Origin of the sequence: Streptomyces sp. NBC_01306 (assembly GCF_026340465.1) — a bacterium.
Classification (GTDB): domain Bacteria; phylum Actinomycetota; class Actinomycetes; order Streptomycetales; family Streptomycetaceae; genus Streptomyces.
Map to the genome: position 1 here is coordinate 3,285,459 of NZ_JAPEPC010000001.1, position 459,748 is coordinate 3,745,206.

Annotated in this window: 395 protein-coding genes, 7 tRNA genes, 14 pseudogenes and 1 riboswitch (2 of these 417 only partly in view); of the genes and pseudogenes, 188 read left to right on the forward strand and 228 right to left on the reverse strand. The window is 69.5% G+C overall.

The window, feature by feature from the left end:
- The 12 genes and pseudogenes from OG385_RS14280 to OG385_RS14335 all read left to right on the forward strand — a co-directional run.
- A protein-coding gene (locus tag OG385_RS14280) for a DnaB-like helicase N-terminal domain-containing protein (RefSeq protein ID WP_266860849.1) crosses the window boundary here: on the forward strand, positions 1-89 show its end. 1,414 nt of this gene lie to the left of the window's left edge; 89 of the gene's 1,503 nt are visible here — the last part of the coding sequence; its start codon lies beyond the left edge, outside the window; its stop codon occupies positions 87-89.
- 250 nt (positions 90-339) lie between these two features.
- Complete coding sequence (locus OG385_RS14285) at positions 340-1,707, forward strand: hypothetical protein (protein WP_266855044.1); 1,368 nt, start codon at positions 340-342, stop codon at positions 1,705-1,707.
- Between the two features lie 194 nt (positions 1,708-1,901).
- Entirely contained in the window at positions 1,902-2,432 is a 531-nt protein-coding gene (gene mobC / locus OG385_RS14290) for a plasmid mobilization relaxosome protein MobC (RefSeq protein ID WP_266855045.1), read from the forward strand.
- Positions 2,429-4,153 (forward strand): relaxase/mobilization nuclease domain-containing protein, encoded by a 1,725-nt coding sequence (locus OG385_RS14295; RefSeq protein WP_266855046.1) that lies wholly within the window; start codon positions 2,429-2,431, stop codon positions 4,151-4,153. Before mobC (OG385_RS14290) ends, OG385_RS14295 begins: the two co-directional genes overlap by 4 nt.
- 176 nt (positions 4,154-4,329) lie before the next feature.
- Positions 4,330-4,579, forward strand: a pseudogene (locus OG385_RS14300) (bifunctional 3'-5' exonuclease/DNA polymerase); the annotation flags it as partial.
- A gap of 307 nt (positions 4,580-4,886) precedes the next feature.
- Positions 4,887-5,036 (forward strand): hypothetical protein, encoded by a 150-nt coding sequence (locus OG385_RS14305; protein WP_266855047.1) that lies wholly within the window; start codon positions 4,887-4,889, stop codon positions 5,034-5,036.
- Between the two features lie 102 nt (positions 5,037-5,138).
- On the forward strand, positions 5,139-6,533 hold the full coding sequence (locus OG385_RS14310) for a helix-turn-helix domain-containing protein (RefSeq protein WP_266855048.1): 1,395 nt from the start codon (positions 5,139-5,141) through the stop codon (positions 6,531-6,533).
- Positions 6,534-6,662: 129 nt separating this feature from the next.
- Entirely contained in the window at positions 6,663-7,697 is a 1,035-nt protein-coding gene (locus OG385_RS14315) for a hypothetical protein (RefSeq protein ID WP_266855049.1), read from the forward strand.
- A gap of 65 nt (positions 7,698-7,762) precedes the next feature.
- Positions 7,763-9,388, forward strand: a complete 1,626-nt coding sequence (locus tag OG385_RS14320; protein ID WP_266855050.1) for a condensation domain-containing protein — start codon at positions 7,763-7,765, stop codon at positions 9,386-9,388.
- Positions 9,385-10,671: an ATP-grasp domain-containing protein gene (locus OG385_RS14325; RefSeq protein ID WP_266855051.1), complete on the forward strand. Its 1,287-nt coding sequence runs from the start codon at positions 9,385-9,387 to the stop codon at positions 10,669-10,671. The genes OG385_RS14320 and OG385_RS14325 overlap by 4 nt, the downstream gene beginning before the upstream one ends.
- A gap of 63 nt (positions 10,672-10,734) precedes the next feature.
- Complete coding sequence (locus OG385_RS14330) at positions 10,735-11,649, forward strand: fumarylacetoacetate hydrolase family protein (protein WP_266855052.1); 915 nt, start codon at positions 10,735-10,737, stop codon at positions 11,647-11,649.
- A 20-nt stretch (positions 11,650-11,669) separates the two neighbouring features.
- Positions 11,670-12,224, forward strand: a complete 555-nt coding sequence (locus OG385_RS14335; RefSeq protein ID WP_266855053.1) for a DUF2087 domain-containing protein — start codon at positions 11,670-11,672, stop codon at positions 12,222-12,224.
- Positions 12,225-12,306: 82 nt separating this feature from the next.
- Here the strand turns inward: OG385_RS14335 and OG385_RS14340 are convergent, their stop codons facing one another.
- The 10 genes from OG385_RS14340 to OG385_RS14385 all read right to left on the reverse strand — a co-directional run bounded on the left by OG385_RS14340 (position 12,307) and on the right by OG385_RS14385 (position 28,440).
- On the reverse strand, positions 12,307-13,797 hold the full coding sequence (locus tag OG385_RS14340) for an AMP-binding protein (protein ID WP_266855054.1): 1,491 nt from the start codon (positions 13,795-13,797) through the stop codon (positions 12,307-12,309).
- A 98-nt stretch (positions 13,798-13,895) separates the two neighbouring features.
- The gene (locus OG385_RS14345; RefSeq protein WP_266855055.1) at positions 13,896-14,093 is read right to left on the reverse strand and encodes an MbtH family protein; all 198 of its coding nucleotides are present in this window, start codon (positions 14,091-14,093) and stop codon (positions 13,896-13,898) included.
- Entirely contained in the window at positions 14,093-15,403 is a 1,311-nt protein-coding gene (locus OG385_RS14350; RefSeq protein WP_266855056.1) for a glutamate synthase-related protein, read from the reverse strand. The genes OG385_RS14345 and OG385_RS14350 overlap by 1 nt, the downstream gene beginning before the upstream one ends.
- Positions 15,400-16,416, reverse strand: a complete 1,017-nt coding sequence (locus OG385_RS14355) for an asparagine synthetase A (protein ID WP_266855057.1) — start codon at positions 16,414-16,416, stop codon at positions 15,400-15,402. The genes OG385_RS14350 and OG385_RS14355 overlap by 4 nt, the downstream gene beginning before the upstream one ends.
- The gene (locus OG385_RS14360; RefSeq protein WP_266860851.1) at positions 16,413-17,681 is read right to left on the reverse strand and encodes a methylaspartate mutase; all 1,269 of its coding nucleotides are present in this window, start codon (positions 17,679-17,681) and stop codon (positions 16,413-16,415) included. The genes OG385_RS14355 and OG385_RS14360 overlap by 4 nt, the downstream gene beginning before the upstream one ends.
- A gap of 80 nt (positions 17,682-17,761) precedes the next feature.
- Positions 17,762-18,256: a cobalamin B12-binding domain-containing protein gene (locus OG385_RS14365; protein WP_266855058.1), complete on the reverse strand. Its 495-nt coding sequence runs from the start codon at positions 18,254-18,256 to the stop codon at positions 17,762-17,764.
- Positions 18,250-19,248, reverse strand: coding sequence for a 2,3-diaminopropionate biosynthesis protein SbnB (gene sbnB / locus OG385_RS14370; protein ID WP_266855059.1), 999 nt, complete (start codon positions 19,246-19,248; stop codon positions 18,250-18,252). The genes OG385_RS14365 and sbnB overlap by 7 nt, the downstream gene beginning before the upstream one ends.
- Positions 19,227-20,252, reverse strand: coding sequence for a 2,3-diaminopropionate biosynthesis protein SbnA (gene sbnA, locus OG385_RS14375; protein ID WP_266855060.1), 1,026 nt, complete (start codon positions 20,250-20,252; stop codon positions 19,227-19,229). The genes sbnB and sbnA overlap by 22 nt, the downstream gene beginning before the upstream one ends.
- Before the next feature lie 86 nt (positions 20,253-20,338).
- Positions 20,339-27,892 (reverse strand): non-ribosomal peptide synthetase, encoded by a 7,554-nt coding sequence (locus OG385_RS14380; RefSeq protein WP_266855061.1) that lies wholly within the window; start codon positions 27,890-27,892, stop codon positions 20,339-20,341.
- Positions 27,893-27,927: 35 nt separating this feature from the next.
- Positions 27,928-28,440, reverse strand: a complete 513-nt coding sequence (locus OG385_RS14385; protein WP_266855062.1) for a phosphopantetheine-binding protein — start codon at positions 28,438-28,440, stop codon at positions 27,928-27,930.
- Between the two features lie 265 nt (positions 28,441-28,705).
- Here OG385_RS14385 and OG385_RS14390 point away from each other — a divergent pair, with 265 nt between their 5' ends.
- The 6 genes from OG385_RS14390 to OG385_RS14415 all read left to right on the forward strand — a co-directional run bounded on the left by OG385_RS14390 (position 28,706) and on the right by OG385_RS14415 (position 37,885).
- Positions 28,706-29,908 (forward strand): MFS transporter, encoded by a 1,203-nt coding sequence (locus OG385_RS14390; protein ID WP_266855063.1) that lies wholly within the window; start codon positions 28,706-28,708, stop codon positions 29,906-29,908.
- Between the two features lie 103 nt (positions 29,909-30,011).
- On the forward strand, positions 30,012-30,737 hold the full coding sequence (locus tag OG385_RS14395; RefSeq protein ID WP_266855064.1) for a thioesterase II family protein: 726 nt from the start codon (positions 30,012-30,014) through the stop codon (positions 30,735-30,737).
- Positions 30,738-30,801: 64 nt separating this feature from the next.
- Positions 30,802-32,055 (forward strand): cytochrome P450, encoded by a 1,254-nt coding sequence (locus tag OG385_RS14400; RefSeq protein ID WP_266855065.1) that lies wholly within the window; start codon positions 30,802-30,804, stop codon positions 32,053-32,055.
- A gap of 102 nt (positions 32,056-32,157) precedes the next feature.
- The gene (locus tag OG385_RS14405; RefSeq protein WP_266855066.1) at positions 32,158-32,409 is read left to right on the forward strand and encodes a phosphopantetheine-binding protein; all 252 of its coding nucleotides are present in this window, start codon (positions 32,158-32,160) and stop codon (positions 32,407-32,409) included.
- A gap of 3 nt (positions 32,410-32,412) precedes the next feature.
- Positions 32,413-34,500: an amino acid adenylation domain-containing protein gene (locus OG385_RS14410; RefSeq protein ID WP_266855067.1), complete on the forward strand. Its 2,088-nt coding sequence runs from the start codon at positions 32,413-32,415 to the stop codon at positions 34,498-34,500.
- Positions 34,501-34,924: 424 nt separating this feature from the next.
- Positions 34,925-37,885, forward strand: coding sequence for a BTAD domain-containing putative transcriptional regulator (locus tag OG385_RS14415; RefSeq protein WP_266855068.1), 2,961 nt, complete (start codon positions 34,925-34,927; stop codon positions 37,883-37,885).
- A 5-nt stretch (positions 37,886-37,890) separates the two neighbouring features.
- Here OG385_RS14415 and OG385_RS14420 read toward each other — a convergent pair whose 3' ends face one another.
- The 3 genes and pseudogenes from OG385_RS14420 to OG385_RS14430 all read right to left on the reverse strand — a co-directional run bounded on the left by OG385_RS14420 (position 37,891) and on the right by OG385_RS14430 (position 39,962).
- Positions 37,891-38,262 carry a hypothetical protein gene (locus OG385_RS14420; RefSeq protein WP_266855069.1) on the reverse strand — a complete coding sequence of 124 codons (372 nt, stop codon included), beginning with the start codon at positions 38,260-38,262 and terminating at the stop codon, positions 37,891-37,893.
- 34 nt (positions 38,263-38,296) lie between these two features.
- Positions 38,297-39,067, reverse strand: a complete 771-nt coding sequence (locus OG385_RS14425; protein WP_266855070.1) for a thioesterase II family protein — start codon at positions 39,065-39,067, stop codon at positions 38,297-38,299.
- Between the two features lie 207 nt (positions 39,068-39,274).
- Positions 39,275-39,962: pseudogene (locus OG385_RS14430) on the reverse strand (transposase family protein).
- A 79-nt stretch (positions 39,963-40,041) separates the two neighbouring features.
- Between OG385_RS14430 and OG385_RS14435 the strand changes: the two are divergent.
- A pseudogene (locus tag OG385_RS14435) lies at positions 40,042-40,260 on the forward strand (molybdopterin-binding protein); the annotation flags it as partial.
- A gap of 80 nt (positions 40,261-40,340) precedes the next feature.
- On the opposite strand, the gene OG385_RS14440 reads toward OG385_RS14435, so the two are convergent.
- The 4 genes from OG385_RS14440 to OG385_RS14455 form a co-directional block, all read right to left on the reverse strand.
- Positions 40,341-40,700, reverse strand: coding sequence for a hypothetical protein (locus OG385_RS14440; RefSeq protein WP_266855071.1), 360 nt, complete (start codon positions 40,698-40,700; stop codon positions 40,341-40,343).
- 198 nt (positions 40,701-40,898) lie between these two features.
- Positions 40,899-41,444: a class IV adenylate cyclase gene (locus tag OG385_RS14445; RefSeq protein WP_266855072.1), complete on the reverse strand. Its 546-nt coding sequence runs from the start codon at positions 41,442-41,444 to the stop codon at positions 40,899-40,901.
- A gap of 29 nt (positions 41,445-41,473) precedes the next feature.
- Positions 41,474-42,568: a radical SAM protein gene (locus OG385_RS14450; RefSeq protein ID WP_266855073.1), complete on the reverse strand. Its 1,095-nt coding sequence runs from the start codon at positions 42,566-42,568 to the stop codon at positions 41,474-41,476.
- A 93-nt stretch (positions 42,569-42,661) separates the two neighbouring features.
- Positions 42,662-42,886 carry a hypothetical protein gene (locus tag OG385_RS14455; RefSeq protein WP_266855074.1) on the reverse strand — a complete coding sequence of 75 codons (225 nt, stop codon included), beginning with the start codon at positions 42,884-42,886 and terminating at the stop codon, positions 42,662-42,664.
- Between the two features lie 606 nt (positions 42,887-43,492).
- Between OG385_RS14455 and OG385_RS14460 the strand changes: the two genes are divergently transcribed.
- Positions 43,493-44,767: a transcriptional regulator gene (locus OG385_RS14460; RefSeq protein WP_266855075.1), complete on the forward strand. Its 1,275-nt coding sequence runs from the start codon at positions 43,493-43,495 to the stop codon at positions 44,765-44,767.
- Here OG385_RS14460 and OG385_RS14465 read toward each other — a convergent pair.
- Positions 44,748-45,407 (reverse strand): HAD family hydrolase, encoded by a 660-nt coding sequence (locus OG385_RS14465; RefSeq protein ID WP_266855076.1) that lies wholly within the window; start codon positions 45,405-45,407, stop codon positions 44,748-44,750. The two genes, OG385_RS14460 and OG385_RS14465, sit on opposite strands and share 20 nt — an antisense overlap.
- A 152-nt stretch (positions 45,408-45,559) precedes the next feature.
- On the opposite strand from OG385_RS14465, the gene OG385_RS14470 reads away from it, so the two are divergent.
- Together OG385_RS14470 and OG385_RS14475 are read left to right on the forward strand one after the other, a co-directional pair.
- Positions 45,560-47,611: a hypothetical protein gene (locus OG385_RS14470; RefSeq protein WP_266855077.1), complete on the forward strand. Its 2,052-nt coding sequence runs from the start codon at positions 45,560-45,562 to the stop codon at positions 47,609-47,611.
- A gap of 51 nt (positions 47,612-47,662) precedes the next feature.
- A complete protein-coding gene (locus OG385_RS14475; protein ID WP_266855078.1) occupies positions 47,663-47,998 on the forward strand; it encodes a hypothetical protein in 336 nt (111 codons plus the stop codon).
- A gap of 308 nt (positions 47,999-48,306) precedes the next feature.
- Here OG385_RS14475 and OG385_RS14480 read toward each other — a convergent pair whose 3' ends face one another.
- From OG385_RS14480 to OG385_RS14490, 3 genes and pseudogenes are all read right to left on the reverse strand, one after another.
- The gene (locus tag OG385_RS14480; protein ID WP_266855079.1) at positions 48,307-48,756 is read right to left on the reverse strand and encodes a hypothetical protein; all 450 of its coding nucleotides are present in this window, start codon (positions 48,754-48,756) and stop codon (positions 48,307-48,309) included.
- 1,197 nt (positions 48,757-49,953) lie between these two features.
- Positions 49,954-50,538, reverse strand: a pseudogene (locus OG385_RS14485) (tyrosine-type recombinase/integrase); the annotation flags it as partial.
- Positions 50,539-50,711: 173 nt separating this feature from the next.
- Positions 50,712-51,209, reverse strand: a complete 498-nt coding sequence (locus OG385_RS14490; RefSeq protein ID WP_266855080.1) for a hypothetical protein — start codon at positions 51,207-51,209, stop codon at positions 50,712-50,714.
- Positions 51,210-52,371: 1,162 nt separating this feature from the next.
- Between OG385_RS14490 and OG385_RS14495 the strand changes: the two genes are divergently transcribed.
- Positions 52,372-52,548, forward strand: coding sequence for a helix-turn-helix domain-containing protein (locus OG385_RS14495; protein ID WP_266855081.1), 177 nt, complete (start codon positions 52,372-52,374; stop codon positions 52,546-52,548).
- A gap of 287 nt (positions 52,549-52,835) precedes the next feature.
- Here the strand turns inward: OG385_RS14495 and OG385_RS14500 are convergent, their stop codons facing one another.
- The 3 genes from OG385_RS14500 to OG385_RS14510 all read right to left on the reverse strand — a co-directional run bounded on the left by OG385_RS14500 (position 52,836) and on the right by OG385_RS14510 (position 55,601).
- Positions 52,836-53,336 carry a hypothetical protein gene (locus OG385_RS14500; RefSeq protein WP_266855082.1) on the reverse strand — a complete coding sequence of 167 codons (501 nt, stop codon included), beginning with the start codon at positions 53,334-53,336 and terminating at the stop codon, positions 52,836-52,838.
- A complete protein-coding gene (locus OG385_RS14505) occupies positions 53,333-53,908 on the reverse strand; it encodes a SigE family RNA polymerase sigma factor (protein WP_266855083.1) in 576 nt (191 codons plus the stop codon). The genes OG385_RS14500 and OG385_RS14505 overlap by 4 nt, the downstream gene beginning before the upstream one ends.
- Before the next feature lie 997 nt (positions 53,909-54,905).
- A complete protein-coding gene (locus OG385_RS14510) occupies positions 54,906-55,601 on the reverse strand; it encodes a DUF4232 domain-containing protein (RefSeq protein ID WP_266855084.1) in 696 nt (231 codons plus the stop codon).
- 450 nt (positions 55,602-56,051) lie between these two features.
- Here OG385_RS14510 and dacB point away from each other — a divergent pair, with 450 nt between their 5' ends.
- On the forward strand, positions 56,052-57,668 hold the full coding sequence (dacB, locus tag OG385_RS14515; RefSeq protein WP_266855085.1) for a D-alanyl-D-alanine carboxypeptidase/D-alanyl-D-alanine-endopeptidase: 1,617 nt from the start codon (positions 56,052-56,054) through the stop codon (positions 57,666-57,668).
- A gap of 114 nt (positions 57,669-57,782) precedes the next feature.
- Here the strand turns inward: dacB and OG385_RS14520 are convergent, their stop codons facing one another.
- Positions 57,783-58,439 carry a sigma-70 family RNA polymerase sigma factor gene (locus OG385_RS14520; RefSeq protein WP_266855086.1) on the reverse strand — a complete coding sequence of 219 codons (657 nt, stop codon included), beginning with the start codon at positions 58,437-58,439 and terminating at the stop codon, positions 57,783-57,785.
- Positions 58,440-58,586: 147 nt separating this feature from the next.
- Entirely contained in the window at positions 58,587-59,384 is a 798-nt protein-coding gene (locus OG385_RS14525; protein WP_266855087.1) for a hypothetical protein, read from the reverse strand.
- A gap of 344 nt (positions 59,385-59,728) precedes the next feature.
- On the opposite strand from OG385_RS14525, the gene OG385_RS14530 reads away from it, so the two are divergent.
- Both OG385_RS14530 and OG385_RS14535 read left to right on the forward strand, forming a co-directional pair.
- The gene (locus tag OG385_RS14530) at positions 59,729-59,944 is read left to right on the forward strand and encodes a hypothetical protein (protein WP_266855088.1); all 216 of its coding nucleotides are present in this window, start codon (positions 59,729-59,731) and stop codon (positions 59,942-59,944) included.
- Between the two features lie 361 nt (positions 59,945-60,305).
- Positions 60,306-61,190: an amidohydrolase family protein gene (locus OG385_RS14535; RefSeq protein WP_266860853.1), complete on the forward strand. Its 885-nt coding sequence runs from the start codon at positions 60,306-60,308 to the stop codon at positions 61,188-61,190.
- Between the two features lie 90 nt (positions 61,191-61,280).
- On the opposite strand, the gene OG385_RS14540 is transcribed toward OG385_RS14535, so the two are convergent.
- Positions 61,281-62,183 carry a phosphotransferase family protein gene (locus tag OG385_RS14540; RefSeq protein ID WP_266855089.1) on the reverse strand — a complete coding sequence of 301 codons (903 nt, stop codon included), beginning with the start codon at positions 62,181-62,183 and terminating at the stop codon, positions 61,281-61,283.
- A 200-nt stretch (positions 62,184-62,383) separates the two neighbouring features.
- Between OG385_RS14540 and OG385_RS14545 the strand changes: the two genes are divergently transcribed.
- On the forward strand, positions 62,384-63,082 hold the full coding sequence (locus OG385_RS14545; RefSeq protein ID WP_266855090.1) for a nucleotidyltransferase domain-containing protein: 699 nt from the start codon (positions 62,384-62,386) through the stop codon (positions 63,080-63,082).
- Positions 63,083-63,317: 235 nt separating this feature from the next.
- Here OG385_RS14545 and OG385_RS14550 read toward each other — a convergent pair whose 3' ends face one another.
- Both OG385_RS14550 and OG385_RS14555 read right to left on the reverse strand, forming a co-directional pair.
- Positions 63,318-63,773, reverse strand: a complete 456-nt coding sequence (locus OG385_RS14550; RefSeq protein ID WP_266855091.1) for a hypothetical protein — start codon at positions 63,771-63,773, stop codon at positions 63,318-63,320.
- A gap of 153 nt (positions 63,774-63,926) precedes the next feature.
- Positions 63,927-64,610, reverse strand: coding sequence for a TetR/AcrR family transcriptional regulator (locus OG385_RS14555; RefSeq protein WP_266855092.1), 684 nt, complete (start codon positions 64,608-64,610; stop codon positions 63,927-63,929).
- Between the two features lie 148 nt (positions 64,611-64,758).
- Between OG385_RS14555 and OG385_RS14560 the strand changes: the two genes are divergently transcribed.
- The 3 genes from OG385_RS14560 (at position 64,759) to OG385_RS14570 (ending at position 67,839) form a co-directional block, all read left to right on the forward strand.
- Entirely contained in the window at positions 64,759-66,123 is a 1,365-nt protein-coding gene (locus OG385_RS14560; protein WP_266855093.1) for an FAD-dependent oxidoreductase, read from the forward strand.
- A gap of 181 nt (positions 66,124-66,304) precedes the next feature.
- Positions 66,305-66,769 carry a MerR family transcriptional regulator gene (locus OG385_RS14565; RefSeq protein ID WP_266855094.1) on the forward strand — a complete coding sequence of 155 codons (465 nt, stop codon included), beginning with the start codon at positions 66,305-66,307 and terminating at the stop codon, positions 66,767-66,769.
- An 8-nt stretch (positions 66,770-66,777) separates the two neighbouring features.
- Positions 66,778-67,839, forward strand: a complete 1,062-nt coding sequence (locus OG385_RS14570; RefSeq protein WP_266855095.1) for an aldo/keto reductase — start codon at positions 66,778-66,780, stop codon at positions 67,837-67,839.
- On the opposite strand, the gene OG385_RS14575 is transcribed toward OG385_RS14570, so the two are convergent.
- Positions 67,814-68,389, reverse strand: a complete 576-nt coding sequence (locus OG385_RS14575) for a helix-turn-helix domain-containing protein (protein ID WP_266855096.1) — start codon at positions 68,387-68,389, stop codon at positions 67,814-67,816. The genes OG385_RS14570 and OG385_RS14575 overlap by 26 nt on opposite strands.
- Positions 68,390-68,540: 151 nt before the next feature.
- Here OG385_RS14575 and OG385_RS14580 point away from each other — a divergent pair, with 151 nt between their 5' ends.
- The 4 genes from OG385_RS14580 to OG385_RS14595 all read left to right on the forward strand — a co-directional run bounded on the left by OG385_RS14580 (position 68,541) and on the right by OG385_RS14595 (position 73,727).
- Positions 68,541-69,692 (forward strand): aryl-sulfate sulfotransferase, encoded by a 1,152-nt coding sequence (locus OG385_RS14580; protein WP_266855097.1) that lies wholly within the window; start codon positions 68,541-68,543, stop codon positions 69,690-69,692.
- A complete protein-coding gene (locus tag OG385_RS14585; RefSeq protein WP_266855098.1) occupies positions 69,689-71,080 on the forward strand; it encodes a uracil-xanthine permease family protein in 1,392 nt (463 codons plus the stop codon). The genes OG385_RS14580 and OG385_RS14585 overlap by 4 nt, the downstream gene beginning before the upstream one ends.
- A 91-nt stretch (positions 71,081-71,171) precedes the next feature.
- Positions 71,172-72,341 carry a peptidoglycan bridge formation glycyltransferase FemA/FemB family protein gene (locus tag OG385_RS14590; RefSeq protein ID WP_266855099.1) on the forward strand — a complete coding sequence of 390 codons (1,170 nt, stop codon included), beginning with the start codon at positions 71,172-71,174 and terminating at the stop codon, positions 72,339-72,341.
- 117 nt (positions 72,342-72,458) lie between these two features.
- Positions 72,459-73,727, forward strand: a complete 1,269-nt coding sequence (locus OG385_RS14595) for an ATP-binding protein (RefSeq protein WP_266855100.1) — start codon at positions 72,459-72,461, stop codon at positions 73,725-73,727.
- Positions 73,728-73,762: 35 nt separating this feature from the next.
- Here the strand turns inward: OG385_RS14595 and OG385_RS14600 are convergent, their stop codons facing one another.
- The 3 genes from OG385_RS14600 to OG385_RS14610 are packed head-to-tail and all read right to left on the reverse strand — an operon-like array spanning position 73,763 to position 76,624.
- Positions 73,763-74,347, reverse strand: coding sequence for a flavoprotein (locus OG385_RS14600; RefSeq protein ID WP_266855101.1), 585 nt, complete (start codon positions 74,345-74,347; stop codon positions 73,763-73,765).
- Positions 74,348-74,360: 13 nt separating this feature from the next.
- Positions 74,361-75,842, reverse strand: a complete 1,482-nt coding sequence (locus OG385_RS14605) for a cell wall metabolism sensor histidine kinase WalK (RefSeq protein ID WP_266855102.1) — start codon at positions 75,840-75,842, stop codon at positions 74,361-74,363.
- The gene (locus OG385_RS14610; RefSeq protein ID WP_323183761.1) at positions 75,839-76,624 is read right to left on the reverse strand and encodes a response regulator transcription factor; all 786 of its coding nucleotides are present in this window, start codon (positions 76,622-76,624) and stop codon (positions 75,839-75,841) included. Before OG385_RS14610 ends, OG385_RS14605 begins: the two co-directional genes overlap by 4 nt.
- A gap of 210 nt (positions 76,625-76,834) precedes the next feature.
- Between OG385_RS14610 and OG385_RS14615 the strand changes: the two genes are divergently transcribed.
- From OG385_RS14615 to OG385_RS14625, 3 genes are all read left to right on the forward strand, one after another.
- Positions 76,835-78,229 (forward strand): ferredoxin reductase family protein, encoded by a 1,395-nt coding sequence (locus OG385_RS14615; RefSeq protein ID WP_266855103.1) that lies wholly within the window; start codon positions 76,835-76,837, stop codon positions 78,227-78,229.
- A gap of 29 nt (positions 78,230-78,258) precedes the next feature.
- Positions 78,259-78,753 (forward strand): FMN-binding protein, encoded by a 495-nt coding sequence (locus OG385_RS14620; protein WP_266855104.1) that lies wholly within the window; start codon positions 78,259-78,261, stop codon positions 78,751-78,753.
- A gap of 85 nt (positions 78,754-78,838) precedes the next feature.
- Positions 78,839-79,573 carry an FAD:protein FMN transferase gene (locus OG385_RS14625; protein WP_266860857.1) on the forward strand — a complete coding sequence of 245 codons (735 nt, stop codon included), beginning with the start codon at positions 78,839-78,841 and terminating at the stop codon, positions 79,571-79,573.
- On the opposite strand, the gene OG385_RS14630 is transcribed toward OG385_RS14625, so the two are convergent.
- Positions 79,570-80,301 carry a spermidine synthase gene (locus OG385_RS14630; protein ID WP_266860858.1) on the reverse strand — a complete coding sequence of 244 codons (732 nt, stop codon included), beginning with the start codon at positions 80,299-80,301 and terminating at the stop codon, positions 79,570-79,572. The two genes, OG385_RS14625 and OG385_RS14630, sit on opposite strands and share 4 nt — an antisense overlap.
- A gap of 242 nt (positions 80,302-80,543) precedes the next feature.
- On the opposite strand from OG385_RS14630, the gene OG385_RS14635 reads away from it, so the two are divergent.
- Positions 80,544-82,133: a peptide chain release factor 3 gene (locus OG385_RS14635; protein ID WP_266855105.1), complete on the forward strand. Its 1,590-nt coding sequence runs from the start codon at positions 80,544-80,546 to the stop codon at positions 82,131-82,133.
- A 50-nt stretch (positions 82,134-82,183) separates the two neighbouring features.
- On the opposite strand, the gene OG385_RS14640 is transcribed toward OG385_RS14635, so the two are convergent.
- Complete coding sequence (locus OG385_RS14640) at positions 82,184-83,707, reverse strand: alpha/beta hydrolase (protein WP_266855106.1); 1,524 nt, start codon at positions 83,705-83,707, stop codon at positions 82,184-82,186.
- A 134-nt stretch (positions 83,708-83,841) separates the two neighbouring features.
- Entirely contained in the window at positions 83,842-84,852 is a 1,011-nt protein-coding gene (locus OG385_RS14645; RefSeq protein WP_266855107.1) for a LysR family transcriptional regulator, read from the reverse strand.
- Between the two features lie 66 nt (positions 84,853-84,918).
- Here OG385_RS14645 and OG385_RS14650 point away from each other — a divergent pair, with 66 nt between their 5' ends.
- Positions 84,919-86,250: an MFS transporter gene (locus OG385_RS14650; protein ID WP_266855108.1), complete on the forward strand. Its 1,332-nt coding sequence runs from the start codon at positions 84,919-84,921 to the stop codon at positions 86,248-86,250.
- On the opposite strand, the gene OG385_RS14655 is transcribed toward OG385_RS14650, so the two are convergent.
- The 4 genes from OG385_RS14655 to OG385_RS14670 form a co-directional block, all read right to left on the reverse strand.
- Positions 86,213-86,698 carry a hypothetical protein gene (locus tag OG385_RS14655; protein WP_266855109.1) on the reverse strand — a complete coding sequence of 162 codons (486 nt, stop codon included), beginning with the start codon at positions 86,696-86,698 and terminating at the stop codon, positions 86,213-86,215. The genes OG385_RS14650 and OG385_RS14655 overlap by 38 nt on opposite strands.
- Before the next feature lie 85 nt (positions 86,699-86,783).
- A complete protein-coding gene (locus OG385_RS14660; RefSeq protein WP_266855110.1) occupies positions 86,784-87,188 on the reverse strand; it encodes a cupredoxin domain-containing protein in 405 nt (134 codons plus the stop codon).
- Positions 87,189-87,326: 138 nt separating this feature from the next.
- Positions 87,327-88,178, reverse strand: a complete 852-nt coding sequence (locus OG385_RS14665) for a ferritin-like domain-containing protein (protein ID WP_266855111.1) — start codon at positions 88,176-88,178, stop codon at positions 87,327-87,329.
- Positions 88,175-88,960 (reverse strand): ferritin-like domain-containing protein, encoded by a 786-nt coding sequence (locus tag OG385_RS14670; protein ID WP_266855112.1) that lies wholly within the window; start codon positions 88,958-88,960, stop codon positions 88,175-88,177. The genes OG385_RS14665 and OG385_RS14670 overlap by 4 nt, the downstream gene beginning before the upstream one ends.
- 232 nt (positions 88,961-89,192) lie before the next feature.
- On the opposite strand from OG385_RS14670, the gene OG385_RS14675 reads away from it, so the two are divergent.
- The gene (locus OG385_RS14675; RefSeq protein ID WP_266855113.1) at positions 89,193-90,506 is read left to right on the forward strand and encodes an aldehyde dehydrogenase family protein; all 1,314 of its coding nucleotides are present in this window, start codon (positions 89,193-89,195) and stop codon (positions 90,504-90,506) included.
- Between the two features lie 80 nt (positions 90,507-90,586).
- On the opposite strand, the gene OG385_RS14680 is transcribed toward OG385_RS14675, so the two are convergent.
- Positions 90,587-92,701, reverse strand: a complete 2,115-nt coding sequence (locus OG385_RS14680) for a translation factor GTPase family protein (protein ID WP_266855114.1) — start codon at positions 92,699-92,701, stop codon at positions 90,587-90,589.
- A gap of 235 nt (positions 92,702-92,936) precedes the next feature.
- Here OG385_RS14680 and OG385_RS14685 point away from each other — a divergent pair, with 235 nt between their 5' ends.
- Complete coding sequence (locus tag OG385_RS14685; protein ID WP_266855115.1) at positions 92,937-93,794, forward strand: uracil-DNA glycosylase; 858 nt, start codon at positions 92,937-92,939, stop codon at positions 93,792-93,794.
- A gap of 83 nt (positions 93,795-93,877) precedes the next feature.
- Entirely contained in the window at positions 93,878-94,969 is a 1,092-nt protein-coding gene (gene corA / locus OG385_RS14690) for a magnesium/cobalt transporter CorA (RefSeq protein WP_266855116.1), read from the forward strand.
- A gap of 49 nt (positions 94,970-95,018) precedes the next feature.
- On the opposite strand, the gene OG385_RS14695 is transcribed toward corA, so the two are convergent.
- Complete coding sequence (locus OG385_RS14695) at positions 95,019-95,618, reverse strand: GNAT family N-acetyltransferase (protein WP_266855117.1); 600 nt, start codon at positions 95,616-95,618, stop codon at positions 95,019-95,021.
- 190 nt (positions 95,619-95,808) lie between these two features.
- Here OG385_RS14695 and OG385_RS14700 point away from each other — a divergent pair, with 190 nt between their 5' ends.
- Positions 95,809-97,077, forward strand: coding sequence for a hypothetical protein (locus OG385_RS14700; RefSeq protein WP_266855118.1), 1,269 nt, complete (start codon positions 95,809-95,811; stop codon positions 97,075-97,077).
- Positions 97,078-97,117: 40 nt separating this feature from the next.
- On the opposite strand, the gene OG385_RS14705 is transcribed toward OG385_RS14700, so the two are convergent.
- Positions 97,118-97,537: a hypothetical protein gene (locus tag OG385_RS14705; RefSeq protein WP_266855119.1), complete on the reverse strand. Its 420-nt coding sequence runs from the start codon at positions 97,535-97,537 to the stop codon at positions 97,118-97,120.
- A gap of 212 nt (positions 97,538-97,749) precedes the next feature.
- Between OG385_RS14705 and OG385_RS14710 the strand changes: the two genes are divergently transcribed.
- A complete protein-coding gene (locus OG385_RS14710) occupies positions 97,750-99,777 on the forward strand; it encodes an FUSC family protein (protein WP_266855120.1) in 2,028 nt (675 codons plus the stop codon).
- A gap of 243 nt (positions 99,778-100,020) precedes the next feature.
- Here the strand turns inward: OG385_RS14710 and snpA are convergent, their stop codons facing one another.
- Positions 100,021-100,698 (reverse strand): snapalysin, encoded by a 678-nt coding sequence (snpA, locus tag OG385_RS14715; protein ID WP_266855121.1) that lies wholly within the window; start codon positions 100,696-100,698, stop codon positions 100,021-100,023.
- Positions 100,699-100,862: 164 nt separating this feature from the next.
- On the opposite strand from snpA, the gene OG385_RS14720 reads away from it, so the two are divergent.
- The 4 genes from OG385_RS14720 to metG all read left to right on the forward strand — a co-directional run bounded on the left by OG385_RS14720 (position 100,863) and on the right by metG (position 105,867).
- Positions 100,863-101,756 carry a LysR family transcriptional regulator gene (locus tag OG385_RS14720; RefSeq protein ID WP_266855122.1) on the forward strand — a complete coding sequence of 298 codons (894 nt, stop codon included), beginning with the start codon at positions 100,863-100,865 and terminating at the stop codon, positions 101,754-101,756.
- Between the two features lie 127 nt (positions 101,757-101,883).
- Complete coding sequence (locus OG385_RS14725) at positions 101,884-102,186, forward strand: barstar family protein (RefSeq protein ID WP_266855123.1); 303 nt, start codon at positions 101,884-101,886, stop codon at positions 102,184-102,186.
- 163 nt (positions 102,187-102,349) lie between these two features.
- Positions 102,350-104,149, forward strand: a complete 1,800-nt coding sequence (locus OG385_RS14730; protein ID WP_266855124.1) for a VWA domain-containing protein — start codon at positions 102,350-102,352, stop codon at positions 104,147-104,149.
- Between the two features lie 104 nt (positions 104,150-104,253).
- Positions 104,254-105,867, forward strand: coding sequence for a methionine--tRNA ligase (metG, locus tag OG385_RS14735; RefSeq protein ID WP_266855125.1), 1,614 nt, complete (start codon positions 104,254-104,256; stop codon positions 105,865-105,867).
- Positions 105,868-105,935: 68 nt separating this feature from the next.
- On the opposite strand, the gene OG385_RS14740 is transcribed toward metG, so the two are convergent.
- From OG385_RS14740 to aspS, 3 genes are all read right to left on the reverse strand, one after another.
- Positions 105,936-106,523 carry a Uma2 family endonuclease gene (locus OG385_RS14740; RefSeq protein WP_266855126.1) on the reverse strand — a complete coding sequence of 196 codons (588 nt, stop codon included), beginning with the start codon at positions 106,521-106,523 and terminating at the stop codon, positions 105,936-105,938.
- Between the two features lie 64 nt (positions 106,524-106,587).
- Complete coding sequence (locus OG385_RS14745; RefSeq protein ID WP_266855127.1) at positions 106,588-107,400, reverse strand: L,D-transpeptidase family protein; 813 nt, start codon at positions 107,398-107,400, stop codon at positions 106,588-106,590.
- A 484-nt stretch (positions 107,401-107,884) separates the two neighbouring features.
- Complete coding sequence (gene aspS, locus OG385_RS14750) at positions 107,885-109,678, reverse strand: aspartate--tRNA ligase (RefSeq protein WP_266855128.1); 1,794 nt, start codon at positions 109,676-109,678, stop codon at positions 107,885-107,887.
- 170 nt (positions 109,679-109,848) lie between these two features.
- Here aspS and OG385_RS14755 point away from each other — a divergent pair.
- Positions 109,849-111,954: pseudogene (locus OG385_RS14755) on the forward strand (SpoIIE family protein phosphatase); the annotation flags it as partial.
- A 422-nt stretch (positions 111,955-112,376) separates the two neighbouring features.
- Here OG385_RS14755 and OG385_RS14760 read toward each other — a convergent pair.
- From OG385_RS14760 to OG385_RS14770, 3 genes are all read right to left on the reverse strand, one after another.
- A complete protein-coding gene (locus tag OG385_RS14760) occupies positions 112,377-113,498 on the reverse strand; it encodes an AI-2E family transporter (RefSeq protein WP_266855129.1) in 1,122 nt (373 codons plus the stop codon).
- Positions 113,499-113,595: 97 nt separating this feature from the next.
- Positions 113,596-114,552 carry a pirin family protein gene (locus tag OG385_RS14765; protein WP_266855130.1) on the reverse strand — a complete coding sequence of 319 codons (957 nt, stop codon included), beginning with the start codon at positions 114,550-114,552 and terminating at the stop codon, positions 113,596-113,598.
- A 150-nt stretch (positions 114,553-114,702) separates the two neighbouring features.
- Positions 114,703-115,158: an SseB family protein gene (locus OG385_RS14770; RefSeq protein ID WP_266855131.1), complete on the reverse strand. Its 456-nt coding sequence runs from the start codon at positions 115,156-115,158 to the stop codon at positions 114,703-114,705.
- A 152-nt stretch (positions 115,159-115,310) separates the two neighbouring features.
- On the opposite strand from OG385_RS14770, the gene OG385_RS14775 reads away from it, so the two are divergent.
- Positions 115,311-117,137, forward strand: coding sequence for an acyl-CoA dehydrogenase (locus OG385_RS14775; protein ID WP_266860860.1), 1,827 nt, complete (start codon positions 115,311-115,313; stop codon positions 117,135-117,137).
- Between the two features lie 36 nt (positions 117,138-117,173).
- Here OG385_RS14775 and OG385_RS14780 read toward each other — a convergent pair whose 3' ends face one another.
- Positions 117,174-117,386: a hypothetical protein gene (locus OG385_RS14780; RefSeq protein WP_266855132.1), complete on the reverse strand. Its 213-nt coding sequence runs from the start codon at positions 117,384-117,386 to the stop codon at positions 117,174-117,176.
- A gap of 130 nt (positions 117,387-117,516) precedes the next feature.
- On the opposite strand from OG385_RS14780, the gene OG385_RS14785 reads away from it, so the two are divergent.
- From OG385_RS14785 to OG385_RS14795, 3 genes are all read left to right on the forward strand, one after another.
- Entirely contained in the window at positions 117,517-118,812 is a 1,296-nt protein-coding gene (locus OG385_RS14785; protein WP_266855133.1) for a M18 family aminopeptidase, read from the forward strand.
- 128 nt (positions 118,813-118,940) lie between these two features.
- The gene (locus OG385_RS14790) at positions 118,941-119,162 is read left to right on the forward strand and encodes a DUF6458 family protein (protein ID WP_266855134.1); all 222 of its coding nucleotides are present in this window, start codon (positions 118,941-118,943) and stop codon (positions 119,160-119,162) included.
- Positions 119,163-119,266: 104 nt separating this feature from the next.
- Positions 119,267-122,017, forward strand: coding sequence for a BTAD domain-containing putative transcriptional regulator (locus OG385_RS14795; RefSeq protein WP_266855135.1), 2,751 nt, complete (start codon positions 119,267-119,269; stop codon positions 122,015-122,017).
- 214 nt (positions 122,018-122,231) lie between these two features.
- On the opposite strand, the gene OG385_RS14800 is transcribed toward OG385_RS14795, so the two are convergent.
- Positions 122,232-124,046, reverse strand: coding sequence for an NHL domain-containing thioredoxin family protein (locus tag OG385_RS14800; protein WP_266855136.1), 1,815 nt, complete (start codon positions 124,044-124,046; stop codon positions 122,232-122,234).
- Positions 124,047-124,166: 120 nt separating this feature from the next.
- Here OG385_RS14800 and OG385_RS14805 point away from each other — a divergent pair, with 120 nt between their 5' ends.
- From OG385_RS14805 to OG385_RS14815, 3 genes are all read left to right on the forward strand, one after another.
- Positions 124,167-124,460 carry a hypothetical protein gene (locus tag OG385_RS14805; RefSeq protein WP_266855137.1) on the forward strand — a complete coding sequence of 98 codons (294 nt, stop codon included), beginning with the start codon at positions 124,167-124,169 and terminating at the stop codon, positions 124,458-124,460.
- Between the two features lie 59 nt (positions 124,461-124,519).
- Entirely contained in the window at positions 124,520-124,852 is a 333-nt protein-coding gene (locus tag OG385_RS14810; RefSeq protein WP_323183938.1) for a DNA-binding protein, read from the forward strand.
- A 75-nt stretch (positions 124,853-124,927) separates the two neighbouring features.
- On the forward strand, positions 124,928-125,431 hold the full coding sequence (locus OG385_RS14815; RefSeq protein WP_266855139.1) for an LURP-one-related/scramblase family protein: 504 nt from the start codon (positions 124,928-124,930) through the stop codon (positions 125,429-125,431).
- A gap of 62 nt (positions 125,432-125,493) precedes the next feature.
- Here OG385_RS14815 and OG385_RS14820 read toward each other — a convergent pair whose 3' ends face one another.
- The 5 genes from OG385_RS14820 to OG385_RS14840 all read right to left on the reverse strand — a co-directional run bounded on the left by OG385_RS14820 (position 125,494) and on the right by OG385_RS14840 (position 129,605).
- Positions 125,494-126,441: an ABC transporter permease subunit gene (locus OG385_RS14820; protein ID WP_266855140.1), complete on the reverse strand. Its 948-nt coding sequence runs from the start codon at positions 126,439-126,441 to the stop codon at positions 125,494-125,496.
- 157 nt (positions 126,442-126,598) lie between these two features.
- Positions 126,599-127,513, reverse strand: coding sequence for an ABC transporter ATP-binding protein (locus tag OG385_RS14825; RefSeq protein ID WP_266855141.1), 915 nt, complete (start codon positions 127,511-127,513; stop codon positions 126,599-126,601).
- A complete protein-coding gene (locus OG385_RS14830; protein WP_266855142.1) occupies positions 127,510-127,908 on the reverse strand; it encodes a GntR family transcriptional regulator in 399 nt (132 codons plus the stop codon). Before OG385_RS14830 ends, OG385_RS14825 begins: the two co-directional genes overlap by 4 nt.
- A gap of 192 nt (positions 127,909-128,100) precedes the next feature.
- A complete protein-coding gene (locus tag OG385_RS14835; protein ID WP_266855143.1) occupies positions 128,101-128,748 on the reverse strand; it encodes a class I SAM-dependent methyltransferase in 648 nt (215 codons plus the stop codon).
- A gap of 65 nt (positions 128,749-128,813) precedes the next feature.
- On the reverse strand, positions 128,814-129,605 hold the full coding sequence (locus OG385_RS14840) for a carbon-nitrogen family hydrolase (protein WP_266855144.1): 792 nt from the start codon (positions 129,603-129,605) through the stop codon (positions 128,814-128,816).
- A gap of 185 nt (positions 129,606-129,790) precedes the next feature.
- Between OG385_RS14840 and OG385_RS14845 the strand changes: the two genes are divergently transcribed.
- Entirely contained in the window at positions 129,791-130,615 is an 825-nt protein-coding gene (locus OG385_RS14845; protein WP_266855145.1) for a maleylpyruvate isomerase family mycothiol-dependent enzyme, read from the forward strand.
- Positions 130,616-130,711: 96 nt separating this feature from the next.
- Here the strand turns inward: OG385_RS14845 and OG385_RS14850 are convergent, their stop codons facing one another.
- Positions 130,712-132,007: a nitrate/nitrite transporter gene (locus OG385_RS14850; RefSeq protein WP_266855146.1), complete on the reverse strand. Its 1,296-nt coding sequence runs from the start codon at positions 132,005-132,007 to the stop codon at positions 130,712-130,714.
- Positions 132,004-132,657 (reverse strand): GntR family transcriptional regulator, encoded by a 654-nt coding sequence (locus OG385_RS14855; protein WP_266855147.1) that lies wholly within the window; start codon positions 132,655-132,657, stop codon positions 132,004-132,006. The genes OG385_RS14850 and OG385_RS14855 overlap by 4 nt, the downstream gene beginning before the upstream one ends.
- A 171-nt stretch (positions 132,658-132,828) precedes the next feature.
- Between OG385_RS14855 and OG385_RS14860 the strand changes: the two genes are divergently transcribed.
- A complete protein-coding gene (locus OG385_RS14860) occupies positions 132,829-133,221 on the forward strand; it encodes a PadR family transcriptional regulator (RefSeq protein WP_266855148.1) in 393 nt (130 codons plus the stop codon).
- On the forward strand, positions 133,218-133,808 hold the full coding sequence (locus OG385_RS14865; protein ID WP_266855149.1) for a hypothetical protein: 591 nt from the start codon (positions 133,218-133,220) through the stop codon (positions 133,806-133,808). Before OG385_RS14860 ends, OG385_RS14865 begins: the two co-directional genes overlap by 4 nt.
- Positions 133,809-133,857: 49 nt before the next feature.
- On the opposite strand, the gene OG385_RS14870 is transcribed toward OG385_RS14865, so the two are convergent.
- Positions 133,858-134,262 carry a pyridoxamine 5'-phosphate oxidase family protein gene (locus OG385_RS14870; protein WP_266855150.1) on the reverse strand — a complete coding sequence of 135 codons (405 nt, stop codon included), beginning with the start codon at positions 134,260-134,262 and terminating at the stop codon, positions 133,858-133,860.
- A gap of 149 nt (positions 134,263-134,411) precedes the next feature.
- Between OG385_RS14870 and OG385_RS14875 the strand changes: the two genes are divergently transcribed.
- The gene (locus OG385_RS14875; protein WP_266855151.1) at positions 134,412-134,888 is read left to right on the forward strand and encodes a carboxymuconolactone decarboxylase family protein; all 477 of its coding nucleotides are present in this window, start codon (positions 134,412-134,414) and stop codon (positions 134,886-134,888) included.
- Positions 134,889-135,081: 193 nt separating this feature from the next.
- On the opposite strand, the gene OG385_RS14880 is transcribed toward OG385_RS14875, so the two are convergent.
- Both OG385_RS14880 and OG385_RS14885 read right to left on the reverse strand, forming a co-directional pair.
- Entirely contained in the window at positions 135,082-136,533 is a 1,452-nt protein-coding gene (locus OG385_RS14880) for a carboxylesterase/lipase family protein (protein WP_266855152.1), read from the reverse strand.
- Positions 136,534-136,596: 63 nt separating this feature from the next.
- Positions 136,597-137,538 (reverse strand): MBL fold metallo-hydrolase, encoded by a 942-nt coding sequence (locus OG385_RS14885; RefSeq protein WP_266855153.1) that lies wholly within the window; start codon positions 137,536-137,538, stop codon positions 136,597-136,599.
- 138 nt (positions 137,539-137,676) lie between these two features.
- Here OG385_RS14885 and OG385_RS14890 point away from each other — a divergent pair, with 138 nt between their 5' ends.
- Positions 137,677-138,585 carry a helix-turn-helix domain-containing protein gene (locus OG385_RS14890; RefSeq protein ID WP_266855154.1) on the forward strand — a complete coding sequence of 303 codons (909 nt, stop codon included), beginning with the start codon at positions 137,677-137,679 and terminating at the stop codon, positions 138,583-138,585.
- A gap of 176 nt (positions 138,586-138,761) precedes the next feature.
- Here the strand turns inward: OG385_RS14890 and OG385_RS14895 are convergent, their stop codons facing one another.
- Together OG385_RS14895 and OG385_RS14900 are read right to left on the reverse strand one after the other, a co-directional pair.
- Positions 138,762-138,950: a DUF397 domain-containing protein gene (locus tag OG385_RS14895; RefSeq protein ID WP_266855155.1), complete on the reverse strand. Its 189-nt coding sequence runs from the start codon at positions 138,948-138,950 to the stop codon at positions 138,762-138,764.
- Between the two features lie 3 nt (positions 138,951-138,953).
- Positions 138,954-139,835 (reverse strand): helix-turn-helix transcriptional regulator, encoded by an 882-nt coding sequence (locus OG385_RS14900; protein ID WP_266855156.1) that lies wholly within the window; start codon positions 139,833-139,835, stop codon positions 138,954-138,956.
- 227 nt (positions 139,836-140,062) lie between these two features.
- Here OG385_RS14900 and OG385_RS14905 point away from each other — a divergent pair, with 227 nt between their 5' ends.
- Positions 140,063-140,473, forward strand: a complete 411-nt coding sequence (locus OG385_RS14905) for an ATP-binding protein (RefSeq protein WP_266855157.1) — start codon at positions 140,063-140,065, stop codon at positions 140,471-140,473.
- A gap of 113 nt (positions 140,474-140,586) precedes the next feature.
- On the opposite strand, the pseudogene OG385_RS14910 reads toward OG385_RS14905, so the two are convergent.
- Positions 140,587-140,688, reverse strand: a pseudogene (locus OG385_RS14910) (helix-turn-helix domain-containing protein); the annotation flags it as partial.
- A gap of 10 nt (positions 140,689-140,698) precedes the next feature.
- On the opposite strand from OG385_RS14910, the pseudogene OG385_RS14915 reads away from it, so the two are divergent.
- A pseudogene (locus OG385_RS14915) lies at positions 140,699-140,836 on the forward strand (NADP-dependent oxidoreductase); the annotation flags it as partial.
- 95 nt (positions 140,837-140,931) lie between these two features.
- On the opposite strand, the gene OG385_RS14920 reads toward OG385_RS14915, so the two are convergent.
- Genes OG385_RS14920 through pdhA (OG385_RS14930) form a run of 3 tightly spaced genes read right to left on the reverse strand, consistent with a single transcriptional unit; the run spans position 140,932 to position 144,559 of the window.
- The gene (locus OG385_RS14920; RefSeq protein ID WP_266855158.1) at positions 140,932-142,398 is read right to left on the reverse strand and encodes a dihydrolipoamide acetyltransferase family protein; all 1,467 of its coding nucleotides are present in this window, start codon (positions 142,396-142,398) and stop codon (positions 140,932-140,934) included.
- Positions 142,399-142,412: 14 nt separating this feature from the next.
- Positions 142,413-143,393: an alpha-ketoacid dehydrogenase subunit beta gene (locus OG385_RS14925; protein ID WP_266855159.1), complete on the reverse strand. Its 981-nt coding sequence runs from the start codon at positions 143,391-143,393 to the stop codon at positions 142,413-142,415.
- Between the two features lie 2 nt (positions 143,394-143,395).
- Positions 143,396-144,559: a pyruvate dehydrogenase (acetyl-transferring) E1 component subunit alpha gene (gene pdhA / locus OG385_RS14930; protein WP_266855160.1), complete on the reverse strand. Its 1,164-nt coding sequence runs from the start codon at positions 144,557-144,559 to the stop codon at positions 143,396-143,398.
- A 329-nt stretch (positions 144,560-144,888) separates the two neighbouring features.
- Between pdhA (OG385_RS14930) and OG385_RS14935 the strand changes: the two genes are divergently transcribed.
- The 3 genes from OG385_RS14935 to OG385_RS14945 all read left to right on the forward strand — a co-directional run bounded on the left by OG385_RS14935 (position 144,889) and on the right by OG385_RS14945 (position 147,229).
- Positions 144,889-145,560 (forward strand): response regulator transcription factor, encoded by a 672-nt coding sequence (locus OG385_RS14935; RefSeq protein WP_323183762.1) that lies wholly within the window; start codon positions 144,889-144,891, stop codon positions 145,558-145,560.
- A 232-nt stretch (positions 145,561-145,792) separates the two neighbouring features.
- Entirely contained in the window at positions 145,793-146,209 is a 417-nt protein-coding gene (locus tag OG385_RS14940; RefSeq protein ID WP_266855162.1) for a pyridoxamine 5'-phosphate oxidase family protein, read from the forward strand.
- Between the two features lie 15 nt (positions 146,210-146,224).
- Positions 146,225-147,229: a phosphotransferase gene (locus OG385_RS14945; protein ID WP_266855163.1), complete on the forward strand. Its 1,005-nt coding sequence runs from the start codon at positions 146,225-146,227 to the stop codon at positions 147,227-147,229.
- 86 nt (positions 147,230-147,315) lie between these two features.
- On the opposite strand, the gene OG385_RS14950 is transcribed toward OG385_RS14945, so the two are convergent.
- Entirely contained in the window at positions 147,316-148,989 is a 1,674-nt protein-coding gene (locus OG385_RS14950; protein ID WP_266855164.1) for a protein kinase, read from the reverse strand.
- A gap of 341 nt (positions 148,990-149,330) precedes the next feature.
- On the opposite strand from OG385_RS14950, the gene OG385_RS14955 reads away from it, so the two are divergent.
- The 7 genes from OG385_RS14955 to OG385_RS14985 all read left to right on the forward strand — a co-directional run bounded on the left by OG385_RS14955 (position 149,331) and on the right by OG385_RS14985 (position 158,334).
- Positions 149,331-150,998, forward strand: coding sequence for a Stk1 family PASTA domain-containing Ser/Thr kinase (locus OG385_RS14955; RefSeq protein ID WP_266855165.1), 1,668 nt, complete (start codon positions 149,331-149,333; stop codon positions 150,996-150,998).
- 392 nt (positions 150,999-151,390) lie between these two features.
- Positions 151,391-151,798: a hypothetical protein gene (locus tag OG385_RS14960; protein ID WP_266855166.1), complete on the forward strand. Its 408-nt coding sequence runs from the start codon at positions 151,391-151,393 to the stop codon at positions 151,796-151,798.
- A 446-nt stretch (positions 151,799-152,244) separates the two neighbouring features.
- Positions 152,245-153,147, forward strand: a complete 903-nt coding sequence (locus tag OG385_RS14965; RefSeq protein WP_266855167.1) for a hypothetical protein — start codon at positions 152,245-152,247, stop codon at positions 153,145-153,147.
- 37 nt (positions 153,148-153,184) lie between these two features.
- Complete coding sequence (locus tag OG385_RS14970) at positions 153,185-153,778, forward strand: PadR family transcriptional regulator (protein ID WP_266855168.1); 594 nt, start codon at positions 153,185-153,187, stop codon at positions 153,776-153,778.
- Between the two features lie 306 nt (positions 153,779-154,084).
- Positions 154,085-154,825 carry an ABC transporter ATP-binding protein gene (locus tag OG385_RS14975; protein ID WP_266855169.1) on the forward strand — a complete coding sequence of 247 codons (741 nt, stop codon included), beginning with the start codon at positions 154,085-154,087 and terminating at the stop codon, positions 154,823-154,825.
- Positions 154,822-157,698: an FtsX-like permease family protein gene (locus OG385_RS14980; RefSeq protein ID WP_266855170.1), complete on the forward strand. Its 2,877-nt coding sequence runs from the start codon at positions 154,822-154,824 to the stop codon at positions 157,696-157,698. The genes OG385_RS14975 and OG385_RS14980 overlap by 4 nt, the downstream gene beginning before the upstream one ends.
- A gap of 75 nt (positions 157,699-157,773) precedes the next feature.
- Positions 157,774-158,334 carry a bacterial proteasome activator family protein gene (locus tag OG385_RS14985; RefSeq protein WP_323183763.1) on the forward strand — a complete coding sequence of 187 codons (561 nt, stop codon included), beginning with the start codon at positions 157,774-157,776 and terminating at the stop codon, positions 158,332-158,334.
- Between the two features lie 313 nt (positions 158,335-158,647).
- Here OG385_RS14985 and OG385_RS14990 read toward each other — a convergent pair whose 3' ends face one another.
- The 7 genes from OG385_RS14990 to pdhA (OG385_RS15020) all read right to left on the reverse strand — a co-directional run bounded on the left by OG385_RS14990 (position 158,648) and on the right by pdhA (OG385_RS15020) (position 167,044).
- On the reverse strand, positions 158,648-159,625 hold the full coding sequence (locus tag OG385_RS14990) for an NAD(P)H-quinone oxidoreductase (protein WP_266855171.1): 978 nt from the start codon (positions 159,623-159,625) through the stop codon (positions 158,648-158,650).
- 10 nt (positions 159,626-159,635) lie between these two features.
- Positions 159,636-160,715, reverse strand: a complete 1,080-nt coding sequence (locus OG385_RS14995; protein ID WP_266855172.1) for a TrkA family potassium uptake protein — start codon at positions 160,713-160,715, stop codon at positions 159,636-159,638.
- Positions 160,712-162,139, reverse strand: a complete 1,428-nt coding sequence (locus tag OG385_RS15000; protein WP_266855173.1) for a molybdopterin molybdotransferase MoeA — start codon at positions 162,137-162,139, stop codon at positions 160,712-160,714. Before OG385_RS15000 ends, OG385_RS14995 begins: the two co-directional genes overlap by 4 nt.
- Positions 162,136-162,996: an NTP transferase domain-containing protein gene (locus tag OG385_RS15005; protein ID WP_266855174.1), complete on the reverse strand. Its 861-nt coding sequence runs from the start codon at positions 162,994-162,996 to the stop codon at positions 162,136-162,138. The genes OG385_RS15000 and OG385_RS15005 overlap by 4 nt, the downstream gene beginning before the upstream one ends.
- Positions 162,997-163,458: 462 nt before the next feature.
- Positions 163,459-164,925, reverse strand: a complete 1,467-nt coding sequence (locus tag OG385_RS15010) for a dihydrolipoamide acetyltransferase family protein (protein WP_266855175.1) — start codon at positions 164,923-164,925, stop codon at positions 163,459-163,461.
- Positions 164,925-165,899, reverse strand: a complete 975-nt coding sequence (locus OG385_RS15015; RefSeq protein WP_266860864.1) for an alpha-ketoacid dehydrogenase subunit beta — start codon at positions 165,897-165,899, stop codon at positions 164,925-164,927. The genes OG385_RS15010 and OG385_RS15015 overlap by 1 nt, the downstream gene beginning before the upstream one ends.
- 26 nt (positions 165,900-165,925) lie before the next feature.
- Positions 165,926-167,044 carry a pyruvate dehydrogenase (acetyl-transferring) E1 component subunit alpha gene (gene pdhA / locus OG385_RS15020; protein ID WP_266855176.1) on the reverse strand — a complete coding sequence of 373 codons (1,119 nt, stop codon included), beginning with the start codon at positions 167,042-167,044 and terminating at the stop codon, positions 165,926-165,928.
- A gap of 152 nt (positions 167,045-167,196) precedes the next feature.
- On the opposite strand from pdhA (OG385_RS15020), the gene OG385_RS15025 reads away from it, so the two are divergent.
- Positions 167,197-167,718, forward strand: a complete 522-nt coding sequence (locus OG385_RS15025; protein WP_266855177.1) for an Lrp/AsnC family transcriptional regulator — start codon at positions 167,197-167,199, stop codon at positions 167,716-167,718.
- Positions 167,719-167,794: 76 nt separating this feature from the next.
- On the opposite strand, the gene OG385_RS15030 is transcribed toward OG385_RS15025, so the two are convergent.
- The gene (locus OG385_RS15030) at positions 167,795-168,394 is read right to left on the reverse strand and encodes a TetR/AcrR family transcriptional regulator (RefSeq protein WP_266855178.1); all 600 of its coding nucleotides are present in this window, start codon (positions 168,392-168,394) and stop codon (positions 167,795-167,797) included.
- Positions 168,394-169,926, reverse strand: a complete 1,533-nt coding sequence (locus OG385_RS15035) for a 3-hydroxyacyl-CoA dehydrogenase (RefSeq protein ID WP_266855179.1) — start codon at positions 169,924-169,926, stop codon at positions 168,394-168,396. The genes OG385_RS15030 and OG385_RS15035 overlap by 1 nt, the downstream gene beginning before the upstream one ends.
- Before the next feature lie 122 nt (positions 169,927-170,048).
- Between OG385_RS15035 and paaN the strand changes: the two genes are divergently transcribed.
- The gene (gene paaN, locus OG385_RS15040) at positions 170,049-171,722 is read left to right on the forward strand and encodes a phenylacetic acid degradation protein PaaN (protein WP_266855180.1); all 1,674 of its coding nucleotides are present in this window, start codon (positions 170,049-170,051) and stop codon (positions 171,720-171,722) included.
- 142 nt (positions 171,723-171,864) lie between these two features.
- Here the strand turns inward: paaN and OG385_RS15045 are convergent, their stop codons facing one another.
- The 3 genes from OG385_RS15045 to OG385_RS15055 all read right to left on the reverse strand — a co-directional run bounded on the left by OG385_RS15045 (position 171,865) and on the right by OG385_RS15055 (position 174,685).
- On the reverse strand, positions 171,865-172,545 hold the full coding sequence (locus tag OG385_RS15045) for a TrmH family RNA methyltransferase (RefSeq protein ID WP_266855181.1): 681 nt from the start codon (positions 172,543-172,545) through the stop codon (positions 171,865-171,867).
- Between the two features lie 74 nt (positions 172,546-172,619).
- On the reverse strand, positions 172,620-173,822 hold the full coding sequence (locus OG385_RS15050) for an HTTM domain-containing protein (protein ID WP_266860866.1): 1,203 nt from the start codon (positions 173,820-173,822) through the stop codon (positions 172,620-172,622).
- Between the two features lie 113 nt (positions 173,823-173,935).
- Positions 173,936-174,685 (reverse strand): DUF5819 family protein, encoded by a 750-nt coding sequence (locus tag OG385_RS15055; protein WP_266860868.1) that lies wholly within the window; start codon positions 174,683-174,685, stop codon positions 173,936-173,938.
- A 195-nt stretch (positions 174,686-174,880) separates the two neighbouring features.
- Here OG385_RS15055 and paaA point away from each other — a divergent pair, with 195 nt between their 5' ends.
- From paaA to OG385_RS15085, 6 genes are all read left to right on the forward strand, one after another.
- The gene (gene paaA / locus OG385_RS15060; RefSeq protein WP_266855182.1) at positions 174,881-175,930 is read left to right on the forward strand and encodes a 1,2-phenylacetyl-CoA epoxidase subunit PaaA; all 1,050 of its coding nucleotides are present in this window, start codon (positions 174,881-174,883) and stop codon (positions 175,928-175,930) included.
- Complete coding sequence (gene paaB, locus OG385_RS15065; protein ID WP_266855183.1) at positions 175,927-176,238, forward strand: 1,2-phenylacetyl-CoA epoxidase subunit PaaB; 312 nt, start codon at positions 175,927-175,929, stop codon at positions 176,236-176,238. Before paaA ends, paaB begins: the two co-directional genes overlap by 4 nt.
- A complete protein-coding gene (gene paaC / locus OG385_RS15070; protein ID WP_266855184.1) occupies positions 176,235-176,936 on the forward strand; it encodes a 1,2-phenylacetyl-CoA epoxidase subunit PaaC in 702 nt (233 codons plus the stop codon). The genes paaB and paaC overlap by 4 nt, the downstream gene beginning before the upstream one ends.
- The gene (gene paaD / locus OG385_RS15075; RefSeq protein ID WP_266855185.1) at positions 176,930-177,415 is read left to right on the forward strand and encodes a 1,2-phenylacetyl-CoA epoxidase subunit PaaD; all 486 of its coding nucleotides are present in this window, start codon (positions 176,930-176,932) and stop codon (positions 177,413-177,415) included. The genes paaC and paaD overlap by 7 nt, the downstream gene beginning before the upstream one ends.
- Positions 177,416-178,492 carry a 2Fe-2S iron-sulfur cluster-binding protein gene (locus OG385_RS15080; protein ID WP_266855186.1) on the forward strand — a complete coding sequence of 359 codons (1,077 nt, stop codon included), beginning with the start codon at positions 177,416-177,418 and terminating at the stop codon, positions 178,490-178,492.
- Between the two features lie 115 nt (positions 178,493-178,607).
- Positions 178,608-179,822, forward strand: coding sequence for an acyl-CoA dehydrogenase family protein (locus OG385_RS15085; protein WP_266855187.1), 1,215 nt, complete (start codon positions 178,608-178,610; stop codon positions 179,820-179,822).
- Positions 179,823-179,954: 132 nt separating this feature from the next.
- Here OG385_RS15085 and OG385_RS15090 read toward each other — a convergent pair whose 3' ends face one another.
- The 4 genes from OG385_RS15090 to OG385_RS15105 all read right to left on the reverse strand — a co-directional run bounded on the left by OG385_RS15090 (position 179,955) and on the right by OG385_RS15105 (position 184,102).
- A complete protein-coding gene (locus OG385_RS15090; protein ID WP_266855188.1) occupies positions 179,955-180,299 on the reverse strand; it encodes a rhodanese-like domain-containing protein in 345 nt (114 codons plus the stop codon).
- Positions 180,300-180,354: 55 nt separating this feature from the next.
- On the reverse strand, positions 180,355-181,137 hold the full coding sequence (locus OG385_RS15095) for a hypothetical protein (protein ID WP_323183939.1): 783 nt from the start codon (positions 181,135-181,137) through the stop codon (positions 180,355-180,357).
- Positions 181,138-181,234: 97 nt separating this feature from the next.
- The gene (locus tag OG385_RS15100; RefSeq protein WP_266855190.1) at positions 181,235-182,662 is read right to left on the reverse strand and encodes a DUF2252 domain-containing protein; all 1,428 of its coding nucleotides are present in this window, start codon (positions 182,660-182,662) and stop codon (positions 181,235-181,237) included.
- 246 nt (positions 182,663-182,908) lie between these two features.
- Positions 182,909-184,102, reverse strand: a complete 1,194-nt coding sequence (locus OG385_RS15105) for a hypothetical protein (protein WP_266855191.1) — start codon at positions 184,100-184,102, stop codon at positions 182,909-182,911.
- A 92-nt stretch (positions 184,103-184,194) separates the two neighbouring features.
- Between OG385_RS15105 and OG385_RS15110 the strand changes: the two genes are divergently transcribed.
- A complete protein-coding gene (locus OG385_RS15110) occupies positions 184,195-184,638 on the forward strand; it encodes a MarR family winged helix-turn-helix transcriptional regulator (protein ID WP_266855192.1) in 444 nt (147 codons plus the stop codon).
- A gap of 123 nt (positions 184,639-184,761) precedes the next feature.
- Here OG385_RS15110 and OG385_RS15115 read toward each other — a convergent pair whose 3' ends face one another.
- A complete protein-coding gene (locus OG385_RS15115; protein WP_266855193.1) occupies positions 184,762-185,109 on the reverse strand; it encodes a helix-turn-helix domain-containing protein in 348 nt (115 codons plus the stop codon).
- Positions 185,110-185,239: 130 nt separating this feature from the next.
- On the opposite strand from OG385_RS15115, the gene OG385_RS15120 reads away from it, so the two are divergent.
- Positions 185,240-185,854, forward strand: a complete 615-nt coding sequence (locus OG385_RS15120) for an FMN-dependent NADH-azoreductase (RefSeq protein WP_266855194.1) — start codon at positions 185,240-185,242, stop codon at positions 185,852-185,854.
- A gap of 215 nt (positions 185,855-186,069) precedes the next feature.
- Here the strand turns inward: OG385_RS15120 and tatA are convergent, their stop codons facing one another.
- Positions 186,070-186,405, reverse strand: a complete 336-nt coding sequence (tatA, locus tag OG385_RS15125; protein ID WP_266855195.1) for a Sec-independent protein translocase subunit TatA — start codon at positions 186,403-186,405, stop codon at positions 186,070-186,072.
- A gap of 382 nt (positions 186,406-186,787) precedes the next feature.
- Here tatA and OG385_RS15130 point away from each other — a divergent pair, with 382 nt between their 5' ends.
- Positions 186,788-188,269, forward strand: a complete 1,482-nt coding sequence (locus tag OG385_RS15130; protein ID WP_266860870.1) for an LCP family protein — start codon at positions 186,788-186,790, stop codon at positions 188,267-188,269.
- 99 nt (positions 188,270-188,368) lie between these two features.
- Here the strand turns inward: OG385_RS15130 and OG385_RS15135 are convergent, their stop codons facing one another.
- Both OG385_RS15135 and OG385_RS15140 read right to left on the reverse strand, forming a co-directional pair.
- Entirely contained in the window at positions 188,369-191,185 is a 2,817-nt protein-coding gene (locus OG385_RS15135) for an HAD-IC family P-type ATPase (RefSeq protein WP_266860872.1), read from the reverse strand.
- A 46-nt stretch (positions 191,186-191,231) separates the two neighbouring features.
- A complete protein-coding gene (locus OG385_RS15140; protein ID WP_266860874.1) occupies positions 191,232-191,594 on the reverse strand; it encodes a metalloregulator ArsR/SmtB family transcription factor in 363 nt (120 codons plus the stop codon).
- A 145-nt stretch (positions 191,595-191,739) separates the two neighbouring features.
- Between OG385_RS15140 and OG385_RS15145 the strand changes: the two genes are divergently transcribed.
- Together OG385_RS15145 and OG385_RS15150 are read left to right on the forward strand one after the other, a co-directional pair.
- On the forward strand, positions 191,740-192,351 hold the full coding sequence (locus OG385_RS15145) for a TetR/AcrR family transcriptional regulator (RefSeq protein WP_266855196.1): 612 nt from the start codon (positions 191,740-191,742) through the stop codon (positions 192,349-192,351).
- A 10-nt stretch (positions 192,352-192,361) separates the two neighbouring features.
- The gene (locus tag OG385_RS15150) at positions 192,362-194,719 is read left to right on the forward strand and encodes an MFS transporter (RefSeq protein ID WP_266855197.1); all 2,358 of its coding nucleotides are present in this window, start codon (positions 192,362-192,364) and stop codon (positions 194,717-194,719) included.
- A gap of 168 nt (positions 194,720-194,887) precedes the next feature.
- Here OG385_RS15150 and OG385_RS15155 read toward each other — a convergent pair.
- Positions 194,888-194,973, reverse strand: a tRNA-Leu gene (locus OG385_RS15155).
- A 318-nt stretch (positions 194,974-195,291) separates the two neighbouring features.
- On the opposite strand from OG385_RS15155, the gene OG385_RS15160 reads away from it, so the two are divergent.
- The 6 genes from OG385_RS15160 (at position 195,292) to pknB (ending at position 203,366) form a co-directional block, all read left to right on the forward strand.
- Positions 195,292-196,119, forward strand: a complete 828-nt coding sequence (locus OG385_RS15160; RefSeq protein ID WP_266855198.1) for a DUF3662 and FHA domain-containing protein — start codon at positions 195,292-195,294, stop codon at positions 196,117-196,119.
- A 10-nt stretch (positions 196,120-196,129) separates the two neighbouring features.
- Entirely contained in the window at positions 196,130-196,648 is a 519-nt protein-coding gene (locus OG385_RS15165) for an FHA domain-containing protein (protein ID WP_266855199.1), read from the forward strand.
- 130 nt (positions 196,649-196,778) lie between these two features.
- Positions 196,779-198,293 carry a PP2C family serine/threonine-protein phosphatase gene (locus tag OG385_RS15170; protein WP_266855200.1) on the forward strand — a complete coding sequence of 505 codons (1,515 nt, stop codon included), beginning with the start codon at positions 196,779-196,781 and terminating at the stop codon, positions 198,291-198,293.
- Between the two features lie 24 nt (positions 198,294-198,317).
- Positions 198,318-199,727, forward strand: a complete 1,410-nt coding sequence (locus OG385_RS15175; protein WP_266855201.1) for an FtsW/RodA/SpoVE family cell cycle protein — start codon at positions 198,318-198,320, stop codon at positions 199,725-199,727.
- A complete protein-coding gene (locus tag OG385_RS15180; protein ID WP_266855202.1) occupies positions 199,724-201,187 on the forward strand; it encodes a penicillin-binding protein 2 in 1,464 nt (487 codons plus the stop codon). The genes OG385_RS15175 and OG385_RS15180 overlap by 4 nt, the downstream gene beginning before the upstream one ends.
- A gap of 163 nt (positions 201,188-201,350) precedes the next feature.
- Entirely contained in the window at positions 201,351-203,366 is a 2,016-nt protein-coding gene (pknB, locus tag OG385_RS15185; RefSeq protein WP_266855203.1) for a Stk1 family PASTA domain-containing Ser/Thr kinase, read from the forward strand.
- Between the two features lie 142 nt (positions 203,367-203,508).
- On the opposite strand, the gene OG385_RS15190 is transcribed toward pknB, so the two are convergent.
- From OG385_RS15190 to OG385_RS15215, 6 genes are read right to left on the reverse strand one after another with little or no spacing between them, the layout of a single operon-like run.
- Complete coding sequence (locus OG385_RS15190) at positions 203,509-204,240, reverse strand: class E sortase (protein ID WP_266855204.1); 732 nt, start codon at positions 204,238-204,240, stop codon at positions 203,509-203,511.
- A gap of 28 nt (positions 204,241-204,268) precedes the next feature.
- Positions 204,269-205,648 carry a class E sortase gene (locus OG385_RS15195; RefSeq protein ID WP_323183764.1) on the reverse strand — a complete coding sequence of 460 codons (1,380 nt, stop codon included), beginning with the start codon at positions 205,646-205,648 and terminating at the stop codon, positions 204,269-204,271.
- Positions 205,645-206,283, reverse strand: coding sequence for an aminodeoxychorismate/anthranilate synthase component II (locus OG385_RS15200; RefSeq protein ID WP_164258330.1), 639 nt, complete (start codon positions 206,281-206,283; stop codon positions 205,645-205,647). The genes OG385_RS15195 and OG385_RS15200 overlap by 4 nt, the downstream gene beginning before the upstream one ends.
- Positions 206,280-206,456, reverse strand: coding sequence for a hypothetical protein (locus OG385_RS15205; RefSeq protein WP_203598953.1), 177 nt, complete (start codon positions 206,454-206,456; stop codon positions 206,280-206,282). The genes OG385_RS15200 and OG385_RS15205 overlap by 4 nt, the downstream gene beginning before the upstream one ends.
- A 60-nt stretch (positions 206,457-206,516) precedes the next feature.
- Positions 206,517-207,239 (reverse strand): class E sortase, encoded by a 723-nt coding sequence (locus OG385_RS15210; RefSeq protein WP_266855205.1) that lies wholly within the window; start codon positions 207,237-207,239, stop codon positions 206,517-206,519.
- Positions 207,240-207,259: 20 nt separating this feature from the next.
- Positions 207,260-208,027 carry a DUF881 domain-containing protein gene (locus OG385_RS15215; RefSeq protein WP_266855206.1) on the reverse strand — a complete coding sequence of 256 codons (768 nt, stop codon included), beginning with the start codon at positions 208,025-208,027 and terminating at the stop codon, positions 207,260-207,262.
- Positions 208,028-208,175: 148 nt separating this feature from the next.
- Here OG385_RS15215 and crgA point away from each other — a divergent pair, with 148 nt between their 5' ends.
- Complete coding sequence (gene crgA / locus OG385_RS15220; RefSeq protein WP_266855207.1) at positions 208,176-208,433, forward strand: cell division protein CrgA; 258 nt, start codon at positions 208,176-208,178, stop codon at positions 208,431-208,433.
- Between the two features lie 276 nt (positions 208,434-208,709).
- Here the strand turns inward: crgA and OG385_RS15225 are convergent, their stop codons facing one another.
- Together OG385_RS15225 and OG385_RS15230 are read right to left on the reverse strand one after the other, a co-directional pair.
- Entirely contained in the window at positions 208,710-209,603 is an 894-nt protein-coding gene (locus OG385_RS15225) for a rhomboid family intramembrane serine protease (RefSeq protein ID WP_266855208.1), read from the reverse strand.
- Between the two features lie 165 nt (positions 209,604-209,768).
- Complete coding sequence (locus OG385_RS15230; RefSeq protein WP_266855209.1) at positions 209,769-210,320, reverse strand: peptidylprolyl isomerase; 552 nt, start codon at positions 210,318-210,320, stop codon at positions 209,769-209,771.
- 285 nt (positions 210,321-210,605) lie between these two features.
- Between OG385_RS15230 and OG385_RS15235 the strand changes: the two genes are divergently transcribed.
- Complete coding sequence (locus tag OG385_RS15235; protein ID WP_266855210.1) at positions 210,606-211,304, forward strand: DUF5324 family protein; 699 nt, start codon at positions 210,606-210,608, stop codon at positions 211,302-211,304.
- 163 nt (positions 211,305-211,467) lie between these two features.
- Here the strand turns inward: OG385_RS15235 and OG385_RS15240 are convergent, their stop codons facing one another.
- Complete coding sequence (locus OG385_RS15240; protein ID WP_266855211.1) at positions 211,468-211,959, reverse strand: MarR family winged helix-turn-helix transcriptional regulator; 492 nt, start codon at positions 211,957-211,959, stop codon at positions 211,468-211,470.
- Positions 211,960-212,154: 195 nt separating this feature from the next.
- Between OG385_RS15240 and OG385_RS37465 the strand changes: the two are divergent.
- Positions 212,155-212,442, forward strand: a pseudogene (locus tag OG385_RS37465) (MFS transporter); the annotation flags it as partial.
- Positions 212,443-213,173: 731 nt separating this feature from the next.
- Here OG385_RS37465 and OG385_RS15250 read toward each other — a convergent pair.
- Positions 213,174-213,380: a hypothetical protein gene (locus tag OG385_RS15250; RefSeq protein ID WP_266855213.1), complete on the reverse strand. Its 207-nt coding sequence runs from the start codon at positions 213,378-213,380 to the stop codon at positions 213,174-213,176.
- A 104-nt stretch (positions 213,381-213,484) separates the two neighbouring features.
- Between OG385_RS15250 and OG385_RS15255 the strand changes: the two genes are divergently transcribed.
- The 3 genes from OG385_RS15255 (at position 213,485) to OG385_RS15265 (ending at position 215,672) form a co-directional block, all read left to right on the forward strand.
- Positions 213,485-213,997 carry a hypothetical protein gene (locus OG385_RS15255; RefSeq protein ID WP_266855214.1) on the forward strand — a complete coding sequence of 171 codons (513 nt, stop codon included), beginning with the start codon at positions 213,485-213,487 and terminating at the stop codon, positions 213,995-213,997.
- Positions 213,998-214,042: 45 nt separating this feature from the next.
- Positions 214,043-215,002 (forward strand): hypothetical protein, encoded by a 960-nt coding sequence (locus tag OG385_RS15260; protein WP_266855215.1) that lies wholly within the window; start codon positions 214,043-214,045, stop codon positions 215,000-215,002.
- Positions 215,003-215,207: 205 nt separating this feature from the next.
- Complete coding sequence (locus OG385_RS15265; RefSeq protein ID WP_266860878.1) at positions 215,208-215,672, forward strand: hypothetical protein; 465 nt, start codon at positions 215,208-215,210, stop codon at positions 215,670-215,672.
- Positions 215,673-215,802: 130 nt separating this feature from the next.
- Here OG385_RS15265 and OG385_RS15270 read toward each other — a convergent pair.
- Positions 215,803-215,875, reverse strand: a tRNA-Ala gene (locus tag OG385_RS15270).
- A 151-nt stretch (positions 215,876-216,026) separates the two neighbouring features.
- Here OG385_RS15270 and OG385_RS15275 point away from each other — a divergent pair.
- Entirely contained in the window at positions 216,027-216,575 is a 549-nt protein-coding gene (locus OG385_RS15275; protein ID WP_266855216.1) for a DNA-binding protein, read from the forward strand.
- Between the two features lie 136 nt (positions 216,576-216,711).
- The gene (locus OG385_RS15280) at positions 216,712-218,064 is read left to right on the forward strand and encodes a serine/threonine-protein kinase (protein WP_266855217.1); all 1,353 of its coding nucleotides are present in this window, start codon (positions 216,712-216,714) and stop codon (positions 218,062-218,064) included.
- Positions 218,065-218,133: 69 nt separating this feature from the next.
- Here the strand turns inward: OG385_RS15280 and OG385_RS15285 are convergent, their stop codons facing one another.
- The 11 genes from OG385_RS15285 to dnaA form a co-directional block, all read right to left on the reverse strand.
- Entirely contained in the window at positions 218,134-219,357 is a 1,224-nt protein-coding gene (locus OG385_RS15285; protein ID WP_323183765.1) for a hypothetical protein, read from the reverse strand.
- Positions 219,358-219,922: 565 nt separating this feature from the next.
- Entirely contained in the window at positions 219,923-220,057 is a 135-nt protein-coding gene (locus OG385_RS15290) for a DLW-39 family protein (RefSeq protein ID WP_003958712.1), read from the reverse strand.
- Positions 220,058-220,210: 153 nt separating this feature from the next.
- Positions 220,211-220,284: transfer RNA gene (locus OG385_RS15295), tRNA-Ile, on the reverse strand.
- 59 nt (positions 220,285-220,343) lie between these two features.
- On the reverse strand, positions 220,344-220,883 hold the full coding sequence (locus OG385_RS15300; RefSeq protein ID WP_266855219.1) for a DUF3566 domain-containing protein: 540 nt from the start codon (positions 220,881-220,883) through the stop codon (positions 220,344-220,346).
- 93 nt (positions 220,884-220,976) lie between these two features.
- Positions 220,977-223,607, reverse strand: a complete 2,631-nt coding sequence (gyrA, locus tag OG385_RS15305) for a DNA gyrase subunit A (RefSeq protein WP_266855220.1) — start codon at positions 223,605-223,607, stop codon at positions 220,977-220,979.
- A 41-nt stretch (positions 223,608-223,648) separates the two neighbouring features.
- Positions 223,649-225,712, reverse strand: a complete 2,064-nt coding sequence (gyrB, locus tag OG385_RS15310; RefSeq protein WP_323183766.1) for a DNA topoisomerase (ATP-hydrolyzing) subunit B — start codon at positions 225,710-225,712, stop codon at positions 223,649-223,651.
- A gap of 365 nt (positions 225,713-226,077) precedes the next feature.
- Positions 226,078-226,668: a DUF721 domain-containing protein gene (locus OG385_RS15315; protein WP_266855221.1), complete on the reverse strand. Its 591-nt coding sequence runs from the start codon at positions 226,666-226,668 to the stop codon at positions 226,078-226,080.
- On the reverse strand, positions 226,665-227,795 hold the full coding sequence (recF, locus tag OG385_RS15320; RefSeq protein ID WP_266855222.1) for a DNA replication/repair protein RecF: 1,131 nt from the start codon (positions 227,793-227,795) through the stop codon (positions 226,665-226,667). The genes OG385_RS15315 and recF overlap by 4 nt, the downstream gene beginning before the upstream one ends.
- 30 nt (positions 227,796-227,825) lie before the next feature.
- Positions 227,826-228,704: a phosphogluconate dehydrogenase (NAD(+)-dependent, decarboxylating) gene (gene gnd / locus OG385_RS15325; protein WP_266855223.1), complete on the reverse strand. Its 879-nt coding sequence runs from the start codon at positions 228,702-228,704 to the stop codon at positions 227,826-227,828.
- A 111-nt stretch (positions 228,705-228,815) separates the two neighbouring features.
- The gene (dnaN, locus tag OG385_RS15330) at positions 228,816-229,946 is read right to left on the reverse strand and encodes a DNA polymerase III subunit beta (protein WP_266855224.1); all 1,131 of its coding nucleotides are present in this window, start codon (positions 229,944-229,946) and stop codon (positions 228,816-228,818) included.
- A gap of 839 nt (positions 229,947-230,785) precedes the next feature.
- Complete coding sequence (gene dnaA, locus OG385_RS15335) at positions 230,786-232,549, reverse strand: chromosomal replication initiator protein DnaA (protein WP_323183767.1); 1,764 nt, start codon at positions 232,547-232,549, stop codon at positions 230,786-230,788.
- Positions 232,550-232,912: 363 nt separating this feature from the next.
- Here dnaA and rpmH point away from each other — a divergent pair, with 363 nt between their 5' ends.
- The 9 genes from rpmH (at position 232,913) to OG385_RS15380 (ending at position 239,798) form a co-directional block, all read left to right on the forward strand.
- Positions 232,913-233,050: a 50S ribosomal protein L34 gene (rpmH, locus tag OG385_RS15340; protein ID WP_030990579.1), complete on the forward strand. Its 138-nt coding sequence runs from the start codon at positions 232,913-232,915 to the stop codon at positions 233,048-233,050.
- 18 nt (positions 233,051-233,068) lie between these two features.
- Positions 233,069-233,440, forward strand: a complete 372-nt coding sequence (gene rnpA, locus OG385_RS15345; protein ID WP_164258230.1) for a ribonuclease P protein component — start codon at positions 233,069-233,071, stop codon at positions 233,438-233,440.
- Entirely contained in the window at positions 233,437-233,766 is a 330-nt protein-coding gene (gene yidD / locus OG385_RS15350) for a membrane protein insertion efficiency factor YidD (RefSeq protein ID WP_250302354.1), read from the forward strand. Before rnpA ends, yidD begins: the two co-directional genes overlap by 4 nt.
- 3 nt (positions 233,767-233,769) lie before the next feature.
- The gene (gene yidC / locus OG385_RS15355) at positions 233,770-235,083 is read left to right on the forward strand and encodes a membrane protein insertase YidC (protein WP_266855225.1); all 1,314 of its coding nucleotides are present in this window, start codon (positions 233,770-233,772) and stop codon (positions 235,081-235,083) included.
- A 15-nt stretch (positions 235,084-235,098) separates the two neighbouring features.
- Positions 235,099-235,611 carry a R3H domain-containing nucleic acid-binding protein gene (locus tag OG385_RS15360; protein ID WP_266855226.1) on the forward strand — a complete coding sequence of 171 codons (513 nt, stop codon included), beginning with the start codon at positions 235,099-235,101 and terminating at the stop codon, positions 235,609-235,611.
- Between the two features lie 107 nt (positions 235,612-235,718).
- The gene (rsmG, locus tag OG385_RS15365; protein WP_266855227.1) at positions 235,719-236,435 is read left to right on the forward strand and encodes a 16S rRNA (guanine(527)-N(7))-methyltransferase RsmG; all 717 of its coding nucleotides are present in this window, start codon (positions 235,719-235,721) and stop codon (positions 236,433-236,435) included.
- A gap of 250 nt (positions 236,436-236,685) precedes the next feature.
- Entirely contained in the window at positions 236,686-237,762 is a 1,077-nt protein-coding gene (locus OG385_RS15370) for an AAA family ATPase (protein ID WP_323183940.1), read from the forward strand.
- Positions 237,759-238,871 carry a ParB/RepB/Spo0J family partition protein gene (locus tag OG385_RS15375; protein WP_266855228.1) on the forward strand — a complete coding sequence of 371 codons (1,113 nt, stop codon included), beginning with the start codon at positions 237,759-237,761 and terminating at the stop codon, positions 238,869-238,871. Before OG385_RS15370 ends, OG385_RS15375 begins: the two co-directional genes overlap by 4 nt.
- 309 nt (positions 238,872-239,180) lie before the next feature.
- Positions 239,181-239,798 (forward strand): GNAT family N-acetyltransferase, encoded by a 618-nt coding sequence (locus OG385_RS15380; RefSeq protein WP_266855229.1) that lies wholly within the window; start codon positions 239,181-239,183, stop codon positions 239,796-239,798.
- 87 nt (positions 239,799-239,885) lie between these two features.
- On the opposite strand, the gene trxA is transcribed toward OG385_RS15380, so the two are convergent.
- From trxA to OG385_RS15415, 7 genes are all read right to left on the reverse strand, one after another.
- Entirely contained in the window at positions 239,886-240,233 is a 348-nt protein-coding gene (gene trxA, locus OG385_RS15385; protein ID WP_266855230.1) for a thioredoxin, read from the reverse strand.
- A 49-nt stretch (positions 240,234-240,282) separates the two neighbouring features.
- Entirely contained in the window at positions 240,283-241,257 is a 975-nt protein-coding gene (gene trxB, locus OG385_RS15390; RefSeq protein WP_266855231.1) for a thioredoxin-disulfide reductase, read from the reverse strand.
- A 106-nt stretch (positions 241,258-241,363) separates the two neighbouring features.
- On the reverse strand, positions 241,364-242,263 hold the full coding sequence (locus OG385_RS15395) for a hypothetical protein (protein WP_266855232.1): 900 nt from the start codon (positions 242,261-242,263) through the stop codon (positions 241,364-241,366).
- A complete protein-coding gene (gene sigM, locus OG385_RS15400; RefSeq protein ID WP_266855233.1) occupies positions 242,260-242,973 on the reverse strand; it encodes an RNA polymerase sigma factor SigM in 714 nt (237 codons plus the stop codon). The genes OG385_RS15395 and sigM overlap by 4 nt, the downstream gene beginning before the upstream one ends.
- 26 nt (positions 242,974-242,999) lie before the next feature.
- Positions 243,000-244,733, reverse strand: coding sequence for a protein kinase family protein (locus OG385_RS15405; protein WP_266855234.1), 1,734 nt, complete (start codon positions 244,731-244,733; stop codon positions 243,000-243,002).
- Positions 244,734-244,861: 128 nt separating this feature from the next.
- Positions 244,862-247,021 (reverse strand): murein biosynthesis integral membrane protein MurJ, encoded by a 2,160-nt coding sequence (gene murJ, locus OG385_RS15410; protein ID WP_266855235.1) that lies wholly within the window; start codon positions 247,019-247,021, stop codon positions 244,862-244,864.
- Between the two features lie 46 nt (positions 247,022-247,067).
- A complete protein-coding gene (locus OG385_RS15415) occupies positions 247,068-249,362 on the reverse strand; it encodes a DUF6049 family protein (protein WP_266855236.1) in 2,295 nt (764 codons plus the stop codon).
- A 182-nt stretch (positions 249,363-249,544) separates the two neighbouring features.
- Here OG385_RS15415 and OG385_RS15420 point away from each other — a divergent pair, with 182 nt between their 5' ends.
- Positions 249,545-250,987 (forward strand): CCA tRNA nucleotidyltransferase, encoded by a 1,443-nt coding sequence (locus OG385_RS15420; RefSeq protein WP_266860887.1) that lies wholly within the window; start codon positions 249,545-249,547, stop codon positions 250,985-250,987.
- Between the two features lie 93 nt (positions 250,988-251,080).
- Here OG385_RS15420 and OG385_RS15425 read toward each other — a convergent pair whose 3' ends face one another.
- From OG385_RS15425 to OG385_RS15435, 3 genes are all read right to left on the reverse strand, one after another.
- Complete coding sequence (locus OG385_RS15425) at positions 251,081-251,629, reverse strand: hypothetical protein (RefSeq protein WP_266855237.1); 549 nt, start codon at positions 251,627-251,629, stop codon at positions 251,081-251,083.
- Between the two features lie 306 nt (positions 251,630-251,935).
- Positions 251,936-253,018, reverse strand: a complete 1,083-nt coding sequence (locus OG385_RS15430) for an inositol-3-phosphate synthase (protein WP_266855238.1) — start codon at positions 253,016-253,018, stop codon at positions 251,936-251,938.
- Positions 253,019-253,067: 49 nt separating this feature from the next.
- Positions 253,068-253,748 (reverse strand): PadR family transcriptional regulator, encoded by a 681-nt coding sequence (locus OG385_RS15435; RefSeq protein WP_266855239.1) that lies wholly within the window; start codon positions 253,746-253,748, stop codon positions 253,068-253,070.
- A 399-nt stretch (positions 253,749-254,147) separates the two neighbouring features.
- On the opposite strand from OG385_RS15435, the gene OG385_RS15440 reads away from it, so the two are divergent.
- Together OG385_RS15440 and OG385_RS15445 are read left to right on the forward strand one after the other, a co-directional pair.
- A complete protein-coding gene (locus tag OG385_RS15440; RefSeq protein WP_266855240.1) occupies positions 254,148-256,826 on the forward strand; it encodes a transglycosylase domain-containing protein in 2,679 nt (892 codons plus the stop codon).
- Positions 256,827-256,969: 143 nt separating this feature from the next.
- Positions 256,970-258,475, forward strand: a complete 1,506-nt coding sequence (locus OG385_RS15445; RefSeq protein WP_266860889.1) for a glycosyltransferase family 87 protein — start codon at positions 256,970-256,972, stop codon at positions 258,473-258,475.
- A gap of 199 nt (positions 258,476-258,674) precedes the next feature.
- Here the strand turns inward: OG385_RS15445 and OG385_RS15450 are convergent, their stop codons facing one another.
- The 3 genes from OG385_RS15450 to OG385_RS15460 form a co-directional block, all read right to left on the reverse strand.
- Positions 258,675-259,706, reverse strand: a complete 1,032-nt coding sequence (locus tag OG385_RS15450) for an alanine racemase (protein ID WP_266855241.1) — start codon at positions 259,704-259,706, stop codon at positions 258,675-258,677.
- Between the two features lie 220 nt (positions 259,707-259,926).
- On the reverse strand, positions 259,927-261,045 hold the full coding sequence (locus tag OG385_RS15455; protein ID WP_266855242.1) for a peptidoglycan bridge formation glycyltransferase FemA/FemB family protein: 1,119 nt from the start codon (positions 261,043-261,045) through the stop codon (positions 259,927-259,929).
- 120 nt (positions 261,046-261,165) lie between these two features.
- Entirely contained in the window at positions 261,166-261,501 is a 336-nt protein-coding gene (locus tag OG385_RS15460; protein ID WP_266855243.1) for a hypothetical protein, read from the reverse strand.
- Between the two features lie 266 nt (positions 261,502-261,767).
- On the opposite strand from OG385_RS15460, the gene rpsF reads away from it, so the two are divergent.
- The 4 genes from rpsF to rplI all read left to right on the forward strand — a co-directional run bounded on the left by rpsF (position 261,768) and on the right by rplI (position 263,477).
- On the forward strand, positions 261,768-262,058 hold the full coding sequence (gene rpsF, locus OG385_RS15465; protein WP_164258274.1) for a 30S ribosomal protein S6: 291 nt from the start codon (positions 261,768-261,770) through the stop codon (positions 262,056-262,058).
- 72 nt (positions 262,059-262,130) lie between these two features.
- Complete coding sequence (locus OG385_RS15470) at positions 262,131-262,733, forward strand: single-stranded DNA-binding protein (protein WP_266855244.1); 603 nt, start codon at positions 262,131-262,133, stop codon at positions 262,731-262,733.
- A 42-nt stretch (positions 262,734-262,775) separates the two neighbouring features.
- Positions 262,776-263,012 (forward strand): 30S ribosomal protein S18, encoded by a 237-nt coding sequence (gene rpsR / locus OG385_RS15475; RefSeq protein ID WP_003967857.1) that lies wholly within the window; start codon positions 262,776-262,778, stop codon positions 263,010-263,012.
- An 18-nt stretch (positions 263,013-263,030) separates the two neighbouring features.
- Positions 263,031-263,477 (forward strand): 50S ribosomal protein L9, encoded by a 447-nt coding sequence (gene rplI / locus OG385_RS15480; protein ID WP_266855245.1) that lies wholly within the window; start codon positions 263,031-263,033, stop codon positions 263,475-263,477.
- A gap of 138 nt (positions 263,478-263,615) precedes the next feature.
- Here the strand turns inward: rplI and OG385_RS15485 are convergent, their stop codons facing one another.
- Positions 263,616-264,953 (reverse strand): MATE family efflux transporter, encoded by a 1,338-nt coding sequence (locus OG385_RS15485; RefSeq protein WP_266855246.1) that lies wholly within the window; start codon positions 264,951-264,953, stop codon positions 263,616-263,618.
- 442 nt (positions 264,954-265,395) lie between these two features.
- On the opposite strand from OG385_RS15485, the gene dnaB reads away from it, so the two are divergent.
- Positions 265,396-266,856: a replicative DNA helicase gene (dnaB, locus tag OG385_RS15490; protein WP_266860891.1), complete on the forward strand. Its 1,461-nt coding sequence runs from the start codon at positions 265,396-265,398 to the stop codon at positions 266,854-266,856.
- A gap of 33 nt (positions 266,857-266,889) precedes the next feature.
- Here the strand turns inward: dnaB and OG385_RS15495 are convergent, their stop codons facing one another.
- Positions 266,890-267,456, reverse strand: coding sequence for a dihydrofolate reductase family protein (locus OG385_RS15495; RefSeq protein ID WP_266855247.1), 567 nt, complete (start codon positions 267,454-267,456; stop codon positions 266,890-266,892).
- Positions 267,457-267,569: 113 nt separating this feature from the next.
- A pseudogene (locus OG385_RS15500) lies at positions 267,570-267,865 on the reverse strand (winged helix-turn-helix transcriptional regulator); the annotation flags it as partial.
- 40 nt (positions 267,866-267,905) lie between these two features.
- Between OG385_RS15500 and OG385_RS15505 the strand changes: the two are divergent.
- Complete coding sequence (locus tag OG385_RS15505) at positions 267,906-268,181, forward strand: hypothetical protein (protein WP_266855248.1); 276 nt, start codon at positions 267,906-267,908, stop codon at positions 268,179-268,181.
- Here the strand turns inward: OG385_RS15505 and OG385_RS15510 are convergent.
- Together OG385_RS15510 and OG385_RS15515 are read right to left on the reverse strand one after the other, a co-directional pair.
- Positions 268,170-268,319 carry a hypothetical protein gene (locus tag OG385_RS15510; protein WP_266855249.1) on the reverse strand — a complete coding sequence of 50 codons (150 nt, stop codon included), beginning with the start codon at positions 268,317-268,319 and terminating at the stop codon, positions 268,170-268,172. The genes OG385_RS15505 and OG385_RS15510 overlap by 12 nt on opposite strands.
- Positions 268,320-268,604: 285 nt before the next feature.
- The gene (locus OG385_RS15515; RefSeq protein WP_266855250.1) at positions 268,605-268,988 is read right to left on the reverse strand and encodes a helix-turn-helix domain-containing protein; all 384 of its coding nucleotides are present in this window, start codon (positions 268,986-268,988) and stop codon (positions 268,605-268,607) included.
- A 92-nt stretch (positions 268,989-269,080) separates the two neighbouring features.
- Here OG385_RS15515 and OG385_RS15520 point away from each other — a divergent pair, with 92 nt between their 5' ends.
- On the forward strand, positions 269,081-269,920 hold the full coding sequence (locus OG385_RS15520; protein ID WP_266855251.1) for an SDR family oxidoreductase: 840 nt from the start codon (positions 269,081-269,083) through the stop codon (positions 269,918-269,920).
- Positions 269,921-270,060: 140 nt separating this feature from the next.
- Here OG385_RS15520 and OG385_RS15525 read toward each other — a convergent pair whose 3' ends face one another.
- Positions 270,061-271,119, reverse strand: a complete 1,059-nt coding sequence (locus OG385_RS15525) for an NADP-dependent oxidoreductase (RefSeq protein ID WP_266855252.1) — start codon at positions 271,117-271,119, stop codon at positions 270,061-270,063.
- Positions 271,120-271,235: 116 nt separating this feature from the next.
- Here OG385_RS15525 and OG385_RS15530 point away from each other — a divergent pair, with 116 nt between their 5' ends.
- A complete protein-coding gene (locus OG385_RS15530) occupies positions 271,236-272,126 on the forward strand; it encodes a LysR family transcriptional regulator (protein ID WP_266855253.1) in 891 nt (296 codons plus the stop codon).
- Positions 272,127-272,351: 225 nt separating this feature from the next.
- On the opposite strand, the gene def is transcribed toward OG385_RS15530, so the two are convergent.
- A complete protein-coding gene (gene def, locus OG385_RS15535) occupies positions 272,352-273,017 on the reverse strand; it encodes a peptide deformylase (RefSeq protein WP_266855254.1) in 666 nt (221 codons plus the stop codon).
- A 115-nt stretch (positions 273,018-273,132) separates the two neighbouring features.
- Here def and OG385_RS15540 point away from each other — a divergent pair, with 115 nt between their 5' ends.
- Positions 273,133-273,726 carry a winged helix-turn-helix domain-containing protein gene (locus tag OG385_RS15540; protein ID WP_266855255.1) on the forward strand — a complete coding sequence of 198 codons (594 nt, stop codon included), beginning with the start codon at positions 273,133-273,135 and terminating at the stop codon, positions 273,724-273,726.
- An 84-nt stretch (positions 273,727-273,810) separates the two neighbouring features.
- On the opposite strand, the gene OG385_RS15545 is transcribed toward OG385_RS15540, so the two are convergent.
- A complete protein-coding gene (locus tag OG385_RS15545) occupies positions 273,811-274,227 on the reverse strand; it encodes a hypothetical protein (protein ID WP_266855256.1) in 417 nt (138 codons plus the stop codon).
- 323 nt (positions 274,228-274,550) lie between these two features.
- Here OG385_RS15545 and OG385_RS15550 point away from each other — a divergent pair, with 323 nt between their 5' ends.
- Entirely contained in the window at positions 274,551-275,942 is a 1,392-nt protein-coding gene (locus tag OG385_RS15550) for a serine hydrolase (protein WP_266855257.1), read from the forward strand.
- 54 nt (positions 275,943-275,996) lie between these two features.
- Here the strand turns inward: OG385_RS15550 and OG385_RS15555 are convergent, their stop codons facing one another.
- The 3 genes from OG385_RS15555 to OG385_RS15565 form a co-directional block, all read right to left on the reverse strand.
- Positions 275,997-277,160: a winged helix DNA-binding domain-containing protein gene (locus OG385_RS15555; protein WP_266855258.1), complete on the reverse strand. Its 1,164-nt coding sequence runs from the start codon at positions 277,158-277,160 to the stop codon at positions 275,997-275,999.
- Between the two features lie 115 nt (positions 277,161-277,275).
- Positions 277,276-277,728, reverse strand: coding sequence for a GNAT family N-acetyltransferase (locus OG385_RS15560; RefSeq protein ID WP_266855259.1), 453 nt, complete (start codon positions 277,726-277,728; stop codon positions 277,276-277,278).
- 48 nt (positions 277,729-277,776) lie between these two features.
- A complete protein-coding gene (locus OG385_RS15565) occupies positions 277,777-278,235 on the reverse strand; it encodes a MarR family winged helix-turn-helix transcriptional regulator (protein ID WP_266855260.1) in 459 nt (152 codons plus the stop codon).
- Between the two features lie 196 nt (positions 278,236-278,431).
- Here OG385_RS15565 and OG385_RS15570 point away from each other — a divergent pair.
- A pseudogene (locus tag OG385_RS15570) lies at positions 278,432-279,574 on the forward strand (MFS transporter); the annotation flags it as partial.
- 237 nt (positions 279,575-279,811) lie between these two features.
- Here the strand turns inward: OG385_RS15570 and OG385_RS15575 are convergent.
- Both OG385_RS15575 and OG385_RS15580 read right to left on the reverse strand, forming a co-directional pair.
- Entirely contained in the window at positions 279,812-280,666 is an 855-nt protein-coding gene (locus OG385_RS15575) for a GNAT family N-acetyltransferase (RefSeq protein ID WP_266855262.1), read from the reverse strand.
- A gap of 5 nt (positions 280,667-280,671) precedes the next feature.
- Positions 280,672-281,202 carry a DUF2269 domain-containing protein gene (locus OG385_RS15580; protein WP_266855263.1) on the reverse strand — a complete coding sequence of 177 codons (531 nt, stop codon included), beginning with the start codon at positions 281,200-281,202 and terminating at the stop codon, positions 280,672-280,674.
- A 76-nt stretch (positions 281,203-281,278) separates the two neighbouring features.
- Between OG385_RS15580 and OG385_RS15585 the strand changes: the two genes are divergently transcribed.
- Positions 281,279-281,917, forward strand: a complete 639-nt coding sequence (locus tag OG385_RS15585) for an HAD family phosphatase (protein WP_266855264.1) — start codon at positions 281,279-281,281, stop codon at positions 281,915-281,917.
- A 24-nt stretch (positions 281,918-281,941) separates the two neighbouring features.
- Here OG385_RS15585 and OG385_RS15590 read toward each other — a convergent pair whose 3' ends face one another.
- The 4 genes from OG385_RS15590 to OG385_RS15605 all read right to left on the reverse strand — a co-directional run bounded on the left by OG385_RS15590 (position 281,942) and on the right by OG385_RS15605 (position 285,225).
- Positions 281,942-282,424, reverse strand: a complete 483-nt coding sequence (locus OG385_RS15590; RefSeq protein ID WP_266855265.1) for an NUDIX domain-containing protein — start codon at positions 282,422-282,424, stop codon at positions 281,942-281,944.
- Between the two features lie 60 nt (positions 282,425-282,484).
- Positions 282,485-283,381, reverse strand: a complete 897-nt coding sequence (locus tag OG385_RS15595) for a LysR family transcriptional regulator (protein ID WP_266855266.1) — start codon at positions 283,379-283,381, stop codon at positions 282,485-282,487.
- 301 nt (positions 283,382-283,682) lie between these two features.
- Positions 283,683-284,825, reverse strand: a complete 1,143-nt coding sequence (locus tag OG385_RS15600) for a cystathionine gamma-lyase (RefSeq protein ID WP_266860893.1) — start codon at positions 284,823-284,825, stop codon at positions 283,683-283,685.
- A gap of 22 nt (positions 284,826-284,847) precedes the next feature.
- On the reverse strand, positions 284,848-285,225 hold the full coding sequence (locus OG385_RS15605; protein ID WP_266855267.1) for a phage holin family protein: 378 nt from the start codon (positions 285,223-285,225) through the stop codon (positions 284,848-284,850).
- Between the two features lie 51 nt (positions 285,226-285,276).
- On the opposite strand from OG385_RS15605, the gene OG385_RS15610 reads away from it, so the two are divergent.
- The 4 genes from OG385_RS15610 (at position 285,277) to OG385_RS15625 (ending at position 287,597) form a co-directional block, all read left to right on the forward strand.
- A complete protein-coding gene (locus tag OG385_RS15610) occupies positions 285,277-285,594 on the forward strand; it encodes a cupin domain-containing protein (protein ID WP_266855268.1) in 318 nt (105 codons plus the stop codon).
- Positions 285,595-285,750: 156 nt separating this feature from the next.
- The gene (locus OG385_RS15615) at positions 285,751-285,969 is read left to right on the forward strand and encodes a DUF5326 family protein (RefSeq protein WP_266855269.1); all 219 of its coding nucleotides are present in this window, start codon (positions 285,751-285,753) and stop codon (positions 285,967-285,969) included.
- A gap of 353 nt (positions 285,970-286,322) precedes the next feature.
- On the forward strand, positions 286,323-287,048 hold the full coding sequence (locus tag OG385_RS15620; RefSeq protein ID WP_323183768.1) for a helix-turn-helix domain-containing protein: 726 nt from the start codon (positions 286,323-286,325) through the stop codon (positions 287,046-287,048).
- A gap of 114 nt (positions 287,049-287,162) precedes the next feature.
- Complete coding sequence (locus OG385_RS15625; RefSeq protein WP_266855271.1) at positions 287,163-287,597, forward strand: SsgA family sporulation/cell division regulator; 435 nt, start codon at positions 287,163-287,165, stop codon at positions 287,595-287,597.
- A gap of 83 nt (positions 287,598-287,680) precedes the next feature.
- On the opposite strand, the gene OG385_RS15630 is transcribed toward OG385_RS15625, so the two are convergent.
- Positions 287,681-289,069 carry a YibE/F family protein gene (locus OG385_RS15630; protein WP_266855272.1) on the reverse strand — a complete coding sequence of 463 codons (1,389 nt, stop codon included), beginning with the start codon at positions 289,067-289,069 and terminating at the stop codon, positions 287,681-287,683.
- Between the two features lie 70 nt (positions 289,070-289,139).
- Positions 289,140-289,266, forward strand: a riboswitch (TPP riboswitch).
- Between OG385_RS15630 and thiC the strand changes: the two genes are divergently transcribed.
- Positions 289,259-291,034, forward strand: coding sequence for a phosphomethylpyrimidine synthase ThiC (gene thiC / locus OG385_RS15635; RefSeq protein WP_266855273.1), 1,776 nt, complete (start codon positions 289,259-289,261; stop codon positions 291,032-291,034). Its footprint overlaps the riboswitch before it by 8 nt.
- 198 nt (positions 291,035-291,232) lie before the next feature.
- Here the strand turns inward: thiC and OG385_RS15640 are convergent, their stop codons facing one another.
- The 3 genes from OG385_RS15640 to OG385_RS15650 form a co-directional block, all read right to left on the reverse strand.
- Entirely contained in the window at positions 291,233-292,063 is an 831-nt protein-coding gene (locus OG385_RS15640) for a hypothetical protein (protein ID WP_266855274.1), read from the reverse strand.
- A 149-nt stretch (positions 292,064-292,212) separates the two neighbouring features.
- A complete protein-coding gene (locus OG385_RS15645; protein ID WP_323183769.1) occupies positions 292,213-293,292 on the reverse strand; it encodes a metallophosphoesterase in 1,080 nt (359 codons plus the stop codon).
- A 171-nt stretch (positions 293,293-293,463) separates the two neighbouring features.
- Positions 293,464-294,585 (reverse strand): LacI family DNA-binding transcriptional regulator, encoded by a 1,122-nt coding sequence (locus OG385_RS15650; RefSeq protein ID WP_266855275.1) that lies wholly within the window; start codon positions 294,583-294,585, stop codon positions 293,464-293,466.
- A gap of 335 nt (positions 294,586-294,920) precedes the next feature.
- On the opposite strand from OG385_RS15650, the gene hisC reads away from it, so the two are divergent.
- The 5 genes from hisC to OG385_RS15675 all read left to right on the forward strand — a co-directional run bounded on the left by hisC (position 294,921) and on the right by OG385_RS15675 (position 304,221).
- Positions 294,921-296,000, forward strand: a complete 1,080-nt coding sequence (gene hisC / locus OG385_RS15655; protein ID WP_266855276.1) for a histidinol-phosphate transaminase — start codon at positions 294,921-294,923, stop codon at positions 295,998-296,000.
- Positions 296,001-296,239: 239 nt separating this feature from the next.
- Positions 296,240-297,823: a cytochrome ubiquinol oxidase subunit I gene (locus OG385_RS15660; protein ID WP_266855277.1), complete on the forward strand. Its 1,584-nt coding sequence runs from the start codon at positions 296,240-296,242 to the stop codon at positions 297,821-297,823.
- 13 nt (positions 297,824-297,836) lie between these two features.
- Positions 297,837-298,838 (forward strand): cytochrome d ubiquinol oxidase subunit II, encoded by a 1,002-nt coding sequence (cydB, locus tag OG385_RS15665; RefSeq protein ID WP_266855278.1) that lies wholly within the window; start codon positions 297,837-297,839, stop codon positions 298,836-298,838.
- 29 nt (positions 298,839-298,867) lie between these two features.
- A complete protein-coding gene (gene cydD, locus OG385_RS15670; protein WP_266855279.1) occupies positions 298,868-302,464 on the forward strand; it encodes a thiol reductant ABC exporter subunit CydD in 3,597 nt (1,198 codons plus the stop codon).
- Between the two features lie 20 nt (positions 302,465-302,484).
- Positions 302,485-304,221, forward strand: a complete 1,737-nt coding sequence (locus OG385_RS15675; RefSeq protein ID WP_266855280.1) for a GAF domain-containing protein — start codon at positions 302,485-302,487, stop codon at positions 304,219-304,221.
- 20 nt (positions 304,222-304,241) lie between these two features.
- Here the strand turns inward: OG385_RS15675 and OG385_RS15680 are convergent, their stop codons facing one another.
- Entirely contained in the window at positions 304,242-305,096 is an 855-nt protein-coding gene (locus OG385_RS15680) for an HAD-IIB family hydrolase (protein WP_266855281.1), read from the reverse strand.
- 214 nt (positions 305,097-305,310) lie between these two features.
- On the opposite strand from OG385_RS15680, the gene OG385_RS15685 reads away from it, so the two are divergent.
- Positions 305,311-306,225 (forward strand): LLM class flavin-dependent oxidoreductase, encoded by a 915-nt coding sequence (locus OG385_RS15685; RefSeq protein ID WP_266855282.1) that lies wholly within the window; start codon positions 305,311-305,313, stop codon positions 306,223-306,225.
- 175 nt (positions 306,226-306,400) lie between these two features.
- Here OG385_RS15685 and OG385_RS15690 read toward each other — a convergent pair whose 3' ends face one another.
- The 4 genes from OG385_RS15690 to OG385_RS15705 all read right to left on the reverse strand — a co-directional run bounded on the left by OG385_RS15690 (position 306,401) and on the right by OG385_RS15705 (position 311,233).
- Positions 306,401-307,345 (reverse strand): MerR family transcriptional regulator, encoded by a 945-nt coding sequence (locus tag OG385_RS15690; RefSeq protein ID WP_266860897.1) that lies wholly within the window; start codon positions 307,343-307,345, stop codon positions 306,401-306,403.
- Positions 307,346-307,593: 248 nt separating this feature from the next.
- Positions 307,594-308,532 carry a metal-dependent hydrolase gene (locus OG385_RS15695; protein ID WP_266860899.1) on the reverse strand — a complete coding sequence of 313 codons (939 nt, stop codon included), beginning with the start codon at positions 308,530-308,532 and terminating at the stop codon, positions 307,594-307,596.
- Between the two features lie 26 nt (positions 308,533-308,558).
- A complete protein-coding gene (locus OG385_RS15700) occupies positions 308,559-310,337 on the reverse strand; it encodes an SDR family oxidoreductase (protein ID WP_266855283.1) in 1,779 nt (592 codons plus the stop codon).
- On the reverse strand, positions 310,334-311,233 hold the full coding sequence (locus OG385_RS15705; RefSeq protein ID WP_266855284.1) for a M24 family metallopeptidase: 900 nt from the start codon (positions 311,231-311,233) through the stop codon (positions 310,334-310,336). Before OG385_RS15705 ends, OG385_RS15700 begins: the two co-directional genes overlap by 4 nt.
- 361 nt (positions 311,234-311,594) lie before the next feature.
- Here OG385_RS15705 and OG385_RS15710 point away from each other — a divergent pair, with 361 nt between their 5' ends.
- From OG385_RS15710 to OG385_RS15725, 4 genes are read left to right on the forward strand one after another with little or no spacing between them, the layout of a single operon-like run.
- On the forward strand, positions 311,595-312,608 hold the full coding sequence (locus tag OG385_RS15710) for an ABC transporter ATP-binding protein (protein ID WP_266860901.1): 1,014 nt from the start codon (positions 311,595-311,597) through the stop codon (positions 312,606-312,608).
- On the forward strand, positions 312,605-313,486 hold the full coding sequence (locus OG385_RS15715; RefSeq protein ID WP_266855285.1) for an ABC transporter permease: 882 nt from the start codon (positions 312,605-312,607) through the stop codon (positions 313,484-313,486). Before OG385_RS15710 ends, OG385_RS15715 begins: the two co-directional genes overlap by 4 nt.
- Positions 313,483-314,394: an ABC transporter ATP-binding protein gene (locus OG385_RS15720; protein ID WP_266855286.1), complete on the forward strand. Its 912-nt coding sequence runs from the start codon at positions 313,483-313,485 to the stop codon at positions 314,392-314,394. Before OG385_RS15715 ends, OG385_RS15720 begins: the two co-directional genes overlap by 4 nt.
- A 17-nt stretch (positions 314,395-314,411) precedes the next feature.
- Positions 314,412-315,131 (forward strand): ABC transporter permease, encoded by a 720-nt coding sequence (locus tag OG385_RS15725; RefSeq protein WP_266855287.1) that lies wholly within the window; start codon positions 314,412-314,414, stop codon positions 315,129-315,131.
- Between the two features lie 131 nt (positions 315,132-315,262).
- Here OG385_RS15725 and OG385_RS15730 read toward each other — a convergent pair whose 3' ends face one another.
- The 12 genes from OG385_RS15730 to OG385_RS15785 form a co-directional block, all read right to left on the reverse strand.
- A complete protein-coding gene (locus OG385_RS15730; protein ID WP_266855288.1) occupies positions 315,263-316,000 on the reverse strand; it encodes a hypothetical protein in 738 nt (245 codons plus the stop codon).
- A gap of 226 nt (positions 316,001-316,226) precedes the next feature.
- Positions 316,227-317,504 carry an MFS transporter gene (locus OG385_RS15735; RefSeq protein WP_266855289.1) on the reverse strand — a complete coding sequence of 426 codons (1,278 nt, stop codon included), beginning with the start codon at positions 317,502-317,504 and terminating at the stop codon, positions 316,227-316,229.
- Between the two features lie 77 nt (positions 317,505-317,581).
- Entirely contained in the window at positions 317,582-318,256 is a 675-nt protein-coding gene (locus tag OG385_RS15740) for a FadR/GntR family transcriptional regulator (protein WP_266855290.1), read from the reverse strand.
- Positions 318,257-318,525: 269 nt separating this feature from the next.
- On the reverse strand, positions 318,526-319,338 hold the full coding sequence (locus tag OG385_RS15745) for an HAD family hydrolase (protein ID WP_266855291.1): 813 nt from the start codon (positions 319,336-319,338) through the stop codon (positions 318,526-318,528).
- Positions 319,335-320,612 (reverse strand): serine--tRNA ligase, encoded by a 1,278-nt coding sequence (serS, locus tag OG385_RS15750; protein ID WP_266855292.1) that lies wholly within the window; start codon positions 320,610-320,612, stop codon positions 319,335-319,337. The genes OG385_RS15745 and serS overlap by 4 nt, the downstream gene beginning before the upstream one ends.
- A 701-nt stretch (positions 320,613-321,313) precedes the next feature.
- Complete coding sequence (gene pheA, locus OG385_RS15755; RefSeq protein WP_266855293.1) at positions 321,314-322,249, reverse strand: prephenate dehydratase; 936 nt, start codon at positions 322,247-322,249, stop codon at positions 321,314-321,316.
- Between the two features lie 166 nt (positions 322,250-322,415).
- Entirely contained in the window at positions 322,416-323,690 is a 1,275-nt protein-coding gene (gene efeB, locus OG385_RS15760; protein WP_266855294.1) for an iron uptake transporter deferrochelatase/peroxidase subunit, read from the reverse strand.
- Positions 323,691-323,696: 6 nt separating this feature from the next.
- Positions 323,697-325,652, reverse strand: a complete 1,956-nt coding sequence (locus OG385_RS15765; RefSeq protein WP_266855295.1) for a copper resistance protein CopC — start codon at positions 325,650-325,652, stop codon at positions 323,697-323,699.
- A gap of 14 nt (positions 325,653-325,666) precedes the next feature.
- A complete protein-coding gene (locus OG385_RS15770) occupies positions 325,667-326,197 on the reverse strand; it encodes a copper chaperone PCu(A)C (RefSeq protein WP_266855296.1) in 531 nt (176 codons plus the stop codon).
- Positions 326,194-326,877 (reverse strand): SCO family protein, encoded by a 684-nt coding sequence (locus OG385_RS15775; RefSeq protein WP_266855297.1) that lies wholly within the window; start codon positions 326,875-326,877, stop codon positions 326,194-326,196. The genes OG385_RS15770 and OG385_RS15775 overlap by 4 nt, the downstream gene beginning before the upstream one ends.
- 38 nt (positions 326,878-326,915) lie before the next feature.
- Positions 326,916-327,728 (reverse strand): YcnI family protein, encoded by an 813-nt coding sequence (locus OG385_RS15780; protein ID WP_266855298.1) that lies wholly within the window; start codon positions 327,726-327,728, stop codon positions 326,916-326,918.
- 107 nt (positions 327,729-327,835) lie between these two features.
- Positions 327,836-328,654 (reverse strand): hypothetical protein, encoded by an 819-nt coding sequence (locus OG385_RS15785; RefSeq protein WP_266855299.1) that lies wholly within the window; start codon positions 328,652-328,654, stop codon positions 327,836-327,838.
- A 251-nt stretch (positions 328,655-328,905) separates the two neighbouring features.
- Between OG385_RS15785 and OG385_RS15790 the strand changes: the two genes are divergently transcribed.
- Positions 328,906-329,379, forward strand: coding sequence for an ATP-binding protein (locus OG385_RS15790; protein ID WP_266855300.1), 474 nt, complete (start codon positions 328,906-328,908; stop codon positions 329,377-329,379).
- Between the two features lie 98 nt (positions 329,380-329,477).
- On the opposite strand, the gene OG385_RS15795 is transcribed toward OG385_RS15790, so the two are convergent.
- Both OG385_RS15795 and OG385_RS15800 read right to left on the reverse strand, forming a co-directional pair.
- Positions 329,478-330,968: an aminopeptidase P family protein gene (locus OG385_RS15795; protein WP_266855301.1), complete on the reverse strand. Its 1,491-nt coding sequence runs from the start codon at positions 330,966-330,968 to the stop codon at positions 329,478-329,480.
- A gap of 129 nt (positions 330,969-331,097) precedes the next feature.
- Positions 331,098-332,765, reverse strand: a complete 1,668-nt coding sequence (locus OG385_RS15800) for a PP2C family protein-serine/threonine phosphatase (protein ID WP_266860903.1) — start codon at positions 332,763-332,765, stop codon at positions 331,098-331,100.
- Positions 332,766-333,281: 516 nt separating this feature from the next.
- Between OG385_RS15800 and OG385_RS15805 the strand changes: the two genes are divergently transcribed.
- Positions 333,282-334,058, forward strand: a complete 777-nt coding sequence (locus OG385_RS15805) for a bifunctional DNA primase/polymerase (protein WP_266855302.1) — start codon at positions 333,282-333,284, stop codon at positions 334,056-334,058.
- Positions 334,059-334,496: 438 nt separating this feature from the next.
- Here the strand turns inward: OG385_RS15805 and OG385_RS15810 are convergent, their stop codons facing one another.
- The 3 genes from OG385_RS15810 to OG385_RS15820 form a co-directional block, all read right to left on the reverse strand.
- Positions 334,497-335,480: a DUF5926 family protein gene (locus OG385_RS15810; protein WP_266855303.1), complete on the reverse strand. Its 984-nt coding sequence runs from the start codon at positions 335,478-335,480 to the stop codon at positions 334,497-334,499.
- 120 nt (positions 335,481-335,600) lie between these two features.
- Complete coding sequence (locus tag OG385_RS15815; protein ID WP_266860905.1) at positions 335,601-336,194, reverse strand: ATP-binding protein; 594 nt, start codon at positions 336,192-336,194, stop codon at positions 335,601-335,603.
- 208 nt (positions 336,195-336,402) lie between these two features.
- The gene (locus OG385_RS15820; protein WP_266855304.1) at positions 336,403-337,209 is read right to left on the reverse strand and encodes a glycerophosphodiester phosphodiesterase; all 807 of its coding nucleotides are present in this window, start codon (positions 337,207-337,209) and stop codon (positions 336,403-336,405) included.
- Positions 337,210-337,560: 351 nt separating this feature from the next.
- Here OG385_RS15820 and OG385_RS15825 point away from each other — a divergent pair, with 351 nt between their 5' ends.
- Together OG385_RS15825 and OG385_RS15830 are read left to right on the forward strand one after the other, a co-directional pair.
- On the forward strand, positions 337,561-338,982 hold the full coding sequence (locus OG385_RS15825) for a S1C family serine protease (protein WP_266855305.1): 1,422 nt from the start codon (positions 337,561-337,563) through the stop codon (positions 338,980-338,982).
- Positions 338,983-339,025: 43 nt separating this feature from the next.
- Positions 339,026-339,110, forward strand: a tRNA-Ser gene (locus tag OG385_RS15830).
- 83 nt (positions 339,111-339,193) lie between these two features.
- Here the strand turns inward: OG385_RS15830 and OG385_RS15835 are convergent.
- The 3 genes from OG385_RS15835 to OG385_RS15845 all read right to left on the reverse strand — a co-directional run bounded on the left by OG385_RS15835 (position 339,194) and on the right by OG385_RS15845 (position 341,696).
- Positions 339,194-339,688 carry a DUF3291 domain-containing protein gene (locus OG385_RS15835; protein WP_266855306.1) on the reverse strand — a complete coding sequence of 165 codons (495 nt, stop codon included), beginning with the start codon at positions 339,686-339,688 and terminating at the stop codon, positions 339,194-339,196.
- A 32-nt stretch (positions 339,689-339,720) separates the two neighbouring features.
- The gene (locus OG385_RS15840; protein ID WP_266855307.1) at positions 339,721-340,428 is read right to left on the reverse strand and encodes a metalloregulator ArsR/SmtB family transcription factor; all 708 of its coding nucleotides are present in this window, start codon (positions 340,426-340,428) and stop codon (positions 339,721-339,723) included.
- 107 nt (positions 340,429-340,535) lie between these two features.
- Positions 340,536-341,696: a phosphodiester glycosidase family protein gene (locus OG385_RS15845; protein ID WP_266855308.1), complete on the reverse strand. Its 1,161-nt coding sequence runs from the start codon at positions 341,694-341,696 to the stop codon at positions 340,536-340,538.
- Positions 341,697-341,915: 219 nt separating this feature from the next.
- Between OG385_RS15845 and OG385_RS15850 the strand changes: the two genes are divergently transcribed.
- Complete coding sequence (locus tag OG385_RS15850; RefSeq protein ID WP_266855309.1) at positions 341,916-342,356, forward strand: DUF6344 domain-containing protein; 441 nt, start codon at positions 341,916-341,918, stop codon at positions 342,354-342,356.
- Positions 342,357-342,657: 301 nt separating this feature from the next.
- On the opposite strand, the gene OG385_RS15855 is transcribed toward OG385_RS15850, so the two are convergent.
- The gene (locus tag OG385_RS15855) at positions 342,658-343,536 is read right to left on the reverse strand and encodes a bifunctional DNA primase/polymerase (RefSeq protein ID WP_266855310.1); all 879 of its coding nucleotides are present in this window, start codon (positions 343,534-343,536) and stop codon (positions 342,658-342,660) included.
- A 322-nt stretch (positions 343,537-343,858) separates the two neighbouring features.
- On the opposite strand from OG385_RS15855, the gene OG385_RS15860 reads away from it, so the two are divergent.
- From OG385_RS15860 to OG385_RS15900, 9 genes and pseudogenes are all read left to right on the forward strand, one after another.
- A complete protein-coding gene (locus OG385_RS15860; protein ID WP_266855311.1) occupies positions 343,859-344,164 on the forward strand; it encodes a hypothetical protein in 306 nt (101 codons plus the stop codon).
- Positions 344,165-344,384: 220 nt separating this feature from the next.
- Entirely contained in the window at positions 344,385-345,566 is a 1,182-nt protein-coding gene (locus OG385_RS15865; RefSeq protein ID WP_266855312.1) for an acyl-CoA dehydrogenase family protein, read from the forward strand.
- 68 nt (positions 345,567-345,634) lie between these two features.
- Positions 345,635-346,555 carry a bifunctional MaoC family dehydratase N-terminal/OB-fold nucleic acid binding domain-containing protein gene (locus tag OG385_RS15870; protein ID WP_266860907.1) on the forward strand — a complete coding sequence of 307 codons (921 nt, stop codon included), beginning with the start codon at positions 345,635-345,637 and terminating at the stop codon, positions 346,553-346,555.
- 1 nt (position 346,556) lies between these two features.
- On the forward strand, positions 346,557-347,609 hold the full coding sequence (locus tag OG385_RS15875) for an acyl-CoA dehydrogenase family protein (RefSeq protein WP_266855313.1): 1,053 nt from the start codon (positions 346,557-346,559) through the stop codon (positions 347,607-347,609).
- A pseudogene (locus OG385_RS15880) lies at positions 347,606-347,974 on the forward strand (MaoC family dehydratase); the annotation flags it as partial. The gene OG385_RS15875 and the pseudogene OG385_RS15880, both read left to right, overlap by 4 nt.
- A gap of 230 nt (positions 347,975-348,204) precedes the next feature.
- Entirely contained in the window at positions 348,205-349,371 is a 1,167-nt protein-coding gene (locus OG385_RS15885; protein ID WP_266855314.1) for a lipid-transfer protein, read from the forward strand.
- Between the two features lie 297 nt (positions 349,372-349,668).
- Positions 349,669-350,556 carry a DUF1906 domain-containing protein gene (locus tag OG385_RS15890; protein ID WP_266855315.1) on the forward strand — a complete coding sequence of 296 codons (888 nt, stop codon included), beginning with the start codon at positions 349,669-349,671 and terminating at the stop codon, positions 350,554-350,556.
- 221 nt (positions 350,557-350,777) lie between these two features.
- Complete coding sequence (locus OG385_RS15895) at positions 350,778-351,314, forward strand: SigE family RNA polymerase sigma factor (RefSeq protein ID WP_266855316.1); 537 nt, start codon at positions 350,778-350,780, stop codon at positions 351,312-351,314.
- Between the two features lie 184 nt (positions 351,315-351,498).
- Positions 351,499-353,148, forward strand: a complete 1,650-nt coding sequence (locus OG385_RS15900) for a long-chain fatty acid--CoA ligase (protein WP_266855317.1) — start codon at positions 351,499-351,501, stop codon at positions 353,146-353,148.
- A gap of 184 nt (positions 353,149-353,332) precedes the next feature.
- On the opposite strand, the gene OG385_RS15905 is transcribed toward OG385_RS15900, so the two are convergent.
- Both OG385_RS15905 and OG385_RS15910 read right to left on the reverse strand, forming a co-directional pair.
- Complete coding sequence (locus OG385_RS15905; protein ID WP_266855318.1) at positions 353,333-357,493, reverse strand: PAS domain-containing protein; 4,161 nt, start codon at positions 357,491-357,493, stop codon at positions 353,333-353,335.
- A 166-nt stretch (positions 357,494-357,659) separates the two neighbouring features.
- A complete protein-coding gene (locus OG385_RS15910; protein ID WP_266860909.1) occupies positions 357,660-358,163 on the reverse strand; it encodes an SSI family serine proteinase inhibitor in 504 nt (167 codons plus the stop codon).
- 215 nt (positions 358,164-358,378) lie between these two features.
- Between OG385_RS15910 and OG385_RS15915 the strand changes: the two genes are divergently transcribed.
- Positions 358,379-358,472, forward strand: a tRNA-Ser gene (locus tag OG385_RS15915).
- A 190-nt stretch (positions 358,473-358,662) separates the two neighbouring features.
- A tRNA-Arg gene (locus tag OG385_RS15920) sits at positions 358,663-358,735 on the forward strand.
- A gap of 94 nt (positions 358,736-358,829) precedes the next feature.
- Here OG385_RS15920 and OG385_RS15925 read toward each other — a convergent pair.
- Entirely contained in the window at positions 358,830-359,198 is a 369-nt protein-coding gene (locus OG385_RS15925) for a nuclear transport factor 2 family protein (protein ID WP_266855319.1), read from the reverse strand.
- Between the two features lie 129 nt (positions 359,199-359,327).
- Between OG385_RS15925 and OG385_RS15930 the strand changes: the two genes are divergently transcribed.
- Positions 359,328-360,275 carry a BRO family protein gene (locus tag OG385_RS15930; protein ID WP_266855320.1) on the forward strand — a complete coding sequence of 316 codons (948 nt, stop codon included), beginning with the start codon at positions 359,328-359,330 and terminating at the stop codon, positions 360,273-360,275.
- Between the two features lie 130 nt (positions 360,276-360,405).
- On the forward strand, positions 360,406-361,278 hold the full coding sequence (locus tag OG385_RS15935) for a DUF2797 domain-containing protein (protein WP_266855321.1): 873 nt from the start codon (positions 360,406-360,408) through the stop codon (positions 361,276-361,278).
- A gap of 234 nt (positions 361,279-361,512) precedes the next feature.
- On the opposite strand, the gene OG385_RS15940 is transcribed toward OG385_RS15935, so the two are convergent.
- Positions 361,513-362,046 (reverse strand): NADPH-dependent FMN reductase, encoded by a 534-nt coding sequence (locus OG385_RS15940; RefSeq protein ID WP_266855322.1) that lies wholly within the window; start codon positions 362,044-362,046, stop codon positions 361,513-361,515.
- 360 nt (positions 362,047-362,406) lie between these two features.
- Between OG385_RS15940 and OG385_RS15945 the strand changes: the two genes are divergently transcribed.
- Genes OG385_RS15945 through OG385_RS15960 form a run of 4 tightly spaced genes read left to right on the forward strand, consistent with a single transcriptional unit; the run spans position 362,407 to position 368,427 of the window.
- On the forward strand, positions 362,407-363,144 hold the full coding sequence (locus tag OG385_RS15945; RefSeq protein ID WP_323183770.1) for a response regulator transcription factor: 738 nt from the start codon (positions 362,407-362,409) through the stop codon (positions 363,142-363,144).
- 9 nt (positions 363,145-363,153) lie between these two features.
- Positions 363,154-364,845 (forward strand): HAMP domain-containing sensor histidine kinase, encoded by a 1,692-nt coding sequence (locus OG385_RS15950; protein ID WP_266860913.1) that lies wholly within the window; start codon positions 363,154-363,156, stop codon positions 364,843-364,845.
- A 40-nt stretch (positions 364,846-364,885) separates the two neighbouring features.
- Positions 364,886-366,151: a bifunctional glycosyltransferase family 2/GtrA family protein gene (locus OG385_RS15955; RefSeq protein ID WP_266855323.1), complete on the forward strand. Its 1,266-nt coding sequence runs from the start codon at positions 364,886-364,888 to the stop codon at positions 366,149-366,151.
- Positions 366,148-368,427, forward strand: a complete 2,280-nt coding sequence (locus OG385_RS15960; protein WP_266855324.1) for a glycosyltransferase family 39 protein — start codon at positions 366,148-366,150, stop codon at positions 368,425-368,427. Before OG385_RS15955 ends, OG385_RS15960 begins: the two co-directional genes overlap by 4 nt.
- A gap of 104 nt (positions 368,428-368,531) precedes the next feature.
- Here OG385_RS15960 and OG385_RS15965 read toward each other — a convergent pair whose 3' ends face one another.
- Complete coding sequence (locus tag OG385_RS15965; RefSeq protein ID WP_266855325.1) at positions 368,532-369,365, reverse strand: endonuclease/exonuclease/phosphatase family protein; 834 nt, start codon at positions 369,363-369,365, stop codon at positions 368,532-368,534.
- Positions 369,366-369,566: 201 nt separating this feature from the next.
- Here OG385_RS15965 and OG385_RS15970 point away from each other — a divergent pair, with 201 nt between their 5' ends.
- The 3 genes from OG385_RS15970 to OG385_RS15980 all read left to right on the forward strand — a co-directional run bounded on the left by OG385_RS15970 (position 369,567) and on the right by OG385_RS15980 (position 372,626).
- Complete coding sequence (locus OG385_RS15970; RefSeq protein WP_266855326.1) at positions 369,567-371,072, forward strand: MFS transporter; 1,506 nt, start codon at positions 369,567-369,569, stop codon at positions 371,070-371,072.
- A gap of 48 nt (positions 371,073-371,120) precedes the next feature.
- Entirely contained in the window at positions 371,121-372,035 is a 915-nt protein-coding gene (locus OG385_RS15975; RefSeq protein WP_266855327.1) for a TetR/AcrR family transcriptional regulator, read from the forward strand.
- 102 nt (positions 372,036-372,137) lie between these two features.
- Complete coding sequence (locus OG385_RS15980; RefSeq protein WP_266855328.1) at positions 372,138-372,626, forward strand: hypothetical protein; 489 nt, start codon at positions 372,138-372,140, stop codon at positions 372,624-372,626.
- Positions 372,627-372,738: 112 nt separating this feature from the next.
- Here the strand turns inward: OG385_RS15980 and OG385_RS15985 are convergent, their stop codons facing one another.
- The 4 genes from OG385_RS15985 to OG385_RS16000 form a co-directional block, all read right to left on the reverse strand.
- A complete protein-coding gene (locus OG385_RS15985) occupies positions 372,739-373,209 on the reverse strand; it encodes a PPOX class F420-dependent oxidoreductase (protein ID WP_266855329.1) in 471 nt (156 codons plus the stop codon).
- A gap of 209 nt (positions 373,210-373,418) precedes the next feature.
- Positions 373,419-374,237: a YceI family protein gene (locus OG385_RS15990; protein WP_266855330.1), complete on the reverse strand. Its 819-nt coding sequence runs from the start codon at positions 374,235-374,237 to the stop codon at positions 373,419-373,421.
- A 143-nt stretch (positions 374,238-374,380) separates the two neighbouring features.
- The gene (locus tag OG385_RS15995) at positions 374,381-376,915 is read right to left on the reverse strand and encodes an MFS transporter (protein WP_266855331.1); all 2,535 of its coding nucleotides are present in this window, start codon (positions 376,913-376,915) and stop codon (positions 374,381-374,383) included.
- A gap of 60 nt (positions 376,916-376,975) precedes the next feature.
- Complete coding sequence (locus OG385_RS16000) at positions 376,976-377,428, reverse strand: MarR family winged helix-turn-helix transcriptional regulator (RefSeq protein WP_266855332.1); 453 nt, start codon at positions 377,426-377,428, stop codon at positions 376,976-376,978.
- Between the two features lie 223 nt (positions 377,429-377,651).
- Here OG385_RS16000 and OG385_RS16005 point away from each other — a divergent pair, with 223 nt between their 5' ends.
- Complete coding sequence (locus tag OG385_RS16005) at positions 377,652-377,873, forward strand: hypothetical protein (protein WP_266855333.1); 222 nt, start codon at positions 377,652-377,654, stop codon at positions 377,871-377,873.
- A gap of 123 nt (positions 377,874-377,996) precedes the next feature.
- Here the strand turns inward: OG385_RS16005 and OG385_RS16010 are convergent, their stop codons facing one another.
- From OG385_RS16010 to OG385_RS16085, 16 genes are all read right to left on the reverse strand, one after another.
- A complete protein-coding gene (locus OG385_RS16010) occupies positions 377,997-378,821 on the reverse strand; it encodes a hypothetical protein (protein ID WP_266855334.1) in 825 nt (274 codons plus the stop codon).
- A 113-nt stretch (positions 378,822-378,934) separates the two neighbouring features.
- The gene (locus tag OG385_RS16015; protein WP_266855335.1) at positions 378,935-379,786 is read right to left on the reverse strand and encodes an RNA polymerase sigma factor SigF; all 852 of its coding nucleotides are present in this window, start codon (positions 379,784-379,786) and stop codon (positions 378,935-378,937) included.
- 211 nt (positions 379,787-379,997) lie between these two features.
- Positions 379,998-380,960, reverse strand: a complete 963-nt coding sequence (locus OG385_RS16020) for an RNA polymerase sigma factor SigF (protein WP_266855336.1) — start codon at positions 380,958-380,960, stop codon at positions 379,998-380,000.
- A gap of 226 nt (positions 380,961-381,186) precedes the next feature.
- The gene (locus OG385_RS16025) at positions 381,187-381,480 is read right to left on the reverse strand and encodes a Dabb family protein (protein WP_266855337.1); all 294 of its coding nucleotides are present in this window, start codon (positions 381,478-381,480) and stop codon (positions 381,187-381,189) included.
- A gap of 512 nt (positions 381,481-381,992) precedes the next feature.
- The gene (locus tag OG385_RS16030) at positions 381,993-382,610 is read right to left on the reverse strand and encodes a DUF4232 domain-containing protein (protein WP_266855338.1); all 618 of its coding nucleotides are present in this window, start codon (positions 382,608-382,610) and stop codon (positions 381,993-381,995) included.
- A 239-nt stretch (positions 382,611-382,849) separates the two neighbouring features.
- Entirely contained in the window at positions 382,850-383,686 is an 837-nt protein-coding gene (locus OG385_RS16035; protein ID WP_266855339.1) for a class I SAM-dependent methyltransferase, read from the reverse strand.
- Between the two features lie 4 nt (positions 383,687-383,690).
- Positions 383,691-384,446: an SDR family oxidoreductase gene (locus OG385_RS16040; protein WP_266855340.1), complete on the reverse strand. Its 756-nt coding sequence runs from the start codon at positions 384,444-384,446 to the stop codon at positions 383,691-383,693.
- The gene (locus tag OG385_RS16045) at positions 384,443-385,282 is read right to left on the reverse strand and encodes a TauD/TfdA family dioxygenase (RefSeq protein ID WP_266855341.1); all 840 of its coding nucleotides are present in this window, start codon (positions 385,280-385,282) and stop codon (positions 384,443-384,445) included. The genes OG385_RS16040 and OG385_RS16045 overlap by 4 nt, the downstream gene beginning before the upstream one ends.
- 35 nt (positions 385,283-385,317) lie before the next feature.
- Positions 385,318-386,574 carry an aspartate aminotransferase family protein gene (locus OG385_RS16050; protein ID WP_266855342.1) on the reverse strand — a complete coding sequence of 419 codons (1,257 nt, stop codon included), beginning with the start codon at positions 386,572-386,574 and terminating at the stop codon, positions 385,318-385,320.
- Positions 386,575-386,627: 53 nt separating this feature from the next.
- Positions 386,628-390,794 (reverse strand): AMP-binding protein, encoded by a 4,167-nt coding sequence (locus OG385_RS16055; protein WP_266855343.1) that lies wholly within the window; start codon positions 390,792-390,794, stop codon positions 386,628-386,630.
- Positions 390,795-390,889: 95 nt separating this feature from the next.
- Entirely contained in the window at positions 390,890-391,474 is a 585-nt protein-coding gene (locus OG385_RS16060) for a DUF6309 family protein (protein ID WP_266855344.1), read from the reverse strand.
- Positions 391,475-391,489: 15 nt separating this feature from the next.
- Positions 391,490-392,152 carry a hypothetical protein gene (locus OG385_RS16065; RefSeq protein WP_266855345.1) on the reverse strand — a complete coding sequence of 221 codons (663 nt, stop codon included), beginning with the start codon at positions 392,150-392,152 and terminating at the stop codon, positions 391,490-391,492.
- A gap of 942 nt (positions 392,153-393,094) precedes the next feature.
- Positions 393,095-393,179: transfer RNA gene (locus OG385_RS16070), tRNA-Ser, on the reverse strand.
- Positions 393,180-393,248: 69 nt separating this feature from the next.
- Positions 393,249-393,713, reverse strand: a complete 465-nt coding sequence (gene tadA, locus OG385_RS16075; protein WP_266855346.1) for a tRNA adenosine(34) deaminase TadA — start codon at positions 393,711-393,713, stop codon at positions 393,249-393,251.
- 77 nt (positions 393,714-393,790) lie between these two features.
- A complete protein-coding gene (locus tag OG385_RS16080) occupies positions 393,791-394,318 on the reverse strand; it encodes a hypothetical protein (protein WP_266855347.1) in 528 nt (175 codons plus the stop codon).
- 152 nt (positions 394,319-394,470) lie between these two features.
- Positions 394,471-394,812: a hypothetical protein gene (locus OG385_RS16085; RefSeq protein WP_266861328.1), complete on the reverse strand. Its 342-nt coding sequence runs from the start codon at positions 394,810-394,812 to the stop codon at positions 394,471-394,473.
- 92 nt (positions 394,813-394,904) lie between these two features.
- Here OG385_RS16085 and upp point away from each other — a divergent pair, with 92 nt between their 5' ends.
- Positions 394,905-395,540: a uracil phosphoribosyltransferase gene (gene upp, locus OG385_RS16090; protein WP_266855348.1), complete on the forward strand. Its 636-nt coding sequence runs from the start codon at positions 394,905-394,907 to the stop codon at positions 395,538-395,540.
- A 93-nt stretch (positions 395,541-395,633) separates the two neighbouring features.
- Here upp and OG385_RS16095 read toward each other — a convergent pair whose 3' ends face one another.
- From OG385_RS16095 to OG385_RS16110, 4 genes are all read right to left on the reverse strand, one after another.
- On the reverse strand, positions 395,634-396,263 hold the full coding sequence (locus OG385_RS16095) for a LytR C-terminal domain-containing protein (protein ID WP_266855349.1): 630 nt from the start codon (positions 396,261-396,263) through the stop codon (positions 395,634-395,636).
- 204 nt (positions 396,264-396,467) lie between these two features.
- Positions 396,468-396,764, reverse strand: coding sequence for a type II toxin-antitoxin system VapB family antitoxin (locus tag OG385_RS16100; protein WP_164262735.1), 297 nt, complete (start codon positions 396,762-396,764; stop codon positions 396,468-396,470).
- Positions 396,765-396,935: 171 nt separating this feature from the next.
- Positions 396,936-398,693, reverse strand: a complete 1,758-nt coding sequence (locus OG385_RS16105) for a M28 family metallopeptidase (RefSeq protein ID WP_266855350.1) — start codon at positions 398,691-398,693, stop codon at positions 396,936-396,938.
- Between the two features lie 68 nt (positions 398,694-398,761).
- Entirely contained in the window at positions 398,762-399,406 is a 645-nt protein-coding gene (locus OG385_RS16110) for a TetR/AcrR family transcriptional regulator (RefSeq protein WP_266855351.1), read from the reverse strand.
- A 97-nt stretch (positions 399,407-399,503) separates the two neighbouring features.
- On the opposite strand from OG385_RS16110, the gene OG385_RS16115 reads away from it, so the two are divergent.
- Positions 399,504-400,175, forward strand: a complete 672-nt coding sequence (locus OG385_RS16115) for an NAD(P)H-binding protein (RefSeq protein ID WP_266855352.1) — start codon at positions 399,504-399,506, stop codon at positions 400,173-400,175.
- Between the two features lie 142 nt (positions 400,176-400,317).
- Positions 400,318-400,755 (forward strand): VOC family protein, encoded by a 438-nt coding sequence (locus OG385_RS16120; protein WP_266855353.1) that lies wholly within the window; start codon positions 400,318-400,320, stop codon positions 400,753-400,755.
- A gap of 99 nt (positions 400,756-400,854) precedes the next feature.
- Here OG385_RS16120 and OG385_RS16125 read toward each other — a convergent pair whose 3' ends face one another.
- From OG385_RS16125 to OG385_RS16135, 3 genes are all read right to left on the reverse strand, one after another.
- On the reverse strand, positions 400,855-401,562 hold the full coding sequence (locus OG385_RS16125; protein ID WP_266855354.1) for a sensor domain-containing protein: 708 nt from the start codon (positions 401,560-401,562) through the stop codon (positions 400,855-400,857).
- Between the two features lie 134 nt (positions 401,563-401,696).
- A complete protein-coding gene (locus tag OG385_RS16130; RefSeq protein WP_266855355.1) occupies positions 401,697-402,515 on the reverse strand; it encodes an isocitrate lyase/phosphoenolpyruvate mutase family protein in 819 nt (272 codons plus the stop codon).
- 119 nt (positions 402,516-402,634) lie between these two features.
- Entirely contained in the window at positions 402,635-403,159 is a 525-nt protein-coding gene (locus OG385_RS16135; RefSeq protein ID WP_266855356.1) for a MarR family winged helix-turn-helix transcriptional regulator, read from the reverse strand.
- Between the two features lie 215 nt (positions 403,160-403,374).
- On the opposite strand from OG385_RS16135, the gene OG385_RS16140 reads away from it, so the two are divergent.
- Positions 403,375-404,778: an MFS transporter gene (locus OG385_RS16140; protein ID WP_266855357.1), complete on the forward strand. Its 1,404-nt coding sequence runs from the start codon at positions 403,375-403,377 to the stop codon at positions 404,776-404,778.
- Between the two features lie 81 nt (positions 404,779-404,859).
- Here OG385_RS16140 and OG385_RS16145 read toward each other — a convergent pair whose 3' ends face one another.
- Together OG385_RS16145 and OG385_RS16150 are read right to left on the reverse strand one after the other, a co-directional pair.
- Positions 404,860-405,375, reverse strand: coding sequence for an HAD domain-containing protein (locus OG385_RS16145; protein WP_266855358.1), 516 nt, complete (start codon positions 405,373-405,375; stop codon positions 404,860-404,862).
- Between the two features lie 92 nt (positions 405,376-405,467).
- A complete protein-coding gene (locus OG385_RS16150) occupies positions 405,468-405,962 on the reverse strand; it encodes a cupin domain-containing protein (protein WP_266855359.1) in 495 nt (164 codons plus the stop codon).
- 80 nt (positions 405,963-406,042) lie between these two features.
- Between OG385_RS16150 and OG385_RS16155 the strand changes: the two genes are divergently transcribed.
- Entirely contained in the window at positions 406,043-406,894 is an 852-nt protein-coding gene (locus OG385_RS16155) for a LysR family transcriptional regulator (RefSeq protein ID WP_266855360.1), read from the forward strand.
- A 3-nt stretch (positions 406,895-406,897) separates the two neighbouring features.
- Here OG385_RS16155 and OG385_RS16160 read toward each other — a convergent pair whose 3' ends face one another.
- Positions 406,898-407,671 (reverse strand): polysaccharide deacetylase family protein, encoded by a 774-nt coding sequence (locus OG385_RS16160; RefSeq protein ID WP_266855361.1) that lies wholly within the window; start codon positions 407,669-407,671, stop codon positions 406,898-406,900.
- 257 nt (positions 407,672-407,928) lie between these two features.
- Positions 407,929-409,179, reverse strand: a complete 1,251-nt coding sequence (locus OG385_RS16165; RefSeq protein ID WP_266860914.1) for a metallophosphoesterase — start codon at positions 409,177-409,179, stop codon at positions 407,929-407,931.
- A 405-nt stretch (positions 409,180-409,584) separates the two neighbouring features.
- On the opposite strand from OG385_RS16165, the gene OG385_RS16170 reads away from it, so the two are divergent.
- Positions 409,585-410,178: a snapalysin family zinc-dependent metalloprotease gene (locus tag OG385_RS16170; RefSeq protein ID WP_266855362.1), complete on the forward strand. Its 594-nt coding sequence runs from the start codon at positions 409,585-409,587 to the stop codon at positions 410,176-410,178.
- Positions 410,179-410,512: 334 nt separating this feature from the next.
- Here the strand turns inward: OG385_RS16170 and OG385_RS16175 are convergent, their stop codons facing one another.
- From OG385_RS16175 to OG385_RS16185, 3 genes are all read right to left on the reverse strand, one after another.
- Complete coding sequence (locus tag OG385_RS16175) at positions 410,513-411,445, reverse strand: hypothetical protein (RefSeq protein ID WP_266855363.1); 933 nt, start codon at positions 411,443-411,445, stop codon at positions 410,513-410,515.
- Entirely contained in the window at positions 411,442-412,032 is a 591-nt protein-coding gene (locus tag OG385_RS16180; RefSeq protein WP_266855364.1) for an RNA polymerase sigma factor, read from the reverse strand. The genes OG385_RS16175 and OG385_RS16180 overlap by 4 nt, the downstream gene beginning before the upstream one ends.
- Positions 412,033-412,265: 233 nt before the next feature.
- Entirely contained in the window at positions 412,266-413,024 is a 759-nt protein-coding gene (locus OG385_RS16185) for a trypsin-like serine protease (RefSeq protein WP_266855365.1), read from the reverse strand.
- Between the two features lie 336 nt (positions 413,025-413,360).
- Here OG385_RS16185 and OG385_RS16190 point away from each other — a divergent pair, with 336 nt between their 5' ends.
- Complete coding sequence (locus OG385_RS16190) at positions 413,361-414,005, forward strand: response regulator transcription factor (RefSeq protein ID WP_266855366.1); 645 nt, start codon at positions 413,361-413,363, stop codon at positions 414,003-414,005.
- Positions 414,006-414,112: 107 nt separating this feature from the next.
- Here OG385_RS16190 and OG385_RS16195 read toward each other — a convergent pair whose 3' ends face one another.
- A complete protein-coding gene (locus OG385_RS16195) occupies positions 414,113-415,504 on the reverse strand; it encodes a sensor histidine kinase (protein ID WP_266855367.1) in 1,392 nt (463 codons plus the stop codon).
- Between the two features lie 485 nt (positions 415,505-415,989).
- Between OG385_RS16195 and OG385_RS16200 the strand changes: the two genes are divergently transcribed.
- Complete coding sequence (locus OG385_RS16200; protein ID WP_266855368.1) at positions 415,990-417,252, forward strand: ricin-type beta-trefoil lectin domain protein; 1,263 nt, start codon at positions 415,990-415,992, stop codon at positions 417,250-417,252.
- 261 nt (positions 417,253-417,513) lie between these two features.
- Here OG385_RS16200 and OG385_RS16205 read toward each other — a convergent pair.
- Together OG385_RS16205 and OG385_RS16210 are read right to left on the reverse strand one after the other, a co-directional pair.
- Positions 417,514-417,606 (reverse strand): annotated as a pseudogene (locus OG385_RS16205) (VapC toxin family PIN domain ribonuclease); the annotation flags it as partial.
- Positions 417,607-417,823: 217 nt separating this feature from the next.
- Positions 417,824-419,629, reverse strand: a complete 1,806-nt coding sequence (locus OG385_RS16210) for a BTAD domain-containing putative transcriptional regulator (protein ID WP_323183771.1) — start codon at positions 419,627-419,629, stop codon at positions 417,824-417,826.
- A 435-nt stretch (positions 419,630-420,064) separates the two neighbouring features.
- On the opposite strand from OG385_RS16210, the gene OG385_RS16215 reads away from it, so the two are divergent.
- The 4 genes from OG385_RS16215 to OG385_RS16230 all read left to right on the forward strand — a co-directional run bounded on the left by OG385_RS16215 (position 420,065) and on the right by OG385_RS16230 (position 423,970).
- Positions 420,065-420,958, forward strand: coding sequence for an iron-containing redox enzyme family protein (locus OG385_RS16215; RefSeq protein ID WP_266855369.1), 894 nt, complete (start codon positions 420,065-420,067; stop codon positions 420,956-420,958).
- 103 nt (positions 420,959-421,061) lie between these two features.
- Positions 421,062-421,766 (forward strand): 2OG-Fe dioxygenase family protein, encoded by a 705-nt coding sequence (locus OG385_RS16220; protein WP_266855370.1) that lies wholly within the window; start codon positions 421,062-421,064, stop codon positions 421,764-421,766.
- 126 nt (positions 421,767-421,892) lie between these two features.
- Entirely contained in the window at positions 421,893-422,873 is a 981-nt protein-coding gene (gene dapF, locus OG385_RS16225) for a diaminopimelate epimerase (RefSeq protein ID WP_266855371.1), read from the forward strand.
- Positions 422,870-423,970: a pyridoxal phosphate-dependent aminotransferase gene (locus OG385_RS16230; RefSeq protein ID WP_266855372.1), complete on the forward strand. Its 1,101-nt coding sequence runs from the start codon at positions 422,870-422,872 to the stop codon at positions 423,968-423,970. Before dapF ends, OG385_RS16230 begins: the two co-directional genes overlap by 4 nt.
- Before the next feature lie 17 nt (positions 423,971-423,987).
- Here the strand turns inward: OG385_RS16230 and OG385_RS16235 are convergent, their stop codons facing one another.
- Together OG385_RS16235 and OG385_RS16240 are read right to left on the reverse strand one after the other, a co-directional pair.
- On the reverse strand, positions 423,988-425,001 hold the full coding sequence (locus OG385_RS16235; protein ID WP_266855373.1) for a DMT family transporter: 1,014 nt from the start codon (positions 424,999-425,001) through the stop codon (positions 423,988-423,990).
- 83 nt (positions 425,002-425,084) lie between these two features.
- Complete coding sequence (locus OG385_RS16240) at positions 425,085-425,843, reverse strand: hypothetical protein (RefSeq protein ID WP_266855374.1); 759 nt, start codon at positions 425,841-425,843, stop codon at positions 425,085-425,087.
- Between the two features lie 74 nt (positions 425,844-425,917).
- Here OG385_RS16240 and OG385_RS16245 point away from each other — a divergent pair, with 74 nt between their 5' ends.
- Together OG385_RS16245 and OG385_RS16250 are read left to right on the forward strand one after the other, a co-directional pair.
- Positions 425,918-426,850: a LysR family transcriptional regulator gene (locus OG385_RS16245; RefSeq protein ID WP_266855375.1), complete on the forward strand. Its 933-nt coding sequence runs from the start codon at positions 425,918-425,920 to the stop codon at positions 426,848-426,850.
- A 152-nt stretch (positions 426,851-427,002) separates the two neighbouring features.
- Positions 427,003-428,139, forward strand: a complete 1,137-nt coding sequence (locus tag OG385_RS16250) for a site-specific integrase (protein ID WP_266855376.1) — start codon at positions 427,003-427,005, stop codon at positions 428,137-428,139.
- Positions 428,140-428,395: 256 nt separating this feature from the next.
- Here the strand turns inward: OG385_RS16250 and OG385_RS16255 are convergent, their stop codons facing one another.
- Positions 428,396-431,344 carry a lipopolysaccharide assembly protein LapB gene (locus OG385_RS16255; protein WP_266855377.1) on the reverse strand — a complete coding sequence of 983 codons (2,949 nt, stop codon included), beginning with the start codon at positions 431,342-431,344 and terminating at the stop codon, positions 428,396-428,398.
- A 1,120-nt stretch (positions 431,345-432,464) separates the two neighbouring features.
- On the opposite strand from OG385_RS16255, the gene OG385_RS16260 reads away from it, so the two are divergent.
- Positions 432,465-435,179 carry a tetratricopeptide repeat protein gene (locus tag OG385_RS16260; protein ID WP_266855378.1) on the forward strand — a complete coding sequence of 905 codons (2,715 nt, stop codon included), beginning with the start codon at positions 432,465-432,467 and terminating at the stop codon, positions 435,177-435,179.
- 33 nt (positions 435,180-435,212) lie between these two features.
- Here the strand turns inward: OG385_RS16260 and OG385_RS16265 are convergent, their stop codons facing one another.
- Positions 435,213-436,103 carry a serine/threonine-protein kinase gene (locus tag OG385_RS16265; protein ID WP_266855379.1) on the reverse strand — a complete coding sequence of 297 codons (891 nt, stop codon included), beginning with the start codon at positions 436,101-436,103 and terminating at the stop codon, positions 435,213-435,215.
- Positions 436,104-436,182: 79 nt separating this feature from the next.
- Between OG385_RS16265 and OG385_RS16270 the strand changes: the two genes are divergently transcribed.
- The 5 genes from OG385_RS16270 to OG385_RS37470 are packed head-to-tail and all read left to right on the forward strand — an operon-like array spanning position 436,183 to position 445,099.
- The gene (locus OG385_RS16270; protein WP_266855380.1) at positions 436,183-437,772 is read left to right on the forward strand and encodes a PD-(D/E)XK nuclease family protein; all 1,590 of its coding nucleotides are present in this window, start codon (positions 436,183-436,185) and stop codon (positions 437,770-437,772) included.
- Positions 437,769-438,827, forward strand: coding sequence for a hypothetical protein (locus tag OG385_RS16275; RefSeq protein WP_266855381.1), 1,059 nt, complete (start codon positions 437,769-437,771; stop codon positions 438,825-438,827). Before OG385_RS16270 ends, OG385_RS16275 begins: the two co-directional genes overlap by 4 nt.
- On the forward strand, positions 438,820-442,383 hold the full coding sequence (locus OG385_RS16280) for a hypothetical protein (RefSeq protein ID WP_266855382.1): 3,564 nt from the start codon (positions 438,820-438,822) through the stop codon (positions 442,381-442,383). Before OG385_RS16275 ends, OG385_RS16280 begins: the two co-directional genes overlap by 8 nt.
- Positions 442,371-444,956, forward strand: a complete 2,586-nt coding sequence (locus OG385_RS16285; protein WP_266855383.1) for a DUF3962 domain-containing protein — start codon at positions 442,371-442,373, stop codon at positions 444,954-444,956. The genes OG385_RS16280 and OG385_RS16285 overlap by 13 nt, the downstream gene beginning before the upstream one ends.
- Positions 444,887-445,099: an RNaseH domain-containing protein gene (locus tag OG385_RS37470; protein WP_353963166.1), complete on the forward strand. Its 213-nt coding sequence runs from the start codon at positions 444,887-444,889 to the stop codon at positions 445,097-445,099. Before OG385_RS16285 ends, OG385_RS37470 begins: the two co-directional genes overlap by 70 nt.
- A gap of 25 nt (positions 445,100-445,124) precedes the next feature.
- Here OG385_RS37470 and OG385_RS16290 read toward each other — a convergent pair whose 3' ends face one another.
- The 7 genes and pseudogenes from OG385_RS16290 to OG385_RS16320 form a co-directional block, all read right to left on the reverse strand.
- The gene (locus tag OG385_RS16290; RefSeq protein WP_323183772.1) at positions 445,125-446,132 is read right to left on the reverse strand and encodes a thiopeptide-type bacteriocin biosynthesis protein; all 1,008 of its coding nucleotides are present in this window, start codon (positions 446,130-446,132) and stop codon (positions 445,125-445,127) included.
- Positions 446,105-447,343 (reverse strand): annotated as a pseudogene (locus OG385_RS16295) (lanthionine synthetase C family protein). Before OG385_RS16295 ends, OG385_RS16290 begins: the two are co-directional and overlap by 28 nt.
- A complete protein-coding gene (locus tag OG385_RS16300; protein WP_266855385.1) occupies positions 447,340-450,405 on the reverse strand; it encodes a lantibiotic dehydratase in 3,066 nt (1,021 codons plus the stop codon). The pseudogene OG385_RS16295 and the gene OG385_RS16300 overlap by 4 nt, the downstream one beginning before the upstream one ends.
- Before the next feature lie 85 nt (positions 450,406-450,490).
- Positions 450,491-450,684 (reverse strand): annotated as a pseudogene (locus tag OG385_RS16305) (FxLD family lanthipeptide).
- A 55-nt stretch (positions 450,685-450,739) separates the two neighbouring features.
- Positions 450,740-451,975 carry a methyltransferase, FxLD system gene (fxlM, locus tag OG385_RS16310; protein WP_266855386.1) on the reverse strand — a complete coding sequence of 412 codons (1,236 nt, stop codon included), beginning with the start codon at positions 451,973-451,975 and terminating at the stop codon, positions 450,740-450,742.
- A gap of 218 nt (positions 451,976-452,193) precedes the next feature.
- A complete protein-coding gene (locus OG385_RS16315; RefSeq protein WP_237327006.1) occupies positions 452,194-452,613 on the reverse strand; it encodes a DUF6415 family natural product biosynthesis protein in 420 nt (139 codons plus the stop codon).
- Positions 452,610-453,035, reverse strand: a complete 426-nt coding sequence (locus tag OG385_RS16320) for an ATP-binding protein (RefSeq protein WP_266855387.1) — start codon at positions 453,033-453,035, stop codon at positions 452,610-452,612. The genes OG385_RS16315 and OG385_RS16320 overlap by 4 nt, the downstream gene beginning before the upstream one ends.
- 618 nt (positions 453,036-453,653) lie before the next feature.
- Between OG385_RS16320 and OG385_RS16330 the strand changes: the two genes are divergently transcribed.
- The 3 genes from OG385_RS16330 to OG385_RS16340 all read left to right on the forward strand — a co-directional run bounded on the left by OG385_RS16330 (position 453,654) and on the right by OG385_RS16340 (position 457,336).
- Positions 453,654-454,526, forward strand: a complete 873-nt coding sequence (locus tag OG385_RS16330) for an XRE family transcriptional regulator (RefSeq protein ID WP_266860918.1) — start codon at positions 453,654-453,656, stop codon at positions 454,524-454,526.
- Positions 454,523-455,050 carry a GNAT family N-acetyltransferase gene (locus OG385_RS16335; protein ID WP_266855388.1) on the forward strand — a complete coding sequence of 176 codons (528 nt, stop codon included), beginning with the start codon at positions 454,523-454,525 and terminating at the stop codon, positions 455,048-455,050. Before OG385_RS16330 ends, OG385_RS16335 begins: the two co-directional genes overlap by 4 nt.
- 588 nt (positions 455,051-455,638) lie before the next feature.
- A complete protein-coding gene (locus OG385_RS16340; protein ID WP_266855389.1) occupies positions 455,639-457,336 on the forward strand; it encodes a hypothetical protein in 1,698 nt (565 codons plus the stop codon).
- 324 nt (positions 457,337-457,660) lie between these two features.
- Here OG385_RS16340 and OG385_RS16345 read toward each other — a convergent pair whose 3' ends face one another.
- The 3 genes in view from OG385_RS16345 to mobC (OG385_RS16355) are tightly spaced (at most 36 nt apart) and all read right to left on the reverse strand, a layout consistent with a single transcriptional unit that may run on beyond the window.
- Entirely contained in the window at positions 457,661-458,911 is a 1,251-nt protein-coding gene (locus OG385_RS16345; protein ID WP_266855390.1) for a mobilization protein, read from the reverse strand.
- A gap of 36 nt (positions 458,912-458,947) precedes the next feature.
- Positions 458,948-459,430 carry a hypothetical protein gene (locus OG385_RS16350; RefSeq protein WP_266855391.1) on the reverse strand — a complete coding sequence of 161 codons (483 nt, stop codon included), beginning with the start codon at positions 459,428-459,430 and terminating at the stop codon, positions 458,948-458,950.
- Positions 459,420-459,748, reverse strand: partial view of a plasmid mobilization relaxosome protein MobC gene (gene mobC / locus OG385_RS16355; protein ID WP_266855392.1) — the 3' portion only. The gene runs 196 nt beyond the window's last position; 329 of the gene's 525 nt are visible here — the last part of the coding sequence; its start codon lies beyond the right edge, outside the window; it ends in the stop codon at positions 459,420-459,422. The genes OG385_RS16350 and mobC (OG385_RS16355) overlap by 11 nt, the downstream gene beginning before the upstream one ends.

The window sequence follows — 459,748 nt, forward strand, 5'->3', positions numbered from 1 at the left end:
CCAGGGCCGACGGTATCGCCGGAGGAGCAGGTGGCGGGCAGCAGACCCGTTTCTACGCCTCCGCCCGCCACCTCACCTCCGTCGGCTGAACCCCCACGCCACCCGCGCGGAGCGTTCACGCGACCGTTCACGCCACCCTCGCCTGCGCACACCACCACGGACCGCTCACAGCGCACACGCGCAGCGCGAAACCGCAGGTCAAACGATCACGGAAGCGTCCACGCCGTACACGCGCCCCACCGTTCACGCGCGGGCCCCTCTTTAGAAGGGGGCCCGCGTGAACGCCCCTGCGTGAACACCCTTTCCCTCCACCACTCCCTGCACAGAAAGGCCCCCCGTATGCCCCCTGCCGACACCCCGCACTTCACCGCTGACGGCACCGCCACGCCGCTTCTGCCGCCTTGGGCCGCCTCCCCCGCACTGACGGCAGTGCTGCTCGCAGTCATCGTGCTCCTCGCCCTGTTCGCCGCATGGATGATCCGCCAGCAGCGCCGGCAGCCGACCGGCGCCAACCAGTGGCGCGCAACCACCGCTGTGCAGGTCGCCGCCGTGGCCGCGGTCGGCTGCACCGCCTACAGCGCAGACACCAGCTGGCGATTCGCCGGCGACTACCTCGCCATGACCAGCTCCGTCGAACGCACCTTCATGTTCGCCATCGCCGAACTGGCGCTGTTCTCCACCGCCCTGATGGCACGGCAGAACCTCAACGGGCCCGCGCGGGCACCGGGCCTGCCCGGCGTCCTGGTCTGGGTGATCACCGCAGTACAGCTCATCCCCCCATACGCCGAATTCGGGCCGGTCGGCGGCACCGTCCGGGCGCTGATCGGCCCGGTCATGGCCGCGATGCTGTGGCACCTGGCCATGGGCATCGAACTGCGTCACCACACTCCGGACGCCGCCTCCCGCAGCCTGGCCGCCGTCCTCGCCCGACAAGCCCGCGAACACCTCCTGGCCCGGTTGAGCATCGCCGACCAGGACGCGGACGCCGCCCGGATCATCCGCGAACGCGCCCTAAGCGATGCCGTCACCCTGATCCTGCGAGCCGAGGCCATACCCGACAAGAAGCGCGGCAAGCGACGAGCGCGGCGCCTGTCGAAGCGTCTGCACGAGGCCATGGAGCGGGCCGACATCGACAGCGATCCTCTCCAGGACGATCTGCTGCTGCGCAAGATCGCCACCCGCAAACAGGCCCTCGGCCTCGCCTCCATCCCCCTGCCCCCGCGCTGGCACACCCCGGCCTCCTATACCGCCAGCAGCTCCGGGCAGAACCGCCCGCCCGCCTCGCCTTCGAAACGGACGAAGGCGAAAGGCACGAAGCGAGCGTCGGATGCGGGCAGCGAGGTCGCGCACCGGGCGGCTCGCCCGCAATCCGCCCGCCCGGAACCTGACGGCCGCACCGGCCCGCGCCCTGAGCCGTCGGAGCCCTTCACCGTGCCGGAGCAGATTGCGGGCGACGGAACCGTCATAGAGCCGGGCAGTGCTGCGGACACGAATTCGAAGCGACCGGGCCGTAAGCCCGATGCATCGTTGGACGCCCTCATCGGCTACGCCCGCCGCATCCACCAGGAAACCGGGCGCCTCTCCCGCGATCTGCTCGAAGAGACCGTACGCGCCGACAGCTACAGCATCGCCAGCGACCGCGCCGGCCAAGCCGTCCGCACCGTCAAGGCCGAGCTGAAGACCGCTCGCGCCAGCCACCCCCACTGAGGCAGCCCGCACCGGCCAGTGCCGCCTCACACCACGTCCACGCCACCCGCCACGGAGAACACATGCACGTCCCAGACCGCACAGCCCCCAGCCTCACTAGTGATGCCGGAGAGACGATGCCCGCCACAGGAGGAGCAAGGTATCCCGCTGGACCGTCCGCAGGCCGACCCCGCGAGGGAGCCTCCGCCCCGGGGGTGGCGGAGGCGGACGGGCACCAGGGGGCGCCCGAGGAGGAACAGCCCGCCGACGCTGACACCACCACTGCGATGCCGTTGTCGCGTGCCGCCGACGAAGCTGCCCTGCACCGCGTCGCTCGTCGCCGCAAGCCAGACCCCAACGGCCAGCGCAAGAAGCGCGTCGACGCCCGCTACAGCGTCGAAGAAAAGGCCGAAATCCTCGCCAAGGCCAGGTCTCTGAACGTCAGTGGCGCCCACTACGTCGCCATCGTTGCCCTGGCTCACGTCCACGGTGACTTCACCCTCTCCGGCCAGCGCACCGAGCTCGACGACTACATCGACGAGCTCAACGCACTGCGCCAGCAGGTCGCCGCCATCGGCCGCAACGTCAACCAGATCGCCAAGAGGCTCAACTCCGGAGACCATCCACACCCTGGGGACAACGCCCTGCTGGCCCAGACCGACCGCACCCTGGCTTCGGTCGGCACAGCGATTGGCCACATCTCAGAAGCCGCGAACCGGGCCGTTGGCAAGAGGGCGGGCCGATGATCGCGAAGATCAGCAGCGGCGTAAGCACCGCGGGCCTGATCCGCTACCTGTTCGATACGAAGAAGGCCATCGACCACGCCGCCCCCCACCTGGTGGCCTCTTGGGACGGCTTTGCCCCCGACCCCGGCCGCGCCGAGGACTTCGCCGCCACCAAGAAGCTCCTCGTCGCCGACCTCGATCTGCACGTCAAGCAGGCCGGGCGGCTCGACCGTGCACCTGAGAAGCACGTGTGGCACTGCTCGATCCGCGCGGCCGAGAGCGACCGCCACCTCGCCGATGAGGAGTGGGCCGACATCGCCCGCCGCGTCGTGGCCGCCACCGGTATCGCACCCGCTGGCGACCCGGACGGCTGCCGCTGGGTTGCCGTCCGGCATGCGACCGACCACATCCACATCGCCGCCACCAAGGTCCGGGCCGATCTGCGTACCGCCCGGTACTGGAACGACTACCTCACCGCCGACCGCGAACTCGCCGCCATCGAGAAGGAATACGGCCTCTTCGCCGTCGTGCGCGGGGACCGCACAGCCGCCAAACGCCCCACCCGCGCCGAACAGGAAAAAGCCCGCCGCACCGGCCACGCCAGCACCGCCCGCGAGACCCTGCGCACCACGGTGCGTATCGCCGTGGCCGCCTCCACCAGCACCGAGGAGTTCTTCCGCCTGCTGGAGCAAACCAACGGCATCCTCGTCGACGTCAAGCACTTCCCTTCAGGGGACGTCCGCGGCTACACCGTCGCCCTCCAAGGCGACACCAACGGCCAGAAGGAGCCCATCTGGTACTCCGGCTCCGCCCTCTCCCCCGACCTGTCCCTGCCAAAAATCCGGAAGCGCCTCGAAGCCACCACCGATCCCCAGCCCGGGGGCCCGGCTGTCCGTCGCAGGGCGAATCCGTGGCACCAGGCCACCGCTGCCGTGGAACGGACCCCCCATCGCCTTGACGACAGTGACGAGGCGGCAGCCCAGGCGCACCTGGCCGCCTTCGGCGAAGCCCTCGACACGCTCCCCCTCCTCGCACCCCAGGCTCTCCGCCCCCACCTCCGGCAAGCGGCAGAGGCGTTCGAGCGAGCCACTCGATCCCGCATCCAGGCCGAATACCAGCATGCCCGCGCCCTGCGCGGCGCCGTGCGGGCTATGGTCCGCGAGCCCGCCCCCTCCAACGGCGCGGTGCTGGCCATGTTCCTCGACGCAGCCGTCCTCGTTGTCATCGCCGCCGCCCGCTGGCACCAGCTCCGCCATCACGACCAGCAGGTAGCCGCCGCCCACCAAAGCCTCATACACCTCCAAGCCGCATACGACCAAGCGGCAGCCGCGCCCCTGGCAGCACTCGCCCAGCACCGACCGCCCCAACACAACGTCGACCGGCACATCCGCCATATCCGGCAAGCCGTGTCCGATCACGCAGCACAGGTGCTGCAGGACCCGGCCTTCGACGCCCTCGCAGCCACACTGGCTGCGGCCGAGGAGGCGGGGCACGACCCGCATCAGCTCCTCCAACAAGCAGCCGACCAGCGTGCCCTGGACGACGCACGACACCCCGCACGAGTTCTGACCTGGCGCATCCAACGCCTCAGCGCATGGCCGGCACCCAGCGCACACGCCCGCGTGGCCCAAGCCCGCAGCACGGCACAGCGCCCCAACGAACCCGTGCAGACAGCGACAGTCGCCCCACCCCCGCAGCAGCAGCAGCAGCAGCAGCAGCAGCAAATGGTACGAAGGCGCTGATCAGGGCCACGCGGCCAGCGCGGACGTGAGTCTTTACCAGTACTCCTCCAGCAGGAGTGGCGGCCCCGGTCGTCGTTCCATTTTCACGGCTCTGTGACCAGGCAGAACGCAGGTCGTGGGCCGACGCCGACCAGATGGAGCCGCGCGTGTTGGCGGCAACTCCTGCGACCCCGAGTTCAGGCGACCATGTCCAGGCCAAACTCGCCGTGTCCGGCGCGGTGTACGGGCAGACCTCCGGCGACTCCCTGAAGACCCCCGCCGCGCTCAGACGCCGCTTCCCGAAGCCGGGCGGGTGCGTCAACGACGCGGCCCGCGGGTGAGGAGGGTCGGCTGGGGCAAGCCTGGCTGAGCCGCGTCTGCCCACCCAAGGCGGGCGCGGTCGACGGCGCCGAGGAGGCGGGCCTGCCGCAGGACGGTCCCGCCAGCTCGTTTAACGGTCGGTGAGCAGTCCCGGGTCGCGTGCGAGCAGACGGCCTGTACGCGGTCGGCGCAGCCGGCGCGGGTGAGGAGGCTCCCCCCGGCCAACGTCGGCATGAGGGGAATGACGGTCCCGCCTGGCGGTGGCACACACCCGTGGGCGACCATCCTCCTCCACGTTTTCGCAGGTCATTGGGTATGTGGCAGGGGCTCATCCCAGTCAGGTATTGCACCAGGAATGGTTTAGGAACGCCCCCCGGCACGATGCGTGCTGTCCCGAAGACTTCCGGGGCGACACAAAGGATTGGGGCGGGACATGCGGCACAAGCTGACTGGACTGATTGGGATCTTCAGCGCTCTGCTCGTCATCGGCGTCGGTGCGATCGAGGGACAACACCAGGGCGACAAACCTGCGGGACTCCACGTGGTCGCGGAGGACAAAGGCCCGACGGCCATCGAGCCGTGATCCGGGCGCCGCGGATGCCCGGGGATCCACCGGATCACTCCGGGAGGGGGCGCCCTGGGAACGGAGTCAGTGGCGGGATGGACCCAGGAAACGGAGAGACCGATGAACACCGACGTCTGGACGCCGGGGCTCGGAGCGATGCTGCGGAACGCTCGCAGGAGGGCCCGGCTCACCCAGGAGCAGCTTGCTGGCCTGTCCACGGTCAGTGTGCGGGCCATCCGCGACCTTGAGCAGGAACGTGTGACCCGCCCCCGTAAGGAGACCTTGGCGCTGCTCGCCGATGCCATGCGTCTGGACAGCACGCAGCGCGCGACACTCGAACTGGCCGTCGACGGTGTCGCCGGGGAGTCCTTGCTCGGCAACGTGTACGGTGCGGACGTCGCTCCGCCGCCGACCGCCCTGCACCCGCTGGCCGGCCGCCGCAGTGAACTGCACACCCTGCTGACTCTGCTGGGCACCGAGAAGGAACGGCTGCTGACCGTTGTCGGGGTACCGGGCGTCGGTAAGTCTCGGCTCGTGCAGGAGGCAGCGGCCGTCATCCACGACCGGGACCGCACCCCCGTACTGTGGGTGGCCGACGACCGGCTGTCGGCCACCAGCGCCGCCCGGGTCGTGGTGCCGAGGCCAACCAGGCCGCAGGCCACCCTCGTGCGCTGGGTGCGCTCCGCCTTGGCCCAGCGACCGGGTCCGGGTCCGGGTCCGGGTCCGGGTCCGGGTCCGGACGATGGAAGCCACGAGGAACTGGTCTCCGTCATCCGGGACCGGCCCACCCTCCTCGTGTTGGACGGACATGAGGACTCGGCGGCCACCGCACCGGCCCTGCTCGGCCTGCTGCGCTCCTGCCCGCGGCTGGTGGTGCTGGTCACCGCTCGGTCTCCGAGCGCCGTGCCCGGCAGCCGACTCTTCCCACTGGCCCCGCTGCCGGTGACCGACCCGAAAGACGAGTCGGCACTCGGCCTCATGCTCCTTCACGCCAGCCACATGCGTCCCGACCTGGCGCCGGACGACGATCTCGTGCAGACATTGGCAGAGATCTGCTACACGCTGGACGGACTGCCGGGAGCGCTGGAGGCGGCTGCTTCCTGGCTGCTGCTGTACTCGCCCGAACAGTTGCTGCGCGTCGCGCGGGAGGATCCGCTCGCACTCGTTGACCCGCCCGCCTCCGCGCCCGCCGGTGACGATTCCTGCCTGTCGGCGGCGCTAAGGGACGCGGTCCGTGACCTGCCGGCGCGGCTGTTGCCGCTGCTGGAGACGGTCGCCGCTCTGCCGCGGCCGTGGACTACGGACGAGGTGTCGGCACCGCTGGACGCCCGGCCGCCGAGCGTTCACGACCTGCACGCCCTGCTGCTCCGCGGCCTGATCCGACAGGTGCCCGGCGCTCCCGGGCAGCCCAAGTTCTGCGTGCTGAACGTCGTGCGCCGACTCGCCGGGAGTACCCCGATCCCGCGCGTCTCGCGGCGGCAGCCACCTCCAATTCTCGACATCCAGGCGGCTTGAGACATCCGACGGCTCTTGATGAGAGTCGACGCGACCGTCCCAGCACGTCTGCATCCGACCAAGTCGGCCGCTCCCGAGCGCCATGATCATGCCAATCACCAGACGCAACCTAGGATTTGCGAGGAAGCCATGACCACCTTTCAGCGCGGCATCCCTGAACTACCGTTCCGTACCCCCGTCGAGATTCTCGACTGCACCCTTCGCGACGGCAGCTACTCCGTGGACTTCCAATTCAGTGAGGAGGTCATCACGAATGTGCTGTCCGGGCTGGAGAAATCGGGCGTCCAATATGTCGAACTGGGACATGGGCTCGGTCTGAATGCCGGCACCGCGCTCAACAAGCCGGCGCTGGTGTCCGACGAGAGCTGCTTCGAGATCGCTGCGTCCACCCTTCGCGAAGCCTGGTGGGGGATGTTCTGTATCCCGGGCATCGCCCGTACCGAGCATCTGCGGCAGGCCGCTGCCGCGGGCATGCAGTTCGTGCGGGTCGGCGTCGACATCACGGACGTGGCTCCGGCACAGGAGTTCATCGAACTGGCCCGCGAACTCGGTCTCATCGCGTTCGCCAACCTGATGAAGACCAACGTGCTGGACACCGACGGAGTGGCTGCCGCCGTCGCGCAGTGTGCGGACTTCGGAGCCTGCGGTGTCTATCTCGTGGACTCCGTCGGCGGCTTCCTGCCGACGGAAGTCGAGACCCTGTTCCGTCGCGTCACAGGAACCGTTGACGTGCCATTGGGCTTTCACGGCCACGACAACCTCGGCCTGGCCAATGCCAACGCCAACGCCGCGATGGAAGGGGGCGCGCATTTCGTTGACACCACTCTGGACGGCATCGGTCGCGGTGCCGGCAACGCCAACACCGAGGTCTTCGCGGCGATCCTGCACAGCCGCGGGTCAGGCTGCTATGACTACCGGGCCCTCGGCCAGCTGAGCGAGACCAGGGTGCGCCCCCTGGCCCGGCTGCACGACGATCGCATCTACCAACTGGTGGGTGCTCTGACCCAGACGCACTCGAGCTTCTTCCCGCTGATCACACGGTGCGCCGAGTCCATGGACATCGACGTGTTCGAGCTGATGGAGGCAGTCGCCGACATCAACCGGGTCAACCCGACGGAGGAACTCGTCATGCGGGCCGCGAGCGATCTCGCCTGCGCAGCATGACCGCCCCGTACGGCCACCGGCCGCCTTCTTCGCCTCACCTCGACCGTCGAAAGGACTCGGCAGGCATGGACACGCTGGCGGCCTCCCCGGCCGACCTGACCGACACTCTCCTGGCAGTGCTCCGCGAGGCGCTGGCCGTCCCTGACATCGATCTCGACAGCGGCTTCTACGCACTCGGCGGGGACTCGCTGACCGCGGTGAAGGTGGTCGGGGCGGCTCGCGCGCGGGGGATCCCCCTGACGCTCAGGGACCTGATGGTCCACCAGACGCCGCGAGCCATTCTCGGGTCTTCTAGTCTGCGGGCGGTGCCGACCGCCACTGCCGAGGCGGACCTCGCCGCCGCCCTACCGCCGTTGACCGCGCAGGATCTCGCCCTGGTGCCGGAGGGTGTGCAGGAGTTGCTGCCTGCGTCCGCGTTGCAGACCGGAATGCTCTACCTGTGCCAGACCAGCGGCGACCCGCGGCTTTACCACACGCTGGAAGGCTGGGAGGTCTGCGCCCCGTTCGACGAGGACGTCTTCCGAGGTGCGGTCGCCGCCCTAGGCCGCAGGTACGCCGCTCTGCGCACCTCCTTCGACCTCGGGAACTTCTCCGCCCCGGCACAACTGATATGGGAGGAGGCCGACATCACAGTGACCGTCGACCGTGCCCGGACACCTGTCCAGGCACGGGAACTGGTCGACGACTGGTGCGAGAACCGGGCGGGCCTCCCGTTCGACTGGATGATTGCCCCGCTGTTGCGCTGCCACGTGGTGACTGAGCCGGATTCCTTCCATGTGGTCCTCGCCTGCCACCACGCCGTCCTCGACGGATGGAGCCTCAGTCGTCTGACCGTCGACCTGATGGTCCTGTACTGGGCGGCCTCGGCCGGCCGGGAGGCCCGTCTACCCGCGGTCTCCCGACAGCCCCAGCGGGACTTCCTCATCAACGAATACGTGGCCGCCTCGTCCTCCGGTGCCGCCGCCCACTGGCTTGCACAGGTCGAGGACGCCGTCCCGCTATTCGATGGCCCCAGGCCCGGCACGGTCGCCAACGTGGAAGGGAGGCACGTCCTGGCGCTGGGGTCAGCGCTGGTGACAGCGATGCGCTCGACTGCCCGGATACTCAGTGTCTCCGTCAAGGCCATCGCGCTGGCTGCCCATGCCCGTGCACTGGGTACCTGGTCCGGACGGGAGCGGGACATCGTGACCGGAGTAGTCTTCCCCACCCGCCCCGAGACCGCAGGCGCGGATCTGGCCGTCGGCCTTTTCCTCAACACCCTGCCGGTACGCTTCACCACCGTCGACGACACCTGGACCGGCCTCGCCAGAGCCGCCGCCGCGGCCGAGCAGGAGGGCGCCCAACACGCGGCCTACCCACAGGCCCTGCTGGTGGAACAACTCGGACGTCCTGCCTTCGACGTCTCCTTCAACTTCATGGACTTCCGCGCCTACGAGGAACTCGACCGGGCGGACTCCGCCCGCGGACGAGGCCGGTGGGTGAAGGGCAAGCTGAGCTTCCCGTTCTGCGTCAACGTCGACATCACCGGCGAGGAGGGGCAAATCCGTGTCTCCCACGACGCCTCGCTGGTCCCGTCGGAGGCCGTCCGGCGGTACGCGGACCTGCTGCGTCAGGCCCTTACCAGCCTGGTCGCCCACCCCGTCAGTCCTGCGGCCGAGTACCTGCGGACCATCTCGGAGGCCGCCCGATGACCCGACAGCGTCCGGTGTTCGCCGTGCTCTACGACCTCGGCGCGGTCCCGGCCGGCGAGATTGGTGGCGGCCTCGCCGACCTCGGCGACGTGGTCTTCCTCGTGCCCCGGGACTCCGCGCACGTGGCGCAACTGCGGCCCGTCATGGAGATGCTCGGCGACGTGCGCACCCTCACCGGGGACACCGCCGCCGACGTACGTCTGCTGCGGGAGATATCACCTGACGCGGTGCTGAACTTCTGTGAGCACCTGGTCCGGCAGGCCGCCGAATTCGCCGCCGCTCTGGGCCTGCCCGGAAACTCCCCTCACACAGCACGTTTGTTCACCGACAAGGCCCTGCAGCGCCGCACATTGTGGGAGAAGGGCGTGGAGAAGACCATCGCTCACCCGCTGGAAACCCTCAGCGACTGGGATGCTGCGCTGGCGGCGGTCGGCCTGCCCGCTGTGGTCAAGCCCGTCGCCGGGGCGCTCAGCCGCCAGGTGCACGCGCTGCGCGACAAGGAAGAGGCAGCCGCCGCGCATACACGGCTGGCCGCCCTGGAGGCCGAGGGTGAATGGGTCCCATTCGTCGTCGAGGAGTATCTGGAGGGCCGCCCCTGTGCGCCCTTCGGTGACTTCGTGTCCGTGGAGAGCCTGTGCCTGCCCACCGGCATCACCCACCTGGCGGTGACCGGGAAGACGCCGGTCATGCCGCCGTTCCGCAGCACGGGCCGGATCTGGCCCAGCCCGCTGCCGCAGGATGAGGAGCGTGAGGTCGCCGACCTGGTCACCCGTGCTCTGGAGGCCATCGGCGCCGAGCGCGGATTCGCCCACACTGAGGTGAAGCTGACCCCCGACGGACCTCGTATCATCGAACTCAACGGCAGACTCTCTGGATTCGTGAACATGATGTCGCGTGAGTCCTGCGACCTGGACCTCGTGCGCATCGGCGCTCTCGCGGCCCTCGGTGAACCTGTGGCCCTGGCGCCGTTCTCCTTCGGTGGTCGGGTGCACTTCCAGTACAACAACCTGGCTCCGCTGCGGTCATGCCGACTGGAGGCCGTCCACGGTGCCGAAGCGGTCCGAGCGCTTCCCGGGGTCACCACCTACCGCCCCTTCGCCCACCCCGGCGACGAACTGCCCGGCGGCACCATGACCTCGTTCCTCGACGCGGTATCGGGGGTGTGTGACAGCCACGATGCCGTGGTGCGCACCATCGAGACGGTCCGCTCGGCGCTCACCTTCGACCTGCGCTTCGACGACGGCACCCGCGGGGTCAACGGCATGGAACTGTCCCACTACTGACGATCCACCACCACCGACGGCCGGACGGGCCGTACCGGACCAGACAATGAAGGAGAGAGCATCGTGCGGCTGTGCACAGTACGTTCCGCGGACGGGGACGACGTGGGAATCGCGACCAGGCAGGGGCTGGTCCTGCTGAGCCGCGTCAACGAGGTCTGCGGCACCGCCTACGGCCCGACGCTGCTGGATGTCGTCGTCAAGGGGCAGCGGACCGCCCTGGAGGAGGCACTGGCCGATCCGAAGGTGTTGGCGACCTCGGTCCACACCGAAGAAGCGGTCCTTGGCCCGGTCCTGCGTGTTCCGCCTAAGCTGTGGGGCGTGGGTCTGAACTACGCGGGGCACGCCGGTGACCTAGATGTCCGGCAGCCCACCGGCGCGCCCGGCTCTTACCTCAGGCCGAGCTCCACGGTGATCGGGCACGGTGACGACATCCTACTGCCGGCCCAGTCGCAGCGGGTCACTGCCGAAGCGGAACTGGGTGTGGTGATCGGGACCACCTGCAAGAACGTGGACCCCGTCGACGCACCTTCGGTCATCTTCGGCTTCACCACGGTCCTCGACATGACGGCCGAGGACGCCATCCGCGTCAACCCGCGCTACATCCCCTGGGCCAAGGCGTTCGATACGTTCTGCAGCCTCGGTCCGTGGATTGTGACACCGGACGAGGTGGCGGACCTGTCGTCCGTGCGGATCTCGACCGTCGTCAACGACGAGGTCATCGCCACCAACGAGGTGTCTGCGATGATGCGCGACCCCTATTGGATCGTCGGGTACTTCTCAGGGGGCATGTCTCTGGAGGCGGGTAGCGTCATCGCCACCGGGACGCCGGGCGCGGGAGTCATCCGCGACGGAGACCGGGTGGAGGCCCGCGTCACCGGTGTCGGTGACCTGTGCAACAGGGTGCGTCTGGCGGCCGCGGCCCCCTGGGAGACCGCCGTAGACCGCCCGCAGGACGGGCCTGTCCGGATGAATTCGTGAGAGACATGGAAGACAGCGCTATGACACCAGAGTCTGTGATCGGCCTTCTAGCCGAGCCCATGCGGTTGCGTGTGTTCTCGGCCGTCGCCCTGGGTGCGGCCACTCTGCCCGAGATCGTCGAGACCGCTGGCGCCTCCCCGAAGGAGGCGGCGGCGGCACTGCGGCGTCTGACCGACGGCGGCCTAGTCGAGGAGACGAGTGACGGGCTGCGGTCCCGGCACGAAGAGTTCAAGGAGATCGCCCGTGCGGCCCGGCCCGAGCGCTCCTCCGAGGAGTACGGTTCCGGTGACGAGCGGACGGAGGCACTGCTGCGTACTTTCGTACGCGACGGCCGGTTGGTCCGCCTGCCAGCCCAGTTCCGCCGCCGGGAGGTACTGCTGCGGTACTTCGTCGAGCGTTCCTTCGATCCGGGTGTCACCTACCCAGAGAAGGCCGTCAACGACAAGCTGCGCGAGTGGTGCAAAGGGGCGGAGATCGACCACGTGACGATCCGGCGCTACCTCATCGACCTGTGCCTGCTCGGCCGCGAGGACAACCACTACTGGCTGCGCGAGGACGTGAAGCCCACGGTGTGAACCCCTGCCGGTCGGGGGCCGTGCCGGACACCCGGCACGGCCCCCGACCGGTGTCCGGCAGCAGGCAGCGGCGGACCGGCCTTCAACGTCCCGCGTCGAGCAAAGCCAGCAGCGCTCGGCTGTCCACCTTGCCATTGCCGGTAACCGGGAAGCGGTCGACCCGGCTGACCACGTCGGGCACCGCATACGCCGGTAGTCGGCGGCTGAGGAGCGCCCGGATCTCGCTGCATTCCCCGTCGTCGGCGACCGCCCGTGGGCTGTCACCACCGGTGTAGAACAGGGCGATTCCGTCGTAGGTGCCCAGTTCTCCGGGAATGGGGACAACGGTGCTGCGCGTGACCGGCGCGAGCGTCGCCGCGCAGCTCTCGATCTCCTCCGGCTCCAGACGGTGCCCGCGTACCTTGAACTGGCGGTCGGCGCGCCCGGTGAAGCGCACGCTCCCCCGTTCATCGGCGTACCCCAGATCGCCTGTGCGGTAGACCCGCACCTGCTCCCCGTCGCGCAGCCGCACCCGAGGGAAACGGGCCTCGGTGAGGGAGTCGTCGGCCAGGTAGCCGACGGCTAGTCCGTCACCACTGACGCACAGCTCCCCCACCTCGCCGGGCGCGGCCTCCACGACGCCGTCAAGCACGTGCACCGCGGTCGCCGGCACCGGGCTGCCGAGGGGAATGCCGTCCGGGGCGAGGCAGTCCTCCTCGCGAATGTGGTGGACGGTAGCGAACACACAGCTCTCTACCGGCCCGTACCCGTTGTACAGGGCGATGTCCGGGTGAGCCTGCAGGAACCGGGAGACGTGGGAAGGGGAGAGCCGCTCGCCGCCGATGTAAAGGCGTTCCAGGCCAATGAAGCTCTCCGGGGCGTCGTCCACAAACAGGTTGAACAACGAGGCCGTCAGCCATGCGGTGTTGGCCCCGTGGCAAGCGGTCAGCTCCTCCAGCGTCGACGGCAGCAGGTAGTCAGACTCGACCAGGATTCCGGTGCCACCCGTGGTCAGGGCGCCCCACAGCTCCAGCGAGAAGGCGTCCCAGGGGATGGCCGCGGCAACCGGCACCACGGTCCCCGGCCCGAAGGCCAGCGGCCCGCCCGGGGCGAACAGCCGCGTGGTGGCGCGGTGCGGCGAGAGAACTCCCTTCGGAGTGCCCGAGGTGCCGGAGGTGAAGAACACGCAGGCTGGCGACCCCCCGTGCAGTTGCGACGGCTCCGGGTCGTCATCTCCGGGGTGGGCTGCGGACGGCTGGGGGAGCCGGTCCTGTGTGACGACCCGTACGGGGGCGAGCCGCTCCAGTACCGCCGCGGTGCGCTCTGCTGGCCAGCGCGGGTCCAGGGCCGCATAGGCGGCGCCCGTGGTGAGCACCGCGAGGAGGGCGGTTACCAGGTCAGGAGAGCGTGGCAGGCACACCGCCACGTACTGACCGGGCCCGGCGCCCTCCTCCCGCAGGGCCCTCGCCCACTGTTTTGTCCGGTCGGCCAACTCCCGGTAGGTGACGGTGCCGCCACGGTGGACCAGCGCCGTGGCGTCGGGCTGGGTCGCCGCGTGGCGGGCGACCGCCCGGTGGATGAGTTCTTCCGCCATGGGTGGCGTTCCCTTCGATGAGGCGGTGCGGTGCCGTGGCCGGCCGAGTGCGGCCCTGGAGAGACGGACGGGCAAGAGGCTTCGCCTCTCGGGACAGGTCACGCTGAGCGGCACCCGGGGGTCAGGTCGGTCCAGTGCTCCTCGACGTGGTCCAGACAGCCGCGGCGAGTGTCTGGTCCGTGGGCGGTGCGCCATCCGGCCGGTACGGTTGTGTCCGCGGGCCACAAGGAGTACTGGCCGAGGTGGTTCATGAGCACCAGGAACGTGCCCTCGTCGTCGAACGGGTTGCCGGTCATTACGGCCTCCTGCAGGTGGTGGTGTCGGGGTGGGCGGCAAGGGCTGCGTCGGGAGCGAGCAGCGGTTCGGGCAGATACGATTCGGGCACCGGCCACAAGTCCTCCGGGCCGAGCTCGGTGGTGCGGTACTTGCCCAGAGCACTTGTCAGCAGGCTGATCTCCAGTGCCAGGCAGTCCACCAGGCGCTCCAGCCCGTGTTCGGGGTCCTCGTCGGCAGCCAGGAACGCGGCACGCCCGAGCCCGACGGCGCGGGCACCCGAGGCGATGGCCTTGACAATGCGGCTCCCCTCCCACATCCGGCCGGACGCAAGCAGGCAGGAGTCACCGGGAGCCACCCGGCGCAGGCACTCGGCGAGCGGCAGGCCGACGTGGTTGAGGAAGGAGGTGGGAGCCCAGCCTGAGCCGCCTTCGGCGCCGTCTACGGTGACAGCGTCCGCGCCCGCCGCCCAGGCGGTGGCGGCCGCCAGGCCCACGTCCCGGCCGGGGTGGAGCTTCACCCAGACCCTGGCACGAGGGTAGTTGTTGCGCATCAGCCGGATCTGCTGACGCAGGATCTCCTCGGTGAACGTACCGGCACTCGCGCACCGCAGCACCTGCTCGTCCGCCTCCCCGAACAACGGGACGGCGGTGAAGGGCTGCCGGTCCGCATCGTCCCGGGCGGTGAGCGCCATACCCCCCAGGCCGGGCTTGGCGCCCTGGCCCACCTTGAGTTCGAACGCCAGCCGGTCACTGTCCAGCAGCAGCCGCGCCGCAGGGTCGCTGTAGACGGCGTTCCACACCTCGGCGTCGGCGTCCTCGGTGCTCTGCTGCACGACGACGCCGCCGCTCCCCTCCGGCAAGTGGGTGCAGTAGGCGCTGATACGGGCCCGCAGCGATCGTTCGACGTTCGTATCGAAGGGGCCGTAGCCGTGCGAGGGGACGACGTTCTCCCCGATCACCATGGGCAGGCCGAGCCGTCCGGCCTGCCGGCTCAGCGCTTCCGCGAGACCCCCGGCGGACACCTGCGTGGACCCGAGCGCGGAGACGTACAAGGGCAGGGGTGAGGAGAAGCCTCCGATGGCGCAGGCCAGCCGGACGTCGCCCGGTTGCGGTTCGCGGCCGAGATCGATGAGCGTCTCCAGCCGCCCGGGCATGAACACCGGTGGCACCAGGCGCAGGCGGTCGATTGCATCGCCTTCGGGTGCGACCCCGGACCCATAGACGAAGTGTCCGTACTCCTGACGGGGCGGGAATGCGCGGGCCGCGCCATGGCGGGCACGTTCCCGCACCTCCCGTTCGGGGAACCCAGGGGCACGCAGAGCCGTGCTCACGGCGAGACCACCCCCGGCAGCTTCGGGAAGGCGGATGCCTGCCACACCTCGTCCAGACCGGCGAGATATCGAGTGAAGCGCTCCAGGCCGAGGCCGAATCCAGCGCTGGCCGGCAGGCCCTGCCGCATGAGGCTCAGGTACCAGGCGTACTTCGCTGGGTTCTCGCCGGTCTCCCGCATGCGGGAGACGACGGTGGCGTAATCGTTCTCCCGCTCGCTGCCACTACACAGCTCCCCGTAGCCCTCAGGGGCCAGCAGGTCGAAGCTGCGCAGTGCACCTGGCTGTTGCGGGTCCTCCTTGTCGTAGAAGCCGCGGGAACCCTTGGGATAGCCGGTGACGAAGAACGGCTGCTCGTGGTCGCGGGACAGCCGGGCCTCGGCCTCCCAGTCGATCTCGGCATCGGCGCTCTGGTCGTGTCCGAGGTCGCGCAGGCGCTCACCGGCCCGCCGGTGGGTGGTGTGACCGAACGCGCCGCGCAGCGCGGCGACCAGGGCAGTGGTATCCCGACCCACCAACGCCAGTTCGGCGGGGAAAGTATCGAGCACGTGCTGGATCACGTGCTTGACCAGGTCCTCGATGACTCGCAGGATCTCCTGCCGGTCGGCCCCGGCGACCTCGACGTCGATCTGGTGGAACTCCACCAGGTGGCGGCTGGTGGAGGAGGTCGCGGGCGGTTCGAGCCGCACGTTGGGGGCAACGTAGAAGAATCGGTCAAAGGCGAGCAGCGATGCCTGCTTGTAGAGGATGGCGGAAGACATCAGCTTGAAGCGGTGCCCGTAGAAGTCAACGTCGACTTGCTTCGAGCCACGCGCACCGGGGTCGGTGACCGGTCCGATGACCGGTGGCAGTAGTTCGGTGAAACCCCGCCCGGCCAGGTGGGCACGGGCAGCGGTCAGCATGCCGTTCTGGATGCGCAGCACCGCGCGGGTACGGGGCGAGGTCAGGTGCTCGCGCGGGTCGGCGGGCGGCAGCCCGGACGGCGGGACGACGATGGGTTCGGTCAGTACGGTCATCTGGTGAGCTCCAATGGGTCCGAGGTGCGAGCGGTGTGGGCTGCTGGGCTGAGAACAGGGGCGTCGAACCGCGCGGCCATGTATGACAGGGACGCGAGCAGCTGGGAGGCGGAGGGCCGGTCGACCGAAGGGCGGCGAGCGCTGCGCGGCAGCGGCAGCGCGCCGAGGTCGGCCCACTGCAGCCGGCCGTCTCCGTCTACGAATCCGCGGGCCCGCCCGGCGTTGTCGGGATGCAGGCAGTAGGGGACGTCAAGGTAGCCGCGGGCAAAAGCCCGCTCCAGCGCCGTCCCGATGTCCGCGTGTAGTTCCAGAACGGCCTCGACGAGGGCGCGGGCCTCCTCCAGCACACCGGTCTCCTGGACCGCGGCGGGCCGGCCGGCGGCCCGTTCCCGGGCCGCCGCCTCGCTCGCAACCTCCAGCGCCGTCACGTTCTCCGCAACACTGGGGATGCGGTGGGCCTCGGCGGTCGTCTTGACGATGAGCCGGGCGGCCCCGGTGCGCACCGCTAGCCGGGCACTGTGCGCGAGCAGTTCGGTCGCGCCCTCCCGGGTGCGGGGGAATAGGCCCATGTAGGTGTACAGGACGATGTGCCAGTCGGTGTCGGGGAGCAATTGCGTCGCCAGACGCCTCAGCGCGGCCACCGCCTCGGCGTCCTGCCCCGGACTGGTCTGCTGGGCGTAGCTGAGCGAGATGCTGCGCAGGCCGTGCTGGTGGAAGAACATTGCCTCCAGCACGCTGATGGCCACCAGCAGGCTCGGCGGGCACAGTTGTCCAAGCATGCAGCCGCCGAAGGTCTCCAGGTGCGGATCTGCGCCTGTAGCCCGGGTCTGTGCGAGGAGGCGGCAGCAGCGAGCCCAGTCGCGGACCGAGTCGCGTAGCGGCCGCCGGCTGTAGGGCAGGCAGTAGGAGACCGGTCCGCCCTCGGTGGCGACCAGACCCAGGTCGATCGCCGACCGAACGATGCCGAGGGGGGACGCGGAGCCGTGGCGCACCTGGACGGGGAATGACTCGTCCCACACCCCGTCCAGCACGGCGCGAGTGGTGGCGCCTGGGTGTGTCAGCAACGGGTATCCGTTGAGGTCCTGGCCCCGGTCGAGGGCAGCGCGGGCCGCGTCGTGCCGACCCACCCGCGTATAGCTGTCGATGGTCAGCGTGCCGACTGTGTCTGCCGCGGCCTGTTTGACCGCCAGCAGGCCGGCCCGCATGGCCGCGGCGTCGCCCACGCCCATGCGGGGCTGAACCACGAGTCGTCCTCGCGCCCGCATCCGGTCGACGGCCGCGCCGAAGGACGGGCTCACGTCCGGCCGCGAGGTCTCAAGGGCGGTGCGGTGCGCCGCCTGCCCGGTCACCGGGCCACCTGCACCGGCAGTGCACATACCGACAGGGCTCGCACGAACGTCTGGAAAGCCGGCACGCTCCCGGCGCTGTCGTCGAAGACGGCGTCGAACCCGACGGCCAGCAAGGCGTCGTGCGCGTCGTCCTTGAGGCCAGCGCTGATGCCGAGCTTCCCGCCGATTACCACGGCGGTGCCGCGCAGTGCGTGCTCGGCGCGCAGGGCGCGCACGGCACGCGTCCCGTCCTGGTGCCCGTGGCCATTGACGCTGGAAATGACCACCAGGTCGGGTCGGTGCTGCAGGCACTGGCCCACCAGCAGTTCCTCGGGGACGCAGGCGCCGATGTTGGTAACCCGGTGGCCCGCTTCTTCCAGCAGCAGTTGCAGGAAGACGAGGTTCCAGGTGTGGGCGTCGGAGACGGTTCCGGACACCAGCACGCGGAGCCGGGCCCGCTCTCCGGAAGGACCGGGGCGTCGCAGGGAGCCGGGTGTGCCCGCCGTCACCATCGCCGGGTCTCCCCGAAGAAGTCCGGCAGGTGAGTCAGCCGACCCTCGGCCTCGGCCCGCCGGTAGAGGTGGTGTCCGACGGCGAGGTCAAGAACGCCCAGGCCGAACGGGGAGAAAACGGTGGGGCGCGCTGGGTCGGTCCGTACGTCGCCTCGCATCACCTGGGCGAGTGTCCCCGTGACGAAGTCCCTGTGGCCGACAAGTTGTTCGGCCAGGTGAGGTGAGGTGCCAGCTTTCAGACAGTGGTCGACGTCGTCGAGGACGTTGTTGGCGGTCAACAGCAGCTCGGGGGCCATATCCCGCAGGGAAATATTGAGAATCAGCTGCCCCGGGCGGAAGGTCCGGGCTGCCGGTATGTGCGGGCTGAGCGCGGTAGTCGCCAGGACGACCAGGTCGCTGTCGAGGGCCTCGTCCGCCCCAGTGCTGCGGGCCTCCGCGCCGCAATCCTCCCTCAGCCACGCGCGCAGCGCGGAGGACGAGGCGCCGTCGATGTCGTGGCAGCGCACGTCGGTGAGCGGCGTCGCCGTGGCGTGCAGGTATCGGGCGACGGTGCGGGCGATGACTCCTCCGCCGAGGAAGCCGACGGACGCCGGGGGGCTTGGGGCCAGAACGGTGGTGGCCAGGGCGGCGGAGGCGGCGGTGCGTGCGGCGCTGATTCCGGCCGCCTCCATCAGCGCAAAGGGGTAGCCGGTGGTGTAGTCGTTAAGCACCAGCACGGCCGAGGCCCGGGGGAGGCCGGAGCGGACGTTGCCGGGGAAGCTGGATATCCACTTGATACCGGCGATGTCCGCGTGGCCGCCGAGGTAGGCGGGCAACGCGATGATCCGTGAGTCCGGTTTATCGGGAAAACGCAGGAAGTAGCTGTCTGGGTTTACGCTTTCGCCGGACTCGTGGGTCAGGTAGGCGTCGCGCACGCACTCCACGACGTCCTTCTCATGGCCCGCCAGCAGTGCGGTGATGTCCTTGCCGCTCAGGGTCGAGAAATCAGGCATGTTCCGTCCAGGAGAGTAGGGAGGTATTCGGCCCCGTCGAGGTCCGGACCGGCCGTCAGGACCGATGCGTCGTAACGTTCGGCGACCCATTGGTCGTTGTAGATCGTGTCGAGGTACGCGTCTCCCATGTCGGGTGAGATCGCGAGGACCCGGCTGCCCGGCGCGATCGTGTGGCGCATCGCGGACACCGCGGAAAGCACGCTGCCCGACGAACCGCCGAGCAGCAGCCCGTACTCGCGGGCGACCCTGCGGCAGGTGCGGATAGTGTCGGGTTCGGTGACCAGCGACTTGAGGAACGAGCCGTCGTCGACGCAGAGTTCGGGACGACGGCTAGCGCCGATCCCTGGGATGCGGCGCTGCCCCGGCGGGAAGCCGAAGGTCACCGACCCGGCCGCGTCGACTGCGACCACCGTGGTGGGTGCGCCCAGCTCGCGCAGCCCCCGCACACAGCCCATCAGAGTGCCCGACGTGCCGGTGCCGACGAACAGCCAGTCGGGAAACCCGAATCCGTCGACGATCTCCCGCACGGTGTACTTGCGGTGGGCGTCGGCGTTGCCCGGGTTCGCGTACTGGTTGAGCCACAACAGCCGCGGGTCGGCGGCCGTGCGCTTCCTGATGTAGTCGATCCGTGTGTTGAGGTAGCCACCGATGCTGTCGCGTTCGGTGACGGTGACCACTTCGGCGCCGAGGGCCCGGATGAAGCGCACCGTCCGCGCGTTGGTGTTGGGGTCGATCACCAGGGTGATGTGGTATCCGCGGGTCGCGCAGATCGACGCGAGGGCCACCCCTAGGTTCCCCGACGTGGATTCGATGATCCTGCTGCCCGGGCCGATTCTGCCCTGGGCTTCGGCGTTGCGGATCATCTCCCGTGCGGGCTTGACCTTGATCGACCCAGCTGGATTCAGGCCCTCCAGTTTGAGGTAGGTGGTGAACGTCGGCTGGTATCCCGGCAGCTCCAGGAACTGGTCACTGGCCAGGACGTCACAGGCCCGGTCGTAGATCATTCGGCCTCCATTCGTGTGCGGCGTACGCCGCGATGTCGCTAAGGGGTGCGGGCGCCGCCCACCACCCGCTGCGGTTCACAGCGCGTTCAGCCGATGGGGGGCAGGAAACCGCTGTCAACAAAGTGACGGAAATAGCGGTCCAGGAGGTCCGCGTCCACCGGCGGGCAGACGATGCCGGAACCGGCCAGGCGGCGCTCGGTTTGCTCCCGGGAGAACTCGGGGCCGACCGACCCGGCGGACTCGCTCATCCCGCTGTTGAGCACTGCCACCGCCGGCACGGAACTGTCGGCGCCCGGCAGAGTGTCCGCGGCTCGCTCGTGGAGCAAGGCCGTCCACTGCGGGTACGGCACCGGCCGCACCCGGTACCCAAGGGCCCGAGCACGGTCCAGGACCGCGTGAATGTGAGTGGTGCGCGGGTTGAGCAGGCTGAACGCCCTGCCGTCCGATTCCCCGCGGAAGGCCAGGTGCAGCAGCGCGTCGACCACGTGGTCGACCGGTACCAGGTTCTCCTCCAGGCCGGACCAGGCACCCGTGGCCGCGTCCGGCGCCGCCCCCAGTTCGATGCATGCCCGCACGTAGTGCCAGAAGGCGTCCTGCGGGCCGACCGCACCGGTACGGGAGTGGCCAGCGATCCGTCCCGGTCGATAGACGGACGTCGGGATACCCCTGCGCAGCGCCTCCTGCGCCATCTGCTCCGCCACCCACTTGGTGCGCACATAGCCGCTGTTGCCGAGCTCCGACGCAGGGGTCTGCCAGTCCTCCGGCAGAACGTCCGGCCCACCGGGCTGCGGCACCAGGGTGGAGATGGTCGACACGTAATGCACGGGCACCACCCGGCGTCGGGCGGCAAGCCGGTACACCTCGTGGGTACCACCGACATTGGCGGCCTTCAGCCGCTCGTACGGATCCATCAGGTTAACCCGCGCGCCGTTGTGGACGACGGCGTCGACCTGCTCGGCCAGCACGTCGAACGTCTGCGGGGTCAGCCCCAGCAACGGCCGTTCCAGGTCACCGGGCAGCGCCGTGACGCGCTCGCCGAGGTCGTCGAACCGCAGGCCGTAGCCGGCCAGAGCGTCGCACAGCCGCTGCCGGGCTCCGGCTTCGTCGTCTGCCCGCACCAGGCACGACACATGGATGTCGTCGCTGCGATCCAGCAGGCCCCGCAATAGGAACGAGCCCAGGAAACCGGTGGCGCCTGTGAGCAGCACGTGCCGGGGCGGCGCAGGTTCGTATGGCTTGCTGTCGGTGGTCACGACCGCCGCATCCAGCCGGGCGTCGTCCGCCAGGACATCGGTCCCGTCCGGCTCCGGCTCCGGCTCCTCGGCCACCCGATCCAGCGCGGCACACAGTCCTGCGACGGTGCGCCGTTCGAAGACTGCCGCGAGCGGCAGATCCACGCCGAGTCGCTGCCGCACGCCACGGACCAGACGGATTGTGAGCAGGGAGTGGCCGCCCAACTCGAAGAAATTATCGTCGATTCCGACGCCGCTCGCCCCGAGGACCTCTTCGAACAGGGCGCACAGGGCTTTCTCACGCTCGGTGCGCGGGAGCCGTCCGACCGGCTTGACGGTGAAGTCGGGAGCCGGCAGTGCCTTGCGGTCCAGCTTCCCGTTTGCGCTGAGCGGGAAGGCGTCCAGTGGGATCAGTACGGCCGGCACCATGGCCTCGGTGAGGACCTCCGCCAGCTGTGCCCGCACCGCCGCGGGGTCGGCACCGCCGACGTAGTGGGCCACCAGCACTTTGTGGCGACCGGGCCCCGTCACAGCGGTGACCACGGCGTCGCGGACTCCGTCTAGGTTACGCAGCGTGTGCTCGACTTCGCCCGGTTCGATGCGCTGCCCACGGATCTTGACCTGGTGGTCGCGGCGGCCGAGGAACTCCAGCATCCCGTCACGCCGGTGTCTGACCACGTCGCCGGTGCGGTACATGCGGCATCCCGGCTCGGCGGTGAACGGGTCAGCGACGAACGTGCTGGCAGTACGCCCCGGGTCACCCAGATAGCCGTCGCCGACGACCAGGCCGCCGACGTACAGTTCGCCGGGAATTCCGGAGGGCGCCGACTGCAGGTGGTCGTCGAGGACGTAGAGCCTGCTGCCCCGCACGGCCCGGCCGATCGGTGTGCGTGAGGTGGTCGGCAGGGTGTCCGGCCCTATCAGAGCATGGGTGACGTCGTCGGAGCACTCAGTGGGCCCGTAGCAGTTCACCAGGGGAATGCCGGGGAACCGGGCGAGCCACCGCTCGCACAGCGCGGCCGGCAGGGCCTCCCCGGTGACCGCGAGGCGGCGTAGCGGCAGGTCGCGAGGGACGTCGCCGCCCGCGTCCCAATCATCGAGTGCGGCCTGCAGCAGGCTGGGCACGATCTGCAGCACCGTGACCTGTTCGTCCCGGATCAGCCGGAACAGCGCACGGGGGTCCTTGGCCACGGCGTCGGGCACGGCGCGCACGGTACCGCCGAAGACTAGTGGGACGAACATCTGCCAGATGGAGATGTCGAAGACCAGGGGCGCGGTGGAGGCCACGGTGTCGGCGCCGGTCACGCCGAGCGCCTCGGCTTCGCAGAACAGATTGTTCAGCATGCCACGCCGGTTGACGAGGGCGCCCTTGGGGCGGCCGGTCGAACCGGAGGTGAAGATAACGTAGGCGCGGTCGTCTGGTCCCCCGGCGACCGGCACAAGGTCGTGCGGGTCGTCCGCCTCCTCGTCCATCACCAGGACCTGCACGGCATGCGGACAGGCGGCGGCCAGCTGCCGAGCAGCCTGCTCGTGGGAGGCATCGGCCAGCAGGTGGCGGGCGCGGGTGTCTGCCAGTAGGGCGCTGCTGCGCGCCAGTGGGGCGTGGGCGTCCAGCGGCAGGTAGACGCTGCCGCTGGTGAGGCTGGCCAGGACGGCGCTCACCACTCCGGCTCCTCGGTCCGCCAGGACTGCAAGGGTGTCGCCATGCCCTGCCCCGTGCGCGGTGAGGGTGCGTGCGAGCCTGCTGGCCCGGCCGACGAGCGTCCGGTAGTCGGTGGACCGGCCGTTCTCGACGACCGCTGTCGCCAGCGGGTCGGCGGTGGCGTGCCTCCTGATCCGCTCGACGACGCCAAGGTCGAGGTCGGCGGGTTGGGGCCTGTGGTCCCCGGCGGCGAGCCGGCGGTGTTCGTCGTCGGTGAGGAGCGGCAGCCGGCTGACAGGCGTGTCGGGCGAGGCCGCGGCTGCCGACAGGAGGCACGTCAACCATCCGCCGATGCGCTCCACGGTGTCGTGATCAAAGAGGTCGCTGGCGTAGACGAGTTGCGCCGTCAGTCCGGCCTCCGCACCGGGCTCGCCGACCGGGACGAACTCGAAGTCCAGGTCGACCTTGGCGGTACCGGTCTCGTAGGGCTCGAAAGTCCACTCCAGACCTTCGGGGTTGCGGTTGGCCTCGTTGTTGTGCAGTTCCACCATGACTTGGAAGAGGGGGTGGCGGGACAGCGACCGGGTGGGGTTGAGGTGTTCCACAAGACGCTCGAAGGGCAGGTCCTGGTGGGCGAATGCGGCCACGTCCGTCTCCCGCACGCGCGCGACCACCTCACGGAACGAAGGCTCACCCGACACGTCGGTGCGCAGCACCAGCGTGTTCACGAAGAACCCGACCAGCTCGTCCAGAGCATCATCCGTACGACCAGCGACGACGGTCCCCAACGGAATGTCCGAGCCCGCCCCCAGCCGTGAGAGAAGAACTGCGACCGCCGACTGCAGCACCATGAACAACGTCGCCCCGGACGCCCGGGCCACCTCCAGCAGCCCCGCATGAACCCCCGCAGGTATCTCCAACTCCACACAGCCCCCACGGAAATCGGCAACCGCCGACCGTACCCGGTCCGTCGGGAGACTCAATTCCTCCGGCGCATCCCGCAGCACCCGTGACCAGAACGCCAGCTGCTGGCCCGCCAGGCTCTCCGGGTCCGACGCCTCGCCCAGCAACTCCCGCTGCCAGACGGCATAGTCCGCATACTGAACCGCCAACTCTGCCCACTGCGGAGCATTCCCCGCCACTCGCGCCCCGTACGCCGCACCTACATCCCGCAACAACGGGGCCAACGACCAACCATCGGAGGCGATGTGATGCAAAACCAACACCAACACCGACTCATCCGGACCCGTCACCAGCAACCGCGCCCGAACCGGAATCTCACGCGAGAGATCGAAACACCGGCCCGCCACCTCACCCACCAGTCCACCGACATCGTCCGGCCCGCACTCCCTCACCTCCCAATCGAAACGAAACTCCCCCATACCCAAAACCCGCTGCACCGGTACCCCGCTCACCTCCGGGAACACTGTCCGCAGACTCTCGTGCCGCCCCACCACATCAACCAGCGCACACTCCAGCGCACCCACATCCACCCGCCCCGAAAGACGCAGCACCAGCGGCGCGTTATACGCACCCCCGGTGGACTCCACACCATTCAAAAACCACAAACGCTGCTGAGCGAAAGAAAGCGGAACGTTCTTGGGGCGGCTGAGGGCCCGTAGCGGCGTGCGGGCTCGGCCGGCGGCCACGAGGCAGAGGGAGAGCTGGGCGACACTGGGCGCGTCGAACAGGTCGGCCAGTCCGACCTCGGCCCCCATGACGGTCCGGATGCGGCTGACCAGGCGGGTAGCGAGCAGGGAGTGCCCGCCTAGTGCGAAGAAGTCGTCGTCGACGGTGACCATGGGCACGCCCAGCACCTCGGCGAAGAGCGAGCACAGAACCTCCTCGCGGGCGTCGCGGGGGGCGCGGCCGCCTGCGGAGGCGTAGACGGGGGCAGGCAGGGCGCGCCAGTCGAGTTTGCCGTTGGCCGTGAGCGGCACGGTGTCGATCACGACGCAGGCGGCCGGGACCATGTGGTCCGGGAGAGTGGTGGCGAGGTCCGCGCGCACCTCGGCGGGGACTGGCGGGGACGTGTCCTTCGCGGGGGTGATGTAGGCGACCAGACGCCCCCCACCGGGGTGGTCCTCGCGCACCATGACAACCGCGCGGGCCACATCCGGCCTACGCGTGAGGACTGCCTCCACCTCACCGGGCTCGACACGGAAGCCCCGCAGTTTGACCTGGTCGTCGGCTCGGCCGACGAATTCGAGGGCGCCGCGGGCATTCCAGCGCACCAGATCGCCGGTACGGTACATTCGGTCGCCCGGTTCCCCGAACGGGCATGCGACGAAACGCTCTGCGGTCAGTGCAGGGCGGCCGCTGTAGCCGTGCGCCAGGCCGGTACCTGCCAGGTACAACTCGCCGACCGACCCACGGGGCAGCAGGCGCAGTCGTTCGTCGAGGACGTAGGCACGCTTGCCCGCCAGCGGAACGCCAATCGGGATGGACGCGCTCTCGGCGTCGGTCGGGGTGATCTCGTGCACGGTGGTGAAGCCCATGCTCTCCACTGGCCCGTAACCGTTGGTGAGGGCGGGGGCGCCGGGCATGCGCAGGGCGGCGGCGGCGTGTCGCGGTGAGGCGGCCTCCCCGCCGGGCATGCAGCGACGGACTGCAGCGACGACCTCGGGGAACTCGTCGACGAGATGGTTGAAGAGACTGGAGGAAATCTCCAGCACGGTGACTCCGTGTTCGGCGACGAGGGCGGACACCGTGGCGGGGTCGGGCTTCTGCCCCGGGTGGAGCACACAAACGGAGCCGGTCAGCAGGGGGTAGAACACTTCCGTGTTGAAGGCGTCCCAGGACACGGGAGCGCACTGCAGCCACACCTGTTCGTCGTCGAACTCGGCGAAGTGCTGTTCTAGGACGGTGGTGGTGAGCGCACGGTGCGGAGCGGTGACGCCCTTGGGTGCCCCGGTGGAGCCCGAGGTGAACATCACGCACAGCGTGTCCTCAGGGTCCGAGGGCAGGTCGAGGTTGGTAGCCAGGAGGGTGGCGACGGCCGGGGCAGCCTCATCAAGGATGATCTCGGTTCCGGTGTGGGTGAGACTTCCGCCGGCCGTGGTGAGCACGCAGGCGGCATCGGCCTGCGCGAGGATGCCGTCGAGCCGCGCGGTGGGGTGGTCGACGTCGAGCATGGTGTAAGCGGCGCCTGCCTTGGTGACGGAGAGCAGGGCCACGACCATGTCCACGCTGCGTTCGACGTGGACACCGACGACGTCGCCGCGGCGCACCCCTCGGTCGCGTAGGTGGCGGGCGAGGCGGTTGGCCCGCTCGTTGAGCTCCGCGTAGCTGACAGTGCGGTCCCCGAAGACCAGAGCGGTGCGGTGAGGGGTGTCAGCGGCTTGCCGCTCGAAGGCGTGGTGAACGCAGCGGGCGGCGGGCTGTCCGGCGGAGGCGCCACTCAGTTCGTTCAGCAGCTCGTGGCGTTCGGCTGGGGAGAGCAGGTCGATGGTGCCCACGGAGGCGCCCGGCTCCGTGGCTACGGCCGCCAGCAGGCGGACCAGACGCTGTGCGAGCAGGTCGACGCTTGCGTGGTTGAAGAGGCTGACAAGGTACTCGACTTCGAGGGCTAGCCCGGCGGGTGTGCCGTCGGAGTCTGTGTGCTCGTGGAAGGCGAACATGAGGTCGTTCTTCGCGACGCCGGTGACGACCTTCTCCTGGCGGGCCTCGACATCGGGCAGGTCCAAGTGGGCACGGGCGTTGTTCTGGAGGAGCACCATGACTTGGAAGAGGGGGTGGCGGGACAGCGACCGGGTGGGGTTGAGGTGTTCCACAAGACGCTCGAAGGGCAGGTCCTGGTGGGCGAATGCGGCCACGTCCGTCTCCCGCACGCGCGCGACCACCTCACGGAACGAAGGCTCACCCGACACGTCGGTGCGCAGCACCAGCGTGTTCACGAAGAACCCGACCAGCTCGTCCAGAGCATCATCCGTACGACCAGCGACGACGGTCCCCAACGGAATGTCCGAGCCCGCCCCCAGCCGTGAGAGAAGAACTGCGACCGCCGACTGCAGCACCATGAACAACGTCGCCCCGGACGCCCGGGCCACCTCCAGCAGCCCCGCATGAACCCCCGCAGGTATCTCCAACTCCACACAGCCCCCACGGAAATCGGCAACCGCCGACCGTACCCGGTCCGTCGGGAGACTCAATTCCTCCGGCGCATCCCGCAGCACCCGTGACCAGAACGCCAGCTGCTGGCCCGCCAGGCTCTCCGGGTCCGACGCCTCGCCCAGCAACTCCCGCTGCCAGACGGCATAGTCCGCATACTGAACCGCCAACTCTGCCCACTGCGGAGCATTCCCCGCCACTCGCGCCCCGTACGCCGCACCTACATCCCGCAACAACGGGGCCAACGACCAACCATCGGAGGCGATGTGATGCAAAACCAACACCAACACCGACTCATCCGGACCCGTCACCAGCAACCGCGCCCGAACCGGAATCTCACGCGAGAGATCGAAACACCGGCCCGCCACCTCACCCACCAGTCCACCGACATCGTCCGGCCCGCACTCCCTCACCTCCCAATCGAAACGAAACTCCCCCATACCCAAAACCCGCTGCACCGGTACCCCGCTCACCTCCGGGAACACTGTCCGCAGACTCTCGTGCCGCCCCACCACATCAACCAGCGCACACTCCAGCGCACCCACATCCACCCGCCCCGAAAGACGCAGCACCAGCGGCGCGTTATACGCACCCCCGGTGGACTCCACACCATTCAAAAACCACAAACGCTGCTGAGCGAAAGAAAGCGCGACCATGGGTACCGATACTCCAATTCCAGCGAGCGGGATGACTACGGGCGACGGGCGAGCTTCGGGCGGGCCGGGACGGCCGGGGCCCGGTGAATACGAGCCTGCAGACCTTCCACCGTGGGGTGATCGAAGATGTCGGACATCTCGACGGCACGGCCGAAGGTGCTCCTGATACGACCCCACAGCCGGATGGCGAGCAGCGACTGACCGCCCATGTCGAAGAAGCTGTCATCGTCCGCCACCGTCGGGCGGTTCAGAACCTCGGCGAACAGTGCTCGCAGGGTCTCCCTGCGGGACGGCGGGGCGGGCACGGCGGCCAGGTCAATGTCGGCGTCGGCGGTCAGCGGCAGCGCCGGCAGCCGGACGAACACCGGCGGCTCCGCGTCACCGGGGAGTGCGGCTGCGGTGCGCCGCAGAAGCTCGGCGTCGGTGACGTCGGGGCCATTCGTGTCGGGCACCATATATCCGACGATCCGGTGCCCGCCGTCCGGGTCCGGGTATTCGAGTGCGGCGGCCGCGGCAACACCCGGGCATTCCCTCAATACCTTTTTCATATCCGAGAGACTCATTTCCCTCCCTCTCCACGATTCATTTTTCGACCATAGGCGAGGGCGACACCACAGTTCGGCAATCACTCCAGCAGTCGGCAGGCAGTTCCCCGGCATTAGACATCGAAGGGCGCCGGAAGGGCCGCATACTGAGGCCAAGACGGAACAGCAGGCGACGAATTCGAGTGGAGCCCCCGTGAGTGATGTGATCGCGCCGCAAGGAACACCTCCGCAGCGGCGGCCGAAGCCGATCTGGACGCACCGGAACTTCATGCTGCTGTGGGGCGGTCAGACGGCCAGTGAGATGGGCACACGCGTATCGAACATCGCGTTGCCGCTCCTCGCTGTCACCACACTGCAGGCATCGGCATTCCAGGTGTCGCTGATCACCGCGTTCACCTGGCTGCCATACGTGTTCTTCGCCCTGCCCGCCGGGGTGATATCCGACCGAGTCCGCAAACGTCGTCTGATGGTCTGGTGCGACATCCTGCGCACCGTACTGATCGCGTCAATCCCAGCGAGCGCCCTGTGGTGGCGGCCTTCGCTCGGCTATCTCTACGTGGTGGTGGCAGCCTGCGGTGTTCTGACGGTGTTCTTCAATGTCGCCTACCGGGCCCTGCTGCCCTCACTCGTCGACGAGGACCAACTGATCTCGGCCAATAGTAAGATGGGCATGTCCCAGTCGCTGGCTGAGCTGGCGGGGCCTGCCCTGGGCGGTCTGCTGACCGGGGTGCTGGGGGCGCTGCGGACGATATGGGTGGACGCCTCGTCGTTCCTGTTTAGCGCGGCCACCCTGGTGATGCTCAAGACCCCGGAACCGCGAACCGAACCGGACCCTCAGGCGGAGCGGCAGTCGTTCCGCAACGAGGTGAGCGAGGGACTGCGGTACGTTCTGAAACACCCGATCCTGTCCCGACTGCTGCTGTGCAGCAGCACCTCCAACTTCTTCGTCATGGGGATGACGGGCATCGAGATCGTGTACCTGGTGGAAGGGCTGCATGCTTCACCACTGGTGGTCGGCTTGGTCTTCAGCGTCGGCACAGTCGGCGGCCTGATTACTGGGATGCTGGCGTCGCGGATATCCGAGCGGGTTGGTACTGCCCGAGTGATCTGGCTCTCCATGGTCGTCCCAGGGCCGCTGTATCTGTTGATCCCGCTCGCCTTTCCTGGGTGGGGCATCGTGCTGTACGCGCTCGGCCTTACCGCCTTCTCCGCGAACGCGGTGCTCTACAACGCGGCGGAGTCCTCGTACCGACAGCGGGTCTGCCCGCCGGAGATGCGCGGCCGGATGAGTGCCTCGATGTTGTGGATTGCCTACGGGATCATCCCGCTCGGTGCCCTGTTCGGCGGCGCCCTGGCGTCCTGGATCGGCATGCGGCCGGCGTTGGTGGTCTTCGTCCTTGGAATGTGGGCCGCCTCGCTGTTCGTGGTCTTCTCCCCTCTGCGCGGTCTGCGCGACATCCCGACGACCTGAGCACCATGCGGTCCCGCTGACGCGAGACTCCGCGCTGCGGCGTCCGGCTCGGCGGCCCAGACGGCCCTCGGACACCGGCGCTGAGGCGCCAGAAAGGTCCACTATGAACCTCACCACCACCTTGGTCTGCCTTCCGTTCGCCGGCGCCGGGGCGTCCTTCTTCCGCAAATGGGCTCCGCTGGCGCCCGAGGGGCTGACCCTGCTGCCGGTACAACTGCCCGGTCGTGAAGAGCGTTTCAGCGAGACACCGTTCACCGAAGTCGGCGCCGCGATGGACGAGGCGTGCCCCTGGGTGTGCGAGCGGCTTGACGACGACGCGCGGGTCGCTCTGTTCGGTCACAGCCTCGGCGCAGAACTCGCCCATGAACTGACACGTCGCCTGGTGGCACGCGGGGTACGCGTCACCAGGCTGTTCGTCAGCGGTGCCCACGCACCTCGAGACCGCTCGGTAGAACGGATCAGCGCGCTGGACGACGCGGGGTTCGTCGCCGGGCTGCGCAGGGTCGCTGGCTTCAGCCACCCGGCCATGAACGACCCCGAGCTGCTGGAGATCATGCTGCCCCTCCTGCGTGCGGACTCCCGGATGCACGAGGAATACCGCTCCCGCCACCCCGACCGGCTTAACGTGCCGGTCACCTCCCTGCGCGGTCGCGACGACACTCTGATCAGCGCCGCGGAGGCCGTTCGGTGGGCCGGCGAGACCAGCGCGGGATTCGACTACGCGGAGATCGACGGCAGCCACATGTACCTGACGGACCACACCGCCAGCCTGCTCGCGGCAATCGCCACCGCCCTCCAGCCAGCCGACAGCGGATCACCTGTCCGCTGAGCACCGCAGGACCGCACCGGCGCCCACTACGTACGGCGTCGGCACCCCGACGAAAGGATGGGTCATGCTCGTACAAGAGGCGGCCATCTCCCGCTGCCCGTTCCGCCCCACGGCGACGGACCTGGTGGACCCGACGCTCTACAGCAGCGGCGCGGCCCCCGCTGTCTGGCGCGAAATGAGCGCTCTGGACGGCCTGCACTGGCAGCAGGTGGACGCCGACCGGGGTTTCTGGTCGGTCGTCACCTACGCCGAGGCCGATCAAGTTCTGCGGGACACCGACACGTTCACGTCGGAGCGCGGCACCCTGATCGACCTGCTCGGCACCGACGACCCTGCCGGGGGCCAGCAGCTGGCTGTCACCGACCCACCGCTACACACCCGTCGGCAGGCCCGGCTGAAACGTGCGCTGACCAACAAGGCGGTGGTCCGGCAGCGAGAGACCATCCGGTCGTTGGTACTGGAACTGCTGGAGCCGCTGGGCGAAGGCGGAGTGTTCGACTTCGGCCGGGCAATGATGGCCATGCCGATGTGGGTCACCGGCACCATGATGGGTCTGCCGCGTTCCGACTGGGAGTGGCTTACCCGGATCACCACGATGTGCATCGCCGCCGATGACTCGGAGTACCAGGAGCCCAACGGAAGGGATGTCACCCTGAAGAAGGCGCATCTGGAGCTGTTCTGCTACTTCCAGGACATAGTCAGCCACCGCCGCGGCCATCTCGGCGACGATCTACTGAGCGTGCTGATGTCAACTCGGTTCGAGGGCCGCACGATGTCGCCAGGTGAGGTCATCTCCAACTGTTACAGCCTCCTGCTGGGTGCCAACGTCACCACGCCGCACGCTCCGACGTTCGTGATGGCCGAACTGCCCGGCAGTGGGGTGCTGGAGGACTGGGCGCGTCATCCGGAACTGAGCAAAAGCGCGTACGAGGAGGCACTGCGCTGGTCGTCGCCGGTCAATCACGTCATGCGCTACGCGACGACCGACACCATCCTGCGCGGCACGCTGGTCGCCGCAGGTGACGCCGTCGTGGTGTGGCTGGGCGGAGTCAACCGGGACGAGCGGGTCTTCGCCGACCCTCAGACCTTCGACATCCGCCGCCGGCCCAACAAGCACCTGGCCTTCGGCATCGGACCGCACTACTGCGTGGGCCACAGCGTCGCCCGGGTGACGCTGGGCATTCTCTTTGAGGAACTGCTCGGGCGCTACGAGGACTTCGCACTCGCAGGCCAGCCCGAGCGGCTGGTCTCCACGTTCGCCTCCGGATACAAGCACGTCCCCGTCACCGCCCGCCGTCGGCCAAACCCGGCGCGCTGAGCGGCACGTCTCACCGGCGCCGTAGCCCACCCCTCTTTTCCTCACGTCCACTGCTGGGCATCCCGCCTTGCGCGGGAACAACTTGTTCCTTGGAGAAAACTCATGCCAGACAACGCCCTTACCGCCCCGGCCGACCTCGAACTCCTTCGCACGCTGTGGCGGGAGGTCTTGGAGATCAAGGAGGTGGCCGACGACGTCAACTTCTTCGACGCGGGCGGCGACTCCCTGCGCCTGGTCGCGCTCGTGGAACGCATCCGCCTGGGGACCGGACTGCGGGTGCGCACCATGGACGTTCTCCAGGCCGCCACTGTCCGTGGTCAGGCGGATCTGCTCGCGGGCCTGGAGAGGGGCTGACCGATGGCTACCCACAGCGACAGCGCCTTGCCCCTGCTGCGAGTGCCCTTCGACATCGGCCCCGACACCGGAGCCCTGCTGGCGGAACGCGCCGACAAGCTCGGCGTCGGGACGCTCGCTCCGGTGCTGGCCGCCGCCGCCCTCGCCCTGGGCCGATGGACGGGCTTCACCGTTCTGCAGGCCCGGGTATCGGCCGCCGGCGCGCAGGGCCCGGGGGCGGGCGAGACGTTGGACGTCGAGATCAACGACCTCGTGAACACGGATGACTTCCTGTTGTCCCTGAACGCCCCGGCCGTCCGTCTTCCCGACCTGGCGGGTGGCCCTGTCTGCCTGGCGTTCGCACCACAGGGCGGAGTCGGCCTGCGCCTGACCATCGATCTGGCCGACCCGGCGCTGACCGGCACCGCCGAGGGCAGCGGACCGCAGTGGAGCGGCGGGGACCTGGCCGACCTCATCGACGACATCCGCTGCGCCGCCGCAGACCTGGCTGTCTCCTCCGGCCGGCTGGAGGACGTACGGTGTATCGCCCCCGCACGGCGTGATCGGCTGGCCGCCGCCGACCGCTCCGGTATGCGGTTTCCGAGTGTCTCCCTCGACGCACTCTTCCGCGACGTGGCGGCCCGCACTCCGGACGCCCCAGCCGTGCGGGACGAGGTGGCGCAGCTGACGTACGCCCAGCTCTCTGCGGCCGCCGCCCAGCAGGCACAGCGACTGCGAGAGGCAGGGGTCGGGCCCGGGGACCGGGTGCTGATCGGTCTGGACCGGTCGGTCGCCGAGGTGGTGGCGGTGTTGGGCACGGTATGGGCTGGCGCCACATACGTGGGCGTCGACCTGGAACTACCCGCCGCGCACCTGGCCCGCATCACGGGCCGGTGCGCACCCGCCGCCGTCCTGGCTGGGCCCGGAGCCGCCGCGCACCCAGCTCTGGAGGATGTGCCGGCGGTGGAGACCTGGAGTCCGCTGTGGGAGTCCGCACCGGTTCCCGGGGTCAAACCCGCTGCCTCCGATCCGGAACGGCTCGCCTACATCGCCTTCACCTCCGGCTCTACCGGTGAACCGAAAGGGGTGTGCATCCCGCACCGTGCGGTGATCCGCCTCGTGCAGGACGGAGAAGTCGCGCTCCTCGGCTCGGGCGACCGGATGCTGCGCCTGGCGCCGCTGGCCTTCGATGCCTCCACCCTGGAATTGTGGGCCGCGCTTCTGTCAGGGGCTGCTCTGGAGGTGTACCCCCCGGGCATCCCCGCACCGTCCGACCTGGGTGACTTCCTGTTGGAGCGGGGCGCAACTGTCGCCTGGCTGACCGCCGGGCTCTTCCGACTGGTCGTGGAGTTCGCCCCCGACGGTCTGGGCGGGCTGCGGCAGTTGCTGACCGGCGGGGACGTGGTACCGCACGAACACGTGGCCCGCCTGCTGGCCAAGTACCCGGGCCTGACGGTCACCAACGGATACGGGCCGACCGAGAACACCACTTTCACTACCACCTTCTCGTTGACGCGGCCGCAGGAAGCCGTCGGGCCGCTGCCGATCGGTGCCCCGGTGCCCGGTACCAGCGTCCACGTGCTCGGCCCGGACGGACGGCCGGTGCCGCCCGGCGCAGTCGGCGAACTACACACCGGAGGTGCGGGACTGGCCGTAGGTTATCTGGGGGACGAGGCGGAGACGGCCCGCCGCTTCGGGTACTTCTGCCCCGGGTTGCCCGAGCGTCTCTACCGCACTGGGGATCTGGTTCGCCTCGACTCGTGCGGCCGCCTGTTGTTCCTGGGCCGGAGCGACGATCAGGTGAAACTGCGCGGCCACCGGGTGGAGCCGGGGGAGGTCGGGGCGGCCGCGGCAGCCCACCCCGGGGTGCAGGACGCATTCGTGTTCGCCACCGCGACCGCCACCGACGCTGCAGACCGGCGTCTGGTCGCCGCCCTGGTGCCTATGGATGGCGCCCGGGTGGATCCCCGCCGGGTGCGGGCAACGCTCGTGGAACGGTTGCCCGGCTACATGGTCCCGGCACTGTGGGCAGTCGTTGACCGGCTGCCGGTGACACCCAACGGAAAGGTGGACCGGGCTGCTCTCACCGCGCTCGCCGTCCCGGTGGGATGACCTCGCTCCTGGCGCCGACACCTCTCGAGACGGGCGCCAGGAGCTTGGCGATGGTGGTTCCGCACCCCGGCAGCCGTCCATCGTCCATTCCGTGAAGCGCCGGGCCTCCCGTTGCCGCGAGGCTTGAAGGTATGGTTGCCGCATTGTGAAGGAACGAGTACCGTGTTGCGGCGGAATCGTTAAGTGATCACGCGCGGAAATCCAGGGGCGGCAGGGGGGATGAACGATTCTTCGGTTCAATGTCCTCGGGTCCCTGGAGGTATGGGCGGATGACACCCGGTTCGACCTGGCCGGACCGCTTCAACGCCGGGTCCTTGGCACCCTCCTGCTGGAGGCCGGCAAGGTCATCCCGGTCTCCCGCCTGGTCGAGGCCGGTTGGCCCGGGGACCCTCCGGCGACAGCGGCGCACCAGGTACGCAAGACCGTGGCCGACCTACGCCACCGCGTCCCCGGCATCGGCCCGCTTCTGGTCACCGACGGCCCGGCCTATGCGCTGGTCATCGACGACGACCAACTCGATCTGGGACGATTCGACGCCCAGGTGCACGATGCCAGAAAAGCGTTCGAGACGTACGGGCCGCGCGAGGCGGTAGAACTGCTGCACGCTGCACTGGAATTGTGGCGTGGTCCCGTCCTGTCTGGTTTGGGAGGGGCCGTCCTCGACGCCGCCGCCGTGGCTGTCGAGGACCGTCGGCTGACTGCCCTGGAGAAGTATTACGACCTGCGGCTTGCCCTCAGCGAAGCCGCCGAGCTCGTGAGCGACCTGCGCAGATACGTCAGCCTGTACCCCTACCAGGAGGGCTTTCGGGGCCAGCTGATGCTCGCGCTGTACCGCTCTGGGCGGCGCGCCGAGGCACTGGAGGAGTACGGCAGGGTACGCGAGCAGCTCGCCGAGGAACTCGGCATCGATCCCGGGCCGCAGCTGGTACGCGTATACGAAGCGATCCTTGTGGAGACCCCGGAAGCGGCCGGCCCTGCTCCCACCGGGCGGGCCGCGCCCGCGCCACCCGCTCCCAAGCCGGTGTCGACACCAGGCGTCCCCCGTACCCTGCCGTGCGACGTCGCCGACTTCGTCGGCCGGGACGCGGAACTTCAGCTGCTGCTTGCCGGCGCCCAGTGCGAAGACCAGGGCACCCGCGTAGTCGCCATCGACGGCATGGGTGGTGTCGGCAAGACTTCGATGGCGGTACGCGCCGCTTACCAGCTGTGCCCGGCCTATCCGGACGGACAGCTCTACATCGACCTGCGCGGCTACTCCCCGCAGGAGCGCCCCGTCGGGGTCGGAACCGCCCTGGAAGTCCTTCTGTGCGCCCTTGGCCTGCCCCGCGACCGCATCCCCGACGACGTGGCCGACCGCATCGCCCTGTGGCGCGCCACCCTGGCTGGGAAGCGCGTGCTACTCCTGTTCGACAACGCTGTCGACCACTCGGTGGTCAGCCAGTTGCTGCCTAACTCCCGCGGCTGTCTGGTGCTGGTTACTAGTCGGGCCCGGTTGACGGATCTCGATGGCGCCGAGTGGGTCCACATCGACGTGATGCCTCCCGGCGAGAGTGAAACCCTCGTCGCGGAACTTCTGGGCGCTCAGCGCATCGACGCCGATCCGGAGGCCGCCGGGGAATTCGCCAGACTCTGCGGCCACCTACCGCTGGCCATCCGCATAGCGACGGCCCGCCTGAGCAACCGCCCTCGCTGGTCCGTGCGTTATCTGATGGAACGGCTGTGCGACGAGGACCGCAAACTCGACGAGCTCAGCTCCGGTGAGCGAGGCGTCGCCGGTACCCTGCGGCTGTCCTACCAGGTGCTGTCCGCCGACTGCCGCGCGACGTTTCGCACGCTTTCCCTGCATCCGGGCCGCGACCTCGACATTCACTCCACGGCGGCTCTGCTCGGTCTGAGCACCCGGGAGGCCGAGACTCACCTGGAGACGCTGCTCGACGCCCATCTCGTACAGCAGCCCGACGTCGACCTGTACTCATTCCACGATCTTGTGCGCAGCTACGCGCGCAGCCTGTGCGCCCAGCAGTCCAGGGAGAGCAGGACCGCCGCGGTGGAACAGCTGCTCACTTACTACCTGACGGCCACGGAGGCCGCCTGCGAAGCGATTTTCCCCGGGCGTAGCCCCCGCCCCACCGGACTGCAGGCTTCCCCGGCCCGCCTGCCGCGCCTGACCGGGGTCGACGAGGCACACTCCTGGTTCTCCCGCGAGCTGATCACCCTCTTGTCCACCGTCGAACTGGCTGCGGGGACGGGGTATGACCGGCACGCCGTGTGGCTGGCCCGCAACGTCGCCTTCTATTCCAATGCCCGTGGGAACCTGCACGAGTTCGCAGCGTTGAGCCGTACCGCGGTCGCCGCTGCCCGCCGTCTGGACGACGCGGCGCTGATCGGCGTGAGCCTGTCCAACCTCAGCGTGGCCTGCTGGAAGCTCGGCCTGCAGGACGAGGGCATCGCGGCAGCCGAGGAGGCGCTGGAGTTGGCCGTCGCGCATGCCGACCGGCACACCCAGGCACACTGTGAGGCGACCCTCGGCCTCTACGGCAGCCTGCAGGGACGCTTCGAGAAAGCCCTGGCCCACCTCCGGGCGGCCATCGCCCTGGAACGCGACCTGGGCTCCCCACGTGCCGAGGCCGAGAGCCTCACCGTCCTGAGCGCCCTCTACGAGAAGTGGGGGATGTTCACAGAGGCAGCCGAGAGCGCCGAGCGGGCTGTGTCGCTTGTACGCAGGCTGGGCCGGCACGAGACGGCTCTGGTGGCGCTGACCGACCTCGCCCTCGCTCACACCGGGCTACGGCGGTACGCCACGGCCGAGCACCACCTTGTCGAGGCGCGCGGCCTTTGCGGCGATGACAGGGAACCGGGCCAGGTCGCCCTCACTCTGGCCCTGTCAGCGGAGCTCGCCTACCGGCGTGGCGAAACCGAACGTGCCTCGGCCTTCGCCGACAGAGCGTTGGCCCTGAGCGGGCTGAGCGCTTCACCGCTGCGCCGGGCCAGAGTGGAGAACATGCTGGGCGCGGTGTGGGAGCACAGGCAGGACCATGCCACGGCTCTGCGGCTACACACCCAAGCCCTTGAGACGGCTCGCTCCTTCGGGTACCGGGTGGAGGAGACATACGCGCTGGCAAGCATGGCGCGAGTCGCCGCACTCCTCGGCGATGTCGAGGCCGCCGCCGGTCACCGCTCGGCCGCCGAGGACCTGTTTGCGGAGCTAAGAATACCGGTCGACCGACACCCCTCCGCCGAACCGGCTGCGATCCACGTCCTCAGTACGGCGTCGTGCCCTGCGGCGGCGCCACCCACCTCCGACGCGCTGCCCGGCGCCGGTGCCATTGTCGGCCACGGCACCGGGCGGGGCGCGGCTTATGAGGTGGGGGCCGCACCGCAATAGCCGAGTCACGCACCCCTCTGCCCGCCGAGGCCGAATTCCTCGTCTCCATGCACTCGACAGGACATGATCCGGGGCCCGGCAGTTGTCAAGGCAATCTCGGTGGTGGTGTGCCCGGACTCGTGCCCCATCAGGTCCAGTAGAGCGCGGACGGCCGACCGCACGCAGGCCGCCTGCTCCTCGGAGTACGCCGGCGGGTCGTCCCCGCCGCGCACGGTGACCGCGGTGACCTCGTGTATGCCGTCCGTGGTCCGGGCGTCGACCCGTAGCGGCTCTGCTGAGAGGGTGGGTGGAGGGCTGTAAGCCGCGGACCACCCAGGACAGTTGGCGAGCGCGTGCACCTCATCGAGGAGGCTGTGCCATGTTTCCGCTTCGCTCATGGGATCGAAAGGAGTTCCCACCGGGTACTGCTCCTCACTGGTGACGGGACGTGGTGGACCGGGGGCGGTCCAGGACCCGCTGGGCGGCGGCGAGTAAGGCGTCGGGGTCGGAGTGCGGGAAGGAGTGGCCACCCGGCAACACCGTCACCGTGAACTCCCCGGTGGTGCAACGCGCCCAGAGCGGCAACTGCTCCGGCGGGGTGATCTCGTCCTCGGCTCCGCCGAAAACGTGCAGCGGGCAGTTCAGCGGCACCAGATCAGGCACGTAGTACGACTCGGCCCAGCGCAGGTCCATGCGCACGACACGCAGGATCTCCCCGAGGAACCATTCGTCGTTGAGTAGCACCTTTGGCAACCCCCCGTTCCTGGCCAGCCATACGCTCAGGGTGTCGTCGTCGCGGTCGGACATGGTCCGCAACGTGGGCGTCTGGGGGGCGCGGGAGCCAGAGATCAGGGTGGCGAGGGGGGCACGCAGCCGATGCTGCTGCACCCGGACGGCCAGCTCGTAGGCGAGGGAGCCTCCGAAGCTGTGGCCGAACAGCACGTATGGCATGGTGAGTTCGGGGCGCACGGCCTGGAACAGGGCATCGGCGAGGGCGTGCACGTCCGCTGGTGTCGGTTCGTGCGCACGGGTACCGCGTCCCGGCAGCTGCACCGGTGCCAGTTCAACACCGGCGGGGAGCCTCCCCCGCCAGCCGGCGAACGCACCGGCTCCGGCACCCGCCTGGGGCAGGGCAATCAGTCGCACCCGGGGGGTACCCACGGCGTGACGGCCCGTGATCCACTCGTTGTCGGAAGACCCCATGCCTCCACCTCCTGCCGCTGCGTGTCCCGCCCTGAGGCGGCCGATATCGTGCTTGAGCCTGTCAGCCATGCTTCTCTCCGGCCAGGCACCCCCAGCGGTGCTTTTCCGGCGGTTCACCGGCAGGGATACCGTGGGTGCAGCGTGCGGGGTGTGTACAACGGACGGTGAACTGCCGTTCATGGCTTGACACCGGATCACTGAGTCTTTTCAGCGTTGCCTCTCCAAGGTGAGGACCGCCTTGGCGATTGACGTCATGCGGTTCGGGCTGATTTGGGGTCTTCGGAAGATTCGCCAGGGCTTTAGCCGCGCCATCCCTCGTTCGACGGGTGCCCGGGATGCGGTCAGTGCTCGGTTGATCGTCAGTTGTGTCGGGGGCAGTTGTCCGCCGGGCGATCGTCGGCGTCCGGTGGTGACCCAGGGGCCGGCGCCCGTGTAGGCGCGGTCGGCCAGGATGGGGACGCCCTGGCGTTCGCAGATCCGGATGATGCGGTGCATGCGGGCTGCGGTCAGGTCGTGGCACCGGCCGGGCAAGGACGGCGAAATCCATAGCACCCGGCCGGCTGGAGTCGGTCACGACCTGCACGCTCGCTCCATAGCGGCGGTCCTTGTGGGAATAGTCGGCCGGGAAGTCGCCCACCCGGTCGCACTCGGCGAGCTCCCGTCGAGCAGAACATACTGCGGGTCGGTCTCATGCAGGACCTTCAGCAGGCAGGGTGACCGGTCGGCTAGGAGGTCGATGACCGCGGCAGTGTAGGCGTGGACGGTGCCGACCGATATACCGAAGGGGGCGGGCGATCTGGGCCAGGATATCGTGCTTGAGCGGGTACACCAGAGCGACCAGCGCGTGTTGGTGCGGCGGAAGCTTACAGCGGCGGTCACCCTCGCGGGTGACGATGAGCGGCTGCCAGGACGCGACTCCGCCAGTGAACGAGCAGTCAGTGCGCGACGACCGCCAAGCCCAGCAGAGCGCCACCGAGGACGATAGCTCCTACACCTCGGTACGCAATGCCTTCCCCGGCATCGTCACCAGGATCAAACTCGGCGACATCGCTGCCCAGGTCGAGATTCAGGCCGGACCCCACAGGCTCGTCTCCCTCCTCACCCGCGAAGCGGTCGAGGAGCTGGGCCTGGAGGTCGGCAAGCGGGCCACCGCCCATGTGAAGTCCACCAACGTCCACATCGACATCTCGTAACCACCGCGCCGGGTAGGTGAGAAACCGGAGAACACACCACAGGTCCGTGACGTGTGAGGCTCCAATTGCGCGGCGCAATCTCACTCACCGTGGGTAGGGTCCGGTCCCCGAAGGCCCTGACCGCCGCTGGTCGGTCCTGCGGGAATGTCAATCCAGCGGGCAGCTGCATCGAAGGTATCCGCAGGGGTGCTGTTGAACGCGATCGCCGCGTCGGGGGCGTGTTGGCGGACAAGATTGAGCACTCGTTCGAAAAGCGCAAGCTGATCTTCAGGCGCCCGCGCACCGCCGCCGACAATGACGCACTCCCAAGGACGGGCAGCAAGGGCAGCGACGACGACTGTCTCCATGTCGTCGCTGCCATCGAGGACGAAAAGGCAAGTATCAACGCCGACGCCGTGCTCAGCGAATCGAGCGATTCCCACCTCGGTTGCGTCGGCCACCGGCTTGGGATCCCAAGGTCCGGGAACCCGATACGGGTCGAGACCGATCACGAGGACGCGGGGTGTCGGGGCCGTTGTCTCCATCCCTGGACCAACGTCGCAGTGACCGGAAGGACGTGGAGCGTCGCCTGTCGAACCGCGTACCGGGGCCGCTCCGTCCCCCGCCCCAGCTGTGGCGACCGACCGGGAAGCCAGGAGTCAGCCGAAGAGCAGAGTGGGTTCGGCGAGGATGTCCCTGTCTCGCTCGCTCTTGTAGATCAGGTCGATGCTGCCGAAGCGGGCCTCGGTGTAGTCGAGTCCGAGTGAGGCCACCGCCTTGCGTACGGCCTCTTCGGAGGTGCTCTCGATCTCCAGGAAGGTGGGGAGGTCCGGCCAGGTGTCGAAGTCGTAGGTGACGCCGTCGAGCTGCCATTCCTCGCGGTAGTTCTGCTGGTACCGCACCTGGCGCAGGCCCAGGGCCGCGAGGAGTTCCGCGGTCTGTTCCAGGTCGTTCACCTCGATCTCGATCTCGGTGGTGCCGTTGATGTGAGTGGCGTCGGTGACCTGCTTGAGCGTGAGGGTGGTCTTGCCGCCCTCGTCACGCAGGCGCAGCCACTGCTCGCCCTGGACGGCGTCGTTCTCGAAGATGAGCCGGGTGAACATGGTCTTGTCGAAGGCCCGCTCGGCCCCGGCCGTTCGCAGGCGGTCGCGTACGGTGTCCGCGTCGATCTCCAGGAACTTGGCTTCGTATTCGTGCTGGGCCACAGCGTCCTCGCTCTCGTTTGTTTCGCTATCTACGCGGTCAGGTCGTGCAGGTCCTGCTCGCGCATCTTCCTGATCTCGGCGCACGCGTCGCTGCCCACGAACTCTTCCACGGGCAGACACAGGTCCATGCGCTGAATACACACGCCGACGTGGAAGGTGCCGTCCGGGTCTCGGTAGAGCCGCACCCCGTAGTAACCCTCCTGACAGTCAACGCTGTTGTTGAACCTGCAGCCGGCACACGTATCAGGCAGCCGCAGGGAACGGATGTGCTTCACCACGAGCTGCCGGCCCGACGGAAGCCGATAGGCGATGCGGAAGCCTGACGTACCTGCGATCAGCCGGATCTCCTGCGGAACGGCACCAAGCTCGGCCAAGAGAAGATCAACGGCGTCAAGAGAGGCATCACCATCAGCCAGCGACGTCAGTATCCGCACGGATAACCTCGGCGAGTACTTCTGCAGCAGCCGGTGGACCCTCTGCACATGGGTGTGATCGGGGATGACGACGTTCGCCCGCACTCCGATACCGAGCGACACAGCGACGCGGATCGAGTCCTCCAGCGCTTCGATCTTCCGCGTTGCCAGCGCCCGGACCCTGAACCGTGTGCTCTGAACCTGCGCGAGCTCGTCGGGGGTAGTGCCGAAGATCGAGAAGTTGACGTGCCGAAGTCCGGCGTCCGCACAGCCGGGCAAGGACCTCACACCGTTCTCGCCGTTCGAGGTGACACTGGCCGAGTAGCCCGCCCGCCGTGCGAGGGCGACGATCTGTGGCAGCTTGGGGTGCAGGGTCGGTTCCCCGCCGGTGAGGTGGACCTCGTCGAAGTCCAGTGCGTCGCGAAGTTGCGTGAGGGCAGCGCGGAACGCCTCGTCCGGGATGATGGGGGCGCTGGTGAAGCGGGCGCCGTTGGTGGCAACGTAAAGGGAGGTCCTCCCCGAGGGGCCAGTGGGGGTGAAACGTTCGGGCCAGCGGGGATGGTTGTCGGCGCTGACCGGAGTTCCCTCGTTATGGCAGAACGTGCACGTCATGCCGCATGCGTCGATGACTTTGACGCGCAGTGTCCGGTCCATCGAGACATGGATGGGAACGTCATCGCTGACGTTTCGTAAAGCGCGGTTCTGGAACATGTGACGTTGCTCCTTCGGCATGGCAAGCCGGTGGCCTGGAGGGAGAGATCTGGCTGAGGTGGGCCCGGTCGACTGGCCCCTGTACTGACCGGGTCAGGAACTGATAGCCGAGTCAGGGGCGGACGCGGCTGCGCTGCCCGTCTGCACCGGCGCCGGGCTGTGCTGGGTCAGGTAGGCAAGCCCGCACACGGCGACGATCGAGCCGAGGGCCCATATGACGCCGAGAACCATGCCGAGAAGGTCACGGCCCGCAGGCGGTGCCGCGGCCGACGCGCCGAAGCGCTGCCGCGCGGGGCCCGAGTACAGGGAAGTGGTCATGCCGACTCCGTAACTGGTGCTCGGGGAGGAGCTGTTACGCCTTCAACTGCCGCGTGAAGCACCTGGGCGTCCGTCAGCATCTGGCCGTCCCCGGGACTGATCCGCCAGTGGGGACCCGGCCCGCGCACGCGATGCGGCGGAGGGACGACAAGGTGCTGGTTCGGGCCGAGTGGTCGCGTGTCAGGCACATTCCAGACGGCCGCGGTGCCCGTCCGTACGAACCAGTAGAGGGCCGGTTCACGCGGATCTTCGATCACGGCACCGCTACGAGAACCGAGTGCGACCAGCACACGCACCCCGACGCTTCGTGGCACGCGTACGGCGTCCCAGCGGAATCCGGCGCCCTGGATCTCGCAGCTTCCTACCGTGCGCATCGTGGGTGGTTCCGAGGTCTCTTGTGACACGAAGGGACAACTCCTCACTGAGCACTAAGGCTTGAATGTGCGGAGGTGTCATCCTCGCGAGACCTTACGTCCCATTCGAGGACTTCAAAGGGTCACCCAGAGGACTCAAAGAGGGCTTCCATTCACCTGTTTGATGAGTTGGTGCCGCGAAGGGGACGTAGCGTGAGAGCCTCAGGTGAGGTTCCGATACCACGGAGGAGTCATGTCCCGTCCCATAGGCAACACTCGCCTCAAAGCCGCCCGAGTGGCGGCGGGTTACAACTCGCAGCAGGCCCTCGCGGACGCCATCACGAGGGACGCGCCGCAGCTCGGCATCCGGGGACTGGCCGTTGGTGTCCGCCAGGTCCGGCGGTGGGAGTCCGACAATCCGCCGTGGCCCCAGCCGGACATCCGTCGCGTACTCACCCATCTGCTGGGTCAGGAGGCCGAAGATCTCGGCTTCTCCGCTCCCTGGGGCTCAGGACAGCATCGGGATAGTCAGCCCCGCCCGATCTCGACGGCCCGTTCCATGCCCGGCACGCGCCTGGCCACGGTGCCCACCCAATCCGTCGCGATCACACAACCGATCAGCGTCGGAGCCAACTTCGAAGCCGTGACCCGTTCCCATCGGCACTTGTACTGGTCCGTCGCGCCGGCCACTCTCCACCCTGCGATTCTGGAGCACGCGCGGCTGGGCTGCGCGCTGCTGCCCGAGACAGTCGAACCTGCCCGGCACCGGCTCGCAGCCGCACTCGCCGAGTCCTACCTGCTGGCAGGCCGCATTGAGTTCTTCGACCTCCGCCAACCCGACCAGGCCGGTGACACGTTGCTCCGCGCTCTCCAGGCCGCCGGCGAGGCGGATAATCCGCTTCTGGGATCCGCGATCCTCGCGCATACGGCCTTCATCCCGGGCTGGGCAGGCGAACGCGAGACGGCAGTAGAGCGAATGGTGGCGGCCCGCACCTACGCCCGCCGCGGCCCCGCATCCGCCGAGTTCCACGCCTGGCTGGACGCCGTCGAAGCCGAATGCGAAACCCGCTGCGGCAACACCCGCACCGCCCTGAACCTCATCAGCCACGCCGAAGACACCCTCGCCGCCGGTTCCGAGCACACCACGCCCGTATGGATGGACTGGTTCGGCCCCGCTCGGCTAGCAGCCTTCAAGGGCAACACCCAGCTCAAAGCGGGCCACCTCCCTCAAGCCCGCGAGACCCTTCAGCAGGTCCTCGAAGACCTGCCGCCCGAGTCCGACAAACAACGCACCGTCGTCCTCGGAGACCTGGCCGCGGTGGCAGCAGCCGACGGCAATCCGCAGGAGGCATGCCACTACGCCGGCCAGGCCCTCGACCAGCTCGCCGCCACCTGGTACGCCACAGGCATGGACCGCGTACGCGAAGTGCGGCGCACGCTCGCTCCGTGGCAGAACGAGCAGTGCGTCCGGGACTTCGACGACCGGCTCTACGACTGGGGGACGACGGTCAGCGCGCTCCAGCGTTGAACCTGGCGATCCTCCCCGGCAGCTCCGCCAGCGAGTCGATCCGCATCGTGGTGATCGCGTCGGCCTCCGGATCACGCTGCTGGATCGTGCCCCAGGGGCCCCGACGGATCAGCGCCGTCAGCAGCCCCGCCTGCACGGCCGGGCGGATGTCGTTGTCGAGCCGGTCACCGACGTACAGAATCTCGCCCGGCTCGGCAGGCGTCGCCTCGATGACGTGCTCGAAAAACTTAACGTCCGGCTTCGACGCACCCCAGTCGTCACTGGTGGCGATGAGATCGGACGGCAGATCCAACCCACGCAACAGGCCGCCAGCCCGCACGGTCTGATTGCCGGCGATACCGACCCAGAGACCGGCCTCGCGCAGCCCAGCCAGCGTCGGCCGTACATCCGGATAGAGGTCGTCCTCGCCGAACCACTCCGGCTTGCCGGCCTCGGCACGCCTGTCCCGCTCCTCGGCCAGATCGAACCCCGGCCGGAACTCCTGGAACGTCTCCCGGTAATCCCGCCCCTGCGCGATGACCGCCCCGAACATCGCCGCGAAAGTATGCCGCGGCACCCCCAGCCAGTCCGCCCAGGTCCCGTACTCACGGGTCTCGTCCACAAGGCACTCACCGACATCGAACACCACAGCGCGAATCATGCTCGGCAGGTTAGACGGTTCCGCGCTGACCGAGAAGATTGCCCTCGCTGAAGCGGCAGCACACCCCTGTAGGGCCTCGTAACAGCAACCATTTACACGTCTTGTAGTGTCGTGGTTTCTTTCCGTAACGCCATGGCCAAACGGGGGCTCGCGTGTCGATCATCATGGTTGCGGCAGCTATCTACGGAGTGCTGCAACTCGCCGTGATCGCATCGCCGATGAGGTCCCTGCGGTTGTCGACCGTGGTGCTTACGGTCGCAGTCGGCGTCTATGGCAGCGGAGTTGTAGCCGCACTCATCGAGCTCGGCTACGCGCATGCCGCGGCATCGAGCGCCACGCAACCACTGGTCGAAGCCATGGGACGGGGCAGTTACACCGTCGTCCCTGTCGTGGAGGAGCTCGCCAAGCTCACACCGCTACTGCTCGCCGGTGTCAACATCAAGATCCGCTACCAACTCGGCCTGACCGACTACGTGATCCTCGGCGCGGCAACGGGCGCGGGACTCGGCTTGTACGAGGTACTCCTGAGTCATCTCCTCGACGCCCAGCGCGCTGCCCCGTATCCGTACGGCGGCTGGATGCTGTCAGGGGGCCTGAGTCTCAGCTCCACGTACATACCCGACTGGCACACCGTACTGACCACCTGGCTGCCGGCCTCGCTGGGCAGCCTGGACCTCAGCTTCACCCAACCCAGCCTGGACACCAACCTCCACCTGGCCTGGGGTGCCATCGGAGCACTCGGCGCCGGGCTGCTCCTGCGCGGCCGCGGCTGGCGACGCCTGCTCGGACTGCTGCCGATCGCCTACGCGTTGGGCCACCACACCCTGGTCAACTACACCGGCAGCCGCGACGCCCACCCGCCCGGCTGGACAGCCTCCCTGCTCGGCACAGCCAACGATCTGGTGACGTACACGCCGCTGATCTGCCTCGCTATCGCCATGGCCCTCGACTTCGCCCACCTGCAACGCGGCAAACAGGCCATGCTCGCCATCCTCCTGAACGCAGAGCGAACCGGGAACGCAGCCATCGGTCCCCTCACCACATTCGGTGTCCGGTGCCTGCCATGGACAGCTCTCATCGCCCTGCGCTTCGCCCGCATGCGCAGATCTCTCCTCTACGCCGCCGGACGCACCGACCCCGATCGGCTTGAAGCGCTGCACCAGGCAGTCGCCAGCATCGCCGGGCGCATCGACGCCGCCAACCACGCCGGCGCCTGGGACACAGCGCGAATACGTACTCAGCTCAAGGCGATCCGTCCCAGCGCCCCCTGGCGTCGCCGCTGGCCTCTCCTGGCCATCCCGTTCGTCCTCATGGCGCCCTCCCTGCTCTTCCTGGTCATCGGCTCGTTCACGGCGACCAAAGCTCTCCAGAAGCACTTCACCACCGGCGACGGGCCACGCCTGCTCATGTGGTTCGGCATAGCTGGACTGGCCTGGGCCATCATCCAGCTGGTCCTGATGCTCCGCGCTTGGCGCACCACCGCCCGCCAGCCTCTGGCAGAGCCCCAAGCCGTGTTGCGGCTGCGGGTGTTCACCGCCGTCGGCGCATCCGCAACCACCGGCCTGCTGCTCTTCGCCCGTTACCAGGGCCGCCCATTGAACGGGGCTGTCACCGGCTCCTTCTCGATGCTTCTCGCGGCCCTGCAAAACCTTGAGCTGTACGCAGGCATCGCCCTCACCATCCTCGCGCTGGCCGCCCTGATCATGATCTTCCCGCCCGGCGGCCTGGCCCTCGCTGGTGGCGGCGTCATCGCGGGTGCAGCCGGCGCTTCATCCGTCGCGGCTGTCGAGGCCGCCGGTCTGGGCACAGCCGGCGTCCTCCTTGCGGTCCAGGGTGGCAATGGAGGTGCGGGTGAGGGCGGTTCCAACGGAAGCAAGGACGGCTCGGCAAACTCCGGTGATGCAGCAGATCCGGACTTGGTTTTCAAGCCTTCGCCGAAGCACGGTCAGAACCAGAGAGGGACAGCCGCTCCGGAACCAACACACCCACAGGAAACCCTGGATAATTCCATCAGCTTCAATCCGAACACTACTCGCAGGGTCGGAACCGATCCGGAAACCGGAGAATTCGCCGTATTCGACGAAACCCACAATGGTACCGGGATATATCATGGCCATGTTCGACAGTGGGGTGAGCTGAGCCAGCAGATGCAGAGCGCCCTACGTAAGGCCGGGCGAGTAACAGCAAAGGGAAAAATTAAGTAACCGTGAGGGATTCGCTTCACTGCAGCAGATGGAGCGGGATCGTGAGGAATTATGCAGTACGAAGCCCCCCGCAGGATTACAGCAGAAGAAGCAGGTCAGGCGTTTCAGACGGGACAGCCGTACGAAATTTCCGAGGCTCTGGTAGCTGCAGCGTTGTATGTACCTGACAGAATCTGGGTCGAGCAGTGGCTCGTGCACTTCGCCGGTCACCCAATTCCGGATGTCAGGAGGGCCTCAGCCCTCGCGCTGGGACACCTTGCCAGACTCCACAAAGAGGTGTCACCACAGGCAATTTCCGCTATCCGGAACTTGCTTGACGACAGAGAACTCGTCGGCGCTGCGACAGACGCTCTCGAAGACGTCGAAATTTTCACCAAGCTTAATTGAATAACTGGCACTGACGTGAATCCTGCCCCATACCCCTTGGATGGAAACCCAGTCGACGTCGGCGTCAGACATGCCGTTCACTCAGCACATTCGCAAAGCTGTCTCACAGCAGGCTGTATCAGCTGCCGTGGTGCCGTGGCGCAACCCGCGGGCGAGTCACTCGACCCGAAGGGGTCCACCGCTTGCGGGGGACCCCTTCGGCGTTGGTGGGTGCAGTTGCATCCAGCAGACCGCCGTCGTCTACCGACCGTTCAAGAGCGCACGGCACACGCCGCAGAACATGGCCGCGTCGCTCCCGTACCGGCGCATCAGCTGGCCGCACTCGGCGCACGGCCCCAACTCCTTTGCTGCTGTGCCGCTGTCGAATGCGTAATTTCGAGTGGCACCACAACAACCTGAACGTCATCTTCATAGATGATCCGTCCGGGCGATGGTGACTCGATGCGCTCGCACGGCACTCCGTGGGCGTCCAGAATCTCCAAGTATCCAGACACCCGGTCAATCAGGTGGGCAGCAGTGCTCTTGAACCAAGCGACTGCGCCGGGGTGTAGTTCGTAGTCGTACACGGTTGGGTCGGTAGTCGACGGATCCGGATAGGCGGCGTTGTACCAGTCGTTATTGGCTCGCCAGAACCTGTACTCGTCCTCGTTGAGCTTCCCGTCACGAGCAAGGCCATTGGCCAGAGCGAACACGCCGGGGAAATGGCCACGCCGACTCCGGACCACTCCTTGGAAACGTATATATAGGCGTTCCTGCACGGGTCTCCTCTTCTCTGGCCCACGGCCTGACTGCTGCTGGTTCTCGCGCGAAGCGCCACCGTAGCCAGCGCCCACCCCGGCTTCCATCCCGTCTGCCTTCGCCCCACACACCGTGGAGCGGGCGTGGTTCAGGGCGTCAAGGTGGAGCGCGCCACTGTACGAACGACCTTGACGCCTTGGGCCGCGACTGCTCCGCTCTGCCTGGGGCGGAGGTGATCGGGATGGAAGCCCCACAACCCTCGCCCCGATGCTCCAGCGGCGCCCCCTCCGTCCCGGAGTCCGAGCGCCCCCGCCGGAGGCATCTCTTTTGACTGCTCGGGCTCTGTCGGCTCGGCCTCAGCGGGGTTCCCCCACCCTCGGGTTGGCCGATTCCTCCCGGGTTGGTGCCACGGTAGGTGCGCCCCCGGCCGGGGGCTGCGGCGCGTGCCGCGCTTGCGCGACGCCCTTGAACCCGTAGATCTGTGGTCTCAGTTCTGGTCTCATTCACCTACGTACGGGCCCGTCAGAAGGTCGCCCGCGAGGTACTCCACCGCAGGTCAGGACGTTCCCGCACACCCCGGACCCCAGGACGAACATTTGGAAAGCGTGTTAAAGGCGCCCCCTCCCGAGTTCTGCTCTGTCCGTGGGGGGCTGCCTATCGGCCGTCCAGGATGCGCCCGGGAGACACCACAGCACATGGCCCGGGTTTCGCCCGTAGCGGCGCATCAGTTGTCCGCACTCGCCGCATGGCTCCCGTGGCGGGGCATTCCAGCGCGGCTGAGGCCGCTGCGCCGACAGTCGGGCAGGCGTGAAGCCTCCAGTCGACTGCCCCAGATCACGAATCGGCTGGCCACCACTGCCGAACCAGCGAGCGGGGGTAGTACACCGGTCGAAGAGTCGCATGCGCAATGTCGTCAGCGACTGCTCAGAAAGCTGACCCCGAGCAGCCGTAGAATCACCGCTCACATCGCTCTCGTGCGGCCCGTGCCCCATGTGTGCCCTTCGGAGCGGTAATCAGCGGTAAACACAGGCACAGAAACTCTCGGCCAATCCCTGACCTGCGAGAGGCACTCCCAGGTCAGGGGGTATTTGACTGCTTCCCACACCTTGATTCCCAAGCTCAGAGCGCGGGTTCGATTCCCGTCACTCGCTCCACCAGCCAAGGCCCAGGTCAGGGACGTGATCCCCAGCCCGGGCCTTTGTGTTGTCCAGACCAGTCTAAGACTCTCGTGCCCGTTGCGTGCCCGATCGATGATCCTCGGTACCGGTAGCGCCCTTCTGGCGTTCCCGCCTGACCATCGAGTCCAGGCCCGAGGCCACCTCTTTCTGCCGCTCCTGGTCGGAATGCTGATAGATCAGCGCGGCCCGTTCCGAGGACTGACCGGCACGCACCATCGTGTCCTTCAGCGTTGCCCCCGACCGGGTCGTCAGGGTATGCCCGGTGTGACGCAGATCGTAGAACCGGAAATCATCCGGGAGACCAACATGAGCACGCGCCTTGCGCCACTTCCGCCCGAAGGTGGAGCGCCGGAACGGCTTGCCCTTCTCCCCGACGAACAGCAGCCCGTCCGGTCCTTTCTCGGCGTACCAGTCGAGATGCCGCCGCAGCACCACGAGGCGCTTACCCGCTTGCGACTTGGTGCCCCCAAGCGCACGGTGCCCTGTGGTCAGCTCAGGCGCAGCCAAACGAATACGGATGGCTACTCCATCCACGTCCACATCCTTGCGACGCAGTTCCTCTTGTTCCTCTGGCCGCATCGGTCCATAGGCACCGAGGAAGACCATCAGCCGCCAACGGGGCCCAGCTCGTTCGCCAAGCCGTCTACCTGAGCAACGAGGGGAGCCGTCCGCGAGTGCCGGTATGTCGTGGCGAGTGGTGAAGGCTTCCATCCCGACCACCTCCGACCCAGGCAAAGCCGAGCAGCCGCGCCCAGGGCGTCAAGGTCGTTCGTACGGTGGTGGGCTCAGCGCCTGCTCTACCCATGCCACCACGCAGGTCCGCCTATGGGCTGCAAACTCATCTGTCCCAGCCTGCTTCGCATCATTCTGATGTCCGCATCTGTCAACACTGCGTCCCCCAGCTCAGCAAGCGCCCGAGCAGAGTCGCCGTCATGGATCTTGCCCACTTTCGTCTCCAGGGCCTGCTTGATCGCGGGCAAGTCTTCGGACCAGTTCCGCACGTGCCACCCCAGCATGCTCGCGAACTCTTTGTCTGTCCCGAGGCCAAGCACACGGTCGCGGTTAATCACCTGGTAACCATGCCAAATTCGCTCGAAGCACCACAGCAAGACGAAGTAGTGATGTCGCAACTCCGCCGCGTCCACACCGCTCCGGATCAGCACCTGCCCAGGGTTCGCGTCATCCTCGGCTTCCCAGTCACTTCTGACTGCGAACGCGAGTTCACCAAGGGGCCTGCGCGCTTCCGCCACAACACCCGAGGTCAAGTCAACGTGGAGTGCACGAGCAATCTCCATGTTGGCCCTCCGCCTCTGAGCCAGCGTGGCGACCAACGACAGCCCGAATGCCACAATCGACACAGCTAGCGCTGCTTCGGATAGAACGTTGCCAGACATACATCCCCCAGAACGGTTGAGTGACTTGCCGAGTACAGGGTCTCGGCTCGCACGGGCACACGAAGGCCATTCCCCGAGACTGGGATAACTTCGGATCGCAGAAGCCCCTGTGCCACAACCGCGCCATATCGGGCGGGAACTCGCGGGAAACCGTAGCGATCAGCAACGGCCATAGCCAGTGGACGCCGAAGTAGGCATCCGCAGGTCAGCCCCCAACTCACCCCACCTCGCTGCTAAAGCGGTGGCTCTCTGGCAACCAGTGGCAGCGGCCAGCCGGCGCAGGCCACTAGTGCGCTGCCGTCCTCGGTGAGGAAGAACAGCGCGGTCCATGTCCGATCGGCAGAATCGATCAGCCCTGTGCGCACTGGCCGGCCATGCTCGCGGACGAGCTGAACTGCTCGTTCCAGCCAAAGAGGTTCGAGTCCGTGTTTCCGCATGCGCTGAAGTCGGCCCTTGAAGACTCCGGCATGCTGGCCTGCGGGTTGTGTTCGGTCTCCCACCCAGTAGGTGGCGCCGCCGCGGAGGGTGGCAAGAACTATCGCTGACGCCTCGTCATCACCGACCAACAGCGATTCGAGCTCATGCCGTTCCATGGTCACACCCCCGTCTGGATCCTGCGATACAGCAGCCAGATACCACAACCCGGCAATCGCCCGCGTCCGGTAGTGCCCCTCCAGGGCTCGGTAGCAGCCGAAATAGCCATCCCCGACCGATCCGGCTAGATCTACGGACCAGAAGTGTCCGTGCCCGATCCGTGCCCGACTGGGCGGGGAACACGGGTGCCAGGGTGAGCCCTTAGGGTTCTCCTTGGCATCTGTCTCTCCTGGTCAGCTTGCCGGTGCAAGCAAAGGGCCGGTGATTCCCAAGCCCAGAGCGCGGGTTCGATTGCCGTCACTCACTCCCTTACTTAGCCCCAGGTCAGCGCCCCGGGGCTTCTCTGTCGTCCAGACCGCTCAAGGGGCCAGGTTGCTCGATGCCTGGCAGCGCTTAGTGCCGCAAGCCCCGACTCTGCTGGGGCCATGGACATCGCGGAGTACGGACAGGAGCCGCAAGATCTGAGCCCGTGATCCTGCGAACGGTGTATCCGGAGGCGCCGATCCGCGTGGAGTACGCGTTGACGCCGCCGCTCGGCCAGACGCTGCGAGGCTCCCTGAAAGCGCTCACGGAGTGGTCCGTGCAGCACATCGAGGATGTCCGCACCACCCGCGAGGAGTACGACGGCCGGCCCGAAAAGCGTTAGTACACACGCGTGCCGACAAAATCGGGGACGGCTCCAGGAGTTGGAGGCTCCGCATGAAGACTGGTGATCGCACGGAGGCCGGCCCCTCGCCTCGGGCGCGCTGGACCTGGCCCCCGAACGCGTCCGGACCTTCCACCTCGATGCTGACGCACTCCGTCCCAGGGACGACGCGTGGTGGAATGCAGGGGGGTGGTGGCCCCGGTTCCGACGGGGCCACCACCCTCTGTCATGCCTCTGTCCTGCCTCTTTCCGGTCGGCCCGGCTCGGTCAAGCCGGTTCCGCCGGGGTCAGCGGTAGCAGGTGGTTACGAGGACCGTGTCGCCCGCGTGCACGACCGTCGGGGCATGCGGCGAGAGCGAGACCACTGCGTCCTCCGGCTTCGTGCAGTCGGCCTTCTGGACCCGGGTGAACTTGGGTGTGAGGCCGAAGTGGACGAGCGCCACCCTGGCCCTCGCCGAACTCACGCCGGCCAGCCGCTCCGTGGCGGTCCCGCCGTCGCTGGTGCGGACAAGCAAGGTCGTGCTTTCCGCGGCGGCAGCGGCGGCCGGCCGCGCGGTGTCCGAACCGCTGCCGACGGCGCCGACCGCCAGGGCGGTGCCCGCACCGGCCACGACGAGGGCGGTGGCGATGCCCGCGATGGCCGTGGCCCGCTTGCGACGAGCCCCGCGCGCGATGGTGGCCGTATCGAAGTGCGGCGTCGGGGTGGTGTTCACGAAGTCGTTCATGGCATTCACCAGTTCCATCTCGAAGGATGTGCAGCCGGACGTCGGCGAATCGTGTGAACTCATTGGATTCCCTCCGTCGGCTGCGGTGTTGAAGGTCTGGAGAGTGCGGGGAACTGGCCTCTGAGCTTGTCCATACCGCGAGCGAGCTGGGACCGCACGGTGCCTGGCGAGATCTTCAGGTCGGCCGCTATCTCGTCATCCGACAGGTCATGGAAGTACCGCAGCACCACGACCGTCCGCATGCGCATCGGCAGACCCTGGAGCGCCCGGACCAACTGGTCCCTCGTGTCGACTCGCCCGTACTGGTCCCCGGGGGCGGCACGGTCGCCGCCGTCCTGATGCGGGACCATGCGGCGGAACCTCCGCCACCGGTCGTTGGCCAGGTTCACCATGATCCGCCGCACGTACGCCTCCGGAGAGTCCTTGGCGGCGATGGTGCGCCACTTGCGGCAGGCCCGCTCCAGGGTCTCCTGGACCAGGTCCTCCGCGGCCTCATGATTCCCCGTCAGGACGAGGGCGCCTCGGAACAGTACGGCCGACCGGGCGACGACAAAGCCGTGGAAGTCGTACTGCGACTCCGCCGGTCCGGACTTGCTGATACCGATACGGACATCGTGCTCGGTTGCCAGGTCCACATCCCCATCCCTTCCTGTCACCCCTCCTCGACGGAAAAGCGGTCCCGTTTGCTGCACGCACATCATGAGACCTGCGTCACACTGCGGGCGCCCAGGGCGAGCTCTTGCAGCAGCCGGCCAAGCGGCTGCTGGACTCGTCCCTGGGGGGGCGAGATCGCCGATCAGCTCGGATATGACCGGCACGATCCGGCGGGGAAGAACGGCGGCAACAGCCGCAACGGCACCCGCTGCAAGGAGTTCCTGGCCGAGGTCGGCGCGGGGCGAAACCCGTTCCCTGCGACGGCGAGGGGTCGTTCGAGCTGAAGACCGTGCGCACGCGACAGAGGTGCGCCCCTGTCAACTGCTCTACAGACAACGGCTCTACAGAACCGAAGCTGCAAGCCCTCGCCTCCTTGTGCCGCTCACTTCATCTCGGCTGCGGGCGCGTCGGCGGCATACGGATGGACGTACCGGCGGTCGTTGAAGGGCATGAACCACGGTCCGACCGGCATGGGCGCGATGCCGAGATCCGCCGCGCGATGCCGAGATCCTCCGCGACGGGATTTTCATCGATCCCGTCCATCGCATCGTCGTAGAGCCACTCCTGGTCCGCGTTCTCGCGCACGTTCCCCGCCAAGGAATCGCGGCGGGAGAGGACAGGACCAGGTGGGGAAGGTAAATGGCCTGGCGCCCGAAGGGGTGGCGTGCGGCTGGGGCGTTCGTGACCCGGTGCAGAGACGTGTGTCCTGTGGCACTGCACAGGTAATCGGGTGCGCACTTCCGGCTGCGAAGGGCCTGTGTCCGGCGGGCTGCCGCCCCGTGACCCGGCCCGTAAGTGACTACGGGCGGTCATTTGATGCCCGGAACAACGAAGGCGACAAGTACTCGTCGCAGTCTTGGATCGTGTCCTACGAGGGGACCGGCCCGGCGGGGCATTGTCCACGTGCTGCGTAGGGGCGTGAGCCGGCGGGACGTTGCCGCAGAGCTGGCTGCTTGCCGCTGGCCGCTGGCACTACCTCTAGTTGGTCGTGTGCGTGGGGTAGACCTCGACGTCGGCGTAGCTGCCCTTGATCTGCCCCGCGCCCGCAGGCCACTTCAGGCTCACGGTGTGGGTCTCGTTCGGGGGCGTCACTTCGATGTTGGTCGGGTGCGTGAGGCTGTTGCCGCTGGGGTCGATGGTGTAGGAGAGGTTGAAGACAGCGGCATCGCCGGGCTTCAGGGTGGTGATACGCGGCACGGCGTGGCCGCGCGGTATGGGCTCCGAGGTGTGGTCGGAGTCCTTGATGTCGACGCCGGCGAAGCCCGACGCCGAGCAGGTGGTCGAACCCCGGTTCATCATGGTGATGTCGATCGTGCCGGTGGTCGCGTCGGGCGAGGAGTCCTGGGCGTCGATGGCCAGATCCTCCGTCTTGCAGAACGTGACCTTGCTGCCGGTCGTCGTCGCGCCGTTCGCGGCGCCGGCCTTGGTGTCCTCACCGGAGCCCGAGCCGCCCTCCGACTTCGAGCTGCCGCCCGAGGAGGAAGAAGACGAAGAGGTCGAAGAGGACGAGCCCGTGCCGCTCTCCGACTTCGAGCCACCGTCCGAGGAGGAAGCCGAGGACGAGGAACCCTGGGACGACGCGTTCTTCCCGGAGGCGTCGTTGCCGCAGGCGGTGAGCGAGAGGGTGGCGGCGAGGCTGATGGCGGCGAGAGCAGTGATGCGGGTGTACTTCACGGTGTTCCCCCAGAAAGAGTGCGGTCGGTGCGTGCGGACTGAAGTATTTCTATCTCGCACCGGGTTACAGGCCGTCCTCCGCGACGTCTTCGTTCTGTCACAGGCGTATTGACCTCACGGATGAGGGCGGCGGCCCTGGCGTCGGTCCTCGCCCCGCCCGGGCAGATGGCTCCGACAGGAGGCACCCTGACTCCGACACCCCGACCCTGTCCCCGGTGCGGTCGCGCGCCTCGGGGCGCGCTGTCCGAGCCGCTGAGGGCAGGCGCCTTGAGGCTGAGCGCGGCCGCTGTCGCCGACCGGCCGTGTCGACCGGGCGTTCGCTGCGCCTTTCGACGAATGCGCCGTGCCGTTCGGGTGACAACCATTCGCGCCGCCCGTCTCCGGCGCCCATCGGGGTCCATACCTGACGCCATGGACAGGAAACCATCGGGACGAACAGTGCGTATCGCAGTGCGTGGAGAGAATTCCGGGTCCCTTCGGCATCGCTTTGGCGCCGGATGTTGTGCCCTGCTGCTCCTGGCCCTGACTTCGGGCGGGGCAGCCCAGGCGGCCTCGTCGCCCGACCACGGCGGTTCCGGCCGGCTCGATCCGCGGATCACGGAGATCATGCGGAAGCCGGACTACCCCAACGCCCAGTGGGGACTGCTCCAGCAGGACCCGGACAACGGACGGGTCGTCCACAGCCGGTTCGCCGATCAGTACTTCATCCCCGGGTCGGTGGCCAAGCTGTTCGGCACCTCCGGAGAGTGGGACACCCTCGGCGGCGGCCACCGCTTCAAGACGCCGGTCTACGCGGTCGGCGAGCGCCGCGGAACCACGCTGAACGGCAACCTCGGCCTCGTCGCCCAGGGCGACCTGACCATGGGCGGCAGGACCCGCCCCGACGGCACGGTCGACTACACCGACCTCGACCACACGTACGCCAACGACTTCCCCGGCGCCACGCTCACTCCGGAGAACCCGCTCGCCGGGATCAACAAGCTCGCGCAGCAGGTACGGAAATCCGGCATCACCCGCGTCAACGGGAACGTGGTCGTCGACGACCGGCTCTTCCAGCCCGAGCCGACCTTCATCCCCGAACCGACGCCGCTGATGGTCAACGACAATCTCATCGACCTGCTGACCACCCCCGGGGCCCACCCCGGCGCGCCCGCACAACTGGACTGGCGGCCGAAAGTCGCCCCGTACCGCGTCACGTCGTCGGTGAAGACCGTGGCGGCGGGGCAGCCGACGGACATCCAGGTGACGACCTCCGACAACGGCACCCGGATCCGGCTTTCCGGCACCGTCGCGGCCGGCTCCGAACCAGCTCTGAAGGTGTCGCCCATCGCCGATCCGGCGGCCTTCGGACGCACCGCGCTGATCGAGGCGCTGGGGCGGGCCGGGGTGAAGGTGACGGCGAAGCCGACCGGTGCCAACCGGGTCGGGCAACTCCCCGGCTCGTACAAGGGCCGCCCGCGCGTGGCTCTGTACACCTCGCCGCCGTTCTCCCAGTACGCCAAGCTCATCTTCAAGGTCAGCCACAACCTGGGCGGCAACCTCGCCATCTGTCTGATGGCGGTCGCGACCGGCAGCAAGCACTGCATGGACGGCTTCCCGGTGCTGGCCGGCTTCCTGGATCGCGCGGGCGTCGACCGCAAACAGGTCCAGCTCCTGGACGGCCGGGGCGGAAACCCCGCCGACCGGACCACGCCCAAGGCCGTGGTGCAGTTGCTGACGTACTGGCAGCACACCCCCGAGGCCAAGGTCTTCCGGAATGCGCTGCCCATCCTCGGCGTCGACGGCCTGCTGGCCGACAACTGCACCCACTGCGCTGCCCGCGGGAAGGTGTTCGCCAAGACCGGCGCCGCCGTCGGGCTGGATGCGCTCAACAACCGCCTGGCCGTCGGCGCCATCACGATCGCCGGCTACCTGGACAAGGGCAACGGCCGCTTCGACGTCTTCTTCGCGGGCGTGAACGGCGCCTCCACCCCGACAACCGACGTCAACGGTGTGCTGGATATCGGCAATGACCTCGCCATGATCTCCGCGTACTTGCAGGAGGCGGCGGCGCGAGGAGAAGGCTGAGAGCGCTGAGAGCGCTGAGAGCATTGCATCGCGGCCAGGAGGCCCGGGCCGTCGGCCCGGGCCTCCTGGCCGTCCAGATCTGTCAGGGCGGCCCATCCCCTCCGTACGCCGTTGTCAGGCGACAGCCGGCATCCGTATGACCTGAACCGGATCGCGGGGAGGCGGTCCGGCGGGATCGTCGGACTCGGTGATCAGCTGAAGCAGGGTGCTGCGGGCGCGAGCCACCCGGGAGCGCACCGTTCCGATCGGGCAGCCGATGACGAGGGCGGCTTCGGCATAGGGCAGTCCGACCAGTTGGGTGAGCACGAACGCTCTGCGGCCGTCCTCCGGGACTGTCGCCAGCAGTTCCGCCAGCGCGATGCCGTCGTCGAATCCCGGCAGTCCACCCGGCTGGGACTGCTCAGCCGCGGACTGCCAGTCCTCGCGGCGGGAGACCGCCGGCCGGGCGGCGGCGCGGCGGAAGCTGTCCACGACGGTGCGCCGGGCGATGGACAGCAGCCAGGTACGCGCGGACGAGCGGCCCTCAAATCCGGGCAGGCTACGCAGGGCGCGCAGGAAGGTCTCCTGGGTCAGATCGTCGGCCGACTGGGGCTCCGCGCTGAGGTAGGCCACGTAGCGCCAGACATCGAGGCGCAGTGCGCGGACGAACTCCTCCACGGAATCGGGGTCTCCGTCGCGGGCCGCGAGAGCGAGCCGGGTCGTGGTCTCGTCGGTCGCGACGGATTGCAGCGCCCGGCGCGGACGGATGGGTGGGGGCAGGGCAGGGGTCATCGCCTCATGTCCTTCACGGGATAAGGGATACGGGATACGGGATCGTCCGGCGCGGCACACTGCGGCACGCCGGTGAGCTGGTACGGCCCTGTCGAGGGCCGATGCCCGGGAGGCGGCATGTCCGCGCCGCCGTCGGGAAGCCGGCTGTCAGATGACAGCGATCCCGCGAGGCGGTCCTCTGGACGTGATGACGTGGGAGAGCAGCAGCTGTCGCGGGGTGCGGACTTCGCTGCCGCAGCAGATCCGCGGCCATCCCGGTACCGGTACCGGGATGGCCAGGACGAGGGGCCGGAGAGGTGCTGCGAGCCAGCCGGCCACAACTCGTCCGGTACGGAAGGCCGCACGTTCTCCGTGGGCGAGCCACAGGCCGCTCAGCAGGGCGGCCAGCAGGTGGGCTGCCAGCATTCCGGACGGCGACATGTTCCCCATGTGGTGCCCGGCGGGCATGCCGGCGCCGTGGGTCATGGTCTGCATGACGTGGTGTACGTGGCTCCGGGCGCCGGGCACGACCACGCCAGGCATGTCCATGTGGCCCATCCTGGGGGGCGGTTGACGCAGGTGCCCGCCCAGCCCCGCGGCCCTCACCATGCGGGTGGCCGCGGACTCGGAGAGATCCCCGGTGTTCCCGCACAGCAGGAACGCGCTCCATTCGCGGGCGAAGGAGGCTCCGCCCGCCATGGCGGGGTGAGTGGCGGCCTGGGCCAGGGAGAAACCGGCATGGAGTGCGGCCTGCATACCGACCGCCGCCGAGGTGACTGCCGTGATGCCACGCTCTTTGCGGGCAAGGGCCCAGGAACCGACGGCCGTTCCGGCGAACCCGCCGGCAACCGTCCACCAGGCCAACGGGACGCCGGACATGAGGACGTGACCGGTGACCGCACACAGCAGGCAGACAGCAGCGAACATCGCGGCCCGCACCGCGCGTCCCAGTACGTCCCCAGTCATGGTGGGCTCATCCTCGCATCCAGCCGTGGCACTCGCTCCGGTCAAGTCCGACATGTTCGCCGTCTTCTCGTGCCCGACGGATGCTGTCGGATGGCATCCCCAACAAGGCGCGGAGCACCTGGTGGCAGATGCCTCCAGAGGTAGTCGGCCGGCTGCGCCGTTCGGTTCCGGCGGGTTCCGCCCGGGCGGGAGCATCGGGCGCACGGGGTGGCCGGCCCGTGCCTCCGAGCGGGGTGCCACGACCGCTTCCAGGTGTCCGGCCCCGGGTATTCCACCTGCGTGGGAACGGGAGACCGTCCCGGTAGCCCCCCTACAGCGATCCACCGAGAGGAGAGTGAGGACCGATGACCGGAAACAGTTCTCCGGAGCCCGTGGCGACGTTCTGCGGCAACTGCAACTGCGGCTGTCCCCAGTTGTTCGTCGACGAGACGGCAGCCGTGGAGCGCAGGGTCGTGATCACGGACGACTTCGGGCAGCGGGTGGAAATGAGCGCGGATCAGTTCGGCTCCCTGCTGGAGGAGGCAAAGGCGGGAAAACTGGATGCCGTCGCAACGGCGTAGGACCCGCGCCGATTCTCCGGTCCGGTCCGCACCCGTGCCGATTCTCCGGTCTGATCCGCACCCGTGCCGATTCTCCGGTCTGATCCGCAGAGGAACACTCTCGCCGGTCCGGTCCGGTCCCCGTAGGACCTACACCGGTCCGGTCTGCTCCGCGTAAGACCTGCGCCGGCCCGGTCTGGTCCGCGCAGGGCCTGCGCCGGTACGGTGTGGTCCGCCCCGTCGGCCGCCTCAGGTGCCGGGGCGGACCAGGGCCCGCCTGCGCGTCCGGGGCAGCTTCGACCGGCAGACACTGATCCGCGTGAACGCGCCCGCCGGTGACGTGTCTGTTCGAGAAGGGTGATACCAGGTGAGTTCCACTCCCATGGACGTCGCCGATGAAGCCGGTGAGATCCGTCGTTTCTGGGGCGGGCTCGGTCTTCCCGGGTTGATCGACGTCCATACCCACTTCATGCCTGAGCGTGTCCTGCACAAGGTCTGGGACTACTTCGACACCAGCGGGCCGATGATCGGCGGATTGGCATGGCCCATCGCCTACCGCAAGCAGGAGGCGGAACGTGTGGCCGTCCTGCGGGACTTCGGGGTGCGGGCCTTCACCGCGATGGTCTATCCCCACAAGCCCGCCATGGCCCAGTGGCTGAACGAGTGGGCGGCCGGCTTCGCCCACCGCACCCCTGACTGCCTGCACACGGCCACCTTGTATCCCGAGCCGGGCGTCGAGGCGTACGTCCGCGAGGCCGTCGAAGCGGGGGCCCGCGTGTTCAAGGCTCACATACAGGTGGGCGCCTATGACCCGGCCGATGAACGTCTCGGGCCGGTCTGGGGGCTGCTGGCCGAGGCAGGCATCCCGGTGGTCATGCACTGCGGTTCCGGACCCGCGCCCGGCAAGTACACCGGTCCTGAACCGGTCGCGCGCGTCCTGGAACGCCATCCGGGACTCCGGCTGATCGTCGCGCACATGGGCATGCCCGAGTACGCGGAGTTCCTCGATCTCGCCGAGCGGTACGACCAGGTACGGCTGGACACGACGATGACGTTCACCGACTTCACCGAAGGATTCATGCCGTTTCCGCCGCGGGACCTGGCGCGTCTCGCCGACCTGGGCGACCGCATCCTGCTCGGCACCGACTTCCCCAACGTGCCCTACCCCTACCTGCACCAGCTCCACGCCCTGGAGCGGCTGGACCTGGGGCGCGACTGGCTGCGGGCGGTCTGCCACGACAACGCGGCCGGACTCTTCGAGCTGTGAGGGACGCCTGGGACGGTGACGAGCTCGCTCCCCGGCGTGGCCGCCGGTATCGGCACTCGCGACCGCGCCAGCGCCCCGAGCTGCTTCGGCTCAGCCCAGCGCATCCATCAGGGCGGTGACATAGGCGTTCAGCCGCTCCTCGACGAGCCGCGTCGTCAGCTCTGTCCTCCCTGACTCACGCCATGACTGCGACACCTGCCGCACTTCTTCCGAGAACGCCAGCCCGTCCCGTACCAGCCAGTACAGCCGCTCGCCCGCAGCCGCTGCCAGCGCCCCACCGGCCTCCTCGTACGCCTCGGCGAACCGCAGACCCCACGCCGGGCCGTGCAGCAGCGCGAGATTGGTGGAACAGTGCGCCACATCGAGATCGGCCGGGCCCCAGGAGGCCCCTGCCCAGTCGACGACCCCCGTGATCCGGGCAGCTGCCGGCCTTGAGGGCAAGGCGTCGAACAGCACGTTGCCGGGCTGGAAGTCCCGGTGCAGGAAGCGCCCTTGATAGGCGGGCACAGGTTTGCGGATCACGTCGATCGCCGCGGCCCATGCCGCCGCGTCGGCGCCCTTCGGAGTCACAACGGTGCCCGCGGTCGTCAACGCCACATACGTGGGGGGCCGTTCGGCGGGTCGCAGCGTATGGATCGCTGCGAGTTGACGGGCCAGCAGCGGGACGCGCGTCTCCACTCCCTCATCATCGAGGACTGTCCGTCCCGGCAGATGGGTCCTGAGGAGCGACGGAAACTCGCAATGCGCGGCGGTCGGGTCAACCGCGACCAGTCCAGGAACCGGCACGCTGCTCCCCGCGAGCAGAGCCAGGGCTCCGGCCTCCCTGTTCAGCCAGTCCTCCGCGTGCTCCACGTTGACGAAGGTCCGCAGCACCAGGTCGCGGGTGCCTCCGTCCCGCGTACCGATGGTCAGCTTCCGTACGTCGGCAGTGATGCCCCCGTGCAGCGCTTCGGCTCTGACGATGCGCTCGCCGGCCTCCAGGTGCCGTCTCACCCACGCGAGGGTTGACGGTCGGACAGCCTCCGCTTCATGGTGATTGGTCACTGTGCCAGCTCATCATCCGGACGACGGCACGTGCAAAAGGTTTCCTCGGAGGCGATGGCGACGCCGCTTCGCTCCTCCCGCCCGCTGTGCCACCGCGTCGTGTGAACAATTCGCTGTGCCGGGGGAAAGGGTGTCCGTAGGGTCCCCCCATGGACGACCCCGTACTCACCGCCCGTGAACTCGTGCGGGAACGGTTCCCCGGCGCCCGGGCAGCCTTCCTCGCCGGCAGTGTGCTGACCGACCGCCGGACACCCACCTCCGACCTGGACATCGTCGTCCTCCTGGACGGACCGCCCGCACCCCTCCGCGAGAACCTGCTGTACCGCGGCTGGCCGGTGGAGCTGTTCGTACAGACCCGGGCCGACTGGCAGCGCTTCGCCGATCAGGAGACCGCGAAGCGGAGTTCACCGCTGCTCGCCATGTGTTCCGACGGGATGCTTCTCGTCGACAGGGACGGGCTGGGCGCTTCGCTCCAGGCCGAGGCGCGAAAGCGCTGGGCTGCGGGACCGCCACCGCTCTCGGACCGTGAACGGGACTACCAGCGGTACATCCTGACCGACCTGCTCGACGACCTGCGCGGCTGCGCGGACCCTGCCGAGCAGGTGCACCTGGTCGCGCACATGTTGCAGCGCGCGTCCGAGCTGGTCCTGCTGGCCGGCGGGCACTGGCTCGGCGGGGGCAAGTGGCTGTCGCGGCGGCTGGCCGCGGCCGACCCCGGACTGCACCGAGCGCTGACCGAGGCCGCCGCGCAGGCGGTCACCGGGGACACGAACGCCTTCGCCGCGACCGTGACAGAGGTGCTCGACCGGGCCGGCGGCCCGCTCTGGGACGGGTACGCCATCCGATGAGGCGGTGGGGGCGCGACAACCCCACCTCGTAGCCTCCGCGTTCACGTGGATCGCTGCTCACCGAGCGGGATAACTCACCTGGCACGGCGCTTGCTTGCGCAGGGTGAACCGGCTTCCCGCGGACACCCGCCCCTCAGCCCCCACCGGCTGATGCCGGCGCCGGTCGTTCAGGTCCCACCGGAAAGCCCCGGGCCACAGGCCCGGGGCTTTCCGTGGAACTCGGCCTTTCCCGCATTCACCGAGCAGGCGCCCTTCCGTGGTGGTGGTCCGTCAGGAGGGACCAGATCACGAAAACGCCGATCGCGATGGCGATGAACGCCCAGATCGGCTGGTACGGCAGCCACATGAAGTTCGCGATGACGCTGATCCCGGCCATGAAGACGCCGAGCCAGCGGGCCCAGGGGGCACCCCGGAGAATGCCCAGGCCGGTGAGGATGAGGAGCACGCCGATGGCCAGATGGATCCAGCCCCAGGCGGTCAGGTTGAACTCGTACGCGTAGTGGCCGACCCGTGTGTAGACGCTGTCCTTCGCGATGCCGACCACGCCGTTGAGCACACCCAGCACGCCGTCCACGAACAGCAGCACACCGGCGAACAGGGTTCCACCACTCGCCCAGGCACTGCCGCTGCCCCTGCCGGGCTGCGTGTGGTGAGGTGTGGGCCCCCCGGAGGGGGCTGCGGACTGAGCCATGAGAGCCTCCTTCGCCGGGTAGTCGGGCGTTCCGGCGTGGCCCCGACACTCCGCCTCCACGGCTTCCGCCACCAGCCGGGCAGGGCCATTCGGGTGAATCGATCCGTAATCCCGTCGTCCCGTAATCGCGTGGTTACGTACGGCCAACCGCCGTCACACCCCGGCCAGCCCCCGGTCCACCGGTGACCCCGCCCACGGCCCTCCGGCCGCTGAGCTGAGGTTGTCGAGGCACAGGTCGATCAGGTGCAGCAGGGTGTCGAGGTCGCGGCTGCCGCTCGCCTGCCAGGTGCGGGCGGCGACCGTCATGGCGCAGGCGTGCATCGACACCAGGAGCTGGGGCCGCGGGTCGGCCGGGTCCGCGAGGTGCTCCCGCGCGGCGAGGATCCCGGCGAGTGCGTCCTGCTCGCTCAGCAGGACGCGGTGGAGGGAGACGAGCAGGCCGGGTGTGACGGCCACGAGGTGCAGTACGGCGAGGCAGGCCGGCGTGGAGCGGTACTCGGGACCGGCCCGCGTCACCTCGGTCAGGGCGCGGCGCGTGGCTTCGCGCAGCGCGGCCAGCGGCGGCTCCTCCGGGGGCCTGCGGTCCAGCTCGCGCAGGGTGAGTACGGCCAGCTCCCGGAACACCGCGAGCAGCACGTCCTCCTTGCCCGTGAAGTACCGCAGCAACGTGCGTTTGGACACATCGGCCGCGGCCGCGATGTCGTCCAGCGTGGTGCCGTCGAAGCCGCGGGAGCCGAACAGGTCGAGGGCCGCGTGGCAGAGCGCGTCGCGGGTCCGGAGCTTCTTGCGGGCGCGCAGGCCGGCGGACGCGGTGCGTTCGGCCGGGCTGGGTTGCATACGGGTTCCTCCTGGGCGGGACGGCTTACCGGCGGACCGTACCGTGGGCAGCCAGGGGATTCTGTCACCTGGTGCCATATGCTTTCGGACGACACGCCTGGCGGGCCTGTCGACCCGTCTGTCCGCGTTGCCTGGAGGAACGTCCCGTATGTCTCGTCCCATCCGAGTCGCGATCGTCGGTGCCGGCCCGGCCGGTATCTACGCCGCCGACGCCCTGCTGAAGTCCGACGCCGCCCAGACCCCGGGCGTCTCCATCGACCTGTTCGAGCGGATGCCCGCACCGTTCGGGCTGATCCGCTACGGGGTCGCCCCGGACCACCCGCGGATCAAGGGCATCATCACCGCGCTGCACAAGGTGCTGGACAAGCCTCAGATACGGCTCTTCGGCAATGTGGACTACCCCAACGACCTCACGCTGGACGACCTGCACCGCTTCTACGACGCCGTGGTCTTCTCCACCGGCGCGATGGCGGACCGGGCCCTGGACATTCCCGGGATAGCCCTGGACGGCTCGTTCGGCGCCGCGGACTTCGTCTCCTGGTACGACGGCCACCCCGACGTCCCGCGCACCTGGCCGCTGGAGGCCGGGAAGGTCGCCGTGCTCGGGGTGGGCAACGTCGCCCTGGACGTGGCACGGATCCTGGCCAAGACCGCCGACGAGCTGCTGCCCACCGAGATCCCGCCGAACGTGCACGCCGGGCTCCAGCAGAACAAGGCCGCCGAGGTCCATGTCTTCGGCCGCCGCGGACCCGCGCAGGCCAAGTTCAGCCCGATGGAGCTGCGCGAGCTCGACCACTCGCCGAACATCGAGGTCGTGGTCAACCCCGAGGACATCGACTACGACGAGGGCTCGATCGCCACCCGCCGCGGTGACAAGCAGGCCAACATGGTCGCCTCCACCCTGGAGAACTGGGCCATCCGCGACGCCGGGGACCGCCCGCACAAGCTCTTCCTCCACTTCTTCGAGTCCCCGGAGGAGATCATCGGCGAGGACGGGCGCGTGGTCGGGCTGCGTACGGAGCGCACCGAGCTGGACGGCACCGGCAACGTCCGCGGCACCGGCCGCTTCACCGACTGGGATGTCCAGGCCGTCTACCGCGCGGTGGGTTACCGCTCGGACGAGCTGCCCAAGCTGCCCTTCGACGTGGCCTCCGGCACCGTCCCCCACGAGGCCGGGCGCGTGCTGGCCGCCGACGGCAGCCACCAGACCGCCGTCTATGTCACCGGCTGGATCAAGCGCGGCCCGATCGGGCTCATCGGCCACACCAAGGGCGACGCCAACGAGACCGTGGCCTGCCTCCTCGACGACCACGCCGCCGGGCGCCTCCCCGGCGCCGGCCTGCCGGACCCGGATGCCGTCACCGCCTTCCTGGCGGAGCGCGGCGTCCGCTACACCACGTGGGACGGCTGGCACCAGCTCGACAGCCACGAGCGGAGCCTGGGCGACGCGGAGGGCCGCGAGCGCGTGAAGGTCGTCGAGCGCGAGGACATGCTCCGCCACAGCGGCGCCTGACAGACAGCGCGCGCCCTGACAGCACCCGCGGGCGGCCGGGTGCCACGTGTCGTGAACGAATACCGACGCGGTGGCACCCGGCCGCCCGCTGCTGTCCGGTCCGCCGGACCGGCAGGCCCCAAGAGGCTCTGCGCACAACGCGCTTGCTTCAAGTGCACTGGAACGTTCTAGCGTGGCCGTCATGACGGTGACCGAGAGCACCCCCGTGAAGGCCCCACCCGTGGACCACTGCCTGTCCGTCGGACCGGCCCACCCGCTCCCCGACGGCCAGGACCGCTACACGATCAGCGAAGTCGTCGCGTACACCGGGCTCAGCGCGCCCACCCTGCGCTGGTACGAGCAGATCGGTCTGATGCCGCGCGTGGAGCGGTCGCACACCGGCCAGCGCCGCTTCGACAACAGGGACCTGGACTGGCTCGCCTTCGTGAGCAAACTGCGGCTGACCGGCATGCCGGTCGCCGACATGGTCCGCTTCGCGGAGCTGGTCCTCCGGGGCGAGGTCACCTACCAGGAACGGCAGCGGATTCTGGAGCAGACCCGGCAGGAAGTCGTCGCGCGCATCGCGGACTTGCAAGGCGCCCTCGCCGTACTGGACTCCAAGATCCGATTTTATGCGGGCGCCGGCACGGCGTCGGAAAGGGCCTGAGCATCATCATGAGCAACGCCATCGGGACAAACACCACCGCCACCGCCACCGAACCGGTCCGCGAGATACGCAAGGTCGAGCTGGGCACCGGCGGCCCCCTCGTCGGCGTCCAGGGTTTCGGCGCCATGGGCATCAGCGCCGTCTACGGGGAGACGGACGCCGCGGCGGCCCGCGACGCCCTGGAGGCCACCGTCGAGGCGGGCGTCACCCTCATCGACACCGCCGACATGTACGGCACCGGCACCAACGAGGAGTTCCTCGCGCCGTTCGTCGCCGCGCACCGTGACGAGATCACCCTGGCCACCAAGTTCGCCTTCGAGTACCGCGCCGACGACCCGGCCTACCGGGCCATCCGGAACGATCCGGTGTACATCAGGAAGGCCGTCGAGGCGAGCCTGCGCCGCCTGGACGTCGATGTCATCGACCTCTACTACATGCACCGCCGCGACCCCGCCGTCCCGTTCGCCGATTCCGTCGGCGCCATGGCCGAACTGGTACAGGAGGGCAAGGTCAGGCACCTCGGCCTGAGCGAGGTCACCGGCGCCGAGCTGCGCGAGGCGCACGCCGTGCACCCGATCGCCGCCCTCCAGTCGGAGTGGTCGGTCTTCAGCCGGGACGTCGAGCGCAGCGCGGTGGGCGCGGCCGCCGAGCTGGGGGTGGCCTTCGTGCCGTACTCGCCGCTCGGCAGGGGGCTGCTGACCGGTGCCATCACCGGTTCGGACAAGGACCTCTCCGGCAGCGACTTCCGGCAGCTGCTGCCGCGTTTCACGGGCGACAACGCCAAGGCGAACGCCGCTCTCCTGGCACCGCTGCACGAGATCGCGGCCGCCCGCGGCGCCACCACGGCGCAGATCGCGCTGGCCTGGGTGCAGCAGCGGGCCCGGGCGCACGGCCTGACCGTCGTGCCGATCCCCGGGACCCGCAAGCGCAGCCGCCTCCTGGAGAACGCCGCGGCCACCCGGATCACGCTGACGGACGACGAGTTGGCGCGCCTTGAGCCGATCGCCGGCCAGGTGGCGGGCGACCGCTACGCGGACATGTCCATCACGTCCGTGGGCCGGGAGGCGTAGGCCCGGTCCCGACGTGGTCGGCCACGGCCACGAGCAGCACCCGCGTGCCCTCCTCCCGTGCCCGCCAGCGGTGCCGCACTCCGCCGGTGAGGAAGAGCGTGTCGCCCCGGCCCAGTTGGTACGTACGGCCTTCGGCCTCGACTTCGGCCGTGCCGTCGGCGACGTACATCAACTCGTCGTTGCGGTGCTCGAATTCGCGGCTCTCGTCGTGGTCACCGGTGAACTCCAGTGCGTGCATCTGCTGGTGGCCGCGCACCAGCGGGCGGACGCGCGCCGTCGCGTCGAGGCCGGGGTCTGCGTCGGCCCGTACGACGTCCACCCGGCGCGGGGAGTCGGCGGCCGACAGGAGCTGTACGGCAGTCGTCTCCAGCGCGTCCGCGATGAGTTGCAGCGAACGCATGCTGGGGCGGGCCCGGTTGTTCTCGATCTGGCTGAGGAAAGGCGACGACAGACCGCTGAGAGCGGCGACCTCGGCGAGCGTGAGGTCCAGAGCCCTGCGCCGCCTGCGGATGCCCGGTCCGATCCGGAGGGCGGGCGATTCGGCTGTCACGTCGTGCTCCCTCGTCTCCGGTCCGCTGTGCCGCTTCTCATCATCTCGCAGCCTGCCGATGACTTCGTACGCCCTTCACAGCGCCGCAACACTCCGGCTCTAGCTTCTAAGGAGATTGACCACATCAAAGAAAGTTTCATGGAGGGGTCCTATGTCAACGGCTCGTACGCGTACGTCACCGGTCGACCAGAACACCCGCCGCCGCCGCGGCACCGGCCTGATCGCTCTCGACCCCGACGCCTCCGCGGGCGGCTACACCCTCTTCGCCCCGCTCACCGGCACCGGCGAGGTGTACCTGATCGACCTGCACGGCACGGTCGTCCACGAGTGGAAGCTGCCCTACCGGCCCGGCCGGCACGCGCGCGTCCTGGCCAACGGGAACCTCGCCTACAACGGCGTGCTCCCCGGCGAGCCGGCGCTCTTCCCCATGTGGCACAAGTACCGGGGCGGCGTGATGCTCGAAGCCGCCCCGGACGGCACCGTGCTGCGCGAGTACCGGGACCCGCTCCAGCACCACGACGCCCACCACATCGGCGACGGCCGCATCCTCTACACCGCGCTCGAACCCCTGCGGGGCGCGGACGCGGACGCCGTACGGGGCGGAGTGCCCGGTTCGGAGGCGGCCGACGGCACGGTCTGGGCGGACACGATCCGGGAAGTCGGCGCGGACGGCTCCGTACGCTGGTCGTGGCGGGCCTCCGAGCACCTCGACCGCGAGGAGTACCCGCTGCACCCCGACTACGCGCGCGAGCACTGGCCCCTGATCAACAGCGTCGCCCCGCTCGCCGACGGCACCATCCTGGCCAGTCTGCGCAGCGTCTCGGCCGTCGTCGTCATCAGCCGCGAGACCGGCGAGATCCTGTGGCGGACCGCCCCCGGCACCGTCTCGCAGCAGCACGCGCCCACCGAGCTGGCCAACGGCGGTCTGCTGGTGTTCGACAACGGAGTCTTCCGGCCCGGATCGGACGTGCCGTACTCCCGTGTCATCGAGATCGAGCGGTCGTCGGGAAAGATCGTGTGGGAGTACCACGACCCGGCCCGGGAGTCGTTCTTCGCGCCGTTCATGGGCAGTGCGCAGCGCCTCGCGGGCGGCAACACCCTGGTCACGGACTCCCCTTCGGGCCGGCTCTTCGAGGTGACGCCCGACGGATACCTGTGCTGGGAGTACGTCGTCCCGTACTTCGGCGGATACCGGGAGTCCGAGGTGCGCGGCCTGTTCCCGTCCGAGCCCAACGCCGTCTTCCGCGCGTACCGTTACTCCGCCGACGAGCTGCCCTGGCTGGACGCGGGGGCCACCCCGTGACGACCGCCGGTCTCCCGCCCGGCCGCCTCGACGCCGTCGACGAACGGCTGCCGCTGCGCCGGCTGGCCCCGCTGTCCGCGCAGCACGTCCTGGCCATGGTGGCCTCGCCCGTGTCGACGGTGTTCCTGACCGGCCAGGCCCTCGGCCTCGGCCCCGGGCGCACCGCGTCCCTGCTCAGCGCCACTCTCGTGCTGTGCGGCGCGGGGACCCTTCTGCAGTCGCTCGGGGTGTGGAAGGCCGGGGCGCGGCTGCCGTTCGTGATGCTGCCCGGCGGGGCGGCGACGGCGCTGTTCCTCCAGACCGCCAAGGACCACGGCCCGGCCACCGCGACCGGGGCGGTCCTCCTCGCGGCTGCGCTGCTGGGTGCCGTGCTGCCGTTCTACGCCAGGATCGTGCGCCTCTTCCCGCCGCTGGTCATGGGCGTCACCGTGCTACTGATCGGCATCGGCATGATCAGGGTCGGCGCCCAGCTGATCACCGGCCTGCCCGGGACCGCCGGGTACGCCGCACCGTCGGCGGTCGTACTGGCCGCCGCGACGATCGGCTGCACACTGCTGCTCCTGCTGCTGCTCCGCGGGGTCTGGCGGCAGACCGCGGTGCTGCTCGGGATGGGGGCCGGCACCGTCATCGCCGTCACGACCGGCCTGGGCCACTTCGCACCCCCCGGCGGAGGCGGCGGCGGTCTGTCCCTCCCGCGCCTCCTTCCGTACGGAGCACCGCACTTCGACGTGGTGGCCGCGCTGCCGCTGCTCGTCTTCAGCCTCACGACCCTCGCGGAGATCACCGGCCAGACCGTCCTGAACAGCGAGACGGTGGGCCGGGTCTCCGACCCAGGACGCGATGTACCGCGCGTCGCATCGACCGATGCGCTGGTCTCGCTCCTCGGCGGGCTGTTCGGTACGTCGCTGCTGGTGACCAGCTCGGAGAACATCGGAATCGTCCGGCTGACCGGAGTCCGCAGCCGCTTCGTCACGGCGGGGGCGGGTGCCCTGCTCGTCGTGGTCGGCCTGTTCGCGCCTCTGTCGCGGCTGCCGGCCGGGATACCGGCGCCGGTCGTCGGGGGATCATCGCTGGTGATCTACGGGATCATCGCGGCGATGGGCATCGCCATGCTGGGACGCACGGCCCCCGGCGCGACGGCCGACTCCACGGTGATCGCCCTGTCCCTCACCGCTGGCCTGCTGCCGGTGGTCGCACCGGACATCTACCAGGGCTTCCCCGGCTGGGCCCGGACGATCCTGGGCAGCGGCGTGGTGGCGGGCACACTCACCGCCGTACTGCTCCACCCGCTCTTCCGGCGCTTCGCCGCACGGGAGGGCGGTACGGGGGAACGGGTACGGGGGCCGGACGCTGATCCGGGCCCGGCCCTGCGGCGTGGCGCCCGCTGACACAGGGTCCGTGGCCTTGACATGGTGCGTACGGAGAGACAGACGGGCCGTACGCCTCGGGAGAGGCGTCCCGGGCAGAGGAGCGTTGCGCATGAGCCTTCGGCTGAAGAGCATCACCCGCGAAGAACACCTGGCTTTCATCAGGGCCCGGCCTTCTGCGAGCCATATGCAGGTGCCGTCGTGGGGGGACGTGAAGCCGGACTGGCGGGCGGAGAGCCTGGGTTGGTTCGAGACGGACGGCTGGACGGACGAGCGGGCGGACGACGGGACGGACGAGCGGGCGGACAGCCGGCTCGTCGGAGTGGGGCTGGTGCTGTTCAGACCGCTGCCCAGACTCAGGCGCTACCTCGCCTATCTGCCCGAGGGCCCGGTCATCGACTGGCACGCGGCCGATCTGGAGCGGTGGCTGAAGCCGATGCTGTCGCATCTGAAGCGGCAGGGGGCGTTCTCGGTGAAGATGGGGCCGCCCGTGGTCGCCCGGCTCTGGGACACCGATGCGGTCAAGGCCGCCATCGCCGATCCGGCGGCCGGGCGGCTGCGGGACGCCGCCCCGACCTGGCACGATCCCCGGGCCCTCGACGTCGCCGACCGGCTGCGCGGGATGGGGTGGCAGCAGACCGAGCCGGGCGGCGAGGACGGTTTCGCGGCGGGCCAGCCGCGCTACGTGTTCCAGGTGCCTTTCGCGGGGCGCTCGCTGGACGAGGTGCACAAGGGCCTCAACCAGCAGTGGCGGCGCAACATCAAGAAGGCCGAGAAGGCCGGAGTCACGGTCGTACGGGGTGAGTACGCAGACCTGTCCGCCTTCTACGACCTCTACGTCGAGACGGCCGCCCGGGACCGGTTCATCCCCCGTCCGCTCGCGTACTTCCAGCGGATGTGGACCGTACTGACCGCCGAGGACCCCGACCGGATGCGGCTCTACCTGGCCCACCACGAGGGTGAAGTCCTCGCGGCCGCCACGATGCTGACGGTCGGCGAGCACGTCTGGTACTCCTACGGCGCGTCCACCGGCAGAAAGCGCGAAGTCCAGCCGAACAACGCCATCCAGTGGCGCATGATGTCCGACGCACACGCACTCGGTGCCGGCGTCTACGACCTGCGGGGCATCACCGACACCCTGGAGGAGAGCAACCACCTGCTCGGCCTGCTCCGCTTCAAGGTCGGCACCGGCGGTCACGCTGCCGAGTACCTGGGCGAGTGGGACTTCCCCCTCAACCGCTTCCTGCACAAGGCCCTCGACCTGTACATGTCCCGGCGCTGAGGCCGGGTGCGCCCGGTTCCGGAACAGCCCGGAACCGCCCAGAACGGGCGATCGGGCGGCGCGCGGACGATGATGGAAGCACGCGGGAAAGCAAACGCGACCTCCGAGGGCTTGATCATGGGCGGCTGGCACGTACGGGACTTCACTCCGGACGATCTGGAAGCCGTGGTGCGCCTCGACGGGGACAGCACGACCAGCGATCAGCAGCCCGTCTTCCGTCTGTCGGAGACCGTCGCCGCGCTGCAGGCGCAGAATCCCAGCGTCGTCGCGGTGGCCGACGGGCATCTCGTGGGGGCCGCCGTGGGCCGCGTGGACGGGGACCGGGCGTGGGTGCTGCGCATCGCACTGCATCCGGGCTGGCGCAATCTGGGGCTCGGCACCGCGCTGCTCACCGCCCTGGAGCAGCGGTTGCAGGCTGCCGGATCCAGGATCATCGCAGCGGTGCTGCCCGATGAGGAGACCGGTGCCACGGCGCTCGGCAACTCGGGGTTCCGCCCGCACCGCGGGCTGACGTACTTCGAGAAGGTGCGCTCGGCGACGGCGCAGGGCTCCGCTGCCCTGTCCTCGCTCGGCGCGACGACTCCCGCGACCGGGCTGTGGGAACAGCTCACGGGCATGGTGGACGAGAAACGGCTCATCGAGCGCCGGCTGGTGCTCCCGCTGGCCAACCCCGACGTGGCCGAGCAGCACGGCGTCGAACCCCCGCAGGCCGTTGTGCTGTTCGGGCCGCCGGGCACCGGAAAGAGCACCTTCGCCAAGGCCGTGGCGGGCCGGCTCGGCTGGCCGTTCGTGGAGCTCTTTCCCTCCCGGCTCGCGCTGGAGGACGGGCTGGCGAACGGGCTGGGCCGCCGCTTCGACGAGATCGGCCGGCTCGACCATGCGCTGGTCTTCATCGACGAGGTGGAGGAGGTCGCCAGTGCGCGCAATCGCGCCGACCCCGCAGCGATCGGCGTCGTCAACGAACTCCTCAAGGCGATCGTGCGCTTCCGCCGGCGCGAGGGCAGGCTGCTCATCTGCGCCACCAACGCCGTCGCCGCTCTCGATCCGGCGTTCCTGCGCCATGGGCGGTTCGATTACGTCCTGCCCGTCGGACCGCCCGACCATGAGGCCCGCAAGGCGCTGTGGGCCGGGTACACCGCCAAGGCCGGGGGCGAGACCGACATGTCCGTGCTGGCCGACGCCAGCGACGGATTCACTCCGGCCGACATCAAGCAGGCCGCCCGTACGGTCGCCCAGGCCGTCTTCGAGCGCACCCTCGACACCGGAGAGAGGGCCCGGCCCACCACCGACGACTACCTCCGCACCATCAGCCGCACCCGGCCCACCGTCACTGCGGACATGGCCCTGGAGTTCGCCGACCACACCGTCCGTTACGGCCGCACCTGACCCGCCACCGCATGGCGCGCTCCGGCGGCAGCGCTTCAGGGACCGCCGAGCAGCTCCAGGGCCTCGGTCCAGCGGAACCCGGAGGTGGCTTTCGTGGCCCCGGGCGGACCCGGATCGTACGCACTGAACAGGACGCCCATGTCACGCAGTGCGTCGACGCTCCGGCGGTACGCGGGGTGGGCGGCCTGGGCCGCGTTCAGGCAGGGCAGTACGACGGTGGGGATGCCCGCGCCGTAGGCCTCGCAGAGGATGCCGAGCGCCAGGGTGTCCGAGATACCGGCCGCCCATTTGTTGATCGTGTTGAACGTGGCGGGCGCCACCGCGACGGCGTCCGCCGGCGGCAGCGGGCGCGGGTCGCCGGGAGCGCGCCAGGCGGACCTGATCGGGTAGCCGGTCTGTGCCACCACCGCGTCCGCGTCGATGAAGCCGAGCCCCTGCGGGGTGGCGACGACGCCGACGTCCCAACCCCGCTCCTGCGCGGCCGTGATCAGTCGGCCCACCCCGCCCGCGATGCCGGACGCGCAGACCACCACGTACAGGAAGGGCCTCTTCGGCCGGTCGGGCTGTTGCGTCCCGTCGGGCGGGGGCGTCCCGCCGGGCTGTGCGGGCTGTTCTCTCATGTGGTCCCCCTCGTCAATGCGCTGCGGGACCAGTCTGCGTGACTCCGGTGGTGTCGGGCCGGGTGGGCAGGACCACCCGGAACGTGGTGTCACCGGGGCTGCTGCTGACGTCGACCGTGCCGCCGTGTGCGGTGACCACCGCATGGACGATGGCCAGGCCGAGGCCGGTGCTGCCGGTCGTGCTTCCCGTCGTGCGGGAGCGGCTGTGGTCGGCGCGGACGAAGCGGCCGAACACCTCGGGCCTGAGCTCTTCGGGAATGCCCGGGCCGGTGTCGTGCACGCTCAGCTCGATGCCCGCCTCCACCGTGCTGAGCCGTACGGTCACCTCGGTGCCCGGCGGGGTGTGCGTGCGCGCGTTGGCCAGGAGGTTGCCGAACGCCTGCTGGAGCCGGTGGGTGTCGCCGGTGAGCGTGACGGGCTCCTCCGGCAGGTCGAGCAGCCAGCGGTGGCCGGGGCCCGCGGCCCGTGCGTCGTCCGTCGCGTCGAGTACCAGCCGGGTGAGATCGACCTGTTCGCGCTCCAGCGGGCGGCCCGCGTCCAGCCGGGCGAGGAGCAGCAGGTCGTCGACGAGGCGGGTCATCCGGTGGGACTCGGAGTGGATGCGCTCCAGTGCGTGCCGCACCTCGGGGGGTACGGGGCCCCGGTGCCGGAGGGCGAGTTCGGAGTGGCCGCGTACGTTGGCGACCGGGGTGCGCAGTTCGTGGCTCGCGTCCGCCGCGAAGTGCCGCAGCCGTTCCTCGCCCGCCTGGCGCTGGGCGAGCGCGTTCCCGATGTGCCCGAGCATCTGGTTGAGCGCGGTCTTGACCTGGCCGACCTCGGTACGCGGATCGGTGACGGCCAGCGGCTCGGGCATGGCCACCTCGCCGCTGGCGAGCGGCAGCCGGGCGACCGCGGCGGCGCGGGTGGTCACCCGGCGCAGGGGGCGCAGCGAGACCCGCACCCACAGGGCGCCCGCCACGCCCGTCGCCAGCAGGGCGGCCACGAACACGGCGGCCTCCACGGCTTCGAGCCGGTGGACCGTCTCCTCGACGGGGTGCAGCGGCAGCCCGGTGACCAGGACGTCCCCGTCGTCGCCGCGGGTGGCGGCGGCCCGGTAGCGGTGGAGGGTGTGCAGACGGATGCTGTGGCCGGTGCCGTCGGCGGGCAGGGCCGCGAGCGTACGGCGGTCGGCGGCGGTCAGCGGGACCGGGCGGTCGGCCTCGTCGTGCACCACGGCCGCGCTGGTGGCCGTCCCCTTCAGCAGCCGCGCGCCGAACGTGCCCTCGGCCTGGCCCCGGGTGTCGGGGCGGTTGTCCGCGTCGGGGTGCTTCTCGTGTTCGAGGCTGGCCGCGAACCGGCCCCCGGACGCGGTGAGCTGCTGGTCGAGCCGGCCCACGAGGAAACCCTGCAGTGCGAGGGCGGTGGTGATGCCGACGGCCGCGCAGGCCACCGCGAGCAGGACGACGAGCCCGGCGGTGAGCTGGCCGCGCAGGGTGTGCGGGGGCAGCCGTCTCACGACTGGTCCGGCTTGAGTACGTAGCCGACTCCCCGCACCGTGTGGATCATCGGGGCCCGGCCCGCGTCGATCTTCTTGCGCAGATAGCTGATGTACAGCTCGACGATGTGCGCACGGCCGCCGAAGTCGTACGCCCAGACGCGGTCGAGGATCTGCTCCTTGGACAGCACCCTGCGCGGATTGCGCAGCAGGAACCGCAGCAGCTCGAACTCGGTGCGTGAGAGGTCGATGCTGTCGTGGCCGCGCCTGACCTCCCTGGCGTCCTCGTCCATCCTGAGGTCTCCGACCGTCAGCCAGTTCCCCTCGGGCTCCGCGGCCATTCCCGCGCGGCGCAGCAGCCCGCGCAGCCTGGCCAGCACCTCTTCCAGGCTGAACGGTTTGGTGACGTAGTCGTCGCCGCCCGCCGTGAGGCCCGCGATCCGGTCCTCGACCGCGTCGCGTGCGGTCAGGAAGAGCACACAGACCCCGGTGAGACGGGCGCGCAGCTCATGCAGGACGTGCAGTCCGTCCATGTCGGGGAGCATCCAGTCGAGGACCACCGCGTCGGGGCGGAAGTCATCGGCCGCGGCGAGCGCGGACGCGCCGTCGGCGGCGCTGCGCACGTCCCACCCCTCCGAGCCCAGGGCCCCGGTCAGCACGTCGGTCAGGTCCGGCTCGTCGTCCACGACCAGGACGCGGACCGCCGCTCCGTCCGGGCGCCGCAGTACCGGCTGGTCGGGGCCGTGCGGTGCGGACCCGGCGGGGGTGGCCGGGCCGGTCCGCGGGACGTCGTCGCTGTTCATGGTCCTCCCAGGATGCCCCGCAGCCGGGCCGCGCGCGGGGCGGGTTCCCTCTGTGTTCCCTATGAATCCGGCTCCGTGTCCCCAGGGATTCCGGCTCCGCCGCCCGCCTCGGGGGCCGCTTCAGAAGGTACGCAGAGAATCCGCTGCCAGTCTGGCCCGTCCGACCGGCCTACGCGTCCGGCGACCGGAGCGAACCGACCGAGGAGGGACATGGCCACCACCTTCGACGACACCCATACCGGCACCGGCACCGCCACCGCCGACGGCGGCGTGCGCCACGGTCTGCGCCACCGGCGCGCACGGCGCAGCGTCCTCCCCGTCCTGGCGCCCCTGCTGATCTGGGCCGGAGCCGCCGGCGTGCTCGCCATGTGGTGGAGCGACACGAACGCCGTCGTCGGGCTGTCGGGGTGGCTGACCAACGCGGGCCGGATCACCGGCCTGCTCGCCGGGTACGCCCTGGCTGTCCTGCTGGCCCTGATGGCCCGGATACCCGCCCTGGACCGCAGCATCGGCACGGACAGGCTGGCCCGCTGGCACGCCACGGGCGGGCGGTTCACGGTGTCGCTCGCACTCACCCACACCCTGATGATCATCTGGGGTTACTCGCTGGCCTCCCACACGGACGTCGTGAGCCAGACGTCCACCCTGGTCCTGCACTACCCCGATCTCCTCAAGGGCACCGCCGGATTCCTGCTCTTCGTGGTGACCGGCATCCTCTCCGCCCGCGCCGCCCGGCGCAGGATGAGCTACGAGACCTGGCACTACCTCCACTTCGCCACCTATCTGGCCGTCTTCCTCACCTTCGGCCACCAGCTCTCCAACGGCGCCGACTTCGTCGCCAACCGCCCGGCACAGATCGCCTGGTACGCCCTGTACCTCGGTGTCGCCGCGCTGCTCGTCTGGTTCCGGTTCGCCGTGCCCGTACGCCGTGGGCTCCGGCACCGGCTGCGCGTCACCGCCGTGCGGCCCGAGGCGCCGGGCGTCGTCTCCGTCTACCTGACCGGTGCCCGGCTGGACGAACTCGCCGCTCAGCCAGGCCAGTTCCTCCGCTGGCGGTTCCTCACGCCGGGCCTGTGGTGGACGGCCAACCCGTACTCCCTCTCCGCACCCGCCCACTCCGGCTCGCTGCGCATCACCGTGAAGGCCGCGGGCGGACACAGCGCCGCCCTCGCGCGGCTGGCACCCGGCACCCGGGTCTGGGCGGAGGGCCCGTACGGCGCTTTCACCGCGGACCGCCGCACCAGCGCGAAGGTGCTGCTCCTGGGGGCGGGCGTGGGCATCACCCCGCTGCGGACCCTGTTCGAGACGCTGCCGGGCCGGGTGACCCTCGTCTATCTCGCCCGGCGGGCCGAGGATCTGGCCCTGCGCTCCGAGCTCGACGCGATAGCCGCGCACCGGCACGCCGTCGTCCACTACGTCGTCGACGAGCCCGCCCACCTTTCCGTCCCGCTCACCGCGGAGGCGCTGGCCCGGCTGGTCCCCGGTCTGGCCGAGCACGACGTGTATCTGTGCGGGCCGCCCGGAATGACGGAGACCGCGGTCCGGTCGCTGCGGGAAGCGGGGGTCCCGGGGCGCCGCATCCACCACGAATCGTTCGCCTTCTGAGGGGATCAGGATCAATGAGGAGAACTGCCATGCGCCGGACCCTCCTGGTCAGCGCCGGGTCCTGCGCCCTGGTCGTCGCGCTGCTGTCACTCAAGCCGCACCAGTCACCCGCCCTGGCGGGCGTCGCACCACGCACCTCCAAGAGCGCGGCCCCACAGGCCAGTTCGCCGAGCACGGCAGGTACGACGGGCGGGACGGCCAAGACCGGTGGGACGGCCAAGACCGGCGGGACGGCCAAGACGGGCGCCACCGGTACGTACACCGGTGACCCGGTCGACACGCAGTACGGCACCGTCCAGGTGGCTGCCACCGTCACCGGGGGCCGCCTGACCGGGGTACGGATCCTCCGGGCGCCCGACCAGAACGGCAGGGACCAGCAGATCGCCTCGTACGCCCTGCCCCGCCTCACGCAGGAGGCCGTGGGCGCCAACAGCGCGCACATCGACGCCGTATCGGGGGCCAGTTACACCAGCCAGGGCTATATGCAGTCCCTGCAGAGCGCACTGGACAAGTCCGGTGCCTGACAACGACATGGCTGACGACGACATACCCGGCAACAACATGCCCGGCAGCAGCCGCCGCCCGGTACTGCGCCATGTCGTCCACGTCATGGGCACGGTGTTCTCCTTCGACATCCGCGACCCGGCCACCACCGCGATCCACCGGGCGCTGGCGCGGGCGGTCCGCGGACTGCACGAGGTCGACGAGGTCTTCTCCACCTACCGCCCGGACAGTGCCATCAGCCGGCTGGGCCGCGGTGAGACCACGGTCGCGGACTGCCCGCCCGACGTCCTTGAGGTCTTCCAACTGTGCTCGAAGGCCTTCCGGTTGAGCGAAGGCTGGTTCAGCACCGTGGCGGACGGCACGCTCGACCCCTCCGGCCTGGTCAAGGGCTGGGCTGCCGAGGCCGCCTCACGGACCCTGTGGGAGGCGGGCGCGTACAACACCTGCGTCAACGGCGGCGGCGACATCCGGCTGCGCGGCGAGTCCTCTCCCGGCACCCCGTGGCGCATCGGCATCGCCGACCCGCTGCGCCCCGGCCGGCCGGCGGCCACGGTCACCGGCCGCGACCTGGCCGTCGCCACCTCCGGCACGGCCGAGCGCGGCGTCCACATCCTCGACCCGTACACCGGCGCACCGGTGACCGGCCCCTACGCGTCGGTCACCGTGACCGGACCGGGTCTGGCCCTGACCGACGCGTACGCGACGGCCGCCTTCGCCATGGGCGAGGCGGCGCCCGCCTGGCTGGCGGGCCTCGACGGATACGAGGCGCTCACCGTCACCACCGACGGCCGCACGCACACCACACCGGGCTTCCCCGGCAGAGCGGACCCCCGTTACTAAGCCTCCGTATCGCTGTCCCTGCGCCCCACATAGACCGTGTTGGTCGACGTTCCCCCCTGGAGGGGGTTGCCGAAGGTGACCACGTGCGCCTCCGTATGCGCGAAGACCTCGGCGAGTACGGCGCCGAACTCCGCGTCCGGCGGGTCGTTCGACCACAGGGCGAAAGCACCGCCGGGGTGCAGCAGGCCGGCGAGGGCGCGCAGCCCGGACGGGCCGTAGAGCGCCGCGTGGCTGGGGTGCAGGACATGGCGCGGTGAGTGGTCGACGTCCAGCAGGATGGCGTGGAAGCGGCGGCCCGGCGCCTCGGGGTCCAGGCCGTCCGGGCCGGCGGCCAGCGCGAAGAAGTCGCCCCTGACCAGTCGGCAGCGGTCGTCCGACGCCAGCCCGGCGCCCAGCGGGACCAGACCGCGCCGGTGCCAGTCGATGACCTCGCCCAGAGTGTCGACCACCAGCAGCGAAGCCACCCGTGGGTCGTCCAGCGCGGCCCGCGCCGTGTATCCGAGGCCGAGACCGCCCACGGCGACATCCAGCGGTGTGCCGGGCAGGTCCGCCAGGCCGAGCCGGGTGAGCTCGGTCTCACCCAGGGTGAAGAGGCTGGACATCAGGAACTCGTCCCCGAGCTTCACCTCGTACACGTCGTCGCCCGACGCCGGGTCCCGCCTACGCCGCAGACTGATGTCGCCCATGGGCGTGGGCTGCCAGTCGATTTCCTCGAAACGTGCGCTCATCCCGCTGTCCTTGCTCATATCGCGCATGACGTTCATGTCCACGGCCAGGGGGGCCACGGCCCTTCCAGGCGCCCCTGGAGGGTCCCACAGCGGGCGGCCCCGGCCGTCCCGCACCGGACTCCGGTCCCGGCCGGGTGGCGGCTTGCCGCACACTGGTGGTTCGGACGGACGAGGGACTGGTGGCGAGGGTGCAGACGTACGGGACTTCCGCGGGCAATGGGGACTCCCCCGGCGGAGCCGGTGTGAGCGGGGTGGCGGGCGAGGCCGCCAGGCGGCGGACCTTCGCGGTCATCAGCCACCCCGACGCGGGCAAGTCGACGATCACCGAGGCCCTGGCCCTGCACGCGCACGCCATCACCGAGGCGGGCGCCGTGCACGGAAAGTCGGGGCGGCGCGCGGTCGCGTCCGACTGGATGGAGATGGAGAAGGCGCGCGGTATCTCCGTGACGTCGGCGGTGCTCCAGTTCGACCACCGCGGCCATGTGCTCAACCTCCTCGACACCCCCGGCCACGCGGACTTCTCCGAGGACACCTACCGGGTGCTCGCGGCGGTCGACTGCGCGGTGATGCTCATCGACGCGGCCAAGGGGCTCGAAGAGCAGACCCGTAAGCTCTTCGACGTCTGCCGGCACCGCCGTATCCCGGTGATCACCTTCGTCAACAAGTGGGACCGGCCGGGCCGGGAGGCCCTGGAGCTGCTGGACGAGATCGAGCGCGAGCTGCGCGTCCGGCCCACCCCGGTGACCTGGCCGGTCGGCGAGGCCGGTGAGATGCGCGGCCTGATCGACGCGCGCTCGCCCGAGCAGATGCTGCGCTACACCCGCACGCCCGGCGGCGCCCACCAGGCCGAGGAGGAGCTCATCACGGCCGAGCAGGCGGCCACCGAGGAGGGCGACCGCTGGGAGCAGGCCACCGAGGAGCTCCAGCTGCTCCAGGCCGAGGGCGCCGAGTTCGACGCGGAGTCGTTCCTGGGCGCCACGTCGACGCCGGTCTTCTTCGGTGCTGCGGTCTCCAACATCGGTGTACGGCTGCTCCTCGACGCCATCGTCGATCTCGCCCCGGCACCGCACGCCCGCGAGACGGAGGGCGGCGGCGCCCGCCCGGTCGACGCGCCCTTCTCCGGGCTCGTCTTCAAGGTCCAGGCGAACATGGACCCCTCGCACCGGGACCGCATCGCGTTCCTGCGGGTGTGCTCGGGGGTCTTCGAGCGGGGGGAGACCGTCACCCGGGCCGCGACCGGGAAGCCCTTCGCGACCAAGTACGCGCACAGCATCTTCGGCCAGGACCGCTCCATGGTCGACACCGCCTACCCGGGCGACGTCGTCGGCCTGGGCAACGCGGCGGCGCTCCGGGTGGGCGACACCCTGTACGACGGGCCGCCCGCCATGTTCCCGCCGATGCCGACCTTCGCGCCGGAGCACTTCGCCGCCGTACGCCCGGTCGACATCAGCCGCTCCAAGCAGTTCCGGCGCGGGATCGCCCAGCTCGACGAGGAGGGCGTGGTCCAGGTGCTGGTGTCGGACCGGCGCGGGGACCAGTCGCCGGTGCTCGCGGCGGTGGGGCCCATGCAGTTCGACGTGGTGACACACCGGATGGCGGGCGAGTTCTCCTCTCCCGTACGGCTGGAGTTCCTGCCGTACCACCTGGCCAGGTCCACGGACGCGGCCGGCGGCGAGGCCCTGAACAGCGCACGGCTGGTCCAGGGCGAGGCGCTGACCCGGGTCCGCGACAAGGAGGTGCTGGCGCTGTTCCCGGACAAGTGGCAGGCCAACTCCTTCCAGCGGGCCTTCCCGGACGCCCGCCTCGACCACCTGCTGGCCGCGCACGACTGACGCACACGGCTGCCAGGCGCGACCGGGGCAGGCGACAGGGGCGGCGATCCTCAGTCCGCGCACTCCGTGTCGTGCTCCGGCCGCTGCCCGGTGGTGAGGAACCGCGTCACGGTGCGGTCCCCGCAGGCGTTCCCGGTGCCCAGATAGGAGCCGTGCCCGCCGCTGTCGACCGTCACCAGCCGGGCCCGGCCGCCGAGCGCGGCGCGCATCTTCAGGGCGCCGGAGTACGGGGTGTCGGGGTCCCGGCGGTTCTGGATCATCAGGATGTCCGACGGACCCCGGTCGGTGATCCGGGCGGGCGGCGCGGCCGGTGCGTCCTTCCAGAAGGTGCAGGGCGTGATGTTCACCGGCATCCCCGCCGTGAGCGGGTGCGCGGCGCGGTCGGCGGCCACCGCGGGCCCGTACGAGGAGACCGGGTCCGGCCAGCGCACGTCGTTGCAGATCACCCCGATCGCCACCGCCGCGTCCTCGTCGGGTATGGCCTGGGAGAGACCGGGCGTCAGGACGGGCGTCGCGGCCGGGTCCTGCGCGGCCTTGATCAGCTGGGCCAGCTGCGGAAACCCGTCGTCGCTTTCGACCGCGGTCTGCAACGCCTGCCGCAGCAGGGTGCCGGTGAGCGGGACACCCGGGCTGGTCGTCTCCTTCGGCTCCCGGTCCAGCTTCGCGGCCAGCGCGAGGAACAACGGCCTTACCTCATCGGGCTGTTGGGCCAGTCGCAGCCCGTCGCCATCCCTGGCGGGATCGGCGGCCCAGGCCGCGAAGTCGGGCATCCGGTCCTCCACGCCGACCGCCATGTTGGCCAGCCAGCCACGGGCGACGCGCGACGGGTCGGGGTCGTCGTTGCTGTCGAGGACCCAGCGGTCGGTGTGCTGCGGGTACTTCTGCGCGTACTCGGCGCCCACGTACGTCCCGTACGACTCCCCCCACGCCGACAGCTTCTCCTCGCCCAGCGCCTGCCGGAAGCGGTCGATGTCGCGCACCTCGTTGGCCGTGGTCAGGCTGCGCAGGACAGCGCCGCCGTTGCGGGCACACGCCTCGGCGGTCCGCCGGGCTCTCGCGGTGTTCTCGGCGATCCCGCCGTCCGCCGCGGGCCAGGACCGGACCGTCACCAGATGCCGGTCGGCCGCGTCGAGCCCGCAGCTCGCCCGCGTACTGCCGCCCACCCCGCGCGGATCGAGGCTGACGAGGTCGTACGCGCCGCCCAACTGCCCGCGCAGCGCCGTCCCCTTCTCCGTCAGCCGCTGCGCCCCGGACCCGCCGGGCCCCCCGGGGATCACGATGAGCGTCCCGCGTCGCTCGGACGGCCGGTCGCTGCGCAGCCGGGACACCGCGAGGGTGAGCTGCGGCCCGTCCGGACGGTGGTAGTCGAGCGGTACGGGCAGCTCGGCGCACTCCTGGCCGGCGGGGCCACCGGGCTGGGCGCAGGCCCGCCAGGTGAGTGCGGGGACCGGCGCGGACTTGGCGGTGGACGCCGTCCCGGCGTGCGCGGCGGGGACGGCGGTGGCGGTGAGAGCGGCGGCCACGGCGGTCGCGGACAGTGTGCGGAAGAGGCCCTGATGGGCGTAACTGGTCATGGGACAAGGGTTGTTGAACCTGATCACTGTGCCCATACGACTGGCACGACGCCGCGAGTGGGGGTAACCCCCGGCTGGCAACCCCCGGCTCCGAAGCCGTAACGGGACGCGCCCAGGCGCCGTACGGGACGGGCTCAGGCCGGCGCCGGGCCGCCGAAGCACTCCTCGGCCCGGCTCAGCACCAGGTCGATGAAGTCGCTGACGACCGGGGTGGGGTTGCGGGCCGTCACCCGGGTCAGGCCGACCGTGCGGGAGGCCCCCGGGTCGTCGAGCGGCAGGTCCACGAGGCCGGAGACCCGGACCGGTGACGGAGGCAGCACCGCGACCCCGAGGCCCGCCGCGACGAAGCCGCGGATGGTGGCGATCTCGGCGCCCTCGAACGCGACGCGCGGCGGGAAACCGGCGGCGGCACAGAGGCTGTTGACCAGGCGGCGCAGACCGTAGCCGGATGCGGCCATCACGAAGTCCTCGTGCTCCGCCTCGGCCAGCCGGACCCTGCCCCGCCCGGCCAGCCGGTGGCCGGCCGGGACGACGAGACTCAGCGGTTCGGCGGCGGCAGGCAGGGTGGTGATGCCCGGTTCGTCGGGCAGCGGCGAGGTCAGGCAGAGATCGACCTCGCCCGCCCGCAGCCGGTCGAGCAGCCCCTGCGCATTGTCCTGGACCAGCTGGAAACGGACCTGCGGGTGCCGGTCCCGGAACCAGCTGACCAGCAGCGGCACCGGGGCCGAACCGAGCGCGGGCAGGAAGCCCAGGGCGACGGTGCCCGGCATGTCGGTGGCCAGCCGCAGTTCCTCGCAGCCCGTCGCGATCTCCTCCAGGCCCCGCTGCACCCGGGCCAGGAAGGCGCGGCCCTGCCGGGTCAGCCGCAACCCCCGGCCCTCCCGGTCGAAGAGCGGGGTGCCGACGGCCGCCTCCAGCCGGGCGACGCTGCGGCTGACGGTCGACTGCGGGGTGCCCAGCTCGCTCGCCGCGGCGGAGAGATGCTCAAGCCCGGCCACCGTCACGAACCGTACGAGATCGGGGCACATCCCCAGCAGCGGAGCCGGCAGGTGCTGCACAGCGGCCCGTTCCATGCGGTCAATGCGTTCCATACGGCCCATGCGGTCCATGCGGTCCATGCGTTCCCCGGATACCTTGCGTTCCATATACGGAACATATATCGGGCATCCATGCATTGGACGCATGAACGGCGCCCGGCCTACCGTCGTCCGGTGACTGACCCGCTCATATCGCCTGCCGCGCACACGCGGGGGACACCCGGTTTCCGCCGGGCCACCGGAGCGCTCTTCGCCGCCGGGATGACCACGTTCATGACGCTGTACTGCGTCCAGGCCCTGCTGCCCGCCCTGTCCTCCCACTTCAGCCTGTCCCCCGCGGCCTCGTCGCTGACCATCTCGGTCTCCACCGCGGCCATGGCCATCGCCGTGGTGCCGCTGACCGCCCTCTCCGACGCGTGGAGCAGGACCGGGATGATGAGCCTGTCGCTGGGCGCGGCCGCGCTGCTCGGTATCGCGGCGGCCTTCGCGCCCAACTACCCGACGCTGCTGGTCTTCCGGGTGCTCCAGGGCCTCGCGCTCGCCGGGCTCCAGGCGACGGCGATGTCGTATCTGTCCGAGGAAGTGCACCGCGAGTCGCTCGGCCAGGCCATGGGGCTCTATGTGGCGGGCAACGGGATCGGCGGAATGGCGGGCCGGCTCGTCGCGGACGGGGTGCTGGATCTGACCGGCAGCTGGCGCTGGGCGATCGGCGCGGTGGGCGCGGTGGCCGCGGTCTCCGCCGTGGTCTTCCATCTGACGGTGCCCGCGTCCGTACGCTTCGTACGCCGGGAGGCCCGGCCGCGCGCGCTCGCGTCCGCGATCGGCCGCGCGCTGCCGGACAGCGCCCTGCTCAGGCTGTATCTGATCGGCTTCGTAGCGATGGCCGCGTTCGTCACCGTCTACAACTACCTGGGATTCCGGCTGATCGACGCGCCGTTCAACCTGTCCCAGACGACGGCGGGGCTGCTCTTCATCGCGTACACCGCGGGTTCGTTCTCGTCGGCCGCCGCGGGCCGGCTGGTCGACCGGTTCGGCCGGCCCCGTGTGCTGCTGCCCGCGCTGCTCGTGACGCTCGTGGGGCTCGCGGTGATGCTCGTACCGCAGCTCGGCGCCGTCATCCCCGGCCTGGTGATCTTCACCGTGGGCTTCTTCGCGGCCCACGCGGTGGCCAGCGGCTGGGTCGGCGGGCGGTCCACCGTGCTGGGGGTGCAGGGCGCCGCGGTCTATCTGTTCTTCTACTACATCGGCAGCGCGGTCGGCGGTTCCGTGGGCGGTATCGCGTACTCCGCGGGGGCGTGGAACGGCCTCACGCTCTACTGCGGCTGCCTGGTCGCGGTGGCGCTGCTCAGCGCGGTGACACTGCGCTGGGTACGGACCGCGGCCCGGCCGGGACCGTCGGCCGCGCAGCCCCCGCGGCCCGCCGAAGCGTCCGCGCGATCCGCAGAACCGGCGGCCGAGCCGTCCGCTGTCACTCGACCCGGCGACGGGTCCGGCGGCGTGCGGTGAAGCGGCGCCGGTAGGAGCCGGTGAGCAGCAGCAGGCTGGTCGCCACGATGGTCACGGCCTGCGCGATCACCACGAGCTTCTTGTCCCAGAACCAGACCGGCTCGTACATGTTCGGCACCGGTCCGAGCTTGCCGACGTTGATGTACCGGTAGACGAGCAGCAGCGCCAGACCGCCCGCGGCGACCAGCCAGGCGAACGCGTCGGACACGGCGCGGCGCCAGACCAGCACGAGCAGCGCCGCGAGACCGGCCACCCCGGCCTCGATACGGAACAGCGTGCCCTGGCTGATGCTCGCCGAAATGGGGTCGTAGCGGTCGGCGAGCTTCGCGTGCACATAGGCGTCGACGGCCAGCCCGGCGGCGGCCAGCACACAGAGCAGCACCCGCAGGGGCCGGCGGGCCGGACTGCCGGTGTCCGGCGGCGCGGCGAGTGAGGGATCGGACGGCATGGGGGGTCCCTTCCCGGCACGGTGAGCGGGTACGTGAGGGCGAGGCGGATGTGTGACGGCGTACGGGGCAGATATCGCTGTCGGGTCAGCTGACCGTCAGCGTGCCCTTCATGTACTGGTGGATCGTGCAGATATAGGGGTAATTGCCCTTGGCGGACGGCGCCTTGAAGGTGACCGTCTTCCCTGCGGCGATGTCACCCGTGTCGAACGCCTTCTTGCCGGTGGCCGTCAGGGTGTGGGTCGTCGAGTCCTTGTTCGTCACCGTGATCTTCGTCCCCGGGGCGACGGTCAGGGCGGCGGGCGTGAACTTGAAGTTCTTGATCGTGATCTGGGTGCCACTGCCGCTCGCCGTGGACGCCGCGGTCGTGGGCTTGGTGGACGTCGACGACGAGGACTTCGATCCGCTGTCCGAGCAACTGGTGACAGCGGTCAGCATGCACAGCGCGGCTACGGCGACCGCCACACGCGGCCTGCGATTTCGGGTGAGCATGGTGCCTCCGGTGTTCGTCGGGGCGGCCGCCCCGGCCCCGGCCAGGCGCGTGGGGGGAGTTTACGCACCTGGCCGGGGAGCCGGAAGGGGACGGGCGGACCGTGGTCGGACGGGCTGCGGGCCGTCGGGCGGACGGCGTCAGACGGTCAGCAGGCTGGGGCTGGCGGCCTTCTTCGTACCGATGAAGGCGTCCGGCACCGGGTACTGGCCCAGCACGTAGTGCAGGATCGCCGCGTGCATGGCCTCGACCGGAGCGATGGTCGCCGCCGTGTTGACCCCGCCCAGGCTCTTGACGTTGTACGTCGCGAACACATAGGTCTCCGTGGCCTGGTCCTCCAGCTGGAGCGCCAGTTTGGCCACCCCCGTGACGTCCTTGACCTGGCCGAGCGCCTTGGTGACAGCGGGCTGGTCGGAGAGCGGCACATCGGTGATCTTGGGCTTGCCCGCGCTGGAGAGCACGCCGTTCCACGCGTCGGCGTGGTCCTTGTGCTGCGCCATCGCGGTCTGGATGAACGTCGCGATCGCCGGCGGCACCTTGCCGAGCTTGCCCGCGTTGGCCGCCTTGAGAGCCGCCTGGTAGGCGGCGACGGCCTGGTTCTCCAGGGCCACCGACAGCGCGACGACCTTCAGGTCGCCGGTGTACTTGGAGGCCCCGCCCGACGAGGACGCCGAAGCACTGGCCGACGTGGACGCGGAAGCGCCCGCCCCGGTCGGCGTGGTGGACGTCTTCCCGCCGCACGCGGCGAGCGCCAGCATGGCCGCCGACGCACCTGCGCCGGTCAGGAAGCGGCGGCGCGCCAGGTGCGAACGCTCTTCCTGGACCGGATCGGGACCGGAGGTCCCCAGGTCCTTGAGCTCCGCCGACAGGTCACGGGCGGACGCGGCCATGACGGGCAGGGTCGCCCGGTGGGCCTCGTCCATCTCGCTCGTCAGACGGGACAACTCGCCCTCGCTGATCGGCAGCTCCCAGCTGCCCTTGGTGCTGCTCATTTCACGGCCCCTTCACTGACCGGAGAAGCCATCTTGGTGGGGTAGAAGGCGTCCGGGAAGCCGACACTGCCGATGCTGGCGGGAAGCTTCGCGACGTCCGTGGGGATCGCGATGAGGTTCGTGTCCCCGTCGGCCAGCAGGGCCTGCACGGCGAGCAGCGTGGCGCGGTGCTGGGCCTCCACCGGCGCGACCGAGGCGAAGAGCTGACGCAGGCTGGTGTCGTGGACCTGCCCGATGTTCTTGGTGTACGTCTGCGCCGCGACGTCCTCCAGCGTGATGGCCAGCTTGACCACGTCCGCCGAGTTCTTGATCGTCGGCAGGGTCTTCTTGACGACCGCCGCGTACTTCGGGTCCGTACCCGTCTGCTCCTTGCCGCCCGCCTTCTGGGCGGCGGCGTTGAACGCCTGGGCGTGCGCCGTGTGCTGCTGCGCCGTCTTCGTGATGAAGGCCAGCACGGTCTTGTTGCCGGTCTTGATGAACGGCAGCCCGGCGGCGGTGTGATAGACGCTCACCGCCAGGTTCTCGATCGAAGCGGCCGTCTGGAGTGCCATGACGTCGGTGCTCGACGCTGCCGCCGCGCGTCCGGCGCCCAGCAGGGTCGCCGCACCCGCGGCCCCCAGCAGAGTGCCCCGGCGCTGCCACCAGCGGCGGCTCGAAGATTCGGCCGTTTCGGCGAAATCCGCCAGAGCGGAGTTCGTCACCCGGAGCGCGTCGCTGTTCAAATCCTGCGACTGCTCGGTCAGCTCCTTCAGCAACCCGGTGTCGATGTGATCGGTACCCATCGCGTCCCATCTCCTTCCCCGCGCCGGACAGCACGGGTGTCCCCCCGAGCCTTGGGCAAGAGGTGTGCGCAGGCCCCGTCCGCTGCGACCGAATGCCACAACGCGTACCCGAACGAATGAGGAACCGTTGCCCGAGGCGTGCATTCCGGTCCGAACGGGAACCGGGAGGCCGCCCTCCTTTGGGGACATGCAAATACTTGAACGGCCTTCCGAACCCAACCGAGGAGCATCCGTGCAGCCCACCGAGAAGCCCGCCGAAGCCGTCGCCAGGCTGCGTGCCACCTTCCGTACCGGCCGGACCAAGACCCTGTCCTGGCGCACCGAACAGCTGCACGGCCTGCGGGCGATGCTGACCGGACACCGCCAGGAGCTGGCCGCCGCGCTCCACGCCGACCTGGGCAAGAGCGAGCGTGAAGCGTTCCGTACGGAGATCGACTTCACCGTGCGCGAGATCGACCACACCCTGGAGCGGCTGGAGGGCTGGCTGCGGCCCGAGCCCGTCGACGTACCGGAGCACCTCGGTACGGCAAGCGCCTGGACCGTGCTGGATCCGCTGGGCGTCGTCCTGGTGATCGCCCCGTGGAACTACCCGCTTCAGCTGCTCCTCGCCCCGGTCGCCGGGGCGCTCGCCGCGGGCAACTGCGTCGTCGCCAAGCCCAGTGAGGTGGCCCCCGCCACCTCGCGGGCGGTCGCCGAGCTGCTGCCGCGCTATCTCGACCGCGACGCGGTGACCGTGGTCGAGGGCGCCGTGCCGGAGACCACCGCCCTGCTCGCCGAGCACTTCGACCACATCTTCTACACCGGCAACGGCGCCGTGGGCCGCATCGTGATGCGGGCCGCCGCCGAGCATCTGACGCCGGTCTCCCTGGAACTGGGCGGCAAGTCACCGGCGTTCGTCGACCGGGGCACGGACCTCGCGGCGGTGGCCGCCCGGCTCGCGTCGACCAAGTTCCTCAACGCGGGCCAGACCTGCGTCGCCCCGGACTACGTCCTCACCGACCCCGCGACCGCCCGCGAGCTGGAGCCCGCGCTGACCTCGGCCGTACGGGAGCTGTTCGGCGCCGACCCGGCCACATCCGACGACTACGGCAGGATCATCAACGAACGCCACTTCGACCGGCTGACCGGTCTGCTCGGCTCGGGCCGGGTCGTGGTCGGCGGCGACAGCGACCGTGCGCAGCGCTACCTCGCGCCCACCGTGCTCGCCGAAGTCCTGCCGGAGTCACCGGTCATGGGCGAGGAGATCTTCGGCCCGATCCTGCCCATCGTGGAGGTCGACGGGCTCGACGAGGCCATCACGTTCATCAACGACCGGGACAAGCCGCTGGCGCTGTACGCGTTCACGGACTCGGTGCTGACCCGCGACCGGCTCACCACGGAGACCTCGTCGGGCGGCCTCGGCTTCGGCCTGCCGGTGGCCCATCTCACCGTGCCCGAGCTGCCGTTCGGCGGGGTGGGGGAGAGCGGGATGGGCCGCTACCACGGCCGGTACTCGCTGGAGACGTTCAGCCACCGCAAGGCGGTCCTGGACAAGCCGCTCGGCTGAGGCGCGGCGGCCGGGGGAGGAAGGCGGGGGCGTACGGTGCCGTCCCTGTACGCCCCCGCCCCCGGCCCCCGGCCCGTACCTCAGTCGGCGAGGCCGCGGTCGGCGAGGCTGCGGTCGGCGAGGAACCTCATGTACTCCTCCCGGTTCAGGGGATTTCCGTCGGTGCGCGGCCGGTTCGGCACCGGGCCGCGTACCGGTCGGTCCTGCCCCGGGCGGGACCACACCGCTCCCTCCCCGCGGGTCAGTCCCGGCAGCGCCCTCTGGAACTCCTGCACCCGCCTGACCGGCAGTTCCGCCGTGACCAGCCAGGACGGGCCGGCCTCGGTGGAGCCCGTGACCTCGGCCCCGAGCGGGACGAGACAGCCGACGACAGCGTTGAGCGTGTCCCCCGGAATCTCCGCCTCCAGCGTCTGGCACGGCTCGAAGACCCGGCTGCCCGCGCGTTTCAGCGCCCGCATCAGGACCAGCGGCGTGAGCTGCCGGAAGTGCGCGGCGACGGTGAGCGGCGCCACATAACCGGTCCGGGTGAGCGTGACCGTGCAGTCGGTCACCTCCCAGCCGTACAGGCCCTGTTGCAGGGTCCGCAGCGCGGACTCCTCGATGGCGCGGTGGAAGGCGCGGGGCAGCACACCCCACTCGGTCTCGCGCGCGAAGATGACACCGGCGCCGCGCGGGGCCGGTTCGACGCGCAGGCCCACCGTCGCCAGGAAGTCGTTGGCGCCGTGCGGGTCGATCTCGGTGACCGCCTCACCCCGGCCGGCCGGCCGCTCGAAGTACACCGGGCGGACCGGCTCGAACACCACCTCCAGGCCGAAGTCCCGCTCCAGCCGCGCCGCGAGCACCTCCTGCTGCACCGCCCCGTAGAGCAGCACAGAGGTCGCGCCGCCGCCCGCAGCCCGGGTACGGATCAGCGGGTCCTCGTCCGCCAGCGCCAGCAGGGCCGCGTGCAGCCGCGCCTCCTGCCCGGGGCCACCCGCCCGTACGACCGTCTCCAGGCTCGGCGGCGAGAAGTGGTACTGCTCCGGCCGGTCACCGGGCGCGCCCACCCTGTCCCCGACCCGGATGCCGGGCAGACCGCGCACCCGGCCGATGCTGCCCGCCGTCAGCCGCCGGCCGGGCTTCCCGCCCGCGGCGCCGTGCGCACGAGGGGCACCGGGGACGCCGGGGACGCCAGGGACGCCGGGGACGCCCGGGACGGACACGACGGGGGCGGTTACGACGTCGAGTCCGGTGATCCGGCCGCTGAACTCGGTCTGTTTCCCGCCGGGTTCACGCTGCCAGTAGGTGATGCGCTGCCGTTCGCGTACCTCTCCCGAGAACAGCCTGAGGTAGGCGACCTTCTCGCCTGCGCCCGTGCGCTCGACGGCGAAGACCGTGCCGCGCGGGGCGGCTGCGGGGGCCTCCGGGGTGGTCCGCTGCGGGCGCAGCAGCGTGGTGATGCCGTCCGTGAGTGCGGCGATGCCCTCGCCGGTCAGGGCCGAGCCGAAGAAGACCGGGTGCAGCAGCCCGGCCCCGCACTGCCGGGTCAGCCGGGCGCGTACGTCGTCGGCCTGCGGCAGCTCGCCCGCCACCAGCCGGGCCAGCAGGGCGTCGTCGTGTTCGGCCAGCGCCTCGGCGGCCGCCCTGCGGAACCCGGGCTGTTCCAGGGGCAGTACGGCCGTACGGGCGGCTGCCGTTCCCGCGTCCCGTACCGCACTCATGGCGAGGATGTCCGGGGTGAGCCGGGCACGGATGTCGGCCAGCAGGCTGTCGGAGCGCGCACCCGTGCGGTCGATCTTGTTGACGAAGAGCAGCGTCGGCAGCCGCAGCCGGCGCAGCGACCTCAGCAGGACACGGGTCTGCGCCTGTACGCCTTCGACGGCGGACAGCACGAGAACCGCGCCGTCGAGCACGGACAGCGCCCGCTCGACCTCGGCGATGAAGTCGGGGTGGCCCGGGGTGTCCACCAGGTTGATCTGCATCCCACCGGCGCCTCTGACGGCGAAGGGCGCCACCGCCGAACGGATGGTGATGCCACGCTCGCGCTCGATCTCGCCGGTGTCGGTCTGCGTACTGCCGGCGTCGACGCTGCCGAGTTCGGAGATGGCGCCGTTGTCGAGCAGCAGCCGTTCGGTGAGGCTGGTCTTACCGGCGTCGATGTGGGCGAGCACGCCCAGGTTCAGGGTCGTTCCGGGATTCAGGATGGCGTCGTGCACAGAGGTCCTCAGTGGGGGTGGAAGAGAGGGACGGCCTGATGAATCCGTGGAACTGCCGCATCGTCTTCCTCTTCCTCTTTCGCTGATTTCTCTGAGCTGCTCTGAACTCTTCCGGGCCCGTTGCTTCCGGGCCCGTTGATTGGGGCTTCGCGAGGGTATCGGCGCGCGTCCCGGCCGGGCGACAGGTTTTCCGCGCCGCCGGGAGCGTTGTGCGTCCGCCCCGTACCGTGGCCGGATGGCCGAGTCACCGGAGTCCAGCGCGTCGTCGCAGCCCAGGGCGTCGTCCGAGTCCAGGAAGCCGTCGCAGCCCGGGAAACCGTCGCAGTCCAGGGCTTCAGAGCCGCAGCCGGGGGCCGACGACCGGTCCTTCCCTGCCCGCCGGGCGCCCGGCTGCGCCACACTCGGCGCGCTGGACGCCCAGGTGGTCGACTGCCGCGCCTGTCCCCGGCTGGTGACCTGGCGGGAGCAGGTGGCCGTGGAGAAGCGGGCCGCGTACCGGGACCAGGAGTACTGGGGGCGGCCCGTTCCCGGCTTCGGCCCCGCCGATGCCGCGCTGGCCGTGGTGGGGCTGGCACCCGCGGCGCACGGCGGGAACCGGACCGGGCGGATGTTCACCGGCGACCCGGCGGGCGACTTCCTGGTCGCGGGGCTGCACGCCGTCGGCCTCGCATCGCAGCCGACCGCCACCGCCGCCGACGACGGGCTCACCCTGCGCGGAGTACGGATGGCCGCCCCGGTACACTGTGCGCCGCCGCAGAACAAGCCCACCACCGAGGAGCGCGACACCTGCCGGCCCTGGCTGGCCGCGGAGCTGGCGCTGCTGCGCCCCGGGCTGCGCGCGGTGGTGGTGCTCGGCGGCTTCGGCTGGCAGGCCCTGCTGCCCGTACTCGCCGATGCGGGCTGGCGGCTGCCCCGGCCGCGGCCGGTGTTCGGCCACGGCGCGCAGGTGGTGCTCGCCGGTACGGTCGGCCGCGACGAGCTGCGGCTCTTCGGCTGCTACCACCCGAGCCGGCGCAATGTGAACACCGGGCTGCTGACGCGGCCGATGCTGGAGGCGGTGTTCCGCGAGGCGGCCGCCGCAGCAGGGTTGTAGCTCTTCCCTGAGCGGTACCGGCCCTCAGCTGCGCGGACCGGCGGTGGCACACTGGCCCGCGGTCCGCCGAAGGAGCAGCCCCCATGCCGATGTTCCGCACCCTGAGCCGTGCCGTGCGGCGTCCCCACCACCCCACGGTCGATCTCAGCCACCCCGCCCGCTCCCCGCTCGGCAGCGCGGTCGTGAACTGCGTGGTCTACCGCGACGGTGTCCGGCAGCCGGGCGACTGCCCGGCGGACGAGGCACTGCGCCGGGTCAGAGCGGAGGGCAGCGGCTTCGTCTGGATCGGGCTGCACGAGCCGGAGCAGACGGAACTCGCCACGCTCGGGGAACTGTTCGGGCTGCACCGGCTCGCCATCGAGGACGCGCTGCGCCCGCATCCGCGCCCGAAGATCGACACCTATGGCGACACACTCTTCACCGTGCTCAAGACCGTCGGTTACGTCGAGCACCAGGAGCTGACCACCACCAGCGAGATCGTCGACACCGGAGAGCTGGTCGTCTTCACGGGCGCCGACTTCGTCCTCACCGTCAGGCGCGGCCGGCACGGCTCGCTCGGCCCGCTGCGCGAGGCCCTGGAGGCGGACCCCGGTCAGCTCGCCAAGGGCCCGGCCGCCGTGCTGCACGCCATCGCCGACCGCGTCGTCGAGCAGTACGCCTGTGTCGCCGACGCCGTGCAGGACGACATCGACGCCGTCGAGTCCACGGTCTTCTCGCAGCAGGCCGCGAGCGGTGACGCCGGGCGGATCTACGTGCTCAAGCGGGAGCTGATGGAGTTCAGGCGGGCGGTGGTCCCGCTCTGCCGCCCGCTGGAGAAGCTGCTCACCCGGCAGCCGCTGCCGCTGATGACCCAGGACATCAGGACGTACTTCCGCGACGTGGCGGGCCGGCTCACCCGGATCGCGGAGCAGACCACCGCGTACGACGCACTGCTCGACTCCATACTCCAGGCGCATCTGGCGCAGGTGGGCATCGAGCAGAACGAGGACATGCGGAAGATCACCGCGTGGGCGTCCATAGTCGCCGTGCCGACCATGGTGTGCGGGGTGTACGGCATGAACTTCGACCACATGCCGGAGAAGCACTGGGAGTACGGCTATCCCCTGGCCATGGCGGTGATCGCGGCCGCCTGCCTGATCATGTACCGGGGGTTCCGCCGCAACGGCTGGCTCTAGGGTCTCTCACCTGCTCGAATCCCCTTCCCCACTCTCCTTCGCCCGCCCCCTACCCCGCGCTGCCCGCGTGCACGATGGCGCGGCTCCATGCCTCGTACGTGTGCTCCGGCTGCAACTGCGACGGCTCCGGCAGCTCCAGTGGGTCCTGCTGCTCACGCGGCCGCACGTCGCCGAAGCGGGTCCAGCCCCATCCCCGCATCGCGCCCCTGGCCGGTTCGTTCGAAGGTTCCACCAGGGCCGCGATCAGCGCCGCCCGCGAACGCACCAGCAACTGGTCGACGAGGCGGGTGGCGATCCGCTGCCGCCGGTAGGACGGCTGCACCATCAGCTCGGCCAGCACGAACACCTGCCCCGACGCGGTCAGTTCCTCGATGTCCACCGGGAGTCCGCCGCGGAAGCCCTGCCAGAGGCCGCCGTCGCGCTCCAGGACGTATCCGTACGCACATCCGGCCAGCGACGGGCCGTCGGCGACCATCATGTCGAAGCCCGGGCGCTGCATGTCCTCGGCGAAGCGCTCCAGGAAGTGCTGACGGTCGTGGAACTCCTCCCCACGCGGCCCCCGGTATGCCTCGACATAGGTGTCCGCGACGGCCTCCCGCTGCTGTTCGGCCTGCCATCTGGTCAGGCGGCGCATGAAGACCTCTGCCATGTGTTCCTCCCGTTTTCCGGCCATCGTCTCAGCGCTCGGCGACCAAGGAAACGGCTAGTGCAGGATCCGGCCTGATCCGGACGAGAGGGCTCCAGGCCTGGTAGCGCGGGGCGTACCGGACGTGCGGCGGAAATGGCCGAATGGCGCCGTCCGGAGTGCGGGCTCCCGGCCGGTGGCATCCCCTGGATACGTGACGGACGACGGCGCGGGCGGACTCGGCGGGCTACGGCCCGGGCCCGCCGCGCCGGAGGGACCACGGCCGGAGGGGCGTCCGCCGGAGAGGTACCCGCCCGGCCGCCGGGTGCGGTCGTTCTTCGCCGTCCTGCTGATCGTGGTCGCCGGGATCCTCACCCCGGTCTCCGCCGTCGCCGTCTGGACGCGCGACGTGGTGGGTGACACCGACCGGTATGTCGCGCTGATGCGGCCGCTGGCCTCCGACCCGGCCGTGCAGTCCGCCGTGACCGACCGGGCGACGGAGGCCATCGTGAAGTACGTCAGTGTCGACGCGCTGCTCAAGTCGGTCGGGCCCGCCGAGCGGGCCGAGATCGAGCTGGCCATCGGCGCGCTGAACAAGCCGATCGCCTCCGGACTCAAGGAGCTCGTGCACAGCGCGGTCGCGGGGTTCGTCGACAGCGACGCGTTCACGGATGTCTGGGCCCAGCTCAACAGGACCGCGCACACGGCCGCCGAGAAGGCCCTGACCAGCGACCGGGGCAGCGCGCTCACGATCGATCTGGCGCCCGTGACGGACGCCGCGAAGAAGCAGCTCACGGACAGCGGGCTGACCATCGCGTCGAAGATCCCGACGGTGCACACCCGGTACACGGTGCTGGACTCGCAGGCCGTCGGCCGGGCGCGCACCGCCTTCCGGCTGCTGCGGATCGGCGGGCTCTGGCTGCCGATGGTGACCGTGCTGCTGGCGGCGGGCGGCGTTCTCCTCGCGGTGCGCAGACGGCGCGCCCTGGTCACCGCGGGCCTGGCGGTGGCTGCCGGTGCCCTGCTGCTCGGCCTGGCGCTCGCCGTCTTCCGCAGCCTGTATCTGGACCGGCTGCCGGCCGACATCCCGGAACCCGCGGCGGCCGCTGTCATCAACGCGCTGACGGCCTTCCTGCGAACGGCGGTGCGCATGATCGCCGTCGTCGGCGCCGTGCTGGCGCTCGCCGCCTGGCTGGGCGGCTCCGGACGGGTCGCGGTGCGGGTGCGGACGGTGTGGCGGGGCACCATCGGCGCCGTACGCGACGCCATGGGCCTGCGCACCGGGCGCGCCGGGCTCTGGGTGCTGCGCGCCAGGACCTGGCTGAACGCGACGGTGGTGACCGTCGCGCTCGCCGTCTACCTGGTCTGGGACCGGCCCACCGCGGGCGTCGCGGTGGGGATCGCCCTGTCCGTGCTCGTCGCGCTGGCGCTGGTGGAGCTGGCCGCGGACGACGGGACCCCGCGCCGGCCCGCCGAGGTGTAGGACGTACGGACCGGGGACGCCCAGGACGTACGGGCCGGGCTCAGTCCTCGTGCGTGTAGAAGAGGTAGAACGTCGTGACCAGGGCGCCGATGCCGAACCCCGCGCCGATGAACGACGACGACAGCACGCTCGACCCGGTCATCGAGTACAGGAACCCCATCGCTCCGCCGATGAGTACGCCGTACCCGGCGGCCCTCGCCTCGCGCGGCAGCGCGTGCTGGATGCGGCCGAACCCGAAGGCCAGCACGGCGAGCACCAGGCCCGAGACGATGCTGAGCACGATCTTGGCGGTGCTGAAGGGGTGGCCGGGCGAGGTGGAGCTGAGGATGAACGCCGTGTAGAGGGCGTAGACGATACCGAGGACGACGGGCACCGCCACGGCCGCTGCCGGGAGGCGCCGGTGCGCCGCCGGGCGCCGGTGGGCCGGCCGGTGTCCGCGGAGTGTCGTGGGTGTGGCCATGGCAGATTCCTTCCGCTCGCCTCCTCCCAGCGCACACCCGAAGCCGCGTCCCGGCAACTCGTACGGCGTAACAGGACGCCGCACCGGGCACCGGCATCAGCACGGACACACGCACGGGCATGAGCAGAGGCATGGGCGCAGGCACAGGCGCCGGCATGGGCGCAGGCGTACGCGGCGGGGGAAATCCGCACACCAGGCCGTATTTTGTTGGCATGGGTGACACGGTCGGCGGCAGCGCAGACGCACAGAGGAAGCAGCCGCTGATCTCGCCACCGGAGTGGCTGATCCGGGGGCTGCGCCCGCAGTCGGCGCCGATCCCCTGGGCCGCCGTGGTCCGCGCGAGCATCGCCCTGGCCGCGCCGCTGGCCGTCGGCCTCGCCGTCGGACAGCCCGGGTACGGGGCGCTGGTCGCCATGGGGGCGCTCTCGGGCGTCATCGGCGACACCGCCGACGCGTACCGGATGCGGATCCTCAACATCGCCGTGCCGCAGTGTTTCGGCGCGATCGGCGTCATGCTCGGCACCCTCGTGTACGGCGACGGCTGGATCGCGGTGGCCGTCCTCACGCTGGTCGCGCTGGTCTCCGGGATGATCTCCACGATCGGCGCGGTGGCGTCCGTCTCGGGGCTGCTGCTCCTGCTCAACTCCGTGGTCGGCGCGGGCCTCCCGATGCCGGGGCCCTGGTGGAAGGCTCCGCTGCTGCTCTCGCTCGGCGGGCTCTTCGTGCTGATGCTCGCCCTGCTCGGCTGGCCGCTGCGGGCGCGGACCCCGGAACGGACCGCGGTCGCCGCGACCTACCGTGCGGCCGCCGAGCTGCTCGCGGCCGCGGGCACGACCGCGTACGACATCAGACGCCAGGCCGTGACCGCCTCGCTCAACGCCTCGTACGACCTGATCCTCGCCCGGCGCGCCCACTACCACGGCCGCAGCGCATCGATGGTGCGGCTGCTCGCCCAGCTCAATGTGCTCGTCCCGCTGATCGAGGCGGCCGCAGCGGCCCATCTGCACGGCCGCGCCTCGCGCCGCCCGGAAATCGCCGCCGCTGTCCGGGACTTGGCCGATGTGGTCGCCACGGGCCGGTCGGGTGCGGTGCCCGACCTGGAGCTCCCCGGGCCCGAGGGGCCCGCCGACCACGCCATGAACGCGGCGCTGCGGCACGCGGCCGCCGTCGTCAACCACGCGGACTCCGACCATCCGGACCACTACGGCGCGGACGACCGGCTCGGCCGCCCCGCCGCACTCGGTGTCCGGGCCCGCCGGGCCGCCGTCACCGTCCTGCTCTCGCCCACCTCCTGGCGCTACGGCCTGCGGCTCGCGCTCTGCATCGGCCTCGCGCAGGTGCTGGTGTCGGTGGTGAGCGTCCCCCGTTCGTACTGGGTCGCGCTCACCGTCACCTTCGTACTCAAGCCGGACTTCGGCTCGGTCTTCTCCCGCGCGGTCCTGCGCGCCCTCGGCACCGCGGTGGGGGTGCTCACCGCCGCTCTGGTCCTGGGGGTCGTACCGCGCGGCTGGTGGGACGTCCCGGTGATGGTGGTCCTCGCGGCGCTGATCCCGGCGGTCTCCGCCAAGGGGTACGCCTTCCAGACCGCGGCCATCACCCCGGTGATCCTGCTGATCTCCGACCAGCTCAACCACCTGGGGTTCCATCTGGTGCTGCCCCGGCTGCTCGACAGCCTGATCGGCTGCGGGATCACCCTGGTCGCGGGCTATCTGCTCTGGCCGGAGAGCTGGCACAGCCGGATCGGCGACCGGCTGGCCATCGCCGTCGAGGAGAGCGCGCGCTATGTCGAGTGCGCCTTCGGCGGGGGAAGCAGGCCGGGGCCTGCGGGCGAAGCCACCGGGACACCGGCCGCACCGGGCGATCACGGCGACCGGGCGCGGCTGCGGCGGCGGATCTACCGCGATCTGTCGGTCGTGCGGACGGAGTTCCAGCGGGCCCTGACCGAACCGCCGCCGACCGGCACGCGGGCCGCCGCCTGGTGGCCGCTGGTCGTCGCGGCGGAACGGATCGTGGACGCGACGACAGCCGCGCGGGTACGCGTCGACCACGGCGCCCGGACGCCCGCTCCGGAGGAAGTCGGCGAGGTGACCAAGCAGTTGCGGGAGCTGGCGCAGGGGCTGCGGTCCAGCGCGACCCTGGTGGAGGTACCGACCCGGATCGAGGGCGACGACGAAGGCGTCCTCGCCCCGCTGCGCCAGGAGGTCGCCGCGGCACGGGAGATCGCCTCACCGCAGCGCTGAACCGGGGGGACACGGGCAGCATCGCTTCAGGCCCCGGCCCGGACATGGCGGAGCCGGGCCGGGCGTGGCCCGGCCCGGCTTGTTCCACCCCGGCAGGTCACCCGCACCCGACATCGTCAACGACGCCGGGTGCGGGGGTGGGGGGCCGACGCCGGGGAGGTGGCGTCAGGGCCTAGGTGTCGGATCAGATCCTGGCTGCTGTCAGTCGGACAGTGGCCGCTGTCAGCCGGATCCTGGCTGCTGTCAGGACTTGCGCGCCGCGTTCACCTTGGCCAGGGCCTTGGCGAAGCCGTTCGCCCACAGCGAGTCGACCTGGGCGCGCTCCTGCGCGTCCGGCTGCCGGTTGGTGCAGGACGGGCCGGGGCCGCCGCCCGACATCAGCTCGCTGCACGGGCCGCTGTAGTCGTCGGGAAGGCCGAGCACATGGCCGGTCTCGTGGGCGGTGACGCGGATGGAGTCGTACTCCTGGGTCTGCGCGTGGTCCAGGAAGATGAAGCCGCTGCCGTGTCCGTCCGTCGAGGCGTACGAACCCTGCGGGTCGTCGCCCTCGCGGTAGGAGAAGTCGGCGCCGGACGATCCCGACTGGAGCTGGACGTTGGTCTCCGCGGCGTTCCATATCTGGGCGCTGGCCGCTATCTGGCTCTGGTAACTGGGCGCGGCCGAGGCGTCGTAGGTGATGGTGACGGACTTCAGCCCGGGGTGGGCCGCCTGCTTCTTCGCGACCGACTTCATGACGGCGTCGAAGAAGGCCTTGTTGCCCGCCTCCTGCTTCGCACTCGCGTAGTGCTGGGCGCCGAGCTGGGCCGTGTGCGGTACGGGGGCCTGCGTGGAGGTGGCCGCCTGGACGGGGGACACGGTACCGAGGGCGGCGGCGATGCCGAGGCCGAGGATCGCGGACAACGCGGTATTACGGTGCTTCATGTGGGGGGCTCCTACTCGTCCGGTGTGGGGGTGAACGGGTGGTACCGGAGAGTGTGCTGTGCGGGCGCCCCGCCGGGATGATGGCAACTGGCGATAACTTGGTGCTATCGGTGGGGGTTTGATGGTCTGGTGCCGCCCCGGGCGCACCCCTACTCTCGGGTTCCATGGACCTTGAAGTGCGGCATCTCCGCGCACTGTGCGCCATAGCGGACACCGGCAGCCTGCACCGGGCGGCGCGTGAGCTCGGCATGAGCCAGCCCTCGCTCACCACGCAGCTCCGCCGGATCGAGAACTCACTGGGCGGGCAGCTCTTCTCCCGTGCGCGCACGGGCTGTCGGCCCACCCCGCTGGGGCGCACCGTGCTCAGCCGGGCGAGGCCGCTGATCGACGAGATGCGCTCGCTGGTCACCGAGGCGAAGGCCGCCGCCGCGCGTGCGGCCGGGCCCCGGCTGCGGATCGGTGCGACGGCGAGCCGCGCCATCCCCGGCTGGCTGCGCCGGCTGCGCACCCGGCTGCCGGACACCGAGACCTCGCTCCACATGGACGTGTCGGCCAACGCGCTGCTGCGTCTGGTGGCCTCGGGCCAGCTGGACGTGGCGTTCGTGCACGAGGTCGAGGGGTGTCCGCTGCGCGTACCGGACGGCCTGGAGATCCGCGTCCTGGTCGAGCGCGAACCGCAGTCCGTGACGCTGGCGGTGGACCATCCGGCGGCCGCCGACCCGGTGGTGAAGCTGGCCGACCTGGCGACGGACCAGTGGATGGTCGACCCGACCGTGGACGGCGAATGGGACGGGATGCGCCGGATGCTGCGCGAGGCGGGCCTCAATCCCCGGGTGCTGCACGGCGATTACCTCACGGCGTTCGCCCTGGTCGCGTCCGGCGAGGTGGTCACGGTCTGCCAGCCGACCACCAGACCCAGACCCGACCTGGTGATAAGACCCCTGCACGGGGATCCCCTGGGCGTACGGCTGCTGCTCGCGGCGCGGCCCGGGACGGACGGGGCGGAGCTGGACGTCGTGTACGAGGAGCTGGCGGCGGCCTACGGGGAGTTGCTCTGAGCCGCGCCGTCACTTCTGAGCCGCGCCGTCACTAAGGGTGAAGTCGTGTTCCCCGTGGAGCCACCGGGGAGTCCGGGTGGCGTCGGCCCGGCACACCTGTCGTACCTTCCGCGTACCATCCGCTGCCATGGGCTCCGAACTGGTCGTGGATCTGCGCACGCTGCCGCTCGTCTCACTCGACGACTTCTGGGACGCGGTGTCCCGGCCGTGCGGACTGCCCGACTGGTTCGGCCGCAACTTGGATGCCTGGTGGGACGTGGTGGAGACGCGGGGCGTCTCGGAAACGGTGGACGCGCACGGCCTGCTGGTCGTACGGGCCAGGGCGGCCGGTCTTTTCGCTCCGGGACAGCCGGACGGCGCACGGCTGTCGGCACTGTTCGCCGACACGACCCGCGCACGGCTCGACCTGGAGCCCGGCACGGCGGCGTGAGTCCTACCCTCTCCTGAGACCGGCCCTTCAGGGGCCAGTCGGTCCAAGATCGCCCAAGGCGGTCGCTAACCTTACGTGTCCGCCCTGGCCAGGGATCGACTCCCGTCGGCGCGGACTTGTCTCGTACTCGACTCATTGCGAATCATTGCGAAAGGTCTCGCCCATGGGCATTCGGAGCTTGCTGCGCAAGGTGTTTGGACGCGACCGCGTGGAGTCCGGTGAGCCGTCGGCGGCCACTACCGTTCCGGCGCAGGCCGAGCGTACGACGACGCCCGCGAAGGCGGCCCACACCGGGACGGCGGCAACGACCTCTGCGGGGTCCTCGCCGGAGGTGACATCGTCGGACTCGGCACCGGAGAAGGCGTCGTCGGAAGCGGTGTCATCGGAAACGGTGTCGTCGGAACGGGTGTCATCCGCGGGCACGTCGTCGGAGAAGCCCCGCACGGTGTCGCTGCCCGCCCAGGCCGACAAGGCGTCGACCGCCGTCCCCGCTGCCGAGAAGCCGGCCCCGAAGCCGGCCCGCAGGTCCGGGATCGCGTCCGACCTGGTGGCGGAGGCCTTCGACAACCCGAAGCGGAGGCCGGCGGAGCCGACTGTCCCGGCCCAGGGGAAGGCGTCGGACGAGGCCGCACCGGAACGGAAGCCCAAGCCGGAGCCCGAGCTTGAGCCGAAGGCCGAGCAGGAGCCCGCTCCGGCCGCCTCCGAGGACGCACCAGTCGCCGCTGAGGCGGAGGCTGTTGAGGCGGAGGCGGTCGAGGTACCGGCGGTCGAGGCGGAGGCGGTCGCGGGCGAGCCTGAGCCCGTCGCCGCGGAGCCGGAAGCCGCTGCCGAATCGGAGCCGGTTGCCGCCGAGGCGAAGGCTGTTGAGGCGGATGCCCCTGAGCCTGAGGCTGTTGAGCCGGAGAAGGCCGAGGCTGAGAAGGCTGAGGCTGAGAAGGCTGAGGCTGTTGAGTCCGAGGCTGACACGGCCGAGACGGCCGAGACGGCCGGTACAGAGGCGAAGGCCGGGACCGAGTCCGAGGCGAAGGCCGCAGAGCCGACGGCGGAGCCGGTCACCATCGCCGAGCCCGAACCGGCCGTGACGGAACCCGCGACCGCCGAGGCCGAGCCGGTCACCGCCGACGCGACGCCCGAACCGGCCGTGACCGAGCCCGCGACCGCCGAGGCCGAGCCGGAAGCAGCCGCAGAGGCAGCGACAGAAGCACCGGCCGAAACAGACCCCGAGGCGGCCGAGGCGGACGAGGCAACCGAGCCGGCCGCACCCGTGTCCCCGGCGGCGACCGCCACACCCTCCCCCGCCCCCGCCGACCTCACGACCCGCGCGCCCCAGCTCGCCAGCGCCTACCAGGCCGCCGGTGCCGAGATCGGCAAGGCCGGACTGACCGGCGCCAGGGCGGCCGTCTATCTCGTGCTCGACCGGTCGGGTTCCATGCGGCCGTACTACAAGGACGGCAGCGCGCAGGCCCTCGGCGAGCAGACCCTCGCCCTCGCCGCGCACCTCGACGAGCAGGCCACCGTCCGCGTCGTCTTCTTCTCGACGGACATCGACGGCACCGGAGAGCTGACGCTCGACGCGTACGAAGGCCGCGTCGACGAGCTGCACGCCGGACTCGGACGGCTGGGCCGCACCAGCTACCACCGGGCCGTCGAAGAGGTCGCGGCTCTGCACGAGAAGTCCGCCGACCCCACCGCCCCGGCCCTGGTGATCTTCCAGACGGACGGCGCCCCGGACGCCAAGGTCGTGGCCAAGCAGGCCATCGCCGAGGTCGCGGACAAGCCGCTGTTCTGGCAGTTCGTGGCCTTCGGCGACCACGAGTCGAAGGCGTTCGACTTCCTGCGGAAGCTGGACGTCCCGCACGCCGCGTTCTTCCACGCGGGACCCACACCGCGCGAGCTGGCCGACTCCGAGGTGTACGAGCAGCTGCTCGCGGCCTTCCCGGCCTGGCTGGCGGCGCGCAGCTGACACCGGACAGCACCGTCCTGCCGACCGGGCCCCCGTCCACGTGGACGGGGGCCCGGCGCATAATCCGGTCGGAGGCCCGCCGTGAGGAAGTTAGGATTTCGACCATGGCGGCCACTGGATCTGAGAAGCAGGGGACGAACGCGTACTACGTATCGACCCCCATTTACTACGTCAACGACGCTCCTCACCTGGGCCACGCCTACACGACCGTTGCAGGGGACGTGCTCACGCGCTGGCACCGTCAGCGCGGCGAGAAGGTGTGGTACCTCACCGGCACGGACGAGCACGGTCAGAAGATCATGCGCACGGCCGAGGCGAACAACGTCACACCGCAGGAGTGGTGCGACAAGCTCGTCGAGGAGTCCTGGAAGCCCCTCTGGGAGCATCTGAACATCGCGAATGACGACTTCATCCGGACGACGGAGAAGCGGCACACGGACCGTGTGCAGGAGTTCGTGCAGGACCTGTTCGACAAGGACGAGATCTACAAGGGCGGGTACGAAGGCCCGTACTGCGTGGGCTGCGAGGAGTACAAGCTCCCCGGCGACCTGATCGAGGGCGAGCCCGACTTCCCCGGTCAGAAGCTGTGCCCGATCCACAAGAAGCCGGTGGAGATCCTCAAGGAGGAGAACTACTTCTTCAAGCTGAGCGAGTACGGCCCGAAGCTGCTGGAGTTCTACGAGGCCAACCCGGGCTTCATCCAGCCCGAGTCGGCGCGCAACGAGGTCGTGAACTTCGTACGGCAGGGGCTTCAGGACCTGTCCATCTCACGCTCGACCTTCGACTGGGGCGTCCCGGTGCCGTGGGACGAGAAGCACGTCATCTACGTCTGGGTGGACGCGCTCCTCAACTACGCCACGGCCGTCGGCTACGGCGCGAACCAGCAGAAGTTCGACGAGACGTTCCCGGCCGACGTGCACCTGGTCGGCAAGGACATCCTGCGCTTCCACGCGGTGATCTGGCCCGCGATGCTGATGGCCCAGGGCCTGCCGGTGCCCGGCAGGGTCGCGGCGAACGGCTGGCTGATGGTCGGCGGCGAGAAGATGTCGAAGTCGAACCTGACCGGCATCAAGCCGCAGGATCTGACCTCGCACTTCGGCGTGGACGCCTACCGCTGGTACTTCCTGCGGGCCATCGCCTTCGGCAGCGACGGATCGTTCTCCTGGGAGGACTTCTCCGCCCGCTACACCTCCGAGCTGGCGAACGACTACGGCAACCTCGCCTCGCGCGTGGCCGCGATGGTCGGCAAGTACTACGGCGGAACCCTGCCGGCCGCTGAGGCCCCGGGCGCTGCCGAGCAGGCCGTCCAGGAGGGTCTGGCCAAGGCGGTCACCGAGTCCGACCGGCTGATCGGCGAGGAGCTGGACTTCCAGGGCGGCATCCTGGCGGTCTTCGACTTCGTGAAGCAGGTCAACGGCTACATCACGGAGCAGGAGCCGTGGAAGGTCGCCAAGGACGAGTCGCCGGAGGGCCGGGCCCGCCTCGCGACCATCCTCTACACGGCGGCCGAGTCGCTGCGCGGTGTCGCGGTCCTGCTCAACGCGGTGATGCCGGAGACCTCGCAGAGCCTGTGGGATTCGCTGGGCGCCGAGGCGGGCCTCGGCGCGCTGGCCGACCAGAAGCTCCAGGAGTCGGGCGTCTGGGGGCAGCTCCCGGCCGGCGCGACGGTGACGAAGGGCGCGGTGCTGTTCCCGCGCCTGGAGGAGAAGCCGGCGTAGCCGGACCGAGCGACAGAAGGAGGGCCCGGAACCGCCATCGGTTCCGGGCCCTCCTTCTGCGCCGTGGGTCAGCGCACCCAGGCCGTCAACGGCGCCGTGTCCAGCTCGATCCCGACCGGAGCGGGCAGCTCGACGCTCTTCCCGAACGGGACCGTGGCCACCTGCTCGTACCGCACACCGTCCGGCAGCGAGTGGACCTTGACCTCGCCCGCGTCGCGGTCGATCAGCAGATAGACAGGGATCCCGGTCTCGGCGTAGGCACGCGGCTTCTCCACCCGGTCCCGGTGGTCGGTGTCGGCGTCGTTCGAGGTGACCTCGACCACCATCAGCACACCGTCCGCGCCGGCCCACTCACCCTGGCCGACGAACGTGCCGCTGGGGGCGAGAGCTCCATCGGGGCGGGCGTTGCCCTTGCGATAGGTCTCTACCCGCAGACCCTGTTCCGGGTAGAGCCACAGCCCCGGGTCGGCCTGCATGCACAGGCGTGTCAGCCATTCGATGATCCGCCCGTGGTCCCCGTCCGGCACAGCTTTGACCCCCAACTTCCCGTTCACGAACTCCAGACGCACCGCTTCGTCGGTTCGTATGGCATGCCGGGCCAGTTCCTCGAACACTTCCTGGGTCAGGACGGTGTACCGCTCTTCCACGACGCTCACCACGGTCTTCTCAGGGGCAGGTGACTGTCCAGCCTACGGGGCGCCACACCGCCCCCGCGCGGCTTCACTCCCCCAGCATCGAGGCGTCCCCCATGGCGACCACGGGGTCCTTCTTCGGGTCCAGCCAGCGCAGCAGCTCCTTCATCCGGTCCTCCGGCAGGGAGACGCAGCCGTGTGTGGGGCCGCCGTGGTCGACGTGGAACCAGACGCCGCCGCCCCGGTCCGCGCCCATCGGGCGGGTCCAGTCGAGCGGGGTGGTGCCCGGCTTGTGGTTGTAGTTGATCGCCACCACGTAGTCGAAGGCGCCCGCCAGGGACTCCCCGTCGAAGCCGGTGCCCGCGGCGACGAAGGAGGACCCGTGGTCGTACGGCAGGCGGGTGCCGGGGTCCGCCTTGCGGCCGCCCGCGTCGGTCAGGCCGAAGACCCCGGCGGGTGAGTGGAGATCGCCCTGGTAGTGCTCCTCGGTCCAGCCGTGCAGGGCGTTGTGAGCGGGCCACGGGTCGGAGACCGGCTCCCAGCCCTTGGCCGGGTCGCGCACGTAGAGGAGGACGGTGGAACTGCTGGAGTCCGCTGCGTCGCCGGTGACGACGACGGCCTGCCGGGCGGACTGCGGGATCTTGGCCAGGGTCTTGGGGCCGAGCGCGGGGATCTCCTTGACCTCCTGAAGCTCCGCGGCCCGGCGGAGCTGCGGGTGGGCCGCGGGCGTCGCGGGCGCTGCGGCCGCCCCGGGCGGCCCGCCGTGACCGCTGTTGTCCTCGACCGCCCGGGCCGGGACTGCCGTGTGTCCCGGGAACCCCGAACACCCGGAGAGCACCAACCCACCGGTGACCAGGGCGGTCGCGACGAGCGCACCTCTGGGAAGTCGGCGAAGAGACATGTACGAGCCTTTCATTTCACGTCGGGTACGTCGGGTCACGTCGGATCACATCGGGTGCACGCCGTTAACGACTGGTGGGTGCCGTAGGCGTCGTTCATTTCGAGGAACCGTGCGAGGTTCCCCCCGGGGTTGGCCCCTTTGTGGAAGTTGGTGTGACGTTCGATGGCGGTTTCGACACCGTTGTCGCGCATTGCGTCCCGTCCAGGGCAAGCCGTACGACCGGGGCAAGCCGTGGCGCGTCGCCGCGCACCCACAGACTTGCCAGAATCAGATTGCCCCCGTCATTGGCCCCGGTCCCGACCGGCACGCCGATCAGTACGTCGTACTGGTCCGTCCCGTGCAGCCCAATTCGGCCGCCCACGCCTGTGAGACGAGAGAGGACACCGGCGGGTTGCCGTGTCGGAGAAGGAAACTGACGGCACAGAACAGCCCCCGGTCGGTCGACCGGGGGCTGTTGCGCTGTTTCACGTGAAACCGGCAGGCGCTACTTCTCCTGCTTGTCCTGCTTGTCCTTGACCGGGGCCACGGGCTTGCGCAGCTGGATGTTCAGCTCGCGCAGCCGGGTCTCGTCGAGCACCGTTGGCGCGCCCATCATCAGGTCCTGCGCGTTGCCGTTGAGCGGGAACGCGATCGTCTCGCGGATGTTCGGCTCGTCGGCGAGCAGCATCACGATGCGGTCCACACCCGGGGCGATGCCGCCGTGCGGCGGGGCGCCGAGGCGGAAGGCGCGCAGCATTCCGGCGAACTCGTGCTCCACGGTCTCCCGGTCGTAGCCGGCGATCTCGAACGCCTTGAGCATCAGCTCGGGCTCGTGGTTACGGATGGCGCCCGAGGAGAGCTCGATGCCGTTGCAGACGATGTCGTACTGGTACGCCAGGATGGCGAGCGGGTCCTTCTCCTCCAGGTCTGCGTAGCCGCCCTGGGGCATCGAGAAGGGGTTGTGCGAGAAGTCGATCTTGCCGGTCTCCTCGTCCCTCTCGTACATCGGGAAGTCGACGATCCAGCAGAACCGGAACACGTCCTCCTCGAAGTGGCCGGCGCGCTTGGCCGCCTCCACTCGGACCCCGGACATGATCTTGGAGACCTCGTCGAACTCGCCCGCGCCGAAGAAGACCGCGTGGCCGGGCTTGAGCTCCAGGCGCTCGGTGAGCGCCGTGATGTCGCCCTCGGAGAGGAACTTGGCGATCGGTCCGGCGATCGCGCCGTCGTCGCCGACGCGCACCCAGGCCAGACCCTTGGCGCCCTGCTCGACGGCGTACGCACCGAGTCCGTCGAAGAACTTGCGGGACTGGCCCGCCGTGTCCGGGACGGGCAGCGCGCGGACGTGCTTGCCCGCGAACGCCTTGAAGCCGGAGTCGGCGAAGACGTCGGAGACATCGACGAGTTCGAGCCGGGCGCGCAGGTCGGGCTTGTCGTTGCCGTACTTCAGCATCGACTCGCGGAACGGGATGCGCGGGAACGGCGAGGTGACGTGGCGGCCGTTGCCGAACTCCTCGAAGAGTTCGGTCATCAGCTTCTCGATCGGGCGGAAGACGTCCTCCTGCTCGACGAAGCTCATCTCGACGTCGAGCTGGTAGAACTCACCCGGCGAGCGGTCCGCGCGGGCGTCCTCGTCGCGGAAGCAGGGCGCGATCTGGAAGTAGCGGTCGAAGCCCGAGATCATCAGCAGCTGCTTGAACTGCTGCGGGGCCTGCGGGAGCGCGTAGAACTTACCCGGGTTGAGCCGGGACGGCACCACGAAGTCACGGGCGCCCTCGGGGGAGGTCGCGGTGAGGATCGGGGTCGCCATCTCGTTGAAGCCGAGCGCGACCATCTTCGAGCGGATCGAGGCGATCACCGAGGAGCGCAGCATGATGTTGCGGTGCATCCGCTCGCGGCGCAGGTCGAGGAAGCGGTACTCCAGTCGCCGCTCCTCGTTGACGCCGTCCTCGGCGTTGATGGTGAAGGGGAGCGGGGCGGCGGCGCCGAGCACCTCGACCGCGCCGACCTCGATCTCGACCTCGCCGGTCGGCAGTTCCTCGTTGACGTTCTCGGTGCCGCGTGCGGAGACCTTGCCGTCGATACGGACGACCGTCTCCTTGGTGACCTTGGAGAGCGCCTCGTTGGCGGGGGTGCCGGGGCGGGCGACGAGCTGCGTGATGCCGTAGTGGTCGCGCAGATCGATGAAGAGGATGCCGCCCAGGTCTCGGCGATTGTGCAGCCAGCCGCTCAGCCGGACATCGGAGCCGACGTCAGAGGCGCGCAGTTCACCGCACGTGTGGGACCTGTACCGATGCATCGTTCATCCAGTTCTTCGCGAGACAGGCGGGAAGGGTGTACTTCGCACCAGGGTACCGCCGGGCACACCGTGCCTTTACGCCTTTATCGGCCCGGGCCCGCGGCCCGGGAACGGCCGCATGGACGCACCCTGTGTGGCGGCTGCCGGTCCCACCTTCTTAAAGTGGGTCAATGCGCACCGAGGACGTCCTGGCCGCCATCGCGACCGGCCTGTGGCGATGGGACAACACCGCCGGGATCGTCACACTCGACGCTGAAGCCGCCCGGCTCCTCGGTCTGCCCGCCGAAGCGACCGCCCTGTCCGAGGCCGCTGCCCGCTCCCGCTTCCACCCCGTCGACTGGAACGAGGTCAACGGGACGGTGAATCTGGCGGTCGCCGAGGACACCCTCGCCGAGGCCCGGCTGCGCATCGTCGACGAGACGGGCCGGGTGCTGCGTACCGTACGCAGCCGCTCCAAGCCGGTGATCAGCCCGCACGGCTATATCCTCGTCGGCACTCTGCAGGAGGTGGCGGAGCCGCAGCCCGGCGACGCGGTCCACACCCCGATCACCGGTGACTGGCGCCGCTCCCGCGAGGCGTTCCTGCTGGACGCGGGACGCGCGCTCGCCGAGGCCAGGTCCACCGAGGAGGTGCTGCGGGTCGCCGCCTCGCTCTCCATGCCGGGGTTCGAGCCGGACGGCCTCGCGGTCTTCGGGATCACCGGCGACTGGCTGACGGTCATCGGTCACCACGGTCACAACCCCGGCCAGGACAGCCTGATGGCCGAATTCCCGATGAGCACGGAGACGGAATATCCCGCCGCCGAGGTCGCCAGGACGGGGCGGGCCATCTATCTGCCGACGCCCGCCACCTACCGGGAGCGCTACCCCCGGTTCTGGCCCGCCGTGGCACCCCTCAACCGGCAGTCCTGGGCGTTCGTCCCGCTGGTCGACGCGGGGGTGACGATCGGCGCCTGGATGGCGGCCTTCGCCTACCCGGTCAGCTTCTCGCCCGACGAACGCTCGGTGCTGACGACGGTCGCCCGGATGCTGGCGCAGGCCCTCGCCCGCGCCGGGGTCGCCGACAACGAGCGTGAGCTGTCGCTCGGGCTCCAGCGTTCGATGCTGCCGATGCTGGGCCCCCGTATCCCGGGGATGACGGTCGCCGCACGCTATGTACCGACCGGCGGCGGGCTCCAGGTCGGCGGCGACTGGTACGACGTGATCGCGCTGCCGGGGAGCACCGCACAGGAGAACGGCAAGGGCGGCGGCCGGGTGGCGCTGGTGATCGGCGACGTCCAGGGCCATGACGTACGGGCCGCCGGGATGATGGGCCAGCTGCGGATCGCCCTGCGCGCGTACGCGGCCGAGGGCCATCCGCCCGACGCCGTGCTCTCCCGGGCCTCCCGGTTCCTGTACGGCCTCACGGACACCTACGACCAGCGCGACTCCGACGAGCCGCCCACCCCACGCTTCGCGACCTGTCTGTACATCGAGGTCGACCCGGCCACCGGCACGCTCGACGTGGCCCGCGCGGGCCACCCCGACCCGACGGTGCGCACGACCGACGGCACGGTGCTGATGCGGCCCGCGGAGGGCGGGCTGCCACTGGGTATCCATCCGGACACCGACTACCCGACGACCCGGCTGGTGCTCCAGCCCGGCGAGACGCTGATGATGTGCACGGACGGGCTCATAGAGACCGGCGGCCACGATCTCGACACGGGCTGGGAGCGGATCCGCGAAACCCTGGAACGGCACACCGGGGACAATCTGGAAATCCTCGCCGACGCACTGGTGCAGGCCGCGCACGGTCCGCCGGAGCACCATCACACCGGGCCGTTCTCCGACCGCCGCGAGGACGACATCGCCGTCCTGCTGATGTCCCGCGCGGGCGAGCCCGTACGGGCGGGCGCCACCCGGCACATCGCCCTGGCGATCGCGCAGGCCCAGCCGGAGCGCGTCTCGGCGGCCCGCAGCCAGCTGCGGCAGCTGCTGCACGACTGGGCGGACAGCGAACAGGTCGACTCGGCCGCGCTGATGGTCTCCGAGATGGCGACGAACGTCCTCATCCACACCGACGGCGACGCGACGCTGACCGCGGACGTCACCGGTGAGCCCGGCAGCCGGCGGCTGCGGGTCGAGGTCTCCGACGACAGCGACGAACTGCCGCACAAGCGGCGCCCGGGCGAGATGGCCTCGTCGGGGCGCGGGCTGCTGCTGATGGAGATGCTCGCGGACATGTGGGGAGTGGATCCGCGGGGCTCCGGCAAGTCGATCTGGTTCGAACTCTACGAGTCACGCGGCGGATCGAAGGACCGATCCGCCGGGTCCGGCGAGCCGGGCGACGACGCCGAGGGGCCGTCGTCCGATCTGCTGTCCGACTTCCTGGCCGACCTCGCACCGGACGAGCTGCTGGAGCCGGACGGCCCGCAGGCCGATGGCGCGCAGGGTGACGGAACACGGAATGACAGCGCGCAGGGTGACGGCGCGCGGAATGACAGCCCGCGGAGTGACGGCGCGCGGAATGACAGCCCGCGGAGTGACAGCCCGGGTGACGGAACACGGAATGACAGCGCGCAGGGTGACGGCGCGCGGAATGACAGCCCGCGGAGTGACGGCGCGCGGAATGACAGCCCGCGGAGTGACAGCCCGGGTGACGGCACACGGAGTGGGGACCGGCCGGGAGACATCCCGCCGGGAACGGAGTCCGGATCGGCTCACGCGTCCCCGTCGGGTGCCGGGCCGGGCGCAGGACCGGGGCCGGCTCCCGGGTCCGGGTCCGACTCCGGGTCCGACTCCGGCGGGTAGCGCTTCCGCAGTTCGCCGATCACCCCGAAGGCCGCAGCCGCCACCGGCACGGCGAGCAGCATCCCGAGGAGCCCCGCGATGCTCGCACCGGCCGTCAGCGAGATCATCACCATCGCCGGGTGCATCTGGACCGTACGGCTCTGGATCACCGGCTGAAGCACATGCCCCTCCAGCACCTGCACCAGCAGCACCACGCCCAGCGCCCAGAGCGCGATCGCGAACCCCCGGTCGGCGAGGGCCACCAGCACGGCGACAGCACCGGAGATGAACGCGCCGAGGTACGGGATGTAGGCCCCGACGAACACCAGCGCACCGAGCCCGACCGCACCCGGCACCCCCAGGATCAGCAGCCCGACCGTGATGCAGAGGGCGTCGATGAGCGCGATCAGTGTCGTGCCGCGCATGAACCCTTCGACGGCCTCGAAAGCCCGGCGGGCCATGGCCTCGATGGTGGCTCCGGCCTTGCCCGGAGCGATGGCGTACGCCAGCCCGCGGGCGTGGTCCGAGTCGCGGAGGAAGAAGAAGGTGAGCAGCAGCGCCAGCACGCTGGTCGCGATGAGCGTGCCGATCAGGCTCAGTCCGTTGAGCAGCCCGCCGGCGGCGTTCGCGCCGAACTTGCCGAGCAGACTCTTGGCGTTGTCGGCGATGTTGGTGATGCCGTCGCCGGTCGCCACCCCGAAGTGGTCGGCGATCCACTTCCCGGCGTCCTTCAGCGACGCCACGATCTGGTCGCCGGTGTCGATGAGCGCGGTGATGACGATGTACGCGGCCCCGCCGACGACGGCGACGAGCACGGCGCAGGTGAGCCCGGCCGCGAGCGACCTGTTCAGCCGCATCCGGACCAGCCACCGGTGGACGGGGCCGAGGAGCGCCGTACCGAGCAGGGCGAGCATCACGGGGGTGACGGCGGTCTTGAGCGTGACACAGAGCCAGACCCCGACCGCTGCCACGCCCGTGACGAGCAGCGCGACGACACACCAGGCAGCCAGCCGGCGGGCGTGGGCGGGGAGAAGCGGCTTCTGGGTATGCACGCCCCCAGCCGATCACGGGAGCCCGGCGACGGCTCGTTCGCCGGGGCCGGGCGGGTGGTTGGGGGAATCGCCCCCCCAACCAGAACCCGCGCATGCACTACATCCCGTGCACCGCCGGCACCGTCCCCAGCCGGCCGCGCTGGAAGTCCTCGAAGGCCTGCTTCAGTTCGGCCTCGCTGTTCATGACGAACGGCCCGTAGTGCGCCATCGGCTCCCGTATCGGACGCCCGCCCAGCAGGACGACCTCCAGGTCCGGGCTCTTCGCGTCCTGGTCCTCGTCCGCGCGGACGGTCAGCGAGGAGCCGGTGCCGAAGACGGCGGTCTGGCCGGTGCGGACCGGGCGGCGGTCCGTACCGACGGAGCCGCGCCCGGCCATGACGTACGCCAGGCCGTTGAAGTCCTCGCGCCACGGCAGCGTGACCTCGGCGCCCGGCCGTACCGTCGCGTGGATCATGGTGATCGGGGTGTGGGTGATGCCGGGGCCGTCGTGGCCGTCCAGCTCGCCCGCGATGACCCGCAGCAGCGCACCGCCGTCGGCCGATGTGAGCAGCTGGACCTGGCCGCCGCCGATGTCCTGGTAGCGCGGGGCCATCATCTTGTCGCTCGCCGGGAGGTTCACCCAGAGCTGGAGCCCGTGGAAGAGCCCGCCGCTCACGACCAGCGACTCCGGCGGCGCCTCGATGTGCAGCAGGCCGGAGCCCGCCGTCATCCACTGGGTGTCGCCGTCGTTGATCGTGCCGCCGCCGCCGTTGGAGTCCTGGTGGACGAAGGTTCCGTCGATCAGATAGGTCACGGTCTCGAAGCCGCGGTGCGGGTGCCAGGGCGTGCCCTTGGGCTCTCCGGGTGCGTACTCCACCTCGCCCATCTGGTCCATCATGATGAACGGGTCGAGGTACTGGTAGTTGATCCCGGCGAACGCGCGGCGTACCGGGAACCCCTCACCCTCGAAGCCACCCGGCGCGGTCGTCACCGCCAGCACGGGTCGCGGCACGGCGCCCTCCGGCGCGTGGACGCGCGGCAGGGTCAGTGGATTCTCGACGGTGATGGCAGGCATGACGGCCCTCCTGGCAGGATGCTCGGCATTCAAAGTAGTTGAATGGTGAACATCTAGCAAGCCATGCGCATTCCCGGAGCGGGCCGGAGCCCGTGGTTCAGCGTGGTTCAAGCCAGAGATTGACCGGATCGCCCCGGGTGCGACGAGCCCTCAGCCGTACATCCGCCGCATCGCGAAGTCGACCATCTGCTCCACGGCCTTCGCGTCGAAGACCATCCGGTGCTCGCCCTCCATGTCGAGGACGAAGCCGTACCCGGTGGGCAGCAGGTCGATGACCTCGGCGCCGGTGATCACGAAGTACTTGGACTCCTTGCCGGCGTACCTGCGGAGTTCCTTGAGCGAGGTGAACATGGGGATCACCGGCTGCTGGGTGTTGTGCAGGGCGAGGAATCCGGGGTTGTCGCCGCGCGGGCAGTAGACCTTCGACGTGGCGAAGATCTGCTGGAAGTCCTCGGCGGCCATCGAACCGGTGGTGAAGGCCCGCACGCCGTCGGCGAGCGAGGGCGGCGACGGCTCGGGGTACAGCGGCTGGTCACCGTAGCCGGGCTGCGGCGCGGTGTACTGCTGCTGGGCGCCCTGGTTCGGGTTCGAGTCGTAGCCGTACATGCGCGCAAGAGTACTGAGTAAAGGGGCCCCGCCGCAGGGGCGGTCTCGTCACACTTGCCCGATAGGGGTTGCGTCTTATTACTGGCGGGTAGCATCATCGTAGCTACTTGCTGGTATTCGTTACAGGTACGCGTTACGAGAGGGCTGTCGCCATGGGGCACTACAAGTCGAATCTCCGCGACATCGAGTTCAACCTCTTCGAGGTCCTCGGCCGCGACAAGCAGTACGGCGCCGGGCCGTTCGCAGAGATGGACGTCGACACCGCGAAGAGCATCCTCGACGAGGTGGCCCGGCTCGCGGAGAACGAGCTCGCCGAGTCCTATGCCGACGCCGACCGCAACCCGCCGGTCTTCGACCCGGAGACCAACACGGCACCCGTGCCTGACACGTTCAAGAAGTCCTACCAGGCCTTCATGGAGTCCGAGTACTGGCGTCTCGGCCTGCCCGAGGAGATCGGCGGCACCACCGCGCCGCGCTCCCTGATCTGGGCGTACGCGGAACTGCTGCTCGGCGCGAACCCGGCGATCTGGATGTACTCCTCCGGTCCGGCCTTCGCCGGGATCCTCTTCGAGGAGGGCACCGAGGAGCAGAAGAAGATCGCGGAGATCGCGGTCGAGAAGCAGTGGGGCTCCACGATGGTCCTCACCGAGCCGGACGCCGGCTCGGACGTGGGCGCCGGCCGGACGAAGGCCGTGCAGCAGGACGACGGCTCCTGGCACATCGAGGGCGTGAAGCGCTTCATCACCTCGGGCGAGCACGACATGTCCGACAACATCATCCACTACGTGCTGGCGCGCCCCGAGGGTGCGGGCCCCGGCACCAAGGGCCTCTCGCTCTTCATGGTGCCGAAGTTCGAGTTCGACTGGACCACCGGCGAACTGGGCGAGCGCAACGGCGTGTACGCGACGAACGTCGAGCACAAGATGGGCCTCAAGGCGTCCAACACCTGCGAGATGACGTTCGGCGACCGCCACCCGGCCAAGGGCTGGCTGATCGGTGACAAGCACGAGGGCATCCGCCAGATGTTCCGCATCATCGAGTTCGCCCGGATGATGGTCGGCACCAAGGCCATCGCGACGCTCTCGACCGGCTACCTGAACGCCCTGGAGTACGCCAAGGAGCGCGTGCAGGGCCCCGACCTCGCGCAGTTCATGGACAAGTCCGCGCCGAAGGTCACCATCACGCACCACCCCGACGTGCGCCGCTCGCTGATGACGCAGAAGGCGTACGCCGAGGGCATGCGCACCCTGGTCCTCTACACGGCATCCGTCCAGGACGCGATCCAGGAGAAGGAAGCCGCGGGCGAGGACGCCAAGGCGCTGCACGGCCTCAACGACCTGCTGCTGCCGATCGTGAAGGGATACGGCTCGGAGAAGTCGTACGAGCAGCTGGCCCAGTCGCTCCAGACCTTCGGCGGCTCCGGCTACCTCCAGGAGTACCCGGTCGAGCAGTACATCCGGGACGCCAAGATCGACACCCTCTACGAGGGCACGACGGCGATCCAGGGCCAGGACTTCTTCTTCCGGAAGATCGTCCGCGACCAGGGCGCCGCGCTGAACACCCTCTCCGAGGAGATCAAGAAGTTCCTCGCGGGCGGCAGCGGCGGCGAGGAGCTGACCGGAGCCCGTGAGCAGCTGGCCAAGGCCGCGGTGGACCTGGAGGCGATCGTCGGCGCGATGATCACCGACCTGACCTCGACCGGCGAGGACGTCAAGAACATCTACAAGGTGGGGCTCAACACCACCCGCCTGCTGCTGGCTTCGGGCGATGTCGTCGTCGCGTACCTGCTGCTCAAGGGTGCGGCGGTGGCCGCCGAGAAGCTGCCGACCGCCTCCGCGAAGGACGTCGCCTTCTACCAGGGCAAGATCGCGGCCGCGAAGTTCTTCGCCGCCAACGTCCTGCCCGGCGTGAGCGCGGAGCGCGCCCTCGCCGAGACCGTCGACACCTCGCTGATGGACCTGGACGAGGCTGCGTTCTGAGCAGTACTGGCTGAGCAGCAGTACTCGCTGAGCAGGTCAGGCCGAGCAGCGGTCCGGCTGAGCCGTTCTGGGCAGCCCAGCGGCGGCGTGGTCCCCGGTCTCCGGGGGCGCGCCGCCGCTGTGTGTTCTCGCGGGCGTCCACTCCGGGCGCGGGGGCTTGCGGGAGCGGGCAGTTGCGGCGATCAGCACATGCTGCAGGATCTCGCCCAGCAGCACGGGCTCCCTGGTGTCGGCACCGTATTCGACCATGCGCCGATAGTCGCACCCACCACTGACAGCGGCCGGAATCCGTCCCGCATGTCCCCTGCGCCCACCGGCCCCACGGCCCCGTTCCGTTCCGGCGGGCGGGGCCGCCGCCGCGGTCGTTATGGTGGCTGCCATGAGCACATCCGCCCGCTTCGACCGCGGCCACACCGACGACCTGATGTCCTTCCTCACGGCCAGCCCGTCGCCCTACCACGCCGTGGCGAACGCCGCCGGGCGGCTGGACAAGGCAGGCTTCAGGCAGGTGTCGGAGACCGACGCCTGGGACGCGTCCGCGGGCGGCAAATACGTGCTGCGGGGCGGGGCGATCATCGCCTGGTACGTGCCGGAGAACGCGGCGGCGCACACCCCGTTCCGGATCGTCGGCGCCCACACCGACTCCCCGAACCTGCGCGTCAAGCCCCTCCCGGACAGCGGCAGCGACGGCTGGCGCCAGGTGGCCGTCGAGGTCTACGGCGGCACCCTGCTCAACACCTGGCTCGACCGGGACCTGGGCCTCGCCGGACGGCTCACCCTGCGCGACGGCAGCCACCGGCTGGTCGACGTGGACCGGGCGCTGCTGCGCGTACCGCAGCTCGCCATCCACCTGGACCGCTCGGTCCACACCGATGGACTCAAGCTCGACAAGCAGCGCCACATGCAGCCGGTCTGGGGCCTCGGGGAGGTCCGCGAGGGCGACCTGATGCGGTTCGTCGCCGATGAGGCCGGGGTCGCGGCCGACGACGTGACCGGCTGGGACCTCATGGTGAGCCCCGTCGAGGCGCCCTCCTACCTGGGCCGTGACCGGGAACTCGTCGCGGGCCCCCGGATGGACAACCTGCTCTCCGTGCACGCCGCCACCGCCGCGCTGGCCGCCGTCGCTTCCTCCGACAACGAACTGACGCACATCCCGGTGCTGGCCGCCTTCGACCACGAGGAGAACGGCTCCCAGTCCGACACCGGCGCCGACGGGCCGCTGCTCGGCACCGTCCTGGAGCGCTCCGTCATGGCCCGCGGCGGCACGTACGAGGACCGGGCCCGCGCGTTCGCCGGGTCGGTCTGCCTCTCGTCCGACACCGGTCACGCCGTACACCCCAACTACAGCGAGCGCCACGACCCGACGCACCACCCGCGCGCCAACGGCGGACCGATCCTCAAGGTCAACGTCAATATGCGGTACGCGACGGACGGCAGCGGCCGGGCGGTGTTCGCCGCCGCGTGCGAGAAGGCGGGGGTGCCCATGCAGCACTTCGTGTCGAACAACTCCATGCCGTGCGGTACGACCATCGGCCCGATCACCGCGGCCCGGCACGGCATCAGCACCGTGGACATCGGCGTCGCGATCCTCTCCATGCACAGCGCGCGCGAGCTGTGCGGGGCCGACGACCCGTATCTGCTCGCCAACTCCCTGACGGCGTTCCTGGAGGGCTGAACCCCGCGCCGCCGCCCCCGCTCCCCACTGAATTCCGTTGCTCCGAAGCTGCGTTGATTGGCCGTACAGGTCCCGGGTACGCGACCTGTACGGACCCAACAGCCCCAACAGTTCGGAGGCGAACACCGATGGGCCTTGGCGGCTGCATCATCCTTCTCGTGGTGGGGGGCATCCTCACCTTCGCGACCAACTGGCACATGAACGGTGTCAACCTGGACATGGTCGGCATCATCATGATGCTCGTCGGTGTCATCGGCATCGCGGTCTACACCAGCGTCCTGCGCCGTCGCCGCCCGACGGTGCCGACATCGACCACCGTCGTCGAGGACGACCACCACCACCTGGGCTGACGACCGGGGCCTTCCATCTGGATCAGGCCAGGCCCGGCCCGGCCCACGTATCCTCGCTGTCCCGGGGAGAGACGCGGGACAGCGAGGATCGGGGTGGGCACACCGTGGAGTTCCGACTGCTCGGAGCGGTCGCCGTGGCGACGGAGAACGGCGACCTCTCCCTCGGCCCCGCCAAACGGGCCGGTGTCCTGACCACCCTGCTGCTGCGGCCCAACGCAGCGGTGTCCGTGGAGCAGTTGACCGCCGCGCTCTGGGACGAGGCGCCGCCCACCCACTCCAGGACCGTGCTGCACGGCCATGTCTCACGGCTGCGCGCCCTGCTCACCGCGCACGGCGCCCAGGCGTACGGGGTCGAACTCGCCACCCAGGGCTCCGCCTACGTCCTGCGGACGCCGGAGTCCCTCATCGACGCGCACCGCTTCGACGAGCTGGTCTCGCTCTCGCGCGTGCAGCGCAGGCCCGCCGACGCCGTCCTCATGCTCCGCGAGGCCCTGTCCCTGTGGCGGGGGCCCGCGCTCACCGGCACGGTCGCCAGCCCGCCGCTCGAAGCGGCCGCCCACGCCCTGGAAGAGCTGCGGCTCGCCTCGGTGGAGGCGCTCGCCGACGCGTACGGGCAGCTCGGCGAGCACGAGCGGGCTGCGGCCGTCCTGCGGACCGAGGCGGTCACCCACCCGCTGCGGGAGTCGCTGGCCGCCGCGCTGATGGTCGCGCTCAGCCGCTCGGGGCGGCAGTCCGACGCACTGGACTGGTACCACCGCACCCGCAGGCTCCTCGCCGACGAGCTGGGCGTCGACCCGGGGGCCACCCTCACCGGTGCCTACACCGCGATCCTGCGGGCGAAGGAACCGGCGCGGGTGCCGCAGGCGGCCGCACCTGCCGCGCCGGAGCGGGTGCCGGATCTGCTGCCCCGGGCGCCCCGGGGATTCACCGGGCGCGGCGACGAACGGTCCGCCCTGGCCAGGGCGGTGGCATCCGGCGACGGCCCCGTCTGTCTGGTGACCGGCCCCGCCGGGGTCGGCAAGACGGCCCTGACCGTGCACTGGGCGCACGAGCGGCGCGACGACTTCCCCGACGGGCGGCTCTTCGCCGACCTGCGCGGCTTCAGCGACACCCCGGCACCCGAAACCCACGCCGTACTGCGGGAGTTCCTGCTCGCACTGGGTGTGCCCGTGCGGGGCATCCCGGAGACGGCCGCGTCGATGGGCGCGCTGTACCGCTCGCTGACGAGTGGTCTGCGGCTGCTCGTCGTCTTGGACAACGCGCTCAACTCCGAGCAGGTGCGCCCGCTGCTGCCCGGCGGCGACCAGTGCGTCACCCTGGTCACCAGCCGCGACCGGCTCGGCGGTCTCGTCGCGTCCGACGCGGCCCGCCCGGTGCCCCTGGCGCAGCTGCCTGCGGCGGACGCCGCCGCGCTCCTCTCGGCCGTACTGGGCGCGGAGCGGATCGCGGCGGAACCGGCCGCCGCCGCCCGGATCGCCGCCCTCTGCGACGGGCTTCCGCTCGCCCTGCGCGTGACCGCCGCCCGGCTGGCCGGCAGCCCGCAGTGGACGCTGGACACCATGGCCGGTGAACTGGCCGACGAGCAGAACCGGTTGAGCCTGCTCGCCGTCGACGACACCGGCGTCGCGGCGTCCCTGCGCCTCACCGTGCAGCAGCTGCACCCGAAGGCCGGCCGGATGTTCCGCTGTCTCGGCCTGCACACCGGCCCCGACCTGGACCGCTACACGGCGGGCGCGCTCGCCGGGACCTCCCCCGCACAGGCCGCGGCCGCCCTCGACCTGCTGGCCTGCGCCCACCTGGTCACCGAGTCACCGCGCGGCCGCTACGCAGCGCACGACCTCGTACGCCTCTACGCCCGCACGACGACGGCCCCGGAGGCCGGGGCAGAGGCCGAGCCAGGAGCCGGGCCGGAGGCTGACCCGAAAGCCGGGGCGGGAGCCGGACCGGAAGCCGAGCCCGGAGCCGGGCCGGACGGCCTGCGCCGCCTCCTCGACCACTATCTGCACACCGCGCTCGCCGCGGGGGCCGCGGCCGAACCGGGCAGCCAGCCCTGCTGCACACTGCCCGCCGACGCCCTGCGGCCGCCCGCGGTAAGGGAGTTCGCCGACCGGGAGGCGGCGCTCGACTGGTACGCGGCCGAGCGGGCCGCGCTGCGGGGCGCCGTCGAGGCGGCGGCCGCCGCGGGGCTGCACGACCGGGCCTGGCGGCTGGTGCTGCTCCAGTGGCCGCTGATCCTCTGGCGGATCAGGGACGGCTGGGTGCCCCTCCTGGAGCAGGCACTGATATCGGCCCGCCACGAGGACCACGCCGACGCGCAGGCCAGGGCGCTGGCCCTGCTCGGCTGGGTGCTGCACAGGGAGGGCCGGGACACCGAGGCCCTGGCCCATCTGGAGCAGGCTCCGGCGCTGGCGGTGCGCGCGGGCGACGTGATCAGCGAGGCCATCGCCCTGCTCAATCTGGCGGTCGTCCTGGACGGCGCGCAGGACGGCGCGGCCGACAGCGCACGCGCCGGTGAGCTCCTCTCGTACGCCCTGACGCTGGCGACCGGCGCGCACCATCCGCCGACCGAGATCCTCGCCCTCCAGCATCTGGCCGACCACTGCCTGACCACCGGTGCGTACGCGGTGGCCGGGGAGCACGCGGTACGGGCGCTCGGTCTCGCCACCTCGCCCGAGGCGGCGGCCTGCCGGGTCCAGCTGCGCACCACGTACGGCGCGGCGCTGGCCGCGCTGGGCCGGGCGGACGAGGCGGCGGAGCAGCTGGGCCGGGCGGAGCGGGAGGCCGCGGCGGCGGGCTTCCTCGACGGTGCGGTCCTGGCGCGGCAGCGGCTGGCGGAGCTGTCAGCGAAGCGTTAGCGATACGCAAGCGGGACGACAGGGCGTGGCCGGAGACTTGGAGCTGCCGGGGACGGAGCTGCCACGGACGGAGCTGCCAGGGACACCGGGGCAGACCGGCCGCGCCGAGCATCTGCGGCCGCTTCTGCGGCACGTGCCGCACGGCCCCCGCCCCGGGCACCCCGGGCACCCCTGAACCGGACGGCTGGCCAGCCCACCCCTTGTTTCCGGCCGGTCAGCCGTCCATCCCCGCCAGCACCAGCGGCAGCCGGGCCGTCCCCTCGTCCGTCACGCGGACGGGGACGCCCCAGTCCTGCTGGTGCACATGGCACGCGGGATATTCGTTGGCCGGGTCGTCGTCGCAGGAGGCGGCCATCGCCGACACATGGAGTACGCCCTCGGTGACCCCGGGGTTCAGCGCCACGTCCCGGAAGAGGTCCGTACCGGCCCCGTCCCCGTCGAGCAGCAGCTCGGGCGGGGTCGCGGAGACCAGCAGCCGGGTGGACGGGCCGTACCGCAGGTCCAGCTTCTGCCCCGCGGGCGCCTGGAAGATCACGTCCACCCGGAGCGTGCCCGGCGCGACATCGGTGGCGGCCCGCTGCGTGCGGTGGGCCACGCTCTCCACCCGTACCGCCTCGTCCGGCAGCCGCAGCCGGGTCAGCCGGTGCCGCGCGGACTCGACCACCACGATGTCGTCCCCGACGAGCACCGCGTCGCTCGGCTCCCGCAAGTCCGTGGCCAGCGTGGTCACTTCACCGGTGGCCGGGTCGTAGCGGCGCAGCGCGTGGTTGTACGTGTCGGACACCGCGACCGAACCGTCGGGCAGCGCCGTCACGCCCAACGGGTGCTGGAGCAGGGCCTGTCCGGCGTCGCCGTCCCGGTGGCCGAAGTCGAAGAGCCCGGTGCCGACGGCGGTGTGCACCACCGCGCCCCCGGTGGCGTCCCGGTCGATCCAGCGCAGCGCGGACGTCTCGGAGTCGGCGATCCACAGCCGGTCCCCGGCGGCCGAGAGACCGGACGGCTGCGCGAACCACGCGTCGGCGGCCGGCCCGTCGACCAGCCCCTCGTTGGTGGTCCCGGCCGCCACCTCGACGGTGCCGCTCTCCGGGTCGTACGTCCACAGCTGGTGGACACCCGCCATGGCGATCCACAGCCGCCCGCCGAACCAGGCGAGGTCCCAGGGCGAGGAGAGCGCCACACCGAGAGCGGGCCCGCTGGTCGGCGACCCCTGCCACCACTGCTTCCCGGTCCCCGCGACGAGCGCGATCTCGCCGCTCTCCGGGTCGTACGTGCGGATGGCGTGGTGGACGGTGTCGGCGACCGCGACCTTCCCGTCGGGCAGCAGCGCGAGCCCCTGCGGCTCGTTGAACACGCCGTCGCCGCCGATCCGCCGTACGACGGTCTCGCCGTCCGGCTCCAGCTCGACCAGCTGGTGGCGGGTGGTGTCCGACACCAGCAGATTGCCGCCGGGCAGCGCGATCGCCTTGCCCGGGAACCGCAGATCGGTGGCGACCGGCTCGGGCGCGACGTACGGACCGTCACCGCGCCGCAGCGTGCCCTTCGCGGCGTGCTCGGCCTCCAGCTCGCTGACCAGCGCCTCGATGGCGTGGGCATGTCCCTCACCGGCGTGCTGGGCGACGATGTACCCCTCGGGGTCGATCACCACGAGCGTCGGCCAGGCCCGGACGGCGTACTGCTTCCAGGTGGCCAGCTCGGGATCGTCGAGGACGGGGTGGTGCACCCCGTACCGCTCGACGGCGTCGACCACGGCCTGGTGCTCGGCCTCGTGCACGAACTTCGGGGAGTGCACCCCGACGATCACGACGGTGTCGCTGTGCCGCTGCTCCAGCTCGCGCAGCTCGTCGAGGACGTGCAGACAGTTGATGCAGCAGAAGGTCCAGAAGTCGAGGATCAGTGTGCGACCACGGAAGTCGGCGAGCTTCAGATCCTTCCCACCGGTGTTGAGCCAGCCGCCCTTGCCGATCAGCTCGGGGGCACGGAGACGGGCACGGCGGGGCGCGGGGGTGGGCGCCGGAGCGGCATCGTTCATACGGTCAAGGGTGCCACCTAAACCCGTGTGACCTGCGGCACAGCACCCTGTGGATGCTCCTGGGAAGGGTTCCGGCGCACCGCGCACCTCTCTCATAGAAGTTTTGTTAGAGTGCGGGATGTGAGCGAACCGAGCAGGGGCGAACCGGCCTACCCGCCGGGCGAGGGGCCGACGACGTCCGTCTCCGTCTCCGTCCATGAAGGCACCATCTCCGCCGTCCGCGCCCGCGTCGGCAAGCGCGGGGTCTCCCCCTATATCGAGGCCGCCATACAGCGCCAGATCGAACGGGACAGCCTCGCTGAACTGATCGCGGCGAACGAGGAGATCCACGGCGCGCTGACGCCGGAGGAGATCGAGGCCGCCGAGCGGGAGATGTTCGGCTCCGCGCAGCCGGGCACCGAGCACGCCGCGTGAGCGGTACCTGGGTGCTGGACAGTCAGGCCCTGTCGCTCTACCTCCGCGCCGACCGCACCATGACGGCCAGGCTGGCTGCGGCCCTGCGCCACGACGTCCGGGTGGTGACGAGCGCGGTCACCCTTGTCGAGGCCGACCCGCAGGGGGCGCACCGGGCCCGCATGGACTGGGCGCTGTCACGGCTGACGGTGGAGCCGGTGACCAAGGAGACAGCCGCGCAAGCCGTCGGCCTCCTCCGCGAGACGGGCAGCGGCGGCGGCCACAAGTACGCCCTGGACGCGATCGTCGCCGCCACCGCGCGGGCCGCGTCCGGGCCGGTGACCGTCCTGGCGTCCGACGTGGACGACCTGGTGCCGCTGTGCGGCAAGGGCATCACGGTGCTCAAGGTCTGACATTCTCCCGGGAGTTCGCCCCACGGGTCCGCCCGGTCCTGATCCGGTCCGCCGTCCGGCGGTAACGTCATCCGCATGAAATTCCTTGTGCGCGACCGAATCTTCGACATCGGCGACGACTACTGGATCGAGAACGAGAACGGCCACAAGGCCTACCTCGTCGACGGCAAGGTGATGCGCATCCGCGACACCCTTGAGCTCAAGGACCTCGACGGGCAGGTGCTGATCACGCTCAAGGAGAAGCTGATCGCGATCAGCGACACGATGACCCTGAAGCGGGACGGCGAGGAACTGGCCACCGTCAGGAAGAAGAAGCTCACCCTGATGCACGACCACTACCGGGTGAAGCTGGTGGACGGCACCGAGCTGGAGGTCAGCGGGAACATCCTGGACCGCGAGTTCGCGGTCGAGTACGAGAACGAGCTGCTGGCCGACATCTCGAAGAAGTGGTTCAGCGTGCGCGACGCGTACGCGGTGAACGTGGTCCGTGAGGACTCCGACCCGGCGCTGATGATCGCCATCGCGGTCTCCGTGATCCACATGCACGAGAAGGAACACGAGAAGGAGCACGCGGGCTGAGCAGTGCGGGCCCTCTCGACGGGGTCATGCCCCGGCCGCCGCACCCGGCCGGGGCCTCGCTGTCAGGCCGTACGGCGCTTCAGGACCCAGAAGGCGACGCCGACGGCGAGCGCGGTCAGGGCGAGGAGTACGCCGCTCTCCAGCAGCTGGCGGGGCCAGAAGTCGGAGGACGGGAGATAGGTGCGGGTGAAGCCGGTCACGTCGTGCTGGGCGAGGCAGCGCACCTTGTCGTAGCACTCGGGGTCGGTGATCCGGGCGCCGGTGGACGTGATCGCCCGGCTGTGTACGGAGAGTTCGGGCACCTGGTACGCGCGCTGGAACGGCCACAGGCCGCTGCGGACCGCCGTGACCGCGTACTGGATGACTGCGGCGGCGAGCATGGCGGGCAGGGTGCGGCGCAGCAGCATTCCGCAGAGCGCGCCGAGGGCCAGCGCGAAGAGCGGGGCGACGACGGCGGCGGGTCCGATCGAGTAGTACAGCTGCCGGGGCTGGTAGCCGGCGACCAGCAGACCGCTGTGGGCGGACCACAGCAGCCGGTAGAGCACGATGAGCACACCGGTGCTCACGACCAGGACGACGGCCGGTACGGCGAGTTTGGCGGCGAGCCAGCGCGCCGGGGAGACGGACTGGGACCAGGCGAGCCTGGTGGTGCCGCTCTCCAGCTCGCGGGCGATCAGCGGGCCTGCCGCGAAGACGGCCACACAGAACGTGGCAGCGCTGATCAGGGTGGCCGGGTCGTAGAAGAAGCTGTTGAAGCCGGAGAAGTAGGTCCTGGCAGCCAGGTCGTGCCAGGCGGCCTGTTGCACTCCGGCGTAGCCGAACTTGTCGAACAGCTTCTGGGTGGCGTTCGCGCCGGGCCCGTACAGCCAGAGCAGCAGCCCCGCGGTGACGACCACGTAAGCGGTCCAGGACCACAGCGCCGCACGGTGCAGGCGCAGTTCGGCGCGGAACAGGTCGAGGCCCGAGGGGCGGAGCGAGGGCGCGGGTTTGTCCAGGGATGCGGTGGTCATGAGACGTCCTTGTGGGCAGTAGTGCGGCGGTGGGGGAACGCGAGACGGGGAACGGGCGTGGTGGGGGGATCGGGGAACGGGCGTGGTGCGGCCGGTCCCGGGCTGCGGGCTGCGGGCTGCGGGCTGCGGGCTGCGAGGGGAGGGGGCGGGGCGGTGGTCAGGCCGCGGCCGTGGTGTCCCCGTTCATGTCCGGGGTGAGGAACGCCGGGGACGTCGGCGTGCGGAGGTGGGCCAACAGCAGCTCCTCCAGGGTCGGTTCCGCTGTCTGCCAGGTGCCGGCGAGCGGGCCCCGGGGGCGGATCAGGGCGCTGAGGCCGCGGCCGGTGGGGTGCGACTCGATGACCGTGTGCGGGGACAGGTCGGTACCCCGGCCGGTGACCACGGTGTGCGCGGCGAGCAGCGCCTCGACGGAGCCGCCCAGCTGGACACGGCCGCCGTTGAGGAGCAGCACGTGGTCGCAGGAGTAGGTGAGTTCGGAGACGATGTGTGAGGAGAGCAGGATGCTGGTGCCGTTCTCGGCGGCGTCGGCGAGGAGCAGGCCCATCAGCTGCTGACGGGCCAGTGGATCGAGGTCCGCCATCGGTTCGTCCAGCAGCAGCAGGTCGGGCCGCTTGCCCAGGGTGAGGGCGAGTGCCACGCGGGTGCGCTCGCCGCCGGAGAGCCCGCGGATCCTGCGCCGGGGGTCGAGGCCGCCCTGTTCCACGATCCGGGCGGCGTAAGCGGTGTCCCAGCGGCCCGCGTTGAGGCGGGCGCCCATGCCGAGGGTGTCGGCGATGGAGAGATGCCCGTAGAGCGGCTGGTCCTGGTCCAGATAGCCGACCCGGTCGCGGTGGGTGCCGGGAGCGGCGCCCAGGACGTTCACGGCTCCGGCGTCCGGCCGGATCAGGCCGGCGGCGATCCGCAGGAGCGTGGACTTGCCCGCACCGTTGGGGCCGACCAGCGCGCAGACGCTGCCCGCCGGGACGCGGAAGGAGCAGTCCTCCAGGGCGAGGGACGTACGGCGGCCGCGCCCATAGCGCTGGGTGACCCCGGTCACCTCTATCGCGGCCGGGGCGCCGCTGCTGGTGCTCACTGGTTCTCCTTCGGGAAATGCTCGTCCAGTACCGAGGTCAGCAGTGCGGCGGCGCTCTCCCGGCCGACACCGGCGGCGCGGGCCCGCAGGGCCCAGCCGTCGAGTTCTGCCCGCAGAGGGGATTCGGCGCCGTTGCCGTCGAGCGTTCTGAGCACGAACGTGCCCACGCCCCGCCGCGCCTCGACCAGGCCCGAGCGCTCCAGCTCGCGGTAGGCCTTGAGCACGGTGTTCGGATTGATGGCCGTGGCCTCGACGACCTCTCGCGCCGTGGGGAGCTTGTCCCCCGGTTCGAGGAGGCTCATCCGCAGCGCCTGCTGGGTCTGCTGAACGATCTGGAGGTAGGCGGGGATGCCGCTGTGCCGGTCGATGCGGTACTCGACATGGTGATCGGCCACCGGCGCACCCTCTTTCACTAATTGACTAGTGAAACTTTGCACAGCGGTGCGAGAAGCGTCAAGTCCGGGGTGCGTGACGCCACGAGGGCCGGGCCCGCGATCGGACCCGGCCCTCGTGGCGCGATGGCGCGGTGGTGGCTTGGTGGCGCGGTGGTGCGATGGCGCGGTGGTGGCGGGCGTCGTGGCCCCGGCTCAGTGGCCCCTGGTCGCCTGGAGGTACGCCTGCGGCTGCTTCTCCTGCGGGTCCGGCTCGCGCAGCAACTGGGCCCGTACGTCGAACCCGGCGTCGGCCAGCCACCCGGCGACCCGGTCCGGCGGCAGCCAGTGGACATCGAGCGAGAGGTCGTGGCCGTAGGCGTGGTCGAGGTGGCGGCGTTCGTCACCGGCCTTGAAGGCGAGCAGCAGCCGGCCGCCCGGCGCGAGCACCCGGTGGAACCCGGCGAACACCGACGGCAGCAGCTCCGGCGGCAGATGGATGATCGAGTACCAGGCGACCAGGCCGCCCAGCGAGCCGTCCGCCAGGTCGAGTGCGGTCATCGACCCGACGTCGAACCGCAGGCCCGGATACGTCCGGCGGGCCACATCGACCATCCCCGGCGAGAGGTCGACGCCGAAGGCCTCCACCCCCAGCCCGGCCAGATGCGCCGTCACCCGGCCGGGACCGCAGCCGATGTCGGCCACCGGGCCACCGCCGTCCATCCGCACCTGGTCGGCGAACGCGGCGAGCATCGCGCGGTCGTAGGGGCTGACCGCGAGGTGGCCGCGGACGAGTTCCTCGTAGGCGACCGCGACGGTGTCGTAGGACGCGCGGATGGCACTCAGGCAGCCGGGTTCGGTCATGGCGGTGCTTCCTGCTCCGTAACTTCGCGTTCGGCCGTACTGTCAGCGCGGTGGGGCCGGCACTGTCAGCGCGGCGGGGCCAGCCCGAGTCGCCGGTCCTTCAGTGCGGGGAACTGCTCGCGGGTCCTGGTGACGAGCTCCGGGTCGAGTTCGACCGTCAGGACCTCCTCGCCCCGGCCCGCCTCGGCGAGCACCTCGCCCCAGGGGTCGACCACGATGCTGTGGCCCGCCTGCTCCACGCCGGCGTGCGTACCGGCGGATCCGCAGGCCAGGACGTACGCCTGGTTCTCCACCGCGCGCGCCTGCGCGAGCAGTGTCCAGTGCGAGCGACGGCGCTCCGGCCAGCCCGCGGGGACGACCAGGAGACGGGCGCCCGCGTCGGTCAGGCCGCGGAACAGCTCGGGGAAGCGGAGGTCGTAACAGGTGGCCAGGCCGAGCGTGGTCGCCGGCAGGTCCACCGTCACCAGCTCGTCGCCCGCTCCCATCAGGACCGCCTCGCCCTTGTCGAAGCCGAAGCGGTGGATCTTGCGGTAGACGGCGGCCCGTTCGCCCTCGGGCGTGAAGACCAGCGAGGTGTTGTAGAGGGCTCCTTCGGGGTCCCGCTCCACGATCGAGCCGGCGTGCAGCCAGACTCCGGCGTCGCGGGCCGCCTCCGCCATCGCCTGGTGCGTGGGTCCTTCCAGCGGTTCGGCCTCGGCCGCGAAGGACTGGTACGCGAAGGCCCCCACGGGCCACAGTTCGGGCAGTACAACGAGATCCGCACCGGACTGTTCACGTACGAGATCCGCTACGCGCAACCGGCGCGAAACGGGCGATTCCGCAGGATTCACTGCGATCTGGAGGAGAGAGGCGCGCACAGTACCACCGTCCTGGCATTCGGGCCGTCAACGCGGGCCTACGATCGTCACACGAAAGCACTGCCGGGGTGCCACTGGGCAGCGTACTGTGCCTTCCGGGGGGATGCCCCCAGACCCCCAGCAGCGCCTCGAACACCAGCAGGTCTATGCCCGCCGTACCGCAGAACACCGCTCCGAGGGGTCCCGTGACAGTCCATCCAAGCCTTCAGACCTACGCCGACGCCTGGACCCACTCCGCAGACGCCATATCCGAGTTGGTCAAGCCGCTCGTCGAGGGCGAGTGGAACCGTGGGACGCCGTGCCCCAACTGGTCGGTGCGCGACATCATCTCCCACATCATCGGCATGGAGAACGAACAGCTCGGGGACCCCCGGCCGATCCACACCCTGCCGCGCGACCTCTTCCATGTGAAGACGGACCACCAGCGGTACATGGAGATGCAGGTCGATGTGCGGCGCCACCACACCTCGCCGGAGATGACCGCGGACCTGGAGTACACGATCATCCGGCGCTCGCGGCAGCTGCGGAACGAGACCCGGCAGCCGGACACCATGGTGCGCGCGCCGCTCTCCGCGGAGCAGACGCTGGAACAGGCGCTGCGGATGCGCGCGTTCGACGTCTGGGTGCATGAGCAGGATCTCCGCACCACCCTGGGCAAGCCGGGCAATCTGGACTCGCAGGGGGCCTATGTGGCCCGCGACGTCCTGGTGCAGGCGCTGCCGAAGGTCGTCGCCAAGGAGGCGGGCGCGCCGCCGAACACCGCGGTCGTCTTCGACATCACCGGCGCCGTCGAGTTCATGCGGACGGTCCGGGTGGACGCCGAGGGCCGGGGCACGGTCGACGGCTCGCCCTCGCTGGGGCCCGCCGTGACGATCGCGATGGACTGGGACACGTACTTCCGGCTGGCCTGCGGGCGGGTACGGCTCGCGTCGGTCTCGGACCAGATCAAGGCCGAGGGCGACCAGGAACTGGCCGCGGCGATCCTCCAGTCGTTCGCCGTGACGCCGTGAGCCCCGCGACGCCGTAGAGCCTTACGGAGTCACGGACTCACGGGCTTACGGAGTCACGGGCTTACGGAGTCACGGGCCCACGCCGCCGAAACAGGCTCACGCCGGGACGTGTACGGCCTCCACCCGGCTGGTCACCAGCCGCTCGCTCTCGCGGCGCGCGCTGCGCCGCCGCAGCCGGAGGATCTGGGTGACGCCCAGCGCCTCCAGGACGAACACGGAGCAGAAGGCGATCCGGTAGTTGTCGTCCGTCGCGTCCAGCAGGACCCCGACCGCGAGCAGCGTCGTCATCGACGCGATGAACCCGCCCATGTTGACGATGCCGGACGCGGTGCCCTGGCGCTCCGGAGGGTTGGCGGGGCGCGCGAAGTCGAAGCCGATCATCGAGGCGGGACCGCAGGCGCCGAGCACCGTGCAGAGCGTCAGCAGCAGCCACATCGGCGCGTGATCGCCCGGGTAGGCGAGGGTGCACGCCCAGAGCAGCGCGGTCGCACCCACCGTGGACAGCGCGATGGGGGCGCGGGCGCCCTGGTGCCGGGCGATGATCTGCCCGTAGACCAGGCCGACGACCATGTTCGAGAGCACGATCAGGGTGAGCAGTTCGCCCGCCGTGGCGCGGGACAGGCCCTCCGCCTCGACGAGGAACGGCATCCCCCACAGCAGCAGGAAGAACATCGCGGGGAACTGCGTGGTGAAGTGCACCCACATCCCGAGCCGGGTGCCGGGCTCGCGCCACGCGGCGGCGATCTGCCGGCGCACGGATGCGGCCCCCGGGTGCGGGGCGGGCGGCGGTTCGAACCCCTCGGGGTGGTCCTTCAGGAAGAGCAGCATCACGACCAGCACCAGCACCCCGGCCAGCGAGCTGCCCGCGAAGGTGGCGGTCCAGCCGAGGCCGTGCAGCGTACGGGAGATGACGATGGTCGAGACGAGGTTGCCGGCCATCCCGACGAGCCCCGCGAGCTGCGCGACCATCGGCCCGCGCCGGGCCGGGAACCAGCGGCTGCCGAGCCGGAGCACGCTGATGAAGGTCATCGCGTCACCGCAGCCGAGCAGCGCGCGGGAGGCGAGGGCCGTGCCGTACGTGGGGGAGAACGCGAAGCCGAGCTGCCCCAGCGTGAACAGCACCACGCCGAGGGTCAGCACCTTCTTGGTGCCGAACCGGTCCACGAGCAGGCCGACGGGTATCTGCATCCCGGCGTAGACGAGCAGCTGGAGTATGGAGAAGGTGGAGAGGGCGGAGGCGTCGATGTGGAAGCGGTCGGCGGCGTCCAGACCGGCCACGCCCAGGCTGGTACGGAAGACGATCGCCACGAAGTAGACGGCGACGCCGATCGACCACACGGTGACCGCGCGCCTGCCTCCCGGCGGATCGCCGGGCAGCGCGACGCCGCTCATCGGACCTCCCCCCGGGCCAGGTCACGGACCCTGCTGACGTGCCGGCGGACGACCGCGACGGCGCCTTCGGTGTTCCCGTCCCGCAGCGCCTCCAGGATCTCGCCGTGCTCGGCGAGGGTGGTGGCGGTGCGGTCGGGGTGGGCCTGGAGCACGGCGACGCCCATCCGCAGCTGCCGGTCGCGCAGCTGGTCGTAGAGGCGGGAGAGGATCTCGTTCCCGGCGCTGCGGACGATCTCCGCGTGGAAGCAGCGGTCGCTGACGGCGGCTCCGGCCAGGTCACCGGCCGCCACCTGCGCGGTCTGCTCGGCCAGCAGCTCCGTCAGCCGCTCGATGAGCTGGGGAGCGGCGGGCACGGCCTTGCGCGCGGCGAACTCCTCGACCAGCAGCCGGGTCTCCACCACGTCGTGAATCTCCTGCGCGGAGACGGCGAGAACCAGGGCGCCCTTCTTCGGGTAGAGCTTGATGAGCCCCTCCACCTCCAGCTTGAGCAGCGCCTCCCGCACGGGCGTCCGGGAGACGCCCACGGCATCGGCCAGCTCGCCCTCGGTGAGGAGCGTCCCGCCCTCGTAGCGGCGGTCGAGTACGGCCTGCTTGACGTGTGCGTACACGCGGTCGGCGGCGGGGGGCTGTTTCAGCGGGGCGACTGGCATGCGCACAGCATAGATACAACAGGTATGCGTAGGGGAGAGATGTCCGCATGGCGGGACGTGGCGTGGGCAGATGAGTGACTTTCCGGGCATTCGGCCCCGACCCGGCCGTCCGGAATCCCCTCCCGGCTTCTGCCGCACGGGCAGGTCGGAACACCTGGTACCTTGTTATGCATGGAACGCGGTAAAGCAAGTCACCAGACCCCGGGGAAGGTCGAGAGCCAGCTCCGTAAAGGGGTTCTGGAGTACTGCGTTCTCGCGCTGATGCGTGACGGGCCCAAGTACGGGGTCGAACTGCTCAGCGCGTTGCAGGACACCACGGCCCTGACGACCAGCCAGGGCACCGTCTATCCGCTGCTGTCACGGCTGCGGCGGGACGCGCTCGTGGACACCGCCTGGCAGGAGTCGGCCTCCGGCCCGCCCCGGCGGTACTACTCGCTGACCGAGGCCGGACACGCCGCACTCGAAGAGTTCGCCGGGATATGGCCCGGATTCCGTGACGCCGTCGACCACCTCCTCCAGCCGAACACCAGCCCTCGGCCCCACCCGGGAAAGGCACACCCATGAAGACCGACGACACCCTGGTCCAGGACTACATCGCCGCAGTTGAGCGGGAGACCTCGACCTTGCCGCCGGCCGCACGCCAGGAGCTCATAGCCGACCTGAACGAGCACATCCAGGTCGCGCTCGCCGAACGCCCCGGCAGCACCCGCGAGATCCTGCACGAGATCGGCGACCCCCGCACGATCGCCGCCACCGCCCTCCAGGAACTGGGCCCCACCGCCGGCTCTCAGGGCAGCAGGCCCGGTCGCCGCCGCTCCCCGGCCTGGCTGCCGATCGTGCTCCTGATAGTCGCCAACGTGCTGCCCTACGCCGGAGGCTTCGCGTTCCTCGCCATTCTCGCCTTCGCCGCCGAGATCACCGCCGTCGTCATGGTCATCCGCTCCAGCCACTGGACAACGACCCACAAGCGCAACGGCCTCATCATGACCCCCGTCATCCCCGTGGTCGCCCACCTCATCTGGTACGCCGCCTTCATCGTCCCCGACGGCAAGATCGCCGGATTCGACGTGATCCGCTGGACACTCGTCGTCCTGCTGTTCATCCTGACCCTGATCGGCGCCAACTACCTGTGGCGCACCAAGCGCGCCTGACGCAGGACGGCGGCCCGCACCGACGGCGGCCCACACCGGTGGATGACCTTCACTGTGCGACGCCGGGCAACAGCCAGCGCCGCACGGGGACCTGAAGCAGTACGCGTCCCCCGTCCGGGCGGTGGGGAACCGTGACATCCCAGGCGTACTTCGCCGCGAACGCGGCCGTCACCTCTTCGGGGAACCCGTCATGGCGGAGCTGAACATCTCCCTCCGCGACGACGGGGACCCGGCCGTCCTCCAGCGCCAGGGACACCCGGGGGTTCTCCCGGAGAACGCGCACCTTGACCGAAGCGCTGTCCACCCCGATCCACCAGCTGCCCCGGAGGAAGACGAACCACACGGGCGTCACATGGGGTGACCCGTCGGGACGGACACCGCACAGCCAGACGGTGCGCTCGGTGGCCAGACGGTCCAGGACGGCGGGGTCGGCCGGATGCGCGGCAGTGCTCATCCGCCCATCCCAGCCCACACGGCCGCCGCCCCGCTTCGGTCCACAGCCCCTGGCGCCCCGGACTTTCGGCGTACGCCCGGTCATGTCACATCTCGCCGCCCCGCTCCGTCGTACTCATGCAGGCATCGAAAACGACAGAGGAGTCCATCATGGGTGGCCGTATCAACATGTTCGAGAACCCGGTCGCGGGCAAGGTCTGGAAGCACATCATCGCGGCGAACAAGGCCATCGTCGACTCGTCACTGCTTCCTGTCGCGACACAGGAGCTGGTGAAGATCCGCGCGAGTCAGATCAACGGGTGCGGCGGCTGCCTCGACATGCACACCAAGGACGCAGCCGCGGCCGGTGAGACCGCGGTACGCCTCAACCTGGTCGCCGCGTGGCGCGAGGCCACGGTCTTCACCGAGGCCGAACGCGCGGCGCTGGAGCTGACGGAGCAGGGCACCCGCCTCGCCGACGCGGCCGGCGGTGTCACGGACGAGGCCTGGGCGAACGCCGCCAAGCACTACAACGAGGACCAGCTCGCCGCCCTGGTGTCCCAGATCGCCGTCATCAACGCCTTCAACCGTGGCAACGTCATGATCCAGACACCGGCCGGCAGCTACGAGCCCGGCATGCTCGGATAAAAAGGGAGACCATCCCGGCCGGGCCCCGGAGGCGTTCCTCCGGCCCGGTCGGCTCCCTTCCGTTCGCACCCGCACGCCCGCCCGCGGAGGCGGTACGCACCTGAACGAAGCCGCCGCGGGTACAGCAACTCTCGGATGGCCCTTCTGGGGTCACGTCCCAGAACATCGGCCTACAGCGGGCTCGTCCTGCTGGTCAACCCGTTGATGGCTGCCCGAGGATCTCCGCCCCGGGCCGCTGCGGGTCGTAGGGAGCCCAGCCCGGGTTCCCGGTGCCGGCGAACGCCACCCACGCGCCGTGTACTTGGGCCGCGAGTCCTGCTGGAGCGGGGTCGGGGCCGAGCAGGCTGGTGTCCCCGTGCAGCCAGGGCTTGTCCGCCATGTCGAACACGAAGGGCAGTTCGACGGTGTGGGCAGCGCCGAGCCGACCGCCCAGAGCCGTCGAGCGATACCCGAACGAGTAGAGGTGCGTGCGGCCGCCCGAGATCCGCGCGTGGGCCCGTGCCATGCGGGTCGTACCGTCCGCGAACAGGGCCTGCCCGAGCACGGCGGAGCGCAGCTCGCCCGGTGTCGCGCCCGGCCGTGCCGTGCGGTGCGCGGCGAGGGCGCTTTCCGGATCTGCATGGACCCGGGTCGCGACGGTCAGCACATCGGCTTCCGTGGTGGACTCCAGATCACCCTGCGGTACGAGGTACAGGTGCCCCTCTTCGGTGTTGGTGCCGATGAGCAGGTCGACGTCGGCGGCCGGGCCGTCGGCGAGACCGTCGGCGGGCTGGACCGGAAGGACCAGGCTGAACGGGCTGAGCCCGGCCAGCGGGTCCCGGGCGGTGCTGGTGCGGAGGTCGAGACCGGCCAGTGCGGGCAGGATCGCCAGGAAGCGCTCGTCCGGGATCGGGGCGAACGCCTCGGCGGTCGGTTCGACGCCCAGCGCGGCGGCCGCCGCGGAGGTGACCCGCTGCGCCTGCTCCGGGGTGAACGCGCCGGTGCCGCTGCCGCTTTGGACGATCGCCCGGCGGAACAGGCCCTTGGCCTGCGGTGTCGCGAGCAGCCCGCCGGTGAGCGTGGCGCCCGCGGACTGGCCGAAGAGCGTGACGTTGCCGGGGTCGCCGCCGAATGCCGCGACGGTGTCCTGTACCCAGCTGAGGGCGGCGAGCACGTCCAGCAGTCCGCGGTTGGCCGGAGCGCCCGCCAGATCGAGGAACCCGGGGATGCCGAGGCGGTAGTTCACCGTCACGAGCACGACGTCGTCGCGGGCGAACGCGCTGCCGTCGTAGAGCGCGGCGCGGCGCGATCCGGTGACGAACCCGCCGCCGTGCACGAAGACCATGACGGGGCGTCTGCCGTCGTCGGCGGCAGGCGTGTGGACATCGACGGTCAGGTACTCCTCGCCGGGCACCCAGCCCGGCCCGAAGTAGGGGGCCATGTCGAGCCGGCCGAAGTCGCGGGCCGGCTGGGGAGCCGTGGGTCCGGGCTGTGTGCCGTCGCGGACACCGGACCAGCCCGGGTGCGGTACGGGTGGCGCGAAACGGCCGGCGCCGGCCGGCGCCGCCGCGTAGGGGATGGCGCGGTAGCGCTCGCCGGATCCGTCACGGACGCCGCGCACGGCGCCCGCGGGGGTTTCGACTACCGGATCTTCCTGTCGGGACACGGGAGACTCTTCCTGTGTGGAGCGGGCATCGGGAGATGCGGCTCTTCCTGTGTGCAGCGGGCGTCAGGCGAGGCGGGAGAGGGGCGCCCACTCCTTGATCGCGAACTTCGCCCCGCGGCGGGTGACCTCCGCGGCGCCTCGGCCGCCGAAGTGCGCCGGGAACACCAGCGCGTTGTCCTCGGCGGCGCGGCCGAGCAGCTTGTGCCGGGTGGCGCGGGATTCCAACGGGTCCTCGCAGAAGCAGGAGTTGGTCTCGGGCTCGGCGATCTGTAGCGCGGTGTGCACCAGGTCCCCGACGAACAACGCCCGGTCGCCGCCGGATTCCAGGGTGAGCACGGACGAGCCGGGGGTGTGCCCGGGAGCGAGTTCGAGACGAAGGTTCTTGTCGATCCGGTACGTGTCCTCCCACAGGTGGGTGAGTCCCGCCTGGTGAACCGGCGTGACGCTGTCCTCGAAGACGTTCTGGTTCCCGCGGCCCAGTACGGACTTGTTCTCGTTGGCCGGGTCCCAGAAGTCGAAGTCCCGCCGGTTCATCAGGTACGTGGCGTTGGGGAAGGTCGGGACCCAGTCCCGGCCTTCGAGGCGGGTGTTCCAGCCGACATGATCGATGTGCAGATGGGTGTTGACCACGATGTCGATGTCCTCGGGCCGCACCCCGGCGGCGGCGAGGTTGTCGAGGTAGTTGGTGTCCAGGCGGCTCCACACCGGTGCGTAGGGCCGCTCCTTGTGGTTGCCCACACCGGTGTCGATGAGGATCGTGCGTCCCTCGCTGCGCAGCAGCCAGGACTGGAGCGCCGAATGGCACTCGTCCGTCTCCGGGTTCCAGAAGTCGGGCGCCAGCCAGGCGCGGTGCTCGTCCCACGAGCCGTTCTGGCTGTCCGGAAAGAACTGGGCCGGGGGCATCCCGACCGAGCCGTAGAACTCTTTGATGCGGGTGACGGTGACGTCGCCAAGGGTGAGCTGATCCGGGTTCTGCTCCGGGCTCTGCTCCGGGTTCTGATCCATGCGTCCGCTCCTCGGGTCCGGGGTGTGTGGCCGAATGAGACCAAGCCTGGGCAGGCGGACGGGTACGCACCACTCCCGGGTTGTCCTACCCCTGGCAGGGTGTGGCTGGGATCCGGTCGCGCACCGAATACTGGGGTGATGACCGAACCCGGACCGCTCGGCACCTTCCTCCAAGCCCGACGCGCGCGGCTGCGACCCGCGGACGTCGGCCTGCGCGACCTCGGGCCCCGCAGGCGGGTGGCCGGGCTCCGCCGCGAGGAAGTGGCCCAGCTGGCGGGCGTTAGCGTCTCGTACTACGCACGGCTCGAACAGGGCCTGTCCCGCGGGGCGTCGGCCGAGGTGCTCGGCGCGATCGCCCGCGCTCTCCAGCTCGACGCCCCCGAGCGCGAGCACCTCGACCGCCTCGCCGGCGCCGCCCGCCACACGCCCCGGCTGCGCCGCCCGCGCCCCGAGAAGCTCGCCGACGAAACCCGCGACCTCCTCCGCGCCGTCGACGGCGTCCCGGCGATAGTGCTCGGCCGCCGTACGGACGTACTGGCCTGGAACGCCCTCGGGCACGCTCTGCTTGCGGGCCACCTGGACCTGCTCGGCCCGGACGACCCGGCGCGACGCCCGAACATGACCCGGATCCTGTTCCTGGACCCGCACTGCCGGGAGCTGTACACGAACTGGACGCGCAAGGCCCGCGCCGTGGTCGGCAATCTGCGCATCGCCGTCGGCAGGCACCCGGACGACCCGCTGCTCGCCGAACTGATCGGTGAACTGACGATGAAGAGCCCGGAGTTCGTCGCGCTGTGGGCGGACCACCGCGTGGAGCCGTGCGACGCCGCCTCCTACGAGCTGCACCACCCCGTCGTCGGCAGCGTGACGGTGACCCAGCAGACTCTGTCCGTCGCCCGCTCACCGGACCAGGCGCTCATCGTGTGCACCACCCCCGCCGGTTCCTCTTCCGAAGAGGCCCTCGCGCTCCTCCGGCAGGTGACCGACGACCGGACGCCGCACGCGAACAGCGCCGGCGTTTCCAAGGAGCCAACTCGACACTTCTGAGGCGGTCCCGGCCGACCGCCTGTAGTGGCCGACCGCCCGTGGTCCACGAAGCGCGCTGGGACCAGGCCGGTTCACGGATCGCCCCTCACGCGCGCCCCAGGACAGGCCCTCCTTCGTCAATTGTCAGACTGCACCGACTGGGGCAACGCTTTACAGAAGGATGGCAAGATCGTCGCCTACGGCTCGCCCGTCAGGCCTGCCCGGAAGGCGGTCCAGGCGGCGGGCGAGAGCTGGACGACGGGGCCTGCGGTGTCCTTGGAGTCGCGTACAGCCACGGTGCCGGGGACGTTCAACGCGACCTCAACGCACTCTTGCCCAGAGTTCCCCCCGGTGTAGGTGGACTTGACGAACTCGAACGGGGTCACGCGCTACAGCTCCTTGAGAATGCTCTCTACCAATCTGACCGAATTGCGCTGAGCCAGCCCCAACCGGGTGATCCGTTCGAACAGTTGGCCGTGGTGCGCGGCATCAGTATCGTCCTCCAACCACAGAGTGGTCGACGTGGTATCCATGTGCACCACGTCGAGAGCACCTGGTTCGGCGAACGAAACGATCGTGAAGGCGCTGGTCATCCCCGGATGAGCACCAGCGAGGTACGGCACCACCTGCAACTTCACGTGGGGCCGGCGCGTCATGTCCAGCAAATGACCAAGCTGCTCGCGCATGACCTCCCGGCCGCCAACGAGTTGCCGCAAACAGCCTTCGCCGACGACCGCCCACAGTTCCAGCGGGTGATCTCCTACAAGTCGCGCCTTGCGTGCCATGCGGGACTCGACGAACGGGTCGATCTCATCAAGGTCGGACCAGGAGCCGTTGCCTACCGCGAGGGCGCGTGCGTAGTCCGCAGTCTGAAGCAGCCCCGGGACGATATTCGGCTGCCAAGTGCGTACGAGGGTCGCGATGTCCTCCAGCGCCACGTACTCGCCCATCGCCTGGAGTTGCGGGTACTGGTTCCACCACCCATGCGCCTTGCGTCGTTCCCGGTCCGTCTTGGCGAGGGCCAGCAGACGGTTGATGGAGCCCGGGTCTTCATTGCCGTACAGGTGGCACAGTGCGCGGACATCCGGATCACGCACCGGCACAAGTCCGCGCTCTATCTTCGCGACCTTGGCAACGGATGCCGTCAACGCGTCAGCCGCGTGCGACTGGCGCAGGTCACTCGCCTCGCGCATACGTAGCAGTTCGCCCCCGAGGCGTCGTCCCAGGACGGTGGAGACCGTCCTGCCTCGGTCAGGACTCGTACCGGCCATGTGCCGCCCCTTCCCCGCAATTCGCTTCAGTTTGCTGTCGCCCCAGGCGCAGCACAACAAGGACAGAGAAATTTCTGCCCGAACAACTTGCTGCCCAGCAAGTCGCACCGCTACGGTCAGTACTCAACCGCTTGCACAGCGGCGCCAGTTGGCGGAAGTGCACCGCTCCGGCCTGCCCGGCCGGCGCGGCGATGCCACCGCCGCACTCGCATGAGGAGGCACGTGTCATGACCGTCCGGCACGACAAGGTCAGCTACCCCCCGTACCCGCGCAGCGTCCCTCTGGCCCGCAGACGCGTCGCCTCGCTCGTCGCCGACTGGGGGCACCCCGAACTCGCCGGTGACGCCGCACTCGTGGCCGGTGAGCTCTGCGGGAACGCCGTGCTGCACGGGTGTCTGCGGGACCGGCTCTTCCGGGTCGACGTCACGCTCGGCGGGAACACCCTCCGGATCGCGGTGACGGACCCTCGCGGGGAACGGCTGCCAGTGCCACGGGTCGCCGACCCCGACGACCAGTTCGGGCGCGGGCTGCTCATCGTCGATACGGTCGCGGCCCGCTGGGACGTACAGACCCTGACCGTGGGCAAGGCCGTCTGGGCCGAACTGGACGTGCAGCCCGTAGCGTTGCTCTGCCCGTAGCGCCTCTCACACGGCCGGGACAGCGGACCGCACTTCACTGAGGGCGTGCCGGGCGATGTCGCCGAACTCATCGGTGTTGCCCGGGTCGCTCCACCGCTCGTAGGCCATCTTCATGGCGAGCTCTTGGCGAGTCCGGCGCGCTTCGCGATGTCGAGCACGGTTGTGTTCTCGTACCCGCGCTCCGCGAACAGTTCGAGAGCGGCGTCAGCGAGTCGTTGCGATGCGCTCTCGGTGGCGGGGACGACCGCCTCGGCGGCGCTCGCAGCGGCCGATGTGAAGGCTGGCGACACCGTCTTGATCGGGGGCGCCGCCGGTGGTGTGGGCGTGCTCGCCGTCCAGCTCGCCGGGCTCAAGGGTGCCCGGGACCAGGAAGCCACAGCCGACGTCGCGGCACAGCGCGGCCCCCGGACGCACCGCGCGTCCGGGGGCCGTTCAGCTGCTCGGGCCACTGCGCCCGGCTACGCCCAGGTGATCAGCCGCTTCGGCTGCTCCAGGATCGCCGCGACATCCGCGAGCACCTTCGAGCCGAGTTCACCGTCGACCAGACGGTGGTCGAAGGAGAGCGCCAGCGTGGTGACCTGGCGGGGCTTCACCTTGCCCTTGTGGACCCACGGCTGGAGCTTGATCGCGCCGACCGCGAGGATCGCGGACTCGCCCGGGTTGAGGATCGGCGTACCGGTGTCGACGCCGAAGACGCCGACGTTGGTGATGGTCACCGTCCCGCCCTGCATCGCCGCCGGGGACGTCTTGCCCTCGCGGGCCGTGGCGACCAGTTCGCCCAGCGCACCGGCCAGTTCGGGCAGCGTCTTGGCGTGCGCGTCCTTGATGTTCGGGACGAGCAGGCCGCGCGGGGTCGCCGCCGCGATGCCCAGGTTGACGTAGTGCTTCTGGACGATCTCCTGGTTGTCCTCGTCCCAGGCGGAGTTGACCTCCGGGTTCCGCTTGATCGCGACCAGCAGCGCCTTGGCGATCAGGAGCAGCGGGTTGGCCCGCAGCCCCTCGAAGGCCTTGTCGGTCTTCAGTTCGGCGACGAGCTTCATCGTGCGGGTGACGTCGACCGTGACGAACTCGGTGACGTGCGGCGCGGTGAAGGCGCTGCCGACCATCGCCTGCGCGGTGGCCTTCCGTACGCCCTTGACGGGGATACGGGTCTCCCGGGCATCGGACGGGACGGACGGGGCAGGGGCCGCGACGGCCGCCTGCTCCGGGGCCGCGGCCTGCGCCGGTTCCTGCGCCGCCGGGGCCACGGCCGCGTGGACGTCCTCGCGGGTGATGATCCCGTCCGGGCCCGAAGGCGTGACCGTGGTCAGGTCGATGCCGAGGTCCTTGGCCAGCTTGCGGACCGGCGGCTTGGCCAGCGGGCGGGACACGGTGTGGCCGTTGACCGGCACTGCGACCGGTGCGGCGGCGGGCGGTGTGGCAGCGACCGGCGCAGCGGCGGCGGGCGGCGCGTAGTACGTGCCCTCCGGCGCGGCCTCCGGCTCCGGCGCCGCGCTCTTGCGCGCCCGGCGCTTGGTCGACGCCTCCGAGACCCCGTACCCGACCAGGACCGGCTGGCGGGCGGCGGGCTGCGCCTCCTGCCCGGAATCCTGCCCTGCCTCCTGTGCGGCGTCCTGTTCGGCGGGCTGCTCGATCTGCTGCGGGACGGCGGCCGGCTCCTGCTCCGAACCCGGTGCCCCCACCGTGATGATCACCTGGCCGACATCGACCGTGGTGCCCTCCGGAAAGCGCAGCTCGCGCACCACACCGTCGAACGGAATGGGCAGCTCCACGGCCGCCTTCGCCGTCTCGACCTCGCACACGACCTGGCCGTCGGTGACCGTGTCACCGGGCGCGACGTACCACTTGAGGATCTCCGCCTCGGTGAGTCCCTCGCCCACGTCGGGCATCTTGAACTCCCGGACCGGGATCGCGATATCAGTCATGGTCACGGCGCTCCTCAGTACGCAAGCGAGCGGTCGACGGCGTCGAGCACCCTGTCCAGGCCCGGCAGGTACTCGTCCTCCAGGCGCGCCGGCGGGTACGGCACGTGGTATCCGCCGACCCGCAGCACCGGTGCCTCCAGATGGTAGAAGCACCGCTCGGTGATCCGGGCGGCGATCTCCGCGCCCGTACCGAGGAAGACCGGGGCCTCGTGCACCACGACCAGCCTGCGCGTCTTCTCCACCGAGGTCTGCACACTGTCGAAGTCGATCGGGGACATCGACCGCAGGTCCACGACCTCGACGGACTTGCCCTCCTCGGCCGCCGCTGCCGCAGCCTCCAGGCAGACCTTCACCATCGGGCCGTACGCGGCGAGCGTCAGGTCGGTGCCCTCACGGGTCACTCGCGCCTTGTGCAGCGGGTGCGGGATCGCGTCGGTGTCGACCTCCCCCTTGTCCCAGTATCGCCGCTTCGGCTCGAAGAAGATGACGGGGTCGTCGCTCTGGATGGCCTGCTGCATCATCCAGTACGCGTCCGACGCGTTGGACGGCGAGACGACCTTCAGGCCCGCCACGTGCGCGAAGAGCGCCTCGGGCGACTCGCTGTGGTGCTCGACCGCGCCGATGCCGCCGCCGTACGGGATACGGACGACGACCGGCAGCTTGATCTTGCCGAGCGCACGCGCGTACATCTTCGCCAGCTGCGTGACGATCTGGTCGTACGCGGGGAAGACGAAGCCGTCGAACTGGATCTCCACGACCGGCCGGTAGCCACGCAGGGCCAGCCCGATCGCGGTGCCGACGATGCCGGACTCGGCGAGCGGGGTGTCGATCACCCGGTCCTCGCCGAAGTCCTTGTGCAGCCCGTCCGTGACCCGGAAGACGCCGCCGAGCTTGCCGACGTCCTCTCCCATGATGAGGACCTTGGGGTCGGTGTCGAGCGCCGTGCGCAGCGACTCGTTGAGCGCCTTCGCGATGCTCATGTTCTTTCCGGCCATGATCAGTTGCCCTCCTCGGCGGAGTCCGCGAAGGACGCCTGGTAGGCGGCGAACTGCGCGCGCTCCTCGTCGACGAGCGCGTGGCCGTCGGCGTGGGTGTTCTCGAACATGGCCATCGGGTCCGGGTCGGGCATCGCCCGTACAGCCTCCCGCACCCGCTTGCCGAGCGTCTCGCTCTCGCTCTCCAGGCCGGTGAAGAAGGCCTCGTCGGCGAACTTCTGCTTCTCCAGGTACGTCTTCAGCCGCTGGATCGGGTCCTTGGCCTCCCACGCCTGCCGCTCGTCGTCCGTGCGGTACTTGGTGGGGTCGTCGGACGTGGTGTGGGCGCCCATCCGGTAGGTGTACGCCTCGACCAGCGTGGGGCCCTCGCCCCGGCGGGCGCGCTCAAGCGCCGACTTGGTGACGGCCAGACAGGCCAGTACGTCGTTGCCGTCGACCCGGACGCCGGGGAAGCCGAAGCCCTGGGCGCGCTGGTAGAGCGGCACCCGCATCTGCTTCTCGGTGGGCTCGGAGATCGCCCACTGGTTGTTCTGGCAGAAGAAGACCACCGGGGCGTTGTAGACCGCCGAGAAGGTGAACGCCTCGGCCACGTCGCCCTGGCTGGACGCGCCGTCGCCGAAGTAGGCGACGACCGCGGAGTCCGCGCCGTCCTTGACGATCCCCATCGCGTACCCGGTCGCGTGCAGCGTCTGCGAGCCGATGACGATGGTGTACAGGTGGAAGTTGTTGCTGTTGGGGTCCCAGCCGCCGTGGTTCACACCGCGGAACATGCCCAGCAGATTGGTCGGGTCGACGCCGCGGCACCAGGCCACGCCGTGCTCCCGGTAGGTCGGGAAGACGTAGTCGTCGTCCCGCAGGGCCCGGCCCGATCCGATCTGGGCGGCCTCCTGGCCGAGCAGCGAGGCCCACAGGCCCAGCTCGCCCTGGCGCTGGAGTGCGGTGGCCTCGGCGTCGAAACGGCGGGTCAGGACCATGTCCCGGTACAGACCGCGCAGCTCTTCGGGCGTGAGATCCACTTCGTACTCGGGGTGCTCGATGCGCTCGCCATCGGGCGTCAGCAGCTGTACGAGCTGCGGCTCGTCGGGCGCCTTCGGCGTCCGTGCGGCGCCGGCTCGCTTGCTGCTGCGTCGCGGCTTGCGCGTCGCGGCAGTGCTCTCCACGGTCACGTGCGTGCTCCTCCGTCGGTCCGGCCCCCGGGGTTGCCGGTAAAGGCCAGTGCGGCTCGCCCGAATCCGGATCCCCCGCACGGGGTGGGTGCGATGCGAACCGGGAACAGGCGTGACAGGTGCCCCGGCGAGCACCCTCTCAAAGGCACGTTACCCAGTGCGTCGCAGAACTGCGAAACCCCATTTGACCTGCGATTTTGCTTGGATTTCCAAGTAAATCGAGAAATGGGCGAACAATCACTGGTCACAGCCTTGCAGGCCGCCGGAACAGGGGCACGTTATACCGGGCACCCCGGGCACGGGAAGAGTTCATGTGTGAAACTGATTCCGTGCCCGAAGATGGAAAAATCAGCGTTTTTCTCCTTGACGACCATGAAGTGGTACGACGCGGAGTTCATGAACTTCTGGCGATGGAGGACGACATCGAGATCGTCGGCGAGGCGGGTACCGCCGCCGACGCCCTCGCCAGGATCCCGGCCACCCGGCCGGACGTCGCGGTCCTGGACGTCCGGCTGCCGGACGGCAGCGGGGTCGAGGTCTGCCGGGAGATCCGCTCGGCCGACGAGCACATCAAGTGCCTCATGCTCACCTCGTTCTCCGACGACGAGGCGCTCTTCGACGCGATCATGGCGGGCGCCTCCGGCTATGTGCTGAAGGCGATCCGCGGCAATGAGCTGCTGTCGGCCGTACGGGATGTCGCGGCCGGCAAATCGCTGCTCGACCCGGCGGCCACGGCGCGCGTTCTGGAGCGGCTGCGCGACGGTGGCACCAGCAAAGGCGATGCCCGTCTCGCGAGTCTCACCGATCAGGAACGGAAGATTCTCGACCTGATCGGCGAGGGTCTGACCAACCGCGTCATCGGCGAACGGCTGCATCTGGCCGAGAAAACGATCAAGAACTATGTCTCCAGCCTGCTCGCCAAACTGGGCATGGAGAGGCGCTCGCAGGCGGCCGCGTACGTGGCCCGGATCCAGGCCGGACAGGAGCGGAGCGAGAACTGATCCGGGGCGCGCGACGGCCCGGGACCAGTGCCCGCCGGCCCGGTCCGCCGGTCGCCGCTCCGGTCCGTCGGTCCGACCCCTCGGCACCCCGGAAGTCCGGTCCGATTGATCGGCTGGAATGGTTTGAAATAGCTCTGAATGGGTTTGTTCGGCCTTATTCGGGACCTACGTCCTCAATGATCGGGCAGCTGTCCCCTTACCGGCACGGCGCCCGGCGCGGACAGTGGAAGCCATGCCCATCGAGGAACAGCGCGCCATCGCCCTGCTCAGCGGAGTGTCGTACGGCCGAGTCGCCGCCAGTATGCGCGCGCTCCCCTTCCTGGCCATCGCCCGGCACATCGTCTCGGACGGCTGCGTCATCCTGCGGATGCACGCGGGCCACGGGCACCACGAAGCCTGCGCGGGCAGCGTCGTCGCCTACGCGGCAGACAACCTGGCCTCCGGGGACGAACACTTCTGGTCGGTCCAGTTCACCGGAACCGCCGAGCTGACCGTCCCGGCCCCCGAAGAGGTCGCACAGTTCGAAACGGCCCCGGCCCAGGTGAACGGCGAACCGTACGAAGCGGTCTATCTGCGCATCAGGCCGCAATTCGCCACGCTGGACCGGATGGAGTACACCGCTCCGGAATCAGCCGGTGCCTCCCGGTGATCTAACATCTGGCGAGTGCCGCGCTCATATGCAACACCGCCTGTCGGGGAGCTGCTGCGCCGCTACCGGTCCACCGGTGCCGCGCTCTCCTGCGAGCCCGTCGCCCAGGGGCTGCTCAACCGCGGCTACCGGCTCGCCACCACCCACGGCGACTACTTCCTCAAACACCACCTCGACGGCGACCCTGCCTCGATCAGCCGCCAGCACCGCGCCACCCAGCGCCTCCAGGTGCTCGGGGTCCCGGTCGCGCCGCCGCTGGCCGACACGGACGGCGACACCGTCACGGTGATCGGCGGCCGCTGCTACGCGCTGCACCCCTGGATCGACGGCCGGCACCGGGAGGGCGCCCAGCTCAGCACGGCGTGCTCGCGGCGGCTCGGCGCGCTGCTCGGGCTCGTCCACACCGGTCTGGAGCGGGTGATGGAGGCCGAGTCGGCGCCGCCCGAGCACGAGAGCGCCGACCCCGCCGACACCTTCGCGGTCATCGAGGAACTGCTCTCCAGGCTGGCCTGCCGGCAGTCCGGCCGCGACACCTTCGACGAGCTCGCCGAACACCGGCTGCGCGAGCGCCGCCGCCTCCTGGAACGCCATGCGCACCGGCGCCCGCCGCCGGGCACGGCGGGCGGCTGGGTGCACGGCGACTTCCATCCGCTGAACCTGCTGTACCGGGGCGCCGAGCCGGCCGCGATCATCGACTGGGACCGGCTGGGCGTGAAGCCGCGCGCCGAGGAGGCGGTCAGGGCCGCGGTGATCTTCTTCGTGCAGCCCACGGGCGAGCTGGAGCTGGCGAAGGTACGGGCCTACGCGCGCGCGTACCGGCGGGCCGCTTCGGCGGGGCCGGCGGAGCTGGCCGCCGCGGTCCACCGGGTGTGGTGGGAGCGGCTCAACGACTTCTGGACGCTGCGCTGGCGCTACCAGCTGCACGACCGCAGGGCCGACCCGCTGTTTCCCGCGGCGTCGGCCCTGGTGGTGTGGTGGACCCGTGAGTACGAGGCGGTCTGCGAGGCGTTCTCGGGGTGAGGCGCCGGGGCGCGGGCTCCTGAACTCCCGGCCGCACGCACCCTTTTCCGGGGCTCAGCCGCCCGCCGCGGCCTTTCCTCCGGCTGTCAGCCGCCCGTCGCGCCCGCAGCCGCGTCGCCCGCGGTGGTCCCCGCCGCGGTGCCGGCCGTGCTCGATCCGTCCGTGGTGCTGCCGCCGTCCGGGCTGCCGCCCGCGGTCGTCGAACCGGACGACGTACCGCCGTTGTCGCTGCCGCCGTCCGTCTTGCCACCCGTGGACGAGGAACCGCCGTCCGACGACGTACCGCCGTTGTCGCTGCCGCCGTCCGTCTTGCCGCCCGTGGACGAGGAACCGCCGTTCGACGACGTACCGCCACCGCCCGATGTGGACGGGGACGGCGGGGGCGTCGAGGGCGTGTCGTTGCTCGGGGTGTCCGACGGGGTGAACGAAGGCTGCTCGGTGTACTGACCGCCACTGGACGCGCCCGGGTCGGTGCTGGTGTCCGGCGACGAGTCGTCCGTCGGGGTGTCGCTCGGCCTGTCGCTCTTCGAGTGGGCGGGCGCGGGCGAGTGGTCGGTGGACGTACCGCCGGAGTTCCCGCTGCCCGGCAAGCCGTTCGCCAGGACGAAGCCCGCGCCGATGGCGACCACCGCGAGCACGGCGACCACCCACATCCAGCCACGGCCGCCACGGCTCCGGCCTCCGCCGTCGTACGAACCGTCGTCCGGGTTCATCGGCGGCAGGATCGGGCCCTGCGAGGTGTCACCGTGCTGCGGGTGGCCGAGCGCCGTGGTGGCCGCTGTGCCCATCGCGGGGGTGGAGCCGCCCTCGTGCATCACGACCGGGCCGGTGTTCCACGTACCCGTGTGACCGCCCTGCTGCTGGAGCATCTGCAGCGAGTAGGCGACCAGCCCCCGCATCTCCTCGGCGCTCTGGAACCGGTCGTCCGGGTCCTTCGCCAGGGAACGCATCACGAGCCCGTCGAGCTCCGGCGGCACCGCTTCCGACACCTGCGACGGCGGGATGGGCATGTCCTGGACATGCTGGTAGACCACCGAGAGCGGGGTCTCCCCGGTGAACGGGGGCCGCATCGCGAGCAGTTCGTACAGCAGGCAGCCGGTCGCGTACAGGTCGGAGCGGTGGTCGACGGCCTTGCCGAGCGCCTGCTCCGGGGAGAGGTACTGGGGCGTGCCCATGACCATGCCGGTCTGGGTCATCGTCGACTGCGCGCCGTGCAGGGCGCGGGCGATCCCGAAGTCCATCACCTTGACCGCGCCGCCGTCCGTGATGATCACGTTGGCCGGCTTGATGTCACGGTGCACGATGCCGTGCTGGTGCGAGTAGGCGAGCGCCTCCAGCACACCGGAGACGATGATCAGCGCCTGCTCGGGCGGCGGGGCCTCGGCGTTGATCAGCAGATCGCGGATGGTGCGGCCCTCGACCAGCTCCATCACGATGTAGGGGACGGTGTTGCCGCCCCAGTAGTCCTCGCCCGAGTCGTACACGGCGACCACGGCGTGGTGGTTCAGGCCCGCGACCGACTGTGCCTCGCGGGTGAACCGGGCCTTGGAGACCGGGTCCTCGGCGAGGTCGGACCTGAGGAGCTTGACGGCGACGGTGCGGCCGAGCCGCACGTCCTCGGCGGCGAACACCTCGGCCATGCCGCCACGGCCGAGACGGTGGGTCAGCCGGTAGCGGCCGTCGCCGACGAGTCCGCCGACGCCCCACGACTCCGGCACGTCCGACACCCCGCCGCCGCCTGCCTCGGATTCGGGTGCCATCAGTCCTCGCCGTCGTGTAGGTCCGCGTCAGCGGTGGTACGCGGGTGATGCTCGGTGGTCCTCGCGGCCCAGTGCCACGCCACGCTACAGGCTCAGGGAGAGGGCCCGGTCCGGCAATGACCGGCTATCAAACCCGGAATCGCGTCGCCCATGCAAATCCTGCGTCCTTCCTGTAACGCTTACGAGACGCTTGGTACGCGTACGGTCACGGAACGGGCCCCCTGGCTTGACGTGTCAGTGGCCTCGGGCAGACTTTGCCCCGTGGGGCCGGGGTCACAGCAGACCGGCGCCACATCAGTACGCAGAGCGCCATATCAGTGCGCCATAGGGGGAGCCACGCCATGAGCCAGGACGGCGCGCAGGGGCGCTACGCGGGAGACTCGGTCGCCGGGGGGCGCTATCAGCTCCGTGACCTGCTCGGCGAGGGTGGTATGGCGTCGGTGTACCTGGCGTACGACCAGGCGCTGGACCGGCAGGTCGCCATCAAGACGCTCCACACGGAGCTGGGGCGCGAGCAGTCGTTCCGCGAGCGGTTCCGGCGCGAGGCGCAGGCGGTCGCCAAGCTGTCGCACACCAACATCGTCTCGGTCTTCGACACCGGCGAGGACACCCTCGGCGACGCGCTGATGCCGTACATCGTCATGGAGTACGTGGAGGGGCAGCCGCTCGGCTCCGTACTCCAGGCGGACATCGCGCAGTACGGCGCGATGCCGGCCGACAAGGCGCTGAAGATCACCGCCGATGTGCTGGCCGCGCTGGACACCAGCCATGAAATGGGCCTGGTCCACCGGGACATCAAGCCCGGCAACGTGATGATGACCAAGCGCAACATCGTGAAGGTCATGGACTTCGGCATCGCCCGCGCCATGCAGTCGGGCGTCACGTCGATGACACAGACCGGCATGGTCGTGGGCACTCCGCAGTACCTCTCGCCCGAGCAGGCGCTGGGCCGCGGGGTGGACGCGCGCTCCGACCTCTACTCGGTCGGCATCATGCTGTTCCAGCTGCTGACGGGCCGGCTGCCGTTCGACGCTGACTCGCCGCTCGCGATCGCGTACGCCCATGTACAGGAGGAGCCGGTCGCTCCTTCCGCGATCAACCGCTCCATCACACCGGCCGTCGACGCGCTGGTCGCCCGCGCGCTGAAGAAGAACCCGAACGAGCGGTTCCCGTCGGCCGAGTCCATGCGCGACGAGTGCCTGCGGGTCATGACGTCGGGGCACACCGGCGGCGCCCCGATGGTCGTCGGGGGCGCGGCGCCGAACAGCGGCGCGGGCGTCGGCTCGGCGGTCTTCCCGCCGGTGGACTCCTCGATGCCGCAGAGCGGCCAGGTCCAGACGCCCTACCAGCCGGGCCCGTACGGCACGACGGCCCCAGCGCCGTCGTACGGCTACCCGCAGCAGGGCGGCTACCAGACCCCGCCGCCGCAGAACGGGTACCAGACGCCCGCCGCCCAGCCGTACGCCGCGCAGCAGTACGGGGCGCAGCAGTACGGGGCGCAGACCCCGCCGCCGTACGGTGTCCAGCCCGCCGCTCCGTCCTCCCCGGCCCCGCAGAGCGGCTCCGGCGGGCGGCGGACGCCGATGCTCGTGGGCGCTGTCGTGGTGGTGCTGGCGATCGGCGGGGTGATAGCGGCGCTGCACTTCAGCGGCTCGGGCGACAACACGGCGGGCAGCGCGACGGACTCCAGCACCACGGACTCCACGTCGGTGAAGGCCGGGCACAAGGGTCCCGAGCGGGACCGGACGATGGAGACCACGGAGTGCTCGGGCGCGCAGCCGGGCGTCACGGACCCGAACAAGATCGAGCTGCCGAATTTCGCCTACAAGGACATCCTGTCGGTGAAGGCGTGTGCCCAGGCGGCCGGCTGGCACATCACGACGAAGGATGAGCCCAGCGGGCAGTGGGGCCAGGACGTCGTTCTCGACCAGTACCCGCTGGCGAAGACGGACGTCAGCCCCAAGAACCTCACCATCACGCTCGGGGTCTCGACGGGCGATCCGAACTAACGGCCCGCGCCCTTGCGTGGGTTCATAGGATTGTGCACATCCATCGGCTTGCGTACCCAAGTCTCCAGCCGCAACGGCGACGCGATGGCAGGCGGTACGTCGAATTCCTGACGGCTTGCGACCAGGGCAGCAGGGTGCCCCATCGACACGAAGGATGCCCTGGTGGCGCGCGGGGACAGCGCGTTACCCTTTCATAATTACCTTTGGTAAACACGGATGCCTACCCAGGGAATTCATACCTGACACTAGGCACCTCCACCGGAGATGAGGAATGAACCGGCCTCATTAATAACCTAATAAACGTTGACCCAGGAGCCTCCCCTTCGCTACAGTACGCAAGCAGTTCACAGCGAACCATGGGGGGAATTTAGTTGAGAAATCGTGGAATGCTCATGCTCGCAGGAGCATTGGCGGCAGGTCTGCTCACCATCACGAGTGCAACTTCCGCTTCCGCAGCAGGAGCGGTTCTGATCGCCGACCGACCAGGCGCGCATGGGAATGCTACTGTGAAGTTCGCCAGTAAAACCTATGCCAACAGCGTCTACCTCCGCGTAGTGGACCTCAAAGCGGATGGTCATCACGTTGAGATCAGGCTCATCACCAAGCACAGCGATGGTTCAATAGCATTCTGGCCTTGGCACGCCAACTACGGCGGAAGCACCACGGAGAAAGAGTGGAATTCGAGTCTGACAGATGCAAAGGGCATCGTTCAGGCTCGAATCCAGGTCTGCGTTTACGAAGGCAGCCAAGTTCTCGATTGCGCCTTCTCGCCGTTCAGCAAGAACACGTACTGGAACTAATCAAATACAGAACAACCTTCCCTCTTGCGGTAGCCCTTGCATCTCGGTTTAGCTAGATTTGCAACTGCTAGCCAGCAATGAGGCACATAATTCTTTGAATTATGGATGTGGTGCACACTAAAGGCCCCCGCTACTCAGCGGGGGCCTTCCCGCTCCAGCCCCAATCGCTTACACGACAGGCCGAAGACTGCAATATCGGAGACCCCTCCGAGGCGGCACTCACTGCATCCGGGGCAGCGCCGCCGTGACCATCCGAGCATCGATCCCACATGCCGGAACGTGATCATCGTCGTCCAATAACGATCCCCTCAGCACGGACCACTCGACCGCGAGACCATCCCTTTGCCCCTCCCGGGATGCCGGACTTGCGGGGAGATGTGACGCTTGGTCCGTCGTTCTTCTGCTTTCTGCTGCCGGTGGGTCCGGCAGGAATGAGGGGGCATTCAGTGATCGGTCTGGTGGCGCTTGCGGTGATGCTGTCCCCGATTTCGGTGGACACGGAGGCGCCGCCACCGGCAGTCGGCGTCACGGTCACCCAGGGCGCGCCCCCGGGCGCCGCCCCGGGCGATGCGGCGGGCACGGTCACGGACCCACCGGGAACGGCGGCGGGCGTGGTCGGCGGAGCCGCCGACGGGAGCACGGCCGGAGTCGCGGGCGGCGAGCCTGGTGCGGCGGGCATGGCGGGCATGGCGGATGTAGCGGGTGTTACGGGTGATTCGGTCGGCGCAGCCACAGGGGACGGCGGGGCGCGCGGCGGGCCGGGCACGGCCGGGCAGCCGGACAGCGGGGACGCCGGGGGTGTGACCGCCGGCAGCGGGGGCGGCGGCACCGCGGGAACGGCCCTCGGCGCAGGCGGACCGAAACCGTCCGTTACCGCATCCGGTGCCGCCGCATCCCGCCCCCCATCCGGCAGCAGCCCCTCCGCGCACCCTTCACCGCGCACCTCACTGGCGGGCGACCCGGCGGGTCAAGGCCGTCCGCGGCCGGGCAGGAACTCGGGCGCCTCGCTCTCCCCCTCGGGCGTACCGAGCCTCCCCGCCCACCCGCGCACCTCCGCCCGGGTGATCCGCCCCTCCCTGCCCATGCGGGCGCCCCACCCACCGGCCGCCCGGCACCGGCACTCCTGGGCGCCGCGCAACGACGAGGGCACCGGGCGGGCGACGGAGCCCGCTCCCGACACCCCGGCGCCCAGGGGCAGGGACATGGAAGCGGCAGGCAGGCACTCCACGCAGCAGACCGCTTCGCGCGCAGCCGACCTTCCGCTGCAAGTGGGGGCGATGGGCGCCGGACTTGCCCTGATCGGTCTCGGTCTGGGCTTCCTGGGACTGCGGCTGCGCCGGACGCAGTAGCTTGCGCTGGGCGACATACTCGGTATACATACTGAGTATGTCGATCCGTCACGGGCTACTGGCCCTCCTGGAACACGGCCCCCGCTACGGCTCTCAGCTCCGTACCGATTTCGAGTCCCGGACCGGTGCCACCTGGCCGCTCAACGTCGGGCAGGTCTACACGACGCTCGCCCGCCTGGAGCGCGACGGCCTGGTGGCGCAGGACTCCGAGGACGGCGCGGGCCACGCGCTGTACGCCATCACCGACGAGGGCCGCGAGGAACTCCGCAGCTGGTACGGGGCCCCGGTCGACCGCACCAGCCCGGCCCGCGACGAGCTGGCCATCAAGCTGGCGATGGCCGTCGGAGCGCCCGGCGTGGACATCCGCGCGGTGATCCAGGCGCAGCGCCACCACACGGTGAAGGCGATGCAGGACTACACACGGCTGAAGGCACAGGCCCTGGACACCGCCCCGGCCAACCGCGACGAGGTCGCCTGGCTGCTCGTACTGGAACAGCTGATCTTCCAGGCGGAGGCCGAGGCCCGCTGGCTCGACCACTGCGAATCCCGCCTGGTCCGCCTGGCGGCCGCGGCCCGGACGGACCCCGCTCCGGCCGCAGCGGGAAAACCCCGCACGAAGACCCGCCGCTGAACCGTCACTCTCACCGCACCGCCGCTGACGGCCCGTTCGGGCATCCGTCCCGTCCGTTCGGGAACGCGGCAAGCCCGTTCGGGCACCCGCTGAGTCCGTCCGGGAACGCCACAGGCCCGTTCGGGCACCGGACGGGCCCCAACCGGGCACCGCACCGAGCACAACCGGGCACCCGCCCGGCCCGTACAGCCACTTGCCCGCCCGGTCCGGACAACTGCCCGGCCTCCACCGCCACTTGACCACCGGCGGCGGGCCGGGCCGCCACCGGACACCCAGCCGACCGATCACCCGTACCCAGGGGGACCCATGCCCGCGCAGTCCACCGCACCACCCGTACTGGAACTCAGGAGCCTCACCCGTACCCACGGCACCGGAATCGCCGAGGTGCACGCCCTCCGCGGTGTGAACCTCACCGTCCGGGCGGGTGAACTGGTCGCCGTCATGGGCCCGTCGGGCTCCGGCAAGTCCACCCTGCTCACCCTGGCCGGCGGCCTGGACACCGCGAGCACCGGGCAGGTGATCATCGAGGGTCAGGACATCGCCACCCTCACCCGCAAGCAGCTCGCTGCCCTGCGCCGCCGCAGCGTCGGGTACGTCTTCCAGGACTACAACCTCATCCCCGCGCTCACCGCCGCCGAGAACATCGCCCTGCCCCGCGAGCTGGACGGCATATCCGTACGCAAGGCCCGCAAGGAGGCCAGGGAGGCGCTCAGCGGGATGAAGCTGGCCGAGGTCGCCGACCGCTTCCCGGACGAGATGTCCGGCGGGCAGCAGCAGCGCGTGGCCATCGCCCGCGCCCTCGTCGGCGACCGGCGGCTCGTACTGGCCGACGAACCGACCGGCGCCCTGGACTCCGAGACCGGTGAGGCCGTACTGGCCCTGCTGCGTACCCGCTGCGACGCGGGCGCGGCAGGGGTCATGGTCACCCACGAACCCCGGTACGCGGCCTGGGCCGACCGGGTGGTGTTCCTGCGGGACGGTTCCGTCGTCGACCAGACGCTCAGCACGGACGCCGGTTCGCTGCTCGCCGCCGAGGGCGCCCAGTGAACGTGTTCACGGGCTGGCGCGCCGCCCTCCGTATCGCCCGCAGGGACGCACTGCGCGCCAAGGGCCGCAGCGCCCTGGTCGTCGCCATGATCGCGCTGCCGGTGCTGGGCGTCACGGCGGCGGACATCACGTACCGCAGTTCGGTCCCGACGCGGGCGGAGAAGCTGACCTCCGCGATGGGCGCGGCCGACGCGCTGTTCAGGGATCCGGGCATGGGCGGCGGCCCGATCGAGCAGATGCCGGACGCCGAGTCGTACCAGCAGGCCGACGGCGAGCACGGCGGCGCATCCGGCAGGACGGCGGCCCAGCGCACCGTGCCGACGGACCTGAAAACCGCGCTCCCCGAGGGGGCGCGCGCCATCACCCGGCAGACCGTGCTGTCGACCCTCACCACCAAATACGGCATCACGACCACCGATGTCACCGAACTGGACACCTCGGACCCGCTGGTCAGCGGGATGATCAAGCTGGTGCGCGGCGCGTACCCGAAGACGGACAGCGACATCGTCGTCAACGACGCCTTCCTCAAGTCGGCCGGGCTGCACGTCGGTTCGCACACCACGGTCCGGGGCGTCGGCAAGACCTTCACGATCACCGGCGCCGTCGAGGTGCCCGCGAGCCTGAAGGACAGCTTCCTGTACGTGCGGCCGGGCGCCCTCATCAAGCCCTGGCAGCGGGCGGCCGCCGCCGACCACACCATCACGCAGCCCAGCCCCGGTGACCGGTCCCTGTTCGTCAAGGCGGCCGGAACCTCGGGGATCAGCTGGCAGGACGTCCTCGCGGCCAATAAGCACGGCGTACTGGTCGAGTCCCGCAGCGTCGATCTCGACCCGCCGCCCAACTCCCAGGTGCCCATGGCGTCCCACATCAGCGGCACCGGAACGAGCCCCGGGTTCAAACTGACCGCGGCGCTCGCGACCGTCGTCGCCATGGCGATGCTGGAGATCGTGCTGCTGGCGGGCCCCGCCTTCGCGGTCGGTGCGCGCCGCTCACGCCGCCAGCTCGGCCTGGTCGGCACCTGCGGCGGCGACCGGCGGCACATCCGCGCCGTGGTGCTCGCCGGGGGAGCGGTGCTGGGCGGTGCGGGCGCGGTCGCCGGTACCGCTGCGGGTCTTGCCCTGACGGTCGCGCTGCGCCCCGTGATCGAGGGATGGGCGGGCCAGCGGTTCGGAAGCATCGCGATCCGCCCTGTGGACCTGGTGGGTATCGCGGCGATCGGCCTGGTCACCGGTGTCCTGGCGGCGCTCGCACCGGCCGTCGTGGCGGGCCGGCAGCCGGTCGTCGAATCGCTCACGGGCCGGCGCGGGGTGCGCCGCTCCTCACGGGTGATGCCGCTGCTCGGGACCGTCGCCATCGTGCTCGGGGGCGCCGTGGCCGTCATGGGCGGGCTCAAGGGCCGCGCGGTGCCCGTCGCCGTGGGCTCGGTCGTCGCCGAACTCGGCGTCCTCGCCTGCATCCCGGTGATCGTGGGCTCCCTCGGGCGGCTGGGACGCTTCCTCCCGCTGGCCCCGCGGCTCGCCCTGCGCGACGCGGCCCGCAACCGGGGCCGTACGGCACCCGCCGTCGCCGCGGTGATGGCAGCGGTCGCGGGCACCGTCGCCGTCGCCACGTACACCGCGAGCACCCAGGCGGAGCAGGCGTACAACGTCCATCTCTCGCTGCCGCCCGGCGTCGTCGCCATCAACGCCGACACCTATTCGGAGCACGCGGACCCGGCGAAGGCGCTGGAACTGGCCCGCGGGCTCGCCCGGCGCGACCTGCCGGTGCAGGGCGCCCCCGCGACCATCAGCCGGGTGTGGGCGGGCAGCGACTGCAACAAGTTCAGCGAAGCGGAGGCCGGCGCCTGCGGCTCGCTCACCATGCCCAAGCCGGACGCCAACATCTGCCCGCTGCAGGCGCCGGGCGGCAAGGACCTCGCGGCCAGGCTCTCCCCCGCCGGGCACAAGCGGCTGATGAACTCGCCGAAGTGCAAGGACGCGGAGTACGCCGCGAACTACTTCGGCAATGAGTCGGAGATCGTCGTCGGTGACAGCGCGATGCTGCGCGTCTACGCCGGGCTGAACGACCCGGCCGCCGCCAGGGCGCTGGCCGCCGGCACCCCCGTACTGCTCAACAACGCGTACACCGGGGCGGACGGCAAAGTCACCCTGAAAGCCGTCCACCGCTACGTCGCCGCGGACAAGGCGAACCGCGAACGGCACCCCGGAAAGGCCAGGACGACCGTCAGCCACCTCACGGTCTACCGGGCTGCCGACCGGTACGCCGCCACCCCCGGGGTCCGCATGATCATGCCGCAGGCCACCGCCGACCGCCTCGGGCTGCACACGGGCCCGGTGGCTGCCGTCTACCGGACCGCACACGCGCCGACCGAAGCGGAGAAGCAGCGCTTCAACGACGGGATGTCGCAGGCCGGGAACGGTGCCTACCTCTGGCAGAACGAGAAGCCGGACGGCAGCGACACCACCATGCTGATCCTCGCGCTGTTCTCGGGCATGGTGACGCTCGGCGCGGCCGCCATCACCACGGGCCTGGCGAAGGCCGACGCGGAAGCCGACCTGACGACCCTGAGCGCGATCGGCGCGCCGCCCGGTGTACGGCGCACGCTCAGCGGCTTCCAGTGCGCGGTGGTCGCGGGAACGGGCGTCCTGCTCGGGACCGCGGCGGGTGCGATGCCCGCGGTCGCGGTGCGGCTCACGGACCTCAAGAGGGCGCTGGACCAGATGCGCGCGCACCCGATGGACTCCGCGTACACACCGATCGTGCTGCCGTGGGAGACCATCGGCATCCTCGCCGTGGCCGTACCGGTCCTGGCCGGTCTGCTGGCCGCGGGCTTCACCCGGTCCCGTCTGGTCCTGGCCCGGCGGGCAGGCTGACGCGGCGCGCGCGGTGGATCAAGCCGGATCGGGGGCACAACCCCTCATGAAGTACGTGTGCGAGACAATGGCGGCATGGAGATGCCGAGGAGTGAACGGTCGGAACAGCCGGAGGAGCACCCCAAGGTCCTCATCGTGGGACAGGACGGGATGGCGCTCGGCGGCGGGGCCGGCGGTGACGACGAGTCGCGCGAGGTCCCAGTGACAGAAATGGTGGAACAGCCCGCCAAGGTCATGCGCATCGGCAGCATGATCAAACAGCTTCTGGAGGAGGTCAGGGCAGCTCCTCTCGACGAGGCGAGCCGGGTCCGGCTCAAGGACATCCATGCCTCGTCCGTGAAGGAGCTGGAGGACGGACTGGCCCCTGAGCTGGTGGAGGAGCTGGAACGCCTCTCGCTGCCGTTCACCAACGAGGCCATCCCGTCGGAGGCGGAACTGCGCATCGCGCAGGCCCAGTTGGTCGGGTGGCTGGAAGGTCTGTTCCACGGCATCCAGACGGCGCTTTTCGCCCAGCAGATGGCCGCGAGGGCCCAGTTGGAGCAGATGCGCCGGGCGCTTCCCCCGGGCGCGGGCGGCCAGGAGGAAGAGGACGGGGACGGCGGCCACGGAGCGATCCGCTCAGGCCCGTACCTCTGACCCCGTACCTCTGACCCCGTACCTCTGACTTCTGACCCGGTCAGCGCCACTTCTGGTTCTGCCGGCAGCTCTTGACCTGTTCGACCTTCACCGAAACGAACCCCCGAGGCCCGGCCTCCCGCAGCGACAGCGAGCGGGGGCCGGGCCTCGGGGGTGATGGCGGGCGTTTCAGTCGGCCGGGGGGCCTCGGGGTGTGAACCTTTCAGGGACCGTACGCCCGCAGGCGGCCAGGAGGCCAGGAGGCCCAGGAGGTCGGGAGCCGCCAGGCGGCCGGGCGGCCGGGAGAGAAGAACGGGAGAACTCTGGCGGGGTACTACGCCTGCAGCAGGACCTTCCCCACGTGCACACCGGAATCCAGCACCCGGTGCCCCTCCGCCGCGAGAGCCATCGGCAGCACCTGATCCACCACGGGCCGCACCCGGCCGCCGGAAATCAGCGGCCAGACATGCTCACGGACCGCGGCGACGATCGCCGCCTTCTCCCCCAGCGGCCGTGCCCGCAACGACGTGGCCGTAACGGCGCCCCGCTTCCCCAGCAGAACCGCGAGGTTCAACTCGCCCTTCACACCGCCCTGCATACCGATCACCGCGAGCCGCCCGCTGGTCGCCAGCGCTTCCACGTTCGGGTCCAGGTACTTCGCGCCGACGATGTCGAGGATGACGTCGGCCCCGGCCCCGCCGGTCGCCTTCCGGATCTCCTCGACGAAGTCCTGCTCGCGGTAGTTGATCAGTACATCGGCGCCCAACTCCGCACAGCGGGCCAGCTTCTCGGCGCTGCCCGCGGTCACGGCGACCCGTGCGCCCACCGCCTTGCCCAGCTGGATCGCCATCGTGCCGATCCCGCTCGACCCGCCATGCACCAGCAGCATCTCGCCGGGCCGCAGATGGGCGACCATGAACACGTTCGACCAGACGGTGCAGGTGACTTCCGGCAGCCCCGCCGCGGTGACGAGATCGATCCCGTCCGGCACCGGCAGCAACTGCCCCACCGGTACGGCGACCCTCTCCGCGTAACCGCCGCCGCCCAGCAGCGCACACACCTCGTCGCCGACGGCCCACCCGGACACCCCGGGCCCCAGGGCCGTGATCCGACCGGAGCATTCCAGGCCGGGATACGGCGATGCCCCGGGAGGCGGGTTGTAGAAGCCCTGACGTTGCAGTAGATCGGCGCGGTTGACTGCGGACGCCACTACCTCGACGAGGACTTCGCCCTCGCCGGGGACAGGGTCGGGCACTTCGGCCCAGACAAGCGCCTCGGGACCGCCGGGTTCGGGGATCGTGATCGCATGCATGATCGCGAGGCTACTCCGCACCGGCTCCGGCTGCCTTGGGGGAGACCCGGACAATCGCGATCACCCGGTCGGTGAGCTGAAGCGGACTGGCGTCGGGGTCGTCGTATCCGATCAGCCGGTGACCGCGCTTCACGCTGACGACCAGATCGTCCGCGTCCCGGACGCTCCGTCCCACCTCGGCCTTTATGACCGGCCGCTCGACCAGGTCGAGCCCGCTGCCCTGCTGGATCAGATCCTCCATCACGGTTCCCGCGCTCGGGCTGAGCACGGAGAGGCCGAGCAGCCGCCCCGCCGCACTGGCGCTCGTGATCACCGCGTCAGCCCCGGACTGGCGCAGCAGCTGAGCGTTCTCCTCCTCACGCACGGCGGCGACGATCTTCGCCCCGCGGTTGAGCTGCCGCGCGGTCAGGGTCACCAGTACGGCGGTGTCGTCGCGCTGGGTGGCGATGACGATCTGCCGGGCACGCTGCACCTCGGCGCGGAGCAGTACGTCACTGCGGGTCGCATCCCCGATGACGCCCGCGAATCCCTCCGCATTGGCGGCCTCGATGACCTTGCTGTTGGGGTCGACGACGACGATCTGCTCCCGCTTCAGGCCGGTCGCACACAGCGTCTGCATCGCGGAGCGGCCCTTCGTACCGAATCCGACGACGACGGTGTGGTCACGCAAGCGGAGCCTCCAGCGGTTCAGCCGCCACTCCTCCCGGGTGCGCTCGGTGAGCACTTCGAGAGTGGTGCCGACCAGGATGATCAGGAAGAGCACGCGCAGCGGCGTGACGACAAGGATGTTGGTGAGCCTGGCACCGTCGCTGTACGGGACGATGTCGCCGTAACCCGTGGTGGAGAGGGTGACCGTGGCGTAGTAGAAGGAGTCGAGCAGGTCGACCTTGCTGTCGGCGTTGTCGTGGTAGCCATCGCGGTCGAACCAGACGATGAGCGCCGTCACCGCCAGCACCAGCAGTGCGATCAGGACCCGTCTGCCGACCTGCCGGAGAGGCCGCTCGACCACCCGGCGGGGCAGTTTCACCCGGCGGGTGACCAGCTTCTCCCCCACCTGCCGGTCGAGGGCATCATGACCGGGCAGTTTCACGTGAAACACTCCTCCGCCCACGGCAGATCGAGGATCTCCAGCAGCTGACCGGGCCGCGCGCCTCCGGACGGTACGACGGCGAGCCCGTCCGCGGCAGCGATACCCCGGAGCATCGCCGGTCCATGGAAGTGCAGCGGAACCACCTCATCGGTCCGGCGCACGACTGGCACGAGCCGGGTGTCGTACGGGTGGCCGTGCACCTCTTCGCTCACGGGCATGGCGTAAGCCTCAACGACGGCGCGGCCGGCGAGCCCGCGGATCAACGGTTCGGCGAGCGTCAGCAGCCCGGATACGGCGGCCAGCGGGTTTCCGGGAAGTCCGACGAGATGGCGTCCGTCGGCGAGCCGGGCGAGCAGCATCGGGTGGCCGGGGCGCACGGCGACGCTGTCGACCAGTAGCTCGGCGCCGAGCTTGTGGAGGATCGGATGGACATGGTCGACGGGCCCGGCGGCGGTGCCCCCGGTGGTGATGACCAGATCGGCCTCGGAGCCCGCGACGGCTTGCCGGAGAGCATCGGCGTCGTCACCGAGACGCCGCGTGGTCAGGACCTCGGCGCCGAGCGTCCGCAGCCAGGGGCCGATCATCGGTCCCAGAGCGTCCCGGATCAGTCCATCGTGCGGGAGCCCGTCGGCCAGCAACTCATCGCCGAGGACCAGGACTTCCACCCGGGGACGGGGAAGGACCGGCAGCTCGTCGTAGCCTGCCGCGGCTGCCAGACCGAGCACCGCGGGGGTCACCAGCCCCCCGGTCGGCAGCAGCTGGTCGCCGGTGCGGCACTCCTGCCCCCGGGGCCTGATGTCCTGCCCGGTGACGACGTGGCGCCGCGCGTGCAGCTGCTCGGTGCGGTCATCCGTCCGGGCATGTTCGGTGCGGACGACGGCGGTCGCGTCGCGCGGGATCCGAGCGCCGGTGGCGATCCGTACGGCATCTCCGTCGGCGAGCTGTCCGGGTCCGGCCTGACCGGCGAGGATGTCGTCCCGGTCGCTGATCCGCCAGGGCCCCGGCCCGGAGACCGCCCAGCCGTCCATGGCCGAGGTGTCGAAGGACGGCAGATCGGTGAGCGCGGTCAGCGGCCCGGCGAGGGTCAGACCCAGCGCCCGGTCCAGCGGCGCCCGCCGCGCGGACACCGGCACCGCACGTCCGGCCCGCGCCGCACCCGCGCGGGCATCGGCCCAGGGTGCTGCGCGGTGCTTCTCCGATGCGCCGGACGGCTTCCCGTGCTGCGCCCCGGTCTGCGTCCCTGTCTGCTTCCCGTGCTGCGCCCTGGTCTGCTTCCCGGTCCGCCTCTCGGTCTCGGCACAGCTGTTCTCGGATACGGCGGCGGGCGGCGGCACGGCCGGTGGCTCCCTGCGGACCAGCGCCAGCGCTTCGTCGAGGTCGCGGTCCTCCGCCTCGTCGAGGTCGCGGTCCTGCTGCCCGGTCATCCGGCGTCGGTCCCCTTGGCCTCTCCGGCCTCGTCAGCCCACCGGTTGGCGAGCGCGGCGGCCTTGCGTGCGGCCGTGGCGACAGCCTCGGGCCCGTCCATTTCCGCCTTCGCCGCTGCATAGCCGACGAGGAAGGTCGTCAGCGGCGCGGCCGGCCTGGCCACGCCGTGTGCGGCATCGCGGGCCAGGTCGAGGAGGACGCCGGTGTCGACATCCAGCTCGATGCCCAGCTCGGCCTTTACTGCGGTGATCCATTCATCAAGCACGTACCCATGCTCCCTGATGTGGGCCCGCGCCGATGCCACGGCCTGCCAGGTGTCGCAGTCGAACGAGGCCAGGGGGTCCGCAGCGATCCGGGCGAGGTCGAGTCCGGCGGTGAGCAGCCGCAGGGGCAGCCCCGCGAGCGAACCGTGCTCGGCGGCGAGCAGCGCGAGTCCGCGACACAGTGCGTCGGTGCGGTAGGCGGCGACGAGAGGCTGGTCCCGGCCGCCCGGATCGGTGAGCAGCACCCCTTCGTGGGGCCCCGTTTCGAGGGCGCCGATCAGCGCCGGCACGGTGGCCTCCCCGAGAAACGGCAGGTCCGCGGAGAGTACGAGCACCACTCCGGCCGACACTCCGCGCACCCCGGCTCCGAGCGCCGCCAGCGGCCCGCCACCGGGCGGCTCCTCCCGCGCCCAGACCACGGGCCGTACGGTCTCCCGCCGTCCCCCGACGACAACGGTGGTCCCGGCCCCTCGGCAGGCCCCGAGCACCCGGTCGAGCAGCGTCAGCCCTCCGACCGTGAGGCCGGGCTTGTCAGCACCACCGAGCCGCTTGGCGGCCCCTCCGGCGAGCACCACGGCGTCATACAAGGTCATCCCGCGAGTATGGGCCGCGGCAGAGCTCTACGGAATGGCGCCGCGACATCCAGCCCGGACAGCAGCCCCGACAGCCACATGGGACATCCGCATGGGACATCCACCCGCGACAGCCACCGGTGACAGCCACACGGCGGTCGCGCAGGCCGACGAGCGGTGCGGCGGTCGCGCAAGCCGACGAGCGGTGCGGCGGACACCAGCGCGCACCCGGGATCCGCCACAGCGGCAGCGACAGCGACAGCGACGACCTGAGTCCACCGCGGTGGCGCCCCAGAATCCGCCACGCCACCTGCCGTCCACTGCCCGGCAGGCCGACCGGCCCGTCCCGGCCCCGGCCCGGCCCGCCGCGATGACCACCGGAGCCTTGCCGCCCCGCCCGTCGGGCCGTGCCGCCCCACCCGCCAGGCCGTGGCTCCCCGCCCGCCGGGGCCGTGGCCGCAGGCGGGACTTTCACATCGCGGCCTAGACCCCGCGCAGCAGCACCGCCGGCTGCTCCACGCAGTCCGCCACGTAACGGAGGAAGCCTCCGGCCGTCCCGCCATCGCACACCCTGTGGTCGAACGTGAGGGACAGCTGCACCACCTGCCGTACAGCGAGCTCCCCCTCGTGGACCCAGGGCTTGGGCACGATCCTGCCGACGCCCAGCATCGCAGCCTCGGGGTGGTTGATGATCGGTGTGGAGCCGTCGACCCCGAACACCCCGTAGTTGTTCAGCGTGAACGTGCCGCCCGTCAGCTCCGCCGGGGTCAGTGCCCCGTTCCTGGCCGCCTCCGTCAGCCGTATGAACTCCTCGTTGAGCGACTCGGTCGTGCGCCCGCCGGCCTCGCGTACCACCGGCACCACCAGCCCGCGGTCCGTCTGCGCGGCGAAGCCCAGGTTGACGGACGGCAGGCGCACGATCTCCCGCGCCTCCATGTCCACCGTCGAGTTCAGCTCGGGGAAACGCGCCAGGGCCGCCGTGCAGACCCGGGCAAGCAGTGCCAGTACCGAGATCTTCGGAACCGTCGGACCGGCCGCCGCGTTCATGGCCGCCCGCGCGGCCATCAGCTCCGTGGCGTCCGCGTCGACCCAGCACGTCGCATCGGGTATCTCGCGACGGCTGCGTGCGAGCTTGTCCGCGACGGCACCACGCATCCCCCGCAGCGGAACCCGGCTCCCCGCCACCGCAGTCGAAGTCTCCGTCGCAGTCGTAGCCCCTGGCGCAGCCACGGCCGCGGCCGCCACCGGTTCCGGGGCCGGGCCCGCGTCCACCCGCGCGGCCTGGTCGGTCCCTTCGGCCGCGGGCGTACGTATCGCCTGCTCCACATCGGAGCGCAGAATCAGTCCGTCCGGCCCGCTGCCCGCCAGCCCCCGCAGATCCACGCCGTGTTCGCGCGCCAGCCGCCGCACAAGCGGAGAGATCACCGGAACAGGACCGGCCCGGAGCGCGGACGGCGGAACAGAACCCGGCCGGGTGCCACCGGTCACCCGCACACGCCGCCGCCGCGCGGCCACCGCGCCGCCCGTCCCGTACCCCACGAGCACGTTCCCCGACGAGTCGTCATCAGCCCCCGAAGCCCCCGTGGAGTCGCCGGCACCGGCACCGGCAGCACCCGTACGACTGGCACCACTCCCACGGCTGACACCACGGGCGTCATGGCCGGCACCCGCACCCACCTCCGGGCCCACCGTCACCGTCAGCAGCGGGGAACCGACCGGCAGTTCGGCGCCCTCCTCGCCGAACCGGGCCGTCACCATGCCCGCGTACGGACACGGCACCTCCACCAGCGCCTTCGCGGTCTCGACCTCCACCACCGGCTGGTCGACGACGACGACATCGCCGATCTCCACCAACCACCGCACGATCTCGGCCTCGGTCAGCCCTTCCCCAAGGTCCGGCAGCTTGAATTCCAGGCAGTTCACATCAGAAGCATCAGGGGCAATGGACATCAGCTCTGCGCCTCCCACTGCAATCGTGCGACCGCGTCCAGCACCCGGTCCACACCGGGCAGATGGTGCCGCTCCAGCATGGGCGGTGGATACGGGAGGTCGAACCCGGCGACCCGCAGCACCGGAGCCTCCAGATGGTGGAAGCAGCGCTCCGTCACCCGGGCGGCGATCTCCCCGCCGGGCCCGCCGAATCCGGCCGACTCATGGACGACGACCGCCCGGCCCGTGCGCCGCACCGAATCGCACACCGTCGCATCGTCGAACGGCACCAGCGAGCGCAGATCCACGACCTCCAGGTCCCAGCCCTCGTCACGAGCCGCCTCCGCCGCCTCCAGACAGACCGGCACCGAGGGCCCGTACGTCAGGAGAGTGGCGCTGCTGCCCGCACGCCGGACCACGGCCCGGCCTATCGGCTCCACGGTGGCAGGCGCGTCCGGCGACCACTCGGCCTTCGACCAGTAGAGCCGCTTCGGCTCCAGGAAGATGACCGGGTCGTCGGACGCGATGGCGGCGCGCAGCAGCCCGTACGCGTCGGGGACCGTGGCCGGCGTGACGACATGGAGCCCCGGAGTCGCCATGTAGTACGCCTCCGACGAGTCGCTGTGGTGCTCCACCCCGCCGATCCCGCCGCCGTACGGCACCCGCACCACGATCGGCATGGGCAGCGCGCCCCGGGTGCGGTTGCGCATGCGCGACACATGGCTGACGAGCTGCTCGAACGCCGGATAGGCGAAGGCGTCGAACTGCATCTCCACCACCGGCCGCAGCCCGTACATCGCCATACCGACCGCCGCCCCGAGAATGCCTGCCTCGGCGAGCGGTGTGTCCGTACAGCGGTCTTCCCCGAACTCCTTCGCGAGCCCGTCGGTGACCCGGAACACCCCGCCGAGTGTCCCGACGTCCTCCCCCATGACATGCACGGTGGGGTCCTCGGCCATCGCGTCGCGCATCGCCCTCTGCAGTGCCTGCGCCATCGTGGCCGGCTTCACCGCGACTGTGGTCACCGCCCGGCCTCCGCTTCCAGCTCGGCGCGCAGTTGCTCCGACTGCTCGCGCAGCTGCGGCGTCGGCGCGGCATAGACCTGCGCGAAGAGGTCCATGGGGTCGAGCAGCGGATCGGCGTTCATCCGTCCGCGGAGGTCCGCCGCCATCGACTCGGCGGCCTCGGTGGCCGCGTCCCTGCGCTCCTCGTCGAGCAGCCCCCGCCCGGTCAGCTCACGCTCCAGGAGCCGGACCGGATCGTGTGCCCTCCAGGCCTCCACTTCGGCGTCCGCGCGGTAGCGGGTGGCGTCGTCGGCGTTCGTATGCGCGTCCATCCGGTAGGTCACCGCTTCGATCAGCGTCGGGCCGCCGCCGGTACGGGCCCGCCGGACCGCTTCGGAGAGCACCTGGTGCATGGCCGCCGCGTCGTTCCCGTCGACGAGTCGGCCCGGCATTCCGTATCCCACGGCCTTGTGGGCCAGGGAAGGGGCCGCGGTCTGCTTGGCGAGGGGCACGGAGATCGCGAACCCGTTGTTCTGCACGAGGAAGAGGACAGGAGCCCGCCACACAGCGGCGAAGTTCAGTGCCTCGTGGAAGTCGCCCTCGCTAGTCCCCCCGTCACCGACCATCGCCAGCGCGACCACGTCGTCCCCGGCCAGACGGGCGGCGTGTGCCAGGCCGACCGCGTGCGGAAGCTGGGTGGCGAGCGGTGTGGACAGCGGGGCGATACGGCGCTCACGCGGGTCGTACCCGGTGTGCCAGTCACCGCGCAGCAGCGTCAGAGCCTCCACCGGGTCCAGTCCGCGCGCCACGGCCGCGAGGGTGTCCCGGTAGCTGGGGAAGAGCCAGTCCCGTTCCTCCAGGACCAGCGCCGCGGCCACCTCGGACGCCTCCTGACCGGTGGACGACGGGTAGACGGCGAGCCTGCCCTGCTTGGTGAGGGCCGTCGCCTGTGTGTTGAACCGCCGACCGTGCACCAGGGCGTCGTACAGCCGGAGCAGCAGCTCCCTGTCGAGCCCGGCGGCGGCCTCCGAACCGAGCACCCGGTACGGCTCCGGGTCCGGGAGCAGCGGCGCGGGGTCGGTACGGAGCCTCCATGCCGGGTAGGCAGTAGCACCGGGCAGCTCTTGGACCGTCATGCCAGACACCTCCTCATGGGAGCGGGAGGGGCGCACCGTCGTGTGATGCGCCTCACCTACCGATTGTTCGGTCGAAAGCGCATTTTGGCTACTGACCCCTTCAGCCTGTGGACAAACGGTTCTCCACAGCCTGGGATAGGAGCAGGTCGTCCATGGTAGAGAGGCGGGGGCAGGTGGCAGCTGAACAAATGGCCGACGAGGGCGAGCGTCCGCCAGCGCGCCCGTTGGACGCCATCGACCGCGACATCCTGCGGATCCTCCAGCAGGACGGCCGCGCCTCGATACGGTCCGTCTCCGACCGCGTCCATGTGTCGCGCGCCAATGCGTACGCCCGTATCAACCGGCTGATCGAGGACGGCGTCATCCGCGGGTTCAGCGCCCGGGTCGACCACGAGCGCGCCGGCCAGGGGTCGTCCGCCTACATCACGCTCAAGATCGTCCAGAACTCCTGGCGCACAGTCCGCAAGCAGCTCACCGAGCTGCCGGGCACCGCTCATATCGCGCTGGTCAGCGGCGATTTCGATGTGCTTCTGCTGGTGCACAGCGCCGACAACAGGGCACTGCGTGAGCTCGTACTGACGAAGATCCAGGCGATCCCCGAAGTGCTCTCGACCCGGACTCTGCTGGTTTTCGAGGAGACCGACCTGGATCCGGACAAACCGTCGGACGGGTGAGACCGGGTCACGGAGCCGGTGCGGTCGCACGACCTCAGGACCACCCGGAACCGGGGGGCAACGCGCGGCCGTCGCCTCAGCGGGAGGGCACTGTACGCAGCCCTTCGAACGCGAGCTGTACGACGGTCTCGGCCAGCTGGTCCGCGTCGGGGCCCGCGCCCTGTGCCGGGCGGACCCACTCGACCAGCGAGTTGATCATCCCGAAGAGCAGCCGGGTCGCCAGCCGGATGTCCACGTCGGAGCGGAGATCGCCCTCGGACACCGCCGCCTTCAGCAGATCGGCCACCCGCTGGTCGAATTCCCGGCGCCGTTCCATCGCCCAGCGCTCGGTCTTCGTGTTGCCGCGCACCCGCAGCAGGAGCGTCACATAGGGGAGTTCCGCCATCAGCACGTCGACCGTACGGCGCGTGACGTACTCGACCTGCTGGATCGCGCGCCCCCGCGCCGCCCCCGGCTCGTCCAGGACACCGAAGAGCCCGTCTATGGCGCGGCTGACCGCACGCCGCAACAGCTCCTCCTTGCCCGCGACATGGTGGTAGATCGAGGACTTGGAGATGCCCGCGGCCCGGGAGAGGTGCTCCATGGACGTGCCGTCGTAGCCGCGCTCGTTGAAGATCCGCACGGCGACCGTCAGCAGGGTCTCGGGTGTGTACGTGTCCCGCTTGGGGGTAGTCATCAGACCGTCCCGCCCTTCTCCGGATGGACGTACGACTGCCGGTACAGCGCCAGCGAGGGCGCATAGCGGCCGCTGGGCACGCGCGCATGGAGCTCGTCGAGCAGTTCGTGCGCCCAGGCACGGCCGAGCCTGCGGCCCCATTCGACCGGCCCCAGCGGGTAGTTCACGCCGAGCCGCATCGCCGTGTCGATGTCCTGCGCGGATGCGACGCCCCTGGCCAGGGCGTCCGCCGCGAGGTCGACCATCATCGCGACCGTACGCGCGACGATCATGCCGGGGACGTCACCGATGACGCTGACTTTCTTGCCGAGGCTCTGGAAGAGGCCGATCGACTGGCGCAGCGTCTCCCAGCCGGTGACCTCGGACGCCGACAGCGCGATGCGGGTGGCGGACCGGTAGTCGAGCGCCAGGTCGAAGTAGACGACGTCGCGGAACTCGGCGGACGTCTGCCCGTCGGCGAGCACCAGCTGTCCCCCGCTGGGCAGCACGATCCTGCACCCAGCGTCCTCCTCGTCCTCGCGCACCGCGATCCCCGCCTCGCGGGCCATCGCGATCAGTTCGGCCGCCGGCCCGAGATCGCCCTCCACCGTGATCCCGGACGGGGCCTCGGTGGCCGGGGCGGTGTGCGGCTCGGGGTGGACTGCGCCCTCCCCGTACGCGTACCAGCCGCGGCCGCTCTTCCTGCCCAGCCGCCCGGACTCGACGAGCCGCTGCTGGGCCAGCGAAGGACGGAATTTGGGGTCCTGGAAGAACGACTCCCAGACCGAGCGGGTGACCGCTTCGTTGACGTCCTGCCCGATCAGGTCGGTCAGCTCGAAGGGGCCCATCCGGAAGCCGCCGGACTCCCTGAGCACCGCGTCGATGGTGGCCGGGTCGGCGCCTCGCTCCTCGTGCACCGCGAAGGCCTCGGCGTAGAAGGGGCGGGCGATGCGGTTGACGATGAAGCCGGGGGTGTCGGTACAGCGGACCGGGGTCTTGCCCCAGGCCTTGGCCGTCGCCGACGCACGCGCGGCGCTCGATTCGTCAGTGGCGAAGCCGCTGACGACCTCGACGAGAGGGAGCAGCGGCGCCGGGTTGAAGAAGTGCATCCCGACGAAACGGCCGGGGTACCTCAGCGCGCCCGCGATGGCGGTCACGGAGAGGGACGAGGTGTTGGTCGCGAGCAGGCAGTCCTCGGCGACGATCTCCTCAAGACTGGTGAAGAGTTCCTGTTTGACCGGGAGTTGTTCGAGGATCGCCTCGATCACGAGCGCGGCGTCGGCGAGTTCGGCCGGATCCGCGGCGGGCAGCAGCCGGTCCCGCGCGGCGTCCCGCTGCGGGGCGTCCATGCGCCCCTTCTCGACCAGCCTGTCCAGCCGGGCGGTGATGGCTTCGGCGGCCTTCTCCGCGCGGCCCGGCAGTGCGTCGTAGAGGCGCACGGGGTGTCCGGCGACCAGGGCGACCTGGGCTATGCCCTGGCCCATGGTGCCGGTGCCGACGACTGCGACGGTACGGCTCGGCGCCAGGGGGGGAAGGTGTGCGGTGGCGGTCATGGGGCGATCTTCCCGTACTGAGTTATCCACAGTCTGCGCGGACCCCCTTGTCCCGACCGATCGTTCGGTTACTCTAACTCTGTCCACCTGTCCTGCGCAGCTCGACGAGGAGTTGTCCCGCGATGCAGCTGACCGAGCTGTCCCAGACCCATCGGCCCACGCTCGACCAGGCCCTCGAAGCGATCCGTACGCGTGAGTACTGGACGCCCCACCCCGAGCACCCCAAGGCATACAGCGGTGACGGCAAAGCGGCTTTCGACGCCCTGCTGGGCGGGCGTATCGAGCTGAATCAGCCAGGCACCGACGACTGGACGGGCGGCGAAGTATCGCCGTACGGAGTCGAGTTGGGCATCACCTATCCGCACCCCGACCTGGACGTCCTGCTGCCCGCGATGAGTGCGGGAACGGCGGCGTGGCGCGCGGCCGGTCCCGAGGCCAGGGCCGTGGTCTGCCTGGAGATTCTGGCGCGGATCAGCGCCCGGACACCGGAATTCGCGCACGCGGTCATGCACACCAGTGGCCAGGCGTTCATGATGGCCTTCCAGGCGGGCGGCCCGCACGCCCAGGACCGCGGCCTGGAGGCCGTGGCATACGCCTATGCCGAGCAGGTCAGGACGCCGTCGTCGGCCGACTGGTCCAAGCCGCAGGGCAAGCGCGACCCCCTGGAGCTGCGGAAGTCCTTCACTGCGGTGGGCCGCGGCATCTCCCTGCTGATCGGCTGCAACACCTTCCCCACCTGGAACGGCTATCCGGGCCTGTTCGCCTCCCTGGCCACCGGAAACCCGGTCCTGGTGAAGCCGCACCCCCGCGCGGTGCTGCCGCTCGCCCTCACCGTCCAGGTGGCCCGCGAAGTGCTCTCCGAGGCCGGGTTCGACGCCAATCTGGTCGCGCTGGCCGCCGAACGGCCCGGCGAAGGGATCGCCAAGTCCCTCGCTGTCCGCCCGGAGATCAGGATCATCGACTACACCGGTTCGACCACCTTCGGCGACTGGCTGGAGGCCAACGCCCGCCAGGCGCAGGTCTACACGGAGAAGGCCGGGGTCAACACGGTCGTCGTCGATTCCACGGACAACTACAAGGGCATGCTCTCCAACCTGGCCTTCTCGCTCTCCCTGTACAGCGGCCAGATGTGCACCACCCCGCAGAACCTGCTGATCCCGGCCGACGGCATCACCACGGACGCGGGCCACAAGACGTACGACGAGGTGGTCGCCGACCTCGCAGCGGCGGTGGGAGGGCTCCTCGGCGACGACGCCCGGGCGAACGCGCTGCTGGGCGCGCTGGTCAACCCTGATGTACGGGACCGCCTCGAAGCGGCTGCGGGTCTCGGCGAAGTGGCCCTCGCATCACGGGAGATCGCCCACCCCGACTTCCCGGACGCCGTGGTCCGTACGCCCGCGATCGTCAAGCTGGACGGCGCACGGAAGCACTGGGACACGGCGGGCTCCGACGCGGCCTACCTCTCCGAGTGCTTCGGGCCGGTCTCGTTCGCGGTGGCCGTCGAATCGACCAGGTCCGCTCTCGACCTGCTCCGCCACACGATCCGCGACAAGGGTGCGATGACGGTGGGCGCATACACCACATCGACTGAGGTGGAGCAGGCCGTGGAGGAGGTCTGCCTGGAGGAGTGCGCCCAGCTCTCGCTGAATCTGACGGGCGGCGTCTACGTCAACCAGACGGCGGCCTTCTCGGACTTCCACGGCTCGGGCGGTAATCCGGCGGCGAACGCGGCGCTGTGTGACGGGGCATTCGTGGCCAACAGGTTCCGGATGGTGGAGGTCCGCCGCCAGGCGTGATCCCAACGAAAGGCCTGGCCCTGCGGCCCGGGGTCTCCGACGCGGGACCCGGGCCGTGAGGGGCTTGGGCCGTGTGGGGCTGGGCGGGCCGTAGGCAGGCGGCTCGGGGCCGCCCGCTTCACTGCGGGGTGGGCCCGCCCGGTCAGTCGATCTGTGCGTACCGCTGCACCCAGGCGTGCATGGCGATCGCCGCGGCCGCACCCGCGTTGATCGACCGCGTCGAGCCGAACTGCGCGATCGAGCACACCCGCTGCGCGTGCTTCCGTGCCTCTTCGGTGAGCCCGGGGCCCTCCTGCCCGAACAGCAGCACACACCGTCGCGGCAACTCGGTCCGCTCCAATGGCACCGCGCCCGGCAGGTTGTCGATCCCGATGATCGGCAGGCCCTCGGCCGCGGCCCACGCGGTGAGCGACTCCGTATCCGGGTGATGACGCACATGCTGGTAGCGGTCGGTCACCATGGCCCCGCGCCGGTTCCAGCGGCGCCGCCCCACGATGTGGATCTCCTTGGCGAGAAAGGCGTTGGCGGTACGAACGACGGATCCGATGTTGAAGTCGTGACCCCAGTTCTCGACGGCGACATGGAAGTCGTGGCGCCTGGTGTCCAGGTCCGCGACGATCGCCTCCCGCGTCCAGTACCGGTAGGCGTCGACCACGTTGCGGCGGTCCCCTGCGGCGAGCAGTTCCTTGTCGTACTGCGCGCCCTCCGGCCACGGCAGGGGGTGCGGCCCGACGCCGATTTCGGACGCGAAGGCATCGTCGTACTGAGCCGGCTCGCCGGAATGCGCCGACTGGGCGGGCGCATCCGGCGTTTCGGGCTCCACAGGTACTCCCGACGCTCCGGGATCGGGCTCTGAACGTGCTTCGGGTCCGTGTACTTCGGGGGAGGGCTCGCTGGTCACCCCACGAGCGTACGGGGCTGCTCGCCCTGCTCCCCCTCGGCCGGACGCCGGCTGCCCGTCGGCCCCTTCCGCGCACCCGCTCGCGTGCGGGCGGTCAGCATCGCCGCGCGGCCGCCCAGCCAGAGCAGAAAGCCGGTCGGCAGGAAGACCGCGTCCGCCGCGACCATCGCCATCGAGAAGAACGGCAGCCCCAGCAGTACCGCGATACCGACGTGCTCCAGGATCATCGCGACCAGCAGCACGTTCTTGACGCGCCGGTTGAAGAGGGTGAAGGGGAAGGCCACCTGAACGATGACCGTGCCGTACGTCAGCAGCATCACCATGACGCCGCTGGTGGCGAGCAGCGAGGACAGTCCGGGCCAGGGCGAGAAGTAGTGCAGATTGAGCGGGTAGTAGAGGGCCGTGCCGTCCTCCCAGCGGGAGCCCTGGATCTTGTACCAGCCGGCGGTCGAGTAGATCAGACAGACCTCGGCCATGATCACGACGAGACCGGCGTTGTGCGCGAGGTTGGCGACCACGTCGAGGAAGGTGCGGGGCTCACCCGGCGCCGTCCGGCACACCACCCACCACAGGCCCTGGACCAGCCACATCGCCCAGAAGATCAGTTCCCAGCCGCCACTCGTCTTCCCGAGCAGGGTGATGGCGACGAGTGCGATGCCGAGCGCGGACCAGAGCAGAGGGCCGACCCGGTCCCGGGACGGCTCGGGGCCGGACGGGCTACTGGTGCCGGCAGCCTGCGCGGCGCGGGCCGCGCGGCGCGCGTCCAGCGACCAGACCTGAGAACAGCGCGTCACCAGCAGGTAGATCGCCATGATGTGGACGACATTGTCACCGCCGTCGCCCACGAAGATGGACCGGTTCTGCAGCGACAGCACGCCGATCATGAACAGCGCGGAGGCGAAGCGCGTGTGCCAGCCGAGCAGCAGCAGCACGCTGGACAGCACGGCAACGGCGTAGACCACCTCGAACCACGCCGTGGAGTCCGACCACATCAGCACCGTGAACGCGTGGTTGCCGGCGATGAGCTGCTTCGCCATGCCCCAGTCCCATGGGGCGTGCGGCCCGTACAGCTCACGTCGGTGCGGCAGCTCCCGCAGGAGGAAGAGCAGCCAGGTGGCGGAGAACCCGATCCTGACCACGGCGCTCTGGTAGCGGCCCAACGAGGCTTCGGTGATGCGCTGGATGCCGCGCGCGATCATGCTGCTGACGTTGCTGAGGTTGGGGGTGTTGTTGCTGCTACCGGCGTTGCTGGTGGTGTTGCTGGCACTGGTGTTGCTGCTGGTGCTGGTGCTGGTGCTGGTGCTGGCTGAGCTCACCGGTCGGCCTCCGTACGGTCCGCGGGGACAACCGACCACCAGGGCAGGACCCGGTAGGAGGCCCGTGTGTCGATCTTCTCCTGACTCCACGGAGGAGCCTTCACCGAAGACGTCGCCGAGCGGACCTGTATCCGCTCAACCGAGGAACCGCTCGGCTGCCCCTCGCTCATCCGCATCACGACGATGCGGCGGATATACCGCTCGGACAGGTCGCCCCGCAGCCCGATCGGCTGGTTGTCGTTGTTGTGCGCGCCGGTGAAGAAGTCCCAGGCGCGACGCAGTTCGTTCTGGTCGACGTGGCTGGGGAGAACGTTGTGGTGGAGGGACGCCCCGTCCTCGGCCGACAGATCGGTCCAGCCGGTGGTGGTGATTCCGCCGCCCTTCGTCCGTATATCGGCACGCGCCTGAACGTCGATGTTCTGCTGGAGCGGATTAGGGGCGAAGAGCTTCCAGTTCTGCTCGAACTCGGGATAGATCCAGTCGTCCACCGCCTTGCCGTACTGCTTGCTCACGGTGTTCGACGGCGTGACATGGAGAAAGACCATCGAGAGGTGGACGGCGGTGAACACCCCGATCAGCCCGAGCGCGATGGCTGCGGCCACCTGGTAGGGAAAGGAAAGCGCGAGGATCCCCCGGGACGCCCCGGCAGCTCCATGGGACTCGGGAGTGTCGAGGGTCTCAGGGGCCTCGTGGGTCCCAGGGGCCTCGTGGGGTTCGGGAGCCTCGCTGGGCCCGGGAGTGTCCAGGGGCTCTCGTGGCGGAGGTGGTGCTCCTGGCCCGCTCGCTCCGGGCTCCCCACTGTCGTACGAATCCATCCCGCCCCGATCCCCTTTGGTGCCCGCCGGTCTTCAGGCCAGTTATCCACAGGGTTGACACCCTAAGGGCCCTCGCCCCACCATTGAAGTCCATGAACCGAACGATCGGTCGGTAGGGGGCACGCGATGGCGACAGTGGCGTACGGGACGGACGGGGCATCACACCCCTCCGCAGCCTCAGGGCCTTCAGGGGCGCCCGGGGGACCCGAGGAGACGAGGCAGGCCGCCTTCGACGCCGCTGTGGCCGCGGACGAGCGGATCGAGCCGCGGGACTGGATGCCTGACGAGTACCGCGCCTCACTCGTCCGCCAGATGGCCCAGCACGCCCACTCCGAAATCATCGGGATGCAGCCCGAGGCGAACTGGATCTCCCGGGCCCCCTCTCTGCGCCGTAAAGCGATCCTGATGGCGAAGGTCCAGGACGAGGCAGGACACGGCCTCTATCTGTACAGCGCGGCCGAGACCCTCGGCACGGGCCGCGAAGAGCTGCTCGACAAGCTCCACTCCGGGCGCCAGAAATACTCGTCGATCTTCAACTACCCCACGCTGACCTGGGCCGACGTCGGCGCGGTCGGCTGGCTGGTGGACGGCGCGGCGATCACCAACCAGGTGCCGCTCTGCCGCTGCTCCTACGGCCCGTACGCCCGGGCCATGGTCCGGGTCTGCAAGGAGGAGTCCTTCCACCAGCGCCAGGGCTTCGAGCTGCTGCTCGCCCTCAGCCGCGGCACGCAGGAGCAGCACGCGATGGCCCAGGACGCCGTGGACCGCTGGTGGTGGCCGTCGCTGATGATGTTCGGCCCGCCGGACGACGAGTCGGCGCACTCCGCGCAGTCCATGGCCTGGAAGATCAAGCGGCACTCGAACGACGAGCTGCGCCAGCGCTTCGTGGACATCTGCGTCCCCCAGGCCGAGGCCTTGGGGCTCACCCTTCCCGACCCCGACATCCGGTGGAACGAGGAGCGGGGCCAGCACGACTTCGGCAGCATCGACTGGACCGAGTTCAAGGAAATCCTCAAGGGCAACGGTCCCTGCAACGAGCAGCGGATCACCCAGCGGCGCCGGGCCCATGAGGAGGGCGCCTGGGTCAGGGAGGCGGCGACCGCGTACGCCGCGAAAACGGCAGCCGGTGCGGCGAAGAGCGCCGACGCCGCAGAGCGAGGGAAGGCGCGCGCATGACCGCCACATCCGAGAACAGCCCGGCCGCCGGGGACTGGCCGCTGTGGGAAGTGTTCGTGCGCTCACGGCGCGGGCTGGCCCACACGCACTGCGGCAGCCTGCACGCTCCGGACGCGGAGATGGCCCTGCACCACGCCCGCGACCTCTACACCCGCCGGAACGAGGGCGTTTCGATCTGGGTGGTTCCCTCCACCGCGGTAACCGCCTCTTCGCCCGACGAGAAGGACTCGTTCTTCGAACCGGCCGGCGACAAGCCCTACCGACACCCCACGTTCTACGAGATCCCGGAAGGGGTGCGGCACCTATGACAGCGGCTCTCGCCCTCGGCGACGACGCACTGGTCCTCTCGCACCGGCTGGGGGAGTGGGCGGGTCACGCGCCGGTGCTGGAGGAGGAGGTGGCCCTCGCCAACATCGCCCTCGACCTGCTGGGGCAGGCGCGGGTGCTGTTCTCCCTGGTGGGGGACGAGGACGAGCTGGCCTACCTCCGCGAGGAACGCGCCTTCCGCAACCTTCAGCTCGTCGAGCAGGAGAACGGCGACTTCGCGCACACCATCGCCCGCCAGCTCTTCTTCTCCACCTACCAACACCTCCTGTACGACCGGCTGGCCGGCGGAAACGGGCCGCTCGCGCCGCTCGCCGCGAAGGCGGTCAAGGAGGTCGCCTACCACCAGGACCATGCCGAGCAGTGGACGCTGCGCCTCGGCGACGGGACAGCCGAGAGCCATGAACGAATGCAGCGGGGGGTGGACGCGTTGTGGCGCTTCACCGGCGAGATGTTCGAGCCGGTCGAAGGGGTGGACGTCGACTGGGCGGGCCTGGCCGACAGTTGGTCCCGCTCCGTGACGGAACTGCTGTCGCGGGCCACGCTGTCCGTGCCGACCGGGGCGCAGACCGGGGCGTGGTCGGCGGGGGCTGGCAGGCAGGGCCTGCACACCGAACCCTTCGGGCGGATGCTCGCCGAGATGCAGCATCTGCACCGCAGCCATCCGGGGGCGACATGGTGACCACCACACCTCTCGAAGCGGAACTGCGCCGGCTCGCCGGAGCCGTCCCCGACCCCGAACTCCCGGTCGTGACACTGGAAGAGCTCGGAGTGCTGCGCGGCGTGGAAGTCCTCGGCCCCGGCCGGGTCGCGGTCGAACTCACCCCGACCTACACGGGCTGTCCTGCCATCGAGTCGATGTCCTCCGACATCGAGCGGGTTCTCCACGAACACGGCATACCCGATGTTTCGGTGCGCACAGTGCTGTCACCGGCCTGGTCGACGGACGACATCAGCGCGGAGGGCCGGCGCAAACTGGCCGAGTTCGGGATAGCTCCCCCGCGCCCGACCGGCCCGGTCGCCCTTGCGCTGGCCATCCGCTGCCCCCACTGCGGTTCGACCGACACCGAGCTGCTGAGCCGGTTCTCCTCCACGGCCTGCAAGGCGCTGCGGCGCTGCGCCTCGTGCCATGAACCCTTCGACCACTTCAAGGAGTTGTAGATGTTCCATCCGCTCCGGGTCAGCGCGGTCGAACAGCTCACGGACGACGCCGTGGCCATCACCTTCGCCATCCCCGCTGAGCTGCGTGAGACGTTCCGGCACACACCTGGCCAGCATGTGGCCCTGCGCCGCATCGTGGGCGGTGCGGAGATCCGCCGTACGTACTCGATCTGCACCCCGGCGGCCGAAGCCCCCGACGAACCGGTCGTGCGGGTGGGGGTGCGGCTGGTGGAGGGCGGCGAGTTCTCCACGTACGCGCTCAAGGAGCTGAGCGTCGGGGACACCGTCGAAGTCATGGAGCCGATGGGCCGCTTCTCCTTCGAACCGCGCGCGGGCAGGTTCGCGGCGATCGTTGGGGGCAGCGGGATCACACCGGTGCTCTCCATCGCTGCGACGCTGCTGGCCCGCGAACCGGATGCCCGGTTCTGTCTGATACGCGGCGACCGCACGGCGGCCTCCACGATGTTCCTCGACGAGGTCGCCGATCTGAAGGACCGCTGGCCGGACCGCTTCCAGTTGGTGACCGTGCTCTCCCGGGAGGAGCAGCAGTCCGGTCTGCCCTCGGGCAGGCTCGACCAGGAGCGGCTGACGGGACTGCTGCCGGAGCTTCTGCCGGTCGCGGATGTGGACGGCTGGTTCCTGTGCGGCCCGTTCGGTCTGGTGCAGGGCGCGGAACGTGCGCTGCACGGGCTCGGGGTGGCCAGGTCCCGTATCCATCAGGAGATCTTCCATGTCGACGACGGAAACCCCACCACCGCGGCACCCGCCGGGCCCGGACCTGCGTCGGCGGCTGTTCCGGCGCACAGCACGCTGACCGCCACCTTGGACGGCCGCTCGGGTACCTGGCCGGTGCGAGACGGGGATTCGCTTCTCGAAACGGTCCTGCGGAGCCGTTCCGACGCCCCGTATGCGTGCAAGGGCGGAGTGTGCGGGACGTGCAGGGCGTTCCTGGTCTCGGGTGAGGTACGGATGGACCGCAACTACGCGCTGGAGCCGGAGGAGACCGAAGCGGGTTATGTGCTGGCCTGCCAGTCCCACCCGCTGACGCCGGAGGTGGAGCTGGATTTCGACCGCTGAGAGCAATCCCGATCCCTGCGTCGCCGGTGTTCCGCATCGCGGCCCGTTGCCCTAATCTGACGCCGCATCAGAAATGCGGGACAGGCTGAGCAGGTCGGCGCGGGAGGACAGGGCTGTGGACTTCACCTTCACCGAGGAGCAGCAGGCGGCCGTAGAGGCGGCAAAGGCGGTCTTCTCGGGCGTCGCGCCCGACGGAGTACCCAGCCCGGCACTCACCGCGGGCGCGGTGGCCGAGGACTTCGACCGGGCCCTGTGGGGCAAGCTGGCGGATGCGGATCTGCTGAGCCTGGTCCTGGCACCCGAGCACGGTGGGGCCGGGCTCGGGCCGATCGCGCTCTGTCTGGTCCTGCGCGAGTCCGCCCGCGTGCTGGCCCGGGTGCCGCTGCTGGAGACCAGCGCGGTGGCGATGGCCGTGCAGCGTTACGGCAGCGCGGAGTTGAGCGAAGCGATCCTGCCGGCTGTGGGCCGCGGCGAGCTGGTCCTCACCGTCGGCGCCAACGGGCGTACCGGCCACGATCCCGCCGAACTCGCTGTCACCGCACGGCGGGACGGGGGCGGCTGGGTGCTCGCCGGAATGCAGACCGGAGTGCCCTGGGCCCAGACGGCGGACCGGATCGCGGTACCGGCCCACACGCCCACGGGGAGTTCCGTACTCGCACTGATCCCCCGCGAGCAGCAGGAGCGCGCTGGGATGGGTGACAGTGGGAGCAGTAGCAGTGGGAGCAGTAGCAGTGGGACCGCCGGCACTGCTGGAACCGCTGGGGTCACCCTGGCTGAGCAGATCTCCACCAGCGGAGAGCGCTTCGCGGAGGTACGTCTCGACTCCGTCCGCCTCGCCGACCACGATGTCATCGAGGCCGACGGCGCCTGGGAGTTCCTGCGTGATCTGCTGACCACCGGGACCTGCGCGCTCGCGCTGGGCCTGGGCGAGGGGGTGCTGACCATGACCAGCGCCTACACCAGCAAGCGGGAGCAGTTCGGCTTCCCGGTCGCCACCTTCCAGTCGGTCGCCGTCCAGGCTGCCGACCGCTATATCGACCTACGCGCCATGGAAGTGACGCTCTGGCAGGCGGCCTGGCGCCTCTCCACCAGCGCGGGGGGCCCGCTTCCCGCTGCCGGGGACATCGCCGTGGCCAAGATCTGGGCCTCCGAGGGCGTACGCCGGGTCGTCCAGACCGCACAACATCTGCACGGCGGCTTCGGGGCGGACACCGACTACCCGCTGCACCGATACCACGCCTGGGCCAAGCAGTTGGAGCTCTCACTCGGCCCGGCCGCAGCCCACGAGGAGGCACTGGGCGACCTGCTGGCCACCCACCCACTGGGCTGAACCGGCACCTGTCGGCTCGCCCGGGGGGCGTGGCCAGGGAGAGATTCAGGACAGATCCCCAGCGGCAGGCCCAGGGGAGGAGCAGCGGGGGACCCAGGGGCCCAGGGGGGACCAGCGGGGTGTCGGTGTCAGTCAGACGACGTGCGCCGGGTGGTCGCCGTCCGCCACCATCGGGCGCCCCGCGCCCTCCCAGGCGAGCATGCCGCCGTCGACGTTCACCGCGTCGATGCCCTGCTGCACCAGGTACTGGGTGACCTGGGCGGAACGGCCGCCGACCCGGCAGATCACGAACGCCCGCCCGCCCTCGGCCACCGCCTCGGTCACCTCACCGAAGCGCGCCACGAACTCGCTCATCGGAATGTGCAGCGCCCCCTCGGCATGTCCGGCCTCCCATTCGTTGTCCTCCCGGACGTCGAGCAGCAGACCGTCGGCCGGTACCGCCGCGATATCCACCTGGGGCAGCGGGGCGAAATTCATGGATCATGCCTTCTCTCGTACATACACGGTGGGGGCCACGGGGCCACCGGGAACGCTACTGCACCATCTCCGCCAGCTCGGCCTCACGCTCGGAGACCTGGGCGAGCAGCTGCTCCGCGATCTCCTCCAGCAGCCGGTCGGGGTCGTCGGGCGCCATCCGGAGCATCGCGCCGATCGCGCTCTCCTCCAGCTCGTGAGCGACCAGGGACAGCAGCTCCTTGCGCTGGGAGAGCCACTCCAGCCTGGCGTAGAGCTCGTCGCTCTCGCTGGGCTCGGCGGCCTCCTGGACCGGGCCGGCGGCCCACTCCTCGCCCAGCTCCCGCAGCCCGGCCTCGTCCCCACGCGCATAGGCGGCGTTGACGCGCGTGATGAACTCGTCACGCCGGTCCCGTTCCGCATCGTCCTGCGCCAGGTCGGGGTGCGCCTCCCGGACCAGCTCGCGGTAGAGCTTGCGGGCCTCCTCGCTGGGACGTACCCGCTTCGGCGGCTGCACCGGCTGCTCGTTCAGCATGGCCTGCGCCTCTGGCGGCAGCCCCTCCGAGTCGATCCAGTCGTGGAACAGCTCGTCGACACCGGGCATGGGCAGCACCATGGCCCGTGCCTCGTGGGCCTTGGCCAGGTCCTCCGGGTCCCCACTGCGTGCGGCTCTGGCCTCGGCGAGCTGCGCGTCGAGCTCGTCCAGGCGCGCGTACATCGGGCCGAGTCTCTGGTGGTGCAGCCGGGAGAAGTTCTCCACCTCCACCCGGAAGGTCTCCACCGCGATCTCGAACTCGATCAGTGCCTGCTCGGCGGCGCGTACAGCTTTCTCCAGCCGCGCCTCCGGCCGCTGCTCGCCCATGGGCTGCCCGCTCTGGTCGTCGTCGTTCCGGGTGGTCGTGCCCCCGGTGGCATCCTCCGTCACCCGTCCAGCCTACGGGCGCCCCGGACCTCCCTGGTCACACTCCCGGCTCGGCGGCCATCCGCCCGCACCGCACCGCTGCCACCAGATCCGCGTGATCCGCCTCCGTACGGTCCGCGTAGGCCACGGCGAACGCGGCCACCGCCTCGTCCAGCTCCTCGTTCCTTCCGCAGTACCCGGCTATCAGCCGCGGATCCGCGCTGTGCGCATGGGCCCGCGCAAGCAGCGCGCCGGTCATCCGGCCGTAGTCGTCCACCTGGTCGGCCGCGAGAGCAGCCGGGTCCACGCTGCCCTTGCGGTTCCTGAACTGCCGCACCTGGTACGGCCTCCCCTCCACCGTCGTCCACCCCAGCAGGCTGTCGCTGACCACCTGCATCCGCTGCTGTCCGAGCACCACCCGGCGCCCGTGGTGCTCCGGCCGCCCGGACGGAAAACCGGCCGCGGGCAGGTACGGCAGCAGCGCCGAGGCCCGAGCCTCCTTCACCTGGAGCACCAGCGGCTCGTCCCGGTGATCGAGCAGCAGCACCACATACGAGCGGGTGCCCACGCTGCCGGTGCCCACCACCCGGAAAGCCACGTCATGGATCGCGTACCGCGCAAGCAGCGGAAGCCGGTCGTGCGGCAAGGTTCCGAGGTACTCAGCGAGCGACCCGGCCACCGTTGCCGCCTCCACGTCCGGAACCCGGCGCAGCACCGGGGGAGCGTCCACGAAGCGCCGACTGCCGTCGCCGCACTCCTCCGTCGCCTTGGCGGCGAAACGCGCACTGGTGTTGCTGCGGGCCTTTTCGGAGACCCGCTCCAGCGTCCCGGCAAGATCGTGCGCGTCCGCGTGCGAGACCAGTTCCTCGTCGGCTATCGCGTTCCATGCGTCGAGCACCGGCAGCTTCGCCAGCAGCCGCATGGTGCGCCGATAGGCCCCCACCGTGTCGAAAGCCGCCGCCCGGCAGGTGTCCTCATCGGCTCCGGCCTGGCGTCCGGCCAGCACCAGGGAGGCCGCCAGCCTCTTGAGGTCCCACTCCCACGGGCCGGTCTCGGTCTCGTCGAAATCGTTCAAGTCGATGACGAGGCGCCCCCGCGCATCGCCGTAAAGGCCGAAGTTGGCCGCGTGCGCGTCACCGCATATCTGCGCGGCCACCCCCGTGACCGGCGTACCCGCGAGGTCGTACGCCATCAGCCCCGCCGCACCGCGCAGAAAGGCGAAGGGGGTGGCGGACATCCGTGCCACCCGTATCGGCACCAGATCGGGCACCCGGCCCCGGTTCGACTCCTCGACCGCCTGGACCGCGTCAGGGCGTCTCCTGCCCGGGGCCAGTGCACCGTGGGAGGTCCGGGGGACGCGGGCCCGCAACTCCTTGCCCACACCTTTCGGTGAACGCGGCTGCGGCGGCGGATGCGGGCCGGGCTGAGCACCGGCCGCGCGCCGCGCGAATCCGGCCACCGCCGGGATACGTACCTGGTCGTCCATGGAGCCCCCGCTCTCGATCAGCACCGGCGCTTTCGATCAACACCGACTGCCGACGACCGTACCGCCGTCAGCCGGAACCCGTTCAAGCCTGTGGACAACTGCCCGGTTGTGGACAACTCAGCTGTACAGCAGTGCGGTTCAGCGCGGGAGGGGATGCAGTTCGGTGCGGGCAGAGGTGCGGTTCAGCGCGGACTAGGTGCGGGTTCGGTGCGGGTTCAGCGCGGGCGGAGGTGCTCCCCAGTCGACTCACACTCCCACCGCTTCTTCCAACTCCTCCTCTTCGGCTTCCTCTTCGGCTTCCTCTTCGGCTTCCTCTTCGGCTTCCTCTTCGGCTTCCTCTTCGGCTCCCGCTTCGACTCCCACTTCGGCCTTCTCTTCGGCCGCCTCTGCTGCTGCCCCCTGCGGGGTCTCCACTGCCGGGACCGTCCACGCGACGTTCCGCGCGGCCGACCTCCGGCGGCCTGCCTCGACCAGCCCCGCAACACCCATCACGACCAGTCCCGCCAGCAGCCAGAAGGCCAGGACCAGCACGTTGCCGCCCAGGCCGTGGCCACCGAAGTACACATGGCTGCGCACACCCTCCACAAAGCCCGCGCCGTTCCAGAAGGCGTGCAGCGCACCGAAGAATCCGGGCTGCAGCTCGGGCCGGAAGATCCCGCCGGAACTCGTGAAGTTGAGCATCACGAACAGCACCATCACACCGAGCGTCGTCCACCGCTTCAGGAAGGTGTGCAGACCCACACCGACGAGCAGGATGCCTGCCGAGTAGATCCACGCCATGGCCCAGACCCCGAGGAGTCCATGGTCGACCAGATGGAACACCGGCCCGGCGAAGGCGGCACCGATCGCGCTGACCACCAGTGAGGTCCCGAGCGCCAGCAGCGCCCTGATCCGCAGCGGAAGCACCCCTCCGGCTCCGCCGATCACCGCGACCGAGGCGTACGAGCCGATGCTCAGCGCGACCAGCAGGAAGAAGATGCCCTGTCCCGTCGGGTCACCGCTCGCTGTCGGCGCCACGTCGGTCACCTTGAGCGGCTCACCCTGCTGGGCCGCGACCTGCGTGAACACCTTCTCCACCGCCGTGGCCGTGGTGTCGGACGATGCCGAGGCGACGACCAGTTCGGGGCTCGTGCGGTTCGGCACGAAGGCGCCGTACACGTCCTGGTCCTTCAGCTGCTGGACCGCACTGCCGCGGTCCGGGACGGTACGGACATCCAGCGCACCGTCACCCTTGTCGTGCAGCGTCTGCGCCAGCACCTGAGCGCTCGGCCCGGAGCCGACGACAGCGACCCGCAGTTCATGCGGCTGCGGAGAGTGGAACGCCCCCAGATACGCCAGGCCCATCCCGATGCACATCAGCAGGGGCGTGACGAGATGGCCGAGGACATGGCGCAGAGCAGCCCCCGTACTGACGGCACCGTTCGTGGGGCCTGCGGACATCGGACACCTCTCCTGCTACGTGAGGACACTAGTTGGCTTTTACAACTTCTATTTGAGTTGTACTATACAACTAATACCTAGGAGGGCAAAACATGACCGGCAAAGACCCCCGGGACCACGACGCGTCCGTCGACACGATCCAACGCGAGCTGACGGCGTTCGCCCGGCGCGCCCGCGCTACGGCCGCCCGCCTCCACCCCGAGCTGCCCCTGGTCTCGTACACCCTGCTCGCGCACATCGACGACAGCCAGGGCTGCCGTGCGACCGATCTCGCGGCGCATTACATGCTGGACAAATCCACGGTCAGCCGCCAGCTCGCGGTGCTGGAGAAACTCGGCCTGGTCGAGCGGCGCCCCGCCGCCGACGACCAGCGGGTGCAGGTACTCCACCCCACCGAAGCCGGTACGAGAAAACTCGCCTCGTCCCAGGGCAGCCGGCGCGCGGCCGTTCGCGACCGGCTGGCGGACTGGAGTGAAGAGGACCTCGACCGCTTCGCGACCTATCTACTGCGTTACAACTCGGCGGAGTTGAGCTGAGAACCGTCCCGCGCCTCCTGCCCGCGCCGGGCCACACCAGGTTGGAGCGGTCGACACGTCGGGCCGGGGTGGGGTGGGGTGGGGTGGGGTGGGCCTGGTCAGAACTTGATCAGAAGGGCCCGATCAGCAGGGGCCGCCCCCACCCGGGAGGTGCGCCTCCGCCCACAGCCCGAGCTCCTTGAGAGCGGGCTCCAGCGCCTTGCCCGCCTCGGTCAGCCGGTAGGAGACGCGCAGCGGGGGGCCTTCGTCCACCTCGCGCACGAGCAGTCCTGCCGCCGCGAGCTCGGTCAGTCGGTCGGAGAGCATCCGCTCGCTGATACCGGGAATGGCCCGCCGGAGATCCGCGAAGTACACCGGCTGCTGCATCAGTACGGCCACGATCAGCCCGGTCCAGCGCTTGCCCAGCAGCTCGAAGACGCGCGTGATCGCTCCGCCGACCTGCTTGCACGCCCGCTCGCTGTGTTCCGCCATGCCCCCAGAGTACTGAGTACGGACCACTCCTGTGAGTAACTGCGGAAAAGTAAGGGACTATGCTTATGATAGGTACGCATGGATTTCAGGATCACGCCCCACTCACGCTTCACGCTTACTGGAGAACGACATGGCCACCCTTCTGCACATCGACTCCGCCGTCTTCCCGCAGGGCTCCGCGTCACGTGACGTCACCGCCGTCTTCGTGAACGCCTGGCGGGAACAGCACCCCGAGGGCGTGGTCGTCTACCGCGATCTCGCCGCTCACCCGCTGCCGCACCTGGACGCCGCCGCCGCGGCCGCGGGCGCCGATTCCCCCCTCCGCGCCGAACTCGCCAACGAGCTCGCCGAGGCGGACGCCGTGCTGATCGGCGCCCCGATGTACAACTTCTCGATCCCCTCGACCCTCAAGGCCTGGCTCGATCACGCGATCATCGCCGGCCACAACGGCGGCGGCGCGGACAGCCCGCTGGCCGGTACCCCGTTCACGGTCGTAGCCAGCCGCGGTGGCTCCTACGCTCCCGGAACTCCCCGGGAGGGCTTCGAGTTCGTCCAGAACTACCTGGAGAAGCTCCTCACGGCGATGTTCGGTGCCGAGGTCGACTTCATAGTCCCCGAGCTGACCCTGGCCGCTTCGCAGCCCGCCATGGCCGAACTCGTCCCGCTCGCCGAGACCTCTCGCGCCAGGGCACTCGACGAGGCGGCGTCGAAGGCCAAGGCACTTGCCGCGCGTTTCGCGGCCTGACGGACGGCACCGCCGGTCCGGCATGCACAGAGGCGGTACCCCACAGAAGCGGTGCCCCACAAAAGCAGTACGTACAGAGGCCGTACGCACCGGAACGGCAGACTCAGAACCCCCGCGCAGCTCACATCAGCCGCGCGGGGGTTTCACGTGAAACCCGAAGCCCCCCTGAGCCCCCGAGCCCCGAGCCCCTGAGCCCCCGACTCCGCGGAGTCGACTCAGATCACCTTCGGCGCCTGCTGAACGCCTGAAGTCGCCGACTCCGACGCCAGAGTCACACCCGAAGGCTCCACCGACTCCACCAAATGTGCCGCACCCGCGGCCGCTTCCGGCTCGGAGGCGGGAGCGGTGCGAGCAGCCGGAGAAGCCGGCGAGGCCGTCCCGCCGCTCCCGTCGCTCCCGTCCTCCTTCATCGCCTTCGCCTCGCTCTTGAGAATGCGCATCGACTTGCCCAGCGCGCGGGCGGTGTCGGGCAGCTTCTTCGAGCCGAACATCACCATGACCACGATCGCCACGATGAGCAGGTGCCAGGGCTCCAGACCATTGCGGAGCATGTCCACCCCACCCTTCTTCTCGTCGGTCGACGGTTCGTACCGCCGGAAGCATCTTCAGGAAAGCTTGCTACATTGCGCAACTGTACAACCATGGGATGGGGCCGTTCGTCCCCTCTTGTACGGACGGACGAATGAAAGCGCGCAGATGAAAACGAGCGATCGGACCACACGCAGCAACGAGCGGATCCCCCGGCCCACACGCAGAGGGGCGAGGAACGGCGAGAAGAACACTGCCAACGACCACGCGAACCACGGGACGACGGGCCACGGAACAACGGGTCATGGGACAACAGGCCACGGACCGCCCCACCGAGGTGGCGCCCACGGCACAGTCCGGGGAACCAAACGCCGGAAGCGCCAGAAGCGCAGTCGCGCACGGCTCCTGATCGCCATAGCCGTGGCCCTTCTGGTGCTGGCCACCGCGGGCGCCGGGTGGGTCTACCTCCGGCTGAACGGAAACATCAACTCCTTCAGTTCGGACGGAATCTCCGCCGACCGCCCCGCATCCTCGACCAAGGGCCAGAACGTGCTGGTCATCGGCTCGGACTCGCGCACCGGCGGCAACAGCGCCCTGGGCGGCGGCGACAAGAACGACGTGGGCCGCTCCGACACGGCGTTCGTCCTGCACGTCTACGCCGACCACAAACACGCAATCGCCGTCTCCATCCCCCGCGACACCCTCGTCACCATCCCGTCCTGCAAGCTGCCCGACGGCAGTTGGACCAAGCCGCAGCCCAACACGATGTTCAACGCGGCCTACTCCGTCGGCCAGACCCTCAAGGGCAACCCCGCCTGCACCCAGAACACGGTGGAGAAGCTCACCGGTCTGCGCATCGACCACACCGTCGTCGTCGACTTCGAGGGCTTCTCGAAACTGACCGGCGTCGTCGGCGGCGTCCAGGTGTGCCTGCCGCAGAACATCTACCAGGGGGATCTCGACCCGAACCGCACCACCCGCGGCAAGCTCCTCTTCGCCAAGGGCGAGCAGAGCGTGTCCGGACAGAAGGCGCTCGACTACGTACGGATCAGGCACGGAATCGGTGACGGCTCCGACATCGGACGGATCAAACGCCAGCAGGCCTTCGTCTCCTCCTTGATCAAGAAGGTGAAGGACGACGGGTTCACGCCCACCAAGCTGCTGCCCCTCGCCGATGCTGCCACCCACTCGCTGACCGTCGACCCGGGACTCTCGACCGCCGACAAGCTGCTCTCGTTCGTGATGTCGCTGAAGAGCATCGATCTGCACAACACCAAGTTCGTCACCATCCCCTGGCGGTACCAGGGTGCGCGCGTCGCCATGGTCGAACCGGCCGCGAGCGCCCTCTGGTCCGATCTGCGGGCCGACCGGACGATCGACGGCAAGGACGCCAGCGGCAAGGACCACAAGAACGGCAAGAGCCCCTCCCCCGCCCCCTCGACGACACCGAGCCCCGCAGGGCCCGTCTCCGGCGCCGGAATCGCCGTCACCGTCCAGAACGGCACCACCGTCACCGGCCTCGCGGCCCGCGCCGCCCAGACCCTCAGGGACCACGGCTTCACCATCGACGGGACGGCGACGGCCGGCACCCAGGACCACACATCCACCGTCATCACCTACGGGCCCGGCCGGCGGAGCGGAGCCGAGACCGTGGCGAGGCTCTTCGTGGGGGCGACGGTCCAGGAGGCGGACGCCGCCGCCGGTACGCAGAGCGCCGGGATCACCGTGACGCTGGGCCAGGTCTACGCCGACAACCCCTCAGCAACGCCGAGCAGCGACCCCGCAACGGCGTCCGGAGCGTCCTCCCCCTCTTCGCTGCCCTCCTCCGTGGCATCCGGCGCCCGCTCCGCGGCCGACGGACCGTGCAGCAACGTGTCCTACGGATGAGACACGGCCTGCGGATGAAAGACGTCCCGCGGACGAGCGGCCCAGGCCGCCGGCACGGGGCCCAGCCGGTGACGGGCAGCCGACCAGCACCGTGAACCGTCAACTCGCGTACGTGCGGCGGCTGTCCTGCCGGCAGCCGTCGTACCGCCGGCCGTCGTACCGGCGCCTGGCCGTCCCGAGCCCCCATGCGTACAGGCCGAGCACCACCACGAGCAGCGGATAGTAGAGCGCGGGCAGCGCCGCCATGCCCAGCAGCGGCCCCAGCGGCGAGAGCGGGAGCAGCAGTCCGGCGGTGGCGAGAGCGGCCGCCGCCCAGCGGACCGGACTGGTCCCGCCGCGTTCGGCGGCCCGGCGCCCCGTACGCAGCAGGAGCATCACCAGCGACTGGGTCAGCAGGTTCTCCACGAACCAGCCGGAGTGGAACACCGTCTCGCTGTCCGGGCCTCCGGGGCCGTGCACAGCCAGCGCCAGCACACCGAACGTCGCGAGGTCGGCGACCGCGTTGAGCGCGCCGAACCCGGTGATGAAGCGGAGGAAGTCCCGGGAGCGCAGGGTGGCGGGGCGGCTCAGCACCCCGGGGGCCGGCCGGTCGTAGGCGAACGCGAGCTGCGCCGCGTCGAAGCAGAGGTTCTGCACCAGCACCTGCGCCGGAAGCATCGGCAGGAACGGCAGCAGCAGACCGGCGGCGAGCATCGCGATGACGTTGCCGAGGTTGGACGAGAGCGTGATGCGCAGATACGTCGCGATGTTGCCGCTGCTGTGGCGTCCGGCCGTCAGCGCGTGTTCGACGGCCGAGAGGTCCTTCGCGTGCTCGGCGAGCACCACATCCGCGCCCTCCCGCGCCACGTCGACCGCGTCGCGCGGGCAGATCCCGACATCCGCCGCGTGCAGGGCGGGCAGATCGTTGACCCCGTCACCGAGGAATCCGCAGACGCGGCCGTCGGCCCGGAGCGCGCGGACGATCCGCGCCTTGTGCTCGGGGGTGCAGCGGGCGAAGACGGCCGTGTCACGTACCGCCGAGGCCAGTTGGCCGTCCGTCAGCGCGTCCACGTCCCTGGCGGTGAGCACGGTCCCCGGTTCGAGCCCCAGTTCCTGGCAGGCACGGGCAGCGGTACCGGGGTGGTCGCCCGTGACGACCTTCACCGTCACGCCCATCCCGGCGAGCGCGGGCAGCGCGTCAGCGGCGCTCGGCACCAGCGCGTCGCGCAGGGTCACAAAGCCGCGGAAGCTGAGGCCGCGCTCGTCGGCAGCGGTGTACGCCCGCTTGCGCGCCGGGCGCTCGGCGGTCGCGACGGCCAGCAGCCGGGCCCCGTTCCGTACGTGCTCGCCGGCCGCCGCGAGCAGCCGCTCCCGCTCCGCCGCGTCGAGCGCGCACCGCTCCAGTACGTTCTCGACGGCGCCCTTCACCACGAGGGTGTCGACGCCCAGCCGGCCGGGACGGCGTACGACGGCGGTCGCCATGCGCCGCACCGGATCGAACGGCAGCGCGGCGATCCCCTCGTACGGCAGGAACTCCTCGCCGCCGGAGCCTCCGGAACCACTGGAGCCACTGGAGCCACCTGAACCATCTGAACCACCGAAGCCACCTGAATCGCCGGAACCACCGGACGCATCGAGCAGCGCCTCGTCGAGCGGGTCGGGGGCGGGCAGGTCGGCCAGTTGGAGGGTCCACCAGGCATTGACCGCGGCCCAGTGCAGCACGTCGCGGTCGTCCGCGCCGTCCGCGTCCAGCGCCCGGTCGACAACGGGCAGGTCCTGGGTGAGCGTTCCCGTCTTGTCCAGGCACAGCACATCCACCGCGCCCAGATCGTGCAGCGCCGGCAGCCGTTTGACGATCACCCCGTGGTCGCGGGCGAGCAGGGAGGCGCCGCGCGTCAGACAGCTCGTGACGATCACCGGGAGCATCTCGGGCGTCAGCCCGACCGCCACCGCGACCGCGAACGGCAGCGTCTCCAGCCCCCGCCCGCGCAGCGCCGCGTTCGCCATCAGCACCAGCGGCGGAGTGAGCAGCATGAACCGGATCAGGATCCACGAAATACCGTGCACCGACCGGTCGAAGGCGCTCGGCCCGCGCGGCCCGGCCGCCCCGTGCCCGGCGGCGAACCTCGTCAGCGCCCCCGTCGCCACCACGACGCCGCTGCCGCTGCCCGAGACGACGCTGCTGCCCTGGAAGCAGAGATGCGCACGGTCGAACCCGGTGTCGCCGGACGCCTGCACGGGGACAGATGCGGGGACAGATGCGGGGACAGAAACAGACACGGGGCCGGACACCGGGACAGATACGGGGCCGGGCGGGGGGACAGGCAGGCGGCCGGATACGGGAACATCGGCGGCCGACTTGGCGACCGCGGCCGACTCCCCCGTGAGCACCGCCTGGTTCACGCTCAGACCGACGGCCCGCAGCAGCCGCAGATCGGCGGGCACCAGATCGCCGGGGCCCAGCCGGACCACGTCGCCTGGCACCAGCTGGTCGACCGGTACCTCACGGGCCACCGGAGCCGCGTCGTCCGATGAGCGCCGCAGCACCGTCGCCGTACTGGCCACCAGCTCCCGCAGCGCACCCATCGAACGGTCGGCGCGGTGCTCCCCCGCGGAGCGCAGCGCACAGCTCACCACCACGAGCGCGGTGATCACACAGGCGGTACCCCACGCCGCGACCAGCGACGACACCACACCGAGGCAGAGCAGCACAGCCGTGAAGGGGTCCCGGACGCTGCGCAGGAACCGTACGAACCACGGAACCGGCCGCCGGGCCGGCAGGGTGTTCTCGCCGAACTGCCGCAGCCGTGCGTCGGCCACCGCGTCCGTCAGCCCGCGCGGGCCGCTGTCCAGGGCGCGCAGCACCTGGAGCGAGGTCAGCGCGCCCAGATCCGGTACGGCGCCGTCGGCCGCCGGAACGCCGTCCGCCACCCGCACGGCCCGGACGGAGACCCCGGAACCGGGCTCCGGGGCCGCGGCGGCCTCAGGTGCCTGTCCCACGGAGGTGACCCACCCCGGGAATCCCGCCACCGGCACGGTCGGCCAGCTGGCCGACCACGAGCCGTACGACGGTCACGACGTCGGGGTCGTCGACGAAGTACACCTGCCGCCGCCCCTCCCGCCGGGAACGCACCAGACCGGCCAGTTTCAGTTTCGTCAGATGCTGGCTCACCGCGGGGAGCGCACCGCCCACCCGCTCGGCCAGGCCGCTCACATCGCTCTCGCCCTGCGCCAGCGCCCAGACGATGTGCAGCCGCGCCGACGAGGCGAGCAGACCGAACGCGGCGGCCGCTTCCGCGAGCACCTCGGCGGAAGGATCCGGGAACCTCTCGACGCCTGCCGCCACTTCGCCTTCCCCCACCGCTGGACCACCTTGCGTACCGCACCAGTCTAGGTCGCGGGGAACCGCAGCATTTGCGTCCGGGCCCCGGCACCACTTAGCTTATCGGTACGAAACTGTTTCGTTTTAATAGAGCTTTGCTGGAGTGGGTATGCCGCAGCCCGAATCCCGAAGAACACGGCTGTCGCCCGAGCGGGAGGCAGAGATCTTCACCGCCACCCTCGACCTGATCCGCGAAGTCGGCTACGAAGCCGCCCGCCTCGACACCGTGGCGCAGCGCTCCCAGTGCAGCAAGGCCACGCTCTACCGGCGCTGGCAGGGAAAGCCCCGGCTGGTGTCGGAAGCGCTCCGGCACGGCAAGCCGTTCACCCTGGCCGGGCTGGACACCGGATCCCTGCGGGGGGATCTGTACGAGATGACCTCCCGCATCGGGAAGGCCAGAAAGGACCACGCCCTGATGCGCGGCATCGCCCTGGCCGTCCGGCAGGACTCCGCCCTGGCGGACGCGATGCACGAGACGCTGGTGCGGCCCGACCTGGAGGCCGCCCGGGGGATCGTGGACCGCGCCATCGCCCGCGGAGAGGTCGACCCGGCGAATCCGGCCCTCGCCTTCTTCCCCCACCTCATCCAAGGTGCGGGCTTCGCCCGGCTGGTCTTCGACCAGCGCGAGCCCGACGCCGACTACCTGCGCCGCTACGTCGACGCCGTCGCCCTCCCCGTGCTGCTCCGGGAGATCGACAGCAGCGCCACAGATACCTCTTGAGGAGTACCACATGAGTTCCGCACCCGCCGACGTGGCCGTCGGCACCATATCCCCACCGGCCGCGCCACCAGCCCCATCGGCGTCGCCACCCCCGGCGCACCGCTGGTGGGCCCTCGTGGTCATCGGCCTCGCGCAGCTGATGGTGGTGCTGGACGCCACCATCGTGAACATCGCACTGCCCTCGGCCCAGCAGGACCTGGGATTCTCCAACGACGACCGCCAGTGGGTCGTCACCGCCTACTCGCTGGCCTTCGGCAGTCTGCTGCTGCTCGGCGGACGGCTGGCCGACCTCTTCGGCCGCAAGACCACCCTGCTGATCGGGCTGATCGGTTTCGCCGCCTCCTCCGCGCTGGCCGGAGCCGCGGGCGGCTTCACCATGCTGGTAGTGGGGCGTGCGCTCCAGGGCGCGTTCGGCGCGATGCTCGCGCCGTCGGCGCTGTCACTGCTGACGACGACCTTCACCGATCCGAAGGAACGCGGCCGCGCCTTCGGGGTGTTCGGGGCGATCGCCGGATCCGGCGGCGCGGTGGGACTGCTGCTCGGCGGGGTGCTCACCGAGCACCTGAACTGGCGCTGGACGCTGTACGTCAACCTCGCCATCGCCGTACTCGCGGTGGCCGGGGCGCTGCTGTTCATCCGGCGGCCCGCACCCGCCCAGCGCCCCAAGCTGGACCTGCTGGGCACCCTGCTGGTCTCCAGCGGGCTCTTCTGCATCGTCTACGGCTTCTCGAACGCGGAGACGTACGCCTGGAGCGACCCGATGTGCTGGGGCTTCCTGGCGGGCGGTGTCGTCCTGCTGCTGGGCTTCATCGGCTGGCAGACCAAGGCCGTACACCCGTTGCTGCCGCTGCGGGTCTTCGCCGACCGCAACCGCAGCGCGTCGTATCTGATGGTGTTCGCCACCGGCGCCGGAATGTTCGGGATCTTCCTCTTCCTGACCTACTACCTCCAGCAGATCCTGCATTACACACCGGTGAAGACCGGGCTCGCCTTCCTGCCGATGATCCTGATGCTCATGCTGCTGGCGCAGCTGTCCATCAACCTGCTCATGCCGAAGATCGGCCCCAAGATCATGGTGCCGATCGGCACCCTGTTCGCCGCGGGCGGCCTGGCCTGGCTGACCAGGATCGACCTGTCCAGCAGTTACAGCGCGGACATCCTGCCGCCGCTGCTGCTGATCGGCGCCGGTATCGGCATGGTGATGCCCCCGGCCATGTCGCTGGCGACACTCGGCATCGCACCCGCCGACCAGGGGGTCGCGTCCGCGACCGTCAACACCATGCAGCAGGTGGGCGGTTCCATCGGCACCGCGCTGTTCTCCACCATGGCGACGACCGCGGCCGGCGACTATGTGAAGGACCACGGCACCTCCAAGCCGGCCCTCGCCGAAGCCGCCGTGCACAGCTACGCCACCGTCTACTGGTGGGCCGCCGGCCTGTTCGCGATCGCCTTCCTGATCGCGATCTTCCTCTACCGCAAGGGCCGTCCGATGGCGGCCGCACCGGCACCCGCAGGCGCGAAGGCCCCCGGGTCCCCGCACTCCCTCGAAAAGGCCGCCGTGACGCCGCAGGACCGGCCGACCGCGGAAATCCCGGTCGCCGACGTGCCCGCGGGCCCCGCGCAGACGAGCGTGCGGGGACGGGTACTGGGTGAGCACGGCGCTCCGGTGGCGTCGGCGGTGACGCTCATCGACCAGACCGGCCGCCAGGTCGCACGGGCCGTACCGGCCCCGGACGGCTCGTACGCCCTGTCCGCCCCGCCCGGCAGGTACGTCCTGGTCGCATCGGCGCCGGACTGCCGGCCCAGGATCAGCGAACTCGTCGTGGGCACGGAGCCCGTCGACCACAACGTCCAGCTCGCCGGGACCGGCGGACTCTTCGGCACGGTCAGCGGGGCGTCCGGGCCCATCGAAGGCGCACTGCTCGTCGTGACGGACGCGGAAGGCAGTGTGGTCGACTCCACCATCTCGGCCCCGGACGGCGGCTACCGGCTGCCCGCGCTGCCCCCGGCCGCGTACACCCTCACCGCAGGGGCTGAGGGCCACCAGCCCTACGCCGCCCTGATCACGGTGACCGGCTCCGCGCCCACCCGCCACGACGCGGTCCTCACGGCCGCCGCGACGGTACGGGGCACGGTGCTCGGGCCGCAGGGTGCACCGGTGAACGACGCCCTGGTCACCCTGCTCGACGCGGCTGGCAACGTCGTCGGACGGCACACCACGGGCCCGGACGGCGTCTACACGTTCACGGGTCTCACCGGCCTCGACTACACCGTGATCGCCGCGGGCTACCCGCCCGCCGCGTCCCAGGTCACCGTCCCCTCCGAGTCCCAGGACGGCTTCGACGTTCTGCTGGGGCACTCGGACTGACCCGGAATCCGGGGCGGCGGCACGGCCTCCGAGCCGCCGCCCCGGCCATCGGCCATCGGCCGTCATTCCTGAGACATATGACATGCGAAAAGCGGAACGGCCCGCATCATGATCATGATGCGGGCCGTTCCGTTGGTGATACTGAACACCTTCACCGGTGTCCGATGATGGTGCGCGAGGGGGGATTTGAACCCCCACGTCCCTAAGGACACTGGCACCTGAAGCCAGCGCGTCTGCCGTTCCGCCACTCGCGCAAGTGGTGTATCCGAGGCTCTCTCACTGGTTTGTGCGAGCGCCTGGCGACATCCGGAAGATTAGCACGCTGGACAGGGTGGATTCACATCCGTTCTCCGGGGGAGACGACCGGCGCCCCACCCGTGGAACGAGTCCCCTCTCCCCCCACTCCTCCTCAGTGCGCGCCGAGTGCGGGACACTGTTCGGGGGCCACCTCTACGATCCGTGTGAGAGGTGACACTTATCCACAGGGGAGACAAGGGGAACCAGCCGATTTCCCCGTGCGTGGATACGATCAGTAAGCAGTACCAGGACGACAACGTCGGAGGAGGTGCCTCATGGGAGTCATGAAGAAGTTCGAGCAGCGTCTCGAAGGTCTGGTCAACGGCACCTTCGCGAAGGTGTTCAAGTCCGAGGTCCAGCCCGTCGAGATCGCCGGTGCGCTCCAGCGCGAATGCGACAACAACGCGACGATCTGGAACCGCGAGCGGACGGTCGTCCCCAACGACTTCATCGTCGAACTGAGCACACCGGACTACGAGCGCCTCAGCCCGTACTCGGGGCAGCTGGGCGACGAACTCTCCGGTCTGGTCCGGGACTACGCCAAGCAGCAGCGGTACGCCTTCATGGGTCCGATCAAGGTCCATCTGGAGAAGGCCGAGGACCTGGACACCGGTCTCTACCGCGTCCGCAGCCGCACCCTCGCGTCGAGCACCAGCCAGCAGGGCGCAGACCACGGACCCGCCGCACCGGCTCCCCAGCGGAACGCCGGCGGTTACGGCTACCCGCCGGCCGCGGCCCCGCCCATGCCCGCCGCACCTCCGCCCGGAGGCCACCGCCCGGCAGCCGGCCGGGCGCCCTCTCCCGGGCCCATGCCGAGCACCCAGATCCGGCGCTGGATCGAGGTCAACGGCACCCGCCATCAGATCTCGCGCGCCACTTTGGTCCTCGGCCGCAGCACCGAAGCCGACGTGCGTATCGACGACCCCGGCGTATCCCGCCGGCACTGTGAGATCCGCGCCGGTTCCCCCTCGACGATCCAGGATCTCGGTTCCACCAACGGCATCGTGGTAGACGGACAGCACACCACCCGCGCTACGCTCCGCGACGGCTCGCGGATCGTCGTGGGCAATTCCACCATCGTTTACCGGCAAGCCGAAGGGTGAAGCGGGGGCAATGTCAGAGCTGACCCTGACGGTCATGCGGCTAGGTTTCCTAGCTGTTCTGTGGCTGTTCGTGATCGTGGCCGTCCAGGTCATCCGTAGCGATCTGTTCGGAACGCGCGTCACGCAACGCGGCTCACGCCGCAACGCGGACGCCCGTCCTCCGCAGACCGCGCGGCAGGCCGCCGCGCCGCCGCAACAGCGTCAGCAGCCGGCCGCCGGCCGCCAGCGCCGGGGCGCACCCACCAAACTCGTCGTCTCCGAGGGGTCCCTCACGGGCACCACGGTCGCCCTCCAGGGCCAGACCGTCACCCTCGGCCGGGCACATGATTCAACGATCGTGCTGGACGACGACTACGCGTCGAGCAGGCATGCCAGGATCTACCCCGACCGTGACGGCCAGTGGATCGTCGAGGATCTCGGGTCCACCAACGGCACGTATCTCGACCGGACCCGGCTGACCACCCCGACGCCGATCCCGCTGGGCGCACCGATCCGCATCGGCAAGACCGTCATCGAACTGCGGAAGTAGTCACGACAATGAGCGAGCGGAGCGAGCGAGCCGCAGCGGTTCCGGCAACGGACCGGGGCGCGCTCCCGACCGGAGGGTGGGCAGTGTGGCTCGAGACCGGTTGTACCCGGAGCCGACAGGCGAGGTGCGCATGAGTCTGTCCCTGCGCTTCGCCGCCGGATCGCACAAGGGCATGATCCGCGAGGGGAACGAGGACTCCGGCTACGCCGGCCCCCGGCTCCTCGCCATCGCCGACGGAATGGGCGGCCAGGCCGCCGGCGAGGTCGCCAGTTCCGAGGTCATCTCCACGCTCGTCACCCTCGACGACGACGTCCCCGGTTCCGACATCCTGACCTCGCTCGGCACGGCCGTACAACGGGCCAACGACCAGCTCCGCATGATGGTCGAGGAGGACCCCCAGCTCGAAGGCATGGGCACCACGCTCACCGCCCTCCTCTGGACCGGTCAGCGCCTCGGCCTCGTGCATGTCGGCGACTCCCGCGCCTACCTCCTGCGGGACGGCGTCCTGACGCAGATCACCCAGGACCACACCTGGGTGCAGCGCCTCGTCGACGAGGGCCGCATCACCGAGGAGGAAGCCACCACCCACCCGCAGCGCTCCCTGCTGATGCGCGCGCTGGGCAGTGGTGAACACGTCGAGCCCGACCTCTCCATCCGGGAGGTACGGGCAGGCGACCGCTACATGATCTGTTCCGACGGGCTCTCCGGCGTCGTCTCCCACCAGACGATGGAAGAGACGCTCGCCAGCTACCAGGGCCCCACGGAGACGATCCAGGAGCTGATCCAGCTCGCCCTGCGCGGCGGCGGCCCCGACAACATCACCTGCATCGTGGCCGACGTCCTCGACGTCGACTCCAACGACTCCCTGGCCGAGCAGCTCAACGACACCCCGGTCGTGGTCGGCGCGGTCGCCGAGAACCAGGCGGCCCAGCACGACGGCGGGGCCATGCAGACCCCGGCGGGCCGGGCGTCCGGCCTCGGCCGCCAGGTGCCGCCGCCCGCGCCGGGAGGCTTCGGCCCGCCCGGAAGCGGCGACGGATACGGCGCGGCCCCCGAAGGCACGTTCGGCGCGTACAGCGACGAGGACTTCACCAAGCCGTCCGGCGGCCGCAAGTGGATCAAGCGGTCGCTGTTCATCGTGCTCGCCCTCGCCGTCATCGGCGGCGGCCTCTACGGCGGTTACCGCTGGACCCAGACCCAGTACTACGTCGGGTCCAACAACCAGAACGTCGCGCTCTACCAGGGCATCAGCCAGGACCTCGCCTGGGTCAAGCTCTCGAAGGTCGAGACGGACCACCCCGAGATCGAACTCAAGTACCTCCCGCCGTACCAGCGCAAGCAGGTCGACGCGACGATCACCGAAGGCAGCCTCAGCGAGGCGAAGGTCAAGATCGGCGAACTCGCCCAGCAGGCCGACGTCTGCAAGAAGGACGCGGAGCGCCGCAAGATCGCGGACGAGAAGAAGCCGTCGAAGACGGACACCGGCAAGACGACCGGCACCTCAAGCACACTCTCCTCCTCCAAGAGCAGTACGACCTCCCAGAGCGGTACGACAGGGAAACCCAAGCCCAGCGCCAAACCCACGCCCGGCCCCAGCCTCTCGGAGGACGAGCAGAAGCTGGTCCCGCTGTGCGGTCAGCAGTAGAGCCGTAGGGGGCCTTTCACCACCATGAGCGTTGTCACCAACACGACCACCATTGGCGCGATCGAAGCACCGAGCCGTCGCAATACCGAACTGATGATGCTGGTATTCGCCGTCGCCATCTCGGTGTTCGCGTACGCCAATGTCGGCCTCGCGATCAACGGTTCGCTGCCGGCGGGCATCCTCGGCTACGGAACGGGCCTCACGCTGCTCGCGGCCGTCGGCCACATCGTGGTGCGCAAGTTCGCGCCGTACGCCGATCCGCTGCTGCTGCCCGTGGCGACCCTCCTGAACGGCATCGGGCTGGCTCTCGTCTGGCGCCTGGACCAGTCACCGCGGCTGATCCAGCTCCAGAAGCTCTCCTACGGCGCCTTCCACCCCGCCGCACCGAAGCAGTTGCTCTACTCGGCGATGGGCGTCGCGCTCTTCGTCGTCGTCCTGATGTTCCTCAAGGACCACCGAATCCTTCAGCGCTACACCTATATCTCCATGGTGGTGGCGCTGGTTCTGCTGATCCTGCCGGTGTTCTTCCACCCGGTGAACGGCGCCAAGATCTGGGTCAACCTCGCAGGCTTCACCATCCAGCCCGGTGAGTTCGCCAAGATCGTCATCGCGATCTTCTTCTCCGGCTATCTCATGGTGAAACGCGACGCGCTGGCCCTGGCCAGCCGCCGCTTCATGGGGCTGTACCTGCCGCGCGGCCGTGACCTCGGGCCGATCCTCGTCATCTGGGCCATGTCGATCCTCATCCTGGTCTTCGAGACGGACCTCGGGACCTCGTTGCTGTTCTTCGGCCTCTTCGTCGTCATGCTGTACGTCGCGACCGAGCGCACCAGCTGGATCGTCTTCGGACTGATCATGTCCGGCGCGGGCGCGGTCGGCGTGGCCACGTTCGAACCCCATGTCCAGCAGCGTGTGGACGCCTGGCTCGCGCCCTTCTCCAAGGCGACGCTGGCGCAGAGCGACCAGGTCGCCCAGTCCCTGATGGCCTTCGGATCGGGCGGCACTCTCGGCACCGGGCTCGGCCAGGGTCACTCCGACCTCATCGGCTTCGCGGCGAACTCCGACTTCATCTTCGCCACCGTCGGCGAAGAGTTCGGTCTGGCCGGAATGATGGCCGTCCTGCTGCTCTACGGTCTGATCGTCGAGCGTGGCGTGCGTACCGCACTGGCAGCCCGTGACCCGTTCGGCAAGCTCCTCGCCGTCGGCCTCTCCAGCGCCTTCGCCATCCAGGTCTTCGTCGTAGCCGGCGGTGTGATGGGCCTCATCCCGCTGACCGGTATGACCATGCCGTTCATCGCGTACGGCGGATCCTCCGTACTGGCCAACTGGGCCCTGATCGGCATCCTGATCCGGATCAGCGACACCGCACGGCGCCCCGCCCCGGCCCCCGCCCCGTCACCCGACGCCGAGATGACCCAGGTGGTCCGACCGTGAACAAGCCCCTGCGCCGAATCGCGATCTTCTGCGGTCTGCTCGTCCTCGCCCTGCTGCTGCGGGACAACTGGATCCAGTACATCAAGGCGGACAGCCTCAACGCCCGCAAGGAGAACCGCCGCGTCGAGATCGAGCGCTACGCCCACGAGCGCGGCGACATCATCGTCGACGGCAAGGCCGTCACCGGCTCGACCGTGACCCAGGGCAGCATGTACAAGTACAAGCGCACCTGGAAGGACGGCCCCATGTGGGCGCCCGTCACCGGGTACGCCTCGCAGGCCTTCGGCGCGACACAGCTGGAGAACCTGAACGACTCCATCCTGACCGGCAACGACGACCGGCTCTTCTTCGACCGGACGCTCTCCATGTTTACCGGCGAGAAGAAGCAGGGCGGCAACGTCGTCACCACGCTGAACGCCGACGCCCAGAAGGCCGCGTACAAGGGGCTCGGCGACAAGAAGGGCGCCGTGGCCGCCCTCGACCCGAAGACCGGCGCGATCCTCGCCATGGCGTCGACGCCCTCGTACGACCCCTCGACGTTCGCGGGCAACTCCACGAGCACCGACTCGAAGAACTACACCGCGCTCAAGAACGACAAGAACGAGCCGCTGCTCAACCGGGCGCTGCGCCAGACGTATCCGCCCGGCTCCGCCTTCAAGGTGGTCACCGCGTCGGCCGCCCTGGAGAACGGCCTGTACGACAGCGTCGACACCCCGACCAGGTCCCCGCTGCCCTGGCGACTGCCGCTCTCCTCCAAGGACCTGCCCAACGAGGGCAATCTGCCCTGCAAGAACGCCACGCTGGTTGAAGCCCTGCGGGTGTCCTGCAACACGGTCTTCGGCAAGATCGGCGCCGACCTCGGTGAGGACAAGATGCGCGCCGAGGCCGAGAAGTTCGGCTTCAACAGCGAGCAGTTCACGCCCACCCGCTCCAACGCCAGTGTCTTCTCCAAGGACATGGACAAGGCGCAGACCGCGCTCTCCTCGATCGGCCAGTTCAACACCTCGGCAACTCCGCTGCAGATGGCCATGGTCGCTTCCGCGGTCGCCAACGACGGCACGCTGATGAAGCCGTACATGGTCGACCGTCTCACCGCTCCCAACCTGGACACCGTCGCCAAGACCGACCCGGAGAAGCAGAGCGAGCCCCTGACGAAGGAGCACGCGCAGATGGTCCAGAAGATGATGGAAGCGGTGGTCGAGAGGGGCACCGGCGACAAGGCGCGGATCCCCGGTGTCACCGTCGGCGGTAAGACCGGTACCGCGCAGAACGGCATCAACAACAGCGGCAACCCGTACGCCTGGTTCATCTCGTACGCCAAGACCGACCAGGGTTCGCCGGTCGCCGTGGCCGTCGTCGTCGAGGACTCCAACGCCTCCCGCCAGGACATCTCCGGTGGCGGTCTCGCCGCTCCGATCGCCAAGGACGTCATGTCCGCCGTCATCAACAGCAAGAAGTGACGACCGTGACGGAAGGCACACGGCACCTGCGCGATACCGGTCCGATATCAGCTGACGGTTGCGGGCTGATCATCCATCCGTGGCCGGTAGCGTATCCGCGAACAGCACACCGCCGGACCACCCCAGGGTGCGGTCGGGACATACGGAGAGGGCTGGATTAGCTATGGAAGAGCCGCGTCGCCTCGGCGGCCGGTACGAGCTGGGCTCGGTGCTCGGCCGTGGTGGCATGGCCGAGGTCTACCTCGCGCATGACACCCGGCTCGGCCGCACCGTCGCCGTGAAGACGCTGCGGGCGGATCTCGCCCGCGACCCGTCCTTCCAGGCCCGGTTCCGCCGTGAGGCCCAGTCGGCCGCCTCGCTCAACCACCCCGCGATCGTCGCTGTCTACGACACCGGCGAGGACTATGTGGACAACATCTCCATCCCGTACATCGTGATGGAGTACGTCGACGGGTCCACGCTCAGGGAGCTCCTGCACTCCGGCCGGAAGCTGCTGCCCGAGCGCACCCTGGAGATGACCATCGGCATCCTCCAGGCGCTGGAGTACTCGCACCGCAACGGCATCGTCCACCGTGACATCAAACCGGCCAACGTCATGCTGACGCGCACCGGCCAGGTCAAGGTCATGGACTTCGGCATCGCCCGCGCCATGGGCGACTCCGGGATGACGATGACGCAGACGTCCGCGGTGATCGGCACGGCCCAGTACCTCTCCCCCGAGCAGGCCAAGGGGGAGCAGGTCGACGCCCGCTCCGACCTGTACTCGACGGGCTGTCTGCTCTACGAGCTGCTGACGGTCCGGCCGCCGTTCATCGGGGACTCCCCGGTCGCGGTGGCCTATCAGCACGTACGCGAAGAGCCGCAGTCGCCCAGCAACTTCGACGCCGAGATCACGCCCGAGATGGACGCCATCGTCCTCAAGGCCCTGGTCAAGGACCCCGACTACCGTTACCAGTCGGCCGACGAGATGCGCGCCGACATCGAGGCGTGCCTCGACGGCCAGCCGGTCGCCGCGACCGCGGCGATGGGCATGCCCGGCTACGGCGGTTACGACGCGGAGCAGCCCACCACCGCCATACGGCAGCAGGACCAGGGCGACGGCCAGACGTCCATGATGCCCCCGGTCCCCCCGGACGAAGGTGGCTACGACGACCGCCCCGACCGGCGGCGGGGCCGCCCCCAGAAGAAGTCCAACACATCGACGATCCTGCTCATCGTCGCGGGCGTCCTGGTGCTGGTCGGCGCGATCCTCATCGGGAAGTCGCTGTTCACCAGCAACGACAGCAACTCCGGCAAGGTCGCTGTGCCGCAGCTCGTCGGCCAGTCCCTGGACAGGGCGAAGGAATCGGTCGCCAACTCGAAGCTGAAGCTGACCGTGGCGCAGCGGAAGCCCTGCGACAACGCGGCCAAGGGCGATGTCTGCAGCCAGGACCCGAAGTTCGGCGGCGCCACGCTCCAGCAGGGCGAGACCATCTCGGTCGTCGTGTCCACCGGCGCCCCCAAGATCGATGTGCCCAACGTCAACGGAGACACCGAGGACGAAGCCACGCAGCTCCTTGAGGGCAAGGGCTTCAAGGTGAACCCGCAGCAGGTCGAGTCCAACCAGGAGGAAGGCAAGGTCTTCGACCAGTCCCCGAAGGGCAACACCACGGCCCAGAAGGGTTCCGAGGTCACGATCAAGATCGCGAAGTCGACCAAGATCCCGGTACCGGACGTCAAGGGCCGCACCTTCGAGGACGCCTCCAAGCAGCTGACCGACGCGGGCTTCCAGGTCTCCCGGGCCGCCGACCAGGAGTCGGAGCAGCCGGTCGGCACGGTGATCAGCCAGGACCCGGGCGGCGGCGAGGCCGCGAAGGGCGCGACGATCACGCTGACGGTCGCCAAGGCCAAGGCGACGCCTTCGCAGACGGCGGTCCCCGAGATCAGGGGCAAGAAGCTGTCCGAGGCGAAGCAGATCCTCAACGGGGCCGGCTTCACCAACATCCAGATCGCGGGCGGCAGTAACGGCGACGACAACGCGATCGTCACCGGCTCCGACCCCGCGGTGGGTACCCAGGAGGCCGACCCGGGCAGCACCACCGTCACGCTCACGACGATGGGCGGCGGCGGTGGCGGCGGCGGTCACAACAACGGTGGTGGCAACGGCGGCGACGGCGGCATCTTCGACGGCTGGAACTAGCCACCAGCCACCGCAGTACCAGGCACGGGCGAAGCCCCGGCCCCCGGCAGGACTCCTGAGGAGTCCAGCCCCTGGGGGGCCGGGGCTTCGCCCGTGGTTCAGGTCTGTACGTGGCCGGTTGTGAGGCCGGTCCGGCCGGGTGTCAGCGCAGCTCGGCCGGCGGGGTGCGCTTCGCGTCGACCTTCACCGTGCGCTCCAGCTCGCCCCACACGATGTACCGGTAGCGCGACGTGTAGACGGGGGTGCAGGTCGTCAGCGTGATGTAGCGGCCCGGCTTCTTCTTTCCCGACTCCTTGGGCACCGACTGGAGCACGTCGACGTTGTACTTCGACGTCTGCCGGAGCTCCTTGAACACCTTGTACACGTACCAGGTGTCCTTGGTCTCGAAGACGACCGGATCGCCGGTCTTCACCTTGTCGATGTTGTGGAACTTCGCGCCGTGCCCGTCGCGGTGCGCGGCCAGCGCGAAGTTGCCCGTCTTGTCGGACGGGAGTCCCGCCTTGACCGGCTTCACGTAGTAGCCGGCGACGCCCTCGTTCAGGACGCTGGTGCTGGTGCCCCGCCTGACCAGGACCTCGCCGTTCTTCATCGACGGCACATGCAGGAAGCCGATGCCGTCCTTGGTGTCGAGGGCGCCCGGACCGGTGCTGGGGTGCGACCAGTTGTCGCGGATCTTGTCGCCCTGTTTCGCCGCGTGCCGGTCGGCCACGACGTTCGTCCACCACAGCGAGTAGACGACGAAGAGTCCGAGCACAAGCCCCGCTGTGATGAGCAGTTCGCCGAATACGCTGACCGCGGTCGCGACCGGGCCCCGTCGGCCGCGGCGGGCGCGGGGCGTGATTGTCTGCTCGTCCTGCTCGGTCGTCGATGCCACCGCACCTGTCCCCTGTAGTCCGTAACCGTCAGCCTGCGGTCAGGGCTTCAGGCATCCCCTTGCTCCGTGGCCGTTCATCAACCATCTTGCCCCAGACGACCATTCGGTACGTACTGGTGAACTCGGGGGTGCACGTCGTCAGGGTGATGTAGCGGCCCGGCCGGGTAAAGCCGGACCCCACCGGCACCGGCTGGATCACCGATACGTTCGACGGAGACGTCTGAGCCAGACGGCTCGTCACCTCGTACGTGTAGTAGTCGTCCTGCGTCTCCACGACGACCTTGTCGCCGTCCTTGAGCTTGTTGATGTAGCGGAACGGCTCACCGTGGGTGTTGCGGTGGCCCGCCAGCGCGAAGTTGCCCGTCTTCGCCGACGGCATCGCCGTCTTGAGCTTGCCCTCGCTGTAGTGGCCGACCATCCCGCGGTCGAGCACCTTGGTCTTGCTGACGCCCTCCGCGATCGGCACGACCACGTCCAGCTTGGGGATGTGGATGATCGCGAACCCCTGTCCGGGCTCGAAAGCACCGGGCGCGCTGTTCTTGCCGCCCTTCGCCCAGTTGTCCTGGAGGCTGTGGGCCGTACCGCTGGCCTCCTGGTGGGCGCGTACGTTCGTCCACCAGAGCTGGTACGTGACGAACAGCAGCATCAGCACACCCAGGCTGATGAAGATCTCACCGATCGCCCGGCTGGCGATGACGGCGGGGCTGTCCTTGAGGGCACGTGCCGCGAGGCGCGCTTCCATCCGGGTGCGGGGGATGGCCGGGATGACGGGTTCGGCGGGCGTGGCGCTCTTGCGCCCCCGCCCCCTGGCGGCCTTACGGCGCTCGGCGCGGCCGCCGAGCGGCGCGGGTGCCCGGTCCGCGTCCGTGGGCGCGGACGAGGCGGGTGAGGACGGAGCGGTTGCGGACGAGGCGGCTGCGGCCTCGGCGATGCGGAGCCCCACGGTCTCGTCGTCCCGTACGACGGGAAAAACGGCCGTGCTCCGCTCCGGGTCCGGGCCTGGTTCCGGGAACGGCTCCGCGATCGGCCCGGGGATCGGCTCCGCGATCGGCCCGGGGATCGGCCCCGTGATCGGCTCGGGGATCGGCTCCCGGGCCGTGGCCGTCTCCGGTGGCACGGCGGGCGTGACTATGGGCTCGTACACCGCCTCCCGCCCGTACCAGTCCCGCGGCGGATCCTGCACGGCCGGCTGCGGCGCCGTGCCCCCCGAGTGCTCCGCCCGGAACCACGGCGAACTGTGGCTGCCCGTCGGCAGCGGGTCCGTCAGCGGGTCGTACTCCCGGTCGGCGCGACCGGGGCCGGTGGCCCCGGCAGGCTGTCCGGCAGGCGGCCCCGCGGGCCCTGACCCTCTCGGTGGTTCCGGTGCCGCCGCCTCCGAGCCGTCCTGTTCGGGGCGCAGTGCCGTCACGCCGCGGCCTTGCCCACCACCGGCGCGAGCCCCGCCGACCGTCCGACCGCGCCCGCGTCGCCGCACTGGACGAGCCAGTTGGCGAGCATCAGATGGCCGTGCTCGGTGAGCACCGACTCGGGGTGGAACTGCACGCCCTCGACCGGCAGTTCCCGGTGGCGCAGGCCCATGATGATGCCGTCGGCGGTCCACGCGGTGACGGCGAGCTCGGGCGGCACCGTCCGGGGCTCGGCGGCCAGCGAGTGGTAGCGGGTCGCGGTGAAGGGCGAGGGCAGCCCGGCGAAGACACCGGCCCCCTCGTGCGTCACCGGGGACGTCTTGCCGTGCAGCAGCTCGGGCGCCCGGTCCACCACACCGCCGTACGCCACTGCCATCGACTGCATGCCAAGACAGACCCCGAAGACGGGGACCCCGGTGTCGGCGCAGTGCCGCACCATGTCCACGCAGACACCGGCGTGTTCGGGCGTTCCGGGCCCGGGGGAGAGCAGTACGCCGTCGAAGCCGTCCTGCGCGTGCGCGAGGGTGACCTCGTCGTTCCGCACGACTTCGCACTCGGCGCCGAGCTGGTACAGGTACTGGACCAGGTTGAACACGAAGCTGTCGTAGTTGTCGACGACGAGGATGCGGGCACTCATCGCACGGCCCCCATCCCCTGGTCGACCGTCACGTCATTGAACGGAAGCAGCGGCTCCGCCCACGGGAAGACGTACTGGAAGAGCAGGTAGACGAGAGCGAGCACGAGCACGAGCGAGATGACCGCCCGGAGCCATACGTTGCCCGGCAGATGCCGCCAGATCCAGCCGTACATGCTGTCCCTTCCGTTCGTGGTACGGCACCAGAGTAGAGGGCTGTGGCAGGCGCCCGTGGGTCACCCGCGCAAAGCGGCCGGCTTGCCCTGCGTCACAGGCTGCGTGGAGTCGAGATGTCCCCAGGCGATGAGCCGGTGGCTGCTGCCCCATTCCGGGTCGCACGTGGTGAGCGTCAGATAGCGTCCGGCCCCCTGAAAACCCGACTTCACCGGCACCGGATCGATGACCCCGGTGTCGGACGGCACGGTCAGATAGGGCTTGTTGTCGATGCGGTACGTGAACCAGGTCGTCCCGTCCGTGAGCACCACCGCGTCGCCGGGCCTGAGCTTCGGGAAGTCCTTGAACGGGTCGCCGTACGTACGCCGGTGGCCCGCGACCGCGAAGTTTCCCGTGGCGCCGAGGCGTGCGGTCCCCGCGTAGTGGCCCAGGCCCCGCTGGAGCGTCCCGACGGCTGTGTTCTGCAGCACGGGCCTGCTCCAGTCCCGGCCGAGGCGCGGGACGTACATCACGGCGAAGGCCTTGCCCGCGTGGTACGCGACGGGGGCGGGGGTGGCGGCCGGCTTCGGTTTCGACGGTGACGAGGCGCTGGAACCGGCTGCGGGGCCGGGGGTGGCGGCCGCGCTGCGGGCCCACTGGTGGTGGAGGTCGTCGATCTGGTGATCCGCGGCGTTGTCCGCTTTCACGCCCGTCCAGAACAGCAGATACGCGACGAACAGCACGATCAACGCACCTACGGTGATACAGAGTTCGCTGAAGCTCCTGACGATCAGTCGCACCGTCACAGCCGTCCGCCTCCCTGGAACTACCCCACAGGTCCTGCGTAATGGAGATCCACTGTGCCCGAGTAACCGGGAAGAGTCACCGCCTGGTCGTCATCTACTTTCCAGCCGAGCCCGTACGCCTTCACGTACTGCAGGTAGTTCTGGATCGCCGGGGAGGCCGTGAGCGCCTTCTTCAGCTTGTCGGGGTTGCCGACGGCCGTCACCTTGTACGGGGGCGAGTAGACGCGGCCCTGGAGGAGCAGGGTGTTGCCCACGCAGCGCACCGCGCTGGTGGTGATCAGCCGCTGGTCCATGACTTTGATGCCCTTGGCACCGCCCTGCCACAGGGCGTTCACCACCGCTTGCAGGTCCTGCTGGTGGATGACCAGGTCGTTGGGCTGCGGTTCGGGGTAGCCGGGGTTCGCGGTGGTGTTCGGCGGGGCGTCGTCGAGCGTGACCGAGACGGCGGAGCCGCTGAGCTTCTGCGTACCGGCGGACTTCTCCAGCGCCTTGAGGCCGGCGTCCTCCTTCTTCGTGACGCCTCCGTCACGCTGGGCGAGCGCGTCTACATCGCGGCGGACGGCGGCGGTGGAGTCGCCGAGTTCCTTGTTCTTGCCGTTGCGCTCCTGGATGAGGTCCGAGAGTTTCAGCATCGACGCATCGCTGCGGATATCGGTGCCCTTGGCGGTGTTGAAGCTGGTCACGAAGATGAGTCCGGCGAGCGCGAAAACGGCGGCGGTGAGGACCCGGACCGGCCTCCAGTCGCGGCGGCGGGCGGCCCCTGTGGGAGAGTCGTCAGAATTGCTCAACGTACCCTTATCTCCTTCCCAACCCCGGAAGCACTACGCTAACGGACGCCCGGGGGAGGCAATGCGCCCCGTCGCATCCCGCGCTCCCGGCACTTCCTCAACAGTTCCCCCTGCGCGGTCACGCAGCGCATCGACAGGAGAGCCCCTCGTGCCGAAGTCACGTATCCGCAAGAAGGCCGATTTCACGCCGCCGCCCGCGACGAAGCAGGCGACTGCCATAAAGCTGACCAATCGCAGCTGGGTGGCCCCCGTGATGCTGGCCTTCTTCTTGATCGGTCTCGCCTGGATCGTTGTCTTTTACGTCACGGACGGCAGTATGCCCATCAAGCCGCTCGGGAACTGGAACATCGTGGTCGGCTTCGGCTTCATCGCGGGTGGCTTCGGCGTCTCGACCCAGTGGAAGTAGCCCTGCGGGCTCTCACATGTCCAGGTGACCGTCAAGCCCTGCCCTGAGTTATCCACAGCGCTATCCACAACCGGGGAAAACTCAGAAGATCTGTGGATAACTTTCGGGCGTTGACGCCGGTGTGACTACTCGGCGCCATACCACAACAGTGGTCGGCCCCTTGCCCTTCCTGGGGAAACCCAGGTCAGCGGCAAGGGGCACTGCTGTTCCCCACAGGATGCACAAGATCCGCCACTCGCTGTGGACAACTGGGTCCTGCCGTTCGGATCAGGCCCCTCAGGTCAGCATCGCGGTTCTGGCCAGCACCATGCCGATGGTCGCCACCAGGACGAGCGCACAGGTCCCGAACTGCAGCAGCGTCCGCCGCTCGCGCGGGGCGTGCACCATCCCGATCGCGATGACGATCCCGGCGACGAAGCCGCCCAGATGCGCCTGCCAGGCGATCCCGCCGGTGAAGGTGAAGATCACATTGACCACGAGCAGGCCGAGGAGCGGCCGCATGTCGTAGTTCATGCGCTTCATCAGGACACCGGTGGCACCCAGCAGCCCGAAGATGGCGCCGGACGCCCCGAGCGACGCCTCGGTCGGCGAGGCGATGAGATAGGTGAGCGCGCTGCCGGCCAGCCCGGAGAGCAGATACAGCGCGATGTAGCGGGCCCGGCCGAGCGCCGCCTCCAGCGGCCCGCCGATCCACCAGAGGCTCAGCATGTTGAACCCGATGTGCGCGTAGTTGGCGTGCATGAACATCGCGGTGAACAGCCGGTACCACTGCCCCTGGGCGACGCCCACCAGCGGCCCGAACGGCGTGGTCTGCGCCTGGCCCACCAGCTCGAAACTGGAGTCGAAGCTGTTGTTGTTCGCCACCTGCATGATGAACACCAGGACGTTGATCCCGATGAGGATCTTGGTGAGCAGGCGCGGGTCGGCGGTGACCGCACCGCCCGCCACGGTGCGCGGGCGACTCGCCGCGGCCGGGGTGCTGCCCGTACCCGACCCGCGTACGCACTCCGGGCACTGGAAGCCGACGGAGGCGCTGATCATGCACTGCGGACAGATCGGCCGCTCGCAGCGGACACAGCTGATGCCCGTCTCCACGCCGGGGTGGCGGTAGCAGTGGGGCAGACCGCCCGCTCCGGACTGCCGCTCCGGGCCTCCTGGCAACTCTTCCATCGGGTTCCCTCGTCTCGTACGGGTCGCGTACGCACTGCACCCGCCCCGCTCGTCATACGGACGAACGGGGCGGGTGGTTCCCGTACCGGATGAGGCAACGGGCTCTCTGCTCCCACCGCTCCCGCGCCCGCGGGATCGGGCGGCCTCCACCGGCCGCCGCGCGGTTCAGCTCTTCCGGGTCGCGACGCCGTCGCGGGTCTCGACGACCACCGTCTCGATGACGACGTCCTGCACCGGCCGGTCGGTGCGCGGGTTGGTCGGGGTGGTGATGATCTCGTCGATGACCTTCTGGCTCGCCGCGTCGGTGACCTCGCCGAAGATGCTGTGCTTACGCGTCAGCCAGGTCGTCGGCTGCACCGTGATGAAGAACTGCGAGCCGTTGGTGCCCGGTCCCGCGTTGGCCATGGCGAGCAGGTACGGCTTGTCGAAGGACAGGTCCGGGTGGAACTCGTCACCGAACTCGTAGCCGGGGCCACCCGTGCCGTTGCCCAGCGGGTCGCCGCCCTGGATCATGAAGCCACTGATCACGCGGTGGAAGACGGTGCCGTCGTAGAGCCGGTCCGTGGACTTCTTGCCGGTGGCCGGGTGGGTCCACTCCCGCTCTCCCTGAGCGAGCTCGACAAAGTTCCTGACCGTCTTCGGCGCGTGGTTCGGCAGCAGCCGAATCTCGATGTCGCCGTGGTTGGTCTTCAGGGTGGCGTAAAGCTGCTCGGCCACGGTGTGCCTTCCGTAAGTCTTCTCTGACGTTCACCGATCCTCGCACGGACGCGGAGCGCCGAGCCGCCACGCAGGGGAAAAGCACTCAGGTGACTGCCGAACCGGCGCGCACCGGGCCGAACCATGGCATTGTCGGCCGCAGAACTCCCCCTTGCACCACAATGACGGATTACGCCTTTCCTGACCCGGATGCCTGATCTCGCGTGCCGCGAAGGTCCCGGACAGGCATGATTTCGAAAAGGGTGGACAGGCGAATGACAGAACGCCACCGATGAGGAGGAACCCGTGACCCGCATGGACAGCGTGCGCGCCGCGACCGGTACGGCGAAGGAGAACGTGCTGCACGCCGCGGAAGTGGTGGCGCCCTACGCCGGAACGGCCAAGGAACAGGCCACGCATTACGCCAACGAAGCTCGTGTACGGCTGGCCCCGAAGGTCTCGCTGGCAGCGCAGCAGGCCCGCACTCAGTACGACGCGCGGCTCGCACCCCACGTCGACCAGGCCCTCACTCATGTACCGCCGAAGGTCGACGCGGCGGCGCAGCGTGCGGCCAAGGCGGCCCGGCAGGCGCAGTGCCAGCTCGCACCGAGGGTGGAACAGGCCGTGGCAGCGGCCCAGCCCGTCCGCGAGGAGGCCGCGGCCCGCAGTGCGGCCGCCGTGGCGGCGCTGCGCGGTCAGGTCTCGGCGAAGCAGATCCAGAAGCTGGTCAGAAAGCAGCAGCGGTGCGCGAAGGCGAGCCGGCTGGCCAAGGGCGTCATCGTGCTCGGCGTCGTCGCCGGAGGCGCGTTCGCAGCCTGGAAGTGGTGGGACAAGCAGGCGAACCCCGACTGGCTGGTCGAGCCGCCCGCGCCCACCGAGGTCGGGGACCGGCGGCCGCCGCTCACCTCGGTCGACGGCAGCCCCGACGCACTGGACCCCGAGGTCAAGGCCAAGCAGGCCGAGGCCGAAGAGGCAGACCAGGAGCGTGACGATCCCCGGGGCTGATCCCGTGGACTGATCCGGCGGACTGGTCCGCGGGACCGATCCGCCGGGCGGCGCCGTCATCGGGCCGGCAGACGCGAAGGGCGTCAGGAGACTCAGCTCTCCTGGCGCCCTTCCATGCTGAGCAGGCCGGTGCTGAGAGGCGGCTCCGCAGTGCTCCCGCCGGTCAGTCGGGCAGCGTGGAGGCGCCCTTCTCGTACGCCTCCATGGTGCGTACGAACATCGCGCGCTCCTGTGGGGTCAGCGGTTCGAGTGCCTTCTCCCAGGCCCCGGCGCCCCGGGCCAGCCAGCCGTTGATCGCGTCGCGGGTCGCCGGGTCCTCCGTGATGGCGACGACCGTGCGCCTGCGGTCGGCGGGGTCGGAGTTCCGCTCCACGACTCCCTGGCGGCTGAGGTCGGCGACCATCAGGCTCACCGTCGTCGGGGCGACCTCAAGACGCGCGGCGAGTTCACTGACGAGGGCCGGCCCGTCGAAGACGAGGTGGGACAGGAGCGAGAGGTGCCGGGGGGCCGGATTCATCGACCGGAGCTGCTCCGGAACGGTGGTGCGCTTGATCCGCTGGGCCACCCGGGGCATCAGCACGAGCATCGCCCTGATCGCGTCGTCCCTGGTCAGGCCGGTCGCCTGTGACGTCTCCGGCTCGTGCTCCGTTGACATCCGCGCCAACCTCCTCATGGCTTTGCTTTCAAAGCAAACCTTCTCTTGGCTCGTCCACGAGACCCGACACGTGTGCCTCGGGCCGTTCACGAAGGGGATGACCCATGTCATCAGCCTCGGCCTCCCCCCAGCGCCACCGACGGGTTCAACCCGAGGCGGTGGGCGGCGTTCGTCGTCACGCTGTCCGCGACCTTCATGGACCTGGTCGACACCACCGTCATCAATGTGGCGTTACCCTCCCTGCGGCGCGAACTGCACGCGTCGAGCACCCAGTTGGAGTGGTCGATCGCCGGCTATGTGTTCGCCTTCGCCTCCGGCATGATCACCGCATCCCGCCTGGGCGACCGGTTCGGCCGGCTCCGCGTCTTCCAGCTCGGGCTGCTCGCCTTCACCATCACCTCGGCGCTGACCGGCCTCGCCGTCGATCCGGAGATGCTGATCGCCGCCCGCATCGCACAGGGCGCCTCCGCCGCCCTCATGGTGCCGCAGGTGCTGTCCATGCTCCGGGTGGAGTTCCCGCCGGGCGAGCAGTCGAAAGCCGCAGCCCCGGGGATCGAACCGGACGAAGCGGGCGGCGCCGTCCGCGCCGAACCCGACCGCGCCACGGTACGGAAGGACCCGCGCCCGGCGCTCGGACAGCGGCGGATACCCGGGCAGCGGCGCGGTGAGCCATCCCTCGCGCAGCAGTTCCGTCGAAAGCTGCGCGTAGGACTCCGCACCGTGCGGGATCAGCAGGAGGAGCCGCTGCCGTGGGACCCGGGTCAGTGCCTGCTCCAGTTCCCGGCGCAGCCCGGCCCCGCCACCGCCGGTCGACATCAGGAGCAGCGTCGCCTCCCCCATCAGCCGCAGGACCGGACCGTGCCAGTCGTCCGCGGGCATGGTGGCGCGCCACGCACCCGCGTGGTGCAGCCGGGCGCCTGGACGGCCGAAGGCGATGAGCGGGCCGATGAAACGGACGGCTCTGGCGAGTTGCTCCTCCTCACTGAGGGGGGGGCGGCCCGGGTCACCGAGCACCGTACGTACCGCGGGTGCGAGCCTGGCCCGGACGGGGTCCTCGGTGAACCCCCGCAGGTAGAGCACATACGGGCGGCCGGGCGGCTCCGTGTCCGCGGGGGCGGGCCACTCGGCGGCGCCCGGCGCGGCGTACCGCGGCGGCGAGCTAGTACATCGGGACAGGCAGCAGGAAGGAGGCGACGAGCACCGCGACTGCCCATTCACCATTCACCGTGCTGCATAAGGCGGTTGTGCAGATGCCGGGCGAGACGGAAGGCCAAGAGCGACAGCCGCAACGGTGCGCTCGCCAGCACGGCCACACCGCCCAGCAGCCACGACATCCGGGGCCCGATGACCCGTAACTGTGCTTCCTGGGCGGCCTCTTCGGCTCCTGCCCCTGCGCGGCCGGTACCGTCGTCCGCCGTCATCCCGTCAGCGTGCCGGAGCAGCGTGCCAAAGCAGCGCGCCGGAGCAGGTGGCCGGTGACAAGGAACCGCTGACAAGGGACACACGCCTTCGTCATGCTGAAGGCATGAGTGACATCGGGGATGCACTGTGGAACACCGACATCGACGCCTCTCACTACTCCAGGTCAGGGGACCGGTATCAGCTGGCGATACTCGAACAGTACAAACTCTGCGTGGAGATGGCAGACCGCGTCAGCGCCCGGCGCAACCTCACCAACACCTTCTTCCTGTCACTCAACAGTGCCGTCGTGGCCGTGGTGGCCGCGCTCTCGGGCCACGCACTGACCGGCACCTCCGTCTGGATACTGACGTCGGGGCTGCTGATCCTGTTCGCGCAGTGCGCGGCGTGGTGGATGATGGTGCGCTCGTACCGCCAGCTCAACACAGCCAAGTACGAGGTGATCGGCGCTCTGGAAGCGAGGCTGCCGGCTTTCGCCTACTCCCGGGCTGAGTGGGGAGCGCTGGGCCAGGGGCTGGACTGGCGCAGATATCTGCCGCTGACGCATGTCGAGCAGTGGGTGCCGGTCATCTTCGCGGTCTCCTACCTCATGGCCTTCGTGGCCGGTATCGCGATGTGACATGTTCATGGACTGTAGTCGCGCGAGTGCACTACGTTCGTCTCCATGCGGGGGCACAAGTTATGGCGCGGCGTGCGCGGTGGCGGGGTGGTCATCCTCCTGGGTGTCGGCGTCCTCATGGCCCTCGGTCTGAAACTGCTGTCCCTGCACCGGCAGTACGGCGGCTACTTCGATCCGCTGACGTTCGTGCGGCCCCTGGTCTACGTCGCTGTGATCGCCCTTCCCATCGCCCTCACCTGGGGGCGCTACCGGCGGACCACGCGGACGCGGATGTATCAGGAGGTACTCGGCCCGCTGGTCGGGTCCCAGGAGGAGTACTGCCTGATCCTGCGGCCGTTCGGCAGTGACGGCGAAGTCGCCCTGTCCCACGCCTGGTTCGGCGCCTCCACCATGGAACAGGCGATCGCCCGAAGCGCCCGGAAGGCTCTCGGGCTGAAGACCTACGCGCTGGTCGACCAGGACCGCAGGCTCGCGCCACCGGGGCCGGTCTGGATGCGCTCGCCCCACGACCAGTGGCAGGGGGCCGTCCGGACCCTGATCCGCCGCGCCCATTCCATCGTCCTGATCCTGCCGCCGGGACAGGGGATCCGCGATGCCCTGAAATGGGAGATCGACCAGATCACCCAGCACGGGCTCCAGACGCGGCTGGTACTGGTCCTGCCACCGGCCCAGGTGTACAGGGCGGAGTACCCGCGGGCATTCCTTGACGCCTGCGTGATCACGGCTGCTCTGGAAGGTTTCGCGGGCTCCGTCGACGACGTCAGCACCCTCCTCGTCCACCAGTTGGAGCTGACGCTCCACGAGCGGACCCAGGTGGTGAAGTACTGCCGGACGCGCCCGGGGGAGACTCCGGTGCTGCGCTGGTGGTACGTCAAGCGCAAACTGGGCCGGAAAGGCTCCGCGCGCTTCTTCCATGGAGCGCTCACCGCCGCCCTCCGCACAACCGAACAGGAACTCGCGGGCCACAGCTTCCCGGCACGCTACCCCTGGCCGCTGCCACCGTGACGCGGCCGCGGCCGAGCGGCTTACCGGACGGGGTGGCCGCGCTGGAGGGCCGGGGGGCCGGGGGCCGTCCGGGACAGGACCCGCCGCCTGCTGTCGAATACACGGGGACGGGTAGGCGTACGGACACGGGCACGGCACGGCTCGGCACGGTTAGACGTACGGGAGTGAAGCTGTGGCAGTAACGGTGATCGCGGTGACCGGGCACATGGACCTGACCGAGGACACCGTGCCCCTGGTCCGTACCGCTCTGAAGGAACTGCTCCACTCCTACACCGCGGACGGCCCACTCATCGGGGTCTCCTGCATCGCGGAGGGCTCCGACGCCCTGTTCGCCGAGGCCGTACTGGCCACCGGCGGCCGGTTGACCGTCGTCATCCCCTCCAGGGACTACCGCCGGAAAACCGTCCGTCCCGGCCATGCCGCCCTCTTCGACCGCCTCGTGGACGCGTCCGACGACGTTGTCGTCATCCCCGTGGATTCCGCCGGCCGAGCGGCCTACGCCGCCGCCAACGCACTGCTCCTGGAACGCGCCGACCGCCTCGTAGCCGTCTGGAACGGCGAACCCCCGAGCGGCAAGGGCGGCGGCACCGCCGACGTGGTCCTCGCGGCACGGGCGAGGGGAATCCCGGTGGACGTCGTCTGGCCCGACGGAGCCCGACGAAAGGGCTGAGCCGTAGCCGTACGTCCGGACGCCGACGACCACCGCAACGCCCGTATCAACGGCAACACCGCACCGGCCACACCAACAAGCAAAGCCCCTCTGACCAGCAGTTTCGCAGGTCAGAGGGGCTTTCAGGATGTGGAGCCTAGGGGAGTCGAACCCCTGACATCTGCCATGCAAAGACAGCGCTCTACCAACTGAGCTAAGGCCCCGTAACGGGTTGGTGCGAGAACAAGAGTACCGGGTCACAGGGGTGATCTCACAAAAGGATTGGGACTCCCGGTCAGTGACCACTCTCCGTAGGATGCACCAGGAGGTTCGCGGCAGCGAAGCCGCCGCCTGGGGAAGCGATGGGGAGACGCAATGGACGCAGCACAACAAGAGGCAACCGCGAGAGCGAGAGAGCTCCAGCGCAGTTGGTACGGGGAGCCGCTGGGGGCGCTCTTCCGTCGCCTCATCGATGACCTGGGCCTCAATCAAGCCCGTCTCGCGGCAGTGCTCGGGCTGTCCGCGCCCATGCTCTCCCAGCTGATGAGCGGCCAGCGCGCCAAGATCGGAAACCCGGCCGTGGTCCAGCGGGTCCAGGCACTTCAGGAGCTTTCGGGCCTGGTCGCCGACGGGAGCGTCAGCGCGGGCGAGGCAACGGATCGGATGGAAGAGATCAAGAAGTCCCAGGGCGGCTCCGTCCTCTCCACCACGGGTCAGACCACATCCACCACGGGCGCGCCGACCGTGCGCCGGGTGGTCCGTGAGATCCAGTCTCTGCTGCGCTCCGTATCGGCTGCCGGCGACATCATCGACGCGGCGAACGCCCTCGCCCCGACCCACCCCGAACTGGCAGAGTTCCTCAGGGTGTACGGCGCCGGGCGCACCGCGGAAGCGGTCTCGCACTACGAGGCACACCAGAGCTGAAGCCGGGGCGCGGCTGACTGAGCCCCGGCCGACTGCGCGCGGCTGACTGCGCGCGGCCGACTGGACGCGGCTTGCTCAGCGCGGCTGGCTGAGGCGCAGCTGACAGGGGGGCGGGTGCAGAGCATGGGTACAGCGCATGGGTGAGGTCTTCGCCGGGCGGTACGAACTGGTCGACCCGATCGGGCGCGGGGGCGTCGGAGCGGTCTGGCGTGCGTGGGACCACCGCAGGCGTCGTTATGTGGCGGCCAAGGTGCTCCAGCAGAGCGATGCACACACCCTGCTGCGCTTCGTGCGCGAACAGGCACTGCGCATAGACCACCCTCATGTGCTCGCCCCCGCCAGCTGGGCCGCGGACGACGACCAGGTGTTGTTCACCATGGAACTCGTGAGCGGAGGTTCGCTCGTCCAAGTCATCAGTGACTACGGCCCGCTGCCACCACGGTTTGTCTGTACGCTGCTCGATCAACTGCTGGCCGGGCTTGCCGCCGTCCACGCGGAAGGCGTCGTACACCGCGACATCAAGCCGGCGAACATCCTGATGGAAGCCACCGGGGCCGGACGGCCGCATCTGCGGCTGTCCGACTTCGGCATCTCGATGCGCAAGGGCGAGCCCCGCCTCACCGAGAACAACTATGTGGTGGGGACGCCCGGCTACTTCGCACCGGAGCAGATGCTGGGTGCCGAACCGGACTTCACAGCCGACCTGTTCGCGGTCGGCCTGGTCGCGCTCTATCTGCTCCAGGGCGCCCGGCCCGACTCCAGAGCCCTCGTGGAGTACTTCGCGGCCCACGGCACGCCCGGCGCACCCCAGGGCATCCCCGAGCCGCTGTGGCAGGTGCTCGCCGGACTGCTTCAGCCGGACCCCCAGGCGCGGTTCCGTACGGCGAACGGCACCCGCAAGGCGCTGGCCACGGCAGCGGAACTGCTGGCCGAACCACGCCCCGGCGAGGAGCCCGTCGAGGTCTCCGACCAGATCGGCCCACTGCCCAGCGGATTCGGCCCCGAAGGCCCTGTCCGGGAACAGAACAGCTCGTCTCACCGGCTCGGGGCTCAGCAAGCACCCGGGCCGCAGCCCGGAACCGCGCCCCAGTCCCCCGTACGGCAGACGCCAACGCAGCAAGGGATACCGGCCCACCCCCCGACCGAACAGCAGCCCGTACCCCACCAGCAGCAGCCACAGCACCCTGCGATGTCCGAAACAGGCAGCTTCCACCTGGCCCCACCTCCCGGATCGGCAGCCGCCCCAGCACCGGCACCGCCGCCCGCAGCCCACCCCGCGGTCCCGCATACGACCTCCCCCCTCCCTGGTCGGGCCCTGCACGAACAACCCCACACTGATAGGTACACCGCTCGGCCCTCGCAGGTTCCCACCCAGTCGGTGCCGGTCCCTCGCACACGTCCGGGACCGCCCCCCAAGGTGACGGTCCCGGTCCTGGTGATCGCGCTGATCTGCTTCGCCGTGGGCATCTGGGCGCTGACACAGAGCTGACCCGGAGCCGAGGGGACCGGCCCCGGGACCCACTGCCGCCCGCAGCACCGCAGGCACCGCATTGTCGAATTACCAGGCGGAAGGCGGCCCGTACTGCGGCGGGGACTGCCGTCCCGGCTGCTGGACCGGCACCGTTCCCGCGCGCCGCCTCGCGAGCAGCGACCACACGCCGAGTCCCAGTACCAGCACCGTGCCCGCACTGATCCCGGCGATCCCCACCAGCCTCATGGCGCCGTGGCCCGCGCTCTCACCGGCCGATGTTCCGTAGTGGGGCACCGCGCCCGCGTACGCCGGTGGCGGCCCCTCCGTGCCCTTGACGCTCATCCTCAGCGTCAGCCCGTACTCCTTCTCCCCGAAACTCTTCGCGACGTCCGGGCTGAGGGTGACCGCGAAATAGTAGTCACCGGCCATCCGTGCCCCGCTGACCTCGTCACGCACGCTGTACCGGTTCCGGTACGCCACCGGTGGCAGCGGGTCCGGTGCTGCCGACTTCGGCTTCCCGTCGTACAGCGTGTAGCCCGTGGAGACCGCGGACCGGACCGGGTTGTACAACTGCACGTTCAGGGCGCTGGCGACGAAGCCGCTGCCGGTGGAGCTACCGAGATCGGCGCTGGCGAAGAGCTGCTGACCCCAGCCGACCGGCACCCGGTAGAAACGGGTCTGACCGGGCTTGATCCGGTCGTCCCACACACCGGGCTTCAGCGCGGCAGCATCATTGAACCCTGTACCACCCTCGGCCCGCTGTGCCGTGCCCGCCGGCGGAGCGGGCGATGCGGACGGCCAGCTGGACGGTGCCTCCGTCGGGCCCGCCGAGCCGGACTTCAGTCCGGGCTCCGAATCGACGCGGATCTCCAGCCCCCACTCGTCCTGGGCGGAGGTGGCCTTGGTGGTCCTCTCGATCAGCACGTAGTACGGCCCTGCCGACTGGCAGAAGATGCCGTCCTTCTTGACTGTGCGTGTGGCATGAGCCGCGATCGGCCGCGGGTAGCCGGCGGAGCCGAACACCGCATCGTTGTCATTCCCGCAGGAGTTCCCCTTGAGGTCCTGGAGGGACACCTTGATGCCGTCGGCGTAGTCGACCTTCTCTTGCGGCCCGCGCCTGGGTACGGCCACGGCGGAGACATAGGCGTCGGAGGCAGCGTCCAGCTCGACCTGGTAGTAGAGCTGGCCGCCCGGTTCGATCGAGGAGCGGTAGGTCGAACCTGCCTTGAGCTGCTTCGCATCGGTGCTGGCCACAGCCCCCGCCACCGTCGTCGCATGGTGGTCGAAGGCGTACGGCCCGGGCTCACCCACAGCCGCCGCCTGCCCCGGAAAAGCCCCCACCGAGCACACCGCCGCCACTGCGGCCAGCGCGACCCGGCCCAAGCTGCGCCGCCTCTTCACCTGATTCCCCCCGTTGTCCGCCCGTCAGCCGGGCGCCGCCCCGCCCAATGACCACCCCCGAGATCACCAGCATCACGCGGGCCGCACCAGTGACCGCGGCAACGAACGCGGTCCCGGCCCATCCTGCCCGGTCCGTCATCACGTTGTCTGCGTGCACAGCTGGATGGTCCTTACCGTTCCCGTCCGGCCGTCCGGCCGTCCGTCGTCGGCCGAAGGATGTTCCACGTGAAACATCAGCGCCAGGAGCCAGCACCCGAGCCCGGGCCAGCACCTCCGCAGGAGCCAGGAGAAGGGCACCTGGCGGCGCGCCCCGCAAGGAGCCGCCACAAGGCCGAGAGAGGGCCCACCTCGGCTCACACGGCCCGCACAGCGCCCCTGATTGCGAGGGTGAACCCGAATCCGGAGTCACAGCGCGAACGTCACAGGGCCCCGGCCGCAAAAAGCGACCGGGGCCCTGCATTCAAGACGCTGTGTCTCACACACCCGAACCTGCGGGCACGGAGTCAGTCGCCTCCGTCCACAGATCCTGCTCGGCGCGATCCGCCTGGATCTGGCGGTACACGAGGAGCCCGCCAATGGCGGCCAGTGCGACCAGGAGAAGCTTCTTCACCGCGCGACCTCGTCTTTCCTTGACGTAAGGGACTTCTGGCGCCCGACTATACACACCGGCCGATACCGATCGGTGACCTAGTTCCCGTCCAACTATCGGGCCCCGTAATGCAGTCGGCCCGGACAGAAAAACTGTCCGGGCCGACGTTCGCGGTGGGGCTAACAGGATTTGAACCTGTGGCCTCATCCTTATCAGGGATGCGCTCTAACCAACTGAGCTATAGCCCCGCGCTGCCCCTGAAGATTAGCGCACTCCAGGGCCAGTCCCAAAATCGATAGCTGAGCCTCTACTCGTCCTCGGCGAGGGTCAGCTCGACACCGCCGACAAACCCGGCCGACAGGTTGTAGATGAAGGCACCCAGCGTCGCCAGTGCTGTGGCCAGCACCACATCGATCACCGCGATGACCGATGTGAACAGCAGCACCCGCGGCAGCGAGAGGAACGACTGAAGATCGAAGCCGCTGCCGTCAGTTGAGCCGGTGGCCTCGCTGATGGTCCCGCCCACTGTCGAGAAGACGCCCATGGCGTCCATGACCATCCACAGCACCGCGGCCGCCACAATGGTGCAGACGCCCAGCGCGATGGACAGCAGGAAGCTGACCTTCATCACCGACCACGGATCGGCCTTGGCCACCCGCAGCCGGGCCTTCCGCGTGCGGGGAGTCGTTCGCGCCCCGGTCCGCGGCCGGCGCACTCCTGCCTGCGTACCGCCGCCGCCCGTACGCTGACCACCCTGCGCACCGCCGGCCGACGGCGACGGGTAGGCCTGCGGCGGCTGGTACGGCTGCGACTCGTACTGCGGCTGCGCCCCACGCGTGTCCGTCACCGTTCCCCCTTGAGAGTCCGCGGCAGGGCCACGGGCACTGCGTGCTCCGGCTCCGGAAGCGGCCGCTCCGTCGCCCGTGGCTCCACTCACGTTCTACTCCTCGTGCTCCCCTGCCGAAGGCTCGGTGCCTTCGACTACCGCTTCGACCGTGTCAGCGTCGACCGAACCACTGTCGACCGCATCCGCATCGCCGTCGACCGCGTCAATCTCTTCGGCCTCTCGGCCGGCCTCGGCATTGCGAGCGATACCGACCACGGCATCGCGCTTGCCCAGGTTGATCAGTTGGACGCCCATGGTGTCACGGCCCGTCTCCCTGACTTCATTGACTCGCGTACGAATCACACCACCGCCGAGCGTGATGGCGAGGATTTCATCCGTACTCTCGACCACCAGCGCGCCGACCAGCGAGCCCCGGTCCTCCACGATCTTGGCAGCCTTGATACCCAGACCGCCGCGGCCCTGGACGCGGTACTCGTCGACGGGGGTCCGCTTGGCGTACCCGCCGTCAGTGGCAGTGAACACGAAAGTACCCGGCCTGACGACATTCATCGAGAGCAGCTCGTCGCCCTCGCGGAAACTCATGCCCTTCACACCGGATGTCGCGCGTCCCATGGGCCGCAGGGCGTCGTCCGTCGCCGTGAACCGGATCGACTGAGCCTTCCTGCTGACCAGCAGCAGATCGTCCTCGGCCGACACCAGCTCGGCGCCGATCAGCTCGTCGTCGCTGCCGTCCGGGGTCTCCCGCAGGTTGATCGCGATGACGCCGCCCGAACGAGGCGAGTCATAGTCCTTGAGCGGTGTCTTCTTCACCAGGCCACCCTTGGTGGCGAGGATCAGATACGGCGCCGCGTCGTAGTCACGGATCGCCAGGATCTGTGCGATCTGCTCGTCCGGCTGGAACGCCAGCAGGTTGGCGACGTGCTGGCCGCGCGCGTCGCGGCCCGCGTCCGGGAGTTCGTAGGCCTTAGCCCGGTACACCCGGCCCTTGTTCGTGAAGAACAGCAGCCAGTGGTGGGTCGTGGAGACGAAGAAGTGGTCGACGATGTCGTCCTGCTTCAGCTTGGTGCCCCGCACGCCCTTACCGCCGCGCTTCTGCGAGCGGTAGTCCTCGGTCTTGGTGCGCTTGACGTAACCACCGTTCGTGATGGTGACGACAATGTCCTCCTCGGCGATCAGGTCCTCGATGGACATGTCACCGTCGAAGGGCACGAGTTTCGAGCGCCGGTCGTCGCCGAACTTGTCGACGATGACCGCCAGCTCCTCGCTGACGATCTGCCGCTGGCGCTCGGGCGAGACCAGGATCGCGTTGTACTCGTTGATCTTCGCCTGGAGCTCGTTGAACTCGGCCGTGATCTTCTGGTGCTCCAGCGCGGCCAGTCGGCGCAGCTGCATCTCCAGGATCGCGTTCGCCTGAATCTCGTCGATCTCCAGCAGGCCCATCAGGCCCTCGCGCGCGACATCGACCGTCTGGCTGCGCCGGATCAGCGCGATGACCTCGTCGATCGCGTCCAGCGCCTTGAGCAGACCACGCAGAATGTGGGCGCGCTCCTCGGCCTTGCGCAACCGGAACTTGGTGCGCCGGACGATGACCTCGATCTGGTGCGTCACCCAGTGCCGGATGAACGCGTCGATCGACAGGGTGCGCGGTACACCGTCGACCAGCGCCAGCATGTTGGCGCTGAAGTTCGACTGGAGATCGGTGTGCTTGTAGAGGTTGTTCAGCACGACCTTGGCAACCGCGTCACGCTTCAGCACGACGACAAGTCGCTGCCCCGTGCGCGACGAGGTCTCGTCCCGCACGTCGGCGATCCCGCCGACCTTGCCGTCCTTCACCAGGTCGGCGATCTTCTGCGCGAGGTTGTCGGGGTTGGTCTGGTACGGAAGCTCCGTGACCACCAGGCACTGGCGGTTCTGGATCTCCTCGACCGCGACCACAGCACGCATCGTGATGGAGCCGCGCCCGGTGCGGTACGCCTCCTCGATGCCCTTGCGCCCCACAACCAGTGCGCCGGTCGGGAAGTCCGGGCCCTTGATGCGCTCCAGCAGGGCGTCCAGAAGATCCTCGTGCGAGGCCTCCGGGTTCTCCAGATACCACTGGGCTCCGGCCGCCACCTCGCGCAGGTTGTGCGGAGGAATGTTGGTGGCCATGCCGACCGCGATGCCGGCGGAGCCGTTGACCAGCAGGTTCGGGAACCTGGCCGGGAGAACCACCGGCTCCTGGTTACGGCCGTCGTAGTTGTCCTGGAGGTCGACGGTCTCCTCGTCGATGTCCCTGACCATCTCCATGGACAGGGGCATCATCTTGCACTCGGTGTACCGCATCGCGGCGGCCGGGTCGTTGCCGGGAGAGCCGAAGTTCCCGTTCGAGTCCACCAGCGGCATACGCATCGACCAGTGCTGGGCCAGCCGGACCAGGGCGTCGTAAATCGAGGAGTCGCCGTGCGGGTGGTAGGTGCCCATGACGTCACCGACGACACGGGCGCACTTGTAGAAGCCCTTCTCGGGCCGGTAGCCGCCGTCGTACATCGCGTACAGCACCCGGCGATGGACGGGCTTCAGACCGTCCCGCACGTCCGGCAGCGCACGAGACACGATGACGGACATCGCGTAGTCGAGATACGAACGCTGCATCTCCGTTTCGAGCCCCACCGGCTCGACACGCATACCGATGCCGGGGACAGCAGGCGGCTGTTCGGGCATCACAGGGGAATTCTCGTCGGCCATTGCTGGTCAAAGTCCTTTCAGTGCGGTCAGCCGAGACCGACTCAGATGTCGAGGAACCGAACGTCCTTGGCGTTGCGCTGAATGAACGAGCGCCGCGCTTCGACGTCCTCACCCATCAGCACCGAGAACAGATCGTCGGCCTGCGCCGCGTCGTCGAGCGTGACCTGGCCGAGCACACGGTGGTCCACGTCCATCGTGGTGATGCGCAGTTCCTCGGCGTTCATCTCACCGAGACCCTTGAAGCGCTGGATCGAGTCGTCCCTGACGCGCTTGCCGCTCTGCTTGCCGAGCTCGACCAGAGCGTCCCGCTCCGTGTCCGAGTACGCGTACTCGAAGTCGTCCCGACCCCACTTGATCTTGAACAGCGGCGGGCGCGACAGATACACGTGCCCGGCCTCGACCAGCGGCCGCATGAACCGGAAGAGGAACGTCAGAAGCAGCGTGTTGATGTGCTGACCGTCGACGTCGGCGTCCGCCATCAGAATGATCTTGTGATAGCGGAGCTTCTCGATGTCGAAGTCCTCGTGGACCCCGGTACCGAACGCTGAGATCAGGGCCTGGACCTCGGTGTTCTGGAGGATCTTGTCGATCCGCGCCTTCTCGACGTTCAGGATCTTGCCTCGGATCGGCAGGATCGCCTGGTACATCGGGTTACGCCCGGACTTCGCCGAACCACCGGCGGAGTCACCCTCGACGATGAAGATCTCGCACTTCGTCGGGTCGTTCGACTGGCAGTCGCTGAGCTTGCCCGGCAACGAGGCACTCTCCAGCAGGCCCTTCCGCCGGGTCAGGTCACGTGCCTTACGCGCCGCCACCCGTGCCGTCTGCGCCTGGATGGCCTTGCGGATGATGTCGACGGCCTCGTTCGGGTTCCGGTCGAACCAGTCCGTGAGGTGCTCGTAGACGACCTTCTGCACGAAGGTCTTCGCCTCCGTGTTGCCCAGCTTGGTCTTCGTCTGGCCCTCGAACTGCGGCTCGCCCAGCTTCACCGAGATGATCGCCGTCAGACCCTCGCGGATGTCCTCACCGGAGAGGTTGTCGTCCTTCTCGCGCAGCAGCTTCTTCTCGCGCGCGTACCGGTTGACCAGGCCCGTCAGAGCGGCCCGGAAGCCCTCCTCGTGGGTGCCGCCCTCATGCGTGTGGATCGTGTTCGCGAAGGAGTACACGCCCTCGCTGTACTGCGAGTTCCACTGCATCGCGATCTCGGCCGAGAGGAGGCGCTCCTTGTCCTCGGCCTCGACGTCGATCACGGTCGGGTGGATGAGCTCACCCTTGCGCGAGTTGAGGTACTTCACGAAGTCGACGATGCCGCCCTCGTAGTGGTACGTGACGGTGCGGACCTGCTCTTCCTCCGCGACCTCGCCCACCGTGTCCGCGCCCGCGGTGGCCTTCGCCGACTCGCGCTCGTCGGTCAGCGTCAGGGTGAGGCCCTTGTTGAGGAACGCCATCTCCTGGAAACGCCTCGACAGCGTCTCGAAGGAGTAGTCGGTCGTCTCGAAGATGTCCCCGTCGGCCCAGAAGGTGACGGTGGTGCCGCTCTCCTCGGTTGCCCCGTTACGGGCCAGCGGCGCCGTCGGGACACCGAGCTTGTAGTCCTGCGTCCAGCGGTAGCCGTCACGCTTGACATCCACCGCGACCTTGGCGGAGAGGGCGTTGACGACGGACACACCCACACCGTGCAGACCACCGGAGACGGCATAACCGCCGCCGCCGAACTTGCCACCGGCGTGCAGCACGGTCAGGACGACCTCGACGGCCGGCTTGTTCTCCGAGGGCACGATGTCGACCGGGATACCGCGGCCGTTGTCGACCACGCGTACCCCGCCATCGGCGAGGATCGTGACATCAATGGTGTCCGCGTGCCCGGCCAGGGCCTCGTCGACCGAGTTGTCGACGACCTCGTACACCAGATGATGGAGTCCGCGCTCACCGGTCGAGCCGATGTACATGCCGGGCCGCTTGCGGACCGCGTCCAGCCCCTCAAGGACAGTGATCGCGCTGGCGTCGTACGAGGCGGTTACCTCGCCGTGCTCACCGACAGTGGACGGGGGGATCTCATTGGGGTTGCCGGAATCGGCCACGAAGCGCCCTTTCTGGCACAGCACAGGCCTCTCCAGGGCAGGCAGGAGCGGCTGCGTCGTTCGACATGTTCCGCGAGTGGCGGGATTGTCTCTCAGTCTACCGGTAGCGCAGACATCAATGGGGGTTTGCCGGTACCTGAGTCCACATGTGCCGCCCTGAACCGGCGCCGAACGACTCCCCATATCAAGGAAGGGGCTCCAAGAGGCTCACACGGGCTTTCAGCGCCTCGGGCTGTCAACCTCCCGCTACGGTGAGGGACACCCTCCGAGTAGCGCTCCATCCTGCACAGTCCCACTGTGTGCTGTTTCACGTGAAACAGCACACATTTCGGACGAGATCACAGAGGCCGCCCGTGCGGAAACGACACCAGGGGCAGGCATCGCCGGCCTCAGCCGTACGTATCGCCCGGGCCCTTGCTCCCTGGTGCCCGCAGTGGTCCGAACCGCCGTGGCGGCCCGCCCGGGCCAAGAACCTTCAGCAGCTTCACCGTGCCATGGCCCAGATCCGCGTTCAGCCGGGCCACCAGTTGCGGCGCCAGCAGCCTCAGCTGCGTCGCCCAGGCAGTCGAATCGCACTGCACGGTCAGCACCCGGGCATCCTCGTCGTAGCGCTGGGGGACACAGTGGTTCGCGAGGTCCTCGCCCACGATCTGCGGCCAGCGGCCCATCACCCCGCCCACCGCGGCCGGTGTCTCCCAGCCACGCTCAGTGATCAGCCGGTTGATGGCGGCGCCCAGCGGCAGAGGGTCGCGCCCGTCGGCCCGCGCGCCCGAGCGCAGTCCACCGCGCTTCGCCTGCTTCTTCTGCTGCGCGGCCGCCCCCCGCGCCTTCGCCTGCTCCTTGGCCGCCCGCAACGCGACCCGTGCCAGGTCGATCCCCGAGGACTCCGGAACCTTCGCCACCTCAGGTCCGGGTGGAAGGGCGGAGCCGGAACCGCGCGGTTCCCCGCCGTCCTCGCCCGGAAGGGAGGATCCGCTCATACCCGGTCCACCGCCCCGTCCGAGACCGCGAACCGCACACCCGCCAGGACACCCGGCACATCGTCGTCCACCGCAGCCGTCACCAGCACCTGTTCCCCCGGCGCCACCAGCTCGGCAAGTCTCTCCCTGCGCCGTACGTCCAGCTCCGCGAAGACATCGTCGAGCACCAGCACCGGCTCATTGCCCTCGGTCCGCAGCAAGTCGTACGAGGCCAGCCGCAGCGCCAGCGCATACGACCAGGACTCACCGTGGCTCGCGTACCCCTTGGCCGGCAGCCTGCCGAGCTTCAGCACCAGGTCGTCACGGTGCGGACCGACCAGGGTCACCCCGCGCTCGATCTCCTGCTTACGGACCCCCACCAGCGCGGCGATCAACTGCTCGTACAGCTCGTCCTTCGACTGAGCTGCCTCGATCCCCTCACCCAGCGAGCTCCGGTACTCCAGCACAACCGGCCCGCCACCGGGCGCCACCTGCTCGTACGCCTTGTCGGCCAGCGGCTGCAACGTGGCGATCAGGTCCAGCCGCTGCGCCAGCAACTCGGCGCCCACCCGCCCCAGATGCTGGTCCCAGACGTCGAGTGTGGACATGTCCATGGACTTGCCGCCGTGTCTGCGGGCCATCGCCGCGGACTTCAGCAGCGTGTTGCGCTGTTTCAGCACCCGCTCGTAGTCGGAGCGCACACCGGCCATCCGCGGCGAACGCGCCGTGATCAGTTCATCCAGGAACCGGCGGCGCTCACCCGGATCGCCCTTGATCAGGGCCAGATCCTCGGGCGCGAAGAGCACAGTCCGGACGATCCCCAGGACATCGCGCGGCCTGACTTGCGAAGACCGGTTGATCCGGGCCCTGTTGGCCCGTCCCGGGTTGAGTTCCAGCTCGACCAGCTGAGACCGCTCGCCCTGGGTCACCGCAGCCCGGATCACCGCGCGGTCGGCCCCCATCCGCACCAGCGGCGCATCGGAGGAGACCCGGTGGCTGCCGAGCGTAGCCAGATAGCCGACCGCCTCGACGAGGTTCGTCTTGCCCTGGCCGTTGGCACCCACGAACGCAGTGACGCCCGGATCGAGAGGCACCTCGACCCGGGCGTACGAGCGGAAGTCGGCCAGCGACAGATGCGTGACGTGCATGACCGTGCGCCGACCTTCCCTGCTGCTGGCTTACTTCTTGTTCTCGACCGCGTGGCCACCGAACTGGTTACGCAGTGCGGCGATCATCTTCATCTGCGGAGAGTCGTCCTGGCGCGAGGCGAAGCGGGCGAAGAGCGACGCGGTGATCGCGGGCAGCGGCACCGCGTTGTCGATCGCGGCCTCGACCGTCCAGCGTCCTTCGCCCGAATCAGCGGCGAAACCACGGAGCTGGTCGAGGTGCTCGTCGTCGTCCAGTGCGTTGACCGCGAGGTCGAGCAGCCAGGAACGGATGACCGTGCCCTCCTGCCAGGAGCGGAAGACCTCGCGCACGTCGGTGACGGAGTCGACCTTCTCCAGGAGCTCCCAGCCCTCGGCGTACGCCTGCATCATGGCGTACTCGATGCCGTTGTGGACCATCTTGGCGAAGTGGCCGGCGCCGACCTTGCCCGCGTGGACCGAGCCGAACTCCCCTTCGGGCTTGAGCGCGTCGAAGACCGGCTGGACCTTCGCGACGTTCTCGGCGTCGCCGCCGTACATCAGCGCGTAGCCGTTCTCCAGGCCCCAGACGCCACCGGAGACACCGCAGTCGACGAAGCCGATGCCCTTGATGCCCAGCTCGACCGCGTGCTTCTCGTCGTCCGTCCAGCGCGAGTTGCCGCCGTCCACCACAACATCGCCCGGGGAGAGCAGGTCGGCCAGCTCGTCGACTGTGGACTGGGTCGCGGCACCTGCCGGAACCATGACCCACACGACGCGGGGGCCCTTGAGCTTGCCCACAAGCTCTTCCAGGCTGTGGACATCGGCTACGTCCGGGTTGCGGTCGTAACCGATGACGGTGTGACCAGCGCGGCGGATGCGCTCGCGCATGTTCCCGCCCATCTTGCCGAGGCCGACGAGACCGAGCTCCATCAGAAGATCCTTAGTGACGTGGTGGCGTTTCGTACCCGCGTCCGAGCGTACGCCGGGACACGGGTACACACCTGCGGGGTAAGCCGCTCAGACGTACGGCCTCGAACCGGCTCAGCCCGACAGCCGCACAGGCATGATCAGGTACTTGTAGGCGTCGTCCGCCTCGGCATCGAGAGCAGGCCGGCCGCTGAGCAGTGCGGGCTTGGTCGACGTCGTGAAGGAGAGCTGGGCGACGGGGGAGTCGATCGCACTGAGACCGTCCAGCAGGAAGGTCGGGTTGAAGGCGATCGAGATGTCGTCGCCGTCGAGCTTGGCGTCCACCCGCTCCACAGCCTGTGCGTCGTCGCTCGACCCGGCCTCCAGGATCAGCACACCCTGCTCGAAGCTGAGCCGCACCGGAGTGTTCCGCTCGGCGACGAGGGAGACACGCTTGACGGCCTCGACGAACGCGGGCGTCTCGATCACGGCGATCGAGTTGAACTCGGTCGGGAAGAGCGTCCGGTACTTCGGCAGGTCGCCTTCGAGAAGCCGTGTGGTCGTACGCCGGCCCGCACCCTCGAAACCGATCAGGCCCTCGCCTGCGCCGGACCCGGACAGCGCGAGCGTCACGGTGTCACCGCTGGTCAGCGACTTGGCGGTGTCCAGGAGCGTCTTGGCGGGCACCAGCGCGACCGCGGATGCCTCCGGGTCCTCCGGCTTCCACAGGAACTCACGGACCGCGAAGCGGTAGCGGTCGGTGGACGCCAGGGTGACCCGGTCACCCTCGATCTCGATCCGTACGCCGGTGAGAACGGGCAGCGTGTCGTCACGGCCCGCGGCGATGGCCACCTGGGCCGCGGCGGAGGCGAAGACCTCACCGGGGACGGTGCCCGTCGCGGTCGGCATCTGCGGCAGCGCCGGGTACTCCTCCACAGGAAGGGTGTGGAGGGTGAACCGGGAGGAGCCGCAGACCACGGTCGCCCTGACCCCGTCGGTGGAGATCTCCACCGGGCGGTTGGGGAGGGCACGGCAGATGTCGGCGAGCAGCCGGCCGGAGACGAGCACGGTGCCGTGCTCCTCGATCTCCGCGTCGACCGAGACCCGCGCCGAGACCTCGTAGTCGAAGCCGGAGAGGCTCAGCGTGCCTTCCTCGGCCTTGAGCAGCAGGCCCGCAAGAACGGGCACCGGCGGACGGGCCGGAAGGCTGCGGGCCGCCCAGGCCACCGCCTCCGCGAGTACATCGCGCTCCACCCGGATCTTCACCGGAACCGCCTCCTGCTGTTGCTCGCTCGCCCTGCTGGCCTTCGTCGTCGGCTTCTCGCCGGGGACCAGTCTGACGTACGCCGCCGACAGTCGGTGCGCGTCGGGGTCAAGTCGTGCCGAGCCGCACCAGGGGCTCCGGCGGCAAGTTGTGCACAGCGCCCACTTCGAAGCCAATTCCCCGGTAACTCCAGGGGGTAGTAGTAGTAGGTGCTGTGGAAACCGTGGATAACCGCGTTTGCGCAGCTCAGAGACGGTTTTTTGTCCACCGTGCCTGTGGGTGGAGCCGGTGGAAAAGTGCCCGGCTCTGTGGACGGCGAAAAGTTCTGCACACTCGGTACACAGGGGAGGGGGACTTCTCCCCAGCTCCGTCCCCAGCTTTACCCACCTTGCCCACAGCCCAACCAACCACCTTGGTGTGACGGCTTTCACTCGACCCGGTGACCACGGGTGTTTCGTTGCCGAACAGTGGACAAGGGTGTGGAGAAGCTGGGGACAACAGGGCCCTGCCTGTGGGCCGCCGGTGGACAACGAATGCCCGGGGCTGTGGAAGAAAAATCCGTCCACAGGCTGTGGACAGGGGTTGGCCACAAATCCACAACCGCCTGACCTGGACTGATGGAGTCTCAGGCGCTGTCCCTGTGGACACAATCTGGACAACTGATCAGTCCCCAGGGTGTGGACGGCCTATCGCCCCCAATGCTGTGGAGAACATACGCGTGCAGCCCCGTATTCGAACACCGTCGGTGCGAGGAACATGCGGAGAACGGCGGGGAACAGCGAAGGGCGCCCCCGGACTCAAGTCCCGGGGGCGCCCTTCGGAGGTTCTGGAAGCCGCTCGGTCAGCCGTTCTTGATGCGGTTGGTGAGCTCCGTGACCTGGTTGTAGATGGAACGCCGCTCGGCCATCAGCGCACGGATCTTCCGGTCCGCGTGCATCACGGTCGTGTGGTCACGGCCGCCGAACTGCGCCCCGATCTTGGGCAGTGAGAGGTCCGTGAGCTCACGGCAGAGGTACATCGCGATCTGCCGGGCCGTCACCAGCACGCGGCTGCGCGAGGATCCGCAGAGGTCCTCGATGGTCAGACCGAAGTAGTCGGCCGTCGCCGCCATGATGGCGCTCGCGGTGATCTCCGGGGCCGCGTCCTCCCCACCGGGGATCAGATCCTTCAGAACGATCTCGGTGAGCCCGAGATCCACCGGCTGGCGGTTGAGCGAGGCGAACGCCGTCACCCGGATCAGCGCCCCCTCCAGCTCGCGGATGTTGCGCGAGATACGGGAGGCGATGAACTCCAGTACCTCCGGCGGGGCGTTGAGCTGCTCCTGGACCGCCTTCTTGCGGAGGATCGCGATCCGCGTCTCCAGTTCCGGCGGCTGCACGTCGGTGGTGAGGCCCCACTCGAACCGGTTGCGCAGCCGGTCCTCCAGGGTCACCAGCTGCTTGGGCGGGCGGTCGGAGGAGAGCACGATCTGCTTGTTCGCGTTGTGCAGCGTGTTGAAGGTGTGGAAGAACTCCTCCTGCGTCGACTCCTTGCTCGCCAGAAACTGGATGTCGTCGACGAGGAGGATGTCGACATCGCGGTAGCGCTTGCGGAAGGTGTCGCCCTTGCCGTCGCGGATCGAGTTGATGAACTCGTTGGTGAACTCCTCGGAGCTCACGTAGCGCACCCGGGTTCCCGGATAGAGGCTCCGGGCGTAGTGGCCGATGGCATGGAGCAGGTGTGTCTTGCCGAGCCCGGACTCCCCGTAGATGAACAGCGGGTTGTACGCCTTGGCCGGCGCTTCGGCGACAGCGACTGCGGCCGCGTGCGCGAAGCGGTTGGACGCGCCGATGACGAACGTGTCGAAGAGGTACTTGGGGTTCAGCCGTGCCTGCGGCTCCCCCGGGCCGGGCGCCGGAGCGGGCTGGGCGGCCAGCGGCCCGGGAGCTCCGCTGGGGGCGGGCAGGTGACGCTGTGAGGACTGCGGGTCGCGGAGGTCGTGGCGCTCGGGCCGCTGCTGCTCGTACTGCTGGCGGTCCGGCTGCTGCCTGTAGTCGTGCTGTGACTGGGAGCGCGGACCGGTGTAGGGGTCCCGCTCCTGGAAGCCGCCGAGCCTGGGCTGCTGCCAGGAGAGGTCCTCCTGGGTGCGCGGCCAGGCTCCCGGGTCGGGCCGCTGTTGCTGGTAGTCCGGGTATGCGGGCCGGGCCGTCGGCATACCGTCGTCCGACGGGCGGTGGCCGTATCCGTCATACGTGTCGCTGTGCCGGGGCTCGTCGTGCTGCGGGTGCTGGTAGCGGGGCTGCTGTTGCTGCTGGGACTGCTGCATCGGCGGGGCCGGCGGGGAGGGATCACCGATGGTGTCGTCCACCGTGATGGCGATCCGGATCGGGCGGCCGCATTCGTGACTCAGCGTCTCGCTGATGAGGGGGGCCAGCCGTCCTTCGAGGACCCGCTTGCCCCATTCATTGGGGACGGCGAGAAGAGCGGTGTCCGCCACGAGAGCCAGAGGCTGGCAGCGCTCGATCCACTGCTTGTCCTTCGGCTCGATATTTTGCTGGCCCTCGCCGAGGAGACGTTCGAGGACTCGTGGCCACACTGCGGCAAGATCGGCAGGTACGTCAGCCACAGGGCACGCTCTCTCGCAGGTCCCACGAATGTGTGGTTCTCGGGACGGGGGGTGAAGACAGGCAGGAAAAAGACTTGGGAGTTCCGCCAAGGTAGTCAGGGCGACCCGCACGGTTCAAGTTGTTGTCCACAGCCTGTGCACAGTGGGGCCAGCCTAAGGGCCGGTTTGACCGGATGGCGTAGCCGCGCGTACCGTGACCAGGTCGAGTTGTCGATGGCTGCTGCCGCCTGCCTCCGATGGGCAATGATCACGATCTGTGGTCGTGAAGCGGTGCACACGGGCGTATTCGCGAGCTACTCGTGGGCGCACGGTGACAGCCAGGCGATGTCCCGCCATCACCCGATTCATTTCTGGAGCCCCCGAGTGAGCAAGCGCACCTTCCAGCCGAACAACCGTCGTCGCGCGAAGACCCACGGTTTCCGTCTCCGTATGCGTACGCGCGCCGGTCGCGCCATTCTGGCGACCCGCCGTGGCAAGGGTCGCTCCCGCCTGTCCGCCTGATCTCGTACAGGTCATGACGTGCTGCCTACCGAGAATCGGCTGAGGCGGCGCGAGGACTTCGCAGCCGCAGTACGACGAGGGCGCCGAGCCGGTCGCCCGTTGCTCGTCGTCCATCTACGCAGCGGTACAACGGACCCGCATGTGCCTGGGGAGAGCACTCCCCCGACACGTGCGGGTTTCGTCGTGAGCAAGGCAGTGGGCGGAGCGGTCGTCCGCACCGCCGTGAAGCGGAAGCTTCGCCATCTGGTGCGCGATCGGCTCCCCCAGCTGCCCCCCGGTAGCCTGGTTGTCGTACGGGCGCTGCCCGGCGCGGGCACCGCCGACCATGCACAGCTGGCCCGAGACCTGGACGCCGCCCTGGCGCGGCTACTGGGAGGGGGCGCGCGATGAAATACCCGCTGCTGGCGCTCATCAAGTTGTACCAGTGGACGATCAGCCCGCTTCTGGGGCCTGTCTGCAGGTACTACCCGTCGTGTTCCCACTACGGATATACGGCTATCGACCGGCACGGTGCGGTGAAGGGAACGGCACTGACGGCCTGGCGCATCCTGCGATGCAACCCCTGGTCGCCGGGTGGCGTGGACCACGTTCCGCCGCGCAAACGTCCGCGTTGGCACGAACTGCTGCGCAATGCGTGGCGGACAAGCAAGGGCGGGCACTCCGGCCAGGAGACCGGCCCGGCCGCAGAGACCTCGCCCAATGCTCAAGGAGCCTGATTAGTGGACACGATTGCCAGTCTGTTCAGTTTTATCACCACCCCAGTTTCGTGGGTCATCGTCCAGTTCCACTCGCTGTACGGAGCCATCTTCGGCCCTGACACCGGCTGGGCCTGGGGCCTGTCCATCGTGTCCCTGGTGGTTCTGATCCGGATCTGCCTGATCCCGCTCTTCGTGAAGCAGATCAAGTCGACCCGTGGCATGCAGGCGCTCCAGCCGAAGATGAAGGCGATCCAGGAGCGCTACAAGAGCGACAAGCAGCGTCAGTCCGAAGAGATGATGAAGCTGTACAAGGAGACGGGTACCAACCCGCTCTCCTCGTGCCTGCCGATCATCGCGCAGTCGCCGTTCTTCTTTGCGCTGTACCACGTGCTTTCTGCCATCGCCAATGGGCAGACGAAGGGGTACATCGACAAGCCGCTCCTGGAGAGCGCGCAGAAGGCGCACATCTTCGGTGCCCCGCTGGCCGCGAAGTTCTTGGACAGCTCGGACAAGGTGGCGGCGCTCGGCGCCTCGCTGACCGACGTCCGGATCGTCACCGCGGTCATGATCGTCATGATGTCGGCGTCGCAGTTCTACACGCAGCGCCAGCTGATGACGAAGAACGTCGACATGTCCGTCAAGACGCCGTTCATGCAGCAGCAGAAGATGCTGATGTACGTCTTCCCGGTGATGTTCGCCGTGATGGGCGTCAACTTCCCCGTCGGTGTCCTCGTGTACTGGCTCACCACCAACGTGTGGACCATGGGACAGCAGATGTTCGTGATCCACCGGAACCCGACGCCGGGCAGCCAGGCACAGTCCGGCCTGCTGGAGCGGATGCAGAAGCACCTGGTCGCGCACGGTGCGACGCGGACGCGTCACCAGCGCAACATCATCAAGGGCATCGCGTCCAAGGAGACGAAGGACCGGAACGACGCCGAGCGTAAGTTCATCACCACGCTGAGCAAGGCCGGCCTCGTGGCCCAGGCCGATGGCACGGTGGAGAAGAGTGACGCGGCCGTGGCTGCCGAGGCCGAAGGCATCACCCTGGCTGAGGCCGCGCCGAAGCGTCAGCAGCCCAAGCGCCAGACCAAGGCGAAGCGCCAGACGGGTGCTGCCCCGGCAGGCCAGGCGCAGACCGGTGGGGCGAAGGCCTCGGAGAAGCCCGCCGACGCCAAGACGGCCGATGCTCCCTCCGAGAAGACCTCGCTGGACAAGGACGAGCCGAAGGCTGAATCCGAGCCGGACTCCAAGCCCGCTTCTCGTAATGCACGCCAAGCCAAGTCCGGGCAGCGCAAGGGCCAGCAGCGCCCCAAGCACCCGTCCAAGAAGTAAGAAGGAGTCCATCCCGTGACGGAAGGCACCACCACCTCCGCCGCCGCTGAGGGCGACACGCTGAGCAGGCTGGAGCAGGAAGGCGAGATCGCGGCTGACTACCTCGAGGGCCTGCTCGACATCGCTGACCTCGACGGTGACATCGATATGGACGTCGAGGCCGACCGTGCTGCGGTCTCGATCATCAGTGATGCGAGCAGTCGCGATCTTCAGAAGCTCGTGGGACGCGACGGTGAGGTGCTGGAGGCCCTCCAGGAGCTCACCAGGCTCGCGGTGCACCGGGAGACCGGGGACCGCAGCCGGCTGATGCTGGACATCGCGGGTTTCCGGGCCAAGAAGCGTGAGGAGCTCGCCGCGCTGGGCGCCAAGGCAGCCGACGAGGTGAAGAGCTCCGGCGAGCCGGTCAAGCTCGACCCGATGACGCCGTTCGAGCGCAAGGTAGTGCACGACGCGATCGCTGCAGCCGGGCTGCGCAGTGAGTCCGAGGGCGAGGAGCCGCAGCGCTTCGTCGTTGTGCTTCCGGCCTGACCGGTGCATTGTTCTGTCGGCCCCGTCTGTTCGCAGGCGGGGCCGATCTTTGTCAGCCTGTTGTCAGCCATCCATGCGGTATCGCGCGGTAAGGAAGGACGGTCCCCGTGACCGAGTCAGCGGAGCTCCCCCAGGCGCCGGAAGTGGCGCATGAGGTTTTCGGCGAGTTCTTCCCGGAAGTCGTTCGGTACGCGGAGCTGCTGGCGGACGCGGGGGTCAAGCGCGGGCTGATCGGACCGCGTGAGGTGCCCAGGCTCTGGGAGCGGCACCTGCTGAACTGCGCGGTGCTGTCCGAGGTGGTTCCTCAGGGAGTGACCATCTGCGATGTGGGCTCCGGTGCCGGGCTGCCGGGTATCCCACTGGCTCTGGTGCGCAGGGATCTGAAGATCACGTTGCTGGAACCCCTGCTGCGGCGAACCAATTTCCTGCAAGAGGTGGTGGAGCTGCTGGGGCTCGACCATGTGACGGTTGTTCGCGGCCGGGCAGAAGAGGTTCTGGGCAAGCTGCCGCCGGTCCATGTGGTGACGGCCCGCGCGGTGGCTCCGCTGGACCGGCTAGCCGGGTGGGGCGTGCCGCTGCTGCGTCCGTACGGGGAGATGCTGGCTCTCAAGGGCGATACCGCTGAAGAGGAGATTCAGGGCGCGCGGGCAGCACTGAGCAAGCTGGGCGTAGTCGAGACTTCGGTGCTTCAGGTCGGCGAGGGGATCGTCGATCCGCTATCCACGGTGGTGCGAGTCGAGGTGGGGGAGAGTCCCGGGGGCGTGCGCTTCGCCGCGAAGCGGGCGAAGGCGGCTCGGGTGAGCCGGACCCGGCGACGCCGTTAGGCGAGCGTGATGTCACGAACGCCGTAAAAGCTGCCAAATAGACTCAATTCGGAGTGTCGTGACGTTGTGACGTGGCGGCGAGGGCATCTTGTTTCACGTGAAACGTCGCTCTCTGCTGCATGGGATCATCAGTCGCAGTCGCGCGGCCTCTACGCCGCGGGATCGTAGACCCTTCGGGGTTACAGAGTTGTCCACAAAGGTGGATTCATCCACAGAAGAACATGCCTCGCTGGTTCACAACCCCGAAAGCATGGCAGGCTCTGTGCATTGTGAGCCTGAAGTCGAGGAGAGTGAATCCTTGCGGTCCGACGCCAACATCGCGGGACCGATGACCGATCCGGTCCCCGGTCCCCGTACCGAGTCGGCGGCAGAAGATGTTTCACGTGAAACACCGCCGCCGATGGACGACACCCCTATTGGTCGCGCTGCCCAACTGGCTGTAGAAGCTCTCGGCCGTGCCGGAGAGGGCCTGCCCCGGCCCGAGCAGACGCGCGTCATGGTGGTCGCCAACCAGAAGGGCGGCGTCGGTAAGACCACAACAACGGTCAACCTCGCCGCCTCGCTCGCGCTGCATGGCGCGCGTGTGCTGGTGATTGACCTGGATCCTCAGGGAAACGCCTCCACGGCACTGGGGATCGACCATCACTCCGAAGTTCCATCGATCTACGACGTCCTGGTAGAGAGCCGGCCGCTCTCCGAAGTGGTCCAGCCCGTTCCTGACGTCGAGGGTCTCTTCTGCGCTCCGGCCACCATCGATCTCGCAGGCGCTGAGATCGAGTTGGTGTCCCTCGTGGCTCGGGAGAGTCGCCTCCAGCGAGCGCTCCAAGCGTATGAACAGCCACTGGACTACATCCTCATCGACTGTCCACCCTCCTTGGGCCTGCTGACCGTCAACGCGATGGTGGCGGGCGCTGAGGTGCTGATCCCGATTCAGTGTGAGTACTACGCACTTGAGGGCCTGGGGCAGTTGCTGCGGAATGTCGACCTGGTCCGCGGGCATCTCAACCCCGAGCTTCATGTGTCGACGATTCTGCTCACCATGTACGACGGCAGAACTCGCCTTGCCTCGCAAGTGGCAGATGAGGTGCGCAGCCACTTCGTCCGCGAGGTCCTGAAGACCAGTATTCCGCGGTCGGTTCGTATCTCTGAGGCCCCGAGCTATGGGCAGACAGTCCTCACCTATGACCCCGGATCCAGCGGTTCGCTGTCGTACCTTGAAGCGGCCCGTGAGATCGCGCTTCGCGGCGTTGACGTGCACTACGACGGCCGGCACGCACAAACAGGCAGTCACAACAGTCAGCAGAGCATCTCGGAGGGGATCCAGTGAGTGAGCGACGCAGGGGGTTGGGACGTGGACTCGGTGCGCTGATCCCTGCCGCACCACAGGAGAAGGTGGGTCTCGCAGGCGCCGAGGCATCGTCCACTCCCGGGGCTGCACCAGTGATGACAGCAGAGCGGGGTGTGGCGGCAGCGAAGCTGGCGGCGCTGCCTACCGGAGCTGTTTCACGGGAATCGATTGTTCCTGCGCAGGAGTCGGCACCCGTAGCTGTGGCAGAGCAAGTGGAGCCTGCGGGCGCCTACTTCGCCGAGCTGCCGATCGACGCGATCACCCCCAACCCGCGCCAGCCGCGTGAGGTGTTCGACGACGACGCTCTCGCTGAGCTTGTCTCCTCCATCAAGGAGGTAGGCCTCCTGCAGCCTGTCGTGGTACGTCAGGCAGGCCCCGAACGCTTCGAGCTCATCATGGGCGAGCGGCGTTGGCGGGCCTGCCGTGCGGCAGACCTGGAGCGCATCCCGGCGATCGTCCGGGCCACGGACGACGAGAAGCTCCTTCTGGACGCGCTGCTGGAGAACCTTCACCGTTCTCAGCTGAACCCGCTTGAAGAGGCCGCGGCTTACGATCAGTTGCTCAAGGACTTCAATTGCACACACGATCAGCTCGCTGACCGGATCGGTCGCTCGCGGCCGCAGGTGTCCAATACCTTGCGGCTGTTGAGGCTCTCGCCCCCGGTGCAGCGCAGGGTTGCTGCCGGAGTCCTGTCCGCAGGACATGCGCGGGCGCTCCTGTCGGTGGACGACTCCGAGGAGCAGGACCGGTTGGCGCACCGCATTGTGGCGGAAGGGCTCTCGGTACGTGCGGTCGAGGAGATCGTCACGCTGATGCAGTCGCGTCCGCAGAGCGCTCCGAAGGCCAAGGGGCCGCGTGCTGGAGGGCGGGTGTCGCCGGCGCTCTCCGACCTTGCCTCACGGCTCTCGGATCGCTTCGAGACGCGGGTGAAGGTCGATCTGGGACAGAAGAAGGGGAAGATCGTCGTCGAGTTCGCTTCGATGGATGATCTGGACCGGATTCTTGGTTCGCTCGCTCCCGGCGAAGGACGAGTCCTGGAGAAGCGGCTCGCAGCCGAAGCCGAAGCTGTCGAGGGAGACGAGAACTGAGTCTGCGGCTGGCATCTGTTCAGAGGGCGGGGCGTGTCCGGTAGGCCGGAACACGCCCCGCCCTTTGCTTTCTCACGGTATCCGTCCGATCGCCGGGATGGATACGATGCGTTTTGGTATGGCGCATCCACCTTGATCCATCGCGGAGGGAGGGCAGGGGCCCATGCGAACGGTGAACCGCAGCCGACTGGTGACTGCTGGACTGGGGCTGGGAGTGGTCGGCGGATTCGTCGGCAGCCTGCTCAGGGAGTGGAGCGAGCTGAGCGCCGCTTGCGAAGCAGCGGGTGAGAGAAGTGAGGAACACCGTTCATGGGGCGTCGGCTTGTACCGCTCACGCTGGACAACCTTCCGGACCTTCCCAAGCGTTGCCGTTCATGTGTCTTCTGGGAACTCGACCCGGTCAGCGGGGAAGCCGCGATAGAGGCTGGTACGCCGGAGCTGGAGAAGGAAGCATGGATCTCGGCCGTGCTACTGGAGTGGGGTTCCTGCGGCCGGGTCGTCTACGTCGATGACGTGCCGGTGGGCTTCGTTCTCTATGCTCCGCCTGCGTACGTACCACGCTCGCTGGCTTTTCCCACGAGTCCCGTCTCTCCCGACGCCGTGCAGCTGATAACGGCGTGGATCACGCCGGGGTACCAGGGGCAGGGACTGGGGCGGGTGCTGGTGCAGACGGTAGCGAAGGATCTGCTCCGGAGGAACTTCAAGGCGATCGAGGTATTCGGCGATGCTCGGTGGAAGGAACCCGCCTGTCTGCTCCCCGCGGATCATCTGCTGGCGGTCGGGTTCAAGACGGTACGGCCGCATCCGAACTACCCCAGGCTACGGCTTGAGTTGCGTACAACTCTGTCCTGGAAGGAAGACGTGGAGCTTGCGCTGGACCGACTCTTGGGCGCAGTGAAGAAGGACCCAGTGCTGCGTCCGTTGTGAGGATCGCTCCCACAGAAGCCACCCGGAGCATCAAAACAGGGGCCGCCCTCAGGGGCGGCCCCTGTTTCACGTGAAACATGGGGGACGTCAGGCCTTGGTGGCCTCGTCGCCGATGAAGCCCTCAAGGTCGCGAATGATCGCGGCCTTCGGCTTGGCGCCGACGATGGTCTTGGCCACCTCGCCGCCCTGGTAGACGTTGAGCGTCGGAATGGACATCACGCCGTACTTTGCGGCAGTGCCCGGGTTCTCGTCGATGTTGAGCTTGACGACCTCGATCTGCTCACCGTACTCGGCTGCGATGGCCTCGAGAGACGGAGCGATCTGGCGGCACGGACCGCACCAGGCGGCCCAGAAGTCGACCAGTACGGGCTTGCCGCTCTTGAGGACATCCTGTTCGAAGGAGTCATCAGTTACGTTCTTCAGGGTGCCGGCCACGGCGGGCTCCTCTTTCTTCACGGGGTGTTCGGGATGGGGAATGCGGTGATCAGATGCTGGCGATCTTCTCGGGCTCTGCGGCCTTCTCGCTGTCGGCCAGGGCCGACAGGAAGCGCTCGGCGTCGAGGGCGGCGGAGCAGCCCGTCCCAGCAGCTGTGATGGCCTGCCGGTAGGTGTGGTCAACGACGTCACCAGCGCCGAAGACACCAGTGAGGTTGGTCCGGGTGGAAGGTGCGTCGACCTTCAGATAGCCCTCGTCGTCCAGGTCCAGCTGGCCCTTGAACAGCTCGGTGCGCGGATCGTGGCCGACGGCGATGAACAGGCCCGTCACCGGCAGCTCGGAGGTCTCCCCGGTCTTGGTGTTGCGCAGCGTCAGGCTGGAGAGCTTCTGCTCGCCGTGGATCACAGCCACCTCGCTGTCCCAGGCGAACTTGATCTTCGGGTCGGCGACGGCACGCTCCTGCATGGCCTTGGAGGCGCGCAGGGTGTCCCGGCGGTGCACGATGGTGACGGACTTGGCGAACCGGGAGAGGAAGGTGGCTTCCTCCATTGCGGTGTCGCCACCGCCGACGACAGCGATGTCCTGGTCCTTGAAGAAGAAGCCGTCGCAGGTGGCACACCAGGAGACGCCGCGTCCGGAGAGGGCATCCTCGTTCGGCAGGCCGAGCTTGCGGTGCTGCGAGCCAGTCGTGACGATGACCGCCTTGGCCCGGTGCACAGTGCCGGCCGTGTCGGTGACGGTCTTGATCTCGCCGGTCAGATCGACGGCCACGATGTCGTCAGGAACCAGCTCGGCACCGAAGCGCTCCGCCTGGGCACGCATGCTGTCCATCAGGTCGGGTCCCATGATGCCGTCCTGGAATCCGGGGAAGTTCTCCACCTCGGTGGTGTTCATAAGCGCACCACCGGCGGTGACTGCACCTTCGAAGACCAGCGGCTGCAGTGACGCGCGCGCGGTATAGAGCGCGGCGGTGTAGCCGGCGGGCCCGGAGCCGATAATGATCACGTTACGGACGTCGCTCACGGGTTTCTTCCTCGTCTCTGCGGACTGCTTGCTGCCTACTGGGGCCAGGTCCAGCGGACTCTCACCCCACCCAACGGATCCTACGGGGCGTGCATTCCCGTGAGGGTCAGCCGCGGGGGTAGACGTGGGTCAGGAGCACCTTGCCGCGAGTGGACGGCGTGGCATGGACGCATGCCGCGTCCACGACATACACCTGGACGCGGGTGCTGTCAGTGGGGTGCGGCAGCACGACGAGGAAGGCATCGGAACCCTTGTAGATGCCCTTCTGCGCGGCGATCGGACCTTCCTCGCGTCCTATGCCCTTCTCGACACAGGGCGGCACGGCCACGTCGGGCCCGTTCTTGAGCGTCGTCGGGCCGGAGTCCATATGGACCGATGGAGCCTTCTTCTCCTGTGGGGAGACTGTGCTCGCCGTGGTGTCCGAGGCGAGCAGGGAATGCACCTGGTCCTGCAGAGCGGCATCAATGAATACGGGTGTCCCTGCGCGCTTCGATGTCTTTCCCGCAGCGCTGGTGTCACCGCTCGACGCGGTGGGCGACGACTGCAGAAAGAACACACCGATACCGATGACCGCTGCCCCCAAGACCGCGCTAAGAGCAGCGACGTGACGTCGTCGCCGCGCCGTACGGCTTCTGCCGGGGCCTGTAGTGGCACGTGGACGCCCTGACGGGCGCTTGCCGTGAACGGGTTCCGCGCTGCGGGGCGGGAGTGATGTTTCACGTGAAACATGAGCCGCGCCTTCGCGCGGGGTGGCTTCGAGCAGGGACTCCGCAGCCAGAGCTACGTCCATACGCTCAGCGATATCGGCCGGCATGACAACCGGCCCGGGCGCGGTTGCGAGCAGCTCCTGAATCTCCTGGAGGGAGCCTCTGACATCGGAACAGAGTGAGCAGGCGTCGATATGCTGCTGCATTTCCACTGCGCGGGATGGCGCAAGGAGACCTTCAGCGAGATCGGCGATCTCCGAGACATCGGGATGCTGAGACGTATCAGCCGTCGATGTCATGCGCGTCCACCTCCGCCCTTCACTGCAGCAGGATTCTGTGGTCCCGCGTCCTTCGGCCTCGACGCAGGTGGGACGGATGCTCCAGGCATCCGGTTCCTTGCTGCGTCGGCCGGGGTGTCGTTTCCTGTCTCCGCCGACTGCGGGCGCAGGTGCTTGAGGAGTGGGAGGAGTCTCGCCCGGCCGCGTGCACAGCGACTCTTCACGGTGCCTGTAGGCACATCAAGGATCTGCGCAGCCTCCGCCACGGGGTAGCCCTGCATGTCGACGAGGACGAGGGCGGCGCGCTGTTCCGCAGGGAGGGAGCTCATGGCTTTGATCAGTTCGCGGTGCAGGTCCTGGCGCTCTGCTGGTGCCTCGGCGGACTCATGAGGTTCGAGGAGCTGATCGAGGCGCTCCGCGTCGTCGACGGGCGAGGTCTTCCGTGTCGCTGCCTTACGGGCTCGGTCGAGGCAGGCGTTGACCGTGATGCGATGCAGCCAGGTGGTGACGGCGGACTGGCCGCGAAAGGTGTGGGCGGCGCGGTAGGCGGAGACCAGTGCATCCTGGACGGCGTCGGCAGCCTCCTCGCGGTCGCCGAGCGTGCGCAGGGCGACGGCCCAGAGCCGGTCTCGGTAGCGCCGTACCAGCTCACCGAAGGCATCGGCGTCGCCAGCGACGTGGGCAGCCAGCAGCTCCTGGTCGCCGGCGGTACCGAGCGCGGTGTCGTCCAACGGTGAGCCCCCTCCCCTGTCCCTGATCAGCCGGAGAACTTCACATCCGTTATGGCCTGCTTGTAACCCGCTTCGCTGTACTGATCTCCGGGTGAATCCGGCATGGCCGTGATCCAGACCAGTACATAGCGCGTGTTCACCGGTTTGTCTGCCTTGAAACGCGCTGTGGTGCCGTTGGTGCTCGTAGAAGTGATCTTCTTCATCGAGCTCAGTGACGCCGAGGAGGACATTGAATCTGCTGCGTACAGGGAGATCGCGGTCTCGTTGCCCGAGTAGCGCAGCCCTATGGAGGCAGCCGATACGTCCTTCGCGGAACCCAGGTCGTAGACGATCCCCACCCCTCGCTTGAAGGGGGCCAGCTGGGGGCCGTCCTTGAAGGAGTAGGTGCGCCAGTACGTCGAGCTGTCACCGTCGTAGGTCTTCCCGACATCGGCGGGGTGCTGGGGCTTGCCGTCCGGGTAGTACTCGGCTGCGTCCTTTACCGGGAGCGGCTGAAGAGCCTTCTGCTCGGCGGTGCCATTGTTGTTGCCGTTGTTGGTCTGGTTGGTGCCCGTACCGGTGGAGTCCTTGCCCCGGTCCAGAAGTGTGTCGGCGAGCTGCCAGCTGCCCAGACCCAGCGCGGCGATCAGCAGTGCGGAGACGGCCCACTTGAGCACCTTGCCGGTGCGGCCCTGGAGCGGCGGTGGAGGAGCGGCCACCGGCTGGGTGGGTGCCACCCTGGCGCCGGTCGCCGGACGGCCGTAGGTGCCCTGCTGGTAGTTCGTGCGCTGGTACTCGGGCGGCGGGGTGTAGGCGGGCTCCGGTGGGCGGATCCGAGGCATGGCGGCGACGGCCTTGGCGAGCTCGTCGGGGGTGGTGCAGGGCGGTTCCTGACGGGATGCGGTGGCACCGTCATTGGCCAGGGCGCGCATCGCGATCTCCGCGAGATCGCGGTTGACGCCGGCCCGTACCTGGTCCGGGGGGATCAGACCGACACCCTTGGGCAGGCCGGAGAGACCGTAGGCATCGGTTTCGTAGGGCCAGCGCTGCGTCAGCGCGGCATACAGCAGGGCGCCGACGGCCTCTGTGTCGGTCCGCTGCGGAGTGTCAGAGGTGATGCCGCGCAGGGCTGCGTTCACCGCGAGCCCGCGGATGCGGTACTGGCCGGAAGAGGTCCGCAGGACCGCGCTGGGCGTGAGCCTGAGGTGGGACAGGCCCTCGCGGTGTGCGGCGGCCATGGCTTGCGAGACCTGGCTGACGAGCTGGTAGGCGTCGTGGGCCTCCAGGGGGCCGGAAGCGAGCAGCGCGGTGATTTCTGTCGCGTCGGGCAGCCATTCGTGCACGACATAGACGAGATCGTTCTCCTCGACGGCATCCAGGACCTGCACGAAGCGCGGGTCGCCGAGAAGGGCCGAGGACCGGGCGGCCGCGAGGACGGCACGTGCCCGGGCGTGATCAGCGGGAAGCAGATGCACACCGACAGCGCGCCTGAGCTTCTCGTCGACCGCACGCCAACTGCTGAAACCGTCCAGACGGGTGACGCACTCCTCCAGTCGGTAGCGTCTGGCGAGTTTGTGCCCGCTGTGGAGCTCGGGCGCTGCCGCGGCCTCCGTCGGCTTCTTCTCGCTCTCCTCGTCCCGGGTGCCTTCACCGGCCGTGGTATCAGCCGTTTCCTGAGGTTCCACCGTGCCGTCGGCCGTGGCCTTGTCCGCCTTGGCGGCCAGCGGCTTGTCGCCACTGTTGTCGGCCACGTCGACGGCAGCCGTGCTACGTTCCGCCACCGTCGTTCCTGCCTCCCCATCCGTTGCGCGCTGTCGGCCAGTCTGCAAAGCCATGCCAATTGTGCCCACAGTCCGGCGCTATGCACGACACACGGCGTCGGACGATGGTTGTGCGATCCCGTCGGCGCCTAGCGGCCGAGGCGACCGCGCACCATGGCAACCATTGAGTTGAGCTCGGCGATCCGCATGCGCTTCGCCGCGATGAAGAACACACCGAGAAGTACGGCGCCGCCGACGACCAGCGCTGCCAGCGAGCCCAGCACTCCCTCTCCGAGTACCCGGATGATGCCGAATCCGACAGCTCCGCCGACAACGGCTCCCGGGATGGAAGCCAGCGCCAGGCGGGCGTACGTCCGGAGGATGTGCGTCCCGTCCAGGTCCCCGCCCAGCCGCTTGCGCAGCCTTCGCCAGGCGATCCCGACACCGACCGCGTAGGCCAGACCGTAGGAGGCGGCCATACCGACCACCGCCCACTGTGAGGGGAGGACGACGTAGCAGAGTGCGGAGGCCGCAGCGTTCACTGCGGCGACGATGACCGTGTTGTAGAAGGGGGTGCGGGTGTCCTCGTACGCATAGAAGCCACGCAGGACGACGTACTGCACCGAGTAGGGGATCAGGCCGAGGGCGAAGGCCATCAGGACATAGCCCATGGACTCCGATGCCTGTACGCCGCTGGAGGCGAACAGCAGGGTGCAGACCGGTACGCCCAGGGCGAGGAATGCGAAGGAGACCGGAACGATCGCCACAGCGGAGTTCCGCAGTCCCTGTGAGATGTCGTCGCGGACCGCACCGACATCTCCGTCATTGGCGGCGCGGGAGATCCGCGGCAGCAGGGCGGCCATGACCGAGACGGTGATGATGGCCTGGGGCATCCCCCAGATCAGCTGCGCGTTCGAGTAGGCCATGATCCCCGCGCCGGACCGTCCGGAGGCCTTGCCCGCGGCGGTGGCGAGCTGGGTGACCACCAGGACACCCGCCTGGTTGGCGAGGACGAACAGGACCGTCCATTTGGCGAGCTTCACGGCCTTGCCGAGACCGTGTCCGCGCCAGTCGAAGCGCGGGCGGAAGCGGAAACCGGCTTCTCGCAGGTACGGGATCATCGACAGGGCCTGGACAGTCAGACCCAGCAGGGTGCCGATTCCGAGCAGCCGCACCCCGTCCGCAGGGATGGTCGTCACCTTCATGTGGGAGTCGGCGGAGGTGCCGTAGACCCAGATGAACAGTCCGAAGGTGAAGATCATGACGATGTTGTTGAGGACCGGAGTCCACATCATCGCGCCGAACTTTCCGCGGGCGTTCAGGATCTGCCCCATCACGACGTGCACACCCATGAAGAAGATGGTGGGCAGGCAGTAGCGCGCGAAGGTGACAGCGACGTTGTTGGCTGCCGGATCGTCGGCGATCGGCAGGGACATCAGCCGGATCAGCAGCGGCGCCGCGAAGACCGCGATACCGACGATGACGCCGAGGGCCACCATGACGACGGTGAGCAGACGGTTGGCGTAGGCCTCGCCGCCGTCGTCGTCCTCCTTCATCGAGCGCACGAGCTGCGGCACGAACACGGAGTTGAGCCCGCCGCCCACGGTCAGGATGTAGATCATGGTGGGCAGCGTGTAGGCCACGGTGAAGGAGTCGCCGAGCGTCGCCGCACCCAGCGCGGCAGTGATCACCATGGTGCGTACAAAGCCGGTGAGGCGGGAGACCAGGGTCCCCGCGGCCATCACCGCGCTCGACTTCAGCAGGCCGGATGCCCCGCCCGACTTCTCGGGGGGAGGGGCGGGAGCGGGCTCCTGCGGGCCACCGGGCGGCGGAACGGGCGCGGCGCCCTGCTGGTCCCGGAAGAGATGGGCGAACGCGTCCTGCTGTTCCGGTTCGTCGGCTGCCTGGGTCACCAGATCGTCGACCCCGACGAACTGGGTCGTCGCGTCATCCCCGTACGGAAGGTAGCGGGACGGGCCCTCCGGCTCGGGTGCTGGGGTCTGTGCCCAGACCCGGGGGTCCGGCGGGTACTGCGCCGCAGGCGGCTGCTGGTACATCGGCTGCGGCTCGGTGTAGGTGCCCGGGGGAGGCGGGGGGTGAGACGCACGGTCGTAGAGCGCATCCGCCACCGGGTCCTGGGCACCGAGATCATGTGCCCCGTACGGGTCGTAGCTGTAGGTGTCCTGGACATACGGATCCGGGGCAGGCTGATTCTGGCCCGCCGCGGGGTGCTCGGGGGGCGTCCCACCGGAATACGCAGCCCCGCCCCCAGAACCCTGGTCACGGTCACCGTCGTACGGCGCGTTCATTGGTTACCCCACCTCATCGTCCCCGGCCGGCCGGCCACGACATCGCTCAACGGTCCACTTTCTCACCCGTGCCCGGCGGGTTGCCGTTTTCCGCCCCGGTGTCCGCCCCCGGGTCACTCGGCTGCTCCGGGTCCTCGCCCCCGGCAGCGGCCGCACGAGCGGCGGCCCGCTTGCGATGCGTGTACATCCTGATTCCGGCGAGTACCAGGAGCAGAAGACCTCCGGCGATCACCAGCATGACCGTCAGCGTCATCTCCGAGACTGTCACTGTGAAGGGCATTGCCTTCGCACTGCCGTACGGCGTGCCGTCCTCGGTGAAGAGCTGGGCGTACACCCTGACGGGCCCGTTGGCGTTGATCGACGTCGTGAACTTCACCGTCTGGCTGTGCCCGCCCGCGATCTCCAGGGGCTGCTCGGCGACGGCCGCCTTGTCGTCTCCGAGCTGCAGACGGTTGGGGCTGGTCGAGCGCAGCTTCAGCACCAGGTGCTTGACGGGCTGAAGCAACTTGTTCTGCACGGTCACCGGGATCGTCGCACTGCGTCCGGACAGCGTCATGTCGGACTTCTGGACGATCTGCACCTCGCCGGTGAGGCTCTGCAGATAGGACTGGACCCCGCTCCGGTAGGCGCTTGCCCCCTTGGCATCGCCACGCCACGAGGTCGCCATGGACCGGTCCATGGCGTTGCTGAACGGCGTCACCACCCGGTCCGGCTGGCTCAGGATGATCTTGAAGTTGTCGAGCGTCGACTGCGTGGTCCTGACGTCCTGGAACGCCTTGACCGGCAGCTCCTGGCGGCGCAGTGACGACGGGTACGCCGATGAGCTCGGCACCGTCGTCGTCGCGTTGGGATCCGCCTTGGCCTTGGCCGCGTCGATGAGGTTGAGGGGCTCGGTCCAGCGGTTCTCGTCCAGAGTGCGTAGCGCGCTCGCCATCGACTGTGCCTGGCTGACGGAGGGCATCCGCTGGGGGGCGACGACGATGCTGCGCTGCTTGGACGGCTCCTGCAGGTTCAGAGCCAGGGTCTGGGCGAGGTAGTTCTGCACTGCGAGAGTGGAGGCACCTGCCTGGGCCATGTCGCCCTGGAAGGCATTGGAGAGCCGGGAGTCGGAAACCACTGCCGTGGTGCCGCCGCCGATGGGCCGGGCCGCTGTGGGGGTGTACGGCAGTCCGGCCGTCTCTTGCAGACTGTCGCTGCTGGCGATCACATTGTGGGCCCCGGCAGAGGTGGCCACATCAACGATCGAAGGGTCGATCGCGCCACTGGCCGGCCAGGCGAAATCGGTGGACGCCTTCACATGCAGGATCGTCTGCACGGTCTTGCCGGCGATCTCGGTGGCCGACTGCAGATGGCTCAGCGCGCCGGGAACGTTCTTGCCGTGGTGGGCCAGAGAGGCAAGATCGGGATCCGCGAACGGCAGAGCGACGACCTTCTGGCCCTTTACCGCGTCTTCCAGGTCACTCAGCCATTTCTTGGCGACGGCCTGGTTCTTGCCTGCGACCTGGGTGTCTCCGACCTGGATCTGATAGTTCCGGGTCATCGCGTCGACGCTCGCCAGCAGATCCGGGTCGATGACCCAGGTGACCGGCAGGGAGCGGCCCAGCGAAACCATCTGCTCCAGGCGGCCGCCGGGCGCGAGCTCCTCCGCCAGGTCGTCGTTCTCGAAGACCGGCGTCTGCTGAGCGTCGGCGCTGGTCTCGGCTCGCAGATGGATCTTCGAGATGAGGGGCCACACCGAGGTGATCTGTGTCTTCTTGCTCTGCGCAGTGGGCTGCCAGGGCAGGAAGGTCCGCTGGATGCCGAGCACCTGCTCGTACGGGGCACCGGCTGTCTGTCCGGAGAGGGAGACGCCGAGCTGGTACACGCCGTCCGCACCGAGATTCATCTTGCTCACCGGGACCGAGATCGAGAAGTTCTCGCTGATCCCCGAGGGCAGCTTCGCGAATTTCGCCGTGTACTTGCCGCCGACCTCCTGAGGGTCTGCACCCGTGAGGTCGGAGGAGTGCTTTGCCGCGTCATCGATGGCGGATCTGCCGGCAAGGCGCGGCCCCACGCGAACACCGACGTGGGCGTCAGTGACGGTCTCCTTGCGCTTGTTCGTCACCGTGCCCGTGATGGTGACGCTGTCGCCCTTCACCGGTGCGCTGGGTGACAGCGCATCGAGACTGACGGCTACGGCGCCGGTGTTCCGTGCGGTGACGGCGGCCTGTGCAGGGGCCGCTGCCGGGCCGTAGAAAAGGCCCGCCATGAGCGTTCCACCGGCGAGCAGCGACGCAGTGCGCCGCAGCCACCGGCGGGCAGGAGAAGGAGTCATCTCCTGGAAGTGTGCCGCCTCGGCCACGCGCTTGCCCGTCCCTCGTCTTCGTCAGCTGATTCGGTGGTTCTCGGTTGCTGCGTCCACGCATGGTAACGATGTGCCCTGGGCCTAAGTGCCGCGGACTGGTCCACATGATCAGAAGGGTGGGCACAGCTGCCGGGAAATCGGGACGCTCCGGTCGGCACGGGCACGTACCCTTTTCTGTTGTGCCGAACGCCAATGATGACAATCCCAGTGCACTGAGTCAGGTGCAGCACCGCGCGGTCACAGAACTGCTGCGGGTTTCCCCGGTCGCCGACGACCTAGCCCGCCGTTTCCAGGATGCCGGGCACCGCCTCGCGCTGGTCGGAGGTTCGGTCAGGGACGCGCTGCTCGGCCGGCTCGGGAACGATCTGGACTTCACCACCGACGCTCGACCCGACGACGTACTGAAGATTGTCCGGCCCTGGGCCGATGCGGTGTGGGAAGTCGGAATTGCCTTCGGGACGGTCGGCTGCCAGAAGGACGGCTACCTGATCGAGGTCACGACGTACCGCTCCGAGGCGTACGACAGGACCTCGCGCAAGCCTGAGGTGTCCTACGGCGACTCCATCGAGGAAGACCTCCTGCGTCGCGATTTCACAGTCAATGCGATGGCAGTCGCTCTTCCCGAGAAGGCATTCATCGATCCGCACGGCGGTCTTGAGGATCTTGCCGGACGGATGCTGCGTACCCCTGGTAGGCCGGAGGATTCGTTCTCCGACGATCCGCTGCGCATGATGCGGGCCGCCCGGTTCGCGGCTCAGCTGGACTTCGAGGTTGCGCCTGAGGTTGTCGCCGCGATGACGGCCATGTCCGAGCGCATCGGGATCGTCTCGGCGGAGCGCGTACGTGACGAGCTCAACAAACTGCTGTTGTCCGCGAGCCCGCGTAAGGGCCTCGCTCTCCTTGTCGACACCGGTCTTGCCGAATGGGTGCTCCCTGAACTTCCCGCGCTGCGTCTGGAGAGTGATGAGCACCACCGGCACAAGGATGTGTACGAGCACTCGCTGACCGTGCTGGAGCAGGCCATCGATCTGGAGCAGGACGGTCCTGATCTGGTGCTCCGGCTGGCGGCCCTGCTCCATGACATCGGTAAGCCCAAGACGAGGCGCTTCGAGAAGGACGGTGGCGTCTCCTTCCATCACCACGAGGTGGTGGGCGCGAAGCTGACGAAGAAGCGTCTGACCGCACTCAAGTACTCCAATGACATGGTGAAGGACGTCACGAAGCTGGTGGAGCTCCACCTGCGCTTCCACGGCTACGGGACCGGGGAGTGGACCGACTCGGCTGTGCGGCGCTATGTGCGTGATGCCGGACCACTGCTGGAGCGGCTGCACAAGCTCACGCGATCGGACTGCACCACACGTAACAAGCGCAAGGCCAACGCCCTTTCGCGTGCGTACGACGGCCTGGAAGAGCGCATTGCGCATCTGCAGGAGCAGGAAGAACTCGACTCCATCCGTCCAGACCTGGATGGCAACCAGATCATGGAGATCCTGGGTGTCGGTCCGGGTCCTGTGATCGGTAACGCCTACAAGTTCCTGCTTGAGCTGCGGCTGGAGAACGGGCCGATGGAGCACGGCGCCGCGGTGGCAGCGCTCAAGGAGTGGTGGGCCGCGCAGAACTGAGGTCGATGTTTCACGTGAAACATGACGGCCGGCACGGCAAAGGGGCGGTGTTTCACGTGAAACACCGCCCCTTCGTGACTCAGCTGCAGCGGGCTACTTCTTGTAGTCCGTCAGGCAGAGAGTGAAGTCCTTGCTGCCACCGGTCTCGGTGTACGAGTTGTACTTGGTGCGGTCGCAGGTCTCGTCGCCATCCTTCTTCTCGGCGACCTTGTACTGGGCCTTCGCGTCATTGCAGTCCACGACCTCGAGTTTCGGGTCGGTGTCGCTGGAGCTGCCTCGGTGCATGCAGTCGCCGACCTTGGCCGTATCGGCGTCGTCCTGGCTGGAGTACCAGGTGAAGGCCGCCACGCCGATAACGACCACGGCGATGACGATCCGGAGGATCTTCTTGCCGTTGCCGGGACGCGGCGCCACCGGGGCCATCGGTATCTGGCCGCCGCCCTGGTTGAAGTACGGAGATGGCTGCTGCGGGACGCCCGGCTGCCCCGGCTGTCCATACGGGCCCGGCTGCTGCGGCTGCTGTCCGTACGGTCCGGGCTGCTGCGGCGGCTGACCGTACGGATTGCCGCCCTGGGGCTGTCCATAGGGAGTATTGGGCTGCTGGGCGTATGGGTTCTGGCCCTGGGGCGGCGGAGTAGACATGGTTGGGATCCCCCTTGAAGCGGTACGCGTATGCGCGGTTGTCAACGCCCGTAAAATAGCGGGCCGCTCCGAGATTTCTGTCACTGAGATGGAGTCTGTGGCTCTGATGTGACACATACGTGCGTCCATAACGGGCCATAGCCGCAGTAAATGCTGCTCAGTCGAAGGTGACTGCGCCAAAGTGCGGCTCGGGGGCGAGCTCCGCACGGTGCATCACGGGCCCCCGGTGGCCGGACATGGGAAGAGCCCCGGACAGGCTGTCCGGGGCTCTCAACGGTCAGCGGTCGACCGTTCTCAGACCGAGCTTCAGCGCTCGACCTCGCCCTTGATGAACTTCTCGACGTTCTCGTAGGCCTCGTCGTCGAAGTACTGCACCGGCGGCGACTTCATGAAGTACGAGGAGGCGGAGAGGATCGGGCCGCCGATACCGCGGTCCTTGGCGATCTTCGCGGCACGCACGGCGTCGATGATGACACCGGCGGAGTTCGGGGAGTCCCACACCTCGAGCTTGTACTCAAGGTTCAGCGGGACGTCACCGAAGGCACGACCCTCAAGGCGCACGTACGCCCACTTGCGGTCGTCCAGCCAGGCCACGTAGTCCGAGGGGCCGATGTGGACGTTGTCGGCGCCCAGGTCACGGTCGCGGATCTGCGAGGTGACCGACTGCGTCTTGGAGATCTTCTTGGACTCCAGGCGGTCGCGCTCCAGCATGTTCTTGAAGTCCATGTTGCCGCCGACGTTCAGCTGCATGGTGCGCTCGAGGCGCACACCGCGGTCTTCGAAGAGCTTGGCCATGACGCGGTGCGTGATGGTGGCGCCCACCTGCGACTTGATGTCGTCGCCGACGATCGGCACGCCCGCCTCGGTGAACTTGTCCGCCCACTCCTTGGTGCCGGCGATGAAGACCGGGAGAGCGTTGACGAACGCGACCTTGGCGTCGATGGCGCACTGCGCGTAGAACTTCGCGGCGACCTCGGAACCGACGGGCAGGTAGCAGACGAGGACGTCCACCTGCTTGTCCTTGAGGACCTGGACGATGTCGACCGGAGCCTCGTCCGACTCCTCGATGGTCTCGCGGTAGTACTTGCCGAGACCGTCGTGGGTGTGGCCGCGCTGGACCTTCACACCGGTGTTCGGTACATCGGCGATCTTGATGGTGTTGTTCTCACTGGCGCCGATGGCATCCGCGAGGTCGAGGCCGACCTTCTTCGCATCGACATCGAAGGCGGCGACGAACTCGACGTCACCTACGTGGTAGTCGCCGAACTGGACGTGCATCAGACCGGGCACCTTGCCGGCCGGATCTGCGTCCTTGTAGTACTCGACGCCCTGCACCAGCGAGGCGGCGCAGTTGCCCACGCCGACGATGGCTACGCGAACCGAACCCATTCCGGTTGCTCCCTGTGTGTTCTCGACGAAACCCTGCGGACGCAGAGCTTCACTTAGCGATGTCCTCGGACGGATCCGGCGGGGTGGTACCCCGATGCCGGGGCAGGCCGCCCGTATCTCCTGATATGTCCTGCTGAGCGGCGTCGGCGTCGGGGGATCGTCGCTGATCCCGGCCCGCACGCTCGCTCTCGATGAGCTCGTTCAGCCAGCGCACTTCGCGCTCCACGGACTCCATGCCGTGCCGCTGCAGCTCAAGCGTGTAGTCGTCCAGCCGCTCGCGCGTCCGGACCAGAGAGGCGCGCATCTTCTCCAGGCGCTCCTCCAGCCGGCTGCGGCGGCCTTCCAGCACCCGCATCCGCACCTCGCGCTCCGTCTGCCCGAAGAAGGCGAAACGGGCAGCGAAATGCTCGTCCTCCCAGGTGTCCGGCCCGGTGTGCGAGAGGAGCTCTTCGAAGTGCTCCTTACCGTCCGCAGTCAACCTGTAGACGATCTTGGCGCGGCGTCCTGCGAGTGAAGCCGCTACTGCGTCCTCCGGGGCGCTGCCCGGCTCCTCGATCAACCAGCCGCTGGCGACCAGCGTCTTGAGGCAGGGGTAGAGGGTCCCGTAACTGAAGGCCCTGAAGATCCCCAGTGAGGTGTTCAGACGTTTGCGCAGCTCATAGCCGTGCATTGGAGACTCTCGGAGCAGACCGAGTACGGCGAATTCGAGGATGCCGGAGCGCCTGCTCAACCTTCGCCTCCTCTGTAGTCCGGGTCACTTATGCCGTGCTGATGTATCGAGTCGATACATCAGCACGATAGAACGACCTTGCGTTTGCGACAAGCGGAGTCATCGTGAGCGGCGTCACATCATCGATTCACAGGCATCAACTTGCCTGATTTGAGCGGAACCTCGGCACTGAGAAGGTTTTGCGCGTGCGTAGTCTGTGCGGCATGCAGACCGCCGGGGACCGAGTGACACCAGGGGACGTCAGCCGTCTCGGTCCACGGAATGCAACGTGTACGGGCCCGGCCGAGGGCCTGTGCACACTGCGGATGCGCCCTTCCGAGGGGCTGTCCGCGGATCGGGGGGACCGGAACTCAACTGCCGTTTCCAGGCGTTAGTGCCTGCCCGAGGAGTAGTCGTTCGATGAGCGAGCACCGTCGCAAACCGCCACAGCCGCAGAGTGGTGGACGTGCCGCGGCCAGGCGAGACGCCCAGCAGCCTTCCGGCCGCCGCGCAGCTCCCCCGCGAACCACCACCGGGTCGCCTTCAGGTTCCCAGGACGAGGAGGAGCGCCCCTACGGCGGCCGTGCCGAAGCCAGACGGGCTGCCCAGCGCAGCGGGGGCGGGCGCCGTCGTGCTGCTGAAGCAGGCGGCCGCGGCGGTCGGCGCGGCGGCCGCGGCAGCGGCCCGGAAGGCGGCGGTGGCCGGGGTCCGAACAAGAAGAGGTTCATCGACTACCCGCGGGCGAACCAGTACGGCTGGCGTCACTGGGTGCCGTCCTGGCGGCTCGTGACCGGGCTCTTCGTTGGCTTCGTCGGCAGCATCCTGGCCGCGGGCACCATCGCGTACGCCATGGTCGGCATCCCGGACGCCACCAAGACCTCGCAGGCGCAGAACAACGTCTACTACTGGTCCGACGGCAGCCAGATGGTCGCCACGGGTGGCGAGATCAACCGGCAGATCGTGCCGCTCTCGCAGATTCCCAGCGCGATGCAGAACTCAGTGGTCTCGGCCGAGAACAAGTCCTTCTACAAGGACAAGGGCGTCGACCCCATGGGTATCGCGCGCGCCGTGTTCAACATGGCCAAGGGCGGTGAGACCCAGGGCGGCTCGACGATCACCCAGCAGTACGTGAAGAACTCGCGGCTCGGCCAGGAGCAGACGCTCAGCCGTAAGTTCAAGGAACTGTTCATCTCCATCAAGGTCGGCGCCAAGATGCACAAGAGTGACATCATGAGCGACTACCTCAACACGTCGTACTACGGGCGGGGTGCCTACGGGATCCAGGCCGCGGCCCGTACGTACTTCGGGGTGGACTCCGAAAAGCTCAACCCGAGCCAGTGCGCGTTCCTCGCCACGCTGCTCAAGGGCGCCAGCTACTTCGACCCGGCGGGCGCCGTCGAGATCGACCCCGCGGCGACGCCGAAGGCCAACCTTCAGCGGGCCACCAACCGCTGGAGGTGGATCCTCGACGAGATGGTCAAGGACGGTCGCCTTCCCGCAGCGGAGCGGGCGAAGTACAAGACGTTCCCGAAGGTCGACCCGCCGAAGAAGGACGCCCAGCTGGGCGGTCAGACCGGCTACCTCGTCGACCTCGCGAAGTCGTATTTCGTCAACAACAACAAGCAGGGCATCACGTCCGAGGACCTCGCCAAGGGCGGCTACCAGATCCACACGACCTTCGACAAGAAGAAGGTCAAGGAGCTGGAGACGTCCGTCGAGAAGGTTCGCAAGGCGAAGATCAAGCCCGGCCAGCGGCCGAAGACGGACACCCACGTCCAGTTCGGCGGAGCGTCGGTGAACGCGCAGACCGGCGCCATCGCCGCCATCTACGGCGGCGAGGACGCGACGAAGCACTACACGAACAACGCCGACTACACCGGCGCGCAGGTCGGGTCGACCTTCAAGCCCTTCGTGCTGGCAGCCGCCCTGGAGTACGGCAAGCGCAATCCGACCCTCGGCAAGGACCAGCCCGATTCGGATCGCACGCTCGTCTCGCCCAAGAGTCTCTACAGCGGCCAGAACGACCTGAAGATCAGGAACTTCGACGGCAGTGTGTGGAAGAACAAGGCGGACAAGGAGTGGCTCCAGCAGAACGACGGAAAGGAATCTGTCGGTAAGGCTCCGGACTACGCCATCGATCTGCGGGAGGCCATGAGGGAGTCCGTGAACTCCGCATACGTCCAGCTCGGCATGGATGTCGGCACTGACAAGGTGCGTCAGGCGGCCATCGACGCCGGTCTGCGCGACGACAAGCAGAGCATGGCCAGCTCCGACTACCCCTCCTTCTCCATCGGTACCTCCAGCCCCAGCGCGATCCGGATGGCCGGTGCGTACGCCACCTTCGCCAACAACGGCCGGCAGAACGAGCCGTTCTCGGTCACCAAGGTCACCAGCGAGGGCAGGACGGTCTACCAGCACAGTCAGGTGGAGAAGTCGGCGTTCTCGACGGCCATCGCCAGCAATGTCACCGATGTGCTGAAGACCGTGGTCGACAAGGGCACCGGTACCGCCGCCAGGATTCCCGGCCGGCAGGTCGCGGGCAAGACCGGAACCACTGACGGCAACAAGTCCGCCTGGTTCATCGGCTACACCCCGCAGCTCTCCACAGCCATCGACATGTACCGCTTCGACGACAACGCGAAGGGGCAGAACCGCCAGTTCGAGGAGATGTACGGCACCGGCGGCGAGGAGAAGATCCACGGTGCCTCGTTCCCGGCCCAGATCTGGCACAGCTACATGACGCAGGCGCTCAACAACACACCTTCCACGGACTTCCCGGCGCCCGAGCCGATCGGGAAGGTCGTCTACGGCGGCGGCGTCGCGAGCCCGAAGCCGACGCCGGTCAATACGCCTTCGCCCACTCCGTCGCCGTCCAGCCCGTCGCCCTCTCCGTCCGACACGCCCTCCCCGACGCCCTCCCCGACCGAGTCCTGCAACAAGTGGAAGGACTGGACCTGCGGAAACGACGGCGGGACCGACGCGGGAACGGACAGCGGAACCGACGGCGGCCCCACTCCCAGTCCCTCCGACACCTCCGACACCGGCGGACAACAGGGTGGCGGCGGAGGTGGTGGCGGTCTGTTCGGCGGCGGGGGCTGATGACCGCCCCATGAGCCCGGTCACCTGATCCGGGCCCCGTCCGTACCCGAGGGCCGTCACAGCTCGTCCGCTGTGGCGGCCCTCGGGCCGTGGGCCTCCCGGCTGTGGCGGTCCTCCCCGCGGGCACAGCCGCGTACGGCAGGATGTGCGCCATGACGAGCGCGCACGAGGACCGGCCCGCACTGAAGACCGCAGAGCCCGTGGTGCGGCCCACTCAGCAGGACGAGACCGCCGCGGTGGGCAGTGAGGTGATCGGGGGCCCAGCCGGGCGCTGGGCCCGCGGTGGCGCCGGCAGGCTCACACCTGTCCGCGTCATCGCCCTGGTCGCGATCGGCATGTTCGCTCTCGGCATGGTGCAGAAGATGCCGTGCTACGACTGGGCGTGGTTCCAGGGGGCAACATCCCAGTACGACCACGCCTGCTACTCGGACATCCCCCACCTCTACGTCGGACGCGGTTTCGCCGACGACCTCGTCCCGTACTTCGACCGCATCAACGGCGACATGCCGTACCTCGAATACCCGGTGCTCACCGGCCTGTTCATGGAGGTCGCCTCCTGGCTCACCCCGCACGGGGGCGCCATCCAGCACCGCGAGCAGATCTACTGGATGGTCAACGCGGGCATGCTGATGGTCTGCACTGCCGTCATCGCGGTCTGTGTCACCCGCACCCATCGGCGTCGCCCCTGGGACGGCCTGCTGGTGGCCCTCGCACCCGCCTTCGCGCTCACCGCCACCATCAACTGGGACCTGTTCGCGGTCGCTCTCACCGCTGCGGCGATGCTGATGTGGTCGCGGGGGCGCGCGCTCGCCTTCGGTGTCCTGATCGGCCTCGCGACCGCCGCCAAGCTCTATCCGGTGCTGATCCTCGGCCCGCTCCTCGTCCTGTGCTGGCGTGCCGGAAAGTGGCGTGAGTACGGATGGGCCGTGTTCGGGGCAGTGGCGTCCTGGCTGGTCGTGAACCTGCCCGTCATGCTGCTCGCTCCCGAGGGGTGGAAGAAGTTCTACACGTTCAGCCAGGAACGGAACGTCGACTTCGGTTCCTTCTGGCTGATCATCACCCAGCGCACCGGCAAGCCTCTCGACGTGGCCAACGTCAACACCTGGGCGATACTGCTGGTGCTCTTGGCGTGCGGCGGGATCGCGGCCCTCACCCTGACCGCCCCGCGCCGTCCTCGGTTCGCGCAGCTCGCCTTCCTGGTCATCGCGGCTTTCATCCTCACCAACAAGGTCTACTCGCCGCAGTACGTCCTGTGGCTGATCCCGCTCGCGGCCCTGGCCCGGCCGCGCTGGCGTGACTTCCTCATCTGGCAGGCCTGCGAAGTCATGTACTTCCTGGGTATCTGGCTGTACCTCGCGTACACGATGGGCGGCGACAAACCCAAGGGGCTGCCGCCCGAGGGCTACCAGTTGGCCATCGCCCTGCACCTGATCGGAACGCTCTACATCTGCGCGGTGATCGTGCGGGACATCCTGATGCCGGAGCGCGACGGTGTACGCACGGACGGCTCGGACGATCCGTCGGGAGGTGTGCTGGACGGCGCGGCGGACGTGTTCGTGCTCGGCGCGGCCGCCCATCCGGCGCGGCATGCCGCGCACCACTACGAAGGCCCGCAGGTCGAGTGGGGCAGCGGCTCGGTACGCGAGTAGCCGGCCGGCCGCCGCCGGCCGGGCGTACAGCGGAGGGCGGGTACCGGTGTGCCGGTACCCGCCCTCCGCTGTACTGCCGTGCTGCTCCGCCAGGCCTGCTGCTGCGGCCCGGAGGTGGAGTGGTGCTGGTCGGTTGCCCGTCCGTTGCTGCTCCGTCGCCGGGCCGTTGCTGGGCCGTTTCTGGTCCGGACCGAGTGGGTCAGTGATCGACGAGACGGTCGAACTGTGTCGTCGTGTGCCGCAGATGGGCCACCAGCTCGTCTCCCACCCTCGGTTCCTGTGCGTCGGAGGGGACGAAAAGGATCGACACCTGCATGTGTGGCGGCTCCGCGAACCAGCGCTGCTTGCCCGCCCACACGAACGGCGACAGGTTCCGGTTCACCGTGGCCAGGCCCGCACGCGCGACGCCCTTCGCCCGCGGCATCATCCCGTGCAGCGCCTTCGGCGCTTCCAGGCCCACCCCGTGCGACGTACCGCCGGCGACCACGACCAGCCAGCCGTCCGAAGCGGTCTTCTGCTGCCGATAGCCGAAACGGTCACCCTTCACGACCTGGGTGACGTCCAGGACGGAGCCGCGATACTGCGTCGCCTCGTGGTCGCCCAGCCACAGCCGCGTACCGATCCTGGCGCGGAAGCGGGTCTGCGGGAACTGCTGCTGCAGCCGCGCCAGTTCCTCCGCCTTCAGATGGCTCACGAACATGGTGTGGAGAGGCAGCCGCGCGTTGCGCAGCCTGTCCATCCAGGCGATGACTTCCTCGACCGCGTCGGAACCGTCCATGCGGTCCAGCGGGAGGTGGAGTGCGAACCCTTCCAGGCGTACATCGTCTATGGCCGCGTGGAGCCGGCCGAGGTCCGCCTCGGAGACGCCGTGGCGCTTCATCGAGCTCATGCACTCGATGACCACACGGGCGCCCACCAGGGCGTGTACGCCGTCGACCGATGAGACGGAGCGGATCACCCGGTCCGGCAGGGGTACGGGTTCCTCGCCGCGGCGGAACGGTGTGAGGACGAGCAGATCACCGCCGAAGGAGTCCTTCATCCGGGCGGCTTCATACGTGGTGCCGACCGCGATGATCTCGGAACCGAAGCGCGTCACCTCGTCCGCGAGCCGGCCGTGGCCGAAGCCGTAGCCGTTGCCCTTGCAGACCGGAACGATCCCCGGGAACTGGTCGAGCACGGACTTCTGGTGCGCCCGCCAGCGCGCGGTGTCGACATAGAGGGTCAGCGCCATGGCCGGACCGGAACCTTTCTCGGAGCTGCGGTGTATCAGAGGTATGAACGGAACGAGCGGAACGAGCGGAACGAGCGGATCTAACGGGGCTAACGGATCTCACGGATTTAACGGGACCGACTTGCCGGACAACGGGTCTGTACGAAGCCCCGCGATCCCACCGGACGGAATGCCCCCGGACGGTACGGCGCCGAACGGGATGACGGAACCATCATCACCCTTAACGGCGCGACATATAGATGTCGAGCGCCTTGTGCAGCAGCTTGTTGAGCGGGAAGTCCCACTCACCGATGTACTCCACGGCCTCGCCGCCGGTGCCCACCTTGAACTGGATCAGACCGAAGAGGTGGTCTGTCTCGTCCAGCGAGTCGGAGATGCCTCGCAGGTCGTAGACGGTGGCGCCCATGGCGTAGGCGTCCCGCAGCATCCGCCACTGCATGGCGTTCGACGGCCGTACTTCCCGCTTGTGGTTGGCGGAGGCGCCATAGGAGTACCAGACATGTCCGCCGACGATCAGCATGGTGGCCGCGGCGACGTTCTCACCGTCGTGGCGGGCGAAGTACAGCCGCATCCGGTTCGGGTCCTCGGTGTTGAGGACCGACCACATGCGCTGGAAGTACGAGAGCGGGCGCGGCCGGAAGTGATCGCGCTCAGCGGTGATCTCGTACAGCCGCTGCCACTCCGCCAGGTCCTCGTAGGAGCCCTGGACGACCTCGACGCCGGCCTTCTCGGCCTTCTTGATGTTGCGCCGCCACAGCTGGTTGAAGCCCTTGAGGACGTCGTCGAGCGAGCGGTTGGCCAGCGGGACCTGGAAAACGTAGCGGGGCTGCACGTCACCGAAGCCGGCGCCGCCGTCCTCACCCTGCTGCCAGCCCATCTTCCGCAGCCGGTCGGACACCTCGAACGCGCGAGGCTCGATATGTGTGGCCTCGACGTCGCGCAGCCGCTTGACGTCCGGGTCCTGGATACCCGACTTGATCGCCGCCGCGTTCCACCGGCGGATGACCACCGGCGGCCCCATCTTCACCGAGAACGCGCCCTGCTCCTTGAGATGGGCCAGCATCGGCTGGAGCCACTCGTTGAGATTCGGGGCGTACCAGTTGAGGACCGGCCCCTCCGGGAGGTAGGCCAGATAACGCTTGATCTTGGGGAGCTGCCGGTAGAGCACCAGGCCCGCTCCGACCATCTGGCCGTCCTTGTCGAACCAGCCGAGGCTCTCCGAGCGCCACTCCGTCTTCACTTCCGCCCATGCGGGGACCTGGCAGTGACTCGCCGCCGGCAGGCTCTGGATGTACGCCAGATGCTGCTCGCGGCTGATGGTCCTCAGGGTCAGGCTCATGCGGGGCGCTCCTCGGCAGGCGTGTCCCCATGGGTACAGGGGCGTCGGCTCTCCCGCCGAAGCCTACTGCTGCCGTGGAGCGCCCCGACTGGCCGTATCGGACAAGTAGCGCGGCGGCCCTCAGCCGCCCAGCACCCCACCGAAGAGGCCGCCGTGCGCCATGCCGATGTAGAAGCCCACCGCAGAGGCGCCGATCCCGAGGATCACGATGAACCGCTCACGCGTCGTGATCGAGATGAACATCCCGTAGGCGCCGACCAGGATCCCCACCAGCCCTGCCCAGGAGCTCAGCAGATGCAGATTGTTGAACCCGGCCGCGACGAGCGCCAGCACACCGAGTACGAGTGCCACCACGCCCAGGCTGTCTTCCAGCGGGTGCGGCTTGCCGTCCGAGGCGAAGAGAGAGGTGACGGCGTTGTGTCGCGTAGAAGGGTTGTGTCGCGCTGCCTGAGACATCAGGCACCTCCTGGCATCAGGCGGCGTACTGTAACGCCGCTCACATCCCACACCTAGAGAGTCTGCCCTGTGACCGCCGGATTTCAACCGGAAGCGGGTGTGCAGGTAGTCTGTACGGTCTGCACCGGTGTCTGCCCAGTCCAGTGAACAATCCCTTTCTCCGCGAAAGTGGATTGTCAGTGGCTGTCGATACCGTTGCGTACGCATCACGACCCTCCTGCCACGGAACGACCGTGGCCGCTGAGTCCAAAGGAGGTGGGTTCCACATGCGTCACTACGAAGTGATGGTCATCCTCGACCCCGAACTCGAGGAGCGCGCTGTCTCCCCGCTGATCGAGACTTTCCTCTCCGTCGTCCGTGAGGGCGAAGGAAAGGTTGAGAAGGTCGACACCTGGGGCCGTCGTCGTCTCGCTTACGAGATCAAGAAGAAGCCCGAGGGCATCTACTCGGTCATCGACCTGCAGGCCGAGCCTGCGGTCGTCAAGGAGCTCGACCGGCAGATGAACCTGAACGAGTCGGTCCTCCGGACCAAGGTCCTCCGCCCCGAGACCCACTGAGCATCTAGCTCAGCAGTCATCGGGTCCGAGTAGCACCAAGCAGCCAAGCAATACCCGCCGAGAGGTTCACCCATGGCAGGCGAGACCGTCATCACGGTCGTCGGCAATCTCGTCGACGACCCCGAGCTGCGCTTCACCCCGTCCGGTGCGGCGGTCGCGAAGTTCCGTGTCGCGTCCACCCCCCGCATCTTCGACAAGCAGACCAATGAGTGGAAGGACGGCGAAGGCCTTTTCCTCACCTGCTCGGTCTGGCGTCAGGCGGCGGAGAACGTCGCGGAATCGCTTCAGCGAGGCATGCGCGTCGTCGTGCAGGGCCGGCTGAAGCAGCGGTCCTACGAGGACCGTGAGGGCGTCAAGCGCACGGTCTACGAGCTGGACGTCGAGGAAGTCGGCCCCAGCCTCAAGACGGCCACGGCCAAGGTCACCAAGACCACCGGTCGAGGCGGTCAGGGCGGCCAGGGTGGTTACGGCGGCGGTGGCCAGCAGCAGGGCGGCGGCAACTGGGGCGGAGCCCCCAGCGGAGGCCAGCAGGGCGGTGGCGGTGCACCCGCCGACGACCCGTGGGCCTCCAACGCGCCGGCCGGCGGTGGCCAGCAGCAGGGCGGGGGCAGCTGGGGCGGAAGCTCCGGCGGTTCCGGCTCCGGCGGTGGCTACTCGGACGAGCCGCCCTTCTAGGGCAGCCCGTACCCCACTTCTTGATCACACAGGAGAAACACCATGGCGAAGCCGCCTGTGCGCAAGCCTAAGAAGAAGGTCTGCGCTTTCTGCAAGGACAAGACCCAGTACGTGGACTACAAGGACACGAACATGCTGCGGAAGTTCATTTCCGACCGTGGCAAGATCCGTGCCCGCCGCGTTACCGGCAACTGCACGCAGCACCAGCGTGACGTCGCCACGGCTGTCAAGAACAGCCGTGAGATGGCGCTGCTGCCCTACACGTCCACTGCGCGATAAGGGAAGGGTGACCGAAAAATGAAGATCATCCTCACCCACGAGGTCGCTGGCCTCGGTTCCGCCGGCGACGTCGTTGACGTCAAGGACGGCTACGCCCGCAACTACCTGGTCCCGCGTGGTTTCGCGATCCGCTGGACCAAGGGTGGCGAGCAGGACGTGGCGCAGATTCGCCGCGCCCGCAAGATCCACGAGATCGCGACCATCGAGCAGGCCAATGAGGTCAAGGCCAAGCTCGAGGGCGTGAAGGTCCGTCTGGCCGTTCGCTCCGGCGACGCCGGTCGCCTCTTCGGTTCCGTCACCCCGGCCGACATCGCCTCGGCGATCAAGGCTGCCGGTGGCCCCGTGGTCGACAAGCGTCGCGTCGAGCTCGGTGCGCCGATCAAGACCCTGGGTGCCCACCAGGTGTCCGTGCGTCTGCACGCCGACGTTGCCGCACAGCTCGGCATCGAGGTCGTCGCCGCGTAACTGCTGCGCTCGGCAGAGCATGGAAAGGGCCGTCTCCTTCGGGAGGCGGCCCTTTCGCCGTTTCACGTGAAACCCCCGGCGGCCGAAACCCCCGGCGGCCGCTCTGTTGCGCAAGGCCTGCCGTTGGGTTTGGCCGGGTCAGCGGGTGGCGCCCGTTACGATCCAGCGGCCGGAGCGGGCCCGGAGCCAGAGAGTCACCGTCCGGACCGCCATCATCAGGGCCATCGCCCACCACAGCGCGGTCAGTCCGCCGCCCAGTCTCGGCACCAGCAGGGCCACGGGGGTGAAGACGGCCAGGGTGACGACCATGGCCCAGGCCAGATATCGGCCGTCGCCCGCGCCCATCAGCACACCGTCCAGGACGAAGACGATGCCGCAGATCGGCTGGGCGACCGCCACGACCAGCAGGGCCGGCAGCAGTACATCCCGTACCGCCTGGTCGCCGGTGAACAGCGGGACGAACAGTGGGCGGGTCACCACGACCAGCGCGCCGAGTACCACTCCTGAGGCGATGCCCCACTGCACCATGCGGCGGCAGGCCTCCTTCGCACCTTCGGCGTCGCCTGCCCCCAGGTAGCGGCCGATGATTGCCTGACCAGCGATGGCAATGGCGTCCAGGGCGAACGCCAGCAGGCTCCAGAGGGAGAGCACGATCTGGTGTGCGGCCACATCGGTGTCGCCCAGATGGGCCGCCACGGCGGTCGCTGTCATCAGAACGGCCCGCAGCGAGAGCGTACGGATCAGCAGGGGGACCCCGGCTTGGGCACAGGCCCGTACCCCGGCGGCGTCCGGGAGCAGGGAGGCGCCGTGCTTCCTTGCCCCTCGTACGACCACCACCAGATAGACGGCGACCATCCCGAACTGGGCGATCACCGTGCCCCAGGCGGATCCGGCGATGCCGAGTCCGGCTGCGTAGACGAGCGTCACGTTGAGTGCGGCGTTGGCTGCGAAGCCTCCGATCGCGACGTACAGCGGAGTCCTGGTGTCCTGGAGTCCACGCAGTACCCCGGTGGCCGCCAGCACCACCAGCATCGCGGGGATGCCGATGCTGGAGATCCGCAGATAGGTGACCGCGTACGGGGAGGCGTCCGCCGAGGCTCCGAAGAGGCCGACCAGCCAGGGGGCGGTGGGAAGGACGACAGCGATGACGAGAGCGCCGAGCAGCAGGGCGAGCCAGATCCCGTCCATGCCCTGGCGGATGGCGGCCTGTAGATCTCCCGCGCCCACCCGCCGTGCCACAGCGGCCGTCGTGGCGTACGCGAGGAAGACGAAGATGCTCACGGCTGTGCTCAGCAGGGCTGCCGCAACCCCCAGCCCCGCCAGCTGACGGGTTCCGAGATGGCCGACGATGGCGCTGTCGGCCATGACGAAGAGCGGCTCGGCGACCAGGGCCCCGAAGGCGGGCACGGCGAGCGCGATGATCTCCCGGTCGTGTCGTCGGCGGCTGGGGTTCGGTGCCAGGGAGGCCTGTGTCATGCGGGACAATCTAATCTTCCACAGGTAAGAGATGCAATAGGTCTGAGACCCTTACGGGCCACGTCATTCCGGCTTGGGCTGTGCGCTGTTTGTCGTGATCTTGGTCCAGTCGGAAAAGTTTTTCTCCCCCACAGCCAGTGGATGGCGAACGTGCAGGTCAGGTGGGTGGTTGGGGTGGCGCTATGAGTTTGTCCACAGCACTGTCCCCCGACCCGTGCACAGGTTTTGGCGAGTTACCCACAGGCTGCGGTCCGTCACCCACAGGGCCTGTGGATAACAAGATTGGCTGACGGTGTCTGCGGGCCTACCGTGGACCGGCGCCCGACGCGCCGTTCGCGGAGTCGGGCCCCTTGTTTGTCGGTGCCGTGCCGTAAGAAAGAGTCGCACGGCTAGGTCCGCGGAGCGGACGGGAGGAGGTGGCCCGGTGAGCATTCCCGAGCCCTTGGACGACCCCTGGACCGAGAGCAGTCCGGGTGACCGTCTGCCCGTCTCCCGCCAGCGCCGCGGTGACGGTGCCGGGGGCCGGGAACAGCACGACCGGGGCCGGGAGAGCGGTTCCTGGGAGGGTGGATCGCCTGCGTTCGAGCGCGTACCCCCGCAGGACATCGATGCGGAGCAGTCCGTCCTGGGCGGCATGCTGCTTTCCAAGGACGCCATCGCCGACGTTGTCGAGGTCATCAAGGGCCAGGACTTCTACCGCCCCGCACACGAGACCGTCTACCAGGCCATCCTCGACCTCTACGCGAAGGGCGAGCCGGCCGACCCGATCACGGTCGCCGCCGAACTGGTCAAGCGCGGTGAGATCAAGAAGGTCGGTGGGGCGCCCTACCTGCACACACTCGTCCAGTCGGTCCCGACAGCCGCCAACGCCGAGTACTACGCCGAGATCGTCCATGAGCGGGCGGTGCTGCGCAGGCTCGTCGAGGCCGGCACGAAGATCACGCAGATGGGATACGCGGCCGACGGCGACGTCGACGAGATCGTCAACTCGGCCCAGGCCGAGATCTACGCCGTCACCGAGCAGCGCACCTCGGAGGACTATCTGCCGCTGGGCGACATCATGGAGGGCGCCCTCGACGAGATCGAGGCGATCGGCTCGCGCAGCGGCCAGATGTCCGGGGTGCCGACCGGCTTCACGGACCTGGACGCGCTGACGAACGGGCTGCACCCGGGACAGATGATCGTTATCGCGGCCCGTCCGGCCATGGGTAAGTCGACGCTGGCGCTGGACTTCGCACGGGCCTGTTCCATCAAGGCCGCGCTGCCGAGCGTGATTTTCTCGCTCGAAATGGGCCGCAACGAGATCGCGATGCGTTTGCTGTCGGCGGAAGCGCGGGTGGCGCTGCACCACATGCGGTCGGGCTCCATGACCGATGAGGACTGGACGCGGCTGGCACGGCGGATGCCGGATGTCACCGCCGCGCCGCTCTTCATCGACGACTCCCCGAACCTGTCGATGATGGAGATCCGGGCGAAGTGCCGGCGGCTCAAGCAGCGACAGGACCTGAAGCTGGTCGTGATCGACTATCTGCAGCTGATGCAGTCCGGTGGTTCCCGACGCCCCGAGAGTCGCCAGCAGGAGGTCTCGGACATGTCGCGAAACCTCAAGCTGCTGGCGAAGGAGCTCGAAGTCCCGGTTATCGCGCTCTCGCAGCTGAACCGTGGCCCCGAGCAGCGTACGGACAAGAAGCCGATGGTGTCCGACCTGCGTGAATCGGGCTCGATCGAGCAGGACGCGGACATGGTGATCCTGCTCCACCGAGAGGACGCGTACGAGAAGGAGTCCCCGCGTGCCGGCGAGGCCGACCTGATCGTGGCCAAGCACCGTAACGGTCCGACGGCGACGATCACCGTCGCGTTCCAGGGCCACTACTCGCGGTTCGTGGACATGGCGCAGACCTGATCCCGCCCAAGCCGTGAGACAGCGGGAAGCTGCTCAGCGCCTCGTCTCGTACCTGGTCAGGACCACGCCGCCGGGAATCGTCCGCGTCTCCACCTGGTTCAGGTTCACCCAGCTGTCCAGCGCGATGAAGAACGGCGTGCCGCCGCCCACCAGGACCGGATGGGCGGCGATCACGTACTCGTCGATCAGCCCGGCGCGCATGGCCGCCCCGGCAAGCGTTGCGCCGCCGATGTTCATGGGGCCGCCGTCCTCGGCCTTGAGCCGGGTGATCTCGGCGATCGCGTCGCCGGTGACCAGTCGGGTGTTCCAGTCGACCTTGTCGATCGTCGAGGAGAACACCACCTTCGGCGTGTCCCGCCAGTTCCGCGCGAACTCGATCTCCGCCGGGGTGGCGTTGGGCTGCTGGTCGCCGGTCGGCCAGTAGGAGCTCATCGTCTCCCATAGCTTGCGCCCGTACAGCGACAGGCCACTCGCCTGCTCGTGGTCGAGCCACCACTGGAACAGCTCCTGGCTCGGCGGTCCGCTCCAGCCGATGTCGTCGCCGGCCGCGGCGATGTAGCCGTCCAGGGTCAGGTTCATGCCGTAGATCAGTTTCCGCATGGCGCAGCCTTCCGTCCGTGGGTTCCGGCGGTGATTCCGGTCCGTCCCCGCGCCGATCAGCCAGTCATTCGTCACCGACTGTCGCCCGCATCCCACGCCAAGCAGGTCTGCGCTCAAACGGCGGTGGCGGGACGTGAGGGGGAGGCCGAGTCGACTTGGTCCGTTTTGGACTCTTGGAATTCCACCACGGCCGCGCCGTGCCCGTGAGCCCATCCAGTCAGCGCGGCGATCGGCTTCACCAGCGTTCGGCCCAGGTCTGTCAGCACGTACTCGACCTTCCCGGCCTCGGCGTAGCGGTCGACCAGGCCGTATCCCTGCAACGGCCGCAGCGTCCGGGTCAGCATTTTCCGCGAGATTCCGCGAGATTCCGCGAGATTCCGCCGATCAGGTCGACCAGCTCGCCGTGCCTGGAGCTGTGGTCACCAGGGCACTGGCCCGCCTACGCGCCGATGGCCGCGGCGTGGCCGCTGCCCGGCATCGACGACACGCACAGCACCTCCTGGACGGACTACGGCGTCACCACCGGTATCTGGCGGCTGCTCGACGTCCTCGCCGAGGCCGGCTACCGCTGGACCGGCGACCACAGCGACCACGACCTCCCTCAGCTCCTGTCCACCGCTCACGGCCTTCTGGTCTCCCTCATGCACAGCGACTACTCCGACGTCCGCGACGCTGCGGCCGGCCCGTACGCCTACCGCGACCTGCACCGTGAGTTACAGGACTAGCTGCTCGCGGCCCCCTGCCCAGGCGTCTTCCGCCTGACCGTCCACGCCCACGTCGGGGGCCGACCGCTCCTCGCGGGCATGGCCGGCCAGATCCTCGACCACATCCGTGAGTCCGGCGACGTCTGGGTTGCCACCCACACCCAGGTGGCCCACGGCGTCGCCCGCTACGCACGCCCTCGACCCCGACAGCGCCGAGCGCCTGTGGCCCCTCTCCGAGAACCTCCTCACCACCTGGTGGGTGATCCCGGCAGCGCGGCAGGGCGGCAGCGTCCCGGTGGCGCGGCCTTGCTGTCACCGGTCCGTGCTGGGGGTACGAATGAACCCTTCCGCCGCCACGGTCAGTGTTCGTCCGGTGTTCGTCGTCGAGATGGTGGAGCTGCTGGGGGCCTGGGGCGGCCGGCTGCTTCGCTTGAGTTGTTGCGCTCAGCGCCTCGTGGCGGACGTTCCGCCGGGCGCAAGCCGCTGTGTGATCCGGTCGAACAAGTCGGTCAGTGGCTCACCGAGGTCCTGACCGAACTCGGTCAGCCCGTAGGTGACTTGGGGCGGAGTCGTCGGCTCGACCTCCCGCCGGACCAGCCCGTCCTGGACCAGTGCGCGCAGTGTCTGAGCGAGCATCTTCTCGCTGATGCCCCGGATGCTGTCGCGCAGCTCGAAAAACCGGAGGTCGTTGCTCCGCAAGGAGATCAGCACCCAGATGCCCCACCTGCTGGTCACGTGGTCGACCACGTCCCGCGCAGGGCAGTCGGTGTGAAACACGTCATACCGAGCGCCCTCATCGGTCTGCGTCACCTGCGCGCCTTCCTTCATGTTCGGAGCTTACCCTTAGGTATGTACTTACGAAAAATAAGTTTGCCTCCTAGCGTCAACAGCCGCAGTGCACAACGGACTAGGAGCTGAACATGATCGTGGTGACCGGAGCTACCGGAAATGTGGGCCGGCCTTTGACGCAGACCCTGGCCGAGGCGGGCGAGCAGGTGACGGCGGTGTCACGGCACGCGGCGGCGATGCCGTACGGAGTCCGGCATGTGGCGGCCGACCTGGCCGAGCCGGCAAGCCTCACCCCCGCGTTGGACGGGGCGAAGGCGCTGTTCTTCCTGCTCTCCGGCGACCTGCACGCGCCCGAAGCCAGGCCGACCGACATCATCGACCTGGCCGCGGCCAGTGGGGTCCGCCGGGTCGTCCTGCTGTCTTCGCAGGGCGTGGCGACCAGGTCGCTCGGCCCGTCGCGGATCGCGGTGCGCGCGGTGGAGGACGCGTTGAGAGAGTCCGGCCTGGACTGGGCCGTCCTGCGACCGGGCGGCTTCGCCTCCAACGCTTTGGCCTGGGCGGAGTCCGTCCGCACACAAGGGACGGTCGCCGCACCCTTCGGCGACGTCGGGGTTCCGGTCGTCGACCCGGTGGACATCGCCGAGGTCGCGGCGGCCGGCCTGCTGGACGACCGGCACACCGGGGGAGTCTTCGAGCTGACCGGGCCCGAGGTGATCACGCCGCGTCAGCAGGCGGAGGCCATCGCCGCCGCGCTCGGCTCGCCGGTGCGGTTCCATGAACTCACCCGCGAGGAGGCCAAGGCCGCGATGACCCGGTTCGTGCCGCCGGAGCTCGCCGACGACACCCTGGACATCATCGCCGCCCCGAACCCGGCCGAACTGCGGATCAGCCCGGACGTGGAGCGCGTACTCGGCCGCGCCCCGAGCCCCTTCAACGACTGGGTCGCCCGGAACATCGCTGCTTTTCGCTAGAACCCGCGGGCGGGAGGCGTGCGTCGGTCGAGTGGCGCCCGTTGCCGATCCGAGGCGCACGGAACAGGTCGGGGCCCGATGTCCCCGCGCGGCAGGTCGGCTTGGCGGCGCGCCAAGGGGGAAGCCAGGGCGCCAAGGCGTCAGAGCTCCACCAGGACCGCGCCCACGTGGCGGCCCTCGACCAGTTCGCGCAGGGCCCGTGGGGCGTTGTCGAGGCCGTGCAGCCTGGAGTTCGGGAAGGTCAGCGTGCCGTTGCGCAGTCCGGCGCCGAACCGGTGGTGCCACTCGGGGATCAGGTCGAGGTGGTCCGCGTGGAGGACGGTGCCGCGCAGGGTGATGCCCCGGGTCAGCAGGGAGAAGGTGTCGATGGCTGTCGTCGGGGCGCCGGAGCCCGTGAGCTGGGCGCCCAGCGCGCCGACGAGGGCGATGCGTGCGCCTCGGTTGGCGACGGCGATGGACGCCCGCAGCTGTTCGCCGCCGACGGTGTCGATCACCGCGTCGACGCCTTCCGGAGCCGCGGTGCGCAGCTGCTCCTCGATCGGTCCCGCGCCGCGGAGCACGACGGTGTCGTAGCCGAGTTCCTCGCGGAGGATGTCCGCCTTCCGTTGCGAGCCGACGCTGCCGATGACCCGCCGGGCCCCGCGGAGTCGGGCCGCCTGCCCTGCGAGGGAGCCCACGCCGCCCCCCGCACCGGTCACGAAGACAGTGTCCCCTGGGCGCACCTCGGCTCCCCGGGTGACGGCCATCCAGGCCGTGGGCCCTTGTGACAGGTAGGCGGCCGGGTCAGGCAGCAGGCCGGGGTCGACGCGCTGGGCGTCGGAGGGGTCCAGCACGGCGAACTCGCGCCAGCCAAGATCGTGCCGGACGAGGTCACCGGGGGTGAAGCCGGTGCCGGGAGCGGCCACGACCTCGCCGATCGCCGGACCGTACAGCGGATCACCGAGTGCGAAGGGGCGCATCGGTACGTCCGTGGCCTCGTCCATGAGCGTCCGCATGACGGCGGCCACGCTCATCACCTTGGTGCGGACGAGGAGTCGGCCGGGCTCGGGAGACGGAGTCCGCACCTCGGCGAGCTCGAAGAGATCCTCCGTCAGCGGTGTTCCCGGCCCGGGACGGGCGGCCAGCCGGACCTCGCGGTGGGTGCGCGGACCATGGTGGTCGCGGGGAGCGTGGCGGCTGTCGGAGGGTGCAGCGGTCATGGCGGTCGTCTCCCGGGAAAGCGCGCTTCGTGTGCCATCCACGCTCCGCCCCTCCGGTCGATCATGTCCAACGAATGGTTTTGCTCGCAGCCATCGTCCAACGAGATGCTTGGGGGATGGAGTTGCGTCAGCTGGAGTGCTTTGTCGCCGTGGCGGAGGAGTCGAGTTTCACCCGCGCCGCGGCCCGGTTGCATGTCGTGCAGTCGGCTGTGTCGGCGACGATCGCCTCCCTGGAGCGGGAGTTGCACGTCAGACTGCTGGAGCGCACCTCCAGACGCGTCGAACTCTCGGACGCCGGGCACGTGCTGCTGCCGAAGGCCCGGGCGGCCCTCGACGCCGCGCGTGACGCGCGTGACGCGGTCGACGACGTCAACGGTGGCGTCCGGGGAACACTGCGCATAGGAACGATGAGTTCACTCGGGCTGATCGATCTCCCCGCGCTGCTCGGCCGCTTCCACCACGAGCACCCCGCTGTCTCCGTGCGCCTGGCCACTGCGGCGTCGTGCGGCGGTTCGCCCGGGCTCGTCGAGGCGCTCACGGAGGGGAGGCTCGACCTCGCGTTCGTCTCGGTTCCCGGTCCGCCGCCGGTCGGCGTGCAGTGGAAAGACATCACCACGACGCCGTTGGACCTCGTCGTTCCCCGGGGCCACCGGCTTGCCGACCGGAGCCGGGTGGCACTGGGGGAACTGGCCGGTGAGGCGTTCATCGACTTCCCGGCCGGTTACGGCAACCGCGCTGTCACGGATCGCGCGTTCACCACGGCCGGGCTTCAGCGCCACGTCACCATCGAGATCACCGCCATTGCGGCCGGGGCGGACTACATCCGTCACGGCTTGGGCGTCGCTCTGCTGCCCCGGGGCACCGCAGAGCCCGACGAGGACCTCGTCCCGCTGCCTGTCACCGGGGCGGACCTCGACTGGCCCATATCCCTGGCCACGCCCAGGGACCGGACCCCGAGCGCGGCGGCCCGTGCTTTCCAGCGCCTGATCGACAAGCACCTGCGGTGATTCGGCGGGCGCGTACGGAACCGCGTGGGGCCGGACCAAGACAGCTGGACGATCTCGGCGCCGGTCCGGTGCTGCTCAGAGACAGCGTCATCGAGCCGGCAGGCCCGCGCTACCGCACGAACGACGAACTCCTGAACCTCGACCCGCGCCTCAACTGACCTGGGTCCACGGGGCGTTGTCCGGCCCCCCCTCGTGGAGTGGCCACGGCGGGGTAGCCGGGCTGTGTCAACGGCAGCCCAGGCCGGCGGCCTTGAGCGCGCGGCGGGCGAAGACGTCTTCGCTTCCGTCCGCCATCTGCCGCAGGGCGTCCTTGCGGTCCCGGCTGGAGAGCCGGTCGACATACGTGTGGCCGAGGAGGTGGTCGGTCTCGTGCTGCAGGCACCGCGCGAAGTACCCCGTTCCCTCGATGACGAGGGGGTTTCCGTCCTTGTCCTGCCCGCGGGCGACGGTGCGGTCGGTACGGGGTACGGCCATGGCGGCGCCGGGCACGGACAGACAGCCCTCGAAGTCGTCGACGAGCCGGCGGCTGCCCGGATCGGGCAGGTCCAGAACCGGGTTGACGATGTGGCCGACATGCCGGACCCCGTGGTCGTCCGGGCAGTCGTACACGAACAACCGCAGATCGACACCCACCTGGTTCGCGGCGAGACCGGCGCCGTCGGCCACGTACATCGTCAGGAACATGTCGTCGATCAGGCGCGAGAGCCCGGGGGAGCCGAACCGGGTCACGTCGCGGCACGGGCGGCTCAGGATCTCTTCGCCCACCACCGTGATCCGGCGCACCGAACCCCGTTCCGCCTCCCCCGGCAGAGCCGGATACGAGTCGACCGGGCGGCCTTGCACACGGACCCGCCGGTCGACGAGGTGGGACCGCTCGTGACGGACTGACATCGCTGACTCCCCTTCTGCCGTTCTGCCCATCTGCGTACGCCACAGAGGCCACAGAGGCCACGGACGCACCGGAGGCCGCTTGCCAAGTGCTTTGCAAACTAGCAGACTTTGCAAAGTGACTGAAGATGACCTCCACTCTCCACGCAGCTCTCCGCACGGCTCTCCGCACAGCGCGGGGCCGGCAGGGCTGCGGCCGCACGAGGTCCGCACCGCCCTGCTGGCCCTGCTCGCCGAAGTCGGCGCCGTCACGGCCACCGAAGCGGCCGCCCGGCTCGGGTACAGCTCGGGTCTCTGCTCGTTCCATCTGCGGCAGCTCGCTCGCCACGGATACATCGAGGAGGCCCCGCACAGCGGGGGCCGTGTACGTCCCTGGCGTCTGAGGCAGCCCGCTTCCGAGGCCGGCGGGTCCGCGGACGAGCAGTTCACCGACCTGGCCCGGGGGCTGGAGGACGAGAGCTGGCAGCGATGGCTGACCCAGCGGGACGAGGCGCCGCCCGCCTGGCGCCACGACGATGCCTTCAGTGCCGTCGCCTACCTGACGCCCGAGGAGATGACCCGGGTGGCGGACGCGATCCGGCAGGCGCTCGCGCCCTACCGGGACCGCGAGCAGCGGCCCCTGGCCCGGCCCGACGGCGCGCTGCCGGTGGCCCTCATCACCCGGCTGTTCCCCCTGCTCCCCCACCCGGCGGGCGAAGGAGACCAGGACTGATGTGGAACCGATGCGGCCTGCGGACGCGACAGTGCCCCGGAGCCCATGGGGCACCGGGGCACTGCAGGAGGGGAGGCTCGCTGATCAGCGCACGGTCACGTTGAAGACCGGGGAGGCCGTGCTTCCGCTGACGATGCGCAGCTGGTTCTTGCCCTTGATGCCGAGCTTGACGCCCAGCGAGTAGGAGCCGTTGTGGTTCACGGGCGCGGAGGCGGGGAGCGTGACCCACTTGCTGCCCTGCTTCTGCTGCAGGGTCACCTTGGTGCCCGCCTTGAGGCCGGTCGTGGTGCCGGTGACCCGGAAGAGCTGCCAGGCCTTCACCGTGCTCACCGACGACTTCGCCGTGATGGAGGCCTTGGCGGCGACGACCGTCTGCGCGACGGGGGTGCTGGGCGCGGTCGGGGCATCGGCCATCGCGGCGGTACCTGCCAGCGCAACGGTCGCGGCGGCGAGCGTGCTGACGGCGGCGAGACGCAGGGAGCGGCGCTTGGTGACGATCATGAGTGTCCCTTTCGGTGAGGATCTCTGATTTCACACAAAGGTGAGACAAATACTGTTGGTGTCGGTCTCACATGAAAAGACGACGGGTTGCCCGGATGCGTTGTTGGCTCTGTGTCACCGTCCTGTAACAGGCTCACTCCCACTCGCCCTCCCCCGCCTTCGCCCCTCCCCGCCCACGTCCCCTCCCTTCTCACTCTGCTCCCTGTGCTGCCCGCCCGCCCCCTCGGACCTGCCCGCCCCTCGGACCCGCTCGCCCCTCGGAGCAGTGGCCCGCTCCCGGAATCCCATCGACGGGCCGGGGTCCGTCTGGTAGGTCTCGGGCCATGACTTCTTCAGACCCCGTGCCGGATTCGTTCGCGGAACTCCTCCCCGCCACCAGGCGGGCGCTGCTGCACCGCATCGCCGTCGCGCAGTCCGACGGCCGAGTGCCGTCGCTGGTTGCGGCGGTGATGCGGGACAGGCGGATGGTGTGGTCCGGGGCGCGCAGCTGCGTCGACGGCCATGCGCCGGACGCGAACACGCAGTACCGGATCGGCTCGATCACCAAGCCCTTCACCGCGGTTGCGGTGCTGCGCCTGCGGGACGAGGGCCTGCTCGATCTGGCGGACCCGCTGGAGAAGTACGTTCCGGGCACCGGGGTCGGCGAGGTGACGATCGCTCAACTGCTCAGCCACACCGCGGGTCTGGCGGCGGAGACTCCCGGCGCATGGTGGGAGCGGTCGTCGGCCGCGCTGCGTCCCGGTCTTCCGGATCTGCTCGGTGAGCGGCCGCAGCTGCATCCGGCCGGGCGGCGCCACCACTACTCCAACCCCGGATACGCCCTGCTCGGCGCGGTGGTGGAGGCGCTGCGCGGGGCCGCGTGGGCGGACGTGGTGCAGCGCGAGATCTGCGTACCGCTGGGAATGGACCGTACGAGCGCCCAGCCGCAGGCACCGTATGCCGGTGCGTGGGCGGTTCATCCGTGGGCGGACGCGCTGCTGCCGGAGCCCGCCGAGGACCTGGGGCTGATGGCACCCGCGGGACAACTCTGGTCGACGGCCGCCGATCTGTGCCGCTTCGCCGCCTTCCTGGCGGAGGGCGACGACCGGGTGCTCGGCGCGGAGACCGTACGGGAGATGCGCGCGCCCGCGGCCGCGCCGGAAGCGGGTGAGTGGGACGGCGGGTACGGCCTCGGCATCCAGCTCGCACAGCGCGACGGCCGGACGCTGGCGGGGCACACCGGATCGCTGCCGGGGTTCGTGGCCGGACTGTGGGTGAGCGTGGCGGACGGGGTGGCCGCGGTGGCGCTCTCGAACAGCACGTCGGGGGTCGGGCCGCGGGTGGCCGCCGATCTGATCCGGATCGTGGCGGACGCGGAACCCGCCATTCCGAAGCCCTGGCGCCCGCTGCCGGAGGTCGATCCCGGGCTGCTCGAACTGGCGGGCCCCTGGTACTGGGGGACGTCGGTGAGTGGTCTGCGTCTTACGGCGGACGGCGGGATGGAGTTCGGTCCGCTGTCCGGCGGCGGGCGGAGTTCCCGGTTCCGCGCGGAACGGGACGGCAGTTGGACCGGGCTCGACGGCTACTTCGCGGGGGAGACACTGCGGGTCGTACGGCAGGCCGGCGAGGTGAGCCATCTGGATCTGGGCTCGTTCGTCTTCACCCGGCAGCCGTACGACCCGGGGGCGCCGGTGCCGGGAGGCGTGGACGAGGGCGGCTGGCGCGGGCTGCCGTAGCGGGCGAGGGGCCGGCGTACGGAGGACCGCACGGACCGCCGGCCTTCCGCTTCCTCAGCCCGACAGTTCCCGCTCCAGCGGGGTCCGGAACCGTGGTGTGATCCGCGCGTCCCCCACCCACTCCGCGAGCCGCGCGGCCTCCGCCCCGACCGCCTCGGCGGCGGCCCGCCCCGGATCTGTCAGCAGGCGCCACACCACCTCGCCGTCCGCGCGCTGTGCCCAGCCGCCGACGATCCGTCCGTTCCACCAGACGGTCGGGCCGATATTGCCCGCGCGGTCGAAGAGCGCCGGGCGGTGGCCGGCGTCGAGGTGGAAGGTGCGGTCGGCCCAGCCCATGGCGCTGGGGTCGAGGGAGGGGAGCAGGGCCGCCCACGGTTCGGTGGGCGGCTCGGGAGCGGTGTCGCCCGGCGCGACGAATCCGCGTGCCCCGTCGTCCATGCACACCTCCTCCGCGCCGACCGCCGTGAGTGCCCTGCGGGTGTCCGTCAGGGTCCACCCCGTCCACCACTTGAGGTCGGCCTCGGTCGCGGGACCGTAGGAGAGCAGCCAGCGGCGGGCCAGCTCGGCCTTGGCCTCGGGGACCGGCAGGGCGGGCCAGGACGTCCCGGCAGTCCAGCGGAACTGGCTCGACGTCCAGGAGCCGCGCGGCCGGTCGCGGCGGATGCGGCCGTCGGCGGCCAGCAGCCGGATGACCCGGGTGGCGACGCCCTGGACGGCCTCCCACTTCTTTCCCGGGAAGACCGTGATCTTCGTACGGAGAGCGGGAACTGCGGCGGAGAGTTCGCTGCCGGTGCAGGCACCGCGTTCGGCGAGCGTGGCCAGGGTGGCGGCCTCGGTCTCGGCCAGCCAGCGTTCGTCCAGGCCGCCGCCGTCCTCCGCGAGGTGTTTGAGGAACGTCCTGCGCTCCTTGACCGCGATGGCGCGGGCGGTGGACGCGTCGACGCAGGGGGCCACCTCCCGCGACATCGCGAAGAGCGTGTTGCGCAGGGAGAGCAGCCGGACCAGGGAGACGTCGTCGTACAGGGCGTGTTCGACGGCGGCGGTGCTCGCCTCGGCCAGCCGTGCGCAGACGGAGAGACTGAGGGTCGCCGCGTCGGTGGCGTGGAGGGCGACGACGGCGTCGGACGCCTCGACGGGGTCGGCGGCCCGGACGGAGGGCGCGAGGCGGTGGCGCCGGCCGAGGCGGATACGGCGCTGCTCGTTGCTGATCCGGTGCATGGCCGGGGCCTTCCCGTTCCGTGGGTCTCCCGCTGGGTGCTGTCTCCCGCTGGGTACTGGCTTCTCTCGCGGTGCCGGTCTTCTGCTGCTGTCGTGTCCGTCCGGCGCTGCCGGGTCAGAGCTGGAGCTTGAAGCCGAGGTGGCTCGCGGTGAAACCGAGCCTCTCGTAGAAGCGGTGGGCATCGGTCCGGGTGGCGTCCGATGTCAGCTGGACCAACTGGCAGCCCTGGCTGCGGGATGTGTCGACGGCCCACTCGATGAGCCGGGTGCCGAGACCGCTGCCGCGCTCGTCGCTGTGGATGCGTACACCCTCGATGATGGAGCGGGTGCTGCCCCGCCGGGAGAGCCCTGGGACGACGGTGAGCTGGAGGGTGCCGACGACCCGGTCCTCGCGCACCGCGACGACCAGGTGCTGCTGCGGGTCGGCGGCGATCCGCCGGTGCGCCGCGGTGTACGGATCGAGGTCGTCCGGCGACTCACGCCGGGCGCCGAGCGGGTCGTCGGCCAGCATCGCCACGATGGCGGGGATGTCGGTCTCGTGCGCGGGGCGGATCTCCAGGTCGCTCATGGTGCGCAGAGTACGCGGGCCCGGGTGGCGGCAGAGCGCCCGGCCGGATCAGGCCGGCTGGTTGAGTTCTTCGACCGCGCGCACGAGCGGGGCCAGCTCCGGGTCGGTAGCGGCTTCGTCGAGAGCCTCGCGCAGTGCGGCGGCGTTGGTGGGACGGGCCTCCTCCAGGAGCGCGAGACCGGCTTCGGTGACATCGGTGTAGATGCCGCGGCGGTCGGTGTCGCAGAGGTAGCGCGTGAGCAGTCCGCGGTCCTCCTGGCGGGTGACGAGGCGGGTGGTGGCGCTCTGGCTGAGGACCACGGCGTCGGCGACCTGCTTCATCTGGAGATGGCCACCGGGGCCGTCGTGCTGACGGCTGAGGGTGTCGAGGAGTGAGTACTCGCGCACGCTGAGCCCGTGGCCCCGCTGGAGGGCCTTTTCCACCTGGGCCTCGATGCGGCCGTGCAGCAGGGAGAGCGCGCACCAGCCCTGGGAGAGAGCGGTGAGCGCGGGGTCGGTCGCTGCCATGAGTGGTCTCCTCCGTCGTCCGCACCGCCGTCTGCTGCTGAACCAGGCACCAGGATAGGGCACGATCCGAGATAGTCCGCGCTTGCAATTAATCAGCGTGCGCAATTATTGTCTCTGTATGTAAGGCGCTCATGCAAGCAAATGACTCATGCAAGCAGAGGGACATCTCTTGCTTCGTCCCGGAAGGTGAAACCTCATGCCACTCGCGCTCCTCGCCCTGGCCATTGGGGCGTTCGGCATCGGAACAACCGAGTTCGTGATCATGGGGCTGCTGCCGCAGGTCGCGGACTCCTTCCAGGTCTCGATCCCCACGGCCGGGTTCCTGGTCACCGGTTACGCGCTGGGGGTGGTCGCCGGAGCCCCGCTCATGACCGTCCTCGGCACCCGCGTGCCTCGCAAGAAGATGCTGATGCTGCTGATGGGGCTGTTCATCATCGGCAATGTGGTCTCCGCGACCGCCCCGGTGTTCGGCGTGATGCTCGCCGGGCGGATCGTCGCCTCGTTCGCACACGGCGCGTTCTTCGGCATCGGCTCGGTCGTGGCCGCAGGTCTGGTGGCACCGCAGAAGAAGGCGGGCGCCATCGCGATGATGTTCACCGGGCTGACCCTGGCCAATGTCATCGGTGTGCCGCTGGGCACTCTCATCGGCCAGGACATCGGCTGGCGGCTGACGTTCCTGCTCGTCGCCGGGCTCGGCATCGTCGGACTGCTGGGCGTCGCCAAGCTCGTACCGGAGCAACCCAGGCCTACGGGTGTCCGGCTGCGGCATGAGGTCGCCGCCTTCCGCAATGTGCAGGTACTGCTCGCGATGGCGATGACGGTTCTCGGCTTCGGCGGGGTTTTCGCCGCGATCACCTACATCTCGCCGATGATGACCTCCGTCGCCGGATTCTCCGAGGCCGGTGTCACCTGGCTACTGGTGCTCTTCGGCCTCGGTATGGTCAGCGGCAACCTGATCGGCGGCCGCTTCGCCGACCGCGCGCTGATGCCGATGCTGTACGTGTCGCTGGGCGGGCTGGCCCTGGTTCTGGCGCTGTTCACGCTCACCGCGCACGACCGGATCGCCGCGGCGGTCACGATCTTCCTGATCGGCGGGCTCGGGTTCGCGACCGTTCCGCCGCTGCAGAAGAGGGTGCTCGACCATGCGTCGGGGGCGCCGACGCTGGCCTCCGCCGTCAACATCGGAGCCTTCAACCTCGGTAACGCGCTCTCCGCGTGGCTCGGCGGGATCGTCATCGCCGCGGGGCTCGGCTACACCGCCCCCAACTGGGTGGGAGCTGTCCTTGCCGCGTCCGCGCTGGTCCTCGCTCTGGTCTCCAGCGCGCTGGAGCGGCGGAGCGGGTCGACGGGCCCGGCCGGGCCGGTGGGCCGGATCGTGACGGGGACGCCGTCAGCCGAACCGACGCCGTCAGCCGAACCGACGCCGCAGGCCGAACCGGTGCCGCAGGCTGAATCGACGCCGTCAGCCGAACCGACGTCGTCAGCCGCAGAGGCACCGCGGGCCGGGCGGGCCCCGGAAGTGCCTGCGATCCGCTGAACGGCGCCCCGATCCGCCCGGCGCAAACGCTGCCGGCGGTCAGCCCGCCGCGACCGTCAGGGGCGTGAAGCGGCGGGTCCAGTCGCCCGGCAGGTCCGGGATCTCCCGCGTCATCACGGTGTTGAAGCTCGCCGACTCCATCCCGCCGGCCTTGGCCCAGTCCAGGAGTTCCGCATGGCGTACGTCGATGTCGGCGCGCAGCGGGCGGTCGGTGCCCGCCGCGAGTGAGGCGATCAGGGCTTGCGCGGACGCGGTGTCTCGGGCGATCAGCGGTCCGACCACCTGGCTGTCCGTGCTGGGCCAGGCTGCCGCATAACCGGTGATGCCATCGGTGTCCTCCACGACGCGCAGTTGGTCGGCGAAGGCGGGCAACCGCGTGATCATGTGGGTGCGGTCCTCGCCGAACACCTCGTGGTCGATGCGCAGCATCGCGGGCAGATCACCGGCCGTGGCCGGACGGGTGGCCACCGCGGGTGCCGGGCCCCGGGGGCGGAAGCGGCCGCGGACCATCTCGGCCCGGCCCACGGCACGGAAGCCGAGCTTCTCGTAGAGCGGCCGGCCGAGTTCGGTGGCGTGCAGAGTCAGCGGCGTGCCGTCGTACTCGGCGATGACATGGCGCATCATCCGCGCCCCGGCACCCTGCCGCGCGTACTCGTCGGCGACCAGGAGCATGCCGATGGCGGCCAGCCCCGATCCGTACGCGGTGACGACACACGCGGTCGCCAGCCCCTTGCCTCCGGGGGCGTCGATTCCGTACCCCGTCCCGGCTGCGAGCAGCAGCCCCCACTTGTGATCGTCGCGCGGCCAGCCGCGGTTCTCCGAGAGATCGGCGCAGGAGGTGAGGTCACCGATGGTCAGGCGGCGGATGGGCAGCTCGTCGAGGGGTGAGGGCATGGTGGTCAGGCTCGCTGATGGGTGCGTACGCCGTCCACCGGTTTCCGGGATGTTTGCCGCTTGTTCCGGTACGCCCGGCCGCGTGCGGTCAGGCCCCACGGTTTCAGTACTGAGATGGCTGTCATGAAGAAGTACGCCGTGGAGGCGACAGTGGGGGCGGCGACCAGACTCAGATCGGGATGCCCGGCTGCGGCAGCCCCGTTGATCTGCGGGCGGAGCGCCAGGGCGGAGGCGGTCAGGGTGACGAGGGTCAGCCAGAACTTGATCCACACCCAGCGGTAGCGGGCCAGACCCCAGTGAGTGCCGAGGGAGAGCACCACTCCGCTGATCAGAGTGAGCAGGCCGATCGGGATGACCACCCAGTCGCCGAAGACCTTCATCGACCGGTACGCGGCCTCCGTCATGGGTGCGTCGGCGCAGATGTACGCGGTGACCCCGAGCGCGAGCAGCCCGATGGTCAGGCCCAACCAGCCCACCGAGACGGCGACATGGACCACGAGGACACCCCGGCGTACGGAGCGGGTCAGAGGTTTCACGTGAAACACGGTGCCGCGTATCCGGGGCCAGGGCGTCGGACAGGGGGAGTAAGCGGCTGTACTAGCCTCGGCGTACATGGCGCGCTTGCATCTCTTCGACCTTGACGGAACCCTCATCCGTGGCTCGGCCGCACCGGTGGAGATATCCCGCCAGCTGGGGCTGCTGGAGGAGATCGGCGTACTGGAGCGGGACCTGGTCTCGGGGCGGATCGGCCCGCCGGAGTACGCGGTGGAGGTGCATGCCCTCTGGTCCGGGCTCACCGCGGACCACGTGGCGGCCGCTTTCGACGCCGCGCCGTGGCTCGCAGGGATCCAGGAGGTCTGGCGGGACATCCGAGAGCGCGGTGACTACTGCGCGGTCATCTCACTTTCGCCCTCGTTCTTCGTGGAGCGGCTGCTCGGCTGGGGCGCACATGCGGCGTACGGCTCACGCTTCCCGGAGGTGCCGTTCAGCCGGCCGGTGGACCCCTCGGGCATTCTCAGCGCAGCCGCGAAGGTCCGGATCGCGGACCGGCTCTGCACGGAGTTCGCCGTCGGGCGAGCGGACTGCATCGCCTATGGGGACTCGATGTCGGACGTGGAACTCTTCGGAGCGGTGGCCCGGTCGGTCGCGGTGAACGCGGACAGCCATCTGGCCGGACTCGCCACGCACCACTACGCGGGCGGCGATCTGCGCGAGGCCTACGGGCTCGTTGCCGGGACCGACGGGAACTGACCGACCCGGCCCCAGCAGCCGGACTCATCCAAGGTCTGCGGCCTGGAGCGCCCGGACCCCTTCGATGTTGCCGTCGAGATAGTGCCGCAGTGACAGCGGAACCAGATGGACGACCGCGATCCCGACCCGGCTGAAGGGGACCCTGACGATTTCGTACTCGCCGCAGGGTTCCTCCATCTCGGGCCCGTGCCGCAGAGCGGGATCCATCGACGCCAGCCGGCAGACGAAGAAGTGCTGCACCTTCACGCCCGCCACCCCGCCGCCTTCCGGGATGTGCTCGACGGTGTCGACGAAGCAGGGCACCACATCGGTGATCTTGGCGCCGAGTTCCTCGTCGACCTCCCGGTGCAGCGCTTCGACCACGGTGGAGTCCTCGGCCTCCACCCCGCCGCCGGGTGTGACCCAGTACGGCTCCACGCCGGGCTTGGTCCGCTTGATGAGGATCATGTCGTCGCCGTCGAGGAGCACGGCGCGGGCGGTGCGCTTGACCACTGGACGTTCGGTCATGGAAGGAGATTGGCCCGTGAAACCGGTTCCGAAACGCATCACCTGCCCCGGAACTCCCCCTCAGGACCAGTCGGAGGCCGCCCGCAGCAGCCACTCCTGGGCCCGCGCGATGTGCGGGAGCGCCAGAGTGCCGGTGCGTACGGCGAGGAAATAGGTGCGCAGCGGCGGTACCGGCGGATCCAGCAGCGCCACCACCTCACCCCGCTCCAGGGCGTCCTGGCAGAGATAGCGCGGCAGTACGGCGAGCCCGGCGCCCGCCACCACCGCCTGCTGGACGGCCCGCAGATCGGGCGCGACGACCGCGCCGGTCTCGACGGGGCGTGCGTCGAAGACGGTGCTCCAGTAGCGGGAGACGAACGGCAGCGACTCATGGACCTCCACCACGGGCAGGTCCTTCAGTACGGAGGGTCCCTGGCGCCGCAGTGTCCCGGGGCCGATCCGGGCAGCCCAGCGGGGAGAGGCGACCAGGACGTGTTCCTCGTCGCAGAGCGTCGTCGCGGTCAGGAGTTCACCGCGTGGCCGTGCCGTGGTGATGGCGAGGTCGTGGTGTCCGGCGCCGAGCCCGTCCAAGGTCTCCTCGGTGTTGCCGAACGAGGCTCGCAGCGCGACGCCCTGCGGAATCAGCGAGGTGAGCGCGGGCAGAGCGCGCATCGCGGTGAACTCCGGCGGACCGGCCAGATGCAGGGTCCGGCTGCCGCTCTCCTCGTCGATGCCCGTCTCGGCGATCTCCATGAGGGCGTCCAGATGCGGTGCCGCGCGGTGGGCGAGTTCGTCCCCGATGGTGGTCGGGGTGACACCACGGGCCCGGCGCAGGAACAGCGGCCGCCCCAACTGCCGTTCCAGCGTGCGTATCTGGCTGGTCACTGCGGGCTGGGAGAGCCCGAGGAGTGCGGCGGCGCGGGTGAAGGACCCGGCCCGGTGCACGGTGACGAAGGTGCGGAGCAGGGCCAGATCCATGTCCGTACCGTCCCGTTCTGACTGCGGCTGAAGTGTCCCGGCCCCCGGCAGAACTATAAATAAGTCGATAGGTCGCTGCCGCTACTGTGATTGGACACTGACGCAGAGTCAACTAGCCTTGTACAGGCGGTTCTTCGCGCGTTGACCGGGGGACCGCGACGGTCCGAGCCATGAGGGGGGAGGCTCGGACCGTCCGCAGCGCAGTCACGGGAAAGCCCGCGCGGTCCACGTACCGTTGCTGGTGCTGCCTGCTGCCGGTGCCGCCCGCTGTCGGCGCCGAACGCGCTGCCGCTGCCGACCGCTACCCCTGCCGCGCAGCCTCGTCCAGGGCCCGCAGGACGTCCGCCACCAGATCACGGGTGTCCTCGACGCCTGCGGAGAAGCGGATGAACCCCTCCGGCACGGCGTCGCCGCCCCACCGACCGCGCCGCTCGGCGGTGGAGCGGACGCTGCCGAAACTGGTCGCGTCGTCGGCCAGCTCCAGTGCGTCGAGAAAGCGTTCCGCGTGGTCGCGGTCCGGCAGTACGAACGAGACAACGCAGCCGAAGCGGCGCATCTGGCCGGCCGCCGTGGCGTGCGAGGGGTCCGACGGCAGCCCGGGATGGCGCAGGCCCGCGACCTCCGCGCGTCCGGCCAGCGCCTCCGCGAGCGCCAGGGCGTTCGCGGACTGCCGGTCGGCACGCAGCTGGATCGTGGCGAGCGAGCGGTGCGCGAGCCAGGCCTCCATCGGCCCGGGGATCGCGCCGACCACCTTGCGCCACTTCCGTACTCGCGCGGCGAGCTCCGCGTCACGGCAGGTGACATAGCCGAGCAGGATGTCGCCGTGCCCGGTCAGCCCCTTGGTGCCGCTCGCCACGGAGAAGTCCGCGCCGAGGTCGAGGGGCCGCTGTCCGAGCGGGGTCGCGAGGGTGTTGTCGACCGCTACCAGCGTCCCGCCGGCGTGTGCGGCCGCCGCGAGCCGCCGTACGTCGCAGACGTCCAGACCGGGATTGGACGGGGTCTCGATCCACAGCAGCCGGGCACCGGTCAGGGCGTCCAGCTGTGCGTCGCCACCGGTCGGCGCGGTCCGCACCTCGACGCCGTACGCCTCCAGCTGCTCCCGTACGAGTGGCAGCGCCTGGTATCCGTCGTCGGGGAGCACCACCGTGTCGCCCGCGCGCGCCTGGGAGAGCAGGACCGCCGATACGGCCGCCATACCGGAGGCGAAGGTGACCGTCTCGGCCGGCTCGTCAGGTGACTCCAGTTCGCTGATGGCCGCTTCGAGGTGCGTCCAGGTCGGGTTGGTGTCGCGACCGTAGGTGTAGGGCCCGGTGGGCTCGCCCGGCAGGTGGTAGTGGGCGGCGAAGACCGGCCCCGGCAGGGTGGGTTCGTACTTCACCGGTGCGGGCAGCCCGGCCCGTACCGCTCGTGTTCCGTCTCCGGGGCCGGTGGCGGGTGTGTTCATGGCATGGGTGCTCATCCGGGCCTCAGTCCTCGTCGGGCAGAACGACGTTCATCGCCCACGAGACGACCGAAATGATCAGGCCGCCGAGTACAGCGGTCCAGAAGCCGTGGACATGGAAGGAGAGGTCGAGCTTCCCGGACAGCCAGGAAGTCAGCAGCAGCATCAGGGCGTTGATCACCAGAGTGATCAGCCCCAGTGTGAGGATGAACAGGGGAAAGGCGATCAGCTTCACGATCGGCTTGACGACGAAGTTCACCAGACCGAAGACCACGGCCACGATGATCAGGGTGAGAACTTTGCGGCCGGTGGAGTCGCCGCTGAGCGTGATGTCCTGAAGGAGCCAGATGGCTACGAAGAGTGCTGCTGCGTTGGCAACTGTCTTGACTACGAAATTCTTCATGTGTCTGATCGTGGCAGACACGATCGGTACGAGTGCAGGGGCTGACAAGCGATGAAAGCATTCCGGCTGGATGAACTGGAGGCGGAGCGTGCTGCCAACGACGGTGCGTATCTGCAGTTCCTGCGCGAACGGAACATGTCGGTCGGGCTCTACGCGCTGGACGCGGGAGCGACCGACCGCCAGCAGCCGCACGGCCAGGACGAGGTGTACTTCGTGGTGAGCGGCCGGGCTTCGATCACGGTCGGTACGGAGACGACCGAGGTGGCGCGGGGCGGGGTGGTGTACGTACCGGCCGGGGTGACGCACAAGTTCCACCACATCTCCGAGGACCTGCGGGTTCTGGTGGTCTTCTCGCCGCCCGAGAGCTGATCCGGCGGACCCGGATGCTGCTGTCCCGTAGGGGGCGGATCAGGGGATTCCAAGGGCTGCGTGGCCTCCGCCGAACCCCCGGGCGCCTTTAGCATCGAAAGCAGAGCACCCGGAGTGGCCGGTGTGGTCCAGGAAGATCCAGGAAGAGGTAGGACGATGGCGGTCCGAGAGATTTTCGCGGGAATGCCGTGGTGGGTGAAGTGGGTAGCGGTGCCCGTCCTCGTGCTGATCGTGTTCGGCGGTCTCATCGCGACCGTCATCGGCTTTGTGATCGGGCTGCTCTTCAAGGCCCTGCTCCTGGTGGCGCTCGTCGCCGGACTGATCTACGTCGTACGGAAGTTCACCTCTTCGTCGTCCTCGCGGAACGACTGGTAGAACGGCGCGACTGGCCGGCGCGAGGGGTTGGAACAGCGCGACTGGCCGGCGCGACGGATGGGAACGACGGAGGACCCGGGCTGGTGTACCCGTACGGTCGTTAGCCCGGCTGAGGGACGGGGGCAGCGAATCCCCACGCCCGGACGGAGGCTGTGGCTACAGTGAGAAATCCCTGCCGCCTCCTCGGGAAGCTGGCCTGAAGAAGGCGCTGACCAGCGGATTGTGCGCGGCGGGACCCACGGGGGAAGCCTCGCGGGCACGCGATCCGCCGTCGGCATCCTGGGGGTGACCCTTTGGCCACAGCACCTCACACCGCTGCACCTCACACCGCTGCGCCGACACTGATCGGCTCGGTGCAGCGCGCGCTCAGACTGCTGGAGGCGGTCAGCTCCCACAGCGGCGGAGCGCCCGCGAAACAGCTCGCCAGGGAGGCGGGACTCCCCCTCCCGACCGCCTACCACCTGCTGCGCACCCTGGCCCACGACGGCTATGTGCGCCGGGAGAACGGCGTATTCGTGCCCGGAGCCGCCGCCGAGCGGCTGGCCGACCGGTGCGCCGTGCGGAACCGGCGCGCGGCGCTGGTCGAATCGCTCAACTCCTGGCGGGACGCGCTCGGGGTACCGATTTATTTTGCGGCCTACCGCGAGGGTGAGATCGAGCTCGTCGCGGTCGCCGACACTCCCGCCGCGCCCGCCGTCGAGGAGTGGGCGGACTTCCGGGAAACCGGTCATGCACACGCCCTCGGACAGTGCCTGCTGAGCCAGCTCGACGAAGCCTCTCGCAGAGATCATCTGGACCGCCATCCGGTGCGTCCGCTGACCCGCTATTCGGTGCGTGACCGGTGCGTCCTGCTGCGGAGACTGGCTGCGACGGAACGGATACAACCGGTTGTCGAGCGGCAGGAGTACGCACTCGGAACCGTCTGCGCGGCCATCCCGATCACGGTCGGTTCAGGTGTTGCCGCGATGGCTGTTTCAGGCCCCGTGCACCAGCAAGTACGGTTGCTCTCCGCTGCTAAAACGTTACGGTCCGAGGCTGGGGCTTTGCTCGATTCGCTTGCGTTCTCTATCAGTATCTGAAATATCACTCCTTGTGATCTGTTTGCGCTTACAGCACGATTACGTCAAGAGGGCCTGGAGGTACATTCCCGGCCATCCGGTGAACCAACACGGCGTCTACTGCGGGGTAGGGACATGAGCGAATCGGTCCAGGCAGAGGTCATGATGAGCTTCCTCGTCTCCGAGGAGCTCTCTTTCCGTATCCCGGTGGAGCTGTGCTACGAGGTGAGCGATCCGTACGCGGTCCGGATGACCTTCCACCTTCCCGGGGATGCGCCGGTGACCTGGACGTTCGGTCGTGAGCTGCTTCTCGACGGGATCAACGCCCCCACGGGGGACGGCGACGTGCACATCGCTCCCAGCGATCCGGCAGGGCTGTCCGACGTCCATCTGCGCCTCCAGGTCGGGGCCGACCGCGCGCTGTTCCGCGCGGGCAGCGCCCCGCTGATCGCCTTCCTGGACCGCACCGACAAGATCGTGCCCCTCGGCGAGGAGCGCAGCCTGGGCGACTTCGACGGACATCTGGAGGCAGCACTCGGCCGGATTCTCGCGGAGGAGAACGCGGGCTGAGGGGTGAGGGCTGAGGGGTGAGGGCTGAGAACTGGGCCTGGGAGCTTCGGCCTGAGCGAGCGCCGAGCGCCGAGCCCGACGGCTCAGTGCTTGCGACGGCGGCCCCCACCACCCCGCGCGATGCCCCTTCCGGGGAGCGCCCAGCCCGTCCCACGGCCCGCACCGCCGGTCCCCTGGCCCGGGCGGTCGGCCGAGACCACGAGCGCGGCGAGCGCCGTGGTCACCGGCACCGAGGCGACCAGGCCGATCGAGCCCACCAGGGTTCGTACGATCTCCTCCGCGACCAGTTCGGAGTTGGCCACCGTCCCCACACTGCTCTGCGCGATGGAGAAGAGCAGCAGCAGGGGCAGCGCCGCACCCGCGTAGGCCAGGACGAGCGTGTTGACGACGGACGCGATGTGGTCGCGGCCGATCCGGATGCCCGCCCGGTAGAGCCCGCGGGCCCCCATCGTGGGGTCGGCCTGGTGCAGTTCCCAGACGGCTGAGGTCTGTGTGACCGTCACGTCGTCCAGCACTCCGAGCGATCCGATGATGACGCTCGCCAGCAGCAGCCCGCTCATGTCGATGTGCGGGTAGAGGCCGTGGATCAGTCCGGTGCTGTCGTCGGTGTTGCCCGTCAGGCCGGCCCAGCCGATGAAGAGCGAACCGAGCAGCCCGATCAGCATCAGCGAGATCAGCGTGCCGATGACGGCGACCGAGGTCCGGGCCGTCGGACCGTGGCAGGTGTAGAGCGCGATCAGCATGATGGCGCTCGCCCCGATCACCGCCACGACCAGCGGATTCGACCCATGCAGGATCGCGGGCAGGATGAACAGCGACAGCACGGCGAAGCTGACGGCCAGCGCGACCAGCGCCATCAGCCCGCGCAGCCGGCCCACGGCGACCACCACCAGCGCGAAGATCCCGGCGAGCAGCGCCAGCGGGAACTTCCGGTCCACGTCGGACACCGAGTACTGCAGGTCGCGGGGCGCGTCGGGGGCGTACGCCACGATCACGCCCTGCCCCTGGTGCAACTGGCGCGGGGAGTCCGGCTGAACGATCTCGGTGAAGGTACGTCCCTTGTCCTTGCCGCTCGTCACCTCGATCCTGGCCTTCTTGCACTGGGTGCCCTGCGGGGCCGCACCGGCGCCGGCCTGCTGTTCCGCCGCGTCGGCGCCTCCGCCGTCGCCCCCGCTCGCGCTCCCGCCCCCGTCGGCCGCCGACGACTGACTCGCGTGCAGGTCCTTGCAGTTGACCGAAGTGATGTCCACCACGTCGCCCTGCTGCGTCTGCCGGTCGAACCCGACACCGCTGCGGGCATGGTGCGGCGCACCGCCCGGCCAGAAGACCGCGAGACCGACAACAACCGCCGCCGCGAAGGGAATCAGCACCGCCGCGATGACCTTGCGCAGATGCTTGGACACGGGCGCCGCAGGGCCGTGGCTGTGCGAGTGGCCGTGCCCGCCGGGAGGCGGTTCGGGGTGTGGGGTCACCAGCGGATCATCGCAAGAAAGGGGAGGCCCTCTGTTCAGTGTGCGGCTGATGGCGTTAGCGTGGGGGCACCTTTGCACACGCGGGAGCTCGGAGCACCGGGCTGAGAGGGCGCTGACCAGCAGACTGCTGTGAGCTGCGCCGACCGCCGAACCTGTTACCGGGTAATGCCGGCGTAGGGAGTAGGTCTCATGACCACAGTGGATGCACGCACGCCTGCCACCGACCAGGACGAGCGCAAGCCGGGCTGGCACAAGGGATATGTCGCGGGCCCGGAGGGCTCGCGCGCGGATCTCAGGGTGCCCGTCAGGCAGGTGCACCTCACCAATGGGCAGGACGTGACGCTGTACGACACGTCAGGCCCGTACACCGATCCCACCGTCGAGACCGATGTACGGCGCGGGCTCGCCCCGCTCCGGGAGAACTGGATCATCGGTCGCGGCGACACCGAGGAGTACGCGGGCCGCCCGGCCCGTCCCGAGGACGACGGGATCAAGCACACATCGCCGCGCGGAGGACTCCGTAACCTCGACGCGGTCTTCCCCGGCCGTCCCCGCCAGCCCAGAAGGGGGCGTGAGGGGCGCGCGGTGAGCCAGCTCGCGTACGCCCTGCGCGGGGAGATCACCCCGGAGATGGAGTACGTCGCGATCCGGGAGAACGTCTCCCCCGAGGTCGTACGGGAGGAGATCGCCGCGGGCCGGGCGGTCCTGCCGGCCAACGTGAACCACCCGGAGATCGAGCCGATGATCATCGGTAAGCGGTTCCTGGTGAAGGTCAACGCCAACATCGGTAACTCCGCGGTCACTTCCTCCATCGAGGAGGAGGTGGACAAGATGACCTGGGCCACCAAGTGGGGCGCGGACACGGTCATGGACCTGTCCACCGGGCGCAATATCCACACCACCCGCGAGTGGGTGCTGCGCAACTCCCCGGTCCCGATCGGCACGGTCCCGCTCTACCAGGCCCTGGAGAAGGTCGACGGCCAGGCCGAGGAGCTGACCTGGGAGATCTACAAGGACACGGTCATCGAGCAGGCCGAACAGGGCGTCGACTACATGACGGTGCACGCCGGGGTGCTCCTGCGGTACGTGCCGCTCACCGCACGCCGTAAGACCGGCATCGTCTCGCGCGGCGGCTCGATCATGGCCGCCTGGTGCCTGGCGCACCACAAGGAGTCGTTCCTGTACGAGAACTTCGAGGAGCTCTCGGACATCCTCGCTTCCTACGACGTCACCTACTCGCTGGGCGACGGGCTGCGGCCGGGTTCGATCGCGGACGCCAACGACGAGGCGCAGTTCGCGGAGTTGCGCACCCTCGGGGAACTCAACACGATCGCCAAACGTCATGGTGTACAGACGATGATCGAAGGTCCCGGTCACGTCCCGATGCACAAGATCAAGGAGAACATCGACCTCCAGCAGGAGATCTGCGAGGAGGCCCCCTTCTATACGCTCGGCCCGCTCACCACGGACGTGGCCCCGGCGTATGACCACATCACCTCCGGCATCGGGGCGGCGATGATCGCCTGGTGGGGCACGGCCATGCTCTGCTACGTCACGCCCAAGGAGCACCTGGGGCTGCCCAACAGGGACGACGTGAAGACCGGCGTGATCACGTACAAGATCGCGGCCCATGCGGCGGATCTCGCCAAGGGGCACCCGGACGCGCAGAAGTGGGACGACGCGCTCTCGGACGCGCGCTTCGAGTTCCGCTGGGAGGACCAGTTCAATCTGGCTCTCGACCCCGACACGGCAAGGGAGTTCCATGACGAGACGCTGCCGGCCGAGCCGGCCAAGACCGCGCATTTCTGTTCCATGTGCGGGCCGAAGTTCTGCTCGATGAAGATCTCCCAGGACATCCGCCGCGAACACGGCGGAAGCCAGGAGGAGATCGAGTCGGGCATGGCGGAGAAGTCGAAGGAGTTCGCGGCGAGCGGCAACCGGGTGTACCTGCCGATCGCCGACTGACCACGCCCCTCCATACCGGGTCCGCTCCTGTGTCACACCGGCCGGTCCCACAGCGGCCCGGCCGGTGTCACCAGGGTGGTGCCACTACGGCCGGTGCCACTGCGGCTGTCACTGCGGCCGCTGTCCCAATGGCCGCTGTCCCAACGGGTGCTGTCCCAAAGGATGCTGGCCCAACGGGTGCTGTCCCAACGGGTGCTGTCACTCCGGCTGATGGTCGGGGCCGCCGAAGTCCGGGCTCGTGAAGTCCGGGCTGGTGAAACTGGGGCGGTCATGGGCTGCCGTCTCGCCCGCGTCCGGACTGGCGAAGTCGGGGCGGCTGTACCCGAGGTTGGGTATGCGCCCCGCCGGCCGGTACGGGGCGGGTGCCGCCGGGTCCACGCTCGGGTCGGCCAGCGCGGCGCTCAGGAACGGGACGATGCCCCGTTCCAGCAGGGCGTGGCGCCAGGCGTCCCGGGCGCGGGCGACCTCTTCGGAGAGCTCGTCGTCCCCCTCCTCCGGCTCGGGGTGCACCTCGGTCGAGCCGTTGCGCAGCGCCGTCAGGAGGAGCCCGATCGCTGCGACCAGGATGGCCGCGGCGGTGAGGGCCGCGAAGAACCAGCCCGCGGTGACCATGGTGTTGCCGAAGGCGGGCGCGGGATTGAGCGCCTTGAGCAGGTAGCCCACCAGCAGGAAAATCACGGCGGCGGTGCCCGCGAGCACCGGGGCCAGTACGGCCAGTACGGCGGCGAGCCCCGCGCCCGCGTTGGGGCCGCCTCTGACGGGCGCGAGGACGGAGGCGCGCACCGAATCCGCGGCGGGCGCGCGCAGTTCGGCGCGCACCTTCACGAAGTGGTCGTACTCGGCTGCCGCGGCCGAGGTGACCAGGCTGTCGGCATCGAGCACCATGGTGCGCAGCTGCTCGCTGTTGAGCCGCTGCCCCAGCTCGGCCAGATCCGGTCGGTCGGGCGCGGTGCGCAGTGCGTCGTCGAGGAGCCGCTCGAACTCCGGACGGTCCTCTGTCAGCAGGTGCGAAGCGCTGTTCATGTGCATCCCCCGATGCTCCGTCGGGCCGTGCCGCCCGCCTTCTGACGGGCAGTCGGGCGTAAACGGAGGAGAGCCTGCTACGGATAACCCGATGGTAGAGCTGTTATGGCACGGGGTAACAGAGGGTTTCCGGAAATCGCCTTCAGGTGCGCTGTTCAGTTCGGCAGCGGCAGCTGCACCACGAGCAGCTTTCCGGCCATGGTCACGCCGCCGTCCATGGCGACGGCGAGCCCGTCCGCGTACACGTGCGGGCCCTCGATGACGGTGCGCGGACCGTCATCGCCGTCCTCGCCCCCGACCTCGCCCAGCAGGTACGGGATGGGGCTGTGGCCGTGGACGATCCGGTGGCCGCCGAAGACTTCGAGGAGCTCCTGCACGGCCTGCGGTCCCGACTCGTCGCGGAACGCGAAGCGCTTGGTGAACTTGCGGAAGAGGTCCCAGCATTCGTCGGCGTCGTTGCGGGTGAGCGTCTCGCGGACGGTGTCATTGACCGCTTCGAGCGAATCGCCGTAGTCGAGATAGGCGGTCGTGTCGGAGTGCACCAGGAGGTGGTCGTCCTCCAGCTCCATGGCGTCGAGCCGCGACATCCACTGGAGGTGGACGTCCTGCAGCCGGTCCATGTCGGCCTTCTGGCCGCCGTTGAGCAGCCACGCGGCCTGGAAGGTCGCGGTACCCGCACCGGAGTTGACCGGGGTGTCCCCGAAGCGCTTGGCGCCGATGAGCAGCAGTTCGTGGTTGCCCATGAGGGCCTTGCAGTAGCCGCCGGCGGCCGCGGCCTCGGCGGACAGCCGCATCACCAGGTCGATGACACCGATGCCGTCGGGCCCGCGGTCGGTGAAGTCGCCGAGGAACCAGAGGCGGGCGTTGCCGGCGGCCCAGTTGCCCTCGGTGTCGATGAGCCCCTGGGCGCACAGGGCGGCCAGGAGTTCGTCGAGGTACCCGTGGACGTCGCCGACGACATAGAGCGGCCCGAGCCCTCCCTCGCCCTCGGAAGGGGCGGGGAGGGGCTGGGGTTCGGGCACGATCGGTACGACGACCGTGTCACCGGGGCCGCCGCGGCTGATCACGGGCAGGTCCCGCTGGGTTGCCGTATACCCGTCCGGCTCCTCACCGGCGGCGTACCGCGGCGTCTTCCCGGCATCGCGGGCGTGCTCGGACGCGGGCAGGGGCGGTACGCGGAAGTCCCGCACTGTCGCCGTCCGCATCGCGGGTTCCAGACCGGCCCCCTGAGTCATCGACCCCTCCACCACCGTCGCGCGCCGTGCACCGGTCGGACCTGCCTGGTCGGGGGGTCCGCGGTGTCGTGCGCCCATCATAGGAATGCGACTAGCACTCTGTGACGCACCAGGGGTGCTGAATCCGGATGGTCTGCCGCCCCGCCGCCCTTTTCGCACCTATTGAGGCGGTCAGTCCGGCGCCGGAGAGCGGGGTGCGCTGACCGTGGTGCGCGGCGGGCGGCGCTGCGAGGAGGTCCGGACGATGAGTTCGGTCGGTATCACCTGCTCGACCGGGTGGTCCTCATTGATGCCTTCGATGGCATCGATGAGTAACTGGATGACCGCCGTACCGATCCGGCGTGGCTTGAGCGAGAGGGTCGTGATGGGCGGCTCGGTGCTCGCGTACACGGTGGATTCGCTGCAGCAGACCAGCAGCAGGTCCTCCGGGACGCGCAGTCCGTACCGCCGTGCTGCCGCGAGCAGATCGGTGCCGTTGGGGTCGAAGAGCCCGTAGACGGCGTCCGGGCGGTCGGGGCGGGCGAGCAGGCGGTCCGCGGCGACGGCTCCCGCACACGGGTCGTGGGCGGGGTAGGACTCGTACACCGGATCCTGCCCGACCCGCTCGCACCAGCGCAGATACGCGGTGGTGGAGAGCCGGGTGTACGTGTCGGTCGTGGTGCCGGTGAGCAGCCCGATACGGCGGGCCCCGGCCGCGGCGAGATGGTCGAGCAGATCGAGGACCGCTGCCTCGTGGTCGTTGTCGACCCAGGCCGTGACGGGCAGGGTGCCCGCCGGGCGGCCGTCGGAGACGACGGGGAGACCCTGGCGTACGAGTTCGGTGACGACCGGATCGTGGTCGGAGGGGTCGATGACGACGGTGCCGTCGAGGGCGACGTTCGACCAGACGTCGACCGCGCTGTGGCGCGAGGTCGCGGGGAGGATGACGAGTGCATAGCCGCGTGCGAGCGCGGCGGAGGTGGCGGCTCTGGCCATCTCGGCGAAGTACGCGAATTCGGTGAAGGTGAAAGGTTCATCCCCGTACGTGGTGACGGTCAGGCCGATGAGGCCGGACTTTCCGGTACGGAGGGTTCGGGCCGCGGCGGAAGGGCGGTAGCCCAGCCGGTCGGCGACCTCGCGGACATGGCGGCGGGTGGCGTCCGGGAGCCTGCCCTTGCCGTTGAGCGCGTCGGAGACGGTCGTGATGGAGACACCGGCTGCGGCGGCCACGTCCCGGATGCCCGCTCGTCCTTGCCGGTTGGCCCTGCGGGGAGTCTCCGCCCGGCTCACCTGGTGCTTCCCTGCTGCTGTCATGGCGAGCCGATAGTAGGGCGATGAGGGGCGGTTGGGCTGAGCGCATATGCATGCGTTGACAGGCACGTTTCTGCATGATCATTTAGCATCAATCACCTTTGAATACAGGGGATTTGGGGGTCGTGTCAAAAGAGTCTCGGGTGTCGGCGGGTGTGTACCTGGCCCATGGCTGATGTTGCGATGAGGTCTCAACTCACCTCTTCGGGGGACGCGCGCCACGGCGCAAGCCATGGGCGCGCGCCAGGTCCGGCAGTACGCCCCCCATCGGCGCCCGGCATTCGCAGGGGGCGGCGCTCCTCATAGGGTGGGTTCATCCGAGTCGAGGAGGACCCGCTGTGAGCCAGAAGAGCCCCAAGCTGCGCGCCGCGCTGGACGGCATTCCCGCGTATGTTCCGGGCAGGCCGGCCGCCGCGGGCGGCCCGGTCGCCTACAAGCTGTCCTCCAACGAGAACCCGTATCCGCCGCTGCCGGGTGTGATGGAGACCGCAGTCGCCGCGGCCGGAAGCTTCAACCGGTACCCGGACCTGGCCTGCACCGTCCTGATGCACGAACTGGCCGAGCGCTTCGGGGTGCCGGTCTCGCATCTGGCGGCCGGCACCGGATCGGTCGGCGTCGCCCAGTCGCTGCTCCAGATCACCTCGGGCCCCGGCGACGAGGTGATCTACGCCTGGCGGTCGTTCGAGGCGTACCCGATCGTCACGCGGATCAGCGGGGCGACCGCGGTGCAGGTGCCGCTGGACTCCGGCGATGTGCACGACCTGGACGCGATGGCGGACGCGATCACCGAGCGGACCCGGATGATCTTTGTCTGCAACCCCAACAACCCGACCGGGACCGTGGTCCGCAGGGCCGCGCTGGAGCGCTTCCTCGACCGGGTGCCCTCCGACATCCTGGTGGTTCTGGACGAGGCGTACCGGGAGTTCAACCGGGACACCGATGTGCCCGACGGCATCGAGCTGTACCGGGACCGGCCCAATGTGGCGGTGCTGCGGACCTTCTCCAAGGCGTACGGGCTGGCCGGGCTGCGGGTCGGCTTCGCCATCGCCCACGAGCCGGTCGCGGCCGCGCTGCGCAAGACCGCGGTGCCGTTCGGGGTGAGCCAGCTGGCGCAGGACGCGGCGGTCGCGTCCCTGCAGGCCGAGGACGAACTGCTGGGCCGGGTGGGATCCCTGGTCGCCGAGCGGACGCGCGTGTACGAGGGTCTGGTCGGCCAGGGCTGGACGGTGCCGGAGACGCAGGCCAACTTCGTATGGCTCCGGCTGGGCGACCGCACCGTCGACTTCGCCGCAGCCTGTGAGAAGGCGGGGGTGGTGGTGCGTCCCTTCGCCGGCGAGGGCGTACGGGTCACCATCGGCGAGACCGAGGGCAACGACCTCTTCCTCCAGGCGGCGGCGGCCTACCGCAAGGAGCTGTAGCGGCAGGAGTCGCAGCGGCAGAGAGCTGTAGCGGAAGGGGCTGTAACCCCCTTCCGGGCTGGGTTCGAACAGGGCGGGGTGTCATTGGGGCACCCCGCCTTCGTCATGCCCGGAGTGCTTTCGTAGTATTGCTTGTGAATGTGAACGCTTTCACAAGCGCGTCCTTTTTCTTCCGGGCTGTGTGGGATCAAAGGGACGGAAACCCGCTGTGACCCCGGCCACGTAAGGAGAGTGACGACGTGGAACTAGCTCTGTCGCCGGATACCCTGGCGCGTTGGCAGTTCGGGCTGACCACCGTCTACCACTACCTGTTCGTCCCCCTCACGATCTCCCTGGCGGCGATCACCGCGGGCTTCGAGACCGCCTGGGTGCGGAAGGGCGCGGAGAAGTACTTCCACGCCTCGAAGTTCTGGGGGAAGCTCCTGCTGATCAACCTGGCTATCGGGGTCGCCACCGGCCTCGTCCAGGAGTTCCAGTTCGGGATGAACTGGTCGGACTACTCGAAGTTCGTCGGTGACGTCTTCGGGGCGCCGCTCGCGATGGAGGCGCTGATCGCCTTCTTCTTCGAATCGACCTTCATCGGGCTGTGGATCTTCGGCTGGGACAAGCTGCCCAAGAAGATCCACTGTGCCTGTATCTGGATGGTGGCGATCGGGACGACCCTCTCGGCGTACTTCATCCTGGCGGCCAACTCCTGGATGCAGCACCCGGTCGGGTACTCCATCGACCGGGCCACCGGTGTCGCGCACCTCAACGACATCTGGGGCGTGCTCACCCAGAAGACCGCACTGGTGGTCTTCACCCACACCATGACCTCGGCGTTCCTCACCGGCGGCGCCTTCGTCGTCGGCATCGCCAGCTACCACCTGTGGAAGATCAGGCGGGCCAGGGCCGCGGGTACCAGCACCGACACCAAGCGCACCCGCGTGATGCGCACCTCGCTGCGGATGGGCCTGGTGATGACGGTGACCGCCGGCATCCTCACCGCGCTCTCCGGTGACCAGCTGGGCAAGGTGATGTTCGAGCAGCAGCCCATGAAGATGGCCGCGGCCGAGGCGCTCTGGGAGACCCAGGCACCGGCGCCGTTCTCCGTCTTCGCGGTGGGCAATGTGGCGGCGGGCCACAACTCCGTCGAGCTGTCGATCCCGGGGATACTGTCCTTCCTCGCCCACGACGACTTCCACACCGCGGTACCCGGCATCCACCAGACCGCGAAGGCCGAGGCTGCCAAGTACGGCGGCAGCCCCGACGACTACGTACCCAACATCTTCGTCACCTTCTGGGGATTCCGGCTCATGATCGGGATCGGGCTCACGGCGTCGGTGGCCGCGGCTGCCGGACTCTGGCTGACCCGGAAGAAGAAGTGGCTGCTGCCGGAGCACCGGACCGGCGACGACGAGGCGCCCAAGCTGATGCTCACGGCGGGCCGGGAGCTGAACCCCTTCTTCACGAAGTGGGGCTGGCGCGTGGGGATGGCCTCCCTGGTCTTCCCGCTGATCGCCAACTCCATCGGCTGGGTCTTCACCGAGATGGGCCGGCAGCCCTGGGCCGTCTTCGGTCTCTTCAAGACCGCCGACTCCGTCTCCCCCGGTGTCTCCCAGACGGAGATGCTGATCTCGCTGATCGTCCTGGTCACGCTCTACGCGATTCTCGGCTGGATCAACGTCCGGCTGATGAAGAAGTACGCGGTGATGGGTCCGGACACCGACGAACAGCCGCCCGCCAAGGACCCGCGGCTGCGCGGCCCCTTCTCAGGGCCCGGTGGGCCGGGAGGCCGAGACGATGACGATGACGCCGACAAACCCCTGACCTTCGCGTACTGAGAGGAGAGACGTCATGGGCCTCAACGACTTCTGGTTTCTGCTGATCGCCGTGCTGTGGACCGGGTACTTCTTCCTCGAAGGCTTCGACTTCGGGGTCGGTATCCTCACCCGGCTGCTGGCCAGGGACCGGCGCGAGCGCCGGGTGCTGATCAACATCATCGGTCCTGTCTGGGACGGGAACGAGGTGTGGCTGATCACCGCGGCAGGCGCGATGTTCGCGGCCTTCCCGGTCTGGTACGCCACCTTCTTCAGCGGCTTCTATCTGCTGCTGGTACTGATCCTGGTGCTGCTGATCGTGCGGGTGCTGTCCTTCGAGTACCGCCACAAGCGGGCCGAGGAGAGCTGGCAGCGCAACTGGGAGTGGGTGCTCTTCACCACCTCTCTGCTGCTGCCGTTCCTCTGGGGGCTGATCTTCGCCAACATGGTCCACGGGGTGCCGGTCAACAGCCACCAGGACTACGCCGGTTCGTTCGGGGACCTGCTGAACGGTTACGGGGTCCTCGGCGGGCTCGCCTTCACCGCGCTGTGCACCCTGCACGGGGCTGTCTTCACGGCGCTCAAGACGGTGGGCGACATCCGCGTGCGGGCCAGGGCCTTCGCGGCCAAGGCCGCTGTCGTCACGGCGGCTCTCGCCGCGGCCTTCCTGATCTGGCTGCAGGCGGACCGCGGCGACGGGTCCACGCTGACGGCGCTCTGTGTGGCGCTGGCCGCGCTCGTCGCGGCGTTCGTGATGAACGCCCGGACCCGGGAGGGCTGGGCCTTCGCCTTCACGGGGGTGGCCATCGCGGCCACGGTGGCCGCACTGTTCCTCTCGCTGGCGCCGGATGTGATGCCGTCCTCGCTCAACGCCGCCTGGAGTCTGACGATCGACAACTCGGCGTCCGGCCATTACACGCTCAAGGTCATGACCTGGGTGGCGGGCATCATGACGCCGCTGGTCCTGCTCTACCAGGGCTGGACGTACTGGGTGTTCCGCAAGCGGCTGGGCACTCAGCACATCGCCGACGCTCACTAGCCCATGCCCACCAGGAGAGGGTGTTTCACGTGAAACCGATCGACCCGCGTCTGCTCCGGTACGCCGGTGCCACTCGTCTCTTCCTGGGCGCCGTGGTGGTCCTCGGACTGGCCGGCGCGGGTCTGGTCGTGGCCCAGGCCATGCTGATCGCCGATGTGGTGGTGGGGGCGTTCCAGCACGGCCTGGACGGATCAGGGCTGCGAACCTCGCTGCTGCTGCTTGTGGCGGTGGCACTGGGCCGGGGGCTGGTGGCCTGGCTGACCGAGCTGGCCGCGCACCGGGCCAGCGCCGCGGTCAAGTCCGAGCTGCGGCGGCGGCTGCTTGAGAGGTCCGCTGAGCTGGGGCCGCAGTGGCTGACCGGTCAGCGGACCGGGTCGCTGGTCGCTCTCGCCACCCGGGGCGTCGACGCTCTGGACGACTACTTCTCGCGCTATCTCCCGCAGTTGGGGCTCGCGGTGGTGGTGCCGGTGGCGGTGCTGGTTCGGGTCGTCACCGAGGACTGGGTGTCGGCGGCCATCATCGTCGGGACACTGCCGCTGATCCCGGTCTTCATGATGCTCATCGGCTGGGCCACCCAGGCCCGCATGGACCGTCAGTGGAGGCTGCTCTCCAGGCTGTCGGGGCACTTCCTCGACGTGGTGGCCGGACTGCCGACGCTGAAGGTGTTCGGTCGGGCCAAGGCGCAGGCCGAGTCGATCAGGACCATCACGGACGAGTACCGGAAGGCGACGCTGCGGACGCTGCGGATCGCCTTCCTCTCGTCGTTCGCGCTGGAGCTGCTGGCGACCCTGTCGGTGGCGCTGGTCGCCGTCGGTATCGGGCTCCGGCTCGTCAAGGGAGAACTGGACCTGTACACGGGCCTGGTGATCCTGGTGCTGGTGCCCGAGGCCTATCTGCCGCTGCGGCAGGTCGGGGCGCAGTACCACGCGGCGGCCGAGGGGCTTTCGGCCGCCGAGGAGATCTTCGCGGTGCTGGAGACTCCGCTGCCGACGGGAGGGACCAGCGAGGTCCCCGGCTCGCTCCGGCTGGAGCTGGACCGGGTGACGGTGCGCCATCCCGGCCGTACGGAACCGTCGCTGGAGTCGGCTTCACTGGTCGTCGGGGCCGGAGAGACGGTCGCGATCACCGGACCGAGCGGGGTCGGGAAGTCGACGCTGCTCAATGTCCTGCTGGGCTTCGTGGCGCCCGACGAGGGACGGGTTCTCGTCGGGCCGGTGGGACCGGCCCCGACGGCGTCCGGAGGGGCGGCCGGAGCGGGCCGGGACACCGCTGTCGATCTGGCCTCGCTCTCCCCCGAGCGGTGGCGCGAGCAGATCGCCTGGGTGCCGCAGCAGCCGTATCTGTTCGCGGGCACGATCGCGGAGAACGTACGGCTCGCGCGCCCCGACGCCGATGCGTCCGCGGTGCACGGAGCTCTGCGCGATGCCGGGGCGTACGACTTCGTCGCCGCACTGCCGGACGGGGCGGACACGGTCCTCGGTGAGGGCGGTGCGGGGCTCTCGGCCGGACAGCGGCAACGACTCGCGCTGGCCAGGGCGTTCCTCGCCGACCGGCCGCTGCTGCTGCTCGACGAGCCGACGGCGGCGCTGGACGGCGAGACGGAGGCCGGCATCGTCGACGCGGTACGGCGTCTCGCGCTGGGCCGCACCGTGGTGCTCGTGGTGCACCGGCCGGCCCTGCTCGCTGTGGCCGACCGTGTGGTCGCGCTGGCGCCCGGCACATCGCAGGCTGCCCCGGCGGCCGGTGGTGACGCTCCCGTGCCGCAGGCCGCTGCCGTGCCCGTACCGCGGACGGAGCAGGTGACGGACCGGGAGACGGTGGCGACCGACGCCGTCTCGGCTGCCCGGCCCGGACGGCGGAACCCGCTGGCGCGGGTGCGGGAGGCCGCTGGTGCGCTGCGGGGGCGGCTGCTGCTGGCCCTGCTGCTGGGAAGCCTCGCGCTGGGCTCGGCCATCGGGCTCATGGCGACATCGGGCTGGCTCATCTCACGGGCTTCGCAGGAGCCGCCCGTGCTCTATCTGATGGTCGCTGTCACGGCGACCCGGGCCTTCGGGACCGGGCGGGCCGTCTTCCGCTATGCCGAGCGGCTGGTGTCGCACGACGCGGTGCTGCGGATGCTCGCCGATCTGCGCGTGGCCGTCTACCGCAGGCTGGAGCGGATCGCGCCCGCCGGGCTGAGCAGGGTCAGGCGCGGCGACCTGCTGTCGCGGCTGGTCGCCGATGTGGACGCGCTGCAGGACTACTGGCTGCGCTGGCTGCTTCCGGCCGCGGTCGCCGTGGTGGTGGGAGCGGCCACCGTCGGGTTCACGGCCTGGCTGCTGCCCGCAGCCGGCGCGGTGCTCGCGGCTGGACTGCTGATCGCCGGGGTCGGGGTGCCCGCGCTGAGCGGTCTCTGCGCCCGGCGGGCCGAGCGCCAACTGGCCCCCGCACGCGGGGCACTGGCCACCCGGGTTGTTGATCTCCTCATGGGGACCGCCGAGCTGACGGTCGCCGGTGCGCTGCGCGGGCGGCTGCACAGCACCAGGGACGCGGACCGGACGCTGACCCGGATCGCCTCACGGGGTGCCACCGCCACCGCGCTCGGTGGTGGGCTGACCGCTCTCGTCTGCGGGCTGACCGTCGCCGCCGCCGCTTTCGTCGGTGTACCGGCCGTCCACGACGGCAGGCTCGCCGGCGTGGAGCTCGCGGTGGTGGTGCTGACTCCGCTGGCGGCTTTCGAGGCGGTCACCGGACTGCCGCTCGCCGTGCAGTACCGGCAGCGGGTCAGGAGGAGCGCCGAGCGGGTGTACGAGGTGCTGGACGCGCCCGTCCCCGTACAGGAGCCGGTACGCCCGGTAGCGGAGCCCCGGTCGCCGTTCCCGCTGGAGGTGCGGGGGCTGACCGCGCGTTACGCGGGGCAGCGGGGGCAGGCGCTCGACGGGGTGGACCTCAGGCTCGAAGCGGGGCGCCGGGTTGCCGTCGTCGGTCCCTCCGGGTCCGGCAAGACGACGCTCGCCCAGGTGCTGCTGCGCTTTCTGGACCCGGAGTCGGGGACTTACACGCTCGGCGGAGCGGCTGCCGACGCGCTGGACGGTGACACGGTGCGCGGACTCGTCGGGCTGTGTGCCCAGGACGCGCACATCTTCGACAGTTCCCTGCGGGAGAACCTCAGGCTGGCCCGTTCCGGTGCCTCGGACGGCGAACTGCGCGGGGCGCTCGCCGGGGCCCGGCTGCTGGACTGGGTGGACGGGCTGCCCGACGGTCTCGACACTCCGGTGGGGGAGCACGGTGCGAGGCTCTCCGGCGGGCAGCGCCAGCGGCTGGCACTGGCCCGCGCACTCCTCGCCGACTTTCCCGTCCTCGTCCTGGACGAGCCGGCGGAACACCTCGACCTGGCGACCGCCGACGCGCTCACCGCGGATCTGCTGACCGCCACCGAGGGGCGTACGACCCTGCTCATCACCCACCGGCTCCGCGGGCTCGACGCCGTCGACGAGGTGCTTGTGCTGGACGGTGGGCGGGTCGTGCAGCGTGGACCTTACGCGGAGCTGGCAGTGCTGGAGGGGCCGTTGCGGCGGATGCTGGAGCGTGAGCGGGCGGGCGATCTGCTCGGCAGCCAATGGAATCCGACTTTCCAGGCCATATAGGACTTACTAGGCTCTGGGGTATGTCAGCTCCGGACCCCACCGATCCCGCGGAGCACCCTGCCGCGGAAGACGCTTCCGGGGAGGACTCTCCCGCGGAGGACTTCGGTCGGCACGGGCTCTCCGCCGAGTTCACCGCGCGCGTACCGCAGCTGCTGGAGGCCATGCGCTCCATCGGTACGGGCCTCGAACTGCACGCGACGCTGAACAGGATCTGCGAGACCGCCGCAGGGCTGGCCGGTGCGCGCTATGCCGCGATCGGTGTCGTGGACGAGGAGCGTGGCGGCCTCAGCGAATTCGTCACCCATGGCGTGCCGGAGGAGGTGGCCGCACGGATCGGCCATATCCCGGACGGGCACACCGGGATCCTGGGCGCGCTGATCGAGGATGCCCGCGTCGTGCGGCTCGCGGATCTGACGACCGACCCGGGATTCGCCGGATTCCCTCCGCACCATCCGCGGATGCGGACGTTCCTGGGGGCCCCCGTGCAGGTGCAGGGAGAGACCTTCGGCAATCTCTACGTCGCGGAGAAGACCGACGGCAGCCGGTTCACCGACGGTGATCTGCACATGGTGCAGGTCCTGGCCACCGAGGCCGGTATCGCGATCAACAACGCCCGGCTGTACGAGGCGGCCCGGCAGCGCGAGCGGTGGATCGACGGTTCGGTGGCTGTCACCACGGCACTGCTGGCCGGCGGCGACGCGGATGAGGCGCTCACGGTGGTCGCCGAACAGGCGCGCCACCTGGCGGACGCTGCCGCCGGAGTGGTCATGCTGCCTGCCGCGGAGGGCGGACTTGAGGTCGTCGCCGTCTCCGGCGACCACCCCAGTCAGGTCCTCGGGCTGATCATTCCGCCGGAGAGCGGGGTCGTGGCGACACTGCTCTCGGGCGCTCCGGTGTTCGTGGACGACTCGGCGTCCGATCCGCGGATGATCACTGAGATGGGCAGGCGGTTCGGGCCGAGCATGTTGCTGCCGCTGCACAGCGGCGGCCGTCTGCTGGGCGCACTGGCCACGCCGCGCGAACGCGGCGCCCGGCCCTTCACGGCGGCCGAACGTTCCCTGGCCTCACGGTTCGCCTCACAGGCCGCGCTGGCGCTGATGATGGCGGACGCCCAGCGCGACAGAGAGCGCCTCGCGGTTTTCGAGGACCGCGACCGGATCGCCCGTGACCTCCATGACCTGGTCATCCAGCGGCTGTTCGCCACCGGGATGATGTTGGAGGGCGCCCACCGTCAGTCGGCGGCGCCAGGGGTGCGCGACGGTGTGGGCAAGGCCGTCGGCGAGCTGGATGTGACGATCCAGGAGATCCGTAGCGCCATCTTCGCGTTGCAGCAGGGGCCCGCCGAAGCTCCGTCGGGGCTGTGCAGACGGGTGCTGCGCGAGATCAACATGGCGGCCGTACCGCTGGGGTTCAAACCCACGCACCGCTTCGTGGGCCCGGTCGACTCAGGGGTCGGTGAGCTGACGGGGAAGAACCTGATCGCGGCGCTGCGGGAGGCGCTCTCCAACGCGTTCCGGCATGCCGCCGCCTCCCGGATCCAGGTGGACGTCGACGCCACGGCGCAGCTGGACGACGGTCGCCCTGCGGTACGCCTCACGGTCTCCGACGACGGGGTCGGCATCCCCGAGGGCGGCCGTCGCAGCGGGCTGCGCAATCTCAGCCGGCGCGCGGAGGCGCTGGGCGGATCCAGTTCCTACGGGCCGGGGCTCGGCGATGAGGGCGGTGGCACGGCAGTGGTGTGGGAGGCACCGCTGTAGGTGTGCGGGCGGCCTCCCGGTCAGTGGGCCTTCAGGATCTGCTCGATGACGACCGCGACGCCGTCGTCGTTGTTCGCGACCGTGCGCCCCGAAGCGGCGGCCACCGCTTCCGGATGCGCGTTGCCCATCGCGTACGAGGTGCCCGCCCACCGCAGCATCTCGACGTCGTTCGGCATGTCCCCGAAGGCGACGACCTCTGCGGGCGAGATGCCGCGCTCAGCACAGCACAGCGCCAGCGTGCCGGCCTTGGAGACGCCGGGGCCGCTGATCTCCAGCAGTGCGGTCGGGCTGGAACGGGTGATCGAGGCGCGGACGCCGACAGCTTCACGGGCCAGGACGAGGAAGTCGTCGGGTGTCAGCTCCGGGTGGTAGGCCAGCACCTTCAGTACGGGCTGGTCCGCGAGGTCGGAGTCCGTGGCGAGCAGTTTCTCGGCGGGCGCGACGCATGACGCGGCGTCGAACATCAGGGGCGGGTAGCCCGGCTCGTGGTGGATGCCGCCGGTCCGCTCGACGGCGAAGGACGTGCCCGGGGCGGCGGCCCGCAGGATGGCGACCACGTCGAGGGCGTCGGTGCGCTCCAGCGGGAGGACCCTGACGAAAATGTGCCCGCCCTCGTCGCCGTGGAGGTCGACCACGGCGGCGCCGTTGCCACAGATGGCCAGGCCGTGGCCGTGCACATGGTCGCTGACGACGTCCATCCAGCGGGCCGGGCGGCCGGTGACGAAGAAGACGTCGATGCCGGCCTCCTCGGCGGCTGCGAGCGCCGCGATGGTGCGGGCCGAGACGGTTTTGTCGTCGCGGAGCAGCGTGCCGTCCAGGTCGGTGGCGATCAGCCGGGGCGGGAGGGGGGCGGCGGGGCCGTTAGCTGAGGTCACCCGGTCATTCTCCCGTACGGAGTGCGTGGAGCGCACGGGAGTGCGAGGAGGCGCGCAGATGAGTACGCACGCCGCCGGGCGGTGACCGGATCAGGGCGGGATCCGGGGCAGGGAGGGTTCCGGGGCACGGTGGTGGCGGGACCCCGTCGGCGACCGACCCGGCCAGGCGGCGACAGCTGCGGTCCGGGAGCGGGCACCCGTACGACGTAGGGTCGTGGCCATGCGTCTGAGTACCGTGATTCTTCCCGTCCGCCGGTGGAGCGAGGGTGGCCGTGCGCAGTGGGTGCGCGCCGAGGAGCTGGGCTTCCACACCGCGTACACCTACGACCACCTCTCCTGGCGGGTGCCGTTCCGCGACGGGCCCTGGTTCGGGGCTGTCCCGACGCTGACCGCGGCGGCCGCGGCCACCACGCGCGTCCGGCTCGGCACGCTGGTCACCTCGCCGAACTTCCGGCACCCCGTCACGCTCGCGAAGGATCTGCTCTCGCTGGACGACATCTCGGACGGCCGGGTCACCCTGGGCATCGGTGCCGGAGGCACCGGCTTCGACGCCACCGCGCTCGGCCAGGAGCCGTGGACGCCGCGCGAACGGGCCGACCGGTTCGGCGAGTTCGTCCCGCTCATGGACCGGCTGCTGACCGAGGACTCGGTCTCCCACCGGGGCACCCACTACTCCGCCGACGAGGCCCGCAACATCCCGGGCTGTGTGCAGCGGCCGAGGCTCCCCTTCGCCGTCGCGGCGACCGGACCGCGGGGGATGAAGATCGCCGCGCGGTACGGGCAGAGCTGGGTGACGACGGGTGATCCGAAGATCTTCGAGACGGGTACGCCGGAAGAATCGGTCGAAGCCGTACGCGGCCAGATCGGCAGGCTCGGCACGGCGTGCGAAGAGATCGGCAGGGATGCGGCCGAGGTGGAGAAGATCCTGCTCACCGGCTTCACGCCCGAGGAGAGCCGCCCGATGGAGTCCCTGGACGCCTTCGTCGACTTCGCGGGGAAGTACTTCGCGCTCGGCATCGACGAGATCGTGATCCACGCGCCGATCCCCGGCACCATCTTCGCCGCCGACGAGAAGGTCTTCGAGCAGATCGCGACCGACGCACTGGCGCAGCTCGGACCGAACAGCTAGGGCCTCCCGTTTGCATCAGGCCGGGGCGAGAGCCGGGGGCGGGGCGAGAGCCGGGGGCGCGTGCGCCGGTGTGCATCCGAATTATCTTTTGCGCCCCCTGAGTTAGGCATGATCCACAGGCAAGGGGACTTATCCACAGGCTATTTGGCGATTCTGTGGACAAGGGGATGGGGATTTACGTTCTTTGGTCGTTTTGCCGGACTTCCTGCTGTGGAAGAGTCAGCGCGTCCAACGCCCTTGCCTGAAGCTCCCGTTCAGTGGCGCCGGTGATGAACGCGGCGGCGTTCTCCCGGCCCACCAGCCTCTCCACCGCAGCGAGCGTGGCCGCCGGAACCGGTACGGACGAGGGGCCTCCGGGTTGAGTCGGTGGGCTCTCGGGGCCGAGGTGCTGCTGGAGATGGCGGGTGGCGAACAGCCTCATGGCCCGGGCCAGTTCGGCGTCGACACTCTGCTGGGCCAGCGGGCGCAGCCGCCGTACCAGTGAGGCGGCCTCCGCCACATGCGCGTCGGTGGGCCGGGCGGGGGTCAGATAGCGCGCGAAGACGTGCTCCGTCGTGAACTCCAGGAAGCGTGAGGCGATGTGCTCGACCTGGCCGCGCAACTCCCGCAGATGGACCGAGATGGCCTTGAGCGGGACGCCGGCCGCGTGCAGCTCCACAGCCACAGCCAGTTCCTGCGGGCTCGGCACCAGGAACTCGTCGTCGCTGCCGGACACCCGTTCCAGCACGCCCAGCGCCACCGCGTCGGCGACCGCCTCGTCGTCGGGCACCCCGCCGAACCGCGCGTCCAGCTCGGCACGGGAGATCCGGTCCGCTTCCTCATCGGTCCACGGGCCGCTGACCTCGGCGACCAGCCCCAGCACCCCGCCGAGACCGCGCCCGGCGTCCCATGCCTCAAGCAGTTCCTTGATGGAGGCGAGGGTGTAGCCGCGGTCGAGCAGCTCGGCGATCTGGCGGAGCCTGGCCAGATGGCTGTCCCCGTACACATTGGACCGGCCGCGCCGCTGCGGTTTGGGCAGCAGGCCGCGGTCCTGGTACGCGCGGATCGTACGGACAGTGGCGCCGCTGCGGTGCGCCAGATCCTCGATCCGGTACTCGGGCCCGGCCTCCGAGGCCCGCACCTCCGACGCTCGCACTTCTGGCGTCGGCACTTCTGCTTCGAGCGTCGGCACCTCTGACGTCGGCACCTCTGGCGTCGGCACCTCTGGCGTCGGCACTTCTGCTTCGTGCGCCGGCACCTCCGAGGCCCGCACTTCTGGCGCCGGTACCTCCGACGTTCCCGTCTCCGACGCCGGCACCTCCGACGCTCTCACCCCGGCCACGCTGCCTCCCTCTGCTTTCTTCCCCTCTGCCTTCTCCCCTGGCAGGGCTACGGCAGGGCCGCGCGGCCTATCGCGCCTGCCGCCGCGCGGGCGGCCGGCGAGGCTGCGAGGTACTCGACCGCCCTGCGCAGCGAGCCCTCCTGGGAGGGATGGTACGACCGCCTGAAGTAGCGGGGTATCGCCGAGCCCAGCTCGCCCCAGGTGGGCAGCAGCCCTTTGGCGACCGCCCGGTTGTGCTCGCGCATCGAGTACCGCGTCCTGCCCGCGCGCCCGGGGCCCCGGCGCAGGAGAGCGGGGTCGTGGCGCATGAGATACGAGGCACCCCACACCCACAGGTACAGCAGTACCGGAGTGACGACGGCCATGCCCTCGATCCGCCGGGCATAGCGCGGCACCCCTTCGCCGCCGCAGTGCTGGTACATGTCGAAGGCCACGGCCCGGTGTTCCACCTCCTCCGCGCCATGCCAGCGCAGCAGATCGAGCATGACGGCGTCGGACCCTGCCCTGTCGAGTGCGTCGGCGCCCAGCACCCAGTCCCCGAGGACCGCGGTGAACTGCTCGATCGCGGCGACCAGCGACAGCCGGAAGCGGAGCCACTCCCGCGCCGGGACCGGTATGCCGAGCGGTGGCTGCTCGCCGAGCAGTTTCTCGAAGAGGAAGTCGACGTGCCGGGTGTACGCCGCGGTGTCGAGCCGCTGGGCGGCAAGGTGGTCCAGGACATGGGAGTGCTGCACGCTGTGCGTGGCCTCCTGGCCCATGAACCCCTTGACGTCCTTGAGCAGTCCGGGGTCGTCGACGAGCGGCAGAGCCTCCTTGAAGACCTTCACGAACCACCGCTCGCCCGCCGGGAGCAGCAGATGCAGCACATTGATCACATGGGTGGCGGTGGGCTCGTTTGGTATCCAGTGCAGCGGCGTGTTCTCCCAGTCGAAGGAGACCCGGCGCGGCGCGATGACATGGGGTCCCGGCTCCGGGTGCGGCCCCATGTCCGCTTCCGGGGCCTGTCCGTTGCTCACAGCGGCGGCTCCATCCGGGCGACGGCGCGCAGGGCCCTCGGCGCGAACCGGGACATGAAGCGGGCGCCGCGTGCCTCCGGTGTCACCGGCACCACCGCCCGGTTGTTCACCACGGCGGAGAGGATCGCTTCGGCCACTTTCTCCGGCGGGTAGTTGCGCAGCCCGTACAGCCGGGACGACTTCTTCTGCCGGCGCTTCTCCTCCTCCGCCGATACGCCCGCGAACCGCGCGGTGGAGGTGATGTTGGTGTTCACGAGGCCCGGGCATATCGCGGTGACCCCGATGTCCTGTCCGGCCAGCTCGGCACGGAGGCACTCGCTCAGCATGAGTACGGCGGCCTTGGACGTGGAGTACGCGGGGAGTGCCTTCGACGGCTGGTACGCCGCTGCCGAAGCGGTGTTGACGATGTGCCCGCCCTGGCCGCGGTCCGCCATTTGCTTTCCGAAGAGCCGGCAGCCGTGGATGACACCCCACAGATTGACGTCGAGGACCTGCTTCCAGTCCTCGCTCGTGGTGTCCAGGAAGGAGCCGGAGAGACCGATGCCCGCGTTGTTGACCAGGATGTCGACCGTCCCGTACTCGGCGGCGACCTTCTCGGCGAGCTTCTCCATCGCCTGCTCGTCGCTGACGTCCACCGCCTCACCCCAGGCATCGGGGGAGCCGATCAGCCGTGACATCTCCGCGGTGCGCGCGGCCCCTTCCGCGTCCCGGTCGACGGCCACGACACGCGCTCCCGATTCGGCGAACGCGAAGGCGGTGGCCCGGCCGATCCCGCTCGCCGCGCCCGTCACCAGGACGAGCTTGCCGCTGAAACGGTCGGCGTACGCGCCGGTCGCCGCCGTCTGCGGGGCAGGCCCCGGACTCTCGTTGGCGGTGACGAAGTCCCCGATCCAGGCGGCGACCTGGTCCGGCCTGGTGCGTGGCACCCAGTGCTTGGCAGGCAGGGTACGACGGGTCAACTGCGGTGCCCAGTGCTCCAGTTCGTCGTAGAGGTGCTCGGAGAGGAAGGCGTCGCCGGTGGGCGTGATCAGCTGGACGGGGGCGTGGGCGTACGCGTCGGTGCGCGGCCTGCGCAGCCGGGACCGGACGTTGTCACGGTAGAGCCAGGCGCCGTGCGCGGCGTCCGACGGCAGCGAGGCCGTCGGATAGTCGCCGGACGGCACCTTCTCGGCCCGTTCCAGGATCTTCGGCCACCGTTTGCCGAGCGGTCCGCGCCAGGCCAGCTCCGGCAGTACCGGCGTATGCAGCAGGTACACATACCAGGACTTGGCACCCTGGCCGAGGAGTTGGGCCGTCCTGCGGGGGGTCGGCCGGGACATCCGCTTCTTGATCCACTGCCCGAAGTGGTCGAGCGAAGGACCGGAGATCGAGGTGAACGACGCGATCCGGCCCTCGGTGCGCGGCACGGTCACGAATTCCCAGGACTGCACGGATCCCCAGTCGTGGCCGACGAGGTGCACCGGCTCGTCCGGGCTGACCGCGTCCGCCACGGCCAGGAAGTCGTCGGTCAGCTTCTCCAGGGTGAAGCCGCCGCGCAGCGGTACCGGCGCCGATGACCTGCCGTGGCCCCGGACGTCGTACAGCACCACGTGGAAGCGTTCGGCCAGTCGGGCCGCGACCTCGGTCCAGACCTCCTTGCTGTCCGGATAGCCGTGCACCAGCAGTACGGTCGGCCGGTCCGGGTCGCCCAGTTCGGCGACGCACAGCTCGATGCCTCCGGTCCGCACCCAGCGCTCGCGCGCTTCTTCGATGCCCTTGATGATTCCCTTGCTCATGCGGCCCTCTCCTCTGCCCAGCGCCGCACGTGCGGCAGATCGTCGTCCAGCCAGAAGGCGCTCTGCTCGGGGTCGGCCGAGTCGGTGACGACCAGGATTTCCTCGAACTTCGCGCCCGTGCCCCGGAATCCGAGGTGCGGCTCGACCGCCCACAGCCCCGGCCGGGGCGGATGGTCGGAGAACTTGTACGGGCTCCACAACGGCGACCAGCCGTCCCGGTGGCCGTGCAGCGCATCGCTCGCCAAGCCCTTGAGGGACTGGGTGCCGAACCCGAACACATGAGGCGACCAGCGGCGTTCCTTGACCTCGTCGACCTTGTGCGCGATCACGCCGAACGGATAGGCGCGGTGCCGGTTCGCGTACCCCTGAGTGGTCATCAGCCGCTCCACGTCCTCGTAGATCGTGCGCAGCGGGTGTCTTTCGCGGACCTCCCGAAGGATGAGGTCGCGGTGCGCTTCCAGGTCGGCGAGCAGCTTGTCGTGCACGGGGTTGAGGCCGAGGCAGCCGGAGTAGCCGATATCGGCGGTGAAGCCGCGGAAGACAGGGGCCATGTCGAGAATGAACGGCATCCCGGCTTCGAGCCGCCGGTTCGTCGGGAAGAACTGGAGCGGCACCCTGAACCCCGCGAAGGCGGTGCGGTCACCGAACCAGGCGAACGGCAGGTGGAACCAGTCCCGTACACCCCGCCGGTAGAGCCACTCGCGCTGCATCCGCGCCGCTTCGCGCTCGGTCACACCCGGTCTGAGCTGTGCGGCGACAGCCTCCGCGCAGGCGTAGGCGAGGGTCTGCACCTCTCTGAACCCCCGCAGCCGCGCGGGCTCCCCGCTGCCCTGCGCGACCGGCCGTGCGGCCGGGCCACCTGCCCACCGCGCTGCTGCTTTCACCCCTGAGGCCATGCCACCTGACCGTCCCGTCCGTGTGCGGTACGTGCTCGTAACTTGACACTGATGAATGTGACAATGCCTGGCGGCTACGTCAAGGGCCCCGCCTTACCTGTGGACAACCACCTGTGGACAACCACCTGTGGACAACTCCTCTGGCCAACTCCTCCCGAGATGCCGCCCGTACCGCCCCTGCGCCCCTGCGCCCCTGCGCCTTGGCCTCCGCCCCTGCGCCGGAGACCCTTCCCCTCTTCCCTCCTCCCCTCCCTCTCCCGTATCGGGCCCCTACGGGTCCGTACCTCTGGAGGGGGACAGGGATCCAGCCGTCTGGGCTGACGCCCGGGGTGAGCCGCGCCACTACCTTCGGAGTGTGACTGTGATCGCGACCGAAAGCCTGAGCAAGCGGTTCCCGAGGGTGACCGCGCTTGACCGGCTCTCCCTGGACATCGGACCCGGTGTGACCGGACTGGTGGGATCCAACGGAGCCGGCAAGTCCACGTTGATCAAGATCCTGCTGGGTCTGTCCCCCGCCACGGAGGGCCGGGCCGCCGTGCTCGGGCTCGATGTCGCCACCAGTGGCGCCGAAATCCGTGAGCGCGTCGGGTACATGCCCGAGCACGACTGCCTGCCGCCCGACGTCTCGGCCACCGAGTTCGTCGTCCACATGGCGCGCATGTCCGGACTGCCACCCACCGCCGCACGGGAGCGCACCGCCGACACGCTGCGCCACGTCGGCCTCTACGAAGAGCGCTACCGCCCCATCGGCGGCTACTCGACCGGTATGAAACAGCGCGTGAAGCTGGCCCAGGCGCTGGTCCACGACCCGCAGCTGGTGCTGCTCGACGAGCCGACGAACGGCCTGGACCCGGTCGGCCGCGACGACATGCTCGGGCTGATCCGCCGGGTGCACACCGACTTCGGCATCTCGGTCCTGGTCACCTCGCACCTGCTCGGCGAGCTGGAGCGGACCTGCGACCACGTCGTCGTCATCGACGGCGGCTCGCTGCTGCGCTCCAGCTCCACCAGCGACTTCACCCAGACCACCACGACGCTGGCGGTCGAGGTCACCGACTCCGACACCCATCCCGACGGGACGCGGGCGCTCCGCGAGTCGCTGACCGCGGCAGGCGTGACACTGCACGAGGGCACGGAGGAGGGGCTGCCGGGCGCGGGCCACATCCTGCTGGTCGAGGCGGCGGGCGAGGAGACGTACGACCTGGTCCGCGACACGGTCACCGACCTGGGGCTCGGCCTCGTACGGATGGAACAGCGCCGCCACCACATCGCGGAGGTCTTCCACCCCGACCAGCAGAGCCAGTCGCGGGACCAGCAGCAGAACCGTCCGCCGGCCCAGCCCGGCCAGCAGAAGCAGGAGGTGCAGGCGCGATGAGTACCGAGACCAGTCAGATCCACAACATCGGATACCGGAACTACGACGGACAGCGCCTGGGCCGCGCCTACGCCCGCCGTTCGCTCTTCGCGCAGTCGCTGCGCGGCGCCTACGGTCTGGGCCGATCGGCCAAGTCCAAGGTGCTGCCGATGATCCTCTTCGCGGTGATGTGCGTGCCCGCGGCGATCGTCGTCGCGGTGGCCGTGGCGACGAAGGCCAAGGACCTGCCGCTCGACTACACCCGCTACGCCATCCTCACGCAGGCCGTCATCGGGCTGTACCTCGCCGCACAGGCCCCGCAGGCGGTCTCCCGCGATCTGCGCTTCAAGTCGATCCCGCTGTACTTCTCCCGGCCCATCGAGCGCGTCGACTACGTCATCGCCAAGTACGCGGCGATGGCCTCGGCCCTCTTCATCCTGACCGGGGCGCCGCTGGTGATCCTCTACATCGGTTCGCTGCTCGCCAAACTCGACTTCGCCGACCAGACCGAGGGGTTCGGCCAGGGACTGGTCTCCGTCGCGCTGCTCTCGGTGCTGTTCTCCGGCATCGCACTGGTGGTCGCCGCGCTCACCCCGCGCCGCGGCTTCGGCGTCGCCGCGGTCATCGCCGTACTGACCATCACGTACGGAGCGGTCTCCACGGTGCAGGCCATCGCCTTCAACCAGGACGCCGCAGGCGCCGTCAGCTGGCTCGGGCTCTTCTCCCCGATCACGCTGATCGACGGCGTCCAGACCGCGTTCCTCGGCGCCACCTCGGCCTTCCCGGGCGGGACCGGCCCCGGAGCGGGGACCGGCGTGGTCTATGTGCTCGTCGTTCTCGCGCTCATCGCCGGCTCGTACGCCGTCCTGATGCGCCGCTACCGGAAGGTCGGGCTGTGACCACGATCAACATCGACCACACCTCGCGCTGGTTCGGCAACGTGGTGGCGGTCAACGACATCACCATGACGGTCGGCCCCGGGGTGACCGGACTTCTCGGCCCCAACGGCGCCGGCAAGTCCACTCTCATCAACATGATGGGCGGATTCCTCGCCCCGTCGACGGGCACGGTGACCCTCGACGGCGCGCCGATCTGGCGGAACGAGAGCGTCTACCGGCAGATCGGGATCGTGCCGGAGCGGGAGGGGATGTACGACTTCCTCACCGGCCGCGAATTCGTCGTCGCCAACGCCGAACTGCACGGCCTCGACGAACGCGCCGCACAACAGGCGCTCGCCACCGTCGAGATGGAGCCCGCGCAGGACCGCAAGATCGCGACGTACAGCAAGGGCATGCGGCAGCGCGTGAAGATGGCGTCCGCCCTCGTCCACAACCCCAGCGTGCTGCTGCTCGACGAGCCCTTCAACGGCATGGACCCCCGCCAGCGCATGCAGCTGATGGAACTGCTGCGGCGGATGGGCGCGGAGGGCCGCACGGTGCTCTTCTCCTCGCACATCCTGGAGGAGGTCGAGCAACTCGCCTCGCACATCGAGGTGATCGTGGCGGGCCGCCATGCCGCGTCCGGTGACTTCCGCCGGATCCGCCGTCTGATGACGGACCGGCCGCACCGCTATCTCGTACGGTCCAGCGACGACCGGGCCCTCGCCGCCGCGCTGATCGCCGACCCGTCGACCGCCGGTATCGAGGTGGACGTCACGGAGGGCGCGCTGCGCATCCAGGCGGTCGACTTCGGCCGGTTCACGGCGCTGCTGCCGCGCGTCGCCCGTGAACACGGCATCCGGCTCCTCACCGTCTCGCCGTCGGACGAGTCCCTGGAATCGGTCTTCTCGTACCTCGTAGCGGCCTGAAAGGAGCTGTGACGCCCATGTACAACCCCACAGTCGCCCGGCTCACCTACCGGGCCCTGCTCGGCCGCCGCCGGGCCGCGATCCTGTTCGTGCTGCCCGCACTGCTGATCGTGATCGCCGCCGCGGTACGCACCTTCAGCGGCGCCGACGACCAGGTCGCCGCCGATGTGCTCGGCGGGTTCGCCATGGCCACGATGGTGCCGCTGATCGGTGTCATCGCGGGTACGGGTGCGATCGGCCCGGAGATCGACGACGGTTCGATCGTCTATCTGCTGGCCAAACCGGTGAAGCGCCCCACGATCATCTTCACCAAGCTCATCGTGGCGATCGCCGTGACGATGGCGTTCTCCGCGATTCCGACCCTGATCGCGGGCCTGATCCTCAACGGCAACGGCCAGCAGATCGCGATCGCCTACACGGTCGCCGCGCTGGTCGCGTCCATCGCGTACGCCTCGGTCTTCCTGCTCCTGGGCACGGTCACCCGGCACGCGGTGGTCGCAGGTCTTGTCTACGCGCTGGTCTGGGAGGGTCTGTTCGGCAACCTGGTACCGGGTGCGCGCACCCTGAGCATCCAGCAGTGGTCGCTCGCCCTGGCGGAGAAGATCGGCGCGCCGGGTGCGATCAGCTCGGATGTCGGACTGCCCCTGGCCGTGGTGCTGCTGGCGGGGGTCACTGTGCTCGCCACCTGGTACGCGGGACAGAAACTGCGACGGCTGACGCTGGCCGGCGAGGAGTGAGACCGGGGCCGGGGGCGGGAGCGACGGGCACCCCGTCGCTCCCGCCCCCCGGCTCTTTGCCGGGCTTCTCTCGGGCTTCCCTCGGGTTTCTGCCGGGTTTCTTTCGGGCTTGCTGTGCGGGGCTCTTCCTTTCAGCGCCGGCGACGACGTCGGCGCTGCCGGCATTGCTGTGGTGCCTGGTCTGCCGGGTGCGGCAGATGGCGCTTGATCTCAGCTGTGTCCTCGCTGAGATCAGACAGCCGTACGCTCATGGCGCCGACGACGCGGTTCGTGGCGTCGAGCCGTCGGTCCAGCGACTCCAGGCGGTCCGACACGACCTCCAGGCGATCCGACATCCGGGCCAGCACGGGGCCCAGCTCCTGTAGCGCGTGGCCGGCCTCGGTCATCGCGGACTCCAGCTGGGTGACGCGGCGGTCGAGCCCGTCGAAACGGGGGTCCGACGCCGGCGCCCGGTGCTGCTCCTCGGTGTCGAGGAGGTAGCTCCGCACGCGACGGGCGACTTCGCTGTCGCGCAGCAGCATGGCGATGTTGAGGACAGTCCGCCGGGTGTGAACCGTGAGGCCCGACCGGGGCTGTGGATAACTCAGGCCGTGCCAGGGCAAGGGGGACAGGTTGTCCCCCTTGAATTCTTCGAGGTCAGAGCCTTGCAGGACGCGCAGTCCGTTTGAGGCGAGCTCCTCACGGTGCCGTTGGGTCACCTTCTTGATGACCTCTGTGGATACGTCGAAGTACCGCGCCACATCCTGGGTACGGAGATGAATCCCGTCCGGCAGCAGTGCGAGCGCCTTGACCTTGTCCAGGACGTCGACGCGCCCCAGATGGTCCGCGCGCAGCGCGCGCGATTCGAGCAGGGCGATTTCGGTTGGCATGGATGAGCCTGCCGTTCATGGTCATTCGTGCATGACAGTGACGGCCCTCTCCCCGGGCTTCAGGGGTGGAGATCCGCTCATCTACGTCACGTACTCAATGACCGGCCCGGCTTCCGCCTCGGCACCGGCACTCCCCGACTTCACGCGCTCTCGTCGCCTCGAACCCCAGTTGCCTCCACGCGCACTGACCAACGACCTGACAGTCGTACAAGTCACGCGCCCACCCTCACCCGACGGTCTGGACCTTCCTGTCCCGGGCCGCGAACAGGCCCACCACCAGGGCCGCCGCGCACACCCCGAGCACCAGCGCGATCGGCAGGGTCCAACTGCCCGTCGCCTGGTACACGGCGCCGGCCGTGAGCGGGCCGACCGCGGCGAGGAGGTAGCCGATCGTCTGCGCCATCCCGGACAGCCGCGCCGCCGTCTGCGCGTCGCCGGACCGCAGCACGATCAGCGTCAGGGCCAGCCCCACCGCGCCGCCCTGCCCGACACCCAGCACGGCCGACCACAGCCAGGCACCCGACACCGGGGCGATCATCAGGCCCGCGTAGCCGACCGCCACCATCGAGGTGACCAGCACGATCAGCGGGCGCTGACGGCGCATACGGCCGGCCAGCAGCGGTACGCCGAAGGCCCCGGCTACCTGGATCAGGTTGTTGAACGCGAAGATCACGCCCGCTGTCGAGCGGCTCATCCCGTGGTCCGTGAAGATCGTCGGCATCCAGGCGATCAGCACGTACGACCAGAGCGACTGGAGGCCCATGAACAGCGTGACCTGCCAGGCCAGCGCCGACCGCCAGATGCTCCTGGCCGGTCCCGTGTGCGCCGGCGTGACGCGTACCTCGTGGCCGGTACGGCCGCGGGCGATCAGCACCTGCGGCAGCCATGCCACCGCGGCGACCACGGCCAGCAGCGACCAGAAGGCCAGCGACGCCTGCCAGCTGTTTCCGAACGCCTTCTCCAGCGGGACCGAGGCCGCGGCGCAGAGGGTGGCGCCGCCGATCATCGCGCCGGTGTAGACGGAGGTCATCGACGCGGCCCGGTCCGGGAAGTCCCGCTTGATCAGCCCCGGCATCAGGACGTTCAGCAGGGCTATCGCGGTGCCGGCCAGCACTCCGCCGCCGTACAGGGCGAACACGGACGGCAGGACCCGGACCAGAATGCCGACGCCGAGCAGGACCAGCGCGCACAGCAGAACCACCTCGGTACCGAACCGGCGGGCCAGCCACGGGGCGATCATCGCGCCCACTCCGAGGAACAGCACCGGCACGGAGGTGACCAGGCTCGACGCCGTCGACGAGAGGCCGAACGTGCTGCTGATCTCGCCGATGAGAGGTGACACGCTCGCCAGCGCCGCCCGCATGTTGAGCGAGGCCAGCACGATGCCGATGAAGAGCACCGCGGGGTGGGCGATCAGGGCGCGCCGTGCGGCGGCCCCCTCGCGGGACGGCCGGACGTCGGCCTCGGCGTCGGGAAGCAGTTGATCCAGGTCCGGGCGGGGCACGTCAGGCACCTCTCAGCGTTTCTCTTCGTGTGTCGGTGGTGCTGCGGGTGGCAGGGCGGGGCGGGTGGGGCGCCTGGTCAGCGGCCCACCAGTCGGCGGACGACATCCATCGGTACCTGGAGCAGTGCGCGGGCAGCCTGTTCCGCCGCTGCCGGGTCACCGCTCTCGATCGCGTCCACCAGGGCCTCGTGGGCGGTGATGTCGATCGGCGGCATCTGCTGGTCGCCGAGGGCGGCGACCAGGGATTCGTGCATCTGGGTCGAGAAGAAGCGGTAGACCTCGGCGAACGTGGTGTTGTGCGTGGCCTCCACCACCCCCAGGTGGAAGGCGAGGTCGGCGTCGGCCGCCCGGTCGCCGTGCTCGTGGAGGGTGCCGAGGGCTTCGCGCAGCCAGTCGAGGTCCGCCGCGTCCCTGCGGACGGCTGCCAGCCTGGCGGCCTCCGTCTCCAGGGCGACCCGCAGCTCCAGGATGTCCAGCACGCCCGCGTGGCTCATCGTGCGGAGAACGGCGGAGGGGTCGGCGGTGGAGCGTACGAAGGTGCCGTTGCCCTGGCGGGACTCCAGGAGCCCGGCGTGCACCAGGACGCGTACCGCCTCGCGGACGGTGTTACGTCCCACGCCGAGCTGCTCGGCGAGGTCGTGCTCGGTGGGAATGCGGTCGCCCACGGACCACTCCCCGTCGGTCAGCTGGTCCCGCAGTTGTTGGACGACGGTGTCCACGAGGGAGTGCCGTCCTGCCGCACGCAGTGCCATCTCGTCGCCCCTTGTTCGTTGAGCCTTGTTCATCGAGCGTGGTATCCGGGTCACCCGGTTGCCCAGTCATCCTACAACTGACCCAAGGGGTCGGAGGTCGACCGGACCAGCCGCCCATGTGTTCTACCGATCACCCGGCCGGTCGGGCACCCGGCCGGCTGGCTACCCGGCCACCGGATCACCCCGCCACCGGATCACCCGGCCACCGGTCACCCGCGCCACCCACCGGATGTCCGGGCCAGCCGAACCCCCGGGCGCCCCCCAGCCGTTCAGCCCTGGAGCAGCCGTTCCAGTACCACAGCGATGCCGTCGTCCTCGTTGGACGTGGTGACCTCGTCCGCCACGGCCTTCAGGGAGTGATGGGCGTTGGCCATCGCCACCCCGTGCGCCGCCCAGCCGAACATCGGGATGTCGTTGGGCATGTCCCCGAAGGCGATCGTGTCCGCGGCCGTGAGCTTCAGGCGCCGGGCTGCCAGCGACAGGCCCTTCGCCTTGCTCAGCCCGAGCGGCAGGATCTCGACCACGCCCTCACCCGCCATGACCACGTCCACCAGGTTCCCGACGGACTGCCGCACGATCTCCGCCAGCGCGTCGTCGCTCAGCTCCGGGTGCTGTATGTAGACCTTGTTGATCGGCGCGGACCACAGCTCGTCCCGGTCCTCGAACCGCGCCACGGCCAGCAGACCCTCACTCGTCCGGTAGCCGGCGCCCACCAGCACTTCGCCGTCGAGGCCGTCCTGGCTCACGGCCAGCGCCAGCGGACCGGTCTCCGTCTCGATCTTGGCGAGCGCGACGGCGGCCAGCTTGCGGTCCAGGGTGACGGAGGTGAGCAGCCGGTGCTCACCCGCGTGATAGACCTGCGCCCCCTGCGCACACACCGCGAGGCCCTCGTAACCGAGGCTGTCGAGGATGTGCCGGGTCCATGGAGCCGCCCGGCCCGTGACGATGATGTGCGCCGCCCCCGCCGCCGTCACCGCGGTCAGTGCGGCGCGGGTGCGCTCGGAGACCGAACCGTCGTCACGCAGCAGCGTGCCGTCGAGGTCGGTCGCGATCAACCGGTAGGGCAGAGCGGGGGTCGTCACTTGGACGTGGGCTCCAGAGTCTCTCGTCCGCCGAGGTAGGGCCGCAGCACCGGCGGGACCCGGACCGAGCCGTCGGCGAGCTGGTGGTTCTCCAGGATCGCCACGATGGTGCGCGGTACGGCGCAGAGCGTGCCGTTGAGCGTCGCCAGCGGCTGGACCTTCTTGCCGTCGCGCATCCGGACCGACAGGCGCCGCGCCTGGAAGCCGTCGCAGTTGGACGCCGACGTCAGCTCGCGGTACTTGCCCTGCGTCGGGATCCACGCTTCACAGTCGAACTTCCTGGAGGCCGAAGAGCCCAGGTCGCCGGTCGCCACGTCGATCACCTGGAAGGGCAGCTCAAGGCTGGTCAGCCACTGCTTCTCCCACTCCAGGAGCCGCTGGTGCTCGGCGGCCGCGTCGTCGGGGTGCACGTACGAGAACATCTCGACCTTGTTGAACTGGTGCACCCGGAAAATGCCCCGGGTGTCCTTCCCGTACGTGCCGGCCTCGCGGCGGTAGCAGGGCGAGAACCCCGCGTACCGCAGCGGCAGTTCACCGGCGTCGATGATCTCGTCCATGTGGTACGCGGCGAGGGGGACCTCGGAGGTGCCCACCAGGTAGTAGTCGTCCTTCTCCAGGTGGTAGACGTTCTCGGCTGCCTGGCCGAGGAAGCCGGTGCCCTCCATGGCGCGCGGGCGGACCAGCGCCGGTGTCAGCATCGGGATGAACCCGGCCTCGGTGGCCTGCGCGACCGCCGCGTTGACCAGGGCCAGTTCGAGCAGCGCGCCGATGCCCGTCATGTAGTAGAAGCGCGAGCCCGACACCTTCGCGCCGCGCTCCGTGTCGATGGCCCGCAGGGCCTCGCCGAGCTCCAGGTGGTCCTTGGGCTCGAAGCCCTCGGCCGCGAAGTCGCGGATGGTCCCGTGTGTCTCCAGGACGGTGAAGTCCTCCTCGCCGCCGACCGGGACGTCGGGGTGGACCAGGTTGCCGAGCTGGAGCAGCAGGCGCTTGGTCTCCTCGTCGGCCTCGTTCTGCTCGGCGTCGGCCGCCTTGACGGAGGCTGCGAGCTGCCCCGTCTTCTTGAGCAGCTCGGCCTTCTCGTCACCCGAGGCCTTGGGGATCAGCTTGCCGAGCGTCTTCTGCTCGGAGCGGAGTTCGTCGAACCGGAGTCCGGACGACCTGCGCCGCTCGTCGGCGGAGAGCAGGGCGTCGACAAGAGCGACGTCCTCTCCACGGGCGCGCTGGGAGGCGCGAACACGGTCGGGGTCCTCACGGAGCAGGCGAAGGTCAATCACCCCACCAGGCTACCGTTGCCCGCTTCCCGCACTCGACTTGATATTCACTGTGCTGCATCTCCAGTGCCGCTTTGTCCGTATTGATCCACTATCTATGGAATGGTGGAGCGGGGTGGGATATCCCGGCGGCGGCGCCGCGTGCCCCTCGTCGGCCGGAGGTCAATAAAGGTGACCGATTCCCCGGAACGAAGCATTCCGGGTGAAACCGTTGACTCATTTCCCTTGCGCCGGGCGGGACTTGGGCTCGCTTGTCCACAGGAATCCACAGCCTGGATTAGTTATCCACAGGCTGTGTGGGAAATCTGTGGATGGCGAAGGAGATGGTTCCGAAAGCCCCACGGTCAACCGACTGTTCGCTGGAATTTCCCCTTCAAACCCCCTGCGCATCCTCATTCAGGGGGGAATTGATCGCTCTAAAGGGTTGATCAGTGGAATTGGGGTGACAGTGCCCCACCTGCGGAGCTGTGGACGGAAGTGCCGTCACTAGGGCGATTTGTCGACCATGTCGACTTGGCCTGTCGACTTGTCCCCAGGTCGAGACGGAGCCTGTGGATAACTTTTCCGGAGTGCGGAAATCGGGACGTACGACGATTACGCGCGGCGATTACGCGGTTCACGTACGCCGACGTCAGGCCCGGGCCGGTCCCCGGCCGGGCTCCCGGTCGGACCCGGCCGCCTCCCCCCCCCAGCAGGCTCCCGGGTCAGGCCCGGCCGTCCTCGCTGCGTGCCAGCCAGTCCGACGCCGCCACGAACTCCGCGTCCGATGTGCCGGACCGCAGCGCCCGTACGTCCTGAGGCGTCACCCCGGCCCGCGGGTACGAACCGAGGAACCGCACCTCGGGGCAGCTCCGCTTGAGCCCCATGAGCGCCTCGCCCACCCGGCGGTCCGAGATATGGCCCTCCGCGTCGATGGCGAAGCAGTAGTTGCCGATGCCCTCGCCCGTCGGCCGCGACTGGAGGAGCATCAGGTTGACCCCCCGCACCGCGAACTCCTGAAGGATTTCGAGCAGTGCGCCGGGATGGTCCTCGCGCTGCCAGACGACCACCGACGTCTTGTCGGCGCCGGTCGGTGCCGCGGGCCGGGCGGGGCGCCCCACCAGGACGAAGCGCGTCTCCGCGTTCTGCGCGTCGTGGATCTCGGTGATCAGCGGTTCGAGCCCGTACGTGGCGGCGGCGAACTCACCGGCGAAGGCCGCGTCGTACCGGCCTTCCTGTACGAGCCGTGCGCCGTCCGCATTGGACGCGGACGACTCCCACACGGCCTCCGGGAGGTTGGCCCGCAGCCAGTTCCGTACCTGGGGCTGGGCGACGGGGTGCCCCGTCACCGTCTTCACATCGGACAGCTTCGTGCCGGGCCGCACCAGCAGCGCGAAGGCGATCGGCAGCAGCACCTCGCGGTAGATCATCAGCGGCTCGCCGCCCGACAGCTCGTCGAGGGTCGCCGTGACGCCGCCCTCGACGGAGTTCTCGATCGGTACGAGCGCCGCTGCGGCCTCCCCGGTCCGTACCGCGTCGAGCGCGGCCGGTACGGACACCATCGGGACGAGTTCGCGGGTGGCGGCCTCGGGGAGCGTGCGCAGGGCCGCCTCGGTGAACGTGCCTTCGGGGCCCAGATAGGTGAAGCGAGTGGCTGACATACGGTCACCCTAATGGGCCGAACGCCCCGCGTCCGGGGGCGCCGGACAGGAGCGATCGCGTACCGGCCGGTCGGCGCCCGGCCCCGCCTGCCGCCTGCCGATCAGCGTCCGGGTACCGCGTACCGTTCACCGCCGACCGCTCACCGCCCGGCCGCAGGCCTCGTGGTCAGTGGCCTTCGAGGAGGCGCTGGCCCACGTACTCGCCGGGCCCGGCAGCCCCCGGCACCGCGAAGAGTCCGCTGGACTCGTGCCGGATGAACGTGGACAGCGCGTCGCCGCGGTCCAGCTTCCGCTGCACCGGTACGAAGCCCTGTGCCGGATCGGCCTGCCAGCAGACGAAGAGCAGCCCGGCGTCCGGTGTGCCGTCCTGGCCGATTCCGTCGTGGTACGAGAAGGTGCGCCGCAGCAGCGCCGCACCGCCGTTCTGTTCGGGGGCCGAGATCCGGGCATGGGCGTTGTCGGGGATGACGAACTTGCCGTCCGGGCCGACCTTGGTCAGATCCATGGCGGTCGTCTCGGTGCCTCCTGTCAGCGGGGCGCCGTCCTTCTTCCGCCGCCCGATGACCTGCTCCTGCTTCCCCAGCGGAAGCTTCTCCCAGTCGTCGAGGAGCATCCGGATCCGGCGTACGACGGCGTACGAGCCGCCCGCCATCCACTCCGGCTGCGCGCCCGCGCCCTTGCCGCCACCCGCCGGGACGAAGATGCGCCGGTCGAAGTTGCTGTCCGAGGGTTTGGGGTTCCCCGTCCCGTCGATCTGGCCCATCAGATTGCGGACGGTCATCGGCTTGGCGGTCGCGCCGGGCGAGCGGTTGAAACCGTTCATCTGCCAGCGGACCCGGGCCGCTGAACCCGCCTCGTTCTGGAGTGCGCGCAGAGCGTGGAAGGCGACGAGCGGGTCGTCGGCGCCGATCTGCACCCACAGATCGCCGTTGCTGCGCTTGGCGTCCAGGTGGTCGGAGGCGAAGTCCGGCAGCGGGTCGAGCTGGGTGGGGCGCTGCGCGGTCAGTCCCGTACGGCTGAAGAAGGACCGTCCGAAGCCGAAGGTGACCGTGAGGGAGGACGGGCCCGCGTCGAGCGCGATCCCGGTGTCGTCGCCGGTCGGCTCGCCCGCCATCATCCGCTCTGTACTCGCCGACCAGCGGCGCAGCAGCGCCGTGGCCTGGGTGCGGCCGGCGCCGGCCGCCAGGTCGAAGGCGATCAGATACCCGGTGGACTGGGCGGGTGTGGTGATGCCCGCCTGGTGCGCGGCCCCGGTGGAACCGCCGCTCTTCCCCGAGCTGTGGAAGGCCACCTCGGTTGAGCCGACAGTCGTCAGCGCGGTCGCCGGAGCCGCCTCGGTCGCCGCGTGCGCTGCTGCTCCGCCGGCGGCGCCCACCACGAGGCCGCCTGCGCCCACAGCGCCCGCGGTCCCGAGCAGCCGCCTCCTGGAGATGTCGTTCATTGCTGGTCAGCCGATCTCCACCGTCTTGTTCACGGTGGTCTCGTCGATGTCGGAGGTCCGCACGGTCACTGCGATGTCCCACTTGCCCGCCATCGGGATCTGGACGCCGTCCGCGCTCCAGTGTCCGGTGAACAGGTGGTCGGGGACGACGGGCAGCGGCCCGATCTTCTTCGCCTTGAGGGTGAGGGCGATCCTCACCTCGGGGACGTCGTACGGCTTGCCTGCCGGGTTGTTCACGAAGAGGTGCAGTTCGTTGTCGCCGCTGCGGCCCGGGGTGAGTTCGAGGGCCGCTGTCCCCTTGCCCTTGGGGCCGCCCGTGTCGAACGGGAGCGTGATGTCGACCGGCCCCGAAGGCACCGCCGCCGCGGCGGACGAGGAGGCGCCCCGTCCGGCCTCCTCCTCGGTCCTGCCCGGCTCGGTGGTCGTCAGGACCGTCGTTACGGCGAGCAGCGCCACGGCGACCACGGTCTCGGCGAGCACCGACTTCCGGAGCCCGGTGCGGTGCGGGTCGGCGTCCCGTACCCGCTTCTCGCGCACCACGGTCCTGGCGGCCTGCTGCCGGGCGAGCTGGGCGGCGCGCTGCGGATCGGCGGGGACGGTGACCTGTTCCTGGTCCTGTTCTTTGTCCTGTTCTTGTTCCTGCGCTGCGGTGCCGGTGACGCCGCCCTCGGCAGCGTCAACAGCCTCACCCACAGCCGTCTCCGAGAGCCGCGCCGTCCAGCGCCGCGAGAAGAACGCGATGCAGACGACCACCGCGACGAGCCCCACCTTGACCATGAGCAGCTGCCCGTACCCCGTACCGAACAGCGCGTGCCAGGAGCCGACCTGCCGCCACGACTGGTAGAGGCCGGTCGCCGCCAGGGTGCAGACAGCTGTGAAGGCGATACGGGAGAACCGCTGCACAGCGGCGCGTTCGATGGACGGAGTACGGAACAGGGCGACGAGCAGCGCGGCAAGACCGCCGAGCCAGACGGCGACCGCGAGCAGGTGCACGATGTCGACCGGCATCGCGATCCCGGGCTGGAGGCCGACCGACGCGTGCTCGGTGAGCGCCCAGGTGGCGGCGATCCCGGCGGCGACGACGCTCCCCCCGAGGCCCAGACCGAAGGCGAGGTCCTTCCGCTCCTTCGCCGCTTCCGGCTCCGTAGAGGCCGTGCGCCGGGCGTACGCCCCGAAGAGGACGGCGATGAAGACCGCGGAAGCGCCGAGCAGCAGCAGTCTGGAGACGAGTGCGGCGCCGGGTTTGGTCTGGAGTACGCCCTTGAGCGCGCTCAGGTCGAAGACGTCCGCGAGGTGCCCGGAGCCGGTGTACGGGGCCCTGAGCAGCAGCAGGACGAGGGTGGCAGCGGTCAGCGTCAGCCAGCCGCGTACGACGAGCCGCTGCAACGGCCGTTCGTTCGCCCCGCGCTGCCAGCAGGCGACGACGAAGGCGGCGCCGCCGACCAGGACGATGAATCCGGCGTACGAGGCATAGCGCGCGGCGCCGTAGAGGACGCCGACGAGCCCGCCGCCGACGTTCTCGCCGGTGGCGGACACCGTGGTCCTGGACGGGGCGCCGATGGAGAAGGTGAAGGCCCCCGACACGGGGTGGCTGTCGGCGGAGATGGCCTGCCAGGCGACGGTGTACGTGCCCTTCGCGAGGCCGGGGCGCAGGTCGACACCGTAGGTGACGGTGCTGCCCTTGGAGAGGTTGCGGAGTCTGGCGGTGTCGGAGCGCTTGCCCTTCGGGTCGAGGACGCGGATGGACTTGTTGTCCATGGCGACCTGTTCGGAGAAGGTGAGCGCGACGTCCGCCGGAGCCTTGGCGACCACCGTTCCGGCTTTCGGATTGCTTCCGAGCAGCGCGGCGTGCGCGGAGGCGGGGGCGGCCGCGGCGAACAGTGCGCCGAGGACCGCCGCCGCGACGAGCAGCAGCCGGGTGAGCGGAAGACCGGAGCGCGGTGGGGCGGTGGTCGCCGTCATGGTGTGTCAGCTCCTCAACTGTGCTGCGGGTTGTAGGTGGGCTGCTTGACGGGAAGTTCGGCCTTGAGCACGCCGCCCTTCGCGAAGTGCAGTTCCACGGCCACCTTCTGGCCACGCTTGGGCTGCTTCTTGAGGTGCATGAACATGAGGTGGTTGCCGCCGCGCTCCAGATCCAGTTCGCCGTGGGCGGGGACCGGGAGCGACTTCACCGCGAGCATCTGCTGGTTCTTGGTGGTGTGCATGGTGACGTCGTCGGAGAGTGCGCTGGTGACGGACGTGAGCCGGTCCGCGGTGGCACTGCTGTTGGTCACGGTCACGAACCCCGCGGCCATCCCGCTGCCGCCGACCGGCTCGGGCATGAAGGACTCGGTGACCTTCAGCTCGGGCTTGCCGCCGGCCCGGATGTCGGCCGAGCCGGAACCCGACCCCGAGCCGGAACCAGAACCGGACCCCGACCCCGAGCCGGACGAGGAACACCCGGCCAGCGCCAGGGCCGCAGCGGCGGCTATGGCGCAGACGGCGGTAGCCCGCGTGCCCCGGCTCACGGCTTCTCACCCTTGACGATCTTCGGGAGATCCTTCGTGTAGTCCTTGACGGTGGTGTCCTCGCCGTACAGGAGGTAGCCCTTGTCCGTCTTCGGCGAGAAGGCGATGACCTGCGCCCCGTGCATCGAGACGATCGTGCCGTCCTTCTCCTTCTTGGTCGGGGAGATGCCGATCCCGATCGAGCGGGCGCCCGCCTGGATCGTCTTGAAGTTGCCGGTGAGCCCGATGAACGACGGGTCCTGCGCCTTCAGCCACTTGCCGAGCTCGGACGGGGTGTCGCGGCCCGGGTCGGTGGTGACGAAGACGACCTGGAGCTTCTTCTGCTCGTCCTTGGGCAGGGCCTTCTTGGCCACGGCGATGTTGCCCATGGTCAGCGGGCAGATGTCGGGGCAGTGCGTGTAGCCGAAGTAGATCAGCGTCGGCTTGCCCTTCGTCTCCTTGCGGAAGTCGAACTTCTTGCCGTGCGTGTCCGTGAGGACGAAGTCCGGCTTCGTGAACGGGGTGTCGAGCACCGTCGCTGCCTGCGTCTTCTGCCCACCGGAGACATCGGCCACCGGGTTCTTGCCGCCGCTGCTGCTGCCGCTGTCGGTGCTGCAGGCCGCGAGGGAGAAGGCGGCCGCCACCGCGAGGGCGGCGGCCGTCAGCGACTTCTTGTATGTGCTGCGTGTCGTGCTGTGCATGGAGGAACGTCCCAAGTGCTGTGGGTGGTAGGGGCCCGTCAGGCGGTACGGCGGCGGCCGGCGAGGACACCGAAGGCGACGCCCGCGATGCCGATGACGATGCCGATGACCCCGAGGATCCTGGCGGTGTTGTCACTGCCGTCCGAAGACGAGGCGGTGGCAGTCTTGGCGGGCGTGCCGCTGTCGCCCGATGCGGATGTATCGCCGGACGCGCTGCCCGCTGTGGCGCCGGCCGTGTCGGCGGCCGGGGTCAGCTTGAGCACGGGCGCCGGGTTCTGCGGCTCGTCGGCGCCCGGCTTCTGCTCCTCGATCCAGCGCACGACCTCCTTGTCGGAGTACGTCTGCAGAGCCTTGAAGGTCAGCTGGTCGGTGTTGGTGGGCAGCTGGCCGACGGAGAGCGGGAACTGCTCGAACTGTCCGGCCGCGATCTTCCCGCCGGTCCAGGTGACCTTGGTGACGGCCTTGTCGATCTGCTTGCCCTCGATGGTCAGCGGCTTGGCCAGCTTCGACGTGGTGACGTCGACCTTCCAGCCCGGCACGGGCTCCGGCATCACGGACGCGAGCGGGTGGTCGGTCGGGAAGTTGACCTCAAGCTTGGTGGTCGACGCGTTGTCACGCTCGTTGGGAACCTTGAACGCGATCGTCGCGTAACCGCCCTTGGCCGCGTCGCCCTGCGGCTGGACGGTGACGTGCGCGAAGGCCGTACCCGACAGGGCCAGGACGGACGCGGCGGCGATGCCACCGACCACGGCGATACGGCGGGTGCGCCCCGGGCGGCGGCCGGCGCCCTCATGGCCGGTGCCCTCACGGGTGTTGCCCAGCAGGTCGGCGTTCAGCGGGTTGACGCTCATACGGAACACACTCCACGGTGCGGAAGGAAGGGTGGCAGCCCGCGCGCCGGTGCGCGCGGACAGCACGGCACCCGCTCCCGTCGCTTCTCGCGTGGGGAGGTGCCGCGTCAGGCTGCGAACGCGTATATGGCGGGCGGACCGCGCCTGATCACCGTGTGCTGGAGTGCTTCGCCCGCTGTCCACAAGGGCGCGGGGAGAGGTGCGTACCCGGCGCGCGGCCCATGGGCGGGTGCTCCCGGAAGCCCGGCACGCAAGGCGCGTACCAGCGCGAGCGCGGCGCGCAGATTGCGTACGAGCGCCCCCTCGGCGACACCGTGCGACTGCCGGGTCAGCCGGAACAGGGCGATCTCGCCGCGTCGCAGCACCCAGCCGGTCGCCAGGGCCGCCAGCAGATGGCCGAGCACCATGGGAAGGCTCGGCAGCATGAAGAGGCACGTCGAGGCCGTGGCGCCCGCCATGTGATGCGGTGCGGCCTGGGCGGCACTCGTCGACGGGTCGATGCCCGCCGCGCTGACGATGCTGTGGGCCTTGGCCGCGCTGAGCGGGGCAGCCCCGGCGCCGCAGACCAGTTTTCCCGCGAGCTGAACCACCGCGGAAGTGTTGCCGGCGGCCCCGCCCGTCGCGGCGGTCGTGCCCATGGCGCCCATCGTCATGGCGCCGTGCTGGCCGAGCCCGAACAGGGTGTGCAGTGCGAGCTGGCCCGCGGTCAGTGCCGCGGCGATGCCGGGCAGCGAGCGCTCCCGCCCGGCGAAGGGCGCGGCCACGACGAACAGCCCGGCGAACCCGAGGACCAGCGGCCACCACGGGACGGCCGCACCGGAGGCCAGTGCGTGTCCCACCCCGGCCAGCACGACGCAGACCGCGGTGAAGACCGCGGTCCTCAGGAGCCGTGGAACGACTCCGGCGCGTACGGCTGAGGTAAGCATGGCCGGGCCATCATCGCACTGGGCCCGGGGCCCGCATACGGCAGGTCCGGAAGGTCCGCATCCGTCCCGGTGAGCCGCCCGCACGCCGTTCGAGATCCCGCGAAACGTCTGCCACAGGCGCCCGCGATACACCTGCGCACGGGGTATGCGCGTCCGCCGAATGAGCGGTATCACGTCAACTGCGTGCTTACGCCCCCCGTACCGCGGCAATACGTAACCGTAATGTCGAGCCGCAGCCAGGAGGCTGGAGCATGAGCATCTGGTGGTCTCTGCATTTGCGGCGCGAAGCCGCGAGCGTTCCGCTCGCCCGCCGTCTTCTGCTCGGTGCCATGGAGACCGCGGGCGTTGACCCCGACATCTCCTTCGATCTGTCGCTGGCACTCAGCGAGGCCTGTGCGAACGCGGTGGAGCACGGCGGAACCGGAGGGCCGGGCGCCACTTCTCCGGGGTACCGGGTGACGGCGTTCCTGGACGGTGAGCGGTGCCGGATCGAGGTCACCGACTCCGGTCCGGGCTTTCCCGTCCGGCAGAAGCGCCGCACCGCGCCGCAGAACGTGCTGGCACATCCGACGGCGCCGACCTGCGCCGAGAGCGGCCGCGGCCTGGGTCTGATCGCGGAACTCTCCGACCACGCCGACTTCCGTAACCGGCCGGGCCGTGGCGCGATGGTGCGCTTCGACAAGGTCCTGAAATGGCGCGAGGACGCGCTGCTCAGGGCGTCGTGACTGTACTGCCCTCAACGGCGGTACTGCCCTGAACGGCGCGCCCCCTGCTCTCGCGGGCTTACCGGGTTCTGCGGGTGCGGCCGGTTCTGCCGGGAAGGTCAGCCCTGCTTGACCGAGGCCATCCACGCCTCGACCTCGTCCGCCTGGCGCGGCAGCCCCGCGGACAGGTTCCGGTTGCCGTCGGCGGTGACGAGGATGTCGTCCTCGATCCGGACCCCGATGCCGCGGTACTCCTCGGGCACCGTCAGGTCGTCCGCCTGGAAGTACAGACCGGGCTCGACCGTGAGGCACATGCCGGGCTCCAGCGTGCCGTTGACGTACGCCTCGGTGCGCGCGGCCGCGCAGTCGTGGACGTCGAGCCCGAGCATGTGACCGGTGCCGTGCAGGGTCCAGCGGCGCTGGAGACCCAGTTCGAGCACCCGCTCCACGGGTCCCTCGACGAGGCCCCACTCGACGAGCTTCTCGGTGAGTACGCGCTGGGACGCGTCGTGGAAGTCGCGGTAGGCGGCGCCGGGCTTGACGGCGGCGATACCGGCTTCCTGGGCCTCGTACACCGCGTCGTAGATCTTGCGCTGGAGCGCGTTGAAGCGGCCGTCGATGGGGAGCGTGCGGGTCACGTCGGCCGTGTAGAGGGAGTGCGTCTCCACGCCGGCGTCCAGCAGCAGCAGCTCGCCGGAGCGTACGTCGCCGTCGTTGCGCACCCAGTGGAGGGTGGTCGCGTGCGGACCGGCGGCGCAGATCGAGCCGTAGCCGATGTCGTTGCCCTCGACGCGGGCGCGCAGGAAGAAGGTGCCCTCGATGTAGCGCTCGGAGGTGGCCTCGGCCTTGTCGAGGATCTTCACGACATCCTCGAAGCCGTGCACCGTCGCGTCGACGGCCTTCTGCAGCTCGCCGATCTCGAAGTCGTCCTTCACCGCGCGGGCCTCGGAGAGGTGGACGCGCAGCTCTTCGTCGCGCTCGGCGGTGACCTTGTCGGTCAGCGCCGACTCGATGCCCGCGTCGTAACCGCGGACGGCGCGGACCGGCCCGGTGGCCGCGGTCAGCGCGGCGGGCAGCTCGCGGACGTCCTTCGCCGGGATCCCGAGCAGCTGCTCGGCCTCGGCGAGCGAGTGCCTGCGGCCGACCCACAGCTCGCCCTGGCCGCTCAGCCAGAACTCGCCGTTCTCACGGTCGGAGCGGGGCAGCAGGTAGATCGTGGCGGTGTGCCCGCCGCCCGCGGCCGGTTCCAGTACCAGGACGCCGTCCTGCGTCTGGTCGCCGGTGAGGTACGCGTACTCGCTCGCGGCACGGAAGGCGTACTCGGTGTCGTTGGAGCGGGTCTTGAGACGGCCCGCCGGGACCACCAGGCGCTCACCCGGGAAGCGCGCGGAGAGCGCGGCGCGGCGGGCGGCGGTGTGTGCTGCCTGGGCGATCGGCTCCAGGCCGTGCAGCTCGGTGTCGGCCCAGCCGGACTTCATGTTCTCGGCGAGCTCGTCGGACACGGCCGGGTAGAGGCCGTTCTTCCGCGGCTTGACGGCCTCCGCTGCCGGGGTCTCCAGGGATTCCGGGGTCTCGGTCTCCGGGGTCTCCGGTGTGAGCTCCTCAGACACGTTTCTGTCTCCTCGATACGACGCTGGGCCCCTTGATACGACGCAGGCCCCCTCCATCGTACGGGTGTACGGAAGGGGGCACAGTGCCGAAAGGCCTCTTACCCGGACTGCCCTGCACCTGAGGGGAGATCAGTCGAAACGGGCGGCCAGAATCACCACGTCCTCGGCGCATTCCTGCTGGTCGAGGCCTTCGGGCAGCAGGGTTCGCAGGACGTGGTCCGCGATCGCGGCGGGGTCGTCGCGCAGCAGCCGGGGCAGGTTCGCCGCCACCGAGTGGAGCCGGGCGAACGCACGGTCCGTGGAGTCCCCGGTGCGGCGCAGCAGCCCGTCGGTGCAGAGCAGAACCGTCTCTCCTGGCGCAAGCGAGAACTCCACACTCGGCGCTTCCCAGCAGGAGAGCATCCCCAGCGGCGCCGACAGCGAGGTCTCGATGAACTCGGTGCGCCGGTCGCCGATGATCAGCGGCGGGGTGTGGCCGGCGCCGGCCAGCACGATCTTGCGCTGTGCCGGTTCGCAGTAGGCGAAGAGCGCGGTCGCCGAGCGGGCGGGTTCGGTGAGCCGCAGCAGCAGTTCGAGGTCGGAGAGGACCGCGACCGGGTCCTCGCCCTCCATGACGGCGTACGCCCGCAGCCCGGCCCGCAGCCGTCCCATCGCGGCGGTGGCACCGGGGCCCGAGCCGGTGACCGATCCGACGGTGAGGCCGAGCGCGTCGTCGGCCAGCGGCAGCGCGTCGTACCAGTCGCCGCCGCCGCGCGGTCCGGTGCGGTGGCAGGCGGCGAGCTGCACTCCGGGCACCCTGGGCAGCCGGCGGGGCAGCAGTTCGTCGGTGAGGGTGGTCACCCGGGCGCGGGCTCGGGTCAGTTCGACCAGCCGGGCCAGGTGCTCGCTCGCGTACCGGGTGTAGAGGCCGACGAGACGGCGGTGGCGTTCCACGGGTTCGGCGGGTTCGTCGTAGAGCCAGACGGCCGCGCCGAGCGGCCCGGCCGTCGCGGCCGACAGCGGGACGGCGAAGCTGGCCGCGTAGCCGACGCGGGTGGCGACCTCGCGGTGGCGCGGGTCGAGTTGCTTGTCGCCGAGGATGTCGGGGGTGGCGACACCGTCGACGGGGGCGGTGTCGGCACCGCTCTCGCCACTGTTGCCTGTGCTGCTCTGCGCGCGGCTCTCGCCACTGTTGCCCGTGCTGCTCTGTGTGCTGCTCCCGGTGTCGTGCTCCGTGCTGTTCTTCGCGCCGGAGCGCGCGCCGGGGGGCGTGCCCGTACTGCCGGCTTCGAGGATGCGTCCGTACGCGGTGAGGCTGCGAGGAATCGTTTCGATGTGGCCGAGTTCGGCGTGGGTGAGTCCGAGTCCGACGGTGCGGGCAGGGCAGGGGCCGTACGCCGCTGCGCCCTGCGCCGAGGTGCCCGCGGGCTCCAGTACGACCAGGCCGCGGCGGGCACCCACCAGGGAGGCGCCCGCTCGCAGGAACTCCTGGAGCGCGTCGTCCAGGGTGTTGGTGGCGGCCAGCCGTTCGGTGAGTTCGTGCAGCGTGGTGAGGTCGAAGACCCAGCCGGCCAGCCGGTCCTGGATGAGGGCGCCGGGGGCGGCGGCGGGAACGGGGGCGGGGAGTGGTGCGGCAGTGTGCGCGGGGGCCGGAACTGTGGAGTCGATTCCAGCCACTTTCGGCAGGTGAGGTGCGCTCATGGCAGCCGGCTTTCTGACTGGTGTGTTTCGCTCAATAGCATCGCAAACCCCCATACCATTCTGCGTAGCTATCAATGGATCCACATGTACACGCAGAAGCGAGGAGATGTCCAGCATTGTCCCCTTGGGGCCCCTGGTGTCCACGGGAGGAAACTGTCTCCCTCCAGTAGATAGCCAACTTGGCCGGAAAGTGCCCCCCTGTGCGGCTATTTGATGTCGACTGAGGTCGTTCGGCAGAGCGTCACACCGACTGCGGTGGGTACGTAACCGGTGATGACCAGGGGCAGTTGACACGGCCCCGGAACCTGGCGGCAGGCCTGGGCGTCTAAACCGCTGTGGGTCACGCCCCAACCCCGAACGGCGGGGTTCGCGCAAGCGGCACAGTGACACAGCGATTCAGCGGCACGGCGATTCACCGGCACAGCGCACAGCACAGACAGCAAGCACAGACAGCACGGGACAAGTACGCGCCACGCACGCGCCACTCCTGGCCATGCTTGAGCAGTGAACTCGGACCAGCTCCGCCCTGCCGGTCATCAACACCGCAGGCCAGCAGCGTGTGTACGTACAGCGACGCGACATATCCATGGCGCGATGCGGACCTCGGCGTTCAACGGAAAGGAACGAGCGCTCATGCGCGAGATCCTCGGAAGGCGACGCGGACTCCGGTTCCGGCGCAGCGGGAGGCACGCCCAGCTCGATGCGGCGCTGACCTGCGCAACCGGCTGGCAGTGGCCCGTCGTTCCCGGCGTGGGGCACACCGCCTCCGCCGGCCGGGAGCGCAGCTGCGGCTGCCCCGACCCCGAGTGCGTCGTACCCGGCGCACACCCCTTCGACCCAGGGCTGCTCACGGCGACCACGGACGAGCGCATGGTGCGCTGGTGGTGGACCAGCCGTCCCGACGCCCCGGTGATCATGGCGACGGGCGGCCGCGCGCCGTGCGCGCTCAGTCTGCCCGCCGTCGCGGGCGCACGCGCCCTGGTGGCGCTCGACCGGATGGACATGCGGATCGGACCGGTCGTGGCGACGCCCACACGCTGGTCGCTGCTGGTCGCCCCGTACTCACTGGAACGGCTCGGCGAACTGCTGCACGCCAAGGACTGGGTACCCAGCTCGCTGCGGTTCCACGGCGAGGGGGGCTATCTGGTGCTGCCGCCGTCCGAGACGGGCAAGGGCCCGGTCTGGTGGGAGCGGGCTCCTTCCCCGGCCGCACGGCCGCTGCCGGGCGCGGGAGGCTCCGCAGGCGCTCGCGGTACTGCCGGCGCTCGCGGTACTGCCGGCGCTCGCGGTACTGCCGGCGCTCGCGGTACTGCGGCGGCACCCTGGCTACCGGATGTCGAAGCGGTGGTGGACGCGCTGGTCGAGGCGAGCACCGGCGCTCCCGGCGGCGGCAGCAAGCTCGCCTACTGACGGCCTGCCCGCCTGCTGCTGACGGCCGAGCGGCACCCGGATGCGTACACACCGTGAGGGTGCCGGACGGCCGGACCGTGGCGTCGGGTCGCGCGGCCGGCTCCGTGGACGGGACTCGCGCCCTGCGTGAACCGGCGTGCGGGACGCGCAGGGAGTACGAGGGCCGGCGGCTTGTGTCGCGGGGGCGGACGGTGCCGGGGCGGCGCGCTGCGCCTGTGCTCCGGAAGCAACTCCGCGCCCCCTGCCGGGCATTGACAACCCGGGCATGGAAGGGCCCGGCCGTTGGCGACGGGGGATGCACCAACGACCGGGCTACTAGAACGGTAACAAGAGATCGGCGGTTCGCAAATTCGATCTCATGTATTCGGACAGCGACTTACCCGCGCGTACGGGCACTTGTGACTGGAGTCACCTGCTGTTCCGTCCGGGTCGTCACTCTCAGCTGAGCGTCACCTGGCGGTTGGTGAGACCGCCGCGGGCCCGGCGCTCCTCCGGAGTGAGCGGAGCGTCGGCGGCCAGAGCCTCGGCGAGCCGCTCCGCGAACTCGGCCGCGGGCTTCTCGCACTCCTCGGCGTTCATCGCGCTCGGCAGGTCCCAGACCGGCACCGTGAGCCCGTGCGCCCGGAAGGAGCCGACCAGCCTGGTGCCGACGCCGAGCGATGAGGTGCCCGCGGCGTGCAGCCGGGCCAGGGCGTCAAGGAGCTGCTCCTCGGGGTGGAGCATCACCCAGCGCAGATGGTTCTTGTCGGGGGTCTCGCACCAGTAGGCGGAGTCCACCGATGCGAGCTTCACGGTGGGGATGACCGCCTCGTTCGCGCGCTCCAGCGAGGCGGAGACCTCCGGGGTGGCGTTCTCCGAGTCGGGCACCCAGAACTCGAACCCGGGGTGCACCACCGGCGCGAAGGGGGCGCCCGGGTCCAACAGGTCCTGGAGCCGGGGCCCGTCGGGTGCGGCCTGCTGACCGGCGACCGGCGTGCCGGGCTCGGCGGTCAGGGCCCGCTGGAGGGTGTCGGCCAGGTCGCGGCTGAGGTCGCCGGACGGGGTGTCGTTCTGCAGGCCGACCAGGACGGAGCCGTCGTCACGCCGCAGCGCGGGCCAGGCCATCGGCAGGACGGTCGCGAGCGTCACGGACGGCACACCGTCGGGCAGCCCGCCCTTGAGGGTGAGTTCCACGGTCGCCGCGGGCACCAGCTCGCGCAGCGCGACCCAGTCGCCCTCGCCGGGCAGTCCCTCGAAGGGGCGCTGGACCAGCTCGGCCACGGCGTGCGCTGCGGCCCGGCCGTGGCAGGCCTTGTAGCGGCGGCCGGAGCCGCAGGGGCAGGGCTCACGGGCCCCGACCACGGGGACATGCTCAGCGGCGCCTGCGGAGCGGGCCCCGTTGGTTCCGTGAGGGGCCTTCGTCTGAGGACGCTTCTTCGCCATGGTGCGGCTCTCTCCCGACTGCGCTGGTCCTGTGTGTGGCGCGAGCCTATGGGATGTCCGCCCGTTCGTGCGGGGGCTCACGGAGACCGGACCGCAGCTCCCCACCCGTCCGGTACCGGATCAGTCGACTCCGTCGAAGACGTCCGGGACCGAGACATCAGGGAAGTCGGCGACCTCGGCGAATTCCGGGAAGCCCGCGACGGCCGACACGGCCGGGGCGGCCGGCGCCGGGAAATCCGGTCCACCGGCGGGCCCGGCGGCGGTGAAGTCCTCGCGGCGCGCCTCGGTGACGAGCACCCAGACGGTCACTTCGCCCGACGCGTTGTCCCGTACGCCCCACTCCTGGGCCAGCGCACTGATGATGTTGAGCCCGCGGCCGCCCCGTGCCGTGACCGATGGAGTGGCCGGAACCGGTCGGGTCGGACCGCCTCCGTCCGTCACTTCCACGGTCAGTCTGCCTGCCTTGTCCACGCGCCAAGCAGCCCGTACGTCGCCGTCGCCGATCTCCGTCCGGCCCAGCGGCCTGCCATGCCGGCAGGCGTTGCTGAGCAGTTCGGAAAGGATCAGTACGGCGTCGTCGACGACCGAGTCGGACACCCCGGTCCTGCGCAGCTGATCACGCATCCGGTGTCTCGCTTCGCCCACGCCCGCAGGGCCATGGGGTACGGCCATGCTCGACGACGCGGGCACTTCCTGTGCCACCACCAACGCCACCCCCGAGACCTCCTTTGCCCCCACGCCACCGATTGGATGCCCCGGGTTACTGGACCGGAAACCGGCCAAAGGGGGCCCGGTGACGCACTCAACATGCTCGAATACGAACCGAACGCGCCGGTGCACTCCCTGTGACCGCATTAATAGGGATTGAACTGGATTGAAAGGGACTAATCGGCATCAGGGTGCTAATCGGGACTAAGTGGGGCTAAGGGCGGCCCAGTTGGGACAGGACCTGCTTCGGGCGGTTGGTGATGATCGCGTCCACGCCCAGCTCGGCGCAGAGCGCGACGTCCTCGGGCTCGTTCACGGTCCACACATGCACCTGGTGCCCGGCCCGGTGCAGCCGCTCGACGTAGCCGGGGTGGTTGCGCACGATCCGCATGCCGGGGCCGGCGATCCCGGCACCGGCGGGCAGTCGGCCGTCGCGCAGCCGCGGCGAGAGGAACTGCAGCAGATAGACGGTGGGGATGGCGGGCGCGGCGGCGGCGATCCGGTGCAGCGAACGGGCCGAGAAGCTCATGATCCGCACCGGCGACGAGTCACCCTGCGACGGCGAGTCCAGGCCGAAACGGGCCAGCGCCGCGAGCAGCTTCTCCTCCACCTGGCCGGCCCACCGGGTGGGGTGCTTGGTCTCGATGGCCAGCTCCACCCGGCGGCCCGAGTCGTGGACCAGCTCCAGGAGCCGGTCCAGGGTGAGTACGGACGTACTCTCCCGGTCCCAGTCCGGGGACTCCTCCGGGTCCTTCCAGTCCCGCCAGGACCCGAAGTCGAGGGTGGCCAGATCGGACAGCTCCAGAGTGGAGACCGCGCCACGGCCGTCGGATGTGCGGTTCACCCGGCGGTCGTGCACACAGACGAGATGGCCGTCGGCGGTGAGCCGTACATCGCATTCGAGAGCGTCGGCGCCGTCCTCGATGGCACGCGTGTACGCGGCGAGGGTGTGCTCGGGGGCGTCCTCGGATGCCCCTCGGTGAGCGACGACCTGGATGCTGTGCTGTCGTACGTGGGTCACCGCGTCATGGTGCCACCGTGGCGGGGTAGGAGGACGCAGAAGGGCGCGGGCAGGTGTGTGAAGGTGCGGGCTTCTCACCCCTCTCATCCTTCTCATCCGAAATAAAGGATGTGCGGGGAGCGGGCGGGGAGAAGTTCAGTGGGACGACCGAGCAGGACAACCCCGTAGTACGACCCCGTAGGACAACCGCAGGACATCGCAGTAGGACAACGCAGCAGGACAACCCACTGAGAAGACGAAGACGCACAGCTCCCGTTTACAGTGCCCCGACGTGCTGTGGGAAAAGCTGTCCGCAGACACTTGCACAGCGGGACTCTGACCGAGACGACGTGGAACCGAGGAGAAAGAGCTGTGAGCACCGAGAACGAGGGCACCGAGGGCACGGCGGCCGAGACCGCACCACCCGCCCCGTCCGCACCTCCCGTACCGGTTGCCGCTCCTGAGGGCACGCCCGCTTCCGCCACCGAAGCCACTGCGCAGCTCCCTGGGCCGGTGCCCGCCGGCGCGCCCGAGCCCGTCCGGGCCGCGGACGCCGGCTGGCCTCCGCCGCCGCCGTCAGTTCCTGCGTACGGGGGCGGCGGCAACGGCGGATACGGGGAGGGCGGCGGCCCCGTATGGGGTGCGCCCGTACCGGCTCCGCCCGCCGCGCCGAAGAAGCGCGCGGGCGGTCTGATCGCAGCGGTGGTCGTCGCGGCGCTGGTCGCGGGCGGTATCGGCGGCGGCATCGGGTACTTCGCCGCCGAGCACAGCGACAACGCGACGGGCTCGACGACCGTGTCGGCGCCCGGCAAGGCGCAGGACGTCAAGCGCTCCCCGAACACCGTGGCGGGGATCGCTGCCAAGGCGCTTCCGAGCGTGGTGACCATAGAGGCCAAGAGCGGCAACGGCGACGGCGGCACGGGCACCGGCTTCATCTATGACACCCAGGGCCACATCCTCACCAACAACCACGTAGTGGCGGAGGCGGCCGACGGGGGCACCCTGACGGCGACGTTCTCCAACGGCAAGAAGTACGACGCCGAGGTGGTCGGCCGGGCGCAGGGTTACGACGTGGCCGTCGTCAAGCTCAAGAACGCCCCCTCCGGGCTGACCCCGCTGGAGCTCGGCAACTCGGACCAGGTGGCGGTCGGCGACTCGACCATCGCGATCGGTGCGCCGTTCGGCCTGTCCAACACGGTGACGACCGGCATCATCAGCGCCAAGAACCGCCCGGTCGCCTCGGGCGACGGCTCGGGCAGCAAGGCCTCGTACATGAGCGCCCTGCAGACCGACGCCTCGATCAACCCGGGCAACTCGGGCGGCCCGCTGCTCGACGACCGCGGGGCGGTCATCGGCATCAACTCGGCCATCCAGTCGGCCAGCAGCGGCAGCCTCGGCGGTGACTCGCAGGCCGGCTCGATCGGCCTGGGCTTCGCCATCCCGATCAGCCAGGCGAAGAACGTCGCCCAGCAGCTGATCAAGACCGGCCAGCCGGTGTACCCGGTGATCGGCGCCACGGTCGCCATGGACGAGCAGGGCAACGGCGCCAAGATCTCCGACCAGGGCGCGAGCGGCACGGCCTCGGTCGTGGCCAACGGCCCGGCGGCCAAGGCCGGCCTCAAGCCCGGTGACGTGATCACCAAGCTGGACGGCACGGCGATCGACAGCGGCCCGACCCTGATCGGCACGATCTGGACGCACAAGCCGGGCGACAAGGTCCAGCTCACCTACAAGCGCGACGGCAAGGAGCACACGGTCGAGGTCACCCTGGGCCAGCGCAAGGGCGACAGCTGACGCGCTAGTCTGTTTCCCGCATCACCCCGGCGGGGTGGTGCGGGGTGGGTTGCCCGAGCGGCCTAAGGGAACGGTCTTGAAAACCGTCGTGGCGAGAGTCACCGTGGGTTCAAATCCCACACCCACCGCAGCAGGTCAGAGAACATGCTGATCAGAGAAGGGGCGCCCCCGTTCGCGGGGGCGCCCCTTCCGTGTGACCGCTGTCCGGCCGTCAGGGTGCGTGCGGGCCGGAGATCTGCGGGGCCGTCCGGTGCGAAGGCGCCGGGTGGGGCGTGCGGAAGGTGAACGCCTCGGCGCTCTCGCCGTGTTCGCGCAACAGCGCGATGCGGTCCATCGCCTCGGTGACGGTGGGCCGGTGGCCGGCCGGGACCCACCACATGGCCTGATGGTGCTCGGACATCCGCTCGAACCACTCCCGGCGGCGGCTCAGCAGCCGCAGGTGGTCGCTGCGGTAGATGAACTCCTTGAGGGCCTCGACGGACTCCCAGACCGAGCAGTTGATCAGCAGCATGTCGTCATGCCCGTCCGGCCGCAGGCTCGTCGAGTCCGCGCCGTCGTCGTCGACCAGCCGCCAGACGAAGCCGTCGGCGTTGTCGGCCAGTGCGTTGATCTCGGGGAGCTGGGCCACGAAGTCGGCCAGGACGGGCCCGTCGAGCGGGCCGACGATACGTCCGACATTGACCTGGGCCAGCTGAAAGGTCGTCATGACGACAGCATGGCGGTCCCGGCCTTCTATCGTCAAGCTTTATTAGTTTTAGAAGTGAGGGCGACACAGCACCCCTCCGGAACCGGGTCCATCGCGGCTGTCCAGCCCTCGCCGCCGGCGCAGCCGGGAAGCAGGCCCTCGATGTAAGCCAGGTTCATCCCACAAGTGAGCGCCGGGAATTCGTCCGCCAAGGCGTGGAACGGGCAGTTGTTCAGGCGGACGGTCGTCCCGTCCAGGTAGGGCTCGTAACCGCGCGAGCGCAGCACCGCCACGGGATCGCCCTCCACCGCGACGGGACCGTCCCCGTCGACCGGAACCTCCGCGGCGCCGGCCGCCCGCGCAGCCGACTGCAACTCGCGGTCCAGTCCGGCACCGTCGACCACCGCGGCGAGCAGCCGGCCCGCGGAGCCGTATGAACGGGGCGGCAGCGACACCGCCCGCTCGCCCGGCGCTCGCAGGTACAGCTTCGACGGGCGGCCGGCGCCCGGTCCGGCGCGCCCGGACAGCCGCCGGTAGGTGACGGCCAGCAGCCCGGCCTCGACCAGCTTGTCCAGGTGGAAGGCGGCGAGGGAGCGGGAGATCCCGGCCGCCTCGGCTGCCGCGTCGCGACCGATCGCGTCCGGCGTCGCGACCACGTACCGGTACAGCCTGCGTCGCACCGGCTCCGCCAGCGCGCCCACGGCTTCCAGGACCTCGTCCTCGCCGGCGTCGCTGTGTTCGTTCTCGCCCTTGCTGCTCACGTCGCGAGTCTAGGGTGACGCCCGGTTCGCGCCGCCCGGCCGCCGGTCCGTGCGTGAACCGGGCGCGCGCCTTCCCCCTGCGCCGGCGCGCTTTCCCCTCCCCCCGCTCAGCGCGAGTACACCGCCACGAAGTCCCGCGTCGCCTGGTTGTAGTAGCGCTCCGGCGGGTTCTCGAAGTCGAGGATGTTCGTCGGCTTCGGGTTGGCGGGGTCGGCCTTGCCGTCGTAGCTCATGAAGGACGGCCAGGCGCGGTTCATGTCGAGCGGCATCGCGCGTACGGCGCCGGCGCGCTGCATCAGGTCCGCGAGCGTGTGGGCGGTCAGCGCCTGGCCGACCACCATGATGACGTCGCCCTTGGCGGTGACGCCCACACCCGAGCGCTCCACGAACATCTTGCTCTGGTCGGTGGCGCCCCACTTGGAGTCGCTGTCGATGTCCGGGACGACCTTCCCGCCGTCGACCATCAGCTCCAGGCACTGGCGTACGCCGACGACGTCCGGTGTCATCCGCACGTCGCGGCCCCAGACGCCGATCTTGATCGAGCCGTCGCGGTAGAAGACCTCGGAAGCGGCGCCGTCGCGGAGCGATCCGGCGGTACGGCCGTTGAGGTAGAAGCCGCCGTTGGAGCCGCCATCGGTGATCTTGAAGCCGCCGTTCCAGGTGGCGATCAGCCCGGTGCGCCGGCCCTTGGGGATGTTCGGCGGCACCGAGAAGGTGCCGCCGGGCTCCCGTACACCCGGGTGGAGCTGGAAGCGCGCGTGCGCGGTGCTGATCCAGGCGACGGCGGCCTCGTACGACGTGTGCTCCGCGTCCGGCCGTACGTACGTCCCCTGCACGATCGGCCGCCCCTTGCTGTCGCTGACCAGCGTGCGGTAAACGCCCTCGCCCTTGAGCGCCGGTGAGACGAGGGGGCGCATCGGGGTGCGCAGTGGTACTTCGGGGTGGGCGCCGCGCGGTGGCGCCTGGGCGGCCGCGGTCTGGTTCATGCGGGCCTGGGCGTCGGCCGACAGGGCGCCGCCGACCTTCGGTGGGTCGAGGTCGTACCTGATGTTCTCCAGCTTGTCGACCACAACGCCCAGAGAGTGCTCGCGGGCCCAGCCCGCGAGCCGTGCCGCCGTGCTGTCGTCGCCCGGGTAGGTCAGGGCGCCACTCACGGACCAGCCGAGGGCTCCGACGCAGACCAGGAGGGCCGCGAGCACCGCACGGGTGGCCTTCCTGCGGGGGCGCAGGCGGCGCTTCCGGGGGCCGGGATCCGTTGCCTGTGACATGACGCTCCTTCACCTGACACACACGCATCTGACGTTCCATCGGAACCCGTCAGCGGAAATCCGCCCAGTCGGGAGGGGCCAACCGGGTGGTGTTCATCCGAAGAACACCACTTCCTGTGCGTTGGTCCCTGTCTGTCCGGAGCCCATCCGCATCATGTGAAAAGTACGTAGAACGTCCCACCGTAAAAACGCTTCGGATCACAGAAATGAGGGGTCGTCATGACCAGCCAGGCCAAGAAGGTGTGGGCCGCCTTCACCACCGCGTTCTTCGCGCTCGTCGCGATGCTCGGATTCTCCACTTCGGCTCGCGCGACCACCGCTGCCGTCCCTTCCGGGGCCCCCACCCCGGTTCCCGCCGACCTGGCGGGCCGCACCGTCCGTACGACGGGTGTTCCGGCCGTACGAACGGCTCCGGAGGCCGCAGAGCCGGCACCCGCGCCGACGCCCGCACCGGCGCCGGTCACCGTCGAACCGGCACAGGTCGCCTGGTGGGCGCTGCCCAAGGACCGTGCGCTGCCCCCGACCATCAAGCAGCGCATCCGGGCAGAAGCACACGGATCCACGCCCAGCACGCGGCACCTCCCGCTCGACACCGACACTTCGTCGGACGACGCGGTCACGGACGCGGCGGTCGGCGAAGCGGTTCTTCAGCCGGCCTGATCGTGCAACCGATGCTGTGGGTCCGACCGAGCCGCACAGGCTGCCGGGACCGCACGGATCGACACGAAGGCCGCGCTGATGGCGGAGGCTGCACTGATGACAGAGTCCGTACTGATCACGCAGGTCACGCAGGCCGCACAGATCACACGGGCCGAGGTCACACAGGCCGCGCAGGTCACACAGGCCGCACAGGCTGCCGGACCGCACGGACCGCACGGACCGCACGGATCGCGAAGGCCGTACGGAACAGGTTGGCCGCGCAGATCAGGCAGGCCGAACAGATCAGAGAAGACCGCACAGGTCAGACAGACCGCACCGATCGCGGTGCGGGCATCGTCAGGCGGGCTGCCGAGGCGATGGTGGCACGGGCTTCATGCTCGGTGAGTCCGGTACGGACAGCCGCACGGGTGAGCCGGTCGGCGAGTTGGTCGCCGAAACCGTTCTCGTAGGCGCGGCAGGCAGCCCAGAACAGACGGGTGTTGCGCTGTCCCTCATGGGCGGCGAGTACGAAGTGCACCAGGCCATGGCCTTGAGCGGGCCGGCCGGTTGAGTGCGGGGAACGCGCAGGAGGCGTGAGCAGACGGAGCAGAGCACGAGGACAGGGCGCGGGCGCGAGATGTGCCGTGCCGGGCGCGAGGCGGTAGACCCCGTGGGCCGTGAGTGAACCGGGCCCCACGAGATAGCCGCCGGCGCCCCGGACGTCGATGCCGGGAGCGAGCCGGCTCACCGAGTTGGGGACGGCCCTGTCGGGTGGTCCGGTCAGCCAGAGGTGGCTGCCGCCGCTCGGGGTGAGCACGGTGACGGTCTCCGGGATCGTGAACAGATGCTTGAGTGCGAGGCGTTGCAGAGCGGCTGTGGAGTCGGTCTCCGCCTTGGTGTCGAGGTCGATGCCGATCAGATGGTGCGGCGGCCGGCCGCAAGCGATGCCGTAGCCGGTGGCCCAGGGGGCGGCGGCGAACAGCGCGCGCACGGCTGCGGGGTCGGCCGTGGCGTCGTGGACGCCGTGACCCGCACGGCCGCAGGCGCCGCGGCAGCGGACCGGGTCGGCCTCCCCGTGGTGCGGCGAGGGGATCGCCGGGAGCTTGGTGCGGGACAGGGGGATGACGGGGAGTCCGAGCTCGGCGGCGGAGAGCGCGTGGGCGAGGGCCAGGGTGGCGGAGTGCCTGTCGGTGGCGGCCATGCGTTCATTATCGTTCAAGCGTTCGAATCAGGAAAGTGGGGCGGAAAGCTCTTTCGCGCCCCGTCCGGAAGAAGTGCAGGAACGCTTCACCTCCTGGGGTGCCCGGGTTCTGAGCGTGGTGGGCGGCCGTTGCGCAGGTTCGTGACGTGATGGGGGTTTATCGACTTAACGTCACGCTTGCGAGGGAATCAGGTCTTCCAGGCTGGTTCAGCGGGGGTCTCGTGGGCAACTCTGATCTCGCGACAGTCGTGAATCACTTCACCGGGGCGGTCGGCCAACTGCCCCGGAAACAGCCGCACTTCTGGTTCCTGGAGGAAATGACATGGCACACATCCGTACCGTTCGCGTCCTTGCCGCCGTCGCCGCCCTGCCGCTGGCAGCGGCCCTCTTCACGGGTGTGGCAACCGCGGACAACGGCGCCATCGCGGGCAGCGGATCCAACGCCAGTGTTGCCGGGGTCGTCGGCAGTGGCGTCGGGCACAACAACAACGGCAACTCGACCACCACGCAGCAGGTCGCCACCGGCTCCGGCGCGTCGAACCAGAACAGCACGGCCAGTGTGAACGGTTCGGCGTTCACGTCGATCGACCAGGCCCACTACACGGTGAACTTCACCCGGCTCTGGTGACATACGGCCCGATGGGGGGCGGGATCGTGGGGGCCGTGCGGGAACCGCACGAGTACTGCAGGGGTGAATGACGGTCCGGGCGACGGTGCTGAGGCATCGCCGCCCGGACTGTTTTGCGCGTGCTGCGGCGGCAGTTGCGGTCGGGCTCCGGGGTTGACACCGGACAGGTATCTGACGGACAGTCAGAAACCCTGATCCGGATGCCCGGGAGGCCGCCGACGTGCACCTCGCCCCTACGGAACGGCAGTTGGAACTCCGCGCCGAACTCCGTTCCTATTTCAGTGAAGTGATGCGCCAGGGGCCTGGCGGCGACTCCCCTCCGGGCGCCGGCGCACGCCCTGCGGAACAGCGGGCGCTGCTGCGGCGCATCGGCGCCGACGGAATGCTGGGGCTCGGCTGGCCCGTCGAGTACGGAGGCAAGGGGCGCGGGCCCGATGAGCAGTTCGTCTTCTTCGACGAGGCGTACCGCGCGGGCGCGCCCGTCTCGATGGTCACACTGAACACCGTCGGGCCGACCCTGATGAAGTACGGGACGCCTGAGCAGAAGGATTACTTCCTGCCGCGCATCCTGACCGGCGACGTCGTCTTCGCGATCGGCTACAGCGAGCCGTCGGCCGGCACCGATCTCGCCTCGCTGCGCACGCGCGCGGTGCGGGACGGCGACACATGGGTGATCGACGGCCAGAAGATCTTCACGTCCAACGCCCAGAACGCCGACTGGATCTGGCTCGCCTGCCGGACCGATCCGGATGCGCCCAAGCATCGCGGCATCTCGATCATCCTGGTGCCGACCGACGCCCCCGGCTTCTCCTGGACCCCGATCGAGACGGTGGGCGGGCAGACCACGACCGCCACGTACTACGACGGGATCCGGGTGCCTGCGGGGAACCTGGTAGGTGCCGAGAACGCCGGCTGGAAGCTGATCACCAACCAGCTCAACCATGAGCGGGTGGCGCTGGCCGCGATCGGAATGCAGGCGGAGGACGCCTACGCGGAGGTCCTGGCGTACGCCCGCACACCCGACCCGGACACCGGCGCACGACCGGCCGACCGCGCGTGGGTCAGGGCGCGGCTCGCGGAGGTGCACGCCCGGCTCGCGGCGGTCAGATTGCTCAACTGGCGGCTGGTCGGGGACGTCGGGGCCGGGACTCTCGCACCGGGTGATGCGAGTGGGGTCAAGTTTCTGGGAACCGAAAGCGCCGTAGAGGTGTATCGAATGTGTCAGGAAATTGCGGGGGAGACGGCGTTGATCCGGGCGGGGGCTCCGGGGGCTTTCGGGGACGGGGAGCTGGAGCGCATGAACCGGGCCGCGCAGATCAACACGTTCGGGGGCGGGGTGAGCGAGGTGCAGCGGGAGATCGTCGCGACGATGCGACTCGGGATGAGGAGCCGGAAGAGGTGAGCGGTGAGGTGGTGAGGGACACGGTCGGTGATGGGGCGGTCAATGGTGACGAGCCGAGCGGGAAGGATCTGCTGTACGAGCAGTTGAAGGCCTACGAGGGGCGCCCCGCCGCGACCTCGGGGGTGGGCAAGGACACCGTCAACGAGCCGATGATCAGGCACTGGTGCGAGGCGATGGGGGACGCGAACCCGGCCTATCCGGCCGTCGCTCCGCCGACCATGCTCCAGGCCTGGACGATGGGCGGGCTCTCCGGGCACACGGGCAGGACCGCCGCTTACGACGAGCTGTTCGCCCTGCTGGACGGCGCGGGGTGCACGGCGGTCGTCGCGACCGACTGCGAGCAGGAGTATCTGCGGGATCTGCGTCCCGGCGACCGGATCACCTTCGACGCGGTGATCGAGTCGGTCTCGGAGCGCAAGAAGACCGCGCTGGGGACCGGGTATTTCGTCACCACACGGATGGACGTCAGGGGCGGGGGCGAGCTGGCGGGGACGCATCGGTTCCGGATCCTCAAGTACGCACCTGGGGCGAGGACGAAGACACCGGCCGGGGGGACGGGCGCGCGGGCGGCCGAGGTCGGGAGGCCGGGGGCGAGGCGACCGCGCCCGGTGGTCAACCGGGACAACGCCGGGTTCTGGGACGGAGTGGCCCGGCATCAGCTGCTGATCCAGCGGTGCACGTCCTGTTCGGCGCTGCGGTTCCCCTGGCTGCCGGGCTGCAACGCGTGCGGATCGCCCGAGTGGGACACGGTCGCGGCGAGCGGAGCCGGGACGGTCTATTCGTATGTGGTCATGCACCATCCCGCCTTTCCGGCCTTCGACCCGCCCTATGCGGTGGGCCTGATCGAGCTGGCCGAGGGAGTGCGCATGGTGAGCAATGTGATCGGGGTGCCGTACGACAAGGTGCGGGTCGGTCTGCCGGTGAGCCTGGAGTTCCTCCGCGTGGACGAGGACCTGGAGCTGCCGGTGTTCAGGGGAAGCGGGGGCTGACATGGAGTTCACACCGACGGAGGAGCAGGAAGCCGCGAGGGACCTGGCCGCACATATCTTCGCGGACCTCTCCACACACGAGCGGCTGACGGAGGCCGGCACCGGGACGGACGCCGGGTTGTGGAAGGCGCTGGGCGCGGCGGGGCTGGTGGCGGCGGTCGAGGAGACGGGGCTGCTCGGTCTGGTGCTGCTCCTGGAGGAGCAGGGACGGACCACGGCCCAGGTCCCCTACACCGCGACCTGTGTGTACGGGCTGCTGGCGGTGGCCGCCCATGGCACGGCCGAGCAGCGCGCGAGGCTGCTGCCCGCGCTGCGGGAGGGGACGGTGGTCGCGACAGGTGCGCTCCCGGCGCGGGGAGGCGTACGGGCCGACGCGGACGGGAGGCTGAGCGGGAGTGTGCCGTTCGTGCCGTGGCTGCGGGACGCCACGTTGGTGCTGGTCGTCGACCAGGACCTCGGGCTCTGGCTGGTACGGGTGGCGGACGCGCGGACGGAGCCGGTGGAGAGCACCGCGCCCTGGTCGGGAGGGCGGCTGACCCTGTCCGGGACACCGGCCGAGGCGCTGGGCGGCCCGGGTGCGTACCAGCAGGTGCTGGCTGTGGCGCGGATCGCGTTCGCGGGGCTCCAGGCCGGTGTGTGCGCGGGTTCGCTCGCGCGCGCCGTCTCGTACACCTCGGAGCGTGAGCAGTTCGGGCGGCCGCTCTCCACCAACCAGGGAGTGCTGCTGCGGGCGGCGGACGCATACATGGACACCGAGGCGATACGGGTCACGGCGTACGAGGCGGCTTGGCGGCACGACGAGGGACTGCCGTTCGCCACCCATGCGCTCACCGCGGCGTGGTGGGCGTCGGAGGCGGGCAAGCGGGTCGTGCACGCGGGCCAGCATCTGCACGGCGGGCTGGGCTCCGACCTCGACCACCCCGTGCACCGGCACTTTCTCTGGGGGCGGCAGCTGGACGCGTATCTGGGCTGCGGCAGCGAAGTGCTGGACGAGTTGGGCACGTTGCTCGCGGACGGCGATGCGGGAACCGCAGAGATGGAGGAGCCGGTATGAGAGTCGGCGATGAACTGGCGCCGTTGGAGATCCCGATCACCCGCACTCTGATCGTCGCGGGCGCCGTTGCCTCCCGCGACTACCAGGACGTGCATCACGATGCCGAGGCCGCCAAGGAGAAGGGCTCCCCCGACATCTTCATGAACATCCTGACGACCAATGGGCTGGTCGGCAGATTCGTCACCGACTACTTCGGCCCCGGATACAGACTGCGCAAGGTCGCGATCCGGCTCGGGGCTCCCAACTATCCGGGAGACACGATGGTGTTGACGGGCACGGTCACCGCGGTCGAGGGGGACGACGCGGAGGTCCGGATCACCGGCACCAACGGGAAGGGCCGCCACGTCACGGGCAGCGTGACAGTCACGGCTCAGGGCGCGGAGGGGGGCGTGGATGCGGAGGCCGACCCCGTTGCGGTTGCGGTTGCGGACGATGCCGTGCACACCGGCTCCGGGACCCGCTCCGGGTCCGGCACCGGTGCCCGCTCCGACTCCGGTGCCCGCTCCGACTCCGGCGCCCGCTCCGACTCCGGCACCCGCTCCGACTCCGGCACCCGCGCCGGCTCAGGTGCGGAATCCGGGAGCGGGGTGGCCGCATGAGCAGGCGCAGGGGCGACTCGCTCGGTGGGAAGGCTGCCATCGCCGGGATCGGGGCGACCGAGTTCTCCAAGGACTCCGGGCGCAGCGAGCTCAAACTCGCCGTGGAAGCGGTCCGCGCAGCCCTCGACGACGCGGGACTCACCCCGGCCGACGTGGACGGTCTGGTCACCTTCACCATGGACACCAGCCCCGAGATCACGGTCGCCCAGGCGGCCGGGATCGGGGAGCTCTCCTTCTTCTCCCGCATCCACTACGGAGGCGGTGCCGCCTGTGCCACCGTGCAGCAGGCCGCACTCGCCGTCGCTGCGGGAGTGGCCGACGTGGTCGTCTGTTACCGGGCGTTCAACGAGCGCTCCGGGCGGCGGTTCGGCTCGGGGGTCCAGCACAGGGAGCCGTCGGCCGAGGGAGCCGCGCTGGGCTGGGCGCTGCCGTTCGGGCTGCTCACACCGGCATCCTGGGTAGCGATGGCCGCCCAGCGGTATCTGCACACGTACGGCCTCTCGTCCGAGGTGTTCGGCCATGTCGCGGTGACCGACCGCCGGTATGCGGCGCGCAATCCGGCGGCGTACTTCTACGAGAAGCCGATCACCCTCGCCGATCACGCCGCCTCACGGTGGATCGTGGACCCGTTGCGGCTGCTCGACTGCTGCCAGGAGACCGACGGGGGGCAGGCGATCGTGGTCACCAGCGCCGAGCGCGCCCGTGATCTGCGCCGTCCGCCGGCGGTGATCGTGGCCGCGGCGCAGGGAGCGGGCCGGGCACAGGAGCAGATGACCAGTTTCTACCGGGACGATCTCAGCGGGCTGCCCGAGATGAACGTGGTGGCCCGGCAGCTCTGGCAGACCTCAGGGCTGCGGCCGTCCGACATCGATGTGGGCATCCTCTACGACCACTTCACTCCGTTCGTGCTGATGCAACTGGAGGAGTTCGGCTTCTGCAAGCCGGGTGAAGCAGCGGCCTTCGTCGCGGAGGACGCGCTTCCGCTGAACACTCATGGGGGCCAGCTGGGGGAGGCGTATCTGCACGGCATGAACGGCATAGCGGAAGCCGTACGGCAGGTGCGTGGCACATCGGTGAACCAGATACCCGGGGCGGCCACGACCCTCGTCACCGCGGGTACCGGCGTACCCACATCCGGGCTCATCCTCGGCACGGACGGCTGACACTGCGGCGTGGGCACTGGGTGGTGCGGCCCGGCGGGCCGTTCACTGCGCCCTATGCAACGACAAAAGATGTTCTTGTCCCATCTTCTGGGCGCGGCTGTCCTCCTGGCGCTCGGGTCTCCGGCCGCCGACGCCGCACCGGACGTCACGGCCCCCCCGCCCGGAACGCAGGCCGGTAGAGCAACTGGTGCCCAGATTGGTGGCGCCCAGGCCGGTGGTGCACAGACCGGTAGCGCAGAGACCGGTTCGCAGATCAATACGGGGGCTGCTGCCCCGACCAGTACCGGGGCGGACCCGGTGCCCGGCACTCAGGGGGCCGGTGAGGCGCAGGCCAGCGCGTCCGGAGAAGCAGGCGTCGGAGAATCAGCCGCCGGGGAAACAGGCGCCGGAGACGCAGGTGCCGGCAGGGCAGGTGCGGGCAAGGCTGGCGCCGTAACACCGGCGTCGGTCGCCGCCGCTGACACCGACCGGTTCGACGGCTGGGGGTTCGACACCTGTGTCACCCCGTCCCTGGAGACGATGCGTGCCTGGAAGTCGTCCCGGTACCGGAGCATCGGTGTCTACTACGGCGGCCGGGGCCGGGGCTGCCCGAACCAGCCCGAGCTCAGCAAGGATTGGGTGTCCAGCGTGTACGGGATGGGATGGAAGGTCCTGCCGGTGTTCGTCGGCTCGCAGTCGCCGTGTGTGGCGGCCGAGGGCAAACGGAAGGTCATGATGAGCGACGACGACCCGGCCGGCCAGGGAGCGGATGAGGCGAACGAAGCGGTCGAGCGGGCCCGAGCGCTCGGCATGGTGAAGGGCTCACCGCTCTATCTGGACATGGAGGCATACGACCAGGGCGACAGCGACTGCGCCGCCACCACGCTCTCCTTCATCCGTTCCTGGGACCGCGAGGTGGAGCGCCTCGGATACGTCTCCGGCTTCTACAGCAGCGCGGACTCCGGAGTGGAGCAGCTCGGCGCGGAGCGCAGGGCGGGTACGTCGGACCTGCCATCGGTGATGTGGTTCGCCCGCTGGAACGACCAGCCCTCGGTGACCGGGGAGCCGTCCCTGCGGAGCCAGGACTGGTCGCCGCATCTGCGGATCCACCAGTACGCGGGCGATGTGACGGAGGAGCACGGCGGTTACGAGCTCAGCATCGACCGGAACCGCGTAGACGCCCCGGTGGCCCGGATCGCCGACTAGCGAACGTGCCGGACCGGACCGCCCCTCCTGGCGCCCTCCCCGGAATCTTCCGGAATCGTCCAGGGACCCTTCCCCGGTCCAGCACCGGAACCCCGACGAGGGGATGGGCGCCCTCCACCTTCAGGAGGTGGGGGTACCACCACTCCTACAACCTGAGGGGGATTCGCCTTCGGCACCTCTGGGCGATCTGCTCAAGGGGGTTCGGCTCCTAGCGTGGAGCTATGACCACGCCAGTCTGTACCAACGCAGCGAAGGTGGCGACGCCGTACTCGTCGTTCGCCACCTACATGCGGGCCCGGGGGCCCGTTCTGCTGCGTACCGCCCGTTCGCTGACTGCCAATCCGAGTGATGCCGAGGATCTGCTCCAGACCGCGCTGACCAAGACCTACGTCGCGTGGGAACGGATCGAGGACCATGGCGCCCTGGACGGTTATGTCCGGCGGGCGCTGGTGAACACCCGTACGTCGCAGTGGCGCAAGCGCAAGGTCGACGAGTTCGTCTGCGACGACCTGCCCGAGCCGGAGACCGAGCCCGCGCCCGATGCGGCCGAGCAGCAGGCGCTGCGCGATGCGATGTGGCACGCGGTGATGAAGCTCCCCGACCGGCAGCGGGCCATGCTGGTGCTCCGTTACTACGAGGATCTCAGCGAGCAGCAGACCGCCGAGGTGCTCGGGGTCTCGGTCGGTACGGTCAAAAGCGCGGTCTCCCGCGCCCTCGGCAAACTGCGCGAGGACCCTGAGCTGTCCCTCGCCCACTGACCGGCGCACTCCCACGCAGGGCAGGGCGGGACAGGACACGGCGGTACGGGAAGCGGTACGGGAGCCGGAGCGGGAGGCGTCGGTGGATTTCCTGAGGACGGGTAGTGACATACCGCTTGGTATGTGCGCAGAATTGCGGCACATTACCCATGCGTAGGCAACGCTGCCCCACCAGGAGGACGCCGTGCTGAGCACGATGCAGGACGTACCGCTGACAGTGACCCGCATTCTCGTCCACGGAACGCTGGTGCACGGGGCCTCCCGGATCACCACCTGGACCGGCGACGCCGACGCGCCGCAGCGCCGCACCTTCGCCGAGACCGGCGTACGTGCCGTACAGCTCGCCAACGCGCTCCGCGACGAGCTGGGGATCGACGGCGACCAGCGGGTCGGAACGCTCATGTGGAACAACGCCGAGCATGTCGAGGCGTACTTCGCCGTTCCCTCCATGGGTGCCGTTCTGCACACCCTCAACATCCGGCTCCCCGCCGAGCAGCTGATCTGGATCGTCAACCACGCGGCCGACCGCGTGATCATCGTCAACGGCTCCCTGCTGCCGCTGCTCGCACCGCTGCTGCCGGACCTGCCGACCGTCGAGCACGTGGTGGTGAGCGGCCCCGGGGACCGCTCGCTGCTCGCCGGGGCCACGGCGACCGTGCACGAGTACGAGGAACTGATCGCGGGCCGCCCGACACGGTTCGACTGGCCCGAAATCGACGAACGCCAGGCCGCCGCCCTCTGCTACACCTCGGGCACCACCGGTGAGCCCAAGGGCGTCGTCTACTCGCACCGTTCGGTCTATCTGCACTCCATGCAGGTCAACTCGGCCCAGTCGATGGGGCTCACGGATCAGGACACGACACTTGTGGTCGTGCCGCAGTTTCACGTCAATGCCTGGGGGCTGCCGCACGCGACCTTCATGTCCGGCATCAACATGCTCATGCCCGACCGTTTCCTGCAGCCCGCGCCGCTCGCCGAGATGATCGAGCAGGAGAAGCCGACGCACGCTGCGGCCGTGCCCACCATCTGGCAGGGGCTGCTGGCCGAGGTGACGGCCCATCCGCGGGATCTGAGCTCGATGAAGCGGGTCACCATCGGCGGCGCCGCCTGCCCGCCGGCGCTGATGGAGGCGTACGACAAGCTGGGCGTCCGGCTCTGCCACGCCTGGGGCATGACGGAGACCTCGCCGCTGGGGACGACGTCCAACCCGCCCGCCGGGCTGACCCCGGAGGAGGAGTGGCCGTACCGCGTCACCCAGGGCCGTTTTCCTGTCGGCATCGAGGCGCGTCTGGCCGGTCCGGGCGGCGACATCCTGCCCTGGGACGGCGAGTCGGCCGGTGAGCTGGAGGTGCGCGGGCCCTGGATCGCGGGTGCGTACTACGGCGGCGCGGGCGGCGAGAACTTCCGGCCCGCCGACAAGTTCAGCGCCGACGGCTGGCTGAAGACCGGCGATGTCGGTGTCATCAGCCAGGACGGCTTCCTGACGCTCACCGACCGCGCCAAGGACGTCATCAAGTCCGGCGGGGAGTGGATTTCGAGTGTCGACCTGGAGAACGCGATCATGGCGCATCCGGCGGTCGCCGAGGCCGCGGTGGTTGCCGTCCCGGACGAGAAGTGGGGCGAACGGCCGCTCGCGACGGTCGTGCTGAAGGAGGGCGAGAGCGTCGGGTACGAGGAGCTCAGGGCCTTCCTCGCGCGGTCCTTCGCCAAGTGGCAGCTGCCCGAGCGGTGGGCGATCGTGCCGTCCGTGCCGAAGACGTCGGTCGGGAAGTTCGACAAGAAGGTGCTCAGGAGGCAGTACGCGGACGGCGAGTTGGACACGACCCAGCTCTGATCCCCGATCCCTGATCCCGGCACCGGCACCCGCACCCGCACCCGCTCCGTCCGGCGGGGGCGGGGACGGCGGCGGACCGGCCCTGATCCGGTCCCACATGATCAGGGCCGGTCCGGAGCGAGCCGGGCCAGAACGAGCCGGGCCAGAACGAACTGGCTCGGAGCGAGCTGGCGCCGGCTCCGTTTCAGTTGGTGCCGATCTTCGCCAGCAGGTCGACGATCCGGCCCTGTACCTCGGTGCTGGTGGAGCGTTCCGCCAGGAACAGCACGGTCTCGCCCGAGGCGAGCCCGGACAGTTCGGACGCATTCATCCCGGCCGACGTGTAGACCACCAGCGGGGTGCGGTTGAGCTGCCCGTTCGCGCGGAGCCAGTCGACGATCCCGGCGCGTCGGCGGCGTACCTGCATCAGGTCCATCACCACCAGGTTCGGCCGCATCTGGGCGGCCAGCGTGACGGCCTCCGCGTCCGTGCCGGCCCGGGCCACCTGCATCCCGCGCCGCTCCAGCGTCTCCGTCAGGGCGAGCGCGATCTCCTCCTGCTCCTCGATCAGCAGGACGCGCGGCGGGTGCTGTTCGGTGTCGCGCGGGGCCAGCGCCTTCAGCAGGACGGCCGGATCGGCCCCGTAGGCCGCCTCCCGTGTCGCCTGCCCGAGCCCTGCCGTCACCAGGACGGGCACCTCGGCAGCCACTGCCGCCTGGCGCAGTGACTGCAGCGCCTTACGGGTGATCGGTCCGGTCAGCGGGTCGACGAAGAGCGCTGCGGGGAACGCGGCGATCTGGGCGTCGACCTCCTCCCGGGAGTGCACGATCACCGGGCGGTAGCCGCGGTCGCTCAGGGCCTGCTGGGTGGAGACGTCGGGCGCGGGCCAGACGAGCAGCCGGCGCGGGTTGTCGAGCGGCTCGGGAGGCAACTCGTCGTCGACGGGCTGCGGCTGCGGCCGGTTGGCCACCTCCACGGCGCCACCGGGACCGTCCAGCGGTTCGGGCCCCTCCGCCCCCTCGTCGGGGGCGCCTATGGCGTACGAGCGGCCCTCCGACTGGCGCGAGAGGCGCTGCTGAGCCTGCTGGGAGGCCTGAGCCTGCGGGGGAAGCGGGACCTGCTGGGAGGCCTGCGCTTGTTGAGGAAGCTGCGCCTGCTGTGACGTTTGAGCCGACGGGGACATCTGGCCCTGCTGGTTCGCCCCGTGCTCTGTCGCCCCCTGCGGCGTGTGGCCCTGCGGGAGGTGATGGCTCGGCTGCTGCGGTGTGCCCTGCTCGCCGGCGGTCTGCGGATGGGGCCGGGCCGCCGGTTCGGGGCGTTCGCCCTCCGGCGGGGCCGCGAGCTTGCGCCGTCGGCCGGAACCCAGCGAGTGCGGCTGGTTCTGCTGTGCCGCGATCTGTTCGGCGAACGGCACGCCCTGGCCGAGCGTTCGCACGCTTATGGCACGTCCCTGTGCGCCGTCCGCGAGCATCGGCTCCTCGGCGGGCAGCGGCTGGGCCGCGGCCTCGTCGGCTGTCGCCCGCTCGGTGACGGCGGCCCAGCCCTCGGGCGACGCATACAGCGTGCCGTCCTTCGGCAGCTCCTCGTCCGCCCCCGGATGGTGCTGCGGCGCGAGCGGGTCGGTGCCGGGGTGACCGGCCGTCCGTACGGCGTCCTGGCGGCCCGGCATCGAACCGATCGCACCGAGCGAACCCGTCGCGCCCGTCGAACCGATCGAACCGTCGGACGGCACCGGCGCCGCTTGCGGCTGCCCCTGTACCTGCCCGTGCCCCTGCCCCCGGTCGGCGTCCGCGGGGGGAAGCGCGAACGGCGTACGCGGGCGCTCGGCCTCCGCGGCCGCCGAGGCCGAAGCGGTTGCCAGAGCCCGGCGCGCCCGGCGGCCGGGAGGCGGTGTCTGCCCTGCCTGTGTCTGCCCTGTCTGTCCCGGCTGGCCGGGTGCTGTGCCCCCCGGCTGCGGGGCGGCAGGCGCGGGCCCCAGGGCGGGGCGGGCGCTCTCGATCTCGCGCACGCCCTCCGCGCGCCGGGCGCGCCGTCCGGTGGGCACCGGCGCATCCGCCGGTACACCCTGCGGAGGCACGGTCGCCCCGCGCTGCGGGTGCCCCGCACCGGGAGCGTTCGCCCGGGCGTTCTCGGCGGAGGTCACCACGGAGCCCTCTGACGGCAGCCCTCCTGGCGGTACCGCGCCGCCGGAACCTGCGGCCCCACCGGCCGGCTCCGTACGTCCGCGCCTCCGGCCCGACCCGCCGTCACCGGCGCCGTTCTCCTGCGCGGGAATCGCCGGACCGGGGCGGCCTGCGGCTGGTCCGCCCGCGGTACCGGCCACACCCTGCCCCCGGCCACCCGCGCCGGAAGCACCCATGCCAGACCCGTCCGTACCGCCCGCACCCGCGGCGCCGCTCCCCGGAGCAGGAGCCGACGACTGAGCAGGAATTGGCGCAGGAACAGCCGGAGAAACGGCTCCAGGACCGGCTCCGGGAACAGCTCCTGAAACAGGTGCAGGTACCGGCGCCGCACCAGGACCGGCGTGACCGGCTTCCCCACGGCGCGCCCTGCGGCGCCCTGTGGGCGGCTCCGGCGCACCGGCACCCGTGGCGTCTCCCGGGCTCGTGCCCCCGTCGCCGCCGGAGCCCTCCAGGAAGGCATCGGTGGACGAGCGCCTGCCCCGGCGCCGCCCGCCGCCCGATGTGGCGTTCGGCTGGTTCGTCGCGCCGGGCGCCGGACCGTCGGCCTCCGACGCCGCGGCGGCCGGATCCACCGTCCCCGAACCGCCCCCGAGAGGCAGCTCCAGAACGTACGCACTGCCGGTCGTCCCCGGCACCTCATGGGTCTGGAGCACGCCGTCGTGCGCCCGGACGATCCCGCGCACGATCGGTTCGTGCACCGGGTCGCCGCCGCTGAACGGCCCCCGCACCTCGATCCGTACGACCTTGCCGCGCTGCGCGGCGGCCACCACGATCGTCGAGTCCACATAGGCGCCGCCCGGTGTGACCCGCGCCTTGCCCGTGGCGTCGACGCCGGCCACATCGGCGATCAGATGCGCGAGAGCGGTCGCCAGCCGCCCCCCGTCGACCTCGGCCTCTATGGGCGGCGCGTGCACCGCGAACTGCACCCGGCCGGGGCCGATCAGCTCGACCGCACCCTCCACACCCGCTGCCACCACGGTGTCGACCATGACCTTCGTCCTGGTCAGCTCCTCCGTTCCCGCGGCGAGCCGCTGGAAGCCGAGCACGCTGTCGACGAGCGTGGTCATCCGGGCGTAACCGGCGGCCAGATGGTGCAGGATCTGGTTGGCCTCGGGCCACAGCTGGCCGGCCGGGTCGGCGGCGAGCGTGCCCAGCTCGGCCCGCAGCTCCTCCAGCGGTCCGCGCAGGGCGTCCCCGAGCACCGCGGTCAGCTGCTGCTGCCGCTCTTCGAGCGACTCGTACTGTTCCGTCCGCGCCGCCAGTTCGGCCGCGTGCTGCTTGTCCCGGGCGGCGAGCTCGTCCGTGTGCCGCGTCTCGGCGGCGGCGTTCCGCTCGTCCTTGGCCCGGAGTTCGGCGGCGTGCTGCTTCGCCTGCTTCTCGTACGGGCGGCGGTCGGCGAAGGTCAGCACCGCGCCGACGAGCTGTTCGCCGTCCCGGACCGGCGCCGTGGTCAGGTCGACCGGCACCGGGCTGCCGTCCTTCGCCCACAGCACCTGCCCGCGCACCCGGTGCTTGCGCCCGGACCTGAGCGTGTCGGCGAGGGCGCTCTCGTCGTACGGGAAGGGCTCACCGTCGGCGCGTGAGTGCTGCACCAGCGGGTGCAGTTCCTTGCCGCCGAGGTCGCTCGCCCGGAAGCCGAGGATCTGCGCGACGGAGGGGTTGACGAGCACGACGCGCCCGTCGGTGTCGGTCCCCACGACGCCCTCGGACGCCGCGCGCAGAATCATCTCGGTCTGCCGCTGCGAACGCGCCAGTTCGGCTTCGGTGTCGACGGCACCCGACAGGTCCCGTACGACGAGCATCAGCAGCTCGTCCCCGGTGAACCCGCCGCTGTAGGAGTCATAGGCCTCCCGGCCGTCCTCCAGATTCGCGCTGGTCACCTCGACGGGGAACTCCGCGCCGTCGGTGCGCCGCGCGAGCATCCGCGTCGGTTTGGTCCTGCCCTGCTCGTCCGCGCCTTCGGGCCGTCGCATCGAGCCCGGGATCAGCCGGGAGTCGAACTCCGGCAGCAGATCGAGCAACCCCCGGCCGACGAGCGCCGTGCCCGGCGTCTCAAAGGCTTCGAGGGCGATGGAGTTGGCGTTGACGACCGTTCCGTTGCAATTGACGAGCAACAGCCCGTCCGGGAGGGCGTCAAGTATGGCTGCGAGGCGAGCAGCGCCTCGGGATGGCCTGCTGCTCACGACGACGCTTCCTCCCTGAACTACTGCACCTTGCTGACAACCCGGCCCATCTTGCCCCTCGGGCCATGGCGTGTCACTGCTGGAAGTCTAAAGGCAGGCGCTCCGGACATGCGGCGGATGAGGGGGGCTCTCACCAAGGTTGTGTGGAAGAACGGCTGGGCCGGCCTCAGCCGACGGTGTGCGGAAGGACGGGTTCGAGGGCGCCCCAGCGGGAGATCTCGCACCCGTTGGTACGCCGGAACGTCGCGTCGACGGGCTGTCCCCGCCAGACCCCGGTGATGTGCGCGGTGGCCGGGCCGCCGTACTGCATCGTGCACATCATGGTGGCGGGAACGGGCGCGAACGGCGTCCGCCGGTCGGCGGCGAGCTGGTCCAGCCGGTCGCAGGCCTGCTGCGGCGAGGCGTGTGTCCCCCCGGCGGGGGCGCAGTACAGGCGGTGCGTGCCGTCGGCGGCGGGGCTGCCGGAATCGGCGACGGTGATGGTGAGCCGGTCGCGGACCCGCGACCCGGGAAGCCGGTGACCGGGCTGTCCTCCGGGGGCGGGGAGCGGGGTGATGGCACGAGCGGTGGTGCCCGCGACGGGACCGGCGGGGGCGGCGGTCGCGGCGGGGGCGGCGGCCAGCGCGGAAAGACAGGCAGCGGCGGCGGTGAGAGCGAGGCGGCGCAGCATGACGTAACTCCTCATGACAAAACTCCTCGATACGGCTCAGGGGCGGCGCCCCTGCCTCCCTAACGCTCCTGCGCGCCGGGCGTTGCGCGACACGAACGACTTTGCTCTGCCACCCCGCGGCCTAGTACCGTGGGCCGCGATTGGTGACGGCCCGCAAGGCTGTGTCATCATCTGCACGCACCACTTCGCGCTCGCGCGACTGTGTTCGGTGTGCTGGAGGCGTCGCCTAGTCCGGTCTATGGCGCCGCACTGCTAATGCGGTTTGGGTTTTACGGCCCATCGAGGGTTCAAATCCCTCCGCCTCCGCCAGCTGGATCACTGAAGCCCCGTCCGTGATGGACGGGGCTTCAGTCGTCCCGCGGCGGCGCCCACAAGGGCGCAGGAGGGTGTGTCTTCGCAGCTCAGCGGGGATGCGGTCAATGGATTTCACCTGACGCCGCAGGTCATGTAATGTTGTTCTCGCAACGCCGACGGGGCAGTAAACAGCCCGGAACGCCAAGCACTCGTAGCTTAACGGATAGAGCATCTGACTACGGATCAGAAGGTTGCAGGTTCGAATCCTGCCGAGTGCACAGCAGGCCAGAGGCCCTCAGGAGAAATCCTGGGGGCCTCTGGCGTTGTCGTGCAGCAGTGGAGTGCGGACTGCGGCGAGCGGTTGGACTCGTATCAGCCGACCTCGGCCTTGCCTTCGCGGTAGATCTTTGCCGACGCGATCCGCCGGTTGTGGAGCAGGTAGAAACCAGCGAGGGAGAAGGTCTGCTCGTCACCGTGGACCGTCAGCGTCTCGGTCAGCTGGCAGGCGGCCTCGCTTCCCTCGGTGACGAGGCTCTGCACCGTCAGCGTGGGAAGCAGTCCCTGCATGGCGTCCTGGAAGAACTCGGCGAGCGCGGCACGGCCTCGCACAGCAGTCGTCCCGGTAACCCATAGGGCGTCTTCGGTGAAGCCTGCCAGGAGGGCGTCGAGGTCGCGGGCGTTGAAGGCTCGCACGTGCTCGTGGATCACCGCAGCTGTATCCGTTGTCTTCGTCGCTGTCACGCTTGCAGTGTCGCAGCTGCCCGGCCGCTGTGGAGTCAGAGGTTCCTGTCGCCTATCGAGTGAACTTGCCTTCTTTCGGGGGGAGTTGCATATGCCCACGGCTAGGTTCCGGGGCGGAGGTGGTGCTCGATGCGCGAGCAGGACATGCCGGAGGACGAGCCGATGGCCCACGCTCGGGACGCGGTCGATGTCGGCGACTTCGTGTACGCGGCCACGGGCGCGCGGGTGCGGCGGTTGACGTTGCCCGATGGGGCGCACTGGTTTCCGGCGGTGGATGTTGCGGGGAATCTTGGCTATGCGAACACCCGGCAGGCTCTGCTGTGGCATGTCTCCCCGGACTGCCGGCAGAGCCTCGGTGATATTGCGAGAGGTGTCTATGGGACAGACGCTTCGCGCAGGATCGCTGGTCACGGCCTCAAGAAGTCCATGAAGATGGTGACGCTCGCCGGGCTCGTCCAACTCGTCAACGGCTGTACGAAGCACGAGTGTGCGCCCTTCAGGAGATGGGTGGCCGAGGTGGTGGCCACGGTGCAGCGTGATGGTGCGTACGAACTCGTCCCGGCCCCCGTTCAGCCAGGGGACGATCTGCGTACCGCCTATGTGATGCCGGAGGAGATCGTCGACGCGATCGTGCGGCTGGAGGAGCGGAGCATCCGGGCTGAGGAGGCGTGTGCGGCCAGGGAGGCGGAGGGGCATCTGCTGCTGCGTGAGGTCAGTCGGGGGCAGGATCTGCTGACCCAGGCCTTCCACCGGATCGCCGATTCGCTGGACCGGCTTGCCGAGCGGGCGCAGCCGGGTGGGGCCACGGCTGCGGTGTCGGCCGGCACGCCTCAGGAGCTGCTCGCGAGCTGGCAGGACAGGAACCTGGTCATCACCGAGGACATCCGTACGGTCGCTGCCGTGCTGGCGCCCGGTCTGGTCGAGGGCGCTGCCCGCTGCAGCGCGGAGGAGATCGCCACGCGTACCGGGCTGTCCCCGGCCCGGGTCCAGGACTGTGTCCGGCATCTGCTGCGGCGTGGATGCATACGGCACTCGGGGCGCGCTCCGGACGGTTCGCCGGTCTACGTCCTTGTCTGAGACGTTCCGAGGTGTGCGGGCCGCCTCCGCCGTATGGGCTCGGGGCCACTGTCAGTGGTGGGTGTCATGCTGCGAGTGACGCGGATTCGCCGTCCGCGCACCGGCGGATCAGGGAAGGGGGCGCGGGACCATGTGGCGTTCCGGTGGGCTGCGGTGGGGGGACGAGGGCCCCCGGCTCGCGTGGGAAGGGCGGGCGCGGGCCAGTCCGCTGGTGTACGGGACCGACGTCGGCTTCCGGGTCGAGGCGGCGGGGGAGCGTACGTGTGTGGGGGCGCGTGGTCATGCCTGCCCGGTGCGGGCGCGGGTGCCGGGGCGCGGTACGCAGGCGCGCTGCGGGGAGTGCGCGCGGCTCGACCGGGCGCACTCGGTGGCGGCCGACACGATCGCCGACGATCCCCGGGTCTACCGCGTCTACCTCGCCTGGTTCGGGGCCGGGATGGTCAAGGTGGGGATCACGGCGGAGGAGCGCGGTCCGGCGCGGCTGAGGGAGCAGGGGGCGGTGGCTTTCAGCTGGCTGGGGCGGGGGCCGTTGATGGCGGCCCGGCGGACCGAGGAGCTGTTGCGTACGGCGCTGGGTGTGCCGGACCGGATTCCGTACGCGGACAAGCGGGCGGTGCGGGCCCGGCTGCCCGGACGGGAGGAGCGGGCGGCCGAGGTACGTGCGGTGCACGCACGGGCCGTCGCGCTGGCCGGGTGGCCGGATTCGCTGGAGCGGCTGGTGTGCGAAGTGGCCGATCACGGGGAGGTGTTCGGGCTGGCGGGACTCGGTGACCCCGCGGGGGTGGTGAGCGAGCTCGTGGCGGGCGGGGCCGTCGCGGGGCGGCTGGTGGCTGCCGCAGGGCCTGACCTGCATCTCGCCGGGGACGACGGTGCGGTGATCGTCCTCGATACGCGGTTGATGGCCGGCTGGGGGCTGACGGGCGCGGAACCCGGTGCGGGGGTGACCGTGCCGGTGCGGGTGGCCCCGGCGGAACCGGAGGTGGAGCAGCCTGGGTTGTTCTGAGGGTGGGTGCCCCCTCGTGTGGCCCTCTCTGCGTGTGGCCTGATCTCGTGTGGTTGTTGTGCGATGAGGTGTCCGAGAGTGGGATGGGCGGGGTATGAGTGGTGTGATAGGTAGTGGTTTGAGGTGATTTGGCCCGTTATTTTGGTCTGGTCTGGTCTGGTCTGGGCTGGGTGGGTCCGGTCGCGGCGTTGCTGCTCGGGTTGTTCTGTTGCAGGTGGGGGCGGGAGCGCTTGGTCAGGGCGTCGTCAGTGCCTTCAGTGCTGCCTTGAGCTGTGTCGTGAGTTCCGGGTCCGTGATCTCGCCCGTGTCCCGGTCGAGCCTGGTGGTGACTGTTCCGACCATCAGGCAGGCCTCATCGACCACGGTGCCGGTCATCATCCGCAGTGTCTCGCGCAGTTGGGTGTTGGCGTAGTCGCCGCCCGTCGGGCTGGGTGACGCGGTGATCACGCCGACCCTGCGGTCGATGAGCTCGCCGCTGCTGACCAGCCAGTCCAGGGCGTTCTTCAGTACGCCGGGCACGCCGTGCGCGTACTCGGGGCTCACGACCAGCACCGCGTCCGCCTCGGCCACGGACTTCCGCAGGGCCGCCACCGGGGCCGGGGGCACGGCGCCCTCGCCGTCGAGGTCCGGGTTGAAGTGGGGCAGTCCGCCGATGTCGGCCGTCGTGACGGCCGCCCCGTCGGCCGTGGCCAGGGACCCGGCCGCATGCAGCAGGGCGCCGTTGGTGGAACGGGCGCGCAGGCTGCCCGACAGGGTGAGGATCCGCATGGGGCGACCGTACGTGAGGGCCGGAGCGACCGTACGTCAGGCCGGGAGTGACCGTATGTACAGCCCCGGAGGGTGGGCCGTTCGGGGGCCGGGCAGCGCCGGGCATCGGGGCAGCCCGGCCCGAGGTGGACAGCCCCGGCTGGGATAGGGACAGCCCCGCCCGTGGTGGGGCGGCCCCGGCTGGGGAGGGGATGAGGGGATGAGGGAGGAGGGGAGCGAAGGAGGAGGGGGGCGCCGGACAGGGCTGTGTGTGGTGGGGCCGTTCGGCCGGGGGCGTGCCGTCTGCGGGTGCGGGCGTTTCTCAGGAATTTCACAGGTTGGGGAAAGGGGTCTCTCAGAGGTAGCTCGGAGGCTGGGCCCATGACTACGACCTCGCCCCAGGGGCGTACCGAAATGTGCAGGCCCGACGGCACCGCGGTGCGCGTTCTCGTCGTGGACGACGAAGCCTCGCTCGCGGAGCTGCTCTCCATGGCGCTGCGCTATGAGGGCTGGCAGGTGCGCAGCGCCGGTGACGGGGCCGGAGCCGTGCGGACCGCGCGGGAGTTCCGGCCCGATGCCGTGGTGCTCGATGTGATGCTCCCCGACATGGACGGTATCGCCGTGCTCGGCCGGATGCGCCGCGAGCTGCCCGATGTGCCGGTGCTCTTCCTGACCGCCAAGGATGCCGTGGCGGACCGGATCGCGGGTCTGACGGCGGGCGGCGACGACTATGTGACCAAGCCGTTCAGCCTGGAGGAGGTCGTGGCCAGACTGCGCGGGCTGATCCGCAGGTCAGGTACGGGCGCACAGCGCAGCGAGTCGGTGCTCGCCGTCGGTGACCTGACCCTCGACGAGGACAGCCACGACGTCACCAGGGGCGGGACCAACATCCATCTGACCGCGACCGAGTTCGAGTTGCTGCGCTTCCTGATGCGCAACCCGCGCCGGGTGCTCTCCAAGGCGCAGATCCTCGACCGGGTCTGGTCGTACGACTTCGGCGGCCAGGCCAACGTCGTCGAGCTCTACATCTCGTACCTCCGGCGCAAGATCGACGCGGGGCGTACGCCGATGATCCACACCCGGCGCGGGGCCGGATATCTGATCAAGCCCGGGGAGTAGCCGGTGTCGGTGCGGCGGCGCTGGTCGCTGCGTACGAGGCTCGTCGTCTCGGCCGTGGCGCTGATCGCCGTGGTGGTGGCCGTGATCGGTACGGTCACCACGATAGCCATGCACTCCAATCTGGAGCGGCAGCTGGACAAGCAGCTGCTGGCGGCGGCCCAGCGGCCCGACCACGATCCGATGGGCGGCGACCGTTCCATCGTCCAGCAGCCCGGGCTGCCGATAGGATCCGTCGGCGGCCACACCGTCGTCGACAGCGACGACCTGGTGGACGGGGTGAAGAGCGTCGCCACACCGGGCGCCCGGCCCGACAGCTCGCCACTCGGCGACGACCAGCTCGACGCACTGGAATCGGTCCCCAGGGACGGGTATCCGCACACCGTCTCGCTCCCCGGCCTCGGGGACTTCCGGGCTATCTCCTCCAGCAGCGGCACGTTTGTGCTCGGCTTCCCGCTGACCGGTGTCCAGTCCACCGTCACCACCCTGATCGTGGTCGAGGTCTGTGTCACAGCGGCCGGGCTGCTCGCGGCCGCCATCACCGGGACCGCGCTGGTCGGAATAGCGCTGCGCCCGCTCAGGCGGGTCGCGGCGACCGCGACCCGGGTCTCCGAACTCCCGCTGCACAGCGGTGAGGTGGCCCCGCTGGAACACGTCCCCGACGCCGAGGCCGATCCCCGGACGGAGGTCGGGCAGGTCGGCGCGGCGCTCAACCGGATGCTGGGCCATGTGGGTTCGGCGCTGGCCGCCCGGCAGGAGAGCGAGACACGGGTACGGCAGTTCGTCGCCGATGCCAGTCATGAGCTGCGGACCCCGCTGGCCTCCATCCGCGGCTATGCCGAGCTCACCCGGCGCGGCGGCGAGGAGACCGGACCGGACACCCGGCACGCGCTGGGCCGCATCGAGTCGGAGGCCGGGCGGATGACCGGTCTGGTGGAGGATCTGCTGCTGCTCGCACGGCTGGACGCGGGACGCCCGCTCGCGTACGAGGGCACTGGACTGTCCCCGCTCGCGTACGAGAGCACTGATCTCTCCCCGCTCGTGGTCGACGCGGTGAGCGATGCGCGCGCGGCGGGCCAGGACCACACCTGGCGGCTCGAACTGCCCGACGACCCCGCCCTGGTGCCGGCCGACGGACCCCGCATCCAGCAGGTTCTGGTGAATCTGCTGGCCAATGCCCGTACGCACACCCCGCCCGGCACCACTGTCACCGCACGGGTACGGCGGGACGGGGGCTGGGTGCTGGTGGAGGTGCTGGACGACGGCCCTGGCATTCCGGTCGAGTTGCTCCCGCACGTCTTCGAACGGTTCGCCCGCGGGGATGCCTCACGGTCGCGGAACGCCGGTTCGACCGGGCTCGGTCTCGCGATCGTGCAGGCGGTCGTGGTGGCGCACGGCGGGGCGGTGACCGTACGGAGTGTGCCGGGCCGCACGGAGTTCGCGGTCAGGCTGCCGGGGGTTCCGGGGGTCCGGGAGAGTCTGGGGGATCCGGTGGTTCCTACGGCTCCGGTGGTTCCTACGGCTCCGGTGGTTCCCACGGCTCCGGTGGTTCCTACGGCTCCCGCTGCTCCCACTGCCCCGGCCATCCCGGCGATTCCGGGGACCCCGTCGGTTCCGGCGCCCCCCGCCGCCCCCGCGATTCCGGCGCATCCACCCACCGTCCCCGCCCCGCACCCCCCGACTCACAGCCCCACCACAGGTTGACCACACAGGGGTGACAGCGCCGCTGGCGAGTGTCGTCGGTATGCGAACCGACACTTCTCCGGGCACCCTGCCGGCACGGGAGCATCTCCCCGTGACAGCGGCCGACGCCCCGGTGCTCGATGTGGTGATCCCCGTGTACAACGAGGAGAAGGACCTCGAACCGTGTGTGCTGCGGCTCCGCGACCATCTCGCCGGGACCTTCCCGTACAGCTTCCGGATCACGATCGCCGACAACGCGAGCACCGACCGGACCCCCGAGGTGGCCGCGGGGCTTGAGGACATGCTGGACGAGGTACGGGCCGTCCGGCTCGACCAGAAGGGGCGCGGGCGGGCGCTGCGGAGTGTGTGGTCCGCATCCGACTCCCCCGTTCTCGCCTATATGGACGTCGATCTCTCCACCGGCCTCAACGCGCTGCTGCCCCTGGTGGCCCCGCTGATCTCCGGGCACTCCGATCTGGCCATCGGCTCCCGGCTGGCGCGGAGTTCGAGAGTGGTGCGCGGTCCCAAGCGCGAGTTCATCTCGCGCGCGTACAACCTGATCCTGCGCTCGTCGCTCTCCGCCCGGTTCAGCGACGCCCAGTGCGGATTCAAGGCCATCCGCCGGGATGTCGCGCAGCGGCTGCTGCCGATGGTCGAGGACACCGGATGGTTCTTCGACACCGAGATGCTGGTGGTCGCCGAACGCGCCGGGTTGCGGATCCATGAGGTGCCGGTCGACTGGGTCGACGACCCGGAGTCCACCGTGCACATCGTGCGGACGGCCGTCGACGACCTCAAGGGCGTCTGGCGGGTGGGGCGCGCGCTGGGGGTCGGCGCGCTCCCGCTGGACCGGCTCGCGCGCCCCTTCGGGGACGACCCGCGCGACCGCGAACTGACCGGCGTGCCCGGGGGACTGGCCCGGCAGCTGGTCGGTTTCTGTGTCGTCGGTGCGCTCTCCACGCTGCTCTATCTGCTGCTGTACTCCCTGTTCCGTACGGAGGTGAGCCCCCAACTGGCCAACGCGGGCGCCCTGCTGGTCTCGGCGCTGATCAACACCGCCGCCAACCGGAGACTCACCTTCGGGGTGAGCGGGCGCGACAGCGCGGTACGCCACCAGGCCCAGGGGCTGGTCGTGTTCGCGATCGGCCTCGCCCTCACCAGCGGGTCCCTCGCCGCGCTCGGCGCGGCGTCCGACGACCCCTCGCACGGCACCGAGCTCGCGGTGCTGATCGCGGCCAACCTCGCAGCGACGGTGCTGCGTTTCCTGCTCTTCCGCGCCTGGGTGTTCCCCGAGCGGCGCACCGACGACCCGAGGACTGCACGATGACCACCGCCGATATCCCTACCCATCAGATCCCGGAGGCTGTTTCGCCGCCGTCCGGGCAGGCGCGCATCGCCCGGCTGTGGCGCGGACGCGCCGAGGACCCGCGCTGGGTGCGGCCCGCGTTCCTCGGGCTGCTGCTGCTCACCTTCGTGGCGTACCTCTGGGACCTCAGCGCCTCCGGTTACGCCAACTCCTTCTACTCCGCGGCGGCCCAGGCCGGCGGGGTGAGCTGGAAGGCCCTCTTCTTCGGCTCGCTCGACTCGGCCAACGCCATCACCGTCGACAAACCCCCGGCCGCCCTCTGGCCGATGGCGCTCTCGGTACGGATCTTCGGGCTGAGTTCGTGGGCGATCCTCGTCCCGCAGGTGCTGATGGGCGTCGGCACGGTCGCGGTGCTGTACGCGGCGGTGCGGCGGCGGTTCAGCGCGGCTGCGGGGCTCATCGCCGGCGTGGTGCTGGCGACGACTCCGGTCGCCGCGCTGATGTTCCGCTTCAACAACCCCGACGCGCTGCTCGCGCTGCTGATGACGGTCACCATCTACTTCGTGCTGCGTGCGCTGGAGGACGGCCGGACCAAGTGGCTGGTGTGGGCGGGCGTGGCGATCGGCTTCGCCTTCCTGACCAAGACGCTCCAGGCGTTCCTGATCCTGCCGCCGCTGGCTGTCGTGTACGGGGTGTTCGCACCCACGACGGTACGCAGGCGGCTGGGCCAGATCGGCCTGTCCGCAGGGGCGATGGTGGTCGCGGGCGGCTGGTGGACGGCGATCGTCGAACTGTGGCCCGCGTCCTCCCGCCCGTACATCGGCGGCTCGCAGAACAACTCGTTCCTGGAGCTGACCTTCGGCTACAACGGGCTCGGCCGGATCAGCGGCGATGAGACCGGCAGCGTCGGCGGTGGCGGTGGCGGTGGCGGCCGGGGTATGGGGGGCGGCGGCTGGGGTGAGACCGGTCTCGACCGGATGTTCAACTCCGAGATCGGCAGCCAGATTTCGTGGCTGCTGCCCGCCGCGCTCATCCTGCTCGTCGCGGGAATCGTCATCACCTGGCGGGCGAAGCGTACGGAGACCGCGCGCGGGGCGTTCCTGGTGTGGGGCAGCGCGCTGCTGATGACCCTGCTGATCTTCAGCTTCATGGCCGGGATCTTCCACCAGTACTACACGGTGGCGCTGGCGCCGTACCTCGCCGCCCTCGTCGGGATGGGCGTCACGGTCCTCTGGGAGGAGCGCGGCCGGTTCGTGTGGTCGGCGGTGCTGGGTGTGGTGGTCGCGGCGACCGCGGTCTGGGCGTATGTGCTGCTCGGCCGGACGCCGGACTATCTGCCCTGGCTGCGCTGGGCGGTGCTGGTCGTGGGGCTCGTTGCGGCGGTCGGCCTGGCGGTGGCCGGCCGGTGGAACCGCAGGTTCGCGCTGAGCGCCGCGGGCGTGGGCCTGGTGGCTTCGCTGGCCGCGCCGTTCGCGTACACGGTGTCCACGCTGAACACCGGGCACACCGGGTCGATCGTGACCGCGGGTCCGGCGGGCGCGAGCCGGATGGGCGGCATGGGCGGCTTCCCCGGCCGGGGCGGCCGGGACGGCGGTGGCTGGGGCGGCCCGAGGATGGGACAGACACCCACCGGGAAGGCCGGTCAGGCCGGGCAGGCCGGTCGGACAGGAATGAACGGTCAGACCGGGGCGAATGGTCAGGCCCCGGGTAATGGCTCGGGCGGCCGGACGGGTCAGCCGCCGATGGGCCGGCTGGGGAACGGTCAGCAGGGCCAGGGTCAGTCGCAGACCGGCCAGGGCCGGTTCGGCGGCGCGCCGGGCGGCTGGATGGCCGAGCGCGGCTTCGGTGGCCGGGGCGGTGGCGGTATGGGCGGTCTGCTCGACGGCCAGCAGGTCAGCGCCAAGGTCAAGACCAAGATCAGTGCGCACGCCGACGATTACACCTGGATGGCCGCAGCGATCGGCTCGCAGAACGCCGCGAGTTACCAGCTCGCGACCCAGAAGCCGGTCATGGCGATCGGCGGCTTCAACGGCAGCGATCCCTCCCCCACGCTCACGCAGTTCAAGAAGGACGTGACGGACGGGAAGATCCACTACTTCGTCGCAGGCGGCGGAATGGGTGGCGGAATGGGCCGCGGCGGATCCGGCAGCGGCGCCGCTTCGAAGATCACGTCCTGGGTCGAGGGACGGTTCGTGAAGGTGACGGTGGGGTCGGTGACGCTGTACGACCTGACGCAGGTGAAGGCGAGCACCGGCAGCTCCGGCACCTCCGGCAGCTCCGGAACCTCGGGCAGCTGACGGACGGGAAACCGGAAGGGGTGGGGCGGGGAGATCTTCTCCCCCGTCCCACCCCTTTGCGTGCTTCCGCTTTAGCCTCTGCTTCCTCTCCCGCTTCGCTTCGCCTACCGCCGCAGCGACAGGTCCGCCACGATCGGCCGATGGTCGGACGCGAGCGTGTCGGGCACCTCCGCGCCGCGCACCCCCACCCCGTGCGACACCGCCACGTAGTCGATCCGCTTCACCGGCTTCAGCGCCGGGAACGTCGGTGCGCCCGGCTCCACATCCGTCAGTTCGCGCCACAGCGGCGCCAGCTCGGGCGCGTCCGGGGTCGCGTTGAAGTCGCCCAGGAGGATCTTCCGGTTCCGGTCACGGCCCATGATGCGGCGGGTGTCGGCGACCTGGCTCACCCGTACGGAGGGGTCGACGCGGTAGTCCAGATGCGTCACGTACACATGCAGCGGTACGCCCTTCACCCGTAGCTCGACCTCACCGAAGCCGGGGGCCGGCGCCGGAACCGGGTTCGGGTCCTGGGTGGAGAGGCGGGTGATCTTGTGGTTCACGGCTTTCAGGATGCGGTACTTCGAGAGCACCGCCACCCCGAACTCCCGCCCGTCGATGCTGTATATCGGGGCGAAGGACATCTGCATCCCGAGCCGCTTCGCCAGCTCGCCCGCCACGTCCCGCCACTCGCTGCGAGCGGCCCAGTGGACGTCGACCTCCTCAAGCCCGATCACGTCGGCGTGCATCGCGCGCAGGGCCGCCGCCTGCCGGTCGAGGTCGAAGACGTTGTCCATCCCGGCGCCCGCATGGATGTTGTACGAGGCGACCCGCAGCGGGACGTCGCGGGCGTGGGCGCGAGCGGGGGCAGGTGCCTGCGCCTGCGCCGGGGGCGCGATCGTCGCGGCGAGGACACCTGAGACCAGAAGCACTTCAGCAACACGAGCAGTCAGCTTCATCGGACGTAGCTACCCGGAAGCGGCTCGGCGCAAAACGAATTTACACCGTAGAAGACCGTCCTCTACGGTGTACGACTCCAGGGTCTCGCGACTTCGCGCCCCCTGCCCCGCGACTCCATGCCGTCGCGACCACACGACCCCACGCCCCCCGATCCGACCACCACGTCGCGACTTCGCGGCCCCACGAATCAGGAGCCCGGCATGACGGCCACCGCCGCCGAGCACGAGAGCGCCACCACCCGGCACCCCCAGCGCTGGGTGATCCTCGGAGTGATCTGTCTCGCCGAGCTCACCGTGCTGCTCGACAACACCGTCCTCAACGTCGCGATCCCCTCGCTCACCCGCGATCTGCACGCGTCCACCGCCGACATCCAGTGGATGATCAACGCGTACTCGCTGGTGCAGTCCGGTCTGCTGCTCACCGCGGGCAGCTCCGCGGACCGGTACGGCCGCAAGAAGATGCTGATCGCGGGCCTCACGCTCTTCGGGGCCGGGTCGCTCGTCGCCGGGCTCGCCCAGTCCACCGGTCAGCTGATCGCGGCCCGCGCGGGCATGGGCATCGGCGGCGCCCTGCTGATGACCACCACCCTCGCCGTCGTCGTCCAGATCTTCGACAACACCGAGCGCGTCAGGGCCATCGGCCTCTGGTCCACGGTCAACTCACTCGGCTTCGCCGCCGGACCGCTCATCGGCGGGGCGCTGCTCGACCACTTCTGGTGGGGCGCGATCTTCCTGGTCAACATCCCGGTGGCCGTCATCGCGCTCGCCGCGGTCGTCGGCCTCGTACCGGAGTCCAAGAACCCGGCCGGTGACCGCCCCGACCTGCTCGGCGCGCTGCTCTCCACGGTGGGCATGACCGCGGTCGTGTACGCGATCATCTCGGGCCCCGCGCACGGCTGGGCCTCCACTCATGTCCTCGTCGCGGCCGCCGTCGGCATCGTCTTCCTGGCCGGGTTCGTTGCCTGGGAGCTGCACATCCCGTTCCCCATGCTGGACATGCACTTCTTCCGTAACCAGCGCTTCGTCGGCGCCGTCGCCGGGGCGGTCCTCGTCGCCTTCGGCATGGGCGGCTCGCTCTTCCTGCTCACCCAGCACCTGCAGTTCGTGCTCGGGTACGGGCCGTTGGACGCGGGGCTGCGGACCGCACCCCTGGCCCTCACCATCGTGGCGCTGAACCTCACCGGGGTCTCGGCCAAGCTGCTGCCCCGGCTGGGTACGCCCGGCACCATCGCCACCGGGATGACCGCGCTCGCCGCCGGTCTGGTGGCCATCGCGCTGCTCGGCGGGGACAGTTATCCGGGAATGCTGCTCGGTCTCGTGGTCATGGGCGCGGGTATCGCGTTCGCCATGCCCGCGATGGCCAACGCGATCATGAGCGCGATCCCGCCGGAGAAGGCCGGGGTCGGCGCGGGCGTCAACGGCACCTTGGCCGAATTCGGCAACGGTCTCGGTGTCGCGGTGCTCGGCGCCGTACTCAACTCCCGTTTCGCCGCCCTGCTGCCGGCGGCGCTGGGCGCGGCCTCGCTGCCCGCGGCTCTCGCCGCCGCCGACGGTCCGGGCGAGCGCAGCCGGGTCGCGGACGCTTTTGCCTCAGGTTTGCAGACCAGCCAACTGGTGGGCGCCGCAGCGGTACTTGCGGGCGGGCTGCTGGCCGCGGTGCTCCTCCGGCGGGCCGAGCGGGCGGATGCACCGGGAGCGGCGGCCTAACATCGGTATCGGTACCGGTGGATCCACACGTTCCGGAGGAGGCGCGCCATGGTGACTGCGGCCGACCGCGCGAAGGGTCCCGCGCGGGCCAGTGTCTGGCTGGGCGGAAAGGCGACACGCACCCGCAGAACGGATCAGCCGGCCGGGCTCGACCTGGACAAGATCACCGCGGCGACGGTCCGGCTGCTGGACTCCGAGGGCCTCGCGAAGTTCTCCATGCGCCGTCTCGCCGCCGAGCTGGGCGTCACAGCGATGTCGGTCTACTGGTACGTGGACACCAAGGACGACCTCCTCGAACTGGCCCTGGACGCGGTGATGGGCGAACTGGTGCTGCCAGGAACGGTGGACGGCACCGAGACCGGCACCGGCACCGGCACTGAGACCGAGACCGGCACCGAGACCGAGACCGGCACCGGCACCGAGACCGGCACCGAGACCGAGCCTGACGGAACGGAGACCGGGCCTGACGGAACGGAGACCGGGCCTGACGGAACGGAGGGCGGGGCCGACTGGCGCATTCAGCTGCGGCGCCTCGCCGCCGGATACCGGAGCGTTCTGGTGCGCCACCCGTGGGTCTCCCCGCTCGTCGGCGTGTTCCTCAACATCGGCCCGCACGCGCTGAAGTTCGCCGCGGTGTCCCAAGAAGTGATGCGCAGCGCCGATCTGCCGCTGCGCGGCCAGACCGGCGGCCTGGCCGCGGTCTTCCAGTTCGTGTACGGGTTCGGCACCGTCGAGGGCCACTTCAGGGACCGGTGTGCGCGGGCCGGGATGACTCAGGACGAGTACCACCAGCACGCCATGGGCGGCATGAGCGAACAGCCCTCCCTGCGCCGGACGTTCGAGCAGGCCCAGGACCTGATGGCGGCGCGCGGCGGTGACACGGTCGAGGAGATGCGGGAGCGCGACTTCGACTTCGCCCTCGACCTGCTGATCGCGGGCATCGAGGCCAAACGCGGAGCATAAGAGGAAAGGGTCCCGGCTCCGCGGCCTCCCGGGGGACACTGAGCGGACGGTGAGCCGCCCGCCCCGCCGTCCAAGGGCGCGGGCCACAGGGGGAGTTGGCACATGCAGAGCACGAACGGCGGGACCGCGCCCGTCATAGCCGTGGTGGTCGTCGGCCTGGTGATATTCCGGCAGCTGCGCACCCGCCGGATGACGCGCTACGGCTCGCTGATCGCCCCGGCCGTCCTCGGCGTCCTGGGCGTTGCGGGGATCGCCTTCGGTATCGCCACGGTCATCGAGGACCACCACCAGCTGACCGTGCTGCCCGTGGTCCTTCTGGCGGTGAGCCTGGCCGTCGCGGCGGGTCTCGGCATGGTCAGATCACGGACCGTGCGGCTGTGGCACGACCCCACGGGCCAGGTGCTGCGCAAGGGGACACCGGCCACGACGGGCCTCTGGCTGACCTCGGTGGCCGCGCACATCGGGCTGGGGCTGTGGATCGACCATGCGGCCGGTGCCGGGGCGCTGGGGGTCGCGTCGCTGTACGCGTACCTGGCGATCGGGCTGGGAACGCAGAACCTCCTGCTGCGCGGCCGGGCCGCCGCGCTGTGATCCCGGCCCGGCGGCCCGGTACCGGCTGAAGAGCGGGTCCGGGGGCCGGCCCCGACGCCGCCGCCGACCGAGGAGCCGCCCCCTCGGGCCACCCCGTCGCAGCTGGCAGCGGTCAGCTGTCCTCGGCCAGCCGTGCCGGGAAGCCGCCGGTCGCGATCGGGCTCCACCGCTCCGGGGTGATCCGGATGATCGACTTGCCCTGCTTGACCATGGCCGCCCGGTACTCGTCCCAGTCCGGGTGCTCACCGGAGATGTTGCGGAAGTACTCCACCAGCGGCTCCACCGAGTCCGGTGAGTCGATGACCTCGCCCGCTCCGTCGACCTGGACCCACGGGCCGTTCCACTCGTCCGACAGCACGATGACGCTCACCCGTGCGTCACGGCGGACATTGCGGGTCTTGGCGCGCTCGGGGTAGGTCGACAGGACGATCCGGCCCGCGTCGTCGACCCCGCAGGTCAGCGGAGAGCCCTGGGGGCGGCCGTCGGAGCGGGTGGTGAGCAGGATCGCCCGGTGCCTGGGGCGTACGAAGTCGAGCAGTTCGGGCAGTTCCACGGGGGTGTTGGTCGCGATGTTGGGTGCCATGGCTGCACGATACGTCGCACCGCACGGACGGGTCCGGCAGCACACGGGCTCCTCCCCCAGCACCCCAGCACCCCAGCACCCCAGCACCCCAGCACTCCAGCACCCGTCCCGGGCAGCAGAACGCCCGGCCCCCGCAGCGCACACTGAGGAGTGCGGCGCCGAGGGGGCCGGGCGGGGTCCGCGAAGACCGGTGCGGGCCGGTGCGGCCGTTACGCGGTGGGCAGTGAGTCGCCCTGCACGGCCTGGATGTCCAGCTCGACCTTGAGCGTGGTGCCGATGGCCGAGATACCCGCCTGGACGACCTGGTTGTAGTTCATCTTGAAGTCCTCGCGGCGCAGTTCGGCCGTCGCGTGGAAGGCCGCGCGCACGCCGCCCCACGGGTCGGGACCCGTACCCAGGTAGCTGAGGTTCAGGTCGACCTCGCGGGCGACGCCGTGCAGCTGGAGTTCGCCGTGGACCGTCCAGCGGTCCGGGCCCGCGGGGGTGATCCCGGTGCTGCTGTAGGTGATCTGCGGGTAGCTCTCGACGTCCAGGAAGTCCGCGGACTTCAGATGGCCGTCGCGCATGCCGTTGCCCGTGTCGATCGAGGCCGTGGCGATGACCGCCTCGACCCGCGACTTCTCGACGTCCTCGGCGATCTCGATGCGGCCCACGAACTCCGTGAACCGGCCGTGCACGCTGGAGATGCCCAGGTGCTGGGCGACCGCGCCCACCGACGAGTGTGCCGGGTCCAGCGTCCAGGTGCCGGGCGGCGGGAGTTCCACGCCGCCCTGCCTGGCCAGTACCACCGTGCCGACATCGGCACGGCCGCTCGCCGTGACGAAGGCCGTGGACGCGGCGGGCGCGTAGCCGACGGCCGTCACGATCACGGTGTGCGGGCCGGGGGCCAGAGCCGCGTCGGCGCTCACCGTGCCGTCCTCGCCCACCTGCGCCCGCAGTACCTGGGCACCGGTCATGTCGGTCACGGTCACCACGGCGTGCTGGACCGCCCAGCCGTCGCGCGTCCGTACCTGTGCGCGAAGTCCCATTCCCGTTCTCTCTCCTTCAAAAAAGTGGGCCCCGGGCGGTGGTGGCGGGCCGTCCCCTGCCCGCCACCACCACGTCCGGGGCTTGGAGGGGGGCCGGTCCTGCCGGGCCCCTCCGCGCCCCGCATCCGCTGGGGCAGCCTGGACTACTCGCCCGGGTGGGCCAGTTGGATGTCGTGTCCGTCGATGCCGCTTCCCGCGACGGTCAACGAGCCCGCCACCGGCGGGTAACCCGTCGCGATGACCGTGTACTCGCCGGAGTTGAGGTCGGCGAAACCGTAGGCTCCGTCGGTCCCGGTGGTCGCCGTGGCGACAACGTTGCCCGCGGCGTCCACGAGCGTCACCCGGGCGTCGGGCAGCGGGCGCCGGTCGGCTCCACCGCGTACGACACCCTGGACCAGCGAACCGGACTCCAGCGTGACCTCGACACGGGTCACACCCTGGCCGCCGACGTCGACCGGCAGGGCCATCGGCCGGAAGCCGGTCGCGTTCACCGCGACGGTCACCGAACCGGGGATCATCTCGCTGAAGGTGAACTCGCCCTGCGCACCGGACGTGCCGGTGGCCAGCACGTCGCCGCGCACATCGGTGACGACGACCATCGCGCCCTCGACGGCCTTGCCGCCGTCGGCGGACCGCACGGATCCTGCGAGACCGCTCGTACCGGAGAGGAGGATGTCGTACGACAGCGCCTCGTCCCCGACGGACACGGTGGAGGCCTGCGGCTGGAAGCCGTCGGCGGACGCGATCAGGACGTACGAGCCGGAGCTCGGCGCGTCCACCGCGTAAGCCCCGTCGCCCTGCGCCATCGCGCGGCCCAGCTGGCGCCCGGCCAGCGAGATCAGCGTGACGGCCGCCTGGCCGACCGGTGCGCCCTCGGCGCCCCTGACGACACCGTGGATCGTGATACCTGGGGTGGGGGCGGGCTGCATCGGCATCGTCTCCTCAGTGGTCGGGCCACTTCCGTACGGAGTGGCGGGGGCCGGCAGAGTGCCGGCCGGAACGGCGTTGACAGGGACAGTCTCCGCCACCGCTGCCGGGACGGCTGCGGCGGGTGCCTCCTGGTCGGGTGCGCCCACGGCGCGGGTACGCAGAGGTACCTCCTTGATGAAGAGCGTCACCAGGAACGCGAGCAGTGCGCAGGCGGCGGCGTACAGGAAGACGTTGGCGACGCCGTGGCCGTACGCGCTTTCCATGATGGTGCGCAGCGGCTGCGGCAGGGCACCGATGTCGGGAACCGATCCGTCGGACATGCCCTTTCCGGCCAGCGCCGCGCCCTTCGGGCCGAGGTCGTGGAGCCCGTCGGTGACGAAGTGGGTGACCCGGTTGGCGAGCACCGCGCCCAGCGCCGAGACGCCGACCGCACCGCCGAGGGAGCGGAAGAACGAGACGGTGGAGGACGCCGAGCCGAGGTCCTTCTGGGAGACCTGGTTCTGCGTGCAGAGCACCAGGTTCTGCATCATCATGCCGATGCCGAGACCCATCAGGGCCATGAAGACCGCCATGTGCCAGTACGTGGTGTCGTACCGGATGGTGGAGAGCAGGCCGAGCCCGGCGGTCACCAGCACACCACCGCTGACCAGCCAGATCTTCCACTTGCCCGTCCGGGTGATGAACTGCCCCGAGACGGTCGACGAGATGAACAGACCACCGATCATCGGGATCGTCATCACACCCGACATCGTCGGCGACTGGCCGCGCGCCAGCTGGAAGTACTGGCTGAAGAAGACGGTGCCGGAGAACATCGCGACACCGACGAACAGCGAGCCGATGGAGGCGAGGGTGATCGTCGGGTTGCGGAAGAGCCGCAGCGGGATGATCGGCTCGCTCGCCTTGGACTCGACGAGCATGAAGAGCAGTCCCAGGACGACCGAGCCGCCGACCATGGCGGCCGTCTGCCAGGACATCCAGTCGTACTTGTCACCGGCGAAGGTGATCCAGACCATCAGCAGCGACACGGCGGCGGCGATGAAGAACGCGCCGCCCCAGTCGACCTTGACCTCGCGCTTGATGACGGGAAGCTTCAGGGTCTTCTGCAGAACGATCAGCGCGATGATCGCGAAGGGCACACCGACGTAGAAGCACCAGCGCCAGCCGAGCCAGCTGGTGTCCGTGATGACACCGCCGAGGAGCGGCCCCGCGACGGTCGCGACCGCGAAGGTGGCGCCGAGGTAACCGCTGTACCGGCCCCGCTCACGGGGGGAGATCATCGCGGCCATGACGATCTGCGCGAGTGCGGAGAGACCGCCGACGCCGATGCCCTGGACGACGCGGAAGATGATCAGCGTCGACGAGTTCTGCGAGAGCCCGGCGGCGGCCGAGCCCAGGACGTAGATGATCAGGGCTATCTGGACGAGCAGCTTCTTGCTGAACAGGTCGGAGAGCTTGCCCCAGAGCGGGGTGGTCGCCGTCATCGCCAGCAGGGACGCGGTCACGACCCAGGTGTACGAGGACTGGCTGCCGTGCAGATCGGAGACGATCTTCGGCAGCGCGTTGGTGACGATCGTCGACGACAGGATCGCGACGAACATACCGAGCAGCAGGCCCGACAGGGCCTCCATGATCTGCCGGTGTGTCATCGGCGCACTGCCGTCGGGGGCGGGATTCCCCCCGTGGGAGGCGGGACCGCCCCCGTGCTTGGCGTGGCCGCCCCGCACACCGGCTGGTGTGGTCGTAGCCATGGCATTCCTCTGTCTCTACTTACGCGGTGATACGCGAGTGATACGCAGGTCTGTGGTGATTTATTCGTGGTGTCCGGCCCAGGCCCGGCAGTCGCCGAAGCTGGCGCGCAGGCGTTCCAGGAGCACGTTGAGATGTCCGACCTCGTCGTCGGACCAGTCGCTGAGAGTGCGAGCGAGAGAGTCGATGTACCGCTCGGCGAGGACGCCGAGCATGTCGTTGCCCGCGGGGGTGAGCCGCAGGATGCGGGAGCGCTTGTCGGCGGGGTCCGGAGACCGCTCGATCCAGCCGCGCTCCGCGACGTGGGCCACATGCCGGCTGGTCACCGACATGTCTACGGCGAGCAGTTCGGCGAGTCTGCTCATCCGCATCTCGCCGTGCCGGCCCAGCAGGGACAGCGCGGCGGCCGATCCGGTCGGGCATTCCGGCGGAAGGATGCGGGAGAGGCCGCGCTGGACGGCGCCGATGGCACTCAGCTGCCTGGCCAGTTCTTCGTACTGACTCTGCGCTGCCACGGACACCTCCCTGTGGGCTTCCTGTGAGCACTCTATGTTGTTGCTCCAGGCAACATTAAAGCCGTTGGTTGCTGCAGGCAAGTTAAATGGAACCAGGAAAGGCAAAGGAAAGGCAAAGTGTTTGCAAGTGTGAGGTCAATGAGGTGACGGAAGGGTGTTCGAAAGGTGTCGCCCTTCGCCCGGGGGTTGGGCGGAACCGCAGGGTTCGCTAGGGTCCTGCCTCATGGCACACAACCCCCAAGCGCCCCAAGGCCCCGAGGGCAACCACGACCCCGCGGGCAGCACTCAGATGTTCCGCGCCTTTGTCGACGAGGGCGCACCGCAGGGCGCCGCCCGGCCCGCGGCCGCTCCGCAGCAGCAGTCGGGCCCGAGGATCGGCGTGATCGCCGGGGTCATCGCCGTGATCGTGGTGCTGGCCGCTGTCGCGTTCCTCGCGCTGGGCTGACCCTGGTCCCGTTTCCTGCTCCGCAGCGGGCCCCGGCGCGTCCGGACTCCGGTCCGTACGGGGCCACTTGCCCGGCAGCGGTCCCGTACGGGGCCGCGTGCGCCGCAGTCGGTTCCACCGGGATCACTTCCAGCTGACGGAGACCTTCCGGGTCTCTATGTGCATCCCCAGCGGCACCCGCCAGTCGTCCACGCACACGGTGTACGTCTTCGACCTGTCCGCACCGGCGGCGATCGGCCCCGGCAGCGGCTGGGTCGACGTCCGGGTCGCCCAGTCCACTCCGAGCCCGCCGATGATGTGCGTCGAGAAAGTGACCGTGCCCGAAGCGACCGGTGAACCACCGGTGTTGCTGAAGCGCACGGTCACTTTCTCGCACCAGCGCTTGTCCGTCGCCGCGCGGTCGGGGGCGCCGACCTTGAGTACGGCGGGGCCGTCCGTCGGGGCGGGCGAGGTGCTGCCGGAACCGCCGTCGGATCCCCCCGAAGTGCCGCTTCCGGAGCCGGACCCGGGCGGGGAGGACGTGCTGCCGCCGCCGGTGCGGCCGGGTGCGCCAGGGGTGGCTGATCCGCCCGGTCCGCCAGGTGTTGGCGAGGTGCCTGAAGCTCCCGTGCCGCCTGGGGCCCCTGTGCCGCCTGCCGTATTCGGCGACTGGTGCCCGGAGTTGGCTCCGCCGACCGCGGAGGAGCCCTGTGCGCCCTCTGAGGCCCCGGAGCCGCCGGGTCCGGGTGTCTTCCCCGTACCGTGCCCCGCGGCTGCTCTCGGCCCGTCCAGGGGCGTCAGGGTGACTTTCCCGGAGGGCGGTACGGGTGTGGTGAGCGTCTGCCCGGCGCCCGCGGCGCCGACGGCGGCGTAGCCGTGGTGTGCGGTGCCGCCCGCGCAGGCGGCCACCAGGCCGCCCAGGCAGAGGGCCGTTGCGGTGGCGGCGATGGCCGCGTGCTGGCGTCGCATCGCGCCAGTGTGTCTGACGGACCGTCAATTAGGAACCCGGCGGGCGTGGAAGAACCGGAGGAGCCCGTGGACGCCGGGCCCCGCCCGTCCTGTCTGTTCCCGCCGGCTTCCGCCTACTCCCCGATCAAGCCCTCGCGCAGCTGCGCCAGCGTCCGCGTGAGCAGCCGGGAGACATGCATCTGAGAGATGCCGACCTCCTCGCCGATCTGTGACTGGGTCATGTTGGCGAAGAACCGCAGCATGATGATCTGCCGTTCCCGCGGGGGCAGTTTGGCCAGCAGGGGCTTCAGGGACTCCCGGTACTCGACTCCCTCAAGTGCCGTGTCGTCGTAGCCGAGACGGTCCGCGAGCGACCCCTCGCCGCCGTCGTCCTCGGGCGAGGGCGAGTCGAGCGAGGACGCGGTGTACGCGTTGCCCACCGCGAGCCCGTCGACCACGTCCTCCTCCGATACGCCCAGCGCCAGGGCGAGTTCGGGAACGGTCGGTGAGCGGTCGAGCTTCTGGGCCAGCTCGTCACTGGCCTTGGTCAGCGCGAGCCGCAGCTCCTGGAGGCGGCGCGGTACCCGTACCGACCAGGAGGTGTCACGGAAGAAGCGCTTGATCTCACCGACGATGGTCGGCATCGCGAACGTCGGGAATTCGACGCCGCGTTCGCAGTCGAACCGGTCGATCGCCTTGATCAGGCCGATCGTGCCGACCTGGACGATGTCCTCCATCGGCTCGTTGCGGCTGCGGAACCTGGCCGCCGCGTAACGCACCAGCGGCAGGTTGAGCTCGATCAGTGTGTCGCGTACGTACGTGCGCTCCGGGCTGTCCGGTTCCTGGGAGGCCAGCACGGCGAGCCGCAGGAAGAGGGAGCGGGACAGAGTGCGGGTGTCGATGGCGCCTGAGCTCGGCAATTCGGAGCTGAGTGTCTCCGGTGCGTCTTTCGTGAGCACCTTCGAGCTGCCCTGTTCTGCGGACATGCCACCCCCTTGAGGTCGCGGACGGTCACGGCGGACGCTCCCGTCGGAGGAACGCAGCCTCCACCTGAATACCGGAGGGCGGACTGCGGCAAACGCGGTTCCAGCAGAATGTCACATGTCGGCAACGCGCTGTAGCGCCAAGTCGACAAATGTGCGCCGGAAAGAGGGGGTGTGGGGCATTTCTTCTTCGGGCGAGGGTCACCCGTACCGGTTACGCCTCGATCCGGTTTGCGGATCGGAGCCGGGCGAAGCTTCTGGCCAGCAGTCTTGATACGTGCATCTGGGAGACGCCCAGCTCCTGGCTGATCTGTGACTGCGTCAGATTGCTGTAGTAGCGCAGCATCAGGATCCGCTGCTCCCGCTCGGGCAGCTGGACGAGCAGATGCCGGACCAGGTCGCGGTGTTCGACTCCGGCCAGTGCCGGGTCCTCGTAACCGAGGCGGTCGAGCAGTCCCGGCAGCCCGTCGCCCTCCTGGGCGGCCTCCAGCGACTGTGCGTGGTACGAGCGGCCCGCCTCGATGCAGGACAGGACGTCCTCCTCGCTGATGCGCAGCCGCTCGGCGATCTCCGCCGTCGTGGGGGACCGGCCGTGCATCGTCGTGAGGTCCTCGGTGGCCCCGGTGACCTGCACCCAGAGCTCGTGCAGCCGCCGGGGGACGTGGACGGTCCGTACGTTGTCGCGGAAGTAGCGCTTGATCTCGCCGACGACGGTCGGCATCGCGAAGGTCGGGAACTGCACCCCGCGCTCCGGATCGAACCGGTCGATGGCGTTGATGAGCCCGATCGTGCCGACCTGGACGACGTCCTCCATCGGCTCGTTGCGGCTGCGGAACCGGGCGGCGGCGTACCGGACCAGCGGCAGATTCGCCTCGATCAGTGCCGCGCGCACCCTGGTGTGCTCGGCGCTGCCCGGCTCGACCCCCTTGAGCTGGGCGAACAGTACCTGGGTCAGCGCCCGGGTGTCCGCACCGCGGGTCTTGGCGGGCGGCGGACTCTCCTCGACCGGCGCCTGGCCGGCCTGGGGCTGACTGGTCTGGGCTTGACTGGTCCGGGCTTGGCCGTTCTGGGCTTGATCGCTCTGGGCTTGACCGTTCTGGGGCTGGCTGGTCTGCGTCTGGCTGGTCTGGGACAGGGCGGTCTGGGGCGGTACTTCAGGCGCAGTACTGGCCGGCACGGTCACGCCACCCCTTTGTCGTCGACTTTTTGGTCAACTCATCCGTCAAAAGCGGTCATAGCATCACAAGACATGTGCACTGTGTGCAAGCACCTCATAACGTCGTGTTGACGTTAAAATGGGCTCTAAACCGGTCTAAACGACAGAAAGCCCCCCATCAGAAATGATGGAGGGCCGTACGCCCGAACGGCTCGGGCGGGGGCTCAGGGGTGGTGCGGGGATTGGTTCAGAAGGGGTAGTCGGCGATCACCCAGGTGGCGAACTCGCTCCACTGCCCGACGGCCGCCTGGTGGGCGGGGTGCTCAAGGTAGCGCTTCAGTGCGTCGGCGTCCTGGACGGCCGAGTTGATCGCGAAGTCGTAGGCGATGGGCCGGTCGCTGATGTTCCAGGCGCACTCCCAGAACTCCGTCTCCGGGATCAGCCCGCCGAGCTCCGCGAACGCTTCGGCGCCGGCGACGACCCGGGGCTCGTCACGTGAGACGCCCTCGTTGAGCTTGAAGAGGACCAGGTGGCGGATCAAGGGACACTCCTTATGGAACGAATGTACGGGCTCAGCTCACCAGTTCGGTCATGAACTTACCGACACTTTTCGCGGCGTTGGAGACCCCTTCGAACCCTACCTGTACGAGGTCGGCGGACCTGGCCGGCGAAGTAATGATCGTGTACAGCACAAAAACGACTGCTATATAGAGAATGATCTTCTTCACTGGCACCGTTCGGCCCTGCTTCCCCTGAGGTCCCTGAGCAGTCGCGAGAGTCTAACCGGACGGGGCGCCCAGGGATCAAGGGCCGATGGGCGGAGCGCTGTTGGCCGGAGCGTCTGTCATGGCAGCATCCACTCGCGGCATACCGGCCGCACCCGCCCGTGACATACGAGCCGCACCCACTCACGGCATGCGGGAGGGACCCGCCCGCGGCATACGGCTCCCCACCAGGTGTGTGCGGTTCCGTCCGCCCGGGGATGTGCGCGGTGGGGCCGTACGCGATGGGGCCGCGCCGCGCCGCGGGGGAGCCGAGTCCGGGCGGCGGCGGTTATTTTCCCGAACCGACAGGGTTGACGGTGATGGCGGGGGCGGACTGGCTGGCGGGGATGTTGATGTTCTGGGCGATGGTGTGCGAGTGGGTCTCGTTGGGCGGCGTGACCACCAGGCGGGTGAACGTGACGCCGGAGCCGCCGGAGTTGTTCGGCGGGTAGTTCAGGGTGAAGCGGGTCTCCTGGCCGGGCGCCACACTGACCGTGTGCGCGGTGAGATCGGTGCGGGTGGCGCTGATGGTGCCGTCGCGGCCCTTGAGGTCCACACCCGGGAAGCCGTGCATCGTGCAGACGGCGGCGCCGGTGTTCTTGAGGTTGACGATCAGCTGGCCCTCCGCCATGCCACCCGAGACGGTGAACCCCAGGTTCGCGGTCCGGCAGGCGCTCGGGATGTGCGCGGTTCCCGGCTGCGCGCCGGAGCCGGCCTTGCTGGAGACGTTGGTCCCCGTCCCGCTGGCGGCGGAGTCGGTCTTGGTCGAGCCGGCCTGGCTGCCGGAGCTGGTGGAACTCGAACCGGCGGGAGCGCCGGCGCTGTCGCTGCCCTTGTCGCAGGCCGTGAGCGAGAGCCCGGCGGCCACGGCGACGAGGGTGAGGACCGAGATCTTCTGAATGCGCATCTGCTGCTCCGTAGGTTGGAAGGCTCGAAGTTCCCTGCCAGGCAGGCCGTTCTTCCTACTCCGATACGGATGGCACCGACCGGGTTCAGGGGATGGGCCGACCAAGACACTCCTGTGACACGGGAGTGCGCGGCCCGTGACACACGACGGAGATATGACGGGACATTTCCTGCTGTGCGGTCACCGGGCGAGCGGGGCGCCGATCCCGGAAGGCGCCGCCGGCCGCCGGTATCCGTGGTTCAGGGTGAGGCCTCCCCCCGGTGTCCACCGGGCGCCGGGGACGAGGGCGGCTCGTGGCCCGGGGGTGTGGCGCGGGGTGCGGACAGGTGGGGTTCGCCCGCCGCATCGAGGTGTCGCCAGCGCACCGGGTCATGGGCATCGGCGCCGGGCCTGGCCGTGGGCAACGGGCAGTGATCGGCGCAGTCGAGGACGAGGCTCTCGTTGCCGCCCGGCTGGAACTCGTAATCGACCCGGCTGAGCCGCGACGGCACCCCCCGGTCGTCGAGCGCGCCGCGCAGCCGGTCCAACGCCGCATAGCGGCGGTCGCTGGTGTGCAGCACCACGGGGAAGAGCCGCACCTCCCGGCGGGCCACCCGGACCAGTTCGAGCAGCGCGCTCAGGTGGAATTCCTCGCTCAGCTGCGCCCCGTAGGAGAACAGCAGGTGCGAGCTGAGTACGAGGTCGAAGGAGCGGTCGGGGAAGGGAAGCCGGGGCAGTGCGCCTTCGACGTAGCGGTCCGGACGGGCCGCGATATCGGTGGCGAAGGCGCGTGCCGACCGGGTCCGCAGCTGTGTGTACCGCTCGGCGTCGCCGAACCAGTCCCACACGAAACCCGACGCGTGGTCCGTCACGTACTGATGCTTGTGCTCGATCTCCCGCTGGGCCAGTTTCCCCAGCTGGTGACGGAGCGGACCGTACTGCGGGTCGACCGCGACGACGTCGGCGCCCCGCTCCCCCGCCTCGGCCGTGAAGCTCGCCGCCCCGCCCGGGCAGTCCAGGATGCGCAGGGCGAGGTCGTCGTCCGAGAGCGCGAACATCGCCCGGTACTCGTCGAAGGAACGTGCGCTGATCAGCATCGCGTCACCCCCGGCCGATGTAGGGCATCGTCGTGGGCAGGACCGTGAGGAACTGCACATTGGTGTCCAGCGGCATCGATGCCATCAGCAGCAGCGCCTCGGTGAAGCGCGCCACGGGGACGGTGGCCTCCACCGCCATCGTTCCGTCGGCCTGCATCGCGGGCGGCTGTGGACTGCCGTCCACCGGGGCCACGTTGCCCACGTCGATCTGCCCGCAGGAGATGGTGTAGGGGCGGCCGTCCAGCGACAGGGCTCTGGTCAGACCGAGCACCGCGTGCTTGGCAGTGGTGTAGGCGATGGCGTTGGGGCGGGGTGAATGGGCGGACGGCGCACCGTTGTTGATGATGCGACCGCCTTGTGGGGTCTGGTCGCGCATGACGCGGAACGCCTCCTGCGCGCACAGGAACGTTCCGGTGACGGTGGTGTCCATCACCCGGCTCCAGTCCTCGAACGGCACCTCCGTGACCGGCCTGCGCGGTACGGCCGCGCCCGCGTTGTTGAACAGCAGGTCCAGTCGGCCGAAGTGGCTGCGTACCGTCCCGAAGAGCGCCGCGACAGCGGTCGGGCTGCTGATGTCGGTGGGCACGGAGATCACCCGGTCCGGGCCGGCGCCCGACAGTTCGACGGTCTCTTCGAGCGCTTCCTCACGCCGGCCGGCCAGCGCGAGCGACCACCCCTGGTCCAGCAGAGCCAGCGCGGCGGCCCGTCCGAGGCCGCTGCCGCCACCGGTGACGACACCGATCTTGCCGTGGCCGGTCACCGCTCGTTCATCCAGGCGCGCAGGATCCGGCGGGCCGGCGGGCCCGGTACGTCGATGTAGGGCGAACGGCCGTGCAGCACGCGGCTGTTGCGGATCATCAGCAGATCGCCCGCGGCCAGCCGCAGCCCGAAGGCGATCTCCGGGCGGTAGAGCACCTCGTCCAGGTAGTCGAGGGCTTCGAGCCGGCGGGCGTCGAGGTTCGCGGACGCCCGTACCGTCCGGGTCTGGTAGTAGCAGCCGACGGTCCCGTCGTCCTGCGTGAACAGGATGGGGGTGACGAGGATCTGCCGGCCCGCGCGCCCGGTCCGGTCGAACGTCCACTCCTCCTTGAGCAGGGCCAGTACGTCCGGCCTTTCCCGCTGGATGATGTCGTGGACGAGCCGCGCACTGGCCAGCTTGGTGTTGCCGCCGCCGTCAGCGGCCGGCTGGAGGCACAGCAGGACGAGCACGTCGCAGGTGTCGCAGTGGAAGCCGAGCTCAGTGGCACCGTCGCCGTCGCGGTCACGCAGAATCGTCCACAGGTCGCCATCGGCGTTCTGCGGTACGGCCCCGCCCACCTCGTCCAGGACGAACGACAGGCCGGTGATGAGGTCGGCGTCGTTCGCGTCCGGGGACATGAGGTTCTGGATCCGTGCGAAGCCCACGGCGTCCAGGCTCTCCCGGATGAACGAGCGCGTCGTCGCGCAGGCCGCCTCGCCCTCACCCCAGCGCCGGGCCAGCGAGTCGGTCCACAGCAGCCGGCGGTCCTCGTCGCTGATCGACAAGGACCACACGTCGCGTGCGGACTCCAGGTACTCGCTGGTCCAGCCGGTGCTGCCGGTCGCGGTGTTGGTCATGACGTGATCAGTCCTTCCGGGAGTCGTGGGGGCGTTCACCGGGTGGCCGTGGCGACGGCCTTGTCCCACAGCCCGAGCGCCTCGCCGATCTGCGCGCCCGTGACGACCAGCGCCGGAAGCATCCGTACGACATTGCTGTGGACCCCGCAGGTGAGCAGCAGCAGTCCGAGATCGGCGGCGGCACGCTGGACGCGCTGGGCCGTCGCGGCGTCGGGGGAGCCGTCGGGCCGGCAGAACTCGTTGCCCAGCATCAGGCCCGCGCCCCGGACATCGGCGATGGCGGGGACATCGGCGGCGGTCCTGCGCAGGCCGTCCGCCAGCAGGCGTCCCTGTTCGGCGGCGTTCGCCACCAGGCCCTCGTCGCGGATGACATCGAGAGTGGCGAGCGCGGCGGCACAGGCCACGGCGTTTCCGCCGTAGGTACCGCCCTGCGATCCCGGCCAGGCCCGGCTCATCAGCTCGGTGGACGCGGCGATCGCGGACAACGGGAAGCCGCTGGCCAGGCCCTTGGCGGTGATCACCACATCCGGTACGAGACCGGGGGAGTGCTGGTGGGCCCAGAACGCTCCGGTCCGCCCGAAGCCGGACTGGATCTCGTCGGCCACCAGCAGGATCCCGTGCCGGTCCGCACGCTCCCGGAGCCCGGCCAGGAAGCTCGGTGGGGCAGGCACGAAACCGCCCTCGCCCAGGACCGGTTCGATGAACATCGCGGCGGTTTCGGCGGGTGCGCTGACCGTGGCCAGCACATGGTCGAGACCGCGCAGCGCGTGCTCGACGGCCTCCTCATCACTCATCGAGAGCCGGAAGGCGTACGGGAAGGGCGCCACCGCGACCCCCGGCATCAGCGGTCCGATTCCGGCGCGGAAGCGGGTGCCCGCGGTACTCATCGCCGCCGCGCCCATGGTGCGCCCGTGGAAGGACCCGTCGAACACGATCACGTTCTGCCTGCCGGTGGCCTGCCGGGCGAGCCGCAGTGCTGCCTCCACCGCCTCGCTGCCCGAGTTCAGATAGAACAGCGAGTCCAGGCCGGCGGGCAGCACCTCGCCCAGCCGCTCCGTCAGCGTGAGCAACTGGTCGTGCAGCACGGTCGTGTACTGCCCGTGGATCAGTTGGCCCGCCTGTCGTCGCACGGCTTCGACGACCCGGGGGTGGCAGTGCCCGGTGCTGGTCACGCCGACCCCGGCCGTGAAGTCGAGGTAGCGCCGGTCGTCGGCGTCGTAGAGGTACATCCCCTCCCCACGGGTGGCGATCACGGGGGTGGCCTGCTTCAGGACCGGGGAGAGCTGGGTCATGGCTTCACTTCCTGGGGTGGGTCGGTGGGCAGGGTGGTGGTGCGGGCCGGCGGTCAGGGCCGGCCGGGGGAGGAACAGGGTGCTCCGGCGAGCGGCCCGGTTCCGTCGGGGGAGGCGGCGGCCGCCGGGAGGAAGCCGACGCCGGCCGCCCAGGACAGTGCGGCCGACCACCAGCGGGCGGTCGGCTCGGCGAAGCGCACCCCGAGCCGGTCGAGCACCGCGTTGGTCCACGCGCTGTCGACGACGACGTTCCGGTCGGCGAGCTGTGACCAGGCCGAGGCGATACCGGCCATGTCCGCATGGTGCCGCTCGGCGCGGGCCAGCGCCGTGGCGAACGTGGCGTCGTCCGTCAGCCGGACGGGATAGCCGTGGCGGGTCATCCACGTCACCAGGTCGTCGTGCGTGACGGTGTGCGGCGACTCGACGTGGTAGACGCCCGGTGCCGCGTACGGGTAGGTCGCGATCGCCGCGATCCCCTCCGCCACGGTGTCCACGTGGGAGAACTCGAACGTCGTCGACGGCCGGCTCGGCGCCGCACCGGCCAGTACGTAGCCGCGGACGGTCTGATAGATCCGGTTGGCGGCGATGTTGTCCTGGAAGGCCCCGGTCCCGCTGTGCGCCGCGATGTGGCCGCTGCGGTGGATGTAGGCCTGGCGGCCGGACGCGGCCCAGGCACGCACGGTCTCCTCCGCCCCGAACTTCACCTTCTCGTACGGGGTCCGGAAGCTCTGGCCGATGTGGAGATCCGCCTCGCTGAACCGGCGTACGGGACCCTCCACGCTGCCCGCGACGGCCAGCGTGGAGATGTGGTGCAGCCGGGCCCCGGGAGCGTGGGCGTCGACCCAGTCGAGCAGCCGCCGCACCGCGCCGTTGTTGGTCCGCTCCAGTTCGGCGGGTGCCGCGACCAGCCGGACGTCCGCGGCGGCGTGCACGACGACACGGGCCGTACGGGCCTGTGCGAGACCGGCGGGAGAGAGGCCGAGGCCCTCCTGGGTGATGTCGCCGGCGACCACGTCGGCGCCGCCGAGCCGCCGGGCCGCATCGGCGTCGCTGCTCCCGCGCACCAGACAGGTCACCCGGGCGCCGCGCCCGGCCAGTTCGGTGAGCAGGTGCCGGCCCAGATAGCCGGTCGCCCCGGTCAGCAGCACGGGCGCCGGCTCGCGCACCACTCGCCAGCCGCCCCGGGACGGTTCGGCGCCCCGGTGCAGCAGTTGGCCGGAGGGGGACACCGTCGCTCTGACGTGAGGGGGAGCGCCGGTGCCCGCCGCACCGGCCACCGCGTGGGAGAAGGCGGTGAAGATCCGCTCCGCGCTGTCGTGGGCCAACTGCGGCCAGGCGTACACCAGATCGGTCACCAGCCTGCCGTCGGTGATCCGGGCGGTGAGGCGGAGCCGGTAGAGCGAGTCGCCGCTGGGACAGCGGGCCGCGCCGGCCTGCTCGTCCGCCACCGACCAGCCCAGGGACGGGTCTTCGGGCAGCCGGAACGTGCCCAGGAAGTTGAACCCGGCCTCGGGGCGTACCCCTTCGACGTCCATCGGCAGCTGGGGTGCCCGCCGGACGAGGTCCTCGACATCGGGCACCCGCCGTGCGCCGTGCGCCGCGTCGATGGCCAGCCACTTGACGGCCGTGAACCAGCCCACCGTCTCCAGGTACTGCCCGTCGTCACTGCCGGTCTCCCGGCCGTGGGTCTCCACCTCCACCCCGAGCCTCCGCTGACCGCTCCAGGCCAGCGTGGCGTCGGCGAACGCCGAGAGCAGCACCGCTTCGAGATGCTGGGCCCGCCCGTGGCGCTCGACGAGGCGTCCGGTCGCCCGCTCGTCGAGACACCAGGTGAGGGCTGCCGGTTCGGTACCACCGGTGGCCTCGTCCACGGGAAGCCGGGGCGCGACGGGCGGGTGCACGGCGGTGGTCGGGGGCGTGGCGGCGGCCCACGCGTAGAAGTCGGCGGTCGGCGGGAGGGCGGCCGGCCGGCCGGACAGCGCGGCCCGGTAGGCGGTGGCGAGGTCGTCGAGCAGGATGCGCCACGACAGCCCGTCGACGACGAGGTGGTGGGCGAGCAGCGCGAGCCGGTCGTCCATGCCGGGCCCGCCGGAGAACAGATGCACCCTCAGCAGCCGTCCGGCTTCGGGGTCGAGGCTGCGGTGCAGCTCGGTGCAGACCGCGCCGACCGTCTCGGGCACGGAGTCGGTGGCCCGCAGCCGGGAGTGGCTCACCGCGTCCACGTCGTCCCCGGGCCTGGTGCGCCCGGGACCGCCGGGGCCGAGCGTCCGGCGCAGCGCCGCATGGCGGTGCAGTACGGCCCGGACCGCCGCCGACAGGGCTCCGGCGTCCACACGTACCCGGCACCGCAGCAGCACGGACTGGTTCCAGTGCCGTGGTGCGTCGATGGGCTGTCGGAAGAACCAGTTCTGCGCGGGAGCGAGCCGGCCCCGCTCGGCGGTCGCGTCGGAACGCGGCCGCGGAAGACACCGTGCGGACCCGGCCGCCGCCGCTGCCAGCCGGGCGGGGGTCGGGTTCTCGTAGAAATCCTCGAAAGCGACGCGGTGGCCGCGGCGGCGCAGAGCCGCGATGGTGCGCATCGCGAGGATCGAGTCGCCGCCCAGGTCCAGTACGTCGGCGTGCTGGTCGACCAGGGGCAGGCCCAGCGCGTCCGCCCACAGCTTCGCGATGGTGTGCGCCAGCGACGCCGTGGCCCGGTCGGTGTCTCCTGCCGGGGTGGCCGGTCCGGGGTGTGCCGTGCGCGCCCGGGACTGGATGAGGCCGGACACGAGACTGCTCAGGCGGTCGCGGTCGAGCTTTCCGTTCGCCCCGAACGGAAGGTCAGGGACGGCGAGGATCGGCTGCGGGACGGAGTGGTCGGGCAACCGGTCGCACAGGTGCGAGCGGAGCGCGGCGAGCGCCTCGTCCTCGTCGCGATGGCCGGTCAGCCGTACGGCGGCCACCAGTTGGCTGCCCGCGGGGTTGGCGCGCACGATCACCGCGCACTGGCGGACACCGGGGAACTCCTCGATGGCGTGCTCGATCTCGGCGGGGTCGACACGGAAGCCCCGGACCTTGGTCTGACGGTCGGACCGGCCGACGAAGACGAGGTTCCCGTCCGGCCGGCGGCGGCACACATCGCCCGTCCGGTACTCCCGCAGCCCCCGGTACGTGACGAAGCTCTGCGCGGTCTCCGCCGGCCGCCCGAAGTACCCGGCACTCACACCCTTTCCGCCGATGTGGAGTTCGCCCTCGGCCGGGTCGGGCGCCAGCCGCAGTCCGACCTCGCCGATGGCGGTGCCGATGGGCACGGTGGCTTCGTCCGCGGGCAGTTCGGCCACGCTGGACGCGAGGAAGCAGGTGGCGCCGACGGTCGTCTCGGTCGGCCCGTAGTGGTTGGCGACCCGCGCGGTGACGCCGTCCTGGAGGAGACTCGCGGCGAGGGACCGGGGCAGTGCCTCGCCGCCGAGGACGAGGGTGTCCAGGGCGGGGCCGTGCGACGGCCGGCCGGCCAGCAGCGCTGTCAGGTGCGAGGGGGTGGTCTTGAGCACCGACACCCCGGCGTCCCGCAGCGAGCGCCAGAACGCCTCCGGGTCGCGTGTCCGGTCGTCGGGGACGACATGCACCGATCCGGCGGTCGCCAGCGCGAGCAGCCAGGAGGTGTGACCGAGGTCGGCGGCGAGAGTGGTGACGTGGGCGAAGCAGGGCGCGTCGGCAGCGGTGAGCCCCAGCCGGTCGCGCAGGGACCGCGCGTAGTGCACGGCGTTGGCGTGGGTGACCGCGACGGCCTTCGGCTCCCCGCTCGACCCCGAGGTGAAGGACAGGTAGGCGAGGTCGTCGGGTGTCAGAGGGAGGACGACGGGCGGGTCGGCGGGATCGGTCTTGGCGAGAGTGTCGACGTCGACGAACTCGGTGCGGTACGGCTCGGGGGCACGCAGCCGTGGGGTCGAGGTGAGGACCTGGCGCACCTCGACGGCGTCCAGCCTCCGGCGTACATCGTCCGGGCTCCACCCCGGATCGACCAGTACGGCGGCGGCTCCCGAGCGCAGGATGCCGTGCAACAGCGCACACACCCGGGTGTCCCGGGCACCCAGCAGCGCCACCCGGTCGCCGCGGCCGGTCCCCAGATCGGTGAGGCGGGCCGCGACATGTCCGGCCACGGTGTCGAGGCGGCGGTGGTCGAAGGTGCGCGTGCCGTCGCTGAGGGCGGGCCGGTCCGGATAGGTCAGGGCGTTGTGCATGAGCAGTTCGGGCAGGGAGCTCGGAGAACTCAGAGGATTCAGAGGACTCGGGGAACTCAGAGGGCCCGGGGAACTCGGGGAGCGCGTCGCGTCTGTCATGTTCGTCGACCTCCGGGTGTGGCGTTCGGTGTGCTGCCGCTCACGGAGTCCGGGGCGCCCGGGGCGGGATCACCGGCGATGTAGACGGTCAGCCCTTCCGTCAGTGACAGCCGCCCGGACAGTTCCCAGGCGAGCAGACGGTGCAGCCCGTCGAGGTGGACGAGGCCTCCGTCGGTGGGGAGGTCCGCGTAGTGGTCGTGCGTCACCGGGCTGGTGCTCAGGTAGACGGAGGTGAAGGGGGAGTCGCGGAACTGGGTGATCTTCGCCGTGCAGTCGGGGTTGGCGGCGGCCAGCTCCGCCGCACGCGAGCGCAGCAGGTCCGCGGCCCGGCCGACCGTCCGCCCGGTGCGGGGTACGAGTTCGAACCCACCGCCCTCACTCAGGTGCCAGGGCAGCATCACTTCGCGGAATTCGGCGCGGGACAGCCGTGCCTTCGACCAGGTGCTGAAGAGCTTGTCGGCCAGGAACAGGACATTTTCGGCGTCCTGATTGGTGTTGTTCCCGTGGTCGCGCGCCACGGGATGGTCCTGGCGGAAGGCGGTGAGTACCGCGTCGAAGGTGACCGGGCTCATGATCTCCATCAGTGCCACTCCTTCTCACGCGGACCGGGCGTATTCGGTGAAATGCCGTTCCGCGAACAGCTCGGGCCACCGCCCGCCGTCGAGGCCGAGGGCCCGGGCCGTGGCGAGCATGTGCCGCCAGTACGGCTTCACCGGCCGCCAGCGCGCCCCGGTCTGGCAGTAACACGCGTCGACGAAGTAGCGGGGCGCGGTGCCGGGCGGGCTGGGTGCGGGTCTGCGGGCATGTACCAGGGCGGAGTTGACCAGTACGGTCGAGCCGGGCGGCAAGGAGTCGATCACCACCTCGCCGGGCAGTTCGGCAGTGCCGAGGTGGGCGAGCGCGGACTTGCTCCAGGGCTCGCGATGGGAGCCGGGCATGATCGTGAGGCTGCCGATCGTGCCGTCGAGGCCCCCGAGGTAGTGCAGCGCGTGCACCATCAACAGCTTGGGGTCGTCCAGGTCGTTCGACTCGCAGTCGTGGTGCCACGGTTTGCCGGGGATACCGGGACCGTGCCGGTCGCTGTGCAGATGGTGAAAGGCGAACGGCGTGTCCATGAGTTCCGCGATCAACTGCAACAGCGGCTCGTGGGTGAGGAGTTCACCGTGTGCGGGCAGCTCCAGTTCCATCACGGGCGGCGGGAGGCCGGGGCCGGGGTCGCTACAGGCCGCTATGGAACGTGAACGCAGTCCGTCGTCCACCCAGCGGTCCACTTCGGGCGTGAGCCGGTCCTGTAACGATGGGGGTATGAGGCCGGGTAGGACGATGTACCCCGAGTCTGCAAATTGCTCGCGCTGTGCCGACAGCTTCCCGTTGCCTTCGAAAGAGAGCGGCATCTGGACTCTTATTCCTTTCATGACCCTTATTGACAACTCGAACGTAAATGCATTTACCGTCAAGTTGGTTCGAACGGACCGCAGTCGACTCCATGGCGGGGGAGTCGGTTCTGCGGGAATGCGGAATTCCCGGCTCCCTTCCATGGCGTAGCCCGACGAATGGGGACCTGTCGAGTGGTGAAGAAGGAGGGGCGAAGAAGCCGCGGCCGTGGTCTGCGCCGCAGGGCACCCTTGGCTTGAACGCTCAGCGCCGGGGGGCGGGATCAGCAGCACGGGCTGCGCAGGCGATGGGCGGCAGGGCTTGAACGAACCTCCGTGACCAGCACGTTCGCGGAGCGGTGCATGTGCCGTCGGCGGCCGTTGCGTGTCCGGGCTTCACTCCGCCGAGGACGTCACGGAGATTCCCCCGGCGTTCCTCAGCCGTCGTCGGCGGCGCAGGCACAGCGAACCACACCCTTCCCGGGCTCGTACGGTCGGAACAGCCCCACGAACGCAGCGTAATCAGGCCCATTCCTTGGGTAGTTGCGATCGCAAGAAACGGCCGAAATCCCTTGAGTGAGTCCGAAATCAGCCGGTTTAATGCAGGTGCAGGCGGGAGAGCCCGCACGGCTGCGGCATGAGTGACGCCTTATCCGGGCCCGCCGAATACGTGACCGCAGGCCCCGGGGCGGGAAGCGCGGGGCTGAGCCGGCCCGGCGCCCTGCCCGAACAGGAGTGGTGCGATCCGGTGCCGCACAGCGGTGCGGGACGTGCCGCACGCAAAACACCCCCCTGACTACGTTTCCGCAGATCAGGAGGGTGTGAGAGCGGTAGCGGAGGGATTTGAACCCTCGGTGAGTTTCCCCACACTCGCTTTCGAGGCGAGCTCCTTCGGCCGCTCGGACACGCTACCGAGAGAGAGCTTAGCCCAAGGTCGGCCGTGGTCAGAAATCGGCCTTCGGGAAGGGGGCCGGCGGGGCCGTCATCGGTCGCGGAAGAAGGACGTCAGCTGGTCCGCGCACTCCTCCGCGAGCACCCCGACGATCACTTCGGGGCGGTGGTTGAGCCTGCGGTCCCGTACGACGTCCCAGAGCGAGCCCGCCGCTCCCGCCTTCTCGTCGGGCGCGCCGAAGACGACCCGGTCCACCCGGGACTGGACGATCGCGCCCGCGCACATCGTGCAGGGCTCCAGTGTCACGACGAGCGTGCAGCCGGTCAGCCGCCACTCGCCGAGCGACGCTGCGGCCCGGCGGACCGCCAGGATCTCGGCGTGTGCCGTCGGGTCGCCCGTCGCCTCACGTTCGTTGTGGCCCGCCGCGAGCGGCGTGCCGTCCGGGGCCAGCACGACGGCGCCGACCGGCACATCGCCGGCCACCGCCGCCTGCGCGGCCTCGGCCAGGGCCAGCCGCATCGGCGCGGCCCAGGGATCACGTAGGGGATCGGTCATCTGCTCGTCTGTTCGGTGGTGTGCCCGATGCCGTGTACCGGCAGCGGTGTGTCCGGCCGTCGGGCACCTGGGGTAGGTCAGCGGACGGTTTCCAGGACCTCGGCGGCGCCCAGTGCGTCGGCGATGTCTGCCAGTGCGTCGGTGCCGAGTGTCAGGAGCTCCTTCTCCGTCACGCCGAGGTCGGCGAGGATCGTGATGTCCCCGAGCGGTCCCGGCGGTACGGCTTCGCTCTCGTCGGCCGGGTCGTCCCCGTCCTCCTCCAGCTCACCGTCCTCCGTACCGTCGAGATCGACAAGTTCTTCCAGGGCGTCCGGGTCCTGCGGGTCCCGGCCCATCAGCTCGTCGGTGAGCAGGATCTCTCCGTACGAGGAACGGCTTGCGGCTGCGGCGTCCGAGACGTAGATCCGTGGATCGTCCTCGCCGTCGACCCGGACGACGCCGAACCAGGCGCCCTCCTGTTCGATGAAGACGAGGACGGTGTCCTCGTCCCCGGAGGCTTCCCGGGCGAGATCGGTCAGATCACTGAGGGTTTCCACATCGTCGAGCTCCGTGTCGCTCGCTTCCCACCCGTCTTCGGTGCGCGCGAGCAGTGCGGCGAAGTACACCGTGACTCTCCCACTGGTCTTAGGGGTGCCTGTCGAAGGGGGCGCTGTGCGCCGCCCAGTGGGAATCGTGGCAGAAACATGGCGTTCGCGAGAGGTCTTCGGGCTCAGGTCTGCGTGTTGCTTCCCGCAGCCGGTAAAACCTTGGTAGCCCGCTACCAGCGGAACGTACGCATACGCATGGCCTGTCGCAGCCTGGCGACCTTGGCGCGCCTGGGCTGCACACGGTCGCGCAGTTCCTTGGCCTCGTTCAGCTCACGGAGAAACTGCGCCCGGCGCCTCCGCCGGTCGGCGGCACTCTCCTGGTCGTCGGTGTCGCCCGCGCCGCCGGGCCCGCTCGCGGCGCCCGGCTCGTACGCGGGCGCGTGCTCCGGCTCGTACGCGGGCGTGTACTCCGGCCGGTTCTCCGCCTCGTACGCGGACCGGCTCGCCGGCTCGTCGCCGGCCTTGCTGCGGGCCGCGTTCGCCGGCTCGGACTCCCGCTCGGACTCGGGCATCGGCCACACCACCTCCGTACCGGCCCACCTTCCCCCCGACCGGCGTGTTGATGCCAGCGCGGGCCGGTCCGGGGCCCGGTTACGGTTGTCGTATGCGTATCCACGTCGTCGACCACCCGCTGGTGGCGCACAAACTCACCACGCTGCGCGACAAGCGCACCGACTCCGCCACCTTCCGGCGCCTCGCCGACGAGCTGGTCACCCTGCTCGCGTACGAAGCCACGCGCGATGTGCGCACCGAGCAGGTCGGCATCGACACCCCGGTGACGGCGACCACCGGCGTGAAGCTGTCGTACCCGCGCCCCCTGGTCGTGCCGATCCTGCGGGCGGGGCTCGGCATGCTCGAAGGAATGGTGCGGCTGCTGCCGACCGCCGAAGTGGGCTTCCTGGGCATGGTCCGTGACGAGGAGACGCTGAAGGCGTCCACCTACGCGTCGCGGATGCCCGACGACCTCTCGGGGCGTCAGGTGTACGTCCTGGACCCGATGCTGGCCACCGGCGGCACGCTGGTCGCCGCGATCCGCGAGCTGATCGCGCGCGGCGCCGACGACGTCACGGCCGTCGTGCTCCTCGCCGCGCCCGAGGGCGTCGAGGTCATGGAGAGCGAGCTGGCGGGCACCCCGGTCACGGTGGTCACCGCCTCCGTCGACGAGCGGCTCAACGAGCAGGGCTACATCGTGCCGGGGCTCGGCGACGCGGGTGACCGGATGTACGGGTCGGCCGAGTAGCCGAGCGGGGAGGACGCCGGGGCTCCGGCCCCGGCCCCGGCTTCGGCTCCGTCCCCGGCTCGGGGGCGGGCCGGCGGTGCTGCTCCGCGAACGTCAGCACTTCCCGGTGGGTGCCGGCTGGGGATGGGCCAGTACGGTCAGCGCCTTGGCGGCGTCCTGCTTCGTGTCCAGGGCCTTGAAGCCGGTGCCGATGATCAGGTCGACGTCGTTGGTCTTCCGGGTGTCGGTCTTCTGCGTGGCGCCCTTGACCTGCGTACCGAGTACGGAGAACGACGCGTCCGGGGTCTTGGCCGAGCCCAGCAGCAGCGCGGTGCCGGGGATCTTCTTGTCGAAGGCCGCCGGGGCGTTGCCCACCTTGCCGATGGTGAAGCCGCGCTTCTTGAGCTCGTCGGCTGTGGACTTGGCGAGTCCGCCGCGCGGGGTCGCGTTGTAGACGTTGACCTTGATCTTCGCGGGCTTCGGCAGTGCCTTCGGCGCGGTGGCGGCGGGCGAGGAACCGGCTTTGCAATCGTGCTGCTGGCCCGCGGCCGACACCTTGTGGGAGCCGCCGGTGAAGAGGTGGATGAGCTGCAGGGATCCCCAGCCGACCAGGCCGAGGGCGACGACTGCGGCCACGATCCCGAAGACGAGTCGGCCACGCCGTCGGGGGCGGTGCATCCTCGGGTACTTGTCGCCCGTGATGCGGTACTTTCCGCCCATGCCGGGGGGTGTGAGCATGCTCATGAGCGCAGCGTAGTGCGGTGGGGCAGCGATGCGAACTGAACGATCATCTGATGACCGCCGGATGGGCGAAAATGGCCCCAAAAGGACCAGTAAACGGCTCTGGCCAGGGTGGATTCCCTACCCCCGCGCGAGCTGTGAGCCGGTGAGTCGTCAGCCTGCGTTGAGTCGTCAGCCCATGTCGAGGCGTCAGTCCGCGTCGATGCGTCAGCCCATGTCGAGGACGCGGGCGTGCAGGACCTGCCGCTGCTGAAGTGCGGCTCGCACGGCCCGGTGCAGCCCGTCCTCCAGATAGAGGTCGCCCTGCCACTTCACGACGTGCGCGAAGAGATCCCCGTAGAACGTGGAGTCCTCCGCGAGCAGCGTTTCGAGGTCCAGCTGGCCCTTGGTGGTCACGAGCTGGTCCAGCCGGACCGGGCGCGGCGCTACATCCGCCCACTGGCGGGTGGATTCCCTGCCGTGGTCGGGGTACGGGCGTCCGCTTCCGATGCGCTTGAAGATCACACGGAAAGCCTACCGGGGAAGCGCCTCCGGGCGCAGCCACGGTGTGGCGGTGGCACCGCGGCCCAAAGCCCTTATCTGGTGACATATCGGGAGTGAATCGGGAGTGAACCAGGATCGGAACCACCCCCTCCGGTGACCCTGTGGCCAAGATTGCGGATGGGCACCCGGCCTTCACTGTTCCTGCACGCGATGTACTCGTTCCTGACGGGGCCGGTCGGACGTTCGGTAACGGCTCTCAGGAGCGCGGTGCCCGGTGCCGATCCCCGACGCCCGGTGCCTGGTGCTCGACGCCCGGTGCCGGTGTCCGGTGCTCGGTGTCAGTGAGCGCACGTCGGATGCGTACGTCCCCACGGCGTCGGCCATGACGGCGATGTTGATGCCGAACGCCTTCATGTTGATGTTCTTCAGGGTGTCGCACGCCAGGTGATAGCAGGCATCGAGCGCGACCCCCGCCTTCCCGCCGAACTTCTTGGCCTGTGCGGCGGTCTTGATCTCCTCCGCGCCGGTGAAGGTGCCGCCCGACGGGATGCCCGCGGCGATGAACGGGCCGTAGTCGGAGCGGCCGTCGAAGTCCGTGCCCTCGTGCGGCACATGTCTGCGGTCCAGGAAGGCGGTGATCCCCTTCTCCAGCCGGCCGGACCCCGCCGGGCCCGCGCCGGCGCCCTTGGCGTCCGAGTTGTCGCCGTCGTAGACGAGCTGGGCGTAGTTCGGGGAGGCGATCATGTCGAAGTTCAGATAGAGCGCGAGCTGTTTCCGCTGCGGGGCGGTGAGGTTCCTGACGTACGCCTCGGAGCCGCGCAGCCCCAGCTCCTCCGCCGACCACCAGGCGAACCGGACCTTGTTGGCGGGCTGTTGGCGGGCTCGGGCGAGCTGCTGGGCGACCTCGATGAGGCCGGCCGAGCCCGAGCCGTCGTCGTTGATGCCGGGTCCCGCCGTGACCGAGTCCAGATGGGCGCCGAGCATCACGGTGTGGGCCGGGTCGCCGCCCCTGGTCTCGGCGATGACGTTGCGTGTGGTGCGCCGCTCCTGGAGCTGGCGGATCTCCAGCCTGACGGTCACGGCGGGGGTGTGGGGGGTGCGGGCCGGGGCGGGGCCGGGACCGGCCTTGGTGCGTGGGTTGGTCTGCGGGCGTGCGGTGGCCCGTTGGGCTCGGGCGGCCAGTGCTGCGCCGTCGGCCTGCGAGATGCCGCCGGTGGGGATCTTCACGCCCTTGGGGGATTCGAGGGTGCCCGACAGCGTGCCGGGCGTGTTGTTGGCGATGAGCGCGGCCACCGCACCCGCACCGGCCGCCGTCTTCTGTTTCTGGGCGAACGTGCAGCCGCCGCGGCGGATCAGCGCGATCCTGCCGGTGAACGCCCCCGCTGCGTAGTCGGCCGGCTCGCACCCCGTGGTGGCGTCCACCGGTACGGCGGCGAGTGCGGCCGTGATCCCGCCCACCGGGGTGGACCTGGTGTACGTGAGCGCCGAGACCGCCAGTTCGCGCGGGGCGGGCGCGACGACGGCCAGCTTCTCGGCCCGGGTCTCGGTGTAGGTGATGGGGAAGGGCTGGTACGAGACCCGGAAGCCGGCCTTCCGCAGGGTGTCGTGGACGTACTCGGCCGACGCCTCGTGGCCGGGCGTCCCGGCGGCGCGCGTGGAGTGGTGTGCGTCGGCGAGCGACTGGAACTTTTGCAGTTGCCGGTAGGCGCCCCGCGCGGACGAGGCCCGTACCAGCTCCCGGGACAACTGCGCGGCCTGCGCGGCCGGATCGGGGCGTACGGGGTACGGCGCCGCGGTGGCGGGTGCGGCTGCCGGGACCAGGGCCAGGGAGACCACGGCCGCCAGGGCCGCCAGAGAACCGCGGGCCGCCCGAGAGACGGCGGTGGCGGTGGCGCCGGCGGTGCGGGGTGTCGTGCTGCTGCGTGTCGTGCTGCTGCGTGTCGGGGTCATCCGGGATCTTTCCCGCGTGACCACGCGCAACGAACGCCGGTGTGGCGTTCGGGTGCAGGCGGCGGCTGTCAGCGCACGGCGGGCAGTCCGGCGGCCAGTGCGGACAGGGTGCGCCGCAGCGTCGGGAGCAGTGCGGGCCGGACGGCCGCGAGTTGTGGGTCCTGGGCGTACAGCTCGGCCAGTACGGGCGGCGGGGTGGCCATCGGGTAGAGCGTGCCGGCGAGGGCCCCGGCGGTCGACACCAGATCGGTGCACTCGCGTGCGGTCAGCCCGGGGCGGGCCCGCGCCACGTGGGCGCTCAGCGAGGAGATGGCGGCGAGCACGGTGTGCTTGTAGATGCGGGCCGCTTCCAGCGAGATGTTGTGTTCCAGGATCGTCGCGGTCTGGCTGAGCAGATCGCAGAAGAGCGGCCGTTCGGCGAGGGTCTCGGCGAGCGCGCCGACGGCTTCCTCGCCCGCGTCCAGCCGCGCGGCCACCTCACTCCGCCACTCCTGCCAGTCCTCTGCCGCGAGCACCAGGAAGATCTCTTCGCGGGTGCCGAAATACCGGATGACATTGGACTTGGCGAGCCCCACGGCATCGGCGACGCTGCCGAGCGTTACGCGCCGTACTCCGTGTTCCAGTGCAAGACGGCGGGCGGCCGCGAGAATGGTCTCGCGCCGCTGCTGCTTCTGCTCCGGTCTGCGCGCCCGGAGGAAACTCTCTGGTGACATGACTCGGTCAGCATACGAGAGCGGGAAAGCGGTCGCCTTCCCGCTCATAGTGAAACGGCGGTCTGTTAGTGCTGCCACTTCTGTTAGCGTCGCGACCGTGAAGGTAATTCTCTTCGGTGCATCCGGAATGGTCGGTCAGGGCGTTTTGCGTGAGTGTCTGCTCGACGCGCGGGTGGAGAGCGTTCTCGCGGTCGTACGTAACCCACTCGGGGTGCAGCATCCGAAACTCCGGGAGGTCGTCCACCAGGACTTCGCGGATTTCTCGTCGCTCGCCGCGGATTTCGAGGATGCCGATGCCTGCTTCTTCTGTCTGGGTATTTCCTCGCTCGGCAGGCGCGAGGAGGAGTACCGGCGCGTCACCTACGACTACACGCTCGCTGCGGCGCGGGCGCTGCCCGACAACCCAGGGCTGACCTTCGTCTATGTCTCGGGCGCTGGCACCGACAGCACGGAACGCGGCCGCTCGATGTGGGCTCGGGTGAAGGGGCGTACGGAGAACGAACTCCGGGCGATGCCCTTTCACGCATATATGTTCCGGCCCGGGTATATCCAGTCATCGCGCGGCGGGGTATCGAAAACGCCGGCCTATCGATGGATGTATGCGGCTATTTCCTGGCTCTATCCGCTGCTGCGGCGGGTGATCCCCCATCACGTGACCACGACCGAGAGCGTGGCGCGCGCGATGATTGCGGTCGCCGGGCAACAGGGAGCGGGCGAACCTGTCCTGGACAGCGCGGAGATCAATCGCGTTGCGCGGAACGGTCACTGATCCTCCTGCCTGACGCGCGTTACGTTGAGTGGAATTTGGGTGGAATGGGGGTGCGCTCCGGGCGGGACGGAGTTCATGAGATGCAGTTCATGGGGCAGTTCAGGAGGCGAGCCATGAGGGTGAGCCATGAGAGGGAGTTTCCATGCGGGTGACCGGCTTCGACCACCTTGTCCTCAACGTCGCCGATATCGAGCGCTCTCTTGAGTTCTACTCCGGCCTGCTCGGTCTCGAACCGGTCCGGGTGAAGGAGTGGCGTGCGGGTGAAGCGCCCTTTCCGTCCGTGCGGGTCAGTCCTGTGACGATCATCGATATCGTCCGTGCGCCGGAGAGCCCTGGGGCCGGGCAGGCAGCCCAGGGCGGGCAGGGTCCGGCGGCCGGTGGTGCCAATGTCGACCACATCTGTCTGGTGGTCGAGCCGCTCGACTGGCAACAGGCGATCGACGCGGGTGAGTTGGCCGAATTCACCGTGGTGGACGGTCCTGGTGCGCGGTTCGGCGCCCGGGGGCGCGCCCAGTCGGTGTACGTGCGGGACCCGGACGGGAACACCGTCGAACTGCGCTGGTACCCACAGGACGCGTGACAGCTGTGAGGGAACAGGGGTGTTGGTAGGGCCACTTGGCGAGGAGCATCACATGCCGAGGCGTGTCACTTGCTGAGCAGCGTTACCTGCCGAGGCGCGTTACTTGCCGAGCAGGCCACGGACTGCCGCGCGGTCGACGTTCGTCAGGGCGCGTACGAGCTGCGGGGTGAGGAAGACGATCACCAGGCCCAGCAGGGAGGACGCGCCGATCTGGAGCGGTGACGTGAGGTAGTAGTGGTGGTGCACACCGTTGGACGTGTAGTCGTACAACGGATAGCCGGGCCAGCCCACGTAGCGCGGAAAGACCCACCGGTAGGCCGGATAGAGCGCGACTGCCCAGCCGGTGACCAGGAAGGTCAGCGAGAGGACGAAGCTCGCCACCCGCCACGGGAACATGAGGATCTGGAACAGCAGCGCCTTCCATCCCGCGGCGTCCGTCAGGCGGGCCGTCAGCGCGGACCACCGGCCGGAGTGCGGCGAGCGCCGGACAGGGGCGGGAGCAGCGACATCGAGGCCGAGTTGTCTACGGGCCCGGCCCCGCTCGGCGGTTCCGAGCCCCCGTGCCCCGGCCAGCATGGCGGCGGCCACCGGCAGCCCGATCACCGTCACCGCCAGTCCCGCGCTCAGCGAGAACATCGCCACCGCGAAAGTGAATCCGACGATGGCGACCAGCAGCGAGGTGAAGGTGTACCCGACCTCCCGGAACGTCCTGGAGGAGAAGGGCGCCCGCCAGAATCCGGTGCTGGCTGTGCCCGGAGTGACGGCTGGGGTCTGCGCCGTGTGCGGAAGGGTGCTGGTGCTCATCATGGGCCTCGGATCATCGCGGTGGGACGTGCCGTCCTGATGACCTCGACGATCCCGGATTCGCGTGCCGGGCGGGATGGTGTGGCCCGGCCTCTTCGAGGTGGGGCCAGCCCCCCATCCGGTTGCGGTTGTTCGCCTCAGGTGCAGGTGCCGCCGAATCGCTCCGAGAGGGCCTGCGCCGCAGCGTACGAAGGGATGCCGGACGTCCCGGCGGGGAGCGCCGTGCTGTCGGCAACGGCCCTGGCCGTGCTGACCGCTGCGTGCAGGGCCGCCCGGAACAGCAGGGAACCACAGCTGATCCGGCGTACCCCCAGCGCGGCGAGCCCTTCGGCGGAGGGCCCGCCGGGCGACACCAGGATGTTGAGCGGTACGGCGAGGTCCCGGATCAGTGCGCTGATGGCATGTCCGTCCTGGAGGCCCGGGACGAACAGGCCGTCGGCGCCCGCGCGTTGGTAGGCATCCGCCCGGCGCGCGGTCTCTTCCGTGTGCCCGGGGAGCCAGTAGGTGTCCGTACGGGCGTTCACGAAGAGCTCGGGTGCCGCGTCCTTCACAGCCCGGATGATCTCGCACTGCCGGTCCTGATCGGCGAGGGTGCCGTCGGTCCGTCCGTCCTCGATGTTGACTCCGGCGACGCCCGCGTCCGCCAATTCGGCGGCGAGCTGCCCGACTTCGTCCGGGTCGGTGCTGAAGCCGCCTTCGATGTCCACGCTGATCAGGGCGTCCATCCGGACGAGCCCCAGTGCGAGCTGCACGGTCTCCGCGCGGGCGTCACCGGTCGCGTCCGGCTTTCCCGCCGCTGCCGCGACCCCGAGACTGGTCGTCCCGATGGCGCGGAACCCGGCCTCGGCGAGTGCGGCAGCCGAGGCGTGGTCCCAGGCGTTGGGCAGGACGAGCGGCCCCTCGGCGGTGGGCAGGTGCAGGGCGCGGAACTCTTCGAAGGGGCTCAAGGGGTTCATCGGACGCTTCCTTACGCCGGGTGCGGGTGCGGGTGCGGGTGCGGGTGAGGCGCGGTACGGGTTGTTTCCACCGTAGGCCCCTGGCTGTTCAGCGCCCGTCGAACCGTCGAACCGGTGGGTCAGGGCCTGATCGCCTCGTCGTAGGCGCCGACGATCCGTTGCAGGAAGGCCGCCACGACGGCCTGCTCCTCGGGTGCCAGTGCTTCGGCGGCGGCGGTGACGCCCTGCACGAGCGGCGCGACGTGCTCGTAGGCCGTCGCCTCCCAGTGGTCGGCGGGCGTGATGATCACCTTGCGGCGGTCGGTGGGGTGGGGCTGCCGGGTGACATGCCCACCGGCCGCGAGCCGGTCGATCACGAGCGTCGTCGCGGCGGTCGAGGCGTCCAGGCGGCGGGCGAGGTCGGTGGGGGTGGTCGGACCGGTATGGACGAGATGGTCCATCACCGCGAGTCCGGCCGGGTCCACCTGGAGCCGACGGCTCAGGTACCGCTCGAATCGCTGCTGGGTCAGCGTCAGGAGCCGCAGCTGATCACGGATGGCACCGCTGCGTTCCGCGCCGGCTGTTGAGCCGGCTGCGGGACCGGCTGCGGGACTGGTCAAGGGTCCGGCTTCCGGGGTGGCGGGGCCCGGCGATGTGACATCCATGGAGGACAGGATACTCTCGATATTGCTAATAAAATTGGTAATCAAGAGTCTGAGGCATAATGAGCGCTTCCCCGGCCCCGGCCGACCGCCCGCTGTCACCGACACCGACACCGACACCGACACCGACACCGACATCCACACCGCTCCCGACGACACGGGCAGAGCCCCCGCCCCCACCGGCTCCCTACCGTTGGCGGTGGCTGATCCTGGTGGTGATGCTCGTCGCGGAGATCATGGATCTGCTGGACGCGTCGATCGTCAATGTGGCCGGGCCGGACCTGGAGAGGTCGCTCGGTGCGACATCCGTGGGCCTCCAGTGGGTGATCGGCGGCTACGCGCTCACGCTGGGTGCAGGGCTGGTGCTGGGCGGCCGGCTGGGTGACCGGTACGGGCGGCGCAGGATGTTCCTGATCGGCCTGGGATCGTTCACCGCGTCCTCACTGCTCTGCGCGACCGCGCCGAACATCGGGACCCTGATCGCGTTCCGGCTCGTCCAGGGGGCGGCCGGGGCGATGCTGCTGCCCCAGGGGCTCGGCCTGCTGCGTGAGAACTTCACCGGGGCAGAACTGACCAAGGTGTTCGGGGTCTTCGGCCCGGTGCTCGGACTCGGCGGCATCGTCGGCCCGGTGCTGGGCGGTGGCCTCATCCAGGGAGACTTCTTCGGTCTCGGCTGGCGGCTGGTGTTCCTGGTGAACGTGCCGATCGGCCTCGTGGCCCTGGTCGTTGCCGCGAAGTTCGTTCCCAGGAAACCGGGCGACCGCGCCGTGCTCGTCGACAGTACGGGCGCGGCTCTGGTGGCCCTCGCCTGCGCCCTGCTCGTCCTGCCCCTGAACCAGGGCCAGGACGCGGGCTGGCCCCTGTGGACATGGCTCTGCATGGCCGCTTCGGTGGCAGGGTTCGCGCTCTTCGCCGTACAGCAGCGACGCACGGCGGCGCAGGGACGCGAGCCGCTCGTCGCCTTTGCCCTGCTGCGCAAGCCGGCCTTCACGGTCGGGCTGGGCGGGATCGCGCTGTTCCTCGGCGGGTTGATCGGAGTGCAGCTGGTCCTGACCCTCTTCCTCCAGATCGGCCACCGCTTCACGGCCGGAGAGGCAGGTCTGGGCAACCTGCCGCTGGCGCTGGGTACGGCGATCGGCGGCGCGGTCAGCGGAGCCGTACTCGCCGACCGGATCGGCCGGGCGGTCCTACAGATCGGCCCGCTGGTGCAGCTGGGCGGCGCGGCGCTGCTCTGGTACGAACTCGGGCACATCGGCGGCACGTTCTCCATCTGGGACATCGCGCCGGGCGTGGTCGTCTGCGGCATCGGTGCCGGTCTGGTCATTGCCGCACTGTTCAGCTTCATTCTTGCCGCGGTCGACGACGACGAGATCGGTTCGGCGTCCGGGGTGCTGTCGGCGGTGCAGTCGATCGGTGGCTCGATCGGTGTGGCCGTGTTCGGCTCGGTGTTCTTCGCCCGCGCCACATCGGGCGACTTCACCACCGGCTTTCACCACGCCCTCCTGGTCCAGGGGTGCCTGCTGGTCGCGTTTCTGGCGATCACGCTCCTGCTGCCGAAGAAGGGCAGGCCCGAGGAGTTCGCGGCGCCGGCGGGGGAGGCGGAGGGGAGCACGGGGGCGTGAGGGATACGGGAGATCTGGGGGCGCGGAGGTCCTCCACTTCACGGCAGAGGCGGCGGCCCGGGGGTGATGGCGTACGGACGGCTAACCCGCACGCAGCCACTCATCGAGAGCGGCGAAGTCCGCATCGGTGAGACCGTGACGGTGGTCGACGCGGTGGAGGAGGGCGCGGGCGGGGTGGTGTTCCGCCACCCAGGCCCGGTCGGTGTCGGTGATCTCGTCGTCGAGCCAGGCGAAGGGGCGGCCTTCGGACCAGTCGAGAAGGGTGCGGGTCTTCCAGTGGAGGCCGCGGCGCACGTCCTCGTAGGACGCCTCCCGCCAGGCGACTACGGGGAGTTGCTCCAGGCCGAGCAGCGGCGCAAGGCACTCGTTGGCCTCGGCCTCCCAGGTGGTGGCCCACACCAGCTCGCACGGCAGCCCCATCAGCCGGGGCCCGAGCGCGGGATCGACCCTGGCCAGCAGGGGATGCGCGCCGACTTCACGCTGCTTGTACGGGTACGTCGGGTAGCCGTCCGGGTACTGCTCCGGCGTCGCGCCGAAGGGGATGAGCGTCCCGTCGATGTCCAGGAAGAGAAGGGGGCGCAGCGGGGAACGGGTCACAGCTGCACCGTAACGGTCGTACAGGACAATTCGAAAAACCCGGACCAGAACCAGAACCGGGTCGTTCCGCCCGCCCGGCTTCTGGCCCGGCTTCAGGTGAAGTCGGTGGCCGGCCTGGTGGCGTAGCGGCTCATCATGGCGATGCCGGCCTGTGGCGTCAGCGGCCGGCCGGCGGCGAGTACGCCCTGCAGGTCCCGGAAGTACTGCACGTACAGGTCCGGGGTGAACATGCTGAGCATGACTGCGGGTTGGTCGCCCGGGTTGGCGAAGGTGTGCGGGGCGCCGGGCGGAACCATCACGAATGTGCCCGCGGTGGCGTCGTGGGTCTCGTCCCCGACGGTGAACTGCACGGTGCCGGAAAGGACGTAGAAGCCCTCGTCGTGTCGGGCGTGGCGGTGCTGCGGCGGCCCCTGGGTGTGCGGGGCGAGGACGGACTCGGCGATCGCGAGGCGGTGTTCGGTGCGGCTGCCGTCCTCAAGGACGCGCATGCGCGTGGTGCCCAGGACGATCGTCTCGCCGTCGCCGGGGCTCACCACTGATACGGAAGGGCCGTCCTGCGGCTCGCTGGTCTTCGCTGCTTCGGTCATGTCCGCAAGTGCACCTCCGGGGCTCCCAGCTGTCCAAGACCCATCCCCCAACGCCCATACCTCGTGGGTATCGTTGCAGCGTGGAGCTACGGACCCTGCGCTACTTCGTGGCCGTCGCCGAGGAACTCCACTTCGGCCGGGCCGCCACCCGACTGCATATGAGTCAGCCGCCGCTGAGCAGAGCGATCAAGCAGTTGGAGGCCGAAGTCGGAGCCCTGCTGTTCGCCCGCTCGCCCGCCGGCGTCGATCTCACCCCGGTCGGCACGGTGCTGCTCGACGAGGCGCGGGCCCTGCTCGGCCATGCCGACCGCGTACGCGTACGCGTCAGTGCGGCAGCCGGCGTCGCGGCCATCACCGTCGGCATCCTGGGGGACGGCACCGACCCGGGAGTGACGGCGCTGGCGGCCGCCTACCGCCGGCGCCACCCCGGCATCGACATCCGCATCCGCGACACCGACCTGACCGACCCGACCTGCGGGCTGCGGGCCGGGCTGGTCGATGTCGCCCTGACCAGGGCGCCGTTCGACGAGACTGCCCTGACGGTGGGTGCGCTGCGGACCGATCCGGTCGGCGCGGTCCTGCGCGCCGACGATCCGCTGGCCCACCGCGACCGGCTACGGCTGGCCGACCTGAACGACCGCCGCTGGTTCCAGTTCCCGCAGGGGACCGACGCCGTCTGGCAGTCCTACTGGAACGGCGGCACGGTGCGCGAGGGCCCGGTGGTGCGCACCGTCCAGGAATGCGTGCAGGCCGTGCTGTGGAACGGCACGGTCGGCCTGGCCCCGCTCGGCCACGACCTGTCCGCGGAGCTGGCGGTGGTGCCGCTGATCGACATGACGCCGAGCCGAGTGGTGGTGGCGTGGAACAAAGGTGACGCCAACCCGTTGATCCGGTCCTTCACCGAGACGGCGACAGCCGCGTACCGCCGCTGAGCCTCAGTGCACCGGGAAGCCGAAGGAGTAGCCCTGCTCCTTGAGGTGGGGGAGGAGGCGGCGCAGGGCCTCGACGGTCTGGGAACGGTCACCGCCCGCGTCGTGGAAGAGGAGCGTCGGTCCGTTGGGCAGTTCCTGCTCGACCGTGGCGACGATGGCGTCCGTACCCGGACGCTCGAAGTCCTTGCTGTCCACGTTCCAGCCCAGCGGGCGCATGCCCCGGGAAGCGGCGAGCTTGCGGCTGTAAGGGGTGAAGGCCCCGCCGGGCGCCCGGTAGTACATCGGCCGTACGCCCCCGGAGGCCTTGGTGATCATGCGCTCGGCGTCGAGTATCTGCTGGGACTGGTAGGCCTCGGACTTCTTGTCCATGGTGGTGTCGTGCGACACCGTGTGGTCGCACAGCCGGTGCCCGGCCGCGACCACCTTCTTCACGAGGTCCGGGTGGGCCTGCGCCTCCGGCCCGATCATGCAGAACGTGGCTTTCACCCCGTACTCCCGCAGAAGGTCCAGCACTTGAGGGGTCCACGTGGGGTCGGGGCCGTCGTCGATGGTGATGTTGACGCCGTGCGTTCCCGCGTCCGAGGAGTGCGCGATGGACGTTTCGACCTGCTTGACATCACTGCCCGGCATGGCCGGAGCGGTCGCCTTCGGTGACGAGATGCCCGCGGAACCGGCCTGCGCGGTCCACACCGAGGCACCGGCGGCGAGCATCGTCACCCCGAGAGCCGCCCCGAACACCTTGCCGTACCAGCCCCGCCCGCCGCCGTGCAGTGCCATGTCCGCCCCTTAATCCCAGTCCCTCGCCGATCCCGGCCACCTTGCGACCACTTGGAGGGACGAGGAGCGGGGGCCGACGGATGCGTCCGTTACCGATCACGGACAATTCCGGGGGAGTTCGCGGACAACTGTTCGCGGACAACTCCCCGCGAACAGCGTCCGGAACCGCTCGGGGTGGCCTGAACTCGCCCCGGGTGCCGACTGCCGACTGCCGCCCGCCGGCTGCCTCTGCCGCACTGGGGGGTGTCGCCCTGCGGTCAGCTGTCATCGACACCGGTCTCATCGACACCGGTCTCATCGGCACCCGTGCCCGCCGTGGAGTCCGTGCCGTCCGCTGCCGTGTCTCCGGTGCGCTCCGGCGTGGCCAGGTCGCCGCCCGGCCGCAAGGTGAGCAGCGTGATCTCGCTCGGTGCGAAGACCCGGAAGGGCGGCCCCCAGAAGCCGGCGCCCCGGCTGGTGTAGAGCTGCGTGCGCTCGCCGTGCCGGCTCAGACCCTGCACCACCGGCTGATCGATCCGGACGAGGAAGTTGAACGGCCAGATCTGGCCGCCGTGCGTGTGCCCGGAGACCTGGAGGTCGACACCGGCCGCAGCGGCCTGGCCGACGTACTTGGGCTGGTGGGCGACGAGCAGGACCGGCCGTTCCGGGTCTGCCCCGGCCAGCGCACCGAGCAGGTTCGCACGGTGTCCGGCCAGCCCGGAGGACTCCGCGGTCACGTCGTCCACACCGGCCAGGACGAGGAGGTCACCGCCGCGCTCCACCACGACATGGCGGTTGTGCAGCGGTTCCCAGCCCAGTTCCGCCATGCGGTCCAGCCAGCCTTGAGCTTCCCCGAAGTACTCGTGGTTCCCCGTCACGTAGACCTTCGCCAGCCGTGACCGGATCATCCCGAGCGGCGCTGACTGCTCCCGGCGCTTGGCGGGGGTGCCGTCGGCGATGTCACCGGCGTGGACCACGATGTCCGCGTCGAGCGCGTTGACAGCCTCGGCGACCCGCGCCGACCAGCGGGCCCGGTCGATCGGCCCGAAGTGGGTGTCGGCCAGCACCACGACACGTGTTCCGTCCAGACCGCCGCCGAGCCGGGGGACGTGGACGTCCAGCCGCTTCACCCGGGGCACGCGCATGGCTTCGTGGTGTCCCCACGCCAGCAGTCCGGCGGAGACCACGGCGACGGCCACGGCAATGCTCCTGGCCCGCTCGGCGCCGCCGACGCCCAGCCCCATCAGCACGAGGTGCACCAGACCGCCCAGCGCCGACCAGGTGAACAGCACCCAGATCACCCCGAGGGTGCTGTCCGCGATGCGGGCCGCCCGGTCGGAGCCTCGCCGCCCGTGGCCCGCGGCCATGAGGAAGGGGAAGGAGACCAGCCAGGCGGCGAAGACGACCGTGCCGACGAGGAAGACCGGGAACGGCCAGTCGACACCGGACGCGAACAGCGTCCACCAGGGCAGGAAGAACAGCATCACGAGGACGAGGAGAACCACGGCCCCGCCCAGCCGCCGACGCAGGGACCGCGGAGGACGCGGGCTGCCGTCCCCGGACGCGGGCTCCGCCCCGTCCCCGGGCCGCGTCGCGCCTGCCGCGCCGCTCTCCGGCCCTCCACCGGACGACCGGAGGTCCGATTCCGCCGGGATGGATTCGCTGTCTGTCACTGCGCCGCTCCTCATGTCCGCCCCCACCGTCAGTACCCATCGTCCGTCACACGGCGCCCCACGGAACCGCCCGGACCCTGTTGGGACGTCATCCGGCAGGGCTGCCGTGACGTCAGCGATCAACGAAACGCAGCAGAAATGATCACCGCTGAGATGGTCACACCCAACTCCCTTTGCTCACCGCGTACTTGTGGCACCTGCTGATGACGTGGTGCCCTTGTGGCTCACGGGCAACAGACGTCAGGGAGGGGAACGAGTCTCATGATCAAGCGAATGGCAGCCGTGGCGGCACTGGTCCCGGTCGCGCTGGGCGTTACATCCGGTGCCGCTTCGGCGCACCCCGCGCCGAGGGCGACCGCGGCGGTGGTCACTCTGACCTACGACGCCAGTGGAGCAGGACAGTGGGCGGACGCGATCACGCAGGGCGTGAACAACTGGAACGCGGCGGACCACAACGTCCACCTGCAACCGGCAACCTCGCGCGGCTCGGCCAACTTCGTCTACGTGGCGACCAGCGGCTGGCCCCAGACGACACTCGGTCCGATTGTCCCGGGCGGCAGCAGAGGCCAGGTGCAACTGGGCCAGGAGGCGGTCGATGAGGGCTACGACATGACCCGGATCGCGGCGCACGAAACCGGGCACATCCTCGGGCTGCCGGACGACTACAGCGGACCGTGCTCGGAGCTGATGTCCGGCCACGGCCCCGGTACGTCGTGCACCAATGCCAAACCGAACGCGGCAGAGGCGGCACAGGTCGACCGGAACTACGCGAGCGGCGCGGCGAAGGTGAGCCCGAAGCGGCACCAGATCGTGATCGACGCCTGGCACGAACCGGTCCTCGCCGGCGCGCACTGACGGGCAGCCGGAACGCAGGCAGGACGGCCGCACAGGGCCCCCTGGGCACACGCGCAGAAGGCCCCCGCCACCATGGCGAATTCCAGGGGCCTTCTGCGTACTGCCCGGTGAGGGCAACCGCGTGCGGAGGACGCGAGATCCGAACTCGCCGTGGAAACCCGACTCCTGTGGCCGGTGCCGCAACGACTCGTCACCGCCGCGGGAGCCCGGCCGCCGACCCGCTCGTCACACCTCCGCACTCACCGCACCCACTGCATCTGACGCATCTGACGCATCTGACGCAGCGGGCCGGCTGTGCGCCACGGCCGCTGCGTCGGTCAGCCGGTCCTGTCGGTCAGCCGATCTTGTCCGTCAGGCCGGCGGACAGGTAGATCGCCTGGTGCTCGTCCTTCTCGCTTCGCCACGGCTCGATGAGTTCCAGGAGCGTGCTGGTCTTCGGGTCGATGATCACCTTGGTGACGCCGACACCCCCCTGGAAGGCCAGCTCCGTCCCGCTGCGCCCGGCGCTGTCCTTGACGGTGCCGACGACGCTCACGCCCTTCAGCTGGGCGAGTGCCTTGAACAGCCCGCTGCGCAGTGCGGGGCTGGCGGGGGCGTTGGCGAGCATGGTGCTCGCCTGCACGAAGCCGAGCGTGCCCGGGTCCTCAGTCCCGTCCGCGGAGGCCTTCGTCGTGTGCTCGATCTCCCGGAGCAGCGGCGTCGGGTTCGTGGTGAGGTGGTCCAGGGCGTTCCAGTCGAGGACCTTCGAGCCGAGCCTCCAGCCTGGGTCCTGCCCCTTGCGCACGGTCTTGCCGGCGACGACGTAGCTGACTTCCATGGACCGCGTGGTGTACACGTCGATGGTCTTGAAGTGGGTCTTCCAGTACTTCCCCGAGCCGGTCGACCGAGTGGCGGCGACCTCGGCGACGTTGTTCAGGAAGCCCGCAGCGGACTGCGCCTGCGCCCCGTGCTGCGTACCCGAAGGCGCCCCGCCCATGTTCGCGGACGTCACCACGACGCCGGCCGCGACCGCGGCGGCAGCAAGGACGGCGATGACGCGGCGGCGCTTCCGGAACGGCGTCACCACGGAGTCCTTCCGCGCGTCCTGGAGCGGAGCCCGGCCCGCGTCCTCCCGCACGGCTCCTTCGACCGCCGCCAGCGCCCGGGCCAGCGCCGGAGCCGACGGCGGCTCGACCCTGCCCGCCGCTTGCAGCGCCTCGGCGCCCGGGAAGTCCAGCAGTGCCTGTCGCTCCGTCATGCCCGTCTCCTCCATGTCGTACGTACTCATGCCAGGTCTCCCGTCACGGCCAGATTCCGTCCCGCGGGACGGGCCTGCGTGATCCGCTCGCGCAATCTGCCCCGTGCCCGGTGCAGCCGCGAACGGGCCGTTCCGGCGGGGATGCCCACGGCGGCGGCCGCCTCGGCCGGCGTCAACTGCTCCCAGCTGACGAGGAGCATCACCTCCCGCTCCGCCGCAGGCAGTTCGGCCAGTGCGCTGCGCAGTGCGGGCGCCAGCGTCGCAGCGTCCAGCCGCTGATCCACGGCCTGCCACGGGTCGGTGACCTCTGTCTGCGACAGGACCTCCGCCCGCGCCGCCCGCCGCACATGGCCCGCGAGGACGTTGCGGGCCACCCCGAACAGCCAGCCGCGTGCGGATCCGCGCGAAGGGTCGAACGTTCGCCGCGCGGCAAACGCCTGCAGCCATGCCTCGGCGAGCAGATCGTCCGCCGCGCCCGGCATCCGCCGCGCGAAGTAGCCGTGCAGGGCCGCCGAGTGCTTCTCGACCAGCGGCGTGAACGCCGCCGGATCGTCGGCGGCCATGGACAGTTGGGCATCACTGCGGCGGTCGCCGTGTTCGTCGCGTTCCGATTCCACGGAATCTCCGTCTCCGACCGCCGGGTGACGGTCTCACCCTCTACTTGTCTCGCGGCCCTCGTTGCGTTCGCGCTCCGCGTGGATGGTGCCAACATCGGTCCCGGCTGTTGCAGGCCGAGAGGAGATCGATCGCGCTGCGGTGTCCGGGATGCCGGACGGTCCGCACAACGGCAACCACGGAACGACGAAGGCCCCGACCGCGGGAATTCGCCAATCGGTCGGGGCCTCGCCCATCACTTCGCGGTGGCCCGCTCGATCCATGCGCGGTGGGCCGTCAGGTCGGTGTAGATGCCGGGACCGGTGGCACACTCCGGGTCGGCGTCGCCGTCGCGGCTGGTTGCCCCGATCAGTTCCCACCGCCCGGGACGGCCCTTGATCTGCGGCCCGCCGGAGTCGAGGATGCACGCCTGCGCGTTCTTGGTGGGGCTGTCGGTGCACAGCTCGTTGGCCGGGTTGTAGTTCTCGCTGCACCGGTCGTCGGGGACGAGCGTGGTGTCCAGTTCCTGCAGACGGATCGGGGGGTTCGGGCAGTCGTGGCCGTCCTCGCAGGTCATTCCCCAGCCGAGGATCCGAGTGCTGGTGCCCACCGGCCCGGATTTCGCGGCCAGTTTGATGGGCTTGGCGTCCACGGGGTGGTCCAGCTTCATGACGGCCACGTCGTTGCGGAACGGCTCGTAGGAGAAGTCCGGGTGTGCGATGACCTTGATGACCTTCGCTTTGGCACCCTTCGTCCGATCGTGGTCGCCGACCCGCACGGAAAGCTGCTGGGGCTTGACGTTCACCGTGCAGTGCCCGGCGGTGACGATCCAGTCCGGTTTGATCAGGGAGGCTCCGCAGTAGTGGTGGCCGTCCTTCTGGATGCTCACCATGAACGGGTACGGCGCGGTGGAATCGTGTCCCCCGATGATCGCTGAAGCCGACGGTGCCGCTGCCATGGTGAGCGTGATCGCCCCCGCCACTGCACACAGTGCCGCCCTGCCGCGCTTGGTCATCTGTCCTCCTGCGTCTTGTCGAAGTCGGCATGAAGTCAGTTGAAGTCCCCTTGGGGCCCGCCCGAACTTCTGGATCCGAACCTTCACGTCGGACCCGGCCGGATCCGACGGGGTCCAGCCTGTCCCGGTCGGCACCCTCGGCGCGTCACCCTTCCCGGCCGGGCGGACCTGCCCGAAAGTCTTACGGCACGCCCGCTGGATCGTGCTGCGGGACGACCGACGGGATGCGGGTACGCGTGATGCGGGCAGGCAGATCACTGCGTGCGGGCAGCACCGGCGACGGCGGATACCGTGTGCAGGCGAAGTTGCCCGTACGCGGACGAGGTGGTGGCGTGAGTGACCGTCAAGGTAGTCCTCCTCGACGACGAAAAGCTGGTGCGCAAGGGCATCCGGATGATCCTCCACGCCGAGCCGGACATCGAGGTGGTCGCCGAGGGCGATGACGGCTCGGTGGCAGTGGACCTGGTTGCCAGGCACCGCCCGGACGTGGTGCTCACCGACATTCAGATGCCCCGCGTCGGCGGCCTGGAGGTCGCCCGGCAGCTCACCGCGCTGCCCGATCCTCCAGTGGTCGCGGTGCTCACCACCTTCGACGTCGACGAATACGTCTACGCCGCACTCCGGCACGGCGCGGCGGGGTTCCTGCTCAAAGACACCTCGCCGCGCGAACTGGCCGAAGCGGTACGGGTCCTCGCGCGCGGCGAGGCGATGCTCTCACCGCGCATCACCACCAAGCTGCTGTCCGTCTTCGCCACGAGTGCGGCCGCCCCGCGGGCGCGGTCGCGGATGGCGGAGCTGACCGCACGCGAGCGCGAGGTCGCCGTGGCAGTCGCCCAGGGCCACAGCAACTCCCGGATCGCCACCGACTTGTCCGTGAGCCAGTCCACGGTCAAGGTCCATCTCAGCCGGATCATGACCAAGCTCGACGCAGCCAACCGCACCCAGGTCGCGCTCATCACCCACGACGCCGGACCGATCTGAACGCCTGACTTGCCGGTGACATCACCGAGTGCTGCCGCTCGTCGGACACGGCGTGCGGCGTATCGGCGAGGCGGGTGCCCGGCGGAACGCCACGATCTCCGGCAGACTCAAACTCCGGTTGTGGATGCCCCGGTTGTGGATGCTCCGGACACCGAGGTGGGCAGCGCGGCATCGATCCGGAAGCCGCCGTCACCGGTGGGCCCGGACCCCATGGTGCCTCCGGCCAGGCGGACCCGCTCCATCAGACCGATCAGCCCGTGTCCCCCGCTGGGCAGCAGAGGCTCACCGTCGGCAGCCGGCTCGGGGCGCTTTCCTGGCGGGCCGTTGACGATCTGTACCCGTACGGTTCGCGGGCCGAAGGCGAGGCGAATCTGCGTCGTGGCGCCCGGGGCGTGCTTGTGCACGTTGGTCAGAGCCTCCTGCACGACCCGGTGTGCGGCACGCTCGACGGGCTCTCCCAGCGGCTGCGGCGCGCCCTCGACGAGCACGGTGACGGGCAGCCCGGCGGTCCGGGAGCCCTCGGCCAGCTCGGCGATCCTGTCGACGGCCGCCCCGGGGACAGGCCGCCGCTCGGCCGATGCGGCAGGATCGTGTGGGGCGGCCCCTGGCCCACCCTCCGCGGCGTCGCTTCCCGTGGTTGCCGGTGGCTCCCCCGCCCCGGTGGCCGGGCCGTTTCTGAGCAGCCCGAGCATCTCGCGGAGTTCGGTGAGCGCGCGCCGGCCGGCCGTCTGAATGATCTGCGCGGTCTCGCCCGTAACCTCCGGGTCGTGGGCGACGGCGCTGAGCGCGTTGGCGTGTACGACGATCAGACTCACCTGGTGGGAGACCACGTCGTGCATCTCTCCGGCGATGCGCCGGCGCTCCTGCTCCCGCGCGGCCTCGGCGACGAGCCGCTGTTCCCGCTCGGCGCGCTCCGCCCGTTCGACGAGACCGGCGACGACGGCTCGCCGTTGGCCCACGTAGAGCCCCAGCAGCAGCGGCACCAGGCAGGAGAAGACAAAGTTCACCGCGAACCAGGTCACCACAGTCCGGTAGCTGGACCACGCTGCCGCATTCCAGGGCGCGAGGGCCACCAGCCCGATACCGGCCGATGCCCAGACGATCCGGCGGCTGTGCGGGCCGCGATAGGCACCCTCCGCGTAGTAGGCGAGCGGCGTCGCGAAAGCCGAGACCTGGAGGATCTTGGCGAGCATCCCGATGGCGAGTACCAGTTCGGGCGCCCGGCGCCGTGCGAGCAGCGGCAGTGCGCTCACCGCGGCGATCAGCAGATTCGCCCAGGGAGCGGCCGGTCCCATGGAGGGGTTCTGGGCGCTGATCCATACTGCGAGCAACAACGCGGCGGCCGTCAGCAACAGATCCATGGCACGCGCGGGCAGGAGGGGCGAGCGGGGTACGGGCCGCGCCACGGGGCTCTGCGCCGCGCTTCCGTCGCCGGCGGGCAGGAGCGCCCAGCTGCGCAGCGTGTTCCCGAGCTGACGAGTGCGACTGGTGGTTCTCACCCGGCGAGGATAGGGGGTGCCGGATCATGGCAAGTGACCCGAACTGCAACCCCGTAACGATATCGGCCCCGTGCTGCCGCCTCCTCCGCCTCCGCCGCCTCCTCCGGCCTCGCGTGCTCCGTGCCGACGCTCTCCCGGTCCTCCGGCGCCATCCCCACGGGAGCACCGCGTCCCTCTCCGCAGTCGTCGCCATGCCGCCCCACGGGCCGCGCCGAAAGATGGGCGTGCCGGCCATCTTGCCGAACACCTGGCCCCTCGACACGCTGTGTGCATGACATGCCTGGGTGTCCGCCCCTGCCGGGACGGGCCGACGTACCTCGGCACCGCGCCCCGGTGATGTCCCGTCAGAGGCGGTGTGGACGCGACGAAAGCGCGCCTATCCCCTCCCATCTCCCACGGAGGTCGGACGCATGCGCTTGAGCCGGGAAAGACGGCGGGGCAGCGGGTGGAAGAGAACGCTCGGGTTGCTCCCTGTCGTCGCCGTCATGGTGGCGACCACCCTCGTCGGTTCGTCGAACGCCGAGGCGACGGTGCCCTCGCCGCCGTCGGGATTCACCCTCACCTGGAGCGATGACTTCAACGGTGCCTCCGGCACCGGCATCGACCAGAGCCTGTGGAAGTACGACACCGGTGCGGGCAGCACGTTCGGCACCGGTGAGATCGAGACCATGACCAGCAGTACGTCCAACGTCCACTACGACGGCCAGGGCCATCTGGTGCTCCAGGCCCTGCACTCCGGTTCCGACCCGGCGAGCGGCTGGACGTCCGGACGCGTGGAGACCCAGTCGGCGGCCTTCGGCGCTCCGGCCGGCGGCGTCGTACGCATCGAGTCCGTCCTCCAGCAGCCCAACGTCACCACCGCCAACGGCGCGGGCTACTGGCCGGCGTTCTGGATGCTCGGCTCGACGCTGCGGTCCGGCGTGACCTGGCCGAAGTCCGGTGAGGTCGACATCATGGAGGACATCAACGGCCGCAGCTCCGATTTCAGCACCATTCACTGCGGCGTGAACCCGGGCGGCCCGTGCAACGAGTCGACCGGCATCGGCTCAGGCGAGCGTGCTTGTGCGGGCTGCCAGACCGGCTTCCACGACTACGCGGTGGAGATCGACCGCTCGGTTTCGCCGGAGCAGGTCCGGTTCTACCTCGACGGGACCAATTTCTTCACCGTCAAGGCCAACCAGGTCGATGCGGCCACCTGGGCCGACGCGATCGACCACCCCTTCTTCATCATCTACGACCTGGCTATCGGTGGCGGCTTCCCGGCCGCGTACGGCGGCGGTCCGAACGCGGCCACGGTCTCCGGCGGCAAGCTGGTGGTCGACTCGGTGGCCGTGTACAACAAGGCGGCCGGAGGCGGTTCGGGGACCGGCCGGACGATCATCGGTCCGGGCGGCAAGTGCGTGGACGTGGCGGGCGACGACACCGGCGTCGACGGCACAGCCGTCCAGCTCTGGGACTGCCAGACGGCGGCGAAGGACCAGCACTGGACCTGGAGCGGCCAGACCCTGCGGACCCTCGGCAGGTGCCTGGACATCGCCGGCGGCGTCAACGCGAACGGCACCAAGCTCCAACTGGCCAACTGCAACGGCGGCGGCTACCAGAACTGGGTCGCCAACGCCGACGGTTCGCTCTCCAACCCGCTCACAGGCCGCTGCATCGACTCCCCGTCCGGCGCCACCGCCAACGGCACCCGACTCCAGATCTACGACTGCAACGGCTCGACCGCCCAGAAGTTCGCCCTGGCCTGAGCCCCAGCCTCTCTCCCGGTACGCCGAAGGGCCCCACCGCGAACGGTGGGGCCCTTCGAGATCGTGCCCGCTGAGGGCAAGTGCGGAGGATACGAGATTCGAACTCGTGAGGGGTTGCCCCCAACACGCTTTCCAAATGTTCGCCCGGGGGTTCGGGGGTGTACGGGGGCGCCCTGACCTGCGGCGCGGCCAGCGGCTACATGACTGCCGAACCGTGGTGTACGCCTGCGAATGAGACCAGAACTGGGGCCGTGCGGGCGTTCATTTTCCGGTCACCGGGCCGCACCACTGCATGGCCCGGCCGGTGACGGAGGCGATGCATTCGAAGTCGTGGTCGCGGTGCAGGAGCGTCAGGTACGTGAGCGGCGGGGCGTACGGGTCGGGGCGTACGGGGCGGAAAGTCATCCCCGTGGCATTGGCCGAGAGCGTCGCGTACACCACTCCCGTGCCCAGCGCCACCGCCGGCAGCGTCTCCTCGCGCAGTATCGCCCGCAGCTGTCGGCCGGTCGTGCCGATCCAGCGCAGCAGCAGGAACTCGTTGCGGCGGTCGGCTGTCGCCCTCACTGGCTCCTCAGGCTGTCTGGCCTGCGGCGAAGGCCCGGACCAGGTTGTGCAGGAAGTAACGGCCGGGGACCGGCTCCTGGAGGAGGTTGGCGTCGGCGAGGCTCTCCATGTAGGTCTCGGCCTCGCGGGGTGTGACGCCGGCGAGGGTCGCTGCGGTCTGAACGTCGATGTCGGGTACCTGGCGCAGCCCGAGGACGCGCAGCATGCGCCGCTGCGGGACGGACAGGCGCAGATAGGAGAGCTGGAGGGACGGGGCGACTCCGTAGGCGTCGATGGAATGGCCCGAGGAGAGGCGCTCCGCCAGCTGGTTCAGGCTCCGGCCCGGGTGGCCCCGCAGCCAGGCACCGGCGAGTTTGACAGCCAGAGGCAGGTGTCCGCAGTGATGGACGACCGATTCGACCAGCTGGACGGGCTCGGCTTCGATGCGGTGCGGACCGACGACGGCAGTCAGCAGTTGGGCGGCCTCGGCCTGGTCCAGTACGTCCAGGGTCAGCAGCCGCGCCTGGTCCAGGCGGGCCAGTCGTCGGCGGCTGGTGACGATGACCCGGCAGCCGGGCGCGGTCGGCAGCAGCGGCTGGACCTGCGCCTCGTCCGCCGCGTCATCCAGTACCAGCAGCATCCGCCGGTCCCGCGTCAGACTGCGGAAGAGCGCCGCGCGTGCGCCCTCGTGCGGCGGTATCTCAGAGCCCGGCACACTCAGTGAACGCAGTACGAGTTCCAACGCGGTGGCCGGTTCGACAGGGCGCTTGGGCTGCGCGAAACCCCGGAGGTCGACGAAGAGCTGGCCGTCCGGAAAGCGGGGGGCCAGCTGATGGGCGAGGTGCACCGCGAAGGCGGTCTTGCCTATGCCCGCCAGACCGTCCACCACGCAGACCGTCGTCCGGGACACCCGCTGCGACAGCAGGTCGCGCAGTTGGCTCAGCTCCTCCTGACGCCCGATGAAGTCTCCTGTATCCGGGGGCAGTTCGTCGGGGACAGCGACACGAGCCTTCGCCGCGAGTGTTGTCGAGGTGGAGCGGAGGGGCAGGTTCAGCGTCGGGTCGTTGGTGAGGATCTGCTGGTGCAGAAGCCTGAGTTCCGAACCGACGGCGATTCCGAGCTCACCCCGCAGCCGTTCGCTGACCTGCCGGAACGCGTCGAGTGCTTCGGCCTGGCGGCCCTGCCGGTAGAGCGCCAGCATCAGCTGTGCCCAGAAGTGCTCCCGCCACGGGCACGTGCGCACCTCGTCGCGGAGTTCGACGACGACCTCGCGATGCGCCCCGCGTTCCAGATCGAGGTCGATGCGCTGCTCCAGCGCGCAGTAGCGGCGTTCGGTGAGCCCCGGGACGAAATCGCGGTGCAGGACGTCCGAGGGCACATTCGACAGTGCGGGCCCGCGCCACAGGCCCAGCGCCTCGCGCAGCAGTGCGCTTTCCCTTCGGTGGTCCCGGTCGGCAGCCATGCGCTGGGCCATTGTCAGCGTGCTGCGGAAACGCAGCAGGTCCAGCTGGGAGTCGTCCGCGGTCATGAGATAGCCGCCCGGAAGGGTACGGATCGGCTCCAGCCGCTCGTCGGAGGATGGGCTCAGTATCCGGCGCAATCTCATGACATAGGAGCGCAGCGTCGTATGGGCGCCTTCGGGTGGATTTTCACCCCATAGATATGCGGCCAATTCATCCATGGAAACCGTTTGATTGGCACGCAGCAGCATCGACGCCAGTAAGATTCTTAACTTCGCCGCCGGTACGGGCACTTCTCGCTCCCCGCGCAGCACACGCAATGGCCCAAGTAATTGGAAGCTTAGGTTGCTTTGCGTCACCATCTCGCGTCCCATCTACGGGCCCCTGTGCCGCTGTGCGGCGCGGAGCGGGCATTTTATTGGCGCATAGGAGGCCGGCAAATTCATGCTGCCAGGCGCCGGCGCCACCGTCCAGCCACTGAGACGCCACAGTTGCCTGAGATTCTTTAGACGGACGAGGTCCGCGTTCGATGCAAGTTGTTTCTCGGTCATTCTGTAACGGCAACGGCCGAGTGGCCGAGAATTGCCGCAAGTGCCCTCAGGAACCTCACGCAGGAAAACGAAGGAGTGGGCGTGTACGACTCATCCATGCTGGTCAAGGAGATCTCCGACTGGTTGTCAAGGCCCGCCGACGAGGTGGATCGACAATTCACAGGATCGGAACGTGACAGGATAAGGACGGCAGTTGCCGAGCTGAACGAAAATGCCTTGTCCGGAGATCCGGAGAGCTTTTATCACCAACAGCTCCTGTTGTCCCGTATCTACCACCTGATCACGCGTATCCCGGATGCGGAGACAGCAGAGGGCTCGCTCGCGGTCCATGAGGTGACCCGGCTGCTGGAGCAGGCGACGCTGCTCGGCGAGGACCGGCAGCTGGACGCCGCGCTCCTGGAGGGACTGCCCTCCGACCCCGGTGAGTTCCTTTCCTGGCTCAAGGGACAGGCCAGGCAGCACCGCGTTTTCAAGCACCCGTACTACACGGACTTCATCCGCAACCACGCCACCGCGGCGGACGTGCGCACGTACATGATCCAGGAGTCCGTGGTCGACGGTCGGTTCGACGACCTGCTGGCTCTGATGCAGGTGGGCACCAGCGGTGCCGCGAAGATGGAGATCGCGTCCAACTTCTGGGACGAGATGGGGAATGGAAAGCCCGAAGAGGTCCACACCACTCTCTTCAACCAGATATTCGACGTGTTCGAGGTGTCCGAGACGGAGCTGGAGGAGACGCTGACCGCCACCGCACTCCTGAGCGGAAATCTCGCAGTGCTCCTCAGCCGGTACCGGCACCGGTATCCGGAGGCCGTCGGTTTCCTGGGCATGACGGAATGGCTGGTGCCGGACCGCTTCGTGCAGGTGGTGAGCGCGTGGGAACGACTCGGCCTGCCGGACGTGGGAATCGTCTACCACCGTCTGCACATCACCATCGACTCCCAGCACGCCGCGGGCTGGTTCCACAACATCGTGAAACCGGCCGCGCCGTCGGAGTACATGCGACTGGGAATCGCCCGCGGGGCGTTGTGGCGGCTCAACTCCTCGGCGCGCTATCTGGACGAACGGCTGGCCGAGGTGCCCGGACGGGTGGCCGGTGAGAAGGCGGAGGACCGCGTCGCCGCGGAGACCACCGCGCTCGTCACCGGATGACGTGGCGCGGAGCCCCGTCCGACGGACCCGGGCCTGCACCCGGACCCGTACCCGGCCGGAAGCACCTCGTGGAACAAGCCTCACGGAATGAAAGGCGAGTCATATGCCACTGACCGACCAGCGTTTCTCGATCATCGACATCCCGGCGGTCCAGCCGAATGTGCTGGCCAGCTATGACAACTGCCCGGTAGACGAGTACATGGGCAACGGCACCCGGTACAAACGGTTCTCGCAGTACCGCATGAGCTTCACGGAGAGTGCCGGTTGGGGTTTTGAACTCCTGCCGCACCGGGACTACACCACGTTCAAGAAGTTCAATAACGTCGCCGGTGGTATCCGCCGGGGATATCTGCCGATCGAGGTGGATTTCACGCCGCTCATCCGGGCCGGGGCCGAGGGGTTCCCCCTTGACACCAAGGACGAATGGCAGATCAACGTCCATCAGAACCGCACCCGGGCCACCGGTGAGAAGCCCGGCCCGCTGACGCCGGAGGGCGTGCACCACGACGGGCACGAATTCGTCATGATCGCCGTCCTGCGGCGCAACAACGTCGGGGGCGGTCTGACCCGGCTGTGGGAGCCCGGCGCGGAGGAGCCGTTCTGGGCCGGCACCCTGGATGCCGGTCAGGCTGTGCTGCTCGACGACCGGGCGCTCGCACACGACGTCACGGACGTGCTCTCCGCCGACGGCGGTCCCGGGCACCGCGACATCCTCATCGTCGCCTTCTCCCGCTGGAGCGAGAAGTGGTACGGCGACCAGCACGACGAGGCGGCCCTGGACGACGTGCCGGAGCCGTCGGGGATGTAGGGGCGCGGTTCTGGGTCCGGACCGCCGGGGGCCGCACACCGTACGAGCATCTCTCGTCGGTGTACGACCCCCGAGCGGTCGGGCGACCGGTCGGGCACCGTCACGACTCCCGGAAGCAGGTGGCACATGTACGACTTCGTGAAGTACCAGGCACTGGGCAACGACTACTTGGTCATCGATCCGCAGCGGATCGACCTGCTGGGGCTGCCGTCCACCGCGCAGGCCGCCCGCCTGCTGTGCGACCGGCACTTCGGCATCGGTGCTGACGGGGTCCTGCTGGGACCGGTCGGCGCGGTGAGAGACGGCGAGCCGGTCGTCCTGCGCGCCTTCAACTCCGACGGCAGCGTCTGTGGCAGGAGCGCCAACGGACTGCGGATATTCGCCCTCCACCTTTACCAGTACCACCAGGGAGCGCGGGACGTCGTCATCCGTACGCTCGCGGGCGACACCGCGGTGCGGATCGAGGACCTCGACGAGGGCATCGCCCGGGTGGAGATGGGCCGCCCCACCTTCGAGGCGGCGGACATTCCGGCGCAGGACCTGCCCGGCCCCGTCGTGGCCCGGCCGCTGGACGTGGCAGGGCGACAGCTCCAGGTGACCTGTCTGAACAACGGCAACCCGCACACCGTCGTCCCGCTCCCCGAGGTGTCCGCCGCGCTGGCACATGAGGTGGGGCCGCTGATCGCGGGCCATCCGGCCTTCCCCGAGCGGACCAACGTGCAGTTCATGCGCGTGCTCGACCGCGAGACGGTGGAGATCGAGATCTGGGAGCGCGGCGCGGGCTACGCCCTGGCCTCCGGCAGCAGCGCCTGCGCCGCGGCCAGCGCCGCTCATGCCCTGGGCCTGGTGGACCACGCGGTACGGGTGCGGATGCCCGGCGGTGCCTTCGAGACGGCCATCGACGCGCAGGGCGCGGTCACCCTGTCCGGCGCTTCGGAGCAGGTCGCGGCCGGATTCCTGGCACCGCGACTCCGCGCCCGTCTCGGACTGCCCGCCGCACTGGACACGGCCGCACCGGACACGCCGGTAACAGGCCCGCCCGCACCGGAAACGGACACCAGCAGGCCGACCGCCGGTGCCCCGGCCGGGCAGGGGACTGCCGCATGACGCCCCTCGACGCCGGCATCGCCGCGAAGCCGTTCTACTCCATCGCCCGTTGGACGTTCGTCGACTCCGCCGGGCGCTACGACATCGACCTCGGCAACAGCTACGTACCGAGCCGCAGACTGTCCGACCTGAGCGTCCCCGCGGACCTTGAGCTCGGCTACGGGACCGACCGGGGCACCACGGAACTGCGCGACCGGATCGCCGGACTGTACGGCGGCCGGCCGGAGTCGGTCACCGTCGCGCACGGCGCGCAGGAGGCGCTGTTCCTGTTGTTCGACGTGCTGCTGCGGCCCGGCGACCAGGTGATCGCGTTCAACCCCGGATGGCAGCCGCTGCTGGACCTGCCGCCCCGGCTCGGCGCGAGCGTGACGGTCCTGCCGTACGGACCGGATCTGTCCGCGGACGCCGCCGCCGTGACCGCGGCGGCCGGTGAGAACCTGCGGCTGATCGCGCTGAACTCGCCCTGCAACCCCACAGGCCGCCGGGTCGAGGAGGAGGAACTTCGGGCGCTGGTGGCGCTGGTGGCTGAGCGGGACGCCTATCTGCTGGTCGACGAGGAGTACGCGATCGATCTGTCGCGCTCCCCGGCCGTGGGCCAGGACCGGGTGATCTCGGTCTCCGGTCTGTCCAAGACCTACGGCCTGCCGGGTCTGCGCACAGGCTGGGTGTACGGCGCGCCGCAGGTGGCGGAAGCCTGCGCGGAGCGCAAGTTCCTCACCTCGATCGCCAACTCCGTGCTGTGCGAGGCCCTGGCCTGCTCGGCGCTGGACCGGCACGAGGACTACGCGCGGGAGTACCACCGGCTGTGCGCCCCGGGCCTGCGGCTCGTCGAGGAGTGGGCGGCCCGCCACCCGGATGCCGTCCGGCTGGCGCCGCCACAGGGCACGCCCTTCGCCTGGATACAACTGCGTACCGGCGAGACCTCCTTGGCGCTGTGCCGCCGGGCGCTGGAGGCCGGTCTGTTGCTGACCCCCGGGGAGACCATGGGCTCAGACGAAGGCTTCCGGCTCGGCTTCGCCCGCGAGATCGACACGGTGACCGAGGGCCTGCGGCGGCTGGACACCGTACTGCTGCCGGACGGGCCGTCCGGCGGTTGAGGGCGTACCGGCCTCCCTCAGGATCGCGCCGGTTGGCCGGTCTCCTCTTCCTTCTCCTCCTCGGGTGGCCGGGGTACGGCTTCGGCCTCGTCTGCGGTCCCGGCTCCGGCCCCGGCCACCGGACGTGACGGCGCGGTGCGGGTCAGCAGTACGCCACTGACGATCAGCACCGCGCCCACCACGGTGTTCCAGCCCAGCGACTCGTTCAGGAAGAACACCCCGACGATCGCCGCCCACAGCGGGGTCAGATACGCAACCGTGGAGGCGACCGTCGAGCCGACGGCGCGGATCACCGACAGGTTCCACATGTACGCGAGCCCGGTGCCCACGGCGCCGAGCACCACCATGCCGGCCATCGGCCCCGTCCCGGCCCAGTGTGGTGTGCCGCTCAACATCGGTGCGCACAAAGCGAGTTCGAGGGCCGCCCAGCTGACCTGGATGGCGGTCAGGGTGATCGCGGGGATGTCTCCGCCGGACAGGAACCGGCGGGTGTAGGTGTAGCCCAGCCCGTACGAGGCGGTGGCGACCAGGCAGATCACACTCCCCTTCATCAGCGAGGACTGCCCGCCCGACCACACGCCGAGCACCACCAGGGCGCCGACCAGGCCGGTGGCGATGCCGAGCAGCCGCCGCAGGGTCGGTTTCTCGTCCGGCAGCATGACCACTACCCAGACCAGGGTGAACAGGGGAATGGTGGAGTTCCACACCCCGGCCGTGACGGAGGTGATGTACTTCTCGCCCCAGGCGAACAGGGTGAAGGGGAAGGCATTGAGCACCGTCCCCACCACCAGGGCGTGCCCCCACACTCGCAGGTCACGCGGCACCCCCAGCCGCCGCACCAGTACCAGGCCCCACAGCACCAGTGCTCCGAAGAAGCACCGCCAGAAGGCGACCCAACCCGGTTCGATGCCGGCTTCGACACCGATCTTGATGAGCGCGAACCCAGACCCCCAGATCATCGAGCAGATGACGAACTGAGGTACCCACGACTTGGCCGGTACAGCGGATAAGGCGTCTACGGAGCTTGCCACTTCGGGTCCTTTCGATTTTCCGTGCGTTTCTTGTCGCGCGTTTCTTGTCGTGCGTTTCACGGGGGCGGACCTGTGCCCCTCGATTACGTCTCCGTGCTGCGCCCGACCGCCGCCGAGGCGAAGGCGCGCACCAGGGGATGGGGCCGGGAGGTGTCGTCGGCCAGTTCGGGCTGGAACAGGGTGGACAGGAAGAACGGGTGCCCCGGCAGTTCGGCGATGCGGGGGTGGCCGTCGTCGTCGTGGCCGGTGAAGCGCAACCCGTGGTCGCGCAGGGTGCCGGCGTACCGGGGGTCCAGAGCGTGCGTGCACTGGTAGCGCTCCACGGTCGTACGCGCGCCGAGCGCTTCCTCGGCCAGTGAGCCGGGCTCGATGCGGACAGTCCCCTCATGGCCCGCGAGGTCGCGCGACAGCGGCACGATCAGCGGAAGCGGGCTGCCGGGGGAGTTCTCGGCGTGTGCGGCACCGTCCAGCGCGCAGACGTGGCGGGCGAATTCCAGGAGGACGTGCAGGAAGCCGCCGCAGGTCGCCAGCAAGGGGATGTCCCGCTCGCGCGCCGTGCGCACAGCGCTCACCGCTCCGGCCTCGCTCAGGTACGGGCTGCCCGGCACCAGCCAGATGCCGTCGAACCCGGCCAGGTCCCGGGGGCCGTCGAGCTGCGCGGTCGACACCCAGTAGGCGTCCACCAACAGCCGTTCGCGGCGCCATAGCGTCTCCAGCATCGGCGCATAGCGGGTGTGCGCGGGCACGCCCGCCGACCGCTCGCCGACGAGCGCGATCCGGGCGGGCCGGGTGCGCGAAAGGTCCGGGTCGGCCTGGGGGTGTGGTGCGACGGTGGTGGGCACGCCGGAATCATCCAGTAGCCATGGCAAAAGGACAAACGATAGCTTCTGATTCCTCGATAAGTGATGCTGATCCGGTGGACCCACGCCTGCTCAAGACCTTCTCGGCCGTCATCACGCACGGCTCCTTCTCCGACGCCGCCAGGGAGCTGGGCTACACCCAGTCCGCGGTGTCCCAGCAGATCGCCTCACTGGAAGGGGAGTTGGGCGTCGAGTTGGTCCGTCGACGGCCGGTCGGCCCGACGGAGGCCGGTACCCGGCTGATGGACCACGTGGCCTCGATCCTCCTGCGTATCGACGCCGCACGCGCGGAAGTCCAGAGGGTGAAGGGCGGAACCACCGGGCGGCTGACCGTCGGCATCTGTCCACTGGCGGCCACGGCACACGCACTGCGCATCATCGGTGAGGTGGCCCGGCGGGCCGGCGTGCACGAGCTGACGGTACGTACGCTGCCGCGCCAGGCCGTCGCCGAGGGCGTCGCCACCGGCGAACTGGACCTCGGCCTGGTCGACGGCTTCGCCCTGTCCGATGACCCCCTGCGCCCGCCCCGGGTGGCCGGGCTGCACGGCGTACCGGTCTGCCGGGAGCCGGTGGTGGTGGCCCTGCCGCCCCACCACCCCCTGGCACACCGCACGGGTCTGCGGCTGGCGGACCTGATCGACGCCCGGTGGATCGACGCACCGGGCGTGAGCGCCCCCCTGGCGGACCTGTCCGCCGTGGTCGGAGACAGTCCCCATCTGCGGGTGGCCCTGCGGTACGACGGCCACGACGTGCGTACGTACACCGAGCTGCTTGCCGGAGGACAGGGCCTGGGCCTCCTCCCACGCTTCGCGCTCGCCGGGCGGCAGGACCTGGTCGGCATCCCACTGACACAGCCGGAGCTGTCCCACCGCGTCGAGGCCCTGCGCGTCACGGGCGGCCCACCGGTGGTGGACGACCTGGTCGCATCGCTCACCGAGCCCGTCGAGCCCGTCGAGCCCGTCGGCACCGAGATCCAGCCGCGAAGCTGAAGGAGGACAGGAAAAGAAGCTGAAGGGGGACAGGAAAAGACGAAGGCCCGAACCGTTTGCACGGTCCGGGCCTTCTGCCTGCGGAGGATACGAGATCCGAACTCGTGAGGGGTTGCCCCCCAACACGCTTTCCAGAGGACCGACGCCATGTCATGAGCAAGCTCGATGAAGGGGAGGTCATCAAGAAGGTTCGCGAGCTGGAGAAGCAGGGAGACGCGGGAAAGGTCCGGAAGCCGGGACGGGTGTGGACCGTCAAGACATGGCTTCAGCACTGGGTGGAGGAGATCGCCGAACCGTCGGTGCGGGAGAACACCTGTGCCGGGTACGAGGTTGCCGTCAGAGTCCACCTGACTCCCGGTCCCGGCGCTCACCGCCTCGACAAGCTGGAGCCGGAACACCTGGAGCGCTTCTCCACGAAGATGCTGGCCAACGGCAGTAAGCCCGCCACCGCCCACCAGGCTCACCGCACCATCCGAACGGCGCTCAACCACGCCATGCGTCGCGGCCACGTCCCCCGGAACGTCGCCACGCTCGCTGTTCCGCCCCGGATCGAAGACGAAGAGGTCGAGCCGTACGACATCGAAGGGGTGCAGCGACTCCTCTCCGAAGCGGCCAAGATCCGGAACAGCGCACGCTGGTCCATCGCGCTCGCCCTCGGCCTCCGTCAGGGCGAAGCGTTGGGGCTGCGCTGGTCGGACGTGGACCTCCCGGCAGGCATCCTGCGGGTCCGCAAGAACCGTCTGCGGCCCAAGTACCTGCACGGCTGCGGTGGAGAGTGCGGGAGCAAGCCCGGCTACTGCAAGCAGCGAGTCAGGAAGAACGAGGACACGGCCAACGCGAAGTCCCGTGCCGGCCGCCGGGCCATCGGTGTACCGGACGGACTGGTTCGTCTCCTGGAGCTGCATCGTAAGGAGCAGGACCAGGAACGATGTCGGGCCGCTCAGGAGTGGCGAGAGACGGGGTTCGTCTTCCCCTCACCCGTCGGCGCCCCCTTGGTGCCGAGTACCGACTACGACGCGTGGAAGCAGTTGCTCATCGACGCCAAGGTGCGCGACGGGCGCTTGCACGATGCCCGGCACACGGCGGCCACGGTGTTGCTCATCCTGGGAGTGCCTGAGCGGGTTGTGATGCAGATCACGGGCTGGTCGTCCACGGCGATGGCCGCCCGGTACCAGCACGTGACCGGCGGCATCCTGCAAGACGTGGCCAAGCAAGTCGGTGGACTCATCTGGGAGGTCGCGAAGAGCGACGAGGGAACATCGAAGGAAGCCCCCGAACAGCCTCGTTGAGACTGTGGTTGAGACTGCACAAGCAGAAGGCCCGAACCGTGTGAACGGTCCGGGCCTTCTAGCTGCGGAGGATACGAGATTCGAACTCGTGAGGGGTTGCCCCCAACACGCTTTCCAAATGTTCGTATGGGGGTCCGGCGGGGTTCGTAGGCGTTCTGACCGGCAGCGGAGTATCCGAGGCGAACCCGTCCGGACGGGTCCGGACGTGGGTGAATGCAACCCCAACTGCAACCCTTCGCCTGCCAGAAGTCACCCCTTATGACACTGGTGTGTTCACCGGCTTCCACTCGGATTCCGTCCGGCCACTCGGTTCGAGCCCGAAGCGGCGGACGCGATCCGCTTCGTCCTCATTGCCCAGCCCTTCCAGGACCTCCGCCAACTCGGCGATACAGAAGGATTCGCCCGCCAGCGCTCCACGTCGGTAGCAGTCGTCGGCCTCCTCCGCCCGTCCTGCCTGGGTGGCGAGGAAACCTGCGAGTTGGTGGGCGGTCGGTACCCCACGGCTCGCCGCTTCCCTAGCGCTTTGCAGCGCCTCTTCGAGTCGACCGTTCTCCGTACGAATGAAGGCCGATCGCCACAGGGCGCCGGCGTTCCCAGATTCGGCGAGTTCGGCCAGCCAGTCGATCGTTGCCTCGTACCCGTCCACAGCGAGCGAGAGGTCGCACGCTAGAAGGAACGCTGGCATGTTCAGCCGCGGAAGATTTTCGCGGCACCAGCGCAGCGCTTCTTCGGTCCGTCCGCCGTTCAGCAGGATCCGCACCAAGGAAGCCGACGCCACGATCGATCCGGCGGCCACGTGAGCCTCCAACCACTCGATAGTCCTTTCCATGCCCTCGCATTCGACCGCCAGGTCAGCCGCGGCGTCGAAAACCATGCGGCCACCTTCGGCTACGACCTCCCGGTAGCAGGCGAGCGCTTCGACCGGCCGGTCCGTTTCGATCAGGGCCTCGGCCTTCGCACGCGACACCCTGACGCCTCGCCGTTCCAACTCCTGAAGCCAGTCGAGGGCTTCCTCCGCATCGCTTTCCGTTGCCACGAGACGGGCACATCGAAGCACCGAAACTGCGTCGCCCGCCTCCGCTGCCCGCCTATACCAGTCGATCGCCTCACCCTGACGGCCGTTCTCTTCGGCATTCTGCGCGACCGAAAAAAGTGCGACGGCGTTTCTTTGATCGATGAACTGCTGGAGCCAGCCCATCGCCTCACCCTGGCCACGGTTCGCGAGAGCGTCTTCGGCGGCGTACTCCAGGGCTAGGTCGTCGCCTGCTTCGGCACGGGCTCTCAGCCAGTCCATGACCTCGCGTTCTCTGCCGAGTGCGCCGGAGAGCGAGATCAGGGAGGCGTGCGTCCCGTGATCACCTGCTTCGATCGCGCAGCGGTACCAGTGCAGCGCCTGATCGTGCCAGCCGGCCCTCTCCATCAGCTCGCCGGCCAAATCCAAGGTCTCCCCGCTCCCGCTCTTCAACGCGCGGAGGTGGAGCCGGAAGGAATGCCGGAAAAGACCCCGGTTTCGAGCTTCCCAGGCGAGGCCACTGTAATCACCTGGGTTCGAGAATTCGGCGACTGCCTCCCACAATGAGTTCGGAGCACCGATGGTCGATCTGCTGACCCGCCCGAACTGATCTAAGAAATCCGCCAGCCGATAGCGCGGTTCCACCTCGGCCGGGGCGCTGGGTCGCGGGCGCATCTTCACGAGTGGGCTTGTGGCACCCCGGCACCGCCTCCCGAGGAACGCCAGCGTGTCATCGAACCATCCGTCCGGCAGATCGTCCCATTCGTCGTCGGCCATGTAATCAGCGGTGGCCCTCTCTAGCAGCGCGGGCGGGAGTTCCTTCCGGCATCCGAGTCGACGGGCGTCCATCGCTGCGTGTAGGACCGCTCTGGCAGCCGCCGGAGCGGTGGCATAGCGTTCCATCAGGGCGAAGGCGGCGGAGAGATACTGCGTGATGCGACCGTCATGGGCGCATTCGACCGCCTCAGCGAACCTCGTGTCGGTACGTGCGTGCTCCCGCGCCTCGCTCAGCGCCGACGCGTCGAACTCCGAGGGGACGCGAATGCTGCGGCCAGTGAGGAGGACCCTGGCTTCCCTGTGTCGGTCGGGTTCCCCCGGGTCGGGCCGGGTGGTGAATTTCTCCCACTCCGTGGGCCACAGCGTGCCCAGGACCAGGACGGGCCGGCGGGCCGCATCGTTCAGAAGGTCCCGCAAACCAGCGGCTACGGCAGCCCCCTGTTCGCTGCCCGGGGCTGACAGGAAAGCAGCGAGATCGTCGAGCCACAGCACTGTCCGCGGACCCACGGAAGCCATGCCCCTGAGAAGTGCTTCACCCGGGCCGGGGGCGATCGGCTGCCAGAGTCGCCAGTCTGCGGGCAGGGTCTGCACTGCCTCCCAGCAGGCGCGGGTCTTCCCCGACGACGATTCACCGACGAGGACGACGAGCTCGCTGTTGCCGTTGATGGCGCTACTCATGGCCTTCGCCAGTAGGCAGTCGTGGCCGCGTCCGACGTAGACGGGAAGCATTGCGGGACGGCCGTCGGTGGCCGCGCCTTCGGTCTGGATCACCCGGTGGACATCCAGTGCGTACGGATCGGTGAACATGCCGATCGCCGCGCCGGGACGGTCCGGAGCGAGGTCGGTCTCGTGCCTGCAGAAAGCCTCCGCAGTGGCCCTCCCGAAGAAACGGACTACCAGGTCAGGAAAGCCCCTTAGAATGTTCGATAGTTGCCCCTGGTCCCACAGTTCGATCTTCAGGTTGTGGTGGGATTTGCGAAGTTCCGCCAATGTCTCGACGACCTTCACGTCCGAGGCGTCCGCAGTCGTGATCACGACCAGGCGCTGGGCCGCGAAGGGGCGTGTACCTTCCATATAGCGCTTTACCGCGTCCCTCAGATCGGCTGCGGTAAAGCGCTCGTAGCGCTTGGCCTGATACACCGAAGTCGGCCCCGAATCAAGGAACGCGACGACGTCGATACCCTGCTGTGGCTGCCCACGGCGTCCGAACAGCCGGGCTTCGCGGGCTTGGTCGACCTTCAAGGTGAGAGCAGCCACCAGGTGCTCGACGGCTTCCCACGTGAGGTCGCCGGTGTTAAGCAGGAGTGGGGCCGTGTATGTCAGTGGCGGTGCGTGGGGGAACTCAGAGCACACCAACGGATGATCCGGCCCGAGGACCTCTCCGTGCGGCTCACTTCCGGTAGCGACTTCGCTCACGGCGCCCTCCCCGCCGGTGATTGTAGACGCACGAGCTACGGCCGCTGTCCTCGGTGAGTTGGTCGTCCAAGTGGCATCGCGCTCTCCTCTCCTTGTGCGGTTCTCTGCACGGCCTAGATGGCTAGCTGCTCCGCAGTATGGTCCCTCGCGATCAAGGATCGAACCATGGGATTTGCAACCCTCAACGTCGAAGGCCCCCGCAGCGAGCTGCGGGGGCCTTCGACATATTGCCCGGTGAGAGCAATGGCGGAGGATACGAGATTCGAACTCGTGAGGGGTTGCCCCCAACACGCTTTCTAACTGTTCGTCCGGGGGTTCAGGCAGATCCGTCAGTGTCCTGACCAGCAGCGTAATCCTCAGGTGGAAGCAGGCTGATCGTACCGGCACAGTGTGAATGCAACGCATACTGCAACCCGCGGGTGGGCTCACCGACGCGTGTTTCGCCCTCAGCTTTCCAAAGCTCTATACCCCTCTTACCAGCATGAATAGATCGGGATGCGGCTACTGATGGTTCTCCGGCCGGGAGGCAGGCCGGTTCTTCCGGGCCTGCCTCCCAAAGTGCCTCCGTGTCGGCCGTGTAGCTCGGCAAGGTCGCTGTGCCGCCTCGGGACCTACTCGAGGTCGGAGAACAGCTCGGCCTCGTAGATCCGTTGGGCCGTCGGACGGACCGGTCGGCGAAGAGCGGCGCGGTGTGCAGCTGAGGGCGGCTGCGGCGCGGGCGGGCGGGGCCTACGCCGACGCCTGGGGGGCACCGTGGCCTTGGGCCGTCGGTACCGTGCCGGTCGGCTTGCGTCACGCCGAAGGTTCTTACGTTGTACGGGTTTCATGAATCCCTCCCTGTTCAAGTGACCTGTTTCCCACCATCCGAATTCGTACCTTCGGTCTCTGTGGCGTGGTGTGCCCCCTTCGCCATGGCGGGGCATCCGTATGCCCTTCTCCGATGATCCGCTGGAGCGGTCGGGGTGGGATGTTCGAAGCGTTGCAGATCAGCATAGGAAGTTCAAAACTGCTTTCGTTAGGCGAACGTTAATGGGTGCCCCGCTCGCCATGCCATGCTTCTCCAGTGCCTGCCGGTAAAGCCAACGCGGTGCGAGGCCGCATGCGACTAGAGGTGATGATCATGGAATTTCGCATCCTGGGCCCAGTGCTTGCTGTGGCAAATGAACAGTCGGCCCCGATGAAGCCGACGAAGACCCTCGAACTTCTCGCTGTTCTGCTAATGGCGCCTGGGTATCGTGCCTCGCACGCCACTATCGCCAACTTCTTATGGCCGGGCGAGGAGTCGAACGCGAATCGAATTCGCCAATATTCTCATCAGTTACGGATGGAAATCCCGGGCATCGTCCAGCCGAACGATCGGGGATTCTGCCGGATCCAGGTGGACCCACAGAGTGTCGACTACGTGCGCTTCCAAACCTTCCAGCGCCTCGCGAACGTCGCCGATGATCCCCGGCGCCGGCTCAGCGCGCTCCGGTCCGCACTCGGCGAGTGGCGGGGAACGGCTCTGGAGGGCATGGCTGGCGCGGGCTTCTCTCGGAAGAGAATCGAACTCACCACCGAATTACGGAACGTGACAATTGCCTGTGCACTGACCGAGCTCAAGTGCGGGGAAGCGCACGCCGCGTTGCAGCGGGCTGACTCGGCGATGGCCCATTGGCCGGACGACGAGATGTTGCTGGAAGCGCAGATGCGTGCCCTGCGCGCTCTCGGCAGGTCGGAACGAATCGAGCCGTTGCTTGCTCGCTGGGGGCGTCAGTTCGCTCGGCCCACCATGCACCTGTTGCTGGCAGGAGAGACGGACACTTCTGCTCCTACCGCTGACAGTGCCGAACCTGTCCGAGTCCGCCAGATCCCCAGGCAGCTGCCCTCCCCACCCATCGGTTTGGTCGGCAGACAAGCTCAGCTCGACCGGATAGCGGAGACCCTTGCCGGCCGGACACCTGGCAGGAGCCGAGTCGCGGCGCTCACAGGCATGCCTGGTGTAGGAAAAACCTTCATCGCCATGGAGGCGGCCGCCCTGGCCGAACGGAGCTTCTCGGACGGAATTCTCTACGTCGACCTCGGTGGCTTTTCGTCAGGTGAACCGGAACGGCACGGCGCTGTCCTGGCCAGGTTCCTGAACGATCTCGGAGTACGTCCAGCGACTCCGACGATGGACGGCATGGTCTCCGCTTACCGAACTGCTCTCGCAGATCGCTCGCTGCTGCTGGTCCTGGACAACGCGCGCGACGAGGACCATGTCCGCCCGTTGCTTCCTGGCCCGGGGGCAAGCGCGGCGATCGTTACGAGCCGTCGTCAGTTGCACGGGCTGGCGATTCGTGAGGGTGCCGAGCTTGTCGACCTCGCTCCGCTGAACTCGCACGATGCCGTTGAGCTGCTGCGAATCCGGTTGGGCGAGGATCGGATGGGTGCGGCCGTCCCCTTCGTTGACGACTTGGTTGAACACTGTGGAGGCTTGCCCTTGGCGCTGGGGATCATGGCCGCGCGGATCAAAGAACGCCCGTCCCAGGCGCTGGCAGGCATGGTTCGCCAACTGCGGCAGGAGAGAACCCGGCTGCGTTCTCTCGACCTGGGCTCGGAGAGCCTGAGCGTCCGCCTGCAGCTGGAAACTTCCTACAAGTTGCTGCCGATACCGGCGGCGAACCTCCTCTGGCAGTTGACGGTCCATCCGGGGCCGACGATCAGCTGGGTGGCACTGCGCGCACTCGAAACTCACGGTATCGACAGCGTCAGCGACGCAGTCGACGAGCTGATGCGGATGAGCCTGGTGACTGAGCCGGTATTCGAGCGCTACTCCCTGCATGATCTCGTCCGCGTTTACACCGCTGAACTGTCGGACCGGCAGGACGAAGACGAGCGAGAGCGGGTCGTGGAGCGGGTGCTCCGCTTCCTGTTGCACAACGCCTGGGCGTGCGACCGGAGGCTGGATCCGGCCCGGCGACTGCCTATCGGCGAAGCCCCCGATGTCGAGGTGGTTACACCGACCCATGCGGCGGACGCGATGTCCTGGTTCGAGGCCGAGTACTCAACCCTCACGGCTGCCGTCGGTCTGGCGGAGAAGCGTGGGCTCGACCACTACACGTGGCTGCTCCCGATGGTCCTGGTGACTTTCCAATGGAGATCCGGGCGCCACCTGGACGCGCTCAAGTACCTGAACAGTGCGCTTGAGGCCGCGGGTCGGGAGGCCGGTCCGGCCGACGTGGCCATGGTGCACCGGATGCTTGCCGGCACCTACCGGAGCCTCGCGGACCTTCCGCGTGCCACGGGTGAACTACGACGCGCAGTGCGAGTGAGCGAGGACGACGGGGATGTCCTAGGCGCTGCCCTCGGGAGGCACATCCTGGGCGTTCTACTCCGTGAGAGCGGAGCCCCGGGTGAAGCGTTGGAGCATTTCATCGCTGCTCTGTCCGCCTTCGAGCAACTTGGTGACCTCCTCGGCCAAGGAGCCGCGCTGAACGGCATCGGAAGTGCCCGCTACGACCTCGGTCATTACGACGCGGCTCTGGAGTACTGCCGGCGTTCGCTGACGCTGTTGGAAGGAACGGACGATCTCAACGGCCTGGCGCATCTGCTGTTCAGCATGGGCCGAGTTCGGCTCGTATTGAGAGATCACGAGGCCGCCATTGCCGACTTCGAGCGCGCTCGTAATCTGTACCGCTCCTTGACCTACGGCAGTAGAGAGGCCCGGACGCTGGTCTGGATTGCGGCCGCCCTCCGCGGAGCCGGTCGGCCTCTGGAAGCCGAGGAGGCGATTCAGCAAGCCCAGGCACTATTACGAGAACTGGGTGAGAGCGACCTGGACGCGGCTGTCGAGCGTATGAGGTGCCTCCCGTGACGGCCGTTCGACAGGGTGCTGGCTCCGTCCCGGTTACGGCAACGATAAGCCAAGCCGGTAAGGGGTGGTCGGGTCCGGCCGGGTGGCCTTCGGGGAGGCGGGGCAGCGGGGGGTGGGCAGCATTGGCCGCAGGTAGTTCCGCAGCGCAGCCAGATCCGGGCGTTCACCCGGGTCGATGGAGACCATGGCGAGCGCGAGGCTCTGAAGCGTATTGGACATATGGGCACGAAACCCGTTCGGGAAGGCTGGGGTGGTGGCATCTGGTGGGCCTTCCAGGCCGCTGTAAGGCAACTCGGCGCCGACCATGGCGAACAGCATGGTGCCGAGGGAGAAGACATCGACCTGCGGAGTCAGTAGTGCTTTATTGTCGTACTGCTCCGGAGGCGCATAACCCGGAGTGCCGCGAGGATCTGAGTTGATTTCCCCGATCGGCCCGGAAATGCCTACGTCTAGCAGTCTGACCTTCCCATTTGGCTGCATCATGGCATTCTTCGCGGAGACATCCCGATGTACGTAGCCCTCCTTATGTACGCCGTGCAGAATATCGCAGAGCTGCGCGACAACTGATACCGCCGCAGCCGCTGGAACTGGATGGTGGTCGCTGATCCAGGACGCAATCGTATCGCCTTGGACCAGTTCCATCACAATGTACCGGCCCCGGTGCCGCCCATAATAACCGTCTCCCAGTACCTCAGGAATTCCTGGTACATGCCGCATGAATGTGAGCCGTTCAAGCTCGTCTTCCAAAGCGAAGGCGGCAGAGGCATAGGTCTTCGTTGATTCGAAGGTGCGGGGGAATTGAGCTTTGACCGCCACTTCGCAACGGTCCAACTCGTCCCGGGCGACGAAGAGCTCACCCTCGCCGCCGTGGCCGAGCTTCCGCAGCACCCGGTAACGCCCATCGAGAAAAGTCCCGGGAAGCACTTCATTCGCTCCGTAGTCAAAAGAGGATCACCCAGCAGGTTCGACAACCTGTTCCGGGGCCTAGAGAAACGAGAGGATTATGACAGAGACCTGGCCACCCGACGGACTGATCGGGGGATCCACCACCGTCACCCTGCGGCTAAGCATGTTCGGCCCGGAGCGGTACCGGTGCCCGGCGTCCGACGTGCTGAAGGCACGCGGGATGCGGCCTCGCGTACGGACCGCCTGGAAACCTGAGGTGCTGGATCCGTTCCCCAACGGCCCGTTCATGGCTGCGGCCGACGAGCTCGATCGGCCAGCGGACGAATCGTCGTCGAACCCGCCGAGCGGAGGTCGACAGCGTCCGCTGCACGATGGGGTGCGCCAATGGACCGAGCATGCGCTACTGATGTACCGGAAGGCTTTTCCCACCGACTCGGAACCGAATTCGGCCCTGCGCCTCGCTCCCAGCCCCTGGGTCTACAAGCATCGGCGAGCGGCCGGCGACGGTCAGGCCGCCGTGGAATACCGGATCACGGCTTGGGGTCGCTGCTTGGAATCCCCCGACGGTCGCCGGCGAGAGCTGCGCCTGCCGGTGGTCAAGCGCCTCCGTACGCGCAGCGACACAGAGCGCGCGATAGCCGCCCTTGTCGCGGCCGAAGGGAACCCTGATCCACGACTGGAAGAAGTCAGGGTCGTTCAGTTCGCCCTGTCCGACGGTCACACGGCTCCGATCTTCGAAGGCAGCCGGGCCGAGGCACTGACCTTGTACCGGAAGGACGGGGCGCCCGCTGTCCGCGCTCTGCTCGGCAGCCAGGAATACCGCCCTGGTACCGCCTGCGCCTCGTGTGCTATCGCGCCAGTGTGCCCGACGCTTCCGAAGACCGCGGGCTTACTGGGGACGGCCGACCGAAGTCAGCCGCGGCGCAGTTGGTCCTCGACCACCGGGCGTGGCCACCAGAGTTGCCCGGCCCGCGGCTACCTGCGCGGTCTGCGGCTCCCGGCTGATGACACCGTGGAGCGGGGCGCCGCTGCCGAGCGTGGGCGGGCGTTGCACGCCTTCCTCGCCGAGCGGCACGACCGGCAGTCGCGCACGCCCTGCACACCTGAGATCCCGACGGACTGGGTGCCCGAGGGGTACCGGCTCCCCGATGAGGAGCGGCAGCTTGGTGCCGATCTGCTGCGGCACCATGCCGAGGTCTGCCCGCTGCACACGGCCGAACCGAAGTCGGAGATCCGGATCGAGCCCAGGATGGCCTTCGACGACACCGCAGCCGACCTGCTCGTCCTGGCGGAACCCGACCTGCTCTACAGAAGCGAGGGTTCATGGGTCTGGCGGGAGACTAAAACTTCTGCCAGTGACCGGCCTCGCCGCGACCTCATGGCTGCCTACCCTCAGCTGGCCCTGGCCGTGAAGATCATTGGCAGCGGCGTACTTTCCGGCCCGCAGGCCCGGGGGCGGGTCGAACTGGAGCTGCTGCGCCCCGCCGGAGCCGATCTGCGCACCATCGATCCCTTCGCACCCGCGACCCTTGCCGTCGCCGAAGCGGTGCTGCGCGAACAGGTCGAAGGCTGGCATACGGAGACGCTGTTCGAGGCAGTGCCCGGCCCGGAGTGTGCCCACTGCGAGGTGGCGAGGTGGTGCTCGGTGCGGCAGTCGCAGCAAGTGGGCTCAGAGGAGGGCCAGTGACCGAGGACAGACAGGCCATTGCTCTGCTGGCCGCAGTGGCCCGTGGCGTGCTCGAACTGACCTCGATCAACCGGGCCGCGGCACTCCGGCTCCCTTACCCACCAGGAGTTCAACTTGTCTTGGATCAAATGGTGTTGTCGGGAATGACCCGCAGTCATCCGATTCCCGCCGGAGTACCGGACCTGATGCGTTGGTGTCGAGAACGAGGGCCGGAAGAATGGGTGCCAGGGTTACCGGACGAATTCCTGACCGTTGGCACCCGCCTGATTCACCCCGAGGCGGGTGAGCCTACGCGGACCTGCGTCGAGCTGGCCTCCCTCGGCCCGTACGGTGTGCCGGAGCGGGAAACCGAAACACTGCTCGCCGAACTCGCCGCTGCCTGCGGCACCGTGGAGCGATTCGTGGTGTGCCGAGACTTCCTCATCGACCGGCCGGTCATGCTCCGTCCTGATCCGATGCAGCTGATGCAGCCGGCCGTGGCTCAGGTCTGGAATCTGGTCAAGGGACTCTACGGTCCTGTGCCCGACCGCTTCTCGGACGCCGGGCTGGTGCACTGCTGTCGCGATTGTGGGCTGCTCGCCAAGTACGCCACGGCCGGGCGCCCTTGGTGTGAGGGTGGCTGTTCATCCGGAGACCGTGAACTCGAAACGTCCCAGGATTCCCAGTCGGCCCTTGCTCTTCCCTTCGCGCTCCGGCTTTTCCTGGCACTTCCCGGGCGCACCGAGCAGACAGTCCGCTCCCGGCTCACAGATCAGGTCCAGCTGCTCCCACTGGGTCTGGGCGTCCATCGCGTCATCAGCCCGGACGGAACTCTCCGGGTCTTCCAGGTCTATGACCGAGAACAGCCGGGCCTGGCCGCTCTGCGGGCGGCGGAGGTCGCCACGCTGCTCGACGGACCCCTGGACATCGTGATGCCGGACGCCATGGCAGGGCGCCCCGGATGTCGCCGACGCTTCAACCTTGCCCTACCGGTGGGAGCTCAGGTGCGCCTTGTGGCCGCGAGCGATTTCACAACACCGGGACCAGCCCATCGATCGAGGGGGAACCGTGCGTAGTACTTCCCAGTCCCTGCGCGAGGTGGTCGTCCCACTGTCGGATGCCGCCCCGAAGATGAAGACTGCCCGGCTCGTCTCCTTGTGCGAGATCGAGGTGGGGCTCCTCCTCCAAGAGACATTCGCGGCAGAAGCGCCGGCAGAAGACGCCTGGACACTGTTCAGCGGGTACCCGTTCGCACGGGCTTGGCGAGCCGTCGATGCTGTTGGCGAGCGGACTCTCCGCACAGCCCGGCACACGGTGTGGACCTGGGGTCGGCGTAGGGCGTGGACCGAGGCACTCCAGGATTACCAACTGCTCGACCGGCAGCTCAGAGGCTATGAGGTCGCCGACCTGAGTCTTCCAGCCGTCCGTCGGCGTTCGCTATCGGTGGCGCCGGACCGCTGGGACGCCTACGAACGGCTGCTGCGCGAGGCACCTGCTTTCGCCGGACGGCCCATGGTGATCGCGGCGGCCGGGCGGCACACCTTCCCGATCGGACGGCATCAGGCCACCGTTCAGCTGCCCGAGTCAGCCCTTCCCTCACCGGTCGAACATGATTTCGCGACACTGCCGGCGAACGGCGGTAAGCCACTGTCCTTCCTGTGGGGCGACCTGCTGGAGACAGCGGCGTTCATGGATTCCGTGAAGTCCGAGAACTGGGCAGGGCGGCTTGGGGCGGTCCACCTCTTCACCCGCCAGGCGGACGAGTTCCGGTGCGCGGACCGCTTTGAGGTGCGACGGATCCAGCACCTGCTGGGCATCGTCGGCGCCGGTAAGAGCACCCTGCGAGACGTGCTGGCGGTGCACATGGCCCAGCAGGGCATGCGGGCGACCATCGTCGTCGGGGACGTCGCGGAACAACTCAAGATGGTGGAGCGGTACAACACATACGTGCCCCGGTCTGCCGCGCCGGTTCTTGGTGCTTCGGGCCGCCAGCGGCACGCTGAGCGACTGCACCGGCGGTTGGCTGGCCGTGGCAGACGCAACCTGCTCGCGCACGACGATCCGGCGTTCGCATACCTGAGCACGTCCTGCGCTCTGAATGCACTCCGATACGCAGAGGGGCAGCTCGCCGACGATCTGCTGGGATTCGGGGAGGCGCCTTGCGCCCGATTGCAGAAGCCCAGCCGCCGCGATCCCGCCGGTGACCTCTGGGAACGGCGGCAGTTGGCCTGTCCTTTCTGGTCCGCCTGTCCCCGCCACCACGGAGCCCGAGAGCTGGTCGGCGCGGCCCTATGGGTTGCCACACCGTCCAGCCTGGTGGATTCCAAGGTGCCGCACCCGCAGAACCCGGAACGCGTCCGGTACCTCGAACTCGCCTGTCGGCGCAGTGACCTGGTGATCATCGATGAGGCGGACCGGGTCCAGATGCAGTTGGACCGGATGTTCGCGCCGGCCATCCCGCTGATCGGCGGTGGCTCCGACACACGGTCCTTCCTGCACGATGTCAACCAGCACCGTATCCGTGAGTTGGCCGGTGCCGGCGGGATCCAGTTGTCCGACCGCGACGTGGAGAACTGGTCGGCGGCCGTCAACACCACGCAGACCGCCGCCGACCGCCTGGTGGCCATGCTCGTCCGCGATGTGGAACTGCGGAACTGGGTCAGAACTGGGTACTTCAGCGCGTGGACGCTCCAACTCCGCCTGATGGAGGAGCGGTATCCGCTCCCGGAAGATCGTGAGGGGACGCCGGCCGAGGCATTGGGACCCGCGGTCGGACATCGGCACCGGGCTCCGCGGCTTCGACTCACCGAGATCCTCGACGCCTTCCGGGAGAACCCGTTCGGCGACCGGCAGCGATACACCGAGGATGGCGTGGAACTCACCGCCTTGCTGGGCGAACTCCTGCACACCAACCGGCGCGAAACAACCCGCGAGCGGCTGGAGGGGATGGTATGCCGCCTTTTCGCCCTCGATCCGCTGCTGGAGCCCACGGCCGAAGCCTCCGAGCAGTACGAGGAGCTGCGCCACCTCGCGGCCGCCGAGCGGCCCCGGCCGCCGCAGCCTCCTGGAAAGAGCCGCAAGAAGGCCAGGCGGCTGAAGAAGGAACCCCTTCCGGAGAACTCTGACGACTGGCTCAAGCTGCTCGTGACCCGCTTCGAGTTCACCATGCTCCTCAGCGCCCTGGAGCCCAGACTTGCCCTGATCAACGCCATGTGGCCGCGTGTCGCGTCAGCGCTCAACCTGGGTTTCAACGAGATGTACCGCAGGCCGCTCGACTACGGACCCATGGTGCCCGAGGCACCGATGGGCAATGTGATCGGCTTCCAGTTCCTGATGGACAGCCCGGATCACGGTGGAGTGCGCACCGGGGAACTGAGGTTCTTCCGGTGCAGCGGGGTCGGCCGGGAACTACTTCGGGAGATGCCCGACCTGCCGACGGTGGATGGTCGCCCCGGTACCAACGTCCTGTTGATGTCGGGTAGCAGTTGGGCAGGCAAGTCCAGCCGCTATCACATTCCGGTGGACATAGGCGTGATCATCGAGCCAGGCCCGGAGGACCTGGACCGGATCGCCGAACAGAGTCAGTTCCGCTTCGAGTTCATCCGCAGCGGCTGCGGATGCCGCGCGGGCTGCACCTGCGATGGACAGTACGAGGCGCAGCGACTCTCCGGCGAGCCACTCGATCAACGGCAGGAGATCCTGCGCCGGATGGCCGTTGCCCTCGGCGACGAAGACGCCGGAATCAGCCGTCTTCGGGAGGAGTTACAGCGCCTTCCGGAGAGCCGCCGCCACATCCTGCTGCTCGTCGGCAGCTATGAGGAATCCAAAGTCGTGGCGGACACCCTGCACACCCTCAATAGGCGGTGGAAGGACAGGGTCCGCCGGCTGGTGTCGGACGACGATCTCGAGGCCGGCGTTTTGGGGGAGGGCGACGAGCACCACGCGCCCATCCTGCGCCGTGGCGACGTCGAGACGCTGGCCAGTACCCGCGCCGAGATCCTGGTGGCGCCGCTACTAGCTGTCGAGCGCGGACACAACATCCTCGACCTAGACCGCGAGCACGCCGCGATCGGGTCGATCTACTTCCTCGCCCGACCCAACCCGCGCCCCGACGACCTCGGCCTCGCGGTACACGCGATCAACGACTGGATTGTGCGAGCCATGAGGGGCGGGGCGTTCGACGAATGGGTACGAAGTGAGCCCAGCCTCGGTCTCGGTGCCCGCAAGGTCAGGGATCTCGCTCGATCTCAGTGGTACCGGGTGCTCGCCCGGAGCATGGCATGGAGTTCCCTCGGAGATGACCGGGAAGCGATCACCTGGGACCTGCTCGTACTGATCTGGCAGGTGATCGGCCGTTCCGTGCGTGGTGCGGTGCCTACCAGGGTCGCCTTTGTCGACGCCGCATTCTCCCCTCATCTGGCCGCTGGAGGGGCGTCCCAGGAACCGGACACTCCCAAGAGCAGCCTCCTGCACAGCATCCACTCCGTCCTTGAGCCCTACTTCACCCCCGGGGCCGACGTGCCTGCCGACGATCGTCACATCGTCCGGGCGCTCTACCGCCCGATGTGGACAGCCCTCGACCGCTGCCTCCATCCATCCCTCAATGAAAGGAACACCGCGTGTATCACCTGATCAGTACCACAGCCTATGAACCGGATGTGGACAGGAAACCCTGGGCTGAGCAGTACCGGGTCATCAGCTTCCCCGAAGAGTGGCGGGCCGAGTTCATGGATCTCTACCGGCGACGATGGCGCCGCCGGGAACAGCCGGCGGCCTTGCCGATCAGCAAGCTCAACGACCTACTCCGAGCCACCGCTCCGGGCCTGGTGGCCACGGGCAGGGGGGCCGGCAGCAACGCCGAGGTCCCGTGGTTCTATGCGTCCGAGGAGATGCCCGCGGAGCTGATCTCTCCGCTGCTGGCCTCCTGGGTGATTTCCCTGCCGCCCGGCACCGATCCCGACCCTGAGCGCATGGCCGACCACCGGGCAGCCCTCGACCGGGCCCTTGCACTGATCGACGACCACACCCCGCAGTGGCGCACTGAGTCGGTGGACCTCACGGCTGCGGATCACTCTCCGGGCGGCACCGCCCAACCCGACCGCAGGCTCTATCAACTGCTGCCCGAGCGGATCGGTGCCAGGCTTGCCTCCTCCCCACTTCGCCTCAACGGCGTCGACCTGTCCTTCCGGCTGGTCACCCGCGACCAAGGAGTTGAGCTGGTCAGCTGGCCACCACGGTCGTACGCGAAGGGAAAACGCACATGGTTCTACTCAGGACTGGTGACCGTCACCGTTCAGACGGTGCCCTTCGCCCCACGGTTCCGCGTGCATGTCTCATACGGGATCCGTCGCTGGGCCACAGGATCGCCCGTATGGCTGCCGGAAGGGCATGGTGCGACCGTACTGCTCGACGCGCCGCTGCCGTGGCCAGGTGTCCACGGCCCGCGCCGCCGGCTCACAGCCAATTCCCTTGCCTACGACCGCAGCCTCGGGATGCTCGCCTGGAGTCGGCAGAGTCTGGTCGGCCTGCTGCCCGAACTGGACGTGACGCGCGCCTACCCCAAGCCGTCTGATCTGGTTGCCGAACCGGTCGGGTGGATCGAAGGACAGAACGGGGTTGCGGCCGGCATCCTGCACAGCACCGCGATGGGGCGGCATGGTGTCGGCGCCGGGCTCATGCCGTTGGAACGCTCGCTGCTCGACCACTGGGTCGAGGAAGGCATCAGCCCCTTCCTGCGCCGGGTACCCGAGCTTGAACGCGTGCACCGGAAGTCCAAGCCCGTCCTGCTGCCCACCTCCCCGACGAAAGACCAGGCGGAGCAGGAGAAGCGGACCCGGAACCGAATCCAAGCCCGCCGGGACGCGGTGCGCGCGACCCTCGACGGGCGGCCGCTGTTGGTGGACGTGCTCTGGCAGACCGAGGAGACCCGGGACGCTTTGGTCGCGGCACTTCGTGAGTGGCTGGGCCTCTCTGCCGGATCCTGCGGAGTTGATGGTGAACACGACTGGCAGGACGGCGAGCTGCGAGTCAGATTGCGTACCCGTCCGCTCGGGACCCTGGGCGCCCCACTCGAGGTCATCCGGAAGTCCGGCCACAAACGAGCGCAGGCGCTCGCTCAGGCCGTACGGGAGCGCGCTGCACGGACGGCTGGCCACTTCGTCCCCCCATCGGCCTCGGAAGGGCTGGTCATCGTGGAGACGCTCGGTCCCGAGCGCTTCCCAGTCCGGGACTCCGATCCCAAGTCTGCACTCCGGCTCGGTTGCGCCGTGGCCCGTCGAGTCAGCCAGTTCATCGTGGTTCCGGAAGACTCTGACGGGGCCGTGGCCCATCGCGCCAAGTCCGCCGTAGCCGACGGGATGCGCCAACTCGGTGCTGTGGTACCACCGGACCAGCGGCTGGACGACAAGCTGGCGGATGGCCTTCAGTACCTGGCGCTCTGGTACGTCCGGTGCCAGGCAGACGGTCCGACCCGACAGGCGGGACAGCGCTTGGTTGCTCTCCGCATCCGGCCACGCGATCCTGTACATCCGGTGTGTGGCTGGGACGACACCCGCAAAAAGTGGCTCCCATACGCCCGCCTATTGCTTGTCCTCGCTGCTGACGAGTTCACGTCGGACCACCCGACGCAGACCCGATCAGCCCGGGCCTTCTACACCCAGGATGAGCGGCGTGACGAGGTCGAGCGCCAGGTCAGGTCACTGCTCTACCAAGTACGCGATCGACCGACCCTGCTCCTGGTAAACAGCGGCAACCTACGCGGGGTATGGCCCGGCCTGAACAACGGACAACTGGTCAGGGACATTGTGACTTTGCACGGGGAACAGCTGACGCGGCTCGCGCTCTATGGAGGCGGCTTGCGAGCGGTGTTGATTCGGGACGCCAACAGTCGCGGCGAGACGCCCGAGTGGTATGCGCCCGGCGAGACCGACGAGGAGCCGCCAGGGTTCTCCGCTGGCCTCTGGGCCGCCCGAGAGGCGAGCCCGGACAACCGTGTGTTCGTCAGCACCGTCGGTAAACCGCCGACGGCAGGCACGGTGCGGCGCGACCTACGCAAACTGGTACCCGACAAGGACTGGCCCCACGGCCCTGCGGCTACGGCCTGGAATCCACAGGCATTGGAACTCACCGTGCTGGGATGTCTGTCGGAGGCAGCTCTGGCTGCGGGGGGGGGAGCCCCGGCGCGACGCCAGAACGACCCGCAGTAATTGCGGCAGCCGTCCACCAGCTGCGCTTCCACGACGAGTACCACCCGCTTGCCCGGCCGCTCCCGCTGCACCTGGCGAAACTCGCCGAGGAGTACTTCCTACCACTGGCTCCAGCCGCGGCAACCGAGCAGGTCGACGAATAGACGTTGCTGAACCGGAGGTGCCGTGCTAGCCCTCCTTGTGCCCATTGCCGCACAGAATCGCTGCTCTGGCTGCCCAAGCCAGAATGCTCTGCCCTCGCATTGATAGCCCGAGTCGATTCCAGTGAAAGATCACGTGGTAGCTGAGCACCTGTCGCAGCCCGCGGTCGAGTGTTCCGTCTCGAACGCCGTCGGCGAGGGCTTGGCCGGCGTTGTGAAATGCGGCGACCCACTCGGCGACAGGTTCCAGTGGGCCCCCGGGGCGCAGCAGGACGTCACTGTCGGCGAGAAGCAGAGGACGGATCTCCTGGACTCGGGCGTCGAGCTGTTCCGGCGGAACGTCGCTGACGGCCGAGCGGTGCTCCGTCGTAATGACGCGGTCCCAGACATCGCCCTGCTCGTACCACTCCAGTCGGGCGGCGCGCATCATGATCGTGCACAGGAGGACGGACAGTTCCCTGGGCCCGACGGTGAGATCGTCGTGCTGGCGCAACAGCTGGATCTCTCGGCTATCGGTGACGAACAGGGCGTGCGCGGCCGTCATGCTGGCCTTCCCGCCGAACGCTGGAGTCTCCGGTTCGTAGATGCCGGGCCACCAGCGCTGAAGGTGTCCGTCGGAGACGAGGCGGTCGAAGCCGTCCCCGATCGTCAGCTTGGCGCCGCCCGCAGGCTGGACCCGGAGGCGCAGCCGCCAGCAGGGGTGCTTTCTGGTGTACCACCAGCCGTCGATCGCGTCGGCGGCTTCCGCCTCGCGCAGGATGGGCAGGACATGCGTGGCGAAAGTGCTGTCGGCGTACGACCAGTCCGTGAAGTGAAGGTACGTCTGCCACCAGTCAGTGGTGGCCGCGTGGCGGACTAGGGCTTCCCGGCCGGCCTGGTCGTAGACCGCGACTGCGTCGGAGAGGACCACGGGGTCCATCCGGTACTGGCGCGCTGCGTCGCGGAGCGGCAGGCCGGTCAGGACGGCGAGGACGGCGTGCTGTGTCGGGCTCGGCTCACTTGCCTGAATCAGTTGATCAAGAGACATGCGTCCCATCCAGTGCTCGGTGCCTGCTTCGAGGCGAACGTGGTGAGGGCGAGTGCGGTGCCGGCCGCACCGTTGATCAGGCCGGGAGTCGAGGAGGTGCTGGGCTGACCGGAGGCGGTGAGGGCGTGACCAAGACGGTCCGGGAGGATACGCAGCCGTGGGTCGAGCGCGTCTGCGGCTGCGCGGTGAGCGGTCTGGTAGATGCCCGCCCATCGCCCATCCGTGGCAGAGACCACTGTCGGTGACCAGGGTGAGTTGCGCGGGATCGGACAAGGCCCGGTACAGGGCGTCCTCGTAGAAGTTCTGGAGTGTGGGTGAGCGCAGGGCGATCCCCGCGAGTTGCCCTGCCCGTGCGATGCCCGTTGTGCCGTAACACCAGCTCGGACGGGCGGGGGCGTCGTGATGAGGTTGGCCGCGGTCGTGGTCGCGCCGGGAGATGTGCTCTGGCCACCAGGGGCCGTAATTGCCGTGCTGGCACCAGGCGTCGAGGTGAGCGCAGATTGTGAACATGGCGTCCTGGTGACCACGGACGGTGATGCCTCGGCGCATGGCCTGGGCCAGGAGGAGAAGTGGGCCAGTAATGCCGTGGGCCGCGCCGAAGTTGCCGTGCCCGCCCGGGAAGTGGGGCGACTCGCCGCGCGCCGGGTCATGGCGGACCCACCAGCCGGGCAGTCCGCGCCCGTCAGCGGCGAGCGGCCGGGTAAGGACGACGAGGTACTGCAAGATCCTCTCCAGGGCTGGGCCCTCGGGCTCGGTGCGCAGGAGGTAGGCGCCGATCCCGGTGAGGCCGTAGAAGAGGTCGTATTCCGCGAAGCTCGGCACGTCTCCCCTGCCGATGCGGGCGAGCGCGGCGTCCACGCGGCGGTGGGCGAGGCCGGTGATGTGCTGGTGCAGGGTCGTGCGCGCCGAGGCATACAGATACCGGTACGCCGGGGGAACGGCGGTGAGGACGAAGCCGACGGCCGGGGCGCCGAGGAACAGGCCGCCTGGTCGGCCGCGCTGATGGGGCCGGAGGCCGCACTCGTGATCCACCGGTGGGCGGAACGCCAGGAGCCGCCGTACCTGCTGGCGATCTCCATGTGTAGCAGGCTGATTCCGGCAGCGCCGTCGGCGAGCGACTGCACCGCCCAGGGCTCCTCCGGGGGCGGGGGAGGAGGCTCAGCCAAATCAGCTGTGTACTGCTCCAAGATTGTTGCGGCGGTGGTTGCCAGCGTGGTCATCGGTCCGCCATCCGGTGCTGGAGGGCGGCTGTTCGCGCGAGTCGAATCGTCGTCTCCTCGGTGCGCGGATCGACGCCAAGAGCTCGGACATGGTGCAGGTGCAACAGCGACCGGGCGACGTCGAGCGGATTACGTTCACTGACCAATGCGGTCCGGTAGAAGTCCACGGCGGAGGCGCGGGCTCGCCACGCTTCGGTGACCTGCCTGCCCCCGGGGAGGGACGCGAGCGCAGAGACACCGTTCGGCCCGGTGAGTTCGAGCACCTGGCCGCGCAGGGTCCGGTCCAACCGTCCTGTGCCCTGGGGGAGGTTGCCCACCAGCCACTCTTCGGCCGCCGCAGCGTTCGGTGCCAGGGGAGTGACGAGGTACAGGGCGCTGGCGGCGGCGAGGGCCTGTGGGGCGAAGGCATCGGTGCGCTCGGCGAGCTGGATCTGCGCAAGGGCGGCGGCGGAGTCCGCAGCGAACGCCTGGTGCGCGGCGTCCATGGCTGGCCCAAGGCCGAAGCGTCCGGTCTGCGGCTGGTATGGGGCTAGGGCGAGTCCGGACGCGAGCCCCATCGCGTGCAGGCCGTCGGCCCAGGCGCGGACGTGCTGTGCGCCGACTCCGTACGAGTCCGGCGACAGGAGCAGGATGAGGTCGAGGTGTTGGTCGGCGTCCGGCCGGGCCATCTCCCGGTGCCGGGTGAACCACCAAGTCGGTGGCTCCTCCCCGAACGCGGTGAGCAGGCGGGGGAGCTGGTGGCTCAGGATCTCGTCGTAGCGGCGCGGATGGGCGTGGAGCTGTGCGTGAAGAACGTCGCTGCCGCCCGGCAGATGCCGCTGGGCGCCCGGCGACGTAGTGGAGCGCGGCCGGGGCACGTACGCGGTGTCCGGCTCGGAACGGCCCAGCGAGAGCCAGATCTCGTGTGCCCGTCCGATCCAGCCGTGGGCGTCTGCGTCCGGTACCTCGCGCAGCTCCACGCGCCGGGCGTTGTCGAGGTGGGCGCGCAGGACCCGGAGGTGGACCGGGTGGGACAGGTCGAGCGGGAGGCGCTGGTCGTACTCGATGACGGCGACCTGCGTCGGGACCCGCAGCCGGTCCCGCCACGCGGTGAAGGCGTCCGCCCACTCCTGCCTCGGGGCTTTCCGGCCGGGCAGGTCTTCCGCCATCAGTAGCCATCGCGCCTGCGTGAGGATGGTGCGGCGGTAGCGCACCCGAGGGAGGAACGGGAGCCGGGAACCGGCGCCGAAGTCGAACGGTTTGTAGGCGGCGTACCGTCCGGTGGCCACCTCTGCCAGGAACCGGGCCAGCGGCGGGGTCTGGGTTCCGCCTTCCAGAGCATGCAACACCCGTACGTCGATGCGCCGGCCGGTAGAGAGCTGCACGAGATGGAAACTGCGCGGGTCGGCGGTGACGGCGATGTCGGCGAGTTGGATCGTCGTCTCGTCGCGCTCCTGGTGGCCGGAGAGCTCGATGATGTGCGGCAGCAGTCGCGATGTGCGGGTGACGTTCTCGTTGCGGTGCCGACGCGGTGGGAACACGAGCTGCGCCGCGAGGCGGTCCGGTGCCCCGCGATAGCTGGTGGCGAGGGCGTCTTGGTGCTCGGGCGGCAGGACGTGGGCGAACCGGCCCGCCATGCTGCTGCCGGGGCGGGGCACCGCCGTGAGCAGGAGGTCGAACGTGCCGCTGGACAGCGCCCGGGTGCTGGGGGCGTGGATCTCGAAGGCGGCCTCCACTCGGGGCACGAACAGCCGCTCGTCCGTTCCGGCGGCCTTCTCCAGGGCATGGACCATGTCGTCGGTCAGCCGCAGTTCGTCGCGGCCGTCGAGGAGGACTTGCTGCATCAGCGAGAGCAGCAGTTCGTCGCGGTCGGTGCGCACCTTCAGGGAGGCTCCGCGTTCGGAGCCGATGTATCCGGCGGGCAGCCCGAGGCCGCTGTCGGCAACCAGCTCCATCACCGGCACCAGGGCGCCGACGCCGTACCGGGCCCGAAACCGGCGGTGGTAGTCGCGCCAGTGCTGATAGCCGTAGGGCTGCGGGGTGGTCCGGTAGAGGGCTGACACGGCTGCCTGCGCTTCCGCGATCACGGTCTGCGGGAGCTGGGTCTCGCAGTCGAGGGCGGTGTCAATGAGCAACGGTGTCGGGGTGACGGCGGTGAGGGCGCGCATCCGTGTGGCGAGGGCGCTCACGCTGATGTCGGAGAGTGTCGGCTGGTGGGCGGATACCTCGTCGCGCAGCGCGTACAGCTCGTGGACCAGGTCCCGCACGTCGGGGATGCTGTCCGCGTCGTGCTGTTCCAGTTCGTGGCACAGGTGCTGGAGGGGGTCCACGGTGGTCATGGGTGCCCACAGGCTGGTGATGAGGAACTGCTGCTCGACCAGGCCGGTGAGAAGCGCGTCGATCTGCTCCGGTGTGGCCTGCGGGAAGCTGTCGCGCAGGTGGCCGTACAAGGCGCCGTAAGGGATGGGCGAGCGGGCGGCGCCCATGACGGCGGCCACCGGCCGGGTATTGCGGACGGATATCTCGACCGGGGCCAGCAGGACGGCATGCCCATCGGAGGGCGGGCCCGGAGCCACGAGCCGATCGCCCCGCGTGCGGGCTGCGTTGTTGGCGACGAGCGGGAGTCGCGCCAGTAACGCGGGGATGCGCTGGAGCCGGAGGACCATGTCGGTGACCCATTCAGAGTCCGGCCGGATCAGCACGCGGTGCTTGTCGCGCCACCGCGCGCTTGCCCTGGGCCCGATCGTCACCGGAGCGGTGCCGGCGAACAGGCCCAGCGGGGTCGGCCGGTGTTGCCACCGCAAGAGGTAGGAGACCGTCGACACCGCGGTGCGGCGGACGTGACGGGGCTCGGACTGCCGGCCTTGGACGACTGCTTCGACGGCGTCGGACAGGACGGGGGTGGCCAGCTCCACCGCGTTGCGGAAGTCATCGCACTCCCAGATGCGGTTCAGCCACCCGCGAGTGACGGCCACGTTGTCCAGGTCGAGGGTACGGGGGATGTCTGCCTGCCCGGGGCTGGTGGTGGCGCGCAGCATGGCAGCGCCCTGCCATCGGTAGTCGGCGACTGCTCGGGAAACCATGGGCCCTCCGTCTCACGGGGCGGGTGAGGAGCCGGTGGGCCGAGCGGAGCACTTCTCTCGGCCCACCGGCAGGGAACGGCCTGGATCAGGCCGGGTCCTCCGTGAAGGAGCCGCAGGCGGAGGCGCCGGTCGCGCAGGTCGTGCCGCAGCCGTCGCCCGTGGAGCACATGAGCTTGCCGTACGCGTGCTCGGCGATGACGACCTTCACGTCCAGGGGGGGGCGAAGTCGTCGTCCAGGCCCGCCAGCGGGGCGGGAGGGGCCAGAGTGGCGCTCGTCATGTTCGTGCCTTTCTTCTTGGTGTCCGGATGGTGTGGAACAACCTGGCTTCCGGCGTTACGCCGAGGGCCAGGAGAGCGAGACCCGGCTGTGCACCTTGTCGATGACCCGGTCGGCCGGGATCTGGTCATCAAAGGTGTTGGCCGGATAGACCCGGATGACCGGGCTGGGGCCCCCGCGCCGGCTGGCCTCCCAGTCGCGAAGCACGTCGGCGACCTGGTCGGCGAACTGCTTCGCGTTCGGGCCGAGGGTGTGCACGCCGTATTCGATGTGCTTGTTGTCATCGGTTCGGCGGGTGACGAGGTAGGCGAAGGTGTCGTCCTCGACGGCGGCGAGGGCGAACCGCTTGTTCACGGGGGTGACCAGGCCCGTGTCCAGGTCCTCGTCGACGGCCATCGTGCAGAAGCCGGGCAGGCTGATGGCCATGGCCATCTGGAGGGTGTCGATGAGTTCCGAGAGGCCGATGACGACGCCTGTCCACAGCTCGTGGCGCGGATACGTGACCGCGTTGTCCAGTCGGTGTGGGGCGGCCGGTAGCCCGTCATCGAACTTCAGTCCGATCTCCGGTGTGCCGTTGACGAGAAGAAGTTCTTCCCGGTGGGCTGTCGAGCCCTGCATCGGGACGAAGCCGCAGATGAGCGCCGACACGCTCTCCAGGTACGGGCCGTGTTCGCCCGTGATCTGGGTAAAGGCGACCGACCGGGTCAGGCCACGCATCCGCAGCGGCACCACAAGTCGACCGCCCTGCTTGAGCTGCGCGGTCCACGCCGGAGCGATGTCCCAGGCCCCGGCAGTCACCATGACGACGTCGACCTCGCCGAGCTCCGGAATGGGCTCGGTGGCGTCGGCGGTAAGGACGCGTACCCGGTCGTAGCCGTGCTCGTTCAGGAGCCGGTGCGCCCGCTCGGTGACTACGGGGTCGATGTCCACGGTGACGACCTCGCCGTGCTCGCCCACGAGCTCGGCGAGGTAGGCGGCGTTCAGCCCGCCCGAACCGATCTCCAACACGCGCATGCCGGGCTTCACCTGGGCCTGCTCCAGCATCATCGCCTGGATCTGCGGGGCGGAGACGGAGCTGAGCTGCACACCGTGCTCGTCCGTCTTGGTGATCACTGCCGCGTACGTGTCGTACGCCTTGTCCAGCGGGGTGTCGGGAATGAACGCGTGCCGAGGCACCTTGCGCATGACGGCTTCGATCTCCGAGGAGGAGATGTCGCCGCCTGCGCGCAACTCGTCCACCACCTTGTTCCGGAGACGGGTCGCTTCGTCGGGCTCGACGGTCGTGTTCGTCATGGACTTCCTTCAGTCGTGCGTATGGGGGATGCAGGCCGGCGGTCGCGTGCCGGATGGGTCGGGTAATCCAGGGGAGAGCGCGCTCGGTTCTCGTCGGCTGACCGACAGGGCCGCGCTGGACGGAGAGCTGGGAGGTCCACGCCCGCGGAGGGCTGCCCAGCGGGCCGGTTCGTGTCGACCAGCCCGCTGGGTGGCTCGCGGGTGGCAAGGGGCGTGCGTCACTCGATCTCCTTGATGTAGCGAGCCTCGATCAACACTTCGATCAGGTCAGCGGTCACGAAGGCGAGACGGCGGGCGAGTCCGACGGCCTGCCGATAGCCAGCCGGAGTGGGCTCCTCCAGCAGAGGAACTCCTCGCTCGACAAGGCGGGTCATCTCAGCACTGGGCGGGAAGCTGTCGTCAGCCACCGTGATGTCGCTGAGCTGCTTCAGGTGTCTGCGGAGGCGGCCGAGCAGGGCGACAGCCGTTGCAACAGGTGGCGGCTGACTGCCGATCGCCGCGTCGAGGTCGTCGAAGACCTCCTCGATGTCGAGGGGTTCCCACGCCCGGAACCGCTCCAGCACGAGCCGTAAACCGTCCGCGTCGAGCGGTGGCGTCCACTCCTGGGCTGGAGGTTTCGGAGCCACTGCCGTGCTCACTGCTCCCTCCCCGCCGGCGTCTCGACCACAGCCCAGGTGACCTTGCCCCACGGGTGCGTGTCGTAGCCCCACCGGGCGCTCATCGCCGCGACCAGACTCAGACCCCGGCCGCTCTCAGCGTTCAGGTCGGCCGTTTTCAGATGGGGAGCGTCGTGCGAGCGGTCGGAGACTCCGATGCGGACGGCACCGTTGCTCGGTCGCTCGATGTGGATTCGCGACACCGGGGTCTCGGTGTGCTCGACGGCGTTGGCCAGCAGTTCAGTGACGATGATCTTTCCCCAGCCGGTCACGTCGTCGTCCATGCCCCAGACCGCCAGCACCTGGGAGATGAAAGCGCGGGCGAGGCTCACGGACTCACGTACGCAGGGCACCTCTGCGGCGTAACCCGGGGAGCCGATCGCATTCGGTTGAGCGACGGTCATGGTCACGAGGTCTTTCCCTCCGGCTGGGGTTCCCGGTGCGGACAAGCAAGGCAGGACCGGGCTTTCCTCCGTGCCGCCGCACCGAACTCGGCTTGGCGACCGATGACCAGTCAACGAGCGACGAGCGCAGCGCAACAGGAAGAGTCCCGGATCCGTACACGCCACCAACCGGAAGACTTTGCGTTTCCATTACCCGAGCTCTAGGTGTCAGCGTGACGGTGGAGCTACGTTCGGTGCATGGGAGGAAATCTCGTTCTTCAGGACCGACTTGATCAACTCGGTCTGACGCAGGAGGAGTTGGCGGCACGCCTGAACGCCGCGCTACAGGAGATCACCGGTCGGCCTGGCGACATCTCCTCCCGGACGGTGCGCAACCTGCTCAACGGATCAAGCCGACGCCCAATCGGACGCACTTGCGCTGCACTTGAGCGTGTGTTCGGCTGCCCCGTGGCGGACTTAGGGTTCAGCGCACCCAGCTCCATGCAACATCCCCCGGAGGGCCCCGTGCGGCGTCGCGACTTCATCGCTTCCACTACCGGGACGGCAGCCGCAGTCGTTCCCGTGGTCAAGCAACGTCGGTCGGTGGGCATGTCGGACGTGGCCCGAGCATCGGCCGGCATGAACCAGCTCGTGGAGGCCGACGACCGTCAAGGCGGGCACGCCTCCCTGGCGACCGCAGCCCTCGAAGCTCGCGCAAAGGTGCTGGAGCTTCAGCAGCGGAATGCCAGCGAACGTGTACGCCGTGCCCTGTACGCGCTCGCGGCCGAGTTCACCACCGTCGCTGCCTGGTCATGCATCGACCTACGTGACCTGGACAAGGCCCGGACGTACCTGCACGAGTCGTCCACGTTCGCCGGCCTCTCCCAGGACCCGCCCACGGCCATGCGCGTGTGGGTCAACATGGCCATGCTCGCCTACCAGCGGAAGAACTGGCCGGAACAGCTCGCGGCAGCTCAGGCGGCCAACGCCTCCCCAGCCGCCCGCCGAGACCCGTTCTTCGGCTCCATGGGCCGCGTCCGCCTCGCGCTCGCCCACTCGTCGCTGGGAGACCTGCGAGCCGCTCGCCGGTCCCTGGGCGCAGCGCAGGAGAACTACCGGAAGGCGGCCGAGGACGAGCGTCCTCGATGGACCGCGTTCTACGGGCCGGCGGAACTCAACCACCTCGCGGCGATCATCCTCAACCACAACGGGGAGCCCGCCGAAGCCGAGGTGATGGCTCACCGGTCCCTGGCCAAGATCCCGGCGGAGTTCCAGCGCAACCGCGCGCTGGCCACCTGCCAGCTCGCCCTGGCGCAACTCCGCCAGGGCGAGCCCGAGCAGGCTACGGCGACCGCGGGCACCGTCTTCACGATCATGGAGGGCGCTCCACTGCCGGGGCGCATGCGCACCCTGATCGGAGACTTCCACCGAGACCTGTTCCGGCTGGCGCCGTCGACGACGTACGCCCGCGACTGGGCAGACCGCATGCGAGATGAATGGAGCCGAACGTGACCAGGGTGATCGACCTGCGGCACTACGGACAGGGAAGCCTCCCCGAGGGCTTCAAGCAGATGCTGATCGACGTGCACGCCGACGCCTACGCCGACGCGATGGACAACGAGTTCAACCAGCGGTTCCCGTGGTTCGTCGATCACTGGTCAGGAATGGACGGCTTCACCTGCGTCGTCGCCTTCGACGGTGACGACCCGACCGGCTTCGCGTACGGCGCCCCGCTCCAGCCGGGCCGTGAGTGGTGGCGTTCCACGGCGTTCGCGCCGAACAACGGCTACACCGCGACCTACGCAGTCTCCGAGGTCATGGTGCGCCCGCAGTGGCGGAGGCAAGGGATCTCGGAGCGGCTCCACGAAGCCCTGCTGAAGGAACGCGGCGAAGACCTTGCGGTGCTCTTGGTCGACGTGACGCACCCGAAGGTTCAGGACCTGTACGAGACGTGGGGCTACGAGAAGGCGGGTGAGCAGCAGCCCTTCGCTGACTCCCCGGTGTACGCGGTCATGGTGAAGAGGTTGCACCCGTGAGCCGCCCCGATCCGAGTCACCCACTTCCGGCCTTGCGTGCAGGTCCGGCTCGTGATCATGTCGGCCGCGGGCCGTGCCTGCACCCTCCTTATGCAGCGGCGGTCACCATCACGGGCGACGATCAGCACGGTTAGCCACTCGACCAGGGTATGAGGCAGGCCGAGTGAGGCAGGATAGGAAACCGACGAGGCTTCTAAGCTATTGGGGCGGTCGTCGAATACTTCTCTCAGTGGAACGGGAGCCTCATGCCTTTCGGTACCCTGACCGGTCCCCCGAGCAGTGGCCACTCTGAAAGAGAACGAAGGCCCTGCCCCGGCCCCCTACTGTTGTTCGCCGTGCAAATACGGGAAAAATAGCTAGCGACGCGTGCGCATCTACGTCACTCTGCCACTAGCAGGCATCGAGCCTTTTGGAGTCTACGTGGGCAAGGCAAGCAAGCGCAGGGCTGAATTGCGTCAGCCGCCGGTGTCAGAGCAGGAACAAGCGCGCAGGGAGAGGCGTCGCGCAAATAGGGCCGAACGACGTGGGGGTCGCCGGGGTTCCTCACTCTCCGAGTACGAGCGAATTGCGCAACAGGAGACTAGGCATGTGACCGAGTCCCTGATTGCTCGCCATAACAAGCGCATGATGAATCTTCCCGGGATCCCATCCAGCGCCATCCAACCTGTGATGTCAGCGTTGCTGTCTTTTGGTCTAATCGACATGATGCTGCGAAAATTTGGGGCGACTCAAGATCGGCATCCAGCCGATTACGGAGCATCATGGGTGGATCATTTGGCCTGGGGTGCTGATAGTGCATTTGTTGCCGCACGGCTCATTTTCAGTGGGCAGTTCGTGGGAGCGTCTGCTGTCTTGCGCTCACAGATGGAGAGATGGACCGAAAACGTAGCGTACAACTACGGCGTTAAACACATCTCTGGCGAGAGTTCGGCAGAATTCACCGCCCGTGCCTGGTCGCGTGGCCACGAAAAGTATCCGTCTGCGATAAAGCAAGAGTCTGACACGAATGTTGGATCCGAGATTTCCGAACTCGATTTCTGGGAGGATGAGCGGAGGTCCCTGGGATTTCAGGGGCCCTCGGTGATTGTCGGTAAGGACTATCAGGTATATCCGGGCACCCTAATGGAGCTGCTTTCAGAGCTCTTGCATGGTAGAGGTGACTTTATCAAGGTGTTGCGGTGGGACGCATGCGATCTTCTCGCCGATGAGCCGACGGAACTTGTTGAAGCTTCGCAATGGCTATCCGACGTCCTCATGTTGTACCTGCGGCAGATTCGGGTGTGCCTAGCGACCCTGGCAATGGAACAGGGGAAACCTGAGCTCGCTCCGGCTCTTTTCGCGCTTCCGGAACGTATTTACGCGGGAGGGGATGCCCCCATCCCGTCAAGCCTGTTTCCGCTGCTTCCGCAAACTGGACTCTCCCCGGACATTCTTGAGCGGATGCGGAGTGCGTCGTACGCCTACGAGGAAGTAATGAGGGGAAGGCGCCCGGCTGGACGGCTCTTCCGCGACGGCGAAATGGTTCACCTGCACTTCTATGAGCGTCGTGCGCGTGCGGGACGCTGGGCGTTGAAGGCGCTGGAAGAAGAAAAGGAGAAGCTGGGCGACGGCTTCAATATTGATGGTTTGGGTGGTCGCGACTCGACGAATGTGATGGCCACCGAGATGGCTGGTGTCTTGTCCTTGTGGCTTGGGGATTCACCCGAAGGGAATGCTGCGGCGATGTGTGCGTCGGCGCTTCGGACCGCCCACTGGCTGTGGCTTGAGGACGATGATCGATCGATGGCTGCCTTGCGGGTGGTTTTGGAGCAATGCGCTAGGCTTCGGGTGTGGGCCACTAAGCCGGAAAAGGCAGCTAAACTCGAACAATCTCTTTCATCCACACCCAAGGATTGGGTCAATGCGGCAGGGTGGCGCCGACTCGCTCCCCTCAATAGGGCGTTGGGGGAGTTTGCACACTTTCATGCGCGTATTCGCAGACAAGGTGCCTGGGAAATCCTTGTGGGCGTCCAATCGAATGGGGGATCGCCGGATTCGATTTACACGGCCCGGGGTCACATTCTCGAAACTATGACTGCCATGGTGATGGTGGAGTCAACCAGAAGCGTTGCCCGAATTTCGCCGGTGATGGAGAATGCCTTTCGTGAAATTACCGCAGACACCTTCACGGATCCCGATGAACTGCAAGCAAGGCTAGAGGAATTTCTTGATCGGGCAATGAGCCTGAAGGATGTTCCACGGGGTCCGTATGCCTTCCATGGCCCGGCGCAGGAGTCTGCCGAATAGATGGAATAGAGTTATCCGTGCTTCTGTAGGGCCTCTAATAAGTGAGTTCTTCCATGGTGGCCACTGATTGCGGGACTGGCCGACGTACCGCAACGCACGAGGCTTATGTGCCGTTGAGAGATATAGTCGACGATTCAACTCGGCCGCGTAGAAGCCTCGCGCAGAGCTCGTTATATTCCCAACCGCATGTCCGTTATTGCCGCCGCTGTCCCTGCCCCGGAGAGGAAACGCTGAAATAGCTCAGCGGAAGAGGGTTGAAGGTGCCGCTGTCGCGCCTCCTTACTGAAGCGCGGCAGCAAGTTCCCAGACTGAGGAAGGGCGATATCAGCGGCTTGGACGCTGGCGGCTCGCGACCGCTGGCTGCGGCTGTACGGCTGGAACGGTGGGTGCGTCCTTGTTCGTCGTCAGGTGGGTGCTGCGAGCACTGCGGCTTGCCGCGCTCCGAGCCCGCTGGCTGACTCGCTCGGCGGTGGCAGTCCGCAGGCGCCAGACCAGGACTTCGGCTGGCCGGTCCGCAGTGTCGAGTTCCCGTTGCCCGGACAAGTCGGCCAAGGTCTGGCGGGGCGGGGTGCCGGCGGACTCGGCTTGGGCGAGGGCAGTGGACAGCGCGGGCCAAGCCGGGTCGGCGAGGATGCGATGCGCGTGGTCGGGGATTGTGGCTCGGACGGCTGCGGCGAGCCGATCCTGTGCCTGGGGACTCGGGGCACGCGCGGCGAGCTGGGCGAGGGCCGGTCGGGCGGCATGCTGTTGGGCGGCTCGGAGGTGGACGAGGGACTGCTGGGCCGCTGCCGCCTGCTGCGCGTGACCACGCTGGGCGTGCCACTCGACGAGGGCGATGAGCAGGAATACGGCAGAGGTGAGCGCGGCGGCGACGAAGTCGCCGTCCCTGCCGGTCGACGAGGTCAGCAGCGTCCTTCCGGCCTGACGCAGAGCGTCGGCGGCTCGATGGTCGGCTCGGATGGCGGAGCGGTTGGCGCGGTTGAAGGCGATGGCTGCCGCTTGAATTTCTGCCCGGAGCTGGCGCGGCGCAGAGACTGCGGTGTTGTGCAACAGCTCGGCGAATGCCGCAGCCTGAGCCTGCACTTTGGCGTCGGCCTTATCGACTGCCGTTCCCTCGGTGGTCCCGGTGACGAGCATGTAGGCGGCGCACAGCTCCCCATCGGCTTGTCGCCAGGAGGCGCCTGCGTCCGTACGGCTTGTGTGCAACGCCGTGGCCTGCCCTGCAGCCTTGCCATCGGCCAAGCCGAAGCGCTCACGGAGCCGGTTTAGGGACAGGTCCGGAGCGAGTGCCGAGCCGCTGTAGAAGATGGGCTCGCCCTTGGCATCGGTGTCGTCAGCGGTGGAGAGGCTGTAGCCGGTGACCTCTCCGGTGACGGGACCGAGACGGGGGCGGACCTTGATCCCGAGAGACGTCAGTACGGCGAAGAACTCGTCCTCGTCGCGGGCTGCCGCCGCGGCGGCGTAGGCGTGCTCGCGAAGCCAGACCCGGGCTGTGTTCTTGCGGCCCTGTCGTTCGGCCTTGGCGACTTCCGGCCCGGACGGCGTCTTCGGCGCGGTCGCGTCTCCTGGCTTCAACCGACGCAGACCGAGTTCGGTCTCGATCCTGCGGCATTAGGCCTGGGCCCGTCGGCCGTCTCCCTTGTTGCGGGGGCGACGGCCGTCTTCGCGGACGCTGGTCGCCATGATGTGAATGTGGTCCTCGGCGTGCCGCACGGCGATCCACCTGCACGCGGCGTCGTCGCCGTGTTCGGCGATGCCCGTGGAGTGGACGATGCGGCGGGCGACCTCCGCCCACTCTTCGTCGGTGAGGTAACGGTCGCCAGGTGCGGTACGGACGGGGCAGTGCCACACGTGCTGCGGCACCTTCTTCCCCAGCCGCTGTTCGCGCAGCTTTACGGGTTGGTCGAGGTAGTCAGCCAGCTCGCTGAGGGCTCCGTGGTGCTGGTCGAGGGGAACACGGCCGGGGTCGTTGATGCCGAGCATCGCAAACGCGGCGACGATGTGCGGGTCAGTGTGCTCGTTACGGCGGCCGGGGCCGAAAAGGTAGGACAGGAGGCCACGGCTGCGGTCACCCGTGGAGACGTCAGGCACCACGGCGACCACCCCCAGCGAGGGCTTGGTCCAGCAGCAGGCGAGCGCGTTGGGCGACCTGGTGCAACTCGCTGAGGGTGTCTTCGGCTCGATCGGGCAGCTCGCCTTGGTGGACGGTGCGGACGAGCTGATTGAGGTTGTTCCCCACGCGTCCGAATTCCCTGACCAGCTTGCCGAACAGAACCATCAGGTCCTGGGTGGCATGCGGAGACGGGAGCGGAGCGACGCCTTCAGGACGGCGGTCGGACAGGTAGGCATGGGCGAAGGTGAGGGCGCAGTCCATGAGGTACGCCGAACGGGAACGCTTCGCCTTACGGGCGG

What these genes read in the sequence shown, in the direction of transcription:
- OG385_RS14285 (WP_266855044.1), top strand. Translation starts at nt 340, where the DNA reads ATGCCCCCTGCCGACACCCCGCACTTCACCGCTGACGGCACCGCCACG.
- OG385_RS14295 (WP_266855046.1), top strand. Translation starts at nt 2,429, where the DNA reads ATGATCGCGAAGATCAGCAGCGGCGTAAGCACCGCGGGCCTGATCCGC.
- OG385_RS14305 (WP_266855047.1), top strand. Translation starts at nt 4,887, where the DNA reads ATGCGGCACAAGCTGACTGGACTGATTGGGATCTTCAGCGCTCTGCTC.
- OG385_RS14310 (WP_266855048.1), top strand. Translation starts at nt 5,139, where the DNA reads ATGAACACCGACGTCTGGACGCCGGGGCTCGGAGCGATGCTGCGGAAC.
- OG385_RS14315 (WP_266855049.1), top strand. Translation starts at nt 6,663, where the DNA reads ATGACCACCTTTCAGCGCGGCATCCCTGAACTACCGTTCCGTACCCCC.
- OG385_RS14320 (WP_266855050.1), top strand. Translation starts at nt 7,763, where the DNA reads ATGGACACGCTGGCGGCCTCCCCGGCCGACCTGACCGACACTCTCCTG.
- OG385_RS14325 (WP_266855051.1), top strand. Translation starts at nt 9,385, where the DNA reads ATGACCCGACAGCGTCCGGTGTTCGCCGTGCTCTACGACCTCGGCGCG.
- OG385_RS14335 (WP_266855053.1), top strand. Translation starts at nt 11,670, where the DNA reads ATGACACCAGAGTCTGTGATCGGCCTTCTAGCCGAGCCCATGCGGTTG.
- OG385_RS14340 (WP_266855054.1), bottom strand. Translation starts at nt 13,797, where the DNA reads ATGGCGGAAGAACTCATCCACCGGGCGGTCGCCCGCCACGCGGCGACC.
- OG385_RS14345 (WP_266855055.1), bottom strand. Translation starts at nt 14,093, where the DNA reads ATGACCGGCAACCCGTTCGACGACGAGGGCACGTTCCTGGTGCTCATG.
- OG385_RS14355 (WP_266855057.1), bottom strand. Translation starts at nt 16,416, where the DNA reads ATGACCGTACTGACCGAACCCATCGTCGTCCCGCCGTCCGGGCTGCCG.
- OG385_RS14360 (WP_266860851.1), bottom strand. Translation starts at nt 17,681, where the DNA reads ATGCGGGCGCGAGGACGACTCGTGGTTCAGCCCCGCATGGGCGTGGGC.
- OG385_RS14365 (WP_266855058.1), bottom strand. Translation starts at nt 18,256, where the DNA reads ATGGTGACGGCGGGCACACCCGGCTCCCTGCGACGCCCCGGTCCTTCC.
- sbnB (WP_266855059.1), bottom strand. Translation starts at nt 19,248, where the DNA reads ATGCCTGATTTCTCGACCCTGAGCGGCAAGGACATCACCGCACTGCTG.
- sbnA (WP_266855060.1), bottom strand. Translation starts at nt 20,252, where the DNA reads ATGATCTACGACCGGGCCTGTGACGTCCTGGCCAGTGACCAGTTCCTG.
- OG385_RS14380 (WP_266855061.1), bottom strand. Translation starts at nt 27,892, where the DNA reads ATGGTCGCGCTTTCTTTCGCTCAGCAGCGTTTGTGGTTTTTGAATGGT.
- OG385_RS14385 (WP_266855062.1), bottom strand. Translation starts at nt 28,440, where the DNA reads ATGAAAAAGGTATTGAGGGAATGCCCGGGTGTTGCCGCGGCCGCCGCA.
- OG385_RS14390 (WP_266855063.1), top strand. Translation starts at nt 28,706, where the DNA reads ATGCTGCTGTGGGGCGGTCAGACGGCCAGTGAGATGGGCACACGCGTA.
- OG385_RS14395 (WP_266855064.1), top strand. Translation starts at nt 30,012, where the DNA reads ATGAACCTCACCACCACCTTGGTCTGCCTTCCGTTCGCCGGCGCCGGG.
- OG385_RS14400 (WP_266855065.1), top strand. Translation starts at nt 30,802, where the DNA reads ATGCTCGTACAAGAGGCGGCCATCTCCCGCTGCCCGTTCCGCCCCACG.
- OG385_RS14405 (WP_266855066.1), top strand. Translation starts at nt 32,158, where the DNA reads ATGCCAGACAACGCCCTTACCGCCCCGGCCGACCTCGAACTCCTTCGC.
- OG385_RS14410 (WP_266855067.1), top strand. Translation starts at nt 32,413, where the DNA reads ATGGCTACCCACAGCGACAGCGCCTTGCCCCTGCTGCGAGTGCCCTTC.
- OG385_RS14420 (WP_266855069.1), bottom strand. Translation starts at nt 38,262, where the DNA reads ATGAGCGAAGCGGAAACATGGCACAGCCTCCTCGATGAGGTGCACGCG.
- OG385_RS14425 (WP_266855070.1), bottom strand. Translation starts at nt 39,067, where the DNA reads ATGGGGTCTTCCGACAACGAGTGGATCACGGGCCGTCACGCCGTGGGT.
- OG385_RS14450 (WP_266855073.1), bottom strand. Translation starts at nt 42,568, where the DNA reads ATGTTCCAGAACCGCGCTTTACGAAACGTCAGCGATGACGTTCCCATC.
- OG385_RS14455 (WP_266855074.1), bottom strand. Translation starts at nt 42,886, where the DNA reads ATGACCACTTCCCTGTACTCGGGCCCCGCGCGGCAGCGCTTCGGCGCG.
- OG385_RS14460 (WP_266855075.1), top strand. Translation starts at nt 43,493, where the DNA reads ATGTCCCGTCCCATAGGCAACACTCGCCTCAAAGCCGCCCGAGTGGCG.
- OG385_RS14465 (WP_266855076.1), bottom strand. Translation starts at nt 45,407, where the DNA reads ATGATTCGCGCTGTGGTGTTCGATGTCGGTGAGTGCCTTGTGGACGAG.
- OG385_RS14475 (WP_266855078.1), top strand. Translation starts at nt 47,663, where the DNA reads ATGCAGTACGAAGCCCCCCGCAGGATTACAGCAGAAGAAGCAGGTCAG.
- OG385_RS14490 (WP_266855080.1), bottom strand. Translation starts at nt 51,209, where the DNA reads ATGGAGATTGCTCGTGCACTCCACGTTGACTTGACCTCGGGTGTTGTG.
- OG385_RS14500 (WP_266855082.1), bottom strand. Translation starts at nt 53,336, where the DNA reads ATGAGTTCACACGATTCGCCGACGTCCGGCTGCACATCCTTCGAGATG.
- OG385_RS14520 (WP_266855086.1), bottom strand. Translation starts at nt 58,439, where the DNA reads ATGACCCCTGCCCTGCCCCCACCCATCCGTCCGCGCCGGGCGCTGCAA.
- OG385_RS14525 (WP_266855087.1), bottom strand. Translation starts at nt 59,384, where the DNA reads ATGACTGGGGACGTACTGGGACGCGCGGTGCGGGCCGCGATGTTCGCT.
- OG385_RS14530 (WP_266855088.1), top strand. Translation starts at nt 59,729, where the DNA reads ATGACCGGAAACAGTTCTCCGGAGCCCGTGGCGACGTTCTGCGGCAAC.
- OG385_RS14535 (WP_266860853.1), top strand. Translation starts at nt 60,306, where the DNA reads ATGGACGTCGCCGATGAAGCCGGTGAGATCCGTCGTTTCTGGGGCGGG.
- OG385_RS14545 (WP_266855090.1), top strand. Translation starts at nt 62,384, where the DNA reads ATGGACGACCCCGTACTCACCGCCCGTGAACTCGTGCGGGAACGGTTC.
- OG385_RS14550 (WP_266855091.1), bottom strand. Translation starts at nt 63,773, where the DNA reads ATGGCTCAGTCCGCAGCCCCCTCCGGGGGGCCCACACCTCACCACACG.
- OG385_RS14555 (WP_266855092.1), bottom strand. Translation starts at nt 64,610, where the DNA reads ATGCAACCCAGCCCGGCCGAACGCACCGCGTCCGCCGGCCTGCGCGCC.
- OG385_RS14560 (WP_266855093.1), top strand. Translation starts at nt 64,759, where the DNA reads ATGTCTCGTCCCATCCGAGTCGCGATCGTCGGTGCCGGCCCGGCCGGT.
- OG385_RS14565 (WP_266855094.1), top strand. Translation starts at nt 66,305, where the DNA reads ATGACGGTGACCGAGAGCACCCCCGTGAAGGCCCCACCCGTGGACCAC.
- OG385_RS14570 (WP_266855095.1), top strand. Translation starts at nt 66,778, where the DNA reads ATGAGCAACGCCATCGGGACAAACACCACCGCCACCGCCACCGAACCG.
- OG385_RS14580 (WP_266855097.1), top strand. Translation starts at nt 68,541, where the DNA reads ATGTCAACGGCTCGTACGCGTACGTCACCGGTCGACCAGAACACCCGC.
- OG385_RS14590 (WP_266855099.1), top strand. Translation starts at nt 71,172, where the DNA reads ATGAGCCTTCGGCTGAAGAGCATCACCCGCGAAGAACACCTGGCTTTC.
- OG385_RS14595 (WP_266855100.1), top strand. Translation starts at nt 72,459, where the DNA reads ATGGGCGGCTGGCACGTACGGGACTTCACTCCGGACGATCTGGAAGCC.
- OG385_RS14600 (WP_266855101.1), bottom strand. Translation starts at nt 74,347, where the DNA reads ATGAGAGAACAGCCCGCACAGCCCGGCGGGACGCCCCCGCCCGACGGG.
- OG385_RS14610 (WP_323183761.1), bottom strand. Translation starts at nt 76,624, where the DNA reads ATGAACAGCGACGACGTCCCGCGGACCGGCCCGGCCACCCCCGCCGGG.
- OG385_RS14615 (WP_266855103.1), top strand. Translation starts at nt 76,835, where the DNA reads ATGGCCACCACCTTCGACGACACCCATACCGGCACCGGCACCGCCACC.
- OG385_RS14620 (WP_266855104.1), top strand. Translation starts at nt 78,259, where the DNA reads ATGCGCCGGACCCTCCTGGTCAGCGCCGGGTCCTGCGCCCTGGTCGTC.
- OG385_RS14625 (WP_266860857.1), top strand. Translation starts at nt 78,839, where the DNA reads ATGGGCACGGTGTTCTCCTTCGACATCCGCGACCCGGCCACCACCGCG.
- OG385_RS14630 (WP_266860858.1), bottom strand. Translation starts at nt 80,301, where the DNA reads ATGAGCGCACGTTTCGAGGAAATCGACTGGCAGCCCACGCCCATGGGC.
- OG385_RS14640 (WP_266855106.1), bottom strand. Translation starts at nt 83,707, where the DNA reads ATGACCAGTTACGCCCATCAGGGCCTCTTCCGCACACTGTCCGCGACC.
- OG385_RS14645 (WP_266855107.1), bottom strand. Translation starts at nt 84,852, where the DNA reads ATGGAACGCAAGGTATCCGGGGAACGCATGGACCGCATGGACCGCATG.
- OG385_RS14655 (WP_266855109.1), bottom strand. Translation starts at nt 86,698, where the DNA reads ATGCCGTCCGATCCCTCACTCGCCGCGCCGCCGGACACCGGCAGTCCG.
- OG385_RS14660 (WP_266855110.1), bottom strand. Translation starts at nt 87,188, where the DNA reads ATGCTCACCCGAAATCGCAGGCCGCGTGTGGCGGTCGCCGTAGCCGCG.
- OG385_RS14665 (WP_266855111.1), bottom strand. Translation starts at nt 88,178, where the DNA reads ATGAGCAGCACCAAGGGCAGCTGGGAGCTGCCGATCAGCGAGGGCGAG.
- OG385_RS14670 (WP_266855112.1), bottom strand. Translation starts at nt 88,960, where the DNA reads ATGGGTACCGATCACATCGACACCGGGTTGCTGAAGGAGCTGACCGAG.
- OG385_RS14685 (WP_266855115.1), top strand. Translation starts at nt 92,937, where the DNA reads ATGGCCGAGTCACCGGAGTCCAGCGCGTCGTCGCAGCCCAGGGCGTCG.
- corA (WP_266855116.1), top strand. Translation starts at nt 93,878, where the DNA reads ATGCCGATGTTCCGCACCCTGAGCCGTGCCGTGCGGCGTCCCCACCAC.
- OG385_RS14695 (WP_266855117.1), bottom strand. Translation starts at nt 95,618, where the DNA reads ATGGCAGAGGTCTTCATGCGCCGCCTGACCAGATGGCAGGCCGAACAG.
- OG385_RS14705 (WP_266855119.1), bottom strand. Translation starts at nt 97,537, where the DNA reads ATGGCCACACCCACGACACTCCGCGGACACCGGCCGGCCCACCGGCGC.
- OG385_RS14710 (WP_266855120.1), top strand. Translation starts at nt 97,750, where the DNA reads ATGGGTGACACGGTCGGCGGCAGCGCAGACGCACAGAGGAAGCAGCCG.
- snpA (WP_266855121.1), bottom strand. Translation starts at nt 100,698, where the DNA reads ATGAAGCACCGTAATACCGCGTTGTCCGCGATCCTCGGCCTCGGCATC.
- OG385_RS14720 (WP_266855122.1), top strand. Translation starts at nt 100,863, where the DNA reads ATGGACCTTGAAGTGCGGCATCTCCGCGCACTGTGCGCCATAGCGGAC.
- OG385_RS14725 (WP_266855123.1), top strand. Translation starts at nt 101,884, where the DNA reads ATGGGCTCCGAACTGGTCGTGGATCTGCGCACGCTGCCGCTCGTCTCA.
- OG385_RS14730 (WP_266855124.1), top strand. Translation starts at nt 102,350, where the DNA reads ATGGGCATTCGGAGCTTGCTGCGCAAGGTGTTTGGACGCGACCGCGTG.
- metG (WP_266855125.1), top strand. Translation starts at nt 104,254, where the DNA reads ATGGCGGCCACTGGATCTGAGAAGCAGGGGACGAACGCGTACTACGTA.
- OG385_RS14745 (WP_266855127.1), bottom strand. Translation starts at nt 107,400, where the DNA reads ATGTCTCTTCGCCGACTTCCCAGAGGTGCGCTCGTCGCGACCGCCCTG.
- aspS (WP_266855128.1), bottom strand. Translation starts at nt 109,678, where the DNA reads ATGCATCGGTACAGGTCCCACACGTGCGGTGAACTGCGCGCCTCTGAC.
- OG385_RS14765 (WP_266855130.1), bottom strand. Translation starts at nt 114,552, where the DNA reads ATGCCTGCCATCACCGTCGAGAATCCACTGACCCTGCCGCGCGTCCAC.
- OG385_RS14770 (WP_266855131.1), bottom strand. Translation starts at nt 115,158, where the DNA reads ATGTACGGCTACGACTCGAACCCGAACCAGGGCGCCCAGCAGCAGTAC.
- OG385_RS14775 (WP_266860860.1), top strand. Translation starts at nt 115,311, where the DNA reads ATGGGGCACTACAAGTCGAATCTCCGCGACATCGAGTTCAACCTCTTC.
- OG385_RS14780 (WP_266855132.1), bottom strand. Translation starts at nt 117,386, where the DNA reads ATGGTCGAATACGGTGCCGACACCAGGGAGCCCGTGCTGCTGGGCGAG.
- OG385_RS14785 (WP_266855133.1), top strand. Translation starts at nt 117,517, where the DNA reads ATGAGCACATCCGCCCGCTTCGACCGCGGCCACACCGACGACCTGATG.
- OG385_RS14790 (WP_266855134.1), top strand. Translation starts at nt 118,941, where the DNA reads ATGGGCCTTGGCGGCTGCATCATCCTTCTCGTGGTGGGGGGCATCCTC.
- OG385_RS14800 (WP_266855136.1), bottom strand. Translation starts at nt 124,046, where the DNA reads ATGAACGATGCCGCTCCGGCGCCCACCCCCGCGCCCCGCCGTGCCCGT.
- OG385_RS14810 (WP_323183938.1), top strand. Translation starts at nt 124,520, where the DNA reads ATGACGGCCAGGCTGGCTGCGGCCCTGCGCCACGACGTCCGGGTGGTG.
- OG385_RS14815 (WP_266855139.1), top strand. Translation starts at nt 124,928, where the DNA reads ATGAAATTCCTTGTGCGCGACCGAATCTTCGACATCGGCGACGACTAC.
- OG385_RS14820 (WP_266855140.1), bottom strand. Translation starts at nt 126,441, where the DNA reads ATGACCACCGCATCCCTGGACAAACCCGCGCCCTCGCTCCGCCCCTCG.
- OG385_RS14835 (WP_266855143.1), bottom strand. Translation starts at nt 128,748, where the DNA reads ATGACCGAACCCGGCTGCCTGAGTGCCATCCGCGCGTCCTACGACACC.
- OG385_RS14850 (WP_266855146.1), bottom strand. Translation starts at nt 132,007, where the DNA reads ATGAGCGGCGTCGCGCTGCCCGGCGATCCGCCGGGAGGCAGGCGCGCG.
- OG385_RS14855 (WP_266855147.1), bottom strand. Translation starts at nt 132,657, where the DNA reads ATGCCAGTCGCCCCGCTGAAACAGCCCCCCGCCGCCGACCGCGTGTAC.
- OG385_RS14860 (WP_266855148.1), top strand. Translation starts at nt 132,829, where the DNA reads ATGGAACGCGGTAAAGCAAGTCACCAGACCCCGGGGAAGGTCGAGAGC.
- OG385_RS14865 (WP_266855149.1), top strand. Translation starts at nt 133,218, where the DNA reads ATGAAGACCGACGACACCCTGGTCCAGGACTACATCGCCGCAGTTGAG.
- OG385_RS14870 (WP_266855150.1), bottom strand. Translation starts at nt 134,262, where the DNA reads ATGAGCACTGCCGCGCATCCGGCCGACCCCGCCGTCCTGGACCGTCTG.
- OG385_RS14875 (WP_266855151.1), top strand. Translation starts at nt 134,412, where the DNA reads ATGGGTGGCCGTATCAACATGTTCGAGAACCCGGTCGCGGGCAAGGTC.
- OG385_RS14885 (WP_266855153.1), bottom strand. Translation starts at nt 137,538, where the DNA reads ATGGATCAGAACCCGGAGCAGAGCCCGGAGCAGAACCCGGATCAGCTC.
- OG385_RS14890 (WP_266855154.1), top strand. Translation starts at nt 137,677, where the DNA reads ATGACCGAACCCGGACCGCTCGGCACCTTCCTCCAAGCCCGACGCGCG.
- OG385_RS14900 (WP_266855156.1), bottom strand. Translation starts at nt 139,835, where the DNA reads ATGGCCGGTACGAGTCCTGACCGAGGCAGGACGGTCTCCACCGTCCTG.
- OG385_RS14905 (WP_266855157.1), top strand. Translation starts at nt 140,063, where the DNA reads ATGACCGTCCGGCACGACAAGGTCAGCTACCCCCCGTACCCGCGCAGC.
- OG385_RS14920 (WP_266855158.1), bottom strand. Translation starts at nt 142,398, where the DNA reads ATGACTGATATCGCGATCCCGGTCCGGGAGTTCAAGATGCCCGACGTG.
- OG385_RS14925 (WP_266855159.1), bottom strand. Translation starts at nt 143,393, where the DNA reads ATGGCCGGAAAGAACATGAGCATCGCGAAGGCGCTCAACGAGTCGCTG.
- OG385_RS14940 (WP_266855162.1), top strand. Translation starts at nt 145,793, where the DNA reads ATGCCCATCGAGGAACAGCGCGCCATCGCCCTGCTCAGCGGAGTGTCG.
- OG385_RS14950 (WP_266855164.1), bottom strand. Translation starts at nt 148,989, where the DNA reads ATGGCACCCGAATCCGAGGCAGGCGGCGGCGGGGTGTCGGACGTGCCG.
- OG385_RS14955 (WP_266855165.1), top strand. Translation starts at nt 149,331, where the DNA reads ATGAGCCAGGACGGCGCGCAGGGGCGCTACGCGGGAGACTCGGTCGCC.
- OG385_RS14960 (WP_266855166.1), top strand. Translation starts at nt 151,391, where the DNA reads ATGCTCGCAGGAGCATTGGCGGCAGGTCTGCTCACCATCACGAGTGCA.
- OG385_RS14970 (WP_266855168.1), top strand. Translation starts at nt 153,185, where the DNA reads ATGTCGATCCGTCACGGGCTACTGGCCCTCCTGGAACACGGCCCCCGC.
- OG385_RS14975 (WP_266855169.1), top strand. Translation starts at nt 154,085, where the DNA reads ATGCCCGCGCAGTCCACCGCACCACCCGTACTGGAACTCAGGAGCCTC.
- OG385_RS14985 (WP_323183763.1), top strand. Translation starts at nt 157,774, where the DNA reads ATGGAGATGCCGAGGAGTGAACGGTCGGAACAGCCGGAGGAGCACCCC.
- OG385_RS14990 (WP_266855171.1), bottom strand. Translation starts at nt 159,625, where the DNA reads ATGCATGCGATCACGATCCCCGAACCCGGCGGTCCCGAGGCGCTTGTC.
- OG385_RS15000 (WP_266855173.1), bottom strand. Translation starts at nt 162,139, where the DNA reads ATGACCGGGCAGCAGGACCGCGACCTCGACGAGGCGGAGGACCGCGAC.
- OG385_RS15005 (WP_266855174.1), bottom strand. Translation starts at nt 162,996, where the DNA reads ATGACCTTGTATGACGCCGTGGTGCTCGCCGGAGGGGCCGCCAAGCGG.
- OG385_RS15010 (WP_266855175.1), bottom strand. Translation starts at nt 164,925, where the DNA reads ATGTCCATTGCCCCTGATGCTTCTGATGTGAACTGCCTGGAATTCAAG.
- OG385_RS15015 (WP_266860864.1), bottom strand. Translation starts at nt 165,899, where the DNA reads ATGGCGCAGGCACTGCAGAGGGCGATGCGCGACGCGATGGCCGAGGAC.
- pdhA (WP_266855176.1), bottom strand. Translation starts at nt 167,044, where the DNA reads ATGACGGTCCAAGAGCTGCCCGGTGCTACTGCCTACCCGGCATGGAGG.
- OG385_RS15025 (WP_266855177.1), top strand. Translation starts at nt 167,197, where the DNA reads ATGGTAGAGAGGCGGGGGCAGGTGGCAGCTGAACAAATGGCCGACGAG.
- OG385_RS15030 (WP_266855178.1), bottom strand. Translation starts at nt 168,394, where the DNA reads ATGACTACCCCCAAGCGGGACACGTACACACCCGAGACCCTGCTGACG.
- OG385_RS15035 (WP_266855179.1), bottom strand. Translation starts at nt 169,926, where the DNA reads ATGACCGCCACCGCACACCTTCCCCCCCTGGCGCCGAGCCGTACCGTC.
- paaN (WP_266855180.1), top strand. Translation starts at nt 170,049, where the DNA reads ATGCAGCTGACCGAGCTGTCCCAGACCCATCGGCCCACGCTCGACCAG.
- OG385_RS15050 (WP_266860866.1), bottom strand. Translation starts at nt 173,822, where the DNA reads ATGATCGCGCGCGGCATCCAGCGCATCACCGAAGCCTCGTTGGGCCGC.
- paaA (WP_266855182.1), top strand. Translation starts at nt 174,881, where the DNA reads ATGGCGACAGTGGCGTACGGGACGGACGGGGCATCACACCCCTCCGCA.
- paaB (WP_266855183.1), top strand. Translation starts at nt 175,927, where the DNA reads ATGACCGCCACATCCGAGAACAGCCCGGCCGCCGGGGACTGGCCGCTG.
- paaC (WP_266855184.1), top strand. Translation starts at nt 176,235, where the DNA reads ATGACAGCGGCTCTCGCCCTCGGCGACGACGCACTGGTCCTCTCGCAC.
- paaD (WP_266855185.1), top strand. Translation starts at nt 176,930, where the DNA reads ATGGTGACCACCACACCTCTCGAAGCGGAACTGCGCCGGCTCGCCGGA.
- OG385_RS15080 (WP_266855186.1), top strand. Translation starts at nt 177,416, where the DNA reads ATGTTCCATCCGCTCCGGGTCAGCGCGGTCGAACAGCTCACGGACGAC.
- OG385_RS15090 (WP_266855188.1), bottom strand. Translation starts at nt 180,299, where the DNA reads ATGAATTTCGCCCCGCTGCCCCAGGTGGATATCGCGGCGGTACCGGCC.
- OG385_RS15095 (WP_323183939.1), bottom strand. Translation starts at nt 181,137, where the DNA reads ATGGGCGAGCAGCGGCCGGAGGCGCGGCTGGAGAAAGCTGTACGCGCC.
- OG385_RS15100 (WP_266855190.1), bottom strand. Translation starts at nt 182,662, where the DNA reads ATGGACGACCAGGTACGTATCCCGGCGGTGGCCGGATTCGCGCGGCGC.
- OG385_RS15105 (WP_266855191.1), bottom strand. Translation starts at nt 184,102, where the DNA reads ATGTCCGCAGGCCCCACGAACGGTGCCGTCAGTACGGGGGCTGCTCTG.
- OG385_RS15110 (WP_266855192.1), top strand. Translation starts at nt 184,195, where the DNA reads ATGACCGGCAAAGACCCCCGGGACCACGACGCGTCCGTCGACACGATC.
- OG385_RS15115 (WP_266855193.1), bottom strand. Translation starts at nt 185,109, where the DNA reads ATGGCGGAACACAGCGAGCGGGCGTGCAAGCAGGTCGGCGGAGCGATC.
- OG385_RS15120 (WP_266855194.1), top strand. Translation starts at nt 185,240, where the DNA reads ATGGCCACCCTTCTGCACATCGACTCCGCCGTCTTCCCGCAGGGCTCC.
- tatA (WP_266855195.1), bottom strand. Translation starts at nt 186,405, where the DNA reads ATGCTCCGCAATGGTCTGGAGCCCTGGCACCTGCTCATCGTGGCGATC.
- OG385_RS15145 (WP_266855196.1), top strand. Translation starts at nt 191,740, where the DNA reads ATGCCGCAGCCCGAATCCCGAAGAACACGGCTGTCGCCCGAGCGGGAG.
- OG385_RS15150 (WP_266855197.1), top strand. Translation starts at nt 192,362, where the DNA reads ATGAGTTCCGCACCCGCCGACGTGGCCGTCGGCACCATATCCCCACCG.
- OG385_RS15160 (WP_266855198.1), top strand. Translation starts at nt 195,292, where the DNA reads ATGGGAGTCATGAAGAAGTTCGAGCAGCGTCTCGAAGGTCTGGTCAAC.
- OG385_RS15165 (WP_266855199.1), top strand. Translation starts at nt 196,130, where the DNA reads ATGTCAGAGCTGACCCTGACGGTCATGCGGCTAGGTTTCCTAGCTGTT.
- OG385_RS15170 (WP_266855200.1), top strand. Translation starts at nt 196,779, where the DNA reads ATGAGTCTGTCCCTGCGCTTCGCCGCCGGATCGCACAAGGGCATGATC.
- OG385_RS15175 (WP_266855201.1), top strand. Translation starts at nt 198,318, where the DNA reads ATGAGCGTTGTCACCAACACGACCACCATTGGCGCGATCGAAGCACCG.
- pknB (WP_266855203.1), top strand. Translation starts at nt 201,351, where the DNA reads ATGGAAGAGCCGCGTCGCCTCGGCGGCCGGTACGAGCTGGGCTCGGTG.
- OG385_RS15200 (WP_164258330.1), bottom strand. Translation starts at nt 206,283, where the DNA reads ATGAGTGCCCGCATCCTCGTCGTCGACAACTACGACAGCTTCGTGTTC.
- OG385_RS15205 (WP_203598953.1), bottom strand. Translation starts at nt 206,456, where the DNA reads ATGTACGGCTGGATCTGGCGGCATCTGCCGGGCAACGTATGGCTCCGG.
- OG385_RS15225 (WP_266855208.1), bottom strand. Translation starts at nt 209,603, where the DNA reads ATGGAAGAGTTGCCAGGAGGCCCGGAGCGGCAGTCCGGAGCGGGCGGT.
- OG385_RS15240 (WP_266855211.1), bottom strand. Translation starts at nt 211,959, where the DNA reads ATGTCAACGGAGCACGAGCCGGAGACGTCACAGGCGACCGGCCTGACC.
- OG385_RS15250 (WP_266855213.1), bottom strand. Translation starts at nt 213,380, where the DNA reads ATGACGGCGGACGACGGTACCGGCCGCGCAGGGGCAGGAGCCGAAGAG.
- OG385_RS15255 (WP_266855214.1), top strand. Translation starts at nt 213,485, where the DNA reads ATGAGTGACATCGGGGATGCACTGTGGAACACCGACATCGACGCCTCT.
- OG385_RS15260 (WP_266855215.1), top strand. Translation starts at nt 214,043, where the DNA reads ATGCGGGGGCACAAGTTATGGCGCGGCGTGCGCGGTGGCGGGGTGGTC.
- OG385_RS15265 (WP_266860878.1), top strand. Translation starts at nt 215,208, where the DNA reads ATGGACCTGACCGAGGACACCGTGCCCCTGGTCCGTACCGCTCTGAAG.
- OG385_RS15275 (WP_266855216.1), top strand. Translation starts at nt 216,027, where the DNA reads ATGGACGCAGCACAACAAGAGGCAACCGCGAGAGCGAGAGAGCTCCAG.
- OG385_RS15280 (WP_266855217.1), top strand. Translation starts at nt 216,712, where the DNA reads ATGGGTGAGGTCTTCGCCGGGCGGTACGAACTGGTCGACCCGATCGGG.
- gyrA (WP_266855220.1), bottom strand. Translation starts at nt 223,607, where the DNA reads ATGGCCGACGAGAATTCCCCTGTGATGCCCGAACAGCCGCCTGCTGTC.
- OG385_RS15315 (WP_266855221.1), bottom strand. Translation starts at nt 226,668, where the DNA reads ATGAGCGGATCCTCCCTTCCGGGCGAGGACGGCGGGGAACCGCGCGGT.
- recF (WP_266855222.1), bottom strand. Translation starts at nt 227,795, where the DNA reads ATGCACGTCACGCATCTGTCGCTGGCCGACTTCCGCTCGTACGCCCGG.
- gnd (WP_266855223.1), bottom strand. Translation starts at nt 228,704, where the DNA reads ATGGAGCTCGGTCTCGTCGGCCTCGGCAAGATGGGCGGGAACATGCGC.
- yidD (WP_250302354.1), top strand. Translation starts at nt 233,437, where the DNA reads ATGAAATACCCGCTGCTGGCGCTCATCAAGTTGTACCAGTGGACGATC.
- OG385_RS15370 (WP_323183940.1), top strand. Translation starts at nt 236,686, where the DNA reads ATGGCAGGCTCTGTGCATTGTGAGCCTGAAGTCGAGGAGAGTGAATCC.
- OG385_RS15380 (WP_266855229.1), top strand. Translation starts at nt 239,181, where the DNA reads ATGGGGCGTCGGCTTGTACCGCTCACGCTGGACAACCTTCCGGACCTT.
- OG385_RS15395 (WP_266855232.1), bottom strand. Translation starts at nt 242,263, where the DNA reads ATGACATCGACGGCTGATACGTCTCAGCATCCCGATGTCTCGGAGATC.
- murJ (WP_266855235.1), bottom strand. Translation starts at nt 247,021, where the DNA reads ATGAACGCGCCGTACGACGGTGACCGTGACCAGGGTTCTGGGGGCGGG.
- OG385_RS15425 (WP_266855237.1), bottom strand. Translation starts at nt 251,629, where the DNA reads ATGTCTACTCCGCCGCCCCAGGGCCAGAACCCATACGCCCAGCAGCCC.
- OG385_RS15430 (WP_266855238.1), bottom strand. Translation starts at nt 253,018, where the DNA reads ATGGGTTCGGTTCGCGTAGCCATCGTCGGCGTGGGCAACTGCGCCGCC.
- OG385_RS15440 (WP_266855240.1), top strand. Translation starts at nt 254,148, where the DNA reads ATGAGCGAGCACCGTCGCAAACCGCCACAGCCGCAGAGTGGTGGACGT.
- OG385_RS15445 (WP_266860889.1), top strand. Translation starts at nt 256,970, where the DNA reads ATGTGCGCCATGACGAGCGCGCACGAGGACCGGCCCGCACTGAAGACC.
- OG385_RS15450 (WP_266855241.1), bottom strand. Translation starts at nt 259,706, where the DNA reads ATGGCGCTGACCCTCTATGTCGACACCGCGCGCTGGCGGGCGCACCAG.
- OG385_RS15455 (WP_266855242.1), bottom strand. Translation starts at nt 261,045, where the DNA reads ATGAGCCTGACCCTGAGGACCATCAGCCGCGAGCAGCATCTGGCGTAC.
- OG385_RS15460 (WP_266855243.1), bottom strand. Translation starts at nt 261,501, where the DNA reads ATGTCTCAGGCAGCGCGACACAACCCTTCTACGCGACACAACGCCGTC.
- rpsF (WP_164258274.1), top strand. Translation starts at nt 261,768, where the DNA reads ATGCGTCACTACGAAGTGATGGTCATCCTCGACCCCGAACTCGAGGAG.
- OG385_RS15470 (WP_266855244.1), top strand. Translation starts at nt 262,131, where the DNA reads ATGGCAGGCGAGACCGTCATCACGGTCGTCGGCAATCTCGTCGACGAC.
- rpsR (WP_003967857.1), top strand. Translation starts at nt 262,776, where the DNA reads ATGGCGAAGCCGCCTGTGCGCAAGCCTAAGAAGAAGGTCTGCGCTTTC.
- rplI (WP_266855245.1), top strand. Translation starts at nt 263,031, where the DNA reads ATGAAGATCATCCTCACCCACGAGGTCGCTGGCCTCGGTTCCGCCGGC.
- OG385_RS15485 (WP_266855246.1), bottom strand. Translation starts at nt 264,953, where the DNA reads ATGACACAGGCCTCCCTGGCACCGAACCCCAGCCGCCGACGACACGAC.
- OG385_RS15495 (WP_266855247.1), bottom strand. Translation starts at nt 267,456, where the DNA reads ATGCGGAAACTGATCTACGGCATGAACCTGACCCTGGACGGCTACATC.
- OG385_RS15505 (WP_266855248.1), top strand. Translation starts at nt 267,906, where the DNA reads ATGGCCGCGGCGTGGCCGCTGCCCGGCATCGACGACACGCACAGCACC.
- OG385_RS15515 (WP_266855250.1), bottom strand. Translation starts at nt 268,988, where the DNA reads ATGAAGGAAGGCGCGCAGGTGACGCAGACCGATGAGGGCGCTCGGTAT.
- OG385_RS15520 (WP_266855251.1), top strand. Translation starts at nt 269,081, where the DNA reads ATGATCGTGGTGACCGGAGCTACCGGAAATGTGGGCCGGCCTTTGACG.
- OG385_RS15525 (WP_266855252.1), bottom strand. Translation starts at nt 271,119, where the DNA reads ATGACCGCTGCACCCTCCGACAGCCGCCACGCTCCCCGCGACCACCAT.
- OG385_RS15530 (WP_266855253.1), top strand. Translation starts at nt 271,236, where the DNA reads ATGGAGTTGCGTCAGCTGGAGTGCTTTGTCGCCGTGGCGGAGGAGTCG.
- def (WP_266855254.1), bottom strand. Translation starts at nt 273,017, where the DNA reads ATGTCAGTCCGTCACGAGCGGTCCCACCTCGTCGACCGGCGGGTCCGT.
- OG385_RS15545 (WP_266855256.1), bottom strand. Translation starts at nt 274,227, where the DNA reads ATGATCGTCACCAAGCGCCGCTCCCTGCGTCTCGCCGCCGTCAGCACG.
- OG385_RS15550 (WP_266855257.1), top strand. Translation starts at nt 274,551, where the DNA reads ATGACTTCTTCAGACCCCGTGCCGGATTCGTTCGCGGAACTCCTCCCC.
- OG385_RS15555 (WP_266855258.1), bottom strand. Translation starts at nt 277,160, where the DNA reads ATGCACCGGATCAGCAACGAGCAGCGCCGTATCCGCCTCGGCCGGCGC.
- OG385_RS15560 (WP_266855259.1), bottom strand. Translation starts at nt 277,728, where the DNA reads ATGAGCGACCTGGAGATCCGCCCCGCGCACGAGACCGACATCCCCGCC.
- OG385_RS15565 (WP_266855260.1), bottom strand. Translation starts at nt 278,235, where the DNA reads ATGGCAGCGACCGACCCCGCGCTCACCGCTCTCTCCCAGGGCTGGTGC.
- OG385_RS15575 (WP_266855262.1), bottom strand. Translation starts at nt 280,666, where the DNA reads ATGCCCTCACCCCTCGACGAGCTGCCCATCCGCCGCCTGACCATCGGT.
- OG385_RS15585 (WP_266855264.1), top strand. Translation starts at nt 281,279, where the DNA reads ATGGCGCGCTTGCATCTCTTCGACCTTGACGGAACCCTCATCCGTGGC.
- OG385_RS15590 (WP_266855265.1), bottom strand. Translation starts at nt 282,424, where the DNA reads ATGACCGAACGTCCAGTGGTCAAGCGCACCGCCCGCGCCGTGCTCCTC.
- OG385_RS15595 (WP_266855266.1), bottom strand. Translation starts at nt 283,381, where the DNA reads ATGGATCTGGCCCTGCTCCGCACCTTCGTCACCGTGCACCGGGCCGGG.
- OG385_RS15600 (WP_266860893.1), bottom strand. Translation starts at nt 284,825, where the DNA reads ATGAACACACCCGCCACCGGCCCCGGAGACGGAACACGAGCGGTACGG.
- OG385_RS15605 (WP_266855267.1), bottom strand. Translation starts at nt 285,225, where the DNA reads ATGAAGAATTTCGTAGTCAAGACAGTTGCCAACGCAGCAGCACTCTTC.
- OG385_RS15610 (WP_266855268.1), top strand. Translation starts at nt 285,277, where the DNA reads ATGAAAGCATTCCGGCTGGATGAACTGGAGGCGGAGCGTGCTGCCAAC.
- OG385_RS15615 (WP_266855269.1), top strand. Translation starts at nt 285,751, where the DNA reads ATGGCGGTCCGAGAGATTTTCGCGGGAATGCCGTGGTGGGTGAAGTGG.
- OG385_RS15625 (WP_266855271.1), top strand. Translation starts at nt 287,163, where the DNA reads ATGAGCGAATCGGTCCAGGCAGAGGTCATGATGAGCTTCCTCGTCTCC.
- thiC (WP_266855273.1), top strand. Translation starts at nt 289,259, where the DNA reads ATGACCACAGTGGATGCACGCACGCCTGCCACCGACCAGGACGAGCGC.
- OG385_RS15640 (WP_266855274.1), bottom strand. Translation starts at nt 292,063, where the DNA reads ATGCACATGAACAGCGCTTCGCACCTGCTGACAGAGGACCGTCCGGAG.
- OG385_RS15645 (WP_323183769.1), bottom strand. Translation starts at nt 293,292, where the DNA reads ATGACTCAGGGGGCCGGTCTGGAACCCGCGATGCGGACGGCGACAGTG.
- OG385_RS15650 (WP_266855275.1), bottom strand. Translation starts at nt 294,585, where the DNA reads ATGACAGCAGCAGGGAAGCACCAGGTGAGCCGGGCGGAGACTCCCCGC.
- cydB (WP_266855278.1), top strand. Translation starts at nt 297,837, where the DNA reads ATGGGCCTCAACGACTTCTGGTTTCTGCTGATCGCCGTGCTGTGGACC.
- OG385_RS15675 (WP_266855280.1), top strand. Translation starts at nt 302,485, where the DNA reads ATGTCAGCTCCGGACCCCACCGATCCCGCGGAGCACCCTGCCGCGGAA.
- OG385_RS15695 (WP_266860899.1), bottom strand. Translation starts at nt 308,532, where the DNA reads ATGGGGCCGCACCCGGAGCCGGGACCCCATGTCATCGCGCCGCGCCGG.
- OG385_RS15700 (WP_266855283.1), bottom strand. Translation starts at nt 310,337, where the DNA reads ATGAGCAAGGGAATCATCAAGGGCATCGAAGAAGCGCGCGAGCGCTGG.
- OG385_RS15705 (WP_266855284.1), bottom strand. Translation starts at nt 311,233, where the DNA reads ATGGCCTCAGGGGTGAAAGCAGCAGCGCGGTGGGCAGGTGGCCCGGCC.
- OG385_RS15715 (WP_266855285.1), top strand. Translation starts at nt 312,605, where the DNA reads ATGAGTACCGAGACCAGTCAGATCCACAACATCGGATACCGGAACTAC.
- OG385_RS15725 (WP_266855287.1), top strand. Translation starts at nt 314,412, where the DNA reads ATGTACAACCCCACAGTCGCCCGGCTCACCTACCGGGCCCTGCTCGGC.
- OG385_RS15730 (WP_266855288.1), bottom strand. Translation starts at nt 316,000, where the DNA reads ATGCCAACCGAAATCGCCCTGCTCGAATCGCGCGCGCTGCGCGCGGAC.
- OG385_RS15740 (WP_266855290.1), bottom strand. Translation starts at nt 318,256, where the DNA reads ATGGCACTGCGTGCGGCAGGACGGCACTCCCTCGTGGACACCGTCGTC.
- pheA (WP_266855293.1), bottom strand. Translation starts at nt 322,249, where the DNA reads ATGTCAGCCACTCGCTTCACCTATCTGGGCCCCGAAGGCACGTTCACC.
- efeB (WP_266855294.1), bottom strand. Translation starts at nt 323,690, where the DNA reads ATGAACGACATCTCCAGGAGGCGGCTGCTCGGGACCGCGGGCGCTGTG.
- OG385_RS15765 (WP_266855295.1), bottom strand. Translation starts at nt 325,652, where the DNA reads ATGACGGCGACCACCGCCCCACCGCGCTCCGGTCTTCCGCTCACCCGG.
- OG385_RS15775 (WP_266855297.1), bottom strand. Translation starts at nt 326,877, where the DNA reads ATGCACAGCACGACACGCAGCACATACAAGAAGTCGCTGACGGCCGCC.
- OG385_RS15780 (WP_266855298.1), bottom strand. Translation starts at nt 327,728, where the DNA reads ATGAGCGTCAACCCGCTGAACGCCGACCTGCTGGGCAACACCCGTGAG.
- OG385_RS15785 (WP_266855299.1), bottom strand. Translation starts at nt 328,654, where the DNA reads ATGCTTACCTCAGCCGTACGCGCCGGAGTCGTTCCACGGCTCCTGAGG.
- OG385_RS15790 (WP_266855300.1), top strand. Translation starts at nt 328,906, where the DNA reads ATGAGCATCTGGTGGTCTCTGCATTTGCGGCGCGAAGCCGCGAGCGTT.
- OG385_RS15800 (WP_266860903.1), bottom strand. Translation starts at nt 332,765, where the DNA reads ATGCTGGACATCTCCTCGCTTCTGCGTGTACATGTGGATCCATTGATA.
- OG385_RS15805 (WP_266855302.1), top strand. Translation starts at nt 333,282, where the DNA reads ATGCGCGAGATCCTCGGAAGGCGACGCGGACTCCGGTTCCGGCGCAGC.
- OG385_RS15810 (WP_266855303.1), bottom strand. Translation starts at nt 335,480, where the DNA reads ATGGCGAAGAAGCGTCCTCAGACGAAGGCCCCTCACGGAACCAACGGG.
- OG385_RS15835 (WP_266855306.1), bottom strand. Translation starts at nt 339,688, where the DNA reads ATGACGACCTTTCAGCTGGCCCAGGTCAATGTCGGACGTATCGTCGGC.
- OG385_RS15845 (WP_266855308.1), bottom strand. Translation starts at nt 341,696, where the DNA reads ATGTCACAGGCAACGGATCCCGGCCCCCGGAAGCGCCGCCTGCGCCCC.
- OG385_RS15850 (WP_266855309.1), top strand. Translation starts at nt 341,916, where the DNA reads ATGACCAGCCAGGCCAAGAAGGTGTGGGCCGCCTTCACCACCGCGTTC.
- OG385_RS15855 (WP_266855310.1), bottom strand. Translation starts at nt 343,536, where the DNA reads ATGGCCGCCACCGACAGGCACTCCGCCACCCTGGCCCTCGCCCACGCG.
- OG385_RS15860 (WP_266855311.1), top strand. Translation starts at nt 343,859, where the DNA reads ATGGCACACATCCGTACCGTTCGCGTCCTTGCCGCCGTCGCCGCCCTG.
- OG385_RS15875 (WP_266855313.1), top strand. Translation starts at nt 346,557, where the DNA reads ATGGAGTTCACACCGACGGAGGAGCAGGAAGCCGCGAGGGACCTGGCC.
- OG385_RS15885 (WP_266855314.1), top strand. Translation starts at nt 348,205, where the DNA reads ATGAGCAGGCGCAGGGGCGACTCGCTCGGTGGGAAGGCTGCCATCGCC.
- OG385_RS15895 (WP_266855316.1), top strand. Translation starts at nt 350,778, where the DNA reads ATGACCACGCCAGTCTGTACCAACGCAGCGAAGGTGGCGACGCCGTAC.
- OG385_RS15910 (WP_266860909.1), bottom strand. Translation starts at nt 358,163, where the DNA reads ATGCTGCGCCGCCTCGCTCTCACCGCCGCCGCTGCCTGTCTTTCCGCG.
- OG385_RS15930 (WP_266855320.1), top strand. Translation starts at nt 359,328, where the DNA reads ATGCGCGAGCAGGACATGCCGGAGGACGAGCCGATGGCCCACGCTCGG.
- OG385_RS15935 (WP_266855321.1), top strand. Translation starts at nt 360,406, where the DNA reads ATGTGGCGTTCCGGTGGGCTGCGGTGGGGGGACGAGGGCCCCCGGCTC.
- OG385_RS15940 (WP_266855322.1), bottom strand. Translation starts at nt 362,046, where the DNA reads ATGCGGATCCTCACCCTGTCGGGCAGCCTGCGCGCCCGTTCCACCAAC.
- OG385_RS15945 (WP_323183770.1), top strand. Translation starts at nt 362,407, where the DNA reads ATGACTACGACCTCGCCCCAGGGGCGTACCGAAATGTGCAGGCCCGAC.
- OG385_RS15955 (WP_266855323.1), top strand. Translation starts at nt 364,886, where the DNA reads ATGCGAACCGACACTTCTCCGGGCACCCTGCCGGCACGGGAGCATCTC.
- OG385_RS15960 (WP_266855324.1), top strand. Translation starts at nt 366,148, where the DNA reads ATGACCACCGCCGATATCCCTACCCATCAGATCCCGGAGGCTGTTTCG.
- OG385_RS15965 (WP_266855325.1), bottom strand. Translation starts at nt 369,365, where the DNA reads ATGAAGCTGACTGCTCGTGTTGCTGAAGTGCTTCTGGTCTCAGGTGTC.
- OG385_RS15970 (WP_266855326.1), top strand. Translation starts at nt 369,567, where the DNA reads ATGACGGCCACCGCCGCCGAGCACGAGAGCGCCACCACCCGGCACCCC.
- OG385_RS15975 (WP_266855327.1), top strand. Translation starts at nt 371,121, where the DNA reads ATGGTGACTGCGGCCGACCGCGCGAAGGGTCCCGCGCGGGCCAGTGTC.
- OG385_RS15980 (WP_266855328.1), top strand. Translation starts at nt 372,138, where the DNA reads ATGCAGAGCACGAACGGCGGGACCGCGCCCGTCATAGCCGTGGTGGTC.
- OG385_RS15985 (WP_266855329.1), bottom strand. Translation starts at nt 373,209, where the DNA reads ATGGCACCCAACATCGCGACCAACACCCCCGTGGAACTGCCCGAACTG.
- OG385_RS15990 (WP_266855330.1), bottom strand. Translation starts at nt 374,237, where the DNA reads ATGGGACTTCGCGCACAGGTACGGACGCGCGACGGCTGGGCGGTCCAG.
- OG385_RS15995 (WP_266855331.1), bottom strand. Translation starts at nt 376,915, where the DNA reads ATGGCTACGACCACACCAGCCGGTGTGCGGGGCGGCCACGCCAAGCAC.
- OG385_RS16005 (WP_266855333.1), top strand. Translation starts at nt 377,652, where the DNA reads ATGGCACACAACCCCCAAGCGCCCCAAGGCCCCGAGGGCAACCACGAC.
- OG385_RS16010 (WP_266855334.1), bottom strand. Translation starts at nt 378,821, where the DNA reads ATGCGACGCCAGCACGCGGCCATCGCCGCCACCGCAACGGCCCTCTGC.
- OG385_RS16015 (WP_266855335.1), bottom strand. Translation starts at nt 379,786, where the DNA reads ATGTCCGCAGAACAGGGCAGCTCGAAGGTGCTCACGAAAGACGCACCG.
- OG385_RS16030 (WP_266855338.1), bottom strand. Translation starts at nt 382,610, where the DNA reads ATGCGCATTCAGAAGATCTCGGTCCTCACCCTCGTCGCCGTGGCCGCC.
- OG385_RS16035 (WP_266855339.1), bottom strand. Translation starts at nt 383,686, where the DNA reads ATGCTGATCAGCGCACGTTCCTTCGACGAGTACCGGGCGATGTTCGCG.
- OG385_RS16045 (WP_266855341.1), bottom strand. Translation starts at nt 385,282, where the DNA reads ATGACCAACACCGCGACCGGCAGCACCGGCTGGACCAGCGAGTACCTG.
- OG385_RS16050 (WP_266855342.1), bottom strand. Translation starts at nt 386,574, where the DNA reads ATGACCCAGCTCTCCCCGGTCCTGAAGCAGGCCACCCCCGTGATCGCC.
- OG385_RS16055 (WP_266855343.1), bottom strand. Translation starts at nt 390,794, where the DNA reads ATGCACAACGCCCTGACCTATCCGGACCGGCCCGCCCTCAGCGACGGC.
- OG385_RS16060 (WP_266855344.1), bottom strand. Translation starts at nt 391,474, where the DNA reads ATGGAGATCATGAGCCCGGTCACCTTCGACGCGGTACTCACCGCCTTC.
- tadA (WP_266855346.1), bottom strand. Translation starts at nt 393,713, where the DNA reads ATGACCGATCCCCTACGTGATCCCTGGGCCGCGCCGATGCGGCTGGCC.
- OG385_RS16085 (WP_266861328.1), bottom strand. Translation starts at nt 394,812, where the DNA reads ATGCCCGAGTCCGAGCGGGAGTCCGAGCCGGCGAACGCGGCCCGCAGC.
- upp (WP_266855348.1), top strand. Translation starts at nt 394,905, where the DNA reads ATGCGTATCCACGTCGTCGACCACCCGCTGGTGGCGCACAAACTCACC.
- OG385_RS16095 (WP_266855349.1), bottom strand. Translation starts at nt 396,263, where the DNA reads ATGAGCATGCTCACACCCCCCGGCATGGGCGGAAAGTACCGCATCACG.
- OG385_RS16105 (WP_266855350.1), bottom strand. Translation starts at nt 398,693, where the DNA reads ATGACCCCGACACGCAGCAGCACGACACGCAGCAGCACGACACCCCGC.
- OG385_RS16110 (WP_266855351.1), bottom strand. Translation starts at nt 399,406, where the DNA reads ATGTCACCAGAGAGTTTCCTCCGGGCGCGCAGACCGGAGCAGAAGCAG.
- OG385_RS16120 (WP_266855353.1), top strand. Translation starts at nt 400,318, where the DNA reads ATGCGGGTGACCGGCTTCGACCACCTTGTCCTCAACGTCGCCGATATC.
- OG385_RS16125 (WP_266855354.1), bottom strand. Translation starts at nt 401,562, where the DNA reads ATGATGAGCACCAGCACCCTTCCGCACACGGCGCAGACCCCAGCCGTC.
- OG385_RS16130 (WP_266855355.1), bottom strand. Translation starts at nt 402,515, where the DNA reads ATGAACCCCTTGAGCCCCTTCGAAGAGTTCCGCGCCCTGCACCTGCCC.
- OG385_RS16135 (WP_266855356.1), bottom strand. Translation starts at nt 403,159, where the DNA reads ATGGATGTCACATCGCCGGGCCCCGCCACCCCGGAAGCCGGACCCTTG.
- OG385_RS16140 (WP_266855357.1), top strand. Translation starts at nt 403,375, where the DNA reads ATGCTCGTCGCGGAGATCATGGATCTGCTGGACGCGTCGATCGTCAAT.
- OG385_RS16150 (WP_266855359.1), bottom strand. Translation starts at nt 405,962, where the DNA reads ATGACCGAAGCAGCGAAGACCAGCGAGCCGCAGGACGGCCCTTCCGTA.
- OG385_RS16160 (WP_266855361.1), bottom strand. Translation starts at nt 407,671, where the DNA reads ATGGCACTGCACGGCGGCGGGCGGGGCTGGTACGGCAAGGTGTTCGGG.
- OG385_RS16170 (WP_266855362.1), top strand. Translation starts at nt 409,585, where the DNA reads ATGATCAAGCGAATGGCAGCCGTGGCGGCACTGGTCCCGGTCGCGCTG.
- OG385_RS16175 (WP_266855363.1), bottom strand. Translation starts at nt 411,445, where the DNA reads ATGAGTACGTACGACATGGAGGAGACGGGCATGACGGAGCGACAGGCA.
- OG385_RS16185 (WP_266855365.1), bottom strand. Translation starts at nt 413,024, where the DNA reads ATGACCAAGCGCGGCAGGGCGGCACTGTGTGCAGTGGCGGGGGCGATC.
- OG385_RS16200 (WP_266855368.1), top strand. Translation starts at nt 415,990, where the DNA reads ATGGTGGCGACCACCCTCGTCGGTTCGTCGAACGCCGAGGCGACGGTG.
- OG385_RS16210 (WP_323183771.1), bottom strand. Translation starts at nt 419,629, where the DNA reads ATGGGACGCGAGATGGTGACGCAAAGCAACCTAAGCTTCCAATTACTT.
- OG385_RS16220 (WP_266855370.1), top strand. Translation starts at nt 421,062, where the DNA reads ATGCCACTGACCGACCAGCGTTTCTCGATCATCGACATCCCGGCGGTC.
- dapF (WP_266855371.1), top strand. Translation starts at nt 421,893, where the DNA reads ATGTACGACTTCGTGAAGTACCAGGCACTGGGCAACGACTACTTGGTC.
- OG385_RS16230 (WP_266855372.1), top strand. Translation starts at nt 422,870, where the DNA reads ATGACGCCCCTCGACGCCGGCATCGCCGCGAAGCCGTTCTACTCCATC.
- OG385_RS16250 (WP_266855376.1), top strand. Translation starts at nt 427,003, where the DNA reads ATGAGCAAGCTCGATGAAGGGGAGGTCATCAAGAAGGTTCGCGAGCTG.
- OG385_RS16260 (WP_266855378.1), top strand. Translation starts at nt 432,465, where the DNA reads ATGGAATTTCGCATCCTGGGCCCAGTGCTTGCTGTGGCAAATGAACAG.
- OG385_RS16270 (WP_266855380.1), top strand. Translation starts at nt 436,183, where the DNA reads ATGACAGAGACCTGGCCACCCGACGGACTGATCGGGGGATCCACCACC.
- OG385_RS37470 (WP_353963166.1), top strand. Translation starts at nt 444,887, where the DNA reads ATGTCTGTCGGAGGCAGCTCTGGCTGCGGGGGGGGGAGCCCCGGCGCG.
- OG385_RS16290 (WP_323183772.1), bottom strand. Translation starts at nt 446,132, where the DNA reads ATGGGACGCATGTCTCTTGATCAACTGATTCAGGCAAGTGAGCCGAGC.
- OG385_RS16300 (WP_266855385.1), bottom strand. Translation starts at nt 450,405, where the DNA reads ATGGTTTCCCGAGCAGTCGCCGACTACCGATGGCAGGGCGCTGCCATG.
- fxlM (WP_266855386.1), bottom strand. Translation starts at nt 451,975, where the DNA reads ATGACGAACACGACCGTCGAGCCCGACGAAGCGACCCGTCTCCGGAAC.
- OG385_RS16320 (WP_266855387.1), bottom strand. Translation starts at nt 453,035, where the DNA reads ATGACCGTCGCTCAACCGAATGCGATCGGCTCCCCGGGTTACGCCGCA.
- OG385_RS16330 (WP_266860918.1), top strand. Translation starts at nt 453,654, where the DNA reads ATGAACCAGCTCGTGGAGGCCGACGACCGTCAAGGCGGGCACGCCTCC.